The 448,468-nt window shown below is 73.0% G+C and carries 426 protein-coding genes, 8 tRNA genes, 1 other RNA gene, 2 pseudogenes and 2 riboswitches (2 of these 439 cut by a window edge); of the genes and pseudogenes, 266 read left to right on the plus strand and 171 right to left on the minus strand.

Annotated features, from left to right (window positions below):
• On the minus strand, nt 1-1,494 hold the start of the coding sequence (locus ABIB37_RS07750; RefSeq protein WP_354258844.1) for a cell wall-binding repeat-containing protein. It extends 2,451 nt beyond the left edge of the window; the window shows 1,494 of its 3,945 coding nt (coding positions 1-1,494); its start codon is at nt 1,492-1,494; the stop codon falls past the left edge of the window.
• A gap of 146 nt (nt 1,495-1,640) precedes the next feature.
• On the opposite strand from ABIB37_RS07750, the gene pta reads away from it, so the two are divergent.
• Both pta and ABIB37_RS07760 read left to right on the plus strand, forming a co-directional pair.
• Nucleotides 1,641-3,749, plus strand: a complete 2,109-nt coding sequence (gene pta, locus ABIB37_RS07755) for a phosphate acetyltransferase (RefSeq protein ID WP_354258847.1) — start codon at nt 1,641-1,643, stop codon at nt 3,747-3,749.
• Nucleotides 3,746-4,933 (plus strand): acetate/propionate family kinase, encoded by a 1,188-nt coding sequence (locus tag ABIB37_RS07760; protein WP_354258850.1) that lies wholly within the window; start codon nt 3,746-3,748, stop codon nt 4,931-4,933. The genes pta and ABIB37_RS07760 overlap by 4 nt, the downstream gene beginning before the upstream one ends.
• A gap of 9 nt (nt 4,934-4,942) precedes the next feature.
• On the opposite strand, the gene ABIB37_RS07765 is transcribed toward ABIB37_RS07760, so the two are convergent.
• Nucleotides 4,943-5,722: a cytochrome b5-like heme/steroid binding domain-containing protein gene (locus tag ABIB37_RS07765; protein WP_354258853.1), complete on the minus strand. Its 780-nt coding sequence runs from the start codon at nt 5,720-5,722 to the stop codon at nt 4,943-4,945.
• 56 nt (nt 5,723-5,778) lie between these two features.
• Here ABIB37_RS07765 and ffs point away from each other — a divergent pair.
• The 5 genes from ffs to ABIB37_RS07790 all read left to right on the plus strand — a co-directional run bounded on the left by ffs (nt 5,779) and on the right by ABIB37_RS07790 (nt 11,382).
• Nucleotides 5,779-5,875: signal recognition particle sRNA small type (ffs, locus tag ABIB37_RS07770), an RNA gene on the plus strand.
• 84 nt (nt 5,876-5,959) lie between these two features.
• Nucleotides 5,960-8,341, plus strand: coding sequence for a DNA polymerase III subunit gamma and tau (locus tag ABIB37_RS07775; protein WP_354258855.1), 2,382 nt, complete (start codon nt 5,960-5,962; stop codon nt 8,339-8,341).
• Between the two features lie 4 nt (nt 8,342-8,345).
• The gene (recR, locus tag ABIB37_RS07780; RefSeq protein WP_354258858.1) at nt 8,346-8,945 is read left to right on the plus strand and encodes a recombination mediator RecR; all 600 of its coding nucleotides are present in this window, start codon (nt 8,346-8,348) and stop codon (nt 8,943-8,945) included.
• A gap of 89 nt (nt 8,946-9,034) precedes the next feature.
• Nucleotides 9,035-10,309: an aspartate kinase gene (locus ABIB37_RS07785; RefSeq protein ID WP_354258861.1), complete on the plus strand. Its 1,275-nt coding sequence runs from the start codon at nt 9,035-9,037 to the stop codon at nt 10,307-10,309.
• Nucleotides 10,306-11,382 carry an aspartate-semialdehyde dehydrogenase gene (locus tag ABIB37_RS07790; RefSeq protein ID WP_123696156.1) on the plus strand — a complete coding sequence of 359 codons (1,077 nt, stop codon included), beginning with the start codon at nt 10,306-10,308 and terminating at the stop codon, nt 11,380-11,382. Before ABIB37_RS07785 ends, ABIB37_RS07790 begins: the two co-directional genes overlap by 4 nt.
• Nucleotides 11,383-11,439: 57 nt before the next feature.
• Here ABIB37_RS07790 and ABIB37_RS07795 read toward each other — a convergent pair whose 3' ends face one another.
• Entirely contained in the window at nt 11,440-11,805 is a 366-nt protein-coding gene (locus ABIB37_RS07795) for a hypothetical protein (protein WP_354258863.1), read from the minus strand.
• Between the two features lie 104 nt (nt 11,806-11,909).
• Between ABIB37_RS07795 and ABIB37_RS07800 the strand changes: the two genes are divergently transcribed.
• Genes ABIB37_RS07800 through ABIB37_RS07810 form a run of 3 tightly spaced genes read left to right on the plus strand, consistent with a single transcriptional unit; the run spans nt 11,910 to nt 14,672 of the window.
• Nucleotides 11,910-13,430, plus strand: coding sequence for a malate:quinone oxidoreductase (locus ABIB37_RS07800; RefSeq protein WP_354258866.1), 1,521 nt, complete (start codon nt 11,910-11,912; stop codon nt 13,428-13,430).
• Nucleotides 13,431-13,443: 13 nt separating this feature from the next.
• The gene (locus tag ABIB37_RS07805) at nt 13,444-14,076 is read left to right on the plus strand and encodes a helix-turn-helix transcriptional regulator (RefSeq protein ID WP_354258869.1); all 633 of its coding nucleotides are present in this window, start codon (nt 13,444-13,446) and stop codon (nt 14,074-14,076) included.
• Nucleotides 14,077-14,078: 2 nt separating this feature from the next.
• Entirely contained in the window at nt 14,079-14,672 is a 594-nt protein-coding gene (locus ABIB37_RS07810) for a thymidine kinase (RefSeq protein WP_354258871.1), read from the plus strand.
• A gap of 50 nt (nt 14,673-14,722) precedes the next feature.
• Here the strand turns inward: ABIB37_RS07810 and ABIB37_RS07815 are convergent.
• The 3 genes from ABIB37_RS07815 to ABIB37_RS07825 form a co-directional block, all read right to left on the minus strand.
• Nucleotides 14,723-14,799 (minus strand) — tRNA-Pro (locus tag ABIB37_RS07815).
• Between the two features lie 46 nt (nt 14,800-14,845).
• Complete coding sequence (locus tag ABIB37_RS07820; protein ID WP_354258874.1) at nt 14,846-15,748, minus strand: metallophosphoesterase; 903 nt, start codon at nt 15,746-15,748, stop codon at nt 14,846-14,848.
• Between the two features lie 31 nt (nt 15,749-15,779).
• Nucleotides 15,780-18,338, minus strand: coding sequence for a transglycosylase domain-containing protein (locus tag ABIB37_RS07825; protein ID WP_354258877.1), 2,559 nt, complete (start codon nt 18,336-18,338; stop codon nt 15,780-15,782).
• Nucleotides 18,339-18,387: 49 nt separating this feature from the next.
• On the opposite strand from ABIB37_RS07825, the gene sp36 reads away from it, so the two are divergent.
• Together sp36 and ABIB37_RS07835 are read left to right on the plus strand one after the other, a co-directional pair.
• Entirely contained in the window at nt 18,388-18,555 is a 168-nt protein-coding gene (sp36, locus tag ABIB37_RS07830; protein ID WP_343920604.1) for a Sp36 family protein, read from the plus strand.
• Nucleotides 18,552-19,010: a RidA family protein gene (locus ABIB37_RS07835; protein ID WP_354258879.1), complete on the plus strand. Its 459-nt coding sequence runs from the start codon at nt 18,552-18,554 to the stop codon at nt 19,008-19,010. The genes sp36 and ABIB37_RS07835 overlap by 4 nt, the downstream gene beginning before the upstream one ends.
• Before the next feature lie 76 nt (nt 19,011-19,086).
• On the opposite strand, the gene ABIB37_RS07840 is transcribed toward ABIB37_RS07835, so the two are convergent.
• On the minus strand, nt 19,087-19,740 hold the full coding sequence (locus ABIB37_RS07840; RefSeq protein ID WP_354258881.1) for a hypothetical protein: 654 nt from the start codon (nt 19,738-19,740) through the stop codon (nt 19,087-19,089).
• Nucleotides 19,741-19,856: 116 nt separating this feature from the next.
• On the minus strand, nt 19,857-21,800 hold the full coding sequence (gene acs / locus ABIB37_RS07845) for an acetate--CoA ligase (RefSeq protein WP_354258883.1): 1,944 nt from the start codon (nt 21,798-21,800) through the stop codon (nt 19,857-19,859).
• Nucleotides 21,801-22,115: 315 nt separating this feature from the next.
• Between acs and ABIB37_RS07850 the strand changes: the two genes are divergently transcribed.
• The 12 genes from ABIB37_RS07850 (at nt 22,116) to ABIB37_RS07905 (ending at nt 32,748) form a co-directional block, all read left to right on the plus strand.
• Complete coding sequence (locus tag ABIB37_RS07850; RefSeq protein WP_354258885.1) at nt 22,116-23,120, plus strand: TadA family conjugal transfer-associated ATPase; 1,005 nt, start codon at nt 22,116-22,118, stop codon at nt 23,118-23,120.
• A complete protein-coding gene (locus tag ABIB37_RS07855) occupies nt 23,117-23,977 on the plus strand; it encodes a type II secretion system F family protein (RefSeq protein ID WP_354258887.1) in 861 nt (286 codons plus the stop codon). The genes ABIB37_RS07850 and ABIB37_RS07855 overlap by 4 nt, the downstream gene beginning before the upstream one ends.
• 199 nt (nt 23,978-24,176) lie before the next feature.
• Nucleotides 24,177-24,344 (plus strand): hypothetical protein, encoded by a 168-nt coding sequence (locus ABIB37_RS07860; RefSeq protein WP_354258889.1) that lies wholly within the window; start codon nt 24,177-24,179, stop codon nt 24,342-24,344.
• A 111-nt stretch (nt 24,345-24,455) separates the two neighbouring features.
• A complete protein-coding gene (locus tag ABIB37_RS07865; protein ID WP_123696144.1) occupies nt 24,456-24,629 on the plus strand; it encodes a DUF4244 domain-containing protein in 174 nt (57 codons plus the stop codon).
• A 28-nt stretch (nt 24,630-24,657) separates the two neighbouring features.
• Nucleotides 24,658-24,939 carry a hypothetical protein gene (locus ABIB37_RS07870; RefSeq protein WP_354258892.1) on the plus strand — a complete coding sequence of 94 codons (282 nt, stop codon included), beginning with the start codon at nt 24,658-24,660 and terminating at the stop codon, nt 24,937-24,939.
• A complete protein-coding gene (locus ABIB37_RS07875; protein WP_354258894.1) occupies nt 24,936-25,376 on the plus strand; it encodes an Rv3654c family TadE-like protein in 441 nt (146 codons plus the stop codon). Before ABIB37_RS07870 ends, ABIB37_RS07875 begins: the two co-directional genes overlap by 4 nt.
• Nucleotides 25,377-25,449: 73 nt before the next feature.
• Complete coding sequence (gene topA, locus ABIB37_RS07880; protein ID WP_502914067.1) at nt 25,450-28,224, plus strand: type I DNA topoisomerase; 2,775 nt, start codon at nt 25,450-25,452, stop codon at nt 28,222-28,224.
• Nucleotides 28,221-28,853 (plus strand): dTMP kinase, encoded by a 633-nt coding sequence (tmk, locus tag ABIB37_RS07885; RefSeq protein WP_123696141.1) that lies wholly within the window; start codon nt 28,221-28,223, stop codon nt 28,851-28,853. The genes topA and tmk overlap by 4 nt, the downstream gene beginning before the upstream one ends.
• Nucleotides 28,854-28,891: 38 nt before the next feature.
• On the plus strand, nt 28,892-30,055 hold the full coding sequence (locus ABIB37_RS07890) for a DNA polymerase III subunit delta' (protein ID WP_354258897.1): 1,164 nt from the start codon (nt 28,892-28,894) through the stop codon (nt 30,053-30,055).
• Between the two features lie 88 nt (nt 30,056-30,143).
• A complete protein-coding gene (locus tag ABIB37_RS07895) occupies nt 30,144-31,694 on the plus strand; it encodes an alpha/beta hydrolase (protein WP_354258900.1) in 1,551 nt (516 codons plus the stop codon).
• A gap of 72 nt (nt 31,695-31,766) precedes the next feature.
• On the plus strand, nt 31,767-32,606 hold the full coding sequence (locus ABIB37_RS07900) for an SDR family oxidoreductase (protein WP_354258903.1): 840 nt from the start codon (nt 31,767-31,769) through the stop codon (nt 32,604-32,606).
• 66 nt (nt 32,607-32,672) lie between these two features.
• A tRNA-Thr gene (locus ABIB37_RS07905) sits at nt 32,673-32,748 on the plus strand.
• A gap of 66 nt (nt 32,749-32,814) precedes the next feature.
• Here ABIB37_RS07905 and ABIB37_RS07910 read toward each other — a convergent pair.
• A complete protein-coding gene (locus ABIB37_RS07910; RefSeq protein WP_354258906.1) occupies nt 32,815-33,168 on the minus strand; it encodes a hypothetical protein in 354 nt (117 codons plus the stop codon).
• A gap of 248 nt (nt 33,169-33,416) precedes the next feature.
• Between ABIB37_RS07910 and ABIB37_RS07915 the strand changes: the two genes are divergently transcribed.
• Nucleotides 33,417-34,403, plus strand: a complete 987-nt coding sequence (locus tag ABIB37_RS07915) for a CHAP domain-containing protein (RefSeq protein ID WP_354258909.1) — start codon at nt 33,417-33,419, stop codon at nt 34,401-34,403.
• Here the strand turns inward: ABIB37_RS07915 and ABIB37_RS07920 are convergent.
• Entirely contained in the window at nt 34,309-34,512 is a 204-nt protein-coding gene (locus ABIB37_RS07920; RefSeq protein ID WP_354258911.1) for a hypothetical protein, read from the minus strand. The genes ABIB37_RS07915 and ABIB37_RS07920 overlap by 95 nt on opposite strands.
• Nucleotides 34,513-34,588: 76 nt before the next feature.
• Here ABIB37_RS07920 and ABIB37_RS07925 point away from each other — a divergent pair, with 76 nt between their 5' ends.
• The 3 genes from ABIB37_RS07925 to ABIB37_RS07935 all read left to right on the plus strand — a co-directional run bounded on the left by ABIB37_RS07925 (nt 34,589) and on the right by ABIB37_RS07935 (nt 38,988).
• Nucleotides 34,589-35,161, plus strand: a complete 573-nt coding sequence (locus ABIB37_RS07925) for an isochorismatase family protein (protein ID WP_354258914.1) — start codon at nt 34,589-34,591, stop codon at nt 35,159-35,161.
• A 79-nt stretch (nt 35,162-35,240) separates the two neighbouring features.
• A complete protein-coding gene (locus ABIB37_RS07930) occupies nt 35,241-37,439 on the plus strand; it encodes an MMPL family transporter (RefSeq protein ID WP_354258917.1) in 2,199 nt (732 codons plus the stop codon).
• A gap of 79 nt (nt 37,440-37,518) precedes the next feature.
• Nucleotides 37,519-38,988: an NAD-dependent succinate-semialdehyde dehydrogenase gene (locus ABIB37_RS07935; RefSeq protein ID WP_354258920.1), complete on the plus strand. Its 1,470-nt coding sequence runs from the start codon at nt 37,519-37,521 to the stop codon at nt 38,986-38,988.
• 320 nt (nt 38,989-39,308) lie between these two features.
• Here the strand turns inward: ABIB37_RS07935 and ABIB37_RS07940 are convergent, their stop codons facing one another.
• Genes ABIB37_RS07940 through ABIB37_RS07950 form a run of 3 tightly spaced genes read right to left on the minus strand, consistent with a single transcriptional unit; the run spans nt 39,309 to nt 42,299 of the window.
• Nucleotides 39,309-40,244, minus strand: a complete 936-nt coding sequence (locus tag ABIB37_RS07940) for an NADP-dependent oxidoreductase (RefSeq protein ID WP_354258923.1) — start codon at nt 40,242-40,244, stop codon at nt 39,309-39,311.
• A 46-nt stretch (nt 40,245-40,290) separates the two neighbouring features.
• Nucleotides 40,291-42,078 (minus strand): ABC transporter ATP-binding protein, encoded by a 1,788-nt coding sequence (locus tag ABIB37_RS07945; RefSeq protein ID WP_354258925.1) that lies wholly within the window; start codon nt 42,076-42,078, stop codon nt 40,291-40,293.
• 17 nt (nt 42,079-42,095) lie between these two features.
• A complete protein-coding gene (locus ABIB37_RS07950) occupies nt 42,096-42,299 on the minus strand; it encodes an AsnC family protein (protein WP_354258928.1) in 204 nt (67 codons plus the stop codon).
• Between the two features lie 95 nt (nt 42,300-42,394).
• On the opposite strand from ABIB37_RS07950, the gene ABIB37_RS07955 reads away from it, so the two are divergent.
• From ABIB37_RS07955 to surE, 5 genes are read left to right on the plus strand one after another with little or no spacing between them, the layout of a single operon-like run.
• Nucleotides 42,395-43,321: an ABC transporter ATP-binding protein gene (locus ABIB37_RS07955; protein ID WP_354258931.1), complete on the plus strand. Its 927-nt coding sequence runs from the start codon at nt 42,395-42,397 to the stop codon at nt 43,319-43,321.
• Nucleotides 43,318-44,175 carry an ABC transporter permease gene (locus tag ABIB37_RS07960; RefSeq protein ID WP_123696120.1) on the plus strand — a complete coding sequence of 286 codons (858 nt, stop codon included), beginning with the start codon at nt 43,318-43,320 and terminating at the stop codon, nt 44,173-44,175. The genes ABIB37_RS07955 and ABIB37_RS07960 overlap by 4 nt, the downstream gene beginning before the upstream one ends.
• A complete protein-coding gene (locus ABIB37_RS07965) occupies nt 44,172-44,996 on the plus strand; it encodes an ABC transporter permease (protein ID WP_354258934.1) in 825 nt (274 codons plus the stop codon). The genes ABIB37_RS07960 and ABIB37_RS07965 overlap by 4 nt, the downstream gene beginning before the upstream one ends.
• Before the next feature lie 48 nt (nt 44,997-45,044).
• Nucleotides 45,045-45,974 carry a 1-phosphofructokinase family hexose kinase gene (locus ABIB37_RS07970; protein ID WP_354258937.1) on the plus strand — a complete coding sequence of 310 codons (930 nt, stop codon included), beginning with the start codon at nt 45,045-45,047 and terminating at the stop codon, nt 45,972-45,974.
• Complete coding sequence (gene surE, locus ABIB37_RS07975; RefSeq protein WP_354258940.1) at nt 45,974-46,747, plus strand: 5'/3'-nucleotidase SurE; 774 nt, start codon at nt 45,974-45,976, stop codon at nt 46,745-46,747. The genes ABIB37_RS07970 and surE overlap by 1 nt, the downstream gene beginning before the upstream one ends.
• Before the next feature lie 89 nt (nt 46,748-46,836).
• Here the strand turns inward: surE and ABIB37_RS07980 are convergent, their stop codons facing one another.
• The 5 genes from ABIB37_RS07980 to ribD form a co-directional block, all read right to left on the minus strand.
• Complete coding sequence (locus ABIB37_RS07980; RefSeq protein ID WP_354258943.1) at nt 46,837-48,204, minus strand: MFS transporter; 1,368 nt, start codon at nt 48,202-48,204, stop codon at nt 46,837-46,839.
• A gap of 174 nt (nt 48,205-48,378) precedes the next feature.
• Nucleotides 48,379-48,861: a 6,7-dimethyl-8-ribityllumazine synthase gene (gene ribH, locus ABIB37_RS07985; RefSeq protein ID WP_354258946.1), complete on the minus strand. Its 483-nt coding sequence runs from the start codon at nt 48,859-48,861 to the stop codon at nt 48,379-48,381.
• A 1-nt stretch (nt 48,862) separates the two neighbouring features.
• The gene (ribB, locus tag ABIB37_RS07990) at nt 48,863-50,131 is read right to left on the minus strand and encodes a 3,4-dihydroxy-2-butanone-4-phosphate synthase (RefSeq protein WP_354258949.1); all 1,269 of its coding nucleotides are present in this window, start codon (nt 50,129-50,131) and stop codon (nt 48,863-48,865) included.
• Complete coding sequence (locus tag ABIB37_RS07995; RefSeq protein ID WP_354258952.1) at nt 50,128-50,739, minus strand: riboflavin synthase; 612 nt, start codon at nt 50,737-50,739, stop codon at nt 50,128-50,130. The genes ribB and ABIB37_RS07995 overlap by 4 nt, the downstream gene beginning before the upstream one ends.
• Complete coding sequence (gene ribD, locus ABIB37_RS08000; RefSeq protein WP_354258954.1) at nt 50,739-51,755, minus strand: bifunctional diaminohydroxyphosphoribosylaminopyrimidine deaminase/5-amino-6-(5-phosphoribosylamino)uracil reductase RibD; 1,017 nt, start codon at nt 51,753-51,755, stop codon at nt 50,739-50,741. The genes ABIB37_RS07995 and ribD overlap by 1 nt, the downstream gene beginning before the upstream one ends.
• Before the next feature lie 49 nt (nt 51,756-51,804).
• A riboswitch (FMN riboswitch) is annotated at nt 51,805-51,948 on the minus strand.
• Nucleotides 51,949-52,369: 421 nt separating this feature from the next.
• Here ribD and ABIB37_RS08005 point away from each other — a divergent pair.
• The gene (locus ABIB37_RS08005) at nt 52,370-53,230 is read left to right on the plus strand and encodes a DUF559 domain-containing protein (protein WP_354258957.1); all 861 of its coding nucleotides are present in this window, start codon (nt 52,370-52,372) and stop codon (nt 53,228-53,230) included.
• Nucleotides 53,231-53,405: 175 nt separating this feature from the next.
• Here ABIB37_RS08005 and ABIB37_RS08010 read toward each other — a convergent pair whose 3' ends face one another.
• From ABIB37_RS08010 to ABIB37_RS08025, 4 genes are all read right to left on the minus strand, one after another.
• Nucleotides 53,406-53,996 carry a GNAT family N-acetyltransferase gene (locus ABIB37_RS08010; RefSeq protein WP_354258960.1) on the minus strand — a complete coding sequence of 197 codons (591 nt, stop codon included), beginning with the start codon at nt 53,994-53,996 and terminating at the stop codon, nt 53,406-53,408.
• Entirely contained in the window at nt 53,993-54,988 is a 996-nt protein-coding gene (trpS, locus tag ABIB37_RS08015; RefSeq protein ID WP_354258963.1) for a tryptophan--tRNA ligase, read from the minus strand. The genes ABIB37_RS08010 and trpS overlap by 4 nt, the downstream gene beginning before the upstream one ends.
• Before the next feature lie 20 nt (nt 54,989-55,008).
• Complete coding sequence (locus ABIB37_RS08020) at nt 55,009-55,839, minus strand: exodeoxyribonuclease III (RefSeq protein ID WP_123696111.1); 831 nt, start codon at nt 55,837-55,839, stop codon at nt 55,009-55,011.
• 66 nt (nt 55,840-55,905) lie between these two features.
• Nucleotides 55,906-56,868: a YihY/virulence factor BrkB family protein gene (locus ABIB37_RS08025; RefSeq protein ID WP_354258966.1), complete on the minus strand. Its 963-nt coding sequence runs from the start codon at nt 56,866-56,868 to the stop codon at nt 55,906-55,908.
• Nucleotides 56,869-56,933: 65 nt separating this feature from the next.
• Here ABIB37_RS08025 and ptsP point away from each other — a divergent pair, with 65 nt between their 5' ends.
• Nucleotides 56,934-58,592, plus strand: coding sequence for a phosphoenolpyruvate--protein phosphotransferase (ptsP, locus tag ABIB37_RS08030; protein WP_123696109.1), 1,659 nt, complete (start codon nt 56,934-56,936; stop codon nt 58,590-58,592).
• A gap of 199 nt (nt 58,593-58,791) precedes the next feature.
• Here the strand turns inward: ptsP and ABIB37_RS08035 are convergent, their stop codons facing one another.
• The 8 genes from ABIB37_RS08035 to ABIB37_RS08070 form a co-directional block, all read right to left on the minus strand.
• Nucleotides 58,792-60,435, minus strand: a complete 1,644-nt coding sequence (locus tag ABIB37_RS08035) for a GTPase (RefSeq protein ID WP_354258969.1) — start codon at nt 60,433-60,435, stop codon at nt 58,792-58,794.
• Nucleotides 60,432-62,411, minus strand: coding sequence for a dynamin family protein (locus tag ABIB37_RS08040; RefSeq protein WP_354258972.1), 1,980 nt, complete (start codon nt 62,409-62,411; stop codon nt 60,432-60,434). Before ABIB37_RS08040 ends, ABIB37_RS08035 begins: the two co-directional genes overlap by 4 nt.
• Nucleotides 62,412-62,432: 21 nt before the next feature.
• Nucleotides 62,433-63,257, minus strand: coding sequence for a TspO-related membrane protein (locus ABIB37_RS08045; RefSeq protein ID WP_354258974.1), 825 nt, complete (start codon nt 63,255-63,257; stop codon nt 62,433-62,435).
• A 123-nt stretch (nt 63,258-63,380) separates the two neighbouring features.
• Nucleotides 63,381-64,103 carry a succinate dehydrogenase iron-sulfur subunit gene (locus ABIB37_RS08050; RefSeq protein ID WP_245989981.1) on the minus strand — a complete coding sequence of 241 codons (723 nt, stop codon included), beginning with the start codon at nt 64,101-64,103 and terminating at the stop codon, nt 63,381-63,383.
• A gap of 239 nt (nt 64,104-64,342) precedes the next feature.
• The gene (gene sdhA / locus ABIB37_RS08055; RefSeq protein WP_354258977.1) at nt 64,343-66,130 is read right to left on the minus strand and encodes a succinate dehydrogenase flavoprotein subunit; all 1,788 of its coding nucleotides are present in this window, start codon (nt 66,128-66,130) and stop codon (nt 64,343-64,345) included.
• 25 nt (nt 66,131-66,155) lie between these two features.
• Entirely contained in the window at nt 66,156-66,614 is a 459-nt protein-coding gene (locus ABIB37_RS08060; protein ID WP_354258980.1) for a succinate dehydrogenase hydrophobic membrane anchor subunit, read from the minus strand.
• Entirely contained in the window at nt 66,614-66,961 is a 348-nt protein-coding gene (gene sdhC / locus ABIB37_RS08065; protein WP_245989978.1) for a succinate dehydrogenase, cytochrome b556 subunit, read from the minus strand. Before sdhC ends, ABIB37_RS08060 begins: the two co-directional genes overlap by 1 nt.
• A gap of 213 nt (nt 66,962-67,174) precedes the next feature.
• Complete coding sequence (locus ABIB37_RS08070; RefSeq protein WP_502914040.1) at nt 67,175-68,326, minus strand: glycosyltransferase family 4 protein; 1,152 nt, start codon at nt 68,324-68,326, stop codon at nt 67,175-67,177.
• Nucleotides 68,327-68,437: 111 nt separating this feature from the next.
• Between ABIB37_RS08070 and ABIB37_RS08075 the strand changes: the two genes are divergently transcribed.
• Complete coding sequence (locus ABIB37_RS08075) at nt 68,438-69,550, plus strand: mannose-1-phosphate guanylyltransferase (protein WP_354258983.1); 1,113 nt, start codon at nt 68,438-68,440, stop codon at nt 69,548-69,550.
• 77 nt (nt 69,551-69,627) lie between these two features.
• On the opposite strand, the gene ABIB37_RS08080 is transcribed toward ABIB37_RS08075, so the two are convergent.
• Nucleotides 69,628-70,482: a DUF559 domain-containing protein gene (locus tag ABIB37_RS08080; RefSeq protein ID WP_354258986.1), complete on the minus strand. Its 855-nt coding sequence runs from the start codon at nt 70,480-70,482 to the stop codon at nt 69,628-69,630.
• A gap of 461 nt (nt 70,483-70,943) precedes the next feature.
• Between ABIB37_RS08080 and ABIB37_RS08085 the strand changes: the two genes are divergently transcribed.
• From ABIB37_RS08085 to ABIB37_RS08125, 9 genes are all read left to right on the plus strand, one after another.
• Nucleotides 70,944-72,014, plus strand: a complete 1,071-nt coding sequence (locus tag ABIB37_RS08085) for a BMP family lipoprotein (protein ID WP_354258988.1) — start codon at nt 70,944-70,946, stop codon at nt 72,012-72,014.
• Between the two features lie 129 nt (nt 72,015-72,143).
• Entirely contained in the window at nt 72,144-73,247 is a 1,104-nt protein-coding gene (locus tag ABIB37_RS08090; RefSeq protein WP_354258991.1) for a BMP family lipoprotein, read from the plus strand.
• Between the two features lie 132 nt (nt 73,248-73,379).
• Entirely contained in the window at nt 73,380-74,906 is a 1,527-nt protein-coding gene (locus ABIB37_RS08095; protein WP_354258994.1) for an ABC transporter ATP-binding protein, read from the plus strand.
• Nucleotides 74,903-76,309, plus strand: a complete 1,407-nt coding sequence (locus tag ABIB37_RS08100; RefSeq protein ID WP_354258997.1) for an ABC transporter permease — start codon at nt 74,903-74,905, stop codon at nt 76,307-76,309. The genes ABIB37_RS08095 and ABIB37_RS08100 overlap by 4 nt, the downstream gene beginning before the upstream one ends.
• Complete coding sequence (locus ABIB37_RS08105) at nt 76,306-77,601, plus strand: ABC transporter permease (protein WP_354258999.1); 1,296 nt, start codon at nt 76,306-76,308, stop codon at nt 77,599-77,601. The genes ABIB37_RS08100 and ABIB37_RS08105 overlap by 4 nt, the downstream gene beginning before the upstream one ends.
• Before the next feature lie 9 nt (nt 77,602-77,610).
• Nucleotides 77,611-78,024 carry a cytidine deaminase gene (locus tag ABIB37_RS08110; RefSeq protein ID WP_354259002.1) on the plus strand — a complete coding sequence of 138 codons (414 nt, stop codon included), beginning with the start codon at nt 77,611-77,613 and terminating at the stop codon, nt 78,022-78,024.
• Between the two features lie 108 nt (nt 78,025-78,132).
• The gene (locus ABIB37_RS08115; protein WP_354259005.1) at nt 78,133-79,425 is read left to right on the plus strand and encodes a thymidine phosphorylase; all 1,293 of its coding nucleotides are present in this window, start codon (nt 78,133-78,135) and stop codon (nt 79,423-79,425) included.
• A gap of 61 nt (nt 79,426-79,486) precedes the next feature.
• The gene (locus ABIB37_RS08120; RefSeq protein ID WP_123696097.1) at nt 79,487-80,593 is read left to right on the plus strand and encodes an adenosine deaminase; all 1,107 of its coding nucleotides are present in this window, start codon (nt 79,487-79,489) and stop codon (nt 80,591-80,593) included.
• Entirely contained in the window at nt 80,590-81,027 is a 438-nt protein-coding gene (locus ABIB37_RS08125) for a PTS sugar transporter subunit IIA (protein WP_354259008.1), read from the plus strand. The genes ABIB37_RS08120 and ABIB37_RS08125 overlap by 4 nt, the downstream gene beginning before the upstream one ends.
• Nucleotides 81,028-81,094: 67 nt before the next feature.
• Here ABIB37_RS08125 and ABIB37_RS08130 read toward each other — a convergent pair whose 3' ends face one another.
• Complete coding sequence (locus ABIB37_RS08130; protein WP_354259011.1) at nt 81,095-82,765, minus strand: phospho-sugar mutase; 1,671 nt, start codon at nt 82,763-82,765, stop codon at nt 81,095-81,097.
• On the minus strand, nt 82,762-83,607 hold the full coding sequence (locus ABIB37_RS08135; RefSeq protein WP_354259013.1) for a purine-nucleoside phosphorylase: 846 nt from the start codon (nt 83,605-83,607) through the stop codon (nt 82,762-82,764). The genes ABIB37_RS08130 and ABIB37_RS08135 overlap by 4 nt, the downstream gene beginning before the upstream one ends.
• Nucleotides 83,608-83,721: 114 nt before the next feature.
• On the opposite strand from ABIB37_RS08135, the gene ABIB37_RS08140 reads away from it, so the two are divergent.
• The 4 genes from ABIB37_RS08140 (at nt 83,722) to ABIB37_RS08155 (ending at nt 87,468) form a co-directional block, all read left to right on the plus strand.
• Nucleotides 83,722-84,261, plus strand: a complete 540-nt coding sequence (locus ABIB37_RS08140; RefSeq protein WP_354259016.1) for a YaeQ family protein — start codon at nt 83,722-83,724, stop codon at nt 84,259-84,261.
• 41 nt (nt 84,262-84,302) lie between these two features.
• A complete protein-coding gene (locus tag ABIB37_RS08145) occupies nt 84,303-85,742 on the plus strand; it encodes an NAD(P)H-quinone dehydrogenase (RefSeq protein ID WP_354261573.1) in 1,440 nt (479 codons plus the stop codon).
• 102 nt (nt 85,743-85,844) lie between these two features.
• Entirely contained in the window at nt 85,845-86,219 is a 375-nt protein-coding gene (locus ABIB37_RS08150; protein ID WP_354259019.1) for a YciI family protein, read from the plus strand.
• Nucleotides 86,220-86,265: 46 nt separating this feature from the next.
• Complete coding sequence (locus ABIB37_RS08155; protein WP_354259020.1) at nt 86,266-87,468, plus strand: DUF6596 domain-containing protein; 1,203 nt, start codon at nt 86,266-86,268, stop codon at nt 87,466-87,468.
• Here ABIB37_RS08155 and ABIB37_RS08160 read toward each other — a convergent pair.
• The gene (locus ABIB37_RS08160) at nt 87,465-89,231 is read right to left on the minus strand and encodes an acetyl/propionyl/methylcrotonyl-CoA carboxylase subunit alpha (protein ID WP_354259022.1); all 1,767 of its coding nucleotides are present in this window, start codon (nt 89,229-89,231) and stop codon (nt 87,465-87,467) included. The genes ABIB37_RS08155 and ABIB37_RS08160 overlap by 4 nt on opposite strands.
• 144 nt (nt 89,232-89,375) lie before the next feature.
• Between ABIB37_RS08160 and ABIB37_RS08165 the strand changes: the two genes are divergently transcribed.
• The 4 genes from ABIB37_RS08165 (at nt 89,376) to ABIB37_RS08180 (ending at nt 94,706) form a co-directional block, all read left to right on the plus strand.
• Nucleotides 89,376-90,194 carry a hypothetical protein gene (locus tag ABIB37_RS08165; RefSeq protein ID WP_354259025.1) on the plus strand — a complete coding sequence of 273 codons (819 nt, stop codon included), beginning with the start codon at nt 89,376-89,378 and terminating at the stop codon, nt 90,192-90,194.
• 63 nt (nt 90,195-90,257) lie between these two features.
• The gene (locus ABIB37_RS08170; RefSeq protein ID WP_354259027.1) at nt 90,258-90,890 is read left to right on the plus strand and encodes a TetR/AcrR family transcriptional regulator; all 633 of its coding nucleotides are present in this window, start codon (nt 90,258-90,260) and stop codon (nt 90,888-90,890) included.
• A gap of 2 nt (nt 90,891-90,892) precedes the next feature.
• Entirely contained in the window at nt 90,893-92,617 is a 1,725-nt protein-coding gene (locus ABIB37_RS08175) for an ABC transporter ATP-binding protein (protein ID WP_354259030.1), read from the plus strand.
• Nucleotide 92,618: 1 nt separating this feature from the next.
• The gene (locus ABIB37_RS08180; RefSeq protein ID WP_354259032.1) at nt 92,619-94,706 is read left to right on the plus strand and encodes an ABC transporter ATP-binding protein; all 2,088 of its coding nucleotides are present in this window, start codon (nt 92,619-92,621) and stop codon (nt 94,704-94,706) included.
• 47 nt (nt 94,707-94,753) lie between these two features.
• Here the strand turns inward: ABIB37_RS08180 and ABIB37_RS08185 are convergent, their stop codons facing one another.
• Nucleotides 94,754-95,488, minus strand: coding sequence for a hypothetical protein (locus ABIB37_RS08185; protein ID WP_354259035.1), 735 nt, complete (start codon nt 95,486-95,488; stop codon nt 94,754-94,756).
• Between the two features lie 2 nt (nt 95,489-95,490).
• A complete protein-coding gene (locus tag ABIB37_RS08190) occupies nt 95,491-96,132 on the minus strand; it encodes a Maf family protein (RefSeq protein WP_354259038.1) in 642 nt (213 codons plus the stop codon).
• A 137-nt stretch (nt 96,133-96,269) separates the two neighbouring features.
• Between ABIB37_RS08190 and ABIB37_RS08195 the strand changes: the two genes are divergently transcribed.
• From ABIB37_RS08195 to ABIB37_RS08205, 3 genes are read left to right on the plus strand one after another with little or no spacing between them, the layout of a single operon-like run.
• Nucleotides 96,270-97,124 (plus strand): GDSL-type esterase/lipase family protein, encoded by an 855-nt coding sequence (locus ABIB37_RS08195; RefSeq protein ID WP_354259041.1) that lies wholly within the window; start codon nt 96,270-96,272, stop codon nt 97,122-97,124.
• A 47-nt stretch (nt 97,125-97,171) separates the two neighbouring features.
• The gene (locus tag ABIB37_RS08200; protein WP_354259044.1) at nt 97,172-98,137 is read left to right on the plus strand and encodes an L-lactate dehydrogenase; all 966 of its coding nucleotides are present in this window, start codon (nt 97,172-97,174) and stop codon (nt 98,135-98,137) included.
• 51 nt (nt 98,138-98,188) lie between these two features.
• Nucleotides 98,189-99,454 (plus strand): class I SAM-dependent RNA methyltransferase, encoded by a 1,266-nt coding sequence (locus ABIB37_RS08205; protein ID WP_354259047.1) that lies wholly within the window; start codon nt 98,189-98,191, stop codon nt 99,452-99,454.
• A 161-nt stretch (nt 99,455-99,615) separates the two neighbouring features.
• On the opposite strand, the gene ABIB37_RS08210 is transcribed toward ABIB37_RS08205, so the two are convergent.
• Entirely contained in the window at nt 99,616-100,755 is a 1,140-nt protein-coding gene (locus ABIB37_RS08210; RefSeq protein ID WP_354259050.1) for an FAD-dependent monooxygenase, read from the minus strand.
• A gap of 124 nt (nt 100,756-100,879) precedes the next feature.
• On the opposite strand from ABIB37_RS08210, the gene ABIB37_RS08215 reads away from it, so the two are divergent.
• Nucleotides 100,880-102,952: an acyltransferase family protein gene (locus ABIB37_RS08215; protein ID WP_354259051.1), complete on the plus strand. Its 2,073-nt coding sequence runs from the start codon at nt 100,880-100,882 to the stop codon at nt 102,950-102,952.
• Here ABIB37_RS08215 and ABIB37_RS08220 read toward each other — a convergent pair.
• The 3 genes from ABIB37_RS08220 to ABIB37_RS08230 form a co-directional block, all read right to left on the minus strand.
• Nucleotides 102,949-103,911 (minus strand): DNA topoisomerase IB, encoded by a 963-nt coding sequence (locus tag ABIB37_RS08220; RefSeq protein ID WP_354259053.1) that lies wholly within the window; start codon nt 103,909-103,911, stop codon nt 102,949-102,951. The genes ABIB37_RS08215 and ABIB37_RS08220 overlap by 4 nt on opposite strands.
• 76 nt (nt 103,912-103,987) lie before the next feature.
• The gene (locus tag ABIB37_RS08225) at nt 103,988-104,188 is read right to left on the minus strand and encodes an acyl-CoA carboxylase subunit epsilon (RefSeq protein ID WP_354259056.1); all 201 of its coding nucleotides are present in this window, start codon (nt 104,186-104,188) and stop codon (nt 103,988-103,990) included.
• Nucleotides 104,185-105,756, minus strand: coding sequence for an acyl-CoA carboxylase subunit beta (locus ABIB37_RS08230; RefSeq protein WP_354261575.1), 1,572 nt, complete (start codon nt 105,754-105,756; stop codon nt 104,185-104,187). The genes ABIB37_RS08225 and ABIB37_RS08230 overlap by 4 nt, the downstream gene beginning before the upstream one ends.
• 156 nt (nt 105,757-105,912) lie before the next feature.
• Here ABIB37_RS08230 and ABIB37_RS08235 point away from each other — a divergent pair, with 156 nt between their 5' ends.
• The 3 genes from ABIB37_RS08235 to ABIB37_RS08245 all read left to right on the plus strand — a co-directional run bounded on the left by ABIB37_RS08235 (nt 105,913) and on the right by ABIB37_RS08245 (nt 108,369).
• Entirely contained in the window at nt 105,913-106,638 is a 726-nt protein-coding gene (locus tag ABIB37_RS08235) for a biotin--[acetyl-CoA-carboxylase] ligase (protein WP_354259058.1), read from the plus strand.
• Between the two features lie 17 nt (nt 106,639-106,655).
• Entirely contained in the window at nt 106,656-107,156 is a 501-nt protein-coding gene (locus tag ABIB37_RS08240; protein ID WP_170165487.1) for a PH domain-containing protein, read from the plus strand.
• Between the two features lie 91 nt (nt 107,157-107,247).
• The gene (locus tag ABIB37_RS08245; RefSeq protein WP_354259061.1) at nt 107,248-108,369 is read left to right on the plus strand and encodes a 5-(carboxyamino)imidazole ribonucleotide synthase; all 1,122 of its coding nucleotides are present in this window, start codon (nt 107,248-107,250) and stop codon (nt 108,367-108,369) included.
• Nucleotides 108,370-108,542: 173 nt separating this feature from the next.
• Here ABIB37_RS08245 and ABIB37_RS08250 read toward each other — a convergent pair whose 3' ends face one another.
• Entirely contained in the window at nt 108,543-109,484 is a 942-nt protein-coding gene (locus tag ABIB37_RS08250; protein ID WP_354259063.1) for a putative endonuclease domain-containing protein, read from the minus strand.
• 262 nt (nt 109,485-109,746) lie between these two features.
• Here ABIB37_RS08250 and purE point away from each other — a divergent pair, with 262 nt between their 5' ends.
• Nucleotides 109,747-110,250: a 5-(carboxyamino)imidazole ribonucleotide mutase gene (purE, locus tag ABIB37_RS08255; RefSeq protein WP_354259066.1), complete on the plus strand. Its 504-nt coding sequence runs from the start codon at nt 109,747-109,749 to the stop codon at nt 110,248-110,250.
• Nucleotides 110,247-111,614: an LCP family protein gene (locus tag ABIB37_RS08260; protein ID WP_354259068.1), complete on the plus strand. Its 1,368-nt coding sequence runs from the start codon at nt 110,247-110,249 to the stop codon at nt 111,612-111,614. The genes purE and ABIB37_RS08260 overlap by 4 nt, the downstream gene beginning before the upstream one ends.
• A gap of 15 nt (nt 111,615-111,629) precedes the next feature.
• On the opposite strand, the gene ABIB37_RS08265 is transcribed toward ABIB37_RS08260, so the two are convergent.
• The 4 genes from ABIB37_RS08265 to ABIB37_RS08280 all read right to left on the minus strand — a co-directional run bounded on the left by ABIB37_RS08265 (nt 111,630) and on the right by ABIB37_RS08280 (nt 116,111).
• Complete coding sequence (locus ABIB37_RS08265; RefSeq protein ID WP_354259071.1) at nt 111,630-112,595, minus strand: glycosyltransferase family 2 protein; 966 nt, start codon at nt 112,593-112,595, stop codon at nt 111,630-111,632.
• Nucleotides 112,592-113,698 carry a glycosyltransferase family protein gene (locus tag ABIB37_RS08270; RefSeq protein ID WP_354259074.1) on the minus strand — a complete coding sequence of 369 codons (1,107 nt, stop codon included), beginning with the start codon at nt 113,696-113,698 and terminating at the stop codon, nt 112,592-112,594. Before ABIB37_RS08270 ends, ABIB37_RS08265 begins: the two co-directional genes overlap by 4 nt.
• Nucleotides 113,695-114,678, minus strand: a complete 984-nt coding sequence (gene rfbB / locus ABIB37_RS08275; protein WP_123696066.1) for a dTDP-glucose 4,6-dehydratase — start codon at nt 114,676-114,678, stop codon at nt 113,695-113,697. Before rfbB (ABIB37_RS08275) ends, ABIB37_RS08270 begins: the two co-directional genes overlap by 4 nt.
• 62 nt (nt 114,679-114,740) lie before the next feature.
• Nucleotides 114,741-116,111 carry a cell wall-binding repeat-containing protein gene (locus ABIB37_RS08280; protein ID WP_354259077.1) on the minus strand — a complete coding sequence of 457 codons (1,371 nt, stop codon included), beginning with the start codon at nt 116,109-116,111 and terminating at the stop codon, nt 114,741-114,743.
• 104 nt (nt 116,112-116,215) lie between these two features.
• On the opposite strand from ABIB37_RS08280, the gene ABIB37_RS08285 reads away from it, so the two are divergent.
• The gene (locus ABIB37_RS08285) at nt 116,216-117,178 is read left to right on the plus strand and encodes a hypothetical protein (RefSeq protein ID WP_354259080.1); all 963 of its coding nucleotides are present in this window, start codon (nt 116,216-116,218) and stop codon (nt 117,176-117,178) included.
• A gap of 95 nt (nt 117,179-117,273) precedes the next feature.
• A complete protein-coding gene (gene rfbA, locus ABIB37_RS08290) occupies nt 117,274-118,158 on the plus strand; it encodes a glucose-1-phosphate thymidylyltransferase RfbA (protein WP_123696063.1) in 885 nt (294 codons plus the stop codon).
• 19 nt (nt 118,159-118,177) lie between these two features.
• Here the strand turns inward: rfbA and ABIB37_RS08295 are convergent, their stop codons facing one another.
• The gene (locus ABIB37_RS08295) at nt 118,178-119,089 is read right to left on the minus strand and encodes a glycosyltransferase (protein WP_354259083.1); all 912 of its coding nucleotides are present in this window, start codon (nt 119,087-119,089) and stop codon (nt 118,178-118,180) included.
• A gap of 120 nt (nt 119,090-119,209) precedes the next feature.
• On the opposite strand from ABIB37_RS08295, the gene ABIB37_RS08300 reads away from it, so the two are divergent.
• The 7 genes from ABIB37_RS08300 to ABIB37_RS08330 all read left to right on the plus strand — a co-directional run bounded on the left by ABIB37_RS08300 (nt 119,210) and on the right by ABIB37_RS08330 (nt 130,100).
• Nucleotides 119,210-121,057 (plus strand): rhamnan synthesis F family protein, encoded by a 1,848-nt coding sequence (locus ABIB37_RS08300; RefSeq protein ID WP_354259085.1) that lies wholly within the window; start codon nt 119,210-119,212, stop codon nt 121,055-121,057.
• Nucleotides 121,054-122,271: an acyltransferase family protein gene (locus ABIB37_RS08305; RefSeq protein ID WP_354259088.1), complete on the plus strand. Its 1,218-nt coding sequence runs from the start codon at nt 121,054-121,056 to the stop codon at nt 122,269-122,271. Before ABIB37_RS08300 ends, ABIB37_RS08305 begins: the two co-directional genes overlap by 4 nt.
• The gene (locus tag ABIB37_RS08310) at nt 122,268-123,458 is read left to right on the plus strand and encodes an alginate O-acetyltransferase AlgX-related protein (RefSeq protein ID WP_354259091.1); all 1,191 of its coding nucleotides are present in this window, start codon (nt 122,268-122,270) and stop codon (nt 123,456-123,458) included. The genes ABIB37_RS08305 and ABIB37_RS08310 overlap by 4 nt, the downstream gene beginning before the upstream one ends.
• 88 nt (nt 123,459-123,546) lie before the next feature.
• A complete protein-coding gene (locus ABIB37_RS08315; RefSeq protein ID WP_354259094.1) occupies nt 123,547-124,404 on the plus strand; it encodes an ABC transporter permease in 858 nt (285 codons plus the stop codon).
• Entirely contained in the window at nt 124,404-125,606 is a 1,203-nt protein-coding gene (locus tag ABIB37_RS08320; RefSeq protein ID WP_354259097.1) for an ABC transporter ATP-binding protein, read from the plus strand. Before ABIB37_RS08315 ends, ABIB37_RS08320 begins: the two co-directional genes overlap by 1 nt.
• Nucleotides 125,607-125,689: 83 nt before the next feature.
• Nucleotides 125,690-128,485 (plus strand): hypothetical protein, encoded by a 2,796-nt coding sequence (locus ABIB37_RS08325; RefSeq protein ID WP_354259100.1) that lies wholly within the window; start codon nt 125,690-125,692, stop codon nt 128,483-128,485.
• A 109-nt stretch (nt 128,486-128,594) separates the two neighbouring features.
• Entirely contained in the window at nt 128,595-130,100 is a 1,506-nt protein-coding gene (locus ABIB37_RS08330) for an HNH endonuclease signature motif containing protein (RefSeq protein ID WP_354259103.1), read from the plus strand.
• Between the two features lie 69 nt (nt 130,101-130,169).
• Here ABIB37_RS08330 and ABIB37_RS08335 read toward each other — a convergent pair whose 3' ends face one another.
• The 3 genes from ABIB37_RS08335 to ABIB37_RS08345 are packed head-to-tail and all read right to left on the minus strand — an operon-like array spanning nt 130,170 to nt 134,442.
• Nucleotides 130,170-132,284, minus strand: a complete 2,115-nt coding sequence (locus tag ABIB37_RS08335) for a glycoside hydrolase family 99-like domain-containing protein (protein ID WP_354259105.1) — start codon at nt 132,282-132,284, stop codon at nt 130,170-130,172.
• Nucleotides 132,281-133,138 (minus strand): NAD-dependent epimerase/dehydratase family protein, encoded by an 858-nt coding sequence (locus tag ABIB37_RS08340; RefSeq protein WP_354259108.1) that lies wholly within the window; start codon nt 133,136-133,138, stop codon nt 132,281-132,283. Before ABIB37_RS08340 ends, ABIB37_RS08335 begins: the two co-directional genes overlap by 4 nt.
• A gap of 11 nt (nt 133,139-133,149) precedes the next feature.
• Nucleotides 133,150-134,442 carry an O-antigen ligase family protein gene (locus ABIB37_RS08345; RefSeq protein WP_354259111.1) on the minus strand — a complete coding sequence of 431 codons (1,293 nt, stop codon included), beginning with the start codon at nt 134,440-134,442 and terminating at the stop codon, nt 133,150-133,152.
• A gap of 88 nt (nt 134,443-134,530) precedes the next feature.
• On the opposite strand from ABIB37_RS08345, the gene ABIB37_RS08350 reads away from it, so the two are divergent.
• Nucleotides 134,531-135,868: a hypothetical protein gene (locus ABIB37_RS08350; RefSeq protein WP_354259114.1), complete on the plus strand. Its 1,338-nt coding sequence runs from the start codon at nt 134,531-134,533 to the stop codon at nt 135,866-135,868.
• An 11-nt stretch (nt 135,869-135,879) separates the two neighbouring features.
• Nucleotides 135,880-136,617 carry a polyprenol monophosphomannose synthase gene (locus tag ABIB37_RS08355; protein ID WP_354259115.1) on the plus strand — a complete coding sequence of 246 codons (738 nt, stop codon included), beginning with the start codon at nt 135,880-135,882 and terminating at the stop codon, nt 136,615-136,617.
• Here the strand turns inward: ABIB37_RS08355 and ABIB37_RS08360 are convergent.
• From ABIB37_RS08360 to ABIB37_RS08370, 3 genes are read right to left on the minus strand one after another with little or no spacing between them, the layout of a single operon-like run.
• Nucleotides 136,614-138,296 (minus strand): rhamnan synthesis F family protein, encoded by a 1,683-nt coding sequence (locus ABIB37_RS08360; RefSeq protein WP_354259118.1) that lies wholly within the window; start codon nt 138,294-138,296, stop codon nt 136,614-136,616. The genes ABIB37_RS08355 and ABIB37_RS08360 overlap by 4 nt on opposite strands.
• Nucleotides 138,296-138,541 (minus strand): hypothetical protein, encoded by a 246-nt coding sequence (locus tag ABIB37_RS08365; RefSeq protein WP_354259121.1) that lies wholly within the window; start codon nt 138,539-138,541, stop codon nt 138,296-138,298. The genes ABIB37_RS08360 and ABIB37_RS08365 overlap by 1 nt, the downstream gene beginning before the upstream one ends.
• A gap of 32 nt (nt 138,542-138,573) precedes the next feature.
• Nucleotides 138,574-139,752 carry an acyl-CoA dehydrogenase family protein gene (locus ABIB37_RS08370; protein ID WP_354259124.1) on the minus strand — a complete coding sequence of 393 codons (1,179 nt, stop codon included), beginning with the start codon at nt 139,750-139,752 and terminating at the stop codon, nt 138,574-138,576.
• A 119-nt stretch (nt 139,753-139,871) separates the two neighbouring features.
• Here ABIB37_RS08370 and manA point away from each other — a divergent pair, with 119 nt between their 5' ends.
• The 5 genes from manA to ABIB37_RS08395 all read left to right on the plus strand — a co-directional run bounded on the left by manA (nt 139,872) and on the right by ABIB37_RS08395 (nt 147,278).
• Nucleotides 139,872-140,981 (plus strand): mannose-6-phosphate isomerase, class I, encoded by a 1,110-nt coding sequence (manA, locus tag ABIB37_RS08375; RefSeq protein ID WP_354259126.1) that lies wholly within the window; start codon nt 139,872-139,874, stop codon nt 140,979-140,981.
• Between the two features lie 225 nt (nt 140,982-141,206).
• Nucleotides 141,207-141,464 (plus strand): WhiB family transcriptional regulator, encoded by a 258-nt coding sequence (locus ABIB37_RS08380; RefSeq protein WP_170165653.1) that lies wholly within the window; start codon nt 141,207-141,209, stop codon nt 141,462-141,464.
• Between the two features lie 72 nt (nt 141,465-141,536).
• Nucleotides 141,537-142,823: a glycosyltransferase family 2 protein gene (locus tag ABIB37_RS08385; protein WP_354259129.1), complete on the plus strand. Its 1,287-nt coding sequence runs from the start codon at nt 141,537-141,539 to the stop codon at nt 142,821-142,823.
• Nucleotides 142,824-142,917: 94 nt separating this feature from the next.
• Nucleotides 142,918-145,692 (plus strand): glycosyltransferase, encoded by a 2,775-nt coding sequence (locus tag ABIB37_RS08390; RefSeq protein WP_354259132.1) that lies wholly within the window; start codon nt 142,918-142,920, stop codon nt 145,690-145,692.
• Nucleotides 145,689-147,278 (plus strand): DUF5719 family protein, encoded by a 1,590-nt coding sequence (locus ABIB37_RS08395; protein WP_354259135.1) that lies wholly within the window; start codon nt 145,689-145,691, stop codon nt 147,276-147,278. The genes ABIB37_RS08390 and ABIB37_RS08395 overlap by 4 nt, the downstream gene beginning before the upstream one ends.
• Before the next feature lie 14 nt (nt 147,279-147,292).
• Here ABIB37_RS08395 and ABIB37_RS08400 read toward each other — a convergent pair whose 3' ends face one another.
• Nucleotides 147,293-147,715 (minus strand): hypothetical protein, encoded by a 423-nt coding sequence (locus ABIB37_RS08400; protein ID WP_354259137.1) that lies wholly within the window; start codon nt 147,713-147,715, stop codon nt 147,293-147,295.
• A gap of 56 nt (nt 147,716-147,771) precedes the next feature.
• Here ABIB37_RS08400 and ABIB37_RS08405 point away from each other — a divergent pair, with 56 nt between their 5' ends.
• The 5 genes from ABIB37_RS08405 to ahcY are packed head-to-tail and all read left to right on the plus strand — an operon-like array spanning nt 147,772 to nt 153,363.
• A complete protein-coding gene (locus ABIB37_RS08405) occupies nt 147,772-147,996 on the plus strand; it encodes a DUF3499 family protein (protein ID WP_354259140.1) in 225 nt (74 codons plus the stop codon).
• Between the two features lie 35 nt (nt 147,997-148,031).
• The gene (locus ABIB37_RS08410) at nt 148,032-149,420 is read left to right on the plus strand and encodes a phosphomannomutase/phosphoglucomutase (protein WP_354259143.1); all 1,389 of its coding nucleotides are present in this window, start codon (nt 148,032-148,034) and stop codon (nt 149,418-149,420) included.
• A gap of 41 nt (nt 149,421-149,461) precedes the next feature.
• A complete protein-coding gene (rfbB, locus tag ABIB37_RS08415) occupies nt 149,462-150,460 on the plus strand; it encodes a dTDP-glucose 4,6-dehydratase (RefSeq protein WP_354259145.1) in 999 nt (332 codons plus the stop codon).
• Between the two features lie 25 nt (nt 150,461-150,485).
• Nucleotides 150,486-151,904 carry a sugar nucleotide-binding protein gene (locus ABIB37_RS08420; RefSeq protein WP_354261577.1) on the plus strand — a complete coding sequence of 473 codons (1,419 nt, stop codon included), beginning with the start codon at nt 150,486-150,488 and terminating at the stop codon, nt 151,902-151,904.
• A 19-nt stretch (nt 151,905-151,923) separates the two neighbouring features.
• Nucleotides 151,924-153,363, plus strand: coding sequence for an adenosylhomocysteinase (ahcY, locus tag ABIB37_RS08425; RefSeq protein ID WP_354259148.1), 1,440 nt, complete (start codon nt 151,924-151,926; stop codon nt 153,361-153,363).
• Nucleotides 153,364-153,537: 174 nt separating this feature from the next.
• Here ahcY and ABIB37_RS08430 read toward each other — a convergent pair whose 3' ends face one another.
• The 4 genes from ABIB37_RS08430 to ABIB37_RS08445 form a co-directional block, all read right to left on the minus strand.
• Nucleotides 153,538-155,307, minus strand: coding sequence for a glycosyltransferase family 4 protein (locus tag ABIB37_RS08430; protein ID WP_354259151.1), 1,770 nt, complete (start codon nt 155,305-155,307; stop codon nt 153,538-153,540).
• A 372-nt stretch (nt 155,308-155,679) separates the two neighbouring features.
• The gene (locus tag ABIB37_RS08435) at nt 155,680-157,758 is read right to left on the minus strand and encodes a KAP family P-loop NTPase fold protein (protein ID WP_354259153.1); all 2,079 of its coding nucleotides are present in this window, start codon (nt 157,756-157,758) and stop codon (nt 155,680-155,682) included.
• Between the two features lie 274 nt (nt 157,759-158,032).
• Nucleotides 158,033-158,512: a MarR family winged helix-turn-helix transcriptional regulator gene (locus ABIB37_RS08440; RefSeq protein WP_123696036.1), complete on the minus strand. Its 480-nt coding sequence runs from the start codon at nt 158,510-158,512 to the stop codon at nt 158,033-158,035.
• A gap of 24 nt (nt 158,513-158,536) precedes the next feature.
• The gene (locus tag ABIB37_RS08445) at nt 158,537-159,136 is read right to left on the minus strand and encodes a hypothetical protein (RefSeq protein ID WP_354259156.1); all 600 of its coding nucleotides are present in this window, start codon (nt 159,134-159,136) and stop codon (nt 158,537-158,539) included.
• 152 nt (nt 159,137-159,288) lie between these two features.
• On the opposite strand from ABIB37_RS08445, the gene ABIB37_RS08450 reads away from it, so the two are divergent.
• Nucleotides 159,289-159,807: a hypothetical protein gene (locus ABIB37_RS08450; RefSeq protein ID WP_354259159.1), complete on the plus strand. Its 519-nt coding sequence runs from the start codon at nt 159,289-159,291 to the stop codon at nt 159,805-159,807.
• 298 nt (nt 159,808-160,105) lie between these two features.
• Here ABIB37_RS08450 and ABIB37_RS08455 read toward each other — a convergent pair.
• Nucleotides 160,106-160,176 (minus strand) — tRNA-Gln (locus ABIB37_RS08455).
• An 88-nt stretch (nt 160,177-160,264) separates the two neighbouring features.
• On the opposite strand from ABIB37_RS08455, the gene glmU reads away from it, so the two are divergent.
• From glmU to ABIB37_RS08480, 5 genes are all read left to right on the plus strand, one after another.
• Nucleotides 160,265-161,707 carry a bifunctional UDP-N-acetylglucosamine diphosphorylase/glucosamine-1-phosphate N-acetyltransferase GlmU gene (gene glmU / locus ABIB37_RS08460; RefSeq protein ID WP_354259162.1) on the plus strand — a complete coding sequence of 481 codons (1,443 nt, stop codon included), beginning with the start codon at nt 160,265-160,267 and terminating at the stop codon, nt 161,705-161,707.
• An 11-nt stretch (nt 161,708-161,718) separates the two neighbouring features.
• Nucleotides 161,719-162,696, plus strand: coding sequence for a ribose-phosphate diphosphokinase (locus ABIB37_RS08465; RefSeq protein ID WP_354259165.1), 978 nt, complete (start codon nt 161,719-161,721; stop codon nt 162,694-162,696).
• Nucleotides 162,697-162,718: 22 nt separating this feature from the next.
• Entirely contained in the window at nt 162,719-163,159 is a 441-nt protein-coding gene (locus tag ABIB37_RS08470; RefSeq protein WP_354259167.1) for a hypothetical protein, read from the plus strand.
• Nucleotides 163,160-163,163: 4 nt separating this feature from the next.
• Nucleotides 163,164-164,285: a methyltransferase domain-containing protein gene (locus tag ABIB37_RS08475; RefSeq protein ID WP_354259170.1), complete on the plus strand. Its 1,122-nt coding sequence runs from the start codon at nt 163,164-163,166 to the stop codon at nt 164,283-164,285.
• Between the two features lie 69 nt (nt 164,286-164,354).
• Nucleotides 164,355-165,629: an APC family permease gene (locus ABIB37_RS08480; protein WP_354259173.1), complete on the plus strand. Its 1,275-nt coding sequence runs from the start codon at nt 164,355-164,357 to the stop codon at nt 165,627-165,629.
• Between the two features lie 49 nt (nt 165,630-165,678).
• Here ABIB37_RS08480 and ABIB37_RS08485 read toward each other — a convergent pair whose 3' ends face one another.
• Nucleotides 165,679-167,079 carry a cation:dicarboxylate symporter family transporter gene (locus tag ABIB37_RS08485; protein WP_354259176.1) on the minus strand — a complete coding sequence of 467 codons (1,401 nt, stop codon included), beginning with the start codon at nt 167,077-167,079 and terminating at the stop codon, nt 165,679-165,681.
• 122 nt (nt 167,080-167,201) lie between these two features.
• On the opposite strand from ABIB37_RS08485, the gene ABIB37_RS08490 reads away from it, so the two are divergent.
• Both ABIB37_RS08490 and ABIB37_RS08495 read left to right on the plus strand, forming a co-directional pair.
• Nucleotides 167,202-168,860 carry a sensor histidine kinase gene (locus ABIB37_RS08490; RefSeq protein ID WP_354259179.1) on the plus strand — a complete coding sequence of 553 codons (1,659 nt, stop codon included), beginning with the start codon at nt 167,202-167,204 and terminating at the stop codon, nt 168,858-168,860.
• Complete coding sequence (locus tag ABIB37_RS08495; protein WP_354259182.1) at nt 168,857-169,540, plus strand: response regulator; 684 nt, start codon at nt 168,857-168,859, stop codon at nt 169,538-169,540. Before ABIB37_RS08490 ends, ABIB37_RS08495 begins: the two co-directional genes overlap by 4 nt.
• Nucleotides 169,541-169,550: 10 nt before the next feature.
• Here the strand turns inward: ABIB37_RS08495 and gnd are convergent, their stop codons facing one another.
• Nucleotides 169,551-171,029, minus strand: a complete 1,479-nt coding sequence (gnd, locus tag ABIB37_RS08500; RefSeq protein WP_502914041.1) for an NADP-dependent phosphogluconate dehydrogenase — start codon at nt 171,027-171,029, stop codon at nt 169,551-169,553.
• Between the two features lie 134 nt (nt 171,030-171,163).
• On the opposite strand from gnd, the gene ABIB37_RS08505 reads away from it, so the two are divergent.
• The 3 genes from ABIB37_RS08505 to ABIB37_RS08515 are packed head-to-tail and all read left to right on the plus strand — an operon-like array spanning nt 171,164 to nt 173,661.
• Entirely contained in the window at nt 171,164-171,730 is a 567-nt protein-coding gene (locus ABIB37_RS08505) for a dihydrofolate reductase family protein (RefSeq protein WP_354259187.1), read from the plus strand.
• A gap of 43 nt (nt 171,731-171,773) precedes the next feature.
• On the plus strand, nt 171,774-172,652 hold the full coding sequence (locus ABIB37_RS08510) for an SMP-30/gluconolactonase/LRE family protein (RefSeq protein WP_354259190.1): 879 nt from the start codon (nt 171,774-171,776) through the stop codon (nt 172,650-172,652).
• Between the two features lie 49 nt (nt 172,653-172,701).
• Nucleotides 172,702-173,661 carry a TIGR03557 family F420-dependent LLM class oxidoreductase gene (locus tag ABIB37_RS08515; RefSeq protein WP_354259193.1) on the plus strand — a complete coding sequence of 320 codons (960 nt, stop codon included), beginning with the start codon at nt 172,702-172,704 and terminating at the stop codon, nt 173,659-173,661.
• On the opposite strand, the gene ABIB37_RS08520 is transcribed toward ABIB37_RS08515, so the two are convergent.
• Complete coding sequence (locus ABIB37_RS08520) at nt 173,658-174,581, minus strand: NAD(P)-dependent oxidoreductase (RefSeq protein WP_354259196.1); 924 nt, start codon at nt 174,579-174,581, stop codon at nt 173,658-173,660. The genes ABIB37_RS08515 and ABIB37_RS08520 overlap by 4 nt on opposite strands.
• Nucleotides 174,582-174,693: 112 nt before the next feature.
• On the opposite strand from ABIB37_RS08520, the gene ABIB37_RS08525 reads away from it, so the two are divergent.
• The 16 genes from ABIB37_RS08525 (at nt 174,694) to ABIB37_RS08600 (ending at nt 191,906) form a co-directional block, all read left to right on the plus strand.
• The gene (locus ABIB37_RS08525; protein WP_354259199.1) at nt 174,694-175,512 is read left to right on the plus strand and encodes an IclR family transcriptional regulator; all 819 of its coding nucleotides are present in this window, start codon (nt 174,694-174,696) and stop codon (nt 175,510-175,512) included.
• 101 nt (nt 175,513-175,613) lie between these two features.
• The gene (locus ABIB37_RS08530) at nt 175,614-177,041 is read left to right on the plus strand and encodes an MFS transporter (protein WP_354259202.1); all 1,428 of its coding nucleotides are present in this window, start codon (nt 175,614-175,616) and stop codon (nt 177,039-177,041) included.
• Entirely contained in the window at nt 177,041-177,805 is a 765-nt protein-coding gene (locus ABIB37_RS08535) for a fumarylacetoacetate hydrolase family protein (protein ID WP_354259205.1), read from the plus strand. Before ABIB37_RS08530 ends, ABIB37_RS08535 begins: the two co-directional genes overlap by 1 nt.
• Nucleotides 177,806-177,861: 56 nt before the next feature.
• The gene (locus ABIB37_RS08540; RefSeq protein WP_354259208.1) at nt 177,862-178,917 is read left to right on the plus strand and encodes a D-2-hydroxyacid dehydrogenase; all 1,056 of its coding nucleotides are present in this window, start codon (nt 177,862-177,864) and stop codon (nt 178,915-178,917) included.
• Nucleotides 178,917-179,693, plus strand: a complete 777-nt coding sequence (locus tag ABIB37_RS08545; protein WP_354259210.1) for an SDR family oxidoreductase — start codon at nt 178,917-178,919, stop codon at nt 179,691-179,693. The genes ABIB37_RS08540 and ABIB37_RS08545 overlap by 1 nt, the downstream gene beginning before the upstream one ends.
• Before the next feature lie 20 nt (nt 179,694-179,713).
• Complete coding sequence (locus ABIB37_RS08550; RefSeq protein WP_354259212.1) at nt 179,714-180,772, plus strand: zinc-binding dehydrogenase; 1,059 nt, start codon at nt 179,714-179,716, stop codon at nt 180,770-180,772.
• On the plus strand, nt 180,769-181,353 hold the full coding sequence (locus ABIB37_RS08555; protein ID WP_354259215.1) for a gluconokinase: 585 nt from the start codon (nt 180,769-180,771) through the stop codon (nt 181,351-181,353). The genes ABIB37_RS08550 and ABIB37_RS08555 overlap by 4 nt, the downstream gene beginning before the upstream one ends.
• An 81-nt stretch (nt 181,354-181,434) precedes the next feature.
• Entirely contained in the window at nt 181,435-182,844 is a 1,410-nt protein-coding gene (locus tag ABIB37_RS08560; RefSeq protein WP_354259218.1) for a GntP family permease, read from the plus strand.
• A gap of 198 nt (nt 182,845-183,042) precedes the next feature.
• Entirely contained in the window at nt 183,043-183,684 is a 642-nt protein-coding gene (locus ABIB37_RS08565; RefSeq protein WP_354259221.1) for a 50S ribosomal protein L25/general stress protein Ctc, read from the plus strand.
• Between the two features lie 18 nt (nt 183,685-183,702).
• Entirely contained in the window at nt 183,703-184,281 is a 579-nt protein-coding gene (gene pth, locus ABIB37_RS08570; protein ID WP_123696012.1) for an aminoacyl-tRNA hydrolase, read from the plus strand.
• Nucleotides 184,282-184,331: 50 nt separating this feature from the next.
• Nucleotides 184,332-184,811, plus strand: a complete 480-nt coding sequence (locus tag ABIB37_RS08575) for a hypothetical protein (RefSeq protein ID WP_354259224.1) — start codon at nt 184,332-184,334, stop codon at nt 184,809-184,811.
• Nucleotides 184,812-184,839: 28 nt separating this feature from the next.
• Complete coding sequence (mfd, locus tag ABIB37_RS08580; protein ID WP_354259228.1) at nt 184,840-188,394, plus strand: transcription-repair coupling factor; 3,555 nt, start codon at nt 184,840-184,842, stop codon at nt 188,392-188,394.
• Nucleotides 188,391-189,044 (plus strand): nucleoside triphosphate pyrophosphohydrolase, encoded by a 654-nt coding sequence (gene mazG, locus ABIB37_RS08585; RefSeq protein ID WP_354259230.1) that lies wholly within the window; start codon nt 188,391-188,393, stop codon nt 189,042-189,044. Before mfd ends, mazG begins: the two co-directional genes overlap by 4 nt.
• On the plus strand, nt 189,041-189,682 hold the full coding sequence (locus tag ABIB37_RS08590; RefSeq protein WP_354259233.1) for a hypothetical protein: 642 nt from the start codon (nt 189,041-189,043) through the stop codon (nt 189,680-189,682). Before mazG ends, ABIB37_RS08590 begins: the two co-directional genes overlap by 4 nt.
• 101 nt (nt 189,683-189,783) lie before the next feature.
• Entirely contained in the window at nt 189,784-190,515 is a 732-nt protein-coding gene (locus ABIB37_RS08595) for a DUF1775 domain-containing protein (RefSeq protein ID WP_354259236.1), read from the plus strand.
• Nucleotides 190,512-191,906 (plus strand): PepSY-associated TM helix domain-containing protein, encoded by a 1,395-nt coding sequence (locus ABIB37_RS08600; protein ID WP_354259238.1) that lies wholly within the window; start codon nt 190,512-190,514, stop codon nt 191,904-191,906. Before ABIB37_RS08595 ends, ABIB37_RS08600 begins: the two co-directional genes overlap by 4 nt.
• A 30-nt stretch (nt 191,907-191,936) precedes the next feature.
• On the opposite strand, the gene ABIB37_RS08605 is transcribed toward ABIB37_RS08600, so the two are convergent.
• Nucleotides 191,937-192,884 (minus strand): NAD(P)-dependent alcohol dehydrogenase, encoded by a 948-nt coding sequence (locus ABIB37_RS08605; RefSeq protein ID WP_354259241.1) that lies wholly within the window; start codon nt 192,882-192,884, stop codon nt 191,937-191,939.
• A 77-nt stretch (nt 192,885-192,961) separates the two neighbouring features.
• On the opposite strand from ABIB37_RS08605, the gene ABIB37_RS08610 reads away from it, so the two are divergent.
• On the plus strand, nt 192,962-193,651 hold the full coding sequence (locus ABIB37_RS08610) for a TetR/AcrR family transcriptional regulator C-terminal domain-containing protein (protein WP_354259244.1): 690 nt from the start codon (nt 192,962-192,964) through the stop codon (nt 193,649-193,651).
• Here the strand turns inward: ABIB37_RS08610 and ABIB37_RS08615 are convergent.
• Nucleotides 193,558-194,277: a Pr6Pr family membrane protein gene (locus tag ABIB37_RS08615; protein ID WP_354259247.1), complete on the minus strand. Its 720-nt coding sequence runs from the start codon at nt 194,275-194,277 to the stop codon at nt 193,558-193,560. The two genes, ABIB37_RS08610 and ABIB37_RS08615, sit on opposite strands and share 94 nt — an antisense overlap.
• A gap of 81 nt (nt 194,278-194,358) precedes the next feature.
• Here ABIB37_RS08615 and ABIB37_RS08620 point away from each other — a divergent pair, with 81 nt between their 5' ends.
• The 9 genes from ABIB37_RS08620 (at nt 194,359) to ABIB37_RS08660 (ending at nt 203,233) form a co-directional block, all read left to right on the plus strand.
• Nucleotides 194,359-195,579 (plus strand): histidine--tRNA ligase, encoded by a 1,221-nt coding sequence (locus ABIB37_RS08620; RefSeq protein ID WP_354259250.1) that lies wholly within the window; start codon nt 194,359-194,361, stop codon nt 195,577-195,579.
• An 81-nt stretch (nt 195,580-195,660) separates the two neighbouring features.
• The gene (gene eno, locus ABIB37_RS08625) at nt 195,661-196,941 is read left to right on the plus strand and encodes a phosphopyruvate hydratase (protein WP_354259253.1); all 1,281 of its coding nucleotides are present in this window, start codon (nt 195,661-195,663) and stop codon (nt 196,939-196,941) included.
• Nucleotides 196,942-197,024: 83 nt separating this feature from the next.
• Nucleotides 197,025-197,477 (plus strand): septum formation initiator family protein, encoded by a 453-nt coding sequence (locus tag ABIB37_RS08630; protein WP_170165479.1) that lies wholly within the window; start codon nt 197,025-197,027, stop codon nt 197,475-197,477.
• Nucleotides 197,478-197,517: 40 nt separating this feature from the next.
• The gene (locus ABIB37_RS08635; protein ID WP_354261579.1) at nt 197,518-198,051 is read left to right on the plus strand and encodes a DUF501 domain-containing protein; all 534 of its coding nucleotides are present in this window, start codon (nt 197,518-197,520) and stop codon (nt 198,049-198,051) included.
• 43 nt (nt 198,052-198,094) lie between these two features.
• The gene (locus ABIB37_RS08640) at nt 198,095-199,429 is read left to right on the plus strand and encodes an NAD(P)/FAD-dependent oxidoreductase (RefSeq protein ID WP_354259256.1); all 1,335 of its coding nucleotides are present in this window, start codon (nt 198,095-198,097) and stop codon (nt 199,427-199,429) included.
• A 104-nt stretch (nt 199,430-199,533) separates the two neighbouring features.
• On the plus strand, nt 199,534-200,130 hold the full coding sequence (locus ABIB37_RS08645; RefSeq protein ID WP_354259259.1) for a TetR/AcrR family transcriptional regulator: 597 nt from the start codon (nt 199,534-199,536) through the stop codon (nt 200,128-200,130).
• Nucleotides 200,131-200,149: 19 nt separating this feature from the next.
• The gene (locus ABIB37_RS08650) at nt 200,150-201,340 is read left to right on the plus strand and encodes an alanine racemase (protein WP_502914068.1); all 1,191 of its coding nucleotides are present in this window, start codon (nt 200,150-200,152) and stop codon (nt 201,338-201,340) included.
• A 16-nt stretch (nt 201,341-201,356) separates the two neighbouring features.
• Entirely contained in the window at nt 201,357-202,649 is a 1,293-nt protein-coding gene (locus tag ABIB37_RS08655) for a D-arabinono-1,4-lactone oxidase (RefSeq protein WP_354259264.1), read from the plus strand.
• Between the two features lie 35 nt (nt 202,650-202,684).
• Nucleotides 202,685-203,233, plus strand: a complete 549-nt coding sequence (locus ABIB37_RS08660; RefSeq protein ID WP_354259266.1) for a LemA family protein — start codon at nt 202,685-202,687, stop codon at nt 203,231-203,233.
• A gap of 132 nt (nt 203,234-203,365) precedes the next feature.
• Here ABIB37_RS08660 and ABIB37_RS08665 read toward each other — a convergent pair whose 3' ends face one another.
• Nucleotides 203,366-204,598 (minus strand): winged helix-turn-helix domain-containing protein, encoded by a 1,233-nt coding sequence (locus ABIB37_RS08665; RefSeq protein WP_354259269.1) that lies wholly within the window; start codon nt 204,596-204,598, stop codon nt 203,366-203,368.
• A 68-nt stretch (nt 204,599-204,666) separates the two neighbouring features.
• On the opposite strand from ABIB37_RS08665, the gene ABIB37_RS08670 reads away from it, so the two are divergent.
• Nucleotides 204,667-205,866 carry an AI-2E family transporter gene (locus ABIB37_RS08670; protein ID WP_354259271.1) on the plus strand — a complete coding sequence of 400 codons (1,200 nt, stop codon included), beginning with the start codon at nt 204,667-204,669 and terminating at the stop codon, nt 205,864-205,866.
• The gene (ilvA, locus tag ABIB37_RS08675) at nt 205,863-207,176 is read left to right on the plus strand and encodes a threonine ammonia-lyase (RefSeq protein WP_354259274.1); all 1,314 of its coding nucleotides are present in this window, start codon (nt 205,863-205,865) and stop codon (nt 207,174-207,176) included. Before ABIB37_RS08670 ends, ilvA begins: the two co-directional genes overlap by 4 nt.
• A 63-nt stretch (nt 207,177-207,239) precedes the next feature.
• On the opposite strand, the gene greA is transcribed toward ilvA, so the two are convergent.
• Nucleotides 207,240-207,728 (minus strand): transcription elongation factor GreA, encoded by a 489-nt coding sequence (gene greA, locus ABIB37_RS08680; RefSeq protein ID WP_123695997.1) that lies wholly within the window; start codon nt 207,726-207,728, stop codon nt 207,240-207,242.
• A gap of 42 nt (nt 207,729-207,770) precedes the next feature.
• Complete coding sequence (locus tag ABIB37_RS08685; protein WP_354259277.1) at nt 207,771-208,175, minus strand: DUF4307 domain-containing protein; 405 nt, start codon at nt 208,173-208,175, stop codon at nt 207,771-207,773.
• 87 nt (nt 208,176-208,262) lie between these two features.
• Here ABIB37_RS08685 and mca point away from each other — a divergent pair, with 87 nt between their 5' ends.
• A complete protein-coding gene (gene mca, locus ABIB37_RS08690; protein ID WP_354259280.1) occupies nt 208,263-209,117 on the plus strand; it encodes a mycothiol conjugate amidase Mca in 855 nt (284 codons plus the stop codon).
• Nucleotides 209,117-209,434: a hypothetical protein gene (locus ABIB37_RS08695; protein ID WP_354259283.1), complete on the plus strand. Its 318-nt coding sequence runs from the start codon at nt 209,117-209,119 to the stop codon at nt 209,432-209,434. Before mca ends, ABIB37_RS08695 begins: the two co-directional genes overlap by 1 nt.
• A gap of 215 nt (nt 209,435-209,649) precedes the next feature.
• On the opposite strand, the gene ABIB37_RS08700 is transcribed toward ABIB37_RS08695, so the two are convergent.
• The gene (locus ABIB37_RS08700) at nt 209,650-210,042 is read right to left on the minus strand and encodes an Rv3235 family protein (protein WP_354259286.1); all 393 of its coding nucleotides are present in this window, start codon (nt 210,040-210,042) and stop codon (nt 209,650-209,652) included.
• Nucleotides 210,043-210,160: 118 nt separating this feature from the next.
• On the opposite strand from ABIB37_RS08700, the gene ABIB37_RS08705 reads away from it, so the two are divergent.
• Complete coding sequence (locus ABIB37_RS08705) at nt 210,161-210,787, plus strand: hypothetical protein (RefSeq protein ID WP_354259289.1); 627 nt, start codon at nt 210,161-210,163, stop codon at nt 210,785-210,787.
• A gap of 25 nt (nt 210,788-210,812) precedes the next feature.
• Here ABIB37_RS08705 and ABIB37_RS08710 read toward each other — a convergent pair whose 3' ends face one another.
• Complete coding sequence (locus ABIB37_RS08710; RefSeq protein ID WP_354259292.1) at nt 210,813-211,061, minus strand: helix-turn-helix domain-containing protein; 249 nt, start codon at nt 211,059-211,061, stop codon at nt 210,813-210,815.
• A gap of 105 nt (nt 211,062-211,166) precedes the next feature.
• On the opposite strand from ABIB37_RS08710, the gene ABIB37_RS08715 reads away from it, so the two are divergent.
• From ABIB37_RS08715 to ABIB37_RS08725, 3 genes are read left to right on the plus strand one after another with little or no spacing between them, the layout of a single operon-like run.
• Nucleotides 211,167-211,775, plus strand: coding sequence for a hypothetical protein (locus ABIB37_RS08715; RefSeq protein WP_354259295.1), 609 nt, complete (start codon nt 211,167-211,169; stop codon nt 211,773-211,775).
• Entirely contained in the window at nt 211,772-213,022 is a 1,251-nt protein-coding gene (locus tag ABIB37_RS08720; protein WP_354259298.1) for a CpaE/TadZ family protein, read from the plus strand. Before ABIB37_RS08715 ends, ABIB37_RS08720 begins: the two co-directional genes overlap by 4 nt.
• A gap of 36 nt (nt 213,023-213,058) precedes the next feature.
• Complete coding sequence (locus ABIB37_RS08725) at nt 213,059-214,567, plus strand: sensor histidine kinase (protein ID WP_354259300.1); 1,509 nt, start codon at nt 213,059-213,061, stop codon at nt 214,565-214,567.
• A 76-nt stretch (nt 214,568-214,643) separates the two neighbouring features.
• Here the strand turns inward: ABIB37_RS08725 and ABIB37_RS08730 are convergent, their stop codons facing one another.
• Nucleotides 214,644-214,892: a WhiB family transcriptional regulator gene (locus tag ABIB37_RS08730; RefSeq protein ID WP_021010012.1), complete on the minus strand. Its 249-nt coding sequence runs from the start codon at nt 214,890-214,892 to the stop codon at nt 214,644-214,646.
• Nucleotides 214,893-215,031: 139 nt separating this feature from the next.
• Here ABIB37_RS08730 and ABIB37_RS08735 point away from each other — a divergent pair, with 139 nt between their 5' ends.
• Nucleotides 215,032-215,430, plus strand: a complete 399-nt coding sequence (locus tag ABIB37_RS08735; protein WP_354259305.1) for a hypothetical protein — start codon at nt 215,032-215,034, stop codon at nt 215,428-215,430.
• Nucleotides 215,431-215,436: 6 nt separating this feature from the next.
• On the opposite strand, the gene bcp is transcribed toward ABIB37_RS08735, so the two are convergent.
• The gene (gene bcp, locus ABIB37_RS08740; RefSeq protein WP_354259308.1) at nt 215,437-215,907 is read right to left on the minus strand and encodes a thioredoxin-dependent thiol peroxidase; all 471 of its coding nucleotides are present in this window, start codon (nt 215,905-215,907) and stop codon (nt 215,437-215,439) included.
• Nucleotides 215,908-216,013: 106 nt separating this feature from the next.
• Here bcp and ABIB37_RS08745 point away from each other — a divergent pair.
• Together ABIB37_RS08745 and ABIB37_RS08750 are read left to right on the plus strand one after the other, a co-directional pair.
• Nucleotides 216,014-216,086, plus strand: a tRNA-Lys gene (locus ABIB37_RS08745).
• Nucleotides 216,087-216,198: 112 nt separating this feature from the next.
• The gene (locus ABIB37_RS08750) at nt 216,199-217,224 is read left to right on the plus strand and encodes an NADPH:quinone reductase (RefSeq protein WP_354259311.1); all 1,026 of its coding nucleotides are present in this window, start codon (nt 216,199-216,201) and stop codon (nt 217,222-217,224) included.
• A 24-nt stretch (nt 217,225-217,248) separates the two neighbouring features.
• On the opposite strand, the gene ABIB37_RS08755 is transcribed toward ABIB37_RS08750, so the two are convergent.
• From ABIB37_RS08755 to ABIB37_RS08775, 5 genes are all read right to left on the minus strand, one after another.
• The gene (locus ABIB37_RS08755; RefSeq protein WP_354259314.1) at nt 217,249-217,701 is read right to left on the minus strand and encodes a hypothetical protein; all 453 of its coding nucleotides are present in this window, start codon (nt 217,699-217,701) and stop codon (nt 217,249-217,251) included.
• A 58-nt stretch (nt 217,702-217,759) separates the two neighbouring features.
• A complete protein-coding gene (locus ABIB37_RS08760) occupies nt 217,760-218,005 on the minus strand; it encodes a hypothetical protein (RefSeq protein WP_354259316.1) in 246 nt (81 codons plus the stop codon).
• Nucleotides 218,006-218,080: 75 nt separating this feature from the next.
• Complete coding sequence (locus ABIB37_RS08765) at nt 218,081-219,304, minus strand: pyridoxal phosphate-dependent aminotransferase (RefSeq protein ID WP_123695975.1); 1,224 nt, start codon at nt 219,302-219,304, stop codon at nt 218,081-218,083.
• A 68-nt stretch (nt 219,305-219,372) separates the two neighbouring features.
• A complete protein-coding gene (locus ABIB37_RS08770) occupies nt 219,373-220,236 on the minus strand; it encodes a PfkB family carbohydrate kinase (RefSeq protein ID WP_354259319.1) in 864 nt (287 codons plus the stop codon).
• Nucleotides 220,233-220,457 carry a hypothetical protein gene (locus ABIB37_RS08775; RefSeq protein WP_170165468.1) on the minus strand — a complete coding sequence of 75 codons (225 nt, stop codon included), beginning with the start codon at nt 220,455-220,457 and terminating at the stop codon, nt 220,233-220,235. Before ABIB37_RS08775 ends, ABIB37_RS08770 begins: the two co-directional genes overlap by 4 nt.
• Nucleotides 220,458-220,578: 121 nt before the next feature.
• Between ABIB37_RS08775 and ABIB37_RS08780 the strand changes: the two genes are divergently transcribed.
• The 5 genes from ABIB37_RS08780 (at nt 220,579) to ABIB37_RS08800 (ending at nt 228,387) form a co-directional block, all read left to right on the plus strand.
• On the plus strand, nt 220,579-221,166 hold the full coding sequence (locus ABIB37_RS08780; protein ID WP_354259322.1) for a TetR/AcrR family transcriptional regulator: 588 nt from the start codon (nt 220,579-220,581) through the stop codon (nt 221,164-221,166).
• Entirely contained in the window at nt 221,166-224,099 is a 2,934-nt protein-coding gene (locus ABIB37_RS08785; protein WP_354259325.1) for an MMPL family transporter, read from the plus strand. The genes ABIB37_RS08780 and ABIB37_RS08785 overlap by 1 nt, the downstream gene beginning before the upstream one ends.
• Nucleotides 224,096-226,150, plus strand: coding sequence for a hypothetical protein (locus ABIB37_RS08790; RefSeq protein WP_354259328.1), 2,055 nt, complete (start codon nt 224,096-224,098; stop codon nt 226,148-226,150). The genes ABIB37_RS08785 and ABIB37_RS08790 overlap by 4 nt, the downstream gene beginning before the upstream one ends.
• Nucleotides 226,151-226,349: 199 nt before the next feature.
• Nucleotides 226,350-226,805, plus strand: coding sequence for a hypothetical protein (locus ABIB37_RS08795; protein WP_354259331.1), 456 nt, complete (start codon nt 226,350-226,352; stop codon nt 226,803-226,805).
• The gene (locus ABIB37_RS08800) at nt 226,795-228,387 is read left to right on the plus strand and encodes a multicopper oxidase family protein (RefSeq protein ID WP_354259334.1); all 1,593 of its coding nucleotides are present in this window, start codon (nt 226,795-226,797) and stop codon (nt 228,385-228,387) included. Before ABIB37_RS08795 ends, ABIB37_RS08800 begins: the two co-directional genes overlap by 11 nt.
• Nucleotides 228,388-228,453: 66 nt before the next feature.
• Here ABIB37_RS08800 and ABIB37_RS08805 read toward each other — a convergent pair whose 3' ends face one another.
• Nucleotides 228,454-229,284 (minus strand): sugar phosphate isomerase/epimerase family protein, encoded by an 831-nt coding sequence (locus tag ABIB37_RS08805; protein WP_354259337.1) that lies wholly within the window; start codon nt 229,282-229,284, stop codon nt 228,454-228,456.
• Between the two features lie 103 nt (nt 229,285-229,387).
• Between ABIB37_RS08805 and ilvD the strand changes: the two genes are divergently transcribed.
• The 8 genes from ilvD (at nt 229,388) to ABIB37_RS08845 (ending at nt 237,991) form a co-directional block, all read left to right on the plus strand.
• Complete coding sequence (ilvD, locus tag ABIB37_RS08810) at nt 229,388-231,085, plus strand: dihydroxy-acid dehydratase (protein WP_354259340.1); 1,698 nt, start codon at nt 229,388-229,390, stop codon at nt 231,083-231,085.
• A 32-nt stretch (nt 231,086-231,117) separates the two neighbouring features.
• Nucleotides 231,118-232,905 (plus strand): acetolactate synthase large subunit, encoded by a 1,788-nt coding sequence (locus tag ABIB37_RS08815; protein WP_354259343.1) that lies wholly within the window; start codon nt 231,118-231,120, stop codon nt 232,903-232,905.
• A complete protein-coding gene (gene ilvN / locus ABIB37_RS08820; RefSeq protein ID WP_354259345.1) occupies nt 232,905-233,423 on the plus strand; it encodes an acetolactate synthase small subunit in 519 nt (172 codons plus the stop codon). The genes ABIB37_RS08815 and ilvN overlap by 1 nt, the downstream gene beginning before the upstream one ends.
• Before the next feature lie 33 nt (nt 233,424-233,456).
• Entirely contained in the window at nt 233,457-234,482 is a 1,026-nt protein-coding gene (ilvC, locus tag ABIB37_RS08825; protein WP_123695965.1) for a ketol-acid reductoisomerase, read from the plus strand.
• Nucleotides 234,483-234,618: 136 nt separating this feature from the next.
• On the plus strand, nt 234,619-236,094 hold the full coding sequence (locus ABIB37_RS08830; protein ID WP_354259348.1) for an FAD-dependent oxidoreductase: 1,476 nt from the start codon (nt 234,619-234,621) through the stop codon (nt 236,092-236,094).
• An 86-nt stretch (nt 236,095-236,180) separates the two neighbouring features.
• Nucleotides 236,181-237,170: a DUF2332 domain-containing protein gene (locus tag ABIB37_RS08835; protein WP_354259351.1), complete on the plus strand. Its 990-nt coding sequence runs from the start codon at nt 236,181-236,183 to the stop codon at nt 237,168-237,170.
• Between the two features lie 63 nt (nt 237,171-237,233).
• Entirely contained in the window at nt 237,234-237,626 is a 393-nt protein-coding gene (locus ABIB37_RS08840; RefSeq protein ID WP_354259354.1) for a hypothetical protein, read from the plus strand.
• Nucleotides 237,623-237,991, plus strand: coding sequence for a hypothetical protein (locus ABIB37_RS08845; protein ID WP_354259357.1), 369 nt, complete (start codon nt 237,623-237,625; stop codon nt 237,989-237,991). The genes ABIB37_RS08840 and ABIB37_RS08845 overlap by 4 nt, the downstream gene beginning before the upstream one ends.
• A gap of 41 nt (nt 237,992-238,032) precedes the next feature.
• On the opposite strand, the gene ABIB37_RS08850 is transcribed toward ABIB37_RS08845, so the two are convergent.
• Nucleotides 238,033-238,428, minus strand: a complete 396-nt coding sequence (locus ABIB37_RS08850; protein ID WP_354259360.1) for a DoxX-related protein — start codon at nt 238,426-238,428, stop codon at nt 238,033-238,035.
• 47 nt (nt 238,429-238,475) lie between these two features.
• Entirely contained in the window at nt 238,476-238,940 is a 465-nt protein-coding gene (locus ABIB37_RS08855; RefSeq protein WP_354259363.1) for a YbjQ family protein, read from the minus strand.
• Nucleotides 238,941-239,061: 121 nt separating this feature from the next.
• Here ABIB37_RS08855 and serA point away from each other — a divergent pair, with 121 nt between their 5' ends.
• On the plus strand, nt 239,062-240,654 hold the full coding sequence (serA, locus tag ABIB37_RS08860; protein ID WP_354259366.1) for a phosphoglycerate dehydrogenase: 1,593 nt from the start codon (nt 239,062-239,064) through the stop codon (nt 240,652-240,654).
• Nucleotides 240,655-240,659: 5 nt separating this feature from the next.
• Here the strand turns inward: serA and ABIB37_RS08865 are convergent, their stop codons facing one another.
• The 4 genes from ABIB37_RS08865 to ABIB37_RS08880 are packed head-to-tail and all read right to left on the minus strand — an operon-like array spanning nt 240,660 to nt 243,669.
• Nucleotides 240,660-241,475, minus strand: a complete 816-nt coding sequence (locus ABIB37_RS08865; RefSeq protein ID WP_354259369.1) for a hypothetical protein — start codon at nt 241,473-241,475, stop codon at nt 240,660-240,662.
• Nucleotides 241,476-241,483: 8 nt separating this feature from the next.
• Entirely contained in the window at nt 241,484-242,188 is a 705-nt protein-coding gene (locus ABIB37_RS08870; protein WP_354259371.1) for a hypothetical protein, read from the minus strand.
• Nucleotides 242,185-242,904, minus strand: a complete 720-nt coding sequence (locus ABIB37_RS08875) for a hypothetical protein (protein WP_354259374.1) — start codon at nt 242,902-242,904, stop codon at nt 242,185-242,187. Before ABIB37_RS08875 ends, ABIB37_RS08870 begins: the two co-directional genes overlap by 4 nt.
• 3 nt (nt 242,905-242,907) lie before the next feature.
• Entirely contained in the window at nt 242,908-243,669 is a 762-nt protein-coding gene (locus tag ABIB37_RS08880; RefSeq protein WP_354259377.1) for a hypothetical protein, read from the minus strand.
• A gap of 96 nt (nt 243,670-243,765) precedes the next feature.
• Between ABIB37_RS08880 and ABIB37_RS08885 the strand changes: the two genes are divergently transcribed.
• Nucleotides 243,766-244,491, plus strand: a complete 726-nt coding sequence (locus ABIB37_RS08885) for an alpha/beta fold hydrolase (RefSeq protein WP_354259380.1) — start codon at nt 243,766-243,768, stop codon at nt 244,489-244,491.
• Nucleotides 244,492-244,512: 21 nt separating this feature from the next.
• On the opposite strand, the gene ABIB37_RS08890 is transcribed toward ABIB37_RS08885, so the two are convergent.
• Together ABIB37_RS08890 and ABIB37_RS08895 are read right to left on the minus strand one after the other, a co-directional pair.
• A complete protein-coding gene (locus ABIB37_RS08890) occupies nt 244,513-245,682 on the minus strand; it encodes a sensor histidine kinase (protein ID WP_354259383.1) in 1,170 nt (389 codons plus the stop codon).
• Between the two features lie 73 nt (nt 245,683-245,755).
• Complete coding sequence (locus tag ABIB37_RS08895; protein ID WP_354259386.1) at nt 245,756-246,295, minus strand: TetR/AcrR family transcriptional regulator; 540 nt, start codon at nt 246,293-246,295, stop codon at nt 245,756-245,758.
• Between the two features lie 94 nt (nt 246,296-246,389).
• Here ABIB37_RS08895 and ABIB37_RS08900 point away from each other — a divergent pair, with 94 nt between their 5' ends.
• The gene (locus ABIB37_RS08900) at nt 246,390-247,913 is read left to right on the plus strand and encodes an MFS transporter (protein WP_354259389.1); all 1,524 of its coding nucleotides are present in this window, start codon (nt 246,390-246,392) and stop codon (nt 247,911-247,913) included.
• Between the two features lie 73 nt (nt 247,914-247,986).
• Here the strand turns inward: ABIB37_RS08900 and ABIB37_RS08905 are convergent, their stop codons facing one another.
• On the minus strand, nt 247,987-248,244 hold the full coding sequence (locus ABIB37_RS08905; protein WP_123695954.1) for a DUF6458 family protein: 258 nt from the start codon (nt 248,242-248,244) through the stop codon (nt 247,987-247,989).
• 172 nt (nt 248,245-248,416) lie between these two features.
• On the opposite strand from ABIB37_RS08905, the gene ABIB37_RS08910 reads away from it, so the two are divergent.
• The 5 genes from ABIB37_RS08910 (at nt 248,417) to ABIB37_RS08930 (ending at nt 252,677) form a co-directional block, all read left to right on the plus strand.
• Nucleotides 248,417-249,475, plus strand: a complete 1,059-nt coding sequence (locus ABIB37_RS08910; RefSeq protein WP_354259392.1) for a 3-isopropylmalate dehydrogenase — start codon at nt 248,417-248,419, stop codon at nt 249,473-249,475.
• The gene (locus ABIB37_RS08915) at nt 249,472-250,560 is read left to right on the plus strand and encodes a branched-chain amino acid aminotransferase (protein WP_354259395.1); all 1,089 of its coding nucleotides are present in this window, start codon (nt 249,472-249,474) and stop codon (nt 250,558-250,560) included. Before ABIB37_RS08910 ends, ABIB37_RS08915 begins: the two co-directional genes overlap by 4 nt.
• Complete coding sequence (locus ABIB37_RS08920; protein WP_354259398.1) at nt 250,560-251,342, plus strand: fumarylacetoacetate hydrolase family protein; 783 nt, start codon at nt 250,560-250,562, stop codon at nt 251,340-251,342. Before ABIB37_RS08915 ends, ABIB37_RS08920 begins: the two co-directional genes overlap by 1 nt.
• Before the next feature lie 166 nt (nt 251,343-251,508).
• Nucleotides 251,509-252,228: a DUF937 domain-containing protein gene (locus tag ABIB37_RS08925; protein ID WP_354259401.1), complete on the plus strand. Its 720-nt coding sequence runs from the start codon at nt 251,509-251,511 to the stop codon at nt 252,226-252,228.
• Nucleotides 252,229-252,350: 122 nt separating this feature from the next.
• On the plus strand, nt 252,351-252,677 hold the full coding sequence (locus ABIB37_RS08930; protein ID WP_354259404.1) for a helix-turn-helix transcriptional regulator: 327 nt from the start codon (nt 252,351-252,353) through the stop codon (nt 252,675-252,677).
• Here the strand turns inward: ABIB37_RS08930 and ABIB37_RS08935 are convergent.
• Entirely contained in the window at nt 252,646-253,341 is a 696-nt protein-coding gene (locus tag ABIB37_RS08935; RefSeq protein WP_354259407.1) for a permease prefix domain 1-containing protein, read from the minus strand. The genes ABIB37_RS08930 and ABIB37_RS08935 overlap by 32 nt on opposite strands.
• Nucleotides 253,342-253,365: 24 nt before the next feature.
• On the opposite strand from ABIB37_RS08935, the gene gltX reads away from it, so the two are divergent.
• The 3 genes from gltX to ABIB37_RS08950 are packed head-to-tail and all read left to right on the plus strand — an operon-like array spanning nt 253,366 to nt 256,564.
• Nucleotides 253,366-254,868, plus strand: a complete 1,503-nt coding sequence (gltX, locus tag ABIB37_RS08940; protein WP_502914042.1) for a glutamate--tRNA ligase — start codon at nt 253,366-253,368, stop codon at nt 254,866-254,868.
• Complete coding sequence (locus tag ABIB37_RS08945; RefSeq protein WP_354259412.1) at nt 254,868-255,779, plus strand: NAD(P)/FAD-dependent oxidoreductase; 912 nt, start codon at nt 254,868-254,870, stop codon at nt 255,777-255,779. The genes gltX and ABIB37_RS08945 overlap by 1 nt, the downstream gene beginning before the upstream one ends.
• Nucleotides 255,780-255,793: 14 nt before the next feature.
• The gene (locus tag ABIB37_RS08950; protein ID WP_354259414.1) at nt 255,794-256,564 is read left to right on the plus strand and encodes an ABC transporter permease; all 771 of its coding nucleotides are present in this window, start codon (nt 255,794-255,796) and stop codon (nt 256,562-256,564) included.
• 91 nt (nt 256,565-256,655) lie between these two features.
• On the opposite strand, the gene ABIB37_RS08955 is transcribed toward ABIB37_RS08950, so the two are convergent.
• The gene (locus ABIB37_RS08955) at nt 256,656-257,210 is read right to left on the minus strand and encodes a DUF4287 domain-containing protein (RefSeq protein ID WP_354259417.1); all 555 of its coding nucleotides are present in this window, start codon (nt 257,208-257,210) and stop codon (nt 256,656-256,658) included.
• A gap of 214 nt (nt 257,211-257,424) precedes the next feature.
• On the opposite strand from ABIB37_RS08955, the gene ABIB37_RS08960 reads away from it, so the two are divergent.
• From ABIB37_RS08960 to ABIB37_RS08980, 5 genes are all read left to right on the plus strand, one after another.
• Nucleotides 257,425-257,496, plus strand: a tRNA-Gln gene (locus ABIB37_RS08960).
• A 144-nt stretch (nt 257,497-257,640) separates the two neighbouring features.
• On the plus strand, nt 257,641-258,054 hold the full coding sequence (locus ABIB37_RS08965; RefSeq protein WP_354259420.1) for a hypothetical protein: 414 nt from the start codon (nt 257,641-257,643) through the stop codon (nt 258,052-258,054).
• A 65-nt stretch (nt 258,055-258,119) separates the two neighbouring features.
• The gene (locus ABIB37_RS08970) at nt 258,120-258,362 is read left to right on the plus strand and encodes a hypothetical protein (protein WP_354259423.1); all 243 of its coding nucleotides are present in this window, start codon (nt 258,120-258,122) and stop codon (nt 258,360-258,362) included.
• Between the two features lie 34 nt (nt 258,363-258,396).
• Nucleotides 258,397-258,795: a DUF1304 domain-containing protein gene (locus tag ABIB37_RS08975; RefSeq protein WP_354259424.1), complete on the plus strand. Its 399-nt coding sequence runs from the start codon at nt 258,397-258,399 to the stop codon at nt 258,793-258,795.
• A complete protein-coding gene (locus ABIB37_RS08980; RefSeq protein ID WP_354259427.1) occupies nt 258,795-259,193 on the plus strand; it encodes a DoxX family protein in 399 nt (132 codons plus the stop codon). The genes ABIB37_RS08975 and ABIB37_RS08980 overlap by 1 nt, the downstream gene beginning before the upstream one ends.
• 64 nt (nt 259,194-259,257) lie before the next feature.
• Here ABIB37_RS08980 and ABIB37_RS08985 read toward each other — a convergent pair whose 3' ends face one another.
• The 9 genes from ABIB37_RS08985 to ABIB37_RS09025 form a co-directional block, all read right to left on the minus strand.
• Entirely contained in the window at nt 259,258-260,526 is a 1,269-nt protein-coding gene (locus ABIB37_RS08985) for a YihY/virulence factor BrkB family protein (RefSeq protein WP_354259429.1), read from the minus strand.
• Nucleotides 260,527-260,604: 78 nt separating this feature from the next.
• On the minus strand, nt 260,605-261,144 hold the full coding sequence (locus ABIB37_RS08990) for a TetR/AcrR family transcriptional regulator (RefSeq protein ID WP_354259432.1): 540 nt from the start codon (nt 261,142-261,144) through the stop codon (nt 260,605-260,607).
• Nucleotides 261,137-261,964 carry an alpha/beta fold hydrolase gene (locus ABIB37_RS08995; protein ID WP_354259434.1) on the minus strand — a complete coding sequence of 276 codons (828 nt, stop codon included), beginning with the start codon at nt 261,962-261,964 and terminating at the stop codon, nt 261,137-261,139. Before ABIB37_RS08995 ends, ABIB37_RS08990 begins: the two co-directional genes overlap by 8 nt.
• 120 nt (nt 261,965-262,084) lie before the next feature.
• Nucleotides 262,085-262,882: an HpcH/HpaI aldolase family protein gene (locus ABIB37_RS09000; RefSeq protein ID WP_354259437.1), complete on the minus strand. Its 798-nt coding sequence runs from the start codon at nt 262,880-262,882 to the stop codon at nt 262,085-262,087.
• Complete coding sequence (locus ABIB37_RS09005) at nt 262,879-263,706, minus strand: 2-keto-4-pentenoate hydratase (protein ID WP_354259439.1); 828 nt, start codon at nt 263,704-263,706, stop codon at nt 262,879-262,881. Before ABIB37_RS09005 ends, ABIB37_RS09000 begins: the two co-directional genes overlap by 4 nt.
• On the minus strand, nt 263,703-264,812 hold the full coding sequence (gene hpaD, locus ABIB37_RS09010; protein WP_123695937.1) for a 3,4-dihydroxyphenylacetate 2,3-dioxygenase: 1,110 nt from the start codon (nt 264,810-264,812) through the stop codon (nt 263,703-263,705). Before hpaD ends, ABIB37_RS09005 begins: the two co-directional genes overlap by 4 nt.
• 24 nt (nt 264,813-264,836) lie before the next feature.
• Nucleotides 264,837-266,330, minus strand: coding sequence for a 5-carboxymethyl-2-hydroxymuconate semialdehyde dehydrogenase (gene hpaE, locus ABIB37_RS09015; protein WP_354259442.1), 1,494 nt, complete (start codon nt 266,328-266,330; stop codon nt 264,837-264,839).
• A gap of 57 nt (nt 266,331-266,387) precedes the next feature.
• The gene (locus ABIB37_RS09020; RefSeq protein WP_354259445.1) at nt 266,388-267,092 is read right to left on the minus strand and encodes a GntR family transcriptional regulator; all 705 of its coding nucleotides are present in this window, start codon (nt 267,090-267,092) and stop codon (nt 266,388-266,390) included.
• Nucleotides 267,089-268,603 carry a fumarylacetoacetate hydrolase family protein gene (locus tag ABIB37_RS09025; RefSeq protein WP_354259448.1) on the minus strand — a complete coding sequence of 505 codons (1,515 nt, stop codon included), beginning with the start codon at nt 268,601-268,603 and terminating at the stop codon, nt 267,089-267,091. Before ABIB37_RS09025 ends, ABIB37_RS09020 begins: the two co-directional genes overlap by 4 nt.
• Before the next feature lie 183 nt (nt 268,604-268,786).
• Between ABIB37_RS09025 and ABIB37_RS09030 the strand changes: the two genes are divergently transcribed.
• Nucleotides 268,787-270,202, plus strand: a complete 1,416-nt coding sequence (locus ABIB37_RS09030) for an MFS transporter (RefSeq protein ID WP_354259450.1) — start codon at nt 268,787-268,789, stop codon at nt 270,200-270,202.
• An 82-nt stretch (nt 270,203-270,284) separates the two neighbouring features.
• Here ABIB37_RS09030 and ABIB37_RS09035 read toward each other — a convergent pair whose 3' ends face one another.
• Together ABIB37_RS09035 and ABIB37_RS09040 are read right to left on the minus strand one after the other, a co-directional pair.
• Nucleotides 270,285-270,701, minus strand: a complete 417-nt coding sequence (locus tag ABIB37_RS09035; RefSeq protein WP_354259453.1) for an HtaA domain-containing protein — start codon at nt 270,699-270,701, stop codon at nt 270,285-270,287.
• A complete protein-coding gene (locus ABIB37_RS09040; RefSeq protein WP_354259455.1) occupies nt 270,683-271,606 on the minus strand; it encodes a LysR substrate-binding domain-containing protein in 924 nt (307 codons plus the stop codon). Before ABIB37_RS09040 ends, ABIB37_RS09035 begins: the two co-directional genes overlap by 19 nt.
• 111 nt (nt 271,607-271,717) lie before the next feature.
• On the opposite strand from ABIB37_RS09040, the gene ABIB37_RS09045 reads away from it, so the two are divergent.
• Both ABIB37_RS09045 and ABIB37_RS09050 read left to right on the plus strand, forming a co-directional pair.
• Nucleotides 271,718-274,696, plus strand: a complete 2,979-nt coding sequence (locus tag ABIB37_RS09045) for a cytochrome P450 (protein WP_354259458.1) — start codon at nt 271,718-271,720, stop codon at nt 274,694-274,696.
• A 149-nt stretch (nt 274,697-274,845) separates the two neighbouring features.
• On the plus strand, nt 274,846-276,249 hold the full coding sequence (locus tag ABIB37_RS09050; protein WP_354259461.1) for an aldehyde dehydrogenase family protein: 1,404 nt from the start codon (nt 274,846-274,848) through the stop codon (nt 276,247-276,249).
• 51 nt (nt 276,250-276,300) lie between these two features.
• Here the strand turns inward: ABIB37_RS09050 and ABIB37_RS09055 are convergent, their stop codons facing one another.
• Complete coding sequence (locus tag ABIB37_RS09055) at nt 276,301-278,364, minus strand: primary-amine oxidase (RefSeq protein ID WP_354259464.1); 2,064 nt, start codon at nt 278,362-278,364, stop codon at nt 276,301-276,303.
• Nucleotides 278,365-278,426: 62 nt separating this feature from the next.
• Nucleotides 278,427-279,446: an AraC-like ligand-binding domain-containing protein gene (locus ABIB37_RS09060; protein ID WP_354259467.1), complete on the minus strand. Its 1,020-nt coding sequence runs from the start codon at nt 279,444-279,446 to the stop codon at nt 278,427-278,429.
• A gap of 145 nt (nt 279,447-279,591) precedes the next feature.
• On the opposite strand from ABIB37_RS09060, the gene ABIB37_RS09065 reads away from it, so the two are divergent.
• Nucleotides 279,592-281,097, plus strand: a complete 1,506-nt coding sequence (locus ABIB37_RS09065) for an APC family permease (protein ID WP_354259470.1) — start codon at nt 279,592-279,594, stop codon at nt 281,095-281,097.
• A gap of 54 nt (nt 281,098-281,151) precedes the next feature.
• Here ABIB37_RS09065 and ABIB37_RS09070 read toward each other — a convergent pair whose 3' ends face one another.
• The 3 genes from ABIB37_RS09070 to ABIB37_RS09080 all read right to left on the minus strand — a co-directional run bounded on the left by ABIB37_RS09070 (nt 281,152) and on the right by ABIB37_RS09080 (nt 283,163).
• Nucleotides 281,152-281,904, minus strand: coding sequence for a TSUP family transporter (locus tag ABIB37_RS09070; RefSeq protein WP_354259473.1), 753 nt, complete (start codon nt 281,902-281,904; stop codon nt 281,152-281,154).
• A 2-nt stretch (nt 281,905-281,906) separates the two neighbouring features.
• Nucleotides 281,907-282,638, minus strand: a complete 732-nt coding sequence (locus ABIB37_RS09075; RefSeq protein ID WP_123695925.1) for an IclR family transcriptional regulator — start codon at nt 282,636-282,638, stop codon at nt 281,907-281,909.
• Between the two features lie 75 nt (nt 282,639-282,713).
• Nucleotides 282,714-283,163 carry a helix-turn-helix domain-containing protein gene (locus tag ABIB37_RS09080; protein ID WP_354259476.1) on the minus strand — a complete coding sequence of 150 codons (450 nt, stop codon included), beginning with the start codon at nt 283,161-283,163 and terminating at the stop codon, nt 282,714-282,716.
• 28 nt (nt 283,164-283,191) lie between these two features.
• Here ABIB37_RS09080 and ABIB37_RS09085 point away from each other — a divergent pair, with 28 nt between their 5' ends.
• The gene (locus ABIB37_RS09085) at nt 283,192-284,121 is read left to right on the plus strand and encodes an NAD(P)/FAD-dependent oxidoreductase (protein ID WP_354259479.1); all 930 of its coding nucleotides are present in this window, start codon (nt 283,192-283,194) and stop codon (nt 284,119-284,121) included.
• 53 nt (nt 284,122-284,174) lie between these two features.
• Here the strand turns inward: ABIB37_RS09085 and ABIB37_RS09090 are convergent, their stop codons facing one another.
• Entirely contained in the window at nt 284,175-284,936 is a 762-nt protein-coding gene (locus ABIB37_RS09090; protein WP_354259482.1) for a sulfite exporter TauE/SafE family protein, read from the minus strand.
• Between the two features lie 31 nt (nt 284,937-284,967).
• A complete protein-coding gene (locus ABIB37_RS09095) occupies nt 284,968-285,600 on the minus strand; it encodes an MBL fold metallo-hydrolase (RefSeq protein ID WP_354259485.1) in 633 nt (210 codons plus the stop codon).
• A 73-nt stretch (nt 285,601-285,673) separates the two neighbouring features.
• Between ABIB37_RS09095 and ABIB37_RS09100 the strand changes: the two genes are divergently transcribed.
• From ABIB37_RS09100 to ABIB37_RS09110, 3 genes are all read left to right on the plus strand, one after another.
• Entirely contained in the window at nt 285,674-286,564 is an 891-nt protein-coding gene (locus tag ABIB37_RS09100; RefSeq protein ID WP_354259487.1) for a diacylglycerol/lipid kinase family protein, read from the plus strand.
• 460 nt (nt 286,565-287,024) lie between these two features.
• A tRNA-Glu gene (locus ABIB37_RS09105) sits at nt 287,025-287,097 on the plus strand.
• A gap of 201 nt (nt 287,098-287,298) precedes the next feature.
• Nucleotides 287,299-290,307 (plus strand): hypothetical protein, encoded by a 3,009-nt coding sequence (locus ABIB37_RS09110; protein WP_354259489.1) that lies wholly within the window; start codon nt 287,299-287,301, stop codon nt 290,305-290,307.
• A gap of 68 nt (nt 290,308-290,375) precedes the next feature.
• Here ABIB37_RS09110 and ABIB37_RS09115 read toward each other — a convergent pair whose 3' ends face one another.
• Nucleotides 290,376-292,268, minus strand: a complete 1,893-nt coding sequence (locus ABIB37_RS09115; RefSeq protein WP_354259492.1) for an FAD-binding monooxygenase — start codon at nt 292,266-292,268, stop codon at nt 290,376-290,378.
• Nucleotides 292,269-292,471: 203 nt separating this feature from the next.
• Between ABIB37_RS09115 and ABIB37_RS09120 the strand changes: the two genes are divergently transcribed.
• Nucleotides 292,472-292,927, plus strand: coding sequence for a TFIIB-type zinc ribbon-containing protein (locus ABIB37_RS09120; RefSeq protein ID WP_354259495.1), 456 nt, complete (start codon nt 292,472-292,474; stop codon nt 292,925-292,927).
• 13 nt (nt 292,928-292,940) lie between these two features.
• Here ABIB37_RS09120 and ABIB37_RS09125 read toward each other — a convergent pair whose 3' ends face one another.
• Together ABIB37_RS09125 and ABIB37_RS09130 are read right to left on the minus strand one after the other, a co-directional pair.
• Nucleotides 292,941-293,927 (minus strand): malate dehydrogenase, encoded by a 987-nt coding sequence (locus tag ABIB37_RS09125; RefSeq protein WP_354259498.1) that lies wholly within the window; start codon nt 293,925-293,927, stop codon nt 292,941-292,943.
• A 62-nt stretch (nt 293,928-293,989) separates the two neighbouring features.
• The gene (locus ABIB37_RS09130; RefSeq protein WP_354259500.1) at nt 293,990-295,006 is read right to left on the minus strand and encodes a magnesium and cobalt transport protein CorA; all 1,017 of its coding nucleotides are present in this window, start codon (nt 295,004-295,006) and stop codon (nt 293,990-293,992) included.
• A 137-nt stretch (nt 295,007-295,143) separates the two neighbouring features.
• On the opposite strand from ABIB37_RS09130, the gene leuC reads away from it, so the two are divergent.
• The 7 genes and pseudogenes from leuC (at nt 295,144) to ABIB37_RS09165 (ending at nt 302,003) form a co-directional block, all read left to right on the plus strand.
• The gene (gene leuC / locus ABIB37_RS09135; protein ID WP_354259503.1) at nt 295,144-296,601 is read left to right on the plus strand and encodes a 3-isopropylmalate dehydratase large subunit; all 1,458 of its coding nucleotides are present in this window, start codon (nt 295,144-295,146) and stop codon (nt 296,599-296,601) included.
• A 1-nt stretch (nt 296,602) separates the two neighbouring features.
• Nucleotides 296,603-297,211, plus strand: coding sequence for a 3-isopropylmalate dehydratase small subunit (leuD, locus tag ABIB37_RS09140; RefSeq protein ID WP_123695913.1), 609 nt, complete (start codon nt 296,603-296,605; stop codon nt 297,209-297,211).
• A 41-nt stretch (nt 297,212-297,252) separates the two neighbouring features.
• Nucleotides 297,253-298,569 carry a UDP-N-acetylglucosamine 1-carboxyvinyltransferase gene (murA, locus tag ABIB37_RS09145; protein ID WP_123698353.1) on the plus strand — a complete coding sequence of 439 codons (1,317 nt, stop codon included), beginning with the start codon at nt 297,253-297,255 and terminating at the stop codon, nt 298,567-298,569.
• Entirely contained in the window at nt 298,569-299,345 is a 777-nt protein-coding gene (locus ABIB37_RS09150; RefSeq protein WP_123695912.1) for a lysophospholipid acyltransferase family protein, read from the plus strand. The genes murA and ABIB37_RS09150 overlap by 1 nt, the downstream gene beginning before the upstream one ends.
• A gap of 7 nt (nt 299,346-299,352) precedes the next feature.
• Nucleotides 299,353-300,333, plus strand: a pseudogene (locus tag ABIB37_RS09155) (NAD(P)H-dependent glycerol-3-phosphate dehydrogenase); the annotation flags it as partial.
• A 7-nt stretch (nt 300,334-300,340) separates the two neighbouring features.
• On the plus strand, nt 300,341-301,447 hold the full coding sequence (locus ABIB37_RS09160) for a D-alanine--D-alanine ligase family protein (protein ID WP_354259507.1): 1,107 nt from the start codon (nt 300,341-300,343) through the stop codon (nt 301,445-301,447).
• A gap of 4 nt (nt 301,448-301,451) precedes the next feature.
• Nucleotides 301,452-302,003, plus strand: a complete 552-nt coding sequence (locus ABIB37_RS09165; RefSeq protein WP_354259509.1) for a DUF488 domain-containing protein — start codon at nt 301,452-301,454, stop codon at nt 302,001-302,003.
• On the opposite strand, the gene ABIB37_RS09170 is transcribed toward ABIB37_RS09165, so the two are convergent.
• Nucleotides 301,978-302,925 carry a DMT family transporter gene (locus ABIB37_RS09170; RefSeq protein WP_354259512.1) on the minus strand — a complete coding sequence of 316 codons (948 nt, stop codon included), beginning with the start codon at nt 302,923-302,925 and terminating at the stop codon, nt 301,978-301,980. The two genes, ABIB37_RS09165 and ABIB37_RS09170, sit on opposite strands and share 26 nt — an antisense overlap.
• A 119-nt stretch (nt 302,926-303,044) precedes the next feature.
• Here ABIB37_RS09170 and ABIB37_RS09175 point away from each other — a divergent pair, with 119 nt between their 5' ends.
• A complete protein-coding gene (locus tag ABIB37_RS09175; protein ID WP_354259515.1) occupies nt 303,045-303,626 on the plus strand; it encodes a DinB family protein in 582 nt (193 codons plus the stop codon).
• Nucleotides 303,627-303,647: 21 nt separating this feature from the next.
• Here the strand turns inward: ABIB37_RS09175 and ABIB37_RS09180 are convergent, their stop codons facing one another.
• From ABIB37_RS09180 to ABIB37_RS09195, 4 genes are all read right to left on the minus strand, one after another.
• Nucleotides 303,648-303,833, minus strand: coding sequence for a hypothetical protein (locus tag ABIB37_RS09180; RefSeq protein WP_123695905.1), 186 nt, complete (start codon nt 303,831-303,833; stop codon nt 303,648-303,650).
• A gap of 118 nt (nt 303,834-303,951) precedes the next feature.
• Entirely contained in the window at nt 303,952-305,016 is a 1,065-nt protein-coding gene (locus tag ABIB37_RS09185) for a Glu/Leu/Phe/Val dehydrogenase dimerization domain-containing protein (protein ID WP_354259518.1), read from the minus strand.
• Between the two features lie 205 nt (nt 305,017-305,221).
• Nucleotides 305,222-305,467 carry an acylphosphatase gene (locus ABIB37_RS09190; RefSeq protein ID WP_354259520.1) on the minus strand — a complete coding sequence of 82 codons (246 nt, stop codon included), beginning with the start codon at nt 305,465-305,467 and terminating at the stop codon, nt 305,222-305,224.
• Nucleotides 305,468-305,496: 29 nt separating this feature from the next.
• Complete coding sequence (locus ABIB37_RS09195; RefSeq protein WP_354259523.1) at nt 305,497-305,922, minus strand: hypothetical protein; 426 nt, start codon at nt 305,920-305,922, stop codon at nt 305,497-305,499.
• 138 nt (nt 305,923-306,060) lie between these two features.
• Between ABIB37_RS09195 and ABIB37_RS09200 the strand changes: the two genes are divergently transcribed.
• The 4 genes from ABIB37_RS09200 to ABIB37_RS09215 all read left to right on the plus strand — a co-directional run bounded on the left by ABIB37_RS09200 (nt 306,061) and on the right by ABIB37_RS09215 (nt 308,991).
• Nucleotides 306,061-306,462 (plus strand): VOC family protein, encoded by a 402-nt coding sequence (locus tag ABIB37_RS09200; RefSeq protein WP_354259526.1) that lies wholly within the window; start codon nt 306,061-306,063, stop codon nt 306,460-306,462.
• Nucleotides 306,463-306,504: 42 nt separating this feature from the next.
• Complete coding sequence (gene ychF, locus ABIB37_RS09205) at nt 306,505-307,578, plus strand: redox-regulated ATPase YchF (RefSeq protein WP_354259528.1); 1,074 nt, start codon at nt 306,505-306,507, stop codon at nt 307,576-307,578.
• Nucleotides 307,579-307,617: 39 nt separating this feature from the next.
• The gene (locus ABIB37_RS09210; RefSeq protein WP_354259531.1) at nt 307,618-308,106 is read left to right on the plus strand and encodes an SOUL family heme-binding protein; all 489 of its coding nucleotides are present in this window, start codon (nt 307,618-307,620) and stop codon (nt 308,104-308,106) included.
• Between the two features lie 150 nt (nt 308,107-308,256).
• Nucleotides 308,257-308,991 carry a hypothetical protein gene (locus ABIB37_RS09215; protein ID WP_354259534.1) on the plus strand — a complete coding sequence of 245 codons (735 nt, stop codon included), beginning with the start codon at nt 308,257-308,259 and terminating at the stop codon, nt 308,989-308,991.
• A gap of 98 nt (nt 308,992-309,089) precedes the next feature.
• Here ABIB37_RS09215 and ABIB37_RS09220 read toward each other — a convergent pair whose 3' ends face one another.
• Nucleotides 309,090-309,284 (minus strand): hypothetical protein, encoded by a 195-nt coding sequence (locus ABIB37_RS09220; protein ID WP_354259537.1) that lies wholly within the window; start codon nt 309,282-309,284, stop codon nt 309,090-309,092.
• Between the two features lie 118 nt (nt 309,285-309,402).
• On the opposite strand from ABIB37_RS09220, the gene ABIB37_RS09225 reads away from it, so the two are divergent.
• Nucleotides 309,403-309,933, plus strand: coding sequence for a hypothetical protein (locus tag ABIB37_RS09225; RefSeq protein ID WP_354259540.1), 531 nt, complete (start codon nt 309,403-309,405; stop codon nt 309,931-309,933).
• A 54-nt stretch (nt 309,934-309,987) separates the two neighbouring features.
• Here ABIB37_RS09225 and ABIB37_RS09230 read toward each other — a convergent pair whose 3' ends face one another.
• Nucleotides 309,988-310,722 carry an SDR family NAD(P)-dependent oxidoreductase gene (locus tag ABIB37_RS09230; protein ID WP_354259543.1) on the minus strand — a complete coding sequence of 245 codons (735 nt, stop codon included), beginning with the start codon at nt 310,720-310,722 and terminating at the stop codon, nt 309,988-309,990.
• Nucleotides 310,723-310,732: 10 nt separating this feature from the next.
• Entirely contained in the window at nt 310,733-311,008 is a 276-nt protein-coding gene (locus ABIB37_RS09235; RefSeq protein WP_354259545.1) for a hypothetical protein, read from the minus strand.
• Between the two features lie 78 nt (nt 311,009-311,086).
• On the opposite strand from ABIB37_RS09235, the gene ABIB37_RS09240 reads away from it, so the two are divergent.
• Complete coding sequence (locus ABIB37_RS09240; protein ID WP_354259548.1) at nt 311,087-311,740, plus strand: TetR/AcrR family transcriptional regulator; 654 nt, start codon at nt 311,087-311,089, stop codon at nt 311,738-311,740.
• Here ABIB37_RS09240 and ABIB37_RS09245 read toward each other — a convergent pair.
• A complete protein-coding gene (locus ABIB37_RS09245; RefSeq protein WP_354259550.1) occupies nt 311,692-312,288 on the minus strand; it encodes a hypothetical protein in 597 nt (198 codons plus the stop codon). The genes ABIB37_RS09240 and ABIB37_RS09245 overlap by 49 nt on opposite strands.
• Before the next feature lie 156 nt (nt 312,289-312,444).
• On the opposite strand from ABIB37_RS09245, the gene ABIB37_RS09250 reads away from it, so the two are divergent.
• The 5 genes and pseudogenes from ABIB37_RS09250 to ABIB37_RS09270 form a co-directional block, all read left to right on the plus strand.
• Nucleotides 312,445-312,840, plus strand: a complete 396-nt coding sequence (locus ABIB37_RS09250; protein WP_354259553.1) for a hypothetical protein — start codon at nt 312,445-312,447, stop codon at nt 312,838-312,840.
• A 61-nt stretch (nt 312,841-312,901) separates the two neighbouring features.
• Nucleotides 312,902-313,414: a hypothetical protein gene (locus tag ABIB37_RS09255; RefSeq protein WP_354259556.1), complete on the plus strand. Its 513-nt coding sequence runs from the start codon at nt 312,902-312,904 to the stop codon at nt 313,412-313,414.
• A gap of 79 nt (nt 313,415-313,493) precedes the next feature.
• Nucleotides 313,494-314,219, plus strand: a complete 726-nt coding sequence (locus ABIB37_RS09260; protein WP_354259559.1) for a competence/damage-inducible protein A — start codon at nt 313,494-313,496, stop codon at nt 314,217-314,219.
• Nucleotides 314,220-314,264: 45 nt separating this feature from the next.
• A complete protein-coding gene (locus ABIB37_RS09265; RefSeq protein WP_354259562.1) occupies nt 314,265-316,844 on the plus strand; it encodes an excinuclease ABC subunit UvrA in 2,580 nt (859 codons plus the stop codon).
• 120 nt (nt 316,845-316,964) lie between these two features.
• Nucleotides 316,965-317,111, plus strand: a pseudogene (locus ABIB37_RS09270) (FAD-dependent oxidoreductase); the annotation flags it as partial.
• A 191-nt stretch (nt 317,112-317,302) separates the two neighbouring features.
• Here the strand turns inward: ABIB37_RS09270 and ABIB37_RS09275 are convergent.
• On the minus strand, nt 317,303-319,237 hold the full coding sequence (locus ABIB37_RS09275; protein WP_354259565.1) for a fascin domain-containing protein: 1,935 nt from the start codon (nt 319,235-319,237) through the stop codon (nt 317,303-317,305).
• A 12-nt stretch (nt 319,238-319,249) separates the two neighbouring features.
• On the opposite strand from ABIB37_RS09275, the gene ABIB37_RS09280 reads away from it, so the two are divergent.
• From ABIB37_RS09280 to ABIB37_RS09295, 4 genes are all read left to right on the plus strand, one after another.
• A complete protein-coding gene (locus ABIB37_RS09280; protein ID WP_354259568.1) occupies nt 319,250-319,855 on the plus strand; it encodes a hypothetical protein in 606 nt (201 codons plus the stop codon).
• 183 nt (nt 319,856-320,038) lie between these two features.
• Nucleotides 320,039-320,770: a helix-turn-helix transcriptional regulator gene (locus ABIB37_RS09285; RefSeq protein WP_354259571.1), complete on the plus strand. Its 732-nt coding sequence runs from the start codon at nt 320,039-320,041 to the stop codon at nt 320,768-320,770.
• A gap of 54 nt (nt 320,771-320,824) precedes the next feature.
• Nucleotides 320,825-321,271: a GNAT family N-acetyltransferase gene (locus tag ABIB37_RS09290; RefSeq protein ID WP_354259574.1), complete on the plus strand. Its 447-nt coding sequence runs from the start codon at nt 320,825-320,827 to the stop codon at nt 321,269-321,271.
• A 73-nt stretch (nt 321,272-321,344) separates the two neighbouring features.
• Nucleotides 321,345-322,601 (plus strand): flavin monoamine oxidase family protein, encoded by a 1,257-nt coding sequence (locus ABIB37_RS09295; protein ID WP_354259577.1) that lies wholly within the window; start codon nt 321,345-321,347, stop codon nt 322,599-322,601.
• 37 nt (nt 322,602-322,638) lie between these two features.
• Here the strand turns inward: ABIB37_RS09295 and ABIB37_RS09300 are convergent, their stop codons facing one another.
• The gene (locus ABIB37_RS09300; protein WP_354259580.1) at nt 322,639-322,872 is read right to left on the minus strand and encodes a TraR/DksA family transcriptional regulator; all 234 of its coding nucleotides are present in this window, start codon (nt 322,870-322,872) and stop codon (nt 322,639-322,641) included.
• Nucleotides 322,873-323,106: 234 nt separating this feature from the next.
• On the opposite strand from ABIB37_RS09300, the gene ABIB37_RS09305 reads away from it, so the two are divergent.
• Nucleotides 323,107-323,343, plus strand: coding sequence for a hypothetical protein (locus tag ABIB37_RS09305; protein ID WP_123695887.1), 237 nt, complete (start codon nt 323,107-323,109; stop codon nt 323,341-323,343).
• 22 nt (nt 323,344-323,365) lie between these two features.
• Here ABIB37_RS09305 and ABIB37_RS09310 read toward each other — a convergent pair whose 3' ends face one another.
• The gene (locus ABIB37_RS09310; RefSeq protein ID WP_354259583.1) at nt 323,366-323,608 is read right to left on the minus strand and encodes a hypothetical protein; all 243 of its coding nucleotides are present in this window, start codon (nt 323,606-323,608) and stop codon (nt 323,366-323,368) included.
• Nucleotides 323,609-323,763: 155 nt separating this feature from the next.
• On the opposite strand from ABIB37_RS09310, the gene ABIB37_RS09315 reads away from it, so the two are divergent.
• Nucleotides 323,764-325,428 (plus strand): ABC-F family ATP-binding cassette domain-containing protein, encoded by a 1,665-nt coding sequence (locus ABIB37_RS09315; RefSeq protein WP_354259586.1) that lies wholly within the window; start codon nt 323,764-323,766, stop codon nt 325,426-325,428.
• A gap of 9 nt (nt 325,429-325,437) precedes the next feature.
• Here the strand turns inward: ABIB37_RS09315 and ABIB37_RS09320 are convergent, their stop codons facing one another.
• A complete protein-coding gene (locus ABIB37_RS09320) occupies nt 325,438-325,665 on the minus strand; it encodes a hypothetical protein (protein WP_354259589.1) in 228 nt (75 codons plus the stop codon).
• A 53-nt stretch (nt 325,666-325,718) separates the two neighbouring features.
• Between ABIB37_RS09320 and ABIB37_RS09325 the strand changes: the two genes are divergently transcribed.
• Nucleotides 325,719-326,033 carry a hypothetical protein gene (locus ABIB37_RS09325; protein WP_354259592.1) on the plus strand — a complete coding sequence of 105 codons (315 nt, stop codon included), beginning with the start codon at nt 325,719-325,721 and terminating at the stop codon, nt 326,031-326,033.
• Nucleotides 326,034-326,096: 63 nt separating this feature from the next.
• Here ABIB37_RS09325 and ABIB37_RS09330 read toward each other — a convergent pair whose 3' ends face one another.
• From ABIB37_RS09330 to ABIB37_RS09345, 4 genes are all read right to left on the minus strand, one after another.
• Nucleotides 326,097-326,546, minus strand: coding sequence for an Lrp/AsnC family transcriptional regulator (locus tag ABIB37_RS09330; RefSeq protein WP_354259594.1), 450 nt, complete (start codon nt 326,544-326,546; stop codon nt 326,097-326,099).
• The gene (locus ABIB37_RS09335) at nt 326,543-327,883 is read right to left on the minus strand and encodes an aspartate aminotransferase family protein (RefSeq protein ID WP_354259597.1); all 1,341 of its coding nucleotides are present in this window, start codon (nt 327,881-327,883) and stop codon (nt 326,543-326,545) included. Before ABIB37_RS09335 ends, ABIB37_RS09330 begins: the two co-directional genes overlap by 4 nt.
• 68 nt (nt 327,884-327,951) lie before the next feature.
• Complete coding sequence (locus ABIB37_RS09340) at nt 327,952-328,368, minus strand: universal stress protein (protein WP_354259600.1); 417 nt, start codon at nt 328,366-328,368, stop codon at nt 327,952-327,954.
• The gene (locus ABIB37_RS09345) at nt 328,365-329,936 is read right to left on the minus strand and encodes an APC family permease (protein ID WP_354259603.1); all 1,572 of its coding nucleotides are present in this window, start codon (nt 329,934-329,936) and stop codon (nt 328,365-328,367) included. The genes ABIB37_RS09340 and ABIB37_RS09345 overlap by 4 nt, the downstream gene beginning before the upstream one ends.
• A 182-nt stretch (nt 329,937-330,118) precedes the next feature.
• Here ABIB37_RS09345 and ABIB37_RS09350 point away from each other — a divergent pair, with 182 nt between their 5' ends.
• Entirely contained in the window at nt 330,119-331,357 is a 1,239-nt protein-coding gene (locus tag ABIB37_RS09350) for a saccharopine dehydrogenase family protein (protein ID WP_354259606.1), read from the plus strand.
• Between the two features lie 22 nt (nt 331,358-331,379).
• Here ABIB37_RS09350 and ABIB37_RS09355 read toward each other — a convergent pair whose 3' ends face one another.
• A complete protein-coding gene (locus ABIB37_RS09355; protein ID WP_354259609.1) occupies nt 331,380-331,739 on the minus strand; it encodes a nuclear transport factor 2 family protein in 360 nt (119 codons plus the stop codon).
• 108 nt (nt 331,740-331,847) lie between these two features.
• On the opposite strand from ABIB37_RS09355, the gene ABIB37_RS09360 reads away from it, so the two are divergent.
• The gene (locus ABIB37_RS09360; protein WP_354259611.1) at nt 331,848-332,114 is read left to right on the plus strand and encodes a DUF3072 domain-containing protein; all 267 of its coding nucleotides are present in this window, start codon (nt 331,848-331,850) and stop codon (nt 332,112-332,114) included.
• Between the two features lie 93 nt (nt 332,115-332,207).
• Here ABIB37_RS09360 and ABIB37_RS09365 read toward each other — a convergent pair whose 3' ends face one another.
• Both ABIB37_RS09365 and ABIB37_RS09370 read right to left on the minus strand, forming a co-directional pair.
• Nucleotides 332,208-332,813 carry a dihydrofolate reductase family protein gene (locus ABIB37_RS09365; RefSeq protein ID WP_354259613.1) on the minus strand — a complete coding sequence of 202 codons (606 nt, stop codon included), beginning with the start codon at nt 332,811-332,813 and terminating at the stop codon, nt 332,208-332,210.
• Nucleotides 332,814-332,879: 66 nt separating this feature from the next.
• Complete coding sequence (locus ABIB37_RS09370) at nt 332,880-333,659, minus strand: alpha/beta fold hydrolase (protein WP_354259616.1); 780 nt, start codon at nt 333,657-333,659, stop codon at nt 332,880-332,882.
• A gap of 46 nt (nt 333,660-333,705) precedes the next feature.
• Between ABIB37_RS09370 and ABIB37_RS09375 the strand changes: the two genes are divergently transcribed.
• Nucleotides 333,706-335,472, plus strand: a complete 1,767-nt coding sequence (locus tag ABIB37_RS09375; RefSeq protein WP_354259619.1) for a GNAT family N-acetyltransferase — start codon at nt 333,706-333,708, stop codon at nt 335,470-335,472.
• Nucleotides 335,473-335,514: 42 nt separating this feature from the next.
• Nucleotides 335,515-336,705, plus strand: coding sequence for an aminotransferase-like domain-containing protein (locus ABIB37_RS09380; protein ID WP_354259622.1), 1,191 nt, complete (start codon nt 335,515-335,517; stop codon nt 336,703-336,705).
• 6 nt (nt 336,706-336,711) lie between these two features.
• On the opposite strand, the gene thpR is transcribed toward ABIB37_RS09380, so the two are convergent.
• On the minus strand, nt 336,712-337,260 hold the full coding sequence (gene thpR, locus ABIB37_RS09385) for an RNA 2',3'-cyclic phosphodiesterase (protein WP_354259625.1): 549 nt from the start codon (nt 337,258-337,260) through the stop codon (nt 336,712-336,714).
• Between the two features lie 94 nt (nt 337,261-337,354).
• Here thpR and ABIB37_RS09390 point away from each other — a divergent pair, with 94 nt between their 5' ends.
• Together ABIB37_RS09390 and ABIB37_RS09395 are read left to right on the plus strand one after the other, a co-directional pair.
• The gene (locus ABIB37_RS09390) at nt 337,355-337,561 is read left to right on the plus strand and encodes a hypervirulence associated TUDOR domain-containing protein (protein ID WP_354259627.1); all 207 of its coding nucleotides are present in this window, start codon (nt 337,355-337,357) and stop codon (nt 337,559-337,561) included.
• Nucleotide 337,562: 1 nt separating this feature from the next.
• Complete coding sequence (locus ABIB37_RS09395) at nt 337,563-338,018, plus strand: YdeI/OmpD-associated family protein (RefSeq protein WP_354259630.1); 456 nt, start codon at nt 337,563-337,565, stop codon at nt 338,016-338,018.
• A 29-nt stretch (nt 338,019-338,047) separates the two neighbouring features.
• Here the strand turns inward: ABIB37_RS09395 and ABIB37_RS09400 are convergent, their stop codons facing one another.
• The gene (locus tag ABIB37_RS09400; protein WP_354259633.1) at nt 338,048-338,635 is read right to left on the minus strand and encodes a GNAT family N-acetyltransferase; all 588 of its coding nucleotides are present in this window, start codon (nt 338,633-338,635) and stop codon (nt 338,048-338,050) included.
• A gap of 106 nt (nt 338,636-338,741) precedes the next feature.
• Here ABIB37_RS09400 and ABIB37_RS09405 point away from each other — a divergent pair, with 106 nt between their 5' ends.
• A complete protein-coding gene (locus ABIB37_RS09405; protein WP_354259635.1) occupies nt 338,742-339,458 on the plus strand; it encodes a ZIP family metal transporter in 717 nt (238 codons plus the stop codon).
• 25 nt (nt 339,459-339,483) lie between these two features.
• On the opposite strand, the gene ABIB37_RS09410 is transcribed toward ABIB37_RS09405, so the two are convergent.
• The 3 genes from ABIB37_RS09410 to ABIB37_RS09420 all read right to left on the minus strand — a co-directional run bounded on the left by ABIB37_RS09410 (nt 339,484) and on the right by ABIB37_RS09420 (nt 340,799).
• Nucleotides 339,484-339,795, minus strand: coding sequence for a biopolymer transporter Tol (locus tag ABIB37_RS09410; RefSeq protein ID WP_354259638.1), 312 nt, complete (start codon nt 339,793-339,795; stop codon nt 339,484-339,486).
• A gap of 6 nt (nt 339,796-339,801) precedes the next feature.
• Nucleotides 339,802-340,224 (minus strand): Hsp20/alpha crystallin family protein, encoded by a 423-nt coding sequence (locus ABIB37_RS09415; protein ID WP_354259641.1) that lies wholly within the window; start codon nt 340,222-340,224, stop codon nt 339,802-339,804.
• Between the two features lie 77 nt (nt 340,225-340,301).
• Nucleotides 340,302-340,799, minus strand: coding sequence for a hypothetical protein (locus ABIB37_RS09420; protein ID WP_354259644.1), 498 nt, complete (start codon nt 340,797-340,799; stop codon nt 340,302-340,304).
• Between the two features lie 98 nt (nt 340,800-340,897).
• Between ABIB37_RS09420 and ABIB37_RS09425 the strand changes: the two genes are divergently transcribed.
• From ABIB37_RS09425 to ABIB37_RS09440, 4 genes are all read left to right on the plus strand, one after another.
• On the plus strand, nt 340,898-341,350 hold the full coding sequence (locus ABIB37_RS09425; protein WP_354259646.1) for an SRPBCC family protein: 453 nt from the start codon (nt 340,898-340,900) through the stop codon (nt 341,348-341,350).
• Between the two features lie 127 nt (nt 341,351-341,477).
• The gene (locus ABIB37_RS09430; RefSeq protein ID WP_354259648.1) at nt 341,478-342,917 is read left to right on the plus strand and encodes an HNH endonuclease signature motif containing protein; all 1,440 of its coding nucleotides are present in this window, start codon (nt 341,478-341,480) and stop codon (nt 342,915-342,917) included.
• A gap of 237 nt (nt 342,918-343,154) precedes the next feature.
• Nucleotides 343,155-345,239: a DEAD/DEAH box helicase gene (locus ABIB37_RS09435; protein WP_456514014.1), complete on the plus strand. Its 2,085-nt coding sequence runs from the start codon at nt 343,155-343,157 to the stop codon at nt 345,237-345,239.
• A gap of 14 nt (nt 345,240-345,253) precedes the next feature.
• On the plus strand, nt 345,254-346,009 hold the full coding sequence (locus ABIB37_RS09440) for a class I SAM-dependent methyltransferase (protein ID WP_354259651.1): 756 nt from the start codon (nt 345,254-345,256) through the stop codon (nt 346,007-346,009).
• 18 nt (nt 346,010-346,027) lie between these two features.
• Here ABIB37_RS09440 and ABIB37_RS09445 read toward each other — a convergent pair whose 3' ends face one another.
• From ABIB37_RS09445 to ABIB37_RS09460, 4 genes are all read right to left on the minus strand, one after another.
• On the minus strand, nt 346,028-346,687 hold the full coding sequence (locus ABIB37_RS09445; RefSeq protein ID WP_354259654.1) for a DsbA family oxidoreductase: 660 nt from the start codon (nt 346,685-346,687) through the stop codon (nt 346,028-346,030).
• Nucleotides 346,688-346,751: 64 nt separating this feature from the next.
• Complete coding sequence (locus ABIB37_RS09450) at nt 346,752-347,195, minus strand: hypothetical protein (protein ID WP_354259657.1); 444 nt, start codon at nt 347,193-347,195, stop codon at nt 346,752-346,754.
• Nucleotides 347,192-347,821, minus strand: a complete 630-nt coding sequence (locus tag ABIB37_RS09455; RefSeq protein WP_123695859.1) for a CDP-alcohol phosphatidyltransferase family protein — start codon at nt 347,819-347,821, stop codon at nt 347,192-347,194. The genes ABIB37_RS09450 and ABIB37_RS09455 overlap by 4 nt, the downstream gene beginning before the upstream one ends.
• Nucleotides 347,822-347,844: 23 nt before the next feature.
• Complete coding sequence (locus ABIB37_RS09460; RefSeq protein ID WP_354259660.1) at nt 347,845-348,885, minus strand: FUSC family protein; 1,041 nt, start codon at nt 348,883-348,885, stop codon at nt 347,845-347,847.
• 148 nt (nt 348,886-349,033) lie between these two features.
• Here ABIB37_RS09460 and ABIB37_RS09465 point away from each other — a divergent pair, with 148 nt between their 5' ends.
• From ABIB37_RS09465 to ABIB37_RS09475, 3 genes are all read left to right on the plus strand, one after another.
• Nucleotides 349,034-349,441 carry a VOC family protein gene (locus ABIB37_RS09465; RefSeq protein ID WP_354259663.1) on the plus strand — a complete coding sequence of 136 codons (408 nt, stop codon included), beginning with the start codon at nt 349,034-349,036 and terminating at the stop codon, nt 349,439-349,441.
• A 92-nt stretch (nt 349,442-349,533) separates the two neighbouring features.
• Entirely contained in the window at nt 349,534-351,042 is a 1,509-nt protein-coding gene (locus ABIB37_RS09470; protein WP_354259666.1) for an MDR family MFS transporter, read from the plus strand.
• Nucleotides 351,043-351,060: 18 nt separating this feature from the next.
• Entirely contained in the window at nt 351,061-351,753 is a 693-nt protein-coding gene (locus ABIB37_RS09475; protein WP_354259669.1) for a hypothetical protein, read from the plus strand.
• On the opposite strand, the gene ABIB37_RS09480 is transcribed toward ABIB37_RS09475, so the two are convergent.
• Genes ABIB37_RS09480 through ABIB37_RS09490 form a run of 3 tightly spaced genes read right to left on the minus strand, consistent with a single transcriptional unit; the run spans nt 351,742 to nt 357,027 of the window.
• Nucleotides 351,742-352,875, minus strand: a complete 1,134-nt coding sequence (locus ABIB37_RS09480) for an LOG family protein (protein ID WP_354259672.1) — start codon at nt 352,873-352,875, stop codon at nt 351,742-351,744. The two genes, ABIB37_RS09475 and ABIB37_RS09480, sit on opposite strands and share 12 nt — an antisense overlap.
• A gap of 10 nt (nt 352,876-352,885) precedes the next feature.
• Nucleotides 352,886-355,876 (minus strand): AAA family ATPase, encoded by a 2,991-nt coding sequence (locus tag ABIB37_RS09485; protein WP_354259675.1) that lies wholly within the window; start codon nt 355,874-355,876, stop codon nt 352,886-352,888.
• Nucleotides 355,873-357,027 (minus strand): exonuclease SbcCD subunit D, encoded by a 1,155-nt coding sequence (locus ABIB37_RS09490; RefSeq protein ID WP_354259677.1) that lies wholly within the window; start codon nt 357,025-357,027, stop codon nt 355,873-355,875. The genes ABIB37_RS09485 and ABIB37_RS09490 overlap by 4 nt, the downstream gene beginning before the upstream one ends.
• A 100-nt stretch (nt 357,028-357,127) precedes the next feature.
• Here ABIB37_RS09490 and ABIB37_RS09495 point away from each other — a divergent pair, with 100 nt between their 5' ends.
• The 10 genes from ABIB37_RS09495 (at nt 357,128) to ABIB37_RS09540 (ending at nt 369,555) form a co-directional block, all read left to right on the plus strand.
• On the plus strand, nt 357,128-359,971 hold the full coding sequence (locus ABIB37_RS09495; RefSeq protein ID WP_354259680.1) for a Na+/H+ antiporter subunit A: 2,844 nt from the start codon (nt 357,128-357,130) through the stop codon (nt 359,969-359,971).
• Complete coding sequence (locus ABIB37_RS09500; protein WP_354259683.1) at nt 359,968-360,456, plus strand: Na(+)/H(+) antiporter subunit C; 489 nt, start codon at nt 359,968-359,970, stop codon at nt 360,454-360,456. The genes ABIB37_RS09495 and ABIB37_RS09500 overlap by 4 nt, the downstream gene beginning before the upstream one ends.
• Nucleotides 360,456-361,964: a Na+/H+ antiporter subunit D gene (locus ABIB37_RS09505; protein WP_354259686.1), complete on the plus strand. Its 1,509-nt coding sequence runs from the start codon at nt 360,456-360,458 to the stop codon at nt 361,962-361,964. Before ABIB37_RS09500 ends, ABIB37_RS09505 begins: the two co-directional genes overlap by 1 nt.
• Nucleotides 361,961-362,533 carry a Na+/H+ antiporter subunit E gene (locus tag ABIB37_RS09510; protein ID WP_354259688.1) on the plus strand — a complete coding sequence of 191 codons (573 nt, stop codon included), beginning with the start codon at nt 361,961-361,963 and terminating at the stop codon, nt 362,531-362,533. Before ABIB37_RS09505 ends, ABIB37_RS09510 begins: the two co-directional genes overlap by 4 nt.
• Entirely contained in the window at nt 362,533-362,832 is a 300-nt protein-coding gene (locus ABIB37_RS09515) for an MrpF/PhaF family protein (RefSeq protein WP_354259691.1), read from the plus strand. The genes ABIB37_RS09510 and ABIB37_RS09515 overlap by 1 nt, the downstream gene beginning before the upstream one ends.
• Complete coding sequence (gene mnhG, locus ABIB37_RS09520; RefSeq protein WP_354259694.1) at nt 362,829-363,209, plus strand: monovalent cation/H(+) antiporter subunit G; 381 nt, start codon at nt 362,829-362,831, stop codon at nt 363,207-363,209. Before ABIB37_RS09515 ends, mnhG begins: the two co-directional genes overlap by 4 nt.
• A 32-nt stretch (nt 363,210-363,241) precedes the next feature.
• Nucleotides 363,242-363,328: riboswitch (glycine riboswitch) on the plus strand.
• A gap of 65 nt (nt 363,329-363,393) precedes the next feature.
• Nucleotides 363,394-364,539 (plus strand): glycine cleavage system aminomethyltransferase GcvT, encoded by a 1,146-nt coding sequence (gcvT, locus tag ABIB37_RS09525; RefSeq protein ID WP_354259697.1) that lies wholly within the window; start codon nt 363,394-363,396, stop codon nt 364,537-364,539.
• A complete protein-coding gene (gene gcvH, locus ABIB37_RS09530; RefSeq protein ID WP_123695845.1) occupies nt 364,536-364,895 on the plus strand; it encodes a glycine cleavage system protein GcvH in 360 nt (119 codons plus the stop codon). Before gcvT ends, gcvH begins: the two co-directional genes overlap by 4 nt.
• Complete coding sequence (gene gcvP, locus ABIB37_RS09535; protein ID WP_354259700.1) at nt 364,895-367,753, plus strand: aminomethyl-transferring glycine dehydrogenase; 2,859 nt, start codon at nt 364,895-364,897, stop codon at nt 367,751-367,753. The genes gcvH and gcvP overlap by 1 nt, the downstream gene beginning before the upstream one ends.
• Entirely contained in the window at nt 367,753-369,555 is a 1,803-nt protein-coding gene (locus ABIB37_RS09540) for an ABC transporter substrate-binding protein (protein WP_354259703.1), read from the plus strand. Before gcvP ends, ABIB37_RS09540 begins: the two co-directional genes overlap by 1 nt.
• Before the next feature lie 3 nt (nt 369,556-369,558).
• Here ABIB37_RS09540 and ABIB37_RS09545 read toward each other — a convergent pair whose 3' ends face one another.
• Nucleotides 369,559-370,368, minus strand: a complete 810-nt coding sequence (locus ABIB37_RS09545) for a CPBP family intramembrane glutamic endopeptidase (RefSeq protein WP_354259706.1) — start codon at nt 370,366-370,368, stop codon at nt 369,559-369,561.
• Between the two features lie 162 nt (nt 370,369-370,530).
• Here ABIB37_RS09545 and ABIB37_RS09550 point away from each other — a divergent pair, with 162 nt between their 5' ends.
• From ABIB37_RS09550 to ABIB37_RS09560, 3 genes are all read left to right on the plus strand, one after another.
• Entirely contained in the window at nt 370,531-372,345 is a 1,815-nt protein-coding gene (locus ABIB37_RS09550; RefSeq protein ID WP_354259709.1) for an ABC transporter family substrate-binding protein, read from the plus strand.
• A gap of 147 nt (nt 372,346-372,492) precedes the next feature.
• On the plus strand, nt 372,493-374,034 hold the full coding sequence (locus ABIB37_RS09555; RefSeq protein ID WP_354259712.1) for an ABC transporter permease: 1,542 nt from the start codon (nt 372,493-372,495) through the stop codon (nt 374,032-374,034).
• The gene (locus ABIB37_RS09560) at nt 374,031-375,026 is read left to right on the plus strand and encodes an ABC transporter permease (protein WP_354259715.1); all 996 of its coding nucleotides are present in this window, start codon (nt 374,031-374,033) and stop codon (nt 375,024-375,026) included. Before ABIB37_RS09555 ends, ABIB37_RS09560 begins: the two co-directional genes overlap by 4 nt.
• A 14-nt stretch (nt 375,027-375,040) precedes the next feature.
• On the opposite strand, the gene ABIB37_RS09565 is transcribed toward ABIB37_RS09560, so the two are convergent.
• Nucleotides 375,041-375,658 carry a PH domain-containing protein gene (locus ABIB37_RS09565; RefSeq protein ID WP_354259718.1) on the minus strand — a complete coding sequence of 206 codons (618 nt, stop codon included), beginning with the start codon at nt 375,656-375,658 and terminating at the stop codon, nt 375,041-375,043.
• Nucleotides 375,659-375,720: 62 nt separating this feature from the next.
• On the opposite strand from ABIB37_RS09565, the gene ABIB37_RS09570 reads away from it, so the two are divergent.
• The 7 genes from ABIB37_RS09570 (at nt 375,721) to ABIB37_RS09600 (ending at nt 385,096) form a co-directional block, all read left to right on the plus strand.
• A complete protein-coding gene (locus ABIB37_RS09570) occupies nt 375,721-377,619 on the plus strand; it encodes an ABC transporter ATP-binding protein (protein WP_354259720.1) in 1,899 nt (632 codons plus the stop codon).
• A gap of 83 nt (nt 377,620-377,702) precedes the next feature.
• A complete protein-coding gene (gene typA, locus ABIB37_RS09575) occupies nt 377,703-379,607 on the plus strand; it encodes a translational GTPase TypA (protein WP_354259723.1) in 1,905 nt (634 codons plus the stop codon).
• A gap of 95 nt (nt 379,608-379,702) precedes the next feature.
• Complete coding sequence (locus ABIB37_RS09580) at nt 379,703-380,794, plus strand: PIG-L family deacetylase (protein ID WP_354259725.1); 1,092 nt, start codon at nt 379,703-379,705, stop codon at nt 380,792-380,794.
• Nucleotides 380,791-381,120: a ferredoxin gene (gene fdxA, locus ABIB37_RS09585; protein WP_354259728.1), complete on the plus strand. Its 330-nt coding sequence runs from the start codon at nt 380,791-380,793 to the stop codon at nt 381,118-381,120. Before ABIB37_RS09580 ends, fdxA begins: the two co-directional genes overlap by 4 nt.
• Nucleotides 381,121-381,130: 10 nt before the next feature.
• Nucleotides 381,131-382,207, plus strand: a complete 1,077-nt coding sequence (gene dapC, locus ABIB37_RS09590; protein ID WP_354259731.1) for a succinyldiaminopimelate transaminase — start codon at nt 381,131-381,133, stop codon at nt 382,205-382,207.
• Between the two features lie 61 nt (nt 382,208-382,268).
• Nucleotides 382,269-383,585 carry a citrate synthase gene (locus tag ABIB37_RS09595; RefSeq protein ID WP_354259734.1) on the plus strand — a complete coding sequence of 439 codons (1,317 nt, stop codon included), beginning with the start codon at nt 382,269-382,271 and terminating at the stop codon, nt 383,583-383,585.
• Nucleotides 383,586-383,644: 59 nt separating this feature from the next.
• Entirely contained in the window at nt 383,645-385,096 is a 1,452-nt protein-coding gene (locus ABIB37_RS09600; RefSeq protein WP_354259737.1) for an NCS2 family permease, read from the plus strand.
• A gap of 25 nt (nt 385,097-385,121) precedes the next feature.
• Here the strand turns inward: ABIB37_RS09600 and ABIB37_RS09605 are convergent, their stop codons facing one another.
• The 3 genes from ABIB37_RS09605 to ABIB37_RS09615 all read right to left on the minus strand — a co-directional run bounded on the left by ABIB37_RS09605 (nt 385,122) and on the right by ABIB37_RS09615 (nt 388,498).
• Nucleotides 385,122-386,699 carry a hypothetical protein gene (locus tag ABIB37_RS09605; protein WP_354259739.1) on the minus strand — a complete coding sequence of 526 codons (1,578 nt, stop codon included), beginning with the start codon at nt 386,697-386,699 and terminating at the stop codon, nt 385,122-385,124.
• Nucleotides 386,675-387,487, minus strand: coding sequence for an ABC transporter ATP-binding protein (locus ABIB37_RS09610; protein WP_354259742.1), 813 nt, complete (start codon nt 387,485-387,487; stop codon nt 386,675-386,677). The genes ABIB37_RS09605 and ABIB37_RS09610 overlap by 25 nt, the downstream gene beginning before the upstream one ends.
• A gap of 90 nt (nt 387,488-387,577) precedes the next feature.
• A complete protein-coding gene (locus tag ABIB37_RS09615) occupies nt 387,578-388,498 on the minus strand; it encodes a DapH/DapD/GlmU-related protein (RefSeq protein WP_354259745.1) in 921 nt (306 codons plus the stop codon).
• 23 nt (nt 388,499-388,521) lie between these two features.
• On the opposite strand from ABIB37_RS09615, the gene dapE reads away from it, so the two are divergent.
• From dapE to ABIB37_RS09630, 3 genes are all read left to right on the plus strand, one after another.
• The gene (gene dapE, locus ABIB37_RS09620) at nt 388,522-389,604 is read left to right on the plus strand and encodes a succinyl-diaminopimelate desuccinylase (protein ID WP_354259748.1); all 1,083 of its coding nucleotides are present in this window, start codon (nt 388,522-388,524) and stop codon (nt 389,602-389,604) included.
• Entirely contained in the window at nt 389,586-390,791 is a 1,206-nt protein-coding gene (locus tag ABIB37_RS09625; RefSeq protein WP_354259751.1) for a putative hexosyltransferase, read from the plus strand. Before dapE ends, ABIB37_RS09625 begins: the two co-directional genes overlap by 19 nt.
• Before the next feature lie 98 nt (nt 390,792-390,889).
• Entirely contained in the window at nt 390,890-391,063 is a 174-nt protein-coding gene (locus ABIB37_RS09630) for a DUF3117 domain-containing protein (protein ID WP_123698332.1), read from the plus strand.
• Nucleotides 391,064-391,149: 86 nt separating this feature from the next.
• Here the strand turns inward: ABIB37_RS09630 and ABIB37_RS09635 are convergent, their stop codons facing one another.
• Nucleotides 391,150-391,800: an O-methyltransferase gene (locus tag ABIB37_RS09635; protein WP_354259754.1), complete on the minus strand. Its 651-nt coding sequence runs from the start codon at nt 391,798-391,800 to the stop codon at nt 391,150-391,152.
• 93 nt (nt 391,801-391,893) lie between these two features.
• Here ABIB37_RS09635 and ABIB37_RS09640 point away from each other — a divergent pair, with 93 nt between their 5' ends.
• Nucleotides 391,894-392,265, plus strand: coding sequence for a twin-arginine translocase TatA/TatE family subunit (locus ABIB37_RS09640; RefSeq protein WP_211333872.1), 372 nt, complete (start codon nt 391,894-391,896; stop codon nt 392,263-392,265).
• A gap of 524 nt (nt 392,266-392,789) precedes the next feature.
• Here the strand turns inward: ABIB37_RS09640 and ABIB37_RS09645 are convergent.
• The 3 genes from ABIB37_RS09645 to ABIB37_RS09655 are packed head-to-tail and all read right to left on the minus strand — an operon-like array spanning nt 392,790 to nt 395,622.
• A complete protein-coding gene (locus ABIB37_RS09645) occupies nt 392,790-393,872 on the minus strand; it encodes an Mrp/NBP35 family ATP-binding protein (RefSeq protein ID WP_354259757.1) in 1,083 nt (360 codons plus the stop codon).
• Nucleotides 393,873-393,902: 30 nt separating this feature from the next.
• Nucleotides 393,903-394,346 carry a DUF1003 domain-containing protein gene (locus ABIB37_RS09650; RefSeq protein ID WP_123698636.1) on the minus strand — a complete coding sequence of 148 codons (444 nt, stop codon included), beginning with the start codon at nt 394,344-394,346 and terminating at the stop codon, nt 393,903-393,905.
• A 46-nt stretch (nt 394,347-394,392) separates the two neighbouring features.
• Nucleotides 394,393-395,622 carry a magnesium transporter MgtE N-terminal domain-containing protein gene (locus ABIB37_RS09655; protein ID WP_123698330.1) on the minus strand — a complete coding sequence of 410 codons (1,230 nt, stop codon included), beginning with the start codon at nt 395,620-395,622 and terminating at the stop codon, nt 394,393-394,395.
• A gap of 100 nt (nt 395,623-395,722) precedes the next feature.
• Between ABIB37_RS09655 and ABIB37_RS09660 the strand changes: the two genes are divergently transcribed.
• A complete protein-coding gene (locus ABIB37_RS09660; RefSeq protein WP_354261583.1) occupies nt 395,723-396,256 on the plus strand; it encodes a YflT domain-containing protein in 534 nt (177 codons plus the stop codon).
• A gap of 4 nt (nt 396,257-396,260) precedes the next feature.
• On the opposite strand, the gene ABIB37_RS09665 is transcribed toward ABIB37_RS09660, so the two are convergent.
• A complete protein-coding gene (locus ABIB37_RS09665; RefSeq protein WP_354259760.1) occupies nt 396,261-397,142 on the minus strand; it encodes a LysR family transcriptional regulator ArgP in 882 nt (293 codons plus the stop codon).
• Between the two features lie 85 nt (nt 397,143-397,227).
• Between ABIB37_RS09665 and ABIB37_RS09670 the strand changes: the two genes are divergently transcribed.
• On the plus strand, nt 397,228-397,881 hold the full coding sequence (locus ABIB37_RS09670; protein ID WP_354259763.1) for a LysE/ArgO family amino acid transporter: 654 nt from the start codon (nt 397,228-397,230) through the stop codon (nt 397,879-397,881).
• A gap of 18 nt (nt 397,882-397,899) precedes the next feature.
• Here the strand turns inward: ABIB37_RS09670 and ABIB37_RS09675 are convergent, their stop codons facing one another.
• Nucleotides 397,900-399,354, minus strand: coding sequence for an aminopeptidase P family protein (locus tag ABIB37_RS09675; RefSeq protein WP_354259765.1), 1,455 nt, complete (start codon nt 399,352-399,354; stop codon nt 397,900-397,902).
• Nucleotides 399,355-399,399: 45 nt separating this feature from the next.
• Nucleotides 399,400-399,936: an ArsR family transcriptional regulator gene (locus ABIB37_RS09680; protein ID WP_354259767.1), complete on the minus strand. Its 537-nt coding sequence runs from the start codon at nt 399,934-399,936 to the stop codon at nt 399,400-399,402.
• A 57-nt stretch (nt 399,937-399,993) separates the two neighbouring features.
• Between ABIB37_RS09680 and ABIB37_RS09685 the strand changes: the two genes are divergently transcribed.
• Genes ABIB37_RS09685 through ABIB37_RS09695 form a run of 3 tightly spaced genes read left to right on the plus strand, consistent with a single transcriptional unit; the run spans nt 399,994 to nt 402,924 of the window.
• Nucleotides 399,994-401,262, plus strand: a complete 1,269-nt coding sequence (locus ABIB37_RS09685) for an MFS transporter (protein ID WP_354259770.1) — start codon at nt 399,994-399,996, stop codon at nt 401,260-401,262.
• A gap of 52 nt (nt 401,263-401,314) precedes the next feature.
• Nucleotides 401,315-402,109 (plus strand): alpha/beta fold hydrolase, encoded by a 795-nt coding sequence (locus ABIB37_RS09690; RefSeq protein ID WP_354259773.1) that lies wholly within the window; start codon nt 401,315-401,317, stop codon nt 402,107-402,109.
• Complete coding sequence (locus ABIB37_RS09695; protein ID WP_354259775.1) at nt 402,106-402,924, plus strand: esterase/lipase family protein; 819 nt, start codon at nt 402,106-402,108, stop codon at nt 402,922-402,924. The genes ABIB37_RS09690 and ABIB37_RS09695 overlap by 4 nt, the downstream gene beginning before the upstream one ends.
• Here ABIB37_RS09695 and ABIB37_RS09700 read toward each other — a convergent pair.
• Nucleotides 402,921-403,928: an endonuclease/exonuclease/phosphatase family protein gene (locus ABIB37_RS09700; protein WP_354259777.1), complete on the minus strand. Its 1,008-nt coding sequence runs from the start codon at nt 403,926-403,928 to the stop codon at nt 402,921-402,923. The genes ABIB37_RS09695 and ABIB37_RS09700 overlap by 4 nt on opposite strands.
• A 75-nt stretch (nt 403,929-404,003) precedes the next feature.
• On the opposite strand from ABIB37_RS09700, the gene ABIB37_RS09705 reads away from it, so the two are divergent.
• From ABIB37_RS09705 to ABIB37_RS09715, 3 genes are read left to right on the plus strand one after another with little or no spacing between them, the layout of a single operon-like run.
• Nucleotides 404,004-404,897, plus strand: a complete 894-nt coding sequence (locus ABIB37_RS09705) for a PHP domain-containing protein (RefSeq protein WP_354259780.1) — start codon at nt 404,004-404,006, stop codon at nt 404,895-404,897.
• 32 nt (nt 404,898-404,929) lie between these two features.
• The gene (locus ABIB37_RS09710; RefSeq protein WP_354259782.1) at nt 404,930-405,334 is read left to right on the plus strand and encodes a VOC family protein; all 405 of its coding nucleotides are present in this window, start codon (nt 404,930-404,932) and stop codon (nt 405,332-405,334) included.
• Nucleotides 405,331-405,612, plus strand: a complete 282-nt coding sequence (locus ABIB37_RS09715; RefSeq protein WP_354259785.1) for a winged helix-turn-helix transcriptional regulator — start codon at nt 405,331-405,333, stop codon at nt 405,610-405,612. Before ABIB37_RS09710 ends, ABIB37_RS09715 begins: the two co-directional genes overlap by 4 nt.
• Before the next feature lie 23 nt (nt 405,613-405,635).
• On the opposite strand, the gene ABIB37_RS09720 is transcribed toward ABIB37_RS09715, so the two are convergent.
• A complete protein-coding gene (locus ABIB37_RS09720) occupies nt 405,636-407,141 on the minus strand; it encodes a DEAD/DEAH box helicase (RefSeq protein ID WP_354259788.1) in 1,506 nt (501 codons plus the stop codon).
• A gap of 87 nt (nt 407,142-407,228) precedes the next feature.
• Between ABIB37_RS09720 and ABIB37_RS09725 the strand changes: the two genes are divergently transcribed.
• Nucleotides 407,229-407,954, plus strand: a complete 726-nt coding sequence (locus ABIB37_RS09725) for a ferritin-like fold-containing protein (RefSeq protein WP_354259791.1) — start codon at nt 407,229-407,231, stop codon at nt 407,952-407,954.
• 26 nt (nt 407,955-407,980) lie between these two features.
• On the opposite strand, the gene ABIB37_RS09730 is transcribed toward ABIB37_RS09725, so the two are convergent.
• Both ABIB37_RS09730 and ABIB37_RS09735 read right to left on the minus strand, forming a co-directional pair.
• Entirely contained in the window at nt 407,981-408,280 is a 300-nt protein-coding gene (locus ABIB37_RS09730; RefSeq protein WP_354259794.1) for a hypothetical protein, read from the minus strand.
• Nucleotides 408,280-408,498 carry a DUF3107 domain-containing protein gene (locus ABIB37_RS09735; RefSeq protein WP_123698315.1) on the minus strand — a complete coding sequence of 73 codons (219 nt, stop codon included), beginning with the start codon at nt 408,496-408,498 and terminating at the stop codon, nt 408,280-408,282. The genes ABIB37_RS09730 and ABIB37_RS09735 overlap by 1 nt, the downstream gene beginning before the upstream one ends.
• Before the next feature lie 112 nt (nt 408,499-408,610).
• Here ABIB37_RS09735 and ABIB37_RS09740 point away from each other — a divergent pair, with 112 nt between their 5' ends.
• Both ABIB37_RS09740 and ABIB37_RS09745 read left to right on the plus strand, forming a co-directional pair.
• A complete protein-coding gene (locus ABIB37_RS09740) occupies nt 408,611-411,751 on the plus strand; it encodes a PD-(D/E)XK nuclease family protein (RefSeq protein WP_354259797.1) in 3,141 nt (1,046 codons plus the stop codon).
• Nucleotides 411,748-414,894, plus strand: coding sequence for an ATP-dependent helicase (locus ABIB37_RS09745; RefSeq protein WP_354259800.1), 3,147 nt, complete (start codon nt 411,748-411,750; stop codon nt 414,892-414,894). The genes ABIB37_RS09740 and ABIB37_RS09745 overlap by 4 nt, the downstream gene beginning before the upstream one ends.
• Here the strand turns inward: ABIB37_RS09745 and ABIB37_RS09750 are convergent.
• Nucleotides 414,880-415,920, minus strand: coding sequence for a phosphotransferase (locus tag ABIB37_RS09750; protein ID WP_354259803.1), 1,041 nt, complete (start codon nt 415,918-415,920; stop codon nt 414,880-414,882). The two genes, ABIB37_RS09745 and ABIB37_RS09750, sit on opposite strands and share 15 nt — an antisense overlap.
• A 58-nt stretch (nt 415,921-415,978) precedes the next feature.
• On the opposite strand from ABIB37_RS09750, the gene nudC reads away from it, so the two are divergent.
• Nucleotides 415,979-416,878, plus strand: coding sequence for an NAD(+) diphosphatase (gene nudC, locus ABIB37_RS09755; protein WP_354259806.1), 900 nt, complete (start codon nt 415,979-415,981; stop codon nt 416,876-416,878).
• Nucleotides 416,875-418,581, plus strand: coding sequence for an ATP-dependent helicase (locus tag ABIB37_RS09760; protein ID WP_354259809.1), 1,707 nt, complete (start codon nt 416,875-416,877; stop codon nt 418,579-418,581). The genes nudC and ABIB37_RS09760 overlap by 4 nt, the downstream gene beginning before the upstream one ends.
• On the opposite strand, the gene ABIB37_RS09765 is transcribed toward ABIB37_RS09760, so the two are convergent.
• On the minus strand, nt 418,511-419,233 hold the full coding sequence (locus tag ABIB37_RS09765) for a hypothetical protein (RefSeq protein WP_354259812.1): 723 nt from the start codon (nt 419,231-419,233) through the stop codon (nt 418,511-418,513). The genes ABIB37_RS09760 and ABIB37_RS09765 overlap by 71 nt on opposite strands.
• Before the next feature lie 85 nt (nt 419,234-419,318).
• The gene (locus ABIB37_RS09770) at nt 419,319-420,734 is read right to left on the minus strand and encodes a zinc-dependent metalloprotease (protein WP_354259815.1); all 1,416 of its coding nucleotides are present in this window, start codon (nt 420,732-420,734) and stop codon (nt 419,319-419,321) included.
• Nucleotides 420,735-420,754: 20 nt separating this feature from the next.
• Between ABIB37_RS09770 and ABIB37_RS09775 the strand changes: the two genes are divergently transcribed.
• The 4 genes from ABIB37_RS09775 to ABIB37_RS09790 all read left to right on the plus strand — a co-directional run bounded on the left by ABIB37_RS09775 (nt 420,755) and on the right by ABIB37_RS09790 (nt 425,913).
• Nucleotides 420,755-421,891 carry a YlbL family protein gene (locus tag ABIB37_RS09775; protein ID WP_354259818.1) on the plus strand — a complete coding sequence of 379 codons (1,137 nt, stop codon included), beginning with the start codon at nt 420,755-420,757 and terminating at the stop codon, nt 421,889-421,891.
• A 71-nt stretch (nt 421,892-421,962) separates the two neighbouring features.
• Nucleotides 421,963-424,929: a UPF0182 family membrane protein gene (locus ABIB37_RS09780; protein WP_354259820.1), complete on the plus strand. Its 2,967-nt coding sequence runs from the start codon at nt 421,963-421,965 to the stop codon at nt 424,927-424,929.
• A 59-nt stretch (nt 424,930-424,988) separates the two neighbouring features.
• A tRNA-Met gene (locus tag ABIB37_RS09785) sits at nt 424,989-425,062 on the plus strand.
• Between the two features lie 86 nt (nt 425,063-425,148).
• The gene (locus ABIB37_RS09790) at nt 425,149-425,913 is read left to right on the plus strand and encodes a class I SAM-dependent methyltransferase (protein WP_354259823.1); all 765 of its coding nucleotides are present in this window, start codon (nt 425,149-425,151) and stop codon (nt 425,911-425,913) included.
• Nucleotides 425,914-425,935: 22 nt separating this feature from the next.
• On the opposite strand, the gene ABIB37_RS09795 is transcribed toward ABIB37_RS09790, so the two are convergent.
• Both ABIB37_RS09795 and ABIB37_RS09800 read right to left on the minus strand, forming a co-directional pair.
• Nucleotides 425,936-426,652, minus strand: coding sequence for an AIM24 family protein (locus ABIB37_RS09795; RefSeq protein ID WP_354259826.1), 717 nt, complete (start codon nt 426,650-426,652; stop codon nt 425,936-425,938).
• Nucleotides 426,649-426,954: a thiamine-binding protein gene (locus ABIB37_RS09800; RefSeq protein WP_123698305.1), complete on the minus strand. Its 306-nt coding sequence runs from the start codon at nt 426,952-426,954 to the stop codon at nt 426,649-426,651. The genes ABIB37_RS09795 and ABIB37_RS09800 overlap by 4 nt, the downstream gene beginning before the upstream one ends.
• 106 nt (nt 426,955-427,060) lie before the next feature.
• On the opposite strand from ABIB37_RS09800, the gene ABIB37_RS09805 reads away from it, so the two are divergent.
• A complete protein-coding gene (locus ABIB37_RS09805; protein WP_354259829.1) occupies nt 427,061-427,861 on the plus strand; it encodes a nitrilase-related carbon-nitrogen hydrolase in 801 nt (266 codons plus the stop codon).
• A 56-nt stretch (nt 427,862-427,917) separates the two neighbouring features.
• Here the strand turns inward: ABIB37_RS09805 and ABIB37_RS09810 are convergent, their stop codons facing one another.
• The gene (locus ABIB37_RS09810) at nt 427,918-429,126 is read right to left on the minus strand and encodes an aminotransferase class I/II-fold pyridoxal phosphate-dependent enzyme (RefSeq protein WP_354259832.1); all 1,209 of its coding nucleotides are present in this window, start codon (nt 429,124-429,126) and stop codon (nt 427,918-427,920) included.
• A gap of 92 nt (nt 429,127-429,218) precedes the next feature.
• Between ABIB37_RS09810 and ABIB37_RS09815 the strand changes: the two genes are divergently transcribed.
• A complete protein-coding gene (locus ABIB37_RS09815; protein ID WP_354259835.1) occupies nt 429,219-430,640 on the plus strand; it encodes a S1C family serine protease in 1,422 nt (473 codons plus the stop codon).
• Here the strand turns inward: ABIB37_RS09815 and ABIB37_RS09820 are convergent.
• Entirely contained in the window at nt 430,637-431,542 is a 906-nt protein-coding gene (locus tag ABIB37_RS09820; protein WP_354259838.1) for a hypothetical protein, read from the minus strand. The two genes, ABIB37_RS09815 and ABIB37_RS09820, sit on opposite strands and share 4 nt — an antisense overlap.
• Nucleotides 431,543-431,667: 125 nt before the next feature.
• Here ABIB37_RS09820 and ABIB37_RS09825 point away from each other — a divergent pair, with 125 nt between their 5' ends.
• Nucleotides 431,668-431,961 (plus strand): DUF3039 domain-containing protein, encoded by a 294-nt coding sequence (locus ABIB37_RS09825; protein ID WP_354259841.1) that lies wholly within the window; start codon nt 431,668-431,670, stop codon nt 431,959-431,961.
• Nucleotides 431,962-431,968: 7 nt separating this feature from the next.
• On the opposite strand, the gene ABIB37_RS09830 is transcribed toward ABIB37_RS09825, so the two are convergent.
• On the minus strand, nt 431,969-433,258 hold the full coding sequence (locus ABIB37_RS09830) for a nicotinate phosphoribosyltransferase (RefSeq protein ID WP_502914069.1): 1,290 nt from the start codon (nt 433,256-433,258) through the stop codon (nt 431,969-431,971).
• Between the two features lie 66 nt (nt 433,259-433,324).
• Here ABIB37_RS09830 and ABIB37_RS09835 point away from each other — a divergent pair, with 66 nt between their 5' ends.
• A complete protein-coding gene (locus tag ABIB37_RS09835) occupies nt 433,325-433,864 on the plus strand; it encodes a GNAT family N-acetyltransferase (protein ID WP_354259847.1) in 540 nt (179 codons plus the stop codon).
• 16 nt (nt 433,865-433,880) lie between these two features.
• Here ABIB37_RS09835 and ABIB37_RS09840 read toward each other — a convergent pair whose 3' ends face one another.
• The 4 genes from ABIB37_RS09840 to ABIB37_RS09855 are packed head-to-tail and all read right to left on the minus strand — an operon-like array spanning nt 433,881 to nt 436,990.
• Nucleotides 433,881-434,816 carry an ABC transporter substrate-binding protein gene (locus ABIB37_RS09840; protein WP_354259850.1) on the minus strand — a complete coding sequence of 312 codons (936 nt, stop codon included), beginning with the start codon at nt 434,814-434,816 and terminating at the stop codon, nt 433,881-433,883.
• On the minus strand, nt 434,813-435,547 hold the full coding sequence (locus ABIB37_RS09845) for an ABC transporter permease (protein ID WP_354259853.1): 735 nt from the start codon (nt 435,545-435,547) through the stop codon (nt 434,813-434,815). The genes ABIB37_RS09840 and ABIB37_RS09845 overlap by 4 nt, the downstream gene beginning before the upstream one ends.
• On the minus strand, nt 435,523-436,164 hold the full coding sequence (locus tag ABIB37_RS09850) for an ABC transporter permease (protein WP_354259855.1): 642 nt from the start codon (nt 436,162-436,164) through the stop codon (nt 435,523-435,525). Before ABIB37_RS09850 ends, ABIB37_RS09845 begins: the two co-directional genes overlap by 25 nt.
• A gap of 13 nt (nt 436,165-436,177) precedes the next feature.
• Nucleotides 436,178-436,990 carry an ABC transporter ATP-binding protein gene (locus ABIB37_RS09855; protein WP_354259858.1) on the minus strand — a complete coding sequence of 271 codons (813 nt, stop codon included), beginning with the start codon at nt 436,988-436,990 and terminating at the stop codon, nt 436,178-436,180.
• A gap of 102 nt (nt 436,991-437,092) precedes the next feature.
• Here ABIB37_RS09855 and murI point away from each other — a divergent pair, with 102 nt between their 5' ends.
• The 7 genes from murI to ABIB37_RS09890 all read left to right on the plus strand — a co-directional run bounded on the left by murI (nt 437,093) and on the right by ABIB37_RS09890 (nt 442,639).
• Nucleotides 437,093-437,929 (plus strand): glutamate racemase, encoded by an 837-nt coding sequence (gene murI, locus ABIB37_RS09860; protein ID WP_354259861.1) that lies wholly within the window; start codon nt 437,093-437,095, stop codon nt 437,927-437,929.
• 11 nt (nt 437,930-437,940) lie between these two features.
• Nucleotides 437,941-438,675 (plus strand): ribonuclease PH, encoded by a 735-nt coding sequence (rph, locus tag ABIB37_RS09865; RefSeq protein WP_354259864.1) that lies wholly within the window; start codon nt 437,941-437,943, stop codon nt 438,673-438,675.
• On the plus strand, nt 438,672-439,301 hold the full coding sequence (gene rdgB, locus ABIB37_RS09870; RefSeq protein ID WP_354259867.1) for an RdgB/HAM1 family non-canonical purine NTP pyrophosphatase: 630 nt from the start codon (nt 438,672-438,674) through the stop codon (nt 439,299-439,301). The genes rph and rdgB overlap by 4 nt, the downstream gene beginning before the upstream one ends.
• Before the next feature lie 136 nt (nt 439,302-439,437).
• Nucleotides 439,438-440,370, plus strand: coding sequence for a metal ABC transporter solute-binding protein, Zn/Mn family (locus ABIB37_RS09875; protein WP_354259870.1), 933 nt, complete (start codon nt 439,438-439,440; stop codon nt 440,368-440,370).
• Complete coding sequence (locus ABIB37_RS09880) at nt 440,367-441,116, plus strand: metal ABC transporter ATP-binding protein (RefSeq protein ID WP_354259872.1); 750 nt, start codon at nt 440,367-440,369, stop codon at nt 441,114-441,116. Before ABIB37_RS09875 ends, ABIB37_RS09880 begins: the two co-directional genes overlap by 4 nt.
• Nucleotides 441,117-441,168: 52 nt before the next feature.
• Nucleotides 441,169-442,005 carry a metal ABC transporter permease gene (locus ABIB37_RS09885; protein ID WP_354261585.1) on the plus strand — a complete coding sequence of 279 codons (837 nt, stop codon included), beginning with the start codon at nt 441,169-441,171 and terminating at the stop codon, nt 442,003-442,005.
• Nucleotides 441,986-442,639, plus strand: a complete 654-nt coding sequence (locus ABIB37_RS09890) for a metal-dependent transcriptional regulator (protein ID WP_354259875.1) — start codon at nt 441,986-441,988, stop codon at nt 442,637-442,639. The genes ABIB37_RS09885 and ABIB37_RS09890 overlap by 20 nt, the downstream gene beginning before the upstream one ends.
• Before the next feature lie 21 nt (nt 442,640-442,660).
• Here the strand turns inward: ABIB37_RS09890 and ABIB37_RS09895 are convergent, their stop codons facing one another.
• Both ABIB37_RS09895 and ABIB37_RS09900 read right to left on the minus strand, forming a co-directional pair.
• Entirely contained in the window at nt 442,661-443,383 is a 723-nt protein-coding gene (locus ABIB37_RS09895) for a DedA family protein (RefSeq protein ID WP_354259878.1), read from the minus strand.
• Nucleotides 443,384-443,414: 31 nt separating this feature from the next.
• Nucleotides 443,415-443,497 (minus strand) — tRNA-Leu (locus tag ABIB37_RS09900).
• Nucleotides 443,498-443,561: 64 nt separating this feature from the next.
• Here ABIB37_RS09900 and ABIB37_RS09905 point away from each other — a divergent pair.
• The 5 genes from ABIB37_RS09905 (at nt 443,562) to ABIB37_RS09925 (ending at nt 447,869) form a co-directional block, all read left to right on the plus strand.
• Nucleotides 443,562-444,329: an SDR family NAD(P)-dependent oxidoreductase gene (locus tag ABIB37_RS09905; protein WP_354259881.1), complete on the plus strand. Its 768-nt coding sequence runs from the start codon at nt 443,562-443,564 to the stop codon at nt 444,327-444,329.
• The gene (locus ABIB37_RS09910) at nt 444,329-445,189 is read left to right on the plus strand and encodes a 3-hydroxyacyl-CoA dehydrogenase family protein (RefSeq protein ID WP_354259883.1); all 861 of its coding nucleotides are present in this window, start codon (nt 444,329-444,331) and stop codon (nt 445,187-445,189) included. The genes ABIB37_RS09905 and ABIB37_RS09910 overlap by 1 nt, the downstream gene beginning before the upstream one ends.
• A gap of 58 nt (nt 445,190-445,247) precedes the next feature.
• On the plus strand, nt 445,248-445,952 hold the full coding sequence (locus ABIB37_RS09915) for a flavodoxin family protein (protein ID WP_354259886.1): 705 nt from the start codon (nt 445,248-445,250) through the stop codon (nt 445,950-445,952).
• Nucleotides 445,953-446,005: 53 nt separating this feature from the next.
• On the plus strand, nt 446,006-446,812 hold the full coding sequence (locus ABIB37_RS09920) for an alpha/beta fold hydrolase (RefSeq protein ID WP_354259889.1): 807 nt from the start codon (nt 446,006-446,008) through the stop codon (nt 446,810-446,812).
• Between the two features lie 133 nt (nt 446,813-446,945).
• Nucleotides 446,946-447,869 (plus strand): hypothetical protein, encoded by a 924-nt coding sequence (locus tag ABIB37_RS09925; RefSeq protein WP_354259891.1) that lies wholly within the window; start codon nt 446,946-446,948, stop codon nt 447,867-447,869.
• 6 nt (nt 447,870-447,875) lie between these two features.
• Here the strand turns inward: ABIB37_RS09925 and ABIB37_RS09930 are convergent, their stop codons facing one another.
• A protein-coding gene (locus ABIB37_RS09930; RefSeq protein WP_354259894.1) for a cell wall-binding repeat-containing protein crosses the window boundary here: on the minus strand, nt 447,876-448,468 show its end. It continues 640 nt past the right edge of the window; only the last 593 of its 1,233 coding nucleotides appear in the window; the start codon falls outside the window, past its right edge; its stop codon occupies nt 447,876-447,878.

Genomic DNA, 448,468 nt, shown 5'->3' on the forward strand with positions numbered 1-448,468 from the left:
CGACTTCTCGGCGCGTGCGTTGACCCCGCGGTCGCAGAGCACGATCTTGCCCGCTGCCGCCGCCTCGTCGAGGGTGTCGATCTGGCAGAGCGCCGCGTCCTCCGCGTCCACGCCCGCTGCCGGGATGTCGCCCGCGTAGATGAACTCGCCGCTGACGGTCTCAGCGTCGTCGCCCATCGGCACCGTCACCGAGCCGCCGGGGATGCGCACGTCGCCCGGGAGGACGACGGTCGCCTCGTAGTTCGGCACGCTGGCCGCGGCCACCGTGGTGTACCAGGGGGCGCCGTGGTCGAGCGTCGAGGCACCGGGGCCGTCGTTGCCCGCCGAGACGGAGACGAAGACACCGGCCGCGGCAGCGCCGAGGAAGGCGATGTCGTCAGCCGTGACGACCGAGGTCGCCGCGCCGCCACCGATGGAGAAGTTGATGACGTCGACGCCATCCTCCGTCGCCTGCTCGATCGCGAGGACGGAGTCGCTCGTCGCGCAGCCGTCGTCCTCGGTCGATGCGGGGTCGGGTCCGGACCAGCACACCTTGTACGCGGCGATGCGCGCCTCGGGCGCGACGCCCGACATGGTGCCGAGGTCGGCGCCGCCGGGCGACGTCACCGGCACGTCGGCGTTGCCGGCCGCCGTGGAGGCGGTGTGCGAGCCGTGGGCGTCGCCGTCGCGCGGCGAGAGGTACTCGCCCGGGACCTGCGTCTCGGTGCCGAGGTTCTCGGCGCCGAAGCCGTCGACGTAGTAGCGGGCCGACACGATCTTCGTCGAGCAGTCGGACGCGTCGAACTGCGCGCCGGTCTGGCAGACGCCGGTGAAGGTGTTGCCGTCGCCCTTCTCGTAGACGATCTGGCCCTGCGCGTTGAGGTAGGGCTCCGCACCGGGCGTCGTGCCCAGCGGGTCGCCCGCGAAGAGCGGGTTCTCGGGGGCGATGCCCGTGTCGAGCACGCCGACGACGACGCCCTCTCCAGCGGCGTCCACGCCGCCGACCTGCTCCCACAGGCCCTCGAGGTCGAGGTACTCGTTGGCGGGGCTCGCCTGGATCTGCTGGATCTCGTCCGGGAAGATCTGCGAGACGCGCGAGTCACGCGAGAGCTCGAGCGCCTGCTCCTGTGACAGGTCGGCGATGAACCCGTTCATCGTGACGGTGAGGTTCGCCGCGATCTGCGCGCCGATCTCCGAGGCCACCGCGGCCTGCTCCGTCTCGAGGTGCGCGGTGTACGCGTCGGCCGCGGCCGTGTCGAGGTCGATGTCGTCCGTGCCGACCGGTGCGGTGCGAGCCAGGTTCGGCAGGCCGCCGCGGTAGATGGCGAGCGGGTCCTGGTCGAGGACCACGATGTACCGACCGGCGTCGAAGCCGCTCGTGTCGATCGGCGGTTGCGTGGGAGCGGCGCTCGCCGCGGACGCACCAAGCACCGACGCCCCCGCGCTGAGCGCGAGGGCGGTGGTGAGTGCGATGCCGCTGCGAAGGCGCACACGCTTGGAATTCAGTGTGCTCACAAGGTGATCCTTCGTTCAGGACGAAGCCCCCGTCGTCGGGGGCGGATGCGCTCGAACCTATGCCTGGACTGTGGTCCGTGAACATGGGGCTGAGGAAGCGTTACCGTTTCGTGACCTCGCAGAAACAGGGCACTAGCCTGGGGGACGTGCCGACCCGCATCGTGATCGCGTCCCCGGAGGGACATGCCGGCAAGTCGATCGTCGCGCTGGGGCTCGTCGAGGCCCTCAGCCGCCGCGTCGGCCGGGTCGGCGTGTTCCGCCCCATCGCCCGCTCCTCGCAGGAACGGGACCGCGTGCTCGAGCTGCTGCTCGCCCACGACGCGGTCGACCTCGAGTACGACGAGGCGATCGGCACGACCTACGCCGCCGTCCACGACGACGCGGAGGCGGCCCTCTCGACGATCGTCGACCGGTACCACCGCATCGACGAGCGCTTCGATGCCATCGTGATCGTGGGATCCGACTACACCGACGTAGGCAGCCCTACCGAGCTCGGCTTCAACGCGCGCGTCGCCGCCAACCTCGGCGCGTCGGTGCTGCTCGTGCTCGGCGGCCACGACCCCGAGACCGACGCCCCTCGCACCCCCGACGAGCTGCGGCAGCTGGCCGAGGTGACGACGGCGGAGCTCACCGCGGCGCACGCGTCCATCGCGGGCGTGATCGTGAACCGCGCCGACCCGGATGCGATCGACGGCATCCCCGCCGCGATCGCGGATGCCGTGCCCGCCGAGGTGCCGGTGTGGTCGATCCCGGAGGACGCCCTGCTGAGCGCCCCGAGCGTCGGCACGCTCTTCCGCGCGACCGACGCGGAGCTCATCCGCGGCGACCCCGAGCTGCTGCAGCGGGAGTCGCTCGGCACCGTGGTCGCGGGCATGTCGATGGAGCACGTGCTCGAGCGCCTCATCGAGGGCGGCATCCTCGTGATGCCGGGCGACCGCTCCGACGTCGTCGTCGGCACGCTGCTCGCGCAGCAGTCCGACACCTTCCCGTCGATCGCGGGCATCGTGCTGAACGGCGGCTTCGAGCTGCACCCGGCGGTGCAGCGGCTGCTCGACGGCCTGGACCTCGACCTGCCGATCGGCCGCAGCCCGCACGGCACCTACGAGACCGCGCGGCGCATCGCCACCACCCGCGGCTCCCTCATCGACGGCACGCAGCGCAAGCGCGACGCCGCGCTCGCGCTCTTCGACGAGCACGTCGACGCCGACGCGCTCCTCGAGCGGCTCGAGGTCGCGACGAGCGACGTCGTCACGCCGCTCATCTTCGAGCACAGCCTCATCGAGCGGGCGCGGGCCGACGTGCGCCACATCGTGCTGCCCGAGGGCGAGGACGACCGCATCCTGCAGGCCGCGTCGACGGTGCTCGCGCGCGGCATCGCGCGGCTGACGATCCTCGGCGACGAGGCCGCGATCCGGCAGCGCGCCGCGGCGCTCGGGCTCGACCTGGCCGACGCCCGCATCGTCGCGACCGACGACGCCGAGCTGCGGCCGCGCTACGCGGCCGAGTACCAGCGGCTGCGCGCCCACAAGGGCGTCACGATCGAGCAGGCCATGGAGCGGCTGCTCGACGTCTCCTACTTCGGCACGCTCATGGTGCACACCGGCGACGCCGACGGCATGGTGTCCGGTGCGGCGCACACGACCGCGCACACGATCAAGCCGTCGTTCGAGACGATCAAGACGAAGCCGGGGGTCTCCGTCGTCTCGAGCGTCTTCCTCATGGCGCTCTCGGACCGCGTGCTCGTCTACGGCGACTGCGCGGTCATCCCGGAGCCGACCGTCGAGGAGCTCGCCGACATCGCCGTCTCGTCGGCGCAGACCGCGCGCGACTTCGGCATCGAGCCGCGCGTCGCGATGCTCTCGTACTCGACCGGCGAGTCGGGCACCGGTGCGGAGGTCGACCGCGTGCGGGCGGCGACCGCCCTCGTGCGCGAGCGCGCCCCCGAGCTGCTCGTCGAGGGTCCGCTGCAGTACGACGCGGCGGCGGATGCGGCGGTGGCGCAGAAGAAGATGCCCGACTCCGAGGTGGCGGGGCGGGCGACCGTCTTCGTCTTCCCCGATCTCAACACCGGCAACAACACCTACAAGGCCGTGCAGCGGTCCGCGGGCGCGCTCGCGATCGGGCCGGTGCTCCAGGGCCTCAACAAGCCGGTGAACGACCTCTCGCGCGGTGCGCTCGTGAGCGACATCGTGAACACGATCGCGATCACCGCCATCCAGGCGCAGGCAGAGGCCAGCGCGGGCGGCGCACCATGACGCGCTCGGTCTTCGTCATCAACGCGGGCTCGTCGAGCCTGAAGTACCAGCTCGTCGACGTCGACTCGGGCGCAGCGCTCGCGGGCGGCCTCATCGAGCGGATCGGCGAGACGACCGGCGAGGCCAAGCACGAGGCGCCGGGCATCGAGAAGGTCGTCGAGCGACGCGTCATCCCCGACCACGAGCACGCGTTCGGCTGGGTGCTGCGGCAGTTCGACCAGCACGGGCCGTCGCTCGACAGCGCCCAGCTGCTGGGCGTCGGGCACCGCGTCGTGCAGGGCGGCGCGCGCTTCGACCGCGCGGTGCGCATCGACGAGGACGTCCAGCAGCAGATCGAGGACCTCGCCCCGCTCGCGCCGCTGCACAACCCGGCCAACCTGCAGGGCATCCGCTCGGCGAGGGCGACCTTCCCGGGCTACCCGCACGTCGCCGTCTTCGACACCGCCTTCCACCTCACGATCCCACCGGCGGCGCATCGCTACGCGATCGAGGCGCAGGTCGCCGCCGAGCACCGCATCCGCAAGTACGGCTTCCACGGCACGAGCCACCAGTTCGTCTCGCGCCGCATGGCCGAGCTGCTCGGCCGGCCGCTCGACGACGTGAACACGATCGTGCTGCACCTCGGCAATGGCGCCTCCGCCACCGCTGTGCGCGGCGGGCGGAGCGTCGAGACGTCGATGGGCATGACGCCGCTCGCCGGGCTCGTGATGGGCACGCGCTCCGGCGACATCGATCCCGGCGTCATCTTCCACCTCCACCGGGTCGCCGGCCTCTCGATCGACGAGATCGACACGCTGCTCAACAAGCGCTCCGGGCTGCTCGGCATGACGGGCACCGGCGACATGCGCGACGTGCTGCAGGCCGCGGACGCGGGCATCGAGCGGGCCGTCGAGGCGCTCGAGGTGGTCGGGCACCGCCTCCGCGGCACCGTCGGCGCCTACCTCGCGCACCTCGGGCGCACCGACGCGATCGCCTTCACCGCCGGCATCGGCGAGAACGCGGCGCGGGTGCGGGAGATCGCCCTCGAAGGCCTCGAGGCGCTCGGCATCGTGCTCGATCCCGAGCGCAACGCTGGGCGCGGGGAGCGCCGCATCTCGGCCGACGGCTCCGCGATCGAGGTGTGGGTCGTGCCGACGAACGAGGAGCTCGAGATCGCCCGCCAGGTCGCCGACCTCGTCGGCTGACCCGCGCGATCAGCGATCGGCGAGCTCGCCGATCGCGAACTGGCTGAGCTGCTCGGCCGGTGCCGCCTGGCCGGTGTGCTGCGTGCCGAACTCGTCGGTCGCATCGGTGCCGCAGACGCCGAGGATGCGGTCGGGCCCGCCCGGGTGCTGCGCGATCCAGCCGGTGAGGTCGTAGACGGTGCCCTCGATCGCGACCCAGCAGCTCGCGGAGTCGTCGTGCTGCGCGACCTCGCCGATCGAGATGCCCCCGGTGCCCTCGCTGCCGCCTGCGCTCGCGCTCGCCGACGGCGCAGCGGCCGGTGCGGCGTCCGCAGCCAGGCCGCCCCAGACCGACGTCGCGCCGGTGTGGCCCGTGAGCACGGTGACGATGAGGGATGCTGCTGCGAGCGTCCCCAGCACGATCCCGACGATGACGCCCGTGACGCCGGTCGCGCGGCGCTGCCGGCGGCGCTTGCGCTGCCACAGCCACCACGCGAGCGTCGCGGCGAAGAGGATCCACGCCATCGCGACGAGCCAGTTGCCGAGCTCCTGGTGCTGGCCCGGCGCGCCGACCCGCGCTGCGAGCGCCTCACCGGAGAGCTTCGCCGCGAGCGAGCCGACCGCGGCGATGCCGAGCACCGCGACGACCGGCCACGCGAGCTGCGCGCGCCAGCGGGGCACGACGAGCATGAGCAGCACCGACAGCGCGCCGAGCGGGAGCAGCACGACGGGCACGTGCACCGCGAGCGGGTGCAGGGGCAAGCCGAACGCGAGGTCGAAGGGGCCGCTCGAGGCCGCGGGCGGAAGCATGCGCCAACCGTACTGGGCGCCGGCTTCGCGCTCGGCCGCTCGCCCGGTACGATGGTCCCGGCTCCCCGCGTGGCGCCATCCAGGCCAAATCCCCCAGGTCGGAGACGAAGCAAGGGCAACCGGGCTCTGGCGGGTGCGCGGGGAGTCCCTCATTTTGCGGCCCGTCGGTGGTCCCCTCATCGGAGCCGGTGTGCGGAAGCGGCCACCGGCGTGGGCGGCGGGAAGTAGCCTGAACGCATGGTCGCTGCCCTCTATCGTCGCTATCGACCGGAGTCGTTCTCCGAGCTGATCGGGCAGTCCCACGTCACCGACCCGCTCAGCACCGCGCTGCGTGCCGACCGCGTCAACCACGCCTACCTCTTCTCCGGCCCGCGCGGCTGCGGCAAGACGACGAGCGCGCGCATCCTCGCCCGCTGCCTCAACTGCGCCGAGGGTCCGACGCCCGATCCCTGCGGCGTCTGCGACTCGTGCGTCGAGCTCGGGCGCGACGGCGGCGGCTCCCTCGACGTCGTCGAGATCGATGCGGCGAGCCACGGCGGCGTCGACGACGCACGCGACCTGCGCGAGCGCGCCACCTTCGCGCCGAGCCGCGACCGCTACAAGGTCTTCATCATCGATGAGGCGCACATGGTGACCTCCGGCGGCTTCAACGCGCTGCTGAAGATCGTCGAGGAGCCGCCGGAGCACATCAAGTTCATCTTCGCGACGACCGAGCCCGAGAAGGTCATCGGCACGATCCGCTCGCGCACGCACCACTACCCGTTCCGGCTCATCGCGCCCGCGCCGATGCTCGAGTACGTGCAGCAGCTGTGCGCGAAGGAGGGCGTCGAGGTCGAGCCCGGCGTGCTGCCGCTCGTCGTCCGCGCCGGCGGCGGCTCGGGTCGCGACACGCTCAGCCTGCTCGACCAGCTCATCGCCGGGTCGGAGGGTCGCGTCGCCTACGGGCACGCCGTCGCGCTGCTCGGCTTCACCCACGGCGAGCTGCTCGACGAGATCGTCGAGGCGCTCTCGGCGGCGGATGCGCCGCGGCTGTTCGCGTCGATCGACCGGGTCGTGCAGTCCGGCCAGGACCCGCGCCGCTTCGTCGAGGACCTGCTCGAGCGGCTGCGCGACCTGATCGTCGCGCACGCGGCGAGCGATCCCGCGGCGATCCTGCACGGCGTGCCAGAGGACGAGCTCGCGACGCTCGTCGAGCAGGCCGGCGGCTTCGGCAGCGCCGAGCTCTCACGCGCCGCCGACATCGTGGCGAAGGCGCTCACCGACATGGCCGGCGCCACGAGCCCGCGCCTGCACCTCGAGCTCATGGCCGCGCGACTGCTCGTGCCGGAGTCGGGCGACCCCGAGGTGGGCACGCTCGCGCGCGTCGAGCGGCTCGAGCAGCGCCTCGACGGCGGGGTGCCGGCTGCGGCTCCCGCCGCGTCGCCGTCGGTGCAGCCCGCTGCCCCCGCGCGGGCCGCGTCCGCGCCCGCAGCGCCGCCGACGCGGCCCGCCGCGCCCGCGGCGACGCCCGCACCCGTCTCCGCGCCTGCGCCGACGCCGCAGCGCGCGGCCGCCTCCGCGCCCGCTCCGGCCCGCGAGGAGCCGGCTCCGGCTCGTGCACCCGAGCGCTCGGGTGCGGCGGCCGGGACGGGGTCGACGAGCGGTGCAGGGGAGCCGCGAGCGGCGCAGCCGGCGCAGGCGGCGCCGGAGGTCGCGCCCGCCGAACCCGTCGCCTTCGCGCAGCTGCGCGACGCGTGGGACGAGGTGCTCCAGCAGCTCGCCGACCAGAACCGCTCGGCGTGGATGGTGGCGGCGACGATCACCCCGAAGGAGCTCCGGCCGGGTGACGTGCTCGTGCTGAGCTTCCGGTCGGAGGCCGACGTGCAGCGCTTCCGCGAGTCGCAGGCCGGCAAGCCGAGCATCGCCGACCTGCTGCGCACCGCTATCAGGTCGCTGCTGGGCATCGAGGTGAAGTACGTCGCCCGTGCCGAGCCGTCGTCGCGCGGCTCGCGCGAGCCGTCCGCCGACGCCGACGCCGACGCCGACCGAGGGGCGGGGACAGCGCCGACCGCTCGTGCTGCCGCGCCCGCGCAGTCGACCGCGCCTGCGCCGTCGACCACCGGCACGTCGCGCACCGCAGCCCCGCGCACCGCAGCGCCGTCCACCGCAGCGCCGTCCACCGCGCCGGCGCCTGCGGCGGCCGAGCCCGCGCCCGCATCGACGCAGCAGGCGGCTGCGCGCGCCCCGAAGGCGACCGCATCCGCACCCGCGGCGCGGCAGGGCACGACAGAGCCGGCCGCCGCGACGGCCGTGACCGGCTGGGCCGTCGCGGTGATCCCGACCGACGCCGAGGCGCCGCCCGAGGACCTGCCCGAGCAGGCGCTGCCCGACCAGCCGGAGCCCGACCCGTTCTCCTTCGTCTCGGCGCCCGATGCGCCGGAGGGCACGCCGCTCGCGCCCGAGGTCGAGGCAGCACCCGCTGCGCCCTCGCCCATGCGCGCCGCGCGCGCGAGCGAGCCGGTCGCGCCGGAGCCGGTGCTGTCGGCGTCGCAGGCCGCGCGCTATGGCGAGTCCGTCGTGCGTGAGGAGCTCGGAGCCGAGCTGATCGAGGAGCGCCCGCGGGTGCGAGGGGAGCGCTGAGCGCGTGTACGACGGCATCGTCCAGGACCTGATCGACGAGCTGGGCAGACTGCCCGGCGTCGGTCCGAAGTCGGCGCAGCGCATCGCCTTCCACATCATCCAGACCGAGACCTTCGACGTCGACCGGCTCGCGACGATCCTGCAGACCGTCCGCGAGCGGGTCCGGTTCTGCATCATCTGCGGCAACATCGGCGAGGAGGAGCGCTGCGCCATCTGCCGCGATCCGCGTCGCGTGCCGACCGCCATCTGCGTGGTCGAGGAGGCGAAGGACGTCGTCGCGATCGAGCGCACGCGCGAGTACCGCGGGCTCTACCACGTGCTCGGCGGCGCCCTGAACCCGATGCAGGGCATCGGCCCCGACCAGCTCCGCGTCGCGCAGCTCATGACGCGGCTCCAGGACCCGACGGTCGAGGAGGTCATCATCGCCACCGACCCCAACGTCGAGGGCGAGGCGACCGCGACCTACCTCATCCGCTCGCTGCTGCCGCTCGGCGTGCGCGTCTCCCGGCTCGCGAGCGGCCTGCCGGTCGGCGGCGACCTCGAGTTCGCCGACGAGATGACGCTCGGCCGCGCGTTCGAGGGGCGTCGCACCGTCGAGCGATGACCGCGGCACGCTCGTCGTCGCCGCCGTCTGGCCGGGATCAGCACGCACCGCCGCCTAGACTTGAGCAGTCCAGGACTCCAAGGAGCGGTGTGAGCCTCATCGTGCAGAAGTTCGGCGGGTCCAGCGTGGCCGATGCCGAGAGCATCAAGCGCGTCGCCAAGCGCATCGTCGAGACGCGCAAGCGCGGTGACGACGTCGTCGCGGTCGTCTCCGCCATGGGCGACACGACCGACGAGCTGCTCGACCTCGCCCACGCGGTCGTCCTCGGCCTGCCGGCCGTCGGCCGAGAGCTCGACATGCTGCTCACCGCCGGCGAGCGCATCTCGATGGCGCTGCTCGCGATGGCGATCAAGTCGCAGGGCGCCGACGCCGTCTCGTTCACGGGCAGCCAGGCCGGCATGCTCACCGACGACCGCCACGGCGCCGCCCGCATCGTCTCGGTCACGCCCGACCGCGTGCGGCACGCGCTCGACAAGGGCCAGATCGCGATCGTCCAGGGCTTCGCCGGCTTCAACAAGGTGACCGGCGACATCACGACGCTTGGCCGCGGCGGCTCCGACACCTCCGCCGTCGCGCTCGCCGCAGCGCTCGACGCCGACGTGTGCGAGATCTACACCGACGTCGACGGCGTCTTCACCGCCGATCCCCGCGTCGTCCCCAGGGCTCGGCGCATCGCCCGCGTCACGAGCGAGGAGATGCTCGAGCTCGCCGCCGCCGGCGCGAAGGTGCTGCACATCCGCAGCGTCGAGTACGCCCGCCGCCACGGCGTCACCCTGCACGTCCGCTCGTCGTTCACGAACGACGAGGGCACCATCGTCTACGACCCAGAGAGAGCAGGCTCCACCATGGAAGAGCCGATGATCGTCGGCGTCGCGCACGACCTGTCGGAGGCCAAGGTCACCGTCGTCGGCGTCCCCGACGTGCCTGGCACCGCTGCCCGCATCTTCACGATCGTCGCCGAGACCGGCGCGAACGTCGACATGATCGTGCAGAACGTGTCGGAGGCGGCCACCGGCCGCACCGACATCTCCTTCACGCTGCCGAAGGAGGAGGCCGGCGGCGTGCTGCAGGCGCTCGAGTCGCACCGCTCCGACGTGGGCTTCGCATCGCTCCAGCACGACGACCAGATCGGCAAGCTCGCGCTCGTCGGCGCCGGCATGCGCACGAACGCGGGCGTCTCCGCGCGCCTCTTCAAGGCGCTGTCCGACGCCGGCATCAACATCGAGATGATCTCGACCTCCGAGATCCGCATCTCGGTCGTGACGCGCGCCGACCAGCTGGTCGACGCCGTGCGGGTCGTGCACACGGCGTTCGAGCTCGACGGCGACGACGAGGCCGTCGTGCACGCGGGGACCGGCCGATGATCCGCCGGCTGAGCGAGGAGCCGGGCGAGGCCCGCGCGCTGCGCCTCGGCGTCGTCGGCGCGACCGGGCAGGTGGGCGGCGTCGTGCTGCGCCTGCTCGCCGACCGCGGCCTGCCGATCGAGGAGCTGCGGCTCTTCGCCTCCGCCCGCTCGGCGGGCTCGACGATCGACTTCCAGGGTCGCCAGATCGTCGTGGAGGACGCGGACGCCGCCGACCCGACGGGGCTCGACGTCGCGATCTTCTCCGCCGGCGGCGCGACCTCGCGCAGGCTCGCGCCGAGGTTCGCCGAGGCGGGCGTCGTCGTCATCGACAACTCGTCGGCCTGGCGCATGGACCCGGACGTGCCGCTCGTGGTCTCCGAGGTGAACCCGCACGCGATCGCCGGCGCGGTCAAGGGCATCATCGCGAACCCGAACTGCACGACGATGGCCGCGATGCCCGTGCTGAAGCCGCTCGACCTCGAGGCCGGCCTCGTGCGGCTCGTCGTCGCCACCTACCAGGCGGTCTCCGGCTCCGGCATCGCCGGCGTCGAGGAGCTGCGCGGCCAGCTCGCGGCCGCCGCCGACCAGCACCCCGAGCGCCTCGCGCTCGACGGCTCAGCCGTCGACCTGGGGGAGCCGCGCGTCTACACGGCGCCGATCGCGCACAACGTGCTGCCGCTCGCCGGCAGCATCGTCGACGACGGCTCCGAGGAGACCGACGAGGAGCAGAAGCTCCGCAACGAGTCGCGCAAGATCCTCGAGCGCCCCGAGCTGCGCGTGGCCGGCACGTGCGTGCGCGTGCCGGTCTTCTCTGGCCACTCGCTCGCGATCCACGCGGAGTTCGAGCGCGACCTGTCGCCCGAGCAGGCGCGCGCGCTGCTCGAGCACGCGCCGGGCGTCGAGCTCGTCGACGTGCCGACCCCGCTGCAGGCCGCCGGCGCCGACGCCTCGCTCGTGGGCCGCATCCGCGCCGACCAGTCGGCGGAGCCCGGTCGCGGCCTGGTGCTGTTCGTCTCGAACGACAACCTGCGGAAGGGCGCGGCCCTCAACGCGGTGCAGCTCGCGGAGCTCGTCGCGCACCGGCTCGGCTGACGCGGCGCGCGGTGTGAGCGGAGGGCGGGGCCGGTCGGTCCCGCCCTCCGCTGCATCTCAGGCCTGGCGGTCCTGCTCGTCGTCCTCGCCGGCCGCGGCGTGGGCAGCGGCGTCGGTCGCGCTCGCGTCGCCCTCCCCGTCGCTGTCGACCGTGCTCCCGTCGCCGGTCACCTCGACCCACTCCTCGGCGGGCGAGGGAGCGGGCTCGGGCTCGGGTGCGGCCTCGAACGTGCCGCCGCCGGCCACGCGAGCCTCGGGGTCGTCCGTGCCGACCTTCGAGCCCACCCAGTGGCGGGCGTCCGCTGCCTTCTCGCCGAGCGTCTGCCCCGCGCCCTGCGCCTGCTCGCCGATCTGTCCGGCCTTGTCCTTGACCCACTCCGCGGCGTCGCCGAGCTTGTCCTTCGCGTCGTCCAGGATTCCCATGTGCGGCTCCTTCTGTCGTGTGTCGGCGCGCCCATGCTAGGCCTGCGCGATCCATAGCGGATGGACGCGAACGGGGTACGGATGGAAGTCGTAGACTCGACGGCGTGACGAAGACCATCGATGTCGCCCTGATCGGCGGCGGAATCATGAGCGCGACGCTCGGCGCGCTCCTGCACCGCCTCGAGCCCTCGTGGACCATCGAGGTCTTCGAACGGCTGCCGAAGGTCGGCGAGGAGTCGTCGAACCCCTGGAACAACGCCGGCACGGGGCACGCCGCGCTCTGCGAGCTCAACTACACGCCCGAGGCGCCCGACGGCTCGATGTCGAGCGCGAAGGCGATCGACATCAACGAGCAGTTCCAGCTCTCCCGCCAGCTGTGGGCGTCGTTCGTCGAGGACGGCACGCTGCCCGACCCGCGCGGCTTCATCTCGGCGACCCCGCACATGACCTTCGTGTGGGGCGAGCAGAACGTCGACTACCTGCGCCGGCGCTGGGAGCTGCTCAAGGACGAGCCGCTCTTCGCCGGGCTCGAGTACTCCGAGGACGCCGAGGTCATCCGCTCCTGGGCGCCCACCCTCATCCCCGGCCGGAAGAAGTCGCAGCCGATCGCCGCGACCCGCTCGACCGACGGCACCGACGTCGACTTCGGTGCGCTGACGCGGATGCTGTTCGGCAGGCTGCAGGACGACGGCGTGATCGTGCACACCGACACGACCGTCTCTGGCCTCAAGCGACTCTCCGACGGCACCTGGCGGCTCAAGGCCCGCCGCGAGGTCGGCATGACCCCCGCCGAGGTGCAGGCGCGCTTCGTCTTCGTCGGCGCCGGCGGCGGCGCGCTCAAGCTGCTGCAGCAGTCCCGCATCCCGGAGGCCAAGGGGTTCGCGGGCTTCCCGATCACCGGCGCCTTCCTGCGCACCGACAACCCCGAGGTCGTCGCGCGCCACAACGCGAAGGTCTACGGCAAGGCGAGCGTCGGCGCTCCGCCGATGTCGGTCCCGCACCTCGACACCCGCGTCGTCGACGGCGAGGCGAGCCTGCTCTTCGGCCCCTACGCCGGCTTCAGCCCCAAGTACCTCAAGACCGGCTCGTACACCGACATGTTCGAGACGATCAAGGGCCACAACCTCATGCCCATGATCCGAGCCGGCCTGGCGAACCTGCCCCTCGTCGGCTACCTGGGCGGGCAGGTCTTCGCCTCGCGCGCCCAGCGCCTCGACGCCCTCCGCGAGTTCATGCCCGACGCGCGCGACGAGGACTGGCGGCTCATCACCGCCGGCCAGCGCGTGCAGGTGATGAAGAAGGATCCCGAGAAGGGCGGCGTGCTGCAGTTCGGCACCGAGGTCGTGACCGGGGCGGACGGCACGATCGCCGGCCTGCTCGGCGCCTCGCCCGGCGCATCCACCGCCGTCCACATCATGCTCACCATCTTCGAGCGGTGCTTCCCCGAGCACATGCCGAAGTGGCGCGACACCATCCGCGAGCTGATCCCCAGCTACGGCTCGAAGCTCAACGCGGATCCGGCTGCTGCGCGGGAGAGCATCGCGCGCACCGCCCGGGTGCTGCGACTCGTCGACGAGCCCGAGCGCCAGCTCGAGGCGGCTGCGTCCGCAGCTGCGACTCCCTGACCCAGGAACCACCATGGACACCCAAGCGGCACCCCCGGCGGGCGCGCCCCGCAGCGTGAGCATCGTCGCGGATGTCGCGCGCAGCGGGCCGCTGCGCGCCGCGATCGCCGCTGAGCCGTCGCTGCACCTCGCTGCCGAGGCGCCGCGCTTCGCGCAGCTCGTCGTCGCCGCCGGGTTCCCCGGCGACGTGGTGCTGCTGGCCGAGGAGCCGGGTCATCCGCTGCTCGCGCACGCGCGCACGGCCGTCGCCGCGGGCGCGGCCGTCGTCGTGCAGGCCGACGTCCAGGGCGAGCTGCTCCAGCAGCTCGAGGCCGTGGGTGCGGTCGTGCTGTCCCACGACGTGAGTGCCGACGACGTCGCCGCCGAGGTCGTCGCGGTGCGCCGCGCGCGCCGAGGCCGCGGCGCTGGCCGGCCGCGCATCGACGCGCTCGACCGCAGGCCCCGGCTGTCGGCGGGTGAGCGCCGCGCGCTCGGGCACTACGCCCAGGGCCTGACGACCGTCCAGGTCGCCGCCGAGATGGGCGTCGGCTACGAGACGGCGAAGACGTTCCTGCGGCGCGTCCGCGCGAAGTACGCGGCCATCGATCGCCCCGCCGGCAAGCGCGCCGAGCTCATCGTGCGCGCTGAAGAGGACGGCATCCTCTAGCGGTGGCGAAGCTGTACTTCCGCTACGGGGCGATGAACTCCGGCAAGTCCACCGGGCTGCTCCAGGCGGCCTTCAACTACGAGGAGCGCGGGCAGCGCGTGCTGCTCGCCAAGCCCGCGACCGACACGAAGGGTGAGCGCGACGTCGTCTCGCGCCTCGGCATGACGCGGCAGGTCGACTTCGTCGTCGGCCCCGAGGAGTCGGTGCTCGCCGGGTTCGAGGCCGCCGCGGGGGCGCGCGAGGAGCCCGTCGCATGCCTGCTCGTCGACGAGGCGCAGTTCCTGCAGCCCCACCAGGTCGACGAGCTGCTGCGCGTCGCGGTCGAGCGCGGCGTGCCCGTGCTGGCCTACGGCATCCGCACCGACTTCCTCACGCACGCGTTCCCCGGCTCCGCGCGGCTGCTCGAGCTCGCGCACACGCTCGAGGAGCTGAAGACCATCTGCCGCTGCGGCCGCAAGGCGCTGTTCAACGGCCGGAAGGTGGGGGAACGGTTCATCTTCGACGGCGACCAGGTCGCCATCGACGGCGAGGCGGTCACCTACGAGTCGCTCTGCGCGTCCTGCTACCTCGAGGAGTCGGGCGGGCGCCTGGGCTAGCGCACCGCTCCATGCGGAAGGGCCCCGCCTCTCGGCGGGGCCCTTCCTGTTGGTCGGGGTGACAGGATTTGAACCTGCGACCTCGTCGTCCCGAACGACGCGCGCTACCAAGCTGCGCCACACCCCGAAGTGCGAGACCGGAACCGAGGCTCCGACTTTGCAACCTCGCCAGTCTACCCGATCGAGCGGGGCAGGAGCGACACGACGACCGCTTCCGGGGGTGTCCCCAGTCGGAACGGCGCGAAGATCGACGAGCCGATGCCCTGCGAGACGTTGAGCGGCGCCGAGCGACCGTCGTGCGACCACGTGCTGAGGCCGGATGCCTGCTCCCGCGGGATGTCGCAGTTCGTGACGAGCGCGTGCCCGCCCGGCACGCGCACCTGGCCGCCGTGCGTGTGGCCGGCGAGGATCGCATCCGCGCCGAGGTCGACGAACGCGTCGAGGATCCGCCGGTAGGGCGCGTGGGTGACGCCGAGCGTGACGCGCGGCGCGTCGCCGAGCGCCTTGCGCATCCGCGAGATGGCGGCCTCGGTCTCGTCGAGCCGATCCCAGTGGCGGTGCGCGTCGGCCACGCCGAAGGCGGCGATCGTGGTGCCGCGCACCTCGATCGCGCGCGCGGTGTTGTTCAGATCGAGCCAGCCGAAGCCCTCGTAGGCGCGCTCGAGGCCCGCCGTGTCGAGCCGCTCCACGTCGCCCGCGGACGCGAGCTTGGAGGGGCCGCCGAAGTACCGCAGCGGGTTCTTCAGCACGGGCCCGTAGACGTCGTTCGAGCCGTGCACGAAGTAGCCGGGCACGCCGTCGAAGACGCGCAGCGCCTCCGTGAGTGCGGGGAGCGCCTCGCGGTGCCCGAGGCTGTCGCCGGTGTTGACGATGAGGTCGGGCTCCAGGCTGCGCAGGCCCTCGAGCCAGTCGAGCTTCGTCTCCTGCCACGGGGCGAGGTGGATGTCGGCGAGGTGCAGCACCGAGATCGGCCGAGCGCCGACGGGCAGGACCCGCAGCTCCTCGGTGCGGATGCGGAAGGCGCGCGGCTCGATGGCGGTCGCGTAGGCGGCCACAGCGGCGCCGGCGGCGAGCACGCCGCCGGCGACAGCGCTGAGCGCCCGCGCGCTAGCAGCCAGGGTCGCCCCCGGAGGCGTTCGTGCCGACCACGACCGAGATCGGGTCGCCGGGTGCGCCGGCGGTCTCGGGCTCGGGGTTCTGCGCCAGCACCTGGCAGAGGAACTCCTCGCCGTAGTCCTGCCACGAGACCTGCAGGTTCGCGGGATCGAACCCGGCGCCGGAGAGCGTCGCCCGCGCATCCGTGAGGGACTGCGCGACGAGGTTCGGCCAGGTCTGCGCGTTCGGGTCGGCAGGCGCCTCGGTCTCACCGGCACCGGCCGCGAGCGCGCCGTTCGACGGGTAGATGATGATCGGCGTCGCCGTGGTCACGAGCGAGCCGGCGCCCGGCGCGGTGTACTCCACGAGCCCCTCGGCCTGCAGCCCGTCGATCGGGTTCGCGACCTGCACGGTGAAGCCGAGCGCCTCGAGCGACGCCTGCGCGTCGGCCGCGGACTGGCCGGCGACGTTCGGCAGCTCGCTCGCGCTGCCGCGCACCGTCTCGGCGTCGGGCGTCAGGAACTCACCGCCGGGGTAGCGGGCCATCGCCTCCTCCATCGCGCCGCGGAAGAGCGTCGAGCGGATGTTCCAGCGCGGCTGCAGCGAGTAGTTGCCGACGATGTTGCCGACCCACACCGACGTGGCGATGGTCGGGCTCGCACCGTTGACCCACGTCTGCACGACGCCGTTCGACGTGCCGGTCTTCGAGATGACCGGCGTCGCGCCGGCCGGGTTGTTCAGCGGGTTGCGCTGGGTGACGGTCTCGAGCGTGAGCTGCAGCACCGATGCCACCTCGGGCGTGATCGCCTGCTGGCACTGCTGCGCGGGCGGCTGCACCTCAGAGCCGTCGCGCGCGACGATGCGGTCGATCGCGGTCGGCTCGCAGTGGATGCCGCCGTTCGCGATGGTCGCGAAGGCCTCTGCCATGCCCATGGGCGTCACGTTCGAGCCGGAGCCGATCACGGCAGGCGCGAAGATCTCCCAGTCGCCGCCGTTCGCGGGCGTCGTGCCCATGCGCTCGGCGGTGTCGTGGATGTCGCAGAGGTCCATCTCGCTCGCCATGCGCGCGATGCCGGTGTTGACCGAGTTCACCATGATCTCGGTCGGCGTCATGCGCGTGTACTCCTGCCCCTCGTTGTTCTGCGGGTCCCACTCCTCGGAGACGAGCCCGGTGCACGACGCGGTGAAGGAGCCCTGCGGCCACTTCTCGCGCGTGGCGTCGAGCTGCTCGTTCACCGAGTGGCCGTCGATCACCCACTGCGCGAGGGTGAAGATCTTGAACCCGGAGCCGGGCTGGAAGCCACCCGACCTGCCGTGCGCGTAGTCGGCGTTGAAGTTGACGCTCGTCGCGGTGGGCGGCGCATCCTCGGTGGGGGAGTAGTCCTTGTTCTGCACCATCGTGAGGATGCGTCCGGTGCCGACCTCGAGCTGCGTCACCGCCGCGCCCGACTGCCAGCGGGTCTCGTCGTTCGGCACGTTCGCATCCACCATCGCCTGCACGGCGTCGTTGAGGTTCAGGTCGATCGACGTGTAGATCTGGTAGCCGCCCTGGAAGAGCGCGGCCGCGTTGTCCTCGGGCGTCGCGCCGAGGATGTGGTGGCCGTCGACCTGGTCGGTCTGCAGCACGCGCTGCACGTAGTCGCAGAAGAAGCGCGCCGAGTCGTAGCCGGCGATGCAGCCGTTGTTCGGCGGCTGGATGTTGACGAAGGCCTCGTCGACCGGGATCGCGAGCGCCTCGTCGCGCTGCTCCGCGGTGATGTAGCCCTCGGCCGCCATCGAGCTGATGATGAAGTCGCGCCGCTCCTGGTTGCGCGCGAAGTTGTCGGCGCTGAAGAGGTTGCGGGTCGACGGGTTCTGCACTGTCGCGATGAGGGCGGCCGACTCGCCGATCGACAGCTCGGACGCCGGCTTGCCGAAGATGCGCTGCGCGCCGGCCTCGATGCCGTAGACGTTGCCGCCGAAGTTGGCGATGTTGAGGTACGCGAGCACGATCTCGTTCTTCGTGTACCGCTGCTCGAGCCCGATCGCGAGGCGCATCTCGGCGAGCTTGCGCTGGTAGCTCGCCTCGTACTGCTGCTCGTAGGTCTCCTGGTCGCCGCGGATGAACGCATCCATCGCGATCTGCTGGCGCACGAGCTGCATCGTGAGCGTCGAGGCGCCGGAGTCGCCGCCGAAGCCGAGCTGCGAGAGGCCGGCTCGCACGACCGACGGGGCGTCGACGCCGCCGTGCGTGTAGAAGCGGCGGTCCTCGCCCGCGATGAGCGCCTCGACCGCGGTGCGGGGCACCTGCTGCCACTGCAGCACCTGGCGGTCCTGCGCGTAGAACGAGGCGATCTCGACGGGCTGGCCGTCGCGCATGCCGTAGATGCGGTTGCGCTCGGCCTGCTCGGTGATCTGGGCGTAGGAGGGCAGGCTCTCGAAGACGTCGAGGCCGCTGTTGGCCGTGGTGGAGGCGACGGCGAGGGCAGGCGTCAGCGTCGCGGAGACCAGGATCCCGGCGATCGCGCTGAACCCGATGAGCCCGAGGAGCGAGCCCAGCAGGCTTCCTGGCTTGTGTCTTGTGGCGGCCATAGCATACGAGGGTACGGGACCAACCTATGAGGGCAGAGGAAGCACACCGATGGCGAAGACGACCTGGGAGTACGCGACCACGCCGCTCCTCATCCACCGCGAGACGGCGATCCTCAACACCTGGGGCGGCGACGGGTGGGAGCTCGTGCACGTGGCGAACGGCCCGGAGGGCGGCCTGGTCGCGTTCCTGAAGCGCCCGGTGGAGGCCTCCGCATGAGCATCGCGCAGCGCATGCAGGAGCTCGGGTTCGAGCTGCCCGCGGTCGTGCCGCCGGTCGCGTCGTACGTGCCCGCGGTCTCGAGCGGCCGGCTGGTGTTCACCTCCGGCCAGCTGCCCATGGTCGACGGCGCGATGCCGCGCACCGGCAAGGTCGGCGCCGAGGTCTCGGCCGACGAGGCGACCGCTGACGCCCGGCAGTGCGTGCTCAACGCGCTCGCGGCGATCGACGCCGAGATCGGCTCGCTCGACCGCATCACCCGCATCGTCAAGGTGGTCGGGTTCGTCGCGTCGGCCGAGGGCTTCCACGGCCAGCCGGGCGTCATCAACGGTGCGAGCAACCTGCTCGGCGAGATCTTCGGCGACGCGGGCAAGCATGCGCGCAGCGCCGTGGGCGTCGCGGAGCTGCCGCTCGGCGCCCCCGTCGAGGTCGAGGTCATCGCCGAGTTCGCCTAGCAGCGCGGAGCACGGCCCCTTCCGCGAGGCGGAAGGGGCCGTTCCTGCACCTGCCGGTTGACGGCTGACGGCTGCGTCAGCCGATCCAGACGGAGCCTGCGTAGCTCGTGCAGAGCGCCACGTTGCACTGCTGGTCGGCCGCCTGGTTCGGCGTGAAGTCCACGCGCCCGGTCAAGGTGTTCGTGACCGTGCCGAGGGCCGCTCCCGTCAGCGGATCGCGGTCGCCGCGGTAGACCAGCGTGTGGGTCGTCCATCGCACCGAGACAAGGCTGCGGTAGTAGTGGCCGCGCGTCCAGAGCCCGAACGACTCGCCGAGCAGGTTCGTGGACTGGCCGCCGTAGATGGTGGCGCGAGCGGACCTGGCCGCGTAGGTGGTCCACGAGCGAGTCGTCGCGTTCCATCGTTGCAGCGTGAAGTCGGCGACCACCGTCTGCCACTGCTGGGCGCCGGCGGCGAGGGTGCTGCGCACCGCGACCGCAGGGGCGCCGATCTGACGGTACGCCGGGTTGAGGCTCCCGCCGCTGCTGACGTACATCGGCCAGACGCTGGCCACGTGATAGGCGCCCGAGCCCTGATACGAGTATGCCGAGGCCGGCGCAGCGGCTGCGACCAGCGACGTCGCCGAGACGGTGACGCCGACGATGAGCGCGCCGAGCGCAGCTCGGATGCGTCGTCGTCGGCCCCTCGGCTTCTCTGACGAGTGGGCGTCGAAGTGAGCGATGGTGGTCATCGGAACCTCCTGGTCGGGATGGGTTGCGATGAGCCTGGAACCCGGCTCTTACTCCCCGCTTATTCGCGGGCAGTGCCGAGCATCGGTGTCGCACCTGCCGTCCGCGGCGAGGGCGGCTAGCGCAGCTGCGAGCGGATGGCGTCGACGACCGTCTGGTCGGCGAGCGTCGTCGTGTCGCCGAGGTCGCGGCCCTCGGCGAGGTCGCGCAGCAGGCGGCGCATGATCTTGCCGGAGCGGGTCTTCGGCAGGTCCGGCACGATGAAGACCTGGCGCGGCCGGGCGATCGCGCCGATGTCGGTCGCGACGTGCTGGCGCAGCAGCTGCTCCGCCTCCTCGACGGTGTTCTCGCGCGACGCGGACTGCTTGAGGATCACGAACGCGACGACCGCCTGGCCGGTGGTGGCATCCGCCGCGCCGACGACCGCCGCCTCGGCGACGCCGTCGTGCGCGACGAGCGACGACTCGATCTCGGCCGTCGAGAGCCGGTGCCCCGACACGTTCATGACGTCGTCGACGCGGCCGAGCAGCCAGATCTCGCCGTCGTCGTCCTTGCGGGCGCCGTCGCCGGCGAAGTAGCGGTCGCCGAACTTCTGCCAGTACGTCTCGCGGTAGCGGTCGTCGTCGCCCCAGATGGTGCGGAGCATCGACGGCCACGGGCTCGTCACCACGAGCAGGCCGCCATCGCCGTCGCCGACCGGCACTCCCGCCTCGTCGACGACGTCGATCTCGATGCCGGGGATCGGCACCTGAGCGCTGCCCGGCTTGAGCGTCGTCACCGACGCGAGACCCGAGATCATGATCGCGCCCGTCTCGGTCTGCCACCACGTGTCCATGACGGGTGTCGTGCCGCCGCCGACGACGTCGCGGTACCACATCCACGCCTCCGGGTTGATGGGTTCGCCCACCGTGCCGAGCACCCGCAGGCTCGACAGGTCGCTCGACTGCGTGTGCTGCCGGCCGAGCTTCATGAACGTGCGGATGGCCGTGGGCGCCGTGTAGAACACGGTCACGCCGTAGCGCTCGATGATCTGCCACGGCCGCTCGGGCGTCGGGGTGTCGAAGGTGCCCTCGTGCATCACCTGCGTCGTGCCGTTGGCCATCGGGCCGTAGACGATGTAGCTGTGGCCCGTGACCCAGCCGATGTCGGCGGTGCACCAGTAGACGTCCGACTCGGGCTTGAGGTCGAAGACGTGCCGGTGCGTGAACGCCGTCTGCGTGAGGTAGCCGGCGCTCGTGTGGAGGATGCCCTTCGGCTTCCCGGTGGTGCCCGACGTGTAGAGGATGAAGAGCGGGTGCTCGGCGGGGAACGCCTCGGCGACGTGCTCGGCCTCGGCGTCGGCCATCGCCTCGTGGTACCAGACGTCGCGGCCGTCGACCCAGTCGATCTCGTTCTCGCCGCGGCGCACGACGAGCACGTTCGTCACGCCGTGGCCGGGCTCGCGGAGCGCCTCGTCGACGGTCGGCTTGAGCGGGAAGACCTTGCCCTTGCGCCAGGCGCCGTCGGTGGTGATGACGAGCGTCGCGCCGGCGTCGTCGATGCGGCCGCGCAGGTTCGAGGGGCTGAAGCCGCCGAAGACGGCGGTGTGCACCGCGCCGATCCGCGCGCACGCGAGCATCGCCGCGACCGCCTCGGGCAGCATCGGCAGGTAGATCGCGACGCGGTCGCCAGCCGTGACGCCCAGCGAGGTCAGCACGTTCGCGAGGCGCTTCACCTCGGCCGTCATGTCGGCGTAGGTGAGCGTGCGGCGGTCGCCGGGCTCGCCCTCCCAGTGGAACGCGACGCGGTCGCCGTTGCCGGCCTCGACGTGGCGGTCGAGGCAGTTGACGGCCACGTTGAGCGCGCCGTCGTGGAACCACCGCGCGTGCGGCGGCTGCCAGTCGAGCACCTCGGTGAAGGGCGTCTCCCACTGCAGCTCGCGGGCCTGCTCCGCCCAGAAGCCGAGCCGGTCCGCGCCCGCCTGCGCGTAGAGCTCGGCGGAGGTCGCCGACGCACCGGCCAGCTCCTCCGGCGGTGCGAAGCGGCGGGTCTCGGTGAGCAGGTGGTCGATGCGGTCAGACACGGGCATTCCTCCAGACGTCGTCGTCGAGCCCGAGCCTAGCGAGGGCGCTCGCCGCGCGCGGGTCGTCACGCCCGGGCGTGTGCATCCTCGGGCGGCAGCACGGCGAGCCGGATCGTGTTGCAGCGGTGCTGGGCGCGGACGTGCGCCTAGCATGGGCCCCGTCGGCCTGGCCGACCAAGCAGGTGACCGGCGGATCCCCCATCCGCCTCCCTGTGGCGGCGCCCCCTCCCCCCAGGCGGGCGCCGCCTCCCTGCCCGTCCACAGGTCGACCGGTCGATCGCGCGCCGTCCGCGCGCCTCGTCCTACCGTGCGCCCATGCCAGCACCGCCGACCACCGGCATCCCGTTCGTGGCGGGCGCCACGCGCGCGCCAGCGGACGGGCCCGTGCGGACGGCGGCCGACGGCGCGGCGCTGCGCGAGTTCGGCGAGCTCGCCCCGCTCGTCGCCGAGGCCGCGGTGACGGACGTGTTCGTCACCGGTGGCGAGGTGTGGGTGGATCGCGGTGGGGGCGCGGCTCGCGCCGGCGTGCGGCTCGAGCCGGAGCGCGCGCGGGCGCTCGCGGTGGCGCTCGTCGCGGCGGGCGGCAGGCACGTCGACGAGGCGACGCCGTGCGTCGACGTGCGGCTGCACGACGGCATCCGCGTGCACGCGGTGCTGCCGCCGATCGCCGTCTCGGGCACGCAGCTGTCGATCCGGCTGCCGCGCGTGCGGGTGCTCTCGCTCGATGAGCTCGAGCGCACGGGGATGTTCGCCGTCGTGCCGCTGCCCCTCGTACGGGCGCTCGTCGCGCGGCGGGCGAACGTGCTCGTGACGGGCGCCGCCGGATCGGGCAAGACGACGCTGCTCGGGGCGATGCTCTCGGCGGCGGCCGCGACCGAGCGGATCGTGACGATCGAGGACGTGGCCGAGCTGCGCATCCGTCACCCCCACGTCGTCGCGCTCGAGGCGCGGCAGGCCAATGCGGAGGGTGCAGGCGCGGTCGGGCTCGAGCAGCTCGTGCGCGAGGCGCTGCGGATGCGGCCCGACCGGCTCGTGCTGGGGGAGTGCCGCGGCGCCGAGGTGCGCGAGCTGCTGGCGGCGCTCAACACCGGTCACGACGGCGGCGCCGGCACGCTGCACGCGAACTCGCTCGACGACGTGCCCGCGCGCCTCGAGGCGCTCGGCGCGCTCGCGGGGCTGACGCCCGCGGCGCTCGCGAGGCAGGCGGTGAGCGCGCTCGACGCGGTGCTGCACGTCGAGCGCGACGCCGACGGGCGGCGCGTCGCCGCGGTCGGCGAGCTCGCGCTCGACGACGACCGGCTGGTGGTGCGACGGCGATGAGCGCGGCGGCTTCGGCGGCGACGGCGACGGAGGACGCGGCGGCGACCGTGCACCGCCTCGCGGCGCTCGTGGCGGGCGGCCTGCCGCTCGACCGCGCGTGGCGGATGCTCGGCACGGATGCCGCCGAGGTCGACGCCCGCATCGGTGCGGTGCGCGAGGGCGGTGGCCTCGTGACCGCTGTGCTCGACGTCGCCCGCCAGACAGGCGCGCCGACCGCGCCGACGCTCGAGCGGCTCGCCGGAATGCTGCGCGAGCGCGCGGCGCAGGCGCGGGCGCTCGATGCGGCGCTCGCGGGAACCCGGGCGACGGCGCGGCTCGTGATGGTGCTGCCGGTCGTCGGCCTGGGCTTCGGCGCGGCGCTCGGCCTCGACGTGGTGGGCGCGCTCGCGGGCGGCGGCCTGGCGACCTGGTCGGTGCTGGCGGGAGCCGTGCTGCTCGTCGCCGCGTGGAGCTGGTCGCGCGCGATCGTGCGGCACGCCGCACGGGGCGATGAAGCGCCGGGGATCGCGCTCGACCTCGTCGCGGTGGCGCTCGCCGGCGGCGGCGCGGTCGATCGGGCGCGCACCGCGGCCGCGGCGGCGCTCATCGACGCGGGCGTCGCGTCGAGCGGCTGGGACGACGTCGACGCGGCGCTCGACCTCGCCCGCCGAGCAGGCGTGCCGGTGCGCGGGCTGCTGCTCGCAGAGGCGTCGGCCGCCCGCGTGCGCGCCCGGCTCGAGGGGGAGGCGCGAGCCGAGCGCGCCGCCGTGCAGCTCGCGCTGCCGCTCGGCGTCTGCGTGCTGCCGGCGTTCTCGCTGCTCGTGGTCGTGCCGCTCGTCGTCTCGATGCTCGAGGGGGCGCTCGCGCCCCTCGGCTGAAGGCTCAGCCGCGCTCCGTGTCGAGTTGCTGCGCCAGTGTCGCGACACTCGCGCACGAACCGGGCACCCGCGGGAGCGAGGCGGCGAGCGCGGCGTGCGAGCCCGATGGGGCAGAGCGGCCCTCCGCCGTCGCATGCCGGTTCGCCGGCGGCTCAGCGCCATCGAGCGCACATCCAGCCGCCGCTCGTAGCGTCGAGGGATGCGGAACCCCTTCAGCGCCATCGTCAACTGGGTCGCCGCGCTGTTCGCGGCTGGCAGCGGCGCGCCGCACCCGATCGTCGCGACGGACCGCGCGCGCAAGCCGCGCGCGTCGCAGTCGTCGCGCAAGCCCAAGCCCTCGCGCAAGCCCAAGCGCCGACGTCGCTGAGCCGGCGTCGTCCAGCCGGCCAGCGCACCGCCCTCCACAGGCCGCGCTGGCTCCCGCACGCGGCAGCGCCGACGTGCCGCACGCTGGGCCTCCTGAGGGAAGGAGGCGAGCATGCGGATGCTCGAGAGGCTGGTGCACGAGGAGGACGGCGCGGCGACGGCCGAGTACGTCATCGCGACGATGGCGGCGGTCGGGTTCGCGGGGCTGCTGGTGGTGATCCTGCGCTCCGACGAGGTGCGCGGGATGCTCACCGACATGGTGGAGCGTGCGCTCTCCGTGCAGTAGCGGGAGCGGCCGTGGCGAGCTCGGCGCGGTGACGGCCGAGCTCGCCGCGGCGCTGCCGGCCGCGGTGCTCGCGATCGGGCTCGCGGTCGGCGGCGTGGCCGCCGCTGCGGAGCAGGTCGCGCTGGAGCAGTCCGCGGGCGCCGCTGCGAGAGCCGCGGGGCGCGGTGACGACCCGGCCGCGTACGCGGATCACGCGCGGCTCCAGATCGAGCGGCAGGGCGAGCTCGTCTGCGCCGAGCTGTCGCGGGATGCGCTCGCGGGCGCGCTGACGCTCGTGGCCCGCAGCTGCGCGCACGGCGGCGGGCGGTGACCCGCGCTCGACGCGGTGCAGCGCGCGCGCTCGACCACCGGGTGGATGGCGTGGCGGGCGCGCTCGACGGCACCGCGCAGCGCCGCCCGGACCTCCGAGGGGACGGCGGCGCCGGTGCGGCGCTCGCGCTCGCGATGGCCACCGCGGCGGTGCTGCTCGCGCTGCTCGTCGTCGGCGCGGGCACTGCCTCGATCGCCCAGGCGCGCGCCGCGGCGGCGGCCGATGCGGCGGCGCTCGCGGCCGCCGACGCGCTGTCCGGCTACGCCGATGGCAGCCCGTGCGGGCTGGCCCAGGCGGTCGCCGCGGCGAGCGGCGCGCGGCTCGGCGCGTGCGTCGTCGATGGCCTCGAGGCGCGCGTGACGACCACCGTCCCGATCGGGCCGCTCACGGCATCCGGGGCCGCGATCGCCGGTCCGCCCGCGGTGGGCGCACCATGACACCGTGTGTATTGTGGCGAGGCATGGCCCGGTCGGGCCGGAACCCCTATACGAAGAAGCAGTGAGCGTGAGCATGGGCAAGAAGCTCGTCATCGTCGAGTCCCCCGCGAAGGGAAAGACGATCGAGCGGTACCTCGGCGAGGGATACCAGGTGCTGGCATCCGTCGGCCACATCCGCGACCTCGTCAGCCCGCGCGACCTGCCGGCCGACCTCAAGAAGGGGTCGTACGGCAAGTTCGCCGTCGACGTCGACAACGGGTTCGCCCCGTACTACGTCGTCAGCGACGAGAAGAAGAAGACCGTCGCCGAGCTCAAGAAGGCGCTCAAGGACGCCGACGAGCTCATCCTCGCGACGGATGAGGACCGCGAGGGCGAGGCCATCGCGTGGCACCTGCTCGAGGTGCTGAAGCCGAAGGTGCCGGTGCGCCGGATGGTGTTCCACGAGATCACCGAGGACGCGATCCAGCAGGCCAAGGACTCGATGCGCGAGCTCAACATGCCGCTCGTCGACGCCCAGGAGACGCGCCGCATCCTCGACCGCCTCTACGGCTACGAGGTCAGCCCGGTGCTGTGGCGCAAGGTGCGGCAGGGCCTCTCGGCCGGCCGCGTGCAGTCGCCCACCGCACGCCTCATCGTCGACCGCGAGCGCGAGCGCATGGCCTTCGTCTCCGCCGGCTACTGGAGCCTCGCCGCGCAGTTCGAGGCCGACGGCACCCGCTTCGGCGCCCGCCTCGTGCGGCTCGACGGCGCCCGCGTCGCGACCGGCTCCGACTTCGACGACCGTGGCCAGATCAAGGGCGTGCGCACGGTGCTCGACGAGGAGGCCGCCGAGACGCTCGCGACCGAGCTCGAGCGCTCCGCGTTCGCCGTCGCCGGGGTCGAGTCGAAGCCCTACCGCCGTCGCCCGTCCGCGCCGTTCACGACCTCGACGCTGCAGCAGGAGGCGGGCCGCAAGCTCAAGCTCTCGGCGAAGCAGACGATGTCGGTCGCTCAGTCGCTCTACGAGCAGGGCTACATCACCTATATGCGCACCGACTCGCCCTCGCTGTCGTCGCAGGCCATCTCCGCCGCTCGCGCGCAGGCGACGAGCCTCTACGGCGCCGGCTCGATCCCGGCCGCCGCGCGCCACTACGCCGGCAAGTCGAAGTCGGCGCAGGAGGCGCACGAGGCCATCCGCCCGTCGGGCGAGCGCTTCCGCACGCCGAGCGACGTCAAGGGCTCGCTCACGCCGAACGAGCAGCGCCTCTACGAGCTGATCTGGAAGCGCACCGTCGCGAGCCAGATGATCGACGCCACCGGGCAGACCGCGACCATCACGATCGCGTCCGACAAGACGTCCCGCGGCATTGCCGAGTTCACCGCATCCGGCACCGTCATCACCGAGCCCGGCTTCCTGCAGGCGTACGAGGAGTCGACGGATGCGTCGCGCTACGCCGACGAGGCGTCGAGCGACGCCTCTGCCGGCGACGCACGGCTGCCGGAGGTCAAGCAGGGCGACCCGCTCGGCCTCGCGGAGCTCGAGCGCAAGGACCACGCCACCACGCCGCCGCCCCGCTACACCGAGGCGAGCCTCGTGAAGGCGCTCGAGGAGCTCGAGATCGGCCGCCCGTCGACCTACGCGTCGATCATCGACACGATCGTGCGGCGCGGCTTCGTCACGCAGCGCGGCGGCGCGCTCGTGCCGAACTGGATCGCGTTCTCGACGATCAAGCTGCTCGAGGACAACCTCGGCGACTACGTCGACTACGACTTCACCGCCGAGATGCTCGCCGACCTCGACCGCATCGCCGACGGCGAGCTCGACCGCCAGGAGTGGCTGCAGCGCTTCTACTTCGGCAGCGAGGCGCGGCCGGGCCTGCAGAGCACCGTCGCCAACCTCGGCGACATCGACGCGCGCGCCGTGAACTCGATCCCGGTCGCCGAGGGCGTCACGCTCCGCGTGGGCCAGTACGGGCCGTACCTCGAGGGCACCGACGCCGACGGCGAGACGAAGCGCGCGAACATCCCCGAGGACCTGAACCCGGACCAGCTGACGCCCGAGAAGGCTCAGGAGCTGTTCGCCGCGGAGCCCGTGCAGGACCGCGTGCTCGGCCTGCACCCCGAGACGGGTCTCGACGTGGTCGTGAAGAACGGCCGCTTCGGGCCCTACATCGAGGAGGCGCTGCCCGTCGAGTTCGACGACGAGGGCAAGCCGGTGCCTCCGAAGAAGGGCAAGGCCGCGCCCAAGCCGCGCCGCGCGTCCCTCTTCAAGGCGATGGAGCCCGAGTCGGTCGACCTCGAGACCGCGCTCAAGCTGCTCGGCCTGCCGCGCGTCGTCGGCGTCGACCCGGAGTCCGGCGTCGAGATCACCGCGCGTCCTGGCCGCTACGGGCCGTTCCTGTCGAAGGGCGAGGACACGCGCTCGCTCGACGAGGAGGACCAGATCTTCTCGATCACGCTCGAGCAGGCGGTCGAGAAGTTCGCGCAGCCGAAGTACGGCGCCAGGAAGGCGGCGACCGCGCTCAAGGAGTTCGACGCCGACCCCGTCTCGGGCAAGCCGGTCAAGGTGCGCGACGGCCGGTTCGGGCCGTACGTCACCGACGGCGAGACGAACGCGACGATCCCGCGCGGCGAGGACGTCGAGGGCATCACCTTCGAGCGCGCGATCGAGCTGCTGCAGCTCAAGCGCGAGAAGGGCCCCGCGAAGAAGCCGGTGCGCAAGGCCGCGGCCAAGAAGCCGGCGGCGAAGAAGCCGGCTGCGAAGACGACGGCCGCTGCCAAGAAGCCGGCGGCGAAGACGGCGGCCGCCAAGAAGCCCGCAGCGAAGAAGCCGGCGGCGAAGCCGGCGCCCACCACCGACGCGTCGTGACCGGGGCGTTCATCACCCTGGAGGGCGGCGACGGCTCGGGCAAGTCGACGCAGGCGGGGATGCTGCAGGCGTGGCTCGAGGGCGAGGGCCGCACCGTCGTCCGCACCCGCGAGCCGGGCGGCACCGAGCTGGGCGTCGAGATCCGCCGGCTCGTGCAGCACACCGAGGGCCACGTCGCGCCGCGCGCCGAGGCGCTGCTCTACGCCGCCGACCGCGCGCACCACGTCGCGACCCTCGTGCGCCCGGCGCTCGAGCGCGGCGAGGTCGTGCTGCAGGACCGCTACCTCGACTCGTCCGTCGCCTACCAGGGCGCCGGCCGCGAGCTCGACGGCGGGCAGATCCGCGACCTCTCGCTGTGGGCGGCCGACGGGCTGCTGCCCGACCTCACGATCCTGCTCGACCTCGACCCGGCCGCCGGGCGTGAGCGGATGGCCGCGCGCGAGGACGCGCCGTACGACCGCCTCGAGGAGGCGGGGGAGGCCTTCGCGCTGCGCGTGCGGCAGGCCTACCTCGAGCTCGCGGCGGCCGAGCCCGACCGCTTCGCCGTGGTCGACGCATCCGGCAGCCCCGCCGACGTGCACGCGCGCGTGGTGTCGCACGTGCGTGCGATGCTCGACGCGGACCGCTGATCGACCGGGCGATGGCGGCCGCGGACGAGAGGGTGCGCATGGCGAGCGGCTGGGACGCGATCGTCGGCCAGGCCGATGCCGTCGCACAGCTGCAGCGGGCCGCCGCCGTCGACCCTGCTGTCGACGGCTCGGGGGCCATGACGCACGCCTGGTTGCTCACCGGCCCGCCCGGCTCCGGCCGCTCGAACCTGGCCTACGCGTTCGCCGCCGCGCTGCTGTCACCCCCGACGGGCATCGACGAGGGGGTCGCCACGCTCGTCGACGCGCGCACGCACCCGGACCTCGTGACGCTCTCGACCGAGGGGGTGCTCATCACGATCGCGCAGGCGCGTGCCGTCGTGCAGCGCGCGTCGCTCGCGCCGTCGACCGCCCGGTACCGGGTGATCGTCGTCGAGGACGCCGACCGGATGGCCGAGCGCACGTCGAACGCGCTGCTCAAGGCGCTCGAGGAGCCGCCGCCCGAGACGGTGTGGATCCTGTGCGCGCCGAGCGAGGCCGACCTGCTGCCGACGATCCGCTCGCGCGTCCGCACGCTCACGCTGCAGGTGCCCGACCCGGCAGCGGTCGCGCAGCTGCTCATCGATCGCGACGGCGTCGCCCCAGAGGTCGCCGCGCGCGCCGCGCGCGAGGCCCAGAGCCACATCGGCATGGCGCGCAGGCTGGCGACGAGCGAGGAGGCGCGCGCTCGTCGCGCCGAGACGCTCCAGATCGCGATGCGCGTCTCCACCGCGGCGTCGGCGGTGCTCGCGGCCGCCCGGTACGTCGAGATCGCCACGGCCGACGCCGACGCGCTCTCGGCCGAGCGCGACGAGGCGGAGCGCGCGCAGGCGCTCCACCAGCTCGGCATCGAGCCGGGCGGCACCGTGCCCCCGGCGCTCCGGCGCCAGCTCAAGGAGCTCGAGGACGCGCAGAAGCAGCGCGCGAAGCGCGGCATGCGCGACGGCGTCGACCGCATCCTCGTCGACCTCCTCTCGCTCTACCGCGACATCCTCATGACGCAGCTCGGCGTGGGCAGCGATCTCGTCAACGAGGCGATGCGGCCGACGGTGCTCGCCGCGGCCGCCTACCTGCAGCGCGCCGCCGTGATCGACGTGCTCGACAGCATCCGGATCGCGCGGGAGCGCATCGAGGCGAACGTGCCGCCGGCGCTCGCGCTCGAGGCGATGCTCGTGCGCGCCGCACGCGCGGCGCAGCGCCGCTGACTCGACCGCCGCTGCGAGGAGCGCCGTTGAGCGGATCATGTGCCGCGGCGGTGGGGTCGCACACCCGACGCCGCGTACCGTTGGAGGCATGCTCCGCACCCGCCGCCGCCTCGCAGCCCTCACCGCCGTCGTCGCTGCGACCTCGGTCGCCCTGACCGGGTGCATCATCCTGGCGCCGCCGGTGCCGACGCTCGCCGACGGACCCGGCTGGACGCCGACGGGCGAGGACGTCGCCCCCGAGCTCGAGGGCTACTTCGCGCAGGACGTCGACTGGCAGCAGTGCGACGAGAACTGGTGCGGCACCGTGCGCGCGCCGCTCGACTGGTTCGCGGTCGGTGAGGAGTCGATCGATGTCGCGGTCACCGTCGCGCCGGCGACCGGCGAGCGGCTCGGTGCGATCCTCTACAACCCCGGCGGCCCGGGCGCATCCGGCGTCGAGTACGTGCAACAGTACGCCGACTACCTGCTGCGGCCCGAGGTGCGCGAGCACTACGACCTCGTCGGCTTCGACCCCCGCGGCGTCGGCGCCTCGACGCCCATCTCGTGCTACGACGACCCGCAGGAGCTCTACGACTGGCTGTGGGAGATCCCGGACGGGCCGCGGCCCGAGCCGCTCAGCGACGAGGACCTCGAGCAGCAGCTGGCCGACGCGCAGTGGTTCGGCGACTCGTGCCTCGAGCACAGCGGCGAGCTGCTCGGCAAGATCGGCACCGAGCAGGTCGCGAGCGACCTCGACCTCGTGCGGTCGCTGCTCGGCGAGGAGCGGCTCAACTACCTCGGCGTCTCCTACGGCACGCTCATCGGCTCGACCTACGCCGACCTGTTCCCCGAGAACGTCGGACGGATGGTGCTCGACGCCGCCGTCGCGCCCGACTCGACCGACTTCGAGGGCACGCTCTACCAGGCGGCCGGCTTCGAGCTCGCGTACGGCAACTTCGTGACCGACTGCCTGCAGCAGGACGACTGCCCGTTCGTCGGCTCGAAGGAGGACGCGCTGCAGCAGACGCGCGACCTGCTCGACCGCCTCGACGCCCAGCCGATCCCGGTCGCCGACGGCCGTGAGCTCGGCTCGAGCGCGCTGTTCACCGCGATGGCCGCGAACCTCTACGCGGATGCGCAGTGGTCGACGCTGCGCAGCGTGCTGACCGACGTGCTCTCGGGCAGCGGGGAGTCGGCGTTCGCGGAGGCGGACGCGTACTACGGCGTGAACCCGGATGGCACGTTCGCCGACAACTCGCTCGAGACGCTCATCGCGGTCAACTGCCTCGACTACCCGGCCGTGACGGACTTCGACGAGGTGCGCGCGAATGCCGAGCAGATCCTGGCGGCCGCGCCGACGCTCGGTCCTGACTTCGTGGGCCTCGGCAGCTGCGCCGCCTGGCCGGTCGAGGCGACCCGCGAGCCGCACGAGATCACCGCGCCGGGCGCGGAGCCGATCATCGTCATCGGCGGCGTCAACGATCCGGCGACGCCCTACCAGCAGGCTGTGGACCTCGCGGCGATGCTCGAGTCGGGCGTGCTGATCTCGGTGGAGGCGGAGGGGCACGGGCAGTACTTCACGGGCAACGAGTGCGTCGACCAGCCCGTGAACCGCTACTTCCTGGAGGGCATCGCGCCGACCGCGCAGATCGACTGCTGAGCGCCCGGCGTCTCAGCGAACGCGGCGGGGGAGCGGAGCGCGCTCGCAGATGCCGCGCGTACCGTCGCCGGCATGAGCGACACGAGCGAGACCCGCACCGCGACCGACGCCGACGCGAGCTTCCAGCCGCGTCGCGCGATCGTCACCGCCTCCGACTCGGGCATCGGCCGCGCGACCGCCGTCGCGCTCGCAGAGGCCGGCATGGACGTCGGCATCACCTGGCACACGGACGAGCAGGGCGCCCTCGACACCGCCGAGGAGGTGCGCGCCCACGGCGTGCGGGCGGCGGTCGCGCGGCTCGACGCGACGGACATCCCCGGATGCGGCGACGTCGTCGACAGCCTGGCCGACGAGCTCGGCGGGCTCGACGTCTTCGTGAACAACGCGGGCACGGGTGGTGCGACGCTGCTGCTCGACCTCGAGTACGAGGAGTGGGACGAGATCGTGAAGACCGATCTCAGCGGCGCCTTCGTCTGCATCCAGCGCGCAGCTCGACGGATGGTCGCCGGAGGTGCGGGCGGCCGCATCATCGCGGTCTCGAGCGTGCACGAGCACCAGCCGCGCGTCGGCTCGAGCGCCTACGACGCCGCGAAGCACGGGCTCGGCGGCCTCGCGAAGACGGCGGCGCTCGAGCTCGGGCAGCACGGTATCACCGTGAACACGGTCGCGCCCGGCGAGATCGCGACGCCGATGACCGGCCAGACCGACGAGGACCCCCACGGCAAGGACCGTCCGGGCATCCCGCTCGGCCGGCCGGGCGACGCGCGGGAGATCGCATCCGTCATCGCGTTCCTCGCATCGCCCGCCGCTTCGTACGTCACGGGCGCCTCGATCGTCGTCGACGGCGGGATGCTGCAGATGGGTCCGCAGGCCGGCTCGCACCTGCAGAGCGACGACTGGCGCTCGGTGTAGCGACGGCCGCCACGGTTCGTGGTGCGCTCGAGACATGCGCTATGATCGTTGATCGTGCCTCGGCACGCCGCCTTAGCTCAGTCGGCAGAGCGATTCACTCGTAATGAATAGGTCCGGAGTTCGATTCTCCGAGGCGGCACCACCACAGAACGGCCCCGACCAGGACTCCTCGAGGAGTCCGGGTCGGGGCCGTTCCGCCGTCTGGTTGCTATCCCCGGCTCGCCGCTCGACGCGTCTCTCGCACGCGGGTGCCCGACGCGCTCCTGCGCCGCGCGCGGTGCAGCGCCAGGTCGTCGACACGGGGTGCGAGCGGCCGCGGCGTCGCGCGCTCCCACGAGTGCTCCACGTGCACGAGGATGACGGGCCCACCGTGCTCCGCTTCGCCGGCGAGCCGCACGTACGTGGCGTCGGGCCCGACGATGACCCGGTCGGGCTTGACGGACGACCGGGCGGCCCATCGGTCGAGGTCCTGGAGGCCCCCGTCGCCCTCGTTGAGGTCGTCGAGGATCGCACCGACCAGGGCATCGGTGATGAGGGTGGCTGTGACGGCGAGCTTCTGCACATTCGAACGCTAGGGACGCCGTCTGGACGGCGGCCGGGGTGACGCAGAGCCCGAGCCGAGGGTCCACCGTCGATCGGCTCAGGGTGCGCCACGGACGCGCGAGTCACCGCTGTCCGGCCGCGGTCCGCCTCCGTAGATCGCACCTGGACGAGCGCCAGCGAGGCGAGTAAGAACAGGAGCGCACCGGTCATGGGTGCCGCGGTCACGCGTGCGATCGCGAGACGCTGCTGCCCGAGAGCGGAGGATCCGTGATCACCTTCGCCGAGTGGCTGGAGGACGTCGAGGGCAAGGAGATCGACAACTCGGCTGGGCAGCCGCATCCGCAGTGCACGGATCTCGTCCGCGACTACTACATGCGGGTGCTCGGTGCGCCGTGGGGCATCGGCCACGTCGCCGACTACGCGTGGCAGTGGTGGACGGCATTCGAGACCGACGTGGATCGCCCGAGCAGATGGCTCCAGCGGGTCGCGCGCGACGCCCGAGCGCAGTGGGGCGACGTCGCGATCTGGTCGGCTGCGATGACTTGGCCGGCGTCGGAGTCGGGGCATGTCGCGGTCGTGGAGCGCGACCGTGGCTCGAGCCTGGACGTCATGAACCAGAACTTCAGGGGGCATCGGTACTCGGAGCGCAGCACGATCAGGAAGCGGCACCTGCTCGGCTACCTCCGGCCGATCCAGCCGCTCGCCGGTGCGCCGGGCGTCGCGAGCGCGCACGACAGCAAGGCAGAAGGGGAGCTCACCATGTCCGAAGCAGCCGAGATCCGCGCGGAGATCGCTGGACTGCGCCACCACCTCGACAACCTCCTGAGCCCTGGCGGTCGTGGCAGGTACTCGTGGGGCGACGTGACGGTCGACGAGCTGCGCGCGATGGTTCAGAAGGTGGACGACGCGAGCAAGCGTCTCGACGAGACCCTCGCATATGTGAAGGCCATCAGAGAGGGCCAGATCGCCCCGGGGCAGTACAGCTACGACCAGGCCATCCTCGCGCTGGTGCAGGGACTGACCGGGTCGGTCGGCCGTCTCAAGGCACGCCCTGCCCTGGACGTCGACGCGCTCGCTGCACGGCTCAAGGACGGGCTCGGGGCCGATGCGGCGACGGACCTCGCGAAGCGGGCTGAGCGACGGCTGAGCGCCGCGCCGGTCAGCGGTCGCGCAGCCGGCCGACGATCTGCTCGAGCTCGGTGCCCTCGGCGACGCGCCAGTCGTCCTCGACCCCCTCGCGCGGGTGGTGGGTGATCGCGTGGCCCTCGACCTCCGACCAGTCGACGCTGCCGTCGGGATCGAGCTCGACGAGAGCGGTGCGGAGGTGCTCGGCGGCCGCGTCGCGGCTGGGGTGCTGGCTCATGGGTCGATCGTGGCAGAGCCCGTCTGCGATGCGCCATGGAGCGACCCGGTGGACCGCTGCTCGCTACCCTGCATGCATGACCCGTGGCATCCTCATCGTCGACGTCCAGAACGACTTCACCGAGGGCGGCGCCCTCGCGACCGACGGCGGTGCCGCGGTCGCCGCGGCCATCACCGAGCACCTCCGCGGCCACGCCTACGACCTCGTCGCCGCGAGCCGCGACTGGCACGACGCGACCGGTGACAACGGCGGCCACTTCGCGCCCGGAGCGCCCGACTTCGTCGACACGTGGCCCGTGCACTGCGTCGCGGGCTCGCCCGGCGCCGAGTACCACCCGGCGCTCGACGCGCTCGCGATCGACGTGCACGTGAAGAAGGGGCAGGGCAAGCCCGCCTACTCCGCCTTCGAGGGCATCACCGACGACGGCGAGACGCTCGACGAGGTGCTCGCGGAGCAGGGGATCGACGAGCTCGACGTCGTGGGGATCGCCACGGACTACTGCGTCAAGGCGTCAGCGCTCGACGCGGCGCTCGCGGGCATCACGGTGCGCGTCATCGATGGCCTGACGTCGGCGGTCAGCGCCGAGACGCGGGCGACGGCGCTCGACGAGCTGCGAGACGCGGGGGTGGAGGTCGTGGCCAGGCCGTGACCACGGAGTCCGTCGAGGTGGATCGATGCTCGCATCGTTAGCCGACGACAAGTAGGCCGAGTACATATAGTCTGTCTGCATGACTTCGCCGCGCGCCACCGACCGCTCCGACCGCCGCGGCGTGCCCCGCTGGCTGCGGGTGCTCATCCCCGCGGTCCTCATCCTCGGCTGGCTCGCGGCCGCCGGGATCGGCGGACCGACCTTCGGCAAGCTCTCGACGGTCGTCTCGAACGACCAGACCAGCTTCCTGCCCGCGACCGCCGAGTCGACCGAGGTGCAGGCGCTGCTGCCCGAGTTCCTCGGTGCCGACGAGGTGCCGGCGATCGTGGTGGTCGCGGGCGACGCGGAGCTCGACGCCTCCTCGCTCGAGGGCGTCGACGCGCTGCAGCAGACCATCGCCGAGCTCGACGGCGTCGTCGAGACCTCACCCGTCGTGCCGAGCGACGACGGCCAGGCGGCGCAGATCGTCGCCCTGCTCGACGCGAGCGGACCGTCGAGCGAGCTCACCGGGGTCGTCGAGGAGCTGCGCGCCGAGGTGGCGGATGCCGACCTGGGCGAGGGCGTGCAGGCGGCGGTCACCGGGCCGGCCGGCTTCACGGCCGACATCGCCGCGGCCTTCGAGGGGATCGACGGCATCCTGCTGCTCGTCGCCCTCGGCGCGGTCTTCATCATCCTGGTGCTCGTCTACCGCTCGCCGCTGCTGCCGCTGCTCGTGCTCTTCACGTCGGTGGCGGCGCTCTGCCTCGCGATCCTCATCGTGTTCACGCTCGCGCAGGCCGACATCCTCACGCTCAGCGGTCAGACGCAGGGCATCCTCTTCATCCTCGTGGTCGGCGCCGCCACGGACTACGCGCTGCTGTACACCGCGCGGTTCCGCGAGGCGCTCGGGCAGACGCAGTCGCGCTGGCAGGCGACGCTCGCCGCGCTGCGCGGCTCCACTGAGCCGATCGTGGCCTCCGGCGGCACCGTCATCGCCGGCCTCCTCTGCCTGCTGCTGAGCGACCTCGTCTCCAACCAGCAGCTCGGGCCGGTGGCGGCGATCGGCATCGCGACCTCGATCCTCGCCGGGCTCACGCTCCTGCCCGCGCTCCTGCTCGCCTTCGGTCGCGTCGCCTTCTGGCCCGTCGCCCCGACGCCCGCGCGTCCGCGCACGAAGCCCGAGGACAAGGGCCTGTGGGGCGCCGTCGCCCGCCTGGTCGACCGCCGCTCGCGGGCCGTCTGGATCGTCACCGCGCTCGTGCTCGGCGCCGGTGCGCTCGGCGTCACGCAGCTGCAGGCCAACGGTGTGCCCTCGAGCGACTTCGTCGTCGGCGAGTCCGAGGCGCGCGACGGGCAGGCGCTGCTGTCGGCGCACTACCCGGGCGGCTCGGGCAGCCCCACGCAGGTCGTCGTGCCGGAGGCCGACCAGGACGCGGTGGCGGAGGCGCTGGCAGACGCCGAGGGCGTCGAGGGCGTCGCGGTGGCGAGCGAGGACTCGCCGTCCGGCTCGATCCCGCTCCCGGTCGACCCTGCGTCGCCGTTCGCGGCGGCCGCTCCGACCGTCGTCGACGGACAGGTGCTGCTGCAGGCGACGCTCGTCGCCGCACCCGACTCCGACGAGGCCCAGCAGGTGGTGCGCGAGCTGCGCGAGGTCGTCCACGGCGCGTCCGCCGACGGCATCGTCGGCGGGCCGACGGCCACCGCGATCGACACGAACGACGCGTCCCAGCGGGACCGGGCGCTCATCATCCCGATCGTGCTGGTCGTCATCTCGCTCATCCTGATGCTGCTGCTGCGCTCGATCGCCGCGGCGCTGCTGCTGCTCGCCACGACCGTGCTGTCGTACGGCACCGCGCTCGGCGCCGGTGCGCTCATCCTCACCGCGCTCGGCGTCCCGGCGATGGATCCGTCCGTGCCGCTCTTCGCGTTCGTCTTCCTCGTCGCGCTCGGCGTCGACTACAACATCTTCCTCATGACGCGGGTGCGCGAGGAGGTCGGCCGGATCGGGCACCGACGCGGCGTGCTGCGCGGGCTGCGCGTGACCGGCGGCGTCATCACCTCTGCCGGCGTCGTGCTCGCCGCGACCTTCGCCGCGCTCGGCGTCATCCCGGTGCTCTTCCTGCTGCAGCTCGCGATCATCGTCGCCCTGGGCGTGCTCATCGACACGACCCTCGTGCGGTCGCTGCTCGTGCCCGCGCTCGCGCTCGAGATCGGGCCGAAGACATGGTGGCCGTCGAAGCTCGCTCGCGACCGGCCAGGGGAGCCTGCGGTCGCACCGGCGGCATCGCCGCAGTCGTAGGCTGGAGGGAGCCGCGCTGCGTCGCATGGCGGATGCGTCGCGGCACCGTCCGATCGACGTCCCCACGCAAGGAGTCCTCATGAGCGCGATCAGCGAGTCCCAGGTCCTCGACGCCGTCCGCGGCCAGCTGTTCATCGGCGGCGAGTGGATCGATGGGGAGCAGGGCACGATCGACGTGCGCGACCCGGCGACGGGGGAGGTGCTGAAGCAGATCGCGAACGGCTCGGTCGACGACGGCGTGCGCGCCCTCGACGCGGCGGTGGATGCGCAGGAGTCGTGGGGTCGCACGCCCGCGCGGGTGCGGGGGGAGATCCTGCGGAAGGCGTTCGATCTGCTGCAGGAGCGGAAGGAGGAGTTCGCGCTCCTCATGACCCTCGAGATGGGCAAGCCCCTCGCGGAGGCCCGGGGCGAGGTCGCCTACGGCGGCGAGTTCCTGCGCTGGTTCTCGGAGGAGGCGGTGCGGATCGATGGCCGCTACACGATGACCCCCGAGGGCACGGGCCAGATGATCGTCACTCACCGCCCGGTGGGGCCGTGCTTCCTCATCACCCCGTGGAACTTCCCGCTCGCCATGGCCACCCGGAAGCTGGGGCCGGCACTCGCGGCCGGCTGCACCGCGGTCGTGAAGCCCGCGACGCTCACGCCGCTGACGACGCTCGCGCTCGTGGGCCTGCTGGAGGAGGCGGGGCTGCCGAAGGGGGTCGTGAACGTCATCACCACCAAGTCGACCGGGGCCCTGTCGGAGCGGCTGCTCGCGGATCCGCGGCTCCGGAAGGTGTCGTTCACCGGTTCCACGCCGGTCGGGGTGCAGCTGCTGAAACTGGCGGCGGACAACGTGCTGAAGGCGTCGATGGAGCTGGGCGGGAACGCCCCGTTCGTCGTGTTCGACGACGCGGACCTCGACAAGGCAGTGGAGGGGGCGCTGCTGGCGAAGTTCCGCAACATCGGGCAGGCCTGCACGGCCGCGAACCGGTTCATCGTCCACGAGTCGGTCGCGGACGAGTTCTCCCGCCGGATCGGTGAGGCGGTCGAGGGCATGAAGATCGGCCGCGGCACCGAGGAGGGCGTGCAGATCGGCCCGCTGGTGGAGGACAAGGCGGTCGACAACGCGGTCCGGCTGGTCGACGGGGCGGTCGCCGACGGGGCGACGCTCGTGACCGGCGGGAAGGCGATCGACGGGCCGGGCTCGTTCTTCCAGCCGACGGTGCTGGACGACGTCACGGCGGAGATGGCGGTGTCGATCGAGGAGATCTTCGGGCCGGTGGTGGCGATCCAGCGGTTCGCGACCGAGGATGACGCGGTGCGGCTCGCGAACGCGACCGAGTACGGGCTGGTCGGCTACGTGTTCACCGAGGACACCAAGCGCGGGCAGCGGATGATCGACCGCATCGACACGGGCATGATGGGCCTCAACGTCGGCGTCGTCTCCAACGCCGCAGGACCCTTCGGCGGCGTGAAGCAGTCCGGGCTCGGACGCGAGGGCGGCGCGGAGGGGATCCACGAGTACCTCGAGACGAAGTACACCCTCATGCCCAACCCCTTCGCCTGACCCGAGCCGTCTCGATACGCGCGCCCTCCGGGCGTGCTACTCGACGAGCGTGGCCCCCACCTGCTGATCGAGTAGCGGCGCGGGCGCAGCCCGCACGCGTATCGAGATCACCACCCTCGGGGGTCGTCTCGATACGCGCGCCCTCCGGGCGTGCTACTCGACGAGCGTGGTGGGGGCGAGCCGCTCGACGAGCAGGTGGGTGCGTGCTCCTCGACGAGCGGCGCCCCCACCTGCTGATCGAGTAGCGGCGCGGGCGCAGCCCGCACGCGTATCGAGATCACCCGCCTCAGTCGTCTCGATACGCGCGCCCTCCGGGCGCGCTACTCGACGAGCAGGTCGGGTGACCGCGGCACGAGGTCCAGGATCAGCTTGCCCGGCACGTGGCCCGTCATGAGGCGGCGGTAGGCCGTGGCGAACTCCTCCAGCGGGTAGCGCCCGTCGATCGCCACCTCGAGCTCGCCCGACGCGGCGAGGGCCGCGAGCTCGTCGAGCGCGCCCGTGCTCGCGAGATCCGTCGAGACACCGCGCGCGCCGTGCGCGCCCTTCGCCGCGATCGCGATGCACCGCTCGATCACCACGCCCGCCTCGAGCGCCGCCGCCACACCGGCGCCGTCCGCGCAGTCGAAGCACGCGTCGAGTGGGAGCATCCCGAGCAGCCGGTCCGCGAGCCCCTCGCCGTACGCGATCGGCTCCGCCCCGAGCCGGCGCAGCAGCGCGTGGTTGCGCTCGCTCGCCGAGCCGATCACCCGAGCACCCCGGCGCTCGGCGAGCTGCACCGCGAGCTGGCCGACGCCCCCGGCCGCCCCGTGCACGAAGATCGTGTCGCCCGCGCGCTCCACGAGCTGCTCCACGGCGTCCCATGCCGTCCGCCCCGCGACGACGAGGCTCGCGGCGACGCCCGGGTCGAGGCCGTCGGGGATGCGCGCGAGGCGCTCGGCCCGCGAGTCGACCACCGTGCGGTCCTGCAGGGCCCGCGTGCGCGCGGAGCCGAAGACGCGATCGCCCACCGCCCATCCGTCGACGCCGTCGCCCACCTCGTCGACGGTCCCCGCGATGTCGTTGCCGACGCCGAGCGGCGGCTCGAGCCCCCGCGACGCCGCGGCCGGGCCGCCCGTGAAGATCTTCCAATCGACGGGGTTGAGCGCGACCGCCTCGACGCGGATGCGCACCTCGCCCGGTCCCGCGTGGGGCTCGTCCACGTCGCGCAGCTCGAGCACCTCGGGCCCGCCGAACCGCTCGTGCATCACCATGCGCATGCGCGCCACGCTACTCGTGCGCGTGCGGGGCGGATCCGTCCGTGCGTCAGGCCGCGGGTGCCAGCAGCTGGTGGGCCGCGAGCTCGCGGTAGAGCGGCGACGCGTCGAGCAGCTCGTGGTGCGTGCCGCGCGCGAGCACACGACCGCCGTCGAGCACGACGATCTGGTCGGCGTCGACGACCGTCGCGAGGCGATGCGCGATCACGAGCGTCGTGCGGCCCTCGCTCGCGACGTCGAGCGCCGCCTTGAGCGACGCCTCGTTGCGCGCGTCGAGGTTGGCCGTCGACTCGTCGAGCAGCAGGATGGGCGTGGCCGCGAGCAGCGCGCGGGCGATCGCGAGCCGCTGCCGCTCGCCGCCGGAGAGCAGCACGCCGCCCTCGCCGACCTCGGCGTCGAGCCCGGCGCTCGCGCGCCGCACGAGGTCGTCGAGGTTGACCGCCTCGAGCGCGTAGAGCAGCTGCGCGTCGGTCGCGTCGGGGGCGCCGAGCCGCAGGTTGTCGCGCAGCGATCCGGCGAGCACGGGGGCGTCCTGCTCCACGTAGCCGATGCGCGCGCGCAGCGAGTCGCGGTCGACGTCGCGCACGTCGGCGCCACCGATCCGCACGCTGCCGGCCGTCGCGTCGTAGAAGCGCTCGATGAGCGCGAAGGTCGTCGACTTGCCGGCGCCGGATGGGCCGACGAGCGCGGTGCGCGTGCCGGCGGGCACCGAGAACGAGACGCCCTCGAGCACGACGCGCGGCTCGTCGGCGGCGGGGTAGGCGAAGGTGACGTCCTCGAAGGCGACCATCGGCGCATCCGCGCGCGGCTCGAGCGGCGCCGAGGCGTCGGCATCCGTCTCGCTCGGCAGCCGGACGATCTCCTGGATGCGGCCGAGCGCGCCGAGCGCGACGCTCACGGCCGAGATCGCCCCGGCCAGCTGGCCGAGCGGCATGATCATGAGGAAGAGGAAGAGCAGGAAGCCGACGAGCTGGGCGATGCCGATCTCGCCCGTGGCGACGCGCAGGCCGCCCACGCCGAGCACCACGAGGAAGGCGAGCTGCGTCGCGACGCCGAAGATCGGCACGACGAGCGCCGAGATGCGCGCGACCCGCACGCCGGCGTCGAACGCGCCGCTCGCGCGCTCGCCGATCGCGGCGGCCTCACGGTCGGTGGCGCCGGCGGCGCGCACGGTGCGCACGGCGCTGATCGCGCGCTCGAGCGCGCTCGTGAGGTGCCCCACCTGCTCCTGCGCCCTGCCCGACGCGCGCGTCAGCAGCGGCATGACGGCGAGCATCGCCGCGATCGCGACAGCCAGCACCAGCACGGTGAGGCCGAGCAGCAGCGGGTCGATGATGAGCATCGCGATGACGGCGCCGACGAGGGTGAGCAGCCCGCCGATCGACTCGACGAGGCCCTGCGTGAGCACGGCGCGCAGCAGCGTCGTGTCGCTGCCGACGCGGCTGACGAGGTCGCCGATGCGCCGCGCGTCGAACTCCGCGATCGGCAGTCGCAGCATCCGCTCGACGAGCGTGCGCCGCGTGCGCAGCACCACGTGCTCGCCGAGCACCTGCAGCAGGAAGTGCTGGAAGCCGTCGAGCAGCGCGCCGACGACGACGATGACGAGCAGCAGCGCGGGCAGCCACTCGAGCGGGCGCGACTGCTCGACGCGCGCGATGAGCTCCTGGGCGAGCGCCGGCTGCGCGAGCGCGAACCCGGCGCCGACGACCGAGAGCACGATCGCGCCGACGAGCAGCCCCTTCTTGGGGAAGAGGTAGGGCAGCAGCTCGCGCACCGACGCGCGCGGTCCGTCGTCGTCGCGCCGCCGCCGGCCGAACATCCCTCGTCGCTCGCTCATGTGCCGCGCTGTCCCGTCTACCGCTTGCCGTGCTTCTTGTGCACCGCCTGGCGCGTGACGCCGAGCGCGTCGGCGATGGCCTGCCAGGGGAACCCCTCCATTCTTGCGCGTCGGACGAGCGCCGACTCCTCGCGCTCGATCTCGCGCCGCGCGGCGGCGGACTCGGAGAGCAGCTCGAGCACGCCCAGGGGCTGCTCCGACGATGCGGTGATGCGGTCCATGCGTCAATGATGGTTGACACGGGCTGCGGATGTCAACTCGGGTTGACGGGACGGAGGATGCCGTGCGTGGGTGGCACGGTCTAGCGTTGGGTCTCGTGCCAGCACCAGTGATCGAGGCCAAGGGCCTGCGCAAGGAGTACGGCGACTTCACCGCGGTCGACGGCATCGACTTCGCCATCGAGGCGGGCGAGGCCTTCGGGTTCCTCGGCCCTAACGGCGCCGGCAAGTCGACGACGATGCGGATGATCGCGGCCACCTCGACCAGGACGTCCGGCGACCTGCAGGTGCTCGGCTTCGACCCCGAGAGCCACGGCCCCGAGATCCGCGCGCAGCTCGGCATCGTGCCGCAGGCCGACCAGCTCGACGAGGAGCTGCGGGTGGTCGACAACCTCATCGTCTACGGCCGCTACTTCGGGCTGCCGCTGCCGTACGTGAAGCGCCGGGCCGAGGAGCTGCTCGAGTTCGCGCAGCTCACCGAGAAGCGCAAGGCGCGCGTCGACGGCCTCTCCGGCGGCATGAAGCGCCGCCTGACGATCGCGCGCGGCCTCATCAACAGCCCCAAGGCCATGCTGCTCGACGAGCCGACGACGGGGCTCGACCCGCAGGCCAGGCACGTGCTGTGGGACCGCCTCTTCCGCCTCAAGGAGGAGGGCACGACGCTCGTGCTCACGACGCACTACATGGACGAGGCCGAGCAGCTGTGCGACCGGCTCGTCGTCGTCGACAAGGGCGCGATCGTCGCGGAGGGCAGCCCGTCGTCGCTCATCCGGCAGTACTCCACGCGCGAGGTGCTCGAGGTGCGCTTCGGCTCGAGCCGCAACGCCGAGGCAGCGGAGCGCATCCAGGGCATCGGCTCGCGCATCGAGGTGCTGCCCGACCGCGTGCTCGTCTACGACGACGACGGCGAGGCCGCCATGGCGGCCGTGCACGCCCGCGGCCTGCAGCCGATCACGAGCCTCGTGCGCCGCTCGAGCCTCGAGGACGTGTTCCTGCGCCTGACCGGACGGTCGCTGGTCGAATGAGCGGCACCGTCGTCGACGGCGGCCTGGCTGCGGCCGGGCGGGTCGACCACGCCGCCGTCGCGCGGTCGTCCCGGGCGTGGGGCTGGTGGTTCGTCGCGGAGCACCGCATCCGCGCGATGCGCTCGTACGTCGCCTCCGCGGTCATCATCGGCCTCGGCTCGCCGTTCCTCTTCCTCATCGGCCTGGGCGTGGGGCTCGGCCTGCTCGTCGACGCGAACCAGGGGTCGCAGGGCGTCGACGGCGTGCCCTACCTCGTGTTCCTCGCCCCCGCGCTCGCGATGGCGGGCGCGATGCAGACGTCGTCGCAGGAGAACACCTACGGCGTCTTCGGCGGCTTCAAGTGGTTCCCGATGTTCTTCGCCATGAACGGCACGCCCATCGGTCCCGCCCACATCGTGCTGGGCTTCCAGGTCGCCGTGCTCGTGCGGGTGCTCGTCTCGCTCGTCGCCTTCGTGCTCGTGATGATGCTCTTCGGCATCGGCGACCCGCTCGGCGCGCTGCTGCTCCTCCCGATCGGGCTGCTGATGGCGACGGCCGTCGGCTTCGCCGTGATGTCGTGGGTCTCGACGCAGACGGAGGATCGCGGACAGCTCTCGTTCATCGAGCGGTTCGTCGTCGTGCCGCTCACGCTCTTCTCGGGCACCTACTTCCCGCTCGAGACCCTGCCGGCCTTCCTGCAGTGGATCGGCTGGATCTCGCCGCTCTGGCACGCTGCCGAGCTCGGCCGCGCCGCGCTCTACGGCGCGCCGCTGCCCGCCGTGATGCTGCTCGTGCACGTCGGCTACCTCGTGCTGCTCGCGGCCGTCACGTGCGCGCTCTCCATCCGCACCTTCCGAAAGAGGCTCGACAAGTGACCGAGCAGCTGCTCGAGGCGCCCGCGCCCGCCATCCGCGGCCCGCTGCGCGGCCTCTACGCCGGCAACACCCGCTCCGTCGTGGCCCGCGGGCTGCAGGTGATCGCGCGCAACAACTGGCTCATCGTCGTCACCGGCTTCTTCGAGCCCGTCTTCTACCTGCTGTCGATGGGCATCGGCCTGGGCGCGCTCATCGGCACCGTCGACTTCTACGGCGTCGACGTGCCCTACGCGGCCTACATCGCGCCCGCGCTCATGGCTGTGAGCGCCATGAACGGCGCGGTCTACGACTCCACGATGAACGTCTTCTTCAAGATGAACTTCGCGAAGCTCTACCAGCAGATGCTCTCGACGTCGCTCGGCCCGCTCGACGTCGCGCTCGGCGAGATCCTGCTCGCGCTGTTCCGCGGGCTGCTGTACGCGTGCGGGTTCATGCTCGTGACGACGCTCATGGGGCTCAACCTGTCGTGGACGGCCGTGCTCGCGATCCCCGCAGCGCTCATCATCGCGTTCGGCTTCGCGTCGTTCGGCATGGCGGTGACGAGCTACATGAAGACGTTCCAGCACCTCGACTACGTGTACTTCGTGATGATGCCGATGTTCCTGCTCTCGGCCACGTTCTTCCCCATCGAGGTCTACCCGCAGGGGGTGCAGTGGGTCATCCAGGCGATGCCGCTCTGGCACGGCGTCGACATGGTGCGGCAGCTCACGACGGGCCTCATCCAGCCCTCGATCCTGCTGCACCTGCTCTACTTCGCGGTCATGATCGTCTTCGGGCTCTGGTTCACGACCGCACGGCTGAAGGCGCTCTTCCTCCGCTGAGCCTCCCCGCTCCGGACGCGTCCAGGCTCGCTCCCTAGGGTTGCGGGCATGGCTCGCGTGCTGATCTTCGCCCCCGCTCCGACGCTCACCGTCACGATCGAGGACCTCCGCGGGGAGGCGGACGTCCACGTGCACGTCGGCGGCCAGGGCGTCTGGCAGGCGCGGATGCTGACGGCGCTCGGACTCGACGTGGTGCTGACGTGCTCGGTGACGGGCGAGGTCGGGGGCGTCGTCCGTCACCTGCTCGACGACGAGGGCTTCGAGGTCGTCGCGATCGAGCGCGAGGGCATCAGCCCGGCGTACGTCCACGACCGCCGCGGCGGCGAGCGGATCGCGGTCGTCGAGGAGGACGGCGAGGTCCTGGAGCGGCACGCGCTCGACGACCTCTACTCAGCAACGCTGCGCGAGGCGTCACGGGCCGACCTCGTCATCCTCTCCGGCCCCGACGGCGACGACGTGCTCGAGCACGACGTCTACCGCCGACTCGCGAGCGACGTGCGCGCGCTCGGGAAGCCCGTGCTCGTCGACCTCGCCGGTCCCCGGCTCGAGGCGGCGCTCGAGGGCGGCGTCGACGTGCTCAAGGTCAGCCACGAGGAGCTCGTCGCCGACGGCCGCGTCGAGGACGGCGACGACGAGGCGCAGCTCGTCGCGGCGGCGCGCGAGCTGCACGACGGGGGCATCGGCCTGGTCGCGGTGACGCGCGCGGACGCCGGCTCCGTCGTGGTCGGCGACGGCGGCGCGTGGCGCGTGTCGGCGCCGCAGCTCGAGCCGGTCGAGACGCGCGGCGCGGGGGATTCCTACGCCGCGGGCGTCGCGTCGGTGCTCGCCGACGGGGGCGCGCACGATGCGGCGATCCGGATGGGCGCGGCGGCGGGGGCGGTGAACGCGACTCGTCGCGGGCTCGGCACGGGCGACGCCGAGGCGATCCGCGCGATCGCGGAGCAGGTGCAGCTGGACGACATCGAGGAGGACGACTGATGCGGGCACTCATCACGAACGACGACGGCATCGACTCGCCGGGCCTCGCCGCGCTCGCGCGCGCCGCGGCCGCGGCAGGGCTCGAGGTGGTGATCGCGGCGCCGGCCCACGAGCACTCGGGCGCGAGCGCATCCATCATCGCCACGCAGGGCACGGCCGTCACGGCCGCGGGCGGCAAGGGGACGGTGCGCTCGGAGCGGCGCACGATCGCCGGGCACGAGGGCGAGGCCTACGCGGTGCACGCGGCGCCCGCGCTCATCGTGCTGCTCGCGCTGCACGGCTCGTTCGGGCCGGTGCCCGACGTCGTGCTGAGCGGCATCAACCGGGGCGCGAACGTCGGCACGGCCATCCTGCACTCCGGCACCGTCGGCGCGGCCCTCACCGCGGGGCAGGGCGGCGTCCGCGCGCTCGCGGTGTCGCTCGACGTGGGGCTCCGCGAGGGCGGCGCCGAGCACTGGGAGACGGCGGCGGCGCTCGCCGCGCGTGCGCTGCCGGGGCTCCTCGACGCGCCCGTGGGTGCGGTGCACAACCTCAACGTGCCGGACGCCGCCGATCCCGAGGCGGTCGAGCTCACGACCGCGCCGCTCGCGCCGTTCGGCATCGTGCAGACCACGATGACCGAGATCGACGGCGACGAGGTGCGCCTCTCGATCCGGCAGCACGCCGCGGCCTCCGCGCCCGGCACCGACATGGAGCGGCTCGCCGCCGGCGTCGCGACCGTGACGGCCGTGCGGGCGCTTGCGGCCTCGGGGGCTGAGACGACACCGCGCTGAGACGACACCGCGCTGAGACGACACCGCGCTGAGACGACAGCGGGGCCGCGCCCAGTGGCGCGGCCCCGACGTCGGTCAGCGAGCGTCGATCACGGCTCCTCGGCCGCGATCACGACCGAGCTGTTCTCGACGTACTCCTGGTCGCGCGTCTCCTTCGTCAGCAGCAGCGCGATGAACGTGATCGCGCCGGCCGCCGCGAGGTAGAGGCCCACGAGCAGCGTCGAGCCGCCGGCCGCGCGCCAGAGCGCGACGGCGATGAACGGCGCGAGCGCCGCTCCGAGGATCGACGAGAAGTTGTACGCGATCGCCGAGCCGGTGTAGCGCACGTTGCTCGGGAAGAGCTCCGGCAGGAACGCCGCCATCGGGCCGAAGGTCAGGCCCATGAGGGAGAAGCCGAGCACCAGCATGGCCATCGTGCCGACGAAGCCGGACGAGAACAGCGGCACCCACAGCAGGCCGAAGACGACGATGCCGATCGTGACCGCGCCGAGCATCTTGCGGCGGCCGAAGCGCTCCGCGAGCGGGCCGGCGACGAGCGTGAAGACGCCGAAGAAGACGACACCGGCGATGAGCATCCACAGGAAGTCGATGCGCGCGTAGCCGAGTCCCGGCACGGGCGCGTCGCTGGGAGAGGTGCCGTAGGTGAGCGTGAACGCGGTCATCAGGTAGAAGAGCACGTAGGTCGCCAGCATGATGAACGTGCCCTGGAGCAGCTGCACGCCGTTGCGGCGGAACACGCGGGCGAGGGGCAGCTTCACGACTTCGTTGCGCTCGACGACGCGCGTGAACGCGGGGGTCTCGAGCAGCGAGAGGCGCACCCACAGGCCGACGAAGAGCAGCACCGCGGAGGCGAGGAACGGCACGCGCCAGCCCCACTCCTGGAAGGCCTCCGGGCTCATCGTGTAGCTGATGATGATGAAGGTGACGTTGGCGAGGATGAAGCCGATCGGCGCACCGAGCTGCGGGAAGGTGCCCCAGATGGCGCGCTTGCCGGCCGGCGCGTTCTCGGTCGCGAGCAGCGCGGCGCCCGACCACTCGCCGCCGAGGCCGAGGCCCTGGCAGAAGCGCAGCAGCGCGAGGAGCGCCGGCGCGGCGATCTCCCAGCCGGGCGTGAGCGCGGTCGGCAGGAGGCCGATGAGGACGGTCGCGACGCCCATGGTGAGCAGCGACGCCACCAGGGTCGCCTTGCGGCCGATCCGGTCGCCGAAGTGGCCGAACAGGATCGAGCCGATCGGACGGGCGATGAAGGCGACGCCGAACACGGCGAACGACGACAGCAGCTGCGCGGTGGGGTCGTCGGCGGGGAAGAAGAGCGCGGGGAAGACGAGCACGGCGGCGGTCGCGTAGGCGTAGAAGTCGTAGAACTCGATCGACGTGCCGATGAGGCTCGCGAGGATGACGCGGCGCGGGGTGTTGGCCTTGCCCGTCGGCTTTGCTGCGGTGGTGGGGGTGGACATGGTGCTCCGAGGATAGGAAGGTCTGCGCGCACCCGTCGCCGGTGTGGGGCCCGGGCGCTCGGTGCGCTCGTGGCGCACCGGCCGTCGAGGGAGCGACATCGGTCCCGGTTGGCGGCGATCCAGCCTAGCGACCGGCCGCATGCCCTCGACGCCGTGCGCGCGGGCGCGTCCCCGCTAGCCGTCGACCGAGCGCAGCGACCGCAGGGCGAGCGCCGCCTCGACGACCGCCTCCGCAGCCTCCCGGCCCTTGTCCTCCTTCGAGCCGGGCAGGCCGGCCCGGTCGATGCCCTGCTGCTCGTCGTCGAGGGTGAGCACGCCGAAGCCGACCGGCTTGCCCGTGCGCACGGCGACCTCGGTCAGGCCCATGGTCGCGGCCTGCGAGACGTACTCGAAGTGCGGCGTGCCGCCGCGGATGATGACGCCGAGCGCCACCGCGCCGTCGGCGCCCGCCTCGAGCGCGGCCTGCGCGACGACCGGCAGCTCGAAGGAGCCCGGCACGGGCAGCTCGAGCACGTCGGCGCCCATCTCGGCGAGCGCGCGGCGCGCGCCCTCGAGCAGCCCCGCCGCGATCTGGTCGTGCCACCGGCCGTGCACGACCACGATCCGCAGTCCGCTCGCGTCCAGTCCGCCCGTCGTGGGCGCTCCAGCTCCAGCCATGTCAGTCGTCTCCCTGCTCGTCGAATGCCTCGATCACGGCCGGGAGCTGGTGCCCCATGCGGTCGCGCTTCGCCTCGAGGTACTGCTCGTTGTACTCGCCGACGCCGACCAGCAGCGGGACGAGCTCGGTCACGGCGATGCCGTGCTGCTCGAGCTGCTGCTGCTTGAGCGGGTTGTTCGACAGCAGCCGGATCGACTGCACGCCCTGCTGCCGGATGATGCCGGCCGCGGCGCCGTACTCGCGCGCGTCGGCAGGCAGGCCGAGCGCGAGGTTGGCGTCGAGCGTGTCGAGCCCGTCCTCCTGCAGCCGGTAGGCGCGGAGCTTGTTGATGAGGCCGATGCCGCGGCCCTCGTGCCCGCGCAGGTACACGACCATGCCGCTGCCCGCCTCCTGGATCTGCTGCAGGGCCGCGTCGAGCTGCGGTCCGCACTCGCACTTGAGCGAGTGGATGGCCTCGCCCGTGAGGCACTCCGAGTGCACGCGCACGAGCGCGCCGTCGGCGAGTTCGTCGCCGGCGATGATCGCGACGTGGTCCGCGCCGGTCTGGCGGTCGCGGTACGCGGCGACGCGGAACGTGCCGAACTGCGTCGGCACCTTCGTCTCGACCTCGAAGGAGACGCGCGCCGACTCGTCGTTCGCGCCCTTGCACGCGGTCGGCAGGCCGCCGGCCTCGAGGTGGTCGACGAGGTCCTCGATCGTGATGACGGGCAGGTCGTGCTCCTCGCCGAAGGCGATGAGGGACGGCAGTCGGCGCATCTCACCGCTGTCCTCGACGAGCTCGCCGATCACCGCGACGGGCTCGAGGCCCGCGAGCGTCATGAGCTCGACGGCCGCCTCGGTGTGGCCCTTGCGCTCCCGCACGCCGCCCTCGACCGCGCGCAGCGGCACGATGTGGCCGGGCCGTCGGAGGCTCCTGGGCGTCGACGCGGGGTCGGCGAGCACCCGCAGGGTGTGCGCGCGGTCGTCGGCGGAGATGCCGGTCGAGTCGCGGTCGGCGGCGTCGACGGTGATCGTGTACGCCGTCTGCCGAGCATCCTCGTTCTCGAGCACCATGAGGGGCAGCTCGAGCAGGTCGGCGCGCTCGGCCGTGAGCGGCGCGCACAGGTAGCCGGAGGTGTGGCGCACCATGAACGCCACCTGCTCCGCCGTCGCGAGCTGCGCCGACATGATGAGGTCGCCCTCGTTCTCGCGCCCTTCGTCGTCGACGACGATGACGGGCTTCCGCTCGCGCAGCGCGCGCAGCGCGACGTCGATGGTGGTGATGCTCATGAGGCCTCCCGCTGGAGCATGCGCTCGACGTGCCGAGCGACGATGTCGGTCTCGAGGTTGACCCGGTCGCCGACGGCCCGGAAGCCGAGCGTCGTCGACGCGAGCGTCTCGGGGATGAGCGAGACCTCGAACCACTGCTGCGCCTCGGACGGGTCGCTCACGGCCGAGGTGGTGAGGCTGATGCCGTCGACGGCGATCGACCCCTTCCGCACGACGAGGTGCGCGTGCGCGGGGTCGAGCGAGATCCGGACGGTGCGCTGCCCGTCGCCCTCGACGATCGACAGCACCTCGGCGGTGCCGTCGATGTGGCCCTGCACGATGTGGCCGCCGAGGCGGTCCCCGACGGCGGCCGCGCGCTCGAGGTTGACGCGATCGCCCGGCGTGCGGTCGCCCAGCGTCGACATGTCGACCGAGATCTGCATGACGTCGGCCGTGAACGCATCCGCCGTCTGGTCGACGACGGTCAGGCAGAGGCCGTCGACGGCGATGGAGTCGCCGTGGGATGCGTCGCTGACCGCGAGCGGCCCCCGCACGGTGAGGCGCCATGCGTCTCCGCTGCGCTCGAACGAGACGACCTCGCCGAGCTCTTCGATGATGCCGGTGAACATCAGTGCTCTTTCCCTGTCGTGGCCTCGACCAGGAGGTCGCGGCCGAGCTGCTCGAGCCGCGTCACCGTGAGGCGCCGCTGCTCGTCGATCGTGCCGACGCCGATGTCGTCGAGCACGGTGCGCGGACCTCCGAGGAGCGTCGGCGCGAGGTAGATGGTGAGTCGGTCGGTGAGGCCGGCACGCAGGAAGGCGCTCGCGAGCGTCGGGCCGCCCTCGACGTAGAGCGTCTGGAGGCCGGCGGCGGCGAGGCCGAAGAGCTCGCGCTCGAGCTCGTGGCCTGCGGTGCGGTGCCCGCGCGGGTGCTGCCGGATGGCGGCGTCGGCCGGGATCTCGCGGGTCCCGAACACCACGGGGATGGGTTGCGGGGCGTCGGGGTCGCCGTCGACGCGGGCGGTGAGCAGCGGGTCGTCGGCGAGCACCGTGCCGGTGCCGACCGCGATCGCGTCGTGCGCGCTGCGCTCGCGGTGCACGTGGGCGCGCGCCTCCGGTCCGGTGATCCAGCGGCTCGTGCCGTCGGCGGCGGCGGCGCGGCCGTCGAGCGACTGCGCCCACTTGACCGTCACGCGCGGCCGGCCGGTGCGCTGCACGAAGAGCCAGTCGGCGATGAGGGCCTCGCCCTCGGCCTCGTCGAGGCGGTCGACGTCGACGCCGCCCGACGCGAGCCGGGCTGCGCCGCCGCTCGACGCCTCGCCAGGGTCGGCGCTCGCGTAGACGACGCGCGCGACGCCGGCGGCGAGCAGCGCCTCGGCGCAGGGCCCGGTGCGGCCGGTGTGGTTGCACGGCTCGAGGGTGACGACGGCGGTCGCGCCGCGCGCCTCCTCGGGACGGAGGCGCGAGAGCGCGTCGACCTCGGCGTGCGGCGTGCCGGCACCGCGGTGCCAGCCCTCGCCGAGGACGCGGCCGTCGGGGGAGAGGAGCACGGCGCCGACCTGCGGGTTCACGCCGCGCGGGCCGCGGACCGCGAGCTCGCGGGCGCGGGCCATCGCGTCGCGCTCTGCGACCGGGTTCCCAGCCATGACGTTCCTCTCCGAAGCGCGCGCGGGGAACGAGGGGTCGCGTGCGACCCCACGTGCGCCTCCCCTCCGGACTCTCACCGTCGGTGCTGGAGTTCCACCAGCTCAGCCGATCGCGCTGCTCGGGTTCGAGCAGCACTCACGGGTCGCGGACTATCACCGCCGGTTCAGACTTGCACTGACCCCGGGCACGTTGCACTGCCACCCTACAACTCGCCCCTCCGCCGCCCCATTCCCGCCCATCCAGCAGCCGCCCCGCCGCCCAGGCGCACAACGCAAGCCGCGCGCGCCCGATCCGCCGCCGATGGGAGGCGAGCCGCCGACCCGCCGCTGCTCCGCGCGCCGGGGCTTGCGTTGTGCGAGCCCGCGGGGACCGGTCTGCCCGCATCCGCGTCTGCCCCCGGCCGCCTCGCCAACGACGCCCGGTGCGACCGGTTGCACAACGCAAGTCGTGAGTTGATGATTCGCCGCAGATGGGAGATGAGCCGGCGATCCGCGGCTGATCGGCGGCCCGAGGCTTGCGTTGTGCGAGGTGTCCGAGCGCGCGGTGGGCGGTCTGTCCACACCCGCTTCACGCCGGCCAACTCTCCGGGAACGATCGGGCGCATCCTCCCGCCATGTCGACACTGCGGCCGCTGCGCCAAGGATCCGTGCTCGTCGAGGAGTACCGGGAGCTGCGTGCGCAGGGCAACTCGCGTGCGGCGATCGAGGAGGGGCTCAGGCTCGGTCTCATCGAGCGCGCACGTCGCGACGTCTACGTCTGGCAACCCGCCCCCGCGCCGCTGATGCAGGCCCTGAGGATCGGTGGGCGGCTCGCCTGCTCGTCAGCCGCAGAGGCCCTCGGTCTGTGGGTGCCCCGCGACGGCAGGCTGCACGTGCACGTCTGGGACGGGTCGACGCGACTGCGGGATCGACACGACCGGCGCGCCCGTCTCGAGCACCGGGACGGGCTCGTGCTGCACTGGGAGGACCTCGACACGGAGGACGGCACCCGCTGCGCGACCTCGGTCGCATCCGTGGTGCGATGCGTCGCGCGGTGCTTCGGCGTGCAGGAAGCGATCCGCGTGGCGGACTCCGCGCTGCAGCGGGGGCTCGCCCGCAGGTCGGAGATCGCTCGGGCGATGGACGGCCTGCGCTGGCTCGAGGAGCCGGCCATCGCGATGGTCGACGAGCGGAGCGGATCCGGCTACGAGACCGACGCCAAGCTGCTGCTCCGGGCCGCGGGGCTGTCGTTCGTGCAACAGGTCCGGATTCCGCGAGTCGGCACCGTCGACTTCGTCGTCTGCGGATGCGTGGTCGTCGAGGTCGACGGCCGGGAGACGCACGAGACGACCTTCGAGCAGGATCGCGCACGCGATGCGGAGGCGCTGCTGCAGGGCTACATCCCCGTTCGGGTGTCCGCAGCCTGGCTCGACCGCAATCCCGACCGCTTCATCGAGCTGGTGCTGGCCGCGCTCCGCCTGCACCCGCAGGGCTGAGGCTGCTCTCACCGGTGCCGGCCGAGGCACGGCGCTCGCGCACAACGCAAGCCGCGGCGTGCGAACTCGCGGCGATCGGCCGGGATCGGTCGGGACAGCGGCGGGAAGCGGTGATCGGGCTTGCGTTGTGCGCCGAGCCCCGCGGAGCGGGGGAGGGGAGGGGGAGGGGGAGGGGTCAGTCGAGGGGCGGCCAGGGGCGGGCACCGGCGGGCATGCCGCCGGCGACGCGCACCGCGTGGTGCTCGAGCCGGCGGGCGCCCGCCCCGCCCCGGCCGACGGTGGGCTCGGTCTCGTGCGCGCCGAGGTAGGAGAAGCCGGCCGCCTTGGCGACGCGCATCGACGCGACGTTGCCGTCGAAGCAGCGCCAGTGCACCTCCGGCCAGGTGAGGCAGCCCTCGGCGTGCCCGACCAGGGTGCGGAGCGCATCCGCCATGAGGCCTCGCCCCTGCGCGTCGGGATGCAGCCAGTAGCCGACCTCCGCGCGCTCGCCGCGCAGGCCCACGACGCCCGCGATCGGCCCGCGCAGCGACTCGCGGATCGCCCACGTGCGCTCGTCGTGCTCGCCGCGCCAGCCGGCCGGCGCGAACTCGCGCACGAACGACTCGGCGTCGGCGCGGCGGTACGGCCAGGGCGTGTCGAGGAAGCGCTCGGCGTCGTCGGTCGAGCAGGCCTCGACGATCCGGTCGACGTCGTCCTCGCGGAGCGCCGTGAGCAGCACCTTGCCGCCCAGCACGGGCAGCGAGGGGCCGGCCAGGGGCGCGCTCATCGCAGGCCCATCGCCTCCAGCGCCCGCCGGAGCGTCGCATCCGCGACCGCGGCCGCGCGCTCGGCGTTCGCCGCCAGCAGGCGATCGAGCTCGGCCGGGTCGTCGAGCAGCTCGAGGGTGCGCTCGCGCACCGGGGCGAGCTCCGCCACCACGGCGTCGGCGACGGCCGTCTTGAAGACGCCGTAGCCCTGGCCCTCGAACTCCGCCTCGAGCGTCGCCACCGGCGAGCCGGTCATCGCGCTGAGGATGTCGAGCAGGTTCGTGACGCCGGGCTTCTGCGCGCGGTCGGCCCGGATCGACCCCTCGGTGTCGGTCACCGCCGAGCGGATCTTCTTCGCGGTCTTCGCCGGCTCGTCGAGCAGCCAGACCACGCCCTTGTCGTTGTCGGCCGACTTCGACATCTTCGACTCGGGCGACTGCAGGTCGTAGATGCGCGCGCCGCCCGCGAGGATGACCGGCTTCGGCACCGTGAACGTCGCGCCGAAGCGCTTGTTGAAGCGCTCGGCGAGGTCGCGGGTGAGCTCGACGTGCTGCTTCTGGTCGTCGCCGACCGGTACGACGTCGGCGTCGAACAGCAGGATGTCGGCGGCCATGAGGATGGGGTAGGTGAAGAGGCCGACGGACGCCGCGTCCTGCCCGCCCTTGGCGGCCTTGTCCTTGAACTGCGTCATCCGGCTCGCCTCGCCGAAGCCGGTGATGGTGCCGAGCAGCCAGGCGAGCTGCGCGTGCGCGGCGACGTGCGACTGCACGTAGAGGCACGACCGGTCCGGGTCGATGCCGCCCGCGATGTACTGCGCCGCGAGCGTGCGCACCTGCTCGCGCAGCACCTGCGGCGACTGCGGCACGGTGATCGCGTGGAGGTCGACGATCGAGAAGAACGCGTCGACCTCGTCCTGCATGCGCCGCCACTGCTGCAGCGCGCCGATGTAGTTGCCGAGGTGGAGCGAGCCCGACGAGGGCTGCATCCCGGAGTAGAGCCGGGGCTTGGTCATGGGGGTTCCAGTCTGAGTGATCACAGGTCGTAGTCGACGATGACGGGCGCGTGGTCGGACCATCGCGTGTCCCACGCGCTCGCGCGGTCGACGCGGTAGCCGCTCGCGGTCGCCGCGAGCGCGGGGGTGGCCATGTGGTAGTCGATGCGCCAGCCGGTGTCGGTGTCGAACGCCTTGCCGCGCTGCGACCACCACGTGTAGGGGCCGTCGACGCCCGGATGCGCGGCGCGGCCGACGTCGACCCATCCGTGGCCGCGGCCGCGCTTGCCGTCGACGCCGGTCACCATGCCGGTGCCGAGGAAGCGGTCGAGGTAGCTGCGCTCCTCGGGCAGGAAGCCGGCGGTCTTCTGGTTGCCGCGCCAGTTCTTGATGTCGAGCGGCGTGTGGCCGACGTTGAAGTCGCCCATCACGACGGCGTGCTCGGTGTGCGCGCGCAGCTGCGGCAGGCGCTTCGCCATCGAGTCGAGGAAGCGGTACTTGTCGGTCTGCTTCTGGCTGCCGACCTCGCCGCCGGAGTGCACGTAGGCCGACACGACGGTGAGCAGCGTCTCGCCGATGAGGAAGTCGGCCTCGAGCCAGCGCCCCTTCGTGTCGAACGTCTTCAGGCCGATGTCGGTGCGGTGCTCGATCGACGGCTCGCGGGAGAGGACGGCGACGCCGGCCCGGCCCTTCGCGGTGGCGGGGTCGTGCAGCACGTGCCAGCCGGGCACGAGCGGCAGCAGGTCCTCGTCGAGGGCCCGCACCTCCTGCAGCGCGACGATGTCGAAGTCGCCAGCCTCGAGCCAGCCGCCCATGTCCTTGCGGAAGGCGGCGCGCACGCCGTTGACGTTGACGGAGGCGATGCGGACCATGCCGACGAGCCTACCGACGCCCGCCCACGCGGGCGGACGCGGCGAACGGCGGCTGATCGACTCGCGTCAGCGGCGCCGCGCGAGCCGCTTGTGGAGCCGCACGGCGTCGCCGCCCTCCGCGCGGTTGGCCTGCACCTCCTCGAGCAGCGCCTTCGCCTCGTCCTTCGAGAGGGTCGCGTCGATGCCGCCCGCCTGCACGAGCCGCGTGTAGGCGCGACCCGTCGGGCCGACGGCCAGGAAGGCGAGCGCGAGCAGCAGGATCTGCATGATGAAGCCGAGCCAGATGAGCATGATCACCGGCGCCGCGATGCCGGCGAGCAGCGGGTTGTTCTCGACCCCGCGGAAGAGCGCGGAGGCGATGAGCTTGAGGCCGGAGAACACCACCGCGCAGACGAGCGCCGCAGGCACGATCTGCTTCGCGGGGAGCCGCAGTCGTCCGCCGAAGCGGTAGAGCAGCAGCACGACAGCCGTGTCGAGCAGCAGCTGCACGCCGAAGGCGACGACCGGCGCCGCCCAGCCCAGGCCGAGCGCATCCGCCAGCGCCTGCGCGACGAGCAGCAGGCCGGACGAGACGACGACGAGCAGCCCGATCCCGACGCCGACGCCGAGGTCGCCGATCTTGAGCAGGATGAAGTTCGCCGGGGGTGCCTCGAGCTCGAACATCGCGCGGAAGCCCTCACGGCTCACGGCCACCCAGGCGATCGCGGTCAGCAGGATCGACACCGCGGCGACGGCACCCGCCCAGCCGAGGATCGTCGAGCCGGTGAGGGTGTCGACGTCGACGGCGCCGCCGTCGCCGATCAGCCCCGGCACGGCCGACGAGATCGAGTCGATCACCGCGTCCCGCAGGGTCGCGTTGTCGCCGAGCACCGCCATGAAGACCGCGAAGCCGACGAAGAGCGCCGCGAAGAGCGACAGGAACGCCTGCACGGTCATGCCCTGCGCCAGCACCGGCCCGCGCTCGCCGGTGTAGCGCTGCCACGCCCGCAGGGGTCGCGACCGCATGAGCCTGTCGATCAGAGCCTTCATCGACGCCCTTCCTGCGGCAGCGGCGGCGCGTGGCGGCCACCGGCTGCCCAGCGTAGTGTGGCGGCATGAGTGCGCTCGCAGGAGTCGGAGTCGGACGCGGCATCGCTGTCGCGAAGGTGCTGAGGATGCCGGAGCCCCTCGCGCCGCCGAGCGACGAGCCGCTCGCGGCCGACGTCGACGGCGAGCACGAGCGCGTCAGCGTCGCGCTGCAGGCCGTGGCCGACGAGCTGAACGCGCGCGCCGCGGCGGCCGGCGGCGACGCCCAGCAGGTGCTCGAGGCGTCCGCGCTCATGGCGCAGGACCCGGCGATCCTCGACGACGTGCGCGCGAGGCTCCAGGGCGGCGCGAACGCGGAGCGCGCGACGTGGGATGCCTACGCGGGCTTCCGCGACCTGCTCACGTCGATGGGCGGCTACATGGCCGAGCGCGCGACCGACCTCGACGACGTCGCCCAGCGCGTCGTCGCGCGGCTGCGCGGCGTCGCGGCTCCCGGCGTGCCGGTCTCGGCCGAGCCCTTCATCCTCATCGCGCGCGACCTCGCGCCGGCCGACACCGCCACGCTCGACCTCGAGAAGACGCTCGCGCTCGTGACGCAGGACGGCGGACCCACGAGCCACACCGCGATCCTCGCGCGCTCGAAGTCGCTGCCGGCCGTGGTCGGCGTCGTCGGGCTGCTCGACGCGGTGGCCGACGGGCAGCGCGTCATCGTCGACGCCCGCACCGGCACGGTCGAGCTCGACCCCGACGACGCGGCGGTCGCCGCCGCCGAGGAGGAGCGGACCGCGCGCCTCGGTGCCGCATCCGCGCCCATCACCGAGGGCGCGCTCGCCGACGGCACGAAGATGCCCCTGCTCGCGAACGTCGGCTCGCCGAAGGACGCCGCGAAGGCGATCGAGCTCGGCGCCGAGGGCGTCGGGCTGTTCCGCACCGAGTTCCTGTTCCTCGACTCGGCGACCGCGCCGACCGTCGAGGAGCAGACCGCCGCCTACACCGAGCTGCTGCAGGCGTTCTCGGGCAAGAAGGTCGTCGTCCGCGTGCTCGACGCCGGCGCCGACAAGCCGCTGTCGTTCCTCAACGACGCGCACGAGGAGAACCCGGCGCTCGGCCTCCGCGGCATCCGCGCGCTGCGCGCGAGCGAGCACATCCTGCGCGACCAGCTGACGGCGCTGGCGAACGCGCAGGCGGCGTCGGATGCGCGGCTGTACGTCATGGCGCCGATGATCGCCGACGTCGAGGAGACCGAGTACTTCGTCGGGCTCGGGCGCGAGCTGGGACTCGAGGTCGTGGGCGCGATGGCAGAGGTGCCGTCGATCGCCGTGCTCGCCGACCAGGTGCTCGAGGTCGCGGACTTCGTCTCGATCGGCACGAACGACCTGACGCAGTACACGCTCGCCGCCGACCGGCAGCTCGGCTCGGTCGCCGCGCTGCAGGACCCGTGGCACCCGGCCGTGCTGCGCCTCATCAAGATGCTCGGCGATGCGGGCGCTCGCGCCGACAAGGGCGTCGGCGTGTGCGGCGAGGCCGCGGCGGATCCCGCGCTCGCGGTCGTGCTCGTCGGCCTCGGTGTGACGTCGCTCTCGATGAGCGCGTCGGCGCTCGCGGACGTCCGCGCCGAGCTGCTCACCGTGACGCTCGACGAGGCGAAGGCGCGCGCCGAGCGCGTGCTCGGCGCGCGCTCGGCGGCGGAGGCGCGGCAGCTGGCCGCAGCCTCGCTCGTCGACTGACGCCGCCCTCCCGCCGCGCGTGTCCTGCGCGGTCGTCGAGCAGCGCGGCGACGGAGCCGTCGCACGGGTCGGGCTCGTGCGTCCGATCGGGCTGAGCCGGGTGCGAGCGTCCATGCGGGCTCGGAGGCCGGCTCGGGCCGATCGGCGTCGCGCGGCTGCCGCGCGGTGATCGGCCACCTGGTGCTCGTCGACGAGCGGGTCAGCGCTTCCGGCCCGCCGCGCGACGCACGGCGACCGCGAACTCCCGCGCTCGCGCTCGCTCGCCCTCGATCGGCAGCACGACGACCTCCTGCGCGACCCGGTGCACCTGCTTGCGCAGCCGCCGCCGGGCGCGGGCGCGGCGAGCAGCACCGACCGCCCCGCTCACGAGCGCGCCGACGAGCCCGAGCACGACGCCGAGCAGCAGGCCGCCGATGAGCCCGACGAGCGGCACGGGCCAGCCGTCGAGCCAGCTGCCGGTGCCCTCGAGCTGGGGCAGCACCGGCGCGACCATGCCCCAGAGCGGCAGCAGGATCGGCAGCAGCAGCCACACCCCGCCGAGCACCGCGACGATGAGCGCGAGCCACTGGAGCGCGGCGAGCACCGGCCACCACCACGACCCCCGGGCGCCGAGATCGGTCCTGGCGATCGCGCGGTCGAGCTCCGACGGCAGCGACTCGAGGGCGTCGCCTGCATGCTCGTGGATCGCCGCCGACCATCCCTCACCGAGCCCGCTCGCGGCCGCGTCCGCGTAGGCGCGCACGGCCATGCCGGCCTGCGCGCGCTGCGCGGCGCTCATCGGCGGCAGCCCGGTGCGGTGCACGTCGGCGTCGCGGCCGCGGTCTCGGCCGGCCGCGAGGTGCAGTCGCCGGAGCGGGTCGGGCGCGAGCCGCAGCACCCAGGCCGTGAGCGGCCAGCCCGTGACCTGGCCGGCGCGCTTGCGGTACGAGCCGGCCACGGCGTCGGCGACCGCGTCGACGCCCGCCGCGGCGGCGAGGCCGCGCTCGAGCGCCTGCACGTCGGCCGACCGCAGCGAGCCGGGCACGCCCGCGTGCTCGAGGCGGGCCGCGATGCCGCGCACGTCGGCGGCGAGCCGCTCGGATGCGGCCTTCCGCTCGGCGGCGAAGCGCGCGATGCGCGTCCGCAGCTCGTCGATCCCGGCCCCGGTCGTCGCCGACACCGGCAGCACCTGCACGCCGTCGAGGCCGTCGCCGCGCAGGAGCCCGCGGAGCGACTCCACGACGTGCCCGACCTCGTCCGGCGGCAGCCGGTCGACCTGGTTGAGCACCGCGGTGGTGACGGAGGCGTGCGTCGCGAGCGGCGCGATGAAGTCGCGGTGGATCACCGCGTCGGCGTACTTCTGCGGATCGACGACCCACACGAGCACGTCGACCTGCCCCGCGAGGCGCTCCGCGATCGCGCGGTGCTCGAGCGCGACGGAGTCGAAGTCGGGCAGGTCGAGCACGATGAGCGAGAGCTCCTGCCCGGGCGCGAACGGCCGGTCCATGATGCGGCGGTCGGAGACCTGCAGCCAGTCGAGCAGGGCGGATGCGCCGCGCGGGTTCCAGACGGCGGCGAGCGGCGCAGAGGTGGTGGGCCGGCGCACGTGCGTGCGCGCGATCGCCTCGCCGGCGAGCGCGTTCATGAGCGATGACTTGCCGGAGCCGGTGGCGCCGAAGAAGCCGACGACGGTGTGCTCCGAGGAGAGCGCGCGGCGCTCGCCCGCGCTCGCGGTGATGCGCCGCACCGCCTCGAGCTCTGCCTGTGGCACGCGCCCGGCGCCGAGCTCCGCCGCCTCGGAGAGCGCGCCGAGCAGCGCGTCGACGCCGCGCTCGCTTCGGCCGTGCTCGTCGCGGTCGCTCACCGGTCCTGCCCCGCGTCGCGCTCCCGCGGCATCCCGCGCTCGAGCTCCCGCACGTCGTCGGCCTCGCCGTCGAGCGGGGCCTCCGCGTCGGGCGCGGCGTCGTCGAGCGCCTCGCCCTCGACGAGCTCGCTCGGCAGCAGCGCGCGCGAGCGCGCGGCGGGCGACGCTGCGTCGGACCCGGCCGCATCGGACCCGGCGGCGTCGGATCGGGCAGCGTCCGGCCCGGCGGCGTCGGGCGCCGTCGCGACGGCGCGCATCGCGGCCTCGAGCTCGGCGGCGGCGTCGCGCAGCACGTCGCCCGACGCGCCCTGCTCGACCGGCGTGAGCAGCGCATCCCACCGGGCCGCCTCGGCGCCCATGAGCGCGCGCACGCGGGTGTCGAGGTCGTCGCGCGCCTGCGCGGCGAGGCGGCGCACGGCGTCCTCGCCGAAGATCGTCTCGAGCAGCTTCTGGCCGACGACGGCCGAGCCGCCCGCGATCGCGAGCTCGCCGCCCGTGAGCCCGCCGGTCGACGCGAAGACGACGACCATGAGCGCCACGGTGATGACGTTGAGCCCGAGCGACATCACCCGAGCCTTCGTGCGCTTGCCCGCGGCCTGCTCGGTGATGAGCTCCATGAGCGCGAGCTGCCAGTCCCGCACGAGCAGGCTCGCGCGCTCCGACAGCGCAGGCGACGGATGCGCGAGGCCGGCCCCGGCCGTCAGCTCGCGGCCGACGGCCGACTGGCGCACGCGCTGCCACGCATCCGACGCCGCGCGGCCGGCCTCGTCGACCATCACCGAGTGCAGGCCGCTCTCGATCTCGTGCTCGACCTCGACCGGCGGCGTCGGCCGGCCCTGGAACCACGCGACCACCCGGTCGCGCGTGCGGGAGTACCACGACTCGATGGTGCGGAAGACGTCGGAGGTGCCGACGAAGTCCTGCCAGCGCGCGAGCACCTCGCCGCGCAGCAGCACGCCGTCGCGGGTGGCGTCGCCGACGCGATCGGCGGCGTCGTCGTAGGCGGTGTCGACCGTGCCGCGCAGATCGGCAGCCGTCACGACCTGCTCGTCGCGCGCGTCGGCGATCGCTCGCGCCGTGACGCCGAGCCGGCCGACGGCGCCGGCGAGGGTGCGGCCGGCGATGCGGGCGCGCTCGGCGCGATCGCCGGCGATCCCCGCGAGCCAGCCGCGGATCTCGGCGACGGCGGCGGCCGGCAGCATGCCGCGGTCGTCGAGCGGTGACTCGGTGACGACGAAGACCGGCGCGGTGCCGAGGCCCCGGAGCTCGAGCATCTGCCGCAGGTCGGCCTCCACCTCGCCCTCGGCGCCGGCGGGCACGCGGTTCAGCACGACGCCGACGGTGATGTCGCGCGCCGCGGCGTCGTCGAGCAGGCGCCACGGCACGGCGTCGGCGTAGCGGTTCGCGGTGGTCGAGAACAGCCAGAGGTCGGCCGCGGCGAGCAGCTGCGCGGCGAGCAGCCGGTTCTCGTCGGCGATCGAGTCGACGTCAGGCGCGTCGAGGATCGCGAGGTCGCGCGGCACGCGGTCGTCGGCGACGAGCACGACGGAGCCGATCTGGGCGGCGTCCGGCTCCTCGCCTGCGCGGCTCGCGGGCGCCTCCCGCACGACGCCGGTCACCCGCGCGAGCCCGGGCAGGATGCGGGTGGAGCCGAACCAGGCGGCGTCAGCGGGGGAGTGCAGCAGGATCGGCTGCCGCGTCGTCGGGCGGATGACACCGGTGCGGGTGACGGGCACGCCGATGAGCGCGTTCACGAGCGTCGACTTGCCGGCGCCGGTCGAGCCGCCGACGACCGCGAGCAGCGGGGCGTCGAGGTGCCGCAGGCGGGGCTCGACGTAGTCGTCGATCTGCCGCACCGCGGCGCCGCGGGCGTCGCGCGCCGCGTCGGCCCCGGCGATCGACAGCGGCAGCGCGACTCCGTCGAGCGCGGAGCGGAGCGCGTCGAGGCGGTCGAGCGCCGCGATGGTCGAGGTCACGCGGCTAGTCTGCACCCTCGCTCACGGCGCGACCTGGCGCCGTCCCGCCGGCGCGACGCGCGCTGGCGCGGGTGCGCGGAGCCGTGCCGCGACGGTCACGAACCCGATGAGCACGCAGACCACCGCAGCGGCGATCGCGACCGTCGCCGAGGCGGGCTCGCCGATCGCCCGCCCGACGCCGATCCATGCCACGCCCCAGAGCATCGCGAGCGCCGGCGCGATGCGGCCCGCGCCGCGCACGGCGAGGAGCGCGGCGACCACCGCGACCAGCAGCAGCACGAGGATCGTCGGCAGCTCCCACTCGGCGGGTCGCAGGCCGGCATCCGCGAGGAACGCCGCGACGTTCGCGACCGTCGCGACCGCGACCCAGCCGAGGTACAGGCCGAAGGTGCCGTCGACGACCACGGTCTCGACCAGCGACGCCGGGCGCGAGCGCCGCAGCACCTCGAAGATCGCGAGCAGCACCGCGAGCAGCAGCAGGATCACGACGACCGTGACGGGCAGCAGCCCCGCCTGCGCGCAGAGGATCCACGCGGCGTTGAGCACGAGCGAGGCGACGGCGAGCCAGCCGAGCAGGCGCTGCCGCGGATCGTGGCGCTGCCGCGGCAGCACCTGCCACACCGCGTAGGCGGCGAGGCCGAGGTAGATGAGCGACCAGATCGAGAACGCCGGGCCGTAGGGCGCGAGCGGCGTCGCTGAGTCGGAGAGGGCGCCGCTCGACGACGCCTCGACCTCGGTGCCGCCGAAGAGCCCGGAGCCGAGCGCCGCGGCGGCGAGCGTCACGGGCAGCGCGATGAGCACGACCCAAGGGCGGATGCGGTCAGCGGTCGTCGTCGAAGCGTCCATGGCCGGGACGATACATCGGCTGCCTACACATCAGCCGAGAGCGGACCGACGGTCGTGGGCGCCGACCGACGCAGCGAGGGCCGGCATCCGCGTGGATGCCGGCCCTCGGGTCGAGCGGTGCGGCTAGAGCCGGACGCCCGTCATCATGGCCTGCTTGACCTCGGCGATCGCCTTGGTCACCTGGATGCCGCGGGGGCAGGCATCCGTGCAGTTGAAGGTCGTGCGGCAGCGCCACACGCCCTCCTTGTCGTTGAGGATGTCGAGCCGCACCTGGCTGCCCTCGTCGCGCGAGTCGAAGATGAAGCGGTGCGCGTTGACGATCGCGGCGGGGCCGAAGTACTGGCCGTCGGTCCAGAACACCGGGCACGAGGTCGTGCACGCGGCGCAGAGGATGCACTTCGTCGTGTCGTCGAAGCGCTCGCGCTGCGCGATCGTCTGGTGGCGCTCCTTCTCGGGCTTGCCGGTCGCCTGCAGGAAGGGCTGGATCTCGCGGAAGGAGTCGAAGAACGGCTCCATGTTGACGATCAGGTCCTTCTCGAGCGGCAGACCCTTGATCGCCTCGACGTAGATCGGCTTCGAGATGTCGAAGTCCTTCACGAGCGCCTTGCAGGCGAGGCGGTTCTTGCCGTTGATGCGCATCGCGTCGGAGCCGCAGACGCCGTGCGCGCACGAGCGGCGGAAGGCGAGCGACGGGTCGATGTCCCACTTGATGCGGTGCAGGGCGTCGAGGATGCGCTCGGTCGGGTACATCTGCACGTCGTAGTCGACCCAGCGCGGCTCCTCGTCCACCTCGGGGTCGTAGCGGCGCACGATGACCGTGACGTTGAAGCTCTGCGGCACGTCGATCGGCTCCGACGGCTCGACCTCGCGGTCGGCGCCGTCGTACTCGTTCTCGACCGGCTTCGGGCTGGTCGACGACTCGGCCGCGGCCTCGGCGACCTGGTGCGCGCTCGCCTGGTCGTCGGTGGAGCCCGTGTCGGGCTGGTCGGCCATCGGCGTGGGCGCGCCCGTGGGGCCGCTCTGCGCCGGGTGCACGCCAGACTCCTGGCCCTTCGGGTCGCCCTGGGGCAGCTGGTTGTCGCTCATCAGTACTTCCGCTCCGTCGGCTCGTAGTGCGTGAAGCGCACCGGCTTCCAGTCCAGACGGATGCCCTGGCTGTCACCCGTCTCGGCGGCCGTCCGGTACGCCATGGTGTGCTGCATGAAGTTCACGTCGTCGCGCGTGGGGTAGTCATCGCGCATGTGGGCGCCCCGCGACTCCTTGCGGTTGATCGCGGAGATCACGACCACCTCGGCGAGGTCGAGCAGGAAGCCCAGCTCGACGGCCTCGAGGAGGTCGGTGTTGAAGCGGCGACCGCGGTCGTGCACGCGCACGTTGGGGTAGCGGCCGCGGAGCACGGCGATGTCGGCGAGCGCGGTCTGCAGCGTCTCCTCGGTGCGGAACACCTGGGCGTTGCGGTCCATCGTCTCCTGCAGCGCCTTGCGGATCGCGGCGACCGACTCGGTGCCGTCGCCCTCGCGCAGCTGCGCGAGCAGCTTCACGACGCCGTCGGCGGCATCCGCCGGCACGTCGACGAAGTCGGCCGTCTGCGCGTAGGTGACCGCGTTGTTGCCGGCGCGCTTGCCGAACACGTTGATGTCGAGCAGCGAGTTCGTGCCCAGGCGGTTGGCGCCGTGCACCGAGACGCACGCGCACTCGCCGGCGGCGTAGAGGCCGGGGATGACGGTGTCGTTGTCGCGGAGGACCTCGGCGTCGTTGTTCGTCGGGATGCCGCCCATCGCGTAGTGCGCCGTCGGGTAGACGGGCACGCGCTCCGTCACCGGGTCGACGCCCAGGTAGGTGCGAGCGAACTCGGTGATGTCGGGCAGCTTCGTCTCGAGCACCTCGGCGCCCAGGTGGGTGCAGTCGAGGTAGACGTAGTCCTTGTTGGGGCCGGCGCCGCGGCCGTCGAGGACCTCCTGCACCATCGAGCGGGCGACGATGTCGCGCGGCGCGAGGTCCTTGATCGTCGGCGCGTAGCGCTCCATGAAGCGCTCGCCCGACGCGTTGCGGAGGATCGCCCCCTCGCCGCGGGCGCCCTCGGTGAGGAGGATGCCGAGGCCGGCGAGGCCCGTCGGGTGGAACTGGTAGAACTCCATGTCCTCGAGCGGCAGGCCCTTGCGCCAGATGATCCCGACGCCGTCGCCCGTGAGCGTGTGCGCGTTCGAGGTGGTCTTGTAGATCTTGCCGAAGCCGCCGGTCGCGAAGACGACCGACTTGCCCTGGAAGACGTGGATCTCGCCGGTCGCGAGCTCGTAGGCGACGACGCCGGCGGGCCGCGGCACGCCGTCGACCTCGCCCATGATGAGGTCGAGCGCGTAGAACTCGTTGAAGAAGTCGACGCCGTGCTTGACGCAGTTCTGGTACAGCGTCTGCAGGATCATGTGGCCCGTGCGGTCGGCGGCGTAGCACGCGCGGCGCACCGGCGCCTTGCCGTGGTCGCGCGTGTGCCCGCCGAAGCGGCGCTGGTCGATCTTGCCGTCCGGCGTGCGGTTGAAGGGCAGGCCCATGTTCTCGAGGTCGTAGACCGCGTCGATCGCCTCACGCGTGAGGATCTCCGCCGCGTCCTGGTCCACCAGGTAGTCGCCGCCCTTGACCGTGTCGTAGGTGTGCCACTCGTTGCTGTCCTCCTCGACGTTCGCGAGGGCGGCAGCCATGCCGCCCTGCGCCGCGCCCGTGTGGGAGCGGGTCGGGTACAGCTTCGTGATCACCGCGGTCGACGCCTTCGGCGCCGACTCGATGGCGGCGCGCATGCCTGCGCCGCCCGCTCCGACGATGACGACGTCATGCTGGTGGTAGTGGATGCCGTCGACGACGGAATGCTGATCAGCCATGGATGTGGGGGACTCCGAATCTCGCCTAGAGGGAGGCGCAGAACGACGGGAGCAGCGCGGGGTCCGCGGCTTCCGGGCAGGGGTTGAACGTGAAGGTGATGAGCGTGCCCAGCAGGATGAGCAGCACGGCGGCGGTGCCGATCGCGCCGAGCGCGAGCGTGCGGACCCTCGGCTTGTGCACGTAGTCGTTGACGATCGTGCGCATGCCGTTCGAGCCGTGCAGGATGGCGAGCCACAGCATCAGCACGTCCCACCACTGCCAGAAGGGCTGGGCCAGCTTGCCGCCCACGAAGCCGAAGTCGATCGCGTGGATGCCGCCGGGCGTCCAGATCAGGTTGTAGGCCAGGTGGCCGAAGATCAGCACGATCAGCACGACGCCGGAGGCGCGCATGAAGATCCAGCCGGCCTTCTCGAGGTTCGGGCCTCGACGGCTGCCCGAGCGGGCGGGGTAGGCGTAGTTCGGGCTCTCGACGGTGACGCTCATCAGTGGGCCTCTTCCATCGGCGAGAACACGTTGATGAGGTGGTTCGGCGTGAAGTAGAGCATGAGCGCCACGACGAGGCCCATGACGATCCAGAACAGCACGCGCTGGTTCTTGGTCGCCCACGGCCAGACGTCGACGAGGATGATGCGCAGGCCGTTGAGGGCGTGGAGCACCACGGCGCCGACGAGACCGACCTCGCCGAGACCCATGATCGGGTTCTTGTAGGTCGCCATGACGGCGTCGTACGCCTCCGGGCTCACCCGGATGAGTGCCGTGTCGAGCACGTGCACCAGCAGGAAGAAGTAGATCGCCACACCGGTGATCCGGTGCAGCACCCACGACCACATGCCCTCGTTGCCGCGATACAGCGTGCCGCTGAACGTGGTCTTGCGAGGGGAGGGATCGGGGAGGACGAGGCTGCTCTGCGTCTTCGACACGCGCAATCCCTCCGTTGTTCGACCGGGCAGATGCATCCATCCTATGCCCGTGGCGAACGGCGTCCGGGCTCGGCGGGTCTTCGCGGTGCGCTCCGGGCGAACGCCAGGAGCGGCGCCCGGGGCCTACGCCCCGACGAGGCCGTCGATGCCGCGGAGCGCGCGGTGCGATGCCCGCTCGTAGTGCGCGAGCAGCTGGTCGACGACGGCCGACCACGAGCGGGGCAGCACGCGCCGACGGCCGGCCTCGCCCATCCGCGCCCGCATCGACGCGTCGGTGGCGAGCCGCGCGACGGCGGCGCGCAGGTCGGATGCGTCGTCGGGGTCGAAGAGGAACCCGGTCGTGCCGTCGTCGACGAGGTCGATCGGTCCGCCGGCGCGCGGTGCGACGACCGGCAGGCCGCTCGCCGCCGCCTCCTGCAGGGTCTGCCCGAAGGTCTCCTCCGTGCCGGTGTGCACGAAAACGTCCATCGCGGCGTAGGCGGCGCGGAGCGCGGCGCCGTGCAGCTGGCCGAGGAACACGGGGCCGACGTCGGCGAGCTGCCTGCGCGTCTCGTCCATCGCCGGGCCGTCGCCCACGATCACGACGCGGATGCCCGGCACGCCCGCGAGCGCGCGCAGCCGGTCGAGCCCCTTCTCGGGCGCGACGCGGCCGACGTAGCCCACGACGACCTCCCCGCCCGGCGCGAGCCGGCGGCGCAGGTTCGCGGCGGCCGGGCCCTGGCGGTTGTCGGGGTGGAAGCCCTCGAGGTCGACGCCGCGCACCCAGCGGTGGACGCGCTTGACGCCGGCGTCCTCGAGGTCTGCGATCGCCGACGTCGACGGCGCGAGCGTGCGGTCGGCGGCGTTGTGGATGAGCCGGATGATCTGCCACGCGAAGGGCGAGCCGGCCGCGAGCCGGTTGCGGCGCGCGAAGCCGGCGACGTCGGTCTGGTAGATCGCGACGCTCGGCAGGCCGATGCGGGCGGCCTCGGCGATCGCCTGCCCGCCGAGCATGAACGGGCTCGCGGCGTGGAGCACGTCGGGCTGGAAGCGCGCGAGCAGCGCAGCGACCTGCGGGCTCGGCAGCCCGACCGGGAAGCGCCGGTAGGCGAACGACGGCACCTCGTGCACGGGCACGCCGCGGTAGTGGACGGGGGCGCCGCAGCGGGGCGTGATGACGATGGCCTCGCGGCCGGTCTCGACGAGGCGGTCGAGCACGCGGCAGACCGAGGTGGTCACGCCGTTGACGGTGGGGAGGAAGCTCTCGGTCACGATGGCGACTCGCTCGATGCGCACGATGCCACGGTACGTCGGAGCGCCCGACGGGCGGGCGAGCGCACGGTGAACGGTGCATGAACTGGGCTGCGCGCGGGGGCGCCCGGGAGGCCCTTGGCTAGGCTCGGGGCCGTGACGGCGATCGACGACTTCTTCAGCATCATCCCCGCAGGCGGCGTGGGCTCGAGGCTCTGGCCGCTCTCGCGCGCCGACGCGCCCAAGTTCCTGCACGACCTGACCGGCAGCGGCAAGACGCTGCTGCGCGCCACCTTCGACCGGCTCGGGCCGCTCGCCGGGCCCGGGCGCACCATGGTCGTGACCGGCCGGTCGCACCGCGCGGCGGTCGAGGCGCAGATCCCCGAGCTCGACGACGCGAGCATCGTGCTCGAGGCCGACCCGCGCGACTCCACGGTCGCGATCGCGCTCGCCGCCGCGATCCTGCGCCGCCGCGAGCCCGACGTGATCGTCGGCTCCTTCGCCGCCGACCACGTGATCGACGACGAGCGCTCGTTCCGGCGAGCGGTCGGCGAGGCCGTCGCCGCAGCCCGCGCCGGCTACATCGCGACCATCGGCATCACCCCGACGGAGCCGGCGATCGGCTTCGGCTACATCCGCGCGGGCGAGTCCGCGGGCGTCGACGGCGCCCCGAGCGCCGCGCTCGTGCGCGAGTTCGTCGAGAAGCCCTCGGCGAAGGTCGCGCGCAAGTACGTCGACGGCGGCGACTACCTCTGGAACGCGGGCATGTTCATCGCGCGCGCCGACGTGCTGCTCGAGGAGCTGGCGCGCGAGGAGCCGGAGCTCGCCGCGCAGATCGAGGAGCTCGCAGAGGTGTGGGACGAGCCGGCGCAGCGCGGACCTGCCGTCGACCGGCTGTGGCCGCAGCTCAAGAAGATCGCGATCGACTACGCCGTCGCGGAGCCCGCCGCGGCCCGCGGCCGGATGGTCGTCGTGCCGGGCGACTTCGACTGGGACGACGTGGGCGACTTCTCCGCGGTGGCGAAGCTGCACAACGGCGCGCACCGCGGCCGCCTCGCGATCCTCGGCACGGAGGGCACGGTGATCGCCGACTCCGCCTCGGGCATCGTCGTCTCGCAGTCGAACCGCATCGTGTCGGTCGTGGGCATCCAGAACGTGGTCGTCGTCGACACCCCGGATGCGCTGCTGGTCACGACGACCGACAACGCGCAGCGGGTGAAGCAGGTCGTCGACGCGGTGCGCCGCTCGGGCAACACCGACGCCCTCTAGCCCCCCGCGAGTTCGATCGGCCTGAGCCGCCCGCAAGTCGCCCAGCGGGGCTGGCCACGCGGTCAGCCCGACCGAGCTCACGCTCGCCCGGGACGAAGGCGGCCGGGCCAGCGGTGATCGCCGCGGCGCACGATCGCAAAGATGTCGTGCTCGATCGCCGGCCACTCGTCGTGGATCTGCTCCCATGTCAGCCTGATCACCAGGTAGCCCTGCGCGACATGGACGCGGTCGGTGCGCCGATCGCGCTGGAAGGCCTCGGGATCCGCGTGGTAGGTCGTCGAGTCGCACTCGATGATGAGCCGATCGCCGATCAGCAGGTCGACGCGACGGCGCCCGATCCGGACCTGGACGCGGAGGTGGACCCCGCGCGCGGAGAGGCGCACCCGCACCATCGACTCGGTGCCGGCCTCCGACAGCGGCTCGACGCGGTCCAGTAGGGCGCGGATCTCCTTCGGCGCGTCGGTGGCCCACTCGCGCAGGTCGTCCAGCGTCGCGAGCTCGCGGTGCACAATCGAGTCGGCCACGGCGATCAGCTGCTCCGCATCGGCGCACCGGAGCGCGCACCGGAACGCGGTCTCGAGGTCGTCCACCGAGGCGCGCACCGGCGGGTTCGGTCCGTAGGGACGACAGCCCTTCTCGTCTGATCCCCTTCGATCGCGCTGCCCATCCGCGCGGCGGATGTGACCGCGCGAATGCCGGGGCTGCCACGCCCCGAGTGACTCCATCGCGCTGAGGCAGCTGACGCAGCCATCCTCGCGCACGGCTGAGAGCGCCATCGGGTCGGGCTGCCACGCGATCCAGCCACGTCGCACGCGCTCGACCCGGCCCGCGCCGATGGAGGCATCGATCTCGCGCCTCGTGACACCGGCGTCGAGCAGCTGCGCGGTCGTGAGGACGCCGAGCGCCCTGCGGAAGAGCTCGCTCGCATCCATGCCGGGAGTGTGCGGCTCGTCCCGGCTGCGCCGGGGCGCTCCGGCCGGTGGCTGTGGATGGCGCCCGCCGGGGCCACCGGGGGCGCGGGAGCCCGATCGGGCTGAACCGCCCGCCGCCCGCCCATCCCGCCCCGCATCGCGCTGTGACCGATCGAACGCACGGGCCGCGCGCGCCGCCGATCTCCGCCGGGGTGCGCGCGAGCTCGATCGGGCTGAGCCGCCCGCCGGGCATCCATCCCGCTCCGCGCCGCGCTCTGACCGATCGAGCGCACGGGGTGACGCGCGCCGCCGACCTCCGCCGGCGTGAGACAGATCGGGCTGAGCCGCCCGCCGTGCATCCATCCCGCTCCGTGCCGCGCTCTGACCGATCGAGCGCACGGGGGAGCCGCGTGGCCGCGGCGGGTGCGCGCGGGCGCACGGGCGCCGGGCTACGATTCGGTCACCCGCTCGAAGGAGTCCCCGTGTCCCGCACGCTCGCCCTGCCCGCGCTCGCCGCGCTCGTCCTCCTCGCGGGCTGCGCCACGCCGCCGCCCGCCGCCACCGAGACCGCAGGCTCCGAAGCGCCCGAGCAGGCGCTCGAGTGCGCCCAGATGGTGACGAACTCCGGCGGCCTCAACGACCGCTCGTTCAACGAGACGAGCTGGGCCGGCATGGAGCGCGCGCAGGAGGAGCTCGGCATCGAGGCGAACGTGCTCGTCTCCACCTCCGAGAGCGACCTCGCGCCCAACGTGCAGGCGGCGGTCGACACCGGCTGCGGCTTCGTGCTGACCGTCGGCTTCGAGCTCGCCGCCGCGACCGAGGAGCAGGCGGCGGACAACCCCGACGTGCAGTTCGCGATCGTCGACGAGATCGTCGAGGGCCCCAACGTGCGCTCGATCGTCTTCGACACCGCGCAGGCGGCGTACCTCGCGGGCTACGCGGCCGCATCCGTGAGCGAGACCGGCATCGTCGCCACCTTCGGCGGCGGCAACCAGCCGCCGGTCACCCTCTTCATGGACGGCTTCGCCGCCGGCATCGAGGCCCACAACGAGGCCAAGGGCACCGAGGTGCGGCTGCTCGGCTGGGACCCGGAGACGCAGGACGGCACCTTCACCGGCGACTTCGAGAACGTGCAGCTCGGCCAGACGCAGACGCAGGCGTTCATCGCGCAGGGCGCCGACGTGATCCTGCCCGTCGCCGGCCAGGTCGGGGAGGGCGCCTTCCGCGCCTCGCTCGACGCCGGCGGCACCGCGCTCGTGCTCTGGGTCGACAACGACGGCTACGACACGCTCCCCGAGGAGTTCCGCCCGCTGCTGCTGACGAGCGTGCTGAAGAACACCGAGGATGCCGTGGTGGGCGCCGTGAGCGACGCGCTCGACGGCACGCTCTCGGACGAGCCGATCATCGGCACGCTCGAGAACGGCGGCGTCGACATCGCCCCGTTCCACGACCTCGACGCCCGCGTGAGCGACGAGACGAAGGCCGAGCTCGAGGCGCTGCGGGAGCAGATCATCGCCGGCGAGATCACGGTGGAGTCGCCCTCGAGCCCGTGACGTGACGGGTTTGCAACGATTGCGTTTCGGTGGCGCGATCGGTGCGCTGACGCTGTTCGGGCGGCCCTATGCTCAACCATCATGCGCTCAGCCGCGTCGCGGCGAGCATCCTTTGCACTGGAGGATCCCTTGAGGAAGTTCAACCGTTCCGCCGCGCGCGGCGGCGTCATCGCCATCGGCGCGGCGCTCCTGCTCGCAGGCTGCGCCGCAGCGCCGGAGGCCCCCACCGGCTCCGAGCCGGCCGGCTCCGAGTCCGCGGCCCCGACCACCGACATCCAGCCCTGCATCGTCTCCGACGAGGGCGGCTTCGACGACCGCTCGTTCAACCAGCTCGGCGCCGAGGGCCTCCGTGCCGCGGCCGAGGGCCTGGGCGTCGAGCCGATCGAGGTCGAGTCCGCCTCGCCCGCCGACTACGCGCCGAACCTCGACAGCGTCATCGCCGAGGGCTGCAACATGGTCGTCTCGGTCGGCTTCCAGCTCGCCGAGGCCACGGGTGCCGCAGCGACCGCGAACCCGGACATCAACTTCGCGATCATCGACGACCAGTCGGTGACGGCGGACAACGTGCAGCCGATCGTCTACGACACGGCGCAGGCCGCGTTCCTGGCCGGCTACGCCGCCGCCTCGTACACCGAGTCGGGCACCATCGCCACCTGGGGCGGCCTCCAGATCCCGCCGGTGACGATCTTCATGGACGGCTTCGTCGAGGGCGCCGAGTACTACAACGAGCAGAACGGCACCGACGTGCAGGTGCTCGGCTGGGACGCCGAGGCGCAGTCCGGCTCGTTCACCGGTGGCTTCGCCGCCGGCGTCGAGGCGAAGGCCATGGCGGAGACCTTCATCGGCCAGGGCGCGGACGTGCTCATGCCGGTCGGCGGCCCCATCTTCCTGTCGGCAGCTGAGGCCATCCGCGACCAGGGCGACGACTCGGGCATCGTGATGATCGGCGTGGACGCCGACCTCTACGAGACCTCGCCCGACAACGCCGACCTCTTCCTCACCTCGGTGCTCAAGGGCATGTCGACGGGCGTCCAGACGGTCGTCGAGCAGGCTGCGGCCGGCGAGTTCTCCAGCGAGCCGTACGTCGGCACGCTCGAGAACGACGGTGTCGGCCTCGCGCCGTTCCACGACTTCGAGGGTTCGGTCGACCCCGAGCTGCAGTCGCAGCTCGACGACATCCGCGAGGCGATCATCGCCGGCGAGATCACGGTCGAGTCGCCCGCCAGCCCGTAGTCACAGGCCAGCGCATGCGCGTGGGGGTCGGCTCCGGCCGGCCCCCACACGCGTGAGCGGCACAGGAGCGCGCGCCGGATGCGCCGTTCCGGCTAGATTCATGAGTCGTCAGCGCCGTCGAAGGAAGGCACCATGACCGCCCCGCACTCGACCCTCCAGCTTCGTGGCATCACGAAGCGCTTCGGCGCGCTCACCGCCAACGATCACATCGACCTCGAGGTCAAGGCCGGCGAGATCCACTGCCTGCTCGGTGAGAACGGCGCAGGCAAGTCGACCCTCATGAACGTGCTCTACGGCCTCTACCAGGCCGACGAGGGCGAGATCCTGCTCGACGGCGCACCGCAGCGCTTCGCAGGACCCGGCGATGCCATGCACGCCGGCATCGGCATGGTGCACCAGCACTTCATGCTCATCCCCGTGTTCACCGTCGCCGAGAACGTGCTGCTCGGCCACGAGAAGGCGCTCGGCGGCCTCGCCGGCGCGAAGCAGAAGGTGCGCGAGATCTCGCAGCGCTTCGGCTTCCACGTCGACCCCGACGCGAAGATCGAGGACCTGCCCGTCGGCGTCCAGCAGCGCGTCGAGATCATCAAGGCGCTGTCGCAGGACGCGAAGGTGCTGGTCTTCGACGAGCCCACCGCCGTGCTGACGCCGCAGGAGACCGACGAGCTCATGGCGATCATGCAGCAGCTCCGCGACGAGGGCACCGCGATCGTCTTCATCACGCACAAGCTGCGCGAGGTGCGCGCGATCGCCGACCGCATCACCGTCATCCGCCTGGGCAAGGTGGTCGGCGAGGCGAGCCCCACGTCGACGAGCACCGAGCTCGCGTCGATGATGGTCGGCCGCCCGGTCGAGCTGACCGTGCAGAAGAGCCCGCCGGTGCTCACCGACAACCTGCTCACCGTCTCCGGCCTGACCGTGCTCGACGCGATCGGCCAGAAGGTCGTCAACGACGTCTCGTTCACGGTGCACGGCGGCGAGGTGCTCTGCATCGCCGGCGTCCAGGGCAACGGGCAGACCGAGCTCACAGAGGCCATCCTCGGCCTCCAGTCGCGGGCCAAGGGCTCGATCGACCTCAACGGCAACGAGCTGCTGGGCGACTCGGTGCGCGAGGTGCTCGACGCCGGTGTCGGCTTCGTGCCCGAGGACCGCAAGGTCGACGGGCTCGTCGGCGACTTCTCGATCGCCGAGAACCTCATGCTCGACCGCTACCGCGGCGCCCCGTTCATCAAGGCCGGCACGGTCGACCGGGGGTCGCGCGACGCGTTCGCCGACGAGAAGCTCGGTGCCTTCGACATCCGCGCGCAGGGGATCGACACGCACGTCGGCACCCTCTCGGGCGGCAACCAGCAGAAGGTCGTGCTCGCGCGCGAGCTCGGCCGGCCGCTCGCGCTCTTCGTCGCCTCGCAGCCCACTCGCGGCCTCGACGTCGGCTCGATCGAGTTCGTGCACAGCCAGATCATCGCGACGCGCGACGCCGGCATCCCGGTGATCGTCGTCTCGACCGAGCTCGACGAGGTCGTCGGGCTCGCCGACCGCATCGCGGTCATGTACCGGGGCGGCATCGTGGGCATCGTGCCCGCGGACACCAGCCGCGACACGCTCGGCCTCATGATGGCCGGCGAGCGCCCCGCCCACCTCGAAGGAGCCGCAGCGTGAACGAACGACCGCTCGACGGCGACGACCCGATCCAGCCCGACCCGCCGCAGCGCCCGGGCGGCTCGCCCGACTCCGGATCCGCGCCGGCCGTCGTCCACGCGCCCGAGGTCGCGGAGGTCGCGGCACCCGCGGCGGTCGTGCCGACCGACGACCGCACGGTCGAGGACGACGACCCCTGGGGCGGCGCCTTCCGCCGCATCATGGGGGGCAACCTCGTCATGGCGGTGCTCGCGATCCTCACCTCGCTCGTCGTCGGCGGCATCCTCATCGCCGCGACCGACGAGCGCGTGCAGGAGACGAGCGGCTACTTCTTCGCCCGCCCCGGCGACATGCTCGGCGCCGCCTGGGATGCCGTCTTCGGCGCGTACTCGGCGCTCTTCCAGGGCTCGATCCTCAACCTGTCGCGCGCCGACGCCGGCTTCGCGCAGCTCATCAAGCCGCTCACCGACACGCTGAACTTCGCCACCCCGCTCATCGCCGCGGGCCTCGGCGTCGCGCTCGCCTTCCGCGTCGGGCTGTTCAACATCGGCGGCCGCGGCCAGATGCTGTGGGCCGCCGCGGCGGCGGGCTGGGTCGGCTTCTCGTTCGAGCTGCCGCCCGTGCTCCACGTGCTCGTCGCGATCGCCGTCGGCATCGCCGCCGGCGCGATCTGGGGTGGCATCGCCGGTGCGCTCAAGGCGTTCACCGGCGCGCACGAGGTGATCGTCACGATCATGCTCAACTTCGTCGCGCTCTGGTTCATCACCTGGATGCTGCGCACCCCGGGCCTGCTGCAGAACCCGGGCAGCAACAACCCGATCTCCCCGCCCATGCCGCCGTCGGCGACGCTGCCATCGATGTTCGGCCCGCCGTTCACGCTGCACTGGGGCTTCGTGCTCTCGGTCGCCGCGGTGATCTTCTGCTCGTGGCTCATCAACCGCTCGAGCCTCGGCTTCCAGTTCCGCGCGGTCGGCTTCAACGCCAACGCCGCCCTCAACGCCGGCATGGACGTGCGGCGCATCACGGTGCTCGCGATGCTGTTCTCGGGCGGCTTCATGGGCCTCGCGGGCGCCCAGCAGGTGACGGGCGCGGTCACGACCGGCTTCACCTCCGGCATCGACGCGGGCATCGGCTTCGACGCGATCACGGTCGCGCTGCTCGGCGGCTCCACCCCGTGGGGCACGTTCTTCGCCGGTCTGCTCTTCGGCGCGTTCAAGGCGGGCGGCTTCCGCATGCAGGCCGCCGAGGGCGTGCCGATCGACATCATCCTCGTCGTGCAGTCGTTCATCGTGCTCTTCATCGCGGCCCCGCCGCTCGTGCGCGCGATGTTCGGCCTGCCGCAGCCCGGCAGGAAGTCGCGCCGCCAGCGCCGCGACGAGGCCGCGCTCGCCGCCGCGACCCAGACGAAGGGGGAGCAGGCGTGAGCACGCAGCAGCCCATCGACGCGCAGTCGCCTGCGCCCGTCCAGACGGTCGAGCTCGAGCGCGCCGTCGTCCGGCACTGGAAGGCGCCCGTCGCCTACGCCGTGCTCACCGTCGTCGCCGCGATCCTCATGATCGGGCTCGGCCGCGACGGCAGCGCGACGCTCCGGCTCGCCGACTCCGGCGACTTCATCGCGCTCCCGGATGCGGTGCTCCCGTCGCGCCCGACCGGCATCGTCATCGCGCTCGTGCTCGCGGCGCTCACCGCGTTCGCGTTCTGGGCCGCGGCCTCCGCGCGCCGCGTCGGCGCCTGGCTGCCGGTCGTCTTCGGCCTGCTGTTCGTCGTCGGCTTCCTCAGCTGGGCCGGCGCAGGGTCGATGATCCCGATCGCCGGCCTGCTGTTCGCGACCGTCGGCCTCTCGGTGCCGCTCATCTTCGGCGCCATGGGCGGTGTCATCTCCGAGCGCGCGGGCGTCGTGAACATCGCGATCGAGGCGCAGCTGCTCGGTGGCGCCTTCACCGGCGCGGTGGTCGCCTCCGCGACCGGCAGCACCATCGTCGGCGTGCTCGCCGCGATGCTCGCGAGCGTGCTCATCTCGATGGTGCTCGCGGTCTTCGCGATCCGGTACTTCGTCGAGCAGGTCATCGTCGGCGTCGTGCTCAACGTGCTCGTCGCCGGGCTCACGAACTTCTTCTACTCGTCGGTGCTCACCGACAACGAGGCGCTCAACTCGCCCGACCGCCTGCCGAAGCTCCCGATCCCGCTGCTCGAGGGCATCCCGCTGCTGGGACCCGCCCTCTTCAACCAGTCGATCATCGTCTACGCGATGTACATCGCCGTGCCGCTCATCGCGTGGGGCCTCTTCAAGACCACCTGGGGCCTCCGCCTGCGCGCGATCGGCGAGCACCCGATGGCTGCCGACACCGTCGGCATCAAGGTCAACCGGCTGCGCTTCTGGAACGTCTCGCTCGCCGGTGCGGTCGCGGGCCTCGGCGGCGCGTACTTCACGCTCGACTCGAACGGCTCGTTCACGCGCGAGATGACGGCGGGCCTCGGCTACATCGCGCTCGCCGCGGTGATCTTCGGCCAGTGGCACCCGATCAAGGCGACCGCGGCGGCGCTGCTGTTCGGCTTCGCATCGGCGCTGCAGCAGACGCTCGGCGCGATCGGCTCCCCGGTGCCGAGCGAGTTCATGCTCATGCTCCCGTACGTCGTCACGCTCCTCGCGGTCGCGGGCTTCATCGGCCAGTCGCGGGCGCCGGCGGCGAGCGGCAAGCCGTACATCAAGCAATAGGACGTGAGCATGCGCGACATCGACTGGCCGGCGCTGCACGGCGCCGCCGTTGGCGCGGCCGCGAAGGCCTACGCGCCCTACTCGGGCTTCCCGGTGGGCGCGGCGGCGCTCGTCGACGACGGCCGCCTCATCACCGGCGCGAACATCGAGAACGCCGCCTACGGCGTGACGCTGTGCGCGGAGTGCTCGCTCGTGAGCGAGCTCGTGATGGGCGGCGGCGGCCGGCTGGTGGCGTTCGCGTGCGTGAACGGCGCGGGCGAGCGGCTCATGCCGTGCGGCCGCTGCCGCCAGCTGCTGTCGGAGCACGCGGCGCCCGGCATGCTCCTCGACACCGTCAGCGGCATCCGCTCGATCGACCAGGTGCTCCCGGATGCGTTCGGCCCGCGGGAGCTCGACGACTACGCGGCGACCCGCGACGCCTGACCATCCGGCCCGGGCAGCACGGGCCTCCCGGCGCGGATGTGCTTGGGTCGAGGATGCAGGGACCACCACGAGAGCCCGACCGCGCGGTCGGGCGAGGCGAGGAGCAGCATGGCTGAGGCGTTCGACGTCGTCGACATCATCCGCACGAAGCGCGACCGGGGCAGCCTCGGCACGGCGCAGATCGACTGGCTCGTCGACGCCTACACGCGCGGCTACGTCGAGGACCCGCAGATGGCGGCGCTCGCGATGGCGATCCTGCTGAACGGCATGGACCGCCGCGAGATCCACGACCTGACGATGGCCATGATCGCCTCGGGCGAGCGGATGGACTTCTCGTCGCTCGACGCCCCCACCGTCGACAAGCACTCGACCGGCGGCGTCGGCGACAAGATCACGCTGCCGCTCATGCCGCTCGTCGCGGCCTTCGGCGCCGCCGTGCCGCAGCTGTCGGGGCGCGGCCTCGGCCACACCGGCGGCACGCTCGACAAGCTCGAGTCCATCCCCGGGTGGCGCGCCGACCTCTCGAACCAGCAGATGCTCGAGCAGCTGCGCACCGTCGGCGGCGTCATCTGCGCGGCCGGCGCCGGACTCGCGCCCGCCGACAAGCGGCTCTACGCGCTCCGCGACATCACCGGCACCGTCGAGGCCATCCCGCTCATCGCATCCTCGATCATGTCGAAGAAGATCGCGGAGGGCACCGGCGCGCTCGTGCTCGACGTGAAGTTCGGCTCCGGCGCGTTCATGCAGGAGTTCGAGCGCGCGCGCGAGCTCGCGCTCACGATGGTCGAGCTGGGCCGCGACGCGGGCGTCGAGACGCGTGCGCTGCTCACCGCGATGGACACGCCGCTCGGCCTCGCGATCGGCAACGCCAACGAGGTGCGGGAGTCGGTCGAGGTGCTCGCCGGCGGCGGCCCCGCCGACATCGTCGAGCTCACCGTCGCGCTCGCGCGCGAGATGCTCGACGCGGTGGGGCAGCCCGACGCCGACGTCGAGGCGGCGCTCGCCGACGGCCGCGCGATGGACGTCTGGCGGCGCTTCGTCGTCGCACAGGGCGGCGACCCGGATGCAGCGCTGCCGACCGCGAACGAGACGCACACGGTCGTCGCCGAGGCCGACGGCGTGCTCGCCCGCCAGGAGGCGCTGCCGTTCGGCATCGCCGCGTGGCGGCTCGGCGCCGGCCGCGCCCGCGCGAGCGACCCCGTCGTGCACGCTGCGGGCATCGACCTGCACGTGAAGCCGGGCGACGCGGTGCGGAAGGGCGACCCGCTCTGGACGATCTCGGCCGACGACGCCACCCGCATCCCGCGCGCGCTCGAGGCGCTCGAGGGCGCGTGGGAGCTCGCCGCGCCGGGCACCGAGGTGCCGGTCCCGCCGATCGTGCGCGAGCGGATCGGCGCCTGATCCCGTCGACATCCGCGGCAGGTACGATCGAGGTCCTGCAGGAACCGACGACGGGGACGAGATGAGCCGCTACGAGGTCGACGGCGTCGACATCCAGACGCTGCCAAAGGTCAGCCTCCACGACCACCTCGACGGCGGACTGCGACCGCAGACCATCCTCGAGCTGGCCGACGAGATCGGGCTCGAGCTGCCCGCGAGCGACGCCGCGTCGCTCGGCGCGTGGTTCGCCCAGCAGTCGAACTCCGGCTCGCTGCCCGAGTACCTGAAGACGTTCGACATCACGACCGCGGTGATGCAGACCGAGCACGGCCTGCACCGCGTCGCGAAGGAGTTCGTGCTCGACCTCGCCGAGGACGGCGTGATCTACGGCGAGATCCGCTGGGCGCCCGAGCAGCACCTGCAGCGCGGCCTGACGCTCGACGCGGCGGTCGAGGCGGTGCAGGCCGGCATCGAGGAGGCCATCGCGCTCGTGGCGACGCACGGCGGTCGCATCCGCGTCGGGCAGCTGGTCAGCGCGATGCGCCACCTCGACCGCGGCGACGAGATCGCTGAGCTCGCCCTGCGGCACCGCGATCGCGGCGCGGTCGGCTTCGACATCGCCGGCCCCGAGGCGGGCTTCCCCGCGTCGCGCATGCAGTCGGCCTTCGACATCCTCGCGCGCGCACACTTCCCGGCCACCGTCCACGCGGGCGAGGGCGATGGCATCGCGAGCATCGCCGACGCGCTGTTCTCGGGCCGCGCGCTGCGGCTGGGGCACGGCACCCGCATCGCGGAGGACATCCACGTCGAGGAGGAGACCGACGACGCGGTCGTCGTGCGCCTCGGCGAGGTCGCCGAGTGGGTGAAGGACCGGCAGATCGCCCTCGAGGTGAGCCCGTCCTCCAACCTGCAGACCGGCACGATCGCGCAGTGGGGCACCGCGCTCGAGGACCACCCGATCGACCTCCTGCACCAGCTGGGCTTCTGCGTCACCGTCAACGTCGACAACCGCCTGCAGTCGGGCACGACGCTCACGCGCGAGCTCGGGCTGCTGGTCGACGCCTTCGAGTGGGACCTCGACGACCTCGAGCAGGTGACGCAGAACGCCGCGGCGAGCGCGTTCTGCTCGTTCGAGGAGCGCGAGGAGCTGGCGGACGAGATCGCCGACGGGTTCGACGACCTGCGATGAGCCTGCCGCTCGACGAGGCCACCTTCTCGCCAGGGGTGCACGCCGACGACTGGCGCGCGGCCGTGCGCGCGGCGGGCGTCGACCTCGTGACGGCGAGCGCCGTGGGGCGGGCCTACGTCGAGGAGCTCGTGCAGCAGATCGAGTCGGCGGGGCCGTACTGCGTCGTCGCCCCGGGCGTCGCGGTGCCGCACGCCAAGGCGAGCGGCGTCGTGCGGCGCGATGCGCTCGCGATCGTGGTGCTCGACGAGCCGGTGGCGTTCGGCCACCCGCACAACGACCCGGTGCGCGTCGTCATCGGCCTCGCGGCGACGAGCGCGCGGCAGCACCTCCGGATGCTCGCCGAGCTCGCGAACGCGCTCGACGGATCCGGCGTCACCGACGCGCTCGCGGCCGCCACCACGCGCGACGAGGCGATCGCCGCCCTCCGCAGCTAGTCCTCGACGTCGCCGGTGGTCGTCCGACGCGCATGCGCGGCTCAGCGACCACAGGCGACGTCGAGCGTCAGGCCCCGAGGAGGGGGCGCACCGCCTCGGCGATCGCCGCGACGCGGGCGCGCGCCGCGCGCACGCGCTGGGCCGGTGCGCCCTCGGCCGACATCGCGTCGATGTAGACCTTGACCTTGGGCTCGGTGCCGCTCGGCCGCACCATCACGCGCGAGCCGTCGTCGAGGGTGAAGCGCAGGATGTCGCCGATCTCGCCGTGCTCGGGCAGCGACAGGTCGTCGGCGGCGAGCACCGCGGAGCCCGCGAGCTCGGCCGGCGGCGTCGCCCGCAGCGCGGCCATGGTCGCCGGGATGCGTGCGAGATCCGTCACGCGCACGCTCACCTGGCCCGACTCGAACGCGCCGAACTCACCGGCGAGCGCGAGCAGCTCCTCGGTGAGCGACGAGCCGCGCTCGTGCAGCTCTGCGGCGAGCGTGAGCACCCGCACGAGCGCCGAGACGCCGTCCTTGTCGCGCACGGTGCCCGGGTTCACGAGGTAGCCGAGCGCCTCCTCGAAGCCGAAGGTGAGGTCGGGCACGCGCGAGACCCACTTGAAGCCCGTGAGCGTCTGCACGAAGCGCAGCCCGTGCGCCTCGGCGATCGTGCCGAGGCCGGGGGAGGAGACGATGGATGCGGCGAGCACGCCGCGCCCGCGGGCCGCGCGAGCCGCGTCCCAGCCGAGCAGCAGGCCCACCTCGTTGCCCGTCAGCATCCGCCAGCCCGAGGGCGCAGCGGCGTCGGGCACGGCGACCGCGAGCCGGTCGGCGTCGGGGTCGTTCGCGAGGATGAGGTCGGCACCGCGCTCGGTCGCGAGCGCCATGGCGAGGTCGAGCGCGCCCGGCTCCTCGGGGTTCGGGAACGCGACGGTCGGGAATGCGCCGTCGGGCTCCGCCTGCTCGGGCACGACGATGACGGGCGGGAAGCCGGCCTCGGCGAGCACCGCCTCGACCGTCTCCAGGCCGACGCCGTGCAGCGGCGTGTAGACCACCGTGAGCGCGGATCCGGCGTCCTGGTCGGTCGGCAGGCCGATCGCGGCCGTCGCGGCGACGTACGCCTCCCACACGCCCTCGCCCGCGACCTCCGGCTCGCCGCGCGGGTAGTCGGCGACCGGCACGGCCGCCGCCTCGACGATCCGCTCGGCGATCTCGCCGTCGACGGGCGGCACGATCTGGCTGCCCTCGTCGGCGCCGCCGAGGTAGACCTTGTAGCCGTTGTCGGCGGGCGGGTTGTGGCTCGCGGTCACCATGACGCCCGCGCTCGCGCCCAGGTGGCGCACCGCGAACGCGGTCACCGGGGTCGGCAGCAGGCGCGGCAGCAGGATCGCCCGCACGCCCGCGCCGGCGAACACCTCGGCCGCGTCGCGGGCGAACTCCTCGGAGCCGCGGCGCCCGTCCCAGCCGATCACGATCGACGGGTGCGGCTCGCGGCCGACCAGGAAGGCGGCGAGCCCGGCCGACGCCTGCTGGACCACCACCCGGTTCATGCGGTTCGGGCCCGCGCCGATCGCGCCGCGCAGCCCGGCGGTGCCGAACTGCAGGCGGCCACGGAACGCATCCGTCACCGCGGCGACCGCGAGCTCGTCGCCGGCCTCGGCGGCCGCGATGGCGGCCTCGAGCTCGGCGCGCGTCTCGGGGTCGGGATCGTCGGCGGCCCAGGCGCGCGCGGCGTCGAGCACGTCGGGCGCGGTCATGCCTGCTGGCCGATCGCGGCGACGACGTCGGCGAGCAGGCGTCCGAGGCGGCCCTCCGCCTCCCTGCCCGCCTCGATGACCTCGGCGTGCGAGAGCGGTGTCGTCTGGATGCCCGCGGCGAGGTTGGTGATGAGGCTGAGCCCGAGCACCTCCATGCCGGCCTCCCGCGCCGCGATGGCCTCGAGCGCGGTCGACATGCCGCAGATGTGGCCGCCGATCGCCTTCGCCATCTGCACCTCGGCGGGGGTCTCGTAGTGCGGCCCGCGGAACTGCACGTAGACGCCCTCGTCGAGCGAGCCGTCGACCGATCGCGCGATGTCGCGCAGGCGCGGCGCGTACAGGTCGGTGAGGTCGACGAAGGTGGCGCCCTCGAGCGGGGAGTCGGCGGTGAGGTTGATGTGGTCGCTGATGAGCACGGGCTGGCCGGGCGTCCAGTGCGGCTTGATGCCGCCGGCGCCGTTCGTGAGCACCATGACGGATGCGCCGGCCGCGGCCGCGGTGCGCACCGAGTGCACGACCCGGCGCACGCCGTGGCCCTCGTAGTAGTGGGTGCGCGCGCCGATGACGAGGGCGCGGCGGCCGTCGTCGAGCAGGATCGAGCGCAGCGTGCCCACGTGCCCCTCGAGCGCGGGCTTCGAGAAGCCGGTGACGTCGGTCGCGGGGATGGTGTGCGTCGTCTCGCCGATGAGGTCGGCCGCCTTCGCCCAGCCCGAGCCGAGCGTGAGGGCGATGTCGTGCGACTCGACGCCGGTGATGCGGCGGATGTCGTCGGCGGCCTGCCGGGCGACGGCGCGCGGGTCGGCGCCGCCGTCGAGCGGGTGGATGTCGTGCTCGTGCGTCATGGCGCCCACTCTAGGCGCGCCGCCGCCACCGAGCGGTGAGCGGCACAGCGCGTGCCCGCGCCATGCATCCGGGCGCGCGAGGCGCGCCCCGGCGCTCGCGTAGGCTCGGCGACCATGGCCATCGGCGCGACCATCCACACCTTCGAGATCCAGCTCTCCGACGTCGACCGCGGCGTGTACGAGCAGCTGTCGCTCAAGGTCGCGCAGCACCCGTCCGAGACGCTCCCGTTCATGGTCACGCGCGTGCTCGCGCTCTGCCTCGAGCACGAGGAGGGCATCGCCTTCGGCGACGGGATCTCGGGCGGCGACGAGCCCGCGGTGGTCGCGCGCGACCTGACCGGCTCGCTCACCGCCTGGATCGAGGTCGGCGCTCCGGAGGCGGAGCGCATCCACCGCGGCAGCATGGCGGCCGATCGCGCCGTCGTGTACACGCACCGCGACCCGGAGCGCGTCGCGGGGCGGTGGTCGGGCAAGCGCATCCACCGCGCGGAGGACGTGCGGCTCGTCTCGTTCGACCCCGGCTTCATCGATGCGGTCGCCGACGCGGTGGCCCGGCGGACGACGATGTCGGTGTCCGTGACGGAGGGCACCCTCTACGTCGAGGTGAACGGCACGACGCTCTCCACCGCCGTCCACGAGCGCCGCGCGGGCTGAGCGCGGGCGCCCGATCGGACGGCGGCTCCGGATGCGGGATGATGGAGCGCGTGAGTGCATTCGAGCGCAAGCAGCGCGTGGTGATCATCGGCGGCGGACCCGGCGGCTATGAGGCGGCGCTCGCGGGCGCCCTGCTCGGCGCCGAGGTGACGCTCATCGAGCGGACGGGCGTGGGCGGCAGCGCGATCCTGACCGACGTCGTGCCCTCGAAGTCGCTCATCGCGACCGCGGAGTCGGCGGCGGCGATCCGCGACGCGAGCCAGCTCGGCGTGCAGTTCTCGGTGCGCGGCGCCTCCGGGCGGCCGCAGAAGCCCGAGGTCTCGGTCAACCTGCGCGCGGTGAACCGGCGGCTGCTGTCGCTCGCCGCGAAGCAGTCGCTCGACATGAAGGCCGACCTCGAGAAGGCCGGCGTCACGATCGTGCAGGGCGAGGGCCGCCTCGACGGCCCCGGCCGGGTCGTCGTGTCGACCGGCAAGCAGGGCGCCGACTTCGACGAGTTCGAGGCCGACACCATCGTCGTCTCGGTCGGCGCGCGCCCGCGCCAGCTGCCGAGCGCGATGCCCGACGGCGAGCGCATCTTCACCTGGACGCAGCTCTACAGCCTCGAGGAGGTGCCCGAGCACCTCATCGTCGTCGGCTCCGGCGTCACCGGCGCCGAGTTCGCGAGCGCCTACAGCCTCATCGGCGCAGAGGTCACGCTCGTCTCGAGCCGCGACCAGGTGCTGCCCGGCGAGGACGCCGACGCGGCGGGCGTCATCGAGGAGGTCTTCACGCGGCAGGGCATGCACGTGCTCTCGAAGTCGCGCGCCGAGAAGGTCGAGCGCACCGAGACGGGCGTCGTCGTGACGCTCACCGACGGCCGCACGGTCGAGGGCTCGCACTGCCTCATGGCGGTCGGCTCGATCCCGAACACCGCGGGCATCGGCCTCGAGGAGGCGGGCATCGAGCTCTCCGACTCCGGCACGATCCTCGTGAACCGCGTCGCGCGCACGAACCTGCCCAACGTCTACGCGGTCGGCGACTGCGCCGACGCGCTGCCGCTCGCATCCGTCGCCTCGATGCAGGGGCGCACGGCGATGTTCCACGCGCTCGGCGACGCCGTGGACCCGATCTCGATGCGCACGGTCGCGTCGAACATCTTCACCCAGCCCGAGATCGCCACGGTCGGCTGGTCGCAGCGCGAGATCGAGGAGGGCATCGCGCAGGGCGAGGTGTACCGCATCGACCTCGCGACGAACGCGCGGGCCAAGATGATGGGCGTCGAGGACGGCTTCGTGAAGCTCTTCGCCCGCACCGGCTCCGGCACGGTCATCGGCGGGGTCATCGTGGCGCCGAAGGCCTCGGAGCTCATCTTCCCCGTCACGATGGCGCTCGAGCACCGGCTCACGGTCGACCAGCTCGCGCGCGTCTTCCCGGTCTTCCCGTCGCTCACCGGCTCGATCTCCGATGCCGCGAGGGCGATGCACCGCGTCGAGCCCTGACCCGCGGACGCGTTCCGGTCGGGATGTCGAATCCCGGCGGCCGCGTGCGTCTCCCATGCGAGACTGCCGACACGCGCAGTCCGTGACGGAGAGGACGCGGCCATGGCCGACCAGTACATGTTCATGATCGTCGAGCCCGACTGGGACTCGGATGCCTACGGCGACCAGCCGGGGCAGATCGCGGTCGAGTTCCCCGAGTTCGAGGTGTTCGAGCGCCGGGTCGAGGAGCTGGGCGCGCGGATCGTCGGCGGCAACGCGCTGCAGCACCGCAAGCACGGCGGCACGGTGCGCCCCGGCGCCGAGGGCCGCGAGCTCGAGGACGCGGTGTGGACCGACGGCGCGAGCATCGAGAGCGACGAGGTCATCACGGGCTTCTACCTGATCGAGGCCGACGACGTCGAGATCGCGAAGCAGCTCGCCGTGATGGTGCCGACCGGCGGCCACATCGAGTGGCGGCGGGTCTTCGACTTCGGCTGAGCCAAGCCCGACGGAAGCCGGTGTCGCAGCGTGCCACGATGGGCCCGTGCGCCCGGCCGACGATGCCTTCACGGCCGCATGGCCGAGCGTCGTGCGGCAGCTCGCCGCGCACGCCAGATCGATCGACGAGGGCGAGGAGCTCGCGGCGGAGGCGTTCGCCCGCGCCGTCGCGCACCCCGACGAGATCGACGACCTCGTCGCCTGGTGCACGACGGTCGGGCGGCGCCTGCACCTCGACCGGGTGCGCCGGGGCGCCGTGCGCGACCGCGCCCTGCCCGACCTCGCGCGGCGGGCCGAGGCGCGGGTGCCCGGCGGGACGGGCGTCGACGATCGGCTCGCGCTGCTGCACGTCGCGTGCGATCCGGCGCTCGGCTTCGGCAGCCGGCTCGTGCTGGCGCTGCGCCTCGTCTGCGGGCTCGACACGGCCCGGATCGCGTGGCACCTCGGCATCGACCCTCGCGCGGCATCCGCTCGGCTCACGCGCGCGAAGCGCGGCCTCGCGGAGGCGGCGGGTGCGTTCCGCGTGCCCGATCGCCTGGAGCGGCGGGCCCGGCTGCCGGCGGTGCTCGAGTGCGTCGCCGCCGTCCATGCCGTCGGCCAGCGGGACGCGCTGCAGCCCGACACCGCGGCGGACGACCTGGGCCGCGGCGCGCTGACGCTCGCGACCGCCGCGTCGCTCGACCAGCCCGACGACGCGGAGGCGCGGGCGCTCGTCGCGGTCGTGCTGCTGGCGCTCGCGCGTCGGCCCGGCCGCTTCGACGACGAGGGCGTCGCGCTGCCGCTCGACGAGGTCGACCGCACGCGCTGGGACCGGCGGCTCGCGCTCGCCGGCCTCGAGCGCGCGGCCGCGACGGCGGGGACCGGCGGGCGCTTCGCGCTCGAGGCGTCGATCGCCGCGCTGCACGTCGCGGCGCCGACGGCGGCCGCGACCGACTGGACGGCGATCGCCGGGCTCCACGAGCGGCTCGTCGCGCTGCGGCCCAGCCCCGCGGCGCGGGTCGCGGCAGCGGTCGCGCGCGGCAGGCTCGCGCTCCGCGACGGCGGCGACCTCGACGAGGTCGCCGCGGCGCTCGCCCGGCTCGAGCACGAGGGCGCCGAGGCGTCGCGCCGCGACGCGTCGCTCGCGCTCGCCGACCTCGCGTGGCAGCGGGGCGAGCGCGCCGAGGCCGCCGCGCGCTACGCGACGCTCGCGGACGCCCTGCCGGCGCCGCTCGCGGCCTTCGCGCGCCGTCGTGCGGCGCTGGCCTAGCCCGCGTCGGGCGTGATCGCGACGAGCAGGTGGCCGGACGGCACCGTCTTGCCGACCGGCGCGTCGATCGCGCTGATGACGCCGTCGATGGGGGAGGAGAGCGGCTGCTCCATCTTCATCGCCTCGAGCACGACGAGCAGGTCGCCGGCCACGACGCGGTCGCCCGCGGCGACCGCGGCCTTCACGACGGTCGCCTGCATCGGCGAGACGATCGAGCCCGACCCGGCACCGCCGGCGAGCGCGGCTCGCGTGCGGCGCGGCGCGGGGCCCTTCGCGTCCTTCGTGTCGGAGAACAGCTGCTTCGGCATCGAGACCGCGATGCGCTTGCCGTCGGCCTCGACGACCACCGTCCGCCGCGGCTCGGGCCCGCCGAGCTCGCCCGGCTCGCCGCCCCACGCCGGGATGTCGTTCTCGAACTCGGTCTCGATCCACGAGGTGTAGATCGAGAAGGCTGCGCCGTCGGCGGGCGCGAACGCGGGGTGGTCGACGATGCGTCGGTGGAAGGGCAGCACGGTCGGCAGCCCCTCGACCTCGAACTCGGCGAGCGCGCGGCGCGAGCGCTCGAGCGCCTCGGCGCGGTCCCGGCCGGTGACGATGAGCTTCGCGAGCATCGAGTCGAAGTTGCCGCCGATGACATCGCCCGCGACGACGCCCGAGTCGATGCGGATGCCGGGGCCGGTCGGGGCGCGGAAGATGCGCACCGGGCCGGGCTGGGGCATGAAGCCGCTGCCGGCATCCTCGCCGTTGATGCGGAACTCGATCGAGTGCCCGCGCACCTCCGGGTCGTCGTAGCCGAGCGCCTCGCCCTCGGCGATGCGGAACTGCTCGCGCACGAGGTCGATGCCCGTGACCTCCTCGGAGACCGGGTGCTCGACCTGCAGGCGGGTGTTCACCTCGAGGAACGAGATCGTGCCGTCGGCGCCGATGAGGAACTCGCAGGTGCCGGCGCCCACGTACGACGCGGCGCGCAGGATCTCCTTCGACGCGCGCCGCAGCTCCGCATCCTGCGCGGCCGAGATGAACGGCGCGGGCGCCTCCTCGACGAGCTTCTGGTGGCGGCGCTGCAGCGAGCAGTCGCGGGTCGACACGACGACGACGGTGCCGTGCGCGTCGGCGAGGCACTGCGTCTCGACGTGCCGCGGCTTGTCGAGGTACTTCTCGACGAAGCACTCGCCGCGGCCGAACGCGGCCACGGCCTCGCGGGTCGCGGAGTCGAACTGCTGCGCGACCTCCTCGCGCGTGCGGGCGACCTTCAGGCCGCGACCGCCGCCGCCGAAGGCCGCCTTGATCGCGACCGGGAGGCCGTGCTGGTCGACGAACTCGAGCACCTCGTCGGCGCCCGAGACCGGGTTGATCGTGCCCGGTGCGAGCGGGGCGCCGACCGACTCCGCGATGCGGCGCGCCGAGACCTTGTCGCCCAGCTGCTCGATCGCGGTCGGGCTCGGGCCGATCCAGATGAGACCGGCGTCGATGCACGCGCGGGCGAAGTCGGCGTTCTCCGCCAGGAAGCCGTAGCCGGGGTGCACGGCGTCCGCGCCGGAGCGGCGCGCGACCGAGAGGATCTTGTCGATCACCAGGTAGCTCTCGGCGCTCGTCGAGCCCGTCAGCGAGTAGGCCTCGTCGGCGAGGTGCACGTGCTGCGCATCGCGGTCGGGCTCGGCGTAGACCGCGACCGAGCCGATGCCCGCGTCGCGCGCGGCGCGGATGATGCGGACGGCGATCTCGCCGCGGTTGGCGATGAGGACCTTGGTGATGCGGGGCATGGTCACTCAGCCTAGGCGGCGATGCATGACGGATGCGTGCACACCGCACACAGGAATGCCCGGTTCGCTTGCGGTTTCCCACAGCCGCGGACCGATCGAGGTCGCTCCCTGTGCGCGGCGGGACGCCGCACCTAGCATGGACCCGTGGACCCCGTGGTGCTCGCGCTCGTCGCCGAGTGGTGGTGGATCGCACCGGCAGGCGCAGGTGCGGGCGCGCTCGGCGTGGTCGGTGTGCGGCGCGGCAGGCCCGCCGGCCGCCGGCTCGAGCTGCTCGCGGCCGTGCGCGACGCGCGGCAGGCGCACGATGCGGTCACCCGCTCGCGCGCGGACCTCAAGGTCGCGCGCGCCGAGCTGCTGCGCACGCAGGCCGAGCAGGCCGCCGCGCGCGTCGGGCTCACTGCGGTGCTCGAGGCCAAGCGACGCGTGCAGGCGGCCGAGCGCGGGGTGAAGGTCGCGGTCGCGGAGCTCAAGGCTCGGCGGGCGTCGGTGCAGGCGGCGCGCGCGACCCTGCCCGCGAGCCGCGCACCGCTCGAGGCCATGCCGCTCGCGCGGCTGCGCGCCGAGCACGACCGCCTCACCGCGCGCTGGATCGCCTACGAGACCGACCCCGCGAAGGCGATCGACTACCCGGCGATGAGCGACGCGAGGTCCCCGGCGCTGCAGGAGTTCCTGCGCGAGCAGCGGCTCGCGCTCGAGCTGCGGCCCGCGAGCGTCGACGCCCGCATGGCGCCCGGCGACTTCGCGACCTACCGCGACGCGGTGCGGCGCGCGACGCACGCGTTCGAGGCGGCCGAGCACGCCGCGCGGCGCGGTGCCGGCGACTGGCAGCCGAGCATCGGGGACCGCACCGATTGGGCGACGCTCGCGCAGGAGCTGCTGGGCAGGGCGCAGCACGAGATCGCCCGCTCGGCCGAGGCGTGGCAGCGGGGCGACCGGGGCCGCAGGCGGCCCCCGGAGGGGTGACCCGGCGACACGCCGCGTCGTGTACCCCTGGTGAGTGAGCACTCACTCAACTAGCATCGTCGCGTGACCCCGATCCCACGCCTCAGCGGCGACGACCGCCGCGCGCAGATCATCGAGGCGGTGACGCCCGCCGTGCTCGAGCACGGGCTCGCGATCACCACGCGCCAGCTCGCCGACGCGGCCGGCGTCGCCGAGGGCACCCTCTTCAAGGCGTTCGGCGACAAGGAGTCGCTGCTGCTCGCGCTCGCCGAGCACCACCTCTCGATCGACGAGTCCGGAGAGGCCGGCGTGCTCGGCCTCGACTCGCTCGAGGAGGTCGTGGCATGGACCCTGCGCGTCCTCGTCGACCGGATGGGCTTCATCTTCCGGCTCATCATGGTGCTCGGGCCGATCGGGCAGCGCGCGGCCGGCGCGGCGCGGGCCGACTTCGAGTCGTCGAAGCACCGGCTGGCGGAGCGCTTCGTGCCCTTCCGCGACGACCTGCGCGTGCCGCCGGTGGTGGCGGCGGAGGTGGTGCGCACGCTCGCGTGGGCGGCCGCCTCGAACTGGGGCGAGCAGGACGCCGTGTCATCGGTCGATGACATCCTGCAGGTGCTCCTGCACGGCATCGCCCGCACCGATGCCGGACCGGCCGATCCCGCCGGTCATCCCTCCGCCGCAGTCGCGGCATCCGCTCCCGAGGCCCAGAAGGTCTGACCATGCTCTGGAAGCTCATCGTCCGCTACGTCAAGCCCTCGTGGCCTGCGCTCCTCCTCGTCGTGCTGTTCCAGTTCGCGCAGTCGGTGCTGTCGCTCATGCTGCCCACCATCAACGCCGACATCATCGACGAGGGCGTGCTGCGGGGCGACACCGACACCATCTGGCGGCTCGGCTTCCTCATGCTCGGGCTGAGCCTCGGCCAGGTGGCCGCCAACATCCTGGCGATCCTCTTCGGCGCGCGCCTCGCGATGCGCGCCGGCCGCGACCTGCGCGCCGACATCTTCGGCAAGGTCGGCGACTTCAGCGAGCAGGACGTGCAGCGCTTCGGCGCCGCGAGCCTCATCACCCGCAACACGAACGACGTGCAGCAGGTGCAGATGCTCATCCTCATGTCGTGCACGATGCTGCTGTCGGCGCCGATGCTCGCGATCGGCGGCGTCATCATGGCGGTGCGCGCCGACGCGACGCTGTCGTGGCTCATCGCCGTCGCCGTGCCGCTCATGCTGCTCGTGCTCGGCTTCCTGGTGTCGCGGCTCGTGCCGATCTTCCGTCAGCTGCAGGAGCGCATCGACCGCATCAACAAGGTGCTGCGCGAGCAGCTCACCGGCATCCGCGTCATCCGCGCCTTCGTGCAGGAGCGGCGCGAGCGGGCGCGGTTCGCGGTCGCGAACGACGGCGTCACCGACGCGATGCTGCGCACCGGCAACCTGTTCGTGCTGATGTTCCCGATCATCATGCTCATCGTCGAGGTCTCGAGCGTGTCGGTGCTGTGGTTCGGCGCCGGCCTCGTCGACTCGGGCGAGCTCGAGATCGGCACGATGATGGCCTTCCTGCAGTACCTCATGCAGATCCTCATGGGCGTGCTCATGGCGACCTTCATGACGATCATGATCCCGAGGGCCGCGGTCTCCGCGAAGCGCATCGGCGAGGTGCTCGACACCGAGCCGTCGATCGCGCGCGTCGCGGTGGGCGACCGGATGCCGACGCCCGGCACGGTCGAGCTGCGCGACGTGCACTTCCACTACCCGGGCGCCGACACCCCGGTGCTCGACGGCGTCTCGCTGGCCGCGGCGCCGGGCGAGACGGTCGCGATCATCGGCTCGACCGGCTCGGGCAAGACGACGCTCGTGAACCTCATCCCGCGGCTCTTCGACGCGACCGGCGGGCAGGTGCTCGTCGGCGGCGCCGACGTGAAGGACGTCGACGCCGAGACGCTCTGGCGCGGCATCGCGATCGTGCCGCAGCGGCCCTACCTCTTCGCCGGCACGGTCGCGTCGAACCTCCGCTACGGCAACGAGGACGCGACCGACGAGCAGCTCTGGCGCGCGCTCGAGATCGCGCAGGCCGCGGGCTTCGTGCAGCAGATGGACCGGCAGCTCGAGTCGCGCATCTCGCAGGGCGGCACGAACGTCTCTGGCGGGCAGCGGCAGCGCCTCTCGATCGCGCGAGCGCTCGTCGCCGAGCCCGACGTGCTCGTCTTCGACGACTCGTTCTCGGCGCTCGACCTCACGACGGATGCGCGGCTGCGGGCGGCGCTGCGCGAGGCCGTCGGCTCGACCACGCAGATCGTGGTCGCCCAGCGCGTGTCGACGATCGTCGACGCCGACCGCATCGTGGTGCTCGAGGCCGGCCGGGTGGTCGGCACGGGCACGCACGAGGAGCTGCTCGAGCGCAGCGACACCTACCGCGAGATCGTCGAATCGCAGATGGCAGTGGAGGCCTGAGATGGCACGCGAGAAGCTGACCAGGGAGCAGCGCCTCGAGGCGCGCAGGGCGCGCTCGGCGAAGCCCGAGCCCGAGCTCACCGAGGAGGAGCGGATCGAGGCCGAGCAGGCCGAGGCCGCTCGCCTGGGCGCCGGGGACTGGGAGCCGCCACCCGGCAAGGCCAAGTCGTTCGGCGCATCCGCCAAGCGGCTGCTCGGCCTCATGCACCCCTACCGCTGGCTGCTGGCGCTCGTCTTCGCGCTCGGCGCGATCGGCGTCGTGCTCGTCGTGCTCGGGCCGAAGATCCTCGGCCAGGCGACGAACATCATCGTGCAGGGGCTGGTGCAGCGGAACCTGCCGGCCGGCGCGACGCAGGAGCAGGTCGTCGCGGGCCTCCGCCAGAGCGGCCAGGACGAGTTCGCCAACATGATCGAGCGCATGGAGGGGCTGAACCCCGGCCAGGGCATCGACTTCGACGCCCTCGGCGGCATCCTGCTCGTCGTGCTCGCGATCTACCTCGTGGGCGCCGTCTTCCAGTGGCTGCAGGGCTACGTCGTCAACCGCGTCGTGCAGCGCACGGTGCAGGGCCTGCGCCGCGACGTCGAGGAGAAGATCCACCGGCTGCCGCTGTCGTACTACGACCGCACGCAGCGCGGCGAGCTGCTCTCGCGCGTCACGAACGACCTCGACAACGTCGGCCAGACGCTCTCGCAGACGATGTCGCAGATCGTCACCGGCCTGCTGACCGTCGTCGGCGTGCTCGTCATGATGCTGACGATCAACGTCTGGCTCGCGCTCGTCGCGCTCATCGCGGTGCCGCTCACGGGCGTCATCCTGGGCGCCGTCATGGGCCCGGCGCAGGGACTCTTCAAGGAGCAGTGGCGCCGCACCGGCCGCGTCAACGCGATCGTCGAGGAGGCCTTCACCGGCCACGCCCTCGTCAAGGTCTTCGGACGCGAGGAGGCCGTGCGCGCGCGCTTCGCGACCGAGAACGACGGCGTCTACCAGGCGTCGTTCAAGGCGCAGTTCCTCTCCGGCCTCGTCTTCCCGCTCATGACCTTCGTCGGCAACATCGGCTACGTCCTCGTCGCCGTCGCCGGCGGCCTCTTCGTGGCTGCGGGGCAGATCCTGGTCGGCGACGTGCAGGCGTTCATCCAGTACTCGCAGCAGTTCTCGCAGAACCTGGGCCAGATCGGCCAGACCGTGACGATGGTGCAGTCGGGCGTCGCGAGCGCCGAGCGAGTCTTCGAGCTGCTCGACGCCGACGAGGAGGAGTCCGACGCGGATGGCACGACCGCCGCGGCGAGCTCCGGCCGCGTCACCTTCGAGCACGTGCGCTTCGCGTACTCGCCCGAGAAGCCGCTCATCGACGACCTCTCGCTCGAGGTGGAGCCCGGGCAGACCGTCGCGATCGTCGGGCCGACCGGCGCGGGCAAGACGACGCTCGTGAACCTGCTCATGCGCTTCTACGAGATCGACGGCGGCCGCATCACGCTCGACGGCGTCGACACCGCGACGATGACGCGGGATGCGCTGCGGTCGCAGACCGGCATGGTGCTGCAGGACACCTGGCTCTTCGGCGGCACGATCCGCGAGAACATCGCCTACGGCCGGCCGGACGCGACCGAGGCGGAGATCCTCGAGGCGGCGCAGGCGACGTACGTCGACCGCTTCGTGCACGCCCTGCCCGACGGCTACGACACCGTGATCGACGAGGACGCGTCGAACCTGTCCGCGGGCGAGAAGCAGCTCGTCACGATCGCGCGGGCGTTCCTCGCCCAGCCGAGCGTGCTCATCCTCGACGAGGCGACGTCGTCGGTCGACACCCGCACCGAGCTGCTGCTGCAGCACGCGATGGCGGCGCTCCGCACCGACCGCACGTCGTTCGTGATCGCCCACCGGCTGTCGACCATCCGCGACGCCGACCTCATCCTCGTGATGGAGCAGGGCCGCATCGTCGAGCAGGGCTCGCACGAGCAGCTCGTCGCCGAGCGCGGCGCCTACTGGCGGCTGCTCAACGCGCAGTTCGAGCAGGCGGCGGTCGACATGGAGCTCGACGCGTCGCTCGCCGACCGCACCGGCAGCATCGCCACGCAGCAGTCCACGTAGCGGTCGAAGGTCTGCGTCCGAGTCGTCCTGCACTCGGACGCAGATGCTCAGGCGGGCAGGGCGCTCCAGTACTCGTAGTCGTGCACCGCGACGCCCGCGAAGCGCGGGTCGCCGGCGAGCTGCGCGGCGACCGCTGCGAGCTCCCGCTCGAGCACGGTCCGGCCGTCGTCGGCGAACGTCTCGCGCGGCTCGGGCACGGGGAACGTGTCGACGCCGATCCGATAGGGCTTCCTGGCCTCGGCGATGAGCCGTCGCGCGCTCGCGCTGCCGGCCAGGATGTCGGTCGCGCGGTCGCGGTACGCCATGAGGCCGACCGCGTCCGCGCGGCGCACGATGGCGGCGAAGGCGGCCGGATGCACGTCGGCGAGCCAGGGGGAGAGGTCGACCTCGACCGGGAGCGCCGTGCGCGCAGCGACGTCCTTGACCGTGCGCTCGAGCCCCGCGAGCAGCTCCTGCTCGCGGCCCGGCCAGTCGCGCCGCGTCCACGGCTCGATGTCGAGGTGCACGCCGTCGAACAGCCAGGCGGCGGTCGCGCGCTGCATCCACGTGATGGCATCCGTGCCGGTGGTCCAGGAGGGGTCACCGCCGAGCGCCGACACCCGCACGCCCTTGCCGCGCAGCGCTGCGACGCACTCGTGCGTCGCGGCCGTCGGCCCGCCCCACGGCACGCTGACGAACGCCTCGGTGACGCGCTGCTGCGCGGCGAAGGCCGCGACGGCCGCGGGGTCGGGCGGCGCGGCCTCGTGCACCCAGACCCACATCGCTCGTGCGCTGCTCGCCATCGTCATCCCTCCGTCGTGGTCAGTGCCGGCCACGCGACGCCGAGCTCGCGCGCGAGCCGGCGGACGGCCGGGATGCTCATGCCGATCACGGTCGACGGGTCGCCGTCGATGCGGTCGATGAAGGCGGCGCCGCGCCCGTCGATCGTGAAGGCGCCCGCCACCTCGAGCGGCTCACCGGTGGCGACGTACGCGTCGATCTCGGCGTCGTCGATGTCGGGCGAGAAGTCGAGGTGCGTCGCGGTCGCGACGCCCGCCGAGTCGTCGATCCTGCCGTGCCGCACCCGCAGCATCCAGTGCCCGGAGTGCAGCGTCGCCGACCTGCCGCGCTGCGCGAGCCAGCGCTCGCGCGCGCGCTCGGGGGTGTGGGGCTTGCCGAGCATCGCGCCGTCGAGCTCGAGCGACGAGTCGCCGCCCAGCACGAGGCCGTCGAACGCCGTGAGCGGGTCCTGGTCGAGCAGCGCCTCGGCCTTCGCGCGAGCGAGCAGCAGCACGTACTCGTGCGGCGTCAGCGGGCCGTGCTCGGCCTCGTGCGCCTCGACGAGCAGCTCCTCGTCGAGGTCGGTCGGTGCGACGACGGGCTCGATGCCCGCCTGGCGCAGCAGCGCGAGCCGGGCGGGCGATGCGGAGGCGAGGATGAGCTGCACGCGACGATCCTCGCATCGCGCGCTGCTGTTCCCTCGCAGGCGTCAGGGCTCGTCGACGACCGCGCAGGACGTGCGTTGTCGCCGCCCGCTCTCGGGTGTACGGTTCGCGCACACCGCGCCATCGGAAGGAGCCCGCCATGGGCATCCGTCGCAGCACCCGTCACCTGCTCGCCGCCGTCGCCGCGGCAGCGCTCATCCTCTCGGGCTCGGTCGTCTCGACGACCGCCGCCCAGGCCGCGGCTCCTCCGCCATCGCAGGTCACGCGCATGGCTGCCCTGGGCGACTCGATCACGCTCGGGGTGTCGTCGTGCAGCAGCTGGTCCGGCTGCGCCCAGAACAGCTGGGCGACCGGCTCCAGCACGGCCGTCGGCTCGCACCTGCTGCGGCTGCGGGCCGCCGGTGCCACGAACCTGGTCGCGTCCAACGACGCGGTCTCGGGCTCGCGCTCCGCCGCGCTCGCCACGCAGGCGCAGCAGGCGGTGCGGCAGGGCGCGCAGTACGTCACCATCGAGATCGGCGCGAACGACGCCTGCACCCGCACGGTCGCCGAGATGACGCCCACGGCGACCTTCAAGGCCAACGTGGCGGCCGCGCTCGCCACGCTCGCCACGGGCGGCGGTGCGCCGCAGATCTTCGTCGCGAGCATCCCGAGCCTGCAGCGCCTCTACGAGGTGAACCGCGCGAGCAGCAGCGCCCGGTTCACGTGGAGCCTGCTCCGCATCTGCCAGTCGATGCTCGCCAATCCGAGCAGCACCCAGCCGGCGGACGTCCAGCGACGTGCTGCCGTGCAGCAGCGCGTCGACGAGTACAACATCGCGCTGCGCGACGCGTGCGCGGCGGTCGCGAGCTGCCGCTTCGACGGCGGTGCCGTCGCGGCCTACGCCTTCGCGAGGACCGACATCTCGACGCGCGACTACTTCCACCCCTCGGTCGCAGGGCAGGCGAGGCTGTCGAGCATCACGTGGCCGACCACGCAGTGGGTGTCGCCCTGACGCGGTCTCCCTGGCGCGTGCAGCCCGTCCGCGCCTAGCGTCGGGGCATGCGTACGATCTCCGGCCCTGCCCGACCCTCGAAGCTGTCGGTGATCGGAGCGGGCGGCGTCGGCGTGGCGATCGCGTACGCGGCGCTCATCCGCGGCTCGGCAGACGTCGTGGCGCTGCACGACCTGAACGCCGCCAAGGTCGAGGCCGAGGTGCTCGACCTGGCGCACGGCACGCAGTTCCTGGCGTCGAAGCGCGTCGAGGGAGGCGCCGACCCCCGCGTGATGGCGGGCAGCGACGTCGTCATCATCACCGCCGGCGCGAAGCAGCAGCCCGGCGAGCCGCGGCTGGCGCTCGCGGCGCGCAACGCGGACATTCTCAAGTCGGTGCTGCCGGGCATCCGGGAGCACGCTCCCGACGCGATCGTCGTGCTGGTGACGAACCCGTGCGACGTGCTGACGGTCGTCGCCCAGCGGGAGGGCGGGTTGGACCCCGCCCGCGTGCTCTCCTCCGGGACCGTGCTGGACTCCTCGCGGCTGCGCTGGAGGCTGTCGGAGCTCGTGCAGGTGGATGCCCGCAGCGTGCACGCGCTCATGATCGGCGAGCACGGCGACAGCGAGTTCCCGCTGTGGTCTCGCGCGAAGATCGGGCCGATGCTCGTGCGGGAGTGGATGGAGGACGACCGAGTGCGGTTCACGAGCGCCGACCTCGACCGGATCGCGGACGAGGTCGTGCACGCCGCCTACCGGATCATCGAGGGCAAGGGGGCCACCTCGAGCGCCATCGGGGTCTCGAGCGCCCGCATCGTCGAGGCGATCCTGCGCGACGAGCGCGCCGTGCTGCCCGTCTCGAGCATCCTCACCGGCCAGCACGGGCTCTCGGGCCTCGCGCTGTCACTGCCCACGATCGTCGGGCGCGGCGGCATCGAGCAGGTGCTCGAGGTGCCGATGGAGGAGCACGAGCTCGCACGACTGCACGCCTCCGCCGAGACGATCGCGGCCTCCCTGCGCTCCGTCATCGGCTAGCGGCCCGCCGGCGTCGGCGTGGATGCCGGAGGTCGATGGGAGGATGGACGCATGTCCGCACCCCACGCGCCCCGAGGCCAGGTCGAGCCCGGCCAGATCGTCGAGCTCACGATCGACAACGTCGCCCACGGCGGCCGATTCGTCGGCCGGCATGAGGGGCGCGTCGTGTTCGTGCCCGACACGATCCCCGGCGAGACCGTGCGCGCGCAGGTCGTCGAGGTGAAGAAGTCGTTCGCGACCGCGGTCGCGCTCGACGTCGTCGAGGCGAGCCCCGACCGGGTGCCGCACGTGTGGGCCGAGGCATCCATCGACCGGGCGCCGCTCGAGCGCGCCGGTGGTGCCGAGTTCGGGCACATCGCGCTGCCGCGGCAGCGGCAGCTGAAGCAGCGCGTCATGGAGGACGCGCTCGAGCGCACCGGCGGCATGCAGCGCGAGGTGCCGGTGGCAGCGGCGCCCGGCGACGACGCGCGGGGCGGCCTCGCGTGGCGCACGCGCGTGCGCCTGCACGTCGACGACCGCGGTCGCCAGGGGCCGTTCGCGCCGCGCAGCCACGAGGTCGTGCCGGTGACGAGCCTGCCGCTCGCGACCGAGGGCATCCAGCGCTCCGCGCAGCTCGACCAGCGGCTGCCGCGCGTCACGGCTGTCGACTACGTCGAGTGGAGCGAGGGCGAGGTCGACGTGATCGCGATGGAGGGCGAGCCGGAGCGCGGCCGCACCGACACGATCGTCGAGACGGTCGGCGGGCGCGAGTTCCAGCTCGACCGCTCGGGGTTCTGGCAGGTGCACCGCGAGGCGCCCGCCGTGCTGACCGACGCCGTGCGACGCGCGATCGACACCGACCGCGTCGACGCGGGCGGGTGGAGCCTCGACCTCTACGGCGGCGTCGGCCTCTTCGCGGCCACCGTCGCGGAGGCGCTGGGGGAGCGCACGCGGGTCACGAGCGTCGAGGCCGACGAGGTCGCGACCGATCACGCGAGCGAGAACCTCGCGGAGTGGCTCGGCGCGAGCGCCGAGACCGGCAAGGTCGACCGCTGGCTGCGCGAGCTCGGCCAGCGCGCGAGCCGCGCCGAGCGCGAGCGCCTGTCGCGCGGGCTCGTCGTGCTCGACCCGCCGCGCGCAGGCGCCGGCCGCGAGGTCATCGAGCAGGTCGTCGGCCTCGAGCCCGGCCAGATCGTCTACGTGGCGTGCGACCCGGTCGCGCTCGCGCGCGACGCGAAGCTGCTCGGGGAGGCCGGCTGGCAGGTCGAGTCGCTCGAGGCGTTCGACCTGTTCCCGCACACGCACCACGTCGAGGCGGTGGCGTCCTTCCGCCGCTAGGGGCTCCCGCCGCCCGGCTCCAGGCGCACGACGCAAGCCCTCGAGCGCATGCTCGCGACGGAGCCGGGACTGCTGCCCCGCGTGGCGCTGATCGAGCCGGCGGGGCTTGCGTTGTGCGCTGGGGCCTCAGCTGAGCGGCGGAGGGGGAGCGGCGCTCCGCCTCAGCTCGCCTTCGTGACGCCGCCGGCCGCGCGCGCCACGAGGTGCGCGACGCCGGGGATGGCGGCTGCCCGCCACATCGCGCGGTTGCCCTCGAGCTCGATGCGCGTGTGCGGGGCGAACGTCGCCTGCACGCGTCGTCCCCGCGCCTGCTCGCGCTCGACGATCGGCCGCCAGTCGCGCTCGTAGGCCGCGAGCCCGGCGGTCACGTCGCTCGGATGCCGCGCCCACGCGAGCTCCTCCGCGAGCCGCTCCGCACCGGCGATGGCGAGCGAGGCGCCCTGGCCGGCGACGAGCGAGACGGCCGCGCACGCGTCGCCGAGCAGCACGACGCGCCCTCGCACCCACGGCTCGACGACCGTCTGCGCGACGTGGTCGACGTAGGGCTCGCGGATGCCGCGCACCGCGCGCCGGCCGAGCGCACCCATCCCGGCGATCGACGCACGCGCCTGCGCGGGCGTCACGCCCCGCAGCACCGCGAAGCCGGTGACGCCCGACGCCCCGAGCGGCGCCATCACGAGCTGCCGGTCGAGCTCGACCTGCATCGCGACCCGGCCGCCGAGGTCGGCGGAGAGCTCGGCGTCCTCGCCGATCCATGCGACCGCGAGCAGGTCGCCGAGCGGCCGCACGAACTGCTCGTGCGGCCCCCAGAGCAGCCGCCGCACCCGCGAGCCGACCCCGTCGGCGCCGACGAGCACGTCGGCCTCGAGCCGCTCGCCGTCCGAGAGCAGCACCTGCACGCGGGTGCCGTCGTCGTGCGCGGTCTCGATCTGCGCGCCCCAGCGCATCCGCACGCCCTCGGGCAGCGACGACTGCAGCGCCTCGACGATCTGCGGGCGCAGGATGGTCAGGTAACGCCCCGCGACCGCCTGCTCGACCACCGACATCGGCAGCCTGCCGCGCACGCGGCCGGCGGCGTCGACCGACCGCAGCTCGCCGTACCACTCGGCGCGAGCGCGGAGCGCGGGCAGCAGCCCGAGCCGCTCCGCCGCCGCGAAGCCCTGCCCGAAGAAGTCGATCAGGTAGCCGGATGCGCGCGGCGCGCGGGCGCGCTCGACGACGTCGACGGTCCACCCGTCGAGCGCCAGCCTGCCCGCCAGCGCGAGCCCGGCGACACCGGCGCCGGAGACGATCGCGTGCATGTGCGCACGCTAGCGCTCGCGGCTCTCACCGGGCAGGGAATCGGCCGCGCGTACCGCCCCCGGTAGGATGGCTCCTCGGCGCGCGCTCGCGCCGACGCATCCCATCACCGGACACCAAGGGGCCATGGCAGCGCAGTCGAAGGATCGCAGGCTCGACATCCAGGGTCTCCGCGCCATCGCCTCCCTGCTCGTCGCGAGCTACCACATCTGGTTCGGCAACGTCTCCGGCGGCGTCGACGTCTTCTTCGCGATCGGCGGCTACCTGCTCGCCATGAGCCTCATGCGCGAGCTCGAGCGCACCGGCGGCGTGCACGTGCCGAAGACGCTCTGGCGCACCGCGCAGCGCCTGTTCCCGATGGCGGTGATCGTGCTCGTCGTCGTCGGCACGATCGCGCTCGTCTTCTCCGGCCCGCTCGGCATCGACCGCGTGATGACCGACATCCTCGCCTCCGCCACCTACTGGGAGAACTGGCGGCTCGCGGCCGACGCGACCGACTACGTCGCCGCCGGTCACGACAAGTCGGCGTTCCAGCACTTCTGGGCGATGGGCGCGCAAGGGCAGTTCACGGCGATGTGCATCATCGCGGCCGGCCTGTTCGCGCTCGTGGCGAAGGCGACGCGGATGCGCGACGCGGGCCTGTGGTTCGGCGTCGTCCTCGGCGCGGCCGCGATCGCGTCGTTCGTCTTCGCCCTCGTGCAGCTGTCGATCGACCCGGTCCCGACCTACTACGACACGTTCGCGCGCACGTGGGAGCTCGCGCTCGGCGGCTTCGCCGCGCTCGTCGTCACGCGCATCCCGCTGCACCGCGTGGCCCGCATCCTCATGGGCGTCGTCGGCCTCGCGCTCGTGCTCACCGCCGGACTGCTGCCGCCCGAGTGGCAGCAGCCCGGCTGGGTCACGCTCTGGCCGGTCGCGGGCGCGCTGCTCATCCTGCTCGCCGGCGAGGGCGACCAGGGCGCGCCGGTGACCCGGCTGCTGCGCCTCAAGCCGCTCGTCTGGCTCGGGGGCATCTCCTACGGGCTCTACCTCTGGCACTGGCCGGTGCTCAAGGGCTTCATCGCCTTCTTCCCGACCGCCGGGCTCGAGATCGACGCGCTCGAGGGCGCCGCGATCCTCGCGCTCTCGATCGGGCTCTCGTACGGCTCCTACCGCCTCATCGCGCTGCTGCACCGCCCCAGCAGGCGCCGCGTCGAGGCGGCGGCACCGACGGGGCGGCCGGCGCGCGGCCGACCGCTGCTCGCGTACGCGCTGCCGGTCGTCGCCGCGATCAGCGCCGTGGGCATCGTCGTCGCACCGGTCCTGCAGCGCGCGGCGGTCGCCGAGGCGGCGGCGACGAACCCGGTCGCCGCCGACGACGACGAGCTCGCCCGCTGGATCGCGGAGGCCGTGGCGACGCCGTCGGCGCCCTCGCCCGGCGCCGTCGTCGGCGAGGACGGCCGCTCGGCCGAGTGGCTCGTCGACGACTGCCTCACCGTCGGCCCCGATCAGCAGGCGCAGTGCCGCTTCGACGACTCCGAGAGCGACCGCGAGGTGTGGATCGTCGGCGACTCGCAGGCCGTCACCTGGTCGCCCGCGGTGCGCGGCGCGCTCGGCGGCTCCGCCGACGTGCAGCTGCTCGGACGCGAGATGTGCCCGTTCTCGAGCGGACCGGCCGTCGAGCAGCAGATCGGCGACTTCATGCGCGTGTGCGATGCGCACGCCCGCACCGTGCTCGAGCTGGCCGCGCAGCGGCTCCCCGAGCTCGTCATCATCAGCTACGGCGCCTGGTGGGTGGGCGAGGGCTACGAGGATCGCGCCGCCGACACCGGCGACCAGCTCGCCGCTGGCACGCTCGCGTACGCGGAGCAGCTGCACGCGCTCGGCATCCGCACGCTCTGGCTCGACAGCCCGCCGCCCGGGCCGGAGCCGGATGCCTGCATCGAGGCGCACGCGGCCGGCACGTCGCTCGACGCCTGCGCGATCGCGCTGCAGGATGCGCAGATCGCACGCCACGAGACGCTCGACGCCGGGCTCGAGGCGGGCGGCGTCGCCGTCGTCGACACCCTCGGCTGGTTCTGCGACCCCGAATCCGGCACGTGCCCGAGCATCCTGCAGGGCGTGCCGACGTGGGTCGACCGCACCCACATGGGTGCGGCGGCGTCGACGATGCGCCAGCAGGTCGTCGCCGACGCGATCGCGCCGCTGCTGCAGGACTAGCGCAGCAGGTCGAGCAGCGCGCGCTCGCGCGAGCCGGTGAGCCCGATCGTGGCGCCCGCCTCGAAGCGCGCGAAGACCTCCGGGTCGATGTAGCTCGCCCGCGCGACCGACGGGGTGTTGCCGAGCGCCTGCGACACCTCGACGACCGCGGCGCGCACCGCGCGCGCCCTGGCCGTCTTCGTGCCGATGTCGCGGGCGCGCGCGAGCGCGACGGCGGCGACGATCGTGCCGTGCAGGGTGCGGAAGTCCTTCGCGGTGAACTCGCCGCCGGTCGCCTCCCGCACGGCGTCGTTGAGGTCGACGTCGCGGAGCGGATGCATGCCGTCGGCGTCGCGGAAGGCGAGCAGGCGGGACGTGCGGGAGCGCCCCGCCATGAGCTCCTCGACGCAGCGCGCGAGCGCCGGGTCCTCGATCGTGACGTCGAAGCGCTGCCCCGACTTCGCCGGGAAGCGCAGCCGCACCGAGTCGCCCGTGACGGTCGCGTGCCGGCACAGCAGCGTCATGAGCCCCCGCGACCCGCGCTCCTCGGCGTAGGTGTCGCCGCCCGCGCGGATCGCCACGGTGTCGAGCATGCGCAGCGCGGCCGCGAGCACGCGCTCGCGCGGGAGTCCTTCGCGCTCGAGATCGAGCGTGACCCGCCGTCGCATCGCCGGGAGCGACTCGGCGAGGCTGAGGGCGCGCTCGTGCTTCGCGCGGTCGCGGCGCTCGCGCCAGTGCGGGTGGTAGCGGTACTGCGTGCGGCCGGCATCGTCGACGCCGATCGCCTGGATGTGCGCGAGCGGGTCGGCTGCGATCCAGACGTCCTTCCAGGCGGGCGGCACCGCGAGCGACTCGGCGCGCTCGCGCTCCTCGCGCGTGACCGGCCGCCCGTCGTCGTGCCGGTACGACCAGCCGCGCCCCGACCTGCGCCGCCGGATGCCGGCATCCGATCGCGGACGTGCCTTTCGCAGCCTCACCATGGGGGCGATGCTAGCCGCGGGGTGCCGGGAGGCCGCCTGGGGCCGGGCTACGCCCGACGGGGTTCGCGCCCGGCGTTCAGCGGCGCGCGCCGCGCCCGGTGTCGGTGCGAGCCCGCGACTGCCACTCGCTCTCGGTGTCGAGCACGCGACGGTGCTTGGTCTCGGCCCACTCCTCGGCCATGCCGAGCAGCACGGCCTCGACCGCCGCGCGCTCCTCGTCGGTGGGCGAGCCGCCCACCACGGTCATGATGGGCTCGGATGCGTCGGCGTCGCTCACAGCGGGATGTTCCCGTGCTTCTTCTCGGGCCGCTGCACGCGCTTCGTGCGCAGCGCGCGGAAGGCCCGCGTGATCATGACGCGGGTTTCGGCAGGCTCGATGATGCCGTCGAGCTCCCCGCGCTCGGCGGCGAGGAACGGCGAGGCGACGTTGTAGGTGTACTCGCTCGCGAGGCGCTTCCGCACCTCCGCCACGTCGTGGCCCGCGGCCTCGGCGTCGCGGATCTCGTTGCGGTAGAGGATGTTCACCGCGCCCTGGCCGCCCATGACCGCGATCTCGGCCGACGGCCACGCGACGTTGATGTCGGCGCCGAGCTGCTTCGAGCCCATGACGATGTAGGCGCCGCCGTAGGCCTTCCGCGTGATGACGGTCACCATCGGCACGGTCGCCTCGGCGTAGGCGTAGAGCAGCTTCGCGCCGCGGCGGATGACGCCCGACCACTCCTGGTCGGTGCCGGGCAGGTAGCCGGGCACGTCGACGACGGTGAGGATCGGGATCGAGAACGAGTCGCAGAAGCGCACGAAGCGCGCGGCCTTCTCGCCCGCCTCGATGTTGAGCGTGCCCGCCATCTGCTTCGGCTGGTTCGCGATCACGCCGATCGTCCGACCCTCGAGGCGACCGAAGCCGATCACGATGTTCGGCGCGTAGAGCGGCTGCACCTCGAGGAACTCGCGGTCGTCCATGAGCGTCTCGATGATGCCCAGCACGTCGTAGGGCTGGTTCGGCGAGTCCGGGATGATCGTGTTGAGGCGGCGGTCGCTGTCGTTGACGACGCGCTCCGCCGCGTGGTCGTAGGCGGGCACCTCCGACTGGTTGTTGTCGGGCAGGTAGGCGAGCAGCGCGCGCACGTAGTCGAGGGCGTCGTCCTCGTCGGCGGCGAGGTAGTGGCTCACGCCCGACACCGTGTTGTGGGTGCGGCCACCGCCGAGCTCCTCGAAGCCGACCTCCTCGCCCGTGACGGTCTTGATGACGTCGGGGCCGGTGACGAACATGTGGCTCGACTTGTCGACCATGATCACGAAGTCGGTGAGCGCGGGAGAGTAGACGGCGCCGCCGGCCGCCGGGCCCATCACGATCGAGATCTGCGGGATCACGCCCGAGGCGGCGGTGTTGCGCTTGAAGATCTCGCCGTACTTGCCGAGCGCGACCACGCCCTCCTGGATGCGCGCGCCGCCGGAGTCGAGCATGCCGACGATGGGCACGCCCACCTTCATCGCGTAGTCCTGGATCTTGATGATCTTCTCGCCGGCGACCTCGCCGAGCGAGCCGCCGAAGGTGGTGAAGTCCTGGGCGTAGACGGCCACGCGCCGACCGTGGACGGTGCCGATGCCGGTCACCACCGCGTCGCCGTAGGGGCGGTTGCCCTCCATGCCGAACGCCGTGGTGCGGTGCCGCACGTAAGCGTCGAACTCGACGAACGAGCCCTTGTCGACGAACTGCTCGATGCGCTCGCGGGCCGTCTTCTTGCCCTTCGCGCCCTGCCGCTGCTTGGCCTTCGACTCCTTGTCGGTCACCGCCTCGCGGTGCCGCAGGCGGAGGTCGTCGATCCGCTCGGCCGTCGTCGACATGGGCGCAGCAGCAGTGGTCTCGTCGGTCACGGATGCCACTCTAGACGGCGCCCCATGCCCGGCCTTTGTGGACTCCCACAGCGTCTTGCCGCGCTCCGGTGGTGATCCTCTCCATCTGCGGCCGCCACGGGTCGCCCCTCGTCCTAGGCTGGAGCCATGCTCTTCCCAGGCGCGTCGAGTGCCGGCACGGTCATCGAGCTCGGCACGGTCGGCTCGACCTTCGACGCCGTCGACGAGCGCGCGGAGCACCTCACGACCTGGGCGACGCTCGACCAGCGGGCCGGCCGCGGCCGCCTCGGCCGCGAGTGGGTCTCGCCCGCCGGCAAGTGCCTCGCGGCGACCGTGCTCGTGCGCACGAAGCGGCTGAGCGAGGAGGCGATCGGCTGGCTGCCGCTTGCCGCCGGCCTCGCGCTCGCCGACGCGCTCGACCCGCTCGTCGCCGACCGCGCGTCTCTGAAGTGGCCGAACGACGTGCTCGTCGAGGGCAAGAAGGTCGCCGGCATCCTGTGCGAGCGCCGCAGGACCGGCGTCGCGGTCGGCTTCGGCGTCAACCTCACGCTCACCGCCGCCGAGCTGCCGACGGCGCAGGCGACCTCGCTCACGCTCGAGGGCGCCGAGGGCTCCGCGCCCGTGCTCGCCGACGCGATCCTGTGCGGCGTGCTGCGCTCGCTCGGCGCGCTGCTGCCCGCGCTCGGCACCGAGGCGCTGCGGGCGGCGGTCGCCGCCGACCTCAGCACGATCGGCCGCGACGTGCGCGTCGCGCTGCCCGCCGGCGAGCTCGTCGGCCGCGCCGTCGGCCTCGGACCGCACGGCGAGCTGCAGGTCGACACCGACGACAGGATCGTCGACGTGCGGGCGGGCGACGTCGTGCACGTGCGCTGATGCGAGATGATCGTCCCGTGTCGACCGGCGAGGAGCGCGTGATCGCGCGCATGCGACCGCACGCGCGCGTGCTCATCGTGCCGGTGCTCGTGCTGTGGGGCTGCGCCGGCCTCGTCGCGCTCCTGCTCGACCGGGTCGACTGGCCGCTCTGGAACGTCGCCGTGCTGACCGTCGCCGGGCTCGTGACGGGGCTGCTCACGCTCGTCCCCACCCTCGCGTGGCTCTCGCGCGCCTTCGTCTTCACCACCGAGCGCGTCATCATCCGCGGCAGCTTCGGCGGCACGCGGCGCGAGACGATGCTCTCCCGCGTGCACGACGTGACGGTGCGCCGCCGCGGCCTGCAGGCGCTGTTCGGCGCCGGCGACGTGCTGCTGTCGACGGGCGGCGACCGCGCCGTCATCCTCGCCGACGTGCCGAGCGCATCCCTCGTGCAGCGCATGCTGTCCGAGCAGCTCGGCGCCCGCGGCATCGTCGTCCCCGACGCCGGCGACGGCGCCACCACCATCGCGCGCGGCTGACGCGCCGGCTACGAAGGAGCTCCATGAGGATCGCCGTGATCGGATGCGGCCGCGCCGCGATGCACGTCGCAGCGGATGCGGGGCGGGCGGCATGATCGTCGGCGTGGTGGGCGGCGGGCAGCTGGCCCGCATGATGATCCCAGCGGCCGTCGAGCTCGGCATCGAGCTGCGCGTGCTCGCGGAGGCCGAGGGGATGTCGGCGGCGCTCGCGGCGACGGCCGTCGGGGACTACCGCGACGTCGACGCGGTGCTCGCGTTCGCCGCCGAGGTCGACGTCGTGACCTTCGACCACGAGCACGTGCCGCAGGAGGTGCTGCGCGCGCTCGTCGACGCCGGGCACGCGGTGCATCCGGGCCCGGACGCGCTGCGCTTCGCGCAGGACAAGCGGGCGATGCGGCAGCGCATGGCCGAGCTCGGTGCACCGCAGCCCGACTGGGCGCCCGTCGACGGCGTGGAGGACCTCGAGCGCTTCCTCGCGGACCACGGCGGCGTCGGGGTCGTGAAGACGGCCACCGGCGGCTACGACGGCAAGGGCGTGCGCGTCGTGCGCGACGCGGCGGAGGCGGCCGACTGGCTCGCCGGTGCCGCCTCGGGCGGTCCGCAGCTGCTCGTCGAGGAGCTCGTGCCCTTCCGGCGCGAGCTCGCGCAGCTCGTCGCGCGCCGCCCGTCGGGCGATGCGGTCGTGTGGCCGCTCGTGCAGACGGTGCAGCGCGACTCGATCTGCGCCGAGGTGCTCGCGCCGGCGCCGCACGCGTCGCGCATCCAGCCGCTCGTCGACGACATCGCGCGCTCGATCGCAGAGGGGCTGCAGGTCACCGGCGTGCTCGCGGTCGAGATGTTCGAGACCGACGACGGCCGCGTGCTGGTGAATGAGCTCGCGATGCGCCCGCACAACTCCGGCCACTGGACGATCGACGGCTCGGTGACGAGCCAGTTCGAGCAGCACCTGCGCGCGGTGCTCGACCTGCCGCTCGGCTCGACGGCGATCCTCGCGCCGGCGAGCGTGATGATCAACGTGATCGGCGGTCCTGCCTCCGGTGCGATGGCCGACCGCTACGCGTCGGCGCTCGCCTCCCACCCGGACGTGAAGGTGCACTCCTACGCGAAGGCGACGCGCCCCGGCCGCAAGGTGGGCCACGTGACCGCGATCGGCGATGACATGGACGAGGTCGCCTACCGCGCCCGAGCGGCGGCAGCCCACTTCGACGCCTGACCCGCGCGGCGCGGCGCCCCGCAACGCTATGGCGCAGGGTGGTCACGACACGCCGCGCGTCGTCTGCGGGGTGGTCGCGACACGCCGCCGCGGCCGTCCCAACTCGGCGTGTCGTGACCACCCGCTCGGGAGCCGGAGGGCGGAGGGGCGCGGATGCGGATGCACGGGCCCGCTCAGCGGCGGAGCGTGCGCGGGTCGAGGCACGTCGACCAGTAGCCCTCGAGCTCGATGGGGCGCAGCTGGGCGAGGCGCGCCCGCTCGCGGACCTCGTCGGCGAACGCGACGATCGCCTCGCGCCTGCCGCGCAGGTGCTGCTTGGCGAACCGACGCGTGCGCCACCCGAGCGCCGCGGGTGCCTCCAGCCGGTCGAGGTCACGTGCGGCCTGCCGCGGGTCGGTGAAGTGCTGCTCCCCGTCGTACTCCCAGGCGCACCGCAGCTCAGGCCAGCCCCCGTCCGGTCGCATCAGGAAGCGCTTGCCCTCATCGAAGATCGAGAAGTTGAGCTCGGTCGTCGGCATGCCGAGCTCGCCGAGCACGAGCCGGAACTCCGTCTCCATGGGCGACTCAGCGCCCACCCGGCAGTCGAGCACCGCGCGTCGCGCCGCCGCGCTGCCGCGCGTGGCGGAGCGCCGCCGGCAGTGCTCGAGGAGGTCCTGGGGCGTGATGCGGGCGTCGCCGCGCTGGTGTGAGACGAGCCAATCCGCGACCGCCACGAGCGACGCGTGATCGAGCAGCGCCGCGAGGTGGATGAACACGTCCGCCGGCGCCTCGACGCGCAGCCCGTCGACGATCACGGTGTCGGCCCGCAACCGATGCGCGATCATCCCGGGTCGCCGCATGCGACTGCCGGCGGTCGGGGCCGCGACGTGGATGCCGTCGCCCACCAGCACCAGGGGCAGCGGCATGCCGTGGATGCGCGCGGCAGTGGTATGCGAGAAGAAGTGGTCGTCGCGCGCGACGAGGGCGAGCGCAGCGAGGAGCGTCTTCGCGTCGACCAGCTCGCGCAGCGCACGCACGCCGCGGGTGGGGATCACGAAGTTGCGGGCGCGCAACTGCCGGTCCCGCATGCCCTTGGCGCGGGCCTCTGCGACTCGGAACAGATGAGGGCCGTCCACGGGCGCATGGTGCCCCGCCCGAAGGGGTCGCCGTCACGCATCCGATCGCCCCGGTGGAGAACCACGCGCCCCGTCGCATCCGCTCCTGCCGGCGGGTGGTCACGACGCGCCGCGCCGGCCCAACGCCTACGGCGCGTCGTGACCACACGGGCGGACGAGCGCGGCGTGTCGTGACCACCCCACGCGCGAGCGCGGATGGGGGAGGCGGGGCGCGGCGGCGAGGCGTCGGAGGGAGGGTGCTGGCGCGCGTACCCTTGACGCCATGCCTGCGCAGGTCAGCATCATCATGGGATCGGACTCCGACTGGCGGGTCATGGAGGCGGCGAAGGTCGCGCTCGATGAGCTCGGCGTCGCCTCCGAGGTCGACGTCGTGTCCGCGCACCGGACCCCGCAGAAGATGGTCGACTTCGCCCGCGGCGCTGCCGACCGCGGCGTGCGCGTGATCATCGCCGGCGCCGGCGGGGCCGCGCACCTGCCGGGGATGGTCGCGTCGATGACGCGCCTGCCCGTCATCGGCGTGCCGGTGCCGCTCGACCGCCTCGACGGCCTCGACAGCCTGCTCTCGATCGTGCAGATGCCCGCGGGCATCCCGGTCGCCACCGTCTCGATCGGCGGCGGCCGCAACGCCGGCATCCTCGCCGCGCGCATCCTCGGCTCGAGCGACCCCGCCGTCGCCGAGCGCCTCGACGCCTTCGCGGCCGACCTCGAGCAGCAGGTCGACGCCAAGGCGCAGGCGCTCCGCGACCGCGTGGACGCGGGCGCATGACGCTGCTGGAGACCGGCACACCGATCCGCCACCCGGCGGTCGACCGCCCGGAGGTCATGCAGCGGCGCGGCTGGTGGCTCGTGGGGGTCGGCTTCCTGCTGCCCGGCAGCGCCCAGGTGCTCGCCGGCAATCGCCGCCTCGGCCGCTTCGGCATCGGCGCGACCATCGTGCTGCTCGTGCTGCTGCTCGTCGCCGCGGTCGGATGGTTCGCCTGGCGCAGCGCGCTGCTCACCGTGGTCGCGAACTCGATCGGCCTGCTCGTCGTCGAGGCGCTGCTCATCGGCTACGCGATCCTGTGGCTCGTGCTCGGCTTCGACACCCTGCGGCTCGCGCGGCTGCCGAAGGTCGCGGGCGGCGCCCGCGCGGGCATCGCCGCGCTGTCGATCATCGCGACGATCGCGCCGGCGGCGCTCGCGGGCTACGGCGCGACGATCGTCGACGCATCCCGGGGCCTCGTCTCGGACCTGTTCGACTTCGCCCGGCCCGCGGTCGAGCCGGTCGACGGCCGCTTCACGTTCCTGCTGCTCGGCGGCGACGCCGGCGAGGACCGCCAGGGCCTCCGTGCCGACTCTATGACCGTCGTGACCGTCAACGCCGAGACCGGCGCAGCGACGATGATCGGCGTGCCGCGCAACCTGCGCAACGCGCCCTTCTCGGAGGGCTCGCCGATGTGGGGGCCGTACCCGAACGGCTTCGACTGCGAGTCGAGCGACTGCTACCTCAACGGCACCTACACCTACGGCGAGGGGCACCCCGAGCTCTACCCCGACGCCGTCGCGAACGGGTCTAGCCCGGGCATCGAGGCGACGCGCGACGCGGTCGAGGGCGTCACCGGCCTCGAGCTGCAGTTCTTCGTGCTCGTCGACATGCACGGCTTCTCCGACCTCGTGGATGCGCTCGGTGGCGTCGAGCTGACCGTCACGGACCGGGTGCCGATCGCGATCGAGGGCGGCCCGGTGGAGGAGTGGATCGAGCCGGGCGTGCAGCGCATGGACGGCTACCACGCGCTCTGGTACGCCCGCAGCCGCGCCGGCTCCTCGGACTACGCGCGCATGGAGCGCCAGCGGCAGGTGCAGGAGGCGGTGATCTCGCAGTTCACCCCCGAGACGCTGCTGACGAAGTACTCGCAGCTCTCCGCCGCAGGCCAGGACATGGTGCAGACCGACGTGCCGCAGTCGATGATCGGCTCGCTGTCGGAGCTCGCCCTGCAGACGCGGCAGCTGCCCATCACGAACCTCGAGCTCGTGCCGGACTCCGGCGTCAACACCGGCGATCCCGACTTCGACCAGATCCACGCGATGGTGCAGGCGTCGCTCGCGGAGGCCGACGCGATCGTGCCGCCGACCGGGACGCCCCAGCCCTAGGAGCGCGCGCGGCCGTCAGTCGCCGTGCTGCTCGAGCAGGTCGCGGGCGATGTCGATCGCGCCGCGCGAGAAGCGCGCGTAGCGCCCGGCCGCGACGCCGCGCAGCACCCCGGACACCCGCAGCAGCCGGGGGCGGGGGAGCGCCGCGCGGTCGCGCTCGTGGCGCGCCTTCTCGACGAGCGCCTCGAGGTCGGCGCCGCTCGCGAGCCCGCGACGGGTCGCCTCGGTCGCGAGCGACGTCGCCCGCTGGGCCTTCAGCGCGTGCTTGCCGGAGTCGGCCTCGAGCACCCGCCGCAGCTTGTCGGCGGCCCCGAGCCGGCGCACGCCGATCTGGTTGCCGCCGTGCTGGCGGTAGTCGATCGTCTGCTCGGGCACGAACCGCACGCCGTCGCCCAGCGCGGCGCACATCGCGAGCCACTCGTCGTGGATCCAGCCTGCTGGGATGGGGAGCGCCGCCATCGCGGCGCCGCGCCGCACGATCGCGGTGGCGCCGGTGACGAGGTTGCGCCGCAGGAGCGCCTGGACGGCGCGCCCGTCGGCCATCGCCGCGCACTCCCACGCGCTCATCTCGAGCGAGTCGGCGAGCGTCGCGCCCAGCGGGGCGCCGTCGGCGTCGACGAGCCGCGCGTCCGAGTGCACGAGCGCGACGCCCTCGAGGTGCGGCAGCAGGCGCTCGAGCCGGTCGGCGTGCCACACGTCGTCCTGGTCCGAGAGCGCCACGACGTCGCCGGTGGTCGCGGCGATCGCATCCGCGAAGTTGCCCGCGACGCCGAGCGCGACCGCGTGGTGCCGGATGCGGATCGGCACGTCGGTCTCGGCGGCGACCGCCCGCACGATGTCGAGCGTGCGGTCGCTGGACGCGTCGTCGCCGACGACGATCTCGGCGACCGGCACCGTCTGCGCGAGGATGCTGCGCAGCTGCTCCTGGATCCAGCGCTCGCCCTGGTGGGTGCAGAGCGCGACCGAGACCCGCACGGTCACAGCTCCGCGTGCAGCCGCCACACCTGCTGGGCGGCGGCCTCCCACGTGAACGCCCGAGCGCGGTCCATCGCGTGCATCGCGAGCCGCTCGCGCTCCGCGTCGTCCGCGAGCAGCCGCCCGAGCGCCGCGGCGAGCTCGTGCGGGCCGCCCTCGACGGGCACGCTCGCGTCGCCGGCGATCTCCTGCAGCGAGCGGTTGGCGGGATGCACGGTGGCCGTGCCGAGCGCGGCGGCGTCGAGCAGGCTGAGGCCGAGCGCGTCGAGCTCGGAGACGTGCAGGTGGGCGAGCGCGCGGTGGTGCGCGATCGCGAGCTGCGTCGCGTCGAGGTCGCCGAGCATCACGAGCCGCCCGGGCGGGAGCCCGGCCTCGACCGCCATCGCCGCGAGCGTCGACTCGCCCCACTGCACGGGCCCCGCCACGACGACCCGCACATCCGGCATCGACGAGCTCGCGACGGTCTCGATGAGCGCCTCCGCCTGCCCGCGCGCTCCGGGCGCCGTCATCGCGAGCACGTACTCGTCGGGCAGCGGCAGGGTGCTCGAGGCGCCCCGGTCGGCGGGCAGCGACTGCGCGACGATGGGCGCCGGGTGCACGACGCGCACCCGGTCACCGAGGTCGTGCAGCAGCTGCAGGTCCTCGGCGACGGCGGTCGACGGCATGACGATCCCGTCGGCGCGGCGGAGCGCCCGCCGCAGCGCGCGGTCGAACCAGCGCTGCTTGCGCTCGGAGCGGTCGGAGAGCGGGTGCAGGCCGTGCACCGTGACGGTGACCTGGTCGCCCGGCTCCGGCTCGCGCACCATCGGCGCCAGCAGGCTCGTCGAGTGCACGAGGCCGCGCACCGGCAGCGTCGTGAGCGAGTGGAGCCACGCCTGCCGCAGCTCGCGCGCGGGCATGGCCGTCTGCCGCAGCTCGCCGATGCCGGGGAGCAGCTCGCGGATGCGCTGCTCGCGGCCGTCGCTCACCTTGGCCGACATCGCGGCGACGTCGAAGCCCGACGGCGCGGTCGTGGCGAGCGCGTGCGTGAGCGCGGCGGCGTAGCGGCCGACGGTCGTGGGGCTGCGCTCGCCGACCTCGTCGAGCACCACCGTGAGGCGGCCGTTCACAGCGCTGCCCGCTCCTTGAGCGGCTCCCACCAGCTGCGGTGGTCGCGGTACCACTGCACGACGTCGGCGATGCCCTGCTCGAACGGCACCTGCGGCGCGTAGCCCAGCTCGTCGGCGATCTTCGTCGCGTCGACCGCGTAGCGGCGATCGTGGCCCTTGCGGTCGACCGCCGGCTCGACGGCCGACCAGTCGCGCCCGGTCGCCTCGAGCAGCAGCTCGGTGAGGCGGCGGTTCGTCAGCTCGGTGCCGCCGCCGATGTTGTAGACTTCGCCGGGGCGGCCGCCGGTGAGCACGAGCGCGATGCCGCGGCAGTGGTCGTCGACGTGGAGCCAGTCGCGCACGTGCTCGCCGTCGCCGTAGAGCGGCACGCCCAGGCCGTCGATGAGGTTCGTGACGAAGAGCGGCACGAGCTTCTCGGGGAAGTGGAAGGGCCCGTAGTTGTTCGAGCAGCGCGTGATGCGCACGTCGAGGCCGTGGGTGCGGTGGTACGAGCGGGCCAGCAGGTCGCTGCCGGCCTTCGACGCCGAGTAGGGGCTATTCGGCTCGAGCGGGCTCTGCTCGGTCCACTCGCCCTCGTCGATCGAGCCGTACACCTCGTCGGTCGAGACGTGGATGAAGCGACGCACGTCGTGGCGGAGGGCCGCGTCGAGCAGCCGCTGGGTGCCGACGACGTTCGTCTCGACGAAGATCGACGCGTCGCGCACCGACCGGTCGACGTGGCTCTCGGCCGCGAGGTGGACGACGGCGTCGACGCCCGGCATGATGCGGTCGAGCAGGCCGATGTCGCGGATGTCGCCGTGCACGAACGCGTAGCGCGGATGCCCGGCGACCGACGCGAGGTTCGCCGGGTTGCCGGAGTAGGTCAGGGCGTCGAGCACGGTGATCGCCGCGCCCTCGAGCCCGGGCAGGCGGTGCTCGAGCGCCATCCGCACGAAGTTCGAGCCGATGAAGCCGGCGCCGCCGGTCAGGAGGATCTTCACGAGGAGGCTGGCCTAACGGTCGAGGTCACGTCCGGCCGAGTCTAGCCGTCGCGCACCCGGCGTCAGCGCGTGCCGAAGTCCAGCACGTAGTACCAGGAGCCGTTCGAGCCGCGGTCGATGCCGATGCCGATGTGCGTGAAGCTCGCCCGCTCGATGTTCAGCTTGTGCGCCGGGGACGCCATCCAGGCGCTCATGATGCGCGCGGCGTCGGGGCTCGAGCCCATCGTGCGGCCGACGTTCTCGCCCCAGCCGCGCAGCGAGCACGCGCGCGCCTCGGCGGTGAGCGACGGGTTGTGCGCGGAGCCGGTGAGGTTCCCGGCGGCCATCGCGCTCGCCCAGCCGCCCGCCATCCGCGAGAGGCAGCCGTCGAGCGCGAGCGGTGCCCGTCCGGCGGCGGCGCGCGCCGCGTTGATGCGGTCGAGCAGGTCGGAGGCGGAGGCGTTGAGCGCGGCGCACGGCACGAGCTCGGCGGCGACGGGGGAGACGGTGTTCACGCCGCCCAGCACCGTCGTGCCGGTGCTCGCGATGCGGCGCTGCTCGGCGGCCACGGAGCCGCTCGTCGCGCAGCTCGGGTCGGTGAGGTAGAGCGACTCGCCGCGGATGCCCGCGTAGACCGCGCCGACGAGGCCATCGGGGAAGTCGGCGCCGCTCGTCAGCACGAGCTGGCCGCCACTGCCTGTGCGGGTGAAGGCCTGGTTGATCTGCACCGCGGTCTCGTAGCGGTCCGCGCCGGGGAAGCGGTCGACCGCGCGCCCCGTGCTCGCGAGCATCGACTGCACGTCGGCGCTGACGCTTCCCGTGCTGCCCGGGATGTGGAAGCGCTGCACGCCGCCGATCCGAGCGGTGACCTGCTGCCGGAACCCGGCGTCGGCGCCGAGGGTGAGCACGAGGGCGTGGCCCTCGCGCGCCGCAACGGCGCCGGCGGCGAGCGCGTCCGGGAAGCTGTAGCCGCTCGCGACCCAGATGTCGGTGACGGCCGCGCCCTCGTCGCGCATCCGGTCGAGCAGCAGCATCGAGGTCGCGACGCGGTCGGCGCCGCCGATGCGGGTGACGGTGCGCGCACCGGTCGCGGCGGCCTGCGCCGCGACGTCGGCGGAGAGGGACGCCTCCGAGCCGATGAGCACGATCTCGCTGGGCGCGAGCCTGCGCAGCTCGTCCTGCACGATCTGCGGGATGCCCTCCGGGCGCACGAGCAGGAGGTGCGCGTCCTCGGCCGCGGCGACCGGCGCGGCAGCGAGCGCGTCGGGGAACGCGGTGCCGGATGCGAGGAAGACAGTGTCGGTCGCGGGGAGGCGCTGGGAGGCGAGCACGCTCGTCTCGAAGCGGTCGTCGCCGTCGAGGCGGGCGGTGGCGGCCTGCGCTGCGGGCGCGGAGCCCAGCAGGGTCGACGCGACCAGGCCGATCGTGGCGATGGCGGCAAGTGCATAGCGCACGATGGGCTCTCCTCGTTCGTGACACGCGGGGGACAACTGCAACAGCCTCTCGGCTGTTTCCCAGCCGTGTCAAGTACTGCGCATGAGATCGCTATCGTGTCGGCATGCCCCCATCGCTGCTCGCGCGCTCGCGATCGACCGCGCGGCGGGCCGTCGCGAGGGTGATCGGCGTGCCGCTGCACGAGCACCCGACCGCAGCCCAGGACGACCGGCCCTCGCCCGCGCTGCTGCGCGAGATCGCCGCGCTCCGGCGGTCGAACCTGCTCTCCCGCGCGCGCGTCGTGGACCCGGCGGGCGAGGCGGTCGTCACCATGACGACGCACGGCGATCGCATCCGCCTCGCCTGGGTCGCGCTCGAGTCGATCGCCCGGGGCGATCGGCTGCCGCGTCGGCTCGTGCTGTTCCTGGACGAGCCGGAGCTCGCCCGTCCGCTGCCCGCGCCGCTGCGGCGGCTGCAGCGCCGCGGCCTCGAGATCCTGCCCGCGGCGCCGGGCCTGCGCGTGCACGCGAAGTACTGGCCCCACGTCGTGAGCACGGCGCGGCACGAGCTGCCGCTCGTCGTCGGCGACGACGACATGATCTACCCGCGCCGCTGGCTGCGCGTGCTGACGGATGCGCACCGCGCGCGGCCCGAGCTCGTCCACGGCTTCCGCGTGCACGAGATGCAGTGCGCCGACGGCGCGCTGCGCCCGTACCACCTGTGGATGCCGGCGAGCGGGACGGCGCCGAGCTTCGCGCACTTCGGCACCGGCGTCTCGGGGCAGATCCTCCCCACGGCGCTGCTCGACCGCCTGCACGAGCGCGGCGAGGCGTTCCTCGAGCGGTCGCCGCGCGCCGACGACGTCTGGATCAACGCGACGGCGGTGGGCCTCGGCATCCGCACCGCGCAGGTCGAGGAGCTGGCCAGGAACTTCCCGTTCGTGCCGGCGACGCAGGCCACCGGTCTCTATCAGCTGAACGTCGCGGGGCGTGAGAACGACCGGCAGCTGGCTCGATCGCTCGAGCCCGCCGACGTCGCGCGCATCTGCGCCGACTTCGCGACGATCCAGGCGGCGCGCGAGGGCTGAGGCAGCGCTCCGCCTGGGCGGAGCCCGACGCTCCGCCTGGCCCGCGGGTTAGACTCGCTCGGACGCGGCCGGGTGGCCGCAGAGGGGCAGGGCACGTGCGCGGCATCATCCTGGCTGGCGGCTCGGGCACGAGGCTGTGGCCGATCACGAAGGGCATCTCGAAGCAGCTGATGCCCATCTACGACAAGCCGATGGTCTACTACCCGCTGTCGACGCTCATGATGGCCGGCATCCGCGAGGTGCTCGTGATCACGACCCCCGAGTACAACGAGCAGTTCCGCGCGCTGCTGGGCGACGGCTCCGGCCTCGGCATGGACATCCAGTACGCGGTGCAGCCCTCGCCCGATGGCCTTGCCCAGGCGTTCATCATCGGCGAGGAGTTCATCGGCGACGAGTCGGTCGCGCTCGTGCTCGGCGACAACATCTTCCACGGCACGGGCCTCGGCTCGAGCCTGCGCGCACACGCGGAGGTCGATGGCGGCGTCATCTTCGCCTACCAGGTGGCCGACCCCACCGCCTACGGCGTCGTCGAGTTCGACGACGACTTCAAGGCCATCTCCATCGAGGAGAAGCCGGCCGAGCCCAAGAGCGACTACGCCGTGCCGGGCCTCTACTTCTACGACAACGACGTGATCGAGATCGCGAAGACGATCGAGCCCTCCGCCCGCGGCGAGCTCGAGATCTCCACCGTCAACGAGCGCTACCTCGACGCCGGCAGCCTGCAGGTGCAGGTGCTCGACCGCGGCGTCGCCTGGCTCGACACCGGCACCTTCGAGTCGATGATGCAGGCGAGCGAGTACGTGCGCGTGATCGAGGACCGCCAGGGCTTCAAGATCGGCTGCATCGAGGAGATCGCCTGGCGCGCCGGGTGGATCGACGACGAGCAGCTCGAGCGCCTCGCGCAGCCGCTCGTGAAGAGCGGGTACGGCCGCTACCTCGTGCGGCTGCTCGAGCGGGAGCGCTCGCGCGCCCGCAGCTGAGCCGAGCCGCGGGCTCGGCTCACCAGACGCCGAGCAGCAGCATCCCGGCGAGCGCGATCCGCTCGGAGCCGCGCCGCCGGAGGCTGCCGATGCCGCGGAGCAGCGCGAGCCGTGCGCGGGCGTCGCCGCGCTCGAGCAGGGCGGCGAGCGCCGTGAGGCGCGCGCGGTGCTCGCCCTCGGCGACGCGCGACGCGATGCGCGCCACGACCGCGGCCTCGCGCCGGAAGCCGCCGGAGCGCATCCGTCGCAGCCGCGTGCGGGCCTGCGACCAGCCGAGGTTCGCGCCGGTGTCGTTCGCGGCGTGCTGCCGGTAGTCGATGACGGGCGCCGGGTCGATGTGCCAGCGCATGCCGGCGGCGCGCACGATCGCGTAGACGAGCCAGTCGTGGATCGGCGCCGCGTCGGCCTCCGGGTCGGTGCGCACGACGTGCCGCACGAGGTCGAACGCGGCGGGGGAGAGCACGAAGGTGCAGCCCGGTCCCGCGCTCTCGAGCACGAAGTCGAGCGAGCGCTGCGGCTGGGCCTTGTCGAGCAGCACCCGGCGGTCGTCGTCGTAGACGGCGATGACGTTCGCGCTCACCGCGTCGGCGGTGCGCAGCTGCTCGAGCTGGGCAGCGAGCCTGCCCGGGTTCCAGACGTCGTCCTGGTCGGAGAACGCGATCGCCGCGGCGCCGTCGACGGGCGCGTCGCGGATGAGCCGCAGGAAGTTGGCGTGGGCCGAGCCGTACGCGCCGGGCGGCAGCTGCAGGATGCGCGGGTCGGCGGCCAGCTCGTCGAGCAGCGCGGGGGTCGCGTCGGTCGACCCGTCGTCCGAGACGACGATGCGCACGTCGACGCCCTGCTGGGCGAGGATCGAGTCGACCTGCTCGCGGAGGAAGTCGGCGCCGTCGTGGGTCGCCAGCAGCACGACGACGAGCGGTCGATCCGGCACGGCACCTCCCAGGCAGCGCCCGCGCGCGTGCCGCGGGCCCGCCCAGCCTAGCCGCTGGCGCGCGGTCGGTACCCTGGAGGGCGGCGCGAGCGATTCGCGTCGGTGAGCGAGGTCCCTTTCATGCGCAGAGCGGTGTTCTTCCTGGTCTACGACCCCGACGGACTCGTCGGCGAGCACGTGACCCACCACCTGCGGGCGCTGCGGCCGCACGCCGACGAGATCGCCATCGTCTCGAACTCGGCGCTCACGACCGAGAGCCGCGTCGCGCTCGAGGCCGTCGCCGACAGCGTCTGGGAGCGCGAGAACACCGGCTTCGACGTCGGCGCCTACCGCGACATCCTCGAGCGCCACGGCGATCGCATCGCCGACTTCGACGAGATCGTGCTCATGAACTACACGTTCTACGGCCCGATCGGCTCGTACGAGGAGCTCTTCGAGCGCATGGACGCGTCGGATGCCGACTTCTGGGGCGTGACCGACCACGCCGAGGTGCGACCGCATCCCTACACCGGCACGGGCGTCATGCCCCGGCACATCCAGTCGCACTGGATCGCGGTGCGGCGCCGCATGGCGACGAGCGACGCGTGGCGCGAGTACTGGTCGACGATGCCGGTGATCGACTCCTACGAGGCCTCGATCATCCAGCACGAGTCGCGGTTCACGAGCTGGTTCGAGGAGCGCGGCTTCCGCTCCGAGACGGCCTTCCCTGCCTCCGACTACGGCGCGCAGCACCCGGTCTTCGACGTGCCGACGCAGATGATCGACGCGGGCCTGCCGATCGTGAAGCGCCGGCTGTTCTTCCACGACCCGCTGTACCACGACAGCCTCGCGGTCATGCCGCGCGACGTCGAGGACCGGATGCGCGCTGCTGGCTACCCGATGGAGCTCGTCTACCGCGACATGGCGCGCACGTCGAAGCCCCGCGACCTAGCGACGAACCTCGCGACGCTCGAGATCATGCCCGACGTCGACACGGGAGACGCCGACGTCTCGGGGCTCCGCATCGGCGTGCTCGCGCACCTCTACTACGACGACATGCTCGACGAGATCCTGGCGCAGGCGGCCAACCTGCCCGCGGGCTGGACCCTCATCGCGACGACCGACACCGACGAGAAGCGCGCCCGGCTCGAGGCGGCGCTCGAGGCGGCCGGACGCACGGGCGACGAGGTGCGGGTGGTCGGGTCCAACCGGGGTCGGGACGTGTCCGCGTTCCTGCTCGGCTGCCGCGACGTGCTGCTGTCGGACCGCTTCGACCTCGTCGTGAAGCTGCACTCCAAGCGCAGCCCGCAGAACGGCGCGGGTCCCGCAGCGCACTTCAAGGCGCACCTGTTCGAGAACCTGCTCGGCTCGCCGGGCTATGTGCGCAACCTGCTGCGCCTGTTCGAGGCGCGGCCGGGGCTCGGCATGGTGTTCCCGCCGATGATCCACTCGGGCTTCCCGACCATGGGGCGCGGCTGGTTCGCCAACCGCGAGCCGGCGGCGCAGCTGGCCGCGCGCCTCGGCATCCGCGTGCCCATCGACGACCGCAGCCCGCTCGCGGCGTACGGCTCGATGTTCATCGCCCGGCCCGCGGCGCTCCGGCTGCTGCTCGACGCAGACTTCGCGTGGGAGGACTTCCCGACCGAGCAGGGCTACGAGGACGGCGGGCTGCCGCACACGCTCGAGCGCCTGTTCGGCTACGCCGCGCTCGGCGCCGGCTTCGAGGTGCGGAACGTGATGACCACGCGCAACGCCGCGGTCAGCTACATGCGGCTCGAGTACAAGCTCGACGCGATGTCGCACGGCGTGCCCGGTTGGCCGCTCGAGCAGATCGCCTGGGTGCAGGCGCACGTGCGCGGCTCGCACGGCATCGCCGGCATCAAGCGCGCGATCGCCGACGCGAGCCCGGGCACCGCCCGCGCGCTGCTCGTGCCGCTGCGCGCCGCGCGCGTCGCCCGCCGGGGTGCCCGACGGGTGCTCGGCCGGTGACCGCCGTCACCCTCAAGGAGTCGTTCGACCCACGCGCGAACAGCATCGGCTTCATCCGCTGGCTGCTCGCGTTCGCGGTCATCTTCAGCCACGCGGGTCCGCTCGGCGGGTTCTACGGCGGCCACGACCTCGGCTCGCAGATCTCCGACGAGCAGTCGCTCGGCGGCGTGGCCGTCGCCGGCTTCTTCTTCTTCTCCGGCTTCCTCATCACGCTCTCGCGCATGGGCCGGTCGACGATCTTCCGCTACATGTGGCGGCGCGCGATGCGCATCTTCCCCGCGTTCTGGGCAGCGCTGCTCGTGACCGCGTTCCTGTTCGCGCCGATCGCGTGGACGCTCGAGACCGGCTCGATCGACGGCTACTGGGATGCGCCGACGCAGTCGCCGTTCACCTACTTCCTCTCGAACGTCTGGCTCATGCTCGGCCAGCGCAACATCGCCGAAGCCGGCTCGACCCTGCCCTACGCGCAGCTGCACGGCGGCTACGACTGGAACGGCTCCGCCTGGACGCTGCAGTACGAGTTCTTCGCGTACATCATCGTGGGGCTGCTCGGCCTCGTCGGCGTGCTCGCGTACCGGTGGCTGACGACGCTGTTCGCCACCGCGATCCTGCTGCTCAACGCGCTGCAGTGGTCGGGCGCGGGCGACGTCGCCGCGTGGTTCCCGATCTTCGCCGACCCGTTCATGCTGATGTTCCTGGCGCCGTTCGCCTTCGGCATGCTGTTCGCGATGTGGCAGCACGTCATCCCCATCGACGACCGGCTCGCGCTCGGGGCGCTCGCGCTCGCGATCGCCTCCTACGCCTTCGGCGGCTGGAACATCTGGGGGATGCACGCCTTCTCGTACTTCCTCATGTGGTTCGCCGTGCGCGCGACGAAGCTGCAGCACTGGGAGAAGCACGGCGACCTGAGCTACGGCGTCTACATCTTCGCCTGGCCGCTCATGCAGCTCGGCGCCGCCGCGGGCCTCCACACCCTCGGCTGGTTCGTCTACCACCTCGTGATCATCGTGGTGGTGCACGTGCTCGCCTTCGGCTCGTGGCACCTCATCGAGAAGCCGGCGATGAGCCTCAAGAATTGGACGCCGCGCTGGCTGCGGCGCGTGCTCGACCGCTGGGTCGACCCGGCGTGGAACCGGCTCGCCGACGGGCTCGTCGACCCGCGGTTCTCCTCGACGCCGCGCGCCGCGCGCCGGCGGGCGGAGGTCTCGGCGTGAGCGCGCTGCGGGAGCTGCCCCCGGACCAGGAGGTCAAGCCGTCGCACTGGTCGCGGCTCCGGCTCGTGCCGCTCATCGTGCTGTTCCTGCTCGCGGCGGTGGCGCTCGCGGGCGGCTACATCTGGAAGGCGACGAACCCGTACGGGGTGGCGCTGCCCGAACCCACTGCCGCGCCGGGCGAGCCGCTGCCCGAGGCCTGCACGCCGGCGTTCGAGCGCGAGGGCGCGAGCGACGCCTGGACGGCCGACCCGGCGGCGGCCGAGGCCGCGTTCGAGGCGCACGACGCCGACCTGCAGGGCTACTACGTCGAGGGGGAGGGCGGCCACCTCCTGCTCGGCGAGCCGCACTCCGAGAACATCTCGCAGGCGCTCGGCCGCTTCCAGCTGACCGCCGACCGGGTCGAGGCGTGGAACGGCTACCTCTCGAACATGCGCGCGACGCTCGAGGCCGATGGCCGCGAGCTGCTCGTGCTCGTCGCCCCCGCGAAGTGGGAGACGGTGCCGGAGGCGCTGCCGGCGTGGACAGAGGGGCTGCTCGGGCCGACCGTGCTCGACCAGCTGCTCGCCGCGCACCCGGAGCTGCCGATCGTCGACGTGCGCGCGGCCATGGAGGCCGCCGACGACGAGACCCCGCTGTACAGCCCGCTCAACAGCCACTGGACGGACTTCGGCGCGTGGGTCGCGTTCGACGCGCTCGCCGGCTGCCTGCGGCAGGCGTCGCCGGCGCTCGCCGACGTCGAGGCGCCCGCCGTGACCGGTGTCGAGCGCACGACCGACCACAGCGAGTACGGCGCCGCCGGCTGGACGGGGGAGCCCGGCGAGGACTGGACCGTGCCGGTCTACGCCGAGCCGGCCTCCGCGATGGAGGTCACGTACGCCGACGGGTCGACCGAGACGCTCGAGTCGACCGCGCAGCTCGACATGCTGCAGCTGCCCGCGACCACCCGCACGGCCGACGCGTCGACCGACCACACCGCGCTCGTGCTGCGCGACTCGACCGGCAACGGCTTCGGCCCGCCGCTGCAGGCCGCCTTCGCCGAGACGATGCAGGTCGTCCACGCGCTCGACCGGCCGGCCGACATGCCGGATGCGCCGGCGCTCGCCGCCGAGATCGACGCGGATGTCGTGCTGCTCGTCATGACCGAGCGGTACCTCGCGCTCGTCCCCGGCGTCGGGCCCGTGCCGTGAGCCAGGGCCCCGACGGCGGCCGGTGGCTGACGCCCCGGTGCTACCCTGATCCATCGTGCGCGCGCTCCAGGGCGCCCTACGGAGGACGATGACCAAGACCCAGCCCAGCCCGCGCGCAGCCGAGCGGGAGATCACGTTCAACCTGCTCAAGAACCTCACGCTGCGCGAGATCCGGGCGGAGTACAAGCGCACCGCGCTCGGCCGCGTCTGGTCGCTCATCAACCCGCTCGCGCAGATCGCCGTCTACTCCATCGTGTTCGGCCTCATCCTGCAGGTGGCGGTCGCGCCCGGCGAGAACTCCGGCATCCAGTCCTTCCCCGCCTGGATCGGCGTGGGCGTGATCGCGTGGGGCTTCATCTCCGGCTCGATCTCGGCGGGCATGGGCTCGCTCATGAGCAACGCGGGGCTCCTGACGAAGGTCTACTTCCCGCGCTGGGTGCTCGTGGTGTCGACGGTGCTCGCGAAGGCGTCCACATTCGCGACCGAGCTGCTCGTGCTGCTCGTCATCATGCTCGTCATCGGCGGCCCGGCCGTGCTGCTCTACGCCGTGCTGCTCGTCCCGCTGCTGCTGCTCACCTGCGTCTTCGTGCTCGGCATCGCGCTGCTGCTCTCGGTCGCGAGCATCTACTTCCGCGACCTGCAGCACCTCTGGACGATCCTCGCGCAGGTGTGGATGTACGGCTCCGGCGTCATGTTCTCGGTCGACATCGTCCGCAACGCCGAGCAGACGCTCGAGGCGCAGTCCGGCACGTCGCTGCCGCTCGTCACCCTCTTCCAGCTCAACCCGGCCGAGCGGTTCCTCACGGCCTACCGCGACGTGCTGTACGACTTCACGGTGCCGGGCCTGGACATCTGGCTGCAGCTCATCGCCTGGTCGGCGATCTCCCTCATCATCGGCTCGCTCGTCTTCCGCAAGCTCGCCCGCAACATCGTCGAGGAGATCTGATGAGCGAGCCCGCCGTCAGCGTCGACCACGTGTCGAAGCACTTCCGCGTCTACTCCGACCGCAACCAGTCGCTCAAGGCGACGGTGCTCTCGGGCCGCCGCGCCAAGTACCAGTCGTTCGAGGCGCTCAAGGACGTCACCTTCGACGTGCCGCAGGGCACGACGTTCGGCCTGCTGGGCCGCAACGGCTCGGGCAAGTCGACGCTGCTGAAGTGCATGGCGCGCATCCTCAACCCGAACTCGGGCTCGATCACGACGCGCGGCCGCGTGGCGGCGATGCTCGAGGTGGGCTCCGGCTTCCACCCCGAGCTCTCGGGCCGCGAGAACGTCTACCTCAACGGCTCGATCCTCGGCATGTCGCGCCAGGAGATCGACCGCAAGTTCGACCAGATCGTCGACTTCTCCGGCGTCGAGGCGTTCATCGATCAGCCGGTGAAGAACTACTCGTCCGGCATGTACGTGCGCCTCGGCTTCGCGGTCTCGATCCACGTCGAGCCCGACGTGCTGCTCGTCGACGAGGTGCTCGCCGTCGGCGACATGGAGTTCCAGGACAAGTGCCTCGACAAGTTCGCGCAGTTCCGCGACGAGGGCCGCACGGTCGTCGTCGTGAGCCACGGCGTCGAGCAGATGCGCAGCTTCTGCGACCAGGCGGCCTGGCTCGACCACGGCACGCTGCAGGCGATCGGTGACGCGTCCGACATCGTCGACCGCTACTCCGACGTCGGCCACGGCGCCGAGGAGGCGGCCGGCGGCGGCAAGCGCTACGGCACCGGCGAGATCCGCATCGACGACATCCACCTCCTGGACGCCGAGGGACAGCCGATCGAGTCGGCCCCGACCGGCTCCGCGGTCGCGCTGCGGCTGCGCTACACCGCGCGCCAGCGCGTCGAGCGCCCGGTCTTCGGCGTGAGCCTCGCGACCGCGGGCGGCAAGCACCTCTGGAGCTACGACGGCATCGCCGCCGGCGCGGTGCCCGACAGCATCGACGCGGGCTCCGGCTCGCTCGACATCCGGATCGACCGCCTCGCACTCATGCCCGACCTGTTCGACGTGAACGCCGACGTCAAGGACCACCACAAGACGCGCACGTTCGACGCCCTCGAGCGCTCGCTCCGGTTCCAGGTGACGAGCGGCTCGCCGCGCGCCGCCGGCGGCTCGATGGTGCTCGACGCGTCGATGACGATGCCCATGACCGAGAGCTGATCCGGCAAAGTTCTTCTAGAGGCAACCTCCTCCATGTACCCTGTGAGGAGCCCTAACCCTCTATGAATGGTTGAAGGATGCGCTTGCGCCCCCGACTCATCGTCGCCACGGTCGTCGCGTCGCTCGTCGGCGCCCTGCTGACGGTCGTGTCCCCGGTCGGCGTCGCCGACGAGGCGACGGCCGCCACGGCGTCGGACTTCGACCCCGGCTTCATCATCTCCGACGAGCAGTTCTTCGCCGGCGGTGCGATGACGGCGGGGCAGGTGCAGGCGTTCATCGACGCGAAGCACCCGGGCTGCAGCGCCGGCTACACGTGCCTCGACACGTACACGCAGCGAACGCCGTCGATGCCCGCCGACGCCTACTGCTCGGCGTTCACGGGGCGCGCGAGCGAGTCGGCCGCGAGCATCATCGCCCGGGTGGGCGCGGCGTGCGACATCTCGCAGCGCTTCCTCATCGTGCTGCTCGAGAAGGAGCAGTCGCTCGTCACGCACCGATCGCCGAGCGCCTCCCGCTACGAGAAGGCCACCGGCTTCGGCTGCCCCGACACCGCCCCGTGCGACGCGAGCGTCGGCGGCTTCTTCTACCAGATCTACTACGGCGCGCGGCAGTTCCAGCGCTACGCGGCGCACCCCGGCAACTACAACCACCGCGCGGGTGTCGTCAACAACGTGCTCTACAACCCGAACGCGGCGTGCGGCTCGAGCCCGGTGCTCATCCGCAACGTCGCCACCGCGGGCCTCTACAACTACACGCCGTACCAGCCCAACGCCGCGGCCCTCCGCAACCTCTACGGCACCGGCGACAGCTGCTCGGCCTACGGCAACCGCAACACCTGGCGGCTCTGGACCGACTGGTTCGGCAGCCCGACCGCGATCGCGAGCGGCGCCTTCGTGCGCGACGCCTCGAACGGCCGCATCTACCTCGCGAGCGGCGGTCGCAAGTACTACGTGCCCAGCAGCGCGATCCTCGCGGAGTACCGCCAGCTCGGCAGCTCGCAGGACCGCAGCGCCGCGGAGATCGCGGCCATCCCCTCCGGTCCCGACCTCGGCCGCACGGTGCGCGCCGCGAACGGCGCCGTGTACCTGGTGGAGAACAGCCAGCTGCTGCACTTCCAGTCGTGCGCGCAGCTCACGGCCTGGAAGCAGACGTGCGGCGACATGCCGACCCTCGAGCCGGGCCACGAGGCGCGCATGCTCAACATGGGGGCGCTCAACGACCTCGTCACCACCGAGGACGGCGCCTACTGGCTCGTGCAGTCCGGCACGCGCAGGCAGCTCACCGACCCGGCGCGCGTCACGCCCTTCGGGTATCGCGCGGAGCCGAGCGCCGTCGACGCCGAGACGATCGCCGCCATCACCATCGGGCACCCCGTCGTGGCCCCGGGCGACGTCGTGCGCAGCAGCGACCGGCTGCAGAACCGCGTGATCTCGTCGAACGGCCGCGTCTACTCGTCGCAGTCGTCGCACATCGGCCTCGAGTTCCTCTGGTTCGCCCCGGCGTTCGAGAACCGCTCGATCGCGCTCCTGCCCGCCACGGCGGGCGCGCTGCCCGACCGCTTCCGCGACAGCTCCGGCTCGTGGGTGCTGACGACTGACGGCGCGATGCGCGTCGACCCGCAGCACTACGGCGGCTCGGCGTACTTCACGCAGGTGTCGGATGCGCTCAGCGCGACGGTGTCGACGAGCGGTGCGCCCGCGGGTCCGCACTTCGCCCGCCCCTTCGGCGGCACCACCACCTACCTGATGTCGCACGGCTACGCCGAGGCGGTCTCCGCCTCGACGATGGAGTGGTACTCGCGCACCTACGCGATCCCGACGAAGGTCTGGGAGGTGTCGCGCAACGCGGTCGACGCGGTGCCCGTGCGCTCGTCCTACGCCGACGGCACGCTCGTCCGCGGCCCGTCCGGCGCCGTCTACCTCATGGACGGCGGCAACGCCATCCACGTCGCGAGCATGGACTTCGTCTCGGCGCTCGGTTTGCCGACGCGCATCACCGACGTCTCGTCCGGCATCATCAACGGCCTCGCGAGCCGCGAGGGCGTGCTCAGCACGTACGGCGTGCGCATCGGCCAGACGTCGTACGTCGCCGTGAACGGCACCCTGCACCCGTTCGCCTCGGCGGCGGTCAAGACGGCGTGGGGCATGCGCGAGATCACGTTCACGAGCCTCGGCTCGTCGCTCACCATCTCGACGCAGGCGGCGACGCAGCTCGTCTACGATGCGGCGGGGCGCACCTACCTGCTCGACGCGGGCAAGCGCCGGTACATCGACTCCGGCGCGACCTTCGCCTCGGTCGGCGGCAACACCACGCCGAGGCTGCTCCTGCCCGCGACGCAGATGCAGCGCATCCCCGAGGGCTCGTGGGTGCGCCCGGTCTACCCGTCCGGCTCGCTCATCACGACCGAGGGCCGCGGCGAGGTCTGGATGGCGAACGGCGACGGGCTGCTGCACCTCGGCGACTTCGCCACCGCGCAGTCGATGGGGCTCCCCACGACGAGCACCCGCGTGCCCAACCAGGCGATCGCGACCTTCTCGACCCCGCCGAAGCTGCGCGCGTCGCTCGTGCTGTGCGGCACGACCGCCTACGCGGCCGTGGGCGGCTCGCTGCGGCCGATGACCGCGGATGTGCGCGCCCAGTACCCGGCCGCCGCGTTCACGCAGCTGAAGGTGGCGCTGTGCGAGCGGCTGCGGCTCTCGACGACGCCGATGACCCAGTTCATCCGCGGCACCGACGGACGCGTGTACTACGTCGAGGCGGGCGTCCGGCACTGGCTCGGCGGTCCGGCGCTCGCGCGCCTGGGCGGTGCGAACCGCATCGTCGACGTCGACCGCACCATCATGAGCGCGATCCCGGTGGGCGCGACCTGGACGAGCTGACGCACCGCTGACGAGGGCCGACGGCGACGCCGTCGGCCCTTCGTCGTGCTCCGCCCAGGGTTGTCCACAGCCCCGATCCCATGTCAGTGGCCCGTGGTGTACTGCGCTCATGGACGACTGGGGGATCGACGGCGAGGCCTACATCGCCGCCATCCGCGCGGGCGCGATCGATCCGTTCGGCCGCACTGCCGACGAGCTGCAGGCGGAGCTCGACGCACAGGATGCGGAGTGGGCGGAGCGGCTGATCGCGATGACGCCGGCGGAGCTCGACGCGGTCGTCGAGGGTCGCATGGAGGTGCCGCAGCTGCCGCGCCCGGCGGAGTCGGAGCCGATGCGGCGGCTGCGGCTGGAGGAGCAGTTCGCGGGCCGGGTGAAGGCGCTCGAGGCGCAGCGGGCGAGGCTGGAGGCGGAGGAGCGGGAGATGCTCGCCGCCCGCCTCGACCGGGTACGGGCCGACGGCGGCGAGGTCTCGACGGGGCTGCGGGAGGCGGCGTCGATCCTCGCGGTCGAGCTGCGCCAGTCGGATCGCGGCATCGAGCAGCGCATGTCGGCCGCCTGGACGATCGTGCACGAGCTGCCCCTCGCCCATGCCGCGCACAAGGCGGGCCGGATCTCCGGCGGCCACCTGCGGGTGATCGAGCAGGAGACCCGCCCGGTGCGGGTTGACGACGGCGTCGATCGGGAGCAGGCGGCGCGGGTGGAGGCGGAGCTGGTCGCGATCGCCGAGGACACGACCCCGTCGCGGCTGCGGTCGCGGGCGAAGCTCGTCGTCAACCGGGTGCTCACCGCGCCGCTGCAGCAGCGCCACGACGATGCTCGGGAGCAGCGCGAGGTGCACCTGGTCGACGCGTCGAACGGCATGGTCTTCCTCGGCGGCTACGTCCCCGCGCTCCCGGGCGCTGCCGCGTTCAACAGGCTCACCGAGGCGGCGAGGCGGAAGCCGAAGGACGACCCCCGCACCTTCGACCAGTTCCGCGCCGATGCGTTCCTCGAGCTGCTCCTCTCCGGCGTCTCCCCCGAGGACCTCCACGAGGTCAGCGCCATCACGGCCACCGTCACGGTGACGGTCCCCGCGACCGAACTGCTCGGCGACCCGGCCGGTCCCGACGTGCCGCAGCTGCGGTTCCCGGCGCTCCTCGACGGGAGGATCCTCGTCGACTCCGCCACCATCCGGTCGCTCGCGGCCGAGACGGTCACGTGGGAGCGACTCTTCCTCCACCCCGTCACCGGCATGCCCGTCACCGTCGACACGTACACGCCGAACCGGGCGCAGCGGCGGGCGCTTCGCGCCCGCGACGGGCACTGCCGCTGGCCCGGCTGCTCGAACCCCGTCCACCGCGCCGACCTCGACCACACCCAGGACTGGGCCAACGGCGGCAAGACCACGATCGGCAACCTCGCCCACCTCTGCCGCCGCCACCACGTCATGAAGCACGCGACCAGGTGGACGGTGAGGCAGCTGCCCGGCGGCGTGCTCGAGTGGACCTCACCTCTCGGCCGCATCATCCGCGACGAACCCGAACCCCAAGGACCGGTCTTCGTCGAGCGCGACCCCATCTGGGGACTCCCCGTCACCGCCGGCACAGCACCGCCCGGCGACCCGCCACCCTTCTGAGCCGACGCCGGCCAGGCGATCTCGCCGGTCAGGCGGGACGGGGCGGCCGTGCGGCTCGGCCGGCATGCTCTACCGAGGCGGCGACACCTGGCGGCAGGCGAGCAGGTAGGTCTGGCCGAACTGGTCGGTCGGCTCGAGCACGGCCGACTCCGCCCACTCGTTCCACGCGTTGACGAACACGATCCGGCGCTCGGCGGGTCGGTCGGCCTGCGCGTCGAGCGCGGCGGCGAGCCAGCGGCGGAAGGTCCACGGGTTCGCGCCCGTGAACGCCATCGGCGTCCACTGCTTGCGCGCGGTGTTGTCGAACGTCACCATCACGCCGGGGTAGTGGTGCTCGTCGAGGGAGCCGAGCTGCGCGATCGCCGCGTCGGCGGTGCCGCGGTAGCCCATGAGGTTGCCCGCGAAGCGCTCGTCGGCCTCTCCGGCGCGGTCCGACGGGATCCAGGGCAGGTTGTGCGGCGCGAACGTGAGCGTGCCGTCCGCGAGCCCGACGAGCTCCTCGCGCGGCAGGCCGCCCATCTGCTCGCCGATGTCGACGGCGAGCACGTGCAGCTCGCCGGCGCCCTCCTGCCGCGCCCGCTCGCGCCAGTGCGCGATCGTCGCCGCGGCATCCGGGACCGTGCCGATCTTGTAGACCGCGACGATCGCGGCGCCGTCGACGCGCATCCACCGCGGGTCGCGCAGCATCGGCAGGATGTCCTCGATGAACTCGGTCGCCGGCACGCGGTCGTAGTCCTGGCCGATGAGCACGTTCGCGTCGAGGCCGTCCCAGCGACGGGTCCAGTTCTCGTTCGCCCACATGACGCAGAAGGGCTGGTCGACGTCGCCGTCGGCGAGCCGCTGGAGCGGCAGCCCCAGCACGCGGCGGCCGGCGAACCAGTAGTGGTAGTACATGAGGCCGGCGACGCCGTGCGCCTCGGCCATGTCGCGCTGCCGCTGCCGCACCTCGTCGAGCGCGAGGTCGTAGAAGCCGAGCTCGCCCGGCATGAGGGGCACCTGGTGGCCGGGGTAGAGGGGCCTCGCCTTCGCGACGTTCGCCCACTCCGTGAACCCGGCGCCCCACCAGCGGTCGTTCTCGGCCGTGCGGTGGAACTGCGGCAGGTAGAAGGCGACCACCCGGCCGTCGACCGACGCGCGGTCGCCGCGGCCGTCGAGCTCGCGCAGCTCGAGCACGTCGAGCCCGGCCTCGACGGCGCCGATGCCGATGATGCGCTCGATCGCGTGCGCCGCGGTGCCGTCGATGTCGCCGGCCTCGTCCTCGAAGTCGTCGCGATCGATGCGGAGGGCGCGCAGCGCCTGCAGCAGGAAGCCGCGGATCCAGTACATCGAGCCGGCCGCGAACCGCAGCTCGTCGGGCTCGAGCGGCATCGAGAGCCGCTCCAGGATGCCGCGCACGAGGTCGAGGTTCGAGCCCCAGTGCTCGGGCCCGGCGACGCTGCCGTCGGCGGTGACGATGCCGATCGAGCGGTCGCGGCGGAACGCGTCGACGACCCCGGGGGAGTGCGGCCCGAGCAGCGAGCCGACGAGCGCCGCGCGCCAATCGGCGCCGGAGCCCTCGAGCTCGCCATGGCCCTCGCGCCACTCGCTGCGCTTCGTGTGCACCTTGAGCACGACGTCGTAGGGGTCGAGGATGCCGGCGTTCACCACCTGCACGAGCGGCCAGATGTCGCGCCCGTGGTTCTCGACCGTCAGCACCTCGGCGTGCGCGGCACCCGCTGCCGCGAGGCGAGCCGCGGAGATCGCCTGGCCGGAGGAGTTCGTGACGTACAGGTCGAACGGCTCGCCGATCGCGGGCAGCGCCGCGAGCAGCTCGTCGAGCAGCTCGGCGTAATGGCAGTGCAGCACGACCGCGACCGGCGCGGGCGTGACGGGGCCGGTGCGCTCGCGCCAGTGGGTGGGGAAGCCGACGAACCGCGCGCCCTCGAGCCGCCGCTGCCACGCCGGGAAGGAGGATGGCCGCGTGCGGTCGGTGGCGCGCTTCGCCCTCGGCCCGCTCGCGGCGGCCTTCGCCCGCCGCACGGCACGCACGCCCATCGAGCCGATGCGGCTCGCCCGCGACGCCCAGACCTTCGGGTCCCACGCGTCGGGCCGCTCGGCGCGCGCCTCGGCCTGCTCGAGCTGCGCCCGCAGGCTGTCGATCTGCTGCTGCAGCTCGATCCGGTCCGGGTCGCCGGATCCGGTCATGCCTGCTTCGCCATCAGCGCCCGGATCTCGGTCGCGTCGCCGTAGACGACCTTCGAGTCGTAGGGGCGGTCCGGGAAGGCGCCGTACTCGAGCTGGATGTCGAGGCCGTGGTCGGCGATGAAGCGCTCCACCTGGGTGCCGAGCGCGACCGGCTCGCCGGAGCACACGTTGATGACCCCGGCGACCTCGTCCTGGAGCGCGACGGCGGCGATCTGCCTGCCCAGCTCGTCGACGTGGATGAAGTCGAACTGGTTCTTGCCGGAGGTGAAGGGGAAGGTGCGCTTGCCCTGCTCCGCTGCCTCGAGCAGCTTCGTGAAGATCGACTGGTTGTTGCGGTCGTCGCCGTAGATGTAGAAGGCGCGCAGCCACTGGATGGTGGTGTCGCCGAGGTCGGCCAGCACCGCGCGGCGCAGGGCGTCCTTCGCGATGCCGTAGAGCGACGCCGGCGCCGTCGGCGTCTCGGCGGTGATCGCGCCCTCGAAGCGACCGATCTCGTGCATCGTGCCGAGGATCGCGAGCCGCGTGATGCCGGCCTTCGCGAAGTGCGTCAGCACCCGGAAGTGGTCGGAGAGCCGCAGCATGTGCACGGGGGAGTTGTGGGCGAAGCCCGCCTCCCACGCGAGGTGCACGACCGCATCCGGCTTGTCGGCGATGAGCGCGTCGAGGTCGGTGTGCGGGTCGAGCAGGTCGGCCTCGACCACGGTCGCGCGCTCGTCGATGCGGTAGGCGCGGAAGTGGCGCACGACGGCGGTGACGCGCGCGCCCCGGTCGAGCAGCGCCGCGACGACGTGCCGTCCGATGTAGCCGCCCGCGCCGGTGACGAGGATGTGCTGCGCAGTCTGGGTGTTCTCCATCGCCATCGATGCTACCCGCCGCGCTGCAGGGGCAGCGGGAGGGCCATCGTCTGCAGCCGGCCGAGCTCGACGCGGGCGCGCTGCTGGCGCACGGCGAAGATGACGAGCAGCACCATGCCGAGCTCGATGAGCGGTCGCGACTCGGCGATGCCCTGCACCGCCTCGGCGACGAGGATCATGAGCGGCACCGCCGCGATCGGGCCGGCGCCGGTCGGCGCCTCGGCGAGGTCGCGACCCGCGCCGCGGAGCGTCGAGCCGAGCAGCCACGCCCACGCGAGCACGCCGAGGATGCCCGCCTGCATGAGCACGTCGATCCATACGCTGTGCGCCTGCAGGTAGACGATGCCGTCCTGCAGGCCGAGCCGGTCGTAGGGCTCGACCCAGGGCATCCAGTAGCCCATCCAGCCCCTGCCGAGCAGCGGGGAGCCGCGCCACCAGTCGAGCGCGGCCGCCCAGATCTGGAAGCGGTCCTCCATCGACGCCTCGCGGCCGAGCGCCTCGACGACGCGGTCCCAGTTGCTGATCGCCCACGCGGCGACCACCGCCAGCACGCCGGCGGCCGCGACGACCGCCGGGCGGAAGGCGCCGCGCGGGCGGCGGCGCCAGGTGTAGACGAGCCAGAACGAGACGAGCACGACGAGCGCCGCGACGAGCACCGTCATCGAGCGCGTGAGCGCGAGCACGACGACCGGCAGCGCCGTCCACACCCACCACAGCCGACGGTCGAGGCCCGCGCGGTGGCGGCCGATGGCCACGATGAGCGCGAGCAGCGCGAGCATCGCCGTGAGGTTCGGGTTGCCGGTGATGCCCTGGATGCGGTGGCCCCAGAAGATGCCGCCGGTCGACCACGGGATCATCGGCAGCCCGCTGTCGTTGTCGAGCCAGACGGGATACACCGGGCCCTGCACGAACAGGGCGATGCCCACCTCGAAGGCGAGGGAGGCGATGAGCATGCCCTGCAGGCAGCGGTGGAGCACCTCGAGCAGCGTGTGCAGGGGCAGCGTCGCGAGCAGCACGGCGAGCATCACGTGCACGAGCAGCAGCGCGACGCCGAGCAGGGTCGCGAGCGGGTGCGGCGTGACGATGATCGTCGCGGCGGCGACGCCGATGAAGGCGAGCAGCGGCGCGGGCAGCCACTGCCAGCTCGCGCCCGAGCGGCGCAGCGCGACGAGCGCCCAGAGCAGCGTCACGCCGCTGAGCGCGCCCCACAGCGGCCAGCCCAGCAGGTTGCGCACGAGGTCGCCGCACGCGAGCTGCAGCACGATGAAGGTCGCGAGCAGCCGGTGAGGGGCGCGCACGAGCATGGTGGCGATTGTCGCACGCGGGGGACGGGTGACCGCCGTGTCGTAGTCTCGCCGAGGGGCGGACGCGCTCCGGGATGGAGCTGGACGCATGGAGCAGGCGGCGGATCGAGCGCCCTCGAGCGGGCGTCGCTGGCCCGCGTGGGCGGCCGCGGCGGCCGTCTTCGTGGTCGCGCTCGCCTTCCAGGTGGCGCGCATCCCGGCCCTCGAGCACGACGTCGTCTGGGCCGAGGACGGCGCGATCTTCCTGCTCGGCGCGCTGCAGGATCCCGCCGGCTCGATCCTCGCGCCCTACGCCGGCTACCAGCACCTGCTGCCGCGGCTGCTCGCGGGCGCGGTCGTCGCGCTCGCGCCGCTCGCGAGCTACGCCGCCGTCGTCTTCTGGGCGAGCGCGATCGTCGCCGCCCTCGTCTGCGCGGCGACGATCCCGCTCGCGCGCTGGGCCGTGCCGTGGCTCCCCGCGCGCATGGCGCTCGGCGTCGTGCCGGTGGTCGTGCCCCTCATCGCGCCCGAGATCATCGGCAACCTCGCCGACCTCCACACCTTCATGCTCTGGCTCGGCGTCTGGATCGCCCTCTCGATGCCGACCTCGCGGCTCGAGTCGTGGCTCGTCGCCGTCGCCGCGTTCGTCGCGGCCATGACCGAGGTGCAGCTGCTGCTCATGCTGCCGGTGCTGCTGCTGCGCATCCACCTGCGCCGGCGCCTGCTGTGGCCCGTGATCGGCGGCTTCCTGCTCGGGCTCGGCGGCCAGGCGCTGTCGTGGCTGCTCGCTCCGCGCGGCGGCTACGACGGCGTGCCGATCGGCATCCCGGATGTCGTCGTCGGCTGGCTGTCGAACGTCGTGATGCCGACGCTCCAGCCGACCGAGCAGGGCATCCGCGAGGCGTTCGCGGCGCAGGGGCCCATCGCGGCCGCGCCGATCCTCGCGGTCTTCACCATCGCGGCGCTCGTCGTCATCGTCTGGGGCTCCTGGCGGGCCCGCATCGCCGGCGCGGTCGTGCTGCTGGCCTCCGCGTCGTCCTTCGGCGGCTCGCTGCTCGCCTCGCCGATCGAGCAGTTCCAGTACGCCTCGTTCCGCGGCGACGACTGGCTGACCGCGATCGTCGACCTGCGCTACGGCGGCGCCGCCGGCATGCTGCTCGCCGCCATCGTGCCGATCGCGGCGTCGGTCTCGGTCGAGCGGCTCCGAGGTCGATGGCTCGCCGTGGCGAAGCCGGTGCTCGCCCTCGGGCTCGCCGCGTTCGTCGGCGCGATGGCCTGGCAATCGCCCGACACCGGCTCCCACCGGATCGGGGTCGAGCCGTGGAGCGTGCAGGTCGACCGGCAGGCGGCCGCCTGCGAGGGCGGCGATGCGCCGGAGGATCTGCTCATCGCCCCGTACAATCGTGCGCTGGTGCTCGACTGCCCTTCGATCGTGGGCGAGCCGTGAAGGGACCATCCATGATCAAGGCGCTCGCGCTCATCCCGACGTACGACGAGGTCGAGTCGCTCCCGGTGCTCGTCGACCGGCTGCTCGCCGCCGTGCCCGAGCTCGACGTGCTCATCCTCGACGACGCGAGCCCCGACGGCACGGGCGAGCTCGCCGACCGGATGGCCGCGGCGGACCCGCGCATCACGGTGCGCCACCGCCCCGGCAAGCTGGGTCTCGGCGCCGCCTACCTCGACGGCTTCGCGCTCGGCATCGAGCGCGGCTACACCCACGTGATCGAGATCGACGCCGACGGCTCGCACCCGCCGGAGCGGCTGCGGGCGATGCTCGAGCGCGCTGCGGCCGGTGACGAGCTCGTCATCGGCTCCCGCTGGATGCCGGGCGGCAGCGTCGTCGACTGGCCGATGCGCCGCGAGGTGCTCAGCCGCGGCGCGAACCTCTACGCCCGTCTCATGCTCGGGGTGCCCGCGCACGACATGACCGCCGGCTACCGCGTCTACAGCACCGAGCTGCTCCAGCGGCTCGACCTCGAGTCGCTCGAGAGCCGCGGCTACTGCTTCCAGATCGACATGACAGTGCGCTCGCACGACGCGGGCGCGTCGATCAGTGAGGTGCCCATCCAGTTCCGCGACCGCGAGGCCGGGGAGTCGAAGATGTCGGGCTCGATCATCGGCGAGGCCCTCACGAAGGTGACCGGCTGGGGCATCGGCCGCCGCGCCGCGCAGCTGCGCGCGCTGCTGCCGCGCTAGCGGATCCTGCCGAGCAGCTGCGTGTAGGACTCGCCCACGCCGCGCCCGACCGCGCCGGTGAGGCCGCGCAGCTGGTGCTGCATGACCGAGAGCCGCTGCTCCGCGAGCCGCGCCGAGATCGACACCTGCGGCCGCAGCCCGGCGTCCTGCACGGCGAGCGCGAGCAGCCGCCCCCACTCGTCCACCGACAGCTGCGGCAGCTCGGCGGCCGCGTCGCGGATCCGTGCGCCGAGCGATGCCGCGACGGTGCCACGCACGATGGCGGCCCCCGCCTGCGGCACGACGGGGGCGTTCGAGCGCGCGCGGATCGCGAGCCGGCTCGCCGCGAGCTCGAGCCGCGCCGTGGCGCCGTCGGCCTCGTGGCCGAGCTCGCCGAACCAGCCGCGCTGCAGGGCGGGCGCCGACACGAGCGCACCGACGGCGGTGTCGTCGAACGCGGCGGCCGCATCCGCGAGCCGGTCCGGCAGCCCGAGCGACTCGAGCGCGTCGGCGCGGCGGTCGTCGCGGTCGAGGCCGGGCAGCTCCGCAGGGATGCCGTCGGCGAGCGCGAGCACCGCGAGCGACTCCTCGGCATCGGCGAGCGCCTCGAGGGGATGCGCGCGCACGCCCACGAGCTCGACGCCGTCGAGGTCGACCTCCGCGCTCGCGTCGATCGCTGCGAGGGTGCCGGGCGCCCCGGCGAGCACGATCCGGTCGGCGCCGCGCACGGCGTCGACGCGCTGCTCCCAGCCCTCCGAGGCCTCGACGAGCGCGACGGTCGACGGCCGCGACGCCGCGGACGGCGCGAGGATGCGCCACTCGTGCATGGTCTCGAAGACGCCGCGCTGGTCGGCGGAGCGAGCGAGGTGGCGGTCGAGCACGCCCATGTCGTAGCGGCCCGACGCGGCGAGGAAGCGGTAGAGCTCGCGGGCGTTGCCGGTCGCGTGCTCGTCGATCACCGAGTCGATGCCGGCGAAGAGCGTCTTGCGCTTGAAGATCGGGCAGCCCCGGTCGCGGATGAGCTCGACCGGCATCGAGTTGAGCGGGTAGAAGGTGGTCTGCCGCAGGTCGGCCGTGTCGACGAAGGGCTCCCAGCGGAAGCCGAACGACGCGAAGTGGTGGGTGAAGCGGGCCTCGTGCTTCGCGACCGCGTGCGCGTAGTCGGGGATCGGGGGCAGCTCGTCCCAGTAGCGGCGGAAGGGCGCGGACTGCAGCATCGACGCGCGCACCGCGATCCAGTGCGACTGCAGGTGCTCGGGCAGCGTCGGCGTCTCGAGCAGGCCCCACGGGTCGAAGGGCGCGCCGTGGTGCACGGTGAGGCCCCAGAAGTCGAGGTCGCGCGCATCCATGTCGGCGAACATCGCGTCGACGCTCGCGACCGGCCCGAGGATCGTGAAGTTGTAGAGCACGAGCTCGTCGATCTCAGCGATCCCGTCCCAGCCGATGTGCTCGATCGCGGTCTTGTAGGCCCAGGAGTCGAAGCCCTGGTTCTCGCGCTGCAGCAGCTCGGTGCCGGGCCGCGCCTCGAAGGCTGCCCGGCTCGCCTCGTCGAGCGCGCCGTTGACGACGACGATCGTGCGCTCGAAGTGCGGCTGCACGCCGTCGAGCAGCGTCGTGACGGTCTCGTCGGCGACGCCGTCGCCGTCGTAGAAGAAGAAGATGCCGACGCGGCGCACCGCGTCGAGGTTGGCCAGCCGCACTAGCGGTTCCGCAGCCTGCGCAGCAGCGAGCCGACGCCGCGGCGCGCGACCCGCTTCGCGCGCACGGCCATCGCCCGCGGGTGGGGCAGCCGATCGCGGCTCGCGGCGAGCTGCGCCTCGAGCTCCATGATGCGGTGGCGCGCGGAGCGCAGCTCGGCGACCTCCGTCGCGCGCTCGCGCTCGAGCCGCGAGAGCTCGCTCCGCAGTCGTTCGAGCTCGGGCTGGTCCGGCGCGTTCGCATCCATGCCGGTCAGCCTATTCGCCCGATCGGCCCCGCTCAGGCGAAGGCCGACTGCCCGGTGATCGCCCGGCCGACGATGAGCGAGTTCATCTGCGCGGTGCCCTCGTAGGTGTAGAGCGCCTCCGCGTCGGCGAAGAAGCGCGCGACCTCGTAGTCGGTGACGATGCCGTTGCCGCCGCACACCTCGCGGCACCACGAGACGACCTCGCGCATGCGGCTCGTCGCGTAGGCCTTCGCGAGCGCCGAGTGGGCGTCCTCCTGGCGGTCCTCGTCGAGCATCCGCGAGACCTGCACGCACAGCGCGATCGACGCGGTGATGTGGCCGAGCGACTTCGCCAGCAGGTCCTGCACGAGCTGGTGCCCGGCGATCGGCGAGCCGAACTGGACGCGCTCGGTCGTGTAGCGGACCGCTGCCTCGTAGGCGCCCATCATCACGCCGACCGCGCTCCAGGCGACCTCCGCGCGCGTGAGCCGCAGCACGCGGGCGGTGTCGCGGAAGCTGTTCGCGCCCTGCAGCCGCAGGGACTCCGGCACGCGTACGCCGTCGAGCACGATGTCGGCGTTCTGCACCATGCGGAGCGAGATCTTGCGCTCGATGCGGGTCGCCGAGAAGCCGGGCGTCGTGGTGGGCACGATGAAGCCGAGCACGCGCCCGGTCTCGGCGTCCTTCGCCCAGATCATCACGATGTCGGCCTGGGTGGCGTTGCCGATCCAGCGCTTGGCGCCGTCGATGACCCACTCGTCGCCCTCGCGCCGGGCGGTGGTGCGCAGGCCCTGCGCCGAGTCGGAGCCCGAGAGCGGCTCGGTGAGGCCGAACGCCCCGACCACCGAGCAGTCGGCGAGGCGCGGCAGCCACTCGGCGCGCTGCTCCGGGCTGCCGGTGACGCCGAGCGTGCCGGCCACCAGGCCGTTCTGCACGCCGATGAAGGTCGAGACGGAGGCGTCGACGCGGCTCATCTCGAGCGCGACCCAGCCGCGGTAGACGGCGGAGTTCTCGAACCTGGCGGTCTCGGGCCACGCGCCGCCGACGACGCCGAGCGCGCCGAGCTCGGGGATGAGGTCGGTCGGGAACGCGTCGCGGTGCCAGTGGTCGAGGATGACCGGGCGCACCCGCTCCTCCATGAAGGCCCGGATCTCGGCGAGCGACGCGCGCTCTGCGTCGGTCAGGTCGGCGGCGAACCCGTAGAAGTCGCTCGTGAGCGGCGTGAACGTCATTGCTCCTCAGTCTCCCGGCCGTCCTGGCCGTCGCGGTCAGGCTACGGCCGCCCGCGGGCCAGGCGGCGGGCCGTTGGTACGCTCGACCAAACCGGCGGAAGGAGACCGCGGCTGTGTTTGTGCCGATCGCCAATGAGCCGAGGGACTACGCCTGGGGGAGCACCACGCTCCTGTCCGAGTACCTGGGCCGCACCGCGTCCGGCGGACCGGAGGCCGAGCTGTGGCTCGGCGCCCACGCGGGGTGCCCCGCCGTCGTGACGGCGGGCCAGCACGCGGGGACCGCGCTCGGGCCCGCGCTCGAGGCCCTCGGCGCGCGGCAGCCCGCGATGCTGCTCAAGGTGCTCGCTGCCGCGGAGCCCCTCTCGCTGCAGGCGCACCCGGATGCGGCACGCGCCCGCGAGGGGTTCGAGCGGGAGGACGCTGCGGGCATCCCGCGCGACGCCCCGCACCGCAACTACCGCGACCCGCACCCGAAGCCCGAGATCATCGTCGCGGTGACGCCGTTCGAGGCGCTCAGCGGGTTCCGTCCGCAGGCGCAGGCTCGGGCGGTGGCCGAGGCGCTCGCGGCCGCCGACGAGCGCGTCGCGCCGCTGCTCGGGCACCTCGCCGCCGGTGACGCCCTCGCGTGGCTGCTGTCCGGCGACGCCGAGGTCGCGCCGGTCGTCGCCGGCGCGGTCGCCGCGGCGGATGCGCTCGCCGAGACGCACCCGGTGGAGGCCGACACGATCGCGCGGCTCTCGGCCACGCATCCGGGCGACCCGGGGATCCTCGTCGCGATGCTGCTGAACCGCGTCTCGCTCGCGCCCGGGGAGGCGCTCTTCCTGCCCGCCGGCAACCTGCACGCCTACCTCTCCGGCCTCGGCATCGAGCTCATGGGCCCGAGCGACAACGTGCTGCGCGGCGGGCTGACGCCGAAGCACGTCGACGTCGCCGAGCTGCTCGCGGTCGTGGACCCGACGCCGCTCGACGACCCCCGGCTGCCCGCGGAGCCGCTCGAGGGCGCGACCGCCTACCGCCCTGCCGCGCCGTTCGAGCTGCGCCGCATCACCGGCGCCCACGTCGTCGAGGGCGGCAGGGGACTGCTGCTCGCCGTCTCCGGCGGCACCGCGACGGTCGACGGCGAGACGCGTGCGCTCGCGCCGGCGGCGGCCGCGTGGATCGACGCCGCGGCGCCCTTCGAGATCGACGCCGCGGAGGCGTGGCTCGCGCTCGAGATCGACACGCCGTAGGTGCGTCGCTCCCGGGCGAGAGGGCGCGACACTCCTAGAATCTCCGACTTGACGCGAGGCGAACTACACCGGTGTAATTGGTGCAACGCAGGCCCGGCCGGGGTCCTGCAGAACCGGGGGAACGCCATGCGAGAGGGAGTGCAGCGCAGCACGACAGCAGCGCAGGCCATCGACGATCGCGGGCTGCGCCGAGGGGTGCCCGGTGACTGGTTCGTCGACCCGGTCATGCTCGGCGTCCCGGGTGTGCGCAGCGAGATCGACGACCAGCCGCTCGGCTGGCAGGCCGACGCGCTGTGCGCCGAGACCGATCCCGAGGCGTTCTTCCCCGAGAAGGGCGGCTCGACGCGCGACGCGAAGCGCATCTGCGAGTCGTGCGACGTGCGGCAGCAGTGCCTCGAGTACGCGCTCGAGAACGACGAGCGCTTCGGCATCTGGGGCGGCCTCTCGGAGCGCGAGCGCCGCAAGCTGCGCAAGCTCGCCTGATCGGACAGGTGTGACCCGCAGGCTCGGCCGAGCAGTCGCTGAGCAGGGCTCATGCACCGATATGCTCGCCGCATGACCGTCGTGATGACCATGATGGTGCGCGACGAGGCGGACATCATCGCCGCGACGATCGAGCACCACCTCGCCCAGGGGATCGATCGCATCCTCGTGACCGACAACGCATCGGTCGACGGCACGCGCGAGATCCTCGCCGAGTACGCGGCCGTCGCGCCGGTCACCGTCTTCGACGATCCCGAGCACCGCAAGCAGCAGGCGAAGGTCGTCACGCGGATGGCCCGCCTCGCGTTCGAGGAGCACGGCGCCGGCTGGGTGATCAACGGCGACGCCGACGAGTTCGTGCGCGCGGTCGACCCGGCGCTCACCGTGGCGGAGGCGCTCGCGCGCACGCCGCGCGAGATCGGCGCGTTCACGGTGCCGGTCGTCAACCTGGTCGGGCCGATCGCGCGACAGGGCTCGGGCCTCCGCCGGCTCGTGCGCCGCGACGAGCGCACCCTCGAGGCGCTGCGGGCCGCAGGCGTGCACGCGCACCCGACCCCGAACGCGATCCACATCGGCAGCGCCGACGTCGAGGTCGCGCACGGCAACCACTTCGTCTCGATCGAGCAGCAGGGCGAACCGCCGGCCGATGCGGCGCTCGAGGTGCTGCACCTGCCGTGGCGCTCGTCGTCGCAGGTCGAGCGCAAGACCGAGAACATGGGGCGCGCCTACGAGCAGAACCCCGACCTGCGCCCGAGCGCGAACCACCACGGCATGCGCGACTGGCGCCGCATGCGCGCGAACCAGCTGCTGCCCTTCCTCGCCCGCCGGATGCCGACGGCCGACGAGCTGCGCGCGCCGGGGCTGCGCGAGGACACCTCGCTCCTCGAGCAGCTCGAGCGGCTCGAGCCGCTGCTGCCCGCGCGCTTCACCGCGGTGCTCGACGACGCCGATGATGCGCCGTTCTCGACCGGCGAGATCCAGGAGCTGCGCGCGCTCGCCGAGCTGCTCGCACCGCTCGACCAGGTGGCGCAGGACGACATCGTCGCGCTCCGCGACGAGCTCGACGCGCGCAACACCGAGCTCTACCGGCTGCGGCTCGAGCGCGAGACGCTCGACGGCATCCCCGGCCTCGCGGCGCGCATCGCCGCGGAGCGCGAGGAGGCGTGGCTCGCGGGCCTCGAGGCCGGCGCGCCCGCGCGGCGCGCGCTCGAGGGCCAGCTCGCCGACGCGCGCGAGCAGGCGACGAGGGCCGCCGCAGCGCGCGACGCTGCGGAGTCACGGCTGCGGCTCGTGCGCGAGCACCCCGCCTTCCGGGCCGCGAGCGCCGTGAAGCGCGTCGTCCGGCCCGGCCGCGCCTGACCCGCACCCTCGAGCGCCGCCGGCTCGGGCGCCGATCGCACGGCACACCGGCGACAACCCGGGGCGCGGCGCCGATCCCGCCTAGCCTTGCCGGGTGCATCCGAGGGTCTTCGCCGTGCTCGCGGCCAGCAATGGCGCCGCGTACCTGCCGGCGACCCTCGCGGCGATCGGCGCGCAGACGACGCCGCCAGAGCGGCTCGTCGCCGTCGACGGCGCCTCGCGCGACGGCTCGCGCGCGCTGCTCGAGGCGTCGCAGGCGTCGAGCGTCGTCATCACGCAACGGCTGCCGTACGGCGCGCTGATCGGCAAGGGCGTCGCGACGCTGCCGGAGGCCGAGGACGACGACTGGCTGTGGCTGCTCGCGCATGACGCCGCGCCGCACCCGCGCTCGCTCGAGGCGCTGCTCGCGCACGCCGAGGCGCACCCCAGCGTCGCCGTCGTCGGGTCGAAGGTCATGCGCGCCGACGAGCCCGACCGCTTCGCCGAGTTCGGCCAGTCGATGACGCCGTTCGGCCGCAGCCTGCTGCTGCACGAGGGCGAGCTCGACCAGGGGCAGCACGACGACGACTCGGATCGCCTCGGCGTCGCCGAGACGGGCGTGCTCGTGCGCCGCGACGCCTTCGCCGCGCTCGGCGGCTTCGACCCGGCCCTCCGCTCCATCGATGCCGGGCTCGACCTGGGTGTGCGCGCCCGCCTCGCCGGCCATCGCGTCGCCGTCGAGCCGCGAGCGCGCGTGCGTCGCGCGGGCGGGCCGGAGCACTTCGCCGCGCGCGCGGTGAGCGACGCCGGGCGGGTCGCGATCGCGCGGCGCGCGCAGCTGCACCGCCGGCTCGCCTACGCGAACCCGCTCGCCCTCGTCGTGCACTGGCTCCTGCTGCTGCCGCTCGCCGTCGTGCGCTCGATCGCGCACCTGCTCGCGAAGCGGCCGGCCGCCGTGCTCGCCGAGTGGCAGGCCACGCTCGCGACGCTCGTCGCCGTGCCCTCGACCGCTCGCGCCCGCCGCCGCATCGCCCGCGCCCGCGCGGCGGGCTGGGCGTCGCTGCGACCGCTGCGCGCGTCGTGGCGCACCGTGCGGTCGCACCGTCGCGCGGTGGGCGACCCCGAGCACGCGCAGCGCTCCGTGGACGAGCGCGTCGGCTTCGTCGAGGGGGCGGGGCTGTGGGCCGCGGTCGCGGCACTCGTCGTGGGCGTCGTGCTGTCCCCGCAGCTGCTCGGTGCCGCGGCGGCGACGGGCGGTGCGCTGCTGCCCCTCTCCGACTCGCTCGGCGACCTGTGGGCGAACGCGCTCGCGGGGCCGAGGGATGCGCTCGGCGAGGTCCAGGGACCGGCCGACCCGTTCGTGATCCTGCTCGCGCTGCTCGGCTCCATCACGTTCTGGCAGCCGTCGACGGCGATCGTGCTGCTGCTCTTCCTGGCCCCGGCGATCGCGGCCGTCACGGCGTTCTTCGCAGTGCGGCGGATGACCGACTCCCGCTGGGCGCCCGCGGTGTCGGCGGCCGTCTGGTCGCTCTCGCCGACGCTGCTCGCGGCGATCGTCGACGGCCGGGTGGGCGCGGTGCTCGCGCACCTCGCCCTGCCGCTCGCCGCCGCGGGGATGCTGCTCGCGCACCGGTCGTGGCGCGCGGCGGGCTTCGCCGCCATCCCGCTGGCGATCGTCGTCGCGGCCGCGCCGGTGCTGCTGCCGGCGATGCTGCTGCTCGCGCTCATCGGCATCGGCGTGGGCTGGCGCTCGCCGCTGCGGCCCCTCGCGGCGGTGCTCCCGGCGCTCGCGCTCATCGGCCCCGTCGTCGTGGCGCGCTGGACGGCCGGCACGCCGCTCGCCGCGCTCGCCGATCCCGGTATGCCGCGCGCATCCGCCCCGCCGAACGCCACCGAGGCGGCGCTGCTGTCGCCCGACGGCACGCTCACGACGCTCGAGGGCGTGGTCGCGGCGATGGCGCCGGGGCTCGACGCCCGTTGGGTCGCGCTCGCGCTGCTCGTGCCGCTCGCGCTCGCGGCGCTCGCGGGCGTCGTGCTGCGGCCGACGCGCGCATGGCCGTGGGTGCTGCTGCTGCTCGCGGGCTACGCGACCGCGGTCGGCGCATCGCGGCTCGCGCTCACGAGCGTCGACGGCGAGGCGATCACCGTCTGGGCGGGCTCCGGCGCCTCCCTCGCGCTCGCCGCGCTCATCGCGCTCGCCGTCACGGCGGCCGACGTCGAGGACCGGCGTGCCGCCCTGCCCGGCGGTCTCGTCGCGGTCGTCGCGGTGGTCGCGGCCGTGCCCGTCGTCGCGTCGACGTTCCTCGCGCCCGCGATCGTCACGCCCGCGCCGGACCGCCGCATGCCCGCGTTCGTGGAGGCGGCGACCGCCGACGACGCGCGCGTCGGCACCCTCGTGCTGCATCCGCTCGCCGAGGGCGACCTCGGCGTCGACCTCGAGCGCGGTCGAGGGACGACCCTCGACGACCTCGCCACCGGCGAGCTCGTGCGCGAGGCGCCGGGCGACCTGGACGCGCAGGTCGCGCAGGCCGCGGTCGACCTCGCCTCGGGCGGCGACGTCGACGTCGACGCGCTCCTCGACGCGCAGGGCGTGCGCTTCGTGCTGCTCGAGCAGGAGCGCGAGGGCGCCGCCGGGCTCCACGATCGCGCGCAGCGGTCGCTCGACGCGCGCGGCGACCTGCAGACCATCGGCCAGACGGAGGCCGGACTGCTGTGGCAGCGGCTCGAGGCCGCGCCGACGCCGCCGATCGAGCGTCCCGCGTGGGCCGCCTGGCTGCTGCTCGGCCAGCTCGTCGCGCTCGCGGCCGCCGTCGTCGCGGCGCTGCCGTCGCTGCGGCGCGGGGCGCGGGTGCGCACCAAGCGGCTCGAGGGAGCGGGGGAGTGGCGATGAGCGACCGGGACCTGGAGCCGCTCGACGACTCCCAGGAGTTCGACGACCCCTCGCCCATCGGCGAGCCGGAGCCGCCGATCGAGCACGAGCCGACGGCCGAGGAGCTCGCGCTCGAGGCGGCCGCGCGCGACGAGCCGGTCGACGGCGACATCGCGCGCGACGTCGCGCTCACCGACCGCGAGGCCGCCGCCAACGACGCGGCCGAGGCGGTGCGGCGCGTCGACCGCCGCGGCGTCGCCCGCTGGAGCGGTCGCGCCGCCGCCGGGCTCGTCGCCGCGGCGCTGGGCGTGGGCGCCGTGCTGGGGGCGAACGCGCTGCCGGACGACGCGCGCGTCACCGCGTCGGCACCCTCGACGCTCGTCCAGCCCGCCTCCCCGCTGCAGTCGCGCGTCTGCGCGGGCCCGGCGCTGCGCGTTGGCACCTCCGACGGCGAGGACGCCCTGGCGATCACGGGCGTCGCCGATGCCCGTGTCCAGGTCGGCAGCCTGGGCGGCGAGGTCGAGCAGTCGCAGCTCGGCGTGCCCACCGCGGGCGACCTGAGCGGCGGCGACGCCGTCGTGCAGCGCGGCGAGGAGTCGACGCTCTCGGCCGCCCAGTCGCTCGACGTCGACGTCGACGCGGTCGGCGGGTTCGCCGCGAGCGAGTGCGCCGAGACGCGGCTCGAGCAGTGGCTCGTCGGCGGCTCGACGCGCACCGGCAGGCAGACCGTGCTCACGATCGCGAACGCGTCAGAGGTCGGCGCGAGCGTCGACGTGACGGTCTACGGCCCGGAGGGGCCCATCGAGTCGGTCGGCTCGACGGGTCTCGCGGTCGCCCCCGGCACCGAGGCCGTGCTCGACCTCGCGGCCGTCGCGCCCGGCGTCGCCGACGCGGTCGTGCGCGTCGCCTCCACCGGTGCGCCCGTCGCGGCGCACCTGCAGCAGACGACGACGCGCGGGCTCGAGCGCGGCGGCTTCGACGTCGTCGACCCCGTCGTCGCCGGCACCGCCGCGGTGCTGCCCGCGGTGCGCGTCGACGAGCCGTCCGGCCTCGAGACGCAGGCCGACTTCGACGACACCGTGCCCGTGCTGCGCGTGCTCTCACCCACGGGCGGCGCGCTGCAGCTGGCCTTCCGTGCGAGCGACGGCTCGGTCATCGAGTCGGAGGGCAGGCTCGAGGCGGGCGTGGTCACCGACTTCCCGCTCGGCGACCTGCCGGTCGGCACCTACGCGATCCGGGTGTCGTCGGATGCGCCGGTCGTCGCGGGCGCGCGGGCCGTCGCGACGTCGGCGGACGGGCTCGACTTCGACTGGATCGCGAGCGGCGAGCCGCGCTCGGGCGCATCCGCGATCGCGGTGCCGGAGGGCCCGGAGGCGACCCTCCACATCGCGAGCACCGCCGACGCGGAGCAGCGCGTGACGATCGACGGCGAGGAGGTCGTGCTCGCCGCGGGCGGCACGATCGAGCGTGCGGTCGAGGCGGGCTCCGTGGACGTGGTCGGCGAGGGCCTCGTGATCGGCGTCGGCTATCGCAGCGACAGCGAGGTGGGCGGCTTCACGGCGAGCCCGCAGGGGCCGGCCGCGGAGGGCGTGCGCGTCCTGCACTAGCCCTCGCTGGTCGACTAGTGGTGCCGCCAGCGGTCCGGCGCGACCTCCCACGGGTCGCGCCCGATGAGCTCGGCCGCCGCGCGGAAGACCGCGCCCTCGATCGCGACCTGACGGTGCCAGGGGTCGTCGATGTGCACGCGAGGCAGGCGCTGCAGCGGCAGCCGGTAGATGGTGATCGTGCGCTGCGCGGCGTCCACCGCCCACTCCGGCACCTCGTCGATGCGGTCGGCGATCGCCCGCGGCGGCATGTCGGCCCACTGGAAGAGCACGTCGCCGAGCTCCGCGGGCCACAGCCCCATGACGTAGTCGGCCGCATCCGCCGCGATGTCCTCGAAGCGCGTCTCGCGCGACGAGAGGAACGGCAGCACCGGGCCGGCGACCGACGATCGCATCTCACGCCCGTGGCGCGAGCCGCGGGAGTGCTGGCGCGCGTGCATGGCCACATCCTACGTGTCGCCCGGCGGACGGGCCCGGCGCCGCTACCCTTGGCGGGATGGATGTCGCGATGTGCTCTCGGCCCGGGTGCCGCCGGTACGCCGACCGGACCGTCACCGTCGACTACGCGGCGCAGCTGCTCGTCGTCGGCCCGCTGCAGGCGGCCAGCAGGCAGGGCGCGATCGAGGGCAGCTACGACCTGTGCGACCCGCACGCCGACCGCGCGAGCGGGCCCACCGGCTGGCAGGTCGTGCGCCACGAGCCCGACCGGGCGTCGCGCTAGGCGACGGCCCACCCACCCAGACACGAAGAGGAACCATGGCGCTGACGGACATCGTGAAGGCGTACGACGTGCGAGGCCTCGTCGACGGGCAGCTCACCGAGGAGGTCGTGCGCGCGCTCGGTGCCGCGTTCGCCGACGAGGTGGGCACGGCCGCGCCGATCGTGATCGGCCACGACATGCGCCCGTCGTCGCCGGCGCTCGCCGCCGCCGCGGCCGAGGGGGCGCGGGCGCGCGGCGCCGACGTGATCGCGATCGGCCTGTGCTCGACCGACGGCACCTACTTCGCCTCCGGCTCGCTCGACGCGCCGGCCATGATGTTCACCGCATCCCACAACCCGGCGGCCTGGAACGGCATCAAGTTCTCGCGCGCCGGCGCCCGCGGCGTCAGCCTCGACACCGGCCTCGCCGCCATCCGCGATCGCGCGCAGCGCTACCTCGACGACGGGCTGCCCGAGGCGGCCGAGCCCGGCTCGCTGCGCGAGCTCGACGTGCTCGCCGACTACGCGAAGCACCTGCGCTCGCTCGTCGACCTCTCGTCGATCCGGCCGCTCAAGGTCGTGGTGGATGCGGCCAACGGCATGGGCGGCATGACCGTGCCCGCCGTGCTCGGCGATGCCGCGGGCCTCGGTGCGCTCCCGCTCGAGATCGTGCCGATGTACTTCGAGCTCGACGGCACCTTCCCCAACCACGAGGCCAACCCGCTCGACCCCAAGAACCTCGTCGACCTGCAGGCCGCGGTCGTCGAGCACGGCGCCGACCTCGGGCTCGCGTTCGACGGCGACGCCGACCGCTGCTTCGTCATCGACGAGCGCGGCGGGGCCGTCTCGCCGTCGGCGGTCGCCGCGATCGTCGCCGAGCGCGAGATCCGCCGCGTGCAGGCCGAGGGCGAGCAGGACGTCGTCGTCATCCACAACCTCATCACCAGCCGGTCGGTGCCCGAGGCCATCGTGGCCGCCGGCGCGACCGCCGTGCGCACGCGCGTCGGCCACTCGCTCATCAAGGACCGGATGGCCGAGACCGGCGCCGTCTTCGGCGGCGAGCACTCGGCGCACTACTACTTCCGCGACTTCTGGGGCGCCGACAACGGCATGCTCGCGGCGATGCACGTGCTCGCGACGCTCGGCGTCGACGAGGAGCCGCTGTCGCAGCTCGCGGCGCGCTACACGCCCTACGTCGCGTCCGGCGAGATCAACTCGACCGTCGCCGACGTGCCGGCCGCCTACACGCGCGTGGTCGAGGCGTTCGCCGGCCGCGGCGAGTTCGACGAGATGGACGGCCTCACCGTCACGGCGCCCGACGGCGCCTGGTGGTTCTCGGTGCGCCCGTCGAACACCGAGCCGCTGCTGCGGCTCAACGTCGAGGCCGAGCAGGAGCCGACGATGGTCGCGATCCGCGACGAGGTGCTGGCGCTCATCCGCGCCTGAGCGGGCCGGGCCGCCGCGCGCCGCCCAGTACGCTGGAGCACATGAGCAAGCTCCTCGTCACCGGCGGCGCCGGCTTCATCGGCTCGAACTTCGTCCACTACGTCGTCGCCAACACCGACCACGACGTGGTGGTGCTCGACAAGCTCACCTACGCGGGCGACCGCGAGACGCTCGCGGGCCTGCCGGAGGACCGCGTGCAGCTCGTCGTCGGCGACATCGCCGACCCGGAGGTGGTCGACGCGCTCGTCGCCGACGCCGACGCGGTCGTGCACTACGCGGCCGAGTCGCACAACGACAACTCGCTCCACGACCCGGCGCCGTTCGTGCACACGAACCTCATCGGCACGTTCACGCTCCTCGAGGCCGCGCGCCGCAGCGGCACCCGCTTCCACCACATCTCGACCGACGAGGTCTACGGCGACCTCGAGCTCGACGACCCGGCGAAGTTCACGCCAGAGACGCCCTACAACCCCTCGAGCCCCTACTCGTCGACGAAGGCGGGCTCCGACCTGCTCGTGCGCGCCTGGGTGCGCTCGTTCGGCCTCGAGGCGACGATCTCCAACTGCTCGAACAACTACGGCCCGCGCCAGCACGTCGAGAAGTTCATCCCGCGCCAGATCACGAACGTGATCGACGGCGTGCGGCCCCGCCTCTATGGCGCGGGCGAGAACGTGCGCGACTGGATCCACGCCGACGACCACTCGAGCGCGGTGCTGCGCATCCTCGAGCGCGGCCGCACGGGCGAGACGTACCTCATCGGCGCCGACGGCGAGAAGAACAACCTCGAGGTCGTGCAGGCGATCCTGCGCCTCATGGGCCAGGAGCCGGACGCGTTCGACCACGTGAAGGACCGCGCCGGCCACGACCTGCGCTACGCGATCGACGCGAGCAAGCTGCGCGACGAGCTCGAGTGGGAGCCCGCCTTCACCGACTTCGAGTCGGGCCTCGCCGACACGATCGACTGGTACCGCGCGAACGAGCCCTGGTGGCGCAAGCAGAAGGCCGAGGCCGAGGCGAAGTACGCCCAGGCCGGGCACTGAGGCCGCGCACGTGACGACGGAGCCCATGCAGACGGGCAAGCAGCTCGCGGTCCGCGAGACCCCGATCCCGGGATTCCTGGTCTTCGACCTGCCGGTGCACGGCGACAACCGCGGCTGGTTCAAGGAGAACTGGCAGCGCGAGAAGCAGCTCGCGCTCGGCCTGCCCGACTTCGGCCCGGTGCAGAACAACATCTCCTTCAACGCCGCGCCCGGCGTCACCCGCGGCATCCACGCCGAGCCGTGGGACAAGTACATCTCGGTCGCCTCCGGGCGCGTCTTCGGGGCGTGGGTCGACCTGCGCGAGGGGCCGTCGTTCGGCGCGACCTTCAGCATCGAGATCGATCCGTCGATCGCGGTCTTCGTGCCGCGCGGCGTCGGCAACGCCTTCCAGGCGCTCGAGGTCGACACCGCGTACTCCTACCTCGTCAACGACCACTGGTCGGCCGAGGCGCAGGGCGAGTACACGTTCCTCAACCTCGCCGACCCGACCGCCGCGATCGCCTGGCCGATCCCGCTCGACGAGGCGGAGCTGAGCGACAAGGACCGCGCGCACCCGATGCTCGCCGACGTCACGCCGATGCCGCCCCGGCGCACGCTCGTGCTCGGCGCGAACGGCCAGCTCGGCGTGGCGCTCCGCGCGCACTGGGCCGACCGGCACGACGTCGACTACGCCGGCCGCGACCGCATCGACCTGGCGCGCCCGGAGTCGCTCGACGGCATCCGCTGGTCGGCCTACGACACGATCGTGAACGCCGCCGGCTACACCGCCGTCGACGCCGCCGAGACCGAGGACGGCCGGCGCGACGCCTGGGCCGTCAACGCCTCCGGCCCGGCCAGGCTCGCGTCGATCGCAGCCGAGCACGGGCTCACGCTCGTGCACGTCTCGAGCGACTACGTCTTCGACGACCGGGAGGGGGAGCGCGACGAGCAGGATGCGCTCGGCCCGCTCGGCGTCTACGCGCAGACGAAGGCGGCGGGCGACCTCGCGGTCGCCGCAGCGCCCCGGCACTACATCGTCCGCACCTCCTGGGTCGTCGGCGAGGGCACGAACTTCGTCTCCACCATGGCGTCGCTCGCGCGCCGCGGCGTCGCGCCGCAGGTCGTCGACGACCAGGTCGGCAGGCTCACGTTCGCGAGCGAGCTCGCCCGCGCGATCGACCACCTCCTGCGGGTGGCGGCGCCGCACGGCCTCTACAACGTGAGCAACGGCGGCGAGCCGGTGAGCTGGGCCGAGATCGCCCGCCGCGTGTTCGAGCTCACCGGGAACGACGGCGCGAGCGTGTCGCCGGTGTCGACCGAGGCGTACTTCGCCTCGAAGACCGGCATCGCGCCGCGGCCCCGGCACAGCGCGATGCGACTCGCGAAGCTCGAGTCGACCGGCTTCGAGCCGCGCGACCAGTTCGCGATGCTCGAGGAGTACGTGCGAGCGCTGCCGACCGGCTGACGGTGGGAGGATGGTCGGCATGACCGACACCGCTGCGCCCACGACCTTCGAGCACCGCGTCCGCGACCTGGGCCTCGCCGAGGCCGGCCGCCACCAGATCCGGCTCGCCGAGCACGAGATGCCCGGGCTCATGGAGCTGCGCCGGCGCTACGCCGAAGAGCAGCCCCTCGCGGGCCAGCGCATCGCCGGCAGCCTGCACATGACGGTGCAGACCGCCGTGCTCATCGAGACGCTCGTCGCCCTCGGCGCCGACGTGCGCTGGGCGAGCTGCAACATCTTCTCCACGCAGGACGAGGCCGCCGCGGCGATCGTCGTCGGCACCGGCACCCCGGAGGCGCCCGCGGGCGTGCCCGTCTTCGCCTGGAAGGGCGAGACGCTCGAGGAGTACTGGGCGTGCACCACGCGCATCTTCGACTTCCCCGAGGGCCCGACGCTCATCCTCGACGACGGCGGCGACGCGACGATGCTCGTGCACCGCGGCCGCGACGCCGAGCTCGCCGGCAGCGCGCCGGTGACGCCCGACGGCGCCCCCGACGAGCTGCGCGTCATCGACGCGCTCATCGCGACGACGCTCGCGGACGACCCGCAGCGGTGGACGCGCATCGCCGAGCAGCTGCGCGGCGTGACCGAGGAGACCACCACCGGCGTGCACCGCCTCGAGCAGCTCTTCGCCGACGGCCGCCTGCTCTTCCCGGCGATCAACGTGAACGACTCGGTGACGAAGTCGAAGTTCGACAACCGCTACGGCATCCGGCACTCGCTGCCCGACGGCCTCAACCGCGCGACCGACGTGCTCATCGGCGGCAAGACGGCGTTCGTCGTCGGCTACGGCGACGTCGGCAAGGGCGCGGCGGAGGCGCTCAAGGGCCAGGGCGCCCGCGTCATCGTGAGCGAGGTCGACCCGATCTGCGCGCTGCAGGCGGCGATGGATGGCTTCCGCGTCGCGCGCGTCGAGGATGCGCTCGACAAGGCCGACATCTGGGTCACGACGACCGGCAACGAGCACGTCATCACGCTCGAGCACCTGCAGGGCATGAAGCACCTCGCGATCGTGGCGAACGTCGGCCACTTCGACAACGAGATCGACATCGCGGCGCTCGAGCGCTCCGGCGCGGAGCGCATCGAGATCAAGCCGCAGGTGCACGAGTGGCGGATGCCGTCGGGCCGCTCGATCCTCGTGCTCTCCGAGGGCCGTCTCATGAACCTCGGCAACGCGACCGGCCACCCGTCGTTCGTGATGTCGAACTCGTTCTCGAACCAGGTGCTCGCGCAGATCGAGCTCGCGACGAAGGACTACGAGCTGGGCGTCTTCCGGCTGCCGAAGGTGCTCGACGAGGAGGTCGCGCGCCTCCACCTCGCAGCGCTCGGCGCCCGCCTCACGACGCTGCGCCCCGAGCAGGCCGCCTACATCGGCGTGCCGGTGGAGGGCCCCTTCAAGCCCGAGCACTACCGCTACTGACGCCCCGGGCTCTGCGCCAAGCCGCGCTGCCCACGAATGATCGGGCTACTACCAAACCTGGGGGCGGGTGGAAGAGCACTCAGACGCAGAGTTCACGGTCCACGTGCTTCCGGTTCCGCTGCGATCAGCCCGCCAGGCGTCGCCGATGCGTTGCGTTGAGCTGCCCACGAAACCTCAGCGGAGACGGTTGCAAAGATCTGTTGCAATCTGAGCCCACGAGTACTCAGCGTTAAGGATGTCGCGAAGTTGAGCGGCCCTTCGGAACGCCGCTTCGGGGTCATTCGCGACCTGAAGGATCGCTTCGGCCCACGAGTCGATGTCTCGCCCGGGCTGTGGAGAGACTTCAAGCACCTCAGGTGCGCTCGGGTCCTGCCGCAAGATTAGCCTGCCGACTCCGCTCTCAGCACTGACCAGGACGGGGACACCTGCTCCGATCGCTTCCAATGCCGAGAGTCCGAAACCCTCGTGCCTGGACGGCAGCAGGGCGACGGTCGCAGCGAAAATATCGGTGCGCAACTCACCGGGGACTATGGAATAAGGCCGTACGAACAGCGATGGAGTTGGGGCCAACTCCTGAAGTCGTCGTCGAACATCGCTTTCATCTCGTCCGCTAACACCTCGCACTGCGAGCAGCGCGCGGCGCCTGGGCGTTTGCTTCGCCAGGGCGTGCGCAACGAGCTCCATTGCGCGCGCCGCAATGTCAATCCCTTTGAGTTCGAAGTCCTCCGCTCTAGCGAGAATCAGCACCTCGAAGTCGCTGTCTACCGCTGTCGCCGTTGCAACCGCGCCCCAATCGCGCGGAGGAGGAACCACCTCGAACGTGGTCGGCGCCGGTATGTACCCGCGCAGATTGCGTTGGATCGACGCCGTGAGCACCGGGCCCACACCGGATACTAATTCAGCCGAACTCGCCAACTCGTTCTCTAGCAGCCGTCGTTGATCCGCCTTATGCATGTGCGCAGCGTCGTCGGCCCAGGAGCGTACTGCCTCAATAGACTCTGAGTCCGTGTGTACAATATGCCAACGTCGCGCGTTGGGGAACTGACCCTTCTGAACAGCGAAAGCGTACGGCCCCAGAACGCGCCCGTGACCCACAATCACGTCCGGGGCAAAACTCGCGGGATAAACTGCTGGCGAAAGCAGCGCGCTGGCACCGGTCACACCAGGTACGCGACTAGGGCTGTGGACTACTACGCCTGATCTTGAGGCCTCAGCAACGTCTTCAGGGCTGGCCTCCGGAAGCAGCATGTGAACCGCAAAGCCGTTGGCCTGGAGCCCAGACGCCAACTCCCGATTGAAGGTCGAGACGCCGCCAAGGGCGGAGCCCCATTCATCTGCGACGAGTAAGGCAACGACCGGTCCCTCCTCGAGTTGAGGCGCTTCGACTTGGGAGTGCAGTTCGATTGCATACTCCGCGAGCACTTCGTCGTACGAGAGCTGGACCGGCCGATCCGCGACTCTGAACCATCGGGGCTCCGGTTCAACGAGCCCGACGTAGATGGCGTCGAAACCGGCCCCGTCAGCGTGTCGCTGGAGCTGTGCCGCCGTGCGGAAAAGATCAGCCGTCGGCAGGCTGTCTTCGGCGGTACTCGGCAGGACCACTGCAAACAGCACCAGTACGATCTCCGTCGGCACGGCGCGCCGTGCCCTGACCGCGTCGGATAGCGCTGCCGAGACGTGGTTCGCGAGACTCTTACGGCTTCTCGACCAGCGCTTCATCTCTACGCCTACCGGGCGCCCGTTCTCACCGACTCGCGCCAAGAGGTCGGGTGCCCCGGCCCGTCTACTCAGATCGGCTCGCTCGGCTAAGGACGCTTGAATTAGGGATCTCGTCAAGTGCCCGAGGTGCCGGCTGCTGAGACGCGCGCCGAAGCCCGGGTCGTCGGAAGGACTGAGGGCGAAGCGCTCAAAATCGAGCCACAAACCTGCGAGAGGGTCGTCCATCCCGAAAGTGTAGTGTCGCCAGTGCCTCGACGCTCGTCCGAAGGACAGGACAGCAATGCCAGCCGGCAGAGCTGTGCAAGCCGCACATGGTCGAGGGCGGCAACGCCGGGCAAAGGGCGCCGCTCCGTGCCGCCTTCGTTTCGAGACCGACGATCCTCATGCAGTCCGTCGGGCTATCTATGCTGCTTGACGAGCCGTGAGGGTGCACCTTTGTGACTACAGTGACGTGCCGCTCGTCGCCCTCAGCATCGCCACGGGGCTGTTCTCATTGAACTGCCGATTTTGCTGGCATCACCACGCTGCGATAGGGAACTGTCGCTGAACGGGGGAACGCCTTCGAATCGCTAGAGTGTTCGTGCCCTGTCAGCGGCTCTACAATGAGCCTGTATTGAGGTGACTTCGCAACGTTTGCACCACTAGTTCGCGACGCGTCGCTGCCGTCGGTGTTGCCCCCTTCACGCTGGTGGGAACAGTGGACATAATGCGCTCTCGTCCGATTTCCTCAACCAATTGATCGAGGCCAACTAACCTGTCCACCGTCTTAAGGTCCAAGCCGGAAAGTCGCCATACGGGACTATCGACGCCGACAGACGCTTGCGAGGTCGCCAGTCGTGCCGCGACATCCCAGCGCGACCACCGCTCGCGAGCGACCTGAGACGCAACCCAGTTGCGCGCATCGTCCGCGCTGAGTGCAAGCCAGGGGCGGAGTAATGACCAGACATCGGGCGGAGTGTCGAATACGGAGGCCTGCCGCGCTTGTTCGAACGCGCCCGCTACGATTCGCAGGTATAGCGACCGCGCGTCCCTTGCAAGATCTGAAAGCGTCGGTTCCTCAATTCTCAGGTCGGGGGGCGGGTTCTTCGTGCCCCCGACAAGTCTAGTTAAGAGGGGCAGACCGGACGGCAGTTCAGAGATCTCGGAGAACAGAGGTTCGAGCTCAGTCACGGATGGGCTGAGCCTCAGGAGTAGCCAAACGCACAGATCCTCGACTTGGTCGCGCGTTGAGAAGAGGGAGTGATCGTCTGGAACGCGTCCGTACTGCCTCGCGAGCCACAGTATGAGTAGGTGTAAGCCCTGAGTATCCCGACGATCTCTTGCAAACGAAGCCACCTTGGTGATCGCTAGCTCTGGCTGGGTCCGGAAGAGAGCGATCAGCGCTTCCACGCTCTTGTTCTCGCGGCCCACCGCGACGCTCTCTACTGCTTCTGCGATTGTTCTGTCGGAGAAGTCGTCTCGTGGAACATCGAATGCGAAGAACCGGTCAAAGTAGTGACGGTGTGCGACTCTGCCTCGACTTTCCTCGCCGCCGTCGTATTTGTCTGCCGCATTCCAGATGCTCTTGAATCTCGGGAAGAGCGAGCCGACAACGCGCGCAACGCCCTCCCGGTGTTGCGGGGCGACCTGCGAAGCCGTGAAGATTTCCTTCCAGGCTGCGGTTCGAGCAGCGGGTGCCTGACTTCCGTCGCGAAGCGCGGACATCAGGTCTGCTGCACCCGTCAAGTCGACCTTTTCGGACGCGATCCGGGAATACAGTAAGGGCTCGGCTGTCCGCAGCCAAGATAGAACGAGGAAGTCCGCTACATCGACCTCACCATGGAGGCCCCAATACATCGCTTCGACCTGACGAATGTATCGGTAGATCGCTCGGGGTGTGTCGAGTCTCCGCAGCAGGTGGTCCCCGAAGGCTTCTGCAAAGCGAGCTCGGCCGAGTGCGTCCATCTCGAGTGCGAGGGAGCGGGACATTGAGTCGAGCTCCGCATTCAGTAGCGAAGAGACCTGTTGCGATCGAAGCGGCGGTACGTCCAGTCGTAACTGAATCATCTTCTCGAGGTAATCGGTTGCGCGCCGGGGATCGTCCGTTCCAATGAGGCCAGTGCGCGATAAAGCGTCGAGAAGGGACTTCTCATCGTACGCGAGCAGATAGTGAACGTGTGGCAGTCGTCCGACCAGCCGGACAAGTTTAAACACCAACAGTAATTCGTCTGGCGCCAGGCGATCCAAGTCGTCCAGCACCATCATCACCGGCTTCTTCGCTTCTCGCAACAAGCGCTCGAGCTCTCGCTGATCTCGGCTTGGGTTCTCCTGCCCGGCGATTAGGTCTGAGATCGCTGCCAAGGGTTTTGCGAAGTCATATCCAAACAGCGAACCGACAGATCCGAGCGGAGCCATTCGTTTGCCCAACTCTCCGACCGCTGTTCGAATCTTACGGCCCCTACGGCCCCTTCCAACCGCGCCTTGAAGCGCACCCAAGAAGGCGATCTGGAGAGAGGTCAGGTCTTGATACAGCCATGGGTTGAAGTGTACGAACGTCCAGCTCGGCTCGACGTGCTCCGCGTCGCACTCGCGGATTGCAAGCTGAATGAGGCTTGTCTTTCCAGAGCCCCAGGGTCCAACTAGTGCGGTCACGGAAGAGCCGGACTGCGTCCGCAGCGCACCGAAGGCCCTTGCCATGGACTGCGCGAACGCACGCCGGTCAAGGGCGTCCGGTGATGCATCCGATCCGTCGATAGGATCATCGGCTATTGAGTTCGGCATGCGCTGAATCGCTCGTCTCTCGCGGTCTTCTTGTGGACGTTACCGACACTCGCAGTATTGCAGACCGTCGCCACTCGAGTTCCGCATACTGCTTCTCAGCGGCCTGCAGGTCTGGTCGTTCGGCCTGCCGTAATGAGAGATCGCCGTGTGTTATGAGTCGAACAGCGGCCGCTTCGGCTTAAGCGCTAGATCAGAGCATCGCGTCGGCGAGCACCCGCAGCAGCTCCGCGAGGCGCGCCTGGTCGTCGGCGGGGATCGAGCGCAGCAGCCGGCGCTCGGCCTCGAGCAGCGCGTCGAGGGCCACGTCGACGCGGTCGATGCCCTCGTCGGTGAGGCCGACGAGCCGCACGCGGCGGTCGGCGGAGCCGTCGACGCGCTCGACGAGCCCGGATGCGACGAGGTTGTCGATGCGGTTCGTCATCGTGCCGCTCGTCACCATCGTCTGTGCGATGAGGTCCTTCGGGCTGAGCGGACCGTTCTCGCGGCGGAGCGCGGCGAGCACGTCCCACTGCCACGGCTCGAGCCCCGCGAGCTGGAAGGCCTCCGCGCGCACGCGGCCGAGCTGGCGGGAGATGCGCGTCATGCGGCTCAGCACCGCGAGCGGTGAGACGTCGGCGTCGGGCCGCACGCGCATCCACTGGGCCATGATGCGGTCGACGTCGTCGGTCATGCCCTCATCCTCGCATCGGTCGGCTCACGCCCAGTAGGGCGGCACGAGGACGACGAGGAGCATGACGGCGGCGGTCGCGGGGATCGCGACGGCGATCGCGCCCGCCGGATGCGCCTGGTACCAGGGCATGCCGTGCGGCACCGCGCCGGCCCGCCGGGCGAGCGCGAGCGGCACGAAGGGCACGCCGAGGGCGCTCCGGAACCGCGCCACGTCGGCCGGGTCCAGGCCCTCGGTGTTCGCCTGCCCGAGCGCCCGCCCGGCGTCGTCGACGAGCCACCACCGCTCGTGATCGCGCGTCACCGGGATGCCGCGCGAGGAGCTGCCCGGCGCGTCGACGATCACGATGCCCGCGACGTCGGCGAGCCGGACGCTGCGCGACGCGCGCGGGCCGAACCGGAAGCAGGCGTCGGCGCCCGGCTGGTCGAGCTCCCAGCGCCGCAGCCGCGTGCGCACGTGCACGGCGATGCTGAGCACCACTGTCACGAGGAATAGCGCCGTCCAGCCGGCGCTGAGCAGCGCGAAGGCGGCGAGGATGAGGAGGCCGACGGTGCTCAGGAAGACGGCGAAACGCGAGACCCAGCGGTGGCGCGGGTCGCCCTGGGCGGTAAGCATCGGGAGGGTCATCGTGAGATCAGGGTGTCATGCGCGCGTAGGGTCGGTCCCCGCCGAACCGTCCGCTCTGGCCCCGCCCATCTGCAGTCGCTTCGCCCCGACTTCACCTAGCCGGGTCGATGGCCTCCCAACCGCATGTCGGCGGTTCCTGGAAGGATGTCGTCGTGATTGATCCGAGCACCATTGCGACGACGCTTCTCGGCTCCGCCGTCTCCAGTTCGATGCAGTCACGGGATGCTGGAGCGCTCGCCGATCGCGACGTGCGACAAGACGCGTCTGCCCGGCTGCTTGAACAGCTTGAGCGCGTGCGAACCATGCTCTTCCATGCGCGGTGGCAGCGAGAGCCGCTCCTCTGGATGCAGACCATGTACGAGGTGATCGGCGAGCTCGACCGGGTTTGCCCTCAATTGCCGCGAGGCATGCAGCACCTCGGCCGCAGTGTTTGCCACGCGGTCGGTGAAGCCATCGGTGCTCCTGCCATGGCCAGGACTGACCGCGAAATGTGGACCGAGCCGCTCGCTCCGTACGATCCGCTGTGGAACGGGCACGCCGTCGCCTACATTGACGGCGTGATGGATGCGATCGCTCAGTGGAGGAGCACCAGCGGACGGCGCTCCAGAAACTTCAAGTTGCGCGACTTCGACGATTGGCTTCGAGCGACCGGACGCTACGCGCCGGTGTGATCGTGTGCCGGAACGGCCGAACCTCGATCGCGTCTAGTGATGCCCGGACTAACGGCTGAGCTCGAACGCGCAGGCAGAGGGCCGGGAAGCGCCAGTGAAGACCTTGCGCTTCGGCTGGGTGTTCTCAGTCGGCACAGCGCGATGCCAGCGACCGGCGAGCGCGGTGGGCGTTGAGATCGTCGCTGCTTGGCGCGACGCATAGAGCGCATGGAGCGCATCCCAATCGCCGCTCAGTACGTGATGCAATGTCAGTCCGGCGTCGAACTCGGTTGCGAGTCGAGGCCCACCGGGTCTCCTGCTCCGCCACCAGGATTCGAACCTGGACAAACGGCTCCAAAGGCCGCTGTGCTGCCGTTACACCATGGCGGAGGGCGCGATCCAGGGTAGTCGTGCCGCCGGGGCGTCCGCGTCGCGGTGCGCTGCCCGGATAGCCTGAGTGCAGTCCACCGCACCCCCGATGGGAGAGCTCGTGCCCCAGGTCGCCGTCATCGTCCTCGCCGCAGGCGCGGGGACGCGCATGAAGAGCCGCACGCCCAAGCCGCTCCACCCGCTCGCGGGCAAGCCGCTCATCGCGCACGTGCTGCACACGGCCGGCGAGCTGCACCCCGAGGCGATCGTCGCCGTCGTGCGGCACGAGCGCGACCGGATGGCCGAGGCCGTGCTCGAGTTCGCCCCGCACGTGCGGATCGCCGACCAGGACGACGTGCCCGGCACCGGTCGCGCCGTCGAGCAGGGGCTCGACGCGATCGCCGACTTCGAGGGCCACGTCGTCGTGCTCTCCGGCGACGTGCCGCTCATCGACGCCGACACCCTCCGCGCGCTCGTCGACCGCCATGAGCGCGAGGGCAACCAGATGACGCTGCTGTCTGCGCACCTCGGCGACCCGACCGGCCTGGGCCGCATCGTGCGCGACGAGGCCGGCAGCTTCGTGCGCATCGTCGAGCAGAAGGACGCGAGCGACGCCGAGCGGGCCATCGACGAGGTCAACGGCGGCATCTACGTCTTCGACGCGGCAGCGCTCCGTGCAGCGCTCCGCACGATCGGCCGCGACAACGCCCAGGGCGAGATGTACCTCACCGACGCCGCGCTCGCGATGCAGTCCACCGGCGGCCGCATCCAGGCCGTCCCGGCGAGCGACAGCTGGGCGATCTGGGGCATCAACGACCGGGTCCAGCTCGCCGCCGCTGCCCACGAGCTCAACGACCGCATCATCCGCCGCTGGCAGATGGCCGGCGTCACGATCACCGACCCCGCGTCGACCTGGATCGACATCGACGTCACGCTCGGCGAGGACGTCACGATCCTGCCGGGCACGCAGCTCCACGGGGCCACCGCGATCGCCGCGGGCGCGACGGTCGGCCCCGACAGCACGCTCGTCGACACCGAGGTCGGCGAGGACGCGGTCGTCAAGCGCACCGACGCGACCCTCTCGGTGATCGGCGCCCGCGCGTCCGTGGGCCCGTTCGCCTACCTGCGGCCCAACTCCGTCGTCGGCGACGACGGCAAGGTCGGCACGTTCGTCGAGACGAAGAACACCCAGATCGGCGCGGGCAGCAAGGTGCCGCACCTGTCGTACATCGGCGACACGGTGGTCGGCGAGGGCTCGAACATCGGTGCCGGCACCATCACGGCGAACTACGACGGCCAGGCGAAGCACCGCACCACGGTCGGCTCGCACGTGCGCACCGGCAGCCACAACGTCTTCGTCGCCCCCGTGACCATCGGCGACGGCGCCTACACTGGAGCAGGCACGGTCGTCCGCAAGGACGTCGAGCCGGGCGCGCTGGCGATCTCGGTCGCACCGCAGCGCAGCATGGCGGGCTGGGTCGCGACGAATCGCCCCGGGACGAAGGCAGCCGACGCGGCAGCGGCGGCGGACACGCAGGCACCTGAGGCCTAGGAGGCACCCGAGTGGGATCGATCGTCGCGAAGAACCGCAAGCACCTGGTGCTCGCCACCGGTAGGTCGCACCCGGAGCTCGCGAGGTCGGTGGCGGCCGAGATGGGTGCCGACCTGATGGATGTCGACAGCCGCACGTTCTCGAACGGCGAGATCTACGCCCGCTACGAGGGCTCCGTGCGCGGCTCCGACGCGTTCATCATGCAGTCCTACGGCGCCCCCGTGAACGAGTGGCTCATGGAGCAGCTCATCATGGTGGATGCGCTGAAGCGCGCGTCCGCGAAGCGCATCACCGTCGTGATGCCGTACTACCCGTACTCGCGGCAGGACAAGAAGGGCCGCGGCCGCGAGCCGATCTCGGCCCGCCTCATCGCCGACCTGTTCAAGACCGCCGGCGCCGACCGCATCATGTCGATCGACATCCACGCCTCGCAGATCCAGGGCTTCTTCGACGGTCCCTTCGACCACCTGTTCGCGATGCCGGTGCTGCTCGAGCACTTCCGCGCGACGCTCGACCCCGACACCGTCACGGTCGTCTCGCCCGACATGGGCCGCGTGCGCGTCGCCGACGTGTGGAGCGACAAGCTCGGCGCTCCGCTCGCGATCATCCACAAGCGCCGCGACCCGCTGGTGCCGAACCAGGTGTCGGTGCACGAGATCGTCGGCCAGGTCGACGGCCGCGTCTGCCTGCTCGTCGACGACATGATCGACACCGGCCGCACGATCGTGAAGGCCGCGGAGGCGCTCAAGAAGAACGGCGCGACGAGCGTCGTCGTCGCCGCCACCCACGCGATCTTCTCCGGCCCCGCACCGGAGCTCCTGAACTCCGACTTCATCGACACGGTGGTCGTCACCGACACCCTGCCGCTCCGCGACGACCAGCGCTTCGAGAAGCTGCAGGTGCTCTCGATCGCCCCGCTGCTCGCGCGCGCGATCACCGAGGTCTTCGAGGACGGCTCCGTCACGAGCCTCTTCGACGGCGCTGCCTGAGCCGGATCGACCGGAGGCCGACATGGCGTTCCCCATCATCCCCGTGCTGAAGTTCCTCGGCCAGAACGGCCTGCGCTACGGCCCCGTCGTGCTCGCGTGGCTGAGCACGAACCCCGACATCGCCGAGCGGCTGCAGCGCGAGGTGCAGCGCCTGCGCGGCGCGTCGGGCGAGGACCCGGCCGCGATGCGCGCGACGCTCCGGGCGATGCGCGAGCAGGTCGAGTACCTGCGCGACAGCGCCGACGACGAGCCGGAGCGGCTGCGCGCCCGGGCGTGGGCGCTCTCGCTCACGAAGCTCGAGCACGCGGTCGCGCTGCTCGGCGCGGGCAGCGCGAAGGCCGACCGGAAGCGGCTGCGCACGCGCGTCGACGCGCTGCGCGCCGAGATCCTCGACGCCTTCCTCACCGAGCAGATCGAGGACGCCGGCGGCCCGACCCCGGGATCCGCCTCCGTCGAGCCGTAGGCCCGTGACGACGAGCGTCGCGCTCGCGTGCGCGTACTTCGACGCGTGGCGCTGCCGCTCGTGCTCGCTGCTCGACGTCGCGTACGACCTGCAGCTCGCCGACCAGCAGGCGGGCGTCGAGGCGGCGCTGCCGCCGATGGCGTGGGATGCGCCGCACGCGAGCCCCGTTGGCGGCTTCCGGAACAAGGCCAAGATGGCCGTCGCGGGCTCGGTCGACGCGCCGACGCTCGGCATCCTCGCCGCGGACGGCTCCGGCATCGACCTGCGGGCGTGCCCGCTGCACGAGCAGCCGATCGTCGACGCGATGCCGGCGCTCGAGGCGCTCGTGCGGGCGGCGCGGCTCACGCCCTACGACGTGCCGGGCCGGCGCGGTGAGCTCAAGCACCTCATCCTCACCTCGTCGCCCGACGGCGAGCTCGCGCTGCGCCTCGTGCTGCGCTCGAGCGAGTCGCTGCCGCGCATCCGCAAGCACCTGGCCGTGCTCGACGGGCTGCCGCTGACGAGCGTCTCGGCCAACCTCCAGCCCGAGCACAAGGCCGTGCTCGAGGGCGCCGAGGAGGTGCTGCTCGCGGGCTCCGGCGTGCTGCGGATGCGCGTGAACGGCATCGGCCTGCGGCTGCGGCCCCGCAGCTTCTTCCAGACGAACACGTCGGTCGCCGCGGCGCTCTACCGGCAGGCGACCGCCTGGATCGACGACGCGGATCCCGTGAGCGTGCTCGACCTCTACTGCGGCGTCGGCGGCTTCGCACTGCACGCCGCGCGGCCCGGCCGCCGCGTCGCGGGCGTCGAGGTGACGGCGGAGGCGATCGACGCCGCGCGCGAGACCGCGGCCGAGCTCGGCGCCGACGCGGTCTTCGCGGTGGGCGACGCGACCGGCGTCGACCTCGAGGGCGCCGATGCGCCCGAGCTCGTGGTGGTGAACCCGCCGCGGCGCGGCATCGGTGATCTCGCCGACCGGCTCGAGCGGAGCGCGGTGCGGCGGGTGCTCTACTCGAGCTGCAACCCGGCGAGCCTCGCGCGCGACCTCGCGGCGATGCCGAGCCTCCGGGCCGTCCGCGGCCGTGTCTTCGACATGTTCCCGCACACCGCGCACGCCGAGGTGCTCGTCGAGCTCGAGCGCGCCTGACCGCGCGGCCGGCATCGCACCGGCCGGCTCCGCTCCGGCCGTTCACCGGGCGCCGGTAGCGTCGGCGGCATGACCCAGCTCGCGAGGCGCCTCGGCGTGCCGGGCGCGATCGCCATCGGCCTCGGCGCGATGATCGGCGCCGGGCTCTTCTCGGTGTGGGCGCCCGCCGCGGCGCTCGCGGGGCCCCTGCTGCCTGCGGCGCTCGGGCTCGCGGGCGCGATCGCGGTGCTGAACGCGCTCTCGACCGCGCAGCTCGCGATGGAGCATCCGGTCTCGGGCGGCGCCTATGCCTACGGTCGCGCCGAGGTGGGCGAGCGGGTCGGCTTCGCCGCGGGCTGGATGTTCCTCACCGGCAAGACGGCGTCGGCCGCGGCGATCGCGGTGATCGCCGGGCAGCACCTGTGGCCCGAGCACGCCGCCGTCGTCGCGGCCGTCGCGGTCGCGGCGCTCGCGGCGCTCAACATGCTCGGCGTGCGCGTGACCGCATGGACGTCGGCCGCGATCGTCGCGATCGTGCTGGTGGTCGTGCTCGCTGCGCTCGGCTGGGCGGCCGCAGGCGGTGCGACGACGCTCACGACGCCGAGCGGCCGGACCGGGGACGTCGGCTTCGTCGGCAGTGACGCCGGGGTGCCGTTCGGGATCTCGGCACCCGCCGGCCCGCTCGCGGTGCTGCAGGCCGCGGGGCTGCTGTTCTTCGCCTTCGCCGGCTACGCCCGGATGGCGACGCTGGGGGAGGAGGCGCGCGACCCGCGCCGCACGCTGCCGATCGCGATCGTCGTCGGGCTCGGCGTCGTGCTCGTGCTCTACGCGCTCGTCGCGTGGGCGACCACCGCGAGGCTCGGCGCGCTGCTGCCGGTGTCGGTGACGCCGGTCGCCGACCTGGTGGCGCAGCCCGCGCTGCACGCGGCGGTGCTCGGCGCCGGCGCGCTCGCGTGCCTCGGCTCGCTCATGGGCATCCTCGCCGGGCTGAGCCGCACGGGGCTCGCGATGGCGCGGGAGGGCGACCTGCCGGGCGGGCTCTCGTGGATCGCGCCGCGCACCCGCACGCCGGTCGTCGCCGAGGCATCCGTCGCCGCGGCGGCGATCGCCGGTGCGCTGCTGCTGCCGGCGGGCAGCCTCGTCGCCGTCTCGTCGACGTGCGTGCTGACGTACTACGCGATCGCGCACGTCGCCGCGATCCGGATGCGGCGGCGCGGGGCGCGCCAGTGGCTGCCGGCCGCGCTGCCGTGGGCCGGCGTCGCGGCGTGCGGGCTCGTCGTCGTCACGCTGCCGTGGCCGGGCGTCGTCGCCGCTGCCGCCTGGCTCGCCGTCGGGCTCGGCGCCCGAGCGCTCCTGCGGCGCTGACGCCGACGGCCCGCGCCTGGGCGCGGGCCGTCGGTCGGTCTCGGGCAGGTCAGCGGCGCTCGACCGGCTCGAGCTCGCGCGGGTCCTCGTCGGGTGCACCGGGCTCATTCGCGCCGGGCTCGTTGGCGCCGTGCTCGTCGGCGAGCATCGTGCGCTCGTCGAACGGCCGCTGGCCCGCCAGCACGGCGCGCACCTGCTCCATGTCGATCTGCTTCGTCCAGGTGCCGATGAGCAGCGTCGCGACCGCGTTGCCGGTGAAGTTCGTCAGCGCGCGGGCCTCCGACATGAACCGGTCGATGCCGACGATCACGCCGACGCCGTCGACGAGGTCGGGGCGGTAGGTCTGCAGGCCGCCCGCGAGGGTCGCGAGCCCCGCACCGGTGACGCCGGCCGCGCCCTTCGAGGCGATGATCATGAAGACGAGCAGGCCGATCTGCTCCGGGATCGACATCGGCATGCCCATCGCGGTGGAGATGAAGAGCGACGCCATCGTCAGGTAGATCGCGGTGCCGTCGAGGTTGAAGGAGTAGCCCGTGGGCACCGTGATGCCGACGACGGGCTTCGAGACCCCGGCGTGCTCCATCTTGGCGATGAGGCGCGGCAGCGCCGACTCCGACGACGAGGTGCCGACGATGAGCAGGTACTCGCGGCCCAGGTACTGCATGAGCCGGAAGATGTTCACGCCGGTGACCACTCGCAGCAGTGTGCCGAGCACGATCACGATGAACAGGATGCAGGTGGCATAGAAGCCGAGCATGAGCGTCGCGAGCGCCACGACGGCGCCCCAGCCGGTCGAGCCCACGACGCCGGCGATGGCGCCGAAGGCACCGATCGGCGCGACCCACAGGATCATCGTCAGCACGCGGAAGACGAGCGCCTGGAAGTGCTTCACGACCGAGAGGATCGGCTTGCCGCGCTCGCCCATCGCCTGCACGGCGAAGCCGACGAGCAGCGCCACGAACAGCGTCTGCAGCACCGACTCGCCCGTGAGGGGCGACAGCAGCGTCGTCGGGATGATGCCGAGCAGGAAGTCGGTCGTGGTCTCCGCCTCGCCCTCGGTCTCGTACGTCGCGCCCGCGATGTTGAGGCCCTCGCCCGGGTGCACGAAGTTGCCGACGACGAGGCCGATGGCGAGCGCGAACGTCGACATGATGAGGAAGTAGACGAGCGCGAGCCCGCCGACCTTGCCGACGGTGGCGGCCTTCGCGATCGAGCCGATCCCGACCACGATCGTGCAGAAGATGACCGGCGCGATCATCATCTTGATGAGGGCCACGAAGCCCTTGCCGATCGGCGCGAGCGCCTCGCCGGTCTCGGGCGAGGCGAGGCCGACGATGACGCCGAGGACCACGGCGACGATCACCGAGATGTAGAGCCAGTGGGTCTTGTCGAGCCTGCGGAGCCGTGCTCCGAACGTGCGGTCGTCCGCGGTGCTGGGCGTCGTTGCCATGCTGTGCTCCTCGCATCGGGCGCCGCCCCTGCGCGACGCTTCCGAGCAGTCAGCCTGCGCCTGGCGGCGCTCGGCACCCGTGTTTCGTGCATAGTGTTCACAGCGCGAGCGGGAGGGGTGCGATGCGGGGATGGTGGCGCTCGGCGAGCATCGCGACCCGCGTCTTCGCGCAGACCGCCGCGATCCTCGTGCTCGCCGCCGCCGTGGCGTTCGCGCTGCTCGCCGTCGACGCGCGGCAGGAGCGCGAGCGGGAGGCGGCGCTCGCGAGCCAGGAGCTCGCGCTCGCGATGGCGGCCACCCCGACCGTGCGGCAAGCCGTCGCCGACGCCTTCGAGCGCTACCCGGACGACCGCGGCGCGGCGATCGCCGGCGCGACGGATGCGATGCAGCACTACGTCGAGGACGTGCGGATGGCGACGCGGCTCGACTTCGTCACCGTGATGCATCCGGACGGCACGCGCTACACGCATCCCGACCTCGAAGAGATCGGCCGCGAGTTCCTCGGCACGACCGCTCCGGCGCTCGCCGGCTCGACGTTCACCGAGGTCTTCGAGGGCACGCTCGGCCCGTCGGTGCGGGCCGTGACGCCCGTGCTCGACGACGGCCGCGTGGTCGGCCTCGTCGCGGCCGGCGTCACGATCGAGCGCGTGGGCTCGCTCGTCGTCACGAGGCTGCTCGCCGTCGGCGGTCTGCTCGTCGCGACGCTCTCCGTCGCGGCGCTCGCGGCCTGGCTGCTCGCCCGCAGGCTCGACCGCGCGACCGGCGGGCACGGCCCGGAGCAGCTCGCGCGCCTCTTCGCGGCGCACGAGGCGGCGCTGCACGCGGTCGACGACGGGCTCGTGCTCGTCGAGTCGGGCGCCGTGGTGCTCGCGAACGACCGCGCTCGCGCGATGCTCGGCCTCGGCGAGCTCGCGACGCCGATCCCGCCGGACGCGCCGCTGCCCCCGGGGGTGCGCGCCGTCCTCGACGGCGACGGCGGCCAGGTGCTCGTCGGCGGTCGCTGGCTCGTCGTCGCGCGGCACGAGACGGCGCGCGCGGGCACGACGACGCTCACGATCCGCGACCGCACCGAGCTGCAGCGCATGACGGGCGAGCTCGACGCCGTCCGCACGCTCGCGAGCGCCCTGCGCGCCCAGACGCACGAGTTCGGCAACCGGATGCACACGGTGGCGACGCTCATCGAGCTCGACGAGCCGCGCCGCGCGCTCGAGGTGGCGACGGCGGGCCGCGACCTGGGGCAGCGCCTCGCCGACCGCGTGGTCGGCGATGACGAGGAGCCGGTGATCGCGGCGCTGCTGCTCGGCAAGGCCGCGCAGGCCCACGAGCGGGGCGTCGAGATGCACGTCGAGACGCACCTCGCGCCCGGCACGCACGGCATCGACCCCGTCGACTTCGTCACGGTGCTCGGCAACCTCGTCGACAACGCCATCGACGCGGCCGCCGAGCGCGCCGCGCGCGCGCCGGCGGGCGACCGCGACGCGTGGGTCGAGGTCTACCTCGACGAGGACACCGGCTCGATCGTGCTGCAGGTGAGCGACAGCGGTGCAGGGCTCGCGCCCGAGCAGCGCGAGCAGGCGTTCGCGCCGGGCTGGTCGACGAAGCCGGCCGGCGCCCACGGGCGCGGCTTCGGCCTCAGCATCGTGCGCGAGACGGTCGAGCGGCTCGGCGGCTCGGTGGAGATCGCGGCCGGTGAGGTCGCCGCAGGGGAGACCCGCGCAGGCGACGCCGCGGCGGGCGCCGTCGTCACGGTGCTGCTGCCGCGACCGGGGGCGGCGCCGTGATCCGCGTGCTCATCGTCGAGGACGAGCGCGGCACCGCGGCGGCGCACGTCGCCTACGTGCAGCGCTGCGAGGGTTTCGAGGTCGCGGGCGTCGCGCACTCGGCGGCGGCCGCGCTGCAGGCCATGCGCGAGGCGGCCGCCGCGGGCGTGCCGATGCAGCTCGTGCTGCTCGACATGCAGCTGCCCGACGGGCACGGCCTCGACGTCTGCCGGCGGATGCGCGCCGAGGGCCACCTCGTCGACGTCATCGCCGTCACCGCCGAGCGCGGGCTCGAGACGGTGCGCGACGCCATCGCGGTCGGCGTCGTGCAGTACCTCATCAAGCCGTTCGCGTTCGCGGCGCTCGCGGAGCGCCTGCAGCGGTACCGCGACTACCGCGAGCGCGTGGGCGGCACCGGCCGCATCACGCAGCAGGAGGTCGACCGCGCCATCGCGGCGCTGCGCACGACGAACGCGCCCGGACTCGCGAAGGGGCTCTCGGGCGACACCCTCGACGCGGTCGCGGCGCTGCTCGCCGACGGCGCCGCGCGCTCCGCGACCGAGGTGGCCGCGGCGCTCGGGCTGTCGCGCGTCACCGCGCGCCGCTACCTCGAGCACCTCGCCGCGAGCGGCGACGTCGAGCGGAGCCCGCGCTACGGCGCCAAGGGCCGGCCGGAGCTCGAGTACTCGCGGCCGGCCTGAGGCAGACGCCTCAGTGGGTGTCGACGGCCTCGACCTCGGTGCGGTCGCCGGACCACTGGGTGTGGAAGGTGCCCTGCTTGTCGACGCGACGGTAGGTGTGGGCACCGAAGAAGTCGCGCTGGCCCTGCACGAGCGCGGCGGGCAGGCGGTCGGCGCGCAGGCCGTCGTAGTAGGCGAGGCTCGACGAGAACGCCGGCGAGGGGATGCCCGCCTGCGCCGCGGCGATGACGACGCGGCGCCACGCCTCGTGGGTCTGGCCCATGATCTCGCGGAAGTACGGGGCGAGGATGAGCGCGGGCAGCTCGGGGGTGGTCGCGTAGGCCTCGGTGATGTCGTTGAGGAAGCGCGCGCGGATGATGCAGCCCGCGCGCCAGATGCGCGCGACCTCGCCCTTCTGGATGTCCCAGTCGTGCTCCTCGGCGGCGGCGACGATCTCGTCGAAGCCCTGCGAGTAGGCGACGATCTTCGACGCGAAGAGCGCCTTGCGCACGTCCTCGACGAAGGCGTCCGCGTCGTCGACGAGCCACGCGTCCGACGGGCCGGGGAGGTCGGAGGCGGCGGCGCGCTGGTCGAGCTTCGACGACAGCGAGCGGGCGAAGACGGCCTCGGCGATGCCCGACACGGGCACGCCCAGGTCGAGCGCGGTCTGCACGGTCCACGCGCCGGTGCCCTTGGCGCCGGCGGCGTCGAGGATGACGTCGACGAGCGGCTGGCCGGTCTCGGCGTCGACCTGTCGCAGCACCTCGGCGGTGATCTCGATGAGGTACGACTCGAGCTCGCCGCGGTTCCACTCCTCGAAGACCTCCGCGATCTCGGCGGGCGACTTGCCGGTGCCGCGGCGGATGAGGTCGTAGGCCTCGGCGATGAGCTGCATGTCGGCGTACTCGATGCCGTTGTGGACCATCTTCACGAAGTGGCCGGCGCCGTCGGTGCCCACGTGCGTCACGCACGGCTCGCCCTCGGCGACCGCGGCGATGCCGGTGAGGATCGGGCCGAGCGTCTCGTACGACTCCGCGGTGCCGCCGGGCATGAGCGACGGGCCGTTGAGCGCGCCCTCCTCGCCGCCGGAGATGCCGCAGCCGACGAAGTGGATGCCCGTCTCGCGCACGGCCGCCTCGCGACGGATGGTGTCGGTGAAGAGCGCGTTGCCGCCGTCGACGATGATGTCGCCCGGCTCGAACACCGACACGAGCTCGTCGATGACGGCGTCGGTCGGACGTCCGGCCTTCACCATGATGATCGCGGTGCGCGGCTTCTGCAGCGAGTCGGCGAGCTCCTGCATCGTCGCGGCCTTCACGAAGCCCGCCTCCGGGTGCGCGGCGATGAGGTCGTCGGTCTTCGCCGTCGTGCGGTTGTAGACCGCGACGGTGTTGCCCTCGCGGGACGCGAGGTTGCGGGCGAGGTTCGAACCCATCACGGCGAGGCCGACGACGGCGATGTTGGCAGTGGTCACGGAGGTCCTCCTGGACGGCTCGGGGGTCTGAGGCAAGGCTACCCAGCAGCGGATGCGCCGCCGCGGGCGGATGGAGCCCGCGGCCTTGACACGCTCCGGCATCCGCCGCACGATCGAGCCGAGCCCGTCGATGGCCCGTCGATGGGCCCGCCGAGGCGAGGAGCACCGCGATGACCGCGACCTACACGTTCGACGTCTTCACGAGCGTCGACGGCTACGGCTCCCACCACGGCGACTGGGGCGGCTACTGGGGCAAGCAGGGTCCCGAGCTGCTCGAGCGCCGCGAGGCGCTCTTCGGCACGCCGCAGCGGATGGTCTTCGGCGCGAACACCTACCGCGACTTCGTCGCGATGGTGCCGGACGGCACGTGGGAGGAGGACGCCTGGGTGACGCGCATGCGCAGGATGCCGCTCACGGTCGTGTCCTCGACGCTCGAGGAGCCGCTCGACTGGCAGGACGCGACGATCGCGAGCGGCGACGTGCTCGAGGAGGTGGCGCGGCTCAAGGAGGCGTCCGACGTGCCGCTGCGCTCGCACGGCAGCCTGCGGCTGAACCGGGCGCTCATGGCCGCCGGGCTCGTCGACATCGTGCAGCTGACGGTCTTCCCGGTCATCACGGGGCGGACCGGCGACGGCCGCATCTTCGAGGGCGCCGACGACTTCGACCTCGAGCTCATCGGATCGCGCACCTTCGACGGGCGCGCGCTCGAGCTCAGCTACCGGCCGATCCGCCACTGAACCGCCCAGGCGCCGCGCAGGCGCGGGTGCTTGCATCGGCGGCATGCACGCAGACGGCTCCGGCCACGACCTGCTCGCGCCCGGCGCGACCCTCGAGCGGATGGCGACGGGCGCCTCGTGGAGCGAGGGCCCGCTCTGGCTGCCGGACGAGCGCGTGCTGCGCTGGAGCGACATCCACGGCGACCGCATCCTCGAGGTCGACGAGGCCGGCACCATGCGGGAGCACCGCGTGGGCGTCGAGTTCACGAACGGCCGCGGGCACTGGCTCGGCGGCGTGGCGCAGTGCTCGCACGGCCGGCGGGCGATCGAGCTCGAGGTCGACGGCGAGGTCACGGTGCTCGTCGACCGCTTCGAGGGGCGGCGGCTGAACTCGCCCAACGACCTCGCCGTGCACCCCGACGGCTCCATCTGGTTCACCGACCCGCCCTACGGCATCGAGAAGCCCGAGGAGGGCCACCCGGGGGAGCGCGAGTACGGCGGATCGTTCGTGTTCCGCTGGAGCGCCGACGCCGGGCTCCGCGCCGTGGTCACCGACATGGCGCGGCCGAACGGCATCGCCTTCAGCCCCGACCTCGCGACCCTCTACGTCACGGAGTCGGGCGGTGAGGACGAGACGGCGGAGGCCAGCACGATCCGCGCCTACCGGCTCGAGGGCGATGGCGCCGAGGTGCGCGCGGTCGACGGGCGCCGGCTGTTCGCGATGGACGCGGGCACGCCCGACGGCATCGCGATCGACGCGGAGGGGCGCATCTGGTCGTCGAGCAGCGACGGCGTGCACGTCATCACGCCGACGGGGGAGCGCATCGGCCACGTGCCGGTGCCCGAGACGGTCGCGAACCTGTGCTTCGGCGACGACGGCTGGCTGTGGATCGCGGCGACGACGAGCGTCTACCGGATCCGGACGGCGACCCTCGCGGCCTGAGCGTCGCGTCCCCCACCGGGCGTCCAGGTGGGGCTCCTACCGTCGACGCATGCAGATCGGATACAAGCTCTTCGCCGAGGACGTCGCACCCAAGGAGCTCATCCGGCGAGCGGTCGAGGCCGAGCGCGCCGGCTTCGACTTCGTCGAGATCAGCGACCACTTCCACCCCTGGTTGCCCGAGCACCAGCACTCGTCGTTCGCGTGGGCGATCCTGTCGGCGATCGCGGCGAAGACCGAGACGCTGCGGCTCGCGACCGGCGTCACCTGCCCGTCGATCCGCTACCACCCGGCGATCATCGCCCAGGCGGCGGCGACGCTCCAGATCATCTCCGACGGCCGCTTCACGCTCGGCGTCGGCGCGGGGGAGCGGCTCAGCGAGCGCATCGTCGGGCAGGGCTGGCCGGAGGTCGGCGATCGGCACCGGCGGTTCCGGGAGGCGCTCGAGATCATCCGGCTGCTCTGGTCGGGCGGCACGCACTCCTATCGCGGCGACTTCCTGACGCTGCAGGACGCGCGCGTCTACGACCTGCCGGAGACGCTGCCCGAGATCGTGGTCGCGGCGGGCGGCCCGCAGGCTGCGGCGCTCGCGGCCGAGCTCGGCGACGGCCTGTTCTCGACCGACCCGGATGCGTCGCTCATCGAGGCGTGGACGGCCGCGGGCGGCGAGGGGCCGCGCTACTGCGAGGTGCCGACCGCGTTCGCGCCCGACGCGCGCGCCGGCGCGGAGGCCGCGCACGAGCGGTTCCGCTTCGGCCCGCTCGGCTGGAAGGTGCTCGCCGAGCTGCCCGACCCGACGGCCTTCGACCAGGCGACCCAGTCGATCCGCGTCGAGGACATGGAGGAGGCGTTCGCGTGCGGCCCCGACGTCGAGCGGCACGTCGAGGTGTTCTCCCAGTTCCGCGACGCGGGCTTCGACCACCTCGTGCTCATGGACGCGAGCACCGACCCCGACGCCTTCATGGGCTTCTTCCAGGACGAGCTGGGGCCGCGCCTGCGGCAGTCGGCCTAGCGCTCGGCGACCACGCGGCGGCTGACGGCGATGTCGCGGTCGCCGTAGCCGCGCGCGACGATCTCGTCGAAGAAGTCCCGCAGCGCGGGGAGCAGCGCCGGGCTCGTGCCGGTCGCCTCGGCGATGTCGGCCGCGAAGCCGAGGTCCTTGATCATGTAGCGGGCGATCCCCGACGGCGAGTCGTCGCCGCGCACGAGCTTGTCGCGTCGGCTCTCGAGCAGGTTCGAGCCCGCGTAGCCGCCGCCGAGCAGCGTCCAGAGCGCGTCGAGGTCGAGCCCCGATCGGTCCGCGAGCACGGTCGCCTCGCCGAGGGCGGTGATCGTCGCGGCGACGACGAGCTGGTTGCACGCCTTCGCCACCTCGCCGGCGCCGAGCGGGCCCAGGTGCACCGGGCGTCCGCACGGCGCGAGCAGGGTCGCGGCGCGCGCGGCGTCCTCGGCGCTGCCGCCGAGCATGATCGAGAGCGACCCGGCCTCCGCGCCGTCGACGCCGCCCGACACGGGGCAGTCGACCACCCGCACGCGCCCCTGCGTCTCGGTCGCGAGCCGCTCGGCGAGCGACCGCACCGCGGGGGCCGAGGAGGTCGAGCCGATGAGCAGCAGCAGCTCGCCGTCGCCGAGCCCGGCGAGCAGCCCATCGGGGCCGTCGAGCGCCTGCTCGAGCTCGGGCAGGTCGGGCAGCATCGAGAGCACGGCACCGGCTCCGGCGGCGAGCTCGCGCGGCGTCGCCGCCCATGAGGCTCCGGCCTCGACGAGCGCGGGTCGGGGGGAGCGGCCGGTGATCAGCACGCGGCTGGCGCCACCGAGCAGGCGATGCACCATGGGCTCGCCCATCGCGCCGAGCCCGATGACGCCGATCGCGCCGGTCCTGTGGTCGGAGGGAGCTGCGTCGGCTGCTGCGCCGGAGACTGCGGTGTCCATGCGCTCAGGCTACGGCCGCGAGCGCATCGTGGCCAGCATGTCGGACGCTGTCCACCGACGTGGATGCGCCCTAGGGTGGACGGCGACGACCTCGACCGCGAAGGAGCGGACCATGGCCCAGCACGCAGCGACGCAGCCGCCCGACGGCGTGACCGAGCGCACCGACCGCGATCCGGCGCCCGCGGTCTCGCGCGCCCTCCGCATCCTCACCTCGCTCGCCGAGGCGGAGGGCGTCCCAATGACGCTCAGCGACATCGCGAGGGCGCTCGGCATCGCGAAGTCGTCGACCGCGAACCTGTGCGCGGCACTCGAGGAGGGCGGCATGGTCGAGCGCGAGGCCGGCGGCTACCGCCTCGGTCGCCGCACGGCGGAGCTCGGCGGCGCCTTCGCGCAGCAGTTCAACCAGGTGCGCGAGTTCTACCGCGTCGTCGCGGCGTCGCCCGAGCTGCACCGCGAGGTGGTGCAGATCGCGATGCTCGACGGCGTCGACGCGCTCTACCTCGCGCGCCACGAGGGGCGCTCGCCCTACCGGCTCGGAACGCCGCTCGGCTCTCGGCTGCCGGCCCCCCTCAGCGCGACCGGCGTGGCGCTGCTCGCCCGCCTCGACGACGACGAGGTGCGCGCGCTCCTCGCACCAGCCGAGCCCTTCCCGCCGCTGACGGCCACGAGCATCACGACGGTGGACGAGCTGCTGCCGATGCTGCGCGAGGCGCGCGAGCGGGGCTTCGCGGTCGACCGCGGCGGCTCCTTCGGCGGCATCACCGGCGTCGCGGTCGCGCTCGACCCGTGGGCGCCTGCGGATCCGCCGCTCGCGATGGGCGCGGCGCTGCCCGCCGAGCATGCCGACGATGCGCGGGTGGCGGAGGTCGGGGCAGCGCTGCGCGCCGCGGTCGCCGCGCTGTCGAACCCGCTCCGAGGTCCCGCCTCCTAGCGCACCGCGCTCGCGCTGTTCAGAGGGTTGTACGGCGTTCAGCCCAGTGGTACGCTCGCCCGTGCAACGACGCATTGCACGACTGTCGAAGGAGATGGACCGTGACCGAGACCACCGCGCAGCAGGACCCCACGCCCCAGCGCCCCGCCCACACCGACGATCCGGAGTACGCAGCCAACCTGCGCCGGGCGACGCTCGCCTCGAGCGTCGGCAGCGCCCTCGAGTACTTCGACTTCGCCCTCTACGGCCTGTCGTCCGCGCTCATCTTCAACACGCTGTTCTTCAGCGACCTCGACCCGGCGATGGGCGTGGTCGCGGCGTTCGCCTCGTTCGGCGTCGGCTTCGCCGCCCGGCCGCTCGGCGGCCTCTTCTTCGGCACGATCGGCGACCGCATCGGTCGCAAGTGGGTGCTCGTCGTCACGATCCTGCTCATGGGCGGCGCGACGACCCTCATCGGGCTGCTGCCGACCTACGAGCAGATCGGCATCTGGGCGCCCGTGCTGCTGACGGTGCTGCGCCTCGCGCAGGGCTTCGGCGCCGGCGCCGAGCAGGCCGGCGCGACCGTGCTGATGGCGGAGTACTCCCCGGTGCGGCGCCGCGGCTTCTTCTCGTCGCTGCCCTTCATCGGCATCCAGCTCGGCACGCTGCTCGCCGCCGTCGTCTTCACGTTCCTCTCGTCGCTGCCGGAGGACGTCTTCCTCGGCTGGGCCTGGCGCGTGCCGTTCCTGCTGTCGTTCGTGCTCATCCTCGTCGCGCTCTTCATCCGGATGCGCCTGCGCGAGACGCCGACGTTCGTCGAGCTCGAGAAGCACGAGCAGGTGGCCGAGCGCCCGATCCGCGACATCTTCACGAAGGGCTTCCCGGGCGTCGTGGTCGGCATCGGGCTGCGGATGGCCGAGAACGGCGGCTCCTACATGTTCCAGAACCTCGCGCTCGCCTTCGTCGCCGGCACGTTCATCGCCAACCCGGTCGACCGCGGCGTCGCCACCTGGGGCGTCACGATCGGCTCGCTCATCGGCATGGGCACGATCCCGCTCACCGGCCACCTCTCGGACCGCTTCGGCCGCCGCGCGGTGTACCGCTTCGGCGCCGTCTTCATGCTGCTCTACGCGTTCCCCGCGTGGTGGCTGCTGTCGCAGGGCGACCCGGCGACGGTCGTGGTCGTCATCGCGCTCGGCATCGGCATCGCCGTGAACACCATGCTCGGCCCGCAGTGCGCGATGCTGCCCGAGATGTTCGGCAACCGGCACCGCTACCTGGGCGTCGCGATGGCGCGCGAGATCTCGGCCGTGCTGGGCGGCGGGCTCGCGGGCGTGCTGGGCGCCTACCTGCTCGCCACGTCCGGCGGCAACTGGCTGCTGCCGGCGATCTACATGGCCACGCTCGCGCTCATCTCGACCGCATCGACGTTCCTCGTGCCCGAGACGCGCGGTCGCGACCTGCTGCGCCTCGAGGACGCCGTGAACGTCTCGACCGACGAGGGGCAGGACCGCGACGCGGACCTGCCCGTCGTGACGGCGGCCCGCTGATGCGCATCGCCCGCATCGCCGTCGACGGCAGAGCGCTGCACGTCCGCGCGGACGGCGACGGCTGGGTGCCGATCGACGACCCGTACGCCGCGCTCGCCGCGGGCACGCCGGTCGCCGACGCGGGGGAGCGCGTCGACGGTCGCGACGCGACGCTCCTGGCGCCGGCCGTGCCGACCGTGCTCGTCGGCATCGCGCAGAACCGCGGCGCCGACCCGGAGCCGCCGCTGCCGGTGCAGGCGTGGCTGAAGAGCCCGCGCGGCGTCGTGCCGCACGGCGCACCCGTGCGCGTGCGCCGCGACGCCGGCCGCGTCGTCGCGGAGGCCGAGGTCGCGGTCGTCATCGGCCGCGACACGGGCGACCCCACCGAGACGCTCGTCACGGCGGCGAACGCGCACGAGTTCGTGCTCGGCGTCACCGCGGTGAACGACCTCTCCTACCCGGACCGCGCCGTGCTCGACGTGCGCAACTTCGAGTCGAAGGGCGGCGACGGCTCGACGCCGCTCGGCCCCTGGATCGACACGGAGGCCCCGATCGACGACCTCGTCCTGCGGCTCGAGGTCGACGGCGAGGTGGTGCGCGACACGAGCGCGCAGGCCATGCCCGTGCCCGTGCGCGAGTCGATCGCGTACGTCGCCGGCTGGCTGCGACTCGGTCCGGGCGACGTGATCATGGCCGGCGCGCCGCACTCGAACCACGAGGTGGCCGCGGGCTCGACGGTCTCGGTCGTCGTCGGCGGGCTCCGGCTCGAGACGCCCCTGCGCTGAGCGCACCGGAGCGCTCGTGCGCTCGCATCGATAGCCTTGCAACGAAGGAGACAGCCATGCCCGGTCCCACCCTGAAGGTCGCCGTCGCGGTGAGCATCGACGACGCGAGCGCCGACCGCATCCGCGAGCTCGAGCCGCGCGTCGAGCTGCTGCGCGACCCCTCGCTCACGCGCCCCTGGCGCTGGACGGGCGACTGGGAGGGCGACCCCTCGTGGGAGCGCACCCCCGAGCAGCAGGAGGCGTTCGAGGCGATGCTCGACTCGGCGGACGCCCTCTTCGGGCTCCCGGACGTGTCGCCGCAGGCGCTCGCCCGCACGGTCCGCGCGAACCCGCGGCTCCGGTGGCTGCACACGACCGCGGCCGGCGGCGGCGGCCAGGTGCGGAACGCGCAGCTGACCGACGACGAGCTCGAGCGCGTCGTCGTGACGACGAGCGCGGGCATGCACGCCACGACCCTCGCCGAGTGGGCCGTCTTCGGCGTGCTCGCGGGGGCGAAGGGCCTCCGCCGGCTCGAGGCCGACCAGGCGTCGCGCACGTGGGGCGACGGCCGGCGGCTCATGCGGCACGTCAGCGAGATGACGGTGCTCGTCGTCGGGCTCGGCGGCATCGGCGCCGTCGTCGCCGAGCGCTTCTCGGCGCTCGGCGCGACCGTGTGGGGCACGACGCGCTCCGGCGAGCCCGTCGAGCACGTCGATCGCCTCGTGCCGATCGACGAGCTCGTCGAGGCCGCGGGTCAGGTCGACGCGATCGTCGCGACCCTGCCCGGCACGGCGCACACGACCGGCCTCATCGGCGCCGACGTGCTCGGCGCCGTGCGCGACGACACGATCCTCGTCAACGTCGGCCGCGGCACCGTCGTCGACGAGGACGCGCTGCTCGACGCCCTCGACGCCGGCCGCATCGGCTTCGCCGCGCTCGACGTGACCGCGGTCGAGCCGCTCCCGACCGAGTCGCGCCTGTGGGAGCACCCGAGCGTGCTGCTCAGCCCGCACACCGCTGCCCTCTCGGTGCAGGAGCCGCGCCGCATCGCCGAGCTCTTCGCGGCCAACGCGACCCGCCTCCTCGACGGCGAGCCCATGCAGAACGTGATGTCGACCAAGGAGTTCTACTGATGCCCGCAGGCCCCGCGCTGTTCGACCTCACCGGGCGCACCGCGCTCGTCACCGGCTCGAGCCAGGGCATCGGCCGCGCGCTCGTCGAGGGCCTCGCGCAGGCCGGCGCCACCGTCGTCGTGCACGGCCGCGACCGCGCGAAGGCGGAGCGCGCGGCGGCCGAGATCGCCGCGGCGACGGGCCGCGAGGCGCACGCCGCGATCTTCGACGTCACCGATGCCGAGGCGGTCGACGCCGGGATCGCCGACGTCGAGGCGCGGCTCGGCACCCCAGACATCCTCGTGAACAACGCGGGCATCCAGCGCCGCAACCCGATCGCCGACTTCACCGACGCCGACTGGCACGACCTCCTGGCCACGAACCTCACGAGCGCCTTCCTGCTGTCGAGGCGCGTCGCACGCGGCATGATCGCCCGCGGCTCCGGCCGGATCGTCTCGATCGGCAGCGTGCAGTCGCAGCTCGCGAGGCCCTCCATCGCGCCGTACAGCGCGACGAAGGGCGCGATCGTCATGCTCACGAAGGGCCTCTGCGCCGACCTCGCGCCGCACGGCATCAGCGTCAACGCGCTCGCGCCCGGCTACTTCGCCACCGAGCTCACGCAGCAGCTCGTCGACGACGCCGAGTTCTCGGCGTGGGTCGCGCAGCGCACGCCCGCCGGCCGCTGGGGGAGGGTCGAGGACCTCGTGGGCACGCTCGTGTTCCTCTCGAGCGACGCGAGCGCCTTCGTGAACGGCCAGACCATCTACGTCGACGGCGGCATGACCGCGGTCGTCTAGGCACTCGAGAGCGGGACATGATGACCGACAACCTGGGCCTCGTCGCCCACGCGAAGGACGACGTGCGCGTCGAGGCGCTGCCGGAGCCCGCGCCGGGTGCGGACGAGGCGGTCGTCGAGATCGCCTACGGCGGCATCTGCGGCTCCGACCTGCACTACTGGCTGCACGGCGCGGCCGGCCAGTCGATCCTGCGGGAGCCGATGCTGCTCGGCCACGAGATCGTCGGCACCGTGCTGATCGCGGCCGCCGACGGCACCGGGCCCGCGGCGGGCACGCGCGTCGCGGTGCACCCCGCGACCCCGATCGACGACGGCTCGAGCCCCTTCCCGGCCGATCGCCCGAACCTCAGCCCCGCGGGCACCTACCTCGGCTCCGCGGCGCGGATGCCGCACACGGCCGGCGCCTTCGCGCGCCGGGTCGCGCTGCCCGCGCGCATGCTCCGCCCGATCCCCGAGGGCCTCGACCTGCGGCTCGCCGCGCTCGCCGAGCCCGCCGCCGTCGCGTGGCACGGCGTCGGCCAGGCGGGCGACGTCGCCGGCCGCCGCGTGCTCGTGATCGGCACCGGCCCCATCGGCGCGCTCGCGATCGCGGTCGCGCGGCACCACGGCGCCGCCGAGGTGGTCGCGACCGACCTGCACGAGCACCCGCGCGCGCTCGCCGAGCGGCTCGGCGCCCGCGCCCTCGACGCGACGGATGCCGATGCGATCGCCGGCGTGCACGCCGACGTCGTCATCGAGTCGTCCGGCACCGTCCCCGGCCTCGCCGCCGCGATCAGCGGCGCGCGGCGGGGCGGCACCGTCGTGATGCTCGGGCTGCAGCGCGCGGGCGACATCGCCGTGCCGATGGCGAGCGCCATCACGCGCGAGCTGACGCTCGTGGGCTCCTTCCGGTTCAACGACGAGATCGACGACGTGCTGGGCGCCCTCGCCGACGGCTCGCTCGACGCGGCCGCGGTGATCAGCCACGAGCTGCCGATCGAGGACGGCCTCGAGGCGCTCGCCGTCGCGCGCGACGCATCCGTATCCTCGAAGGTGCTGCTGACGTTCGCAGCCACGACGGACACAGGAGCGGTGCGATGAGCGAGACGCGATACCCGCCCATGATCATCATGGGCGTGCAGGGGTCGGGGAAGTCGACGATCGGGAAGGCGCTCGCCGAGCGGCTGAACATCGACTTCATCGACGGGGACGACCTCCACCCCAAGGCGAACAAGGACAAGATGGCCGGCGGCTCGCCCCTCACCGACGAGGACCGCGTGCCGTGGCTCAAGACGATCGGGCAGACGATCGCCGACGGCCGCGTCGACGGCCGCATCACGATCGTCGCGTGCTCGGCGCTCAAGCGCTGGTACCGCGAGCTGCTGCGCGCGAGCGACCAGGACCTCGTCTTCGTGCACCTGCGCGGCGAGCGCGACCTCGTCGCCGAGCGGCTCGCGCACCGCGACCACGAGTACATGCCGACGACGCTGCTCGAGAGCCAGCTCGAGACGCTCGAGCCGCTCGCCGAGTGGGAGCGCGGCATCGTCATCTCCATCGAGCAGCGGCCCGAGGCGATCGTCGACGAGGTCACCCGCATCCTCACCGGCCGGGCAGCGGGCCGCGCCGTCGAGCCCCGTCCCGGCGCGACGGTCACCGGCGCGATCGACACGCAGCCCTCCTGATCGCCCCGTGATCACGCCCTGATCCCCTCGACCGCCGCCGGCGGTCACGCATCACCCGCACACGCACACTGGAGACACCCGATGGAAGATCTCGTCCTCAACTGGGACCTCGGCACCGGAGGGCTCCTGCTGCTGGCAGCCGCGTCCATCGCGCTGCTGCTCGTCCTCATCATGGCGTTCAAGATCCACGCCTTCCTGGCGCTGATGATCACGAGCCTGCTGACGGCCGTCGCCGCCGGCATCCCGTTCGACCGGCTCATCGCAGCGCTCCAGTTCGGCTTCAACCCGACCCTCGGCAGCGTCATGCTGCTCGTCGCGCTCGGCGCGATGCTCGGCCGCATGATCGAGACGTCGGGCGGCGCGCGCGTGCTGACCGACAAGCTCATCGGTCGCTTCGGCGAGCAGCGCGCGGGCATGGCCGTCGGCGTCGCGAGCCTGCTCATGGGCTTCCCGATCTTCTTCGACGCGGGCCTCGTCGTCATGATGCCGATCATCTACGCCGTCTCGCGCCGCCTCGGCGGCTCGCTGCTGACGGTCGCCTTCCCCGCGGCCCTCGCCTTCAGCTCGATGCACATCTTCGTGCCGCCGCACCCCGGCCCCGTGAGCGCCTCCGCGATCCTGGGCGCCGACGTCGGCCTCGTGCTCATCCTCGGCCTCGTCGTCGCGCTGCCCGTCTGGTACATCGTCGGCGTGCTCTTCGGCGGCTACGTCGGCCGCAAGTACGACGTGGGCGTGCCCTCGATCCTCGACGGCACCTCCGAGCAGCACGACGAGATGGAGTCGAACCCGCGCTTCGGCAAGATCATCGCCCTGCTCGTGCTGCCGCTCGTGCTCATCCTGCTCAACACCGGCCTCAACATGTACGCCGCGACCACCGCCGACCCCGACGCGTTCAAGGCAGAGCCCGTCGTCGCGCTGCTGCGCACCCTCGGTGAGACGCCCGTCGCGCTCCTCATCACCGTGATCGTCTCGTTCTGGCTGCTCGGCTGGGGCATGGGCAAGAAGGGCTCGCTGCTCGAGAAGGTCGCCGACAGCGCGCTCGGTCCGATCGCGTCGGTCGTGCTCGTCACCGGCGCGGGCGGCATGTTCGGCGGCGTGCTCCGCGTCACCGGCATCGGCGATGCCATCGCCGAGTCGCTCAACTCGGTGGGCATGCCCGTCATCGTGGCGGCGTTCCTCATCTCGCTCATCGTGCGCATCGCGCAGGGCTCGGCGACCGTGGCGCTCACGACCGCCGCGTCGCTCATGGCCGGCGTGGTCGTCGAGGGCGGCTTCAACCCGGTCGAGACCGCGGCGATCGTGCTCGCCACGGCCGCCGGGTCGGTGGGCTTCAGCCACGTCAACGACTCGGGCTTCTGGCTCGTGAGCAAGTTCTTCGGCCTCGACGTCAAGACGACGCTGAAGACCTGGACGGTCGCGCAGGGCCTCATGTCGATCGTCGGCTTCATCATCGCCTACGCGATCTACCTGCTGGGCGGCGTGTTCGGCTGATCCGGCGCGCGAGAGCGGAGGTCCGGGAGGACCTCCGCTTTCGCCGTTCCCGGGCCGTGCTGTAGAGTCGGAGGCTGAACTTCGGCGAGGGGTGCGGACGCATCCGTGATCGACGCAGTGGCAGCAGCGGACCCAGTCCTCACGCTTCGCGCGTTCGAGTCGACCATCGACGGGCCGCGGCCCACAAGGAGCACTTCCATGACTGACGGCAGCAAGCTGGTCACCGAGACCCGCACGGCATTCGGCAAGGGCGCGGCGCGCAAGCTGCGCGCCATCGGCAAGGTCCCCGCCGTGCTCTACGGCCACGGCTCGGAGCCCCAGCACCTCACGCTCGACGCGCACGACGTCTTCATGCTCGTGCGTCGCTCGAACGCCATCTTCGACCTCGAGATCGAGGGCGGCTCGCAGCTCGCGCTCGTGAAGGACATCCAGCGCAACCCGGTGCTGCAGGGCGCGCAGGCGATCGAGCACCTCGACCTCATCATCGTCCAGCGCGGCGAGAAGGTCGTCGTCGACGTGCCCGTGCACGTCGAGGGCGAGTCGGCCCCCGGCACGATCACGAACCTCGAGCTGACGAGCGTCTCGATCGAGGTCGAGGCGCTGCACATCCCGAACAACCTCGTGGTCTCGATCGAGGGCCTCGAGGAGGGCGCGCACATCCTGGCCGGCGGCATCGAGCTGCCCACGGGCTCGACGCTCCTCACCGACCCCGAGGCGCTCGTCGTCGGCATCATGGTGCCCGCGGCGCCGCAGCTCGAGGACGAGGACGCCGCACCGGCCGAGGGCGACGTCGTCGAGAGCGGCGAGGCCTCGCAGCAGACGGACGAGTCCGCGGAGTAGTCGGACCCCTCGCGTCCGATGGCGCAGACGTGGCTCGTGGTCGGGCTCGGGAATCCCGGGCCCGACTACGCGCGCACGCGCCACAACATCGGCCAGCTCGCGCTGGCCGAGGTCGAGCGCCGCGCCGGCGCGACGCCGAAGCGGCACGGCCGCGCTGACGCCCTCGTCGCCGAGTCCCGCATCATCGGCGGACCCAAGGTCGTCACGGCCTTCCCGACGAGCTGGATGAACCGGTCGGGCGGCCCGGTCGCGAAGCTGATGGACTGGTACGGCGTCGACCCCGAGCACGTCATCGTGCTGCACGACGAGCTCGACCTCCCGCTCGGCACCGTGCGCCTCAAGCAGGGCGGCGGGCACGGCGGCCACAACGGGATGCGCGACATCATCGCCGCGCGCGGCGGCGACGTGCTGCGCGTGCGGCTGGGCGTCGGGCGCCCGCCCGGCAGGCAGGATCCCGCCGACTTCGTGCTGAAGCCCTTCGCGAAGGCCGAGCAGGACGAGGCCGATCTGCTCGTGCAGCTGGGCGCCGACGCCGTCGAGCGCATCATCGCCGACGGCTTCGCCGAGGCGCAGCAGCGCATCCACGCCCCGAGCTGAGCGGCGCGGCTCGCCGCTAGCATGGAGAGTCGATCCGGAGGAGAGTGACTGTGCGCAGAGACGCCCCGCGAGTCGCCGCTGTCGTGCTGGCGGTCGGGCTCGCGCTCGCCGGCTGCGCGAGCGGCACGCCCGAGCAGGACGCCGCGCCCGAGGGCCCGAACGGCTACACGCTCTCCGCGAGCTTCGACGACGGGTCGATGCTGTGGTGGGACGGCGGCGACGAGTCCGGCCTGACCGACCTGATCCTCGAGGACGAGGGCGGTCGCATGTTCGCGTCGTGCCTCGGCCGCGGTCCGCTGCTGTGCGTCGGCGGCACCGACGAGGCCCGCGGTGCCCTCGTGATCGGCCCGGCCGGCGCGGAGCGCGCGGTCATGCACTGGTACGGCACCGACGTCGAGCTCGTGCGCGGCGAGCAGACCCCTGACGACGCCCCGCCGGTCTTCGCGGGCGTGATGCCGCCCGTCGGCGCGGAGGGCTCGTACAGCGTCGAGGTGTTCGACGCCGCGGGCGCCGTGGTCATGACGCAGTGACACGGGCTCAGTCAGCGAGACAGGCGCAGTGAGCCTCCGGCCCCTCCTCGAGCTCCTCGAGCGCAGCGCGCTCGCCCCGGTCGTCGAAGCGAGCCGCGGTGGCGCGCTCACGGGCATCGAGTCGATGCGCGCACCCGTCGTCGCGTCGATCGCGAGCGCCCACGACCGACCGCTGCTCGTCATCACCGCCACCCGGCGCGAGGCGGACGCGGTGCGCGACGACCTCTCCGCCTGGCTCCCCGAGGCGCAGGTGCTCGACCTGCCCGCGTGGGAGACGCTCCCGCACGAGCGGCTGAGCCCCTCCGCCGAGACGGTCGGCCGCCGCGGCGCGACGCTGCGCGCGGTCGCCGAGCGGCAGCCGGGCACGCCGATGGTCATCGTCGCCTCCGTGCGCGCGGCCCTGCAGCCCGTCGCCGACAACCTGCTCTCCGTCGACCCCGTCGAGCTCGTCGCCGGGGCGCGGGGCATCGACCTCGCCGCCCTGTCGCGCCGGCTCGTCGACCTCGCCTACTCGCGCGTCGACATGGTGACCCGGCGCGGCGAGTTCGCCGTGCGCGGCGGCATCGTCGATGTCTTCGCGCCCGCCGAGGACTACCCCGTGCGCATCGAGCTGTTCGGCGAGGAGGTCGACCAGATGCGCTGGTTCCACGTCGCCGACCAGCGCTCGGACGCCGAGCCGGTCGACCGCGTCGTGCTGCCGCCCAGCCGCGAGATGCTGCTGACGGAGGCGGTGCGCAGCCGCGCGCGCCAGCTCGCCCCCGAGTTCCCCGGCATCCAGCAGATGCTCGAGCGCATCGGCGAGGGCATCCCGGTCGAGGGCATGGAGTCGCTCGCGCCCGCGCTGCTGCCGAGGCTCGTGCCCATCACGCACTACCTGCCGGACGCGGGCGTCGTCGTGCTCGGCCCCGAGCGCATCCGCGACCGCGTCGCGAGTCTCAACGAGACGAACCACGAGTTCCTCGAGGCGGCGTGGAGCGCCGCGACCGCGGGCGGCGAGGCGCCGGTCGACCTCGCGGGCGGCTTCCTCAGCCTGGACGAGCTGCGCGACGCGGTGCGCGCGCCCTGGTGGACGTTCTCGACGCTGCAGGCCGACGACTCGGTGACCGCGGTCGAGGGGCAGCCGGTGCCGAGCTTCGCCGGCCGCGCCGACGGCGCGGTCGACCACCTCCGCGAGCGCGCCCAGGCGGGGTGGCGCGTCGTCGTCACCGCCGCCGGGCACGGCCTCGTCACGCGCGCGGCGCAGGTGCTCGGCGAGCACGAGGTCGCCGCGCGCGAGGTCGAGGCGCTGCCCCCGCAGCTCGAGCCGGGCATCGTGCACGTGACGCAGGCGTCGATCGAGCAGGGCTTCTCGCTGCCGGACGAGCGCATCGAGCTCGTGAGCGAGGCGGAGTTCTTCGGCCGCGCGGTGGGGGTCGACTCGCGCCAGTCGCGCCGGCTCGCGACCCGGCGCCGGAGCGTCGTCGACCCGCTGCAGCTCAAGCCCGGCGACCACGTCGTGCACGAGACGCACGGCGTCGGCCGCTTCGTGGAGCTCACCCAGCGCACCGTGTCGACCGGCGGCCGGAACCCCGTGAAGACGACCCGCGAGTACCTCGTGATCGAGTACGCGCCGTCGAAGCGCGGGCACCCGGGCGACCGGCTGTCGGTGCCGACGGACCAGCTCGACCAGCTCAACCGCTACGTCGGCGGCGAGGCGCCGCAGCTGTCGAAGATGGGCGGCAGCGACTGGCAGCAGTCGAAGGCGAAGGCGCGCAAGGCCGTGCGCGAGATCGCGGTCGAGCTCGTGCAGCTCTACTCGGCGCGGATGGCGTCGAAGGGCCGCGCGTTCGGTCCCGACACGCCCTGGCAGCGCGAGCTCGAGGACGCGTTCCCCTACGCCGAGACGCCCGACCAGCTCACCACCATCGACGAGGTCAAGCGCGACATGGAGCGCGAGGTGCCAATGGACCGGCTGCTCTCGGGCGACGTCGGCTACGGCAAGACCGAGGTCGCCGTGCGCGCGGCGTTCAAGGCCGTGCAGGACGGCGCGCAGGTCGCGGTGCTCGTGCCCACCACGCTGCTCGTGCGGCAGCACTTCGAGACCTTCGCGGCCCGCTTCGCGGGCTTCCCCGTGCACGTGCGCGCGCTCAGCCGGTTCCAGACCGACAAGGAGCACCGCGAGACCATGGCGGGGCTCGCCGACGGCACGGTCGACGTCGTGATCGGCACCCACCGCCTGCTCTCCGAGTCCGTCCGCTTCAAGGAGCTCGGCCTCGTCATCATCGACGAGGAGCAGCGCTTCGGCGTCGAGCACAAGGAGAAGCTCAAGGCGCTGAAGACGAACGTCGACGTGCTGGCGATGTCGGCGACGCCCATCCCGCGCACGCTCGAGATGGCGGTCACCGGCATCCGCGAGATGTCGACGCTCGCGACCCCGCCGGAGGCGCGGCACCCCGTGCTCACGTTCGTCGGCGCCTACAACGACCAGCAGGTGGCCGCCGCCATCCGGCGCGAGCTGCTGCGCGAGGGGCAGGTGTTCTTCGTGCACAACCGCGTCTCGTCGATCAACCGCGTCGCGGCGCACCTCGCGGAGCTCGTGCCGGAGGCGCGCATCGGCGTCGCGCACGGCAAGATGCCCGAGACCGCCCTCGAGCGCGTGATCGTCGACTTCTGGGAGAAGCAGTACGACGTGCTCGTCTCGACGACGATCGTCGAGACCGGGCTCGACATCCCCAACGCGAACACGCTCATCCTCGACCACGCCGAGCGCTACGGGCTCAGCCAGCTGCACCAGCTGCGCGGCCGCGTCGGCCGCGGCCGCGAGCGCGCGTACGCGTACTTCCTCTACGACCCGGATGCGCCGCTCTCCGAGCTCGCGCACGACCGGCTCGAGACGATCGCGGTGCACAACGAGCTCGGCGCCGGCATGCAGGTGGCGCTCAAGGACCTCGAGATCCGCGGCGCCGGCAACCTGCTCGGCGGCGAGCAGTCCGGGCACATCGCCGGCGTCGGCTTCGACCTCTACCTGCGGATGGTGGGGGAGGCCGTGGCGCTCTTCCGCGGCGAGGAGGACGAGGGGCCGCGCGAGCTGCGGCTCGAGCTGCCCGTCGACGCGGTGATCCCCGAGGACTACGTCGACGCCGAGCGGCTGCGCCTCGAGGCGTACCAGAAGCTCTCGGCGGCCGCGTCGTCCCGCGACGACGAGGCGATCGACCACGTGCTCGACGAGCTGCGGGACCGCTACGGCGAGCCGCCCGCGCAGGTGAGCGCGCTCATCGCCATGGCGCGGCTGCGGCGCAAGGCGCAGCGCGCGCAGCTCTCCGAGGTCATCACCGTCGGCCCGAACCTGCGCATCGGGCCCGCCGACCTCGCCGAGTCGGTGCAGCTGCGCCTGCGCCGCATGTACCCGGACGCGAAGCTCAACGCCCAGGCGAAGACGATCGTCGTGCCGATCCCCACCGCGGGCGGCGGGCGGCTCGCGGGCACGCAGGCGCAGCCGCTGCCCGATGCCGAGCTCATCGCCTGGGTCGACGCGCTGCTGACGGCCATCTTCCCGCCGCCGAAGGAGCCGGCGGGCGACGCCGCCGCCGAGGGTGCGGCGTGAGCGCGCTCGACGAGCTCGTCGAGGTGATGGCGCGGCTGCGCGGTCCGGGCGGCTGCCCGTGGGACGCGGAGCAGACGCACGCGTCGCTCGTGCCGTACGCGATCGAGGAGGCGCACGAGCTCGCCGAGGCGGTGGAGGCCAGGGAGGCGGGCGACGGCGACGACGCGCACCTCCGGGAGGAGCTCGGCGACGTGCTGCTGCAGGTCGTCTTCCACGCCGACATCGCGCGCGCCGAGGGCCGCTTCGACGTCGACGACGTCGCGCGGACGCTCATCGAGAAGCTGCGCCGCCGGCATCCGCACGTGTTCGCCGACCTCGCGGTCGACGGCGTCGCCGACGTGGTGGCGAACTGGGATGCGATCAAGCGCGAGGAGAAGCCGGAGCGGGGGAGCGCGCTCGACGGCATCCCCGTGAGCCTGCCGGCGCTCGCCCGTGCCGAGAAGACGATGAGCCGGGCGAAGCGCGCGGGCCTGCCGCTGCCCGACACGGCGGCCGTCGACGTCGGCGACGACGAGGCGGCGCTCGGCGAGGCCCTGCTCGCGCTCGTCCGCTCCGCGAGCGATCGCGGGCTCGACGCCGAGCGCGCCCTGCGCACCGCGACGCGGGCGCTCGAGCAGCGGCTGCGCGCCGAGGAGGCCGACGCGACGTGACGGCCGAGGGGGAGACGACCGCGCCGGAGGACCGCCTCGCCCTGCGTCGCCTCGCCCTGCGTCGCCGCGCGTTCGCGTCGTCGCTCGTGGTCGCGGCCGCGACCACGGTCATCACCGGCTGCGCCCACGCCGTCGGCGGCGGCGTCGCGCCCGACGCGCTGCTGCTGGTCGCGGCGTTCGTGGCGACCCTGCTCGTGCTCGCGCCGGTGCTCGGCGCACGCGGCTCGGCGCCCCGTCGTGTCGTCGCCGTCACGATCGCCCAGCTGCTGCAGCACGGCGTGTACTCGCTGCCGCGGCCGTCGGCCGGCCATGCCGGCCACGCGTCGGGGCACCGCGACACGGCGCTTCACGACGCAGTGCTCGGCCCGATCCTCGTCGAGCATGCGCACGCCGCGATGCCGCTCGCGCACGTGGCAGCAGGCGTCATCACCCTCTGGCTGCTGCGCGCGGTGCCGCGCGCCGTCGCCGCCGTGCTCGAGGCGATGTCGCTGCGGCTCGCCGCGGCCGCGCTCGCCTGGACGCCGCCGCGCGTGCGGCGTGCTGCTCCCGTCTCCGCCGTCAGCCCCGCGCGCCGCGCGGCCCTCGACGTGCTCCACAGCGCCCTCGTCCGGCGCGGACCGCCGGCGCTCGCCGTCTGAACCCATCCGCGCGCCCACGGGCCGCGAACCCCTTCGGCGACCGCGCGTGCGGCGCCGCTCAGACGACCGCGCGCCAGCGCCCTTCAGCACCAGGAGCACCCATGACCACCACCGTCCGTCCCAGCACCCCCCGCCGCACCATCGGTCGCTCGCGCACCGTCGCAGGCCTCGGCGCCGGCATCGCCGCCACCGCGCTCGTCGTGCTCGGCGCCGCCGCCGCCGCGAGCGCCCACGTGCACGTCACGCCCTCGAGCACCGAGGCGGGCGCCACGAGCGAGCTCGCCTTCACCTTCAGCCACGGCTGCGACGGCTCGCCCACCACGGGCGTCGCCGTCACGATCCCCGACGAGGTCCCGGCGGTGACCCTCATCGCCAACCCCGGGTGGGATGTCGCCATCGACGTCGCCGACGGCCGCGTCGTGCGGTTCACAGCCGACGAGCCGATGCCCGACGGCGTCCGCGAGACCCTCGAGCTCGAGGTGACGCTCCCCGAGGATGCCGCCGACGGCACGGTGCTCGCCTTCCCGGCGCTGCAGTCGTGCGAGGTCGGCGAGAGCGACTGGAGCAGCGACGACCAGGCGTCGGAGACGCCGGCGCCGATCCTCACCATCGGCGAGGCCGCCGAGGCGCACGGCCACGGCGCGGCAGCCGGCGCCGCCGGCGACGCGGCCGGTGCCGAGCACGCCGAGCACGAGGCCGAGGCCGCCGCGGCACCCGCGGCGGATGGCGGCTCCGGCGCCACGCTGCCCGTCGCGATCGCGGCCCTCGTCGCCGCTGCCGTCGCGGCCGTCCTCAGCGCGATCGCGCTGCGGCGCCAGCGGGCGACCCGATGACCGCGACGCTCGAGCGGGCGGCGGAGGCCCCCGCAGGACGGCAGCCGTGGCTCTCGCCGCTGCTGCGCCGCCTGCACTGGCTGGCCGGCGTGCTCGTCGGCCCCTTCATCCTGGTGGCGGCGCTCTCGGGCGCGGCGTACGCGCTCGCGCCATCGGTCGAGCAGGTGCTCTACCGCGACGCGCTCACGGCCCCGACCGAGGGCGAGCCGCTGCCGCTCGCCGAGCAGGTGCGCGTGGCGCAGGCGGCGGCCGGCGACGGCGCATCGCTGTCGGCGCTCCGGCCGGCGCCCGAGCCTGGCGCGACGACCCGCGTGCTCTTCGCCGACCCGTCGCTCGTCGAGAGCGAGAGCCGCGCGATCTTCGTCGATCCGGTGAGCGGCGAGGTGCGCGGTGACCTCACGGTCTACGGCACGAGCGGCTCGCTGCCGCTGCGCACCGCGATCGACCACTTCCACCGCGGCCTCGGCCTCGGCGACGTCGGCAGGCTCTACTCCGAGCTCGCCGCGAGCTGGCTCGGCATCGTCGTGCTCGCGGGCGTGGGGCTGTGGATCGGGCAGTGGGTGGCGCTCCGCCGCCGCGGGCGCTCCGCGCGCGAGCTGGTGCGCCCGGAGCGCGGCGCGACCGGCGCTCGGCGCCTGCGCTCGTGGCACGCGTCGCTCGGCATCTGGCTCGCGCTCGGCGCGCTCTTCCTCTCTGCCACCGGCATCACCTGGTCGCAGCTCGCAGGGGCGAACGTGACCGGGCTGCGCGCCGCGCTCGGCTGGTCGACGCCGTCGGTCTCGACCGCCCTCGGCGACGAGGCGTCCGGCGCTGCCGCGCACGGCGACCACGGCGCGGCTGCCGCTGCGGCCGAGGTCGACCCCGCGCTGTTCGACGACGTGCTCGCCGTCGCCCGCACCGAGAACGTCGACGTCGGGCTCATCGAGCTGCGGCCGCCGGCCGATGACCGGAGCGCCTGGGTCGTGCAGGAGATCCAGCGCTCCTTCCCGACGCAGGTCGACGCGGTCGCCGTCGACGGCGCGACGCTCGAGGTCGTCGACCGCGTCGACTTCGCTGACTTCGGGCTCATCCCCAAGCTCGCGCGATGGGGCATCGACCTCCACATGGGGTCGATGTTCGGGCTGGCGAACCAGCTCGTGCTGGCAGCGCTCGCGCTCGGGATCGCGGCGATCGTCGCGCTCGGCATGCGGATGTGGTGGCGGCGCGGGCCGTACCGCCGGCCGGGGCCGGCGCCGGAGGCCGGTGCGCTTGCTCGGGCCCCCTGGTGGGGCGTGGCGGCGGTGATCGTCGTCGGCTCCGCGATCGGCCTGCTGCTGCCGCTCGTCGGCTGGACGCTCGTCGCGTTCGTCGTCGTCGACGCGGTGCTCGTGGCGGTGCGCTCGCGCGCGTGATGCCGTGGCCGGGGTCGAACGGGATCGCGGCTACGGGCGGATGACGACGTTGCCGACCTTGCGGCCCGAGTCCGCGATCTCGTAGGCGCGGGCGATCTCGACCATCGGCAGCGACGCCTGGACGACCGGGTCGAGCTCGCCGCTCGCGACGAGCCCGAGCAGGCGCGACGCGTGCTCGGGCTTGGCGGTGGCGACCCCTGCCGTGACCTGCCCGCGGGCGGTGATCGTCTGCCCGAGCGTGGCGAGCACGAGCAGGAGGGAGCCGCCGTCGGCGAGCAGCGCGCGGCCCGCCGCGGTGGAGAGCGCACCGACGGTGTCGACCACGACGTCGAAGCGCTCAGCGATCCGGTCGACGGGGGTCGTCGTGTAGTCGATGACGGCCTCCGCGCCGAGTCGCCGCACGAGCTCGGCGTTGCGCCCGCTCGTGACGCCCGTCACGCGTGCGCCGGTGAGCCGCGCGACCTGCACCGCGCTCGAGCCGACCGCGCCGGACGCGCCGACGACGAGCACCGACTGGCCGGCGCGCAGGTGGGCGACGTCGAGCAGGAAGTGCATGGCCGTGCAGCCTCCGAAGAGCACGGCCGCGGCCGCATCGTGCGAGACGCCTGCGGGCTTCGGCACCAGCCGGTCGGCGCGCGCCGCGACGAGCTCGCCGTGCGCGCCCGGACGGCCGCTGACCAGGCCGGCGACCTCGTCGCCCACGGCGAGGGCCGTGACCCCCTCGCCGACCGCCTCGACGGTGCCCGAGAGAGCCATGCCGAGCACGCGCCGCCGAGGTCCGCGCAGCCCGATGGCGAGCCGCGCGGGGAGTGCGAAGCCGCGCGGGAAGCGCCCGGAGCGCATCCGCGCGTCACCCGACGTGACGGCGGCCGACGCGACGCGCACGACCACCTCACCGGGACGCGCCACCGGGTCGGCGACCTCTGCCACCCGGGCGACGGCCGGCGGACCGTACCGCTCGACGACGACTGCGCGCATGCTGTGCTCCTTACGACTGTAAGCCTGTTCGCGAGCGTACCCTTACCAGTGTAAGTCGGCAAGCGATCGGAGGCACCATGGCGACATCGCCGGATCCGCGTGCTGCGCCACGTCCCGGCCTCACCCGCGAGCGCGTCGTCGAGGCGGCTGCGGCGGTCGCCGACCGCGAAGGGCTGCACGGCGTGAGCATGCGCCGCGTGGGCGGAGAGCTCGGGGTGGAGGCGATGTCGCTGTATCACCACGTCGCGGGCAAGGACGCGCTGCTCGACGCGCTCGCGGACTGGCTCATGGTCCGGGTGGAGCGGCCGTCGCCCGACGGGCCGTGGCGCGAGGCCATCGCCGCGCGGTGCCGCTCGCTCCGCGCCGTGATGCGCGACCACCCGTGGGGGCCGGCGCTCGTCGAGTCGCGCCGCGCGCCCGGGATGACGCTCCTCGGGCACCTCGAGGCGGTGCTCGAGTGCCTGCACCGCGGCGGCTTCCCCGTGCAGCTGGCGGCGCACGCGTTCTCGGTGCTCGATGCGTACGTCTACGGGTTCGTCTCGACCGAGCGGAGCCTGCCGTTCGAGCCGGGCGGCGGCGTCGACGACCTCGCGGCCGAGCTGGCGCTGCCCGCCGACGTGTTCCCCCGGATGGTCGAGCTCATCGAGCAGGCGATCGTCGGCCGGTCGTACGACTACGCGGACGAGTTCGAGTACGGCCTCGAGCTCGTGCTGGACGGCCTCGAGGCGAGGCTCGCCGACGGTTCGGCCGACTCCGTCGCCCGGTAGCGCAGCCGGCCGATGACGGCCACGAGCATGATGCCGACGAGGAAGGCGAGCAGCACCTGGCCGGTGGGGCCGACGAGCCCCGCCCAGCCGCCGTGCTCGCCCGGGTCGAGGAACGGGTACGGGAACCAGCCGTCCACGAGCCCGCCGCGCAGCCACGCCGCCACGAGGTACGCGACCGGGTACGCCATCCACCAGGCCGCGCGCGAGACGCGGATGCGGCGCGCGGTGGGCACGAGCAGCCAGTCGAGCCCCACCATCCACGGCACGAAGCGGTGCTGCGCGGCGTTCGTGAAGTCGACCGTCCACGACCACACCTCGTCGGGCTGCGCGAGCAGCACGGCGTAGACGATGCCCGCGAGCACGATGTAGGCGGTGATCGCGCCGCGCACGTGGTCGAACCAGCGCGGCCGGTGCTCCTCGCGCGTGCCGAGCATCCACAGCATCAGGACGATCACGAGGATGTTGGCCTGCACTGTGAAGTAGGCGAAGTGCTCGGTCGGCGGCTCGCCCGACCGCACCATGTTGACGATGTTCCAGCCCTCGGCGAGCAGCGCGCCGAGCAGGATCACCACCCGCCAGGCGACCACCGGGACCGCGCGGTCGTGCAGGGGCCAACGGGGTCGCATGCCGCCATGATGGCATGCACCGGGCGGCCGGCGGATGCCGCGCGGCGGCAGCCGTGCAGCGCGTGCGGGAGAATGGTCGCCATGGCAACCCAGGTGCACCCGGCGCGCGGCATGCGCGACTTCCTGCCCGTCGAGAAGCGGCGCCGCGAGCGCGTGCTCCGCGTCATCCGGGACGCCTACGAGGACCACGGCTTCGAGGAGATCGAGACGCCGGTGGTCGAGGACGCCGCCCGGCTGCACGCCGGGCTCGGCGGCGACAACGAGAAGCTCGCCTTCGCCGTCATGCGCCGCGGCCTCTCCGTCGACGACCTGCGCGCCGCCGAGGCGCCGCTCGAGCTCGCCGACCTCGGGCTGCGGTTCGACCTCACCGTGCCGCTCGCCCGCTTCATCGCGACGAACCGCGCGGCCCTCCCGCCCGTCTTCCGCGCGATCCAGATCGCCCCGGTGTGGCGCGCCGAGCGCCCGCAGCGCGGCCGCTTCCGCCAGTTCGTGCAGTGCGACATCGACATCGCGGGGGAGCCGGGCATCGCGGCGGAGCTCGAGCTGCTCGCGGCGACGGGGGATGCGCTCACGCGCCTCGGGATCCCCGACGCGTTCATCCGCATCAACGACCGCCGCATCCTCGCGGCGGCGCTCGAGCACGCGGGCGTCGCCGAGGAGCAGCGCGAGGGCGCGCTCATCACGGTCGACAAGCTCGACAAGATCGGCCGCGAGGGCGTCGCGGAGGAGCTGGGCGGCCGCGGCATCGACGGCGCGCGGCTGCTCGCGACGCTCGACGCGATCCGGGCGGGCGAGGACCTCGACGGCTTCGACGCGAGCGTGCTCGACGGCGTGCGCGAGCTGCTCGACGCGAACGTCGGCATCCGGCTCGACTTCGATCCGACGCTCGTGCGCGGCATGGGCTACTACACCGGCCCGATCTTCGAGATCGCGCACCCCGACGTGCCCTACTCGATCGGCGGCGGCGGTCGCTACGACGGCATGGTGGGCCGCTTCCTCGGCCAGGAGCTGCCGGCAGTCGGCATCTCGCTCGGCTTCGAGCGGCTCGTCGAGCTCGTCGCGCTGCCCGACGACGGCGCCCGCGAGGCGGTGGCGCTGCTCGTCGACAAGGCCGTCGAGCCGGCCGCGGCGCTCGCGATCAAGCGCGACCTGGTCGCGGCGGGACAGACCGTGCGGATGCAGCGGCGCACGAAGAACGTGACGGGCCTGCTCGAGCAGCTCGCCGCATCCGGCGCCACCCACTTCGCGTTCGTGCGTCCCGGCGACGCCGCGGCGACCATCGAGGTCAAGCCCATCTCCTGAGCCCTCGGCTCCACGGTGCCGACTAGGCTCGACAGCGGCCATCCACTGCGACCGCCGTCCACTGCGAAACAAGGAGCACTTGTGGCACTCATCGACACCCTGCAGGCTCGCGAGATCCTCGACTCGCGCGGCAACCCGACCGTCGAGGTCGAGGTCCTGCTCTCCGACGGCTCGGTCGGCCGGGCCGCCGTGCCCAGCGGCGCCTCGACCGGCGCCTTCGAGGCCTTCGAGCTGCGCGACGGCGACAGCGCCCGCTACCTCGGCAAGGGCGTCGAGCAGGCCGTCGACGCCGTCAACGAGGAGATCGCGGAGGCCATCGAGGGCCTCTCCGCCGACGACCAGCGCATCGTCGACTCCACGCTCGTCGAGCTCGACGGCAGCGACAACAAGAAGAACCTCGGCGCGAACGCCATCCTCGGCGTCTCGCTCGCCGTCGCGAAGGCGGCCGCCGACTCGGCCAAGCTGCCGCTCTTCCGCTACCTGGGCGGCCCGAACGCCTTCCTGCTGCCCGTGCCGATGATGAACGTCATCAACGGCGGCGCGCACGCCGACACCGGCGTCGACATCCAGGAGTTCATGGTGCTGCCGATCGGCGCCGAGACGTTCCGCGAGGGCCTGCGCTGGGGCGCCGAGACGTACCACGCGCTCAAGAGCATCCTCAAGGAGCAGGGCCTCTCGACCGGCCTCGGCGACGAGGGCGGCTTCGCACCCGACCTGGCGAGCAACCGCCTCGCGCTCGACCTGCTCGTGCAGGCGATCGAGAAGGCGGGCTTCACGCCCGGCAGCGACATCGCGCTCGGCCTCGACGTCGCGGCATCCGAGTTCTACGAGAACGGCGTGTACCGCTTCGAGGGCCAGGACCGCTCGAGCGCCGACATGACGGACTACTTCACCGACCTCGTCGACTCGTACCCGCTCGTGTCGATCGAGGACCCGATGAACGAGGAGGACTGGGAGGGCTGGGCCGCCCTCACCGAGCGCCTCGACGAGCGCGTGCAGATCGTCGGCGACGACCTGTTCGTGACCAACCCCGAGCGCCTCATCGAGGGCATCGAGCGCGGCGCGGCGAACGCGCTGCTCGTGAAGGTCAACCAGATCGGCACGCTCTCGGAGACCTTCGACGCCATCCGGATCGCGACGCAGGCCGGCTACTCGTCGGTGCTCTCGCACCGCTCGGGCGAGACCGAGGACACCACGATCGCCGACATCGCGGTCGCCGTGAACGCGGGCCAGATCAAGACCGGTGCGCCCGCCCGCAGCGAGCGCGTCGCGAAGTACAACCAGCTGCTCCGCATCGAGGAGGACCTGGGCGAGGCCGCCGAGTACGCCGGCGCCGCCGCGTTCCCGCGCTTCGAGGGCTGACGCCGCCGCACAGGATCGCCGCAGCGTCGCCGCCCCAGGCGGTTCGGGCGCTGCAGGAGGGCACTCGCCGATATCCTCGGTGGGTGCCCTCCTCCCGTGATGCCTCCGGCCAGCTGCGCGTGTCGTGGCTGCTGCTCGTGGTCGTCGGCCTCGTGGTGGCGGGCTTCGTCGTGCTCGCGCCCACGATCGGTCTGCTGCTCGAGCAGCGCCGCGACATCGCGGCCCTCGAGGCGCAGGTCGCTGCGCAGCAGGCCAACGTCGAGGCGCTGCAGAGCGACCAGGCGCGCTGGGACGACCCCGCCTACATCGAGGCGCAGGCGCGCGACCGGCTCTTCTTCGTCTACCCGGGCGAGACGAGCTTCGTCGTGCTCGACGACCGCGCGGCGCTCGACGCCGCATCCGTCGAGGTGCCCTCGGCCACGCTCGAGGAGCCAGCGGGCGACTGGGCGTCGGCGGCCGCGAGCTCGTTCCTCATCGCCGGCCTGACGGACGAGGGGCCGTCGTCGTTCGTCGGCGTCGCGCCAGATCCCCAATGACCGATCTGCAGTGACCGATCCGACCATCCCGGAGACCCCCATGCTCGACCCCGCGACCGACCGCGACCTCGAGATCATGGCGGCCCAGCTCGGCAGGACGATGCGCGGCGTGCTCGGCATCGGCGCGCGCTGCGCGTGCGGCGCGCCGACGGTCGTCGTGACGAGCCCGCGGCTGCCCGACGGCACGCCCTTCCCGACCTTCTACTACCTCACGCATCCGGCCGCCGCGGCCGCCGCGTCGAGGCTCGAGGCAGACGGCACGATGGCGGCCCTGCAGGAGCGGCTCGACGACCCGGCGGTGGCGGATGCGTACGCCGCTGCCCACGTCGCCTACCTCGCCGATCGCGAGCCGCACGGCCACGTCGAGGAGATCGCCGGCATCAGCGCCGGCGGCATGCCGACGCGCGTGAAGTGCCTGCACGCCGTGATCGCGCACGCGCTCGCCGCGGGCCCGGGCGTCAACCCGATCGGCGACGAGGCGCTCGCGCTCGCGGACTGGTCGCCCGAGGTCTGCGCGTGCCAGCCCGACGCCCGTGGATCGGCCGACCGCGAAGCGCACGCCGAGCCGCGATAGACTCGACGCACATCCACATCTGATATCGGGGAAGAAGCGCGCTTTGACCAAGATCCTCATCGTCGGCGGCGGCTACGCCGGCCTGTACACCGCTCGCGGTCTCGAGCGACAGCTCGGCGCCGCGGAGGCCGAGATCACCATCGTCGATCCGCTGCCCTACATGACGTACCTCCCGTTCCTGCCGGAGGTGGCCGCCGGCTCGATCGAGCCGCGCCACGCCGTCGTCTCGCTGCGCCGCCACCTGTCGCGCACGCGCGTCATCCAGGCGAGCGTCACGTTCGTCGACCACGCCACCAAGGTCGCGACGATCCAGCCCGAGCTGGGCGAGGCGTCGACGCTCGAGTACGACGTGATCGTCATGACCGCCGGCTCCGTCTCGCGCACGTTCCCCATCGCGGGCGTCGCCGACGAGGCGATCGGCATGAAGACGATCGAGGAGGCCGCCGCCGTGCGCGACCGCCTGATCGGCAACTTCGCCCGCGCCGCCGCGCTGCCCCTCGGTCCCGAGCGCGACCGCCTGCTGACGACCGTCGTCGTGGGCGGCGGCTTCGCCGGCATCGAGACGATCGCCGAGCTCCGCGACTTCGCGACGCACCTGCTGTCGCGCTTCCCCGAGATCACGTTCGACGAGGTGCGCTTCCACCTCGTCGAGGCGATGGGTCGGATCATGCCAGAGGTCAGCGCGACGACGGCCGACTGGGTCGTCGAGGACCTGCGCAAGCGCGGCGTCGATGTGCACCTCGAGACGCAGCTGCAGAGCGCCCAGGACGGCGTCTGCGAGCTGTCGACGGGCGACCGCTTCGGCTCCGACCTCATCATCTGGACCGCCGGCGTCATGGCGAACCCGGTCGTGCGCAAGACCGACCTGCCGCTCGACGACCGCGGTCGCATCACGGCCCTCGCGACCCTGCAGGTCGCGAAGGACGGCGTGGTCGTGCCGGACGCGTGGACCGCCGGCGACGTCTCGGCCGTGCCCGACAAGTCGAAGACCCCCGGCCCCGGTGGCTTCTGCGTGCCGAACGCGCAGCACGCCGTCCGCCAGGCGAAGCTGCTCTCGAAGAACATCGTCGCGGTGCTCCGCGACGAGGCGCCCCGCGAGTACATCCACGACAACCTCGGCGCCGTCGCGGGCCTCGGCATCGGCAACGGCGTCTTCCAGAGCGGCAAGATCGCGATCAAGGGACCGCTCGCATGGCTCGCGCACCGCGGCTACCACGTCATGGCGATGCCGATGTGGGAGCGCAAGCTGCGCGTCTTCGGCGGCTGGTGGAACAACTTCTGGCTCGGCCGCGACATCGTCGAGCTCTCGGCGCGCGAGCAGCCCCGCGTCGCGTTCGAGACGTTCGCCTCGCGCCCCAAGCCGAAGGTCGACGCCTAGCCCCTCCCCGACGCAGTACGACAGCGCCGCGTCCCCTCGGGGGCGCGGCGCTGTCGTACTGTGTACTCGGACGATCGTCCAAGTAGCGGGGCGACGGAGGCGATGTGGCACGGAAGTCGGCGGTCGAGCGCCGCGGGGAGCTCATCGAGGCGGGCCTGCAGGTCATCGCGCGCGAGGGGATGCACGGGGCGACCGTGCGCGCCGTGGTCGCGGAGGCCGGCGTGCCGCTCGCGACCTTCCACTACATCTTCTCGTCGCGCGACGAGATGATCGGCGAGGCGTACGCCTACGTCGCGCTGCGGCCGGGGGAGGACCCGACCGCCATCGTGCCCGACGGCGCGCCGCTCGACGAGGCCGTCCAGGCTGTGCTCACGCTCTGGTTCGACCGGTTCATCGAGCACCCCGAGTACGAGCTCGCGATCATGGAGATCATGGCGTACTGCAGCCGCACGCCGGCGCTCGCGCACCTGCCGGGGGAGGTGCAGGAGCGGTACCTCGAGGTGCTCGTCGCCGCCATCGACGCGCTGCGGTCGCGCTACCGGCTCGCCGGCGGCATGGGCGCGCGCGAGCTCGCCGAGCTCGTGCTGCACATGACCGACGGCATCACCTACGCCTGGCTGCGCACGCGCGACACCGACGCATCCCGACGCGTCATCCAGGCCGCGGTGCCGGTGCTCGTCACCGCGCTCGGGACGGCCTGACGTGCGCCTCGACGACGCGATGCCGTGGAGCCCCGCGGGGCACTGGCAGCGCATGGACGCGGCGACCGCCGATCTCGACGGCCCGTTCGCCGCGCTCTCGCTCGAGGCGCTCGCGCACAACGCGCGATCGATGGTGGCCCGCGCGGCGGGCACGCGGCTGCGGGTGGCGACGAAGTCGGTGCGGAGCCGCCCGGTGCTCGAGGCCGTGCTGCGCCTGCCCGGCTTCCACGGCGTCCTCGCCGCGACGTTGCCCGAGGGGCTGTGGCTGTCGGCGACGATCGACGACGTCCTCGTCGGCTACCCGACGGTCGACCGGGCGGCGCTGCGTGCCCTCGCCGCCGACGACCGTGCGCTCGCCAGGGTGGCGCTCATGATCGACAGCGTCGAGCACCTCGACCGCATCGACGCGGCGGCTCCAGGCCATCCGCCGATCCGCATCGCGCTCGAGCTCGACGCGTCGTTCGAGCTCGGCCCGGTGCGAGCGGGCGTGCGGCGCTCGCCCGTGCGCACGCCCGAGCGGCTCGCCGCGCTCGCCCGCGCGGTCGTCGAGCGACCCGGCTTCGAGCTCGTCGGGCTGATGGCCTACGAGGCGCAGGTCGCGGGCGTGCAGGACGCGCGGCGGCGGGGGCTCGCGCCGCCCGCGCTGCTCCGCTCGATGCAGCGGAGGTCGGTCGCCGAGCTGCGCGAGCGCCGGGCTGCCGCCGTCGCCGCGGTGCGCTCGCTCGCCCCGCTCGCATTCGTGAACGGCGGTGGCACCGGCTCCATCGAGCTGACGGCCGCCGACCCGTCCGTGACCGAGATCGGCGCCGGCAGCGGCCTGTTCGGTCCGCACCTCTTCGACGGCTACCGCCGGTTCTCGCCCGCCCCGGCGCTCGCCTTCGCGCTGCCCGTCGTGCGACGGCCCGGCGCCGGCTGCGTGACGCTGCTCGGCGGGGGCTGGATCGCGTCCGGCCCGCACGGCCCCGACCGCCAGCCGGTGATCGCCTGGCCGGAGGGGCTGCGCATCGACCCGCAGGAGGGCGCCGGCGAGGTGCAGACGCCCGTGCTCGGCGCCGCCGCCGACCGGCTCGCGCTCGGCGACCGCGTTTGGCTCCGGCACGCGAAGGCGGGGGAGCCGTGCGAGCGCACCGAGTCGCTGCACCTCGTTGCCGGTGATCGGGTGGTCGACAGCATCCCCACGTATCGTGGGGAGGGCAGGAAGCTGCTGTGACCTGAAGGAGCGATGCGTGACGTGGAAGAACTGGGCGCGCACCCAGTCGGCCGAGCCGCGCGAGGTGCACGCTCCCGTCACGGTCGAGGATGTCCGCCGCGCCGTCGAGCGCGTGCGCGACCGCGGCGGCACGATCCGCCCCGTCGGCAGCGGTCACTCCTTCTCAGGCGCCGCGCGTCCCGATGACGCGCAGCTCACGATCGACGGGCTCGCCGGGCTGCTGCGCGTCGACGAGGAGCGGGGCCGCGCGACGTTCCTGGCCGGCACGAGGATCCACGAGGTGCCCGCCCTGCTGGCCCCGAGCGGGCTCGCGATGGACTGCCTCGGCGACATCGACACCCAGACGCTCGCGGGCGCGATCTCGACCGGCACGCACGGCACGGGGCTGCGGCACGCGTCGATCGGCGCGACGGTGGTCGCCGCGACGCTCGTCACGGGCCGCGGCGAGCTGGTGCGGGTCAGCGAGACCGAGCGGCCCGAGCTGCTGCCGGCCGTGCGGCTGGGCCTCGGCGCGCTCGGGGTGCTCGTCGACGTCACGCTGCAGTGCGTGCCGGCCTTCGCGCTCGAGGCGGTCGAGACCACGGCGCCGCTCGACGCCGTGCTCGACGACTGGATGGGCCTGAACGAGCGCACCGACCACTTCGAGCTGTACTGGTTCGCTGCGACCCGCGTGGCGGCGACGAAGTCGAACACGCGCGTCACCGGTCCGCTGCGGCCCCGGTCGCCGGTGGCCAGGTACCTCGACGAGCGCGTCCTCACGGTGGGCGGCCATCGCGCGCTGCTCGGCGCCGCGGCGCTCGTGCCGGCGCTCGCACCGGCGGTGAACGAGCTCTCGGCGCGCGCGATGCCGCGCGGCACCTTCACCGAGCCCAGCCACGACGTGTTCACGGCGCCGCGCGCCGTGCGCTTCCGCGAGCTCGAGTACGGGATGCCGGTCGAGGCCGTGCCCGAGGCGCTGCGCGAGATCGACCGCGCGCTGCGGCGGGCCGACCTCGTGCTCACGTTCCCGTTCGAGGCGCGTGCGAGCGCCCCGGACGACGCCCACCTGTCGACCGCGCACGGCCGCGACACCGGCTACATCGCGGCGCACCGCTGGTGGCGCGAGGATCCCCGGCCGCTCTTCTCGCTCATCGAGCCGATCCTGCTGGCGCACGACGGCCGACCGCACTGGGGCAAGCTGCACTCGCTGCGCGCCGCGGAGCTGGCGGAGCGGTTCCCGGGCTTCGCCGACTTCGCCGCGGCGCGCGACGAGCTCGACCCGGATCGCACCTTCTCGAGCAGCTGGACCCGGCGGGTGCTGGGCGACTGATCGGTCGCCGAGCAGGCTCGCCTACGATGGGAGCCATGGAGCTGCTCGACGTCATCCTGATCGCCGCCGGTGCCCTCGTCGTCCTGGGCCTCGCCGCAGGCATCTGGTTCGTCACCGCGATGACCGGGATGCGCCGGCTGAGCGCGACGGTCGACGAGCGGTGGGACGCGCTCGCCGCGACGCTCGAGCGGCGTCGCGCCGTCGCCGCCCCGCTGCTCGCGACGGCACCCGAGGCGCAGCAGCAGCAGGCCGCGCAGGCCTTCTCGTCGCTCGACGCCGCCTCCCAGCCGCAGTCGAAGGCCGAGGCGGAGGCGGAGGTGCAGCGGGTGCTGCGCCCGCTCGTGCAGGCCGCCGGGTCGCAGCCGCTCGGCTCGGATGCCGCAGAGGCCCGCACCGCGCTCGCCGCCCTCGACGACGAGGCGCAGGCCCGCCGCCGCGACTACAACACCGGCGCCCGCGAGCTCAACGCGAAGGGCCGCCGCTACCCCAGCTCGATGTGGGCGAACACCTTCGGCGTGCCGCGCGAGTTCTTCGAGGTCGACCAGGCCGGCGCGGTCGCAGAGCCGCCCCGCATCCAGTTTTGAGTCCGCAGCGCTCAATGCCGCGGAGCGGCGTTGAGCGCGGAGGACTCAAGGTCGAGTAGCACGCCGCTTGCGGCGCGCGTACCGAGACCCCCGACGGCACTCACGCCCCCGACGGCTCACGCCCCCGACGGCTCACGCCCCCGTTGCCTCCAGCGCCCCCGCCACCTCCGCCGCCCACGTCCCCGGCCCCGTGACCTCGACCCGCTCGAGCCCCTGCCACGCCGCCGCCTCGCGCAGCACCGGGTCGAGCCGCGCCGCGAGCTCGTCGGCCCGGTGCTCGAGCCCCGGCTCGATCGTCGCGTGCTGCACGCGCAGCACGCGGGCCTTCCGGTCGCTCTTGAGGTCGATGCGGCCGACGAGCTCGCCGTCGACGAGCACCGGCAGCACGTAGTAGCCGTGCGCGCGCTGCGCCGCGGGCGTGTAGATGCTGATCCGGTAGGAGAAGCCGAACATGCGCTCCGCGCGCGGCCGGTGCCAGACGAGCGGATCGAACGGCGAGAGCAGCGCCGTCGCGCGCACCCGTCGCGGCCGTCGCGCGCCCGCCCAGACCCACGCGGGCCTGCCCCAGCCCTCGACGTCGACCGGCTCGAGGCTGCCCTCGTCGACGAGGTCGGCGACCGCGGCCTGCGCATCCTTCACCGGCAGCCGGTAGTAGTCCGCCAGGTCGTCGAGCGCGGCGACGCCGAACGCCTGCGCCGCGCGCGCGACGAGCGTGCGCTGCGCGTCGACCCGGTCGACCTCCGCGCGGGCGGCCTCCGGCAGCACGCGGTCGGCGACCGCGTACTGGCGCTCGAACCTCGAGCGGCCGACCGTCACGAGCTCGCCGCGCTGGAAGAGCACCGCGGTGGCCCAGTAGGCGTCGGACTTGTTCCACCAGCCGCCCGGCAGCCGCTCGTGGGCGGGATGCTCCATGTCGCTCGGGCGCATCGGGCCGCGCTCGGCGAACTCGGCCAGCACGCCGTCGACGATCGCCGCGTGCTGCGCCGCCCACTGCTCGCCGCTGGCGCGCATCGGCTGGCGTCGCTTCCAGCCCCACAGCGGCCAGTCGTCCACGGCGATGACGGCGGCCTCGTGCGCCACGTACTCGGTGTAGCAGCCCAGGCGCTGCCTCGGGCGATCGTGGTGCAGCAGCCGGTCCAGGGTCGCGCGGTCGTAGGGCCCGACGCGCGACAGCAGCGGCAGGTAGTGGCTGCGCTCGAAGACGTTGACGGAGTCGAGCTGCAGCAGCCCGAGCCGCTCGATCGTGCGCTCGAGCGTGCGCACCCCGGTGCGCCCCCGCTCGCCGGGCACGGCACCGTCGAGGCCGCTGGCCGCGATCGCGATCCTGCGCGCCTGCGCCGCGGTCATCCTCGCTGGTGCTGCCATGCCCGGAGCCTAGCCGCGGCCTCCGACGCATGCGCACGGGGCCCAGCGCCGCACCGTACGATCGGCAGATGCTGTTCGGTCGAACCCCGGATCAGGCCCGGCCCCCCGGCCGACCCGACCCCGCCACGCCCCGCGGCGTCGCCACGCCTCGCGTCGACGCGAGCGAGCTCGGCGACGCGCTGCCGCGAGGCATGCGCATCGCGGGCGCCTGGTCGTGGCGGATCGTGGTCATCGCGGCGGCCGCGGCGATCGGCATCTGGCTCGTCATGCAGTTCTCGCTCATCGTCATCCCGGTGCTCGTCGCAGCGCTGCTCACCGCCCTGCTGCAGCCGCTCGTCGACGTGCTCGTGCGCCACCGCTGGCCCCGCGCCCTCGCGGTCGCGCTCGCCATCGTCGGCCTCATCGTGCTGGTCTCCGGGCTCGGCTGGCTCGTCGTCTCGCAGATGCGCAGCGAGTACCCCGAGCTGCACGCTCGCGCCGTCGCCTTCTGGGGCGATGCGCAGGGGTGGCTGCTCTCGCTGCCGTTCGGCATCACGCAGGAGGACGTGAACGAGTTCGGCACGAACATCCTCGGCACGCTCCGCGACGACATCTCGTCGGTGCTGTCGAGCGCGCTCACGGTCGGCTCGTCGGTCGGCCACTTCCTCGCCGGCATGCTGCTCGCGATCTTCGCGCTCATCTTCATCCTCGCCGACGGCCGGGGCATCTGGCGCTGGGTCGTCGGCCTGCTGCCGCGCCCGGCGCGCCGCCCGACGGACGGCGCCGGCCGCGCCGGCTGGGTGACGCTCGGCAACTTCGTGCGCGTGCAGGTCGTCGTCGCCGCGATCGACGCCATCGGCATCGGCCTCGGCGCCTTCATCCTCGGGCTGTTCCACGAGGGCGGCATGCCGCTCGTGCTCCCGATCGCGATCCTCGTGTTCCTCGGCTCCTTCATCCCGATCATCGGTGCCGTCGCCACCGGCGCGATCGCGGTGCTCGTCGCCCTCATCGCGCTCGGGCCGATCCCTGCGGTCATCATGGTCGGCATCGTGCTGCTCGTGCAGCAGGTCGAGAGCCACATCCTGCAGCCGATCATCATGGGCACCGCCGTCAAGGTGCACCCGCTCGCGGTCGTCGTGGCGGTCGCCGCGGGATCGACCATCGGCGGCATCGCGGGCGCCCTCTTCGCCGTGCCGACGGTCGCGTTCCTCAATGTGTTCGTCAAGACGATCGCCTCGGGCTCGTGGCGCACGAACCCCGACCCGTCGGTGGAAGAGGTGGTCCGATGATCGACCGAGCGCTGCCCGACCCCGTGCTCGCCGAGCCCGTGGTGCCCGAGCCGACCGAGCCGACCGAGCCGGCCGTCCCACAGCAGCCCCTGCCCGGACCGACGCTCGCCGACTTCGAGGCGGCGCGCGAGCGGCTGCAGGGCATCGTGCAGGAGACGCCCATGGAGCGCTCGCGCTACCTGAGCGGCATGCTCGGCGCGGAGGTGCTGCTGAAGTGCGAGAACCTGCAGCGCACCGGTGCCTACAAGATCCGCGGCGCCTACAACATGCTCGCCCTGCTCGACGACGACCAGCGCGCTCGCGGCGTGGTCGCCGCCTCCGCCGGCAATCACGCGCAGGGGGTGGCGTTCTCGGCCACCGAGCTCGGCATCCGCTCGACGATCTTCATGCCCGTCGGCGTCGCGCTGCCCAAGCTGCAGGCGACGCGCGACTACGGCGCGGCGGTCGAGCTGCGGGGCGCGGACTTCCAGACGGCGCTCGCCGCGGCGATCGAGCATGTCGAGCGCACCGGCGCCACGTTCGTGCCGCCCTACGACCACGCCGACATCATCGCCGGGCAGGGCACCGTCGGGCTCGAGATCCTCGAGCAGGTGCCGGACGTCGCCACGATCGTCGTGCCGCTCGGCGGCGGCGGGCTCGCGGCCGGCGTCGCCTCGGCGGTGCGCCAGCGCACCGCTCTCGACGGCCGCCGGGTGCGGATCGTCGGCGTGCAGGCCGAGCGGGCCGCGTCGTTCGTCGACTCGCTCGCCGCGGGGGAGCCCACCACGATCGTGACGCGGCCGACGATCGCCGACGGCATCGCCGTCGCGCGGCCCGGCACGCTGCCGTTCGAGATCGTCCGCGAGGCGGTCGACGAGATCGTCACGGTCTCCGACGACGACATCGCCCGCGCGATGATCGTGCTGCTCGAGCGCGCCAAGCTCGTCGTCGAGCCCTCGGGCGCGGTGACGACGGCCGCGATCATGACCGGCCTCGTCACGTCCGACGGGCCGACGGTCGCGGTGCTCTCGGGCGGCAACATCGACCCGCTCTTCATGGAGCGCGTCATCGCCCGCGGCCTCGCGGCCTCGGAGCGGTACCTGAAGGTGCGGATGGCGCTGCCCGACCGACCGGGCCAGCTCGCCATCATCGCCCAGATCGTCTCGGACGAGCAGGCCAACGTCGTCGAGGTGCTGCACACGCAGCACGACGCCTGGACGTCGATCACCGACGTCTCGATCGACATCTCGGTCACCACGCGCGGACCGGAGCACGCGCAGCGCGTGCTCGAGGCGCTCCGCCGAGCCGGCTACGAGCCGCAGGTGCTCTAGCGTCGCGCCACACGCACGGACGACGAAGGGCCCCGCGATCTCGCGGGGCCCTTCGTCTGCGGTCTAGCCGCGGTAGGTCTGGACGTCCTTGATCTCGACGTCGATCGTCACACCCGTGGGGGTCTGGTACGTCGTGGTCGCACCGATCTTCAGGCCCATGATGGCCGCGCCGAGCGGGCTCGCCTCGCTGTAGACGTCGAGGTCGTCGCCGGCCTCCTGGATCTCGCGGTTGCCGACCAGGAAGGTCGTCTCGTCGCCGGCGATCGTCGCCGTGACGACGGTGCCGGCCTCGACCACGCCGGACGCCTGCGGTGCGTCGCCGACCTTGGCGGTGCGCAGCAGCTGCACGAGCTGGCTGATCCGGGCCTCGATCTGGGCCTGGTCGTCCTTCGCGGCGTGGTAGCCGCCGTTCTCCTTGAGATCACCCTCGTCGCGGGCCTCCTCGATGCGCTTCGCGATCTCGGCGCGCACCGGCCCCTGCAGGTGCTCCAGCTCGCCCTGCAGGCGGTCGTGCGCCTCCTGGGTCAGCCAGGTCTCCGTGGTGCCGTTCATGTCTCTCCCGATATGCAGAGAACCGGCCCCGCGTGGGCCGGCTCACTCAGCATCGTATGTCACCCAGCACTCCGAGACCAATCCGTTGCTCGCGCGCTCGCTCGTGCGGAGCTCGACCCGGTGGCTCGTGGTGTGGATGTCGGCCGGCGGCAGGTCGACCTCGACCCATCCGACGATGCCGAAGGCGGTGTTGAGCGCCTCGACCGCGCACCGCACGGGCGTGCCGGCGTCGACCGAGACCTCGAAGGTCACCACGGTGGTCGCGTCGTCCTCGACGACGTAGCCGATGTCGCGCGACTGCAGCTGCGCCGACGCGGGATCGGTGCCCACCCACCAGACCCACGCGACCGAGACGAGCAGGATGCTGACGCCGACGATCCAGCCGAGCGTCCGCTCCCGCTGCGTGCGGGCGCGCGTGCGTCCGTAGCGAGCGTCGAGGTCGGTCATGGGAGCCTGTCGTGGGAGGATGGGGGCCTGTCCAGTCTAGTCGTCGCGCCGTCCGGCGCGGCTCGTGCGGGCAGGGAAGGAGAGGCCGTGCGACGCCTGCTCGCCGTGCATGCGCACCCCGATGACGAGTCGAGCAAGGGCGCCGGGACGCTCGCGCGCTACGCGGCCGAGGGCGCCGAGGTCACCGTCGTCTCCTGCACCGGCGGCGAGAGCGGCAGCGTGCTGAACGAGGCCTTCGAGCCGAAGCACCGCGCCGAGCGCGACATGACCGGCCTCCGCCGCGTCGAGATGGAGCAGGCACGCGCCGCGCTCGGCGTCGACCACGTGTGGCTCGGCTACGTCGATTCCGGCCTGCCGGACGAGGGGGAGCCGCTGCGCGAGCTGTCGTTCGCGACGCTGCCGCTCGAGATCACCGGGCGCCCGCTCGTGCGGCTCATCCGTCGGCTGCGGCCGCAGGTCGTCGTCACCTACGACGAGACCGGCGGCTATCCGCATCCCGATCACATCCGCTGCCACGAGGTGACGATGTGGGCCGTCGAGCACGCGGCAGCAGGGCTGCCCGAGCTCGGCGACCCGTGGGAGGTGCAGAAGGTGTACTTCGACCGCAGCATGAGCGGTGCGCGGCTGCGCGCCCTGCTCTCGGCAGTCGAGGCGGTGACGCCCGACGACGACCGGCTCCCGTTCATGCGCGAATGGGCCGAGCGGCTCGGCGAGCGCGGCGAGACGATGACGACGCGCGTCGACGTGGGGCCGCATTTGTCCGCGCGCGACAGTGCGCTCCGCGCCCACGCGAGCCAGGTCGAGCCGGACTCGCGCTTCTTCTTCTGGCCGCACGAGCTGCTGCTCGGCACGTGGCCGACCGACGACTACGAGCTGGCGCGGTCGCGCGCGACGCACGCCGTGCCGGAGGACGACCTGTTCGCGGGCGTCGAGGAGGACTGATGGACATCTTGGCTGCGCAGCCGCTGCCGTTCGACCCGAACCAGGTCACGCCGGGCGTCGTCGGGTTCGCCGCGACCGTGCTCGTCGCGGTCGCGGTGATGCTGCTCATGTGGGACTTCAACCGCCGGGTGCGCCGCATCAACGACCGCGCGCACATCAAGGAGCGGATCGAGGCCGAGCTCGCGGAGCGCGAGGCGGAGGAGGCGGCGGCGGGCGGCGCGGCAGCGGGCGATCCTTCGCCGGATGACCCCGCGACGCAGGATGCGCCGTCCTCGCCGGCCACGGCACCCGACGAGTCACCGCAGCGCGGCGCGTAGCCGCGTCTGGCCGGCGACTCCAGCGGCGGGTTTGCGGCACCGAGTGGCCGCGTCCGGATGCTCTCCCGCGGCAACTCCGTGCCCCAAACGGAAGCGTGTCGGCGCCTGCGGCGGGTTTGCGGCACCGAGTGGCCGGGTCCCGGCGCTCTTCGGCGGCAACTCCGTGCCCGAGAGCGCAGGGCGGTCGTGAGCGCCGGGAGCAGCCCACGGACCGTCTACAGCACCGCGACCGCGGTCGCCCGCCAGTGGTGGTCGAGCCCCTCGAGCCGGATCGCGACCGCCCGCGACCGGCCCGCGGCCCGCACGACGACCGCGCCCTCGACCACCCCGTCGGCGGCGTGGCACGCGCGCACGGTGCGGATCGCGAACTCCGGCACCGACCGGTCGCGCAGGCCCGCGCGCGTGCGACGCGCGGTGAGCGCCCGCCGCGCGAGCTGGTCGTAGGTCGGCTCGGTCACCCAGCGCGCGATCTGCTGCACGTCGCGCACGCCCAGCAGGATCTCGATCACGCTCGTCGCCAGGTTCTCGAGCAGCGAGACCGGGTCGGGCAGCCCTTCCGAGGAGCACGGCTGGAAGTCGAAGAACTCCTCCGCGTCCACCGACGTCATCCGCTGTCGCGTCACTGCGCCGCCCCCTCGCATCCGGTGCCTGCCCGGACGGCGCTCCGCGTTGGCGACGCCCTGTGCGGGAGAACCTAGACCCATCCGCGAAGGTGAGGGGATGGGCATGTCGCGCCTGTGGAGAACCCCGCGCGGCGGCGTCCGAGCCCTCGGTACATTCGCCGATGTGCGCTTCGACGACCTGTTCGACGACCTCGAGAGCCAGCTCGAGGCGGAGCTCGGGGCGGAGCGCCGCGACCTCGAGGCCGAGGAGGAGCGCTTCCGCATCGGGAGGCTCGAGCTGCGCGACCGCATCGCCGCGGCGCCCCGGCAGCTCGACCTGACGCTGCGCGGCGGCGACCGCCTCCGGCTGCGGCGCATGGCCCTCGGCCGCGACTGGCTCAACGGCATCGTGCTCGAGGGCGCGCCGGCCGAGACCGGCGCGCTCGTGCCGCTGCACGCGATCGAGAGCATCGGGGTCGACGCCGACGCTGCGGCCGCGTCGCTGCGGGCGGCGCCGGCCGGCGACCTGCAGGCGCGGCTGAGCTTCGCGTTCGCGCTGCGCGACCTCGCCCGCCGGCGAGTGTCGGTGATCCTCGAGGGGGCGATGCCGGCCGCCGGCACGATCGACCGCGTCGGTCGCGATCACCTCGACCTCGCCGAGCACGAGCCGGGCACACCGCCGCGGCTCGGCACCGTGCGGTCCTGGCGGATCGTGCCCTTCTCGTCGTTCGACTGGGTGCGCGTGGCCTGACCGGCGCGTCCGCGCGACGGGGGCGTCAGCGGTCGCCGAAGAGGTCGGCGATGCTCGCCGCCTGCGCCTGCCGCCAGAGGCCCCGTCGGCGTTCGAGCTCGAGGGCGCGCTCGACCCACGACTGCACCTCGTCGTCGGCGACGCGCCACGCGCCGCGCACGCGGAGCCCGCGCAGCTCACCCGATTCGAGCAGCTCCACCACCTCGGCAGGTGTGATGCCGAGCACGTCGGCGACGTCGGCGACGGCGAGGAATCGTCGTGCTTCGTACTCCATGGCCCCATTCTGAGCCAGTCCGGGTCGGCGCGAGCGGAGCCTGTGGAGAACTGCTGCGACCCACCGCGGCGACCTGCGAGCGTGGTGCGTGACGAGGAGGTCCGCATGGCAGCGCGCCGCACCTGGATGGATCCGAGGCTCGCGATCGGCGTCGTGCTGGTGCTCGCGTCGCTCGCAGGCGTCTGGCTCGTCGTGCAGCAGTCGTCGCGCACCGAGGCGGGCTGGTCTGCCACCCGTACGCTGCTGCCGGGCGAGACGATCGCCGCCGGCGACGTGCAGCAGGTCGCGGTGCGGATGCCGCAGTCGCAGGAGCGCTACCTCGACGGCTCGGTCGACCCGCTCGGGCTGGTCGTCGCGGCGACGGTCGGCGAGGGCGAGGTCCTGCCGCTGCGGGCCGTCGGGCAGGCGGCGAGCGCGGACCGCGCGGCCGTCGTCATCGACGTCGACGGCGCGCTGCCGCGCGCCATCCGCGCGGGCGCGCTCGTCGACGTCTGGACGGCACCGCCCACCGACGAGGGATTCGCGGCGCCGAGCGTGCTCGTCGACGACGCGATCGTCGTCGGCGTGCTCGAGGACGAGGGGCTGCTCGCGTCGGCGGGCCGGCAGCTCGAGCTGCTCGTGCCGCTCGACCAGACCGCGCCGCTGCTCGAGGCGGTGTCCAACGAGCACGCGCTGAGCGTCGTGCCGCTCGCGCAGCCGGTGGGCTCGCCGTGATCGGCATCGCCGTCTCCGCACCGCTCGAGCGCGAGGACGCGATCGTGCGCGAGGCCGCGCGGCACGGCCACCGCGTCGTGGTGCGCGCGGCGACCGCCGACGACCTCGTCGAGCGGCTCGCCGTCCGGGGCGCCGACGCGGAGCCGCGCATCGACCTCGTGCTCGTCGTCGCCGACGCCCGGCACGCGAGCAGGCGGCTCGTCGACTCGTGCGACGAGCGCGGCCTGCGGCTCGTCGCGCTCGCCGACGACGCGGGGGAGCGCGCCCGGGCGCAGACGCTCGGCCTCGACGCCGTCGCGTGGGCCGACGGCTTCGAGGCGGTCGAGGCGGCGGTGGCCCCGACCGCGGGCGCGGAGCCGCCGGACGAGCGGTCCCGCGGCCGGGTGGTCGTCGTCTGGGGGCCCGCGGGCGCGCCGGGGCGCACGACCGCGGCGATCGCGCTCGCCGCAGAGCTCGCCGCGCTCGGCCGCCGCGTCGCGCTCGTCGACGCCGACACCACGAGCGCCGCGGTGGCCCCGGCGCTCGGGCTGCTCGACGAGTCGCCCGGGTTCGCGGCGGCGGCGCGGCTCGCGCGTGCGGGCAGCCTCACCGTCGACGAGCTCGACCGCATCGCGCAGCTCGTGCAGACGACGGGCGGCGTCGTGCGCGTGCTGACCGGCATCGGGCGGGCGAGCCGCTGGTCCGAGCTCGGCGGCGATCGCGTCACCGAGGTGCTCGCACGATGCCGGGACTGGGCCGAGACGACCGTGGTCGACGTGGCTGCGAGCCTCGAGCGCGACGAGGAGATCTCGAGCGACCTCTTCGCGCCGCGGCGCCACGCCGCGACGATCGCGGCCCTCGAGGCGGCCGACGACGTGGTCGCGGTCGCGGGCGGCGACCCCGTCGCAGTGGCGCGCCTCGTGCGCGCGCTGCCCGAGCTCCGCGAGCTCGCCCCGCAGGCGCGCGTGCGCATCGTGGTGAACAAGGTGCGGCCGGGTGCGACGGGCGTGGCGCCCGAGCGGGCGGTGCACGAGACGCTGCGGCGGCTGGCGCAGGTCACGCCGGAGGCGTGCTGGCCGTTCGACGGGCGGGCGGCCGACGCCGCGCTGCTCGAGGGCCGGCCGCTGCTCGACGTCGCGGGCCGGTCGCGGCTGCGGCGGCGCGTGCAGGAGCTCGCCGTCGCGCTGCTGCCGCAGCCGGCGCCGAGCAGGGCGTCACTGCGCGCGGCGGAGCGGCCGCGCCGCATCTGGCGGGCAGCGCTCCGCTGAGCATCTGCCGCCAAGGGCCCGCGGTAGGCTGACCCGGTGACGAGCCTGACGTCGATCGCCGAGCGCTACGGTCTCCTGCGATCGCAGGACGTCCTGTGGCTGCACCGCCTCGTGGCCGACTTCCAGCTGCTGGCCGACCTCGCGATCGGCGACATCGTGCTCTGGCTGCCGACGGGCGACGACGACGGCTACATCGCGGTCCAGCACGCGCGGCCCGCGGGTGCCGCGACCCTCTTCTACCGCGACATCGTGGGCCAGCCGGTGCGCAACTCGTGGCGAGAGCAGGTCGGCCGCGCCTACGAGGAGGGCGTCTCGCTCGACGCCGACTCGCCCGAGTGGGGCGTCGAGACCGACGCGAAGGTCAAGGCGTTCCCGGTGCGTCGCCGCGAGGCCGAGCCGTCCACCGCGCTCGTGGAGCGCCCGATCGCCGTCATCACCCGGCACGCGAACCACGCCGACACCCGCAGCGCGGGCAGGCAGGAACGCACCTTCCGGGAGTGCGCGGGGGAGCTGTTCCGGATGATCGCCGACGGCGACTTCCCGGACCAGGCGGCCCCGAGCGGTCCGCGCCGCGGCGCGGCCCGCGCATCCGACGGCCTCATCCGCCTCGACCAGGCAGGCATGGTCACCTTCGCGAGCCCCAACGCGCTGTCGGCGTTCACCCGGCTCGGGTTCCGAGGCGAGCTCGAGGGGGAGTCGCTGGCCGAGATCACGACCGACCTCATCGACGAGTCGCACGAGGTCGACGAGGCGCTGCCGCTCGTCGTCACGGGGCGGGCGCCGTGGCGGACCGACATCGAGACGCGCTCCGTGACCCTGTCGCTGCGCGCGGTGCCGCTGCGGAGCCGCGCGACGCGGCTCGGCGCGATCGTGCTCGTGCGCGACGTCACCGACATGCGCATGCAGGAGCAGACGCTCATCACCAAGGACGCGACGATCCGCGAGATCCACCACCGCGTCAAGAACAACCTCCAGACCGTCGCCGCGCTGCTGCGCATCCAGTCGCGCCGCACGAAGAGCGTCGAGGCGCGCACCGCCCTGCAGGATGCCGAGCGGCGCGTCTCGTCGATCGCCGTCGTGCACGACACGCTCTCGGAAGGGCTGAGCCAGTCGGTCGACTTCGACGCCGTCTTCGACCGGTCGATGAAGCTCACCTCGGAGCTCGCGTCGATCCATGGCGCGCAGGTCCGGACCGAGCGCGTGGGCTCGTTCGGCGTGCTGCCGAGCGGCTACGCGACGCCGCTCGCGCTCGCGCTCACCGAGCTTGTCACGAACGCCGTCGAGCACGGGCTCGTCGGCAGGCAGGACGGGCTCGTGCGCATCACCGCCGACCGCGCCGATGGCTGGCTCACGGTGCAGGTGTGCGACAACGGCGCGGGCCTGCCGCCCGGGCGCGTGGGCTCGGGCCTGGGCACGCAGATCGTCAAGACGCTCGTGACGGGCGAGCTCTCGGGCACGATCGACTGGGGCGCGCGTGCGGTCGAGGGTACCGAGGTGACCGTGAAGGTGCCGATCTCGTACATCCGCGAGGACGACGAGGTCTAGCCGAGTCGGCCCATCCGGCCGGACACGCAGAAGCGGGGCCGCCTTCCGGCGACCCCGCTCGAATCCGTGGTGCTGCTCAGCCTGCGCGGCGGGCGCGTGCGGCGCGACGCTTGAGCGCGCGGCGCTCGTCCTCAGAGAGGCCGCCCCACACGCCGGAGTCCTGGCTGGTCTCGAGTGCGTACTGCAGGCACATCTCGGTCACCGGGCACGTCGCGCAGACGGCCTTCGCCTTCTCGATCTGCTCGAGCGCTGGTCCGGTGTTGCCCACCGGGAAGAACAGCTCGGGGTCCACCGTGAGGCAGGCAGCGTCATCACGCCAATCCATACATGTGCTCCTTGTACATTGGAGGGGGGAGGTCGCGCTTCGCGAGGCAGTCGCGGCGCGGAAGTCTTCGGGCGCTGCAGCACTGCTTGCCCAAGGTCCTATGGTTTCACAGCGCCCCCAGAGAGGCAAGGGTTTCTTCGTGAGCGAACTCTCCGAGGGGCGTCCGAGGACGGCCACGTGGGTCGGCGCGATCCTGCTCGTCGAGGCGCTCGGCATGCTCGCCGTCGCCGTCTGGCTCGCGATCGCAGCGCTCGGCGATCCGCTCGAGCACATCGCCGGCGGGCTCTTCCTCGCCGTGCTCGCCGCGGGCTCGGCTGCCTTCCTCATGGCCGCCGGTCGCGCCATGCTCGACGGCCGCGCGTGGTCGCGGAGCGCCACCATCGTCTGGCAGGTGCTGCAGCTGGGCGTCGCCCTCGGCACCTACGACGGCGGTGAGGGGCCGGTGCCGCTCGCGCTCGTGCTCGCCGCGCTCTCGATCGCGGGACTCGCGCTCGTGCTGCGCGCCAGCGTCACCGGTTGGCTGCGCCGCGAGCCGTGATCCGCCTCAGGCGCTGAAGGCGAGCCGCTTGTCGAGCATCTCGAGGTGGCCCTTGGCGCGCGTGTTGTAGAACGCGTGGGTGATGACGCCGTCCTCGTCGAGCACGAAGGTCGAGCGGCGCACGCCCTCGACGATGCGGCCGTAGCTGTTCTTCTCACCGAACGTGCCCCACGCGCGATGCACGGTCAGGTCGGCGTCGCTCAGCAGCGGGAACGGCAGCGCGTCGAGGTCGCTCGCGCGCGCGAGCTTCTCGACGCTGTCGCGCGAGATGCCCAGCACCGCGTAGCCGTGGCGGCCGAGGTCGGGCAGCGCGTCGCGGAAGTCGCAGGCCTGCTGCTTGCAGGCCGACGTGAGCGCCTCCGGGTAGAAGTAGACGATCACCCGCCGGCCGCGCAGCGAGGCGAGCGACACGGGCTCTCCGTGCTGGTCGTGGAGGGTGAAGTCGGGTGCGGGCATGCCGGGCTCGAGGTGCGTCATCGCCTCCATCCAACCAGCGTCTGCGGGCTCCAGCCGACCGATCTCGGTCCCGGCTCGCGTCAAGCGCCCGGAGCGTGCTACGCTTGATCCTCGGTGGAGACACCTTGCACCTCTAGCTCAATTGGCAGAGCAGTTGACTCTTAATCAATCGGTTCCCGGTTCGAGTCCGGGGGGGTGTACCGAAGCGAAGGGCCCCGGGCCGGTGGAGATCACCGGCACGGGGCCCTTCCGCTTGCGCCGGGACGCGAGCGCGAGCGGAATATCCGCCGCGGTGACCCGCTTGCACCCATCATGCGCGCCATCAGCTACTCCCGGTCCGGTCCCTCGTCGGTGCTCCAGCTCTCCGACCGCGAGCCAGGCGTGCCCGGCCCGGACGAGGTGCGGGTCCGCATCGCCGTCTCGGGCGTCAACCCGACGGACTGGAAGGCCCGCGCGGGCAATCGGCCCCTCGAGCTCGACGAGATCGTCCCGAACCAGGATGGCGCCGGCATCGTCGACGCCGTCGGCTCGGAGGTCGAGGAGCTGCAGGTCGGCGACCGCGTCTGGCTCTTCCTCGCCGCGCATCAGCGCCCGACCGGGACGGCGCAGGAGCTGACGGTCGTGCCGGCGAGTCGCGTCGTCCGCCTGCCCGACGGCATCGGCTTCGACGTCGCCGCGAGCCTCGGCGTCCCGGCGATGACCGCGCACCGCGCGCTCACCGTGCACGAGCTCGGCCCGGCGCGACTCGCGCCCGGCACCCTCGACGGCCGCGTGGTGCTGGTGCAGGGCGGAGCGGGCGCCGTCGGTCACGCCGCGATCCAGCTGGCGGTCTGGGCGGGCGCGACGGTGATCGCCACGGTCAGCAGCGACGAGAAGGCCGGGCTCGCCCGTGCAGCGGGCGCCCACCACGTGCTGCAGTACCCGGCCGACGACCTCGCCGGCGAGGTGCTCGCCATCGCTCCCGGCGGCGTCGACCACGTCGTCGAGGTCGCGCCTGCGCAGAACGCCGCGCTCGACGTCGCGGTGCTCGCCAACCACGGCAGCATCGCCTACTACGCCAACAACAACGGCGAGGAGTTCACCGCTCCGATCATGGCGAGCTTCGCGAAGAACGCCCGCTGGCAGGGGCTGCTGCTCTACACCGTCGGGCCCGAGGCGCTCGCCGTGGCTGCGGAGGACATCACGTCCGCGCTCGAGGCCGGCGCGCTGCCGGTGGGCGCAGACGCCGGGCTGCCGCTGACGTGGTTCCCGCTCGAGGACACCGCAGCCGCGCACGATGCCGTCGAGCAGGGCGTCACCGGCAAGGTGCTCATCCGCGTCGCGGACGACCTGCGCTGAGGCGCCCGGCGGGCGACGAGGCGATCAGCGCGGGCAGTCGCAGCCCGCTTGACCGAGCAGCTGGCGCTGCTCGGTGTAGCTCTGCAGCACCGCCGCCCGCACGGGCGCCGGCGTCCGGTAGAGCCAGCGCACGCGCAGCGCGACGCCGAGCCGCAGCAGGCTGCTGCCCCAGAAGAGGTCGACGACGATCGCGAGCAGGCCGAGGAGGCCGACGATCGAGGTGAGCGAGGGCACGAAGGTGCCGTTCATCACCCGCGTCACGAAGAGGCTGACCGCCAGCGCGGCGCCCGCGCCGAGCAGGATGCCGACCCACCGCGGCCGCGCCCGGCGGGCGGCGTCGGCGAGCTCGAGCGCGGCGAGCCGCTCGGTCCTGTCGGCGACCTCGTGCGCGAGCTCGTGCTCCAGGCGCTCCTCGGCGGCGAGCCGGCCGATGCGCGCGGCCTTCTGCACCTGCGACTCGTAGAGCGCTTCACTCACTGCGGACTCCGATCTGGATGCGGCCCGGACCACCGTAGCCGTCGCAGGTGTCCGGCTGTCAGAGGATGCGCTCCCACGTGCCGTCGAGCAGCATCAGCACGATCGGCTCGCCGTGCTCGTCGCGGACCGCCAGCCGCACGTAGGTGAGCGCCTCCATCGCGACGACGCGGTCGAGCTGCACGCCCGGGTCCTCTGCCCACGAGCGCAGGCTCGTGTGGTCGGTCGCGACGGCGGCGAGCTCGAGCAGGATGCGAGCGATGTCCTCTTCCGCGAAGACGGAGCGCTCGGCCGAGTCGTAGTCCACGTTCGAAGAATAGTGGGGTACAAACGTTCGGTCACAATCGGCGCGGTCGGCGCGTCATCGCCACCCGCCGCCGCGCTACTGGCGGTACGAGGCCAGGAAGCTGCCGATGCGCTGCACGGCGTCGTCGAGATCCCGCTTCCACGGCAGCGTCACGATCCGGAAGTGGTCGTTCGTCGGCCAGTTGAAGCCCGTGCCGTGGGTGACGAGGATCTTCTCCTGCCGCAGCAGGTCGAGCGCGAACTGCGCGTCGTCGTGGATCTCGTGCACCTCCGGGTCGAGGCGCGGGAACGCGTAGAGCGCACCCTTCGGCGTCACGACGCTCACGCCAGGGATGCGGTTCAGCCCCTGCACCGCGGCGTCGCGCTGCTCGAGCAGGCGGCCGCCGGGCAGGATGAGGTCCTCGATCGACTGGTGGCCGCCGAGCGCGACCTGGATGCCGTACTGCGCCGGCACGTTCGGGCACAGGCGGGTCGAGGCCAGCAGCGTGAGGCCCTCGAGGAAGCCCTTCGCGTGCTCCTTCGGTCCCGTGATCGCGAGCCACGCGGCGCGGAAGCCGGCCGCGCGGTACGTCTTCGAGAGGCCGTTGTAGGTCAGCACGAGGAGGTCCGGCGCGAGGGTCGCGATCGAGGTGTGCTCCGCGCCGTCGTAGAGGATCCGGTCGTAGATCTCGTCGGCGAGCAGCAGCAGCGAGTGCTTGCGCGCGAGGTCGACGATGCCCTGCAGCACCTCGCGCGAGTAGACCGCGCCGGTCGGGTTGTTGGGGTTGATGACGACGAGCGCCTTCGTGCGCGGCGTGATCTTCGCCTCGATGTCGGCGAGGTCGGGCGCCCAGTCGGTGTCCTCGTCGCACAGGTAGTGGATGGGCGTGCCGCCGCCGAGCGACGTCATGGCCGTCCAGAGCGGATAGTCGGGCGCGGGGATGAGCACCTCGTCGCCCGCGTCGAGGAGCGCCTGCATCGTCATGGTGATGAGCTCGGAGACGCCGTTGCCGAGGTAGACGTCGTCGACGGTGAGCCGCGGGAAGTCGTCGACGTCCTCGTAGCGGGTCACGACCGCGCGTCGGGCGGAGAGGATGCCCTTCGAGTCGGAGTAGCCCTCGGCGAGCGGCAGGTTCGCGATCATGTCCTGCACGATCGTGTCGGGCGTCTCGAAGCCGAACGGCGCCGGGTTGCCGATGTTGAGCTTGAGGATGCGGTGCCCCTCGGCCTCGAGCCGCGCGGCCTCGGCGGCCACCGGGCCGCGGATCTCGTAGAGGACGTGCTTGAGCTTCGAGGACTGATCGAGGGACTTGAGCGCCATTGCACCATGCTAGGCGGGCGCCCGCGGGCCACTCGGCCGGGCGTGGCCCGCTCCGGGCGGATCGCCGCTCAGGCGGGCAGCTGCAGCAGCCCGCCGGCGGAGCGCGTCGTCGCCGCGGCGACGGCCATCGCCCGCTCGAGCGGCCCGGCCCATCCGCGCGCGCGACCGCCCTCGAGCACCGAGGCCGCGAGCGAGGCGAGCACGCTGTCGCCGGCGCCGATGGTGTCGACGATCGGCGCGTCGAGCTGCGGCACGGATGCGTCGACCCGGCCGCCGTCGGTGAAGACCGTCGCGCCCGCCGCGCCGCGCGTGACCGCGACCGCGCCGGCGCCCGCGGCGACGAGCCGGGCGGCGGTCGCGTCGGCATCGGCGCCGTAGACGAGCTCGGCGTCCTCGTCGCTCAGCTTCACGAGCAGCGCGCGCGAGGCGAGCAGGTCGATGCCCGCGGCGAAGCGCCGGGTCGCGCCGGGCTCTCGGAGGTAGGCGGGGCGGGCGTTCGGGTCGAGCATGAGCCGCTCGCGGGAGCGGGGGAGCGCGGCGAGCGGGGCGACCTGCGCCTCGAGCTCCAGCGCGAGGCACGAGACGAGCACGAGCGGCGCGGCCTCGAGGGTGTCCTCGTGGCCGTCCAGCTCGACGAAGCGGCTCGTGCCGGCCTCGTTGAACTCGTAGCGCATCGTGCCGCCGTCCCGCACGGCGGTCGCGACGGCGGTGCCGCGGGGCGCCGCGGTCGCGACGAGCTCGACGCCGTGCGCGGCGCAGTGCGCGCGCACCTGGGCGCCGGGCGCGTCGTCGCCGACCATCGCGATGAGGCGGGCGGGCACGCCGAGCCGGGCGAGCCCGACGGCGACGTTGAGCGCGGCCCCGCCGACGATCGAGGCGCCATCCACCTCGTCGACGAGCGCGTCGCCGATGACGACGACGCGGTCGCTCACTTGCCCTTCGCCGCCTTCTTCAGCTTGCGCTCGAGCTCGTCCTGGCGGATGCCGTCCTCGCGCTGCGCGACCGCTCCGACCGCGAGCGCCACGCCGATGATCCAGCTGGCCCAGAGCAGGCCGAGCCGCCAGTCGCGCGGCCCCTGCCGCGTCGCCTTCACCACCGGCAGCGCGCTCGTGAGCGAGCCGATGACACCCATGTTGAACAGGTACTTGCGCATTGTGCCTCCTCGTCGCGATCAACCTACCGGCGGCGACTGGACGGCGCCTCTCGCAGGGAGTGGCCGGTCATCCTGACCGATCGGTCGACTTCTGACCGATCGGTCAGTATGCTGATCACTCGTGACCACTCGCGACACCCTCGTCCAGGCCGCGCTCGAGCGCTTCGCCCGGTACGGCTACCTCGGCAGCTCGATCCAGCAGGTCGCGGCGGACGTCGGCACCTCGAAGTCGTCGGTGCTCTACCACTTCGACTCGAAGGAGGCGCTGCTCGAGGCCGCGATGGCACCGGCGCTCGACGCGCTGACGCAGATCATCGACGCGCTGCCGGGCCTGCGCGACGACAAGGTCGCAGCTGCCCCGGCGCTCGTGACCGGCTTCGTCGACACGCTCCTGCAGCACAGCGCCGCGGTCTCGATCTTCATCAGCCAGCGCGGCGCGCTGCAGGAGGTGCCCGTCATCCAGCGCGGCAACGAGCTCGTCGACGCCATCGCCGGCACGCTGATCGCCGAGGCGCCCTCGACGCGCGCGCTCACGCGGCTCTCGATCGGCCTCGCCGGCGTCGCGTTCATCCTCGGTGAGGCGCTGCAGGAGACGCGCGACCACCCGGACCCCGCCGAGATGCGCGAGGTGCTCATCGAGACGCTGCTCGAGCTCTGCCTGCCCGCGGCCGCGTGCACCCCGGCGACGCTGCAGGAGGTGGACGCCTGATGGCCACCTGGCTCTCCCGCGTCGGCGCCGCCTCCATGCGCCGCGCCTGGCTCGTCATCGTCGCCTGGGCAGCGATCCTCGGCGGCGTGCTGGGCGGCGCCCTCGCGCTCGGTCCGAACATGCAGGAGTCCTTCGCGATCCCGGGCACCGAGTCGCAGGAGGCGCTCGACCACCTCGGCAGCGTGTTCCCGCAGGTCGCGGGCTCGAGCGTGCAGGTGGTCTACCGCGCACCCGACGGCGAGTCCGTCGAGCAGCACCGGGACGCCATCGAGCAGCAGGCGACCGACATCGACGCCATCGACGACGTCGCGAGCGTCGTGCAGCCCTGGAGCGAGTTCGCGGCCGAGCAGATCTCCGACGACGGCCGCTTCGCCTACACGCAGGTGCAGTTCGAGCCGCAGGGCTCCGGCAGCACGCCCGCCGGGCTCGACGCGCTCGTCGCCACCGCGGATGCCGCCCGCGCCGACGGCCTGACGGTCGAGTTCGGCGGCCAGGCGTTCCAGGCCACGAGCGTGCCGATCTCATGGGTCGAGGGGCTCGGCGTCATCTTCGCCGGCGTCGTGCTGTTCGTGACCTTCTGGTCGTTCCTCGCCGCGGGCCTGCCGCTGCTGACCGCGCTCATCGGCGTCGGCATCACGATGGGCGGCGTGCTCGGCGCCTCGGCGCTCGTCACGGTCTCGAACTCGGCGCCGCTCATGGCGCTCATGATCGGGCTCGCGGTTGGCATCGACTACGCGCTCTTCATCCTGTCGAAGCACCGCACGCAGCTCGCGCGCGGCATGGGCGTCATCGAGTCGGGCTCGCTCGCGGTCGGCACCGCCGGCACCGCCGTCGTCTTCGCCGGGCTCACGGTCGTGATCGCGCTCGTCGGGCTCCTCATCGTCGGCATCCCGTTCCTGTCGGTCATGGGCATCGGCGCCGCGGCCTCGGTCGCGATCGCCGTCGCAGCCGCTGCCACGCTGCTGCCGGCGATCATGGCGCTGCTGGGCGAGCGGCTGCGGCCGAAGGCCGGCAGCCGCGCTGCCCGGCTCGCGGAGCGCGACGTCGACACGGCGCCGACGCTCGGGATGCGCTGGGTCACCGGCATCACGAAGCGCCCCGTGCTCGCCATCGTCGGCGTGCTCGCGATCATCGGCGTCGCCGCCGTGCCGGCCGCGAGCCTCGAGCTCGCGCTGCCCGACAACGGCCGCGAGGCGCGCGGCAGCACGCAGCGCATGGCCTACGACATGCTGCAGGAGGGCTTCGGCGAGGGCACGACCGGCCCGCTCGTCGTGATGGCCGACATCACGCAGGTGACCGACATCCTCGGCGTCCTCGATGAGATCTCCGCCGACCTCGAGCAGATCCCGGGCGTCGACCGCATCGGCAGCGCCTTCCCCGACGAGACGGCCGACACCGCGATCATCCAGGTGATCGCCGAGACCGGCCCCACCGACCACGCGACGGCCGAGCTCGTGCGCGCCATCCGCGCCGCCGCCCCCGAGATCGAGGCGGAGCACGACACCCCGATCGCCGTCACCGGTGCGACCGCCGTGCAGATCGACGTGTCGCAGCGCCTGCAGGACGCGCTGCTGCCGTTCGGCATCGTCGTCGTCACACTCGCGGTCGTGCTGCTGCTGCTCGTCTTCCGCTCGATCCTCGTGCCGATCACCGCCGCGATCGGCTTCGTGCTCTCGGTGCTCGCCGCCTTCGGCACCGTCGTCGCGGTGATGCAGTGGGGCTGGGGCGCCGAGCTGCTGCACGTCGAGCCGGGGCCGATCCTCTCGTTCATGCCGGTGCTGCTCATGGCGGTGCTGTTCGGCCTCGCGATGGACTACCAGGTGTTCCTCGTCTCGGGCATGCGCGAGGCGCACGCCCACGGGCACAGCGCCGTGAGCGCCGTGCGGCACGGCTTCGCGGCCAACGCGCGCGTCGTGACGGCCGCGGCGCTCATCATGTTCCTCGTCTTCTTCGCCTTCGTGCCGGAGGGCATGGCGATGATCAAGGCCATCGCGCTCGGCCTCGCGGTCGGCGTGGCCGTCGACGCCTTCCTCGTGCGCATGACCCTCATCCCGGCGGTCATGACGCTGCTGGGCGAGCGCGCCTGGTGGCTGCCGCGCCGGCTCGACCGCGCGATGCCCGACATGGACGTCGAGGGCGAGAGCCTCGGGCGGCACCGCGCGGCGCTCGCCTGGGCGGCAGATGCCGGCGGCCACCTCGCGCTCGACCGGCTGCGGCCGGCGATCGACCACGAGCCCGGCGCCGCGTCCTGGACCGTCACCGCGCCGCGCGGCGCGGTCGTGCGCCTCGGCGCCCCGTTCGCAGACCGGCAGCGGCTCGTGCACGCGCTGCTCGGCGACATCCCGGCTCGCGGGAGCGCGCACCTCGGTGGTGCTGCCCTCCCCGGCGACGTCGGCGCGCTCCGCGCCCGGATCGGGCTCGTCGACCTCGACCTCGTCGGCGTCGGCGAGCGCGGGGAGACCGCGCTCGAGGCGGCGCGCGGTGCGCTCGCGCTCCGCTCGCCGTTCGCGGCGGCGCCCGTGCTCGACCGCCGCGCCGCGGCGCTCGTCGCGCGCGCGGCCACGGCGGCCGGCACCCCGATCGACCCGGCCGCGCCGCTCTCGCGGCTCGCACCGATCGAGCGCGCCGCGGTGCTGCTCGCGATCGCGCTGGAGCGCGGCCCGAGCCTGCTGTGGATCGACGCCGCGAGCGGTGCCCCCGCGGGTGCCGCCCGCGTCGCCGCGCGGCTCGCGGGGGCCGACGTGACGATCGTCACGAGCGAGCCGTCGCCCGAGGCGCACGCCCGGGCCGCGATCGACCTCGCACCCGCGGACGCCGCCGAGGAGGACGCGCACGACGCGGCCGCGGCCGACGCACACGACACGGATCCCGCCGCCGATGCGCCCACCGAGGCGCTCGCGACGGCCGGAGCAGACACGGGAGCAGACCGATGACCACCGCGCTCAGGAAGGCCGTCGCACTGACGGCCGCCGCCGCCACCCCCTTCGCCATCGCGGCCTTCGCCGCCTGGTCGATGGGCCCGGCCGCAGACGGCGACCGGGACGTGCCAGCCGCGGTCGTGAACCTCGACGAGCTGCTCACCACCACCGCGGCCGACGGCACCGAGACCACGATGTTCGCCGGCCGCCAGGTCGTCACCGACCTCGTGGCCGACGACACCGACGGCTTCGACTTCCGCATCCTGAACGAGGAGGATGCGGCGGCGGCGCTCGCGGACGGCACCGTGCACGCGGTGGTCACGATCCCCGCCGACTTCTCGCGACGCGTCACGAGCCTGCAGGGCGACGACCCGCAGCAGGCCGGCGTGCGCATCGTCACGGATGCGTCGGCCGACGGCCTCGCCACGAGCCTCGCGAGCGAGACCGGCGAGTCGATCGTCGCCTCCTTCGGCGACCGCGTGACGACCGGCTTCATCTCCGGCATCTACGGCGGCATGGGCACGCTCGCCGAGCAGCTCGGCACGGCCGCCGACGGCGCGGATGCGCTGGGCGCGGGCGGCACGGAGCTCGCGACCGGGCTCGACGAGCTCGCGGGCGGCATCGACCAGCTCGCCGACGGCGCGGGCGGCGCGCAGGACGGCGCGGCGCAGCTCGCGACCGGCGCCGACCAGCTCGCCGACGGCCTCGGCACCGCCGCTGGCGGCATCTCGGGGCTCGCGGACGGCAGCGCGGCGCTCAGCAGCGGCGTGGCCGACTACACCGCGGGCGTCGACCGCTTCGCCGGCGGCGTGCAGCAGGCGGCCGCGCAGCTCGACGCGGGGCTCGCCGGCGCCGCGGAGGCGGGCGGCATCGGCCGGCTCGAGTCGTCGCTCGACGCCTCGTCGGGCGCAGCGGCGCAGCTCGTGCAGCTGCTCGAGGCCGACCCCACCGACCCCGCCGCGCTCGAGGTCGCGCGGCAGCTCTCGGGCGGTCTCGGCCAGCTCAGCCAGCAGGACATCAGCGGCCAGCTCACGGAGGGGCTGCGCCAGGCGACCGCACCGCTGGCGCAGCTCTCGAGCGGCGCGACGGCGATCGTCGCCGCAGGCCCGCAGGTGCGCGACGGCGCCGCCCAGCTCGCGGACGGCGCGGCGCAGCTCGACGCCGGCTTCGGCGCATCCGTCACGGGCGCCCGGCAGCTCGCCGACGGCACGGGCGAGCTCGGCGACGGCCTCGGCGAGCTCGAGTCCGGCGCGGTGCAGCTCGCAGCGGGCGCCCGCTCGGCCGAGTCCGGTGCGACGCAGCTCGGCGACGGCGCGACCGAGCTGGGCGACGGGCTCCGCGAGGGCGTCGCGGCGCTGCCGCAGCTGAGCGACGACGAGCTCGACGACCTGTCGGCGGTCGCCACGAACCCGGTCGGGTTCGACCTCGACGAGCAGCGCGCGCTCCCGAGCGGCGAGGCGCGCGTCGCGTCGCTCGCGGTGCCGATCGGGCTCTGGCTCGGCGCGCTCGTCCTCGTGCTCGTGCTCGCCCGGTCGGCTCGCCGCATCGCGGCGTCCGCCGAGTCCGACGGCCGGGTGCTCGCGACCATGCTCATCCGCTCGTCGTGGGTGGTCGCGCTGCAGGCACTGCTCGCGACGGTCGTGGTGCACGGGATCGGCGGCGTGGCGTGGTCGTCGGCACCGCTGACGCTCGCCGTGGCGCTGCTGTTCGGCGCCGTGGCGACGGTGCTGCACCTCGCGCTCGTCGCGTGGCTCGGTGCCGGGGGCGGCATCGTGTCGGTGGTGCTGCTCGGCCTGCAGGCGGTCGCCGCTGGCGGCATCGTGCCGCGCGACGTGCTCGGGCAGGGGTTCGAGGCGGTCGCGCCGGTGCTGCCGATGACGCCGGCGGTGGATGCGCTCGTCGCCATCGCGGCCGGCACCGGCGGCGCAGGCGGCGCGGTGGCGATGCTCGTGCTGTGGCTCGGCGTCGGCCTGCTCGCCGCGTACCTCGCGCTCCGCGGCGCGCGGCGACGGGCGACGGGGGAGCGCATCCGCGCCCTCGAGACCCTCGCCCCGACGCCGGCGTAGCGCGGCGGCGCCGTCGGGTGCGCCGGCCGCGAGGGGCCGGCGCACAGGCACTTGACAGGAAACGGACTGCGGAGTTCGATAACGGTGTCCGCGAAACCGCGCGCGCCCGCCGGCAGCCTGTGCCGGCATCGCCCTCCCGCCTCGGCGCATCCGCCGGGCGATCGGCACCGCATCCCACCGATTCCGACGAAGGAGTCCCGTGCGCACCACCTACCGCGTCCTCGCCTACCTCATCTGCGCGCTCGTCGCGCTGCAGGCCGCCTCGCATGCCTGGGCATCCGCCGGCATCGCGCTCTTCCTCGCGGAGGGCGGCACCGTCGACTTCGCCGCCGAGGGACCGCCGCCGTTCCCGGAGGCGCTCGGCCTCATGATCCACGGGATGAACGGCATGTACGCGATCCCGATCGTGGCGCTCGCGCTGCTCGTCGTGGCCTTCCTCGCGAAGATCCCCGGCGGGGTGATGCGCGCCGCGATCGTGCTCGTGCTCGTCGTGCTGCAGGTGACGCTGGGACTGCTCGGCCACGAGCTCACCGCGCTCGCCTTCCTGCACGGCGTGAACGCGATCGCCCTGTTCGGCGTCGCGTTCTGGGCGGGCATGCGCGCCGGGGGACGCCACACCGGCGTCCAGGCGCGATCCACCGTCGGTGTCGCCTGACCCCGAGCCCTCGCAGCGCCGCGCGCGGCACCGCCCCGGTGCCGGCTCGGATCGGCCGGCTCATCCTGACCGGCCAGGCCACCCGGACCGGCCTGGCCACCCGGGTCGGCCGGCGCGGCGCCTCGCCCGGCTCGTCGGCATCCTCGCCGCGGCGGCGCTCGTGGTCGCGGTCGGCGCCGCCTGGTGGTCGAGCCTGCGGCCCGACACCTACTCGGCGATGGCGATGGGCGTCGCCGACCCCGGCGGCGGTCCGGTCGTGGCGGGGGAGGGCGGCCACGGCCACGAACCGGGCGCGGCAGCAGCGGTCGACCTGACGACGCTCGTCGCCGACCCCGCGCGCGCCGCCGACGTGCGCGTCGAGCTCGTCGCGCGCGCAGAGCGCATCACGCTGCCCGGCGGCGAGCAGGTCGACGCCTTCACGCTCAACGGGTCGACGCCCGGCCCGGAGATCCGCGCGCGGCAGGGGCAGCTCGTCGAGGTGGTGCTCCGCAACGAGTCGGTCGCCGCCGGCACGACGCTGCACTGGCACGGCGTCGACGTGCCCGCCGCCATGGATGGCGTCGCGGGCGTGACGCAGGACGCGGTGCCGCCCGGCGGCAGCTTCACGTACCGCTTCGTCGCCGAGGACGCGGGCAGCTACTGGTACCACGCGCACCAGGTGTCGCACGCGCAGGTGCTCGGCGGGCTCTTCGGCGCGCTCGTCGTCGACCCGGCGGAGCCGGCCGCCCACGACGTCGACGTGGTCGCGCTGCTGCACACCTACCCCGGCACCTCCCGCACGATCGACGGCGTCTCCGGTGACATCGCGCGCGATGCCGAGCCGGGCGCGGTGGTGCGCGTGCGCGTCGTCAACACCGACAACGCGCCGACGGTCGTGTGGGTCACGGGCGCCGGGTTCCGGCTGCTCGCGATCGACGGCACCGACGTGCACGAGCCGACCGACGTCGAGGGCCGCAAGGTCGCGGTCACCGCCGGCGGCCGCGTCGACCTCGAGGTGCGGGTGCCGAGCGGCGGCGCGCGCGTGCAGGCGCCGGGCGTCTCCCTCGCGCTCGGGACGGCCGCGCCCCCCGCGGCCCCTGCGCCCGCCGAGGCGCTCGATCCGCTCGCCTACGGCTCACCCGCCCCGCTCGGCTTCGACCCGGCCGCGGCCGACCGCGACTTCGCCTACGACATCGGCCGCTTCCCGGGGTTCCTGAACGGGGTCCCCGGCATCTGGTGGACGATCAACGGGCGGATGGGCGGCGACGTCCCGGCGTACCGCGTGGCGGAGGGCGACGTGGTGACGATGCGCATCACGAACGGCAGCGGCGAGGTGCACCCGATGCACCTGCACGGGCACCACGTCGTCGTGCTCTCGCGCGACGGCGTGCCCGCATCCGGCAGCCCCTGGTGGGTCGACTCGCTCGACGTCGGGCACGGCGAGACGTACGAGGTCGCCTTCGTCGCCGACAACCCGGGCATCTGGATGGACCACTGCCGCACGCTGCCGCACGCCGTCGAGGGGCTCATGACGCACGTGATGTACGAGGGTGTCTCGACCCCGTTCCTGCTCGGCGGCGGCTCGGGCAACGCCCCCGAGTAGCCCCTGCGCTGGTCGAGCCGCTCCGCGCGCGCCGCGCGCTGAGCGAGTCGAGACCGACCGCTCCCGCTAGGGCCGCGCCTCCGCGTCGGCGCCCTCATCGGCGGGCGCGTTCTGGCCCAGGTGCTCGCGCGCGAACTCGAGCGTCTCGACGAGGAGCCGCAGCCGGTCGCGCTCCGAGCGCGCGTGCCGCGTCTTGATCTCGGCGATGACCTGCCCGGTCCACTGCTGCGCGGCGAGCATCTGCAGCACCTCGGCGACCGGCTCGTTGCCGTGGCCGGGGATGAGGTGCTCGTCGAAGACCTTGTCCTCGTCGGCCGCGACGCCGTCCGTCAGGTGCAGGTGCCGCAGCCGGTCGCCGAGGTCGAGCGCGAGCTCCATCGAGTCGCGGCGGGCGAGCGCGCAGTGCGAGAAGTCGAGGGTCGCGTGGTCGACGTCCATCTCGCTCGGGTCGATGCCGGGCAGGTACGCCTGACGGTCCGCTCCGCCCATCGACCACGGGAACATGTTCTCGACCGCGACCTCGATGCCGTGCTTCTGCTCGGTCTGCCGCACCGCATCCGTGAAGGTGCTCGCGTACTTGCCCTGCCACCGGAAGGGCGGATGCACCACCACGGTGGGCGCGCCGACCGACACCGCGAGCGCGGCCGAGCGGTCGAGCTTCACGAACGGGTCGCGGCCCCAGACGAAGGTCGTGAGCAGCACGACCGGCGCGTGGATCGCCATGATCGGCTGCTGGTAGCGCTCCGAGAGCTCGAGCAGCTTCTCGGGGCTGCGGGTCTTGGCGTCGGTGGTCACCATCACCTCGACGCCGTCGTACCCGGCTTCGTGCGCGAGCCGGAACCCGTCCTCGACCCCCTTGGGGAAGACGGAGATCGTGCTGAGGCCGACCTGGATCATGCCGACGACGCTAGACCCTCCAGCCTGGACGACGCGCATCCGCGCGCCGGTCCGCCGGACGGCGCGCCCGATCTGACATGTCCGTGCGGCGTAGGATCGGCCTATGCCAGAGATCGACATCAAACCGCGTTCGCGCGCCGTGACGGACGGCGTCGAGGCCACCACGAGCCGCGGGATGCTGCGCGCGGTCGGGATGGGCGACGGCGACTGGGAGAAGCCCCAGATCGGCATCGCGAGCTCGTGGAACGAGATCACCCCCTGCAACCTCTCGCTCGACCGCCTCGCGCGCTCGTCGAAGGAGGGCGTGCACGCCGGCGGCGGCTACCCGCTGCAGTTCGGCACGATCTCGGTCTCGGACGGCATCTCGATGGGCCACGAGGGCATGCACTTCTCGCTCGTCAGCCGCGAGGTCATCGCCGACAGCGTCGAGACCGTCGTCATGGCGGAGCGCCTCGACGGCACCGTGCTGCTCGCGGGCTGCGACAAGTCGCTGCCCGGCATGCTCATGGCCGCGGCGCGCCTCGACCTCGCGAGCGTCTTCGTCTACGCGGGCTCGATCGCGCCCGGCTTCGCGAAGCTCGAGGACGGCACGATCCCGCAGTCGATGACGATCATCGACTCGTTCGAGGCCGTCGGCGCCTTCAAGGCCGGCAAGATCTCGGCCGAGGACCTGCACCGCATCGAGTGCGGCTTCGCGCCCGGCGAGGGCGCGTGCGGCGGCATGTACACCGCCAACACGATGGCGTGCGTGGCCGAGGCGCTGGGGATGAGCCTGCCCGGCTCGTCGACGCCGCTGTCGGCCGACCGTCGTCGCGACTTCTACGCGCGCCGCTCGGGCGAGGCCGTCGTCGAGCTGCTGCGCCGCGGCATCACCGCCCGCGACATCCTCACGAAGGAGGCGTTCGAGAACGCCATCACCGTGGCGATGGTGCTCGGCGGCTCGACGAACGCGGTGCTCCACCTGCTCGCGATCGCCCACGAGGCCGAGGTCGAGCTCACGCTCGAGGACTTCCGCCGCATCGGGCAGCGCTCGCCGCACCTCGCCGACGTCAAGCCCTTCGGCGCCTACGTCGCGCAGGACTTCGACCGCGTGGGCGGCATGCCGGTGGTCATGAAGGCGCTGCTCGACGCCGGCCTGCTGCACGGCGACGCGCTCACGGTCACCGGCAAGACGGTCGCCGAGAACCTCGCCGAGCTCGACCCGGCCCCGATCGACGGCACCGTGGTGCGCGCGCTCGACGACCCCATCCACGCCACCGGCGGCCTCACGATCCTCGACGGCACGCTCGCGCCCGAGGGCGCGGTCGTGAAGACGGCGGGCTTCGACGCCGAGGTCTTCGAGGGCCCGGCGCGCGTGTTCGACCGCGAGCGCGCCGCGATGGACGCCCTCACGAACGGCGAGGTGCAGGCCGGCGACGTGGTGGTCATCCGCTACGAGGGGCCCAAGGGCGGACCCGGGATGCGCGAGATGCTGGCCATCACCGCGGCCATCAAGGGAGCGGGCCTCGGCAAGGATGTACTCTTGCTCACAGACGGCAGATTCTCAGGCGGCACAACCGGCCTGTGCATCGGCCACATCGCCCCTGAGGCGGTCGACTCCGGTCCGATCGCCTTCGTGCGCGACGGAGACCGCATCAGGGTCGACATCGCCGCTCGCTCGCTTGACCTGATCGTCGACGAGGCAGAGCTCGCCTCCCGGCGTGAGGGTTGGGAGCCGCTGCCCCCGCGCTACACGCGCGGAGTCCTCGCCAAGTACGCACGCCTCGTGCGGTCGGCCGCCACCGGCGCCGTCACAGGCTGACGCACGTCTTCGAGAGACGAGCCAGGAGAGCCATGTCCATCGCACCAAGGCCTGCCGCCCCGCGCAGCGCCGAGCCGCCGATCCTCACCGGATCCGGCGCCGTCCTCCGATCGCTCGAGCTGCTCGGCGTCGAGGACGTCTTTGGCATCCCGGGCGGCGCCATCATCCCGTTCTACGACGAGCTCATGCAGCAGTCGGCGATCCGCCACATCCTCGTGCGCCACGAGCAGGGCGGCGGCCACGCCGCCGAGGGCTACGCGGCCGCGACCGGCCGGGTCGGCGTCTGCATCGCGACGAGCGGTCCCGGCGCCACCAACCTCGTCACCGCGATCGCCGACGCCTACATGGACTCGGTGCCGATGGTCGCGATCACCGGCCAGGTGTTCAGCCACCTGATCGGCACGGACGCCTTCCAGGAGGCCGACATCACCGGCATCGTGATGCCGATCACGAAGCACTCCTTCCAGGTCTCCCGCGCCGAGGACGTGCCCGCCGTCATGCGCGCCGCCTTCCACATCGCCTCCACCGGCCGCCCCGGCCCGGTGCTCGTCGACGTGACGAAGGATGCGCAGCAGCAGTCGGCCCCGTTCGTCTGGCCCGACACGGTCGACCTGCCCGGCTACCGCCCGGTGACGAAGGCGCACGGCAAGCAGGTCGCCGCGGCGGCCGCGATGCTCGCCGACGCCGAGCGCCCGCTGCTCTACGTGGGCGGCGGCGTCATCCGCGCGCACGCGTCGGCCGAGCTGCTCGAGTTCGCCGAGGCGACCGGCGCGCCGGTCGTGACGACCCTCATGGCGCGCGGCGCGTTCCCCGACTCGCACCCGCAGCACCTCGGCATGCCCGGCATGCACGGCTCGGTGCCCGCGGTGCTGGCGTTCCAGGAGTGCGACCTCATCCTGGCGCTCGGCGCCCGGTTCGACGACCGCGTGACCGGCAAGGTCAACGAGTTCGCGCCGAACGCGAAGGTCATCCACGTCGACGTCGACCCGGCAGAGATCTCGAAGATCCGCACCGCCGACATCCCGATCGTGGGCGACGTGCGCGACGTGCTGAGCGACCTGTCGATCGCCTTCCAGGAGCTCGCGTCGAGCCGCCGCACCGACCTCACCGACTGGTGGGAGCGGCTGCAGGGCCTGCAGGAGCGCTTCCCGCTCGGCTTCACCGAGCCGAGCGACGGCAAGCTCTCGCCGCAGTTCGTGATCAAGCGCATCGGCGAGCTGACCGGTCCGGAGGGCATCTACGCCTCCGGCGTCGGCCAGCACCAGATGTGGGCGGCGCAGTTCATCAAGTACGAGCGCCCGAACTCGTGGCTCAACTCCGGCGGCGCCGGCACGATGGGCTACGGCGTGCCTGCGGCGATGGGCGCGAAGGTCGCCGAGCCCGACCGCGTGGTGTGGGCGATCGACGGCGACGGCTGCTTCCAGATGACCAATCAGGAGCTCGCCACCTGCACGCTCAACGACATCCCGATCAAGGTCGCGGTGATCAACAACTCGTCGCTCGGCATGGTGCGGCAGTGGCAGAGCCTGTTCTACGAGGGCCGCCACTCGTTCACCGACCTCGAGACCGGCGACGACGCGAAGATGATCCCCGACTTCGTGAAGCTCGGCGAGGCCTACGGCTGCCTCGCGATCCGCGTCACGAAGCCCGAGGAGATCGACCCGGCGATCAAGCTCGCGCTCGAGACGAACGACCGCCCGGTCGTCATCGACTTCATCGTGTCGAAGGACGCGATGGTCTGGCCGATGGTGCCGCAGGGCGTCTCGAACTCCTTCGTGCAGTACGCCAAGGAGCACAGCCCGGTGTGGGAGGAGGAGTGATGAGCACGCACGTCCTGTCGCTCCTGGTCGAGGACAAGCCCGGCCTGCTGACCCGCGTCGCCGCGCTCTTCGCGCGCCGGGGCTTCAACATCGAGTCGCTCGCGGTCGGCAAGACCGAGGTGCCCGGCCTCAGCCGCATCACCGTCGTCGTCGACGTCGAGGACCTGCCGCTCGAGCAGGTCACGAAGCAGCTGAACAAGCTCATCAACGTCGTGAAGATCGTCGAGCTCGAACCGAGCCAGTCCGTGCAGCGCGAGCACCTGCTCGTCAAGGTGCGGGTCGACAACTCGACGCGCTCGCAGATCCTCGAGGCCGCGACGCTCTTCCGCGCCCGGGTCGTCGACGTCACGACCGACGCGCTCGTCGTCGAGGTGACCGGCGACTCCGCGAAGTGCCAGGCGCTGCTGAAGCTGCTCGAGCCCTACGGCATCAAGGAGATCGCGCAGTCGGGCCTGCTGGCCATCGGCCGCGGCGGCAAGTCCATCAGCGAGCGCGTCCTCAAGTCCGACGCGCGCTGACCACCCGTTCTGAACCACAAGCAAGGAGACACCATGACTGAGGTCATCTACGACGACGGTGCCGACCTCGGCATCATCCAGGGCAAGAAGGTCGCCGTCATCGGCTACGGCTCGCAGGGGCACGCGCACGCGCAGAACCTGCGCGACTCGGGCGTCGAGGTCCGCGTCGGCCTGCAGCCGGAGTCGAAGAGCCGCGCGAAGGCGGCAGAGGCCGGCTTCGAGGTGGGCACGCCCGCAGAGGTCGCCGAGTGGGCGGACGTCGTCGTCCTGCTCGCACCCGACCAGCACCAGCGCCACATCTACAACGACGAGATCGCGTCGTCGATGGGCGAGGGCAAGACGCTGCTCTTCAGCCACGGCTTCAACATCCGCTTCGGCTACATCGAGGCGCCCGAGGGCGTCGATGTCGTGCTCGTCGCGCCGAAGGGCCCGGGCCACACGGTGCGCCGCGAGTTCCAGGCGGGCCGCGGCGTGCCCGTGATCGTCGCCGTCGAGAAGGATGCGTCCGGCTCGGCATGGCAGACGGCCTGGTCGTACTCGAAGGCGATCGGCGGCCTCCGCGCCGGCGGCATCACCACGACCTTCACCGAGGAGACCGAGACCGACCTCTTCGGCGAGCAGGCCGTGCTCTGCGGCGGCGTCTCGCAGCTCGTCCAGTACGGCTTCGAGACCCTCACCGAGGCCGGCTACCAGCCCGAGATCGCCTACTTCGAGGTGCTCCACGAGCTCAAGCTCATCGTCGACCTCATGTGGGAGGGCGGCATCGCCAAGCAGCGCTGGTCGGTCTCCGACACGGCGGAGTACGGCGACTACGTCTCGGGCCCGCGCGTCATCGACCCGCGCGTCAAGGAGAACATGCAGGCGGTGCTCAAGGACATCCAGACGGGTGCCTTCGCCGAGCGCTTCATCGGCGACCAGGACGCGGGCGGCCCCGAGTTCAAGGAGCTGCGGGCCAAGGCCGAGGGCCACCCGATCGAGGCGACCGGCAAGAAGCTGCGCAGCCTGTTCGCGTGGGAGCAGCCCGACGCCGACTACGTCGACGGCAGCGCCCAGCGCTAACCCCCGCAGCGCTGATCGATGCAGCGCTGACCCACCTCTGCGCCAGTTGAGGGTTTGCGTCCGAGTTGCTGGCAACTCGGACGCAAACCCTCGACTCGTCTTGTGCGGGAGCCGTCCGCCGCGTTGAGTGGGGGACATGACCTCGCTCTGGCACGCCACCGGCCCCTCCATCCAGCTCGATGCCCCCGGCCGTCGCGACAGCTTCGACGTCGTCGTGGTCGGTGCGGGCATCACGGGCCTCACCACGGCGGTGCTGCTCGCCCGCGGCGGGGCGCACGTCGTCGTGCTCGAGGCGCGCGAGGTGGGCGCGGCAGCGACCGGCAGCACCACCGCGAAGCTGAGCGTGCTGCAGGGCGACCGCCTGCACCGCATCCTCGAGCTCGCCCGGCGCGACGCGGCCAGGGCCTTCGTGGAGGGGTCGATCGAGGGCATGCGGCAGCTGCGCGCGCTGCTCGCCGACACCGACGCGGTCCAGTCCAGGCCCGCCGTCTCCTACGCGAACGGCGCGGAGGGCGCCGAGTCGCTCGAGCGCGAGCTGCTCGCGGCGGCCGAGCTCGGCCTCCCGGTCGAGCGCGGCGGCGCCGAGTCGCTGCCGTTCGAGACCGCCGGCGCGATCCAGCTCGCCGATCAGGCGCAGCTCGAGCCGATGGCGATGCTCGCGGCCCTCGCGGCCGAGCTGCGCGCGCACGGCGGCACGATCGTGCGCGCATCCGTGCGCACCGTGCGCGTCGTCGGCCGCGGCGTCGAGCTCGACACGGATGCCGGGTCATGGTCGGGCGGCGTCGCGGTGCTCGCGACCGGCTCGCCGGTGCCCGCTCGCGGCACCGCCGCGATGCTGACGGCCCACCGCTCCTACGCGGCCGCGTACCGCACCGCCGGCCCGCTCCCGGCCGTCATGGCGCTGAGCGTCGACGCCCCGAGCCGGTCGCTCCGCACCGCGACGGTCGGCGGCGAGGAGCTGCTCGTCGCGGGCGGCGTCGGCCACGCCGTCGGCCGCCACTCCGATCCGCGGCGGCTCGTCGCCGAGCTCGACGACTGGGTGCGCGCGCACTGGCCCGACGCGCAGCGCACGCACGTGTGGAGCGCGCAGGACTACCGCACGCCGGACCGGCTGCCCTGGATCTCGGCGCGGCCCGGCTCCCGCGGCCGCGTGCTGCTCGCGACCGGCTTCGACAAGTGGGGCATGAGCTCCGGCGCGATGGCGGCGATCGCGCTCAGCGCGCGGATCGGCGGCGAGGAGCCGGGCTGGGCGCGCACGCTGCGGCGACGCCGCACGACGCCGCGCGCGGCCGGCCGGCTCGCGGGCGGCGTGGCCGCGACGGCGCGCGCCGATGCGGTCGCCTTCGCCCGCACGCTGCGCCCCGCGAAGGCACCCGCCGAGGGCGAGGGTGTGCTCGGCCGCGTCGGGCTGCGCGCGGTCGGCACCTCGACCGTCGACGGCCAGACCCGGCAGGTGTCGGCGCGCTGCCCGCACGTCGGCGCGCTCGTGCAGTGGAACGCGCAGGAGCGCAGCTGGGACTGCACCGCCCACGGGTCGCGCTTCGCCGCCGACGGGTCGCGGCTCGAGGGGCCGACCGCCTGCCCGCTGCAGGAGCTGCGGCGCGCGGGCTGACCGCGCTCCGGCGCGGTCGCCGTGCCGCGGCGCCGTCGCTGCACCGCGACCGCGCGCGGATCGGCGCCGACTGGCAAGGTGGAGCCGTGCACGACGTCACCGAGGATCGCTCCGTCGCCCGCTCCTTCGAGCGCTGGGCGGCCGTCGAGGCGGACGGCCGGTCGCCGCGGTATGCGGAGTGGGCGCGCGGGGTCGCCACTGATGCCTGGCTCTGCGCCGCGCTCGCCGACCTCGAGCACGTGAAGCGGCAGCCCAACCTGCTGTTCGCGGCCGCGCGCTTCGAGGGCGTCCCGGTCGCGCCGTGGGCCGACGTGCGCGACATGATCGCGGGCGCGTGGACGCGCATCCGCTCGACGATGCTCGCCCGCATGACGCAGACGAACGAGGCGCGGCGGATGGCGACGCTGCTGCCCGCCATCGCGCACCTCCGCGGCCCGATCGCGCTCGTCGAGGTGGGCGCATCGGCGGGGCTGTGCCTGTATCCGGACCGCTGGCGCTACCGCTTCGGCGCCGGCAAGTACGTCGGCGACGCGAGCCTGCCGCTGCTCGAGACGCAGGCGTCGCCGTCGACCCCGCTGCCGGAGGGGCTGCCGTCCATCGCCTGGCGCGGCGGGCTCGACCTGCAGCCGCTCGACCCGGCGGAGCCCGACACGCGGGCGTGGCTCGAGGCGCTCGTCTGGCCGGATGCGACCGGGGGCGTCGACGGCGCCCGCGTCGACCGGCTGCGCACGGCGATCGCGATCGCGCGTCGCGAGGGCGCGGACCTGCGCCGCGGCGACCTCACGACCGACACCCGCGCGCTCGTCGAGGAGGCGGCGCGGCACGCCCCGACCGTCGTCGTCTGGCACTCGGCGGTGCTCGCCTACGTGCCCGCGTTCGAGCGCGCCGGCTTCGCCGACCTCATGGGCGAGCTGCCGGTGACGTGGGTCGCGAACGAGGGCGCGACGCTCGAGATCGGGCCGCCAGCGCCGTGGGCGGGGCCGGGCGACTTCGTGCTCCGCCGCGACGCCGAGCCGATCGCGATCACTGACCCGCACGGGGCGTCCGTCACCTGGATCGACGACATCGCGACCTAGGAGCCCGCGTGCGGCCGGCGCCGCGGCGCGGCCCGGGGGAGCCGGGCGGCTAGGCTCGATCGGGTGAGCCGCGACGAGGATGCCCTCCACTGGGAGGGCGACGAGGAGCTCGATCACCCGACCGCCGACGCGACCGAGCAGCCTGCGGCGACCACGGCATCCGTCGCCGCCGACGAGCCCGCCGCCCGCTCGCGCGGTGCGCTGCGCTGGCTGATGCTGGCCCTCGCGCTCGCCGCCACGGCCGGCTGGATCGTCATCATCGTCGCGAACCCGGTCGAGCAGCCGAGCCTGCTCGGGCTCGCGATGTACCAGCTCGGCGAGCTGCTCGCGGCGATCGCGCCGCTGCTGTGGTGGTTCCTGGTCGACCGGCTCGCGACCGCGCGACGTGCGCCGCTGTGGCTCGCGGGCCTCGTCGTGACGGCACCCTGGCCGCTCGTCGCGGGGGTGCTCGCATGAGCGCCGACCTCGAGGCCGGCGCCGAGCGCGAACCGCGCGAGGAGCGCCCCGCCGACGCCTGGATCATCGCGACGCTGTTCGCGCTCGCGTTCGGCTACGACACGGTCGAGGCGGTCACCAACCTGCAGCAGCTGCCGCTGCTCTACCTCGGCGCCGGCATCCAGGCAGCCACCCCGTGGTGGCTGCTGGTCGCGCTCGTCGCGCTGCCCGCGGTGCTGTTCGTCGCGGCGCTGTGGATCGGTCGGCGGATGCGGCTGGTCGCGAGGGCGGGCGTCCTGCTGGCCGCGCTCGCGGTGAGCGCGCAGCTCAGCCTGCTGGCCGAGCAGCTCGCGAGGCAGATCGCGCTCGCGGCGCTCGTCGGCTGACCGCCGCTCGCCGCACGGCGGGTGGTCACCCCGCGCATCCGTCAGATGACGCTGACGAGCAGCAGCAGCCCGAGCACCGCCTGGCCGATCGCTCGCGGCACGAGCGGCACCGCGACCGCGCCGAAGCGCTCCGGCTGCCGTGCGGCTTGCGCGTTCGCGGGGAAGACCGCGATCAGCAGCGCGATGAGCCCGAGGGCTGCGGCGAAGCGCACCGGCCACCAAGGCGCGAGCAGGCCGAGGCCGCCGAGGATCTCGGCGATGCCCGAGATGACGACGAGCGTCGGCGCCCAGCGCCGCTCGGGGCCCGCGAGCGGTGCGGGCACCATCGCGGCCATCGTGCGCTTGACGCGCGGCACGAAGTGGGCCGCGCCCATCCCGAGGAAGACGGCGGCGAGGATGATGCGCAGCACGAGCTGCGCGATTGCGAAGGCGTCCATCGCCTCCATCCTCCCGCACGCGAGGGCCCGCGCCGACGCGCTCGGCGTCAGCCCTGCGGCGGCGTCCCGAACGGCATCGGCGCGTCCGGCCGGACGGGCGGCACGTCGGAGGGCGGCGCGAACTGCCCGTCATGCCGCGGATGCCGGTGCGCGAGCTCGGCGGACTGGGGCGTCGACCCCTCCTGGCCGCTCGGGATCGCCTCGACGACGACCGCGGTGCCGTAGGCGCAGATCTCGGTCCACTGCGTGGCGATCTCGCTCGCGTCGAACCGCATGGCGACGATGGCGTTCGCGCCGCGGCGCTGCGCCTCGTCGACCATCCGGCCCATGACCTGCATGCGCGCCTCGTAGAGCATCTGCGTGAACTCGGGGATCTCGCCGCCGCCGATCGCGCGGAAGCCCGCGACCCAGCTGGAGGCCGCGTCGCGGCTCCGCACCGTCAGGCCCATCACCTCGCCCTGCACGGCGAGGATGCGGAACCCTGGGATCTCGTTCGTCGTCACGATCAGCACGCGGGCATCCTGTCGTGTTGCCCTGCGTGACGCCTGGGCCGAGGTCGGCACGCGACGCTCGGTACGCTGGGGGCGGCACGACGAGGTGCTGCCACCCCACCGCACCGCGCAAGGAGTCCCCATGTCCAAGCCCGTCGTCCTGATCGCCGAGGAGCTCTCGGCCGCGACCGTCGACGCCCTCGGGCCCGACTTCGACATCCGCCAGGTCGACGGCACCGACCGTGAGGCGCTCTTCGCCGCCCTCGCCGACGCATCCGCCGTGCTCGTCCGCAGCGCGACGCAGCTCGACGCCGAGGCGATCGCGCACGCGCCGCAGCTCAAGGTGATCGCCCGCGCCGGCGTCGGCCTCGACAACGTCGAGATCCCCGCCGCCACCGCCGCGGGCGTCATGGTCGTCAACGCGCCGACCTCGAACATCGTCTCGGCCGCCGAGCTCGCCATCGCGCACCTGCTCGGCCTCGCCCGGCACATCCCCGCCGCAGACGCCTCCCTCAAGCGCGGCGAGTGGAAGCGCAGCGCCTACACGGGCGTCGAGCTCTACGAGAAGACCGTCGGCATCGTCGGCCTCGGCCGCATCGGCGTGCTCGTCGCCGAGCGGCTCGCCGCCTTCGGCACGAAGCTCATCGCGTTCGACCCGTTCGTCAGCCCGGCCCGCGCCGCGCAGCTCGGCGTCGAGCTGCGCTCGCTCGACGAGCTGATGGCCGAGAGCGACTTCATCACCATCCACATCCCGCGCACGCCCGAGACGGTCGGCCTCATCGGCGAGGCCCAGTTCGCGCTCGCGAAGCCCTCGCTCCGCATCGTGAACGCCTCGCGCGGCGGCATCATCGACGAGGCCGCGCTCGCGACCGCCCTGCGCGAGGGCCGCATCGCCGGCGCCGGCATCGACGTCTTCGTCTCCGAGCCGCCGAAGGACGACGCGCTCACGAGCGCCCCGAACATCCAGGTCACGCCGCACCTCGGCGCCTCGACCGACGAGGCGCAGGAGAAGGCCGGCGTGGCCGTCGCCCGCTCCGTGCGGCTCGCGCTCTCCGGCGACCTCGTGCCGGATGCCGTGAACGTCGCCGGCGGCATCATCGACGAGTACGTGCGTCCCGGCATCCCGCTCGCCGAGCGGCTCGGCCAGTTCGTCGCCGGTCTCGCGGCGGGCCCCGTCGAGGCGGTCGACGTCGCGGTCCACGGCGAGCTCGCCGGCTACGACGTCAAGGTGCTGCGCCTCGCGGCGCTCAAGGGGTTCTTCTCGTCGATCGTGAGCGAGCAGGTGACCTTCGTGAACGCGCCGGTCATCGCGGAGTCGCGCGGCGTGACGAGCGCGCTGACCGCCGACGAGCGCAGCGAGGAGTACCGCAACGTCGTCGAGGTCGTCGCCGCGACGAGCGACGGCCGCCGCGTGAGCGTCGAGGGCACCCTCACGGGCCCGAAGCAGGTCGAGAAGATCGTCGGCGTCAACGGCCAGTCCGTCGAGGTGCCGATGGCCGACCACTTCGTCGTCATGGAGTACGTCGACCGGCCCGGCATCGTTGCCGCCTACGGCGCCGCGTTCGGCGAGGCGCAGATCAACATCGCCGGCATGCAGATCGCCCGCACCTCCGCGGGCGGCGACGCGCTCTCGATCATCACGATCGACCAGGCGGCGCCCGACGAGCTCGTCGAGCAGGTCGGCAGCGCCATCGAGGCGACGACGATCCGTCAGATCGGCATCCGCGCGCTCTGAGCGCACTACGTCCGGCGTCGGACGTCCATGGTCGACAGGAGTCCCTCGAGCAGCTGCAGGGAGCTGCCGACGCCAGCCACTTCGACGTCCGGTGCCCGCATCACGGCGAGGACCGTGATGCTCCGCCCGTGCACGCCTCCAGTGAACAGGGCCAGGGGCTCCCGCGGCATCAGCAGCCCGGGGTAGCAAGCACCCCCTCGCCGGTTGCACAGCGGCACGCCTGAGGGATCGCCTGGTTCGAAGCAGGCTTCCGGTGAGGCGCTGCAGAACGCGAGGAACCAGCGGTGCACGCCGCCGAGCGTCTCCTCACCCGCGTATCGCGTGGTCCAGGCTGTCACCGCCACGTCGCGCTCCGGATTCCAGAACACCTCCTGCGCCCTGCTCTCCCAATCCCCGGCGTCCGGCTCCATGGCCCAGTCGCGAGCGGGCGGGTCGACGGTCCAACCAGGCGGGAGGCCGATGGCGAATCCGTAGCGCTCGGAGACGTAGGTGGTCCAACCGGTCGTGTCAGCCGGCGCGTCGGTGGGCGGGTCGGCTGGTGTGGTCGCGGTCGCGGAGGGCGTGGCGGCAACGGACGGCGCAGGGCCGTCCGACGGCGCAGTGTCGTCCGACAGCGCAGGGTCGTCCGTCGGCGCGGGGTCGTCCGACGGCGCGGGGTCGTCGGACGGAGCGCTCGAGACGACCGGTCGTGCGGCGTCGGGCGCGGGCTCGGTCGGGGTCGGCGGAGGTGCGGTGCATCCGGCCAGCAGCAGGACGGCGAGCAGCGCGAGAGACCTTGGCCAGCTCATGGATGACTCCTCTGGGTCGGGCGCGACCTGCATCGGCGGCGCTACGCCAGCGGCCGCACGTCCATCGTCGAGAGGAACGCGGCGAGCAGGTCGCGCGCGCTGCCGTTCCGGTCGGACGACCAGTCGGCGGGCCGCCAGACGGCGACGACGGTCATCCGGTCGGCGTGCGGACCGCCGACGAAGAACGCGTGGACGTCGGTGTCGAAGGGCACCAGCAGGCCCGGATGGCAGACGCGGCGGTCGCTGCAGAGCCGCACCGCACGCTGGCCGATCGTCGCGCAGTCGCTGTTGCCGCTCTCGTGGCACAGCTGCTGGGCCCATCGCTCGACCGTGAGCATCGACGCCTCACCGCGGAACGGCACGGCCCACGCGCTGACCCGCACGTCGCCGTCCGGCGACCAGAAGGACTCGTGCGCGATGCTGTCCCAGTCCGCCGCGTCGACCTCCATGGTCCAGGCCCGCTGCGACGGCTCGAGGCGCCAGCCCGGCGGGTGGCCGATCCGGAAGCCGTAGCGCGTCGAGACGTAGGTGGGCCAGCTGCTCGGGCCGGCGGACGCGGACGGCGAGGGGTCCACCCGGGGCGTCGGGCCCACGGGCGGCGTCGCATCCCGGGACGGCAGCGGGTTCGCGGAGGCGGCCTCGGTCGGCGGAGGATCCGACGGCGTGGGCGAGGGCGGAGGAGCCGTGCACCCGGTCAGCACCGAGAGCAGGACGGCCAGCACGGCGACGGATCCCGATCGGCTCACGGCGACCCCGTCTGGATCGCGTGCACGTCCATCGTCGCGAGGAACGCGTCGAGCGTCTCGCGAGCGCTGCCGAGCCCGGCGATGTGGAAGCTGTGCGCCCGCCAGATCATGACGGCGGTCATCCGGGGTGCCGGCCCGCGGCCGAGGTAGAACGCCTGCACGTCGTAGGCCAGGGACACCAGCAACCCGGGCGCGCAGTGCGCCGTGCCGCTGCACAGCGGTTCGGCGCGCTCGCCTATCCCGGCGCACTCGGTGCTCATCGACGCCGCGCAGTGCTGCTCCACCCAGCGCTGCACGCCCGCGTGCGTCGCCTCGCCCTCGTAGGGCGCCACGAACGCCGTGACCCACGCATGCCCTCCCGGCGAGAGGAACCCGTCCTGCGCCGGGCTGTCGATGACGCCCGCGTCGGCGTCCATCGTCCAGCCGCGCGCGGCCGGCACCACGCTCCAGTCCTGGGGGTGCCCGATGCTGAAGCCGTAGCGCTCCGAGACGTAGGTGGGCCAGGTGCTCGAGTCGAGGGGGTCGGCGGCGGTCGCGCCCTCGGAGGGCGATGGGTCGGGCTCGACGGAGGGCGCCGGCGCGCGGGTGGGCTGAGCGGATGCCGTCGGCGACGCCGTCGGAAGCGGCGTCGGGGGCGACGCAGTGCAGCCCGACAGCAGCGCGACCGCGACCCCGATCGCGACCACCGCGACCGACCCCTGGCGAACGCGTCGCATGAGTCACTCCCGCTCGGTCACCATCGGGTCGCCCGTCGCGACTCCCGCCCTGGGGATGTCGCGACCGCAGCCGCGCGGATCGCCATGCCCCATCGGGCAGACGTCCATCGTGGCGAGGAACGCCCTGAGCAGCTCTGCCGGCGTGCCGTAGCCCGGGATGGCGCCGTCGGCCTCCTCGCGCCACAGCGCGACGACGACCGTCTGTCGGCCCATGACGCCGCCGGTCATGAACGCCTGGACGTCCTGCGCGAACACCACGAGCATGGCCGGGTGGCAGTCCCAGCGCTCCACGCACAGCGGCTGCGCCTCGTCGACAGCGTCGCACGGTCGATTCGCGGACTCCTCGCAGTACTGCTCGACCCACGCCTGCAGGGCGTCGCGGGACTCCTCCGACGGCGCGGGCGCTGCCCACGCGCTCACGCGGATGTCACCCTGGGGCGACATGAACGCCTCCTGCCCGGTGCTGTCCACGCGCTGCGCGTCGGACGCCGTCGTCCAGTCGTGCTCCGACGGCTCGACGGTCCAATCCGGAGGATGGCCGATGCTGAACCGGTAGCGCTCCGACGCAAAGGTGATCCAGTCGCTCGTGTCGATGGAGGCGGCTCTGGGGCCGCCGGAGGTCTCGACCGGGTCCGAGGATGCGGGTGCCGTCGACGCGGCCGGCTCGGGGGATGCGGTGGCCGAGCCAGTCGGAGCTGGCGGCGACGCGGTGCACCCCGTCGCCAGCAGCACGGCGAGCACGACCACGGATCTCGACCAGGCCATGACGACCCCCTCAGACGCCCGCAGGATACGCCTGCGGTGCTCGACGGGACAGCCCCCACTGGCGCGGTGTCAGCGCGCCCGGCTAGCGTCGCGGGCATGGACTCCACCACACCCGTCCGCATCGTGCTCGTCCCCGGCTTCTGGCTCGGCGCCTGGGCCTGGGACGAGGTCGCCGAGCTGCTGCGCGGGCAGGGCGACGAGGTCGTCGCGCTCACGCTCCCCGGGCTCGAGCCCGACCACGCCGCCCGCGGCGACGTCTCGCTCGACGACCACGTCGCCGCCATCGATGCAGCGATCGAGGGCGACCGCCCCGTGCTGCTCGTCGCGCACAGCGGCGCCGCGATCCCCGCGACCGTCGCCGTCGACCGCCACGTCGACCGCATCGCCGGGACGGTCTGGGTCGACACGGCGCCGGTCGTCGACGGCGCGGCGATGGATGCGTCGTTCGAGGGCGAGGCGATGCCGCTCGACGCCGCGTGGGACGACGAGATGGAGCAGGGCTCGATGCGCGACCTCACGCCCGCGCAGCTGGACGAGTTCCGCAGCAGGGCGGTGCCGGAGCCCGGTGGCGTCGTGCGCGAGGCGGTCTCGCTCACCGACGACCGGCGGCTCGACGTGCCCGCCACGATCGTCTGCACCGCGTTCTCGGCGGCCGACTACCGCGCCTACGCCGAGCAGGGCGTGCCGTTCCTCGCGGGCGTCCTCGAGCACCGGGCGCTCACCCTCGTCGACCTGCCGACCGGCCACTGGCCCATGTGGTCGAAGCCGGTGGAGCTCGCCGCGATCATCGACGTCGCAGCCCGCGCTGCCGCGCAGCGCTGATCCCGGTCGAGACCCACTTCCTCACTGCTGCGGCAGCACCACCCACACGCTCGCGCCGCCGAGCTCGGCATCGTCGATGCCGATGCGGCCGCCGTGCGCCTCGACGATCCGGCGGCACGTCGAGAGGCCGATCCCGAGCCCTTCGACGTCGGCGCCCTCGCCGCGCTCGAGGAGGCCGAAGACCCGCTCGCGCTGCTCGACGGGCACGCCCGGGCCGTCGTCGTCGACGGTGATCCGCCAGCCCGCGGTGAGCTCGTGCGCGCGCACCTGGATGGTGGGCTGCGCACCACCGGCGGCGCTGAACTTGAGCGCGTTCGCGAGCAGGTTCTGCATGAGCGCGCGCAGCTGCGTCGCGTCGCCGCTGATGCGGGGCAGCTCCCCGACGTCGATCGTCGCCCGGGATGCGCGGATCGGGGCGTCGAGGTCGTCGACCACGTCGTGCAGGAGCGAGCCGAGGTCGATGGCGCTGCGGCGCGGCCTGCCGCCGACGCGCGCGAAGTCCAGCAGGTCGGCGACGAGGTCGCCCATCCGGCCGGCCGCGCCGTCCGCGCGCTCGAGCGCCTCGGCCACGAGCCCCGCGTCGGCGGACTCGAGGCCGTCGGAGGCGAGCTCGAGGAAGCCGACGAGCGCCGTGAGCGGGTTGCGCAGGTCGTGGCTCACCTGGCCGGCGAAGTGCGCGAGCTGCTCGTTCGAGCGGCCGAGCTCGCGCGTGATGCGCCGCAGCTCGAGCACGTCGATCACCTGCCGGGCGAGCAGCGCGAGCGCGCGGCTGTCCTGCTCGCTGAGCTCGCGCACCTCCTCGTCGAAGACGCAGAGCGTGCCGATCGGCACGCCGGCCGGGGTGATGAGCGGGCTCGAGGCGTAGAAGCGCACGTCGGCGATCTCACCGGTGACGAAGGGGTTGTCGCGGAAGCGATCGTCGACCCGTGCATCCGGCACGACGACGTGCCCGGGGTGGCGGAACACCACCGCGCACATCGAGTCCTCGCGCGCGCAGACGTTGGGCTCGAAGCCGACCGCCGCGATCTGGTGCTGGCTGCGGTCGTCGATGATGTTGATGACCGCGGTCGAGACGCCGCAGATCGATGCCGCGAGCTGCACGAGGCCCTCGAGGTCGGGCTCGGGCGGCTGACCCACCACCCGATACTCGGCGATCGCCTCACGGCGGGTGATGTCGTCGGCAGTGCGCACGCACGATCCTCTCCTGCAGCGCGATGGCCGCCCCTGGTGTGCCCAGGGTACCGAGCGATGGGGGAGTCGCCGCTCAGGCGCCGAGTCGTCGGGCGACGCGCACGAGCAGCTCGATCTCCTCGCCGGCGCGCGTCGGCTCGACCGCGCCGAGCGCTGAGCGGAAGTAGACGCCATCGGCGAGCAGCACGACGGTCAGCGCGAGCTCCTCGTCGCCGAGCCGCTCGGCGATCGCAGCGACGTACTCGTCGTCGAGCCGCTGCAGGGCCGCGCGCGCGGCCGCGCCGGCGGGGGACTGGGCGATGCGCACGAGCGCGACGGTCGCGCGGTCGAGGCTGCTGTCGGCGGCGACCGAGGTGCGCAGGAAGGTCGCGACGATGTCGTCGGCGCCGCGCAGCGCGTCGACGTCCGCAGCGCCGAGCTCGCGGAAGCGCTCGATGAGCCCCGCCTCGAGCGCGGACTTCGATCCGAAGTGGTAGAGCAGCCCGCCCTTCGAGACCCCGCCGCGCTGCGCGACGGCCTGCACGGTCGCCGCCCGCTCGCCCTCGTCGATGAGGATCGCGACGTAGGCGTCGAGCAGCTGCTCTCGGACGGTGCCGGATGCGTCGCGGGCCATGCGGCGAGCATACCCTTGCCCACAAACCGTCCAGACGGTACAGTAAAGCGGTCGGCGCCCATCCGCGCGCCGGCGAACCGGACGGAGAGCGATCATGGACATCCAGCAGCGGGCGACCGACCGGGCGAGCGAGCAGCGAGCCGGTCGTCGCGAGTGGGCGGCGCTCGTCGTGCTCATGCTCCCGGTGCTGCTGATCGCGATCGACAACACCGTGCTGGGCTTCGCCCTGCCGCAGATCGCGCTCGACCTCGAGCCCACCGCCGCGCAGCAGCTGTGGATCGTCGACGCCTACTCGCTCGTGCTCGCCGGCCTGCTCGTCGCGATGGGCGGCATCGGCGACCGCTTCGGCCGCCGCCGGATGCTGCTCATCGGCGCGACCGGCTTCGCGCTCGTCTCGGTGCTCGCGGCCTTCGCGCCCACGGCCCCCGCGCTCATCGCGGCCCGCGCGGCGCTCGGCTTCTTCGGCGCCATGCTCATGCCGTCGACGCTCTCGCTCATCCGCTCGACGTTCCCGCACCGCGGCGACCGGCGGCTCGCGATCGCCGTCTGGGCGACCGCCTTCTCGGTCGGCAGCGCGCTCGGCCCGACGGTCGGCGGCCTGCTGCTCGAGCACTTCGCGTGGGGCTCGGTGTTCCTCATGGCGGTGCCGGTGCTGCTGCCGCTGCTCGTGCTCGCGCCGCTCCTCGTGCGCGAGAGCCGCGACCCGAACCCGGGCAGGCTCGACCCCATCGGCATCGTGCTGTCGGTCGTCGCCCTCGGGGCCCTGGCCGCCGGCATCAAGCACGTCGCGGTCGACGGGCTCGACCTCATCGCCGTCGGCATGGCGGTGGTGGCGGTCGTGGCCGGCTGGCTGTTCGTGCGGCGGATGCGGTCGTCGGCCGCACCGATGCTCGACATCGACCTGCTGCGCATCCCCGCCTTCTCGGGCGCCATCGCCATCAACCTGCTGAGCGTCATGGCGCTCGTCGGCGCGCTCTTCTTCCTCACGCAGCACCTCCAGCTCGTCGAGGGGCTCTCGACGCTCGACGCCGCGCTGCTGCTCGTGCCCGGCACGATCGCGATGGTCGGCACGGGCCTCGGCGTCGTCGTGCTCGTGCGGCACATGCCCGCGCACCGGGTGGTCGCGCTCGGGCTCGCCAGCTCGACGGCGGGCTATCTCGTGGTGGCCCTGAGCGGCGACGGCCTGTCGCCGCTGCTCGTGGCGGTCGCCTACGGCCTGCTGGGCGCGGGCGTCGGCGCGGCGGAGACCCTGTCGAACGAGATCGTCGTGAGCACGGCGCCGCCGGAGCGCGCGGGCGCGGCGAGCGCGGTCTCCGAGACCGCGTACGAGCTCGGCGCGGTGCTCGGCACGGCCGTGCTCGGCGGCGTCGTGAGCGCCGTCTACCGCTCGTCGCTCGTGATCCCGGAGGGGGTCGGAGCGGCCGACGGCGCCGCAGCCCGCGAGACCCTCGCCGGCGCGCTCGACGTGGCCGACCGCCTCCCCGTGCCCCTCGGCGACGCGCTCGCGCAGGCTGCGATGACGGCCTTCGACGACGGCGCGCTCGCGACGGCCCTCACCGGCGCCGCGCTCATGGCGATCGCGATCGTGGTCGCGCTGCGCACGCTGCGGAAGGCCTGACCGGGAGCGCCAGATGAGAGAGGAGGGGTGCCGCCTCACGGCAGCACCCCTCCTCTCGTGCGTCAGATGATGGTCAGATGACGTCGTCGCGGCGCTCGGTGCGCTCGACGCGCGTGCCGGAGGCGGGGTCGACGCTCGAGCGCGAGACCTGCGACGTCCGCCCCGAGCGGGCGGCCATGATGATGCCGATGAGGGTGACGAGCGCGCCGGCGCCCAGCAGGATGTAGCCGATCAGGGCCCAGTTGGCGCCTTCGACCTGCCACAGGGCGGGGACCGCCCAGGCGATGATCGCGCCGACGGCCATGAGGAAGATGCCGAAGCCGATGCTCAAGGTGCTCTCCGTTCGTTGCGGACGCCAGGGACCAGGCGGCCTGTGGGGCGAATGTACTGCGCCCAGGCTGGGACGCGGGTGCGAACATCGGCGCGGCTAGGCTGGAGCGCGCGGCCCGCGCGGATGCGGCGCTGCCGGTCGACGCGCACACGGTGCGCCCCAGGGAGGAAGAGTGCAGCAGCTGCGCCTCGCGGTCATCGCAGGAGACGGCATCGGCCCCGAGGTCACCCTCGAGGCCAGGCGGGCCATGCGCGCCGCCCTCGACGGGGTCGAGCTGGTCGAGACCGAGTACGAGCTCGGCGCCGCCCATTACCTCGAGACCGGCGAGATCCTCGACGACGCGACGCTCGAGCGGCTCCGGCACCACGACGCGATCCTGCTGGGCGCGGTCGGCGGCGACCCCGCGGATGCTCGCCTCGCCGGCGGCATCATCGAGCGCGGCCTGCTGCTGCGGCTGCGCTTCGCCTTCGACCACCACGTCAACCTGCGCCCCACCCGCCTGCACCCGAAGGTCGCGAGCCCGCTCCGCGACCCGGGCGACATCGACTTCGTGGTCGTGCGCGAGGGCACCGAGGGCCCCTACGTCGGCAACGGCGGATCGCTGCGCACCGGCACGCCGCACGAGATCGCGAACGAGACGAGCGTGAACACCGCGTTCGGCGTGGAGCGCGTGGTGCGCTTCGCGTTCGAGCTCGCCGAGCAGCGCGACCGCCGGCTCACACTCGTGCACAAGAAGAACGTGCTCGTGCACGCCGGCGGGCTGTGGCAGCGCATCGTCGACGCCGTCGCGGCCGAGCACCCGGATGTCGCGGTCGACTACCTGCACGTCGACGCGGCGACGATCTTCCTCGTCGACCGGCCGAGCCGCTTCGACGTGATCGTCACCGACAACCTGTTCGGCGACATCCTCACCGACCTCGCCGGCGCCGTCGGCGGCGGCATCGGCATGGCCGCATCCGGCAACCTCAACCCCTCGGGCGAGTTCCCGAGCATGTTCGAGCCCGTGCACGGCTCCGCGCCCGACATCGCCGGTCGCGCGATCGCCGACCCGACGGCCGCGATCCTCTCGGCGGCGCTGCTGCTCGAGCACTCCGGCCACCCCGACGCCGGCCGGCGCATCCGCGACGCGGTCGACGCCGACGTCGACGCCCGCGGCGGCGCGAGCCGCGCAACCCATGAGGTCGGCGACGCCATCGTCGACCGCATCCGCACCTCGAAGGAGCAGGCATGACACTCGAGTTCACCCTCACGCGGAACGCGGAGCCGGTCGCCGATGACGTCCGCGCCGGCGTGCTCGCCGAGCCGGGCTTCGGCAAGCACTTCACCGACCACATGGTGTCGATCGACTGGACCGCCGACGGCGGCTGGCACGACGCCCGCATCGAGCCCTACGGGCCGCTGCTCATGGACCCCGCCTCGGCTGTGCTGCACTACGGCCAGGAGATCTTCGAGGGCATGAAGGCCTACCGTCGCGACGACGGCTCGGTCTGGACGTTCCGCCCGGACCAGAACGCGCAGCGCCTGCAGCGCTCGGCCGCGCGGCTCGCGCTGCCGCAGCTGCCCGAGGAGCTCTTCCTCGAGGCCATCCGCCGGCTCGTCGAGGTCGACGAGGCGTGGGTGCCCGACGGCGGCGAGGACTCGCTCTACCTCCGGCCGTTCATGATCGCCAACGAGGTCTTCCTCGGCGTGCGGGCGGCGCAGACGGTGCGGTTCATGGTCATCGCGAGCCCCGCGGGCCCCTACTTCGCCGGCGGCGTGAAGCCCGTCTCCATCTGGCTCTCGCGCGAGTACAACCGCGCCGGCAAGGGCGGCACGGGCGCTGCCAAGTGCGGCGGCAACTACGCCGCGAGCCTCCTGCCGACGCAGCTCGCGGTCGCGAACGGGTGCGCGCAGGTGCTCTTCCTCAACGAGGAGGGCACCGACCTCGAGGAGCTCGGCGGCATGAACGTCGTGCTCGTGCAGGCCGACGGCACGCTCATCACGCCCGACTCCGACACGATCCTCGACGGCGTCACGCGCAACTCGCTGCTGCAGCTCGCGGCGGATGCCGGCCACGCGGTCGAGCGCCGTCCCGTCACGCTCGCCGAGTGGCGCGACGGCGTCGCCGACGGCACGATCACCGAGGCGTTCGCGTGCGGCACGGCCGCGGTGCTCACGCCGATCGCGGCGCTCCGCAGCCCCGACGAGACGATCGGCGACCCGGACGCGCCCGCGGGCCCGGTCGCCCTCGCGCTCCGCAAGGCGCTCACCGACATCCAGTACGGCCGCGCGGAGGACCCGCACGGCTGGATGGTCCAGCTGACGGGCGCCCGCTGATGCGGGTCGCGCGCTTCGCTCACGGCGAGCGGATCGGCTACGGCGTCGTCGACGAGGACGCCCTGGTCGTGCTCACCGGCGACCCGATCGTCGCCGGCTTCGACACGACGGGGGAGCGTATCCCGCTCGGCGAGGCACGGCTGCTCGCCCCCGTCATCCCGCGCTCGAAGGTCGTCGCGGTGGGCCGCAACTACGCGAAGCACGCCGCGGAGCTCGGCAACGAGGTGCCCACCGAGCCGCTCGTCTTCCTGAAGCCGAACACGTCGGTGATCGGCCCGGGCGACGCGATCGTCATGCCGCCGGAGTCGCAGGACGTGCACTTCGAGGGCGAGATCGCGATCGTCATCGGCCGCGTCGCGCGCCGCCTGACGAAGGCGAACGCCCTGCACGCGGTCTTCGGCGTCACGGTCGCCAACGACGTCACGGCGCGCGACCTGCAGCGGCGCGAGCAGCAGTGGGCGCGTGCGAAGGGCTTCGACACGTTCTGCCCGCTCGGCCCGGCGATCGAGACGGAGCCCGACTGGAACGACCTGCGGCTCATCACCCGGGTCGACGGCGAGGTGCGGCAGGACGGCGTCTCGAGCGACTGGATCTTCGACGCGCCGACGGTGCTCGAGTGGATCACCGCGGCCATGACCCTGCTGCCCGGTGACGTCGTGCTCATGGGCACGCCCGAGGGCGTCGGGCCGCTCGCGGCCGGCCAGACGGTCGAGGTCGAGGTGCCGGGCGTCGGCACGCTGCGCAACCCGGTCGTCGCGCAGACGGTCGCGACCGCCGCCTAGCCCTCCCCACCGCCGAACTTCCCGAAACTCCGAGTTTCCGCCGCGGAAACGCGCGGTTCGGGGAAGTTCGGCGTTCGGGGGTCGGGGTCGGGGTCGGGTCCCAGGCTGGGTGCCTAGCATCGGTCGCGCGGGCGGCGTCGGCCGCCCCGGGACTCGAGGAGGAGCCATGTCGGAGATCCAGCAGCTGCTCGGCCGCATGCCGATCCAGCAGATCGCGCAGCAGGCCGGCGTCGGCGAGGACGAGGCGCGGCAGGCGATCGAGGCCATCGTGCCCGCGCTCGTCGGCGGGATGCAGGCGAACGCCCACGACCCCGCGGGCGCGCGGTCGCTCGCCGGTGCGCTCGGCGCGCACGCCGGGCACCTCGATGAGCGGCTCGCCGGCAGCGTCGACACCGCCGACGGCGAGAAGATCGTGCGGAACGTCTTCGGCGACAACGCCGACCAGATCGCCAGGGCCGCAGGCGGCGGGTCTGCGCTAGGGGGCATCATCCAGAAGGTGCTGCCGATCGTCGCACCGATGGTGCTCGCCTGGATCGCGAACCGCTTCTTCGGCCGAGACGGTCAGTCGCAGCGCGGGCAAGCGCAGCAGCAGTCCGCGCCGGCCGAGCAGCAGGGCGGCGCCTTCGACTCGCCGTTCGGCAAGGGATCCGCGGGCGCGGAGCAGCCCGTGCGGGTGCCGCAGGGCCAGCCGCAGGGTCAGCCCTCCGGTCAGCCGCAGGGCCAGGCGCAGCAGCAGGACGGCTTCGGCCTCGACGACCTGCTGGGCGGGATCCTCGGCGGCGGATCGTCGACGCAGCAGGGCGGCCAGCAGGGCAGCGGCCCGCTCGGCCCGCTCGGCCCGCTCGGCGACATCCTCGGCGGGCTCCTCGGCGGCGGCCGGCGCTGACGCCTGCTGCCGAGCTTCCCCGAACCGCGGCTTTCCGGTCGCGAACCCCGCAGTTCTGGGAAGCTCGGCGCACGGGGTGGAGCCTGCCTGCATATGCAGGCTGGCTCCCGTAGAGTGACCGCATGGCTTCTCCCGATGCGCTCCGCGGCCACGTCGACGCGATGCTGCTCAGCGTGCTCGCCGAAGGACCGGTGCACGGCTACGGCGCGATCGAGCGCATCCGGCACCGCTCGGACGGCGCGCTCGACTTCCCGAGCGGCACCGTCTACCCGGCGCTCAAGCGGCTCGAGCGCCGGGGCCTCATCGAGGGGGAGTGGGCGTCCGAGGGTCGCTCGAAGCGCGTCTACCGGCTGACGACCGCGGGCACCGCCGCGCTCGCGACGGAGCGCGACGACTGGGCGGCGACCTCGACGATCATCACGCGCGTGCTCGGGCAGGCGCAGGCGTAGCTGCCCCGAGCCGCACCGCGGCGAAGCGCACGAGCAGCACGCCTGCGCCCGCACCGACGGCAGTGCCGAGCACGACCGTGAGCGCGACGAGCGCAGCGGCGATCGCGGCACCCGCGGGCGGCACCGGCAGGGCGACGGCGAGCGCGATCGCGCCGCCGACGAGCACGACCGCCAGCACGAGCTGCAGGCCGGCGACCGCGACGAGCGCGGGCATCGAGCCGGCGCGGCGGATCGCGACCGCGCCCACGGTCGCGGCGATCGCGACGAGCGGCGCCACGACGTCGAGCGCGCGCGAGACGGGCAGCATCCACGCCACGTCGAGCGGCACGCGGAAGCCGGGCAGCGCGGCGATCGCCGTCATGCCCACGACCCACGCGACGACGAGCACGGCGACGATGCCCGCGGAGGCGGGGGAGTAGCGGCGGCCCACGTCGGCGAGCAGCTCGCGCGAGAGCTCGGCGGCGATCGGCGCCGGATCGCCGAACTCCGCGACGACGGCGGATGCGGCGGACCCCTCCGGCACGCCGGCCGCGGTGCGCGCAGCGACGGCCTCCCGCAGATCGCCCTCGATCTCGCGCACGACGTCGCGACGACGGCGGCCGGAGGCGACGACGGCGCGCTCGAGCGATCCGACCAGGTCGGCGATGGGATCGGCGGCGGGCATCGCGTCGATCCTCCCACGCCTAGGATGGGGACCATCATGAGCGTCCCCTTCTCGACCGCCACGGGCGGCGACGTCGTCGTCCGCTTCTGCCCCTCGCCCACGGGCACGCCGCACGTCGGCCTGATCCGCACGGCGCTGTTCAACTGGGCGTACGCGCGGCACCACGGCGGCAAGCTCGTCTTCCGCATCGAGGACACCGACACGGCGCGCGACAGCCAGGAGTCGTACGACCAGCTGCTCGAGGCGATGCGCTGGCTCGGCATCGACTGGGACGAGGGCGTCGAGACCGGCGGCCCGCACGAGCCGTACCGCCAGTCGCAGCGCGGCGAGATCTACGCCGAGCTCATCGAGCGGCTGCGCGAGGCCGGCCACCTCTACGAGTCGTTCGCGACCGCCGAGGAGATCGAGGCGCGCAACCGCGAGCAGGGCCGCGACCCCCGCCAGGGCTACGACAACTTCGAGCGCGACCTGACCGAGGCGCAGCGCGAGGCGCTCCGCGCGGAGGGCCGCCAGCCGAGCCTGCGCCTGCGGGTGCCCGACGAGGACCTCTCGTTCGACGACCTCGTGCGCGGCGAGATCACGTTCCCGGCAGGCTCGTTCTCCGACTTCGTGGTCGTGCGCCCGAACGGCGCGCCGCTCTACACGTTCGTGAACCCGGTCGACGACGCGCTCATGGGCGTCACGCACGTGCTGCGCGGCGAGGACCTGCTCTCGTCGACGCCGCGTCAGATCGCGCTCTACCGCGCGCTCGCCGACATCGGCGTCGCGACGGCGATCCCGCGCTTCGGCCACCTGCCCTACGTGATGGGAGACGGCAACCGCAAGCTCTCGAAGCGCGACCCGCAGTCGAACCTGTTCCTGCTGCGCGAGGCCGGCTTCATCCCCGAGGGCCTCCTCAACTACCTGTCGCTGCTCGGCTGGTCGATCGCGCCCGACCGCGACGTCTTCTCGCGCGACGAGCTGATCGCCGCCTTCGACGTGGCGAACGTCAACCCGAACCCGTCGCGCTTCGACCCCAAGAAGGCGGAGTCGATCAACGGCGACCACGTGCGCCGGCTGCCGGCCGACGAGTTCGCCGCGCGCCTCGAGCCCTACCTGGGCCGGGTCTTCGGCGGCCCGCCGAGCGACGAGGAGCGGGCGCTCCTCGTCAAGGCGGCCCCGCTCGTGCAGGAGCGCATGCAGCTGCTCGGCCAGGCCGAGGACATGCTGGGCTTCCTCTTCCTCGACACCGAGGACATCCACCACGACGCGGATGCGGTGGCGGGCCTCAGCGACGACGCGCATGCCGCGCTCGAGGCGTCGCGCCGCGCGCTGGACGAGCTCGAGACGTTCGACACCGCGAGCATCGAGCAGGTGCTGCGCGAGGTGCTCGTCGAGGGGCTCGGCATCAAGCCGCGCTTCGCGTTCACGCCGCTGCGCGTGGCCGTGACGGGCCGCCGGATCTCGCCGCCGCTGTTCGAGTCGATGGAGCTGCTCGGCCGCGAGGCTGTGCTCGCGCGCATCGAGCGGCTGGCCGCGAGCGTCTGATGGACGTCGACGTCGTCGTCATCGGCGCCGGACCCGCTGGCCTCGCCGCATCGCTCAACCTCGCGCGCCAGCAGCGCACGGTCGCGCTCGTCGACTCGAACCGCCCGCGGCACGCGGCGACGCTGCAGTCGCACGGCTTCATCACGCGCGACGGCATCTCGCCGCTCGAGATGCGCTCGCTCGGCCGCGAGGAGGTGCTGCGCTACCCGACGGTGACGCACGAGCGCACCCTCGTGCGGCAGATCGTCGCCGTCGACGACGGCTTCGCCGTGCAGGCCGAGCAGCCCGGCTCCCGCGCCGAGAGCGAGACGCGCGCCCCGGCGGTGCTCATCGCGACTGGGCTCTCCGAGACGCTGCCCGCCTCGAAGCACGTGCGCCCCTGGTACGGCACGAGCCTGCACTCCTGCATGGACTGCGACGGCTACGACAAGCGCGGCCAGGCGCTCGCGCTCATCGGCGAGACGCCCGACCTCGTCGAGCGCGCCATGGTCATCCGCCGCCACACCGACGACCTCGCCGTCTTCACGAACGGGTCGGATGCGGTCGACGACGCCGGCGCGACCCGGCTCGCCGAGCACGGGGTGACGCTCGTGCGCACGCCGATCGCCGCGATCGAGGGCGACCGGACCGGCATGCAGGCGATCGTCCTGGACGGCGGGGAGCGCAGCATCCGCACCGGCGGCTTCGTGCGCCCGTGGTGGCACCCGCAGCTCGAGTTCGCCGAGTCGCTCGGCCTCGAGCGCGACGACGACGGGCTCGTGGTCGTCGATCGGTCGCAGCGCGCCTCCGTCGAGGGCATCTACGCCGCCGGCGACATCACGCCCGGCTACCGGCAGCTCGCGGTCGCCGCGGGCGCGGGCACGATCGCCGCCTCGGTCATCAACCGCGACCTCATCGCCCGCGAGCGCTGACGCGGGCGGCGGCGGTGGACCTCGGCGCGCTCGACCTCGCATCCTGGCTGCGCACGGGGGTCGCCCTGGTGCTCCTCGCTGCCATCGCCTATGTCGGGCAGCGCGTGTTCCGCGTCGAGGCGCCGCGCGAGGCCGTCGTCGCGATCCTGCGCGCCATCGTGCAGCTCGCCCTGCTCAGCATCGTCCTGACCGGGATCATCCAAGACGTGCGCTGGGTCGCGCTCGGGCTCGTGGGGATGCTCGTCGCGGCGATCGTCACAGCAGCGCGCCGCAGCGGCGGGAGGGCTGCCGAGGTCATGCTGCTCGCCACGGCGATCACCGCTGGCCCGCTCGTCGTGATGCTCGTGGTCTTCGGCACGGCCGCGATCGAGCTCACGCCGCAGTACCTGCTCGCGGTCGGCGGCATCGTCATCGGCAATGCGATGACGATGGGCATCCTCGTGCAGCGGGTGCTGCATGCCTCGATCCGCGATCACTGGTCCGAGGTGGAGGGCTGGCTCGCGCTCGGCGCGACACCGCGGCGCTCGATCGCGCCGCTCGCGCGTGAGGCGGTGCGCACCGCGCTGCTGCCCATCATCGACACGACGCGGACGACGGGCATCGTCGTGCTGCCCGGAGCGTTCGTCGGTGCGGTGTTCGCCGGACTCTCGCCCATCGAGGCCGGCAGGTTCCAGCTCATCGTGCTGGCCGGCATCGTCGCGGCAGGCGTCGTCACCGGCTCGATCCTCGCCTTCACGGCGCACCGCACGGCCGCAGTGGCCCGGCCCCACGCCCTCGTCGAGTAGCACGGCGGCGCCAGCCGCCGCGCCCCCACATGCTCGTCGAGGAGCACGGCGGCGCCAGCCGCCGCGCGTATCGAGACGAACCAGCCCCGCCTCACGCCAGCGCGTACGCCGCCCCCAGCCATCCCAGCAGCTCGTCGTCGACCTCGTCGACCGACCCGAGGTCCACCCGGTGCGTGCACATGCCGCCCGCGATCTGCAGCCGCCCGCTCGCGGGCGCATCCGCCAGGTTCAGCCCGACCCGCACGCGCTTCGCGCTCGCCGCCTCCACGACCGCGAACTGCTTGTGCCGCCGCAGGGAGACGCTCGTCTTCTTCGGCGCGACCTCGACGTCGTCACCGAGCGCCGTCGCCGCCGCGACGAGCCGATCCAGGATGGGCCGCAGCGCCGCCTTGCCACCCGCGTACTGCGCGTCGACCAGGTCATCGGCCGTCATCGGCCCGGCCTCCCGCGCGCGGTGGCGCAGCGCGACGAGGTTCGCGAAGCCGTGGCTCATGCCGTGCTCGCCCTTCAGCAGCGCCATGATCTCGCCGTGCTTCGTGGGGGAGGGGCTCGCGCTGTCGAGCACCGCGAACCACTCGTCCAGGCTCCTGCCGGTCTTCGCGGGCATGTTGTCGATCATCGTCTGCGTCGCGGCATCCACGTCCATGTGCGTGACGCTACCGCCGCGCCGCGGCGCGTGGTCGCACGAGATCGACGGGGTGCGACGGCGGTCTCCGGTACCGATCTGCGGGTCGCGCGGGCGCGCATCCGCAGATCGGTACCGGAGCCGCCGACACCCCTCGACGGCGGCCACGATTGGCGCGCTGGCGCGGGAGCCGCTATGCTCGACTCTTGGCTCGCTCGCTCCGGTGCGCGACCATTGGGGTATGGTGTAATTGGCAACACGGAGGTTTCTGGTACCTTTGTTCTTGGTTCGAGTCCAGGTACCCCAGCACTGAACTACCGAAGAAGTCCCCGCGACGCGGGGGCTTTCGTCGTCTCACGGGTCTTTCGTCGTTGGGGTTCGACACGCCTCTCGACATGTCGCGCGCGTCGCGGCATCGTGGTCTGTCCCCCAAGAGGTCGAGGAGGACACCATGGCGGACGAGCAGGACACCACGAGCGGCGCGGGCCCGGACGGCGGGCACATCCGCACCGGGCCAGAAGCTTCGGACTCGCTGCAGTACTCGCAGGAGGTCACGTCGCCCGACGACGAGCCGGAGCGCGACGGCCGCAGCCTCGCGACCACGAGCCACGACGTGATCCGCGCGTGGGCGGAGGCTCGCGACGCGACGCCGGCGACGGTCGACGGCACCGAGCACGACGGGCACCTCGGCGTGCTGCGGTTCGACTTCGGCGGCGACTCCGACCGGCTGCGCCACGTGGAGTGGGAGGAGTGGTTCGAGACGTTCGACGAGCGGCGACTCAACTTCATCTACCAGGAGACCCGCTCCGACGGCTCGGAGTCGAACTTCTTCCGGCTCGACAACCCGGAGCGCGAGGACGGCTGACCCGCTCGCCGGTCCCTCGGCGCAGAGACCGCGCCGTGGCATGATGCCCAGAGCGAGACGGGAGCATGACCATGGGCACGTTCTTCGACAGCACCTGGTGGCTGGTGCCGCTCGGCCTCATGGTGCTCTGGGCGGCGACCTGCATCTGGGCGGTCGGGAAGCTCCTCCGCATGGACGTCGCGCTCGTCACGAAGGTCGTCTGGGCGATCGCGATCCTCGCGTTCCCGATCGCCGGCCTCATCGCGTTCCTGCTGCTCGCGGACCGCACGCCGCAGATGGAGCGCGAGCTGGGCATCCGTCGCTACTGATCTCGCGGCGCTCGCGCGCCCTAGACTGCGGCGCATGGACCTCGCCGTCATCGCCTGCATCGCCGCCGCGCTCGCCGCGGCCGTCCACGGCTACATCTTCGTGCTCGAGACGCTGCGGTGGGAGGAGCCGGGCACGCGACGCGTCTTCGGCACGAGCGAGCAGCAGGCTGCGCAGTCGAAGCAGCTCGCCGCCAACCAGGGCGTCTACAACCTGCTGCTCGGCGTGGCCGCGCTCGCGGGCGTCGTCATCATCGTCGCCGGAGCGCGCGGCGCCGGACTCGCGGTGCTGCTCACTGCGACCGGCATCATGCTCGCCGCCGCGCTCTACCTCGTGATGTCCGACCGCACGAAGGCCCGCGCCGCGGTGGTGCAGGGGTTCTTCCCGGCGATCGCCGTGATCACGGGGCTCGTCGCGCTCGGGCAGGCCGCCTGATGGCGCTGCGCGGTGCCGCCCGGCTCGTGCTCGGCGGCGCGCTCGTCTTCGCCGGCGTCAGCCACCTCACCTTCGCCCGCCGCGACTTCCGGGCACAGGTGCCCGAGACGGTCGTGGAGCTCGCGCCGCTCGACGAGGACGGCATCGTGCTCGCCTCGGGCGTCGTGGAGATCGCGCTCGGCACCGCGATCGCGCTCGCGCCCGCCGGCATCCGCCCGCACGTGGGGAAGGTGGCCGCTGCGTTCTTCGGCGCCGTCTTCCCCGGCAACATCGCGCAGTGGCTGCACCATCGCGACGCGTTCGGCCTCGACACCGACGAGCGCCGCTTCGGCCGACTCTTCTTCCAGCCCGTGCTGATCGCGTGGGCGCTGTGGTCGACGCGGTCGCCGAGCCGCTGACCTCCGCACACGACGAGAGAAGGACCCGACCGCGGATGGAATCGGGTCCGTGCGGCGGCGAGCCTCAGTCGCGGTCGCGCCGCGGGAAGATGCCGAGGAATCGGCGGGACGACGACCGGCGGCGCTCCGGCTCCCGAGCCGCAGCCCTCGTGCGCGGGCGCTCGTCCGACCGCTGCCCCTGGCGTGAGCCGCGGTCGTCGCGAGAGTCGTCGCCGGAGTCGTTGCCGAGCTCGCCCGTGCCGTCCTCGTGCTGCTCGCGGATCTCGCGGCCCTCGGCCTCGAGCTTGTCGCGCGCCTCCGCCTGCTTCTCGACCTTCTTCGTGCCGCGCGGCGGCAGCTGGATCGCCGACTCGGCCTCGATGCCCGCCTGCAGCTCTCGAGCGCGCTCGACCTCGGCGTCGACCTCGGCGCCGAGCAGCAGCACGATGTTGAAGATCCAGAGCGCGAATAGCAGCGCCATCACGGTGCCGATCGCGCCGTACGAGCTGTAGCCCGAGCCGAACGTGAAGTAGAGCCCCAGGGCCACGGATGCGATCGCGATGCCGATGATGGCGACGATCGAGCCGATGCTGACCCACGTGAACTTCGGCTGCTGCAGGTTCGGCGCCAGGTAGTAGAGCAGCGCGATCATCGCGATGACGAGGGCGAGGATCACGGGCCACTTCACCCACGCCCAGATCGGCAGGAAGGTCTGCGTCATGAAGGCGAGGAAGCCGCTGAGGCCGAGCGGTTCGGCGATCGGCCCGAGCACACCGGTCACGAGCGCGTCGTTGATGGCGAGCGACACGAGGATGACGACGACGCCCACGAGCAGCGCGACCGTGATGAGCAGCATCGTCGCGGTCTGCTTGATGAAGCCGCGGCCCTCCTCGATGCCGTAGATGATGTTCATGCAGCGCGAGAACGACTTGACGTAGGCGGATGCCGACCACACAGCCGTCGCGATGCCGATGATGAGGGCGATGACGCCGCCGGCCGCCGAGTCCGTCATCGTCTCGACGAGGTTGACGACGAGATCCTGGAAGTCCTCGGGCACCTGCCGCACGGCCTCGTCGAGGATGCCGGTCACGGTCGACGCGTTGTTGGCCAGCACGAGCGAGATGATCGAGAAGACCGCGAGCAGGCCCGGCGCGAGCGAGAGCACCATGTAGTACGTCAGCATCGCGGCGAGGTCCGTGCCGCCGTCGCTGCCGAACTCCTTCAGCGCGCGCTTGAGCGCGTACTTCCAGCTCGAGCCCTCGAGCTTCTGCGGGGCGTCGGGCTTCTCGTCGTGGTCGGGGGCCGGCGCGTCCGCTGCGTCGAGCGTGGCGTCGATGGGGTCTCTGCTCGACACGGTGTGTCCTCTCGCCGGGTTCCTGTGATGGCGCAGAACTGTACCCCAGTCACCTGCGCGGTGTACCCCGGGAACGGATCAGTCGCCGACGACCCGGTCGACGAGCCGGTCGAAGGATGCGTCGACCTCGGCGGGCAGGCCGAAGCCGCCCGCGGCCTCGAGGGTGGCGAAGCCGTGCGCGACCGCGCGGAGGCCCCGCAGCGCGTGCACCGCATCATCGCCGTCGAGGTGGTCGACCGCCCGCTCGGCGATCGCCATGACGCGCGCGCCGGCCGCTTCGAGCGCCGGATGCCCGACGGGCCGGGCGGGGAGCGCGCGGTAGCGGGCCGGGTGCCGCACCGCGAACGAGCGGTACGCGTGCAGGAACGCCCGTGCGGCATCCGCCCCGGTCGACTCACCGACGGCCTCGCCGATCGCGGCGCCCAGGTCGTCGGTGATGCGCGCGCCGACGAGCGCCTCGAGCTCGGGCAGCCCCGCGACGTGCTTGTAGAGCGACGGCGGCTTCACGCCCGCGCGCGCGGCGACCGCGCCGAGCGAGAGCGGCGCGCCGCCGGTGTCGTCGAGCTCCGCGAGCGCGAGGTCGACGAGGAGGGCGGGGCTGAGCCCCGCCCTAGGCACGGGCCACCGGCCACCCGACGCGGCGCGCGAGCGCGAGCACGGCCGCCGCCGTCTCCGCGGGGCGCTCGGCGTGCGGGTAGTGCCCCGCGCCCTCGATCATCGTGACCTCGCCGCGCGTGGCGTCGGCGTACACCTGCGCCTCGGCTGCGGGATCCGGGAAGTCGGGATCGGCGCTGCCCATCACGACCGCGACCGGTGCGGTCTGGCTGCCGCGCGCGTCGATCGCGTCCTTCGTGGCGCCGGTGCCCATGGCGACGAGCGCGTCGGTGCCGTGCGGGCGGCGGAGCGCGGCCACGATGCGGCGGCGGTGCGCGCCGAGGTCGGCGGGCGGCGCCTTGTGCAGCGAGCGGTAGAACAGCGACCAGAGCAGGGGGGAGTGGGTCACGAGCGACGTCACCGCGCGCATGAGCGCCGACACCCGGGGGGTCGTCGCCCACGGCGCGATCGCCACCGCCCCGACGGTCGACCCCGGTGCCAGCTGCGTCGCGAGCAGCGCGCTGTCCGGCGTGAAGGAGTGCCCGACGACGATCGCGGGGCCGCCGAGCCGCTCGACGAGGGCGGCGGCGGCGCGAGCGATCTGCGCCTGCCCGACGGGCGTCGGCGAGATGCCCGAGTCGCCGTGGCCGGGCAGGTCGAGCGTCGCGACGCGGAAGCCCTCCGCGACGAGCAGGGGCACGAGGTGCCGGTAGGCGCTGCGCAGGTCGCCCATGCCGGGCAGGAGGACGATGAGCGGGGCGTCGACGGTGCCCGCGGGCACGGCGAGGTCGTAGGCGAGCGCGACGCCGTCGAGGTCGAGCGAGGCGGATGCGGTGGTGCTCATGCGCTCAGGCTAATGCCATTAGCCAGCGCGCGCAAGGGCGCGGCAAACGCCGAACTTCCCCGAACTTCGGGTTCTCGGCCTGAGAACCCGGAGTTCGGGGAAGTTCGCGCTCGCTGGGGGTCAGTACGCGTCGGTCGCGGCGTCGGTGCGCTTGAGCCGCGCCACCGCTGCCTCGGAGCCGCGCGCCATGAGCGTCACGTCGGCCGCGACGAAGACGAACGCCGCGCCGCGTGCGAGGCAGCGGTCGGCGTCGGCCTCGGCGAACGTGTTCACGCCCACCGGCGTGCCGGTCGAGCGCACCGCCTCGATCGTCGCGTCGACGGCGGCGACGACCGCCGGCTCGGACGGCCGGCCCGGGAAGCCCATCGAGCCCGCGAGGTCGGCGGGGCCGATGAAGACGGCGTCGACGCCGTCGACCGCCGCGATCTCGGCCGCGTTCGCGACCCCCTCGGCCGTCTCGATCTGCACGGTCACCGACACGTGCGCATCCGCGTCCTGCACGTAGCCGGCGATCCGGCCCCAGCGCGACGAGCGGGCGAGCGCCGAGCCGATGCCGCGCGCGCCCTCGCGCGCGCCGTCGCCGCCGGGGTAGCGGGCGGCGCGGACGGCGGCCGCCGCATCCGCCGCGGTCGACACCATCGGCACGAGCACGTTGACGGCGCCGAGGTCGAGCACCTGCTTGATCGTCACGGGGTCGTTCCACGGCACCCGCACGATCGTCGTGACGGGATACGCGGCCGCGGCCTGCAGGATCGGCAGCATCTCGCTGATCGAGATCGGCCCGTGCTCGCCGTCGACGAGCAGCAGGTCGGCGCCGGAGCCCGCCATGATCTCGGCGGCGACGGCGCTGCCGGATGCGTTCCACAGGCCCACGAGCGGCGCGTCGGCCGCGGCGAGCACATCGCGGAAGGTGCTCATCGGAACGTCACCTCGATCGAGCCCATGTCCTGGAAGTGCGTCGTGACGACGTCGCCGGGCTGCACCCACACCGGTCGCGTGAACGACCCGGCGAGGATGAGCTCGCCCGCCTCGAGGCGGTCGCCGTGCTGCGCGAGCTTGCCCGCCAGCCACGCGACCCCGTGCGCGGGATTGCCGAGCACGCCGCCCGAGACGCCGGTCTCGATGATCTCGCCGTTCACGAGGCAGTGCGCCCCGATCCAGGCGAGGTTGCGGTCGCGCGGGCCGATCTCGACGTCGCCGACGACGATCGCGCCGAGCGCCGCGTTGTCGCTGATGGTGTCGACGATCGTGCGGCCCTCGAGCTCGATGTGCGAGTCGAGGATCTCGAGCGCGGGCACGACGACCTCGGTCGCGTCGAGCACCTGCTCGACTGTCAGTCCCTGGCCCTCGAGCGGCGAGCGGAGCACGAACGCGAGCTCGACCTCGACGCGCACGTTCGACCACTGCGCGTGCTCGACCGTGGCGCCAGAGGGGTACGCCTGGTCGGCGAAGATGACGCCGTAGTCGGGCTCGGTGATGCCGGTCGCGAACTGCATCGCCTTGCTCGTGAGCCCGATCTTGCGGCCCACGAGGCGCGCGCCGGCCTCCTCGCGACGCGCGCGCCAGATGCGCTGCACGGCGTAGGAGTCCTCGATCGTCGCCTCGGGGAACCGCGCCGAGATCCTCTCGATCGTGCCGCGCGAGCGGGTGGCCTCGGCGAGCTCGTCGGCGATCCGCGCGACCGTCGCGTCGTCGAGGCCCCGGCCGGGACCGCCTGGAGTCGAGGCGGGTCCCGCCGTCACAGCTGGGTGCCGATCTTGAAGCCCTTCGAGGCCTCGCCCCGGTAGGTGCCGTCGTCGTCGCCGACGCGCGTGTACGAGAAGCCGTCGGCGCCGATCGTCACCTCCATCTCGCTGGAGTCAGTGCGCTCGACGACCTCGACGACGTTGCCGTCGAGGTCGAGCACGGGCGACGCCTCGGTGTACCAGGAGGGCACGACCGGGTTGCCCCACCAGTCGCGGCGCTGGTTGTCGTGCACGTCCCACGTGATGACGGGGTTGTCCGGGTCACCGGTCCAGTAGTCCTGCGTGTAGATCTCGATGCGGTGCCCGTCGGGATCGGTGATGTAGAGGTAGAACGCGTTCGAGACGCCGTGGCGGCCCGGTCCGCGCTCGATGTGGTCGGACATCCGGAGCGCGCCGAGCTTGTCGCAGATCTGGATGATGTTGTGCTTCTCGTGCGTCGAGAACGCGATGTGGTGCATGCGCGGGCCGTTGCCGCCGGTGAGCGCCGTGTCGTGCACGGTGCCCTTGCGCTGCATCCACGCCGCGTAGGTGACGCCCTGGTCGTCCTGAATGTCCTCGGTGACGCGGAAGCCGAGGTCCTCGAGGTACTTCCGGCCACGCGGCACGTCGGGGGTGACCTGGTTGAAGTGGTCGAGGCGCACGAGCTCGCCCGCCGAGATCAGGTCGTACCGCTGGTGCAGGCGCTCGGCGTGCTCGGTCGCGTAGAAGAACTCGTAGGGGAAGCCCAGCGGATCCTCGACGCGCACGCTGTCGCCGAAGCCCTTCTGGAAGCCGCCGGCGCGACGCTCGGTGCGGCAGCCGAGCTCCCGGTAGTAGGCCTCGGCGCGGTCGACGTCCTCGGGGGTGCGCACGCGGTAGGCGAAGGCGGCGACGGCCGCGACCGGGCCCTTCCGCAGCACGAGGTTGTGGTGGATGAACTCCTCGAACGACCGCAGGTAGATCGCCTCGTCGTCCTCCTCGGTCACGTGCAGGCCCAGCACGTCGACGTAGAAGGCGCGGCTCGCGGCGAGGTCGGTGACGACGAGGTCCATCGCCGCGCAGCGGATGATGTCGGGCGCCGGGACGCTGGGCTTCGTGATCTCGGGCGTGGGGGTCGCGTTCATGGTGCTGCTCCTTCGCAGTTCGGGTCAGGCGGATGCGCCGAAGCGGCTGGTGTGGACGTCGCCGAGCGTGATGTGCACGGCCTGCTGGTCGCTGTAGAAGTCGAGCGAGCGGTAGCCGCCCTCGTGGCCGAGGCCGGAGGCCTTCACGCCGCCGAACGGGCTGCGGAGGTCGCGCACGTTGTGGCTGTTCAGCCACACCATGCCGGCCTCGACGTTCTGCGAGAACAGGTGCGCGCGCTTGAGGTTGTTCGTCCAGATGTAGGCGGCGAGCCCGTACTTCGTGTTGTTCGCGAGCTCGAGCGCCTCCTCGTCCGAGTCGAACGGCGTGATCGCGACGACCGGGCCGAAGATCTCCTCCTGGAAGATCCGTGCATCCGGCGCGACGTCGGCGAACACCGTGGGGGCGACGTAGTTGCCCTCGGGGAAGCCATCGGGCCGGCCGCCGCCGGCGAGCAGGCGGCCCTCGCCCTTGCCGATCTCGACGTACGACATCACCTTGTCGAAGTGCTCGGGGTGCACGAGCGCGCCCACCTCGGTCTTCGGGTCGCCGGGGTCGCCGACCACGATGTTCCTGGCGCGCTCGGCGTAGCGCTCGAGGAACTCCTCGTAGACGGAGCGCTCGACGAGGATGCGGCTGCCGGCGGTGCAGCGCTCGCCGTTGAGCGAGAAGACGCCGAAGAGCGTCGAGTCGATCGCTGCGTCGAGGTCCGCGTCGGCGAAGACGACGGCGGGGCTCTTGCCGCCGAGCTCCATCGACAGCGCCTTGAGGTGCGGCGCCGAGTTGCCGAAGATGAGCTTGCCGGTGCTGCTCTCGCCGGTGAACGAGATGAGCGGCACGTCGGGGTGCTTCACGAGCGCGTCGCCGGCAGTCTCGCCGAAGCCGTTGACGAGGTTGAAGACGCCGCGCGGCAGCTCGGCCTCCTCGAAGATGCCGGCCCAGAGCGAGGCCGACAGCGGCGTGAACTCGGCGGGCTTGAGCACGACCGTGCAGCCGGAGGCGAGCGCGGGGCCCAGCTTCCACGACTCGAGCATGAACGGCGTGTTCCAGGGCGTGATGAGGCCGGCGACGCCCTTGGGCTTGCGGTTGACGTAGTTCACCTGCGTGCCGGGCACCTTGTAGGTGTCGTCGCGGCCGGCCACGATGAGGTCGGCGAAGAAGCGGAAGTTCTCGGCCGCGCGCTGCGCCTGGCCGCGCGCCTGGGTGATCGGGAGGCCGGAGTCCCACGACTCGAGCTGCGCGAGCTCCTGGTCGCGCGACTCGACGATGTCGGCGATGCGGCTGAGGATGCGGGCGCGCTCGCGGTTCTTCATGCGCGGCCACGGGCCCTCGTGGAACGCGCGGGTCGCGGCGGCGACGGCCAGGTCGATGTCGGCCTGCTTGCCCGACGCGGCGACGGTGTAGTCCTGGTTCGTGACGGGGTTGAGCACGCCGAACGTGTCGCCGTCGACCGAGCCGACGCGCTCGCCGTCGATGTAGTGGGGGATCAGGTCGGGGATGCCTGCGGGCTGGGTGGCCATGATGGCTCCGTTTCTGTCGGTTCGGGGCGCGCCGATGGGCGGCGAAGGATGGGGAGGTCAGGGGGCGGCGGGGCGCTTGCGGTGCAGGAAGGCGTCGGGTGTCGCGAGCCGGTGCGCGCGCACGGCGAGCTCGATGGAGCGCGGGTCGGCGCCCTCCTCGATGAGGGCGAGGATCGCGTCGTGCTCGTCGACGGACGAGATCGCGCGGCTCGGCACGAACGAGAACGTCGACTGGCGCAGCCGCGCGAGCCGCTTCCAGCCGTTGTCGATGACGTCGCCGAGCACCTCGTTGTGGCACACATCCGTCAGACGCCGGTGGAACGCCTCGTTGAGCGCCGTGAACTGCACGGGGTCGAAGGCGGCGAGGCTCTCGCGCATCTGCGCGTTGATCGCCCGCGCCTCGTCGACGTCCGACTTCGAGTACAGGCCCGCGGCGAGCATCACGGCCGCGCCCTCGACGAGCGAGAGCGTCTCCATGGTGTCGTGGTACTCGAGCTCGTCGATCTCGGCGACGCGCGCGCCGATGTTGCGCTCGAACGTGATCATGCCCTCGGCCTCGAGCCGGCGGATCGCCTCGCGCACGGGCACGACGCTCATGTCGAGCTCGCGGCCGATCGCGTCGAGCACGAGCCGGTAGCCGGGGGAGTAGGTGCCGTCGACGATGCGATCGTGGAGCAGGTCATAGGCGCGCTGCGACTTCGAGGGCGCGATGGCGCCGCCGTCCCCGGCGATCGCCGCGGTCTTCGCGCGCCGGCCGCTCACGCGTCCCCCGCGTCGGCGATCGACGCCTCGTACCTGGCGCGCCACTCGGCGTTCATCGGGAAGAGGCCGTCGACCGGGTGGCCGGCGTCGACCTGGGCCGCGATGAACTCCTCCTCGCGCTCCTGCTGGATCGCCTCGTCGACGAGCTCGCGCGCGATGCCCGGCGGGATCACGAGCACGCCGTCGCCGTCGCCGACGATGATGTCGCCGGGCTGCACGGTGGCGCCGCCGCAGGCGATCGTCTCGTCGAAGGACCACGGCACGTGCAGGCGGCCGAGCACGGCGGGGTGGCCGCCCGCGTGGTAGGTCGGCACGCCGATCTCGGTCACGACGTCGAGGTCGCGCACACCGCCGTCGGTGATGAGGCCCGCTGCGCCGAGGTGCCGGGCGCGGAGGGCCAGGATGTCGCCGAGGGTGCCGGAGCGGTTGTCGCCGCGCGCCTCGATCACGACGACCTCGCCGGGCTGCAGCGAGTCGAAGAGCCGCTTCTGCGCGTTGTACCCGCCGCCGTGGGTCTTGAAGAGGTCCTCGCGGTTCGGCACGTAGCGCAGCGTGCGGGCGGTGCCGACGAGGCGCTTGCCCGGCTGCGTCGTGCGCAGCCCGTCGATCGAGACGTTGTTGAGGCCGCGCTTCCGCAGCCCCGACGAGAGGGTCGCGAGGGCGACCCGCGAGAGCCGCGCGCGCAGCTCGTCGTCGAGCACGGGTGCGGCGGGCGCCTGGAACTCGGCGATCGGGCGCCCGGATGCGTCGGCCCACTGCTCGGGGGTCGGCTTCGGCTGCGCGGAGTACGGCGGCAGCTGCTGCTCGCCGACCCGCAGGGTGGTCACGAGCCTGCCGGTCGCGAGCTGCTCGCCGTCGAGCGCGGTCGCGGTGACCTCGACCTCGACGCGCTGGCCGGGGAAGAAGGTCGAGGCGTCGGCGGGCGTGCCGGTGAGGATGACGTCGCCCGGCTCGAGGGTGATGAGCTGGGAGAGGTCGCTGACGATCTGCGGCAGCGAGAAGATGAGCGTCGAAGTGGAGTCGGCCTGGACGAGCTCGCCGTCGAGCCAGGTGCGCACCTCGATGGCAGCCGGGTCGAGCCGCTCGGCGGGCAGCAGCACGGGGCCGATCGGCGTCATGCCGTCGCCGCCCTTCGAGCGCAGGTTCGCGCCCTTGTCGACCCAGCGGAGGTCGAAGACGCCGAGGTCGTTGGCCGCGGTGACGGCGGCGACGTGCGACCAGGCATCCGCCTCGTCGACGCGGCGCGCGTGCCGGCCGATGACGATGGCGATCTCGCCCTCGAAGCCGAAGATCGCGGTGCCGGCCGGCACCTCGGCCTCGCCGCCGGTGGAGAGCGACGTCGCGGGCTTCAGGAAGAAGCCCGGCGCCTCGGGCGTGCGGCCCTTCTGCGCGGCGCGGGCGGCGTAGCCGATGTGCATCGCGAAGACCTTGCCGGGCCTCGCGCCGAGCAGCGCCCAGGCGGCCTCGGCGGCAGGGGGAGCGCCCGCTGGGCGGTGCGACGATGCATCCATGCGGGCATCGTATACGATTCCGTATCGGCCGTGCAAGGCTCCGTTCAGGAGGGGATCGTGGCCTCTCTGAGGGCTGCGATCGGCCGCTGCACGCGGGCCTTGCTGTCGTGCACGAAATCGTATATGTTCGCCACAGATCCCGGCTGGACCCCTCCTGGCCACCTCACTGACAAAGGAGTCAGCGTGTCTCACAGCACGACTCACGGCATCACCTCCACCAAGGAGCGCAACAAGGTCCTCGCGGCCGTCGTCGTCGGCACCACCATCGAGTGGTACGACTTCTTCATCTACGCCTTCATGGCGAACCTCGTCTTCGCGCAGCTGTTCTTCCAGCCCGCCGGCGAGGGCATGATGCAGATCCTGTCGCTCATCACCATCGGCATCTCGTTCCTGTTCCGCCCGCTCGGCGCGTTCCTCGCCGGCCACTTCGGCGACAAGATCGGCCGCCGCCCGATGCTCGTGCTCACGCTGCTCCTCATGGGCATCGCGACCACGCTCGTCGGCGCGCTGCCGACGTTCGAGCAGGCCGGCTTCCTCGCACCGGTGCTGCTCATCCTGCTCCGCATCCTGCAGGGCATCTCCGCCGGTGGTGAGTGGGGCGGCGCCGTGCTCATGGCCATCGAGCACGCGCCCCAGGGCCGTCGCGGCCTCTACGGCTCGTTCGTCCAGGCGGGCGTGCCGCTCGGCATGCTGCTCGCGACGAGCATCCTCGCGGGCATCCGCGCCGCCTTCCCGGGCGACGCGTTCCTCGAGGTCGGCTGGCGGATCCCGTTCTTCGTCTCGATCCTGCTCGTCGTGGTCGGCTACGTCGTGCGCCGCTCGGTCGACGAGTCGCCGGTCTTCCAGGAGATCAAGCAGACGGCCCAGCAGGAGTCGGCGCCGATCGTGCAGGTCTTCCGCAAGTACGGCCTCATCGTGCTCTTCGCCGCGATGGTCTTCATGGCCAACAACGCGACCGGCTACATGACGACCGGTGGGTACGTGCAGGGCCTCGCCTCCCGCCCCGTCGACGGCACCCCGCCCGGGCTCGGCTTCGACCCGGTGGGCGTGCAGCTCGCGACCTTCGCCGGCTCGCTGTCGTGGCTCGTGTTCACGTTCGTCGCGGGCGCGCTCTCCGACCGCATCGGCCGCAAGCGCCTCTACATCATGGGCTGGATCGTGCTGGCCGTGACGATCGTGCCGCTGTTCGTCCTCGTGGAGCAGGGCGTGTGGGGCGTCGCGCTCGGCACCATCCTGCTCGGCGCCGGCCTCGGCCTCACCTACGGCGCGCAGGCCGCCTGGTACGCCGAGTCCTTCCCGGCAGGCGTGCGCTACTCGGGCGTCTCGATCGCCTACGCGATCGGCGCGATCATCGGTGGCGCGTTCGCGCCGACGATCGCCCAGGCCCTCCTGCAGGCGACCGGCTCGACGTGGTCGATCGTCGGCTACCTGCTCGTGACCGTGGTCATCTCGCTCATCGGCACGCTGCTGATGAAGGACCGCACCGGCATCCCGCTCTCGATCGAGTTCGAGCGCTCGGGCCGCTGGGAGTCGTGGCAGAAGGGCGACGAGTACGTCGAGCTCTCCGACGTCGACCGCGCGGCGCACTCCGCCAAGTAGGTCGAATCATCGGACGGGGGTCCCGCTGCGGCGGGGCCCCCGTTCGCGTGCCCGGGCGGTTCGCGGGTCGCGGCGCTGCCGGTCAGTCCGCGAGCACCGGGTCGTCGATCGCCGTCCCGAGCGCGTACGGCCCGAAGAACAGGTCCGCGCCGTCCTGCGTCAGCGCGGTGCCGCTCGCGCGCCGGCCGTCGAACGCGGCGATCGTGGCGAAGGCGAGCCGGCTCGACGGGTCGTCGGGATCGGCGATCTCGAGCAGCCACCCATCGTCAGCCTCGACGATGGCGGGGTCGGCGATCGTCACACGCAGCATCCCGCCGTGCCCGGTGAGCGAGACCGCACCGCGGAACGCGAGCCCGCCCACGCCCTCGAATCGGATGCCCGCGTCCGTCGTCGTGGCGCCGTCCGTGGCCTCGACCGAGCCGTCGGCCATCCTGCGCACGTACGCGAGCAGCGAGGCCTTGATGCCCCAGTCCAGCGTCGTCATCGCGGCTGCGGCCATGGCAGCGAGCGGGCGAAGCGGATGAGCTCCTGGACGCGCTCGGTCGGCGCCGGTGCGGTCGGCCAGATGACGTCGATCCCGACGGGCGGCACCGCCGGGGTGATCTCGAGCATGGCGACAGGGTAGCCCTCGTAGCTCGCGCGGTTCGCGGGCCGCTGCACGAGGATGCCGTAGCCGAGCCCGCGGCCCACGAGCGCTCGCACCGCCTCGTAGCTCTGCACGCGGTGGCGCACGCGTGGCACGAGCCCCTGGGCGGCGAAGAGCGACATGGTGTGCTCGCTCGAGGGCGGGGCGTCGAGCAGGATGAGGTCGCGCTCGACGAGCTGCTCGAGCCGCACGGTCTCGTCGGCGGCGAGCGGATCGTCGGCGGCGAGCACGGCGTGAGCGGGCAGCTCGAAGAGCCGCGCCCGGCTGGGCTGCCCGGGCACGAGCGTGTCGTAGACGAACGCCACGTCGACCTGCCCCGACTCGAGCCTGCCCTGCAGCCGGTCGTGCGTCGCCTCGACGATCTCGAGCTCGACGCGCGGATGCGCGCTGCCGAAGCCCTGCAGGATCGGCGGCAGCACCGTCGGCGCGAGGGTCGGGTAGCAGCCGATGGTGATGGGCCCGACGAGCTCGCCCGCCGCGCCGTGCAGCGAGCTCTCGAGCTCGCGCGCCGACGTGAGCAGCTCGCGCGCCCGGGCCACGACCTCCACGCCGGTGCTCGTCAGCGTGAGCCCGCGCGCGCGGCGCCGCACCATGAGGCGCGCGCCGAGCGAGCGCTCGAGCTCGGTGAGCGCCTCCGAGACCGCGGACGGCGAGGCGTGCACCCGTGCGGCGGCGGCGGCGACGGTGCCCTCGTCGGCCGCGGCGACGAGGAACGACAGCTGCCGCAGCGTGAAGGGCGGCGAGTCGAAGGCGTGCATGTTCGGTCCATCCGACGTTGAACGGACGATCAATCCGCTTTTCCAACAGTAGACGCGCGGGCAGACTCGAGACGAGCACCGATCGGGCTGCTCTGACCACGAGGACGTGCCATGCCGAGCAAGGAAGCTCCCGTCGCCGATTGGGTGACCATCCCGGACCTGTACCGCGATCCGTTCCCCATCTACGAGCGCCTGCGCGCCGAGGGCGGTGTGCACTGGGTGCCGGCCGTCGGTCGCTACCTGATCACCTCGTACGCGGCGGTGCACGAGACAGAGCTCGACCAGACCGTCTTCTCGGCGAACGAGCGGGGCTCGTTGCAGATCCGCGCCATGGGGCACTCGATGCTGCGGCGCGACGACCCCGAGCACTACCTCGAGCGCAAGGCATGGCAGCCGACCCTGCGCCCCGGCGTCGTGAAGCGCCACTGGCAGCAGGTGTTCGAGCGCACTGCCGAGCAGTACCTCGACGAGATGGTCGCGAAGGCGCAGCGGGGTGGCGATGCCGACCTCATCTGGGACTTCGCCGCGCCGTTCGCCGCCGAGAGCCTGCGCCAGATCATCGGCCTCCACAGCGTGAGCCAGCAGGATCTGCAGCGCTGGTCGCAGACGCTGATCGACGCGACCGGCAACTACGCCGACGACCCCGAGGTGTGGGCGAAGGGCAAGCGCTCGTTCGACGAGGTCGACGCGGTGCTCGACGAGATGCTGCCCTGGCACGCGGCCAACCCCAACGAGTCGCTGCTGTCGCAGCTGCTGCGCATCCCGGACTACGAGATGCCCATGGAGCGCATCCGGGCCAACGTGAAGATGACGATCGGCGGGGGGCTCAACGAGCCTCGCGACGTGCTGGGCGTCGCGGCGTGGGGGCTGCTCGCGCATCCCGAGCAGCGTCGCGCGGTCGAGGCGGACGCGAGCCTCTGGCACGCGGCGTTCGACGAGACACTGCGCTGGATCGCGCCCATCGGCCTCTACTCCCGGCAGACGACGCGCGACGTGGAGCTGACCGGTGTGCGCCTGCCGGCGGGCGCCCGACTGGGCATCTGCATCCTGTCCGCGAACCGCGACGAGCGCGTCTGGGACGACGCAGCCGCGTTCGACATCCGTCGGGAGGTCAAGCCGCACCTCGCGTTCAGCAAGGGCGTGCACGTCTGCCTCGGCGCGTGGGTCGCGCGCTCCGAGGTCGCCGACGTCGCGCTGCCGATGCTGTTCGAGCGGCTGCGGGGGCTGGAGCTCGTGCCCGAGCAGCCGGCCGAGATCGGCGGATGGGTCTTCCGCGGCATGCTGCGGCTGCCGGTGCGCTGGGCGTCGGTCGCACCCCGCACGGCGGCAGACCCCGGCGCGTCGGCAGCGCCGGGCACAGGGCAGGCCGTCGCACCGCGCATCGCCGTCGTCGGCTCCGGGCCCGCCGGCTGCTTCACAGCGCATGCGCTGCGGCGCCGGTTCCCGAGCGCCGAGCTCGACGTGCTCGACGCGCTCCCCGTGCCGTACGGGCTCGTCCGCTCGGGCGTCGCCGCCGACCACGCCGGCACGAAGTCGGTGACGGCGCAGTTCGACCGCCTCTTCCTGCGCGAGGGCGTGCGGTTCCGCGGCAACCTGCGGCTCGGCACCGACGTCTCGCTCGACGCGCTGCGCGGCGCGTACGACGCCGTCGTGCTCGCGACCGGCATGCACGCCGATCGTGGGCTCGGCATCCCGGGCGCCGCGCTCGACGGCGTGCACGGCGCGGGCCGCATCACCCGGCTGCTCAACGCGCATCCCGACGAGGGGGATGCGCCGTCGCTCGGCGAGCGGGTCGTGGTCGTGGGGCACGGCAACGTCGCGATGGACCTCGTGCGGCTGCTCGCGCGCGACGCCGACGGGCTCGAGGGCACCGACGTCGACGACGAGGCGCACGCGCGGCTCGCGGCGGGCGTGCGGACGATCCACGTCGTCGGGCGCAGCGGCCCGACCGCCGCGAAGTTCGACCCGGTCATGGTGCGCGAGCTCGCGGGCCTGCCCGGCGTCGCGCACCACGTGCACGGCGCGGCGCTCGAGGCGCTCGCGGAGGGCAAGGATGCCCGTGCGGATGCGGTGCGCGCCCTCTCGACAGCGTCGGCGGCGTCCGCGCGCGTCGAGGTGCACTGGTGGTTCGGCCTGGCGCCTGCCCGGATCGAGGGCGACGGCGGCGTCGAGCGAGTGGTCTTCGCGGGTGCCGACGGCGAGGTCGCGCTCGCGGCGGACGCGGTGGTGACAGCCGTCGGGTTCGAGGCGGACGCCGACTCGCCGACCGTGCCGGGGGCGCATCCGGACGGGCGCGTCGAGCCGGGCCTCTACACGGCGGGATGGCTGCGGCGCGGACCGCGCGGCACGATCCCCGACCAGCGGACGGATGCGCGCGACCTCGCGCGCGCGATCGCCGACGACATCGACTCGGGCGCCGTCGCGCTCGGTGCGCCGGGGCTCCAGGCGACGACGGGCGAGGTCGGCTTCGACGGCTGGCGCCGCATCGATGTGCTCGAGCGGCTCGGCGCGGCCCCAGGGCGGGAGCGCGTCAAGCTCAAGGCCGTCGAGCGGATGCTCGCCGCCGCCGCTGACGCGGGCATCCCGTTGCCCGAGGTCGCCGAGGACGCCGTGGGATCCGGCGGCGGGCTGCCCGTCACCGTGCTCTTCGGCACGGAGTCGGGCGGTGCGGAGCTCGTCGCTGACGAGCTGCGCCGGGCGCTCGCGGATCGCGCGTCGGTCGAGGTGCACGACCTCGCCGAGACCGACCCGGCCGGGCTCGATCCGTCGCGCCTGCACCTCGTGGTGTGCTCGACGTACGGCGACGGCGAGGTGCCGACCGCGGCGCGCGCGTTCCTGCGTGCGCTCCAGGAGCAGCGGCCCGATCTCGCGGGCCTGCGCTACGGCGTCTTCGGCATGGGCGATCGCAGCTACACGAAGACCTACTCGCGCGGCAGCGAGCTCGTCGACGAGGCGCTCGCGGCGCGGGGTGCGCAGCGCGTCGGCGAGTACGGCCGGCACGACGCGGGCGGGCCGGTGCCGGCCGCGGAGGCGGCGCGCGACTGGGCCGACGGCGTGCTGTCGGTGGCCGGCGCGGCGGTCGGGGTCTAGCCACTGCGATGGCCGTGCACGCATCGGCAACCCGAGCACCGTGACGCGATAACCGGCGGCCGCGCGGCTCTGTGAGCATGGCGGCAGCCGTGCGACGGAGCGCGGCGGAGGGGAGCCCCATGCCGGACGTCATGGAAGGACGAGGGACCGTGGAGACGTACGAGAGCCTGCTGGCAGCGGTCAGCGTGGAGCACGGCACGCCGGTGATCGACCCGGCGACGGGGCAGGCGTTCGCGCACGCCCCGCGCGCGACGCTCGACGACCTCGAGCAGGCCATCCTGGCCGCGCGCGCAGCGCAGCCCGAGTGGGCCGCCCGCACCGACGAGGAGCGCCGTGCCGCGCTCTCCGCCGCGGCGGACGAGGTCGAGGCGAGCGCCGAGGCGCTCGCGCAGCTCATCGCGCGCGAGCAGGGCAAGCCGCTGAGCGGCCCCGGCGCGCGCTTCGAGGTGGGCGCGGTCGTCGGCTGGCTGCGCGCCACGATCGCCACGCCGCTCGAGCCGGAGGTCGTCGTCGACGACGGGCAGGCCAAAGCGACCGTCTACTACCGCCCGATCGGCCTGGTCGGCGCGATCGGCCCGTGGAACTGGCCCGCGATGATCGCGACCTGGCAGTTCGCGCCGGCGCTGCGGATGGGCAACGGCGTCGTCATGAAGCCGAGCGAGTACACGCCGCTCAGCGTGCTCGCCACCGCGCACCTCGTGAACCGCCACCTGCCCGAGGGCCTCTTCACCGTGCTCGCGGGCGACCGCGAGCTGGGCGAGGCGATCGGCAGCCACCCCGCGTTCGGCAAGGTGACGTTCACCGGCTCGGCGCGGACGGGGCAGGCGATCATGCGCGCATCCGCCGACAACCTGACGCGGCTCACGCTCGAGCTGGGCGGCAACGACCCCGGCATCGTGCTGCCCGACGTCGACCCGAAGGCGATCGCCGAGGGGCTCTTCTGGGGCGCCTTCATCAACACCGGCCAGACGTGCGCGGCGCTCAAGCGCCTCTACGTGCACGAGGACGTCTACGACGACGTCGTGCAGGAGCTCGCGGCCATCGCCGGCGCGATGCCCATGGGTCCGGGCACCGACGAGCAGAACGTGCTCGGTCCGCTCACGACCGAGCAGCAGTTCGGTGTCGTCGACCGGCTCGTCGAGGACGCGAAGGCGCGCGGCGGCCGGGTCGTGCTCGGCGGCGATCCCGACCGGGATGCTGCCGGCTGGTTCTACCCCGCGACGCTCATCGACGGCCTCGACGACGACGCCGACCTGGTGCGCGAGGAGCAGTTCGGGCCGGCGCTGCCGATCCTCAAGTACGCCGACGTCGACGACGCGATCGAGCGCGCGAACCGCGGCGACGCCGGGCTGGGCGCGAGCGTGTGGTCGTCCGATCCCGAGCGCGCCCGCGAGGTCGCGGCGCGCATCCAGGCGGGCTCCGTCTGGATCAACTCGCACGGCACCATCCACCCCATGGCGCCGTTCGGCGGCGTGAAGGGCTCCGGCTACGGCCTCGAGTTCGGCGTCGAGGGCCTCAAGGCGATGGGCGTGCCGCAGGTCATCCACGGCTGACGGGCAGCACGGCGAAGGGCCCCCGCGGCGCGGGGGCCCTTTTCCGTGGGGTCAGCGGATGGCGACGTGCTCCTCGCCGTCGTGGCCGTGGTGCCCCTCGTGGCCGCCGCGCTCGTCGCCGCCGCTGTCGTGGCTGGCCCCGTGGCCGTGCTCATGGCCGCCGTGCTCGTGCGCGCACTCGTCCATCGCATCCGGCACGTCGAGCGCCGGGTTGCGGTCGAGGAAGCCGTAGGGCTTCACCCAGAAGCCCGTGAGGTCGACCGGCATGATCGGCCAGTCCTCGGGCCGGGGGATGTGCGTGAGCCCGAACGCGTGCCAGACGACGAGGTCGGCGCCGTCGACGTCGCCGCCGGCCGTGACCGACGCCGGGAGTCCCGCGCCGCCCGCGTGCTGGTTCGGGTAGCGACCGGCCGGGTAGAGGTCGTCGTCCTGCTGCGACGTCACCCAGAGGTGCTTCGTCGCGAAGGTCGCGCGGGCGGCGACCGTCGAGCCCGGGTCCGCCATGAGCGTCGCGCGCGCCTCGGGGATGAGCTGGTACTCGGTGGGCCGGCCGACGGCGTTCGTGCGGCTCGACGACCCGATGTGCCAGGTGCGACCGAGCGACCCGTTGCCGGAGACGCCCGACGCCTCGCGGACGCGATCGCGCCGGTGCCCGAAGGCGTTGCCCCACGGGTTCGCGTCGCCCATCGGGATCCGCACGAGGTCGACCTGGTCGACGTAGTTGTCGGTGCCGTCGACGTCGAAGTCGAGCCGCGCGCAGAAGATGTGCTGGTGGATCGGCGCGTACAGCGCCGGCGCGATCTCGGTCGCGTGCGGCAGGTCGAGCCCGGGCAGGTCTGCGCCGCAGAAGACGATGCCGGTCGCCTTCGCCTCGAACTGGATCGACCCGTCGAGGTAGAGGTACCAGAAGAAGCCGTAGTCGTAGTTGCCGACGGTCGCGAAGTACGAGATGACGAGCCGGCGCGATCGGCGCCCGTGCACGGTCTCGCCGTCGAGCTCGCGGTGCTTCCAGAGGATGCCGGCGTCCTCCTCGTGCATGCACACCGCGCGGGGGATGGTGATCGCCTCACCGGTGTCGGCGGCGAGGTGCGCGTCGAAGTAGTGGATGGCGCCGAGGCAGTCGCAGCCGAGCGAGAGCGCGTTCGCGTTCTTGCCGAGGTTGTACTCGCCGGCGTCGAAGTAGCTGATCCAGCGCCGCGTCTCGGTCGTGTCGCCGTAGGGCACGACCATCTCCGGCACGCTCGCGCGGTGCAGCACCGGGCGCAGCTCGTCGCCGTCCTGCCAGCCCAGCTGGTGGAGCACGAGGCCCTCGCGCATCGAGAAGCCGACCCGGAACCGCCACTGCTCCCAGATCACCTCCGACCCGTCGACCGAGAAGCTCGGGCCCTCCGGCATCGTGATCTCCAGCGGCTTGAGCGATGTGCGCCGCTCGCCGACCGACGCGTCGTCGTAGTTCGCGTCGAGCACCGGCAGCGGCACCTGGCGCTCGTCGACGAGCTTCACGACCCGCTGACCCGTCACGTCGACCATGAGCACGAGGCCCTCGACCGGGAACGACCACGGGTTGTCGCCCTCGTTCGGCGGCATGAAGGTGAGCGAGCGCATCATGCGCTTGCCGACCTCGTCGACCTCGCCGAACTGGCCGGGCGCGAGCGGCACGACGAGCGCGCGATCCAGGTCGTGCAGGCCGCGCGCCTCCATCGCCCGCCGCCAGCCGGCATCCGCCTTGACGACCGCGTCGACGAGCTCGTACTCCTCGAACAGGTAGGGCGGCTGGCCGTAGGGGTGCTCGGCGGTCGGCAGCACCTCGACCGACTCGACGCGGTCGTCGTCGAGCGCGACCACCGCCTCCCGCACGCGGCCGGATGCGGTGTCGAGCAGCGTCGAGAGCACGCGACGGCCGAGCGGCACGCCGGGGCGCCAGGCGGCGACCGCCGCCTTCGCCGGGTCGAGCAGCACCTGCAGCGGGAACCGCGTGTCGGGCAGCAGCTCGCCCGCGGCCTCGAGCGCGGCGCGCACGCGGTCGATCTCGCTCGGCGTCAGGCCGTCGAGCGGATGCGTCGCCTCGAGCACGTGCGAGTCGCGGGCGCCGTGGGTGTGGGTGGCGTCGGGCATGGGACCTCCTCGTCCAGCGTGCTCCTCACGCTAGGCGCGGCCGAGGTCCGGGCGGTTGCCCCTCAGCGCAGGCTGCTTGCGAGGCGATGCTCGTCGGCGGGTGCGGGCGCGGGTGCGGGCGCCGACGCGGGCTCGAGCGAGGTCGACGCGCGGTACTCGCTCGGGCTCTGCCCGAAGGTGGTGCGGAAGAGGCGCGAGAAGTGGGCGGGGTTGACGAGCCCCCAGCGCGCGGCGATGCGGGCGATCGGCTGGTCGGCGATCGAGGCGTCGGCGAGGTCGCGCCGGATGTGCTCGAGCCTGCGCTCGCGGATCCAGCCGGCGACGGTGATGCCGTGCTCGGCGAAGACGGCGTGCAGGTGCCGGGTGGAGATGTAGTGGGCCGCGGCGATCGCTGCGGGGGAGAGCGACGGGTCGTCGAGCATGCGGTCGATCGTGGCGAGCAGCTCGTGCAGCAGCTGCCGGCGCGGGTCGCGCTGCACGCCCTGCTGCAGCTGCGTCGAGACGAGCGTCATGAGCAGGTCGAGGCCCGTGCGCGCGAGGCGCTGGCCGTTCGCGCCCGGCAGCTCCGAGAGGCTGTGGGCGAGCCCGACGAGGAACGGGTTGACGACGCGGCCGAGCGGCGACTCGAGTGCGAAGGCCGTCGCGGTGACGGCCGCGAGCTCGTCGCGGGGGATGTCGAGGTAGCCGTGCGGGAACGTGAAGACGAGCAGGCTCGTGGGCCCGTCGAACCGCAGCGCGTAGGGGCGCGAGGTGTCGTAGATGGCGAGGTCGCCGGCGTGCAGGAGCGCGACGCGGCCGTCCTGCTCGATGAGCTCCTCGCCCTCGAGCTGGAGGCTCACCTTGATGAGGTCGGACGGGCTCCGGCGCACGAGCTTCGGCGTGCGCGCCACGACGCTCGGCGCGTGCTCGATGCGGAACACCGACACCTCGCCGACGTCGATCCGGCTGCTGCGCGCCCAGAACGGCGCGTCGCCGAGCGGATGCACGTCGAGGGGCACGAAGCTCGTCGCCACCTCGCGGCGCCACGCCGCGATGCCGTGGGTCGGACCCTCGAGCGGGGGGAAGTCGAAGTTGCCTGCCACCGTGCCTCCTGCCGCCGCGCCGGTGCGGTCGTCGCCAGGATAGCCGCCGCGGCGATCGTGCGCGGTGCGTCAAGCCGGGGGCCCTCGATCGCTACGGGCGAGGACGAGCATCGGATGCAACATCGGTGACAGCAAGGGAGCTGCCATGGCCATCGCATCTCAGGAGACCGGCGCTACGGAGCGCTCGCGCACCGCCCTCGGCGGCGGCGTCGGGCGTCTCGGCGTGCCCGCGATCGTCTTCATGATCATCGCGGCGTCCGCGCCGCTCACCGTCGTCGCGGGCGGCGTGACGACGAACTACGCCGTCTCGGGCATCACGGGTGTGCCGCTCGGCATGCTGCTGCTCGCCGCGGGGCTGCTGATCTACGCGGCCGGCTACGTCGCCATGAGCCGGCACGTGCGCAATGCAGGCGCCTTCTACGCCTACATCGCTCGCGGCCTCGGGCCGGAGGCGGGGGTCGGCAGCGCGTGGACGGCGCTCGTGGCGTACAACGCCATGCAGATCGGCATCTACGGCATGCTCGGCTTCGCGACCTCGAGCTTCGTCGCGGCCAAGACCGGCGTCGAGGTCCCGTGGTGGGTCTTCGTGCTCGTCGCCATCGCGCTCATCGCGGTGCTCGGTGTGAACCGGGTAGACGTCTCGGTGAAGGTGGTCGGCGTGCTCGTCGCCCTCGAGTTCCTCGTCGTGATCGTCTACGACCTGCTCGCCCTCGGCACGGCTCCCGAGGGCATCTCGGCCGCCGGCTTCCTGCCGGGCGACCTCTTCGCGACGGGCATCGGCGTCGTGCTCGTCATGGGCATCGCCGCCTTCATGGGCTTCGAGTCGGGAGCCATCTACACGGAGGAGGCGCGCGACCCCGCGCGCACGGTGCCGCGCGCGACCTACGCGGCGGTCATCGTCATCGGCCTCTTCTACGCCTTCAGCGCGTGGGCGATGCAGATGAGCAGCGGCCCGAGCGCCGTCGTCGCGAACGCGCAGGCGAACGGTCCCGACCTGCTCTTCGTCGAGCTGGGCGACCGCGCCGGCACGCTCGTGGCCGACATCGGCCAGGTGCTCTTCATCTCGAGCCTGCTCGCCGCGCTCATCTCGTTCCACCACGCCGTCGCCCGCTACGCCTTCGCGCTCGGGCGCGAGCACATGCTGCCCCGCGCCTTCGGTCGCGCGAACGGCCGCGGCGCGCCCGCGCTCGGCTCGATGGCGCAGTCGGTGCTCGCGGCCGTCATCGTGATCGCCTTCGCGATCGCGGGCACCGGCAGCGAGCTCGGCCCGCTCTACCCGGTGCTCACCCTCTTCACCTGGCTGACGAACCTCGGCGCGCTCGGGCTCATCGTGCTCATGGCGGTCGTCTCGGCGGCGGTCATCGGCTTCTTCGCTCGCGACCGCCGCGACACGACGACCTGGTCGCGGCTCATCGCGCCGGCGATCGCGGCGGTCTTCTTCGCGACGGTGACGGTGCTGACGCTCTCGAACTGGAACCTGCTGCTGGGCCAGGAGTCGTCGACGCCGCTCACGTTCGTGCTCCCGGGGCTGCTCGTCGTCGCCGCGGTGGTCGGGGTGGCGATCGCGCTCCACGCGCGGCACCGGCGGCCGGAGGCGTTCGAGTCCATCGGCACGGGCGTCATGCCCGCGGTGCGCACGGACGCCCGCTGACGCGGGCTCTGGCTGGCGCGGGCGCCGGCTGGCGCTCGCGCCGGACGAGCCGCGTCAGCCGGCGAGGCCCATCGCGCCCGTCACGATGAGGGCGCCGCCGCCGAGCACCGACAGGCCGATGATGGCGGCGCGCACGACGGTGCGGTTCACGAGGTGGGCGAGGCGGTTGCCGAGCAGCACGCCGGCCACGACCGGCACCGCGAGCACGAGCCATGCCCAGAGCGGCCAGTCCGGCGAGCCGTCGGGCGCGACGAAGGGCCGCACGACGACGATCGCGCCGCTCACGAGCACCCAGAACGGCTGCATCGTGGCGACGAACGTGCGGTCCTGCCAGCCGGAGACGAGCGAGTAGACGCCGACGGCAGGCGCGCCCATGCCGACGCTCGCGTTGAGCACGCCGATCGCGGTGCCGGTGGCGACGCGCAGCACCGGCCCGTCGTGGGTGCGGGCCGCGCTCGTGAACGCGACGCTGATGACGACGCCGGCGATCGCGATGACACCGACGACGACGCGCAGCAGGTCGGTGTCGAGCCCCTTCGCGAGCAGCAGCCCCGGCACCATGAGCGCGACCGCGGGGATCGCGATCCACAGCAGCCGCCGCCAGTCGACGTCGCGCCAGACCTGGGGGAGGATCACGAGGCACGCGATGGCGCCGTAGAGGTTCACGACGAGCACGGCCGCGAGCGGGCCCGCGACGAGGGCGATCGCGGGCGTGACGACGAGCCCCCAGCCCATCCCGATCATCCGCTGGCCGACGGCGCCGATGAGCACCGCGACGAGCGCGACGACGAACGAGACGAGGTCCACGCTCAGCGCAGGTCGGCGGCGATCGCGGCGGCCGTCGCCACCACGGCGCGCCCGAGCGCGTCGGTGTCCGGCTGGCCGACGGTCACGACGGCGACGGAGGCATCCGTCGACCGGCGGTCGCGGATGGGGGCGCCCACCGAGGTGATGCCCTGGATCACCTCGTTGGCGCTCACCGCCCAGCCGCGCGAGCGCACCGAGGCGACCTCGGGGTGCATCGGCTCGTCGTGCCCGAGCTCGCGCCAGACGGCGTCGTCGAGCATCGCCTGGATCGCGATGCCGGGCGCGCCGAGCGCGATGGGGTGGCGGTGGCCGGGGTGCTGGGCGACGGATGCGTTCACCCCGCGCGGCACGGCCGTCACGAGCGTGACGGCGTCGTCGCCGTCGCGCACCGTCAGGAACGCGGTCATGCCCAGCTCGTCGGCGAGCTGCTGCAGGTGGGGGAGGGACGCCGACTGCAGGTCGTGCTCGACGTCGCGCGCGAGCACGACGAGCTGCGGTCCGAGCGAGAGCAGGCCGCCGGCGCGCACGACGAGCCGATGCTCCTCGAGCGTGCGGACGAGCCGGTAGGCCACCGAGCGGTGCACGCCCAGCAGATCGGCGAGCGACTGGATCGTCTGGCTGCCGTGATCCGCGAGCAGCGCGAGGGCGGTCAGGCCGCGGGAGAGCGTCTGGGAGCCGCTCGTGTCACCCGCGCCGCCGGCGCCCTTCGCGGGGGTTGTGCGGGGCTCGGGCATCGTCGCTCGCTTCCGTGTCGCTCCCGCTCGTCATCGCACGTGCCGAGCGCGTGTCGCAAGCATAGAACAGGGCGTTCAGATAGCGGCTCGTTCGCGTCGGGCGCGAGCGTGCACCCGCGGCGAGTGCGCGATCGGCTGCGGCTCCGCGGTGATGAGCTCACGGAAGCCGGGGCACTGCGCGAAGTCGCTGTGCTCGCACGACTGCAGGTGGCGGACGACCGCGAGCGCCGCCTCGAGCTCCGCCTGCCGCTGCTCGAGCGCGGCCACCTGATCGGCGAGCATCGCGTGCCGCTCGGCTGCGCTCGAGGTGGCGAGCACGGCGCGGATGGCGGCGAGCGACATCCCCGCGTCCTGGCCGCGCAGGATGGTGCCGATGCGCATCCGCGCCGCGTCGTCGTAGCGCCGCTTGCCGCCGACGCGCGTCGTCGGCGCCAGCACGCCCTCCGACTCCCAGTGCCGCAGCACGTGCGGCTCGAGCCCGAACTCGCTCGCGAGCTCGCCGATCGACAGCAGACTTGACCTCATGTCGACATGAAGTCACATCCTGGTGCACATGGCAACTCCTGACACCGAGCTCCTCGACTGCATCGTCCTCGGCGGCGGCCCCGCCGGGCTGCAGGCCGCCCTCACCCTCGCGCGGGTGCACCGCACCGTCGCGCTCGTCGACGAGGGGCCGGGGCGCAACGCCGCCGCGGCCCACATGCAGAACGTCGTCACGCACGACGGCACACCGCCCGCCGAGTTCCGCGCAATCGCGCGCGAGCAGCTCGGCGCCTACGGCACGGCATCAGGCGGCACGGTGCAGCTCGTGGACGGCGCTGTGGTGGACGCCCGCGCGACCGACGACGAGGTGCGCGTCGAGCTCGCGGACGGCGCTCGGCTGCGGGCCCGCCACCTGATCCTCGCGACCGGCGTCGCCGACCTGCCGCTGCCGCTGCCGGGGCTCGCTCGGCACTGGGGCGGGCAGGTTGCGCACTGCCCCTTCTGCCACGGCCACGAGCTGGGCGAGCGGGTGATCGTGCTGGGCGGTGAGCCGCAGCGCGAGCACCCGCTGCGGATGATGGCGGGCGTCGCCGAGCACCTCACGTGGCTGACCGACGGTGTGCCGCTCGACCGCGAGGTCGTCGCCGGGCTCGAGCCGCTCGGCATCGCGGTCGACGCGCGCCGCGCGGTCGGCGTGGAGGAGCGGGACGGGCGGCTCGTCGGCATCCGGCTCGAGGACGGCGACGTGCTGCCGTGCGACGGCGTGCTGACCGGCGGCGCGTGGGTGCAGCGCTCGGCGCTGCCGGCGACGCTCGGATGCGCGATGCTGCCGGACGGCGCGATCGAGGTCGACGAGGTGGGCGCCACGAGCGTGCCGCGGGTCTTCGCCGCGGGCGACGCCGCGCACCGGGCGACCGCCGGCCCCGGCCACTCGGTCATCGCGAGCGCTGCCGCCGGGCAGATGGCCGCGCTCGGCGTCGTGCGGGCGCTGATCGCGTAGCCCGGGGACGGGCCGACGGCGCCGGCGCCGGGTGGGCTCGGCGCCGGCCGCCGTCAGGAGGCCGCGAGGAGCCCGGCGACGCCGCTCGCGATGACGGCGGCGCCGCCGGCGAGCGACAGCACGACGATCGTGACGCGCGCCGCGCGCTCGGGCACGAGGTGGGCGATCCGGTGCGCGAGCAGGGTGCCGAGGGCGGCGGCCGCCGACGCCCCGAGCCACGCCCACCACGGCCACTCGGGGAACCCCTGCGGCACGAGCAGCTCGCGCCCGGCGAGCGTCGAGAGGTTGAGCACGACCCAGAACGGCTGCATCGTCGCGGCCATCGTGCGCGGCGTCCAGCGGCTGACGAGCGCGTACGCGCCGACCGGCGGCGCGCCGACGCCCACCGCCGCGTTGAGCCCGCCGATGGCGAGCCCGGCGGTGATGCGCGTCGCCGGGCCGTCGAGCGTGTGCCGGGAGCGGGTGAAGGCGAGCGACAGCAGCAGGCCCGCGATCGTGACGACGCCGACGGCGATGCGCAGCGCATCCGCCGGCACCGTGCGCGCGAGCAGCAGCCCCGCGACGCTCGCGGGGATCGCCGGCAGCACGAGCCAGGCGAGGCGGCGCCAGTCGACGTCGCGCCAGACGCCCGGCAGCATGAGCGCGCAGCCGACGGTCGCGAAGATGCAGTTGAGCGGCACGGCCGCGATGGGGCCGGCGACCATCACCGAGACCGGGCCCATGATGAGGCCGAACCCGAGGCCGATGACGCGCTGGGCGACGGTCGCGGTGAGCAGCGCTGCGGCGTAGAGCAGCAGCGTGACGGGGTCGATCATGCGGGCGCCGCCCCTGGGAGCGGGTGCGGCACTAGACCTCGATCGAGTCGCCGGGCTCCAGTCGGTGGTGCTCGCCGCCGCCCTCCTGCACGGCGGCCTCGATGCGGCCGTGGGCCATGCCGAGGCCCATGGGCGAGAGCGGCGCGTCGTGCACGGCGAAGGTCGCGCGCGGGGCGACCTCGGTGACGAAGTCGATCACGTCGCCGATCTTCAGCCACGGGGCGCCCGCCGGCGTCGCGAGCACGGCGACCGGCACGTCGGGCGTCGCGTAGGAGTCGCCCGGGTAGTAGAAGCGCTCGTTCACGAGCACGCCGAGGTTGTCGACGAGCGGGATGGTGCGGTGGATCTCGGCGTGCGTGCCGCCGAAGAAGCGCAGCCGGAACGGGCCGGCCGTCACGCGCTCGCCCGCCTCGACCACGGTGATGTCGAAGCCCTCGGCCGCGGCGGCGACGCCGGCGGGCGCGAAGATGCGCGCCGACGGGTGGGCGGCGCGCAGCGCCTCGAGGTGCGGCACGTCCCAGTGGTCTGCGTGCTCGTGCGTGATCACGATCGCGACCAGGCCACGCGCGACGACCGCACCCGTTTGGTTGCCCGGGTCGATGACGAGCTGCTGCCCTTCCTCGTCGAGGATCATGCAGGCGTGCTCTCGCTTCGTCACTCGCATGCGCTCCACGATATGCGCTCGCGACCGTCGGCGCGCACTCGTATGGCTCCCGCCCGCCCCTAGGCTCTGTCGCGTGCGCATCGTCGTCGCCTCGAACCCCACCGCCCGCTTCGGCCGCAACGGCGCGCTCGGCGCGATCGTCGCGGCACGCATCGCGGATCTCGGCAACGAGGTCGAGCACATCGCCGCGGCCGACTACGCGGGCCAGCTCGAGCAGACGCGCTTCGCGATGATCCGAGCGGATGCCCTCGTCGTCGTGGGCGGCGACGGCATGGTGCACCTCGGGGTCAACATTGTCGGCGGCACGTCGAAGCGGCTGGTCGTGATCCCGGCGGGCAGCGGCAACGACTTCGCGGCGGGCCTCGGGATCGGGTCGCTGCAGGCGGCCCTCGACGGGCTGGAGGCCATGCTCGCGTCCGAGCCCGACCGCGTCGACCTCCTCCGCATCGAGCACCCCGACGGCGTGACCATCGCCGCGGGCGTCGTCTCGGTCGGGTTCGATGCCGACGTCAACGTGCGGTCGTTCCGGTTCACCCGCGTGCCGAGCCGCATCCGCTACCGGGCGTCGATCCTCGCGACGGTGCTGCGGCCGCAGCATCGCACGTTCCGGGTGCGGCTCGACGGGGGAGCGGAGCGCACCTGGCGCACGCTCGTCGCCGCGATCGCGAACAACCGCACCTTCGGCGGCGGCATCCCCATCGCGCCGGACGCGTCGATGCGCGACGGTCGACTCACCGCCGTCTTCGCCGACGAGCTGCGGTACCCGGCGTTCCTCGCGCTGCTCGCGCGGGTGCTGCGCGGCACGCACACGAGCGATCGGCGCGTCACGGTCGTCGACTGCGAGACCGCCGAGATCGCGAGCGACGAGACGGTGATCGTCTGCGCCGACGGCGAGATCGTCGGTCGGCTGCCGGTGCGCTGCAGCGTGATGCCGGGCGCCCTGCAGGTGCACCGCCTGCCCTGAGGCGGCGGGGTCTTCCGTGACCGCCCCCGCCCGTTTGCGGTACCGAAGCGTCGCCTCCGCGGCCCCGAGACGACACCTCGGTACCGCAACCCGGCCGCGTCTCTCGTTTGCGGTACCGAAGTGTCGCCTGCGCGCCCCCGAGACGACACTTTCGTACCGCAACCTGTGCCGACCCGTCGTTTGGGGCACCGAAGTGTCGCCTGTGCGGCCCTGAGGCGACACTTCCGTACCGCAACCCGGGCCGCCCGTCTTTCGCGGCACCGAAATGCCGCCTCCCGGCCTCTTGGCGGCACGTCCGCATGGCAACCCAAGGCCCGCCCATCCGTCCCGGCAACGGCGTGCGCGGACCCGCGCCGACGCGCCCGCAGAGGCACGCGGGGGAGACGCAACCCACCCGATTTGGAACTGCGGCGATCCGTGTGGCACACTATCCAGGTTGCTTTCGCAGGACAGCGACACCGGCCCCATCGTATAGCGGCCTAGTACGCCGCCCTCTCACGGCGGTAACGCGGGTTCGAATCCCGCTGGGGTCACAGTGAGACAGCGCCCCCGGTCATCGACCGGGGGCGCTTCGCTGTTCGGGGCGCGTCGCCCATGGTGTCGACTCGGGCGCTTCCCTGTGCCGTGAGGTCTGCCGCCGTGACCCCTCGGAATCCAGCGTGGGCAGAACAAGCTGGGCCGTTGCGGACGATCCAGCAGTCGCGGACGTGGCCGTGAATGGCCATAATGAGCGCGTGGGACAAGCCCGGGCACAGGCCATCGCGATGGCGTCTGTTGAGTTGTTCGGCACGCTACTGAATGCCGCAGTCAGTGCGGGCTTCGTGAACGTCGTTATGGCTAGCATCCGAACGGACTACCAGCCGAACTTGAAGCAAGTGAGGAGTCGCGTTTCCGCACTCATTAATAACAAGTTCAACGCTCTCAGCGGGCACGATCGTAGTGCACTGGTGGACGCCGCTGAGACGGCGCTGCGATCGCTGAAGATTGATGACGATTTGGTGCGAGCGACTAACAGCGCCTCTCTGTTTCTGGAGCTCGTGCTGACGCGCGTGCGGGAGGCGCTGGGTCCGGTGATGGAGGATGCGGCGACCCGAGATAGCATCGAAAGCATCGTCCGAATAGTGTGCGACTGGATCGCGGCGGAAATCAGGCGAGCGCCTAAGCACTTCGGTTTGCGCTTGGATCAAGCAGTCGACGACATTGACTTGCAACGCGGTGCGCTGGCGCGTCTCACCGCCAACCATGAGGCGGTTGAGCATGAGCTGAAGTCGCACGCCGCGCGACTGGCAGGCGCAGAAGATGCGGTAGCCATGCTCGATCCGTTCTTGATGCTGAGCTTCGTCAGCCCGACGTCACTGTTCGTCGCTGCCGTGGACCACCGCGCGTTGCCGGCCTGCTTCGTAGGCCGCAGCGACGATCTATCGGAACTCTCGCGCGCCGTTTCAGCCTGTGGCATGGCTTTGGTCGCGGGCCCGGAGTTGTCTGGTCGCTTCGAGCTGGCGCGTCAGTGGAGTATGCGCGAGCGGTCGCTCAATACGACGTACGCCGTGACGTATTCATCGTCCGATCAACTCAGCACGGCGGTTCGCGCACTGGCACAGAGTCGGGGCGTCAATCCGTACGGAGACATCGCATCTGTGGTCGGCAGATTGTTGCGGGCGCAGCCCGAGCTCACGCTCATCGTATGCGATCTCGATCGGTCCGACTTGATCGAACGACTAGCAGCAGCTTGCGAGCCCGATGCTGGTGTGCTCCTGCTAACCACCGGAAGGGCAGTAGGCGATGAATACGACGCGGCCCTGCACCTCCCGGCGTTGGAAGAGGAGTCAATCCTGGAACTCTTGGCCGCAGAGTTGCCGGACTTCGACGTGTCGGTTCTTGACCCGCTGGCGAAGATTCTCAGGGGTCTCCCGGAGACGGCTCGTGTGGCAGCCGCGCTCGTGCGCCGGGCTGGGTCGGCGGGAGATGCGTCACTGCGAGCCATCCTGGCAGACCCCGCTCTCGTGCTCGGTGTGCCGCTAGAACGATCCGTATCCAATCGTACGCAGAATGCGGTGTGGGCACGTGTTCTGGATGAATTTCGACAAAGCGCCGCATTCGACGGCAGGCTACTCCTTGCATCGCTCCATGTCATGCAGGGCCGGGTCTTGGATGTGCAGTTAATGGGTGTGGCCGGGTTGTTGACGGCTGCGACTTTTGAAGCCGTCCCGGACGCGTTCGGCGATACGTTTGCGCATGCAAAGCAGAGCCTGCAAAGCCTGGATCTCATCGACGTTGCAAGCGGGATGGTCAGCGCGTCGAGACTTCTTACCGCCTATTGCTGGCGCGAGTTGAACCCTCAAGAGCAGCGTCGCGTGGTGAGAGCATGCTTGGGAAGCGCCAAGACCGCTGCAAGCCTCGGCCGCTACTCGAGAGAGATCGTTTACTACTACTGCGCCGCCTGGTTGCAAACAAGCGAAACGGACGAATATCGTGACATCGACCGTGCGAGCTTCGACGATGCGGTAGTGCAACTGGCCAATCTTATGAATGAACTGGACCTGCGCGAGAGTGCGGTGGGCTTGCTCGGTAGACTCTTCGCTTTGCAGGGAGATGACGGTAGCGGTGCGGCATGGTCCACCGGGGTGCGTATCGGCCACATGCTTTTTGCCGTCGATACGGTCACTCGCAGTCGGGAGTACGTCAATAGCCTCGAGCGGCAATACGCTGATGTCGAGGTCGATCTTGACCCTGAAGAACAGTGCTCGTATTGGTCGCTAGTCGCGAAGAGTCGTTGGGAGGCGGGCGACCTGGTTGGCGTGCGCTCAGCCGCGGCGAGCGGGCTCGCCTTGCTTGATCAGCTTGAAGATGCCTCGACGTCGCTTCCCGCGAGCGCTCTACTGCGGGTCGGGGCTTGGGCAGAAATCTCACTGGGAGACGTTCCGGTCGGACTCGACATGCTCGAACGTGGCTTCGCCATTCTCGCGGCCCTGGGCGGAGCGCCGTCGCTGGAGGAATATGTCAGCCAAACCCAGACTTTCCTGTTTGAGCGTGAGGTAAACGACTGGTTGAACTGGAGAGATCGACCGATCGCTGTCAAGTATGAGAGACCAGCAATTTCGGATGTTATCGGAGTGAATAGCAAGTGGATATCGGTCGCCGCTGCTCGGTCGGTCGGAGACCTCCCTGCGGCAGAAAAGCTGCTTGCGGATGGCTTACCAGAGATCTTCGACTCCAACGAGGAACTCATCTACGGAATTAGTCCGTTCTACCAAGCTGTGTGGCATGCGGAGCGACTCGTTCACCGCGCCGGGATCGCGATTGAAAGCGAGTCGACGCCACCTCGGCTCGCACTCCTTTTGCTAAAGAGCGAACTCTCGGAGGGCGTTGCTCGACTTGAGCGGCTTCCGGCGCAAGAGCGAGAGATGAAGCGAGCACTCGGTTGGCGGAACGCGCTATGGATTCAGATGGCTGGCCTCTGTCGACTCGTTGGTGACCCTCGGGGCGCCGTGACGTTCGCCAGGGGTGCGCTGGAGTCTGACGCAGTGCTTTACGGCGAGGACCATGCCGAATATGCGAACGATGCGATAATGTTGGCGCTCTCTCTAATCGAGACTGCTGCCGAACGGCATGATCCTTCGGTGGGAGAGGCGAAGAAACTCATTGAGGTCGCGGCGAGAATCTTCTCGACGCCCGGTCCTCAGCAGCATGCGACTCACGCGCGTACCGCTGCCGGGATGCTGCAGAAACTCGAGCTTGACTGAGACGCCGACGCCGAGCGCTATGTCGAGGAAGGGCGATCTCGATCCGTCTCGATAAACTCGGTGAAGCCCTATCGAAGGGCGGTCAGCGCCCCGCGGAAGAACGCCGCCAGCTCGTCCGTCGCCGCGAGCGGCAGCACGTGCGCGACGTACTGGTCGGGCCGCACGACCACGACGGCGCCGTCGCGCGAGATGCCGCGCACGTCGAAGATGTCGTCGTCGGGGAGCGTCGCGTAGACGTTCTCGAGGTTCATGAGCTCGAACGGTCCGACGATCGGCTTGAACGCCTCCGGCACGTCGTTGAGGTCGATGTCGTGGTGGCCCTGCTGGTAGATCGCCCGCACGTCGAAGAGCGCGCTCGTGTCGCGGCCCGCGGGCGTGTGCACGGCGATGGGCGACTGCGGGTCGTGCGCGAGCCACTCAGCCCACGCGGCGAGCGCCGAGCCCTGACCGGGGGCAGCGCTGTCGGCGAAGGCGTAGATGCGCCAGCGGCCGTCCGCTTGGTGGAAGTGGCCGATGTGCACCGGGTTCGTGTCGCACACCTTGACGCCGCGCGCCGACTTGAAGCGCTTGCCGATCGGGAAGCCGGTCGCGAGCTCCTGGTGCTCGGGGCTGCCGACGATCATCGACGGCTCGTACTGCGTCATGAAGCCGGCCGGGAACTCCGCCGTGCGCGTGTAGAACTCGGCGACCTCCTGCGGGCTGCCGAGCTCGCTCACCGGCTTCGCCATGAGCGTCGACCACTCCTTGTCGAAGTCGATGAGCGCCTGCGCGACCACCTGCCGCTCGAGCGAGTAGGTGTCGAGCAGCGACTCGGGCGCGCGGCCGTCGAGCACGTGGCCGAGCTTCCAGCCGATGTTGAAGCCGTCCTGCATCGACACGTTCATGCCCTGGCCGGCCTTCGCGCTGTGCGTGTGGCACGCGTCGCCGGCGATGAAGACGCGCGGGGTCCGGGTGCCGCGCTCGTCGGCGAGCACGTCGTCGAAGCGGTCGGTGAGCCGGTGACCCACCTCGTAGACGCTGCTCCACGCCACGTTCCGCACGTCGAGCGTGTACGGCGCGATGATCGCGTTCGCCTTGGCGATGATCTGCTCGACCGTGGTCTTGCGCACGGCGCCGCGGTCGTCCTCTGGCACCTCGCCGAGGTCGACGTACATGCGGAAGAGGTAGCCGCCCTCCCGGGGGATGAGCAGGATGTTGCCGCCCGACGCCGACTGGATCGCGCACTTCGTGCGGATGTCGGGGAAGTCCGTCACCGCGAGCACGTCCATGACGCCCCACGCGTGGTTCGCCGACTGGCCCGCGAGCGTGCAGCCGATCGCTGAGCGCACCGCGCTGCGGGCGCCGTCCGCGCCGACGACGTACTTGGCGCGGATGATCCGCTCCTCGTCCTTCCGGTCGCCGGAGGTGTGGGAGAGGGTCACGACAACGGGGAACTCGCCCTCGTCGGTCACCTCGAGGGTCTTGAACTCGTAGCCGTAGTCGGGCTCGACGCGGCCGGGGGCGAACCGCGCCGCCTCGGCGAAGTAGTCGAGCACGCGCGCCTGGTTGACGATGAGGTGCGGGAACTCGCTGATGCCCGCGGGGTCGTCGTCGGGCGTCGCACCGCGGACGATGCGCGACGGGTCCTCGGGGTCGGGGCCCCAGAAGGCCATCTCGGTGATCCGGTACGCCTCCGCGGTGATGTGCTCGGCGAAGCCGAACGCCTGGAAGGTCTCGACGCTGCGTGCCTGGATGCCGTCGGCCTGCCCGATCGCGAGCCGCTCGGGTCGGCGCTCGATGATGCGCACGTTGACGTCGGGGAACTGCGCGACCTGCGCGGCGGTGATCATGCCGGCGGGCCCCGTCCCGACGATGAGCACGTCGACCTCGTCGGGGAGCGTCGTCGGCCGGTCGAGGCCGATGCCTGCGGCGGGCTGCATGCGCGGGTCGGTGGACACGTATCCGTGGTGGTGGAACTGCACGGCAGCTGCCTCACTTCTCTGTGGGACGTCGGACGACATCGTCTCGTAGCGTTCTATATCTGAACACCGGCTTCAACTACTGAGTACGAGCATAGGGTGCGCCTCGGATGCGGACAAGCACGGGCTTGCGGCGGCACGCGGCAGGCACTGGGCTCGGCCACAGGCGGATGCGTCAGGCTCGTCGCGTCTGGAAGGAGACGCCCATGCAGTGCCCGAACGACGCAGCGACCCTGGTGATGAGCGAGCGGAGCGGCATCGAGATCGACTACTGCCCGGAGTGCCGAGGCATCTGGCTCGACCGCGGTGAGCTCGACAAGATCATCGAGCGCGCCGAGCAGCAGCAGCCGGACTACGCCCAGCAGCCCTCCGCCGGTCAGCAGCAGCCCTACGGCCAGGGCCACGGCCAGCAGCAGGGCCACGGGCACCAGTCGTATGGACACCAGCAGCCGTATGGGCAGCAGAGTGGCGGCCAGCAGCCCTACGGCCAGCAGCCGTACGGCCAGCAGCCCGGCCAGCAGTCCGGCTCGAGCGACGCCGTCGGCAAGCTCGCCGACAAGGCCCTCCGCATGGTGCAGGAGCGCTCCAACGGGCAGCGCGGGCGCTACGACCAGCAGCAGCGCCGCAGCCGCGGCGGCTGGCTCGGCGACATCCTCGGCTGATCGCGAGAGGCGCTCAGCCCAGCAGGCCGAGCGCCCGCACCTGCGTCCGCTCGTCGTCGAGCTCGGCGACGGATGCGCGCACCTGCGCCTCGACGTCGGGGTCGAGCTCGAGGCCCTCGACGATCGTCCAGTCGCCGTCGGCGGTCGTGACCGGGAATGACGACACGAGCCCCTTGGGCACGCCGTACTCGCCGCGCGAGATGACCGACATCGAGGTCCAGTCGCCATCGGCCGTGCCGCGTGCCCAGTCGCGCACGTGGTCGATCGTGGCCGCCGCCGCGGACGCGGCCGACGAGGCGCCGCGCGCCTCGATGATCGCCGCGCCGCGGTTGGCGACGGTCGGCACGAACTCGCCCTTCACCCACTCGCGCTCGACGAGGTCCACCGCCGGCTCGCCGCCGACGGTCGCGTGCGTGATGTCAGGCACCTGCGTCGCCGAGTGATTGCCCCACACGATCATCCGCCGCACGTCGGCGACCGGCGCGCCGGTCTTCGCGGCGAGCTGCGCGATCGCGCGGTTGTGATCGAGCCGGGTGAGCGCCGAGAAGCGCTCGCGCGGGATGTCGGGGGCGGCCGCCGCGGCGATGAGCGCGTTCGTGTTGGCCGGGTTGCCCGTCACGGTGATGCGGATGCGGTCGCTCGCGCCGTCCTGGATCGCGCGGCCCTGGGCGGCGAAGATCGCCCCGTTCGCGGCGAGCAGGTCGGACCGCTCCATGCCCTTCGCGCGGGGCCGGGCGCCGACGAGCAGCGCGTGGTCGGCGCCCTCGAAGGCGACCGACGCATCCGACGTCGTGTCGACCGACGCGAGCAGCGGGAAGGCGGCGTCCTGCAGCTCCATGACGACGCCCTCGAGCGCCGCCATCGCCTGCGGCACCTCGAGGATGCGCAGCCGCACGGGCTGGCCGTGGCCGAGCATGTCGCCGGCGGCGATGCGGAACAGCAGCTGGTAGCCGATCTGGCCGGCACCGCCGGTGACGGCGATCGTGAGGGGAGCGGTCATGCGACCATCGTGCACCTCCGAGCCCAGGCGCGGCCAGTGCGTCTGCCCGCGGCCAGTGCGGCCTACAACCAGCGGCGCCGCCTGAAGACGAGGTACAGCACCCCCGCGAAGGCGAGCATGAGGACGATCGCGAACGGGTAGCCGAGCAGCCAGTGCAGCTCGGGCATGTGGGTGAAGTTCATGCCGTAGATGCCGGCGATGAGCGTCGGCGCGAAGAGGATCGCGGCCCACGACGTGACCTTCTTCGTCTGGTCGTTCTGCTCGATCTGGTGCTCGGTCATCGAGCGCAGCTCGTCGTTCTGCCGCTCGGCGACGCGCGCGGAGGCGAGCTGCAGCATGCTCGCGAGCAGGTCGCGGTCGCCGCTCAGCCGGGTCGCGGTGCGCCGGGCGTGGTCGTCGACGTCGCGGAGGTGGCGCCGCAGCTCGAGCTGGTCGTCGCCGACGCGCGCGGCGACCCGCGAGACGACGTCGCTCATCGGATCCGCGGCGCGCTGCAGCGTCAGCACCCGGCGCATCGCGCGGTAGATCTCGACGGTCGGCGGGTGCTCCTCGCCGAAGAAGATGTCCTCGACGCCCTCGATCTGCCCGTGCACGGCCATCGCCAGCCGCTCGTGGGCGTCGGCGATGTCGTCGAGGATCGCGTAGAGCACGGTGCGGGGCGCGAGCTCGAGCGGCGCGATGCCGCGCTCGAAGCGCTCGCGCACGCGGGTGGGGGCGTCGTCGCCGTGCCACGAGACCGTGACGATGCACCGCTCGCTCAGGATCGCGTGCACCTCGCGGCCGACGAACTCGTCATCGTCACCGTCGCCCCGCGCCTCGACCCGGTGCACGACGCAGTACTCGGTGTCGCCGTAGGGCTCGAGCTTCGGCCGCTGCCCGCGCGAGATGACGTCCTCGACGAGCAGGTGGTGCAGGTCGAGCTCGTCGGCCACCTGCCGCAGCTCCGCCTCCGTCGGGTCGACGAGGTCGACCCACGCGAACCCGCCTCGCTCCGCGGCGGTCTCGAACACCCGGTCGAACGGCACGGGATCGGCCACGCGGGCGCCGTCCGCCCAGACGGATGCGTCGGCGATGGGCATGGGAGCACTGTACGTCGCGCAGGCCGCCGGGAATGCGGCGCCGTGCCGAGGGTGTTCGCCGTCAGGGGAGCGGATCGCACCCACGCGTAGACTCGGGAGATGGCCGGTCGCGGTCGACAAGTGCTGGGGAGACGGAAATGGGCAGGACGCTCGCAGAGAAGGTGTGGGACGACCACGTCGTCGTCAAGGGTGCCGACGGCACACCCGACCTCATCTACATCGACCTCCACCTCGTCCACGAGGTGACGAGCCCGCAGGCCTTCGACGGCCTCCGCCAGGCGGGCCGCGGCCTCCGGCGCACCGACCTCACCGTGGCGACCGAGGACCACAACACGCCGACGCTCGAGATCGACAAGCCCATCCAGGACCCGACGAGCCGCAAGCAGATCGAGACGCTGCGCCACAACGCCGCGGAGTTCGGCGTGCGCATCCACTCGCTCGGCGACAAGGAGCAGGGCATCGTGCACCTCGTGGGCCCGCAGCTCGGGCTCACGCTCCCCGGCGTCACGGTCGTGTGCGGCGACTCGCACACGTCGACCCACGGCGCGTTCGGCGCGATGGCGTTCGGCATCGGCACGAGCGAGGTCGAGCACGTCATGGCGACGCAGACGCTCCCGCTCAAGCCCTTCAAGACGATGGCGATCAACGTCGAGGGCACCCTGCGCCCCGGCGTCACGGCGAAGGACATCATCCTCGCCGTGATCGCGAAGATCGGCACCGGCGGCGGCGCCGGCTACGTCTTCGAGTACCGCGGCAGCGCCATCCGCGCCCTCTCGATCGAGGGCCGCATGACGATCTGCAACATGTCCATCGAGGCCGGCGCCCGCGCCGGCATGGTTGCACCCGACGAGACGACCTTCGCCTACGTCAAGGACAAGCCGCACGCGCCGAAGGGCGCCGACTGGGATGCCGCGCTCGAGTACTGGCGCACGCTCCCGACCGACGACGACGCGGTCTTCGACAACGAGATCACGATCGACGCCGACCTGCTCGAGCCCTTCGTCACCTGGGGCACGAACCCCGGCCAGGGCGCGTCGCTCTCGGGCGTGGTGCCCGACCCGGCGTCGTTCGAGGACCCCAACGACCGCGCCGCCGCCGAGCGCGCGCTCGAGTACATGGACCTCGCTCCCGGCACGAAGCTCAAGGAGATCCCGGTCGACACCGTCTTCATCGGCTCGTGCACGAACTCGCGCATGGAGGACCTCACGGCGGCCGCCGACATCATCCGCGGCCAGAAGAAGGCGGATGGCGTGCGCGTCATGGTCGTGCCGGGCTCGGCCAGGGTGCGCCTCGAGGCGGAGGCCGCCGGGCTCGACAAGGTGTTCAAGGACTTCGGCGCCGAGTGGCGCTTCGCCGGCTGCTCGATGTGCCTCGGCATGAACCCCGACCAGCTCGCCCCCGGTGAGCGCTGCGCGTCGACCTCGAACCGCAACTTCGAGGGCCGCCAGGGCAAGGGCGGCCGCACGCATCTCGTGTCGCCGCTCGTCGCGGCGGCGACCGCGATCCGCGGCACGCTGTCGAGCCCCTGGGATCTGCAGGCACAGAGCCAGAACACGCAGGACACCCAGCACGGCCAGCAGACCGAGGAGGCCTGACATGGACAAGATCCGTACGCTGACCGGGCCGATCATCCCGCTCGAGCGATCGAACGTCGACACCGACCAGATCATCCCCGCGGTGTTCCTCAAGCGCGTCACGAAGACGGGCTACGACGACGCCCTCTTCCACTCGTGGCGCCAGGACCCGACGTTCGTGCTCAACCAGGAGCCCTACCGCCACGGCGGCGTGCTCGTCGTCGGCCACGACTTCGGCACCGGCTCGAGCCGCGAGCACGCCGTCTGGGCGCTGCGCGACTTCGGCATCACCGCCGTGCTCGGCCCGCGCTTCGGCGAGATCTTCCGCGGCAACGCGGGCAAGCAGGGGCTGCTGGTCGGGCAGATCTCCGAGAGCGCCATGGAGGCGCTCTGGGCGGTCGCGAAGGCGAACCCGGGCGAGCCCGTGACCGTCGACCTCGAGGCGCGCACCGCGACCGCGGGTGGCGTCACGCACGACTTCCAGATCGATGACTACACTCGCTGGCGCCTGCTCGAGGGCCTCGACGACATCGCCCTGACCCTCCGAGACGAGGACGCGATCACCGCGTTCGAAGCCAACCGACCGGCGTGGATGCCCACGACGCAGCCCGTCAGGGAAGGAACAGCGTGAACCTGACCGAGTTCTCGAAGAATGCCGGCGCAGCCGTCGGCATGAACGTCGACCGCATCACCGTGCGCGGCGGCAAGCCGCTCAACGGCCGCATCCAGATGAAGGGCGCGAAGAACCTCGTCACCAAGGCGATGGTCGCTGCGCTCCTGGGCGAGACGCCGAGCGAGCTGCGCAGCGTGCCCGAGATCAGCGACGTGCGCGTCGTGCAGGGGCTGCTCGAGCTGCACGGTGTCACCGTCGTGCGCGACGGAGACACGCTCACGCTGGACCCCGCGAACGTCCGCACGGCGCACGAGACGTCGATCAACGCGCACGCCGGCTCCAGCCGCATCCCGATCCTCTTCTGCGGGCCGCTGCTGCACCAGCTCGGCGAGGCGTTCATTCCCGACCTCGGCGGCTGCCACATCGGCGACCGCCCGATCGACTTCCACCTCGAGGTGCTGCGCAACTTCGGCGCCGTCGTCGAGAAGCTGCCGAGCGGCATCCGCATGTCGGCCCCGAACGGCCTGCACGGCGCGAAGATCGAGCTGCCCTACCCGTCGGTCGGCGCGACCGAGCAGGTGCTGCTGGGCGCCGTGCGCGCGAAGGGCCGCACCGAGCTCAAGAACGCCGCGGTCGAGCCAGAGATCATGGACCTCATCGCGATCCTGCAGAAGATGGGCGCCGAGATCCAGGTCGACACCGACCGCACGATCCGCGTCGAGGGCGTCGACCGCCTCTACGGCTACAGCCACACGGCGCTCTTCGACCGCAACGAGGCAGCCTCGTGGGCGTGCGCGGCGCTCGCGACCGGCGGCGACATCTTCCTCGAGGGCGCGCGCCAGCCCGAGATGACGACGTTCCTCAACGTCTACCGCAAGGCCGGCGGCCGCTTCGACATCCAGGATGACGGCATCCGCTTCTGGCACCCGGGCGGCGACCTCAAGCCGGTCGTGGTCGAGACGGATGTGCACCCCGGCTTCATGACCGACTGGCAGCAGCCGCTCGTGGTCGCCCTCGCGAAGGCGAACGGCATCTCGATCGTGCACGAGACGGTCTACGAGCAGCGCTTCGGCTTCACGGAGGCGCTCGTCGAGATGGGTGCGCGCATCCAGATCCACACCGACTGCCTCGGCAGCCACGCGTGCCGCTTCGGCGCGCGCAACTACCAGCACTCGGCCGTCATCGCGGGGCCGGTGCAGCTGCACGGCGCCGACGTCGTGGTGCCCGACCTGCGCGGCGGCTTCAGCCACCTCGTGGCCGCGCTCACCGCCGAGGGCACGAGCCGCATCTCGAACGTCGGGATCATCGCCCGCGGCTACGAGCGCTTCATCGAGAAGCTCGAGACGTTGGGCGCCGACTTCGACGTGGAGGGCTGATGGCGCTGCCCGGCAAGCCGCCGAGCGCGGAGCGGGTGCCGGTCTACCGCGGCCTCGCCGCGCTCGTGCTGCCTGCCGTCGCGGGCATGGCGAAGCTCGAGATCCGGGGGCATGAGCACGTGCCGGCGAAGGGCGCCTTCGTGCTCTCGCCGAACCACTACAGCGAGATCGACCCGATCATCATGGCCGTGGCGATCTACAAGTCGGGTCGCATCCCGCGCTTCATGGCCAAGGCGAGCCTGTTCAAGATCCCCGTGGTCGGACGCATCCTCGCGGCCGCCGGGCAGATCCCCGTCGAGCGCGCGGGTCGCGCAGCGCAGGGAGCGCCGATGGAGGCCGCGCGGCAGGTCGTGCGCGACGAGCTCGGCGTGATCATCTACCCCGAGGGGTCGCTCACTCGCGATCCGGGGCTGTGGCCGATGCGGGGCAAGACCGGCGCGGTGCGCATGGCGCTCGAGGCAGGCGTGCCGCTCATCCCGGCGGCGCACTGGGGCACGCAGCACCTGATGCCGCGCTACGGGAAGACGATCCATCCCTTCCCCCGCAAGCGCATCGAGATCCTCTTCGGCCCGCCGATCGACCTGAGCGACTTCGCCGGGCGCACCGACCAGGCCGCGATGAACGAGGCGACCGACCGGCTCATGGCCGCGATCGCCGCCCTGCTGGGCGAGCTGCGCGGCGAGGTGCCGCCGCCCGAGCGGTGGAACCCGTCGGCAGCCGGGCAATCGGAGATCGGGCGCTTCGAGGACGGCGACGACGGGCTGCCACGTGGCTGACGTCGCGGTGCTGGGTGCCGGCAGCTGGGGCACCACCTTCGCGAAGACCCTCGCCGACGGCGGCGCCGACACGGTGCTGTGGGCGCGTAGGCCGGAGGCGGCGCGCGAGATCGACGAGTCGCGCCGCAACACCCGCTACCTGCCCGGCATCACGCTGCCCGCGTCGCTGCACGCGACGAGCGACATCCGCGCCGCGCTCGAAGGCGCATCCCAGGTCTACCTCGCCGTGCCGAGCCAGCAGCTGCGCCAGCTGCTGCGCGAGCACGGCGACGCGATCGAGGCCGGCGCACCGGTCGTGAGCCTCATGAAGGGCGTCGAGGCGGGCACGCGGCTGCGCATGAGCGAGGTCATCGCCCAGGAGCTGCGCATCGATCCCGAGCGGATCGCGGTCGTCTCCGGCCCGAACCTCGCGCTCGAGATCGCGCAGGAGCAGCCCACGGCCGCCGTCGTCTCGTCGACGAGTCCGACGACGGCCCGCGACGTCGCGAAGCGCGCGCGCAACGACTACTTCCACTCCTTCATCAACACCGACGTCATCGGCACCGAGTTCGGCGGCGTGCTGAAGAACCTCGTCGCGCTCGCGATCGGCATCGTCGACGGCGTCGGCTACGGCGAGAACACGAAGGCGTCGATCATCACGCGCGGGCTGGCGGAGCTCACCGACTTCGCGGTGGCGCACGGCGCCGAGCGCGAGACGCTGCGCGGCCTCGCGGGCCTCGGCGACCTCATCGCGACGTGCGGGTCGCCGCTCTCGCGCAACTTCACCGCCGGCCGGCTGCTCGGCATGGGCTACTCGCGCACCGACGTGATCGCGCGCATGGAGCAGGTGGCCGAGGGGCTCGCATCCGTCGACCCGGTCGCCGAGCTGGCCGCCGCCCGCGGGGTGCGGATGCCGATCCTCGAGCAGGTGCGCCTCGTGCTCGACGGCGCCATGGACCCGCGCGACATCGCGCCGCACCTGACGACCGACGACGAGCCGATCGAGGAGTAGGACCGTGCACGACACCCAGCCTGGAGCCGCGCAGCGGATCCGCGTCGCCCTGCTGTTCGGCGGGCGCTCGAGCGAGCACTCGATCTCGTGCGCGACCGCCGGCAGCGTGCTGCGGCACCTCGACCGCGAGCGCTTCGAGCCCATCGTCGTCGGCATCACGCCCGAGGGCGCGTGGACGCTCTGGGACGGCGACCCCGCAGACCTCACGCTCGAGGCGATGGCCGTCGTGGCCGACAACGGCTCGCGCGTGCGGCTGCCGCAGGTGGCGGGGGAGCGCGAGCTCACCGTGCAGGACGAGGCCGGCGAGCGCACGCTCACCGTCGACGTGGTGTTCCCGATCCTGCACGGGCCGTTCGGCGAGGACGGCACCCTGCAGGGCGCGCTCGAGCTCGCAGGCCTGCCCTACGTCGGCAACGGCGTGCTCGCGAGCGCCGTCGGCATGGACAAGCACTACACGAAGACGGTGCTCGAGCACGCGGGCATCCGCGTCGCCCCGTGGATGACCGTGTCGCGCGGCGAGTGGCAGCGCGACCCGGACGCGGTGCGCGCCCGGCTCGGCGACTTCCCGATGCCGGTCTTCGTGAAGCCTGCGCGCGCCGGCTCGTCGGTCGGCGTGAGCCGCGTCGAATCGGTGCTCGACTTCGACCGCGCGATGGCCGTCGCGCTCGCGGAGGACTCGCGCGCCCTCGTCGAGGCGGGCGTGAGCGGCCGCGAGGTCGAGCTCGGCGTGCTCTCGGGCCGCGCGGGCGAGCTGCCGCGCGCATCGGTCCCGGGCGAGATCGAGCTCGACGAGGGCCGCTTCTACGACTTCGACCTCAAGTACCGCGGCGGTGACGGTGCCCGCATCGTCTGCCCGGCTCCCTTCGACGACGAGACGCTCGCCGCGTTGCAGGCGACCGCGGTGCGCGCGTTCGAGGCGATCGAGGGCGCGGGGCTCGCGCGCGTCGACTTCTTCGTCTCGCCCGAGCACGGCATCGTCGTGAACGAGATCAACACCATGCCGGGCTTCACGTCGATCTCGATGTTCCCGGTGCTGTGGGAGGCGACGGGCATCGGCTACGCCGACCTCATCACCGAGCTGATCGAGCTGGGGCTGCAGGAGGACCGGTAGCGCCGTGCTGCTGACGGTCGGCCACGGCAGGCTCGACGGCGACGCCCTCCGGGCGCTGCTGACGGATGCCGGGGTCGAGCTCGTCGTCGACATCCGGCGGTTCCCCGGCAGCCGGTCGAACCCCGCGGCATCGCGAGACGCGATCGAGGCGGAGCTGGGGGCCGGCGGCATCCGCTGGCGCTGGGAGGAGCGGCTCGGCGGCCGCCGCAGGCTGAGCGCCGCCGACGACGCGGTCTCGCCCGACGGCTGGTGGCGCGTCGACGCGTTCCGTGCCTACGCCGCGTGGACGCGGTCGGCCGACTTCGTCGACGGGCTCGCGTCGGTGCTCGACGACGCATCCCGCGCGCGCACGGCGGTGATGTGCTCGGAGGCGGTGTGGTGGCGGTGCCATCGCCGCGTCGTCGCGGACGTCGCGACGCTCCTGCACGGCGTGGAGGTGCAGCACCTCATGCACGACGGCATGCTGCGACCGCATCCGCTGAGCGAGGCGGCGACCGTCGTCGACGGCGCGGTGCGGTGGCCTGCGGACGCTAGCGCGGCTCCTCCGCCCGCGTGACCTCGGTCGCCGCCGCGCGGGCCGTCTCGTCCGCCGCACGCGCGGTGCTGCGGACGCGCGTGAGTGCCACGCCGCTCAGGCACACGAGCCCGCCGAGCAGCGCGAGCGGCGGCGGCACCTCGCCGAGCAGCCCCCAGGCCATGCCGGTCGCGAGCACGGGAACGAGGTAGGTCGTGATCGCGAGGCGGCCGGCGGGCATCCGCTTGAGCGCGTACGCCCACGCGAGGAACGCGATCGCCGTCGGCACGACCCCGAGGTAGACGACGCCGATCGTCGATGCGGCGGGCGCCGCCGCGAGCTGCGCGACGAGCGCACCGCCCCACGGGAGGCTGCCGACCACGCCGATCGCGACGCCGATGAGCGTGATCTGCAGGCCCGGCAGCGCGGCGAGCAGCGGCTTCTGCAGCAGCACCGCGATGGCGTAGGTGACGGCGGCGATGAGCGCGAGGACGACGCCGAGCAGGCTGAGCGAGCCGGTCGCGGTCGCCGCGCCGATGATCGCGATGCCGCCGAAGGCGACGATCGCGCCGATGATGAGCCAGCGCGGGAACCCCTCGCCGAGCAGCGTTCCGGCGACGAGCGCCACGATGAGCGGCGCCACGTTGACGAGCAGCGCCGCGGTGCCCGGGTCGAGCAGGTGCTCCGCGGCGTTGAGGGCGAGGTTGTAGACGAGGAACCAGAGCACCCCGAAGACGCCGAGCAGCAGCCACTGCCGGCCGCTCGGCCGCACCCACGACCCGTGCACCGCCTGCGCGATGCCCAGCACGATCACCGCGACGGCGAGCCGGCCGAGGGTGAGGGCACCGGGGTCGAAGTCGTCGGCGACGGCGCGGATGACGACGAAGGCCGAGGCCCACGCCGCCAGCGCGATGGCGATCGCGACGACGACGGATGCTCGGGCGCGGAGCGGTGCTGCGGTCACCTCGTGAGCCTACGGTCGGCCGGTGACGGCCACGAGCGCCGTGGCCGCCGGTGTTCGGCAAGATCCCGCCAAGCGCGGCTCGAGTCACGACGGTCGGCGGCACCTGCCAGGATGCAGGCATGAGCGAGGATGCTGAGGCGACCCTGGTCCGCTACCTGCGTGTGCAGCGCGAGGCGCTGCGCTGGAAGCTCGAGGGGGTGTCGGAGCGGGAGGCCCGCACGCCGATGACCCCGACGGGCACGAACCTGCTCGGGCTCGTCAAGCACGTCGCGACGGTCGCCGCCGACTACTTCGGCGGGTGCGTCGGCCGTCCGTTCCCCGAGCAACTCGCCTGGGCCGACGACGACGCCGAGGACAACGCCGACATGTGGGCCGGGCCCGACGAGACGCGCGCGTCGGTGCTCGCGCTCTGGGACCGGGTGTGGGCGCATGCCGACGCGTCGATCGATGAGCTGCCCCTCGACGCGCCAGCCCATGTGCCGTGGTGGGGCGCGAACGCCGACACGACGCTGCACCGGCTGATCGTGCACATGATCGCCGAGGTCGCGCGGCACGCGGGCCACGCCGACATCGTGCGCGAGACGATCGACGGCGCCGCGGGCCTCCGCGATGGCGTCTCGAACCTGCCGGACCACGATGCCGCCTGGTGGGGCGACTACGTCGCGCGGCTCCGCGCGACGGCCGAGGCGGCCGGCGACTGACGCCGCCGGCCGCTCGCACGACTACAGGCCGCGCGGGTTCTCCGGGTCGGAGCCCTCAGCGGGATCCGCCTTCGGGTGCTCCTTGGGATCCGTCTCGGACTCGGCGTCGCCCGTGAGCGCCTCCGCCTCGCCGGGGTCGCCGTAGCCGCCGGTCACGGCTTCGTCCTGGCTGGAGTGGTCGTGGCCGGGCTGCTGCTCTTGGCTCATGGTGATCCTCTCTCCTGCGGGGCGTCGGCACCCCGCACGGCGACGCTACGCCGGGCGCCTGGACGCCCGCCACGCATCCGCCGGGTGCCGTGCGCGTGCGCACAGCGAGGCGGATGCGTCAGGCGCTCACCGTCATGTGCCCGCGGGCCGCGTCGATGCGCTCGGCGGCGAGCGCCTCGGCGGCCTCGAGCGGCGTGATGCCGCGCTGCCGCGCGCTGGTGAACACGCTGCGGAGGGTGTCGCTGATGCCGGTGAGCCGCTCGGCGATCGCCGGCCACTGCATGCCGTCGGCCATGCCCTGCAGGTGGATGACGCCGCCTGCGTTGACCACGAAGTCGGGGGCGTAGACGATGCCGCGCTCCGCGAGCCGCGCGGCGCCGGAGTGCTCGGCGAGCGGGTTGTTCGCGGGGCCGACCACGGCACGCACGGGCAGCGCCTCGATCGCCTCGTCGGTGAGGATGCCGCCGAGGCCCGCGGGCACGAGCACGTCGGCCGGGGTGGTGAGGGCCTCGCCGGGCGCGATCCAGGTGGCGCCGAGGTCGTCGGCGAGCTGCTGCTTGCGGCCGTCGATGTCGGTGAGGAAGAGCGTGGCGCCGTGGCCGGCGAGCATGCGCGCGAGGCGGCCGCCGACCTGGCCGAGGCCCGAGATCACGAACGAGCGGGCGGCGATGTCGTCGGAGCCGAAGGCCTCCTCGAGCGTGGGGGCGATCGACGAGTAGACGCCGAGCGCGGTCGCGCCCGCGGGCTCGCCGGCGCCGCCGTTCTCGGCGGGCAGGCCGACGACGTGCTCGGTGCGCTCACGCACGACGAGCATGTCGTGCTCGGTCGTGCCGACGTCCTCGGCCGTGCGGTAGCGGCCGTCGAGCGCCTCGACGAGGTCGCCGAGGTCGAGGAGGGCGGCGCGGCGGCGGTCCGCGTCGATGTGCGTGCCCATCGGCAGCGCGATCACGGCCTTGCCGCCACCCGCGTCGAGGCCGGCCGCGGCGTTCTTGAGCGTCATCGCGGACGAGAGCCGCAGCGCATCCGCCTGTCCATCCGCCCACGTCGGGTACGTCCACATCCGGCAGCCGCCGAGCGCCGGCCCCAGCACGCTCGAATGGAGCGCCACGGTGATGACGACGTCGCTCCTGGCCCCGATGGAGGTCAGGACGCGTTCGTGGGTGAACTCGGGGATGGCGCTCATGGCAGCTCGTTTCCATGCATGGCGCCGCGGATCTCACGGCGCTGTGAGTGTGGGCCGCGGGTCGCGCGGCTGCTCAGATCATCGTCCGGATGCGCTGCCCGCGCAAGCCGGATCGTCGCGGTTGCGCATGGCGCGCAGGCACCGCCGCCCGGGGTCGGCTCGACTGCGCAGATCGACACGCTCGCGTGCGCGGTGGCGCCTCGGGTCAGCTGATCCGGAAGCCCGTGTCCCCGCGCGGCTCGAGCTCGTCCACGTCGACGCGGTCGACGCGCGCCGAGGAGGGGCCGTGGCCCAGCCAATCGGCCATGGCGGCCACCGCATCCGGCGCGCCCTCGACCTCCGCCTCGACGGTGCCGTCGAAGCGGTTGCGGGCGCTGCCCGCGACGCCGAGGCGCTCGGCCTCGGCGTTCGCGGCCCAGCGGAAGCCGACGCCCTGCACGCTGCCGTGCACGACGAATCGGCGTCGGATGCGGTCGGTCGTCAGTGCTGCTCCCGCGGCTGCTCCGCGTTGGGCTCGTCGCCGGCGTCCTGGACCTGCTGCGGCTGCTCGGCGTCGAAGCCCGTGGAACGGGTCTCCTCCGCGTGCTCGTGCGCCAGGCCGTCGCCGTGCACGGCCTCGCCGGTCTGCGGGTCGATGCCGGCCCCGGGCTGGCCCTCGCCCTCGTCGAACTCGTTGTGACGGGAATCGAAGGAGTCGGCGCCGCCGGACCCGGCCGGGGGTGCCTCCTGGTAGGTCTGGTCGGCCTCGCGGTTGTCGTGCTCGGGGGTCGTGTCCTGGCCGAGCGAGCCGTCGCCTCCGTTGGCGGCCTGCGAGACGTCGCGGCCGTCGTCCGGCTGGTCGGCGCCCTCGTAGACCGGGAGGCCTTCACGGCTGTCGTGCGGGGGGTTGTCGTCGTTCGTGCCCATGATCGCTCCTCAACGTGCGCCGGGGCGGCGCTGGATCCACACGCTACGGCCGCTGCCTGTGGGTGGCCAGGGCGCCGGCCCCGCGTGCGGGGGCGCGCACGAACTCGCCCCTGGTGCGCGAGCGGATGCGGCGCGAGGATGCCCGCAGGAGGTGCCGAGATGGTGCAGTACACGGATGGCTTCAGCGGCTTCGCCGCACCCGACCTCGACGCGGCACGGACGTTCTACGGCGACGTGCTCGGGCTGGAGGTGGGGGAGGAGATGGGGCAGCTCGCGCTCACCCTGCCCGGCGGCGCCCGGGTGTTCGTCTACCAGAAGGACGACCACCAGCCGGCGGTGTTCACGATCCTCAACCTCGTCGTGCCCGACATCACGTCCTCGATCGACGAGCTCGTCGGCAAGGGCGTGACGTTCGAGCGCTACGACGGCTTCGAGCAGGACGAGCGGGGCATCGCGAGCGGCTTGGGACCCGACATCGCGTGGTGCACCGACCCCGCGGGCAACATCATCGCGGTGATCGGCGACGACGGCAGCAGCTGAGCCGGGTCGGCGGCGCTCGGGTCGCCGGTAGGCTGACCTGTTGTGGCACTCACGATCGGCATCGTCGGACTCCCCAACGTGGGCAAGTCGACCCTCTTCAACGCGCTCACCAAGAACACCGTGCTCGCGGCGAACTACCCGTTCGCCACGATCGAGCCGAACATCGGGGTGGTCGAGCTGCCGGACGAGCGCCTGACGCGCCTCGCCGAGATCCACGGCTCGCAGCGCATCCTGCCTGCCGCGGTGTCGTTCGTCGACATCGCCGGCATCGTCAAGGGCGCGAGCGAGGGCGAGGGGCTCGGCAACAAGTTCCTGGCCAACATCCGCGAGGCCGATGCGATCGCGCAGGTCGTGCGCGGCTTCGGCGACAGCGACGTCGTGCACGTCGAGGGTGCCGTCGACCCGTCCTCCGACATGGAGACGATCAACACCGAGCTCATGCTCGCCGACCTCCAGACGCTCGAGAAGGCGATCCCGCGCCTCGAGAAGGAGGTCAAGGGCAAGAAGGTCGACGCCTCCGTGCTCGCGGCCGCTGTCGAGGCGAACGAGATCCTGAACAGCGGCAAGACGCTGGGGCAGGTCGACTTCGACACGACGCCCATCAAGGAGCTCGGCCTCCTCACCGCCAAGCCCGTGCTGTTCGTCTTCAACGTCGACGAGGACGTGCTGTCGAATGCCGACAAGAAGGCGGAGCTCGCGGCGCTCGTCGCGCCCGCCAAGGCCGTCTTCCTCGACGCGAAGGTCGAGTCGGAGCTCGTCGACCTCGAGAAGGACGAGGCGCTCGAGCTGCTGCAGTCGCTCGGCCAGGAGGAGTCCGGCCTCGACCAGCTCGCCCGCATCGGCTTCGAGACGCTCGGCCTGCAGACCTACCTGACGGCGGGTCCGAAGGAGTCGCGCGCCTGGACGATCCGCAAGGGCTGGACCGCCCCGCAGGCCGCCGGCGTCATCCACACCGACTTCGAGCGCGGCTTCATCAAGGCGGAGGTCGTCTCGTTCGCCGACCTGGACGCTTCGGGCTCGATGGCGGATGCGAAGGCCGCCGGCCGGGTGCGCATCGAGGGCAAGGACTACGTGATGGCCGACGGCGACGTGGTGGAGTTCCGCTTCAACGTGTGAGCACGCGCGTCCGGGATCGGGCGAGCGTACCGTGGCTGCATGACGGAGCAGCAGCGCTACACAGTGGTATCCGCGCACGTCGGCTACGAGGTGCGTGTGTATCCCGCGCATCTGCTCGCGCAGGTGGACGCCGCAGGGTCGTTCTTCGAGGCGGGCAATCGGGGCTTCGGACCGCTCATCCGCTACATCACCGCGTCGAACATTTCGATGACGGCACCCGTGATCCAGGCTCCTCGCGCAGAGAAGACGTACACCGTGAGCTTCGTGATGCCGGCCGGTGCCACGCGCGTACCCGCTCCGACCGACGCCTCTGTCCGCACCGTGGAAGTTCCCGAGAGGCGAGTCGCCGCGCGAAGGTTCAGCGGTGGATCGAATGAGACGCGATACCAGCAGAACGCTGACGCGCTCGAGGCGGCCCTTGCTCGGGATGGCAGAGCAGCAATGGGACCGGTCTACTTCGCTCGCTACGACCCGCCCTGGAAGCCCGGATTCCTGAAGCGCAACGAGGCGCTCGTCGCCCTCGCTTGACGCGTCGAGCACGATGGGTCGCTGTGTGACGGCACCGCGCGACGTTCCGCTTCAGCGCTGCACATCGGCCGACCCCTGTGCACATCGGCTCCGCGCGACGTAACCTCACGAGCAGACCGGACATGTCTGGTCGAGGCGAGGGAGGCCCGCATGGACGCGCGAGGGAATGGAGCCGGTCCGAAGGTGCGGCCGCGAGCTGTGGTCGTCCTGGTGCTGGCCGTCGCTGGCGGTCTCGTCTCATGCTCGTCGCTCGCGGTCTCGAGTGCCGTGACGCCACCCGCAGCTCCCGCGCCGTCGTCGACGCCGGACGCCGCTGAGGCTCTGCCGTCGGCGGACGTGGACACCTGCCTGCTGCGCAACGCGATCGTGCCGATCGCTCCCGCCAATCTGGGCCACGAACCTCCTGCCAGCGCTGTGCTTGAGGTCGCGGCGAGGACGCTGCAGCACGACCTCCTGAACGCGCACGCCGCTGCAATCGCCACGGTCGATCGCACCACAGACGACAGCGGAGCCGTGACGGGACTGCGCGTCTCACTCCCGCAGGCCTCGCAGTTCGACGCCGACGCGGCGGTCAGCGCGGCCCTCGCCGCCTTGCCTGCGATGTACTCGGATGCCGTGGCGTCCGCGCCGATCGAGATCGAGGAGAGCGAGTCGCGCGTGACGTTCGCCGATCTGTGCGATGGCATGCAGCGGATCATGGACGAGACGACGTCCGGCGGCGACCTGGTGTCCGTCGGCATCGACACCGCGGCTGGTCGGCTGGTGGTGGGTTCGCTGGGATCGCCCGAACCGGTCGTCGAGGAGGTGCGCTCGAGCCTGCAGGGAGCGCTCGACGTCGTGGCAGCCACCCGGGATGCGCCCGCGACGATGGAGTCGGAAGGCTGATGACGTGGGGCGCCGCCCTTGGTGCCCGCCCGCGTTTGCGGTCCTGCTTCCCCGTGATCCGCGACCCGCACGGGACCTTCGCTGCAACCGGTCGCTGCTCAGAGCGGCGGCGACACCCGCGCTTCTGACCGGATGCGCAGGATCGCCTCGATCTCCTCGCAGAGCTCGAGCTGCTGCTGCGCTCGGGGGTCGGAGCGCGGTGCGGTCACCGCGTTCTCGATCTGGTTGAGCAGCTCGCGCAGGCGCGCGGCCGCGTCTCCTGCTCCGAGCTCCCTCGTCTCTGCATTTGTCATGCGCTCGAACGTAGTCACGGGATGCGTGTGACGCGGGCGTGGCGCACCACCGACCGCGTGTGCTGAGCAATCACCATGTTTGCGTTGAGGTGGGATTGCCGCCGCTACGCTCCCGCTCATGGACAAGCTCGCCATCGTGCCCGCGGCGCTCCTCGTCCTCGCGCTCACGGCCTGCGCAGACGGACGAGCCGGGGGCCCGATGGAGCTCGGCGGCTCCGACGCTGTCGCGTGCATCCCCGCCGAGCAAGATCTGGGCGATGGCTTCTTCTTCGGCGAGTGGGTGGGCAACACCGGCACGTCGGAGATCGTCATCGATGCTGTGCAGCTGCGGGATGCCAGCAACTTCTCGCTTGTCGCGGCCTCATCGATGAGCGTCGAGGAGGCGATCGGTGCAGTGGTGGACCCGGCATCGTCGGTGGGTTGGGCCGATCGCGTCGACGCGGTCGGGTCCGGGATCCTGCCCGGCCGGCACGTGAACGTCGTCGTGCAGGTGCGGCTCGACGACCCGTCGGGTGACGGAGAAGCGGCGGGCTTCGACGTGCACTACTCGGACGGCTCGCGTGACTTCGTCGATTCCTCGACGGTCGTCTTCCAGGTGTCGCACGATTGCGACGCGGCCATGACCGACTGGCGGGAGCGCCCGCGGTAGGAACTGCCGGCGTCTCGGCCACCGAAGCGACACGACGAGGAGCTCGCGGCGAGCTCAGCGTGCTGCGGGCAGCTCGACGCCGGTCTGCTCTGCGAGCGAGGCGAGCAGCGCTTGCTGGAAGTCCACGTCGCGCACCGCCGGGTGCGTATCCTGCACCTTCCGGTGATGCCAGTAGCGGCCGGGCGCGCGCGCCTCGTCGTCGGTGGTCGTCGCCAGCCAGACCTGTGTGACGTGCGCGAGGGCGAGGTCGTCGCTGGCGCCGGGCCCGCCCATCCTCGTCGGCACCCAGCCGGGATCGACGGCGTGAGCGACGACGTCCGGCCGCAGCCGGGCGACGGCGGCCGTGAGCGCGGTGACGAACAGCTTCGAGTCGGAGTACGAGCGCGTTCCGGTCCCGCGCATCCAATCGACGCCGGCAATGTCGGGGCGTCCGCCGCGATGCATGCCGCTGCTGAGGTAGATCAGCCGCGCTGCCGGGATGCCTGCGGTCATCACGTAGGGAGCCGTGACGTTGACCGGCAGCACCGGGCCGCGCAGCACGCCGGCGTTGTGGATGACCGCGTCGAACGGCCCGAGCGCGTTCGCCTGCTCGATCAGGTCGTGCACCTCGTCGAGGCGACTCAGGTCGCCGACGATCGCCTCCGCACCTCGATCGACGAGGTTCGCGATGGCGTCCAGGCGTGACGTGGTGTGCGCATGCACGACGACCCCGTGACCGGCCTCGAGGAGCGCCTGCGCGGTGGCGCGGCCGACGCCGTCGGTGGAGCCGGTGACAAGGATGCGGTCCATGCCGTGCCTGCTATCGCTCGCTCGTCGGGCGGCGCCTGGAGCGCAGCCGCTGGTAGAGCGCGATGAGCCGCGGCACCACGACGTAGACGGCGAGCGGCACCACCACGAGCGTGAGGACGAACGAGCGCAGGATCGGATGCCAGTCCACGGAGACCGGCGCCATGAGGCTCATGCCGATCGCGACGAGGGGGAAGATCGCCAGCCAGGTGATGACAGCCCGGGCGTGGACCGAGGGCGGGGCGGGCATGGCGACGGGCGGGACGACGGACGAGCGGGCGGGTTCCATGATGCCTCCAACTGGATGGTTGGCTTGACCGTAGCACGATTTCCAACCGAGTGGTTGGGTTTGTCGTAGACTGGGGTCATGGCCTGGGATCCCGAACGGACGAAGCGACTCCTGCTCGACGCTGGCGTCGTGGAGTTCAGCGCCCACGGCCTCGCCGGCGCGCGCGTCGATCGGATCGCCACCGCTGCGGGGGTCAACAAGGAGCGGATCTACCAATACTTCGGCAAGAAGCAGGAGTTCTTCGGCGCGGTCCTCACCCACCAGCTCGGGCTGATCGTCGACGCGGTGCCGATCCGCGGCACCGGGATCGAAGCGATCGCCGACTATGCCGGCAGGCTCTTCGACTACCAGTGCGCCCACCCCGAGCTCGCGCGACTGACCTTCTGGGAGGGCCTCGAGCTGGGCAACCCCGTCGCGGAGGAGCATCGACGGGCGCGGTCGGTCGACAAGGTCGACCGTGTGCTCGCCGCGGTGCCGGAACTCACGCGCGAGGAGGCGGAGGAGCTGCTGCTGACCATCCTCACGCTGGCCGACGGGTGGCAAGCGCTGCCCAACCTGGATGTCCTGTACACGGGTGCGGCGCCCGGTGATGCGGTCCGGCTCGCTCGCCGGCGGTCGGTCATCACGACGATCGTCCGGAGCTGGTCACCGGCCGACGCCTCCAGCACGACCAGGGCTTCGGATCACATCGGCCAGGTGGGTGGCTCGGAGCCTGGAGTGAACGCGCCATAGGGCCAGTCGGGCTCGCGCAGACGATCGAGCGCCTCGCGGTGGGCCATGGCGGCACCGCGTTCGAGCTGCTCGAGCATGCCGCGCCGGCGGAGCTCCCGGCCGAGCCGGCGCAGCAGGTCCGCTGGGCACTCCTGACCGGAGATCACGATCGAGAGCGCGACGCTGAGCAGCTCGTCATCCGTCAGTCCGCCGAGCCCTCGCGCTTCCGGGTCGGTCACGACGAGCGGGTTCGGGTCCCACGGAGACGGTGTGCGCTTGGCCAGCGCTTCGAGCCAGTCGTAGTCGCCGTCGATGTCGAGCTGTCGGAGTCGCGGCAGCGCGAGGTCGAGCGGCAGATGTCGCTCGTCGGCGGGCAGCAGGCGCCGCAGCTGTGACTGCACGCTCTGCACCGAACGGCCCAGCTGACGCGCCAGGTCGACGACGTCCGAGTCGCTCCGGCACCCGCGCATGAGGTCGGTGTAGTCCTCCTCGGTCCAGGCCTTGCCGCGCCGGCTGGCGGGATCCACGAGGACGGGATGCTGCTGAGCGGTGCCATCGAAGTCGGTCATGGCCACACTCTGCGCCGAACGCCACGACGACGGGTGCGGGTCGAGCGCTCCTGTGGAGAACGTGCCTATGCTCATGACGTGTTCGCCACGACCGCTGGAGCGTCTGGCCGCGCCGATCGGCCGACCCGCGTCAGCAGAGCGAGCTCGATCGCTGCCGTGGTCCTCCTGTGCGCTTCGCTCACGGGTTGCTACACGTCGTACCTGCCGCCGAGCGCCGACGAGTTCGCGCTCGAGAGGACGCTCACCAATCCCGAGATGCCGCTGCCCGAGGGCGCCGTCTCGTCGTTGCGCCTTGCGACCGCGGAGCTCTGCTCGGCCGCGATCCCGTGCGCCGAAGCGTGGGTCTCCGACCTCGGCACGTTCATCCGGTTCGACTCGATCGACGTGGCGACTGGATTCGCGAGCGGCGTGGACGACGCGGAGCAGGACCGCTACGTCGTCATCGACCTCAGTGGGCTGGAGCTGTCGGAGGACGATCGCCGTGATGTCGTCGGGACGGTCTTCGCGCAGCTGCCGCAGGACGGCGGCCCGTTCTCACTCTTCGGCATGTGACGCCGCGAGCGGTCGCGCCTCGCCAGGAGGGGGTGGCGCGGTCGCGACCTATGCTCAGGGCATGCGCGCACGCACCGTCGCCTCGCTCATCCTGATCGCCGCCGCACTCAGCGGCTGCGCGAGCGCGGTCGAGCCGGCACCGACGCCCGCTCCGACGGCGACGCCCGTCGCCGAGATCATCTCGAACTGCTGGCTCAACCACGCCGACATCGGGGTGCCCGATGGCTCAGAGGAGATCTGGGAGGCGGCCTATGCAGCGGATGTGGGCGATGGTGCGTTCGTCGGCGAGCGGCCATGGATGGAGTGGATGCCCTCGGACGGCGTCAAGATCGAAGCGTTCGTCGGCGTCTGCCGCGAGCAGCCGATGTCGCGCGACGAGCTGATCGAGGCGGCCACGGCCATCGCCGTGTCGATCGAAGCCCATGGCGCGGGAGCGCCGCTCGAGCGGCTCAACGTTCGCGCACTGCACCTCGGCGACCGCGGTGAGCTCGTCGACGGGCCTCGTGTCGTCACCTCCTTCCAGCTCCATGCGTGGTCACCCGACGCCGCGATCGATCCGGCGCGCTGGGAGTGACGGGGCAATCGGCCGAGATCTGCGCCCGCCGCATCACCGCGCCCTGGATTCCCACAGCCCGGCACGACAGTCTGCAGGCATGACGAATCCGACCGCCGCGATGCTCGTGATCGGGGACGAGATCCTGTCCGGGCGCACCCGCGAGGCGAACGCGCACCACCTGGCCGGCCGGCTCGGGCGAGCCGGCATCGACCTGCGTGAGATCCGCGTCGTGCCCGACGACCACGCCGTGATCGTCGATGCGCTGAACGCGCTGCGTGCGCGGCACACGCACGTGTTCACGTCGGGCGGCATCGGCCCGACGCACGACGACATCACGGCGGATGCTGTCGCCGCTGCGTTCGGCGTGGGCATCGACGTGCGCGACGACGCCCGCGCGGACCTGCAGGCCGCAGTGGGTCCCGGGCGGACGCTCACGGCGGAGCACCTGCGGATGGCGCGCATCCCGCATGGCGCCGAGCTCATCGCCAATCGCATCAGCGGCGCACCCGGGTTCAGCGTCGAGAACGTGCACGTCATGGCCGGCGTGCCGTCGATCTTCGTCGCGATGCTCGACGCGCTGCTGCCGAGCCTCGAGGCGGGGCTGCCAGTCCTGTCCGGCGAGCTGCGCTTCGAGGTCGGGGAGGGCCGGATCGCCGCGCCGCTGCGCGAGCTCGCTGAGGCGATGCCCGAGCTGAGCATCGGGTCGTACCCCTTCAGCGACGGCGCCGGCTACGGCACGAACATCGTCGTCCGCGGCACCGATCAGGCGGCGATCGACCGCGCGATCGAGCGGCTCACGGCGATCCGCCGCTCGGTCGGCTGAGCGGTCTCGACTCCGGCTCAGCGGGAGCACGAGAGACTGGCGCACATGGATGCACCCGAGCGCTGGCCGCACGACGCCGGGCTCGACCGTGTCCGCGTCCGCGGCGCCCGCGAGCACAACCTGCGGAGCGTCGACCTCGACATCCCCCGCGATGCGCTCGTCGCGTTCACCGGCATCTCCGGCTCCGGCAAGAGTTCGCTCGCGTTCGGCACGATCTACGCCGAGTCGCAGCGCCGCTACTTCGAGTCGGTCGCGCCCTATGCGCGACGCCTCATGAGCCAAGTCGGGAGCCCCGACGTCGACTCGATCGAAGGACTGCCGCCGGCGGTCGCGCTCCCGCAGCAGCGGTCGGGCGGCTCGGCGCGCTCCACCGTCGGGAGCGCCACCACGATCGCGAACGTGCTCCGGATGCTCTACTCCCGCGTCGGCACGTACCCGGAGGGAGCGCCGATGCTCCTCGCCGAGGACTTCTCCATGAACACCGTGCAGGGCGCATGTCCCACGTGCCACGGGCTCGGGCGCGTGCACGACGTGCCGGAGGCGCTGATGGTGCCGGACGACTCGCTCACCATCCGGGAGGGCGCGCTCGCCGCGTGGCCGACCGCGTGGCACGGCAAGCAGCTGCGCGACAGCCTCATCTCCCTCGGCTACGACATCGACGTCCCTTGGCGGGACGTGCCTGGCGAGCAGCGTGAGTGGGTGCTCTTCACCGAGGAGTCGCCGCAGGTGCCGGTGTTCACGGATCGCGGCCCGGCGGAGGTGCGGAAGGCCGTCGCCGAGGGCGTCGAGCCGCGGTACATGAGCACGTTCCAAGGCGTCCGGAGCTTCGTGCTGGGCACCTTCGCGAACTCGAAGAGCGCCCGGATGCGGGAGCGCGCGGCATCGTTCATGGTGAGCGTCCGCTGCCCCGAGTGCGGGGGCAGGAGGCTGAAGCCCGAGGCGCTCGCGGTAACGTTCGAGGGGCGCGACATCATCGAGCTCGCCGCCATGCCGCTCGACGACGTCGCCGTGGTGCTCCGCGCGGTCCTCGAGCCCGACTGGACGCCGCGCGCCGCGTCCGGCGCCCCCGCCCCGGAGCAGCTGCTCGCAGCGAGGCGGCTCGTCACCGACGTGCTCGCACGCCTGTCGCCCATCATCGATCTCGGGCTCGGCTCGCTCTCGCTCGACCGGGCCACCTCGACGCTGTCGTCCGGCGAGCTGCAGCGGATGCGGCTCGCGACGCAGGTGCTCTCGCAGCTCTTCGGCGTCGTCTTCGTGCTCGACGAGCCGTCGGCCGGCCTGCATCCGGCCGACACGGAGTCGCTCCTCCGCATCCTGACCACCCTGCGCGACACCGGCAACACCGTCTACTTCGTCGAGCACTCGCTCGACGTGATCCGGCAGGCCGACTGGATCGTCGACATCGGGCCTGGTGCCGGCGCCGAGGGCGGCGACGTGGTCTACAGCGGCGAGCTCGACGGGTTGCGCGACGAGAGGGGCTCGGTGACGCGTCGCTACCTCTTCGAGGCGCCGCACGCCGAGCGCGACCCGCGCTCGCGGCGAACCGGCGACGACCGCGTCGAGCTCATCGACGTCTCGCGCCACAACGTGCACGACCTCACCGTCGCGTTCCCGCTCGGGGCGCTCACCGCGGTCACGGGCGTCTCCGGCTCGGGCAAGTCCACGCTCGTGGTGCAGGCGCTGCCGGAGCTGCTGCAGGCGAGCCTCGCCGCCGAGGTCGACGAGCACGCATCCGGAGCCGACGAGCGGCCCGCGGCGCCCGAGGATCCGCTGGCGCAGGGCACGGTCTCGGTCACGACCGGCCGAGCGCGGGGCCCGAAGGAGCGTCTGCGGCGCATCGTGCAGGTGAGCCAGAAGCCGATCGGGCGTACGTCCCGGTCGAACGTCGCCACCTACACGGGGCTCTTCGACCGCGTCCGAGCGCTGTTCGCAGCGACACCGGAGGCCCGCAGTCGCCGCTACAGCGCGAGCCGGTTCTCCTTCAACGTGGCCGCCGGCCGCTGCCCGACGTGCAAGGGCGAGGGGACCATGGAGGTGGAGCTGCTCTTCCTGCCGACCGTCCACGCGCCCTGCGCCACCTGCGGGGGCAGCCGCTACAACCCGGAGACGCTCGGGATCGAGCTCGACGGACGCACGATCGCCGACGTGCTCGGGATGAGCGTCAGCGATGCGCGCGCGTGGTTCACCGACGCCGAGGTGCATCGCCACCTCGACGCCCTGATCGACGTCGGGCTCGGCTACGTCGCGCTCGGGCAGCCGGCGACGCAGCTCTCTGGGGGAGAGGCGCAGCGGGTGAAGCTCGCAGCCGAGCTGCGGCGAGGCCAGCGCGGCGACACCCTCTACCTGCTCGACGAGCCAACCTCCGGCCTGCACGCTGCCGACGCCGATCGTCTGCTGGCGCACCTGCACCACCTCGTCGACGGCGGCAGCACCGTGATCATGGTCGAGCACGACATGCGGATCGTCGCCGAGGCCGACTGGGTGATCGATCTCGGACCGGGCTCTGGGGATGCGGGCGGCACCGTCGTCGCGGAGGGCACGCCCGAGCACGTCGCGGGGGTCGACGCGAGCCGGACGGCGCCGTACCTTGCAGCAGCGCTGCAGCGCGTGGCCACGCCTGCCTGACGGTTCACTCGGCGTGCTGGAGCTCGATGCCGCCATGCCCGACACCTCGTGGGTCACCGTCGAGACGGCGGCGCGGCCGCACCCGAGTGACTGAGCGTCACGCGATCGGGGGGAGGCTGCATGGATGCGGATGTCGTCGTGATCAGGGCGGGTCTCGCCGGGCTGCGGAGCGCTCGGCGGCTCGAGGCCGGCGGCCGGTCGGTGGTCGTCCTCGAGGCGGAGGACGCGGTCGGCGGCCGGATGCGCACCGACGTGATCGACGGCTTCCGGCCGCCGTCGGACTGCCCAGGCGCCCGGGCCGATCCGCCGAGGTGCGCTCTGGACGGGGAGCGCGGCGCGTGCTCGTCACGGGCCACCACCGCGAGACGGCATCGATCCAGGGAGCGCTCGTCGCTGGTGATCGCGCGGGCCGTGCCGTGGAGCGCCGCCTCAGCGCGCGCAGCTGATGCAGCCGCGGATCACAGCACGCACAGGCTGACGTGCCCCGCCGATTCGGCGTGGAAGCTCAGGTGGAAGCGCGAGGGGTCGCCGTTGCCCAGCGGCAGGACGATCTCGCCCTCGGTGAATGCAGCGCCCGGGTCGTTCCGCTTCGTCACCGCCGCGTGGTCGAACACGACGGGCCTCGCCAGCATGTTCGGAGGCACTGCCGGCGCAGCGGCAGAGACGACCGCAGGGCAGAGATGCAGGCCGATGCCCGGGTCCTCCGGATCATCCGCCCGGTCGAGCCACCGCTGCCAGTAGTCGCGGTCCTCCCGCACCCAGGAGATCACGAGCCCGGAGGATCGGACCTCGTCCAGGTCGGCACGGAACTGCCGGTTCTCGACCGTGTACCAGTCGAGCGGGTTGTGCGGGTCGAACAGCACCAGGGCGTCGCGCTGGTCCAGGAACGGGCGGATCACGAAGCAACCGCGATCGTCCGGGGTGAGGTACCGGGGGCGCACCCAGCCGAGCCTGATGCGGTCGTAGAGCGAGAGCATGACCGTGCTGTAGTTCGCATCGGCGTTGTCGAAGCTGCCGCCCTGCCCAGCGCCCGTCGACCCGCCCCAGACGTATCCGCGCTGTCGGTCGGCATCGGACCCAGTCCCGTTGCGGCCGCCCGTCTCCGCCGAGACGAACAGCCCGGCCGCGCTCTTCAGGCAGATGCTGTCGCCAGAGCGAATCGGACCGGTGCCGCCCTGCTTGATCACCTCGAAGGTCTCCCACGTGCTCATCGCCGCGCGGTTCGCGGTCACGACGTGGTCGCTGCCCAGCTCGGCGGTCATCCACGTGCCGCTGTCGCTGCGAAGGCCGATGGCAGCGCCGTGCGTGATCGTGCCGCCGCCGTTGCGCTGCACCGTGAACAGCCGCGTACGGTTGGCGGGCTCCGGCTCGACGTTGACGACGCGAGGTGGCGCATCGCTCACGGAGACGTAGCCGCCGTCGTGGGCGCGAAGCGTGACGACGTCGCCCGCAGCGACGGTGCCCGCGCCGCCCACCCGCTCGATCACGAACGGCTCCCAGTCGCCGACGAAGGCGCGGTTCGCGATCAGATCCCCCCGCAGGGGCTGGCGGCTGCCATAGCGGTCGCGCACGTCGAGCACCAAGTGCGAAGCCTCGTGGCACAGCACCGCGCTGGAGGCCTCATCCACATCCGTGGTGACGCCGACTCCCGCATCCCTGCCCTGGATGCGCAGTCCCGATGGCGTGCTCGCCGCACCGTCGTGCACCTGCCCGCCCACCCCGCCGGCCCTGATGTGCACGATCGCCGTACGGCCGCCGTCGATGACGCCGTCCACAGCGCGCGCGGCGAGCGGGATGCCGCTGGCCTCGGCAGCGCCGAGCAGCAGGTCATGCCCGAGCCGGTGCGGGTTCGCCGCCCCAGCAGGCACGGGAGGGACGAGGAACGGGCCGTGGATGCCGACATCCCGGATGCGGAAGCGGTCGGCGGACATCGTCCGCAGCCACGACGCGAGGCTCGGTGCTGGGCCGGTCAGTGCTCGGCGGATCTGCGCGCTGGTCGTCACGGGCTCGCCGGCGCGCTCGAAGAAGTGCAGCGTGAGGATGGAGCGGGGAGAGGCAACGGGCGACGGCAGTGGGTCGAACGGGCGGCCAGGAAGTGCGGTGCCGTCCGGCACCCATCCGAAGCCGATGGCCGCATGCTCCGCCAGCTCGATCGTGAACAGCGCGGAGCCGGCCGCCGTCGCACCGCGGGCGTTCAGGGTGCCGCTGCGCTCGGCGAGGAAGCCGGCGGTGTGCAGGGGCCTCAGGCTGACGCGCTGGAGATGCCGGATGGGGCGATCGCCCGGAGCCGTCAGCCGGAAGCGGGCTTCGATGCGGGCCTGATTGGCGCGGGCATCGACCTCGTCGCGGCCCGCCACCCGCACGTAGTCGCCGCTCCAGGTGCGCAGCGCCACGGTGTCGCCGGGATGGCATCGCGCACCCGTGCGCGTGAAGTTGATGAGGCTGAACGTCTCCCAGAGGCCCACGGCGTCGCGGTTGGCGGTGACCGCGCCGCCGCCGCCGCCCTCCGCGGTCACGTACCTCGCGCTCGACGAGCGGAGGCGCACGAGCTGCTGGCCCATGAGGGTGACGGTGAACGTCTCCCATGGTCCTCGTCGCGGTCGATTCGCCCCCACGGCGCCGCCCCCGTTGCCCTCGGCGACGACGAACCTGCCGTCGGCGGCGCGCAGGGCGACGGCGTCGCCAGACGCGACGACTCCTGCGCCCCCGACCCGCTCCACCGTGAACACCGACGCGGCAACGATCCCGTCCTGCGCGGCGGTGAGGCCGCCGCTGCTCGTCGCCGTCAGGAAGCCGCCGTCGTGCACCTGCAGCGCGACCGCGTCGCCGTGCCGGGGGAGCGCGTCCCGCCGCGAGCGGTTGAAGAGGCGGAACGTCTCCCACGGGCCGACGCCGCCCCGGTTCGCGAGGATCTCGCCCCCGCCGCCGCCCTCGGCGACCAGCTGGCTGCCGTCGCCCGCCGCGAATGCCACCAACAGCACCATCGCCGCCACCTCCGTGCGCAGCCGTGAGCGGCTGCTCTGCGCCCGCATCGCGCAGGTGCAAGCCCGATCCTGTTCGCGCGGACCGGCCCGCGGTAGTGTCGGACCCGCCACTTGACATCCCGCCACCTGCAGCTCGCGCGTCGCTCGGATCGCGGGGATCTCGATGCGGCGGCAGCAACGCACTCCTGGTCCGACCCGGGGAGGAACGCGATGTCCAGCACGACGGTCGCCACTGCCGTGATCGACCTCGCCCACGATCTCCGCTCGATCGACGATGCGGCGGAGTACGACCTGCATGCTCCGACGCTGCTCGCAGCACTGCTGCCGGCCGACGAGCTCATCTGGGCTCGGGTCGACTTCAACGCCGGCACCGCGACGGTGCGCGGTGCGTCGTCGGGTGACGAGGCGCGGGCGAGCGGGCTCGCGCGCTACGGCCAGACGCACCAGGGGGTGCGCAGCTTCGAGCGGTCACCCGATGACAGGAGTCCCCGACGGATGTCGGATGTCGCCACGCAGGCCGAGTGGCACGGCACCGCCCTGTACAACGAGCTCTACCGCCCGTTCGGCCACGCGTACCAGCTCGGCCTCCTCACGCACATGGGGATGCGAGGCGTCGGGAGCGGCTGGACCTTCACCCGCAGCTCTCAAGACTTCACCGACCGAGAGATGGAGATCGCGGGAAGGATCCTGCCGGTGCTGATCGCGCTGGAGGGCAGTCGCGCCGCGCTGTCCGAGCGCGCGTCGGTGACGATGAAGCCGCGCGAGCTCATCCTCCTCTCCCATCTCGCGGGCGGACTGACCGCGCGAGCGATCGGGTGGCGCATGGGGATCTCCGAGCGCACGGTTCGGAAGCACCTGGGCGCGCTGTACGTCACGCTCGAGTGCAACGACCGGCTCGTCGCCGTGCAGCGCGCGAGGGATCTCGGCTTGCTGCCTCGATAGGCGTCACCGAGGCGTCGCCGGGTCCGTGTCATCGGTCGGTCGTACCGTGTCGCCATGGCACTCCGACTCGTCGAGCTCACCGCAGAGAATCTGGGCGCCGCGGTGCGCCTGCCGCCCGCTGTCGGCGAGCCGGCGAACGTGGCACCGGTCGTCCACTCCATCGCCGAGGCGTACGTGTCTCCCGCGGCCTGGCCGAGGGTCGTCGTCGACGGCGACGAGGTCGTCGGCTTCGTCATGGCGAGCTGGGACCCGGCGAACGAGATCGCCGCGTTCCGCGCCGGGGTGTGGAGGCTGAACGTCGCGGCCGATGCACAGGGCAAGGGCGTCGGGCGCTTCGCCGTCGAGCAGGTCGCAGCGGAAGCACGACGACGAGGCATCGACCGCATCACCGTGCTGTGGGAGCCGGGGGAGGACGGGCCAGAGGGCTTCTACCGCCGGATCGGCTTCGAGCCCACCGGCGAGATCCTCTTCGGCGAGGTCGTCGGCGCGATGGCCGTCTGACCGCCTCGCCCCGTTCCGCGCGTCGGCACAGGTGCGCGGGGGAGACTGGCTGCGAGCAGTCGAGGGGAGCGCTGTGGACGCCGACGTGATCGTCATCGGGGCAGGTCTGGCCGGACTCCAGGCTGCCCGGCGGCTGCAGGCGCGAGGCATCGCCGTGACGGTGATCGAGGCATCGGATGCCGTGGGCGGACGGGTGCGCACCGACGTGGTCGACGGGTTCCGGATGGATCGCGGCTTCCAGGTGCTCAACCCCGCCTACCCGGCGGTCCAGCGGTGGGTCGACGTCCGAGCCCTCGAACTGCAGGAGTTCGGTGTCGGCGCCGTCGTGCGCACCGGCGCGACGACCCGCACGCTCGCGCATCCGCTGCGGCACCCGCAGCACGCCATCCGGACGCTCCGCAGCGGGCTCGTGCCCGCGCGCGATCTCATCGGGCTCGCTCGGTGGCTCGGTCCGACGCTCGCCCGAGCCCGGACCGCGTCGCGCGCGACGCACGACGCGACGCTGCGCGCATCCCTCGACGCCGCAGGCGTCACCGGCCGGCTGCGCCGCCACGTGCTCGACACGTTCCTCGCGGGCGTGCTCGCCGACAGCAGCGGCAGCGCATCGGCCAACTACGTGCGCCTGCTGCTGCGCTCCTTCGCGCTCGGCGTCCCCGGTCTGCCCCACGCCGGCATGCAGGCGCTGCCGGAGCAGCTCGCCGCAGCGCTCAGCCAGCCGGTGCGGCTGCGCACGCCCGCGCACGCCGTGCGCGAGACGGATGCCGGGGTGCAGGTCGACACCGACGACGGCTCCATGCGAGCCCGGACGGCGATCGTCGCGGTCGGGGCGCACGAACTCGCCGGCCTCGCTCCTGCTCCTGCGCCGCCGATGCACGGACTGACGACCTGGTGGTTCCGGGCGCCCGACAGCCCGCGCTCCGGTCGCTTCCTGCTGCTCGATGCGTCACGCCGTGAAGGAGGCCCGGCAGGGCCCATCTGGAACACGGCCGTCATCTCGGAGGTCGCACCGTCATACGCCCCCGCGGGCGCCCACCTCGTCCAGGCGACGACGCTCCTCGACCGCCCCGACGGTCTGGTCGGTGAGACGGAGGTGCGGCGGGACCTCGAGCGGCTGTACCGCACGTCGACCCACGGGTGGGAGGTGCTCGCGCACCACGTCGTGCGCCACGCGGTTCCCGCACAGCCGCCAGGGCCGATCGCGCGCGGCCCGCTTTGGACGGGACGGCGCGTGCTCGTCGCGGGCGATCACCGCGAGACAGCGTCGATCCAGGGAGCGCTCGTCTCGGGCGGTCGGTCCGCGGCATCCGTCGCACGCCGCCTCAGCGCGTGAGCGCTGGGGCCCGGCGAACGGACGCACGGGTGAGGCGTCAGGGCGCGCAGTCGATGCAGGTCGTCGCTTGCGGCCGCGCCTCGAGCCGCTCGGGCGCGATCGGCCGGCCGCAGACGCTGCAGATCCCGCCCTCGCCGCTCGCGATGCGCGCTGCCGCCTCGTCGATCGCCGTGAGCGCATCGAGCCGCGTCTGCCGCAGGCCCTCGAGCCGCGACCACTCCGACGAGAGCGAGACGCCGTCCGGGTCGTGCTCGTCGTCGTCGTGCTGCACCCCGCGCATTCCTCGGAGCTCTGCGAGCTGACGCTCCACCTCCGCGAGTCCATCGAGCGCCTCACGACGTCGAGCGGCGATGTCGTCAGCACGCGAGTCCGCCATCAGCGGTCCCTCCGATCGCATCCGGGCTGCGCGGCGCCACGCATGGGAATCATGCTGACACGGTAGCTCCCGCGCTTGCGGACGAGCGTCCAAGACGGCACGATGGAAGCCGAGACGACGAGGGGTTCGATGCGAGAGCGGTACGACCGGTTGGTCGCGGATGCCGCTCGCTATGTCGACAGTGAGCGCGACGAGGTCAACGAGCAGCACGTCGTGGCCGGGCTCTTCAGAGCCGCCCGCGACGTCGAGCGAGTCGAGGGCCATGACACCCGCCCCGTGATGCGAGTCGTGCTGGAGCGATTCGAGCTCGACTACTTCGGAGCGTCGCCCGCGCGCCCTGAGATCTACGGCACGAGCGCTCCCTAGCGATCAGCGGGATGGCGTTCGGCTAGATCGCGCGCTCCCAGACGCCGTCCAGCAGCATCAGCACGATCCTGCCGCCGTCCTCGCTGCGCCGAGCGAGCGTGATGTAGGTCAGGGTCTTGCTGGTGACGATGCGCTCCGTCTCGACCCCGGTGCGAGCGAGCCACGCGCCGAGCCCCGCGGCGTCGGGTGCGCACGCGTTCAGCTCGTCGACGATGGTGGCGGCGTGGTCCTCGGAGAATCCGACATGCGCAGGGGAGGGCTCCATGACCTGACCGTAGCCCCGAGCGCGACGAACGCCTAGGGAACGGTCGCGGACGGCCGGTATCGGCGCGCACCGCCTCCACCGCGCGCGCTTCGGGCGCCCGAGGACCGATCGCGCCGCCGTGCGCCGCGTGCGCGACGGGCTGAGAGGATGGGCGGATGACCGCAACGCTCGTCGCTCAGGGCCTCGCCGGCGGATACGGCCATCGCACGCTGTTCGACTCGCTCGACCTCACCGTCGCCCCGGGCGACGTCGTCGGCGTCGTCGGCGCGAACGGGGCCGGCAAGTCGACGCTGCTGCGACTGCTCGCGGGCATCGACGAGCCGCAGGCAGGCACGGTCGCGCTCGCGCCCGCCGATGCCTTCGTCGGCTGGCTGCCGCAGGAGCACGAGCGCGTCGTCGGCGAGACGGTCACCGACTACATCGGGCGGCGCACCGGATGCGCGCAGGCGACCGCCGACATGGACGCGGCGGCCGCTGCCCTCGGCGACCCGTCGCTCGCACCCGCGGGTGTCGACTCGGCGGACGCCTACTCCGCCGCGCTCGACCGCTGGCTCGCGAGCGGCGCCGCCGACCTCGACGAGCGGCTGCCGATCGTGCTCGCCGACCTCGGCCTCGAGCTGCACGGCGCGTCGATCGAGGAGGCGCTCATGACGTCGCTGTCGGGCGGCCAGGCCGCGCGCGTCGGCCTCGCCGCGCTGCTGCTGTCGCGCTTCGACATCGTGCTGCTCGACGAGCCGACGAACGACCTCGACCTCGACGGCCTCGAGCGGCTCGAGGAGTTCGTGCGCGGGCTCCGCGGCGGTGTGGTGCTCGTGAGCCACGACCGCGAGTTCCTCGCGCGCTGCGTGACCCGGGTGCTCGAGCTCGACCTCGCGCAGAGCTCGAACCGCATCTACGGCGGCGGCTACGACGCCTACCTGGAGGAGCGCGCGACCATCCGCCGCCATGCGCGCGAGCAGTACGACGAGTTCGCCGAGAAGAAGGCCGACCTCGTGTCGCGCGCGAGGACGCAGCGGGAGTGGTCGAGCCAGGGCGTGCGCAACGCGATGAAGAAGGCGCCCGACAACGACAAGATCCGCCGCAAGGCGTCGACGGAGTCGAGCGAGAAGCAGGCGCAGAAGGTGCGGCAGATGGAGAGCCGGATCGCGCGCCTCGAGGAGGTCGAGGAGCCGCGCAAGGAGTGGCAGCTCGAGTTCACGATCGGGGCGGCGCCGAGGTCGAGCTCGGTCGTGTCGACGCTCAGCGGCGCCGTGCTCCGGCAGGGATCGTTCACGCTCGGGCCGGTGTCGCTCCAGGTGAACGCGGGGGAGCGCATCGGCATCACCGGGCAGAACGGCGCCGGGAAGTCGACGCTGCTGCGGGCGCTCCTCGGCCAGCAGTCGCCCGACGAGGGCTCGGCGAGCCTGGGCGCGAGCGTGCGGATCGGCGAGATCGACCAGGCCCGCTCGCTGCTCGCGGGCTCGCAGCCGCTGGCGGTGGCGTTCGAGGCGCTCATCCCCGAGCTCGCCTCGGGGGAGGTGCGCACGCTGCTCGCGAAGTTCGGGCTGCGTGCGGATCACGTCGGCCGCCCGGTCGACGAGCTCTCGCCCGGTGAGCGCACGCGCGCGGGGCTCGCGCTGCTGCAGGCGCGCGGCGTCAACCTGCTCGTGCTCGACGAGCCCACGAACCACCTCGACCTGCCGGCGATCGAGCAGCTCGAGCAGGCGCTCGAGACGTACGACGGCACGCTGCTGCTCGTGACGCATGACCGGCGGATGCTCGAGACGGTACGCACGGACCGGCACTGGCGCGTCGAGGCCGGGCAGGTCACCGAGCGCTGACGCCGCTGCTCAGCCCCAGACCTGGATGATCACGGTCAGGATGACGCAGACGACGATGGGCAGGACCGTGAGGCGTCGGACGAACGCGATCTGCTCGCGCTCGCCGCGCACGTGGCTGAAGCGGTACTGCCAGCTCCAGAAGAGCCGCCAGTTCGATCGCGGGAACAGCTGCGCCCAGAGGCAGAAGGCGAGCACGAAGCCGATCGCGACCTGCGCGACGACGAGACGGGTGTCCATGGCTCGAGCGTAGGGTCCACGCGGCGGGGCGAGTCAGGAGTAGCGTCCCCGGCATGAGCGAGCAGGGATCGGTCGTGCGCATGTGGACGGGCGTCATCCGGACGAGCGATCGCGAGGCGTATGTCGACTACGTGCGCCGGACGGGCATGGAGGGCTACCGCGAGACGACGGGCAACCTCGAAGCGTGGATCCTCACGCGCGACCTCGGCGACGGGCGCACGGAGATCTCGACGGTCTCGCGCTGGACGTCGCTCGCGGCGATCGAGGCGTTCGCGGGCGACGATCCCGAGCTGGCGGTCTACTACCCGGAGGACGACGCGTATCTGCTCGAGCGCGACGAGCGCGTGCGGCACTTCCGCGTGGAGTGAGCGGCGACGCCCCTCGAGGCTGCGCTGCCGCGGCATCCGAGAGCAGCCGCGCTGGAGTGGGCGCTACCGCACGCCCCACGCGTAGCTCTGCTGCTGCAGCTTCAGGTACATCAGCGTGTCGGTCTCGCGCACGCCGTCGATCGAGCGGATGCGCTGCGACACGAGCTCGAGCAGGTGCGCGTCGCTCTCGCAGACGACCTCGGCGAGCACGTCGTAGGAGCCGGCCGTGATGACGACGTAGTCGACCTCGGCCAGCGCCGACACCGCTTCGGCGACCGGCTCGAGCTCGCCGGAGACGCGGATGCCGATCATCGCCTGGCGCGCGAAGCCGAGCTGCATCGGGTCGGTGACGGCCACGATCTGCATGACCCCGGCATCCGTCAGCCGCTTCACGCGCTTCCGCACCGCGGTCTCGCTGAGGCCGACCGTCTCGGCGATCGCCGCGTAGGGCGCGCGCCCGTCGCGCTGGAGCTCGGCGATGATCGCCTTGTCCTGCGCGTCGGGGAGGCTCACAGCCGCGACCCCGCCTCGGAGAGCACGCCCCGCAGGATCTGTCCGATCTCGTCGAAGTGCGACTGGTCGCAGATGAGCGGGGGCGACAGCTGGATGACGGGGTCGCCCCGGTCGTCGGCGCGGCAGTAGAGGCCCGCCTCGAAGAGCGCGCCGGAGAGGTAGCCGCGCAGCAGCCGCTCGCTCTCGTCGTCGTCGAACGTCTCGCGGGTGCCCTTGTCCTTCACGAGCTCGATCCCGTAGAAGTAGCCGTCGCCGCGCACGTCACCGACGATCGGCAGGTCGAGCAGCCCCTCGAGCGTGGCCCGGAAGGCGCCCTCGTTGGCCCGCACGTGCTCGAGCACGCCCTCGCGCTCGAAGATCTCGAGGTTCGGGAGCCCGACGGCGGTCGCCACCGGGTGGCCGCCGAAGGTGTAGCCGTGCGCGAACATCGCGCCGGGCTGGGCGAAGGGCTCGAACAGCCGCTCGCTCGCGATCATCGCGCCGAGCGGCGCATAGCCAGAGGTGAGGCCCTTCGCGCACGTGATGATGTCGGGCTGGTAGCCGTACCGCTCGGCGCCGAACATCGTGCCGAGCCTCCCGAACGCGCAGATGACCTCGTCCGAGACGAGCAGCACGTCGTACTCGTCGCAGATCTCGCGCACCCGCTGGAAGTACCCGGGCGGGGGAGGGAAGCATCCGCCGGCGTTCTGCACGGGCTCGAGGAAGACGGCCGCGACGGTCTCAGGCCCCTCCTGCTCGATCGCGACCGCGATCTGGTCGGCGGCCCAGCGGCCGAACGCCTCCGGGTCGTCGGCGTGGATCGGCGCGCGGTACTGGTTCGTGTTCGGCACGCGGAACGTCGAGGGCACGAGCGGCTCGAACTGCGCCTTGAGCGGTGGCAGCCCGGTGATCGACAGCGCACCGTGCGTGGTGCCGTGGTACGCGATCGCCCGGCTGATGACCTTGTGCTTCATCGGCCGGCCGGTGAGCTTGAAGTAGTTCTTCGCGAGCTTCCACGCGCTCTCGACTGCCTCGCTGCCGCCGCTCGTGAAGAACACGCGGTCGAGGTCGCCGGGGGCGAGGGACGCCAGCTTGTCGGCGAGCTCGATCGCGCTCGGATGCGCGTACGACCAGAGCGGGAAGAACGCGAGCGTCGACGCCTGCTGCGCCGCGACCGCCGCGAGGTCCTCCCGCCCGTGCCCGAGCTGGTTGACGAACAGCCCGGCGAGGCCGTCCAGGTACCGCTTGCCGCGGTCGTCCCAGATGTAGGCGCCCTCACCCCGCACGATGACCGGCGCCGCGTCGGCGTTGGCCATGCGGGTGAAGTGCATCCACAGGTGGTCGGCGGGGGCGGGCATGGGACTCCTTCGTCGGTGGTGGTCGTTCGGTGCGCTCGGATGCGGACGCGCGGATGCGTCGGCGGCCGTCAGGTCGGCAGCGGCACGCAGAGCACGGGTCGGCGGCTCAGGTGCAGCAGCTTGTGCGGGGTCGAGCCGAGGATGGCGCCGCGGATGGGGCTCTCGCCCCACGTGCCGACGACGATGAGGCGGGCATCGTGACGCTCCGCCTGCTCGAGCAGCGCATCGACGGGCCGCGCCGATACGAGCTCGGTGACGGCATCCACACCGGCGGCTGCGGCGGCGTCGAGCGCGTGGCCCACGGCCTCGCGCCCCCACTGCTGCAGCATCGCCTCGTGCGTGCGCCGCTCCTCGCCGACGCCGCCGGGCGGCTCGGTGCCGTAGACGATGACGAGCTGCTCGCCGTAGCGGCTCGCGACGTCGATCGCGATCGTCAGCGCGGCCTTGGCGCCGGGCGACTCGTCGTAGCCCAGGAGGACGCTCATGGCTTCGTCTCCCCGCTTCCCGCCGTGCCGCTCCCGACCGCGCCGCGGCCCACGGAACCGGTGCCGACCGATGTCGTGTCGATGCGCACGATCGGCTGCTCGGCGGTGCTCGGGCGCTCCTCCCAGTACCGGCGGTCGCGGAAGTACCAGATGATCATCAGCACGACGCCGGTGGCGAAGATGCCGATGCCGATCACGAGGGGCGGGCCCACGCCGAACCAGGGGGTCTCGGTGTAGGCGTTCTCGGGGTTGCCGTAGTCGATGATCGCCGAGATGAGCAGCCAGATGAGCAGCAGCGAGCCGAGCACGGGGCCCACGCCGATGAGCACGAAGCTCTTCACGCTCTTCGTCAGCCGCTTGCGGAAGTAGATGGCGCAGGCGATGCCCGTGAGCGCGTAGTAGAAGGCGATGAGCAGGCCGAGGGCGGTGAGCGTGTCCCACAGCGCGGTCTCGCTCAGCAGGCCCACCACGAGGTAGTACGCGCTCGCGATGCCGGCGACCCACCAGGTGGAGACGTCGGGCGTGCGGAAGCGCGGGTGGATGTGGCCGAACATCTTCGGCAGCGCGCCGCGTCGGGCCATGCTGAGCCCGGTGCGCGACGCGGGGATGATCGTGGTCTGCGTCGACGCGATGGCCGAGGTGGCGACCGACAGCATCACGACCCAGGCCCACGGGCCCATCGTGTCGGCGGCGAGCACCTGGAAGATCGCGTCCTCCTCGTCGGCGGTCTCGGCCAGGAAGGCGTCGCCCGCGAGGGCGACGACCGCGATGGTCACCGACAGGTAGGTGACGAGCAGCACGATGGTCGACCAGATGGCGGCCTTGCCGGGCGACTGCGACGAGTTCGTCGTCTCCTCGGTCAGGTTGACCGCCGACTCCCAGCCCCAGTAGGCGAAGACGCCGAGCAGCAGGCCCGCCGTCACCCCTTCCCAGCCGCCGCCGAACGGGTTCAGCCACTCCCACGACGGGGTGATCGAGTCGAACGCGGAGGTGTTCGAGAAGACCTGCGTGAGCGCGACGACCGCGAAGACGAGCAGCGAGACGATCTGGAACACGATGAGCACGTTCTGCAGCCGGGCCGAGATCTCGGTGCCCCAGACGCAGATCGCGGTCATCACGATGATGAGCAGCACGGTGAGCACGCGGATGGCCACCGGGTCGTACGCGAGGTCCTCCAGCCCGACCGTCAGCAGCGAGTAGCGCACGCCGACCTCGGCGAGCGAGCCGACGATGAGCACGCCGGTCATCGCGATCGCCCAGCCGCCGATCCAGCCGAACCACGGCCCCATCGCGCGCGTCACCCACGAGAAGGTGGTGCCGCAGTCCTGGTCGACCGTGTTGAGGTAGTAGAACGCCGAGGCGATCAGCAGCATCGGGATGAAGCTCGCGAGCATGATGCCAGGCGCGTGCACGCCCGTGTACAGCACCAGGCCGCCGATGATGGCGGCGATCGTGTAGGCCGGCGATGTCGAGGCGAGCCCGATGACGAGGGCGTCGAAGAAGCCGATGGCGTTCGGCTTGAGCTTGGCAGGACCCCCGGTGGCGGGGGTGGTGCGGTGATCGGTCACGACTGCTCCCTTGTGCGCAGTTCGGCGGATCCGGTGCTTCACCCCGGGTGTGGGTGCTGCATCCGTCCTCCTTGACGGCAGACACTACTGAATCCGTCGCGGTTCTACTAGAGTCTCGCTCGATCAGCGTCGTGTCGCCGTGCGGGAGCCGCACGGCAGGGCGCTGGCACGAGAGGAGCGTCATGCGGATCCTGCTGGTGGGAGCCGGAGGTGTCGGAGGAGCGTTCGCCGCGATCGCGGCCCGTCGGGACTTCTTCGAGAGCATCGTGATCGCCGACTACGACGAGGCACGCGCACGCAAGGCGGCAGCGGTAGATCCCCGGTTCTCCTCGGCGCAGGTCGACGCGTCGAGTCCGGATTCCGTCGCGGCGCTCTGCCGCGAGCACCGCATCACGCACGTCATGAACGCGGTCGACCCGCGCTTCGTGATGCCCATCTTCGACGGCGCGCTCGCGGCCGGGGCCGACTACCTCGACATGGCGATGAGCCTCTCGAAGCGGCACCCCGACGAGCCCTACGCGAAGGTCGGGCTCAAGCTCGGCGACGAGCAGTTCGGCAAGGCCGAGCAGTGGGAGTCGGCGGGCAGGCTCGCGCTCGTCGGGATGGGTGTCGAGCCCGGGCTCTCCGACGTGCTCGCCCGCTACGCCGCCGACGAGCTCTTCAGCAGCATCACCGAGCTCGGCACGCGCGACGGCGCGAACCTCGCGGTGCACGACGACGACGGCAACGAGATCTTCGCGCCGTCGTTCTCGATCTGGACCACGATCGAGGAGTGCCTCAACCCGCCCGTGATCTGGGAGCGCTCGCGAGCCGAGACGGACGGCGGCTGGTACACGACCGCGCCGTTCAGCGAGCCGGAGGTGTTCGACTTCCCCGAGGGGATCGGCCCGGTCGAGTGCGTCAACGTCGAGCACGAGGAGGTGCTCCTCATGCCGCGCTGGCTCGACTGCGAGCGGGTCACCTTCAAGTACGGGCTCGGGTCGGAGTTCATCGGCGTGCTGCAGACGCTGCACACGCTCGGCCTCGACCGCACCGAGAAGGTGCGCGTCGGCGGGGTCGAGGTCTCACCCCGTGACGTCGTGGCGGCGTGCCTGCCGGACCCGGCATCCATCGGTCCGGTGATGACGGGCAAGACCTGCGCCGGCGTGTGGGTGCGCGGCACCGGCAAGGACGGTCAGCCGCGGTCGACCTACCTCTACCACGTGGTCGACAACGCCTGGTCGATGGAGGAGTACGGCCACCAGTGCGTGGTGTGGCAGACGGCGATCAACCCGGTGATCGCGCTCGAGCTGCTCGCGACCGGCGTGTGGTCGGGCGCGGGCGTGCTGGGTCCGGAGGCGATGCCGCCGAAGCCCTTCCTCGACCTGCTGGGGGAGTACGGCAGCCCGTGGGGGCAGATGGAGGTCGCGCCGATGGCGTGAGCCGGCGCCGCCGGTCAGCCGATCAGTCGTCCCCGGCATCGGGCGGGGTCATGAACCACTCGACGAAGCGCTGCGCCCGGCCGTCGTCCGCGAGGTGGACCTCCCAGAGGTTCACGTAGGACGCGTGGTCGGGGTAGACGACGGTGCCCGTGATGATCGCGAGCCGCTCGTCCTCGATGAGCACGCGCAGGTCGTGCTGCGGGTTCGGCGACTCCGGTTCGCCCCACATCCGGACGATCGCGTCGATCCCGCGCACGGGCTCGGGATCGTCGGGGCGGAATCGGTACTCGGCGTCGTCGGTGAAGATGGCGCGCACGTCCGCCGGATCCTTCGACGCCCAGGCGCGGATGTAGCCGTCGAGCCAGCGCTGTCCGGTCGTCATGGTGCGTTCCTACCGCAGCGCGCCGCGGCGCGGAAGGGGCGTCCGCGCGCACAGGTGCCCGTCGGTGCTCGGGAGTAGCGTGAGGCCCCCGATCCGCAGGAGGCGACCATGACCGACGTGACCCCGCAGGCACAGCCCGACGAGCAGCCCGACACCCAGGGCGAGACGATCGGCGCGACCGGCGACGCGCAGGACTCGACGCTCGAGAAGGACCCGGCCGACTGGGTGAGCGGCGATGACCCGATGACCGCCGCGCAGCGCTCCTACCTCGACACGCTCGCGAAGCAGGCCGGTGAGGAGCTGCCCGCCGACCTCTCGAAGGCGGAGGCGTCGCAGCACATCGATCGCCTGCGCACCGACACCGGCCAGGGCTGACGCGAGCGCGGGGCGGCGGCGGCGTCAGCTCGCCGGCCGACCCCGTCGCTCGACCCGGCCCATCGCTCGACCCGGTCTACTGCTCGACCCGGCCTATCGTTCGATCCGATAGGTGACGTGCGTGACGAGCGAGGCGGTGCGCGAGGCGACCGGCCGCAGCTCGACCGGCCCGGAGGCGGCGAACAGCCGCTCGCCGGCGCCCAGCACGATCGGCGCGATGTGCAGCCGCAGCTCGTCGAGGAGCCCCGCGGCGAGGAACTGGTCGATCGTGCTCGCGCCGCCCGCCACCGAGACGCTGCGGTCTCCGGCCGCCTCGCGGGCTCGCGCCATCGCCGCCTCGGGGCCGTCTGTCACGAAGTGGAAGGTGGTGCCGCCCTCCATCTCGATGGGCTCGTGCGGGTGGTGGGTGAGCACGAAGACGGGTGCGCGGTAGGGCGGCTCCTCGCCCCACCAGCCGCGCCAGGGCTCGTCCCACTCGCCGCGCACCGGTCCGAACATGTTTCGGCCCATGATGTAGGCGCCGTGGCCGAGGATCGCCGCGATCTCGGCGGCGTTCTCCTCCTCGGTCTCGAACATCCACCGGTGCAGCGATTCGGCGCCGCGCCCGAGCGGCTCCTCCAGCGTCTGGCCGGGGCCGGCGACGAAGCCGTCGGCTGAGATACCCACGTCGCACGAGACCGTGCCCGCCGCATCGCCCATCCGTGCCTCCTCGCTCCCTCGCATCATGGCGGTCCGGCGGGCGCACGTCGATGGGGGATGCGCTCGCTACGGCTGGCGCGCGACGTCCTCCAGCAGCACCTGCGGCCAGCTGGCGACATCGGCAGGCGTCGACGCCACCCGCAGCGTGGCATCGGGCAGCAGCTGCACGAGCCGCTCGGCGGTCGAGAGCGGATGGGCGGGGTCGTCGGTCCACGCGAGGATCGAGGTCGGCATCCCGAGGGTCGCGAGCGACTCGGGGTCCGGGAGGTCGCTGAGCGCCGCGCCCCGCAGCACAGAGGGGAGCAGCGCCTCCGCCACCTCCGGCTCGGTCGGCGGTGCGCCGGCGTTCGCGGGCGGCGGTGCCGCGCCCTGCTCGGCGGCGACGAACCGCGCGAGCCCGTGCTGCTCGACGAAGGCGGCGGCCCGGCGGTACTCGTCCGCGCGCGGGACGCGCGTCTCCCAGGCGGTCGCCGGCACCATGAGCGTCAGCCCGCTGAACCGATCCGGTTCGCGCACCGCGGCGTGCAGCAGCGTCGCCGTGCCCATCGACGGCCCGACGCCGTGCACGCGCTCGCCGGGGAACCACGCGTCCAGGAGGCGCAGCAGGTCGTCGGCGAGCACCGACCAGCGGTAGTCGTCGGGCACGGCGCGACCGGTCGAGCGACCGTGGCCGCGCGCGTCGTAGCGCAGCAGCCGCGTGCCGCTGAGCCCGCGACCGAGGTCGAGCTGCAGCACCCGGTCGCGGCGGCGGCTCGAGGTCAGGCCATGCAGCTGCACCACCGGTCGACCGCCCTCGTCGCTCAGCTCGACGTCGAGCTCGGCGCCTGGAACGGTGAAGGTCGGCACGGCGGCTCCTGGGTCGCAGACAGCAGGGGCTCCGTAGGCTACCGGCATGCGGCTGACCAACGTGGCGCACCTGCGGCTGCCCTTCGGTCGGCTGCTCGGCTTCGACGTGGCCGCGACGCCGACCGACGTCGAGCTGCCCGTGTCGTTCGACCAGCGCCGCCACGTCGGCGCCGGCGAGCGCGCGGGCTCCTGGATGGCGCTCTCCTTCCGGATGCGCGAGCCGGTCGCGCTCGACGACCTCGCGGCCGCCTGGATGGCCGTCATCGCGCGGCACGCCACCCTGCGGACGGCGTTCACGCCGGGCGACGACGGACCCCGCCTGCACGAGGTCGACGTGCGCCCGCGCGGGTGGGTCGAGCATCCGATCGCGCCGGGGCAGGCCGTGAACGACGCGCTGCGCGAGGTGCTCGACGACGCATGCTCGCCGTATCGCGCCCCGTCGCATCGGCTCTGCGTGCTCGAGACCGCCGAGGGGCCGACGGTGGTGCTCGCGGCCGACCACGCGCACGTCGACATGTGGTCGATGCTCGTGCTGGCGCGCGACCTGCTCGCGGCCCTCGGCGAGGTTCGCGAGGGGCGCGCGCCGATGCTGCCGCCGGCGCCGGCCTTCGCCGACCACACGCGCGAGCTCCGGCAGCGCGACGCTGCCCCGGAGGCGCTGCGCCGGCGCTGGGCGGAGGTGCTGGAGGCGAGCGGCGGCGTGATGCCGCGGTTCCCGCTGCCGCTCGGCACGGCGGAGTCGCCGGAGTCGGAGCGGGTCGAGGTGCGCGACGTGCTCGACGTCGATGACAGCGCCGCGTTCTCGGCGCAGGCCCGCGATGGCGGCGTCTCGACGCTCGCGCTCGTGGTCGCGGCGATGACGGCGGTGACGCACGAGCTGGCCGGCACGCCGCTGCGCGCCGTCTTCCCCGTGCACAGCCGCTACGACGAGCGGTGGCACGACGCCGCGGGCTGGTTCATCACCAACTCGGTGCTCGAGTCGGCGGATGCGGATGCGCGCGCGAGCGCGGCGGCCGTCAAGGAGGCGGTGCAGCTCGGCTCGTGGCCGCTCGAGGACGTGCTGCGGCCGTGGGGCGGCATGCCCGAGGCCCCGGGCATGTTCGCGATCTCGTGGCTCGACCTGCGGCGGCTGCCGGTGCGCATCGACGCGGCCGGGCTGCAGGCGCAGTACGTGGGCGCATCCATCCGCACCGACGGCGTGATGCTGTGGTTCATCCTCGACGAGGCGGGTCTCCACCTGCGCTGCCGCTATCCGGACACGGCGGAGGCGCGGGCGAGCGTCGGCGCGTGGCTCGACGCGCTCGTCGCCCGGCTGCGCTCCGAGGCGCGCACCTCGGTCGGCGGGCGGCTGACGATCGGCAGCCGCCGCTTCCGGGTGCGCAGAGCCGCGCGCGACGACGTGCCGGCGCTCGTGGCGCTGCTGTCCGACGACGAGCTGGGGCGCGAGCGCGAGGTCGCGGAGCTCGCGGGCTACGAGTCGGCCTTCGATGCCGTCACCCGTGACTCGACCCACTACCTCGCCGTGGTCGTCGACGAGGCCGAACGGGTCGTCGGCACGATGCAGCTCTCGATCATCCCCGGGCTCTCGCGCGGCGGCAGCACCCGGCTGCAGATCGAGGGCGTGCGGGTCGCCGCGCACGAGCGCTCGAGCGGCCTCGGGTCGGCGATGCTCGAGTGGGCGCACGAGCACGGGCGCGCTCGCGGCGCGGCACTCGCGCAGCTCACGACCGACCGCGCGCGCGAGCGGGCGCGCGCCTTCTATGCCCGGCTCGGGTACGGCGACAGCCACGTCGGGCTCAAGCGGCCGCTGTGAGGCACCGGCATGACGATCGACGATCGATGAGGAGCACCCCGGATGGTCCGTGACCCGCGCATCGCCGTGAGCCGGCTGCTCGAGCAGCTGCCGGAGCGGCAGGGCTTCGGCGACGCCACGCTCATCCAGCACCGCCTCGGCAGCATCGACCTCGGCGGTGGCAACCCCGACGTCGGGGCGCTGCCCACGGCGCTCTACCGCGACGCGGCCCGCGAGCTGACCGAGAGCGAGGCCTTCGCCGCATCGCTCCGCTACGTGCCCGCGCCCGGCATCCCGGCGCTGCGCGCGTGGATCGCCGAGCGCGAGGGCGTCGACGTCGAGCGCGTGATCGTCACGACCGGCGGCGCGCACGGGCTGGCGCTCGCGGTGCTCGGCACGCTCGACGCCGGTGACGAGATCGTGGTCGACGACCCGGTGTACCCGCTCTTCCTGCGCACGCTCGACCTGGTCGGCGCGCATCCGGTGCCCATCCGCGTCGACGCGCGCGGCATCGACGTCGACGAGCTCGAGCGGCGGCTGCTCGCGGGCCTGCGGCCCAAGGCGCTCTTCACCGTGCCGACCTTCCAGAACCCCTCGGGCGGCACGCTGCCCGACGACCGCGCCCGTCGCCTCGCCGAGCTCGCCGACCGCTTCGGGTTCACGATCATCTTCGACGACCCCTATCGCGAGGTCGGGTTCGAGCCCGGCGCGGTCGACGTGCGGTCGAGGCAGCTCGACTCCGACCGCGTCATCGCCGTCAACACCTTCTCGAAGACGCTCGGCCCCGCGCTCCGGGTCGGCTGGATCGTGGTGCCCCAGGCGCTCGCCGAGCGGTTCGTGCGGCTGCGCAACCGCCTCGACGGCCTCACGAGCGGCACGCTGCAGGAGCTCGTGCTGCGCATCGTGCAGCGGCAGGAGTACCCGGCGGCGCTCGCGGCCGCGGGCGTCGGCTACGGGCGCAAGGCACGAGCGCTGCAGCAGGCGCTCGAGTCGCGCTTCGGCGACGCGATCGAGATCACGGAGCCGAGCGGCGGCTTCTTCCTGTGGGCGCGGCTGCGCGGCGATGCCGACTTCGCGCGCCTGCACGCGCTCGCGCAGGACGAGGGCGTCTTCTTCCAGCGCGGCGAGTGGTTCGCCGTCGACGACGACGCGCACCTGCGCGGCACCATGCGGCTGTCGTTCAGCGAGCAGCCGGCGGAGGCGCTCGTCGAGGGCGTCGAGCGCCTGCACCGCGCGTGGCGGCGGCTCGGCTGAGCGCGCTCATCCGTCGAGCGGCAGCACCGACACCTCGACGTGGCGGGGCCGGCCGCGGCCCTGCAGCTGCGACTCGATGAGCGACACCTCGTCGACGGTCCACGTGCGCGAGCCGTAGCCGTCGAGCACGCGCAGCCACCGCACGGCGCTGCGCTGCCGCGGCGGCCGGGCGAGCGTGACGTGCGGCACGAAGCGCTGCCCGTCGGGGGAGGCGCCCACCGCGTTGGCGGCGCCCCGCACGCGCAGCGCGAGGTGCTCGAGCTCGGCGTGCCCGCGGTCGACCCCGAGCCACAGGACCGCCGGTCGGTCGGGATGCGGGAAGGCGCCGGCGCCCGCCAGCCGGCACGGGAACGCGGGCAGGTCGGCGACCGCGGCGCGCAGGCGCTCGTCGAGCGGCTCGAGGATGCGCTCCGGCACGTCGGGCAGGAACGCGAGCGTCAGGTGCAGGCGGTCGGCCGGCGTCCACCGCAGCCCCTCGCGAGGCTCGAGGAACGCGGCGAGGTCCTCGCGCACGTCGTCGGGCGGTACGACCGCCACGAACATCCGCCGACCCATGGAGGGACCCTACGCCTGGGCACGGCACAGCGGCCCGGCGTACAGTGCGACGCACGCACGCACGGCGATGACGACGAGGAGCGAGGAGCGGCGCATGGGATTCCGCAAGGGCGACGAGGTCAGCTGGAACACGAGCCAGGGCGAGACGCACGGCACGGTGCAGGAGCGGAGGGTCGAGGACTTCCGGTTCGACGGCCAGCAGTTCCGCGCCTCCGGCGACGAGCCCTACTACATCGTCGAGTCGGCGAAGAGCGGCGCCAAGGCGGCGCACAAGGAGTCCGCCCTCACGAAGCGGTCCTGACGTGGGGGAGCTGCGCATCCGCACCACGATCGAGCGACGCGGCCCGGCCGCGGCGATCGTCCTCGACGACGAGCAGGTCGCGTCGCTGGGCGGCGCGAAGAACGCACCCGTGACCCTGACGATCGGCGAGGCGACCGTGCGCACGCGCATCGGCACGATGGCAGGGGAGCACCTGCTCGGCCTGTCGAAGGAGCGGCGCGAGGCGCTCGGCGTCGAGGCCGGCGACGAGGTCGATGCGGTGATCGCCCTCGACGAGGCCGAGCGCGCGATCGAGCTGCCGCCGGAGCTCGATGCCGCCCTCGCGCAGGACCCCGCGGCGAAGGCGGCGTTCGACGCTCTCGCGCCCTCGCGGCGCAAGGAGCTCGCGCGCGGCATCGGTGAGGCGAAGGCGGCAGAGACCCGCGAGCGCAGGCTCGCGAAGGCGCTCGACGAGCTGCGCCGCATCGCCGCGGGCTGAGCGCCGCGCCGACGGGCAGCTGCCCGCGGTCATCCCGTCGCGAGCTGCTTGCGCATCACCACGCGCGGGAAGCCGCCGGAGACCGCGTCGGTCGTCGCGGCGAGCGTGAAGCCGGCGCGCTCGAAGAGCCGCCGGGTGCCGACGTAGGCCATGGTGAGGTCGACGCGCTCGCCCGCGTTGTCGACCGGATACCCCTCGACCGCGGGCGCGCCCTTCGACGCGGCGTAGTCGACGGCGCCCGCGAGGAGCGCGTGCGAGACGCCCTCGCCGCGGTGCCCGGGACGCACGCGGATGCACCAGATCGACCAGACCGGCTGGTCGTCGACGTGCGGGATCCGCGTGGAGCGCTCGAACGGCAGCCCGGCGCGCGGCGCGACCGCGGCCCATCCGACCACCTCGTCGCCGTCGTACGCGAGCACGCCGGGCGCCACGCGCTCGCGCGTGAGCGCCTCCATGTGCGCGCCACGCTCGGGGCCGCGCAGCGCGAGGTTCGTCTTCGCGTCGATGCGGTGGCTGAGGCACCAGCAGACGGATGCGTCGGCCCGCTTCGGTCCGATGACGAGCGAGAGGTCGTCGAAGCGCGCGTGCGTCGCCGGGTGGATCGAGAGCTCGGCCATGGCGCCTCCTCGTCGTCGGCTCGCTGCCCACCACCATGGCACCCGGGCGGCGGCGGGCATAGCCTGCCGGGATGGTGATCCACGCGCGAACCGGGCGGCGCTGACCGTGCTCGAGGCGCTGCTCTGGGGAGCGATCGCGTCGTCGTCGCTCGTGCTCGGCGCGGGGCTCGCGATGGCGCGGCGCTGGTCGGATGCGGTCGTGGGCATCGTGCTCGCCTTCGGGGCGGGCGCGCTCATCGCCGGCGTCGCATTCGAGCTCGCCGAGGCAGGCGTCGCCGAGGGCGGCGCGCTCGCCGTCGGCATCGGCCTGGCGGCCGGCGCGCTGGCCTACTTCTTCGCGGACCGGGCGGTCGAGGCGAGGTCCGGCCGTCGCGGCTCCGGCGCCGCCGGTGCTGCCGGGATGCCGCTCGCGGTCGGGGCGCTGCTCGACGGCGTGCCGGAGCAGGCGGTGCTCGGCATCGGCCTCGCCACCGGCGACGGCGTGAGCGTCGCGCTGCTCGTCGCGGTGTTCGTCTCGAACCTGCCCGAGTCGGTCGGAGCGTCGGCCGACATGCTGGGCGCCGGCCGCTCGCGCCGCTTCGTGCTGCTGCTCTGGCTCGGCGTCGGCGCGATCTGCACGCTCGCGTCCGTCGGCGGCCGCGCGATCGCCGAGGTGGCGCCGCCGGCCCTCACGGGGGTCGTCGACGGCTTCGCCGCCGGCGCGCTGCTCGTCATGCTCGTCGACGCGATGATCCCGGAGGCGCGCGCGAAGGCCCGCGACCTCGCGGGACTCGCGACCGTCGTCGGCTTCGCCGTCGCCGCAGGGCTGTCGCTGCTGTCCTGAGCGGCCGTCCGCGGCCGGCGGGCGATCAGCGCGTCGGCGGTGCCAGCTCGTCGAGGCGCCGCAGCCGGTCGCTGGCCCTGGCGGCGCGATCGGCCTCCGAGAGGTCCCACCAGGCGTCGCCCCGCTCGCCGAGCCCCTCCTTCGCGAGCTGCACGCGGTCACGCGCGGCGTCGCGGTCGTCATCGTTCTCGGCGAGGCGCACGGCGGACCGGGCGCGGCCGAGGTGCGAGCGCAGTCGCGCTGCGGCATCGGCGGGCAGCGACGGGTCCTCGGCGCGCCAGCGCCTGCCGTCGACGACGATCCAGCGGCCGTCGTCGGTGCGGGTGGTCTCGCGCATCCGCGCCTAGCGCCGCTCGATCGGGATGTGCCGGGGCTTCGCGGGCACCGGGTCGAGCGCGACGCGCACCGTCAGCATGCCGTCCTCGTACGACGCGGCGATGTCGTCGTCGCGCGAGCCGATCGGCAGGCGGATGGCGCGGGCCAGTGCGCCGTAGCGGAACTCCGACCGCTGCGGCTCCCGGCGGTCGGGGTGGCGCTCGGCGTGGATCGTCAGCACGCCGTGCTCGACCTTGACGTCGATGTCGCGCGCGGGGTCGAGGCCCGGCAGCTCGGCATGGATGACGAAGGCGCCGTCCTCGACGACCTCCTCGACGCGGATGCCCGGGAGCGGGCCCTTGCCGTCCCAGCCGCCCAGCAGCGCGAAGGCGTCGAACCACTCGGTGAACGGCGGGAAGATCGGGTACTTGCGCGAAGCCTCAGCAGCCATGTCGAGCTCCCTCCGTGGGGTCCGTCCGTGCCCCATGTCTACTCCGCTTCGGAGGGCGACTCAATCGGCTGAGCGCATCAGCGGATGCAGTACATCGCTCCGAGTCCGGCCGCTGCCCACGCTGAGACGAGCTCGCGCAGCTCGACGAGGTGGCTCGAGGCGTAGGTGGGGCTGCCCTTCCAGCTGCTGTCAGAGGAAGGGTCCGCGACCCAGCGCTCGAGCGCATCGATGTCGATGAGGGCGAGGTCGCGCGCGACGAGCGGCAGGTAGGCGGACGGCACGACGCCGAAGTACGGGTGGTGGCCTCCCGGTCCGTCGCGGACCGAGCCTCGGAGGAGCAGCCCCGCAGGTCTGACTGGCAGCGCTTCGCCTGGGCAGCAACCGGCCAGCATGCCGGTCGGTCGCTCGGCGGGTGCGAGGAGATAGCGCTGCAGGTCATGCCACGCCTTGTCGAGTCCGGCATGCCAGCCGTCCTTGGTCTCCCGGTCAAGCGCGTTCGACGCCGTCATCGGATCTGCCAGCACGTCACCGATCGCGGCGTCCGGCATCGGCCATGCGTAGTAGCGGATTCCCATGGGCGAGAGGATGCACGGGTCGATGGCAACGAGGTGCGTTCGACCGCGCGACCTGTGGACACCCGCTCGCCGCGGCGCACGGATGCTTGGATGGCGGCATGAGCGATACCGACGAGTCCCGAGTCGTGCACGCGAGCCGCGTCATCGCGGCCCCCGCCGACGTCATCTTCGAGCACATCGCCGACCCGGCGAAGCAGCCGGCGTGGGACGGCAACGACAACCTCGCCGAGGCGGCCGAGGGGCAGCGCGTGCGCGGCACGGGCGACGTGTTCTCGATGACGCTCACCGGCGACGGCGCCGTGCGCGAGAACCACGTCGTGGAGTTCGAGGAGGGCAGGCGCATCGCGTGGATGCCCGCGGAGCAGGGCACGCCGCCCATCGGCCACCTGTGGCGCTGGGAGCTCGAGCCGGAGGGCGCCGGCACGAGGGTGACGCACACGTACGACTGGACCGAGCTGCACGACGAGCGGCGCCTCGGGCGCGCGCGCCGCACGCTGCCCGCCAACCTGCTCGCGTCGATCGATCGCCTCGCGGACCTGCTGGAAGGCTGACGGACTTCTCCACATGCTGTCGAGAGTTCGAACGCTTGTTCGACGCTCGTGGTAGCACGGACCCATCGAGCACCACCGACGGCGGTGGGCCGAGGCGGTGGTCCCGATGGTGGACGCGGAGGTTCCGGTGGAGCAGCAGGCGCGGCAGGGCAGGTCGCCAGAGGCGGCCGCGCTGCGCGAGGCGCTCGACGGGCTCCAGCGGCACGTGCTCGCCGTCACGACCGCGTTCGAGGGGCTCGGCGATGCCCAGCGCTGGGATGCGCTCGCGGCGGTCGGCGAGCTCGTGCGGTGCGCCGACAGCGCCGCGGTGCGGGTCGCCGGGCTGCTGCAGCAGGTCTCGCCCGCAGCCGATGCTCCCTCGCTCGCCCGCTCCTTCGGGTATCGCAGCACGAAGGACGCGCTGCGCCACGAGCTGGGCGTCACCGCGGGTCGCGCGACCGCGATCGTGCAGGTCGCGCTCGCGGCGACCCCTCGGCGCACGCCGACCGGCCTGCCGTTCGAGCCCCGCTTCCCGCACCTCGCCGACGCCTTCGTCGCCGGCTCGATCGGGCTCGACCAGGCACGCGTCATCGTCGAGCGGCTCGGAGAGGCGGGCAGCCGCATCAGTGACGACGACCGGCTCGCTGCCGAGGCGTCGCTCGTCGCCGACGCGGTCGGCGAGGTCCCGGCCGGCGAGCGCGGCTACGACGACCCGGTGCCCGCTCCGCCCGAGCAGCTCGCGACGACGGCGCGGGCCTGGCTGCAGGCGTTCGACCCCGACGGCGCCGAGCCGCGCGAGGAGGAGCAGATCGCGCAGCGCTCGTTCACGCTGCGGCAGTGCGCCGACGGCATCTTCCGCGGCCGTGTGGCGCTGCCGCCGGTCGAGGGCGCTGCCGTGCAGGCTGTGCTCGACGCCTACGAGTCGCCGCGCACCCGCATCGACATCGGCGGCTCGCCCTCCGCGGCCGACGACGACCGCACGCCCGACCAGCGCCGGGCGGATGTGCTCGCCGAGCTCTTCATGGCGCACGCACGCTCGGGCGATACGCCTCGCCCCGGCAAGGACGCACCGACCCTGCTCGTCGCCGTGACGCAGGCCGAGCTCGACGCCCACGCAGCTGGTCTGCCCGGCTTCTGCGAGATCGTCGAGACCGGCGAGGTCGTGCCGGTGCAGCTCGCGGCGCGCATCATCTGCGACGGCTTCGTGCAGGCGGCCCTCGTCGACGACGACGGGCACGTGCTCAAGCTCGGCCGCCGCAAGCGGCTGTTCTCCACGCCGCAGCGCAAGGCGATCATGCTCCGCGACCGCCACTGCCAGGGCGAGGGGTGCGATGCGCCGGCATCGTGGAACAGCGTCCATCACGTGCGCGCATGGGCCGACGGCGGCGCCACCGACATCGACAACGGCATCCTGCTCTGCACCCGCTGCCATACCGAGGTCCATGCGGGCCGGCAGGTGATCGAGCGCGTCGGCAGCCGCTGGCGAGTCACGCGCACGATCCTGCGGCCGGTGCGAAGGCCGTGGCGAGCCCGGCCTCGGGGGATCCTCGGGGCAGCCTCGCAGCGCACGCCGGTGCCGACCGGGTAGGATGGCTCTGACGTCAGCCCGCTGATCGCCGTCCGTGCCGCATCGCGGCCCTCACGCGCACCGCAGCAGGCGTCACCGGCACGACGAGCCGCAGCCTCGAGCTCCGGCTCCCGTCGCAGCCTGAACACCGGGGCCCGTACCCGCGGCCCCGCCTCGAATGGAGGACATGTGGCCGACGCCGCAACCATCGATGTGTCCGAGACGGACGCATCCATCACGGATGCATCGCCTGCAGACGTGACCGCCGAGGCGCCGTCGCGCGATCGCGACGCCCTCATCCCGCAGCTCGCCCGCGCCGTGCGCCAGGTCGAGGCGGGCGTCAAGCGAGGCAGCGCATCGCGCTCCACCCGCGTGAAGCTGCAGGTCGTGGCGATGCTCGCCCGCGAGGAGCGCGCACGCGTCCGCGCCGACAAGGCGCTCACCGACGCCGAGCGCGCCGAGGACCTCAAGCGCCTCGACGGCATCGCCGTCATCCTCGCCAAGGCCGCGAGCCGGGAGCCCACGCTGCTGCCGCTCCTCGGCGAGGGCGCGCCCATCACCGACGCCGTGCGCGAGCGCAAGCGCGAGATGCTCGAGGCCGCCGGCATGGAGCCGGAGCCCGAGGCCTCGTCCGCCCCCGCGCCCGAGAGCACCGAGCCGCTCGCGCCGCAGGTCGTGCCCCCGTCGGTGCACCGCGTGCAGCTCGCGAACCCGTTCCTCGAGCCCGACCTCTCGCACGTCCGCCGCAAGCCCGAGCGCGACCGCCTCGCCGGCTTCGACCTGCTCTCGCCGCTCTACCTCTCGTTCGAGGTCGCCGCCGACGGCAAGCCCGCCTGCATGCCGCTGCCCGAGCCGAAGCAGCGCCTCGCGCCCGGCGGCAAGGAGCTGATGCACCACCAGTCGCAGCTCGTGCAGGCCGCCCGCGACGGGCACCGCACCTTCCTGCTCGCCGACGAGCCCGGCCTCGGCAAGACCGCGCAGGCGCTGCTCGCTGCGCAGGCGGCGGATGCGTTCCCGCTGCTCGTCGTGGCGCCGAGCGTCGTGAAGATCAACTGGGCGCGCGAGACCGAGCGCTGGGCGCCCGGCCGCCGCGCCGCCGTGCTGCAGGGCGACGGCGACTCGCTCGACGCGTTCGCCGACGTCGTGATCGTCAACTTCGAGGTGCTCGACCGGCACATCGGCTGGCTCGAGCGCTTCGGGTTCCGCGGCATGGTCGTCGACGAGGCGCACTTCATCAAGAACATCCGCTCGAAGCGGTCGAAGCACGTGCTGCAGATCTCGGCGGCGCTGCGCGAGCGCGTCGGCAACCCGCTCCTGATGGCGCTCACCGGCACGCCGCTCATCAACGACATCGAGGACTTCGGCGCCATCTGGCGGTTCCTCGGCTGGATCGACCACAAGGAGCCGAACGCCGCGCTCACCGACCAGCTCGAGGACATCGGGCTCACGCCGATGGACCGCGGCTTCTACCCGGCGGCACGCAAGGCCGTCATCGACATGGGCATCGTCCGTCGACGCAAGATCGACGTCGCGTCCGACATCCCCGCCCGCCGCATCGCCGACATCCCGGTCGAGCTCGACGAGGCCTCGGTGCGCTCGATCAGGAGCGCCGAGCGCGTGCTCGTCGAGCGCATGCTCGCGCGCTACGACGCGGCGATGTCGCAGCGGTCCGCCGACGCGCGCGACGAGAGCCGCGTCGACGACGAGCTCGTGCGCCGCATCGCGCGCAGCGAGGTCGAGACGCAGGAGGGTGCCACCGGCGAGAACGTCTTCGCGCTCGCCCGTCGCATCGGCCGCGCGAAGGCCGCGCTCGCCGCCGACTACGCCGGGCAGCTCGCCCACTCGGTCGGCAAGGTCGTCTTCTTCGCGAAGCACATCGACGTCCTCGACGCCGCCGAGCAGTCGCTCGCGAAGGCGGGCATCAAGACGGTGTCGATCCGCGGCGACCAGACGCCCGCGCAGCGCCAGCGGGCGATCGACGCCTTCACCGAGGACGACTCGGTGCAGGTGATCGTGTGCTCGCTCATGGCAGCCGGCGTCGGCGTCAACCTGCAGGCTGCGGCCGACATGGTGCTCGCCGAGCTCTCGTGGACCGACGCCGAGCAGACGCAGGCGATCGACCGCATCCACCGCATCGGGCAGTCCATGCCCGTCACGGTGTGGCGCATCCTCGCGGCGCAGACGATCGACACGCGCATCGCCGAGCTGCTCGACGCGAAGGCCGGGCTCATCGGCCGCGCGATCGACGGTGCGGCAGGCGACGAGCCGACGAGTGGCGACCTGCGGCTCGAGGCGGTCGCGGGCATGCTGCACGACGCGGTCGCCGCGCGCCTGCGCGGCTGAGGCAGCCCGACCGGATGGCGTCGGCGCCCGACCCGATCTTCGGCGACCCGCGGCTCGCCGCGGTCTACGACGCGCTCGATCCGGATCGCTCCGACCTCGAGGTCTACGAGCGGATCGTCGTCGACGAGCTCGGTGCGCGGTCGGTGCTCGACATCGGCTGCGGCACCGGCACCTTCGCGCTCATGCTCGCCGCGCGCGGCGTCGCCGTGACGGGCGTCGACCCGGCGGCGGCATCCGTCGACGTCGCGCGGGCGAAGCCAGGCGCAGAGGCGGTCCGCTGGGTGGTCGGCGCCGCCGACGCGACCGCGGCGGATGCGTCCCCGGCGGCCGGCGTCGACGTCGTCACCATGACGGCGAACGTCGCGCAGGTCTTCCTCGACGACCTCGACTGGCACGCGGTGCTCGTCGCCGCCCGCCGCGCGCTCCGGCCCGGCGGCACGCTCGTCTTCGAGTCGCGCCGTCCGGAGCGCGAGGCGTGGCGGGAGTGGACTCGCGAGGCGACCCGCCACGTCGTCGACGTGCCGCACGAGGGCGCGGTCGAGGAGTGGGTCGAGGTGACCGACGTCGACGGCCAGTTCGTCACGCTCGCGTCGCCGACGATCTTCCACCGCGACGGCGCGCGCATCGACTCGACGTCGACGCTGCGCTTCCGACCGCGCGCGGCGATCGAGCGCTCGCTCGTCGCGGCCGGGCTCGAGCTCGTCGACGTGCGCGACGCCCCCGACCGGCCGGGCCGCGAGTGGGTCTACCTGGCGCGGCGCCTGGCCTGATCGGCCGAGGCGCCGGCGTCAGCGCTCGGCGGGCGCGTCCTCGAGGGAGAGCGCCCGCGCCTGGTCGAGCGCCTGCGTGAAGGTCGACGCGGGCTGCGCGCCCGAGAGCCCGAGCCGCATGTCGAAGACGAAGAACGGCACGCCGTTGACCCCGAGCTCCTGCGCCTGCTGGATGTCGGCGCGCACGGCGGGCAGGTAGCGCTCGTCCGCGAGCGCGTCGCGGATCTCCTGCGCGTCGAGGCCGGCGGCCGTGCCGATGGCGACGAGCGCCTCGACGTCGCCGATGTCGGTGCCCTGCTCGAAGTGACCGGAGAGCAGCGCCTCCTTCACCGCGTCGCCCGCGCCGTGCGCCTTCGCGAGGTGCAGCAGCTGGTGCGCGCGCAGGCTGTTCGCGACCACGAGCCGGTCGAAGTCGTACGCGAGCCCTTCGCCGGCGGCCTGCTGCGTCACGTGCGCGAACATCTGCCGCACCTGCTCGGGCGGCAGCCCCTTGCGGCTCGCGAGGTAGTCGATCTCGGTGCCGTCGTAGTGCTCGGGGAGGGTCGGGTCGAGCTGGAACGAGTGCCAGGTCACCTCGACCTCGTCGCGGTGCTCCCACGTGCTGAGCGCCGCCTCGAACCGGCGCTTGCCGATGAAGCACCACGGGCACGCCACGTCTGACCAGATGTCGATCTGCATGCTGGGGCCAACGCGCGGTGCGCCTCGGCATTCCCCGCTGCCGGGGTCGGCCGGCGGGGGCGCTTCAGCGCGGCAGCTCGTCGATGAGCGCGTCGGCCTCGGGGTCGTCCCAGTCGTCGAGGTCGATGTCGTCGTCATCCGCGACGACGACGGTCGTCGTGGTGTCGTCGTCGTCGTCGCTGTCGTCGTCGCCCAGCCAGGCGTCGGCAGCGGCCTCGAGGTCGTCGTCGCCCTCGTCGTCGAGGTCGTCGTCGTCGCGGTCCTCGTCCTCGGCGAGCTCGTCGCGCAGCCACTGCGCGAGCTCGCCCTCGGCCTCGGCGTCGACCATCGCCTCGACGCTCTCGTCGTCGAGCGGCAGGATCGCCATCACCTTGTCGCCGTCGCGCGCGACGATGGTGTCCTCGTCGCCGTCCTCGCCGGGCACGCGCTCCACCGACTCGTGCCAGCCAGCGAGGATGTCCTCGACGAGCGACGCCAGCCGCTCGCGCTCCTCGGTCCAGTCGGTCATCTCGGCTCCCGGTTCGTGGTCGTCGCAGTGGTCGTCCCAGTCTGCACCAGCCGCAGGCGACGCGCCTTGAGCATGTAGTCGACCGCGGCGATGATGTGCAGCCCGGTGCCGACGAGCAGGAGGGTCATGCCGATCGGGGCCGCCCACGGCACGACCGTGTGCCCGAGCAGCAGCACGACGATCGCCAGCAGCAGCAGCGCGGTGCGGATCTTCCCGAGCCAGGACACGTGGATGCTGCCGTCGCGCGCCTCGCGCCCGGCGAAGACGACCGCGAGCACGTCCATGCCGAAGATCACGGCGAGGATCCACCACTCGACGACGCCCGCGATCGCGAGCGAGAGCGTCACGCCGATGATGCCGATGCGATCCGCGATGGGGTCGAGCACCTCGCCGAGCCGCGACTCCTGGTGGAGCGCCCTGGCGAGCACGCCGTCGATCCAGTCGGTCGATGCCCAGACGGCCAGCAGGATGACGGGCACCCACGATCCGTCGGCGCCCGTGACGACGAGCCAGCACACCGGCACGAGCAGCCCGAAGCGCAGCAGCGTGACCGCGTTGGCGACCGTGAAGACCCGCTGGAAGTAGGGGTCGTTCGGATCGCGTTCGCGAGCCGGGGTGAGCGCCATGCCCACCTTGATAGCACAGGGCCTCAGCGCGGCAGGGAGCCCCAGCGACGGGTGGCGAAGCCGACCCCGATCCCGACGAGCGCGCCGATGACCGACTCGACGAGCCGGTCGACGAGCAGCTGGTCGACGGGCGTCGGCGAGGCCAGGTGCACCGAGAGCAGCGCGAGCGGCGTGACGAAGACCATCGCCAGCCCGTAGTTGCGGCCGACCAGCAGCTCGGCGCCGAAGGCGATGACCGCGACGAGCAGCACGATCACGAGCGCACTGGGATCGAGCAGCAGCACGCCCGCGGCGAGCAGCACGCCGAACGTCGTGCCGAGGATGCGCTGGGTGCCGCGGGCGAGCCCGGCGGCGAACGCGCCGGCCGAGATCGGCACGACCGCCGACACCATCGCCCAGTAGGGGTGCCCGATCCCGAGCGCGGCCGCGATCGAGCCCGCGAGCAGCACGCCGATCGCGTAGCGGGCGACGCGCCGCAGCTGCACGCGGCGGCCGGGGGAGAGGCGGTAGTCCCGTGCCGTCGGCGGCGACTCGAGCGGCGGCAGCCGTCGCGCGCGGCGCCACGCGGTGCCGGCGGAGCCGAGCAGCACGGCGAAGGCGGCGGATGCGGCGGCGACGCCGGCGGCCGTGCCGACCCCCGCGAGCGTGATCCCGGGGATCGACGCCGAGCCGCTGAACGCGAAGAGTGCGAAGAGCGGCCCGGGCGGGTGCCAGTCCTCGGCGTCGGACACGATCGAGACGAGGCCGGCGAGCGCGGCACCGCCGACGATCATCGGCCAGAGCGGGTCGGGCAGCGTCGCGACGAGCGAGCCGAGCACGACGGCGACGAGCATCACGCCCGCGGCGGTCGACTGCATCGCGAGCCGCGTGAGGTGCACCCGGTTGCGGCCGTAGAGCGCCGCGAAGGCGCCGAACGCCGCCCAGGCAGACCACTCGCTGTGGCCGATGAGGAGCAGCACGAGCAGCGGCACGGCGGTGCTGACGCTCGCGCGCAGCGCGACGCGATGGGCGCCGGCGTGCGGCCCGAAGGAGAGGAGCGCCTGCCGGAACCCAGGGCTGCTCATCGCGGGAGCTGGGCGGCCGCCCGGGTGCCGATCCGCGTCATCTCCACGGTCCTCCATGGTAGTCGCGGGCCCGGATGCGCCCGTAGACGGCCGCCCGCTCGCACGACTACGGTGGGCGCCGTCCCCACCCGGCGCGCGAGGAGCGGTCATGGCAGTCCAGATGGTGTTCCCCAACCACGCGGTGGCCGACGTCGCCCGCTCGACCGCGTTCTACGAGGCGCTGGGGTTCGAGCGGAACCCGATGTTCAGCGACGAGACGACGAGCTGCATGGTGCTGACCGAGCAGGTCGCGATCATGCTGCTCGAGCACGCGAAGTTCGACGAGTTCCTCGTCGGCGACCAGCGCCGCGCCCCCGAGGGCACGCTCGAGAACCTGCTCGCGCTGCTGCTGGGCAGCCGCGACGAGGTCGACGCGTTCGCCGCTGCCGGAGCCTCGGCAGGCGGTAGGCTCTCGAAGCCGGTCGAGGACAGCGAGTGGGGCATGTACGGCGGCCAGCTCACCGATCCCGACGGCCACATCATCGACTTCTTCTTCATGGAGGCGCCGCAGGCCTGACCTGCAGGGTCTCCACGCACCGGCGCGACCCCCGTGGGAATGCCCGCGCCGGGTCTGCGTTGGATTGACGCATCACTCGCGAGATGGAACCCATGCAGATCGACACCCAGTCCCCGCGCGCCGACGCGCGCCCCGCACCCGAACGACTGGCACCCGGCGGTGCCGTCATCATCGCCACCCTGCTGGTGTCGGCATTCGTCGTCATCCTCAACGAGACCGCGATGAACGTCGCGATCTCGACGCTCGTCGCCGACCCGGTGCTCGGCATCGACGAGCGCGCGGCGCAGTGGCTCACCACCGCGTTCCTGCTCACCATGGCCATCGTCATCCCGATCACGGGCTGGCTCATGGCGCGCTTCACGACGCGCACGCTCTTCATCGCCGCCATGAGCGCGTTCGTGCTCGGCACCGTGCTCGCCGGCATCGCCTCGTCGTTCCCGCTGCTGCTGCTCGGCCGGGTCATCCAGGCGTCCGGCACGGCGGTCGTCTTCCCGCTGCTCATGACCACGGTCATGCAGCTCGTGCCGCCCGCCCGTCGCGGCGCCTTCATGGGCACCATCTCGCTCGTGATCTCGGTGGCCCCGGCCCTCGGACCGACCGTCTCCGGCGCGATCCTGCAGGTCGCCTCGTGGCACTTCATCTTCCTGGGCGTCGCGCCGCTCGCGCTCATCATGCTGCTCGTCGGCGCGCGGAGCCTCAAGCGCGGCGAGGCGCAGGAGCCCCCGCACCTCGACGTCGTCTCGATCCCGCTCGCCGGCTTCGGCTTCGGCGGGCTCGTCTACGGCCTGTCGCTCATCGGCGCCGCCGACCTGCCGGCCTGGCAGCTGCCGACCGCGCTCGGCGTCGGCGTCGTCGCGCTGACCCTCTTCATCCTGCGCCAGCGCCGCCTGCAGCGCACCGACGACGCACTGCTCGACCTGCGCACGTTCCGGCACCCGCTCTTCACCGCGGCCGTCGTGGTGATGGGCCTCGCGATGGCCGCGATGTTCGGCACGCTCATCATGCTGCCGCTCATCCTGCAGGACTCGATGGGCCTCGAGCCGATCCAGGTCGGCCTCATCACGCTGCCCGGCGCGCTGCTCACCGGCCTCCTCGGCCCGGTGGTCGGCAACCTCTACGACCGCTGGGGTCCCCGCCCGCTCGTCATCCCCGGTGCGCTCATCGTGCTGACCGCGCTCGTGCTCTACACGCAGCTGCACATCTCGACGCCCTGGTACCTCGTGCTCGCGATGCAGGTGACGCTGAGCCTCGGCTTCGCCTTCACGTTCCCGCCGCTCTTCACGGTGTCGCTCGGCGCGCTGCCGAAGCACCTCTACGGCCACGGCTCCGCGGTGCTCAGCACCGTGCAGCAGGTCGCCGGCGCCGCCGGCACCGCCGCGTTCGTCACGATCATGGCGACGCGCCAGGCGCAGCTCGTCGCCGACGGCGTCGCCCACGGCGAGGCGCTGCTCGAGGGCGCGCGAATCGCGTTCATGGGCGCCGCGGCGCTCTGGACGATCGGCGTGATCGCGACGCTGTGGCTGCGGAAGCCCGCGGACGTCGTGCCGGACGAGCGCGAGCACGTCGAGCACGCCGGCGCGGAGGCCCCCTCGGCGCACTGACCCGGATACGGTGCCGGGGTGGGGGAGATCCTGGAGTTCGCCGGCAGCTACTGGTGGCTCGCGTTCATCGTCGGCCCGATCGTCGGCGGCTGGATCGGCGGCGTCGCGAAGTACAACGAGCGCCGGCGGCGCGATCGCATCGAGCTCGAGCGCGTCCGCCGCGCGCCGATGCACCCGGTCGCGCCGGTCCAGCCGCCGAGCGCGGCGGCGGACCTGGCCGACCGCGACCGGCAGATCGAGCGCATCCTCGGCGACCACGCCGACACCGACCGGCGCTGGCTCGACTTCGAGCTCGACGTCGCGAAGCTCATCGACTACCCGCTCGTGACCGACATGCGCGAGCCGCTCACGCAGACGTTCCACCGGGCGCGCCGGGTTGCCGAGGGGCTCCGCCCCGACGCGCCGGCCGCGCTGCGCCCGCCTGGTGCGCTCGAGCGCTACCGCGAGGCGGTGCGCGACTATGAGGTGGCCTTCGAGGCGGCGGTGCGCGAGGCCAAGCGCCGCGCGCAGTCGGGCTTCTCTGAGCCGGAGCGACGGCGCCTGCAGTCCGCGCAGCGCCTCATGGCGCTCGCCGAGAGCGAGGCGTCCACCCCCGCCGAGCGGCAGAGCGCCTACAAGCAGGCCCGCCGCGAGCTCGACGGCCTCATCGCGCTGCCCGAGGCGACGACCGACGACCTCGAGCGGCGGATCGCGGGCGAGCTAGAGGCCTGACGCCCGGGCTCCCGGCTCGAACGCCGCGATCGCCGCGACCGCATCCGCCGGGGTCTCGACGCACGCGATGCCCACCGCGCCCGGCCGGTCGCGCATGACCGCCTGCAGCAGCGGCCACGCTGGCAGCGTCTCGGTCCAGAACCGCGTGCCGAGCAGCACGAGCGGCGCCCACGCGCCGTCCTCGGCGTAGGAGTTCTCGCACGCGTCCTGGAAGATCTCCTGCACCGTGCCGCCGCCGCCCGGCAGCACGACGACGCCGCCGTTCGCGACGCGCAGCAGGATGTCCTCGCGCACGGAGTTCTGGAAGTACTTCGCGATCGAGGTGGCGAACGAGTTGGGCGGCTCGTGGCCGTAGTGCCACGTCGGGATGCCGAGCGAGACGCCGTCGCCGACCCGCGCCGCCACCCGTCGCGCCGAGTCGATCCACTCGGGGATCGAGCCGTGGAACGAAGGCACCGCGGCGAGCTCGTCGATCGCCGCGTCGAGCTCGTCGCTCGAGCAGCGCACGGCGCGCGCGCCGAGGTTGCCGGCCTCCATCGCACCGGGGCCGCCGCCGGTCGCGACCACCCGTCCGGCGCGCGCGAGGCCGTGCGCCAGGTGCGCCGCCTGCCGGTACTCCGGCGAGTCCCGACGCAGCGCGTGGCCGCCCATGATCCCGACGATGACCTTGCCCTGGACCCACTCGGTGAGCGCGTCGTCGATCGAGTGATCGTGCAGCGCGGCGGCGAGGGTGTGCGCGATGTCGTGGTGCCGCGTGCGCGACCAGGCGTAGACGCGGGCGTCGAAGCTCGACGGGTAGCCGTCGTCGATGCCGGCGACCAGGTCGTCGGGCGCGTAGAGCGTCGACCGGTATGCGTTGAACGGCACCTCCGGCACGTCGTCGAAGACGAGCGCGCCCTGCCCGACGAGGCGCTCCTTCGCGCCCGCGGGGAGGTCGGCGCCCAGCAGCAGCGCGCCGCTGCCGTCGAGCCGCTCGAGCTCGGCGGCGCGCTCGCGCAGGTCGACGTCCTGGATGCGCCAGCCGCGCATCGATCCCGCCTGCGCGGCGAATCGGTCGAAGGCCTCGAGCGAGCCGATGTCGATGCGGCGGCCGTGCTGCGGCCGCTCGTCCAAGTCATGCATGCGCGGGAGCCTACCCAGCGGCCGGCAGGGCCTCCTGGGCGACCACGATGCGGCTGCCGCCGCCGGGCACCGGCACGACGCGGATGCGCGCGGGGATGCGCTCCTGCATCTGCTGCACGTGGCTGATGACGCCGACGCTCCTCCCGCCCGCGCGGAGGTCGTCGAGCACCGCCATGGCCTGCTCGAGCGTGTCGGCGTCGAGCGAGCCGAAGCCCTCGTCGACGAAGAGCGTCTCGAGCGAGACGCCGCCCGCCTCGGCCTGCACGACGTCGGCGAGGCCGAGCGCGAGGGCGAGCGACGCGAGGAACGTCTCGCCGCCCGAGAGCGACTCGGTCGTGCGCGCCTTCCCGGTGTGGGCGTCGAGCGCGAGCAGCCCGAGCCCGCTCGCCCTGCCGCGGTAGGCGGTCGACTCGTCGTGCAGCAGCGAGAAGCGCCCGCCCGTCATGCCGGCGAGCCGCAGGTTCGCGGCGTCGACGATCGCGGCGAGGCGCGTCGCGAGCACGTAGGTCTCGATGTCCTGCCTGCGGGGGTTCTCGCCCCGCAGCGCGCCCGCGAGCGCGCGGAGCGCCATCGCGTGCGCGGCGCCCTCGCCGAGCGCCGCGAGCGCGCCGCGCGCCGCCGACGCGTCGGCGAGCGCGAGCCTGCGGCGCTGATCGGCCTCCGCGTCGGCGCGCGCCGCCGCGCGCTGCGCTGCGGTCGCCTCGGCGAGCGCCGCCTCGAGCGGCTCGAGCTCCGGCGCCTCGTCGCCGAGGTCGGCGAGCTCCGGCTGCGCGAGCACCCCGCGGGCGCTCGCCGCCTGCGCGTCGTGGTCGCGGATGCGCGCACGCATCGCCGCGCGCTCGCTCGCCTCGAGGCGCGCCTCGACGGCCGCCTCGCGGGTCGCGAACCCGTGCGCGTCGAGCGCGGCGGCACCGGCGGCCGCAGCCTCCGCGTGCTCGGCGAGCGCCGCCCTGCGGCCGGCCTCCGCGTCGAGCCAGCGCTGCAGCGCGTCGCGCCGGGCGGTCGAGCTGGCGACGAGCGTCGCGGCGTCGTCGCCGCCGAGCGCCTCGTCGAGCCGCTCCCGGGCGTCGGCCTCCCGCGCCGCGACGGCCGCGGCGCGCTCGCGCGCCTGCGCGGCATCCGACTCGAGCGCGAGGATGCGCTCGTCGAGCGCCGCCGTCGCTGCATCGTGCGCCTCGAGCTCGCGCTGCAGCCGGGCGCGCTCGACCGCCGCGCTGCGGCAGCGCTCCCGCTCGGCGCGGGCGGCTTCGAGCGCGGCGGCGAGCGCCCGCTCGTCGTCGTCGCCCGCGACCGCCGCGCGAGCGGCGCGGCGCGCGTCGACCTCGGCGAGCGCCGCGTCGGCCTCGCGCGCGGCGGCGACCGCCGCCTCGGCGCGCTCCCATGCGGCCGCGACGGCCTCGGGCGTCGTGGCGTCGGGGGAGGGCTCGGCGGGCGCCGGATGCGTCGTCGAGCCGCACACGGGGCACGGCTCGTCGTCGGCCAGCCCGGCGGCGAGCTCTCCCGCGATGCCGGCGATGCGCGCCTCCTGCAGCGCGGCCGCGTGCGCGGTCTGGGTGCGCACGAGCTCGAGCGCCGTCGTCGCGCGCGTGCGCGCCGCGCCGACCTCGACGGCGAGCGACGCCACGTCGCGGGCCGCGGCGAGCCGGTCCTGCGCTGCGGTCACCGCGGCCTCGGCAGCGTCGGCCCCGGCGGCGGCCATGCTCGCCGCCTCGCGGGCGGCGACGAGCCGGTCGCGCTCGGCCGGGTGCAGCTCGCGCTCCGTGCGCGCCGCGCTGAGCGCCGCGCTCGCGGCCTCGGCGGCGGTCGCCGCGCGAGCGGTCGCCGCCGCGAGCCCTGGCATGGCGCGCTCGAGCTCCGCGGCGGCCTGGGCGACCGCGGCGTCGTCGCCGGCGGCGTCGTGCGCGACGACGACCGCGTCGCGCACCGCCTCGACGTCGTCGGGCAGCTCGGCCGCCGCGAGCTCGAGCGCGGCGTCGGCTCCCGCGACCCCGGCGTCGGCCCTGGCCCACCGGTCGAGCGCGCCCCGGGCCTCCGCCGCGCGCTCCGCCTCGTCGAGCCGCGCGCGCGCCGCGTCCACCTCGTCGCCGATGAGCGCGAGGGCCTCGAGCGCGTCGCGGGCGGCGTCGCGCCGCCGCAGCAGCGCGAGCCGCTCGCGCGCCGCGTCGCGCGCGTGGCGCGCCTGCCGCTCCGCGTCGCCGGCCTCCGCGGCGAGCGCGGCCGCACGCTCGCTCGACTCGGCGAGCGCGGCCTCGAGCGCGTCGAGCTCCTCGACGGTCACGGCGCCGTCGTCGGGACTGTCGTCCGCGTCGTCGTCGGCTTCGTCGCCCGCTGCGAGCGCGGCGACCGCCTCGCGCACCCGGCGGCCGCGATCGGCGAGCACGGCCTCCTGCGCCTCGCGCTCGGCGGCGAGCGCCTTGCGGTCGGCCTCGAGCAGGTCGCGCAGCCCGCCGAGGTCGCCGGTGCCGAAGAGCCGCAGCAGCAGCGCCTTCCGCTCGTCGCTCGTCGCGCGCAGGAACTCGGCGAAGCCGCCCTGCGCGAGCAGGATCACCTGCAGGAACTCCTGCTTCGTGAGGCCGACGAGCCGCCCGACCTCGTGCCCGACCTCCTTCGTCGTGGTGGCGATCGCCTCCCAGCCGTCTGCCGTCCGCTCGAGGAGCGTCGCGCGCGCGGGCTCGCGGGTCATGCCCGTGCCACGCGCCTTCGGCCGTTCGTACTCCGGCGAGCGCAGCACCCGCAGCACCCGTTCGCCGAGCTGCACGTCGAGCTCGACGACGGTCGGCGACCCGGGCCCCGCGAGGTCGCTCCGCAGGTGCGCGCGCTCGTCGTAGCGCGGCGCCGACCCGTAGAGCGCGAAGCTGATGGCGTCGAGCACGGTCGACTTGCCGGCGCCCGTGGGACCCGCGATGAGGTAGACGCCGTCGCCCTGGAACGAGGCGAAGTCCACCTCGAACCGGTCGCGGAACGGCCCGAACGCCTCGAGCGCGAGCCGCAGGATCCTCACCTGGCGGCCTCGGCGGCCGCGACGCGCGCGAGCCCGTCGGCGACGAGCGCGCGCTCGGCGTCGCTCGCACCCTCGCCGCGCACGTGCTCGAGGAACCCCTCGACCACCTCCGCGTCGCTGCGCCGCTGCAGGCGCTCCCGCACGCCGGCGGCATCCGCACCGCCGGCGGCGCCCGCCCAGTCGACCTGCGCGCAGTGCGGCCAACGCCGCTGCAGCCGGCGCATCGCATCGAGCGGCATCGCGGCATCGGTGAGCACGGCGCGCACCCAGTGGTCCTCGGTGCCGTCGTGCGCGGGGTCGGCGAGCAGCGACTCGAGCTCACCGCGCACCTGCGTGAGCGGCCGCGGCACCGGCAGGCCGATCCACGAGACGCCGTCGAGGCCGTCCGCCCCGAGCTCGACGAGCCATCCGCCGCGCTCGGGGGAGCGCTCGCGGAAGGAGTAGTGCAGCGGCGCGCCCGAGTAGCGCACCGCCTCCGAGAGCACTTGGCGCGAGTGGATGTGGCCGAGCGCCGCGTAGTCGACGCCGTCGAACGTCGCGATCGGCACGACGTCGAGGCCGCCGGCGCGGATCTCGCGAGGCGCGTCGTCGTCGTCGGCCGCGACGCCGGCCGCGAAGCAGTGCGCGAGCACGACGGCGCGGGCCGGCCGCGCGGCGAGGTCGGCGCGGATCGCGTCCATCGCCCAGCGCATCGCGTCGGCCTGCGTGCGGATGCCCGACTCCGGCAGCGCGGCGCGCAGCACGACCGGCTCGAGGTACGGCACGGCGAAGACGTGCACCGGTCCGTGCTCGTCGGCGAGCTCGATGCGCCACGAGCCGGGGTCGAGCGCGGCGGTGCTGAGGTGCAGCCCGCCGGCGCGCGCGAAGCCGGCGTTCGCACCGAGCCGGGCGGGGGAGTCGTGGTTGCCGCTCGACAGCACGACCTGCGCGCCCGCGTCGCGGATCGACTGCAGCGCGCTCGTGAGCGCCTCGACGTGCCGGCCGGCGGGCATCGCCGAGTCGTAGATGTCGCCTGCGACGAGCACGACGTCGATGCGCTCTCGGCGAACGGTCGCGGCGAGCTCCTCGAGCACGGCCCGGAGCGCGTCGACGGTGTCCGCACCGTGGAACGTGCGCCCGACGTGCCAGTCGGAGGTGTGGAGCAGCCGCATGCCACCACGGTAGGGCCGGGCGCCGACGTCGTCCTGGCGCGGCGCGCGCCGGTAGACTGGCAGAAGCCCCTTGCCCGCGCTCGAGTAAGGACTGCACCACGTGCTGCTCACTGTGACGATCCTCGCCGTCCTCGGCGTCGTCTCGAGCGCCCTGAGCAGTCGCATGGGCCGGTTCGTCTTCCTGCTGCCGGCAGCGGCGAGCCTCGCGGCCGCGGTCTGGTTCGGCATCCAGGGCCCTGCGGTCTCGGCCGGCGCCGTGCTCCAGGAGCGCGTCGAGTGGATGCCGGCGCTCGGTATCGCGATCGACCTCCGGCTCGGCGCGCTGCAGTGGCTGCTCGCGATGGTCGTGCTCTCGGTCGGCGGCCTCATCTTCGTCTACTGCGCGTGGTACTTCGACTCGCGCAAGCTCGCGCCGCGCACGGTGGGGCTCCTGACCGGCTTCGCCGCGTCGATGCTGCTGCTCGTGCTCTCCGACGACCTCATCGTGCTCACGGTCGGGTGGGAGCTCACGACCGTCTTCTCCTACCTGCTCGTCGGCCTCAACCACCGCTCGTCGAGCAACCGCCGCGCGGCGCAGACGGCGCTCATCGTCACGACCGTCGGCGGGCTCGCGATGCTGACCGGCATCATGCTGCTCGAGTCGCAGACGGGCACGTTCTCGCTCGCCGCGACGCTCGCCGACCCGCCGCGCACGGCCACGGCCGCGTGGGCAGCGGCGCTCATGGTCGTCGGCGCGCTGTCGAAGTCGGCGATCGTGCCCTTCCAGTACTGGCTGCCCGGCGCGATGGCGGCGCCGACGCCCGTCTCGGCGTTCCTGCACGCCGCCGCGATGGTGAAGGCCGGCATCTTCCTCATCGCCGCGCTCGAGCCGGCGTTCGTCGAGCTGCCGTGGTGGCGCTGGGGCCTCGTGAGCCTCGGCATCGTGACGATGCTGCTCGGCGCCGTGCGCGCGATGCGGCAGCTCGACATCAAGGTGCTGCTCGCGCACGGCACGGTGAGCCAGCTCGGCCTGCTCGTCACCGTGCTCGGCATCGGCACGCACTCGGCGATGCAGGCGGGGCTCACGCTGCTCGCCGCGCACGCCGTCTTCAAGGCGGCCCTGTTCATGGTGGTCGGCGCCGTCGACCGCGCGACGGGCACGCGCGACCTGCGCGAGCTCGGCGGGCTCGCGCGCCGGATGCCGCTCGCCGCCGGCGCCGCGATCATCGCCGCCGCGTCGATGGCCGGCATCCCGCCCGCGATCGGCTTCCTCGGCAAGGAGGCGGCGCTCGACGCGGCGATCGCCGACAGCGGCGAGCTCGCCGCGCTCGGCTGGGTCGCCTTCGTCGGCATCGCGGTGGGCGCGGCGCTCACGGTCGCGTACTCGCTGCGCTTCGTGGTCGGCACGTTCTTCGGCGAGCTCGTCACCGAGCCGAAGCGGCGCTCGCCATGGCTCGTCGTCGCGCCCGTCGTGCTCGCGCTCGCCGGGATCGTGCTCGGCTTCGCCGGCGACCCGATCTCCGACCTGCTCCACCCGCACGTCGAGCTCGTCCCCGCCGGTGAGGACGCCCCGCACCTCGCGCTCTGGCACGGCGTCACGATCCCGCTCATCGCCTCGATGCTCGCCTGGCTCGCGGGCACCGCTGGGTTCCTCGCGCTCGGCCGCCGTCGCCGCCCGCCGCACGGCGCCGACCCGTTCGAGCGCGGTTACCACGCGAGCATGCGCGGGCTCGACCGCCTCGCGGTCGAGGTCACGAGCCGCATCCAGACCGGTTCGCTGCCGCTCCACGTCGCCACGATCATGCTCGCCGTCGTCGCCCTCCCGGGCTCCGCGCTCCTCCTGCAGGTCGGCCTCGGCGACGACATCCGGCTGTACGACTCCGTCGGCCAGATCGGCGCCGCGGGCATCATCATCGTCGCCGCCGTGCTCGCGACCACGACGCGCGGGCGCCTCAAGGCGTTCATGCTCGTCTCGGTCGTCGGCTACGGCGTCGCGCTGCTGTTCCTGCTGCACGGCGCCCCCGACCTCGCGCTCACGCAGGTGCTCGCCGAGACCGTCTTCCTCGTCATCCTCGTGCTCGTGCTGCGCCGCCTGCCGAAGTACTTCACGAACCGGCCGCTGCGCGCGGCGCGGTGGCTGCGCGCGCTCCTCGGCGCGATGGTCGGCACGATAGCGGCGGCGGCGTCGATCGTCGCGCTGCAGTCGCGCACGGCGCAGCCGATCTCGGAGGCGTTCTACGAGTACGCCTACACGTTCGGCTTCGGCGAGAACATCGTCAACGTCACGCTCGTCGACATCCGCGTGTGGGACACCCTCGGCGAGGTCTCCGTCGTGCTCGCCGCGGCGACCGGCGTCGCGAGCCTCATCTTCGTCCGCCGCCCGGTCGCGGGCAGCGGCGTGCTCCGCCCCACGCCAGGAGGACCGGGCCGCCGCACCTGGCTGCGCGGGGCGTTCGCCGATGCGGAGCTCGCGTCGCCCGTCCTCGAGATGATGACGCGCCTCCTCTTCCCCGTGATGATGGTCGCCTCCGTCTACTTCCTCGCGGTCGGCCACAACCTGCCCGGCGGCGGCTTCATCGGCGGGCTCGTCGCGGGCGTCGCCCTCGCCGTGCGCTACCTGGCTGGAGGACGCGACGAGCTGCTCGAGGCGGTGCCGTTCGACGCCGGCAAGCTGCTCGGCGCCGGCATGGCGCTCGCGGTCCTGAGCGTCGTCTGGCCGGTGCTCATCGGCGGCCGCATCGGGCAGTCCTACGCCCTCGAAGCCGTGCTGCCGCTCATCGGCGAGGTCAAGCTCGTCACGACCCTGTTCTTCGACGTAGGAGTCTGGCTCATCATCATCGGCGCGATGCTCGACTTCGTCCGCTCGCTCGGCGCGGGCATCGACCTCCACGGCGAGCAGGACGTCGCGCCCCGGCCCGAGTACGGGTCCGACCGGTCGCTCCCCGGCCGCGAGGTGCAGGCATGACGCCCTCGCTCGTGCTCGCGGTCGCGGGCGGCGTGCTCATCGCCGCGGGCGTCTACCTGCTGCTCGAGCGCAGCCTCATGCGCATCCTCGCCGGCGTGATGCTCGCGGGCAACGGCATCAACCTGCTGTTCCTCGTCGCGTCCGGCCCCGCTGGCCTCGCCCCGATCGTGGGGGAGCCGGAGGCGCAGATCGCCGATCCGCTGCCGCAGGCGCTCGTGCTCACCGCGATCGTGATCTCGCTCGCGACCGGCGCGCTGCTGCTCGCGATGTCGTACCGCTCGTTCCAGCTCCAGGGCCACGACGAGGTCGCCGACGACGTCGAGGACACCATCGTCCGCCGTCGCGCGCAGGCCGACCTCTCGAGCGAGGCCTACGTCGAGCCCGACTCGAGCACCGCGACCGACACGGAGTCGGGCGGCAGGCTCGTCCGCGACGACGACGACGTCGTCCCGGCCGGCAACGACGCTGCCGAGCCGGAGCGCTGATGGACCTCGCGAACCTCGTCCCCGTCCCGGTCCTGCTCCCGCTGCTCGCGGCCGGCATCACGCTCGCGCTCGCGCGCCACCCGGCCTGGCAGCGCGTCGTCTCCGCGTCGACGCTCGCCATCAACGCCGTGCTCGCGCTCGTGCTGTGCCTCGCGGCCGACGCGCTCGGCCCCATCGTGCTGTGGGTCGGCGCGTGGCCCGACGGCACCGGCATCGTGCTCGTCGCCGACCGGCTGTCCGCGCTCATGGTGCTCGTGTCGAGCGTCGTCACCGCGCTCGTCGTCATCTTCCCCTCGCGCCGCGACATCGCCGACGGCGCCGACGGCGCGCCGGTGTCGGTCTTCCACCCGACGTTCCTGGTGCTGACGGCCGGCGTCTCCAACGCCTTCCTCGCCGGCGACCTCTTCAACCTCTTCGTCGGCTTCGAGACGCTCCTGTTCGCGTCGTACGTGCTCATCATGCTCGGCGCGACGAAGGAGCGGGTGCGCGCCGGGTCGACCTACGTGGTCGTGAGCGTCGTCTCCTCGACGCTCTTCCTGCTCACCATCTCGATCGTCTACGGCGCGACCGGCACCGTGAGCTTCGCCCAGCTGCCCGAGCGGCTCGCGGCGCTCGACCCGGGGCTCCAGCTCGTCATCCAGCTGCTGCTGCTCGTGGTGTTCGGCATCAAGGCGGCGGTCTTCCCGCTCCAGGCCTGGCTGCCCGACTCCTACCCGACGGCGCCCGCGAGCGTCACGGCGGTCTTCGCCGGCCTGCTCACGAAGGTCGGCGTGTTCGCGATCATCCGCGTGCAGACGCTGCTCTTCCCCGAGAGCCCGCTCACCGACCTGCTGCTCGTCGCGGCCATCCTGACGATGCTGCTCGGCATCCTCGGCGCGCTGGCCCAGGGCGAGATCAAGCGACTGCTCTCGTTCACGCTCGTGAGCCACATCGGCTACATGCTGCTCGGCGTCGCGCTCGGCACCGCCGCGGGCCTCTCCGGCGCGATCTTCTACATCGTCCACCACATCCTCGTGCAGACGGCGCTCTTCATCGTCGTCGGGCTAATCGAGCGGGTCGGGGGCTCCACGAGCCTCGCGCGCCTGGGCGGGCTCGCGTCGGTGCCGCTGCTCGCGGTGCTCTACCTCGTGCCGGCGCTCAACCTGGGCGGCATCCCACCGTTCTCGGGCTTCCTCGGCAAGGTCGCGCTCATCGACGGCGCGCTCGAGACCGGGTCGCCGCTCGCGATGGTCGCCGTCGTCGCGGGCGTCGCGACGAGCCTGCTCACGCTCATCGCCGTCATCCGCGTGTGGCAGCGGGCGTTCTGGCAGGACCAGGCGCCCGACAACGAGCGGGTGCTCTCGGTCCGGGTGCTGCCGCGCATCTGGATCCTGGCCGCCTCCGCGCTCGTGGCCGTCACGGTCGCCCTCACGGTGCTCGCCGGACCGCTGACCGCCTACGCGGAGCGCGCGGCGGCCGACATCCGCGCCGGCGCCTACCAGGCAGCGGTCGAGGAGGCGCAGCCGTGAAGCGACCCGCCCTCCGCTACCGCGCCTCGATCGTCGCCACCGTCGGCCTCGCCATCGTCTGGATGATGCTGTGGGGCGAGCTGACGCTCGGCGCCGCCGTCTTCGGCGTGCTCGTGGCGCTCCTCATCCAGATCGTGTTCCCGCTGCCCGACGTGCCGGAGCTCGAGTCGTTCCGGCCGATCGGGTTCGCGCGGCTCGTGCTCGTCACGCTCGGCGGCCTCGTCGTCTCGAGCTTCCAGGTCGCGGCGAAGGTGCTGGCGTTCTGGCGGCCGACGCGCAACGCCATCATCCGCGTGCCGCTGCGCAGCCAGTCGCCCTTCATCACCGTGATCACGGCGGAGCTCGCCTCGCTCGTACCGGGCTCGGTCGCGGTCGACGCCGACGCGGGGTGGGTCCTCCTGCACGTGTTCGACGCCTCGACGCCAGCCGCGATCGAGCACGCCCGCGCCAAGGTGCGCTCGACCGAGGCGACCGTGCTGCGCGCGTTCGGCACCGCCGAGGACCGCGCACTGCTGCGCCTGCCCGCTCCGGGGACCGAGCCAGCCACAGACACGAAGGAGGAGCGCTGATGCAGCTCGTGCTCATCGCCGCGGGCGTCATGCTCGCGGCCGCCGCCGCGCTCACGCTCGTGCGGATCGTCCGCGGCCCGGCGCCGAGCGACCGCGTCGTCGCGACCGACGTGCTCATCGCGATCGTCGCGGGCTCGCTCGCGGTCGAGGCGGCGATCAACCACCACAGCTACACGATCCCCGTCATCCTCGTGCTCTCGCTGCTGGCCTTCGCCGCGACCGTCTCGATGGCGCGCTTCATCGCCGGCAGGCAGGGCGTCGTGGGCTCCGGCCCCGAGCGCCGGGGGCGCGGCGCATGACGGTCGAGGGCGTGCTCGACGTCGTGGGCGCCGTGCTGATCCTGCTCGGCGCGGCGCTCAGCCTCACGGCCGCGATCGGCCTGCTGCGGCTGCCGGACGTGCTCAACCGGATGCACGCGGCGTCGAAGCCGCAGACGCTCGGCTTCCTGCTGCTGTGCGTCGGGCTCGCGCTCGTGCTGCGCGACGGCGCGGCGACGGCGATGCTCGTGCTCGCCGCGGGGCTCCAGCTCGTCACCGCGCCGGTCGCGACGCAGATGATGGCGAAGGCCGCGCACCGCACCGGCCAGTACCGCGCCGACCTCGTGGTCGACGACCGCGATCGCGACGAGCCGGCCGACGCCAGCGAACCGGCTGACGGCGACGAGCAGACCCGATAGGATCGCGAGCAGACACGCACAGCCGGCCGCTGCACGCCCGCGCGGGAGAGCCCCTCAGGGGGCACCGAAGGAGCAAGCCTCCCCGCCAAACTCTCAGGTCCTCGAACCGCGCGGGAAGGCCACTCTGGAGCAGACCGTCGACGGTCAGCGACAGAGGGGGAGTCCAGACCACGCAGGAGGACTCATGACCGCGACCGGCACACCCCCATCCGAGGCGGCGGGGCGCACCCCGCTGCTCGCCGTGCACGAGGCTGCCGGGGCGCAGCTCATCGACTTCGCCGGCTGGGCGATGCCCGTGCGCTACGGGTCCGACCTCGCCGAGCACCAGGCAGTGCGCGAGCGCGCGGGGCTCTTCGACCTCAGCCACATGGCCGAGATCCGCGTGCGGGGGGCAGAGGCCGCCGCGTTCCTCGACCACGCGCTCGCCGGCCGGCTGTCGGCGATCGAGCTGTGGCAGGCGAAGTACTCGCTGCTGCTCGCCGAGCAGGGCGGCATCGTCGACGACGTGATCGTCTACCGCACGGCTGGGACAGGCACCGGCGCGAGCGAGTTCCTCGTGGTCGCGAACGCGTCGAACCGCACCGCGGTGCTCGACGCCCTCGCGGCGCGCGTCGCCGGCTTCGACGCGACGATCGCCGACGAGACCGACGACACGGCGCTCGTCGCCGTGCAGGGACCCGCGGCCGCGGCCATCGTCGGCGCGATCGGGCTCGAGTCCGAGCCGATCGAGCAGCTGCGCTACTACCGCAGCCTGCCGGCGGTCTTCGAGGGCGAGGACGTGCTGCTCGCCCGCACCGGCTACACCGGCGAGGACGGCTTCGAGCTGTACATCGCCGCGCACGCGGCCGAGGACCTCTGGCGCGCGCTCGTGCTCGCCGGGGAGGCGCACGGGCTCGCGCTGTGCGGGCTCGCCGCGCGCGACACGCTCCGGCTCGAGGCGGGCATGCCGCTCTACGGCCACGAGCTCTCGCTCGACACGCTGCCGGCGCAGGTCGGGCTCGGCCGCGTCGTCGCGCTCAAGACGAAGGGCGACTTCGTCGGCCGCAGCGCCGTCGAGGCGGGTCCCGCGGCGGACGCCCCGGTGCTCGTCGGGCTCACCGCCGAGGGCCGCCGCGCCCCGCGGGCCGGCTACCCGGTGCTCGACGGCGATCGCGTCGTCGGCACCGTGACGAGCGGCGCGCTGTCGCCCACCCTCGGCCACCCGATCGCGATGGCCCTCGTCGAGCCCGGCTCGGCGACCTCCGACTCCCTGTCCGTCGACGTGCGCGGCACCCGGCTCCCCGCCGCCGCCACTGACCTGCCGTTCTACACCCGAGAGGCCCGATCATGAGCGAGACCCAGTACACCCCGGACCACGAGTGGGTCCGCACCGACGGCGACGTCGCGACGATCGGCATCACCGAGTTCGCGCAGGCGGCGCTCGGCGACGTGGTCTTCGTCGACCTCCCGGGCGTCGGCCGCAGCTTCGCGAGCGGCGAGGCGATCGGCGAGATCGAGTCGACGAAGTCGGTCGGCGAGCTCATCGCACCCGCCGCGGGCGAGGTCGTCGAGGTCAACGACGAGGTCGCGGGCGACCCGACGCTCGTCAACTCCGCCGCCGAGGGCGACGGCTGGCTCGTCAAGGTGCGCTTCAGCGAGCAGCCCGCGCTGCTCGACGAGGCCGCCTACCGCGAGCTCACCGACTGATGCGCCCGTTCGTCGAGCGCCACATCGGCACCGATGCGGCCGACCAGCAGCGCATGCTCGAGGTGGTCGGCTTCGACTCGCTCGCCTCGCTCATGGACGCGGCCGTGCCCGCCGGCATCCGCTCCGAGGGCACCGGCATCGGCGAGGCCGCCTCAGAGACGGCGGCGCTCGCCGAGCTCCGCACGATCGCCAGCCGCAACCGCGTGCGCCGCAGCGCCATCGGGCTCGGCTACCACGGCACCATCACGCCGCCGCCGATCAAGCGCCTCATCCTCGAGAATCCGTCCTGGTACACGGCCTACACGCCGTACCAGCCGGAGATCAGCCAGGGCCGCCTCGAGGCGCTCCTCAACTTCCAGACGATGGTCGCCGACCTCGCGGGCCTCGACATCGCGAACGCGTCGATGCTCGACGAGGGCACCGCGGTCGTCGAGGCGATGCTGCTCGCGCGCCGCGCCTCGAAGTCGTCGTCGTCGGTCCTCGTCGTCGACGCCGACCTGCTGCCGCAGTCGAAGGCGCTGCTGCGCCACCGCGCGCACGCGACCGGCATCGAGCTCGTCGAGCTGCCGCTCGCCGAGACCGACCCCGCCGACCTGCCCGAGTCGTTCGGCGTCATCGCCCAGCTGCCGGGCGCCTCCGGGCACGTCTGGGACGCGAGCGGCATCTTCGCCGCCTCGACGCGGATGGGCGGCGTGCCCGTCGCCGCCGCCGACCTGCTCTCGCTCGCGCTCATCGAGGCGCCCGGCCACCAGGGCGCGCGCATCGCGGTCGGCTCGTCGCAGCGCTTCGGCGTGCCGATGGGCTTCGGCGGCCCGCACGCGGGCTTCATGGCCGTCGCCGACTCGCTCACCCGGCAGCTGCCGGGGCGCCTCGTCGGCGTCTCGGTCGACGCCGACGGCTACCCGGCCTACCGGCTCACGCTGCAGACGCGCGAGCAGCACATCCGCCGCGAGAAGGCGACGAGCAACATCTGCACCGCGCAGGTGCTGCTCGCCGTGATGGCCTCGATGTACGGCGTCTACCACGGCGCCGACGGCATCCGCGCGATCGCCGAGGGCGTCCACGGCGTCGCGACCCGCTTCGCGCAGGCGGCGCGCGGTGCGGGCGTCGAGGTCGTGCACGACGCCTTCTTCGACACCGTGCGGATCCGCGTGGCCGGCCGGGCGGCGCAGCTGCAGACGACCGCGGGCGACGCGGGCATCCTCGTGCACCGCATCGACGACGACACGCTCCACGTGAGCTTCGACGAGACCTGGATCGACGACCCGGGCGCCTTCCGGCTGCTCACCGAGGCGCTCGAGGTCTCCGAGGCGCCCGCGACCGAGGTCGGCGACGCCGCGATCGCTCGCGCGATCCCCGCGTCGCTCGTGCGCGAGACCCCGTTCATGGAGCACGAGGTGTTCCGCACCCACCGCTCCGAGACGCAGCTCATGCGCTACGCGAAGCGGCTCTCCGACCGCGACTACGCGCTCGACCGCGGCATGATCCCGCTCGGGTCGTGCACGATGAAGCTCAACGCCGCGGCCGAGATGGAGGCCATCACCTGGCCCGAGTTCTCGCAGCTGCACCCGTACGGGCCGATCGAGGACGCCGAGGGCTCGCTCGCGCTCATCGACGAGCTGGCGGACTGGCTCGCGTCGATCACCGGCTACGACACCGTCTCGCTGCAGCCGAACGCGGGCGCGCAGGGCGAGCTCGCCGGCCTGCTGGCGATCCGCGGCTACCACCGCTCGCGCGGCGACGACCACCGCGACGTCGTGCTCATCCCCGCCTCGGCGCACGGCACGAACGCGGCCTCGGCCGTGCTCGCCGGCTGCCGGGTCGTGGTGGTCGCGACGCGCGGCAACGGCGACGTCGACGTGGCCGACCTCGAGGCGAAGATCGGCACGCACGCGGGCGACCTCGCGGCGCTCATGATCACCTACCCGTCGACGCACGGCGTCTACGAGTCGGAGATCCGGCGCATCACCGACCTCGTCCACGAGGCGGGCGGCCAGGTCTACATCGACGGCGCCAACCTCAACGCCCTGCTCGGGCACGCGACGTTCGGCGACATGGGCGGCGACGTCTCGCACCTCAACCTGCACAAGACGTTCTGCATCCCGCACGGCGGCGGCGGCCCGGGCGTCGGCCCGGTCGCGGCGAAGGCGCACCTCGCGCCGTTCCTGCCGCGCGACCCGCGCGAGGCGGCGGCGCCGGTCGACGGCCTGCTCGTGGGCGAGAACCCGATCTCGGCCGCGCCGTGGGGCTCCGCGTCGATCCTGCCGATCTCGTGGGCGTACGTGCGCATGATGGGGCTCGACGGGCTCACGAAGGCGACGGCGAGCGCGGTGCTCGCGGCCAACTACGTCGCCGCGCGGCTGCGCGAGCACTTCCCGGTGCTCTACACCGGCGAGCATGGGCTGGTCGCGCACGAGGCGATCCTCGACCTGCGCCCGCTCAAGGAGGCGACCGGCGTCTCGAACGACGACGTCGCGAAGCGCCTCGTCGACTACGGCTTCCACGCGCCGACGATGTCGTTCCCGGTGGCGGGCACGCTCATGGTCGAGCCGACCGAATCGGAGGACCTCGCCGAGATCGACCGCTTCATCGACGCGATGATCGCGATCAAGGCGGAGGCCGACGCCGTCGGCCGCGGGGAGGTGCCGCTCGCCGAGAGCGCGCTGCGCCGCGCGCCCCACACCGCGGGCTCGATCGTGCACGGCGAGTGGGATCGCCCCTACTCGCGCGAGCACGCCGTGTTCCCGGTGGCCGGCGTCGAGCACGCCAAGTACTGGCCGCCGGTCGCGCGCATCGACCAGGCGTACGGCGATCGCAACATCGTCTGCAGCTGCCCGCCGGTGGAGGCCTTCGCCTGATGCCGACGCCCGCACGCGGCGCGATCCGTCGCGCCTCCGCCGCGCTCGCCGCCGCGGCGGTCGTGGCGACCGCGCTCACCGCGTGCGGGCCGCAGGTCGAGCCGCGCGTGCAGGCGGGCTCGAGCGTCGAGGTCGCCTGGTCGGGCGAGCTCACGTCGACGAACGCGGCGTCGACGCTCGGCCGCACCCCCGGCAACCTCGACGTCGCTGCCATGACGCGGGCGGCGTTCGCGACGGTCGACGCCGACGGGGAGGTCCGCGAGGACCCGTCCTTCGGCACCGCGACCGCCGTCGCCGACAGCCCGTTCACCGTGCGCTACGACCTCGCCGAGGGCATCCGCTGGTCGGACGGCGCACCGATCGACGCGGCCGACCTCATGCTCGCCTGGCTCGCCGCGTCGAACGCGCTCTCGACGCCCGACCTCGACCCCGAGGCCCTGCGGGGCGCCGACGGCGCGATCGCGCTGCCGGAGGCCGCCGTGTGGTTCGACGCCGCCGAGCCGGGCGGGCTCGTGCACGCCACCGAGGTGCCGGTGCGCGACGACTGGGCCAGGTCGATCGACGTGCGCTTCTCGCAGCCGGTGCCCGACTGGCGCACCGCGCTCGACGTCGCCGTGCCGGCGCACGTGCTGGGGGAGCGCGTGTTCGGCGTCAGCGACCCGATGGAGGCGAAGCAGCGCGTGCTCGACGCGATCGACCGCGCCGACCCGCTCGTGCTGTCGACCCTCGCGGCGGCCTGGAGCAGCGAGCTGACCGTCGACGCAGCGACGCTGCCGGACGGCGCGGCGGGCGCCGCGGGCATCTCGAGCGGCCCGTACCGCCTCGAATCGGTGCGCGACGGGCGCGTCGAGCTCATCGCGAACGGCGAGTACGTCGGCGCGCAGCTGCCGCAGGTCGAGCGCATCGCGCTCGCCGCGACGGCCGACGACGCGGCGGCGCTCGCGGGGCTCACCGCCGGCGAGCTCGACGTCGCCACGATCCGGCCGACGGACGCCGACCGCGACGCCATCCGCGACCTCGACCGCGAGGACGCGACGCTCCTGACCGCGGGCGACGGCACCCGCTGGGAGCTCCTGCTGCGCGCCGACCGCACCCCGCTCCAGCCGGCCGACGCCCGCCGCTCGTTCCTGCACGCGATCGACCGGCGGGGCGTCGCCGAGGCGGCGCTCGGGGAGGCGGCCGCCGAGGCGACGGGCGTCGATTCGGTGCTGTTCCGCCCCGGCACCCGCATCTACGACTACGCGCTCGAGGACGCCGGCTTCCCGCAGGCGTTCGGCGGCGCCGACGAGGAGCGCGCGGTCGCGGAGCGCGACGCGGTGGGCGTCCCCGCCGGCACCGAGCTGTGCGTGCGGTACGACCGGGCGGATGCGTTCGCCGCCGCCGCGCTGCCGGCGATCGCCGCGCAGGCCGCGACCGCGGGCTGGGCCGTGCGCGACTGCGGCGTCGACGACCTCGCCGCGGGCCTCGCGCAGGACGACTGGCACGCGGTGCTGCGGCTCGCGCCCGCGCCCGCGGACGCGGCAGCCGTCGTCGAGCGCTGGCGCGACGGCGGGCTCGCCGCGAGCACCGACCCGGCGCGCGAGGCGCTGCTCGACGAGGCGCTCATGACCGCAGACCAGGACGCGCTCGAGCAGACGCTGCTCGAGCTCGAGGCGTCGCTCGTCGGCGCGGCGGTCGTGCTGCCGCTCGTCGAGCCCGCGCAGCTGACGATCAGCGCCCCGGGCGTCCAGGGCATCGCCCCGCGGCCCGGCGCGGCATCCCTCACCTGGAACGCGTGGGAGTGGGGCGTCGAGCAGCCCTGAGCGCTAGCCGAAGAGCTGCGGGAAGGTCGCGAACGCCCACGGGTAGCCGACGAACACGGCGACGTCGATGAGGGTGTGCGCGACGACGAGCGGCACGAGCCTGCCGGTGCGCGCGTAGAGCCAGCCGAACAGCACGCCCATCGCGAGGTTGCCGAACAGCGCGGGCACGCCCTGGTAGAGGTGGTAGACGCCGCGCAGCGCGGCCGCGGCGAGGATGATCGGCCACATGCCCCAGCGGGCGGTGCCCCACCCGAGCCGCCGGAGGCGCTCGAAGGCGTAGCCGATCACGATGACCTCCTCGGTGAGGCCCGCGCGCAGCGCCGACAGCAGCAGCACCGGCACCGTGAACCACTCGGCGTCGAGCGGCGACGGCACGACGCTCACCGTCAGCCCCAGCTGGCGGCCGACGACGTACAGGGCGATTCCGGGCACGCCGATCACGAGCACGAGGAGCGCGCCGGAGAGCGTGTCGCGCACGGGCCGCGCGGCGTCGATGCCGAGGGCGCCGAGGTGCGGCCTGCGGCTCCGCCACAGCAGCCAGCAGACGAGCGCCACGGGCACGAGGTCGAGCGCGATGCCGGTGAGCTGGTAGCTGAGGTCGAGCCACGCGCGATCCGACCTGGCGGGGTTGAGCGCGACCTGCTGCTCGCCGATCGGCGCCGCCCTGGTGCTCAGGTCGACGAACTGCAGCACCGACCAGAGCGCGCTCGCGCCGAGCGACAGCAGCAGCACGATGACGAGCTCGACCGCCAGGCGGCGCTGCGAGAGCGGGGGAGCTGCGGCCGGGACGGGGCCGGCGAGGGGCGGATGCACGCCCCAACGCTACGTCGTACGGGCCGTGGAACGGATTGGCACCAACTTGGTAACGATCGTGTTGCCGTGCGCGCCCGCTGGAAACCGCGTGCATACACTGCTGACTATCCAACGAGCAAGGCGGCTCTTGTGGCCGCCCGCTCACCTTGCACAGGAGGAACAGTGACAGACAAGAACAGGCGTCGCGGTCGCGCGCTCGCCGGGCTGGCCATCGGCACTGCCGCGATGGTCGCGCTCGCGGGCTGCACCACGACCACGCCCGCTCCCTCGGAGTCGGGCTCCGCCGCACCGGGCACCGGTGGCACGATCAGCGTCGCGCAGACCAACGCCGCGACCGCGCTGACGTCGGCCACGCCCGACACCAACCTCAACACCAACGGCATGGTGGACTACCTGACCGGCAACGCGACGGGCCCCGGCTCGTTCCTGTACGTCGACAGCGAGTTCAACGTCGTCCCCGACGAGACGAACGGCACCATCGAGCTCGTCTCCGAGAGCCCGCTGGTCGTGCAGTACACCCTCGACCCCGAGGCTGTCTGGTCGGACGGCACGCCGATGACGACCACCGACATGCTGCTCGCATGGGCGATCGGCTCGGGCTACTACGACGACGCCACGCTCGACGAGGAGACGGGTGAGGTCACCGGCGGCAACCAGTACTTCCAGCTCGCCGGCTCGACCGCAGGCCTCGACACGACCGAGTTCCCCGAGATCGACGAGGAGGCCGGCACGCTCACGCTGACGTACGGCGAGCCCTACGTCGACTGGAACCTCGTCAACCTCATCGGCAAGCCCGCGCACGTCTTCGCTGAGAAGGCCGGCTTCGCCGACGTCGCCGAGCTCGCGACCTTCCTCGAGGAGACGCCCGCCGGTGACCCGGCTGCGCCCGCCGCCGAGAACGAGCAGCTCCGCCAGATGGCCGACCTGTGGAACACGGGCTACAACATCACGTCGATGCCCGAGGACGAGAGCCTGCTGGTCTCGGCCGGCATGTGGGTCGTCAAGGACTTCCAGGCCGACGACGGTGGCTTCATCTCCTTCGAGCGCAACCCCGAGTGGCGCGGCGAGATGGCTCCCTCCTTCGACGAGCTGATCATCCGCTTCATCGGTGACCCGAACGCGCAGATCACGGCACTCCAGAACGGCGAGGTCGACGTCATCGAGCCGCAGCCGTCCGCGGACACCGTCGCGGCGATCGAGGCCTTCGGCGGCACCCTCATCGAGGGCCCGCAGCTGTCGTACGACCACCTCGACCTGACGATGGACTCCGAGGTCTTCTCGGACCCGGCCGTGCGTGAGGCCTTCCTCATGACGATCCCGCGCCAGGCCATCCTCGAGTCGATCGTGACCCCGGTCCAGCCCGACGCCGAGGTGCTCAACTCGCAGCAGTTCGTCGCCAACCAGCCGGCCTACGAGGACGCCATCGCCGCCAACGGCTACAGCGACTTCGCAGAGCCCGACATCGAGGGCGCTCGCGAGCTGCTCGCCGGCGCCACGCCGACGGTCAGCATCCTCTACAACACGAACAACCCGAACCGCGTCGACGCGTTCCAGCTCATTCAGGCGAGCGCGTCCGAGGCCGGCTTCGTGATCGAGGACGCGGGCTCGCCCGACTGGTCGAGCCTCCTCGGCAGCGGCACCTACGACGCCTCCATCTTCGGCTGGATCTCGCCCGGTGTCGGCTACGCGAGCCTCCCGCAGATCTGGCAGACCGGTGGCGGCGGCAACTACAACGGCTACTCCAACGCCGAGGTGGACGCGCTGGCGACGGAGTCGCAGACGATCATCGGCGACGAGGAGCGCCTCACCGAGATCCAGATCGAGATCGACCGTCTCAGCCGTGAGGACTTCTACGGCCTGCCGCTCTTCCAGGTCCCCGGCCTGGTGGCGACCAACGGCACGGTCGACGGCGTCGTCTACAACGGCGGCCAGACCGGCTCCATCTGGAACACGTGGGAGTGGACGCCCGTCAGCTAGTCTGACGGTCACCAGCTCCCAGTGAGTTAGACCCCGGCCGTGATTGCTGGGACCTCGGTCCCGGCAATCACGGCCATCCCATGTCCGACCCTCGACCGCGCAGCCACAAGCCACGCGGTCTCCGGAATGATCGGAGCAGTCCGAGCCGTGCTCAGCTTCGTCGTGAGGCGCATCATCGCCTCCATCCTCACTCTTCTCGTGGCCTCGTTCCTCATGTACGTGCTCGCCGCGAACTCGGGCAATCCGCTCGAGGACCTCCAGGCGTCCAACGCCCCGAACGCGCAGCAGCTCATCGGCCAGCGCATCGAGCGGCTCTCGCTCGACGTCCCGCCGCCGCTGCGCTGGTTCGGCTGGCTCGCCGGTGCCGCCGGCTGCCTCGTGCCCTTCGGCACGTGCGACCTGGGCGTCGACCTCAACTTCACGCCCGTGACCCAGCTGCTGCCGGGCGCCGTGACCTCGACGGTGAGGCTCGTGGCGGCGTCGACGATCCTCGCGATCCTCCTCGGCGTGATCACGGGCATCGTGTCGGCCCTCCGCCAGTACTCGGCGTTCGACCTCGTGATGACGTTCGTGAGCTTCTTCCTCTACTCGCTGCCGTCGTTCCTCGTCGCGGTGCTGCTGAAGGAGTTCATCGCGATCGACTTCAACAACTGGTTCTCGAGCGGCGACTCGAGCTTCGGCATCGTGCCGACGATCATCGTCGCGCTCGTGCTCGGGTTCATCCTCCAGGCCATCGTCGCCGGCTCGATGCGCAACCGCCTCATCACCTTCGGCGTCTCGGCGGCCGCGACGGTCGCCGTGCTCGTCTACATGGACGCGGTGAACTGGTTCCAGTCCCCGGGCCTCGGCGCGGTCGGCCTGCTGCTGCTCATCGCCGGCGTCGTCTTCGGCGTGGTCGCGCTGCTGTCGGGCTTCGAGAACCGCCGCGTGCTGCTCGGCGCGGGCGTCGCGGGCGTGCTCGCCTACGCCTCGTACTTCCTGCTGCAGCCGCTGTTCGCGATCTCGACGATCTGGACGGTCATCATCATCGCGCTCGCGGTGCTCGCGATCTGCTTCGTCGTCGGCTTCCTCATCGGCGGCCCGGATCGCAGCCTCGTGGTCCGCGTGTCGATGCTCGTCGGCTTCCTCGGCTTCCTGCTCGTCGTCGCCGACCGCCTCCTGCAGGCGTGGCCCGGCTACGTCGCGCACCCGCGCATCAACGAGCGCCCGGTCGCGACGGTCGGCGAGGCGACGGTCGGCCTCCAGGGCGACATGTGGTTCATGGGCATCGACCAGATCATGCACTTCCTGCTGCCGACGATCTCGCTCACGCTCATCTCGTTCGCGGGCTACACGCGCTACGCGCGCGCCGGCCTCCTCGAGGTGCTCAACCAGGACTACATCCGCACGGCGCGGGCGAAGGGCCTGTCGGAGCGCACCGTCATCACCCGGCACGCGTTCCGCAACATGCTGATCCCGATCACGACGATCGTCGCGGCCGACATCGGCGCGCTGCTCGGCGGCGCGATCATCACCGAGCGCGTCTTCGCGATCAGCGGCATGGGCTCGCTGTTCGCCGTCTCGCTCGCCCGGGTCGACCTCAACCCGATCATGGGGTACTTCCTCGTCATCGGCATCACGGCGATCCTGTTCAACTTCATCGCAGACCTGAGCTACGCGCTCCTCGACCCGAGAGTGAGGGTGAAGTGACGACCGTGGCACCCGACAACGGCAAGACCACCGACCACACGGTCGGCGAGAGCCAGAGCAGCGTCATCCTCAAGCGCTTCGTGCGCAACAAGACGGCCATGGTCTCGCTCGTCCTGCTCCTGTTCATCTTCGTCTTCTCCGTCTCGGCGATCGGCCTCGGGCCGATCCCCGGCTGGTGGAAGTACGACTACGTGACGCCCAGCGCGCCCTTCGAGGGCGGTCGGCCGACGCTGTCGCTCATCCCCGGCCCCGGCTTCGGGCTCGGTGAGCACCCCTTCGGCCAGAACCGCATCGGCGTCGACTACTTCGCCATGACGATGCGCGGCGTGCAGAACTCGTTCCTCGTGATCATCCTGCTCGCCGGTGTCGCGACGGTCCTCGGCACGGTCGTCGGCGCGCTCGCCGGCTACTACCGCGGCTGGGTCGACGCGATCCTCATGCGCATCACCGACGTCTTCATCGTCATCCCGGCGATCGTCGTCGGCGCGGTCATCGGCCGCATGACCGGTGGCCTCGGCGTGCAGTGGCTCGCGATCACCCTCGGACTCGTCACCTGGATGGGCATCGCCCGACTGGTGCGCGCCGAGTTCCTGTCGCTGCGCGAGCGGGAGTTCGTCGAGGCGGCCCGCGTCGCGGGCGCGTCCGACATGCGCATCATCTTCAAGCACATCCTGCCGAACGCGATCGGCGTCGTGATCGTCGCGGCGTCGCTCATCGCGGCGGCGGCGATCCTGCTCGAGACCGCGCTGAGCTTCCTGGGCTACGGCATCCGCGCACCCGAGTCGTCGCTCGGCCTGCTGGTCTCGCAGAACCAGTCCGCCTTCGCCACCCGGCCCTGGCTGTTCTGGTTCCCGGCGGCGTTCATCGTGATGCCGGCGCTGATGATCAACTTCGTCGGCGACGGCCTGCGCGACGCCTTCGACCCGCGCCAGAAGCGCTTCTCCGTGCGCCGCACGAAGGAGCTGCCCGAGAGCGCGGAGCGCCGCCAGTGACGCCACTCGTGAGCTCAGACGAGCAGCGGGGCGGTCGCGGCGAGCACGGGGCCGGCGACCAGCACGGCCACGCGCGCCCAGTGCACGGTGACGGGCACGGCGATCGCCTCGGCGTCCGCGCCCCCGTCGGCGAGCGCCGCCCAGCGGCGGCGCACGAGCGCGGCGGCATCGCCCGACTCGGTGCCCGGCAGGTCGCCGACCCGGACGCCGGTGTCGAGCGGGCTGCGCGGATCCGTCCGGTCGCCGTCGCGAGCCCGACGGGCGGCGCGGCGCGCCGCGAGCGCGCCGGGCTGCGGCGCGACCCACACGGGCCAGCTGCGGCCGGGCGTGAAGAGCGTCAGGGCGTACTTCGTGTCGACGTGGATGAGCGCATCCCACAGCACCCGCACGGTGCGGAGCGGGTTGCGCAGCTCCGCGCCCCGGTCGTCGACGACGAGCGCGGGCGCCCACAGGAACACGAGGACCGCGTAGCCGAGCCACACCGCCAGGATGACCGCGGCGAGCGCGCCGCGCGGCTCCGACTGCAGGGCGACGAGCGCGCCGAGGACGGCGAGCAGCGCCCAGCACGCGACGGCGACGCCCCGGTTCACTCGAGAATGGACGGTCACGGCATGCAGATCGTCGTTCGACACAGCTTCATCGTCGCAGGCGCCTCCGCGCCGGACGACTCCGACACCCCGCTGCAGGAGGCGGCATGACTTCCCACACCAGCACCCACTCCACCGGCAGCGACACACCCGCCCTGCAGATCACCGGCCTCAGCGTCGACTTCGCGGTCGACGGCTACTGGATCCCGGCGGCCCGCGAGGTCTCCTACGAGATCGGCAAGGGCGAGGTCGTCGCCGTGGTCGGCGAGTCCGGCTCCGGCAAGAGCGTCTCCTCCATGGCGATCCTCGACCTGCTGCCGAAGAACGCGCGCGTCGCGGGCTCGATCAAGCTCGGCGGCGAGGAGCTCACCGGCATCAGCCCCTCCGAGATGCGGCAGGTGCGCGGCAACCGCGTGTCGGCGATCTTCCAGGAGCCGATGACGGCGCTCAACCCCGTCTTCACCGTCGGCTTCCAGATCATGGAGGCCCTGCGCATCCACCGCAGCATGTCGCCGAGCGACGCGAAGGCGCGTGCGCTCGAGATGCTCGAGCTCGTCGAGCTGCCCGACGCGATGAAGGCGTTCAAGTCGTACCCGCACCAGCTCTCGGGCGGGCAGCGGCAGCGCGCGATGATCGCGCAGGCGCTCGCGCTCGACCCCGAGCTGCTCATCGCCGACGAGCCGACCACCGCGCTCGACGTCACGGTGCAGGCCGAGATCCTCGAGCTCATGCGCGACCTCAAGGACCGCCTCGGCTCCGCGGTGCTGCTCATCACGCACGACATGGGCGTCGTCGCCGACCTCGCCGACTGGGTCGTCGTGATGGAGCAGGGCCGCATCGTCGAGCAGGGTCCCGTGCGCGAGATCTTCGGCTCGCCCAAGGCGGCCTACACGCAGATGCTGCTGGCCGCCGTGCCGCGGCTGGGCGAGGGCGGCGAGGGCGAGGCGATCGACCTGACGGCGGCGCTCGCGCTCGCCTCGAACGAGGACATCGACGACGCCGAGCTCGCGCAGCGCGTCGAGGTGAACGCCCGCGCGGCGGAGCAGGCCAGGCAGGCCGAGACCACCGCGACGACGACGCCGCCGGTGCTCGTGCTCGAGGACGTCGCGATCGAGTACGGCAAGAAGGGCAAGCTCGGCACGTTCCGCGCGGTCGACGGCGTCTCGCTGCAGATCCACGCGGGCGAGGTGCTCGGCCTCGTGGGCGAGTCGGGCTCCGGCAAGTCGACCATCGGCCGCGCCGCGATCGGCCTGCAGCCGATCGCCGAGGGCAGGCTCGAGGTCGCCGGCGTCGACATCTCGCACATCGACCGCAAGCTGGCGCGCAGCCTCAACCGCAAGGTCGGCATCGTCTTCCAGGACCCGTCGTCGTCGCTCAACCCGCGGCTGCCGATCGGCGAGTCCATCGGCGAGCCGATGTTCCTCGCGAAGATCCACCGCGGCAAGGCGCTCGACAAGCGCGTCGAGGAGCTGCTCGACGCGGTCCGGCTGCCGCAGTCCTACCGCAACCGCTTCCCGCACGAGCTCTCGGGCGGCCAGAAGCAGCGCGTCGGCATCGCCCGCGCGCTGTCGATGAGCCCCGAGCTGCTCGTCGCCGACGAGCCGACGAGCGCGCTCGACGTCTCGGTGCAGGCGACGGTGCTCGAGCTGCTCACCGAGCTCCAGCGCGAGCAGGGCTTCGCGTGCCTCTTCATCAGCCACGACCTCGCGGTCGTCGACCTGATGTCGGACCGCATCGCGGTCATGCACCACGGCAAGATCGTGGAGCAGGGCTCGCGCGACGCGATCCTGCGCGCGCCGGAGCAGCCGTACACGCAGCGCCTCATCGCCGCGATCCCGGTGCCCGACCCCGACAAGCAGGCCGCCCGCCGCGCGCTGCGGCAGCAGGTGCTCGCGCAGACGTCCGACGAGTCGCCGGAGTCGGATGCCCCCGTGGCCGCCGACCCGGACGCGCTCGTCGAGCAGCGCAAGGACGTGCAGGCCATCGAGGACGAGCGCAACATCTGACGCCAGATCCGACGGCCGCGGCCGCCCGCTAGACTGGGCGCCGCGGCCGTTCGTCGCGCACCCCCTCATCGGAAGGCACCTGCATGCCGATCGCCGCGCGATCAGACCTCCGCAACGTGGCGATCGTCGCCCACGTCGACCACGGAAAGACCACCCTCGTCGACGCGATGCTCCAGCAGACCGGCTCGTTCGGCACGCACGACACGCACGACGAGCGGGCGATGGACTCGAACGAGCTCGAGCGCGAGAAGGGCATCACGATCCTCGCCAAGAACACGGCGATCCGGTACGTGGGCGCGCACGCCTCGGACGGCCCCGTGATCATCAACGTCATCGACACCCCCGGCCACGCCGACTTCGGCGGCGAGGTCGAGCGCGGCCTGTCGATGGTCGACGGTGTCGTGCTGCTCGTCGACGCCTCCGAGGGCCCGCTGCCGCAGACGCGCTTCGTGCTGCGCAAGGCGCTCGAGGCGAAGCTCCCGGTCATCCTGCTCGTCAACAAGACCGACCGGCCCGACGCGCGCATCGACGACGTCGTGACCGAGAGCCAGGACCTGCTCCTCGGCCTCGCCTCGGACCTCGCCGACGACGTGCCCGACCTCGACCTCGACGCCGTGCTCGACGTGCCCGTCGTCTACGCATCCGGCAAGGCCGGCCGCGCGTCGACCGTCAAGCCGGCCGACGGCCAGCTGCCCGACAGCGAGGACCTCGAGCCGCTGTTCGAGGCGATCCTCCAGCACATCCCGGCGCCGACGTACGACGACGAGGCGCCGCTGCAGGCCCACGTCACGAACCTCGACGCGTCGCCGTTCCTCGGCCGCATCGCGCTGCTGCGCGTGAAGGCGGGCACGATCCGCAAGGGCCAGACCGTCGCGTGGGTGCGGCACGACGGCGAGGTGCAGAACGTGCGCATCACCGAGCTGCTCGAGACGAAGGCGCTCGAGCGCGTGCCGGCCGAGAGCGCAGGCCCCGGCGACATCGTCGCCGTCGCCGGCATCGCCGACATCACGATCGGCGAGACGCTCGCCGACCCGGACGACGTGCGCCCGCTGCCGACCATCACGGTCGACGAGCCGGCCATCTCGATGACGATCGGCACGAACACGTCGCCGCTCGCCGGCAAGGTCAAGGGCTCGAAGCTCACGGCCCGCATGGTGAAGGACCGCCTCGACCGCGAGCTGATCGGCAACGTGTCGCTCCGCGTCGTCGACATCGGCCGACCGGATGCGTGGGAGGTGCAGGGCCGCGGCGAGCTCGCCCTCGCGATCCTCGTCGAGCAGATGCGCCGCGAGGGCTTCGAGCTCACCGTCGGCAAGCCGCAGGTGGTCACGCGCCAGGTGGACGGCAAGCTGCACGAGCCGTTCGAGCACCTGACGATCGACGTCCCCGAGGAGCACCTCGGCGCCGTGACGCAGCTGCTCGCAGCCCGCAAGGGCATCATGGACGGGATGCAGAACCACGGCACCGGCTGGGTGCGCATGGAGTTCGTGGTGCCGAGCCGCGGCCTCATCGGCTTCCGCACCGAGTTCCTCACCATCACGCGCGGCACGGGCATCGCGAACGCGATCGCGCACGGCTGGCAGCCGTGGGCGGGCTCGATCGTGACCCGCAACAACGGTGCGCTCGTCGCCGACCGCATGGGCGTCTCGACGCCCAACGCGATCATGACGCTCCAGGAGCGCGGCGTGTTCTTCATCAAGCCGGGCGACGACGTCTACGAGGGCATGGTCGTGGGCGAGAACGCCCGCGCCGACGACATGGACGTCAACATCACCAAGGAGAAGAAGCTCAACAACATCCGGTCGTCGACCGGTGAGGAGCTCGAGCGCCTGACGCCCCCGAAGCTGCTCTCGCTCGAGGAGTGCCTCGAGTGGGCGCGCGACGACGAGTGCGTCGAGGTCACGCCGCACGCGGTGCGCATCCGCAAGGTCAACCTCGACGCCAACACCCGGGCGCGCGAGGCGAGCCGCCTCAAGAAGCAGGGCTGACCGACCCACCAGCAGCGCCCCGCGGACCGATCGCTCGGTCCCGCGGGGCGCTGCCGCGTCCCGGGCGCACCGGCGCGAGTGGTTGGATGGACGGAATGGACCCCCGCCTCGAGCGCGTGCTCTTCGTGCACGCGCACCCCGATGACGAGACGCTCTCGACCGGCGCCGCGATCGCGACCGTCGCCGCCGGCGGCGGCGACCCCGTCGTCGTCACCTTCACGCTCGGCGAGCGCGGCGAGGTGCGCGAGGAGCGGCTCGTCGACGTCGAGCACGTCGGCGTCGGCGAGGTGCGCCGCGCCGAGCTCGAGGGCGCGCTGCGGGCGCTCGGCGCGCGCGGCCGCCGCATCCACGGCTGGGACGACTCCGGCATGGCCTGGCACGCGTCGGGCGTCGCCGGCGCCGCCCCCGACGCGCCGCCCACCTCGATGAGCAAGGCCGACCCCGACGACCTCGCGGACGCGCTCGGCGTCGTCATCGAGGAGGTCGACCCGACGTCGATCGTCACCTACGACGTCGACGGCGGCTACGGGCATCCCGACCACGTCGCCGCGCACCACGCAGCCGTGATCGCCGCGCGGCGCTACGACCTGCCGCTCTACGTGCGCTCGAAGCGGGCCGGCGACGTCGCCTTCCCGCTCGCGCCGGTGCGCGACCGCGTCGTGGCCGCGCTCGGCGAGCACCGCTCGCAGCTGACGGTGGAGGGCGACGACGTGCTGCACGTCGGCGGCCAGCGCCGCGCGCTCGACGAGGTCGAGCACTACACGCTCATCGAGACGCGCCCGCGCCGCCGCATCCGCTGGGGCCTCCGCATCGGCACGCTGCTCGCCGGCGCGATCGTCGGCACCGTCGGCACGTTCTCGCACCAGCAGGTGCCGTGGGGCATCGCGCTATCGCTGCTCGCCGCGCTCGGCCTCATCGTCGGCGTGCGAGCGGCATCCGGGTCGCGCCAGCTGACGTTTGCGGCCGTGCTGGGCGTGCTCGGCGTCGTCGCGCTCGTCGCGATCGATCCGCTCGGCCGGGGCGCCTTCGGCACCGAGCGGGCGATCGTCCCGGCGAACCTGCCGGGATGGCTCTGGACCATCGTCCCGGCCGTCGCGTCCTTCGTCGCGCTGGCGTGGCCGGACGCAGAGGCGATGCGGCGGATTAGGATGGCTTCGACGACCGCGACGGAAGGGGACCGGAAGTGACGTATGTGATCGCGCTCCCGTGCGTGGACGTCAAGGACCGCGCCTGTGTCGACGAGTGCCCGGTGGACTGCATCTACGAGGGCGAGCGGATGCTCTACATCCACCCCGACGAGTGCGTCGACTGCGGTGCGTGCGAGCCCGTGTGCCCCGTCGAGGCCATCTTCTACGAGGACGACACGCCGGAGGAGTGGGCCGAGTACTACGAGGCCAACGTGCACTTCTTCGACGAGATCGGCTCGCCCGGCGGCGCGGCGAAGGTGGGCGTGCTGCCCTTCGACCACCCGATCGTCGCGGCGCTGCCCCCGCAGGCGCAGCCGGCCCCGTAGCCCGCGCCGCGTGGTCCAGCTGCCCGAGTTCCCCTGGGACACGCTCGCCGGGGCGAAGGCGCGCGCCGCCGAGCATCCCGGCGGCCTCGTCGACCTCAGCGTCGGCTCGCCCGTCGATCCGACGCCCGCACTGCTGCAGGACGCCCTGCGCGAGGCGACCGACGCGCACGGCTACCCGACGAACTGGGGCACGCCAGAGGCACGCCGCGCCATCGTCGCGTGGTTCGCGCGCGTGCGCGGCGTGCCAGGCCTCGACGACGCCAACGTGCTCGTGACGGTCGGCTCGAAGGAGCTCGTCGCCGGCCTGCCGCAGCAGCTCGGCCTCGGCGCGGGCGACGCGGTCGTGCACCCCGCGGTCGCCTACCCGACCTACGACATCGGCGCCCGGATGGCCGGCGCCACCCCCGTGCGCGCCGACGACCCCGACGACTGGCCCGCCGAGACGCGGCTCGTGTGGCTCAACTCGCCGTCGAACCCGACCGGCGACGTGCTGGGCGTCGATGCGCTCCGCCGCGTCGTGCACGCCGCCCGCGAGCGGGGGATCGTGGTCGCGAGCGACGAGTGCTACGCACTGCTGCCGTGGGAGGTCGACGCGGCGCCGTCGATCCTCGACCCGCGCGTGACCGACGGCGACATCGGCGGCCTGCTCGCCGTCTACTCGCTCAGCAAGCAGTCGAACCTCGCCGGCTACCGCGCCGCCTTCGTCGCCGGCGACGCCGCGGTCGTGCAGCGCGTGCTCGCGGTGCGCAAGCACCTCGGGCTCATGGCGCCGAGCCCGGTGCAGCACGCGCTCGCCGTCGCGCTCGGCGACGAGAGCCACGTCGACGCGCAGCGACAGCGCTACCGCGCCCGCCGCGCGCTGCTCCTGCCCGCGCTCGAAGCACGCGGCTTCTCGGTCTCCTCCGACGCCGGCCTCTACCTGTGGGCGTCGGACGGCACGGATGCGCTCGCGCAGGTCGACCGGCTGGCCGACCTCGGCATCCTGGTCGCCCCCGGCACGTTCTACGGCGACCCGACCCACGTGCGCGTCGCGATCACGGCCTCCGACGACGACATCGCGGCCGCCGCGGCGCGCCTGCTGGGCTGACGCGCCGGGCCGTGGCATGGCCGTGGCCGAGGGCCCGCCCGGCGGTCGGTAGGCTGTCCTGGTGACGACCGAGGACACCGCCATGCACCCCGCCCGATCCGAGGACGCCCCTGCGCGCACCGTGACCCTGCAGCATGACGGCCGCGCCACCGAGCTCGCCGTCTTCGAGGCGGCGGACGGCCGCTCGGCGATCGACGTGTCGAAGCTCACGCGCGACACCGGCTACACCGCGCTCGACTACGGCTTCGTCAACACGTCGGCCACCCGCAGCGCCATCACCTACATCGACGGCGACCAGGGCATCCTCCGCTACCGGGGCTACCCGATCGAGGAGCTCGCCGAGCAGAAGACCTTCCTCGACGTCGCGCACCTCCTCATCCACGGCGAGCTGCCGAACGAGGACGAGCTCGCGGACTTCGACCACAGCGTCCGCCGCCACACGCTGCTGCACGAGGACCTGCGGCGCTTCTTCGACGCGCTGCCGCGCGACGCGCACCCGATGAGCGCGCTCTCGAGCGCCGTCAGCGCCCTGTCGACGTACTACGAGGCCGACCACGACCCGCGCGACCCCGAGAAGGTCGACAAGCAGACCATCCGGCTGCTCGCGAAGATGCCCGTCATCGCCGCCTATGCGCACAAGAAGTCGATCGGCCAGGCGTTCCTCTACCCCGACAACTCGCTGTCGTTCGTCGAGAACTACCTCAAGCTGAACTTCGGCATCCAGGCCGAGGAGTACGTGCAGAACCCCGTCATGGTGCGGGCGCTTGAGCGGCTCCTCATCCTGCACGCCGACCACGAGCAGAACGCGTCGACCTCGACGGTGCGGCTCGTCGGCTCGACCGACGCCAACCTGTTCGCCTCCGTCTCCGCCGGCATCCACGCGCTCTCCGGCCCGCTGCACGGCGGCGCGAACGAGGCCGTGCTGCAGATGCTGCGCGGCATCCGCGACTCCGGCGAGGGCGTCGAGCGCTTCGTCGAGCGCGTGAAGCGCAAGGAGCAGGGCGTCAAGCTCATGGGCTTCGGCCACCGCGTGTACAAGAACTACGACCCGCGCGCGAAGCTCGTGAAGTCGTCGGCCGAGGAGGTGCTCGCCCAGCTCGGCGTGCGCGACCCGCTGCTCGACATCGCGCAGGAGCTCGAGCAGGTCGCCCTCGCCGACGACTACTTCCGCGAGCGCAAGCTCTACCCGAACGTCGACTTCTACACCGGCGTGATCTACAAGGCCATGGGCTTCCCGGAGCGCATGTTCACCGTGCTGTTCGCGATCGGCCGCCTCCCCGGCTGGATCGCGCACTGGCGCGAGATGATGCTCGACCCGCAGACGAAGATCGGCCGCCCCCAGCAGCTGTACGTCGGCCCGGTCGAGCGCCACATCTGAGCCGGCCCCGGCCAACCCCACCCCACCGCCGCCTGCGCGGTCACCGACCCGGAGCATCCATGACCAGCAGCACGCAGGCGCAGCCCACGGGCGCCGTCGACCGGTTCTTCAAGATCAGCGAGCGGGGCTCGAGCGTCTCGCAGGAGGTGCGCGGCGGCCTCGTCACGTTCTTCGCGATGGCGTACATCATCGTGCTGAACCCGCTCATCATCGGCGGCTTCTCGGCCGACCAGGCGGCGACCGACGTCGAGGGCGGATGGCTGCCCAACGGGCAGGTCGCGGCCGTCACCGCCCTCGTCGGCGGCCTCATGACGCTCGCGATGGGCCTCATCGCCAACGTGCCGTTCGGGCTCGCCGCGGGGCTCGGCATCAACTCCTTCCTGGCCTTCGGCCTCGTGGGCGAGCTCACCTGGCCCGAGGCGATGGGCCTCGTGCTCATCAACGGCGTCATCATCGTCGTGCTCGCCGCGACCGGGCTGCGCCGGATGATCTTCGACGCCGTGCCGCCGGCGCTCAAGAGCGCGATCGCGGTCGGCATCGGCCTCTTCATCGCGTTCATCGGCTTCGTCGACTCCGGCTTCGTGCGCTCGACGGGCGCAGCGTCGCCGCCGGTCGAGCTCGGCGACGGCGGCTCGATCACGTCGCTGCCGACCGCGGTCTTCGTGGTCGGCGTCATCCTCATGGGCATCCTGCTCGCGCTGCGGGTGAAGGGCGCGCTGCTCATCGGCATCGTGGCGACCACGATCATCGCCATCATCCTCGAGGCGATCTTCCGGGTGGGCCCGTCGCTCGGCGCGAACCCGGACGCCTGGAACCTCAACGCGCCGGCGCTGCCGACGAGCGTCGTCGCGCTGCCGGACCTCTCGCTCATCGGGCAGGTGTCGTTCGGCTCCTTCGACCGCATCGGCATCCTCGCGACCACGATGTTCATCTTCACGCTCGTGTTCATGAACTTCTTCGACGCGATGGGCACCATGACGGGCCTCGCCCGCCAGGCGGGCCTCGCCACCCCCGACGGCCAGTTCCCGGGCCTCAAGCGCGCGCTCGTCGTGGAGGGCTTCGGCGCGGTCGCCGGCGGTGGCGCGAGCGCCTCGTCGAACACCGTCTTCGTCGACTCCGCCGCGGGCGTGGGGGAGGGCGCCCGCACGGGCCTCGCCTCCGTCGTCACCGGGGTGCTCTTCCTCGCCGCCATGTTCCTGACGCCGCTCACGCAGATCGTGCCGCTCGAGGTCGCTGCTGCGACCCTCGTGGTGGTCGGCGCCATGATGATGGCGCAGATCGCCGACATCGACTTCACCGACTTCCGCGTCGCGCTGCCCGCGTTCCTCACGATCGTGGTGATGCCGCTCACCTACAACATCGCGAACGGCATCGGCGTGGGCTTCATCGCCTGGGTCATCGTCAACGCCGTCTCCGGCCGCGCGAAGCAGATCTCGCCGCTGCTGTGGATCGTCGCGGCGCTCTTCGTCGTCTTCTTCGTGCGCGGACCGCTGCAGGCGCTGATCGGCTGAGGCCGCGCCGACCGGCTCGCGGCCGCTAGACGGCCCGCGACACCTGCGCGAGCAGCTCCGGGCCGCGGCGGTCGACCGCGGCGCCGCCGAAGCGGATGCCGAGCCACCCTGCGAGCGCGCCGATGAGCAGGGCCGCGGCGAGGCTCGGCCAGGCGAGCCACGGGATCCACACGGCGGCGATCGCGAGGCCGACGAAGGGTCCGCCCACGATCGCGAGCGCCGGGAAGGCGATCGCCACCCCGGCGAGCGACTGCACGCCGCCGGACGAGCCGCGGCCGAGCGGGTTCGCGCCGGGCTGCGGCGCCTCGCCCGGCAGGTAGGCCGAGAGCCACAGCAGCACGCCGCTCAGCACGCCGAACGTGCCGATCCCGACGGCGATGCTCGCGGGCAGCAGGTCCCAGCGTCCGGCGGCCCAGGTGCCGAGCACCGCGGTGAGCACGATCGCCGGCACGTAGACGACGCCGATGCCGAGCAGCCGCCCGGCGCGGTCCTGCGCGCCCCGGACGCCGGCGAGCAGGTGCCACGCGAAGGCGCTCGCGTCGTACGCGGTGTCGATCTGCACGATGCTGCCGGCGACGAGGGCCATGAGCAGCGGCACGAAGGCGAGCGGCTCGCGCGGCATCTCGTCGCTCACGAGCTGCAGCCCGCCGAGCACGGCGGGCAGCATGAGCACCGCGATCACGTTCATGAGGTGGCGCACGTCGCGGCGTCGGTAGCGGATGCTCCTCGCCGCGACCGCGCCGACCGGCGTCGCGGGGAGCAGCCGGTCGAGCGCGTGCCCCTCGCGCACGCGGCCGCCGCCGCGCAGCACGATCGGGTTCGTGAGCCGCTCGCCGAGCAGCCGGCCCCAGCCCCACCAGGCGATCGCGACGGTCGCGGTCGCGATCGCGAGCTTCGCCGCCGCCTCGAGCCACGCGCCGTCCGCGACCGCGAGCGGCAGGGCGAAGGCGGCGCCGAGCGGCGTCCACGCGACGACCGCCGCGGTGGACGCGATCACGCCGCCGAGGTCGCCGACGGCGAGCACCGCCATCGCGACGCCCTGCATCGCGACGGTGAAGCCGATCACGCCGACGAGCAGCAGGATCGCCATCGCGTCGCGCGCCCGCTTGCTCGCGAGCTGCCGGGCGAGCAGGTCGGCCGAGACGCGGGCGATGAGCAGCACGGTCGCGACCGCGATCGGGAGCGCGACGATCGCGGTGATGAGCGCGGCGGGGGAGGTCGACCAGACGATGAGCAGCGTCGCGAAGGCGAGCACCGGCACGATGCCCCAGACGTCGAGCAGCTCGGCGGCCAGCAGGCCGCCGCGCAGCTGCCGGGGCCGCAGCGGCAGCAGGCTGAACCGCTCCGCCGCGAGCGGGTCGCTCGTGCCCATGAGCACCGAGAGCGCGGTGAGGCCCACGACGAGCCCCGCGCCGACGAGCACGGCCGCCGGTCCGCCGAGCTCGGGGGCGAGCGCGCGGAGGGCGATCGCGCCGACGGCCGTGAGGGCGAGCAGCGACAAGCCGCCGAGCAGGCTCACGACGAGCCCGACGATCGCCCACGGGCTCCGCCGCAGCGTGCCGAGCAGCAGCCGGTACCTCAGTGCGACGAAGTGCGCAGCCACCCGAGCGCCTCCGTCCCGCGCGCCTGCTGCCCGACCATCTGCACGAACCGCTCCTGCAGGCTCACGCCGCCGCGCACCTCGTCGAGCGTGCCGGTCGCGATGAGCCGGCCGTCGGCGACGACCGCGACGTGGTCGCAGAGCGACTCCACGAGCTCCATGACGTGGCTCGACAGCACGACCGTGCCGCCGGAGGCGACGAAGCCGCGCAGGATCGCCCGGATCGCCTGGCCCGAGACGGGGTCGACCGCCTCGAAGGGCTCGTCGAGCACGAGCAGGCGCGGCGCGTGGATGAGCGCGCACGCGAGCGCGATCTTCTTCCGCATGCCGGCGGAGTAGTCGGCGACGACGGTGCCGCCGGTGTCGGCGAGCCCGAGCGCGTCGAGCAGGTCGGTCGCGCGCGACGTCACCTCGGCCTCCGGCATCGACCGCAGCAGCCCGTTGTAGCGCAGCAGCTCAGCGCCCGTGAGCCGGTCGAACAGGTGCACGCCGTCGGGCAGCACGCCCGTGATCGCCTTCGCCCGCGCGGGGTCCCGCCAGACGTCGTGGCCCAGCACCGCTGCGGTGCCGCGGTCGGGTCGCAGGAGGCCCGTCGCCATCGACAGCGTCGTCGTCTTGCCGGCGCCGTTCGGGCCGACGAGGCCGAAGAGCGAGCCCTGCGGCACGCGGAGGCTCAGCCCGTCGACCGCCGCCTTCTGGCCGAAGCGCTTCGCGAGCTGCACGAGCTCGAGCGCGGGCGCGAGGGCGTCGGCGGGCTGCGTCGGTGCCGGTCGCGGTGCGCTGAGCGTCATGCCCTCAGCCTCCCAGCGCGGTCGGCCGGAGCGCATCCGCCGGGGGAGTGAACTGAGCCTCCCCTGAGCAGGGGAGGCCGCTCGCTCAGGTCAGTGCAGCAGCGCGTTCAGCTCGACGCCGCGGCCGTCGCGCGCGACGACCTCGACCGCGCCCGACACCGAGTTGCGGCGGAAGAGCAGCCCGGGGGTGCCCGAGAGCTCGACGGCCTTGACCGTCTCGCCCGACGGCACGAGCGTCACCTTCGTGCCGGCCGTCACGTAGAGGCCGGCCTCGACCACGGAGTCGTCGCCGATCGAGATGCCGACGCCCGCGTTCGCGCCGAGCAGCACGCGCGAGCCGAGCTGCACGCGCTCCTTGCCGCCGCCCGAGAGCGTGCCCATGATCGAGGCGCCGCCGCCGATGTCGGTGCCGTCGCCCACCACGACGCCCTGCGAGATCCGGCCCTCGACCATCGAGGTGCCGAGCGTCCCGGCGTTGAAGTTGACGAAGCCCTCGTGCATGACGACGGTGCCGGGCGCGAGGTGGGCGCCGAGGCGGATGCGCGAGGCGTCGCCGATCCGCACGCCGTCCGGCAGCACGAAGTCGGTCATCCGCGGGAAGCGGTCGACGAGCTGCACCTGGATGCCCGCGCGCTGCAGCTGCACCCGGTGCGACGCCGCCCAGTCCGGGTCGACGGCGCCGGCGTTCGTCCACGCGACGATCGGCAGCGCGGCGAAGATGCCGTCGAGGTTGATGGTGTTCGGCTGCACGAGGCGGTGGCTCAGCAGGTGGAGGCGCAGGTAGGCGTCCTCGGTCGACGCGGGGGCGGCATCCAGGTCGATCTCGACGTGCCGGTGCTCGAGCACGACACCGCGAGCGGGCACAGGGCCGGCCTGGTCGCCGAGCTCGCCGCCGCCCATCCACGCCTCGTCGCCGCTCGGCGAGCCGAGCGCGGGGGAGGGGAACCACGCGTCGAGCACCCGGCCCTCGAAGACGGTGACGAGCGCATGTCCGTGTGCGGGGCGAGCCATGCGCCAAGTCTAGGCTTGGGCCCATGACTGCCCCGACGCTCGACCTCACCGCGACGAGCGCTGCGCTCACGCGCGCGCTCTGCGACATCGACTCCGTCTCGGACCGCGAGGGGCCCCTCGCCGACGCGATCGAGGCCGCGGTGCAGGCCGTGCCGCACCTCACCGTGACGCGCGTCGGCGACACCGTCGTCGCGCGCACCGACCTCGGCCGCGATCGCCGCGTCGTGATCGCCGGGCACATCGACACCGTGCCGATCAACGACAACCTGCCGACGCGCGACATCGAGGTCGACGGCGAGGCGCACATCTGGGGCCGCGGCACCGTCGACATGAAGGCCGGCGTCGCCGTGCAGCTGAAGCTCGCCGCCGAGCTCGCCGAGCCCGTCGTCGACCTGACCTGGATCTGGTACGACCACGAGGAGGTCGGCGAGGACCAGAACGGCCTGCGGCTGCTCGCCGAGACCCATCCCGAGCTCATGCAGGGCGACTTCGCGATCCTCGGCGAGCCCTCGAACGGGCACATCGAGGGCGGCTGCAACGGCACCCTGCGCGCCGAGATCCGGACGCGGGGCGTGCGCGCGCACTCCGCCCGCGCGTGGGTCGGCCACAACGCCATCCACGACGCCGCAGAGGTGCTGCAGGTGCTGCAGTCCTATCGCCCGCGGCAGATCGAGGTGGAGGGGCTCGTCTACCGCGAGGGCCTCAACGCCGTGATGATCTCGGGCGGCGTCGCGACGAACGTCATCCCCGACGAATGCGTCGTGCAGGTCAACTACCGCTTCGCGCCGTCGCGGAGCCTCGAGGAGGCGACCGCCCACGTCGTCGAGCTCTTCGAGGGCTTCGACGTGCGCGTCATCGACGCGGCGCCCGGCGCCCGCCCGGGGCTCGACGCGCCGCTCGCGAAGGAGTTCATCGAGGCGGTCGGCGTGACGCCGCAGCCGAAGTACGGCTGGACCGACGTCGCGCGCTTCTGGGGCCTCGGCATCCCTGCCGTGAACTTCGGCCCGGGCGACCCGTCGAAGGCGCACGCGGACGACGAGTCGGTGCCGGTCGCGCAGATCGTCGCGACCGAGGAGAGCCTCCGCACGTGGCTCTCGCCCGCCTGACCGAGCGCCGCCCCGCGCTCGCGGCGATCGCCGCGGCGGGCGCGGAGCGCTGGTGGGTGTGGCCCGCGGCGCTCTGGCTCGTCTCGCGCCTCATCAGCACGGCGTTCCTCGCCGCCTTCGCGGGCCGCCAGGAGCAGAGCTCGTGGACTCCCGCGGGCCCGGACCTGCTCGACTACTCCACGATGTGGGACGCCCACTGGTACTTCATCGTGTCGGTCTCGGGCTACCCGTCCGAGCTGCCGATCACCGACGACGGCCACGTCGGCGAGAACGCCTGGGCGTTCATGCCGGTCTACCCCATGGTCGCGCGGATGCTGACGGCCGTCGGGCTGCCGTGGGAGGTCGCGTCGGTGCTGCTGTCGGTCGCCGCGTCGCTCGCGTTCGCGCTCGTCGCCTACCGGCTGTTCGCCGACATCGCGCCCGGCCGGGAGCGCTTCGCGCTCGCGATCGTGCTGCTGTCGCCGACCGCACCCGTCTTCCAGCTGGGCTACGCGGAGTCGCTCTTCCTGCTGCTGCTCGCCGGCGCGCTGCTCGCCTGGCGGCTGCGCGCGTGGTCGTGGCTCTGGGTGCTGCTGCCGGTGCTGGCGCTCACCCGGCCCGGCGGGCTCGCGTTCGCGCTCGCGCTGGGGCTGTGGTTCCTCATCCGCCTCTCGACCGACCGTGCTGCCTTCCCGGTGGCGGAGCGGCGGATGGTCGCGGGCCTCGGGGCGTGGAGCGCGCTGTGGGGCTTCGGCTGGCTCATCGCCTGCACGCTCGTCACCGGCAGCGCCACCGCCTACGTCGAGACCGAGCTCAGCTGGCGCTCCGCCTACATCGGCAGGCAGGAGCTCGTGCCGCTCACGCCCTGGCCGATCGGGCTCGAGTGGTGGTTCGGGGCGTGGTGGCCGCTGTGGCTCGTCGCGATCGTGGGCGCCGCGGTCGCGCTGCTCGCCGGACCGTGGCGGCGCGGCGTCGCGCTCGAGGCGCGGCTGTGGACGATCGCCTACCTGCTCTACCTCGCGGCGGTGTGGTTCCCGCAGTCGTCGACCTGGCGGCTCCTCATGCCGATCTTCCCCGCCGCGGCGATGCTCGCCGCGCTGCGGCCCGGGTGGGCCAGGGCGCTGGTGCTCGGCGCGTGCATCGTGCTGCAGCCGGTGTGGATCTGGTTCTGCTGGCACGTGAACGGCGCCGACTGGACCGTCCCGTAGCGGGCGCTCGGTCCGCCGCTCTCAGGCGGCACGCGAGCGATGCATGGCGAGAACATGAGACAATGTCCCCAGTAGCCGCGAATGAAAGGGGTGCCTCCATGGCCGCCATGAAACCACGCACCGGAGACGGACCGCTCGAGGCCGTCAAGGAGGGTCGGGTCATCGTCGTCCGCGTCCCTCTCGAGGGTGGCGGGCGCCTCGTGGTCTCCGTCAATGATGCAGAGGCAGCAGCGCTCCACAAGGCGCTGGGCGAGGTCGTCGTCACGGCCTGAACCGCTCCTGGCCCTTCGGGCAGAGCGCAACGGGGCCGATCCATGGCGGATCGGCCCCGTTCGCGTGCGCGGATGCCGCGCGGCGGCTAGCGCTTCGGTGCTGCCGGCTCCGGCTTGCGCACGATCTGCAGCAGCCCGTCGCCGACGGGCGAGACGGCGGCCTGCACCGCGTCGCTCGTCGCGAGCTCCTTGAGCAGCGCGCGCACGTCCGAGGCGGCGTCGTCCCGCTGCGCGGGGTCGGCGACCTTGCCGCCGAGCAGGGCGTGGGCGACGAGCACCGAGCCGCCGACGCGCACGAGCGCGAGGGCGTGCTCGACGTACTCGAGCATCCCGGCCTGGTCGGCGTCGATGAGCACGATGTCGTAGCTCGACTCGTTCATGCGCGGCAGCACGTCGCGCGCCTTGCCGGTGATGAGCCGGGCGCGGGTGACGGGGATGCCGGCCTTCGCGAACGCCGCGCGAGCGTGCTGCTGGTGGTCGAGCTCGGTGTCGATCGAGGTGAGCGTGGCGGTGGGTGCGCCGCGCAGCAGCCAGAGGCCGCTGACGCCCGCACCGGTGCCGACCTCGAGGATGGCGGTGGCCTGCGTCGCCGCGGCGACGGCGGCGAGCTGCGCGCCGACGGCGGGCGCGATGGGCGTGATGCCGAGCTCGACGGAGGCGTCGCGCGCGGCGGTGAGCACCTCGTCCTCGCTCGCGAGGTCGTCGAGGTACTTGGCGATGAGCGATGTTGTCTGCACGGTTCCTCCGCCTCGACCCTAGCCGTGCGAGGCAGCAGCACCCTCCAGGCTCGCCGCCGATCCGGCCGTCGCGGCCTCGACTACCCTGGAGGGGTGTCCCTCGCAGGCATCACCCTCGACAAGCTGCTGCTCATCGCAGTGCTCGCGGCCATCCTCATCGGCCCCGAGCGGCTGCCCGCGCTCGCCGAGAAGCTGGGCGCCCTCGTGCGGGGCCTCCGCGACCTCGCCGGCGGCGCGAAGGAGCGGATGCGCGAGGAGATGGGCCCGGAGTTCGACGAGGTCGACTGGCGGCGGCTCGACCCGCGGCAGTACGACCCGCGCCGGATCGTGATGGATGCGCTGCGCGACGACCCGAAGCCGCCGCCGGACTTCGCCACCGCCGCAGCTGGTGCCTCGGTCGCGACCGTGACGGGCCTCCCGCGCCGGGCGAGCGGCCCGATGCGCTTCGACGACGAGGCCACCTAGCCCCGCCCCTCCGCGTCCCGCACCCGAGTGGTCACTTCCGACCGTGAGTGGTCACTTCCGACCGTGAGTGGTCACGTCCGCCCGTGAGTGGTCACTTCCGCCCGTGAGTGGTCACTTCCGCGCCCGATCGGTCACCTCCGCGCCCGAGCGGTCACCTCCGCGGACGAGTGGTCATTTCCGCGCCTGAGTGGTCACTTCTGCCCCTCAGGGAAGGAAGCCGGGAGGCGACGAGTGGAACCGTCCCGCATCTACCGCGCCCATCACCCACTTCCCGGTTGCGTCGCGCAGTCACTGCATCCGTGGCCATGCAACCCAGGCGCCACTCACCAGCGGCAGTGACCGCTCACGTGCCCAAGTGACCTCAGACGGACCGGAGTGACCTCAGACGGACCGGAGTGACCTCTGACAGACCGGAGTGACCTCTCACGTGCGGGAGTGACCACTCACGTGCGGGAGTGACCACTCACGTGCGGGAGTGACCACTCACGTGCGGGAGTGACCACTCACGTGCGGGCGGGCGGCGGTCAGGCGGGGGAGAGGGGGAGGCCGCGGCCCGCGATCGGGCGCGTGCCCCGGAGCGCTTCGGCGAGCGCGATGACCGCGGCCGCCGCGGGATCGGTCGGCTCCGACGCGACGACCGGCGCGCCCGCGTCGCCGCCCTCGCGCAGCGCGACCGACAGCGGGATGCGCGCGAGCAGCGGCACGCCGAGCCGTCGCGCCGCCTCGTCGCCGCCGCCCGCGCCGAACAGCTCGAGGATCGAGCCGTCGGGCTGCGCGAGCCCCGCCATGTTCTCGACCACGCCGAGCACCTCCTGCCCCGTCTGCCGCGCCACCTCGGCCGCGCGCTCCGCGACGTCGGCCGCCGCGCGCTGCGGCGTCGTCACCACGAGCACCTGCGCGTGCGGCAGCAGCTGACCGAGCGAGATCGCCACGTCGCCGGTGCCGGGCGGCATGTCGATGAGCAGCACGTCGAGGTCGCCCCACCACACGTCGGTGAGGAACTGCTGCAGCGTGCGGTGCAGCATCGGGCCGCGCCACGACACGGAGCGGTTGCCGTCGACGAACATGCCGATCGAGACGAGCCGCACGCCGTGCGCCTCCGGCGGCATCATCATGTCGCCGACCTTCGTCGGCTTCGCCGCGCTCCCGAGCAGCGCCGGGATCGAGTAGCCGTGCACGTCCGCGTCGATGACGCCGACGGCGAGCCCTCGGGCCGCGAGGGCGACCGCGAGGTTCGCCGTGACGGTCGACTTGCCCACGCCCCCCTTGCCGCTCGCGACCGCGATGATGCGCGTGAGCGTGCCGGGCCCGAACTGCGCGGGCCGCGAGCCGCGCAGCCGCTCGACGAGCGCCTGCCGGCGGGCGGGATCCATCACCGCGACCTCGACGGCCACGGCGTCGACGCCGGGCACCGACGCGGCCGCCTGCCGGACATCCGCCTCGATCCGGTCCGCGGCCGGGCACGCAGCGACCGTCAGCTCGAGGCGGATGCTCGCGAGGCCGCCGTCGAGCGTCGCGGTCGGGATCATGTCGAGCTCGACGAGCGGACGGCGGATCTCGGGGTCGACGACGGTGCCGAGCGCGCGCTCGAGCCGGGGGTCGATCACCGGTCGGTCACCGGCCGCTCACCGGTCCGGTCACGACGTCTCGCGCTCGCGCCGCTCGTCGAGGTCCTCGACGAACGTCTTGAGCTCGGCGCGGATGAACTCGCGCGTCGCCATGTCGCGCATCGCCATGCGCAGCGCGACGACCTCGCGCGCCAGGTACTCGGTGTCGTTGAGGTTGCGCTCGGCGCGCAGGCGGTCCTGCTCGATCTGCACCCGGTCGCGGTCGTCCTGGCGGTTCTGCGCGAGCAGCAGCAGCGGCGCGGCGTACGAGGCCTGCAGGCTCAGCACGAGCGTGAGCAGCGGGAAGCCCTGGTCCTGCGGGTCGAACTGTGCGGCGGGGGCGGCGAGCGAGTTGTAGCCGAGCCAGAAGGTGACGAAGATCGTCATCCCGATGAGGAACGCGGGCGTGCCCATGCCGCGCGCGAACGACTCGGTGAAGCGGCCGAAGCGGTCCTTCGACTGCGGCTTGGGCATGGCGAAGCGGCGCCGCGCCTTCGGCCGCGAGAACTGCTCGTCGCGCTCAGCCACGCTGCGGCTCCTCCTGCGTGCGCCAGTCGGCCGGCAGCAGGTGGTCGAGCACGTCGTCGATCGTGACGACGCCGACGAGCCTGCCCGCGGTGTCGACGACGGGCACCGAGACGAGGTTGTACGCAGCCATCTGGCGCGTCACCTCCGCCGCGGTGTCGCTCGTGAGCACCGGCTCGATCTGCTCGTCGAGCAGCGTGCCGACCCGCTCGTTCGGCGGGTAGCGCAGCAGCCGCTGGAAGTGCACCATGCCGAGGTAGCGGCCGGTCGGCGCCTCGTACGGCGGCAGGGTCACGCAGATCGCGGCGGCGAGCGCCGGCGCGACCTCGTGGCGGCGCATGAGCGCGAGCGCCTCGGCGACGGTGCCGTCGGACGCGAGGATGATCGGCTCGGTCGTCATGAGGCCGCCCGCGGTGTCAGCGCCGAACGCGAGCAGCATGCGCACGTCCTCGGCCTCATCCGGGTCCATGAGCTCGAGCAGCGTCTCGGCGCGCTCGGTCGTCATGTGCGCGACGAGGTCGGCGGCGTCGTCGGGCTCCATCTGGTCGAGCACGTCGGCGGCGCGGATGTCCTCGAGGCCGTTGAGGATCTGCACCTGCCGGTCCTCGTTCATCTCCTCGAGGATGTCGGCGAGCCGGTCGTCGGAGAGGTCCTCGGCGACCTCCATCATCCGCTGCTCGGGCAGGTCGAGCATGGCGGACGCGGCGTCGGCGGCCGGCAGCTCCTCGAGCGACGCGAGCAGGTGGTCGGTGTCGTGGTCGGCGTCGGGCTCGTGGCGCACGTCGTTCCAGCGCGCGAGCGTCGTGGGTCCCTTGCCGAACGGGCCGACCTTGGGCTTCCGCAGGAAGAGCTCGTCGACCTCCCACTCGCCCGGGCCGCGCTCGGCGATGGACAGGTCCTCGAGCACCGCCGTCGAGCCGTCGCGGAGCGTCACGGTGCGGCCCAGCACGTCGGCGAGCAGCAGGCGCTCGCCGCCGCGCTGGCGGAAGCGACGGTCGCTGATCGCGGAGGCGATGAGCTGGCCGCCGCCGATCGAGAGCACCCGGCCGATCGAGAGGAAGACGCGCGCGCGGCCGCGGTCCTCGACGACGAGCCCGACCACGCGCGGGGAGGCCGCGGTGCGGGGCACGGTGACGACGTCGCGCACCTTGCCGATGCGCTCTCCCGCGGGGTCGAAGACGCCCGAGCCTGCGAGGCGCGCGACGAACACGGTGGGAGCGCTCATGCCGTCCAACGTACCGCGCAGCACCGCCCGTCGAGGTGTGACGCCCAGAGCGAAAGCCCCGTGCGCGCCGGGGAGCGCATGGGAGACTGGCCGGGTGAGCATGTTCCAGCGATCCGCGACCGGCGACCAGCATCTGCCGCGCGGTGTCGTGGTGGCCTCGTACGAGACCTACGACCAGGCGCAGGCCGCGGTCGCGAAGGTCTCGGGCGCCGAGGCGGAGGTCGTGGGCCTCGCGATCATCGGCAACGACCTCAAGCTCGTCGAGCGCATCGTCGGCAGGCTCACGTGGGGCAAGGTCGCGCTGCAGGGCGCGATGCGCGGGCTCGGCTTCGGCGCGTTCATCGGCCTCGTCTACCTGCTCTTCGTGCCGGAGGCGATCGCCTCGGTGCTGCTCTTCCCGGCGCTCGGCCTCGCGTTCGGCATCCTGCTCGGCGTCACCTCGCACGCGATGACGCGCCGCAAGCGCGACTACGCATCGGTCCAGCAGGTGCTCGCGGCCCGCTACGACGTCGTCGCCCCGCAGGAGACCGCCGGCAAGGCGATGCACATCATCGGCCAGCGCGGCGGCGCCTCTGCGGCGGCATCGCCCGCGCCGCAGCAGGCCGAGCAGCCGCCAGCACCGCCGCTCGGCTGACCGCTCAGACGAGCGCCGGCGACGTCCGCGCGGCCGACTGCACGGCATCCGTCACGAGGTCGAGCAGCGGCGACGACAGGTTCCAGCGCTGCCACCACAGCGGCACCTCGACCCCCGTCTCGGCGAGCTGCACGAGCGACCCGTCGGCGAGCCCCGCCTCGAACTGACCCGGCAGCAGCATGCCCCAGCCGAGCCCCATCCGGACCGCCTCGGCGAACTCCGCGGATGCCGAGATGACGTGCCGCGGCGCCTCGGCGCGCGCGCCGTGCCGGTGCGCGAACTTCGCCTGCAGGGTGTCGTGGCGGTCGAAGTCGACGATCGGGGCCGCCTCGAGCGCCGCACGCGACAGCCCGCGCGAGAACCACCGCTCGGCGAGCGCGCGCGAGGCGATCGGGACGTAGCGCATGCGTCCGAGCGGGGAGGCGACGCAGCCGGCGACCGGCTCGCGCTGCGAGGTGACCGCGCCCATGACGGTGCCCGCCTCGAGCAGCTGGGCGGTGCGCTCCTGGTCCTCGCGGTGGATGTCGAACGTCACGCTCCGCTCGGCGGTCACCGCGGCGAGCGCGGGCAGGAACCAGGTGATGAGGGAGTCGGCGTTCACCGCGAGCGGCACGCGCTGCGCGAGGGTGTCGTCGCCGAGCGCGATGCGCGCGTCGTGCTCGAGCAGCGCGAGCTGCCGCGCAAGCCGCACGAGCGCCTCGCCCGCCTCGGTCGCGCGCACCGGCTTCGTGCGCTGCAGCACGACCCGGCCGACGCGCTGCTCGATCGCGCGGATGCGCTGGCTCACCGCGCTCGGCGACACCGCGAGCTGCACGGCCGCCCGGTCGAGCGTGCCGGCGTCGACGACGGCGGCGAGCGTGCGGAGGTGATCGAGCGGCAGGTCCATCCCTCGATCCTAGATGAAGCGATGCTTATGATGCTGCACGATCATGCGCTGGACTGCATGTCTGACCGCTCGTAGCGTCGATGACATGGACCAGGGACTCATCGCACTGCTGTCGGGGCTCGGCCTCTGCCTCGGGCTGATCATCTCGATCGGCGCGCAGAACGCCGTGGTGCTGCGGCAGGGCCTCCGCCGCGAGCACGTCGGGATCGTCGTGCTCGTGTGCGTCGTGAGCGACGCCATCCTGCAGGTGATCGGCGTCGCCGGCGTCGCGACGCTCGTGACGAGCCACCCGTGGCTCGAGACCGTCGCCCGCTGGGCGGGTGCCGTCTTCATCGTCGGCTTCGCGATCGTGAGCGCCCGGCGCGCGTGGCGCGGCGGCGGGTCGCTCGAGGCCGCGCCCGAGGCGGCCGCGGAGGCAGGCGGCGGCGCGCCCCTTGCGACGCGCACGCGCAGCAGCAGGCTCGCGGTGCTCGGCACGATCCTCGCCGTCACCTGGCTCAACCCGCACGCGCTCGTCGAGACGACCGTCGTGATGGGCTCGGTCGCCGCGACGCACGGCGACGCGCGCTGGTGGTTCATGGTGGGCGGCATCACGGCGAGCACGCTGTGGTTCGTCGGGTTCGGCTACGGCGCCCGCTACCTCGCGCCGCTGCTGCGCACGGAGCGCGCGTGGCGCATCCTCGACGGCGCGATCGCGGCCGTCATGCTCGTGATCGCCGTCACGCTCGTCCTCGGCTGAGCGCGCCGCGGGGCGCGATCAGCGCGCGCGCACCTCGCGCATCCACGCCTCGACCTCGTCGGCCGTGCGCGGGATCGCGCCGGAGAGGTTCCTGGCGCCGTCGGCGGTGACGACGATGTCGTCCTCGATCCGGATGCCGATGCCGCGCAGCTCCTCGGGCACGGTGAGGTCGTCGGCCTGGAAGTAGAGGCCGGGCTCGATCGTGAAGACCATCCCCTCGCGCACGATGCCGTCGTGGTAGAAGTCGCGACGCGCCTGCGCGCAGTCGTGCACGTCGAGGCCGAGGTGGTGGCTCGTGCCGTGCACCATCCAGCGCCGGTGCAGCTGCTGGTCCGGCTCGAGCGACGCCTCCGCCGAGATCGGCAGCAGCCCCCACTCGGCGGTCCGGCGCGCGATCACCTCCATCGCGGCGGCGTGCACCTCCTTGAAGACGATGCCCGGCTTGACGATCGCGAAGGCGGCGTCGGCCGCCTCGACGACGGCGTCGTAGACGCGCCGCTGCACCTCGGTGAAGGCGCCCGAGATCGGCAGCGTGCGCGTGATGTCGGCCGTGTAGAGGCTGTCGACCTCGACGCCCGCGTCGAGCAGGATGAGGTCGCCCTCCCGCACCGCGCCGTCGTTGCGCGTCCAGTGCAGGTAGCAGGCGTGGTGGCCGGATGCGGCGATCGTGTCGTAGCCGACGGCGTTGCCGTCGAGCCGCGCGCGGCGGTGGAACGCGCCCTCGACGACGCGCTCGCCGCGCTCGTGGCGGGTGGCGAGCGCGAGGTCGGCGATGACGTCGTCGAAGCCGCGCGCCGTCGCGTCGACGGCGGCCTGCACCTCGGCGACCTCCCACGCGTCCTTCACGAGCCGCAGCTCGCTGAGGTCGCGCGCGAGCGTGTCACCGTCGGGGTTCGCGCCCTCGACGCGCGCCTCGACGGCGGGGTCGGCGCCGGTCACGACGAGCGCAGTGCCGCCGCCCGTCAGCGCGGCGTCGAGCTCGGCGAGGTCGGTGGTCGCGACGCCGAGGTCGGCCGCGACGTGCTCGAGCGAGGGCCGTGGGCCCACCCAGAACTCGCCGATGGCCGGGTTCGCGTAGAACTCCGTCGTGCCGCGACCTGCGGGACCGCGGAAGTACAGCGTCGCCTCGTGGCCCTCACCGTCGCCGGACGTCGGCTCGAGCACGAGCACCGAGTCGGGCTCCGCGTCCGAGCCCCAGCCGGTGAGGTAGGTGAAGTCCGCGTGCGCGCGGAACGGGTAGTCGGTGTCGTTCGAGCGCACCTTGAGCGACCCCGCGGGGATCACGAGGCGCACGCCCTGGTGCATCGCCGAGAGCCGCGCGCGGCGCGCTGCGGCGGGGTCGGCGGCGGCGCGCGGCGCGGGCGTCGTCGCCTCCCGCTCGGCCCAGCCGGACTGGATGTGCTCGGTGAACGCCGACGACGTCGGGGTCGTCGATCGGTTGGTCGTGCTCTGCGTCGTCGCCTGGTCGCTCATGCCCGCCATCATCCCACCGAGGCGAGGTCGGTGGCGGCGGATGCCTCAGCCGCGCGCCGAGGGCGGGTTGCGGTCGGCGTAGAGCGCGGCGAAGAACCCGAGGGTCGTGCCGTCGGGGTCGGGGCCGCGCTCCTTGAACTCGTCGAGCAGCGCGTGCAGCCGTCGCTCGAACTCCTCGCGGTGCGCGTCGTCGATCTTCAGCCCCATCCAGCTCGCGTCGAGCTGGTCGGGCGGGAGGCCCTCGATCTGCTGCAGGAACGTCTCGACCAGCACGGGGGAGCCCTCGGGCATCGAGGTGCGCCACGAGAGCCCGGTCGCGCGGTAGGGCACCTCGCGCGCGCCGCCGGCGCCGGCGCGCTCGGGCTCGGCCGCGAGGAAGCCGGTCTGCACGAGCGTGCGCACGTGGTGGAGCATCGTGCCGGGGTTGACGCCCAGCAGCTCGGCGAGCTCCTTGTTCGTGCGCGACTCGAACGCGCACAGCCGCAGCGCGCGGAGCCGCAGCGGCGAGCTGAGCGCCCGCGCCATCGCCTGCGCGCGGGCGTCGGGATCGTCGGCCCGCAGCTCGATCCGGTCGTCGCCCATGCCGCCACCCTACGCGAGCGATTGACAGATCTCAATCGAGCGCGCACACTGATCGACATGTCTCGATCGGAAGCCGTCGGGGAGCGCGCGGACCGCTCGCTCTGGCGCGACGGCAACTTCCTCACCCTCTGGAGCGGCCAGGCGCTCGCGCAGCTCGGATCGCAGGTCGCCGAGCTCGCGATCCCGGTGCTCGCGGTGCTGCTGCTGGGGGCGAGCGAGCTCGAGGTCGGCTTCCTGAACGCCGCGGGCGTCGCCGCGTTCCTCGTCGTCGGGCTGCCCGCGGGCGCCTGGATCGACCGCCTGCGCAAGCGCCGGGTGATGATCTGGGCGGATGCCGTGCGCGCGGTCGCGCTCGGCGTCGTGCCGCTGCTGTGGTGGGCAGGGCTGCTCGAGATGTGGCACCTCTACGCCGTCGCGCTCGTGGTCGGGGTCGCCACCGTCTTCTTCGACGTCTCGTACCAGAGCATCATCCCGTCGCTCGTGCGGCCCGGCCAGATCGCCGAGGCGAACGGCAAGCTGCAGGCGACCTACGAGCTCGCCAACATCGGCGGCCCCGCGGTCGGCGGCTGGCTCGTCGGGCTCGTCGCCGCGCCGTTCGCGATCCTCGCCACGGTCGGCACCTACGTCGCGTCCTTCGTCGCGCTGCTGCTCACGCGCGATCACGAGGAGCCGCGCGCCGCCGACGACCGCGGGCCGATCCTGCAGGAGATCGGCGAGGGCCTGCGCTGGGTGTTCGGCAACCGGCTGCTCCGCCGCATCGTGACGACGACCGCCGTCTTCAACCTCTCGAGCACGCTGTCGTTCACCCTGCTCCCCATCTTCCTGCTGCGCGAGCTCGGGCTCACCCCCGCAGCGATGGGCGTGATCTTCTCGCTCGGGGCGATCGGCGGCTTCGCCGGCGCGGTCGCGACGCCGCACATCGTGCGCCGCATCGGCGAGGCGCGCGCCATCCCGGTGAGCGCGATCGCGTTCAGCGTCGTCGCGTGCCTGCTCCCGCTCGCCGCGGCGTTCCCGTCCGTCGCGTTCCCGCTGCTCGTCGCGCAGGGGTTCGTCGCGAGCTTCACCGTGCTGCTCTACAACATCACGCAGGTCACCTTCCGCCAGCGCATCACGCCCTCGCGGCTGCTCGGGCGCATGAACGCGTCCATCCGCTTCTGCGTCTGGGGCGTCATGCCGATCGCGGCGCTCGCGGCGGGCGTGCTCGGCACCTGGCTCGGCGTCGTCCCGACCATGTGGATCGGCGCGGTCGGGCAGGTCGTCTCGGCGTTCTTCGTCGTCATCGGCCCGTTCTGGGCGCTCCGCGAGCTGCCCGACGCGGCGGCCTGAGCCGCCAGCGCGACGCAGGACAGGCTCAGGCGGTGCGCCGTACCCTCGTGGGATGCATGTGCCGACCCCCGCTGGCCTCGCCGAGTGGCGCGAGGTCGCCGACACCGCGGTCGACGCCGCCGTCGCCTCCCACGTCGACGGCGATCACGTGCTGCTGCTGCGCCGCTGGCGGCGCGAGGGCGCGCCGATCGTGCTGCTCGTGCACGGCATCGGCATGGGGCAGCAGTACTTCGGGCTGCTGCGCGAGGCGCTCTCGGCCGAGCTCGACGTCATCGCGCTCGACCTCCCCGGCTTCGGCGCATCGCCCGAGCCCGCCGAGAGCATGCCGATGCCCGAGCTCGCCGACTTCGTCGCCGACGCCCTGCGCGGCATCGTCGGCGAGCCCGTGATCGCGCTCGGCCACTCGATGGGCACCCAGGTGGTGGCCGAGCTCGCAGCGCGGCACCCCGAGGCCGTCGACCGCGTCGTGCTCATCGCGCCGACCGTCAACCCGCGCGAGCGCAGCGGCTGGCAGCAGGCGTGGCGGCTGCTGCAGGACCTCGCGAACGACCCGCCCATCGTCGCGCTCGTCGGCGCGCGCATGTACGCCCAGACCGGGCTGCGCTGGTACCTGCGGAAGCTGCGGTCGATGCTCGCGCACGACCTGCGCGACGTGCTGCCGCGCGTGCTCCAGCCGACGCTCGTCATCCGCGGCGAGGAGGACAAGGTCGTGCCGGAGGACTGGGCCGCCGAGGTGTGCGGCCTGCTGCCGCACGCCGAGCTGCGGATCGCGCGCGGCAAGGGCCACGAGGCGATGGTGACCGGCGCCGAGCCGGTCGCGCGCATGGTGATGGAGTTCTCGGCATGACCGCGCAGCGTCCGCGGCCGAGCGCGCGGCTCATGCCAGGGGAGGCGCTCGTCTGGGCGGGGGACTACCGCTTCGCGGCGATGCAGCACGTGCGCTCGTGGTTCGACCGCCGGCCGCCGTCGCTCACCGGTCCCGCGGATGCGCGCGTGCACGTCGTGCTCGTGCCCGGGGTCGTCGAGCGGTGGCACTTCATGGAGCCGCTCGCGAAGCACCTCGTGCACGCGGGGCACGCGGTGCGCTTCGTCCCGGAGCTCGACCGCAACCTCGCGCCCGTGCTCGAGTCGGCGCCGATCGTGCGCGACGTCGTCGACCGCGTCGCCGCCGAGCATCCGCACGCCAGGATCGTGCTCGTCGGCCACTCGAAGGGCGGCCTGATCGGCAAGCGCGTGCTCGTCGACCGCGCCCTCGAGCCCGACATGCCGCAGCCCGACGGCCTCGTCGCGCTCGCGACCCCCTTCGCCGGCTCCGCGCGGGCCCGCTTCATCCCCGGCACGTGGGTGCGCGAGCTCGACGCGTCGAGCGAGGTGCTGCTCGCGCTCGCCGCGGAGCGCGTCGCGGATGCGCGCATCCGCGTGGTCCTGCCGCGCATCGACCCGCACATCCCGGGCAACGAGATCCCGGAGGGGATGCAGGGCGTGCGGCTGCGCGCGAGCGGCCACTTCCGGCCGCTCGCCACTCGCGAGGCGGCCGAGGCCGTGCTCGACGCGATCCGCGCGCTCACGAGCGACGAGCGCCCGGCGCCCGGGGCGGAGCTGCGCGAGGCGGTGCGCGACGCCGCGGACGACGCCGAGCAGGGCGGCACGGCCGACCGCTAGCCGGTCCTCCGCAGCTGCACGAGCACCGGCCGGTGGTCGGTGCCGGCGCCGTCGACCCCGGTGAGCACCCGGGCGGCGACCGGCTCCCAGTCGGGGGTCGCGACGACGTGGTCGATCTGCGCGCCGAGCCACGACGGCGCCCACGTCGGCCAGCTGCCGACCGCGCCCGCGCCGACCGCGCTCGCGGCATCGCGGCACGTGCCGAGGTCGCCGCCGTCGGCGCCGAGCGAGGCCCAGTGGTCGAGCGTGGAGTTGAAGTCGCCCGCCATCACGACCGAGGAGGAGCCGTCGCAGAGGCCGGCGACGAACTCGAGGTCGGCGCGCCAGTTCCGCATCTGCTGCGGCACGGGCGCGACCGGGTGCGTCGACACGAGCACGGGGCCATCGCCGTCGTCGGGTCGCGCGACGACGGTGGGCAGCGTGCGCGTGCCGCCGACCGAGCTGTCGGTCGTGTACTCGCCGAGCGCCGCCGAGATGAGCAGCGTCGTGTTGAGCGCGCCGTAGGAGGGGGAGTACTCGGTCGTGTGCACCCAGAACGGGTTGCCCCGCTCGCGCAGCAGCTCCGCGACCCCGACGCCGAGCGGCAGCGTCGTCTCGGGCAGCATCACGACGTCCGCCCCGGTCTCGTCGATGATGCGCGCGACCTCCTCGGCGCCCGGCTCGTCGCCGAGGGTGTTCCAGGTGAGCACGACGAGGTCGCCGCCGTCGCCGTCGATCGCCTGGTCGTCGTCGAGCCCGCGCGAGGCATGGACGCCGCCGGAGACGAGTGCGAAGACGAGCAGCAGCGAGACGACGCCGAGCACGAAGGGCCGCACGCGCCGCCAGCCGACGAAGCAGAGGAACACGATCGCGAGCACGAGCGCGATGCCGACCACGCCGATCCGCATCGACACGACCTGGGCGACGACCGGCGCCTGCTCGAGCCCGAGCGCCTGCGGCCACGCGGCGACCAGCAGGCACGCCGCGATGACGATGGCGAGCAGCCAGCCGAGGATCGCGAGCACATCGGGAGCGTAGGACACCGGTCGATGCGGGGCCTGTGGAGCGCGTCCCCCGACCGGCCGGAATAGGCTGGCCGGATGGACGACGACTGGGTGCGCAGGGGCCCGATCGACCTGCACGCGCACTCGCGCGAGTCGGACGGCACGGATGCGCCCGGTGACGTCGTGCGAGCCGCCGCCGCGGCGGGGCTGGGCGTCGTCGCGCTCACCGACCACGACACGGTCTCGGGCTGGCAGGAGGCGGCCGACGCCGCGATGGAGACGGGCGTCGCGCTCATCCCGGGCGTCGAGTTCTCGTCGCAGATCGGCCCCGCGAGCGTGCACGTGCTCGGCTACCTGCTCGACCCCGTCTCGGCCGCGTTCGTGGGGGAGCGGGAGCGCATCCGGCTCGAGCGCGTCGAGCGCGCCGAGCGCATGGTGCGCGCGATCGGCCGCGACTACCCGCTCACCTGGCGGCACGTCGAGGAGCACTCGGCGCCCGGCGCCACGATCGGCCGCCCGCACATCGCCGACGCGCTCGTGACCCTCGGCATCGTCCCCGACCGGTCAGCGGCGTTCGAGGGCATCCTGCACTGGCAGGGCGGCTACTACCAGCCGCACCACGCGCCGCACCCGGTCGACGCGATCCGCATCATCGCGGATGCCGGCGGCGTCGCCGTGCTCGCGCACCCCGCGGCGCGCGGGAGGCCCGTCATGCGGATGGGCGTGCTCGGCGAGCTCGTGGACGCGGGCCTCGCCGGCGTCGAGATCTGGCACCGCGACAACGACGCGCGATCCCAGCGGGAGCTGCTCGTCGACGCCGAGCGCCTCGGGCTGCTCGTCACCGGCTCGAGCGACTACCACGGCTCGGGCAAGCCCAACGTGCTGGGCGAGCACACGACCGAGCCGGCGGTGCTCGCCGAGATCGTGCGGCGCGCGACCGGCTTCGCGCCGGTCGTTCCCGGGCCCTCGCCGCGCGCGACGGGGCCTTGACACGGCACTTGCATTTTGCAAGCATCAGCGGCATGAGCCTCTTCATCACCTGCCCGGTCCAGAGCGTCGAGCGCGCGACCGCCTTCTACACCGCCATCGGGTGGACCCTCAACGCCGAGATGTCCGACCACAACGTCTCGTGCTTCCAGATCGCGCCCGAGCAGTACGTCATGCTCGGCAGCCGCGAGATGTACGCGAGCGTCGGCGGCGTCGAGTCGGTCATCGGCGGTCCCGACACCCCGTCGAAGGTCACGGTCTCGTTCGACCTCGGCAGCCGCGAGGCGGTCGACGAGCTCGTCGAGCGCGCCGGCGCCGCGGGCGGCCGGATCGGCGACACCGACGACTACCCCTTCATGTACCAGCGCCAGTTCGACGACCCGGACGGCTACCACTACTCGCCGTTCTGGATGAAGCCGGACGCAGCCCCCGACGCGTGAGCGACCTCGCGGCCGCCCTCGAGGTCGTGGGAGCGCGCTGGGCGCTGCGGATCGTCGAGCGGCTGCTCGACGGGCCGCAGCGCTATGGCGACCTGCAGCGCGACCTCGGGGTGCCGACGAACATGCTCGCGACCCGGCTGCGCGAGCTCGAGGAGGCCGGCGTGCTGGCCCGGCTCCCGCTGACGCACAACACCAGGGCCTACGCGCTCACCGAGCGCGGGCTCGCCCTGCGGGCGGCGATCGACGCGCTCGGGCGCTGGGGCGCCGAGCTCGACTAGCTCGGCGCCTTGTCAGCGCTGGTTCAGCCCTGGGCGGGCGGCGTCGAGCCGCCGGAGCGGCTGCGCCGGCGACGGCGGCGCGTGGGCGACGCGTTGCCGTCGTGGTGCTCGTTGCCGCCGCCGTCGTGCGTGCCGCGCCCCTCGGCGACCGGCGCATCCGTCGTCGGGGCAGCGCCCTCGGCGCCGCGGCCGCGTCCGCCGCGGCTGCGGCGTCGGCCGCCCTCGCTGCGCTCGCCGTCGCTGCTGCGCTGGCTGTCGCCGCTGCGCTGGCCCTCGCCACCGCGGCCGCGCTCGGAGCGGCCGCCGGGGGCGACGCCCTCGCGCTTCGCCTCCTTGTTGGGAGGCGTCGCGTGCAGGCGGCCCTTCACGCCCTGCGGGATCTTCAGGTCGGTGTAGAGGTGCGGGCTCGACGAGTACGTCTCGACCGGCTCGGGGCGACCGAACTCCAGCGCGCGGTCGATGACCGACCACTTGTGGAGGTCCTCCCAGTCGACGAAGGTCACGGCGATGCCGGTGCGACCGGCGCGGCCGGTGCGGCCGACGCGGTGCAGGTACGCCATCTCGTCCTCGGGGATGGTGTGGTTGATGACGTGCGTCACGTCGTCGACGTCGATGCCGCGGGCGGCGACGTCGGTGGCGATGAGCACATCCTTCTTGCCGGCCTTGAACGACGCCATGGCGCGCTCGCGCGCCTCCTGGCTCATGTCGCCGTGCACGGCCGCGGCCTGGAAGCCGCGGTCGATGAGCTCCTCGGTGATGCGCGCGGCGGCGCGCTTCGTGCGGGTGAAGACCACGGTCTTGCCGCGGCCCTCGGCCTGCAGGATGCGCGCGATGACCTCGTCCTTGTCGAGCGCGTGCGCCCGGTAGACGACGTGCTCGATGTTGGCCTGCGCGATGGTGTCGTCGACGTCGGTCGCGCGGATGTGCAGCGGGCGCGCCATGAAGCGGCGGGCGAGCGCGACGACCGGTCCCGGCATGGTGGCCGAGAACAGCATCGTGTGCCGCACCGCCGGCACCTTCGAGAAGATCTTCTCGACGTCCGGCAGGAAGCCCAGGTCGAGCATCTTGTCGGCCTCGTCGAGCACGATCTCCTTGACGTTGGAGAGGTCGAGGATGCGCTGCTGCGAGAGGTCGAGGAGGCGGCCGGGCGTGCCGACGACGATCTGCGCGCCGGCCTTCAGCTGCTCGATCTGGCCCTCGTAGGCCTTGCCGCCGTAGATGGAGACGATGGTCGTCGGACGGTTGGAGGTGATGATCTCCATGTCCTCGGTCACCTGCACGGCGAGCTCGCGCGTGGGGACGACGATGAGCGCCTGGACTCCGGCGGGCGGCTCCGCACCGAGCCGCTGCGCGAGGGGGAGGCCGAACGCGAAGGTCTTGCCGGTGCCGGTCTTCGCCTGGCCGATGATGTCCTGGCCGGAGAGCGCGAGCGGGATCGTCTGCGTCTGGATGGGGAAGGGCTCGAGGATGCCGCGGTCGGCGAGCGCCTGGACCATGTCGGCATCGATGTTGAGGTCTTGGAAAGTCAAGGGAGTGTTCCGCCTGTTCGGGTTGCTCCGACCAGCCTACCCGCGGCATGCGTGGGCGGGGTGTTCCGCGCCCCTAGACTCCTCAGCGTGGTGAAGTGGTTCGACCGGACGCCGCGCGACGTCACGCGCCAGCTGCTCCGTCAGCATCGCGTGCCGGTCGTGGGCGACCGCGTGCTGCTCTCGGACGTGCGTCCCGCGCTCGTGCCCTTCGTCGGCCAGGCGCTCGGGCTCGAGCTCGAGCTCGTCGCGAAGGCCGGCCGCGTGCTCGCGGAGGCACCCTCGCTCGAGTCGCGCGTCGCGCTCGCGGAGGTCGTCCGCATCCACGCCGCACGCGCAGGAGCGTTCGCGCACATCCTCGAGGGCGAGCACGTCGACGCGGAGGAGGCGATGCGCCCCTTCGCCGAGACGACCCGCTCGTTCGCCGACGCGATCGCCGGCGCCGACTGGTACGAGCAGGTGCTCGCGCTGCACGTCGCGAGCGGGCTGCTCGTCGACTTCTTCGTCTCGATCGCGCCCGGACTGCCGGAGGACGACCAGGACGCCATGCTGCGCGCGCTGCGCAGCGAGTCCACGCATCCGCACCTCGTGCACCTGCTGCAGCGGGCGATCGTCGCGACGCCGCGGCTCTCCGACCGGCTGGCCGTGTGGGGCCGCCGGATCGTCGGGGATGCGCTGCTGCAGATGTACCTGGCGGTCAACGGCCCCGACGACTCCGGTCGGGCGGTGCCGAGCCAGCCGCGGCTCGAGCCGGCGTTCAACGACATCGTCGCGTCGCACACCCGCCGCATGGACGAGCTGGGCCTCACGGCCTGAGCGCCTGGCCGAGCGGGCCGCGCGGGTCAGGCCGCGCGGGTCAGCTGCGCGAGGTAGGCGGCGTCGGCCCGCTCGCGGCGCGGGGGGAGCACGCGCGGCAGCACGAGCGCCACGGCGAGCGCCGCCGCGAGGCTCGCGATCCAGAGCCAGCCGTTGTCGTTCGCGAGCCCTGCGAGCCGGAGGATCGTCCAGACGATGCCGGCGGCCGCGGCGGAGGCGGCGGGGTTGAGGAAGAGCCCCACCCATTGCCTGCCGGGCAGCAGGTACCGCGCGGTCAGGCCGATCGCCGCGCCGATGACCATCGGCACCAGGACGAGGATGGGCATCAGGCCACAAAGCCGATCTTGCGCGTCGTCTCGCTGCCGATCTCGACGTAGGCGATCTGCGCGCTCGGCACGAGGTACCGGCGGCCCTTCGCGTCGTCGAGGGTGAGGTGACCGGCGCCGAGCGCGGCGATGACGGCGGACTCGATCTCCTGCGCCGTCTGCGCCGAGTCGAACGCGATCTCGCGGGGCGAGTCCTTGATGCCGATGCGGATGTCCATGGCCTCAGGATAGGCGATGCCGGCCGGGCGATCGGCCGCGTCCGCCGAGGGCGAAGCGCCGCCGCCCGGAGCGGCTCCCGGCCGTGTCGGCGGCCGCCGCTACCGTGGCGTCGTGCTCGACCTGCTGCCCCTCGCCGATGCGATCGCCGACCTGCCGGAGGCACCCGCCGCCGAGCGGGTCGCCCCGGCCGGCGCGGGCCTCGACCCCTCGCAGCGCGCCGTGCTCGCGCTCGACGGGCGGGCGTCCGCGATCGTGCTCGGCGTCGCGGGCTCCGGCAAGACGACGACGCTCGTCGAGCTCGCCGCCGACCGGCTCGCGCGGGGCCTCGACCCGGCATCGCTGCTCGTCGTCGCGGGCTCCCGGCAGGCGGCGACCGCGCTCCGCGACCGGCTCGCGCAGCGCACCGCGCTCGTCACGCCCGGGCCGCTCGCGCGCTCGATGCCGTCGTTCGCGCACGCGCTGCTGAGCGCTGCGGCCCTCGCCGACGAGCGGCCCGTGCCGCAGCTGCTCTCGGGCGCCGAGCAGGACCGCATCATCGCCGCCATGCTCGCCGGCCACGCCGACGACGCCGCGGCCGGCATCGCCACCGGCCCCGAGTGGCCGCCGCACCTGCACGACGAGGTCCGCGAGCAGGCGGGCTTCCGCGCCGAGCTGCGCGAGCTGCTCGCCGCCGCGCAGGAGCGGGGGATGGACGCCGCCGACCTCGCCGCGCTCGCGGCGGCGCGCGAGGTGCCCGAGTGGGCCGCCGCCGCGCGGTTCCTCGACGAGTTCGAGCGGCTCCAGCGGCTCGAGCGACGCGGCGCCGAGGCGATGACCGCCGCGTCGCTGCTGCGCCGCGCGGCGACGGCGATCGTCCAGACGACGGTGCCGCTCCCGAGCCTCGTGCTCGTCGACGACGCGCAGGAGCTCACCGAGGGCGCCGTCGTCGTGCTCGAGGCGCTCCGGTCGCGCGGGGCGACGGTGATCGCCTTCGGCGACCCCGACACGACCACCGGCGGCTTCCGCGGCGCCGACCCCGCGCTGCTCGCCGCGCTGCCCGCGCGGCTCGGCTTCGCGCGCGAGCCAGGGCACCGGCTCGAGCTCGAGGTCGACCACCGCCACGGGGCGCGGGTGCGCGCCTTCCTCGCGGCGTCGGTCCAGGGGATCGGCACCGCGGGCGCCGGCACGCACCGGCGCGCCGCCGCGCGCGCGACGGCGGGCGACGACGAGCTCGAGCTGCACGTCGCGCAGTCGATCGACGAGCAGGCGCGCCGCATCGCGCGGCTCATCCACGAGCGCCGCGCGCACGGCGTCGCGTTCGACGACATCGCCGTCATCGCCCGCACCGGGCGGGCGGCCGCCGAGATGGGGTCGCTGCTCTCGGCGCTCGAGGTGCCCGTCGCCTCCGGCGGACCGACCCGGCTGCGCGAGACCGAGGTCGTCGAGGCGCTCGTGCGCGTGCTCGCCGTCGCCACGGGGCGCCGCGAGCTCGACGCGCAGCTCGCCGAGGAGCTGCTGCGCAGCGACCTGCTCGGGCTCGACGCGCTCGCGGTGCGGCGGCTCAAGCGCGCGCTCCGGCACCGCATCGTCGCGGCGGGCGGCGAGGTGCACGTCGCGGGCGCCGAGCTGGTGCGCGCCGCGATCGCGGCCGCCGTCGCCGGCGACCCGGCGCAGCTCGAGGGGCTCGCCGACGCGCGGCAGGGCGCCGCGGCCGCGCGGCGGCTCGCGCGCATGCTCGCCGATGCCGGGGCGCTGCTCGGCGCGACCGACCCGGCGGGCGCCGACCGCGTGCTGTGGGCGGTGTGGAGCGCCGCGGGCGTCGCCGAGGGCTGGCGGCGCGCCGCGCTCGGCGGCACCACGGTCGAGCGCGCGCTCGCGAACCGCCGGCTCGACGCCGTCGTGGCGCTCTTCGACCAGGTGGCACGGCTCATCGAGCGCCGGCCCGACGCCGACACCGGTGCGTTCGTCGACGCGTGGCTCGCGTCGAGCGTCGACGACGACTCGCTCGCGGCGCGCGCCGAGCGCTCTCGCGTGGCGATCGGCACCCCCGGCCAGCTCGTCGGGCGCGAGCTCGACACCGTGATCGTCGCGGGCCTGCAGGACGGCGTCTGGCCCAACCTGCGGCTCCGCGGCTCGCTGCTCGGCGCGAACCGCCTCGACGGCGACCCGAGCGAGGACGCCCGCGCCGGCGTGCTCCACGACGAGCTCCGCACCTTCGTCAAGACGGTCGCGAGCGCGCGCGCCGCCGTGCTGCTGACGGCGGTCGCGAGCGAGGACGAGCAGCCCTCGCCCTTCGTCGGCGGCATCGACCCCGAGCCCGCCCCGGGCAGGGACGACGGCTGGCACTCCCTGCGCTCCCTCGTGGCGAGCCTGCGACGGCGCGTGGTCGAGCGCCGGCCCGATGCCGAGCAGGCGGCGTCGGCGCTGCGGCGGCTCGCCGACGCCGGCGTGCCGGGTGCCGCGCCCGAGGAGTGGGCGGGCCTCGCGGGCGTCACGACCGCCGAGCGGCTCGACGCGAGCGAGCAGGTGCGCGTGAGCCCCTCGGCGCTGCAGGGCCTCGTCGAGTGCGAGCTCTCGTGGGTCGTGAACCGCATCGCCGGCAGCACCTCCAACCGGGCGGCGGCGCTCGGCACGATCGTGCACGACGCGGTCGAGCACGTCGACGCGACCGACGCGGCCGCGATCGAGGCGGCCGTCGACGCCCGCTTCGCCGAGCTCGCCCACCCCTCCGAGTGGGAGGCGGCCCAGCAGCGCGAGGAGGTCGTGCCGATGGCGGGCGCGCTCGCGGGCTACTTCCAGGTGCTGCGCGGCGCGGGCTGGACCATCGAGCGCGACGAGCGCGAAGCGCGCTTCTCGGTCGAGGTCGACGGCGCGGTCCTCTCCGGGGCGATCGACTGGATCGAGCACGGACCGTCGGGGGAGGTGCGCATCGTCGACCTCAAGACCGGCAAGCGCGTGCCGAAGGAGGTGCCGGGCCTGGGCAACCTCCAGCTGCTCGCCTACCAGCTCGCCGTCGCGCTCGGCGGCATCGAGGGCATCGAGGCGGGCGGCCGCACGTCCGCGCGGCTCGTGATGCCGAAGCTCGCGCGGCGCGACAAGACGGTCGACTCCGAGCCGTTCGACGAGGTGGCTGATGCGTTCCGCGCGCACATCCGCTCGGCCATCGACACCATGGGGGGCGCGACGTTCGTGGCGCGGCCCGAGCTGCACTGCAGCGGCGACTACAGCTTCGGCCAGTGCGCCATCCACGTCATCCCGGAGGTCACCGAGTGATCAGCGCCATCGAGATCACCGAGGCGATCGCCGCCGTGCGCGGGAGGGCGCCGCAGCGCCCGACCGAGGAGCAGATCGCGGTCATCCAGGCTCCGGAGGAGCCCACGCTCGTGGTCGCGGGCGCGGGCAGCGGCAAGACCCACACGATGGCGCAGCGCGTGCTGTGGCTCGTCGCCAACGGCAGTGTCGCGCCCGACGAGGTGCTCGGCCTGACCTTCACCCGCAAGGCGGCGCGCGAGCTCGGGGACCGGCTGACCGCCGAGCTGCGCGCGCTCGGCGAGGCGGGGCTCGTCGACCCCGAGGTGGCCGCGACCCGGCGGCCCGTGGTGCAGACCTACAACTCCTTCGCGAGCGCGCTGTTCCGCGAGTGGGCGCTGCTGATCGGGCGCGATCCCGAGTCGGAGGTGCTCACCGACCCCGCTGCGTTCCTGCTCGCGCTGCGGGTCGCGCGCGCCTCCGACGACCTCCGGCTCGCCGCGCTCGGCCGCGCCGAGACCGTCGCCGACCGCGTCGTGCAGCTCGCCGGCTCGCTCGGCGACCACCGCGTCTCGACCGACGAGCTGCGCCGTGGTCGCTACCCGGAGGGCTTCCAGGCGCTCCGGGCGCTGCCGACCGCCGACGAGCCGAAGGCCTTCCGCGCGGCGCACGCGAAGGCGATCGCGCAGGACGTCGAGCGGGTCTCGAGCCTCGATCCGCTCGCCGACCTCGTCGACGCGTTCGACGACGCGAAGCGCCGCCGCGGCGCCGTGCAGTTCAGCGACCAGGTGCGGCTCGCGCTCGATGCCGTGAGCGCGCACGCGGGTGCCGTCGACGAGCTGCGCGCCCGCCACCGCGCGGTGCTGCTCGACGAGTTCCAGGACACCTCGGTGCTGCAGCTGCAGCTGATCCACGCGCTGTTCGACGGGTCGCCCGTGATGGCGGTGGGGGATCCCAACCAGGCGATCTACGGCTTCCGCGGCGCGAGCGCCGGCACGCTCGCGCTCTTCGCGCAGCGCTTCCGGGTCGAGCGCACGCTCACGCTCTCGACGAGCTGGCGCAACGACGAGGACGTGCTGCGGCTCGCGCACGCCGTCGCGACCCGGCTGCCCGAGCAGCCTGGCGTGCCCGTCAGGCGGCTCGCGGCGCGCGACGGCGCAGGCCCCGGCGATGTCGTCGTGCGGCACCTGCCGACGATCGAGGACGAGTCGCGCGAGCTCGCGGGGTGGCTGCGCTCCCACGGCGCGGGCGTCGCGGGCTCCGAGACCACCGCGGCCGTGCTCGTGCGCTCGCACGCGCAGGGCATCGAGCTCACGCGGGCGCTCCGCACCGAGGGCATCCGCGTGTTCCGCTCGGGCGGCGGCGGGCTGCTCGACGAGCCGGAGGTCGTCGACCTCGTCGCCGCGCTGCGCGTGCTCGGCCGGCCGGAGGAGGGGTCGAGCCTCGTGCGGCTGCTCGCCGGCAGCCGCTGGCGCGTCGGCGTCGCCGACCTCGCGGCGCTCCAGCGGCGGGCGTCGATGCTCGCGAAGGCCGGGCTGAGCGACGAGCAGCGCAGCGCCGACCGGGGCGCGATCGCGCCGGAGGCGCACGTGTCGATCGTCGACGCGCTCGACGCGCTCGTCGACGTCCCGCGGCTCGAGGGCGCCACCGACGCGGGGCTCGCACGCATGCGGGAGGCCGGCGCGCTGCTGCGCGAGCTGCGCCGCCGCGCCGGGATGCCGCTGCCGGAGCTCGTGCGGAGCGTCGAGCAGGCGCTGCGGCTCGACATCGAGGTCGCGGCGAAGCGCCCGCACGCGCACGGCGCGCTCGACGCCTTCGCGCGCGAGGTGCAGGCGTTCACCGCTGCCGACGAGCGCGGCTCGCTCGAGGCGTTCCTCACCTACCTCGACGTGCTCGAGGCGGGGCGCGGCCCCGACGTGCCGGAGCCCGAGCCCGAGCCCGGCTGGGTGCAGGTGCTCACGATGCACGCCTCGAAGGGGCTCGAGTGGGACGTCGTGGCGCTGCCGCGGCTCGCCGCCGCGAAGCAGGACGACCAGCCGCTCGGCTGGCTCACGCACGCGACGCTGCCCTACCCGCTGCGGGGCGACGCCGACCTGCTACCGCGGCTCGAGTGGCGGGGCCACGCGACCCAGCTCGACTACGCGACGGCGCGCGAGCGGTTCCTCGAGGCGCTCTGGGACCACTTCCAGTCGGAGGAGGACCGGCTCGCGTACGTCGGCGTCACCCGCGCGCGGCGGGCGCTGTGGCTCTCCGGCGCGCAGTGGTACGGCATGGCGCGCACCCCCGCGAAGCCGAAGCGGCTCCTCGAGCTCGCCGCGGGCGCGATGGGCGCCGAGCTGCTCGAGCCGCCCGCGAAGGGCGCCGAGAACCCGCTCGGCGACCGCAGCCCCTCGCTCGCGTGGCCGGTCGACCCGTTGGGCCCGAGGCGGGCGGCGATCGAGGCGGCAGCGGCCGCGGTCCGGGCCGCGGATGCGTCGGCGCCGACGCCGTGGGACGACGCCATCGCGCTGCTGCTCGCTGACCGCTCGGCCACGCCGCTCGCCCTCCCGACGCGCATCGCCGCATCCGGCTTCAAGGACTGGGCGGCCGACCCGGTCGCGGTCGCGCAGCAGATCGCGCGGCCGATGCCGCAGGAGCCGTTCGCGGCGACCAGGCTCGGCACGCTCTTCCACGGCTGGGTGGAGCGGCGCGGCAGCGCGATCGGCCTCGGCGACGCCGTCGACGACGAGGCGCTCGACGAGGAGCTCGTGGGCATCGACGCCGACCGGCTCGAAAAGCTCAAGCGCACCTTCCTCGCCTCGCCCTACGGCGACCGCGAGCCGGCCGAGACCGAGCTCGAGATCCACCTGCCGCTCGCCGGCACGACGGTCGTGTGCAAGATCGACGCCGTCTACCGCGACGGCGAGCGGGCGACGGTCGTCGACTGGAAGACGGGCAGGCTGCCCTCCGGCGACGCCGACCTCGAGGCGCGGCAGCTGCAGCTCGCGCTCTACCGCGCCGCCTACGCGGCGCACGCGGGGCTCGACCCCGACCTGGTCGACGCGGAGCTCTACTTCGTCGAGCACGACCGCGTCGTGCGGCCGTCGCGCATCGAATCGCTCGCCGAGCTCGAGGACCGCTGGCTGCGGGCGCAGCGGGCGGTCGCGGCGGCGTCAGCGGTCGGCTGAGGGCGCGCGGTCCGCGTCGTCGTCGCTCGCGCCGTCGACAGGGCCCGTCTCACCGAGGTACTGCTGCACGCCGGTGAGGTCCATCGTCTCGGGCTGGCTCGCCGCGATCGCGGCGCCCGGGTCGCGGTCGACGCGCTGCACGAGAGACGCGAGCATGCCGGATGCGTCGTCGACGACGGACCGGTCACCGGAGTCGACGCCGTGCAGCAGCCAGCGGGCCACGTCGAGCTCGGCGTGCAGCATCGCGCGCTGGCGCAGCTGCCGGTCGCCGATGCCGCGCGCCGCGGCGTGCGCGTCGAACGCCTCGTCGACGCTGCCGAACTCGTTCGAGCCGAGCAGGAACGCGAGGTCGCGCGCGGGGTCGCCGACGGCGAGCGCGTGCCAGCCGTCGATCCCGACGACCCGCGCGCCCTCGACGCGGAACGCGGGCGCCTGCAGGTCGCCGTGCACGAGCGCGGGCTTGAACTGCCAGAGCCGGTCGTCCGAGAGGGCGCCCTCCCAGCGCTCGAGCAGCGCCGCGGGCACCGAGCCGGTGGCCGCCGCGCGGTCGAAGGTGTCGAGCAGCCGCTGCCGCAGCGCCTGCGCGGTCTCGTGCGGCAGGCCGGCGTCGGCGGCGACGGACGTCGGCAGCTCGTGGATCGCCGCGATCGCCTGGCCGACGCTCGTGGCGAGGCCGGGGCGGGCGGGGGAGATGTCCTGCAGCCGCATCGTCGCGCCGCCCAGCCGGGTGAGCACGAAGAGGGTCGAGCGGCCCGCCTCGGCCGTGCCGAGCGCCGACGGCACCTCGAACGGCAGCCGCGAGCGGGTCGCGAGCGTGAGCGCCGCGAGCGCGGCGGCGTGGGCCTGCGCGGTGCGGAGCGCCGCGACCGAGCGGGGGAGCACGACCTGCACGGTCTCGCCGTCGGCGAGGCGCGCGGCGACGACCGAGCGGTGCTCGTCCGAGCCGTCCTCGGTCGCGCCGACCACCGTCAGGCCGTCGACGGCGGTGGTGGCGAGCGCGGCTAGAGTGAAGGGGTTCGTGCTCATGGATGCCAGGCTAGGCCGCCCTCGACCGTCGGGGGCCGCGCCACGCGACGGAGGTGACGTGCAGGTTCCCCCGCTCGCCCGATCGGCGCTCGACCGCGACCACGCGTCGCGGCTCGCGCCGGATGCGGTCGACCGCGCCCTCGAGGACCCCTCGACCCGCATCATCGCGGTCGCTGGCGATCGTGCCCCGGTGCGCGACGGCGCGCTCGTGCGGTTCGCCCCGGACGCGCTGCCCGCCGACGTCGAGCTGCTCGTGCCGCTCAGCTGGCTCGGCCGTGCCGTCGGCGCCGACGGCACGGTCGGCGGCGCGATCCTGTCGATGCTCGTCGCCGAGCCCTTCGACGTGCCCGGCGCCGAGTGGCGCTCGCTGCGCGAGGTGGGTGCCGATCTCGACGACGCCGACGCCGGCGCGCTCGTGCAGGCGGTCGCGCTCGGCGTCTGGCAGCGCGAGAGCCACCACAGCCCGATCGACGGCAGCCCCGCCGACTTCGAGGAGTCGGGCTGGGTGCGCCGCGACGCGAACGGCGGCGCCCACTTCCCGCGCACCGACCCGGCCGTGATCGTGGCGATCCACGACCGGGCCGACGAGCGCATCCTGCTCGGCCACAACGCGGCGTGGCCCGAGGGCCGCTACTCGCTCATCGCGGGCTTCGTCGACCCGGGCGAGTCGCTCGAGGCCGCCGTCGTCCGCGAGGTGCGGGAGGAGACCGGGCTCGAGGTCGTCGAGCCGCACTACCTCGGCTCGCAGCCCTGGCCGTTCCCGCGCAGCCTCATGATCGGCTTCGAGTGCGTCGCCGACGACCCGGGCACCATCCGCCCCGACGGCGTCGAGATCCTCGACGTCCGCTGGTTCACGCGCGACGAGCTGCGGGCGGGCGCCGTGCAGCTGCCGGGCCGCACCTCGATCGCGTCGTGGATCCTCGACGCCTGGCTCGCGCGCGGCGCCCGACCCGCGTGACCGATCGCGTGCTGACCGACGCCGACCGCATCCTCGCCGGCCTCGACGAGCAGCAGCGCCAGGCGGCGACGACGCTCGGCGGTCCCGTCGCGATCCTCGCGGGCGCGGGCACCGGCAAGACGCGGGCGATCACGCATCGGATCGCCTACGGCGTCGCGACCGGCGAGCAGGCCGAGCACGCCTCGCTCGCGCTCACGTTCACGAGCCGGGCGGCGGGGGAGATGCGCACGCGGCTCGCGCGCCTCGGTGCCGGCGGGGTGCAGGCGCGCACCTTCCACGCGGCGGCGCTCGCCCAGCTGTCGCACTTCTGGCCGCGGCTCACCGGCTCCGCGATGCCGCGGCTGCTGCCGCAGAAGGCGTCGCTGCTCGCCGACGCCGCGGCGCAGCTGCGCCTGCGGCTGCCGACGGCGCAGCTGCGCGACGCGGCCGGCGAGATCGAGTGGCGCAAGTCGCAGGCGATGACGATGGAGGACTACGGGCTGCAGGCCCGCATCCGCCCGATGCCGACGGGCATCGCCCCCGACGCGATGATCGACCTCCACATGGCGTACGAGCGCGTGAAGGACGAGCGGCGGCAGATCGACTTCGAGGACGTGCTGCTCGCGACCACCGGCATGCTCGAGCGGGAGCCCGTGGTCGCCGACGAGGTGCGATCCCGCTACCGCCACTTCACCGTCGACGAGTACCAGGACGTCTCGCCCGTGCAGCAGCGGCTGCTCGCCGCGTGGCTCGGCGAGCGGCGCGACGTGTGCGTGGTCGGCGACCCGAGCCAGACCATCTACTCCTTCGCCGGCGCCGACCCGGCGAGCCTCAACCGCTTCGTCCACGACCACCCGGACGCCGAGGTCGTGCGGCTCGAGCGGTCGTACCGCTCGACCGCGGCTATCGTCGGCTGCGCGAACCGGCTCATGCGCGGGCGCGACGCGCTCACCCTCACGGCCGCGTCGGGCGAGCCGGGGCGGGAGCCGAGCGCGACCGTGCACGGCAACGACTCCGCCGAGGCCGCCGCGGTCGCCGCCGCGTGCCGCGCGCAGGTCGACGCGGGCGCCGACCCGGGCGACATCGCGGTGCTCACCCGCTTCCACGCGCAGGCGGGGCTGCTCGAGCAGGCGCTCGCGGGCGTCGGGCTGTCGTCCACGGTGCGCGGATCGACGCGGTTCTTCGAGATACCCGTCGTGAAGCGCGCCGTGCTCATGCTGCGGAGCGCGCCCGCGGACGGCAGGCCGGTGTTCCAGGCGGTCGCCGACATCGTCATGGGGCTCGGCTACTCCGCCTCGCCGCCCGCGACCCACGGCGAGGAGCGCGCCCAGTGGGATGCGCTGCACGCGCTCGTCACGCTCGCCGAGGAGGCGGGCGGCACCGACCTGCCCGGCTTCGCGCGCGACCTCGAGCGGCGCGCGGCGACGGAGCACGAGCCGACGCTCGCGGCCGTGACGATCGCGACGATCCACGCCGCGAAGGGCCTCGAGTGGCCGCACGTGCACGTGATCGGGCTCGCGGAGGGGCTGCTGCCGGTCTCGCACGCGACGACGCTCGCCGAGATCGACGAGGAGCGCCGACTGCTCTACGTCGCCATCACCCGCGCGCAGCGGTCGCTCTCGCTCACCTGGGCGCGCCACTCCGGGCACGCCGTCAGGCAGCCATCGCGGTTCCTGGCCGAGATCGGTGGGGGCAGCGCGCCCGGGAGCGCCGCAGCGCGCTGACCGCGGCGTCGCACTGCCGGATGCGCGCGCCCCATCCTGCGGGCAGCGCCTCGTCGGCCGCCCGGCGGAGGGCGCCGAGCACCGTGACGACCGTCTGCGCCGCCGCGATCGGGCTCGGCACGGGCGTGAGGTGGCCGGGGAGCAGGGCGTCGCCGTCCAGGCGCGTCGCGTCCTGCCGGGCGCAGTGCGCACACCCGGCGCCCGCGGGCACGAACGGCCCGACCTGCACCCAGACGTCGCCGACCACGACGGGCAGGTGCGCGAGCCTCGACGCCGCGAGCCGCTCGAGCTCGGCGTCCGGCAGCCGCCACGCCGCCACCGGCAGCACGAGCCCGTCGTCGCGCGCGGGATGGCCCGACAGCCGCGCGGCGCGGTGCAGCGCGTCGGCGAGCGGGATGCGGCCGCGCACGCGCACCCCGAGCGTTGGCGGCGCGGGCTCGAGCGCCGGGCCCACCGCGCGCAGCAGCACGGCGGCCGGCTCGTCGCCCAGCAGGTGCTCGAGCTCGCGGCGCACGACCCCGCGCGTCAGCGCCGCGATGCCGAGGAGCGTCGGGTCGTCCGCGTCGAGCTCGGCGACCGGCTGCTGCGCGCCGATCGCGATGCGATCGGGCGCGCTGCGGAAGACGGCGAGGTGCGGATCGAGGCGCAGCATGGCGGCATGGTGCGCCCATCGGCAGCGCCGCGTCGCCGGCTCTCCACAGGCCGGCGCTCCACCGGTCTACGCTTCGCGGGCCGGCTCAGCGCTGCGGCGGGGTGTCCTCGCCCGTGCCGTCGCCCGGGTCGTCGCTCGGCGCGTCGTCGGCCTCGGTCGGTTCGGCCTCGGCGGGCGCCTCGCCCTCCGCGCGCTCGGCGTCGTCGAGCAGCTCCTGCAGCGCGAGGTCCATCTCGTCGAGCTCGCCGGCACCCTGCAGCCGCGCGATGACGCGCGAGGGGTCGTCGATGTCGGCCCCGTCGGGCATGAGGTCGGGCTGGTCCCAGAGCGAGTCGCGCACCTCGGCGCCCACGGCATCCGTCACCGCGCGCCAGAACGCGGCCGCCTCGCGCAGCCGGCGCGGCCGGATCTCGAGGCCGACGAGCGTGCCGAACGCCTTCTCGGCGGGGCCGCCCGTCGCGCGCCTCCGGCGCACCATCTCGGCGATCGACTCGCGCTTCGGGAGCCTGGCGGTCGCCGTCTCGGTGACCGCGTCGACCCAGCCCTCGATGAGGGCGATCGTCGTCTCGAGGCGCGCGAGCGTCTCGACCTGCTCGGGCGTCTTCGGCGGGATGAGCGCACCGCTCTTCAGCGCCTCGCGCAGCTCGTCGGGGTTCGTCGGGTCGAACGACTCCGCGAGCTCCTCGAGCCGGTCGACGTCGATGCGGATGCCCTCGGCGTACTCGCGCACGGACGAGAGCACGTGCAGGCGCAGCCAGCGCGCGTGGTGGAAGAGCCGGGCGTGCGCGAGCTCGCGCGCCGACATCCAGATGCGCACCTGGTCCTCGGGGATCTCGAGCCCCTCTGCCACCGCGCGCAGGTTGACCGGCAGCAGCGCCGCGGTGCCCTCGAGCAGCGGGAAGCCGAAGTCGCCGCCCGCGACGGTCTCGCCGGCGAGCTGGCCCACCACGTTGCCGAGCTGCATCGCGAACATCGTGCCGCCGACGTTGCGGAGGATGCGCTCCGCGCCCGCGAGCATCTCCTGCGCCTCCTCAGGCGCGTGCTCCTGCATCGCGGCCGTGAGCGCGTCGGAGATGCTGTTCGCGACCGGCTCGCTCATCTCCTGCCACACGGGGATCGTCGCGTCGACCCACTGCTGCCGCGAGAGCAGCTGCAGCTCGGTCGCGGCCGCGCCGATGTCGGTCGTCTCGCTCAGCCACAGCGCCGCGAGCTCTGCCGCCTGCCGCACCGCGTCGCGCTCGGCGCTCGACACCGAGCCCGGGTCGCGCTGCACGACGGCCGCGGCCTGGCGGCGGGACGCCTCCCAGTCGATGCCGTCCTCGGTGCGCGCGAGCGCCGCCTGCAGCTGGGCCATCAGGGCCTGCAGCTGCGCGGGATCGGAGGGCATGCCGGCAGCGCCTGCCAGTCGGGCGGGATCGATCGGCCCATCGCCCGACAGGAACTTCTGCAGCATCTCGCGCAGCTCGTCCTCAGGGCGTCGATCGTCGGAGTCCTCAGGCATGCGACTACGCTAGCCGCAGCATGTCGCAACCCGCGGGGAATCCGCCCATCCCGTCCTCCGCCGTCCGCGAACACCCGGTGCAGCACCGGTTCCCGGACGTGCGGCCCCGCCGCGTGCGCCGGGCCGGATGGGTCGGGCTGGGCATCGCGGCGGTCGCGTCGCTCGCGCTCGCCTTCCTGCCGTCGCCCTACGTGGTCGAGACGCCCGGCCCCACCTTCGACACCCTCGGCGCCACCGACGCCGGCCCGCTCATCACGATCGACGGCGCCGAGACGTACCCGACCGAGGGGGAGCTCCGGCTGCTGACCGTGTCGCTGCTCGGCAACCCGCAGCGGCCGCTCACCTGGATCGACGTCGCCGAGGCATACCTCGACCCGTCCGACTCGATCATCCCGATGGCCGCCGCCTTCCCGCCCCAGGTGTCGGTGGAGGAGTCGAACGAGGCGGGCCGCATCGAGATGCAGAACTCGCAGTCCGCGGCCGTCGCGGCCGCTTTGCTGCACGAGGGCCTCGAGGTCGAGAGCGACGTGCGCATCGCCGGCGTCATCCCCGGCTCGCCCGCCGAGGGCCTGCTCGAGGAGGGCGACCGCATCCTGCGCGTCAACGGCGAGGCGGCGTACGACGTCTTCTCGATCCGCGCGTCCATCGCGGCCGTCGACGGCCCCACGACGCTCGAGATCCAGCGCGGCGACGAGGCGCTCACCGTCGAGGTGACGCCGGTCGTCGAGGACGGGCAGAAGATCGTCGGCATCTACCCGTCGAACGAGTTCACGTTCCCGTTCGAGGTCGACATCCAGCTGCCGAACGTCGGCGGACCGAGCGCCGGCATGATGTTCGCGCTCGGGGTCGTCGACGAGCTGACCCCCGGTGCGATGACCGCCGGCACGCGCTGGGCCGGCACCGGCACGATCGCCGCGCTCGGCGATGTGGGCCCGATCGGCGGCATCGTGCAGAAGATGCACGGCGCGGTCGACGCCGGCGCGACGCACTTCCTCGCACCGGTCGAGAACTGCGGCGAGGTCGTCGGGCACGTGCCCGAGGGGCTCACCGTCTTCGCGGTCGACACGCTCGACGACGCGATGGCGGCGATCGACGCGGTGGCCATGAACGAGGACACGTCGGCGCTCCCGACGTGCGAGGCTGCGCCCGCGCCGTAGCGCGGTCTGCTCATAGGCGGGGCGGATACCATGAGCGGCACCGCCCGCCCCGCACCTTGGAGCTGAACGACGTGTCTTCCAACGCCGAACGACCGACCCCAGCGACCGTCAGGCGGCAGCGTCCATCGCCGCTGCTCATCACGATCCTGATCGTCGCCGCCATCATCGGGGCGTTCGTGCTCTTCTCGGGGTTCTACGCCGATGTGCTGTGGTTCGACCAGCTCGGCTTCGTGCAGGTGCTGCAGACGCGCTGGCTGTCGATTGCCGTCATGTTCCTCATCGGCTTCCTCGGCATGGCGGTGCCGCTCGCGATCAGCGTGCAGATCGCCTTCCGCTCGCGCCCCGTCTACGCGCAGCTCAACTCGCAGCTCGACCGCTACCAGGAGCTCGTCGAGCCGCTGCGCCAGGTCGGCATGTGGGCCGCGCCCGTCGTGCTCGGCCTCTTCGCCGGCATCGCGTCCGCCACGCAGTGGGAGACGGCGCAGCTGTGGCTGCACCGCACGCCCTTCGGCGAGACCGACCCGCAGTTCGGGTTCGACATCAGCTTCTACGTCTTCGAGCTGCCGCTCTACCAGCAGATCGTCGGCTTCGCGCTCGCGGTGCTCTTCATCAGCGGCGTCGCGACGCTCGCGACCGCCTATCTCTACGGTGCCATCCGCGTGACGGGCCGCGAGTTCCGCATCTCGCGCTCCGCGCGCATCCAGCTCGCGATCATCGTGGCGCTCTACATGCTCGCGCTCGGCGTCTCGATCTGGCTCGGCCAGTACGCCGCGCTCGCGATGACCTCGCAGGGCTTCCTCGCCACCGGCGCCGGCTACACCGAGGTGAACGCCACCATCCCCGGCGCGCAGATCCTCGCGGGCATCGCGGGCCTCGTCGCCATCTTCTTCATCATCACCGCGGTGATCGGCCGCTGGCGCATCGCGATCGTCGGCACCGCGCTGCTCATCGCCGCCTCGCTCGTCGTGGGCGTCGCCTACCCGGCGATCGTGCAGCGGTTCCAGGTCGACCCGAGCGCGCGCACGCTCGAGGAGCCGTTCATCCAGCGCAACATCGACGCCACCCGCGCCGCGTGGGGCATCGACGGGATGGTCGAGAGCGAGTCGGATGCGCGCACGGACGCCGAGCCCGGCGCGCTCCGCGCCGACGCCGAGACGACCGCGAACATCCGCATCATCGACCCGGCGCTCGTCACCGACGCGTTCGCGAACCTGCAGGAGTACCGCCAGTACTACGGCTTCGCCGAGCAGCTCGACGTCGACCGCTACGAGGTCGACGGGCAGACGCAGGACACCGTGATCGCGGTGCGCGAGCTGGACCTCTCGGGGCTCGAGGAGGACAGCTGGTACAACCGGCACATCGTCTACACGCACGGCTACGGCGTCGTCGCGGCGTACGGCAACCAGCGCGGGCCCGAGGGCCAGCCGGTCTTCCTGCAGCAGGGCATCCCGACCGAGGGCGCGCTCGGCGAGTACCAGCCGCGCGTCTACTTCGGCGAGTCGACGCCCGACTACTCGATCGTCGGCGGCGCCGAGGGCTCCGCGCCGCTCGAGCTCGACTACCCGCGGTCGGCCGAGGAGGGCAGCGGCAACGCCAACACCACCTTCTCGGAGGACGGCGGCCCCAAGCTCGACTCGTTCATCAACCGCCTCGTCTACGCGCTGAAGTTCCAGTCGGAGCAGATCATCCTGTCCGACGCCGTCACCGCCGACTCGCAGATCCTCTACGACCGCGACCCGCGCGACCGCGTCGCCGCCGTCGCGCCGTACCTGACGCTCGACAGCGACCCCTACCCGGCGGTCGTCGACCAGCGGCTCGTCTGGATCGTCGACGGCATGACGACGACCTCGATGTACCCGTACTCGTCGCACCGCTCGATCGCGCAGACGATCGCCGACGTGACGAACGCGAACCCCGAGCTCACCGCCGGCGACATCGTGAACTACATGCGCAACTCGGTGAAGGCCGTGGTGGACGCGTACGACGGGTCGGTGACGCTCTACGCGTGGGACCCCGAGGACCCGATCCTGCAGGCGTGGATGCAGATCTACCCGGGCACGGTGCAGCCGATGAGCGCGATGTCGGGCGAGCTCATGAGCCACGTGCGCTACCCGGCCGACATGTTCAAGCTGCAGCGCAACGTGCTCGGCGACTACCACGTCACGAACCCCGCGACCTTCTTCTCGGGCGACGACCAGTGGGCGACGCCCTCCGACCCGACGTGGTCGAACGCGCAGGTCACCGCGCCGCCGCAGCCGCCGTACTACCTGACGATGTCGGTGGACGGCCAGGACCCCGCGTTCACGCTCTACTCCACCTTCATCCCGCGCGACGGCCGCGAGGTGCTCTACGGCTACCTCTCGGTGAACGCCGACGCCGGCAGCACACCAGGGCAGGTGAGCGAGGACTACGGCAGGCTGACGCTGCAGTCGCTGCCCAAGGAGGGATCGATCCCCGGCCCCGGCCAGGTGCAGAACAACTTCGACACCGACGCCGAGGTCTCGCAGGTGCTCAACATCCTGCAGCAGGGCTCCACCGAGGTGCTGAACGGCAACCTGCTGACCCTCCCGGTCGGCGGCGGCCTGCTCTACGTGCAGCCGGTCTACCTGCAGTCGACGGGTGCGACCTCGTTCCCGGTGCTGCGGAAGATCCTGGTCGCGTTCGGCGACGACATCGCGTTCGAGGACACCCTCGACGAGGCGCTCGACTCGCTCTTCGGCGGCGACTCCGGTGCCGACGCGGGTGACTCCGGCGTCGACCCCGTGCCGACCGAGCCCGGGCAGGAGGGCGAGCAGCCCGCGCCCGAGACGGATCTGCAGACGCAGCTCGACGCGGCGATCGCGCAGGCGGGCACGGCGCTCCAGGAGCGCCAGGCCGCCTACGCCGAGAACGACCTCGTCGCGGCCGCGGAGGCCGACGAGCGGCTCACCACGGCGCTCGCGGAGGCCATCCGGCTCTCGGCCCAGATCGAGGGCGAGGCAGCGCCCGAGGAGGCTCCGGCGGAGACGCCGGCGCCGGAGGAGACCACCGCGCCGTAAGCATCCGGTGGGGCCGATTTGCCCTGCTGCCCAGTCCCTGGTAACGTCTCTTCTTGTGCCGCGGGGTGGAGCAGCTCGGTAGCTCGCCGGGCTCATAACCCGGAGGTCGCAGGTTCAAATCCTGTCCCCGCAACAAGAAGTCCGCGAACTGCGGCACACGAAGAGGCCCCCGCGAGGGGGCCTCTTCTGCGTCGTGGCGCGGGCGATTAGCCTCGCCGCATGGGCTTCGCGGTCTCAGCCGAGTCGTACGACCGGTTCATGGGCAGGTTCTCGGTGCCGCTCGCCGCGGTCTTCGCCGACTTCTCGGGAGTCGCGGCCGCCGCAGCGGGCGCGGTGCTCGACGTCGGCAGCGGCCCCGGCGCGCTCACGGACGAGCTGCTCGCGCGCGGCGCGACCGCGACGGCGATCGACCCCTCGCCGAGCTTCGTCGCGGCCGCGCGCGCGAGGCACCCGTCGGTCGAGGTCGTCGAGGGCGTCGCCGAGGCGCTGCCGTTCGCCGACGCGAGGTTCGACGCCGCCCTCGCGCAGCTCGTCGTGCACTTCATGCGCGACCCCGTGCAGGGGCTGACCGAGATGGCGCGCGTCACGCGCCCGGGCGGCACGGTCGCCGCGTGCGTCTGGGACCACGCGACCGGCCCGCTCGGCGCCTTCTGGGCGGCCGTCGCCTCGCTGCACGACGGGCCGGGGGAGCCGCCCTCGGAGGCGCGGCGGCCGGGCGCGCACCGCGGCGAGCTCGCGGACCTCCTGCAGGCGGCGGGGCTGCGGGACGTGCGGGAGGAGCCGATCGCGGTGACGGTCGCCTTCCCCGACGTCGCGTCGTGGTGGCAGCCGTTCGAGCTCGGGGTCGGGCCCGCGGGCGACCACGTGGCGGGCCTCGACGCGGCCGCGCGCGAGCGACTGCGCGATCGCTGCGGCGAGCTGCTCCCCGAGCCGCCCTTCGAGGTGCGCGCGGTCGCCTGGGCGGCCAGGGGCACGCGCGCCTGACGCGGCGCGCGTGCCTCGCGGGCTACTCGAAGAGCCCGCCGATGCCGCCGCCGCTGCTGCTGCCGCCGTTCGAGCCCGAGACCTGCTGCCGGCCCTCGCTCGGCTGCACCACGACGAAGCCCGGGCCGTGGAACGCGAGCTGGAAGGCCTCGCCCGTGCCGCCGCGCAGCAGCGAGCGCATGTTCATGCTGTTCACGACGCTCGGCTGCAGGTTCGACGACCAGCAGACCGCGGCGTTCGGGTCGACGAACGTCGGCTGGCGGGAGCAGTCGAGCAGCATCGGCTGCCCCTCGCACGAGACGCCGACCGTGCCGGCGCCGCCGAGCTCCAGGTTGAACAGGCCGCCGGCCATGATGTTGCCGCTGCGCAGCATCTTGATGTCCCACTGCAGGTTCGCGTCGAAGGCGAGCAGGTTCTTGCCGCTCACCGACAGGCCCTCGTTCTCGAGCAGCACCGTGAAGACGTTCGCGGCGTCCCGCGCGAGGAAGACCTCGCCCTGCCCGCGCATCCGCATGAGCGGTGCGCCCTCACCGGTGACGAGCTTCTTCAGCATGCGCGCGGCGCCGGCACCCTCGTGCTGGAACTCGATCTGGCCCTGGTAGGCGACCATCGCGCCCTTCGCGGCCAGCACGTCGCCGCCGTTCGCGACGTTCGTGCGCAGCATGTAGCTGGACTGCTTCACCCACCGCTCGGTCGACTGGGTCTCCTGATTCGCCTCTGCGAACAGCTCGGATCTCATGCGTCCCCCTCCAGGGCCTGCTCGAGCCTGACGACCTTGCCGTCGAGCTCACCCGTCCATCCGGGCCGGATGTCCGCCTTGAGGACGAGGGATGCGCGCGGGCTGAGCGCCAGGACGGCGTCGGTCGCGCGGCGCACGACGTCGAACACCGCATCCCACTCGCCCTCGATCGTCGTGAACATCGCGTCGGTGCGGTGCGGCAGCCCGCTCTCGCGGACCACGCGCACGGCCGCGGCGACCGCGTCGTGCACGGAGCCGTCCGGGCCGGCGGTGCCGGGTGCAACGGAGAATGCCACGAGCATCCTGCTCCCTTCGTCGGTGCGATCTTGGCATCCGCATGCTGGAAGCGCACGCGGCTCGCCACGGCTCCCGACAGCCCGCGCACGGCCGCCGCCGTAGGCTCGGAGCATGGACGAGCGAGACGGAGTGCTGACGGCCGCGGCCGTGCAGTGGGCGCCGGGCGAGGACGTGGACGCGAACAGGGATGCTGCTGCCGCCTGGATCGATGCGGCCGCCGCGCGCGGCGCTCGCCTCATCGTGCTGCCCGAGTACTCGCAGCACTGCTCGAGCGACCTCGCCGCCACCGCGCCCGCGGCCGCCGAGCAGCTCGACGGACCGTTCGCCGCGATGCTGACGGAGCGCGCGGCCGCCCACGACGCGCTCGTCGTCGCCGGCCTGCTCGAGCGCCGGGGCGGCGGCGTCTCGAACACCGTCGTCGCCGTCGACGCGACCGGGGTGCGCGTCGCCTACCGCAAGGTGCACCTCTACGACGCGTTCGGGTCGAGCGAGTCCGACTGGCTGACGGCCGGTGACCCCGGACAGGTGCCGGTCGTCGAGGCGCTCGGCACCCGCATCGGCATCCAGACCTGCTACGACCTGCGCTTCCCGGAGGCGACGCGGCGGCTCGTGGACGCGGGCGCCGACGTCGTGGTCGTGCCCGCCGAGTGGGTGCGCGGACCGCAGAAGGAGCGGCACTGGACGACGCTCGTCACGGCCCGCGCGATCGAGTCGACGGTGCACGTCGTCGCCGCCGACCAGGCGCCGCCGCTCGGCGTGGGCTGCTCGCTCATCGTCGACCCCATGGGCGTGGCGCTCGCAGCGCTCGGCGACGGGGAGGGCCTGGCCGTCGCGCCGATCGACGCGGAGGTCACCGCGGCGACGCGCGTGCGCAACCCGTCGCTCGCGAACCGGCGCTACCGCATCGCCTGAGGACGACGGCGCGCGGTGCGCGGCGGGCGCTGCGCAGCGCGCTCAGCGCGGCGGGCTCAGGGCACCGGCTGCAGCACCGCGCTCTTGAGCCCCGCGAGCCGCGAGGCGGCCTCGTGGAGCGTGTCGTCGGACTTGCAGAACGCGAACCGCATCGTCGAGCGCAGGTCGCGCCGCGACGGCCGCGCGAGCGCGAGCAGCGGCACGCCGACGACCCCGACGAGCTCCGGCATGCGCCGGGCGAGCGCCGTCGCGTCGTCGATGCCGAGCGGCGCGGCGTCGGCGAGCAGGAAGTAGCCGGCCATCGCGTCGTGCACCGTGAAGCCGGCCTTCCGCAGCCCGCGCGCGAGGATGTCGCGCTTGCGGGCGAAGGTCTGCTGGATGGTGTCGAAGTGCTCGTCGGCGAGCCGCAGGCCGACGGCGACCGCGGGCTGGAACGGCGCGCCGTTCACGAACGTCAGGTACTGCTTGACGGCGCTGATCTGGGCGATGCGCTCCGGCGTCGACATGATCCAGCCGACCTTCCAGCCGGTGACGGAGAACGTCTTGCCGGCCGACGAGATCGACACGAGCCGGTCGCGCGCCGCGTCGATCGTGGCGATCGGCACGTGCCGCTCGTCGTAGACGAGGTGCTCGTAGACCTCGTCGGTGACGATGATCGCGTCGCGGCGCTCGGCGACGCGCACGATGTGCCGCATCGACGCCTCGTCGAAGACGGTGCCCGTCGGGTTGTGCGGCGAGTTCACGATGATCATGCGCGTGCGCGGCGTCGCCGCGCGCTGCAGCCGGTCGGGGTCGGGCTGGAAGTCAGGTGCGGCGAGCGGCACGGGCACGAGCACGGCGCCGGCGAGCGCGGCGACCGCGGCGTAGGCGTCGTAGTAGGGCTCGAAGACGATCACCTCGTCGCCGGGGGAGAGGTAGGCGAGCATCGTCGCGGCGAGCGCCTCGGTCGCGCCGGCGGTGACGAGCACGTCGCCGCGGCCGAGCCCGATGCCGTAGAAGCGCCGCTGGTGCTCGACGACCGCGTCGATGAGCTCCTGGCTGCCGCGGCCGGGGCCGTACTGGTTCCTGCCGTGGTCGATCGCGTGCTTCGCCGCGTCGAGCACGGCCCGCGGACCGTCCTCGTCGGGGAAGCCCTGCCCGAGGTTGAGGGCGCCGGTCTTCGACGCGAGGGCGGTCATCTCGGCGAAGATCGTCGGCGCGAGCCGGCCGTCCGTGCCGAGCAGTCCTGCGCCCGCTGCGGTCCGCTGCCAGGGTGCCTGCTCCATGCTCCGAACGCTACTCGCTCCCGCCTCCCTTCCGACGCTCGACATCGGGATCGCATGGGAACCGCATGGATTCGGGTGCCACGCTCGAGCACATGACGAACCCGTACGATCGCGTGCCGAACCCCGCTGGCCCGCAGCAGCAGCCGCAGCAGCCCGCTCAGGCCTCGGCCCCCGACGGCCAGCGCTGGCAGGGCTGGCAGCAGCCCTCCTCGCCGTCCGCCCAGGGCGGCCCGCATGCCCAGGGCGGCCCGCATGCCCAGGGTGGCCCGTACGCCCACGGCGCGCCGCCGGTCCCCGGCGCCGAGCACCCGACGCTCGCCTACGCGCCGATCGGCGAGCAGCCGGCACCCGCCGCTGCTGCGCCGCGCGCATCCCGGCGCACCGGCCTCGTCGTGACGTCGCTCGTCGCGGCGGCGCTGCTCGGCGGCGCTGCGGGCTTCGGCGGCGGCGCGCTCGCGCTCAGCCAGCAGCAGCCGCAGACGCAGTCGGCGCCGGGCGCCGGTGCGACCGGCGAGACGGTCTCCGACCCGTCGACGATCGCCGACGTCGCCGCGGCGGCCGGCCCCTCCGTCGTGACCGTGCAGGCCTCGTCGAGCTCCGGCTCGGGCGAGGGGTCGGGCGTCGCGATCGCGGCGGGCGGCTACATCGTCACGAACAACCACGTCGTCACCCTCGACGGGCAGGCCGCCGACGCGACCATCACGGTCGAGACGAGCGATGGCCGGCTGCTCGCCGCCGAGATCGTCGGCACCGACCCGATCGTCGACCTCGCGGTCATCAAGGTCGACGCGGAGCTGCCCGTCATCACGTTCGCCGCGAGCGATGACGTGCGCGTCGGCGACACGGCGATCGCCATCGGCGCGCCGCTCGGCCTCTCGAACTCGGTGACCGACGGCATCGTCTCGGCGGTGGACCGCGGCCTGCGCATCGCCTCGAGCGCCGCGCCGAGCGAGGAGGACCAGTCGCAGCAGCAGCCCTTCGGCTTCTGGCAGCCCGACGGCACCCAGGCGGCCGCGGAGGACATCTCCATCCCGGTCGTGCAGACGGATGCGTCGATCAACCCGGGCAACTCCGGCGGCGCGCTGCTGAACGCGGCGGGCCAGCTCGTCGGCGTCAACGTGGCGATCGCGAGCATGGGCTCGGAGAGCTCGTCCGGCTCGATCGGCATCGGCTTCGCCATCGAGTCGAGCCTCGTGCAGCGCGTGGTCGACGAGATCATCGCCGACGGCACCGCGAGCCACGGCCTGCTCGGCGCGTCCGTGAGCGACGTGACGGATGCCTCCGTCGGCTCGGTGGGCGCCCTCATCCGCGAGACGGTCGAGGGCGGCGCGGCCGCTGCCGCGGGCCTGCAGGCAGGCGACGTGGTGACCGCGATCGACGGGCAGCCGGTGACCGGCGCGACCGACGCGACGGCGCAGGTGCGGGCCCACGCCGGCGGCGAGACCGTGACCGTCGCCTACCTCCGCGACGGCGACGAGGCCGAGGCCGAGGTGACGCTGAGCGAGCTCGGCTAGCCGCGACCCCCGTCGGTCCCCGCGCCGTCGGTCCCCTCGGGGGCCGGCGGCGCGCTGTCCTCGAGGGGCAGGTCCTCGTCGACCGGCGGCACGTCGGCGCGCCGCTGCCGCAGCCGCCGCAGCCCGCCGCCAAGGCCCTCGCGCTCGATCGCGCGCGCCTCGCGGATGCGCTCGCCGAGGCTCGGCCGCACCTCGCGCACGACCGGGGCGAGGCTCGGGTCGAAGGCGACCGGCGGGGGACCGAAGGCCTCGCGCGCCGCCTGCACGATCTGGCGGCCGAGGATGTGGTTGCCCACGCCGCCGACGACGGCGCCGATCCCGAACGGCAGCGCGCGGCCCAGCATCGATGCGCCGGTGTTGCGCGCCATCCGCTTGAGGAAGGCGCGCCGCAGGAAGTCCACGACCTGGCCCATCATGCCGGTGGGCAGGCGGGACGTGACGAGCTCGCCCCAGAACGCGCTGCCGGCCGCGCCGCGGCCGAGCGACTGCTCGGCGACGCGCTTGACGAGCGCCTTGCCGCCGGAGCCGAGCATGAGCCCCATCACGAGCGCCTTCGCGCGCTCCGGGTCCTCGACCTGGATGCCGTGCACCTCGGTGACGGCCTGCGCGAAGAAGGCGCTCGCCTCGAGGAAGCCGACGGTCTCGGCGACGGTCAGCCCGAGCGCCGCGGCGGTGCCGATGCCGGGGGCGACCGCGGTCGCGCCGACGGCCGCGCCGCCGCTCGTGACGGCGGCGAGGTACTGCTTCTCGAGCCGCTCGATCACCTGCGCGGGCGACAGCTCCGGGTGCTTGCGGCGGAGCGAGCGCAGGTGGTTGACCACGAGCGGCCGCTGCACGCCGAGGATGCGGTCGAGCGTGGCGACGAGCCAGCCGAGGTCGTCGTCGCGTTCGATCTCCTGCATGGTTCTCCCTCATCCGGTGCCGGATGGGCATCCGGCGCAGACGAGAAGCATGCCGCCACGAGCCGGGAGCAGGCTGAGCGTGCGATGCCGGGTCGCGGGATGCCGGGTCGTGGGATGATGGAGGCATGACGCAGCTGCCCGCACCCGACACCGCAGGCCCCGGCTCGATCGGCGCCGGCGGGAGCACCGACGTGCTCGACCGCGAGCTCGAGAAGCTCCTCAACGAGGAGTCGGTGGAGGACGGCGACCACGACCGGTTCTCGCACTACGTCAAGAAGGAGAAGATCCTGCAGTCCGCGCTCTCGGGCAAGCCCGTGCGCGCGCTGTGCGGCAAGAAGTGGACCCCGGGCCGCGACCCGGAGAAGTTCCCGATCTGCCCCGCCTGCAAGGAGATCTACGAGAAGCTCCGCCAGGAGTAGGCCGTCCTCAGCGGAAGACGGTCGGGATGACCGGCTCGCCCCGCGCGAGGCGGTGCGCCTCGTTCGGGAGCTCCGCGACGGCGGCGTCGTGGCGCTCGCGAGCGGCGGCGACGCCCTGCCGGCCGAGCCAGCGGTCGTCGATCTCGCCGCCCTGCACGAGCGGCACCTGCAGCGCGCGGCCGCCGGCCGCCGCCGCGTCGAGCGTGGGCCGGTGGTCGGTGACGAGCACGGTCTCCTCGACGGCGACGCCCTGCTCGAGCGTGCGCACGGCGACCTTCTCGCCCGGCTTCGACGCCTTGTCCTCGGAGTGCTTCGCGACGCCGACCCACGCGCCGTCGTCGCCCTGGCGGGCGACGAGCTTGTAGACCATGCCCGCCGCGGGCGCCCCCGAGCCGGTGACGAGGCTCGTGCCCACGCCGTAGGCGTCCACCGGGCTCGCCTGCAGCGCCGCGATCGCGTACTCGTCGAGGTCGCTCGTGACGGTGATGCGCGTGCCGGTGGCGCCGAGCGAGTCGAGCAGCGCCCGCGCCTCGCTCGCGACCTCGTCGAGGTCGCCGGAGTCGAGGCGGATGCCGCCGAGGCCGGTGCCGGCGACCTCGATGGCCGTGCGGATGCCCTGCTCGATGTCATAGGTGTCGACGAGCAGCGTCGTGCCCACGCCGAGCGCGTCGATCTGCGCCTGGAAGGCGGCCGCCTCGGAGTCGTGCAGCAGCGTGAAGGAGTGCGCGGCGGTGCCCATCGTGGGGATGCCCCAGCGCGATCCGGCCGCGAGGTTGGAGGTGGCGCCGAAGCCGGCGATGTAGGCGGCGCGGGCGGCGGCGATCGCCGCCTCCTCGTTCGCGCGGCGCGAGCCCATCTCGGCGACCGGGCGGCCCTTCGCGGCGCGCGTCATGCGGGTGGCGGCGTTCGCGACCGCCGAGTCGTAGTTGAGCACCGAGAGCGCGAGCGTCTCGAGCACGACCGCCTCCGCGAACGAGCCCTCGACGACGAGGATGGGGGAGCCCGGGAAGTACAGCTCGCCCTCCGCGTAGCCGCGGATGTCGCCCGAGAACCGGTAGTCGGCGAGCCAGTCGAGCAGCTCGCTCGAGACGATGTGCTCGTCGCGCAGGAAGCGCAGCTCGTCGTCGCCGAAGCGGAAGTCGGCGAGCAGCTCGAGGAAGCGGCCCGTGCCGGCGACGACGCCGTAGCGGCGGGCGCCCGGGAGCCGGCGCGCGAACACCTCGAAGACGGAGGGCCGGAACGCCGTGCCGGCGCGCAGCGCGGCGTCGATCATCGTCAGCTCGTAGCGGTCGGTCATGAGCGCGGTGTCGGTCACGGCGCAAGCCTATGACGCGCCCCCGCTCGGGGCGGGTAGCGTGGCTCGGTGCCCGCATCCTCCCGACCCCTGCCCGATGGCGTCGAGCTGCGCCCGCCGACCCCGGCCGACGCGCCCGCGTGGGCGCTGTTCCTCGTCGAGGAGCAGCTGCGCACCTATGCCGGTCTGCTGCCGGACGCCTTCCACGAGGACGGCCTCGCGCAGGCCGACATCCAGGGGCTCGCGGACGCCTTCGCCGCGCCCGGCGACGCGCAGCGGCGCATCGCGTGGCTCGGCGACCGCATCGTCGGCGTCGCGGCCGCGGAGCCCGCCCCGGCGGCGTGGGAGGTCGAGCTCGGCTTCGTGCCCGCGCCGGCTGCGCGCGAGCTGGGGCGCCTCTACGTGCACGCCGACCTGCATGGCACCGGGCTCGGCGGCGTGCTCTTCGACGAGGTCGTCGACGAGCGGCCGCACTACCTCTGGCTCATCGACGGGAACGCCCGCGCCGCTCGGTTCTACGAGCGGCGCGGGTTCCGTCACCTGGACGAGCGGGTGTCGACCGGCCCGACCTGGGGCCACATCAGCATGCACCGCATGCTGAAGGACTGACCCCGACGCGGCGTGCTCAGCCGAGCAGCCCCTGCTCCTCGAGCCACGCTGCCGCGATGTCGGCGGCCGGCGACTGGTCGACGGTGCTGCGGCGGTTGAGCTCGATGAGCTCGTCCGACGTGAGCGCCGCGCTGATCTCGTTGACGACCGCCTGCGCCTCCTCGTCGACGCGGTCGCTCGCGACCGGGACGACGTTCGACGACAGGAAGAGGCCCTCGGTGTCCTCGAGCACGACGAGGTCGTTCTCGGCGATCTCCGGCTGCGCGGTGTAGAGGATCGCGAGCTGGACGTCGCCGTCCTGCAGCGCGCGCACGGTGAGCGGGCCGCCGCCGTCCTCGATCGGCGTGAAGCCGACCTCGATGCCGTAGACGTCGGCGAGGCCCTGCGGCCCGTTCGGCCGCGTCTCGGCCTCGGAGTTCGCGCCCATGGTGAGCGGCACGTCGACGTTCGCGAGGTCGGCGACCGTCGTGAGGTCGTACTGCTCGGCGAACTCGCGCGTCACCACGTAGGAGTCCTGGTCGGTGGCGGGTGCCTGGTCGAGGATCGTGATGCCCTCGGGCGCGGCCTCGGTGAGCGCCGCGTAGACCTCGTCGCTCTCGCGCTCCTCCGGGGCGTCGGCCCAGACCTGCAGCAGCGGGCCGGTGTACTCCGGGAAGAGGTCGATCGAGCCGGACTCGATCTCGGGCAGGTAGACCTCGCGCTGCCCGATGCGCAGCTGGCGGTCGATCGTGTAGCCGGCGTTCTCGAGCCCCTGGGCGTAGAGCTCGGCGATGATCTCGTTGGAGTAGTAGTCCTGCGAGCCGACGACGAGCGTCGTGCTCTCGCTGCTGCCGCTCGGCGCGGTGCTGGGGCTCTCCTCGAGCGGGTCGGCGCTCGAGCAGCCGGCCAGGACGACACCGGCGGTGCCGAGCGCGGCGAGCGCGAGGCCCGCCCTGCGGATGGGAGTGGTCATGCGGAGTTCCTCTCTGATGCGCGTGCGCGCGCGGTGGTGCGTGGGGTGCCGAGTGGTTCGGCGCGGCGGGCCGCCGCGGATTGGGCGGCTTGGAACAGCAGCTCGACGACGAGCGCGAGCAGCGCGACGAGCAGCGAGCCGGCGAGCATGACGCCGTAGTCGCGGGTCTTCAGGCCGGAGAAGATGAGCCGGCCGAGGCCGGTGTCCGAGACGTACGCCGCGAGCGTCGCCGTCGAGATGACCTGCAGCGCTGCGGAGCGGAGCCCGCCGATGAGCACGGGGCTCGCGAGCGGCAGCTCGACGCCGGTGAGGATCTGCCGCTCGGTCATGCCGATCGCCCGCGCCCCGCCGATCACGAGCCGGTCCACCGACTCGACGCCGGCGTACGCGCCCGCGAGCACGGGCGGCAGCGCGAGCACGACGAGGGCGAGGAACGGCGCCTCGAACCCGATGCCGAGCAGCAGCCCGAAGATCGTCAGCAGCCCGAGCGTGGGGATCGCGCGCGCGCCGCTCGTCAGCGCGATGACGAGCCCGCGGCCGCGGCCGGTGTGCCCGATGAGCACCCCGGCAGGGATGCCGATCGCCGCGGCGACGAGCAGCACCGCTCCGGAGAACGCGAGGTGCTCGAGGATCCGCAGGCCGATGCTGCCGTCCCCTGCCCAGTTGGCAGGGTCGAGCAGGTAGGCCATCGCCTCCGCGAACAGGTTCACGCCGCCACCGCCCGTCGCCACGGCATCGCGAGCCTGCCCGCGAGCACGACGAGCGCGTCGAGCGCGAACGCGACGACGACCGTGAGCACGATGCCGGTGACGATCGACGCCTCGATGCCGCGCTGGAAGCCGTCGGTGAAGAGCGTGCCGAGGCTCGACGCCCCGACCACGGCGCCGACCGTGACGAGGCTCACGGTCGAGACCACCACGACGCGCAGCGACGACAGCAGCACGGGGCCGGCGAGCGGCAGCTCGACGCGCCAGAAGCGCGCCCACGCGGAGTGGCCCATCGCATCCGCCGCGAGCATCGTCTCGCGGGGCACCGAGCCGAAGGCGTCGGCGGCGCCGCGCACGAGCAGCGCCACGCCGTAGAGCGTGAGCGCGACGACGATCGTGACGGGGGAGCGCACCGGCACCCCGATGATCGGCGCGACGATGATGAACAGCGGCAGCGACGGCACGGCGTAGAGGAGTCCGGTGCCGGTGAGCAGCGGCGTGCGGGCGCGGCGGTAGCGGGAGGCGAGCCAGCCGAGCGGCACCGACACGAGGATCGCGAGCACGATCGGCACGATCGACAGCACGAGGTGGTCGACGAGCAGCGCGCCGACGATGTGGAGGTTCTGGCTGAGCCAGGTCATGGCGACGCCGCCCTCACCGCGCCAGCACGCCGGTCGGGCGGTCGTCGCCGTCCACGACGATGCTGCGGCCGTCGACCTCGCGGATGCGGAGCGTGCGGCGAGCGCTGCCCGCGCCCACGAAGCTCGCGACGAACTCGTCGGCGGGGTTCGCGAGGATCTCGGCGGGCGTGCCGCGCTGGGCGATCTCGGCGCCCTTCCGCAGCACGAGCACCTCGTCGCCGAGCGCGAAGGCCTCGTCGATGTCGTGCGTGACGAAGACGATGGTCTTGCCGAGCTCGGCCTGCAGCGACCGCATCTCGGCCTGCAGCTGGTCGCGCACGATCGGGTCGACGGCGCCGAACGGCTCGTCCATGAGGAGGATGTTGGGGTCGGCGGCGAGCGCGCGGGCGACGCCGACGCGCTGCTGCTGCCCGCCGGAGAGCTGCCCGGGGTAGCGGTCGGCGAGCGCGGTGTCGAGGCCGACGCGCTCGAGCAGGCCGAGCGCATCCTGCCGAGCCTGCCTGCGGCTGCGGCCCTCGAGCACCGGCACGGTCGCGACGTTGTCGGCGATCGTGCGGTGGGGCAGCAGGCCGCCCGCCTGCAGCACGTAGCCGATCGACCGGCGCAGCTTCACGGCATCCATCGAGCGCACGTCGACGCCGTCGATGCTGACGGTGCCGCCGGAGGGCTCGACCATGCGGTTGATCATGCGCAGCAGCGTCGTCTTGCCGCAGCCGGACGAGCCGACGAGCACCGCGACGGCATGCGAGGGGATCGTGAGGCTGAAGTCCGCGACCGCGACCGTGCCGCCGGGATACTCCTTGCGCACGGATGCGAACTCGATCACGCGGACTCCTGCCGTCGGGATGCAGACGATACCGCGCCCCGCTGACACGACGCTCCAGGCGGTGCGCGGGCCGCTCGGCGCGCCGCGGCTAGGCTGGCCGACGTGCAGCGCCCGATCGGAGTCTTCGACAGCGGCGTCGGCGGTCTCACCGTGGCGCGCGCGATCATCGACCAGCTGCCCGCCGAGTCGATCACCTACATCGGCGACACCGCGAACGGCCCGTACGGCCCGCGCGCGCAGGCCGAGGTGCGCCACCTCGCGCTCGACGTGCTCGACACGCTCGTGGCCCAGGGCGTGAAGATGCTCGTCATCGCCTGCAACACCGCCTCGGCCGCGACCCTCGACATCGCGCGCGAGCGCTACGAGGAGGGCATGGGCATCCCGGTCGTCGAGGTCATCGACCCGGCCGTGCGCGCCGCCGTGCGGCAGAGCCGGTCCGGGCGGATCGGGGTGATCGGCACCGCCGGCACGATCGGCTCGGGCGCGTACCAGCGCGCGTTCGCCGAGGCGGGCGTGCCGCACGTGGCCGCGGGCGCGGCGCCGCGGTTCGTCGAGTTCGTCGAGTCCGGCGTCACGACCGGCGACGAGGTGCTCGCCGCCGCGCACGAGTACCTCGAGCCGCTGCTCGCGGAGCGCCCCGACACGCTCGTGCTCGGCTGCACCCACTACCCGCTGCTCGCCGGCGCGATCGGCTACGTCGCCGGCCCGGACGTGCGGCTCGTGTCGAGCGCCGAGGAGACGGCCGCGGACGTCTACCGCATCCTGAGCGACCGGCAGCTGCTCGCGCCGCCCGGCGCGATCCCGGCCTACGAGTTCGAGGCGACGACCGAGGCGCAGGAGCCCTTCCTGCGGCTCGCCCGCCGCTTCCTCGGGCCCGAGGTCACGCACGTCGAGTTCCACCAGACCGGGGTCATCCAGCTCCCCGGCCGCACCGACTGAAGGAGATCACCGTGGCTGATACAGGCACGCGCAAGGACGGCCGGCAGGCCGACGAGCTGCGGCAGGTCACGATCGAGCGCGGCTGGAGCGAGCAGGCGGAGGGCAGCGCCCTCATCTCGTTCGGCTCCACGCGCGTGCTCTGCACCGCATCCGTCATGCCCTCCGTGCCGCGATGGATGTCGGGCAAGGGCAAGGGCTGGGTGACGGCGGAGTACGCCATGCTGCCGCGCTCGACGAACGAGCGCATGGACCGCGAGAGCATCAAGGGCCGGGTCGGCGGGCGCACGCACGAGATCTCGCGGCTCATCGGCCGGTCGCTCCGCGCCGCGGTCGACATGCGGGCGCTCGGTGAGCTCTCGATCGCGGTCGACTGCGACGTGCTGCAGGCCGACGGCGGCACCCGCACCGCGGCGATCACGGGCGCCTACGTCGCGCTCGCCGACGCGATCGCGTGGGCGCAAGCGAACGGCCGCGTGCCGGCGAGCGCGAAGCCCATCATCGACTCCGTCGCGGCGATCTCGGTCGGCATCGTCGACGGCAGGCCGCTGCTCGACCTCGCCTACGTCGAGGACGTGCGGGCCGGCACCGACATGAACGTCGTCGCGACCGGCCGCGGCCTGCTCGTCGAGGTGCAGGGCACCGCCGAGGGGGCGCCGTTCGACCGCTCGGAGCTCGACGCGATGGTCGACCTCGCGCTCGCCGGCACGCAGCGGCTCACCGAGCTCCAGCGCGAGGCGCTCGCATGACCCCCGTCGACACGGGCTTCGGCGCCACCGGCGTCGACGTGCGCGGCGGCGGCCTGCAGGTCGTCGTCGCCACGCGCAACCCGCACAAGATCGAGGAGCTGCAGCGCATCCTCTCGCCGCTCCTGCCGGGCGTCGAGCTGCTGCCCGACGACGGGCCCGAGCCCGTCGAGGACGGCGACACGTTCGAGGCGAACGCGCTCATCAAGGCGCGCGCCGCGCACGAGCGCACCGGCCTGCCGGCGCTCGCGGACGACTCCGGCATCGCGGTCGACGCGCTGGACGGCGCACCCGGCATCCACTCGGCGCGCTATGCCGGCACGCGCGAGGACCTCGACAACCTGCAGCTGCTGCTCGCGAACCTCGAGGGCCGCACGGACCGCGCCGCGAGCTTCGTCTGCGCGGCCGCGTGGGTCGACGCCGACGGCGAGCTCGTCGAGCGGGGCGAGTGGGCCGGCACGGTCGCGGATGCGCCGCGCGGCGAGGGCGGGTTCGGGTACGACCCGGTCTTCCTTCCTCACGACGGCGACGGCCGCGCCGCCGCGGAGCTGAGCGCCGAGGAGAAGGACGCGCGGAGCCACCGCCGCATCGCCTTCGAGGCGCTCGCCGCCCGCATCGCCGGGCGCTGACCCCCGCCCGAGCGCGGGCTGCACCCGACGGCACCCTCCTGGACCCGACTCCGGGTGATGGACCCCGGATCTCGGGTCCACCATCCGGGACCGGGTCCATCTCGCTCTGGCAGCCGCCGTGTGCCATGATTTCGGCATGCCGAAAGATGTGCGTGCGGGGCGGCGAATCATCGCGCTCGCCGCTGCGTGCGCGCTCGCGGCGCTGACCGGCTGCGCCGCGCCGGGTGCCGCAGCTCCCGCGCCCGTCGACGACGGCCGGCCGCTCGTGCTCGCGACCTTCACGGTCATCGCCGACCTCGCGCGCGAGGTCGCGGGCGACGCCGCGCGGGTCGAGTCGCTCACGCGCCCCGGCGTCGAGGTGCACGACTACGAGCCGACGCCGGGCGACCTCGTGCGCACCGAGGGCGCCGACCTCGTGGTGACGAACGGGATGGGCATCGACGACTGGCTGCTCACGCTCGTCGAGCGCGCGGCCGCACCGCACGTCGTGCTGAGCGACGTCGTCGAGCCGATCCCGATCGAGACCGGCCACTACGCCGGCAACCCGAACGCGCACGCGTGGGTGTCGCCGGCCGAGGGCGCGGCCTACGTCGAGGCGCTGCGGGTCGCGATCGGCGACCTTGTTCCCGGCGAGCGCGCCGCGATCGACCGCCGGGCGGCGGCGATCACGGCCGAGCTGGAGGGCCTCGGCGACCGGCTGCGCGACGGCGTCGCCGCGCTGCCAGAGTCCCACCGCATCCTCGTCACGTGCGAGGGCGCGTTCAGCTACCTCGCGCGCGACGCCGGCCTCGCCGAGGCGAGCCTCTGGCCGGTGAACGCCGGCGGCCAGGGCACGCCGCAGTCGATCGCGGCCGTCGCCGCGGCCGTCGAGCGCACCGGCGTGCCGACCGTCTTCTGCGAGTCGACGACGCATCCGGGCACCCAGCAGCAGATCGCGCGGAACGCCGGCGTGCGCTTCGACGGCAGCCTGCACGTCGACTCGCTCTCGGTGCCGGGCGGTCCCGCGCCCACCTACCTCGCGCTCATCGAGCACGACGTCGACGCGATCCTGGAAGGGCTGGGCGGATGACGGCCTTCCAGCACCCGACGACCGACGCGATCGCCACCGAGCGGCTCGGCGTGCGCTACGGCGAGGTGCGCGCGCTCGCCGACGTGACCGTGCGCATCCACGCCGGCGAGATCACCGGGCTCGTGGGCGTCAACGGCTCGGGCAAGTCGTCGATGCTCGCGGCCGTGCTCGAGCGCGTGCCGCACGAGGGCACCGTGCGCATCCTCGGCCGCACGCCCAAGGAGGCGCGTCGCGCTGGCCTCGTGGCATCCGTGCCGCAAGCGGAGTCCGTCGACTGGGACTTCCCCATCACGGTGCGCGACGTCGTCACCACCGGCCGCTACGGGCGGATGGGCATGCTGCGCATCCCGCGCGCCGCGGACCGCGCCGCGGTCGACGAGGCGCTCGACCTGCTGCGCATCGACGACCTCGCCGACCGGCCGATCGGCGAGCTCTCGGGCGGGCAGCGGAAGCGCGCGTTCGTCGCGCGCGCGATGGCGCAGGACGCCGAGCTGCTGCTGCTCGACGAGCCGTTCGCGGGCGTCGACCGCACGAGCGAGGCGCAGATCACCGAGGTGCTGCGCGGCCTCCGCGATCGCGGCCGCACCGTCGTGATCGTGCACCACGACCTCTCGGGCGTCGCCGAGCTCGTCGACGCGGTGCTGCTGCTGCGCGGCCGGCTGCTGCACCACGGGCCGCCCGACGAGGTGCTCACGCCCCAGCGCATCGCCGAGGCCTTCGGGGCCGGCACCCGCGAGGAGGCCTGACGTGGACGGCACGCTCCTCGACGCGCTGCTCGCGCCGTTCGCCTACGACTTCATGCTGCGGGCGATGCTCGTCACGCTCGTCGCCGCCGTCGCGTGCGCACTGCTGTCGACGTGGCTCGTGCAGATGGGCTGGTCGCTGATGGGCGACGCGGTCTCGCACGCGGTGCTGCCGGGCGTCGCGCTGGCCTACCTGCTCGGCCTGCCGTTCGCGCTCGGTGCCGCCGTCTTCGGCATCGGCGCGGTCGCGCTCATCGGCGGCGTGCGCGCCGCCACGAGGATCAAAGCGGACGCGGCCATCGGCGTCGTCTTCACCACGCTGTTCGCGCTCGGCCTCGTGATCGTCTCGGTGACGCCCGCCGACACCGACCTCCAGCACATCCTGTTCGGCAACGTGCTGGGCGTCAGCGACGCCGACATCGCCCAGGTGCTCATCGTCGGCGCCGTCGTCTGCATCACGCTCGTCGTGCTGCGCCGCGACCTGACGCTCGTCGCGTTCGACGCCGGCCACGCGCACGCGATCGGCCTGCGCCCGCGCATCCTGCACGCCGTGCTGCTCGGCGCGCTCGCGCTCACCGTCGTGACGGCGCTGCAGGCGGTGGGCATCATCCTGGTGGTCGCGATGCTCGTCATCCCGGGCGCGACCGCGTCGCTCATCGTGGGGCGCTGGGACGCGCTGCTCGGCTGGTCGGTCGGCGTCACCGCGGTGGCGGCGCTCACCGGGCTCATCGCCGCGTTCTGGCTCGACATCTCCCCGGGCGGCGCCGTGGTCCTCACGCAGGGCCTCGCGTTCGGGCTAGCGTTGCTCTTCGGGCCCCGCCGGGGGCTCGTCATCCGGTGGGCCAGGAGCCGATCGACGAGAGCGAGGCGTCATGCAGTCGACAGCGGCTGAGGACTACGTCAAGGCGATCTACCACCACACCGAGTGGCAGCCAGACCCGATCACGCCGTCGCAGCTCGCCGGCCGGCTCGGGCTCGCGAACTCGACCGTCACCGAGATGGTGAAGAAGCTCGCGGCCGCCGGCCTCGTGCACCACCGCCCCTACGGCGCGATCGAGCTCACCGACGCCGGCCGCACGCTCGCCGTGCGGCAGGTGCGCCGGCACCGCGTCGTCGAGACGTGGCTCGTCGAGCGGCACGGGTACGACTGGGACGAGGTGCACGACGAGGCCGAGGTGCTCGAGCACGCGCTGAGCGACCGGCTGCTCGACTCGATCGCCCGCTCGCTCGGCGACCCGACGCGCGACCCGCACGGCGACGTCATCCCCGCCGCCGACGGCACCGTCGTGCGACCGGATGCCGTCGTGCTCGCGGATGCGCCGGTCGGCCACGCGGGCACGATCGTGCGCATCTCCGACGCCGACCCGGCCATGCTGCGCTTCCTCGCCGACTCGGGCGTCGCGCTCGACGCCGACCTCGAGGTGCTGGGGCTCAAGCCCTACTCCGGCTCGATCCAGGTGCGCACCGGCGCGGGCACGATCGACCTGGGACCGGAGGTCGCGCAGGCGATCTGGCTGAGCGCGTAGGCGCTCGGTCGCGCAGCGTCCCTAGCGCTCGAGGCCCGGCTCGCTCGTGCCGGAGAGGTCGAGCGTCTGCACCTGCCCGGTCGCGGTGCCGTCGCGCAGCTCGCGCTCGACCTCGCGGCGCGACTGGATGGCGTGCCAGATGATCGCGACGATCGCGATCGCGACGACGCCCAGCAGCACGAGGTCGATGTACTCGGTGACGATGTCGGCGACCCCGGGGATGTGCGCGACGCCCCAGCCGACGAGCGGCAGCCCCGCGCCCCAGAGCAGCCCGCCGACGATGTCGAGGCGGAGGAACAGCGGCCACGGCATCCGCCCGACCCCCGCGGCGACGGGCATGAACGTGCGCACGATGCCGATGAAGCGGGCGATGATGACGGCGGCGGCGCCGTAGCGGAGGAAGAAGCGGTTCGTGCGCTCGATCGTGCGATGCGAGAAGAGCCCGGACGACTTGCGCTGGAAGATCGGCGGCCCGGCCTTGTGGCCGATGAAGTAGCCGAGCTGGTCGCCCGCGACCGCGCAGATCGCGATGCACAGGCACACGAGCCAGATGGGCTGCGGGATGACGCCCGTGAACGAGAGCACGCCGGCGATCACGAGCAGCGTGTCGCCCGGCAGCAGGAAGCCGACGAGCAGCCCGGTCTCGACGAAGACGATCGCGCAGACGAGCAGGAGTGCCCAGACGCCCGCGCCGGCGATCAGCCCCTCGATGTCGATGAGGAACTCGGCTGGCAGCGCGTGCACAGGCAGGCTCCTTCGCGATGGGTCCGGGCAGTGCGGGAGAGGGGACTTGAACCCCTACGCCACGAGGGCACAGGAACCTAAATCCTGCGTGTCTGCCAATTCCACCACTCCCGCGTGGGTGTGCCCAGCGTAGCGGCGCGCGCCCACGCCGCGGCGCACCGTCTGCCAAGGTTGAGCCATGGACATGCGCGCGCTCGTGACCGGAGCATCCGCGGGCCTCGGCGCCGAGTTCGCTCGCCAGCTCGCGGCCGAGGGCTTCTCGCTCGTGCTCGTCGCGCGCGACGAGGCACGGCTGCGCGCGCTCGCCGACGAGCTCGCTGCCGCCCGCGGCACCGAGGTCGAGGTGCTCGCCGCCGACCTGCTCGAGCACGACGACCTCGAGCGGGTCGCGGCACGCCTCGCCGACGGCGCGCGGCCGGTCGACGTGCTCGTCAACAACGCTGGCTTCGCCGTCGCCGAGCCCTTCCACGCATCCGCGATCGAGGACGAGCGGCGCATGCACGAGCTGCTCTCGTGGGTGCCGCTGCGGCTCGCGCACGCGGCGCTGCCGGGTATGCGCGCCCGGCGCCGGGGCGGCATCCTCAACGTCGCGAGCCTCGCCGGCCGCCTGCCGAGCGGCACCTACTCGGCGGCGAAGGCGCAGCTGCTCATGCTCTCGCGGGCGCTCCGCGCGCAGTACCGCCGCGACGGCGTCGTCGTCACCGCGCTGCTCCCGGGCTTCGTCGCGACCGAGTTCCACGAGCGGATGGGCGTCGACGCGACGACCGTCCCGGAGATCGGGTGGGCGAATGCGTCGGCGGTCGTGCGCGACGGGCTGCGGGCGCTGCGGACGCGGCGGGGGATCGTCGTCGCCGACTGGCGGTACCGCCTCGCGGCGCCGATCGCCGTGCTCGTGCCCGACCGGATCATCGCCGGCGTCGGGCTCGGCAGCCGCCTCGACGACTGATGGCCGCGCGCGAGGTCGTCGCGGTGCTCGGCGCCGGCGTCATGGGCGCGGGCATCGCGCGCGTCTTCGCCAGGGCGGGGCACGAGGTGCGGGTCTTCGACGTCGACCCCGCGGCTGCAGCCCGCGCCGCCGAGTCGGCCGGCGCATCCGCGCACGACAGCGTCGAGGGGGCCGTCGTCGGCGCCACGATCGTGCTCGAGGCGGCTCCTGAGCGGCTCGAGCTCAAGCGGGCGCTGCTCGCCCAGGTCGAGGCGGCGAACGCCGAGGCGATCATCGCCTCGAACACCTCGTCGATCGCGCCGGATGCGCTCGCGGCCGGCATGCGCGACCCGTCTCGGCTGGTGATCGCCCACTTCTTCAACCCCGCCGACACCGTGCCGCTCGTCGAGGTCGTGCCCGGCCCCGCCACACCGGCAGCGACGGTCGAGCGGATGACCGCGCTGCTGACGGCCGCGGGCAAGACCGCCGTGCCGCTCGCGCAGCAGGTCGAGGGCTTCATCGCCAACCGGCTGCAGGCGGCGCTCTACCGCGAGGCGATGCACCTCGTCGAGCTCGGCATCGCGACGCCCGAGCAGGTCGACCTCGCCGTCACGGCGGGTCTCGGGCCGCGCTGGGCGCTCGCCGGGCCGTTCGAGGTCATGGACCTCGGCGGGCTCGACGTGTGGACGAGCGTCGCGGACGGCATCCTGCCGACGCTCGGCGACGCATCCGCCGCGCCCGCCATGCTGCGCGATCGCGCGGCGCGCGGCGACCTCGGTGCGAAGACGGGGGAGGGGTTCCTGCCGCGCGACGCGGATGCGCCGGCCCGCTTCGCCGCGCGGCTCGCGGCGCTGCTGGAGGCGCGCGAGCTCGACCGCTGACGGCGGACGGCCCGCGGAGGGACATGGCGCTCACAGGGTCGCGTGCGAGCGTGGCCGGATGACCGAGCCCATCCGAGCCCTGTACTTCAACTGCACGCTCACGCCGTCGCCCGACGAGAGCCACACCGACCTGCTCATCCAGGCGAGCGCGACGATCCTGCGCAAGCAGGGCGTCGAGGTCGACATCGTGCGCGCCGTCGACCACGCGATCGCCCCGGGCGTGCAGCCCGACATGACCGAGCACGGCGCGAGCGAGGATGCCTGGCCGGCGCTCTGGGAGCGCGTGCTCGCCGCCGACATCCTCGTGCTCGCCACGCCGATCTGGCTCGGCGACGGCTCGAGCGTCTTCCGCCGGGTCATCGAGCGCCTCTACTCGGAGTCGAGCGTGCTCAACGACGACGGCCAGTCGATCTCCTACGGCAAGGTCGCGGGCGTGCTCGTCGGCGGCAACGAGGACGGCATGAAGCACGTCGCGCGCGAGGCGATCTACGCGCTCCAGCACATCGGCTACACGATCCCGCCGCAGGCGGACGCCGGCTGGGTGGGGGAGGCGGGCCCCGGTCCGTCGTACGGCGACGAGCTCGACGACGGCTCGCACGCCGGCGCCGACAACGACTTCACGAAGCGCAACGTCACGATCATGGCGTGGAACCTGCTCCACCTCGCGCGGCTCCTGCAGGGCGGCATCCCCGCCGAGGGCAACGACCGCGACGCGTGGGAGCGCGGCGAGCGCTTCGGGTTCCAGAACCCGGAATACCGCTAGCCGCACGAGCGCTGCACCGACCACCCGACCCCCGACCGACTCCAGGAGGCACCATGCCCGACATCCGACTCCACATCGAGGACTCCGGCGGCGACGGCCGCCCTGTCGTGCTGATCCACGGATGGCCGCTGTCGGCCGAGTCGTGGGACGAGCAGACCGACGCGCTCGTCGCGGCCGGCTACCGCGTCGTTTCGTACGACCGGCGCGGCTTCGGCCGCAGCGAGCAGCCCGAGACCGGCTACGACTACGACACCCTGGCCGCCGACCTCGACTCCGTGCTGACCGACCTCGACCTCGACGACGTCACGCTCGTCGGGTTCTCGATGGGCGGCGGCGAGGTCGCGCGCTACGTCTCGGCCTACGGCCAGGACCGGGTGCGCTCGGTCGTCTTCGCCGCGGCGGTGCCGCCGTTCCTGCTGCAGTCCGACGACAACCCGGACGGGCCGCTCTCCGAGGAGCTCTACCAGCAGATGCGCGGCGGCCTCGAGCAGGACCGCGACGCGTTCCTCGACGACTTCACGACCGGCTTCTTCTCCACCGCGGAGGGTCTGCAGGTGACCGAGGAGCAGCGGCAGCAGGCGCTCGCGCTCGCGAAGCAGTCGTCGCAGGCGGCGGCGCTCGGCGCGATGGATGCGTGGGCGACGACCGACTTCCGCGACGACCTCGGCGCGATCTCGGTGCCGACGCTCGTCATCCACGGCGACGGCGACCAGACGGTGCCCTTCGAGGGCTCCGGCCGCCGCACGCACGCGGCGATCGACGGCAGCGAGCTGCACGTCGTCGAGGGCGCCCCGCACGGCCTCAACGTGAGCCACGCAGAGGAGTTCAACCGGGCGCTGCTCGGCTTCCTGGCCGAGTGACCCTCACCCGCTGAGGGTGTGCGTCCGAGCTGCCCGCCGCTCGGACGCACACCTTCGACGGGCGCGCGGCGCATCGCGTCATGCGTGCGCGCATCCGCTGGCGCGCGTGGGCGGCGCGGGGCAGGATGCCCGCATGGACACCATCGACTGGCTGCTGCAGGGCGATCCGGCGATCCGCTGGCAGGTGCTGCGGGACCTCCTCGACGCCGACCCCGGCGAGGTGGCGGCCGAGCGCGCCCGGGTCGCCCGCGAGGGCTGGGGCGCGCAGCTGCTGGCCGAGCGCGGCGACGACGGCCAATGGGCGGGCGGTGCGCACTTCCCGAAGGCCGAGCCGACCTTGCCGGGCCAGCCGTGGACATCCACGTCGCACGTGCTGACCGAGCTGCGGCTCCTCGGCGTCGATCCGGCAGATGCCGCGGTGCGGGCCGCGATCGCTGATGTCGCGCGTGTGACGCGCTGGGAGTACGACGACCTGCCCTTCTTCGACGGCGAGGTCGAGCCCTGCATCAACGCGGCCCTCGTGACGAACGCCGTCTACTACGGCGTCGATGTCGCTCCGGTCGTCGAGCGGCTGCTCGGCGAGCGCATGGAGGACGGCGGCTGGAACTGCGAGCAGGAGCGCGGGAGCGTGCGGTCGTCGTTCGACTCGACGATCGCGGTGCTCGAGGCGCTCGCGGCGTTCGAGCTGATTAGTGACGACCCGCGCGTGCCGGAGGCGCGCAGGAGCGGCGAGGCGTACCTGCTGGAGCGCGGCCTGCTGCGCCGGCGCTCGACCGGCGAGCTGATCAGCGAGGGCTACCGCGCATTCGCGTTCCCGCCCCGCTGGCACTACGACGCGCTGCGCGCGCTCGAGCACTTCCGCGCCGTCGGCGCGGCACCCGACGAGCGGATGGCCGAGGCGATCGAGCTCGTGCGCGCGAAGCGCCGCGACGACGGGACCTGGCCGCTCGACGCGCGGCACGGCGGCGACGCGCGCATCGACTACGGCGAGGTGGGCGAGCCGAACCGGTGGATCACGCTCCAGGCGCTGCGGGTGCTGCGCTGGGCTGACGGCTGAGACGCGTCAGGGAAGTGACTCGCAGGCTCGACCGTCGTTGTCCCGATCGAGGCGGCCGATGTCGCCGTACTGCGGGAAGTAGTAGTTGAACCACGCCTGAGCCTGCGCTTGCGTGGCGAAGTCACCGCAGTCGACGTCGTTCGACGGGGCAGGACCCGCGGGCGGCTGTGGGGTCGTGGGCGGCGGCTGCACGGGCGGCGGCGGGGGCGGCGGGCAGCCCTGCAGCTGGAGCGACCGCTCCGAGAGCGACGGCACGCCGCCGAGCCCGATGACCGTCTGGATGCCGCGCTGGTCGCGCTCGCCTCGCAGCATCGCCGCGATCGCATCGTGGCAGTTGGTGGGGGTCAAGTAGAGAGGCACATCGCGGACTGCGGCGAAGACCGAGCCACCGAGGGCGTCGGGAAAGTTCTGCCCCGTCGCGAGCACCATCGTCGAGCTGTCGACCCACGGCGTGAACGTGTCATGGATGACCCGTGCGGTCTCGTAGCGATCCGAGCCGGCGTAGCGCGACACCTCGGACGCGCCCGACCAGGCGATGATCTGCTGGTCGTAGTCCGAGACCGAAGCGCCGCTGCCGGCGATCCGCACCGGGATGCCCT

Origin of the sequence: Agrococcus sp. UYP10, from assembly GCF_040547205.1 — a bacterium.
GTDB classification, from domain to species: Bacteria; Actinomycetota; Actinomycetes; order Actinomycetales; family Microbacteriaceae; genus Agrococcus; species Agrococcus jenensis.

Excerpts from the sequence above, each read along its gene's own strand:
- ABIB37_RS07760 (WP_354258850.1), top strand. The coding sequence starts at position 3,746 with ATGACGCGCTCGGTCTTCGTCATCAACGCGGGCTCGTCGAGCCTGAAG.
- ABIB37_RS07765 (WP_354258853.1), bottom strand. The coding sequence starts at position 5,722 with ATGCTTCCGCCCGCGGCCTCGAGCGGCCCCTTCGACCTCGCGTTCGGC.
- ABIB37_RS07775 (WP_354258855.1), top strand. The coding sequence starts at position 5,960 with ATGGTCGCTGCCCTCTATCGTCGCTATCGACCGGAGTCGTTCTCCGAG.
- ABIB37_RS07790 (WP_123696156.1), top strand. The coding sequence starts at position 10,306 with ATGATCCGCCGGCTGAGCGAGGAGCCGGGCGAGGCCCGCGCGCTGCGC.
- ABIB37_RS07795 (WP_354258863.1), bottom strand. The coding sequence starts at position 11,805 with ATGGGAATCCTGGACGACGCGAAGGACAAGCTCGGCGACGCCGCGGAG.
- ABIB37_RS07805 (WP_354258869.1), top strand. The coding sequence starts at position 13,444 with ATGGACACCCAAGCGGCACCCCCGGCGGGCGCGCCCCGCAGCGTGAGC.
- ABIB37_RS07825 (WP_354258877.1), bottom strand. The coding sequence starts at position 18,338 with ATGGCCGCCACAAGACACAAGCCAGGAAGCCTGCTGGGCTCGCTCCTC.
- sp36 (WP_343920604.1), top strand. The coding sequence starts at position 18,388 with ATGGCGAAGACGACCTGGGAGTACGCGACCACGCCGCTCCTCATCCAC.
- ABIB37_RS07835 (WP_354258879.1), top strand. The coding sequence starts at position 18,552 with ATGAGCATCGCGCAGCGCATGCAGGAGCTCGGGTTCGAGCTGCCCGCG.
- ABIB37_RS07840 (WP_354258881.1), bottom strand. The coding sequence starts at position 19,740 with ATGACCACCATCGCTCACTTCGACGCCCACTCGTCAGAGAAGCCGAGG.
- ABIB37_RS07850 (WP_354258885.1), top strand. The coding sequence starts at position 22,116 with ATGCCAGCACCGCCGACCACCGGCATCCCGTTCGTGGCGGGCGCCACG.
- ABIB37_RS07855 (WP_354258887.1), top strand. The coding sequence starts at position 23,117 with ATGAGCGCGGCGGCTTCGGCGGCGACGGCGACGGAGGACGCGGCGGCG.
- ABIB37_RS07860 (WP_354258889.1), top strand. The coding sequence starts at position 24,177 with ATGCGGAACCCCTTCAGCGCCATCGTCAACTGGGTCGCCGCGCTGTTC.
- ABIB37_RS07865 (WP_123696144.1), top strand. The coding sequence starts at position 24,456 with ATGCGGATGCTCGAGAGGCTGGTGCACGAGGAGGACGGCGCGGCGACG.
- topA (WP_502914067.1), top strand. The coding sequence starts at position 25,450 with ATGGGCAAGAAGCTCGTCATCGTCGAGTCCCCCGCGAAGGGAAAGACG.
- ABIB37_RS07890 (WP_354258897.1), top strand. The coding sequence starts at position 28,892 with ATGGCGAGCGGCTGGGACGCGATCGTCGGCCAGGCCGATGCCGTCGCA.
- ABIB37_RS07895 (WP_354258900.1), top strand. The coding sequence starts at position 30,144 with ATGCTCCGCACCCGCCGCCGCCTCGCAGCCCTCACCGCCGTCGTCGCT.
- ABIB37_RS07900 (WP_354258903.1), top strand. The coding sequence starts at position 31,767 with ATGAGCGACACGAGCGAGACCCGCACCGCGACCGACGCCGACGCGAGC.
- ABIB37_RS07920 (WP_354258911.1), bottom strand. The coding sequence starts at position 34,512 with ATGAGCCAGCACCCCAGCCGCGACGCGGCCGCCGAGCACCTCCGCACC.
- ABIB37_RS07925 (WP_354258914.1), top strand. The coding sequence starts at position 34,589 with ATGACCCGTGGCATCCTCATCGTCGACGTCCAGAACGACTTCACCGAG.
- ABIB37_RS07930 (WP_354258917.1), top strand. The coding sequence starts at position 35,241 with ATGACTTCGCCGCGCGCCACCGACCGCTCCGACCGCCGCGGCGTGCCC.
- ABIB37_RS07935 (WP_354258920.1), top strand. The coding sequence starts at position 37,519 with ATGAGCGCGATCAGCGAGTCCCAGGTCCTCGACGCCGTCCGCGGCCAG.
- ABIB37_RS07940 (WP_354258923.1), bottom strand. The coding sequence starts at position 40,244 with ATGCGCATGGTGATGCACGAGCGGTTCGGCGGGCCCGAGGTGCTCGAG.
- ABIB37_RS07945 (WP_354258925.1), bottom strand. The coding sequence starts at position 42,078 with ATGAGCGAGCGACGAGGGATGTTCGGCCGGCGGCGGCGCGACGACGAC.
- ABIB37_RS07950 (WP_354258928.1), bottom strand. The coding sequence starts at position 42,299 with ATGGACCGCATCACCGCATCGTCGGAGCAGCCCCTGGGCGTGCTCGAG.
- ABIB37_RS07960 (WP_123696120.1), top strand. The coding sequence starts at position 43,318 with ATGAGCGGCACCGTCGTCGACGGCGGCCTGGCTGCGGCCGGGCGGGTC.
- ABIB37_RS07970 (WP_354258937.1), top strand. The coding sequence starts at position 45,045 with ATGGCTCGCGTGCTGATCTTCGCCCCCGCTCCGACGCTCACCGTCACG.
- surE (WP_354258940.1), top strand. The coding sequence starts at position 45,974 with ATGCGGGCACTCATCACGAACGACGACGGCATCGACTCGCCGGGCCTC.
- ABIB37_RS07980 (WP_354258943.1), bottom strand. The coding sequence starts at position 48,204 with ATGTCCACCCCCACCACCGCAGCAAAGCCGACGGGCAAGGCCAACACC.
- ribH (WP_354258946.1), bottom strand. The coding sequence starts at position 48,861 with ATGGCTGGAGCTGGAGCGCCCACGACGGGCGGACTGGACGCGAGCGGA.
- ribB (WP_354258949.1), bottom strand. The coding sequence starts at position 50,131 with ATGAGCATCACCACCATCGACGTCGCGCTGCGCGCGCTGCGCGAGCGG.
- ABIB37_RS07995 (WP_354258952.1), bottom strand. The coding sequence starts at position 50,739 with ATGTTCACCGGCATCATCGAAGAGCTCGGCGAGGTCGTCTCGTTCGAG.
- ribD (WP_354258954.1), bottom strand. The coding sequence starts at position 51,755 with ATGGCTGGGAACCCGGTCGCAGAGCGCGACGCGATGGCCCGCGCCCGC.
- ABIB37_RS08005 (WP_354258957.1), top strand. The coding sequence starts at position 52,370 with ATGTCGACACTGCGGCCGCTGCGCCAAGGATCCGTGCTCGTCGAGGAG.
- ABIB37_RS08010 (WP_354258960.1), bottom strand. The coding sequence starts at position 53,996 with ATGAGCGCGCCCCTGGCCGGCCCCTCGCTGCCCGTGCTGGGCGGCAAG.
- trpS (WP_354258963.1), bottom strand. The coding sequence starts at position 54,988 with ATGACCAAGCCCCGGCTCTACTCCGGGATGCAGCCCTCGTCGGGCTCG.
- ABIB37_RS08020 (WP_123696111.1), bottom strand. The coding sequence starts at position 55,839 with ATGGTCCGCATCGCCTCCGTCAACGTCAACGGCGTGCGCGCCGCCTTC.
- ABIB37_RS08025 (WP_354258966.1), bottom strand. The coding sequence starts at position 56,868 with ATGAAGGCTCTGATCGACAGGCTCATGCGGTCGCGACCCCTGCGGGCG.
- ptsP (WP_123696109.1), top strand. The coding sequence starts at position 56,934 with ATGAGTGCGCTCGCAGGAGTCGGAGTCGGACGCGGCATCGCTGTCGCG.
- ABIB37_RS08045 (WP_354258974.1), bottom strand. The coding sequence starts at position 63,257 with ATGGACGCTTCGACGACGACCGCTGACCGCATCCGCCCTTGGGTCGTG.
- sdhA (WP_354258977.1), bottom strand. The coding sequence starts at position 66,130 with ATGGCTGATCAGCATTCCGTCGTCGACGGCATCCACTACCACCAGCAT.
- ABIB37_RS08060 (WP_354258980.1), bottom strand. The coding sequence starts at position 66,614 with ATGAGCGTCACCGTCGAGAGCCCGAACTACGCCTACCCCGCCCGCTCG.
- sdhC (WP_245989978.1), bottom strand. The coding sequence starts at position 66,961 with ATGTGGTCGTGGGTGCTGCACCGGATCACCGGTGTGGCGATCTACTTC.
- ABIB37_RS08080 (WP_354258986.1), bottom strand. The coding sequence starts at position 70,482 with ATGGATGCGAGCGAGCTCTTCCGCAGGGCGCTCGGCGTCCTCACGACC.
- ABIB37_RS08095 (WP_354258994.1), top strand. The coding sequence starts at position 73,380 with ATGACCGCCCCGCACTCGACCCTCCAGCTTCGTGGCATCACGAAGCGC.
- ABIB37_RS08110 (WP_354259002.1), top strand. The coding sequence starts at position 77,611 with ATGCGCGACATCGACTGGCCGGCGCTGCACGGCGCCGCCGTTGGCGCG.
- ABIB37_RS08115 (WP_354259005.1), top strand. The coding sequence starts at position 78,133 with ATGGCTGAGGCGTTCGACGTCGTCGACATCATCCGCACGAAGCGCGAC.
- ABIB37_RS08120 (WP_123696097.1), top strand. The coding sequence starts at position 79,487 with ATGAGCCGCTACGAGGTCGACGGCGTCGACATCCAGACGCTGCCAAAG.
- ABIB37_RS08125 (WP_354259008.1), top strand. The coding sequence starts at position 80,590 with ATGAGCCTGCCGCTCGACGAGGCCACCTTCTCGCCAGGGGTGCACGCC.
- ABIB37_RS08130 (WP_354259011.1), bottom strand. The coding sequence starts at position 82,765 with ATGACCGCGCCCGACGTGCTCGACGCCGCGCGCGCCTGGGCCGCCGAC.
- ABIB37_RS08135 (WP_354259013.1), bottom strand. The coding sequence starts at position 83,607 with ATGACGCACGAGCACGACATCCACCCGCTCGACGGCGGCGCCGACCCG.
- ABIB37_RS08140 (WP_354259016.1), top strand. The coding sequence starts at position 83,722 with ATGGCCATCGGCGCGACCATCCACACCTTCGAGATCCAGCTCTCCGAC.
- ABIB37_RS08145 (WP_354261573.1), top strand. The coding sequence starts at position 84,303 with ATGGAGCGCGTGAGTGCATTCGAGCGCAAGCAGCGCGTGGTGATCATC.
- ABIB37_RS08150 (WP_354259019.1), top strand. The coding sequence starts at position 85,845 with ATGGCCGACCAGTACATGTTCATGATCGTCGAGCCCGACTGGGACTCG.
- ABIB37_RS08160 (WP_354259022.1), bottom strand. The coding sequence starts at position 89,231 with ATGCCCCGCATCACCAAGGTCCTCATCGCCAACCGCGGCGAGATCGCC.
- ABIB37_RS08175 (WP_354259030.1), top strand. The coding sequence starts at position 90,893 with ATGCTCTGGAAGCTCATCGTCCGCTACGTCAAGCCCTCGTGGCCTGCG.
- ABIB37_RS08180 (WP_354259032.1), top strand. The coding sequence starts at position 92,619 with ATGGCACGCGAGAAGCTGACCAGGGAGCAGCGCCTCGAGGCGCGCAGG.
- ABIB37_RS08185 (WP_354259035.1), bottom strand. The coding sequence starts at position 95,488 with ATGGCGAGCAGCGCACGAGCGATGTGGGTCTGGGTGCACGAGGCCGCG.
- ABIB37_RS08195 (WP_354259041.1), top strand. The coding sequence starts at position 96,270 with ATGGGCATCCGTCGCAGCACCCGTCACCTGCTCGCCGCCGTCGCCGCG.
- ABIB37_RS08200 (WP_354259044.1), top strand. The coding sequence starts at position 97,172 with ATGCGTACGATCTCCGGCCCTGCCCGACCCTCGAAGCTGTCGGTGATC.
- ABIB37_RS08205 (WP_354259047.1), top strand. The coding sequence starts at position 98,189 with ATGTCCGCACCCCACGCGCCCCGAGGCCAGGTCGAGCCCGGCCAGATC.
- ABIB37_RS08210 (WP_354259050.1), bottom strand. The coding sequence starts at position 100,755 with ATGCACGCGATCGTCTCCGGCGCCGGTGTCGCCGGGCTCGCGCTGGCG.
- ABIB37_RS08215 (WP_354259051.1), top strand. The coding sequence starts at position 100,880 with ATGGCAGCGCAGTCGAAGGATCGCAGGCTCGACATCCAGGGTCTCCGC.
- ABIB37_RS08220 (WP_354259053.1), bottom strand. The coding sequence starts at position 103,911 with ATGGTGAGGCTGCGAAAGGCACGTCCGCGATCGGATGCCGGCATCCGG.
- ABIB37_RS08230 (WP_354261575.1), bottom strand. The coding sequence starts at position 105,756 with ATGTCGACGACGGCCGAGCGGATCGACGACCTCCGCCTGCGGCACCGC.
- ABIB37_RS08235 (WP_354259058.1), top strand. The coding sequence starts at position 105,913 with ATGCTCTTCCCAGGCGCGTCGAGTGCCGGCACGGTCATCGAGCTCGGC.
- ABIB37_RS08245 (WP_354259061.1), top strand. The coding sequence starts at position 107,248 with ATGATCGTCGGCGTGGTGGGCGGCGGGCAGCTGGCCCGCATGATGATC.
- purE (WP_354259066.1), top strand. The coding sequence starts at position 109,747 with ATGCCTGCGCAGGTCAGCATCATCATGGGATCGGACTCCGACTGGCGG.
- ABIB37_RS08260 (WP_354259068.1), top strand. The coding sequence starts at position 110,247 with ATGACGCTGCTGGAGACCGGCACACCGATCCGCCACCCGGCGGTCGAC.
- ABIB37_RS08285 (WP_354259080.1), top strand. The coding sequence starts at position 116,216 with ATGCCCCCATCGCTGCTCGCGCGCTCGCGATCGACCGCGCGGCGGGCC.
- ABIB37_RS08300 (WP_354259085.1), top strand. The coding sequence starts at position 119,210 with ATGCGCAGAGCGGTGTTCTTCCTGGTCTACGACCCCGACGGACTCGTC.
- ABIB37_RS08315 (WP_354259094.1), top strand. The coding sequence starts at position 123,547 with ATGACCAAGACCCAGCCCAGCCCGCGCGCAGCCGAGCGGGAGATCACG.
- ABIB37_RS08320 (WP_354259097.1), top strand. The coding sequence starts at position 124,404 with ATGAGCGAGCCCGCCGTCAGCGTCGACCACGTGTCGAAGCACTTCCGC.
- ABIB37_RS08330 (WP_354259103.1), top strand. The coding sequence starts at position 128,595 with ATGGACGACTGGGGGATCGACGGCGAGGCCTACATCGCCGCCATCCGC.
- ABIB37_RS08335 (WP_354259105.1), bottom strand. The coding sequence starts at position 132,284 with ATGACCGGATCCGGCGACCCGGACCGGATCGAGCTGCAGCAGCAGATC.
- ABIB37_RS08340 (WP_354259108.1), bottom strand. The coding sequence starts at position 133,138 with ATGGAGAACACCCAGACTGCGCAGCACATCCTCGTCACCGGCGCGGGC.
- ABIB37_RS08345 (WP_354259111.1), bottom strand. The coding sequence starts at position 134,442 with ATGCTCGTGCGCGCCCCTCACCGGCTGCTCGCGACCTTCATCGTGCTG.
- ABIB37_RS08350 (WP_354259114.1), top strand. The coding sequence starts at position 134,531 with ATGGAGCAGGCGGCGGATCGAGCGCCCTCGAGCGGGCGTCGCTGGCCC.
- ABIB37_RS08355 (WP_354259115.1), top strand. The coding sequence starts at position 135,880 with ATGATCAAGGCGCTCGCGCTCATCCCGACGTACGACGAGGTCGAGTCG.
- ABIB37_RS08365 (WP_354259121.1), bottom strand. The coding sequence starts at position 138,541 with ATGGATGCGAACGCGCCGGACCAGCCCGAGCTCGAACGACTGCGGAGC.
- ABIB37_RS08370 (WP_354259124.1), bottom strand. The coding sequence starts at position 139,752 with ATGACGTTCACGCCGCTCACGAGCGACTTCTACGGGTTCGCCGCCGAC.
- ABIB37_RS08380 (WP_170165653.1), top strand. The coding sequence starts at position 141,207 with ATGCTCGGCGTCCCGGGTGTGCGCAGCGAGATCGACGACCAGCCGCTC.
- ABIB37_RS08385 (WP_354259129.1), top strand. The coding sequence starts at position 141,537 with ATGACCGTCGTGATGACCATGATGGTGCGCGACGAGGCGGACATCATC.
- ABIB37_RS08395 (WP_354259135.1), top strand. The coding sequence starts at position 145,689 with ATGAGCGACCGGGACCTGGAGCCGCTCGACGACTCCCAGGAGTTCGAC.
- ABIB37_RS08400 (WP_354259137.1), bottom strand. The coding sequence starts at position 147,715 with ATGCACGCGCGCCAGCACTCCCGCGGCTCGCGCCACGGGCGTGAGATG.
- ABIB37_RS08405 (WP_354259140.1), top strand. The coding sequence starts at position 147,772 with ATGGATGTCGCGATGTGCTCTCGGCCCGGGTGCCGCCGGTACGCCGAC.
- ABIB37_RS08410 (WP_354259143.1), top strand. The coding sequence starts at position 148,032 with ATGGCGCTGACGGACATCGTGAAGGCGTACGACGTGCGAGGCCTCGTC.
- rfbB (WP_354259145.1), top strand. The coding sequence starts at position 149,462 with ATGAGCAAGCTCCTCGTCACCGGCGGCGCCGGCTTCATCGGCTCGAAC.
- ABIB37_RS08420 (WP_354261577.1), top strand. The coding sequence starts at position 150,486 with ATGCAGACGGGCAAGCAGCTCGCGGTCCGCGAGACCCCGATCCCGGGA.
- ahcY (WP_354259148.1), top strand. The coding sequence starts at position 151,924 with ATGACCGACACCGCTGCGCCCACGACCTTCGAGCACCGCGTCCGCGAC.
- ABIB37_RS08430 (WP_354259151.1), bottom strand. The coding sequence starts at position 155,307 with ATGGACGACCCTCTCGCAGGTTTGTGGCTCGATTTTGAGCGCTTCGCC.
- ABIB37_RS08435 (WP_354259153.1), bottom strand. The coding sequence starts at position 157,758 with ATGGCAAGGGCCTTCGGTGCGCTGCGGACGCAGTCCGGCTCTTCCGTG.
- ABIB37_RS08440 (WP_123696036.1), bottom strand. The coding sequence starts at position 158,512 with ATGACCGACGACGTCGACCGCATCATGGCCCAGTGGATGCGCGTGCGG.
- ABIB37_RS08445 (WP_354259156.1), bottom strand. The coding sequence starts at position 159,136 with ATGACCCTCCCGATGCTTACCGCCCAGGGCGACCCGCGCCACCGCTGG.
- glmU (WP_354259162.1), top strand. The coding sequence starts at position 160,265 with ATGGGAGAGCTCGTGCCCCAGGTCGCCGTCATCGTCCTCGCCGCAGGC.
- ABIB37_RS08470 (WP_354259167.1), top strand. The coding sequence starts at position 162,719 with ATGGCGTTCCCCATCATCCCCGTGCTGAAGTTCCTCGGCCAGAACGGC.
- ABIB37_RS08480 (WP_354259173.1), top strand. The coding sequence starts at position 164,355 with ATGACCCAGCTCGCGAGGCGCCTCGGCGTGCCGGGCGCGATCGCCATC.
- ABIB37_RS08485 (WP_354259176.1), bottom strand. The coding sequence starts at position 167,079 with ATGGCAACGACGCCCAGCACCGCGGACGACCGCACGTTCGGAGCACGG.
- ABIB37_RS08490 (WP_354259179.1), top strand. The coding sequence starts at position 167,202 with ATGCGGGGATGGTGGCGCTCGGCGAGCATCGCGACCCGCGTCTTCGCG.
- ABIB37_RS08505 (WP_354259187.1), top strand. The coding sequence starts at position 171,164 with ATGACCGCGACCTACACGTTCGACGTCTTCACGAGCGTCGACGGCTAC.
- ABIB37_RS08510 (WP_354259190.1), top strand. The coding sequence starts at position 171,774 with ATGCACGCAGACGGCTCCGGCCACGACCTGCTCGCGCCCGGCGCGACC.
- ABIB37_RS08515 (WP_354259193.1), top strand. The coding sequence starts at position 172,702 with ATGCAGATCGGATACAAGCTCTTCGCCGAGGACGTCGCACCCAAGGAG.
- ABIB37_RS08520 (WP_354259196.1), bottom strand. The coding sequence starts at position 174,581 with ATGGACACCGCAGTCTCCGGCGCAGCAGCCGACGCAGCTCCCTCCGAC.
- ABIB37_RS08525 (WP_354259199.1), top strand. The coding sequence starts at position 174,694 with ATGGCCCAGCACGCAGCGACGCAGCCGCCCGACGGCGTGACCGAGCGC.
- ABIB37_RS08535 (WP_354259205.1), top strand. The coding sequence starts at position 177,041 with ATGCGCATCGCCCGCATCGCCGTCGACGGCAGAGCGCTGCACGTCCGC.
- ABIB37_RS08540 (WP_354259208.1), top strand. The coding sequence starts at position 177,862 with ATGCCCGGTCCCACCCTGAAGGTCGCCGTCGCGGTGAGCATCGACGAC.
- ABIB37_RS08545 (WP_354259210.1), top strand. The coding sequence starts at position 178,917 with ATGCCCGCAGGCCCCGCGCTGTTCGACCTCACCGGGCGCACCGCGCTC.
- ABIB37_RS08550 (WP_354259212.1), top strand. The coding sequence starts at position 179,714 with ATGACCGACAACCTGGGCCTCGTCGCCCACGCGAAGGACGACGTGCGC.
- ABIB37_RS08555 (WP_354259215.1), top strand. The coding sequence starts at position 180,769 with ATGAGCGAGACGCGATACCCGCCCATGATCATCATGGGCGTGCAGGGG.
- ABIB37_RS08560 (WP_354259218.1), top strand. The coding sequence starts at position 181,435 with ATGGAAGATCTCGTCCTCAACTGGGACCTCGGCACCGGAGGGCTCCTG.
- ABIB37_RS08565 (WP_354259221.1), top strand. The coding sequence starts at position 183,043 with ATGACTGACGGCAGCAAGCTGGTCACCGAGACCCGCACGGCATTCGGC.
- pth (WP_123696012.1), top strand. The coding sequence starts at position 183,703 with ATGGCGCAGACGTGGCTCGTGGTCGGGCTCGGGAATCCCGGGCCCGAC.
- ABIB37_RS08595 (WP_354259236.1), top strand. The coding sequence starts at position 189,784 with ATGACCACCACCGTCCGTCCCAGCACCCCCCGCCGCACCATCGGTCGC.
- ABIB37_RS08600 (WP_354259238.1), top strand. The coding sequence starts at position 190,512 with ATGACCGCGACGCTCGAGCGGGCGGCGGAGGCCCCCGCAGGACGGCAG.
- ABIB37_RS08605 (WP_354259241.1), bottom strand. The coding sequence starts at position 192,884 with ATGCGCGCAGTCGTCGTCGAGCGGTACGGTCCGCCGGCCGTCGCCCGG.
- ABIB37_RS08610 (WP_354259244.1), top strand. The coding sequence starts at position 192,962 with ATGGCGACATCGCCGGATCCGCGTGCTGCGCCACGTCCCGGCCTCACC.
- ABIB37_RS08615 (WP_354259247.1), bottom strand. The coding sequence starts at position 194,277 with ATGCGACCCCGTTGGCCCCTGCACGACCGCGCGGTCCCGGTGGTCGCC.
- ABIB37_RS08620 (WP_354259250.1), top strand. The coding sequence starts at position 194,359 with ATGGCAACCCAGGTGCACCCGGCGCGCGGCATGCGCGACTTCCTGCCC.
- ABIB37_RS08635 (WP_354261579.1), top strand. The coding sequence starts at position 197,518 with ATGCTCGACCCCGCGACCGACCGCGACCTCGAGATCATGGCGGCCCAG.
- ABIB37_RS08650 (WP_502914068.1), top strand. The coding sequence starts at position 200,150 with ATGCCGTGGAGCCCCGCGGGGCACTGGCAGCGCATGGACGCGGCGACC.
- ABIB37_RS08660 (WP_354259266.1), top strand. The coding sequence starts at position 202,685 with ATGGAGCTGCTCGACGTCATCCTGATCGCCGCCGGTGCCCTCGTCGTC.
- ABIB37_RS08665 (WP_354259269.1), bottom strand. The coding sequence starts at position 204,598 with ATGGCAGCACCAGCGAGGATGACCGCGGCGCAGGCGCGCAGGATCGCG.
- ABIB37_RS08670 (WP_354259271.1), top strand. The coding sequence starts at position 204,667 with ATGCTGTTCGGTCGAACCCCGGATCAGGCCCGGCCCCCCGGCCGACCC.
- ilvA (WP_354259274.1), top strand. The coding sequence starts at position 205,863 with ATGATCGACCGAGCGCTGCCCGACCCCGTGCTCGCCGAGCCCGTGGTG.
- greA (WP_123695997.1), bottom strand. The coding sequence starts at position 207,728 with ATGAACGGCACCACGGAGACCTGGCTGACCCAGGAGGCGCACGACCGC.
- ABIB37_RS08685 (WP_354259277.1), bottom strand. The coding sequence starts at position 208,175 with ATGACCGACCTCGACGCTCGCTACGGACGCACGCGCGCCCGCACGCAG.
- ABIB37_RS08695 (WP_354259283.1), top strand. The coding sequence starts at position 209,117 with ATGGACATCTTGGCTGCGCAGCCGCTGCCGTTCGACCCGAACCAGGTC.
- ABIB37_RS08700 (WP_354259286.1), bottom strand. The coding sequence starts at position 210,042 with ATGACGTCGGTGGACGCGGAGGAGTTCTTCGACTTCCAGCCGTGCTCC.
- ABIB37_RS08705 (WP_354259289.1), top strand. The coding sequence starts at position 210,161 with ATGTCGCGCCTGTGGAGAACCCCGCGCGGCGGCGTCCGAGCCCTCGGT.
- ABIB37_RS08710 (WP_354259292.1), bottom strand. The coding sequence starts at position 211,061 with ATGGAGTACGAAGCACGACGATTCCTCGCCGTCGCCGACGTCGCCGAC.
- ABIB37_RS08715 (WP_354259295.1), top strand. The coding sequence starts at position 211,167 with ATGGCAGCGCGCCGCACCTGGATGGATCCGAGGCTCGCGATCGGCGTC.
- ABIB37_RS08730 (WP_021010012.1), bottom strand. The coding sequence starts at position 214,892 with ATGGATTGGCGTGATGACGCTGCCTGCCTCACGGTGGACCCCGAGCTG.
- bcp (WP_354259308.1), bottom strand. The coding sequence starts at position 215,907 with ATGACGCACCTCGAGCCCGGCATGCCCGCACCCGACTTCACCCTCCAC.
- ABIB37_RS08750 (WP_354259311.1), top strand. The coding sequence starts at position 216,199 with ATGCGCGCCATCAGCTACTCCCGGTCCGGTCCCTCGTCGGTGCTCCAG.
- ABIB37_RS08765 (WP_123695975.1), bottom strand. The coding sequence starts at position 219,304 with ATGGCGCTCAAGTCCCTCGATCAGTCCTCGAAGCTCAAGCACGTCCTC.
- ABIB37_RS08775 (WP_170165468.1), bottom strand. The coding sequence starts at position 220,457 with ATGCGCAAGTACCTGTTCAACATGGGTGTCATCGGCTCGCTCACGAGC.
- ABIB37_RS08785 (WP_354259325.1), top strand. The coding sequence starts at position 221,166 with ATGGCCACCTGGCTCTCCCGCGTCGGCGCCGCCTCCATGCGCCGCGCC.
- ABIB37_RS08790 (WP_354259328.1), top strand. The coding sequence starts at position 224,096 with ATGACCACCGCGCTCAGGAAGGCCGTCGCACTGACGGCCGCCGCCGCC.
- ABIB37_RS08805 (WP_354259337.1), bottom strand. The coding sequence starts at position 229,284 with ATGATCCAGGTCGGCCTCAGCACGATCTCCGTCTTCCCCAAGGGGGTC.
- ilvD (WP_354259340.1), top strand. The coding sequence starts at position 229,388 with ATGCCAGAGATCGACATCAAACCGCGTTCGCGCGCCGTGACGGACGGC.
- ABIB37_RS08815 (WP_354259343.1), top strand. The coding sequence starts at position 231,118 with ATGTCCATCGCACCAAGGCCTGCCGCCCCGCGCAGCGCCGAGCCGCCG.
- ilvN (WP_354259345.1), top strand. The coding sequence starts at position 232,905 with ATGAGCACGCACGTCCTGTCGCTCCTGGTCGAGGACAAGCCCGGCCTG.
- ilvC (WP_123695965.1), top strand. The coding sequence starts at position 233,457 with ATGACTGAGGTCATCTACGACGACGGTGCCGACCTCGGCATCATCCAG.
- ABIB37_RS08830 (WP_354259348.1), top strand. The coding sequence starts at position 234,619 with ATGACCTCGCTCTGGCACGCCACCGGCCCCTCCATCCAGCTCGATGCC.
- ABIB37_RS08845 (WP_354259357.1), top strand. The coding sequence starts at position 237,623 with ATGAGCGCCGACCTCGAGGCCGGCGCCGAGCGCGAACCGCGCGAGGAG.
- ABIB37_RS08850 (WP_354259360.1), bottom strand. The coding sequence starts at position 238,428 with ATGGACGCCTTCGCAATCGCGCAGCTCGTGCTGCGCATCATCCTCGCC.
- serA (WP_354259366.1), top strand. The coding sequence starts at position 239,062 with ATGTCCAAGCCCGTCGTCCTGATCGCCGAGGAGCTCTCGGCCGCGACC.
- ABIB37_RS08865 (WP_354259369.1), bottom strand. The coding sequence starts at position 241,475 with ATGCAGGTCGCGCCCGACCCAGAGGAGTCATCCATGAGCTGGCCAAGG.
- ABIB37_RS08875 (WP_354259374.1), bottom strand. The coding sequence starts at position 242,904 with ATGCGACGCGTTCGCCAGGGGTCGGTCGCGGTGGTCGCGATCGGGGTC.
- ABIB37_RS08880 (WP_354259377.1), bottom strand. The coding sequence starts at position 243,669 with ATGGCCTGGTCGAGATCCGTGGTCGTGCTCGCCGTGCTGCTGGCGACG.
- ABIB37_RS08885 (WP_354259380.1), top strand. The coding sequence starts at position 243,766 with ATGGACTCCACCACACCCGTCCGCATCGTGCTCGTCCCCGGCTTCTGG.
- ABIB37_RS08895 (WP_354259386.1), bottom strand. The coding sequence starts at position 246,295 with ATGGCCCGCGACGCATCCGGCACCGTCCGAGAGCAGCTGCTCGACGCC.
- ABIB37_RS08900 (WP_354259389.1), top strand. The coding sequence starts at position 246,390 with ATGGACATCCAGCAGCGGGCGACCGACCGGGCGAGCGAGCAGCGAGCC.
- ABIB37_RS08915 (WP_354259395.1), top strand. The coding sequence starts at position 249,472 with ATGACACTCGAGTTCACCCTCACGCGGAACGCGGAGCCGGTCGCCGAT.
- ABIB37_RS08920 (WP_354259398.1), top strand. The coding sequence starts at position 250,560 with ATGCGGGTCGCGCGCTTCGCTCACGGCGAGCGGATCGGCTACGGCGTC.
- ABIB37_RS08925 (WP_354259401.1), top strand. The coding sequence starts at position 251,509 with ATGTCGGAGATCCAGCAGCTGCTCGGCCGCATGCCGATCCAGCAGATC.
- ABIB37_RS08930 (WP_354259404.1), top strand. The coding sequence starts at position 252,351 with ATGGCTTCTCCCGATGCGCTCCGCGGCCACGTCGACGCGATGCTGCTC.
- ABIB37_RS08935 (WP_354259407.1), bottom strand. The coding sequence starts at position 253,341 with ATGCCCGCCGCCGATCCCATCGCCGACCTGGTCGGATCGCTCGAGCGC.
- gltX (WP_502914042.1), top strand. The coding sequence starts at position 253,366 with ATGGGGACCATCATGAGCGTCCCCTTCTCGACCGCCACGGGCGGCGAC.
- ABIB37_RS08945 (WP_354259412.1), top strand. The coding sequence starts at position 254,868 with ATGGACGTCGACGTCGTCGTCATCGGCGCCGGACCCGCTGGCCTCGCC.
- ABIB37_RS08955 (WP_354259417.1), bottom strand. The coding sequence starts at position 257,210 with ATGGACGTGGATGCCGCGACGCAGACGATGATCGACAACATGCCCGCG.
- ABIB37_RS08965 (WP_354259420.1), top strand. The coding sequence starts at position 257,641 with ATGGCGGACGAGCAGGACACCACGAGCGGCGCGGGCCCGGACGGCGGG.
- ABIB37_RS08970 (WP_354259423.1), top strand. The coding sequence starts at position 258,120 with ATGACCATGGGCACGTTCTTCGACAGCACCTGGTGGCTGGTGCCGCTC.
- ABIB37_RS08975 (WP_354259424.1), top strand. The coding sequence starts at position 258,397 with ATGGACCTCGCCGTCATCGCCTGCATCGCCGCCGCGCTCGCCGCGGCC.
- ABIB37_RS08980 (WP_354259427.1), top strand. The coding sequence starts at position 258,795 with ATGGCGCTGCGCGGTGCCGCCCGGCTCGTGCTCGGCGGCGCGCTCGTC.
- ABIB37_RS08995 (WP_354259434.1), bottom strand. The coding sequence starts at position 261,964 with ATGAGCACCACCGCATCCGCCTCGCTCGACCTCGACGGCGTCGCGCTC.
- ABIB37_RS09000 (WP_354259437.1), bottom strand. The coding sequence starts at position 262,882 with ATGAGCACCTTCCGCGATGTGCTCGCCGCGGCCGACGCGCCGCTCGTG.
- hpaD (WP_123695937.1), bottom strand. The coding sequence starts at position 264,812 with ATGAACGCGACCCCCACGCCCGAGATCACGAAGCCCAGCGTCCCGGCG.
- hpaE (WP_354259442.1), bottom strand. The coding sequence starts at position 266,330 with ATGGCCACCCAGCCCGCAGGCATCCCCGACCTGATCCCCCACTACATC.
- ABIB37_RS09025 (WP_354259448.1), bottom strand. The coding sequence starts at position 268,603 with ATGGATGCATCGTCGCACCGCCCAGCGGGCGCTCCCCCTGCCGCCGAG.
- ABIB37_RS09035 (WP_354259453.1), bottom strand. The coding sequence starts at position 270,701 with ATGGCCGCAGCCGCGATGACGACGCTGGACTGGGGCATCAAGGCCTCG.
- ABIB37_RS09040 (WP_354259455.1), bottom strand. The coding sequence starts at position 271,606 with ATGCACGCCTTCGACTCGCCGCCCTTCACGCTGCGGCAGCTGTCGTTC.
- ABIB37_RS09045 (WP_354259458.1), top strand. The coding sequence starts at position 271,718 with ATGCCGAGCAAGGAAGCTCCCGTCGCCGATTGGGTGACCATCCCGGAC.
- ABIB37_RS09055 (WP_354259464.1), bottom strand. The coding sequence starts at position 278,364 with ATGCCCGACGCCACCCACACCCACGGCGCCCGCGACTCGCACGTGCTC.
- ABIB37_RS09065 (WP_354259470.1), top strand. The coding sequence starts at position 279,592 with ATGGCCATCGCATCTCAGGAGACCGGCGCTACGGAGCGCTCGCGCACC.
- ABIB37_RS09075 (WP_123695925.1), bottom strand. The coding sequence starts at position 282,638 with ATGCCCGAGCCCCGCACAACCCCCGCGAAGGGCGCCGGCGGCGCGGGT.
- ABIB37_RS09080 (WP_354259476.1), bottom strand. The coding sequence starts at position 283,163 with ATGAGGTCAAGTCTGCTGTCGATCGGCGAGCTCGCGAGCGAGTTCGGG.
- ABIB37_RS09085 (WP_354259479.1), top strand. The coding sequence starts at position 283,192 with ATGGCAACTCCTGACACCGAGCTCCTCGACTGCATCGTCCTCGGCGGC.
- ABIB37_RS09090 (WP_354259482.1), bottom strand. The coding sequence starts at position 284,936 with ATGATCGACCCCGTCACGCTGCTGCTCTACGCCGCAGCGCTGCTCACC.
- ABIB37_RS09095 (WP_354259485.1), bottom strand. The coding sequence starts at position 285,600 with ATGCGAGTGACGAAGCGAGAGCACGCCTGCATGATCCTCGACGAGGAA.
- ABIB37_RS09120 (WP_354259495.1), top strand. The coding sequence starts at position 292,472 with ATGCAGTGCCCGAACGACGCAGCGACCCTGGTGATGAGCGAGCGGAGC.
- ABIB37_RS09125 (WP_354259498.1), bottom strand. The coding sequence starts at position 293,927 with ATGACCGCTCCCCTCACGATCGCCGTCACCGGCGGTGCCGGCCAGATC.
- ABIB37_RS09130 (WP_354259500.1), bottom strand. The coding sequence starts at position 295,006 with ATGCCCATCGCCGACGCATCCGTCTGGGCGGACGGCGCCCGCGTGGCC.
- leuC (WP_354259503.1), top strand. The coding sequence starts at position 295,144 with ATGGGCAGGACGCTCGCAGAGAAGGTGTGGGACGACCACGTCGTCGTC.
- leuD (WP_123695913.1), top strand. The coding sequence starts at position 296,603 with ATGGACAAGATCCGTACGCTGACCGGGCCGATCATCCCGCTCGAGCGA.
- murA (WP_123698353.1), top strand. The coding sequence starts at position 297,253 with ATGAACGTCGACCGCATCACCGTGCGCGGCGGCAAGCCGCTCAACGGC.
- ABIB37_RS09150 (WP_123695912.1), top strand. The coding sequence starts at position 298,569 with ATGGCGCTGCCCGGCAAGCCGCCGAGCGCGGAGCGGGTGCCGGTCTAC.
- ABIB37_RS09175 (WP_354259515.1), top strand. The coding sequence starts at position 303,045 with ATGAGCGAGGATGCTGAGGCGACCCTGGTCCGCTACCTGCGTGTGCAG.
- ABIB37_RS09180 (WP_123695905.1), bottom strand. The coding sequence starts at position 303,833 with ATGAGCCAAGAGCAGCAGCCCGGCCACGACCACTCCAGCCAGGACGAA.
- ABIB37_RS09185 (WP_354259518.1), bottom strand. The coding sequence starts at position 305,016 with ATGAGCGCCATCCCCGAGTTCACCCACGAACGCGTCCTGACCTCCATC.
- ABIB37_RS09195 (WP_354259523.1), bottom strand. The coding sequence starts at position 305,922 with ATGGGCACGAACGACGACAACCCCCCGCACGACAGCCGTGAAGGCCTC.
- ABIB37_RS09200 (WP_354259526.1), top strand. The coding sequence starts at position 306,061 with ATGCCCGCAGGAGGTGCCGAGATGGTGCAGTACACGGATGGCTTCAGC.
- ABIB37_RS09210 (WP_354259531.1), top strand. The coding sequence starts at position 307,618 with ATGACGGAGCAGCAGCGCTACACAGTGGTATCCGCGCACGTCGGCTAC.
- ABIB37_RS09215 (WP_354259534.1), top strand. The coding sequence starts at position 308,257 with ATGGACGCGCGAGGGAATGGAGCCGGTCCGAAGGTGCGGCCGCGAGCT.
- ABIB37_RS09220 (WP_354259537.1), bottom strand. The coding sequence starts at position 309,284 with ATGACAAATGCAGAGACGAGGGAGCTCGGAGCAGGAGACGCGGCCGCG.
- ABIB37_RS09225 (WP_354259540.1), top strand. The coding sequence starts at position 309,403 with ATGGACAAGCTCGCCATCGTGCCCGCGGCGCTCCTCGTCCTCGCGCTC.
- ABIB37_RS09230 (WP_354259543.1), bottom strand. The coding sequence starts at position 310,722 with ATGGACCGCATCCTTGTCACCGGCTCCACCGACGGCGTCGGCCGCGCC.
- ABIB37_RS09235 (WP_354259545.1), bottom strand. The coding sequence starts at position 311,008 with ATGGAACCCGCCCGCTCGTCCGTCGTCCCGCCCGTCGCCATGCCCGCC.
- ABIB37_RS09240 (WP_354259548.1), top strand. The coding sequence starts at position 311,087 with ATGGCCTGGGATCCCGAACGGACGAAGCGACTCCTGCTCGACGCTGGC.
- ABIB37_RS09245 (WP_354259550.1), bottom strand. The coding sequence starts at position 312,288 with ATGACCGACTTCGATGGCACCGCTCAGCAGCATCCCGTCCTCGTGGAT.
- ABIB37_RS09255 (WP_354259556.1), top strand. The coding sequence starts at position 312,902 with ATGCGCGCACGCACCGTCGCCTCGCTCATCCTGATCGCCGCCGCACTC.
- ABIB37_RS09260 (WP_354259559.1), top strand. The coding sequence starts at position 313,494 with ATGACGAATCCGACCGCCGCGATGCTCGTGATCGGGGACGAGATCCTG.
- ABIB37_RS09265 (WP_354259562.1), top strand. The coding sequence starts at position 314,265 with ATGGATGCACCCGAGCGCTGGCCGCACGACGCCGGGCTCGACCGTGTC.
- ABIB37_RS09280 (WP_354259568.1), top strand. The coding sequence starts at position 319,250 with ATGGCATCGCGCACCCGTGCGCGTGAAGTTGATGAGGCTGAACGTCTC.
- ABIB37_RS09285 (WP_354259571.1), top strand. The coding sequence starts at position 320,039 with ATGTCCAGCACGACGGTCGCCACTGCCGTGATCGACCTCGCCCACGAT.
- ABIB37_RS09290 (WP_354259574.1), top strand. The coding sequence starts at position 320,825 with ATGGCACTCCGACTCGTCGAGCTCACCGCAGAGAATCTGGGCGCCGCG.
- ABIB37_RS09305 (WP_123695887.1), top strand. The coding sequence starts at position 323,107 with ATGCGAGAGCGGTACGACCGGTTGGTCGCGGATGCCGCTCGCTATGTC.
- ABIB37_RS09310 (WP_354259583.1), bottom strand. The coding sequence starts at position 323,608 with ATGGAGCCCTCCCCTGCGCATGTCGGATTCTCCGAGGACCACGCCGCC.
- ABIB37_RS09315 (WP_354259586.1), top strand. The coding sequence starts at position 323,764 with ATGACCGCAACGCTCGTCGCTCAGGGCCTCGCCGGCGGATACGGCCAT.
- ABIB37_RS09320 (WP_354259589.1), bottom strand. The coding sequence starts at position 325,665 with ATGGACACCCGTCTCGTCGTCGCGCAGGTCGCGATCGGCTTCGTGCTC.
- ABIB37_RS09325 (WP_354259592.1), top strand. The coding sequence starts at position 325,719 with ATGAGCGAGCAGGGATCGGTCGTGCGCATGTGGACGGGCGTCATCCGG.
- ABIB37_RS09335 (WP_354259597.1), bottom strand. The coding sequence starts at position 327,883 with ATGCCCGCCCCCGCCGACCACCTGTGGATGCACTTCACCCGCATGGCC.
- ABIB37_RS09340 (WP_354259600.1), bottom strand. The coding sequence starts at position 328,368 with ATGAGCGTCCTCCTGGGCTACGACGAGTCGCCCGGCGCCAAGGCCGCG.
- ABIB37_RS09350 (WP_354259606.1), top strand. The coding sequence starts at position 330,119 with ATGCGGATCCTGCTGGTGGGAGCCGGAGGTGTCGGAGGAGCGTTCGCC.
- ABIB37_RS09355 (WP_354259609.1), bottom strand. The coding sequence starts at position 331,739 with ATGACGACCGGACAGCGCTGGCTCGACGGCTACATCCGCGCCTGGGCG.
- ABIB37_RS09360 (WP_354259611.1), top strand. The coding sequence starts at position 331,848 with ATGACCGACGTGACCCCGCAGGCACAGCCCGACGAGCAGCCCGACACC.
- ABIB37_RS09365 (WP_354259613.1), bottom strand. The coding sequence starts at position 332,813 with ATGGGCGATGCGGCGGGCACGGTCTCGTGCGACGTGGGTATCTCAGCC.
- ABIB37_RS09375 (WP_354259619.1), top strand. The coding sequence starts at position 333,706 with ATGCGGCTGACCAACGTGGCGCACCTGCGGCTGCCCTTCGGTCGGCTG.
- ABIB37_RS09380 (WP_354259622.1), top strand. The coding sequence starts at position 335,515 with ATGGTCCGTGACCCGCGCATCGCCGTGAGCCGGCTGCTCGAGCAGCTG.
- thpR (WP_354259625.1), bottom strand. The coding sequence starts at position 337,260 with ATGGGTCGGCGGATGTTCGTGGCGGTCGTACCGCCCGACGACGTGCGC.
- ABIB37_RS09390 (WP_354259627.1), top strand. The coding sequence starts at position 337,355 with ATGGGATTCCGCAAGGGCGACGAGGTCAGCTGGAACACGAGCCAGGGC.
- ABIB37_RS09400 (WP_354259633.1), bottom strand. The coding sequence starts at position 338,635 with ATGGCCGAGCTCTCGATCCACCCGGCGACGCACGCGCGCTTCGACGAC.
- ABIB37_RS09410 (WP_354259638.1), bottom strand. The coding sequence starts at position 339,795 with ATGCGCGAGACCACCCGCACCGACGACGGCCGCTGGATCGTCGTCGAC.
- ABIB37_RS09415 (WP_354259641.1), bottom strand. The coding sequence starts at position 340,224 with ATGGCTGCTGAGGCTTCGCGCAAGTACCCGATCTTCCCGCCGTTCACC.
- ABIB37_RS09420 (WP_354259644.1), bottom strand. The coding sequence starts at position 340,799 with ATGGGAATCCGCTACTACGCATGGCCGATGCCGGACGCCGCGATCGGT.
- ABIB37_RS09425 (WP_354259646.1), top strand. The coding sequence starts at position 340,898 with ATGAGCGATACCGACGAGTCCCGAGTCGTGCACGCGAGCCGCGTCATC.
- ABIB37_RS09440 (WP_354259651.1), top strand. The coding sequence starts at position 345,254 with ATGGCGTCGGCGCCCGACCCGATCTTCGGCGACCCGCGGCTCGCCGCG.
- ABIB37_RS09445 (WP_354259654.1), bottom strand. The coding sequence starts at position 346,687 with ATGCAGATCGACATCTGGTCAGACGTGGCGTGCCCGTGGTGCTTCATC.
- ABIB37_RS09450 (WP_354259657.1), bottom strand. The coding sequence starts at position 347,195 with ATGACCGACTGGACCGAGGAGCGCGAGCGGCTGGCGTCGCTCGTCGAG.
- ABIB37_RS09455 (WP_123695859.1), bottom strand. The coding sequence starts at position 347,821 with ATGGCGCTCACCCCGGCTCGCGAACGCGATCCGAACGACCCCTACTTC.
- ABIB37_RS09460 (WP_354259660.1), bottom strand. The coding sequence starts at position 348,885 with ATGAGCAGCCCTGGGTTCCGGCAGGCGCTCCTCTCCTTCGGGCCGCAC.
- ABIB37_RS09465 (WP_354259663.1), top strand. The coding sequence starts at position 349,034 with ATGGCAGTCCAGATGGTGTTCCCCAACCACGCGGTGGCCGACGTCGCC.
- ABIB37_RS09470 (WP_354259666.1), top strand. The coding sequence starts at position 349,534 with ATGCAGATCGACACCCAGTCCCCGCGCGCCGACGCGCGCCCCGCACCC.
- ABIB37_RS09480 (WP_354259672.1), bottom strand. The coding sequence starts at position 352,875 with ATGCATGACTTGGACGAGCGGCCGCAGCACGGCCGCCGCATCGACATC.
- ABIB37_RS09490 (WP_354259677.1), bottom strand. The coding sequence starts at position 357,027 with ATGCGGCTGCTCCACACCTCCGACTGGCACGTCGGGCGCACGTTCCAC.
- ABIB37_RS09500 (WP_354259683.1), top strand. The coding sequence starts at position 359,968 with ATGACGCCCTCGCTCGTGCTCGCGGTCGCGGGCGGCGTGCTCATCGCC.
- ABIB37_RS09505 (WP_354259686.1), top strand. The coding sequence starts at position 360,456 with ATGGACCTCGCGAACCTCGTCCCCGTCCCGGTCCTGCTCCCGCTGCTC.
- ABIB37_RS09515 (WP_354259691.1), top strand. The coding sequence starts at position 362,533 with ATGCAGCTCGTGCTCATCGCCGCGGGCGTCATGCTCGCGGCCGCCGCC.
- mnhG (WP_354259694.1), top strand. The coding sequence starts at position 362,829 with ATGACGGTCGAGGGCGTGCTCGACGTCGTGGGCGCCGTGCTGATCCTG.
- gcvT (WP_354259697.1), top strand. The coding sequence starts at position 363,394 with ATGACCGCGACCGGCACACCCCCATCCGAGGCGGCGGGGCGCACCCCG.
- gcvH (WP_123695845.1), top strand. The coding sequence starts at position 364,536 with ATGAGCGAGACCCAGTACACCCCGGACCACGAGTGGGTCCGCACCGAC.
- gcvP (WP_354259700.1), top strand. The coding sequence starts at position 364,895 with ATGCGCCCGTTCGTCGAGCGCCACATCGGCACCGATGCGGCCGACCAG.
- ABIB37_RS09540 (WP_354259703.1), top strand. The coding sequence starts at position 367,753 with ATGCCGACGCCCGCACGCGGCGCGATCCGTCGCGCCTCCGCCGCGCTC.
- ABIB37_RS09570 (WP_354259720.1), top strand. The coding sequence starts at position 375,721 with ATGACTTCCCACACCAGCACCCACTCCACCGGCAGCGACACACCCGCC.
- typA (WP_354259723.1), top strand. The coding sequence starts at position 377,703 with ATGCCGATCGCCGCGCGATCAGACCTCCGCAACGTGGCGATCGTCGCC.
- ABIB37_RS09580 (WP_354259725.1), top strand. The coding sequence starts at position 379,703 with ATGGACCCCCGCCTCGAGCGCGTGCTCTTCGTGCACGCGCACCCCGAT.
- ABIB37_RS09600 (WP_354259737.1), top strand. The coding sequence starts at position 383,645 with ATGACCAGCAGCACGCAGGCGCAGCCCACGGGCGCCGTCGACCGGTTC.
- ABIB37_RS09610 (WP_354259742.1), bottom strand. The coding sequence starts at position 387,487 with ATGACGCTCAGCGCACCGCGACCGGCACCGACGCAGCCCGCCGACGCC.
- ABIB37_RS09615 (WP_354259745.1), bottom strand. The coding sequence starts at position 388,498 with ATGGCTCGCCCCGCACACGGACATGCGCTCGTCACCGTCTTCGAGGGC.
- dapE (WP_354259748.1), top strand. The coding sequence starts at position 388,522 with ATGACTGCCCCGACGCTCGACCTCACCGCGACGAGCGCTGCGCTCACG.
- ABIB37_RS09630 (WP_123698332.1), top strand. The coding sequence starts at position 390,890 with ATGGCCGCCATGAAACCACGCACCGGAGACGGACCGCTCGAGGCCGTC.
- ABIB37_RS09650 (WP_123698636.1), bottom strand. The coding sequence starts at position 394,346 with ATGCCCAAGCCGCAGTCGAAGGACCGCTTCGGCCGCTTCACCGAGTCG.
- ABIB37_RS09655 (WP_123698330.1), bottom strand. The coding sequence starts at position 395,622 with ATGAGCGCTCCCACCGTGTTCGTCGCGCGCCTCGCAGGCTCGGGCGTC.
- ABIB37_RS09660 (WP_354261583.1), top strand. The coding sequence starts at position 395,723 with ATGTTCCAGCGATCCGCGACCGGCGACCAGCATCTGCCGCGCGGTGTC.
- ABIB37_RS09665 (WP_354259760.1), bottom strand. The coding sequence starts at position 397,142 with ATGGACCTGCCGCTCGATCACCTCCGCACGCTCGCCGCCGTCGTCGAC.
- ABIB37_RS09670 (WP_354259763.1), top strand. The coding sequence starts at position 397,228 with ATGGACCAGGGACTCATCGCACTGCTGTCGGGGCTCGGCCTCTGCCTC.
- ABIB37_RS09675 (WP_354259765.1), bottom strand. The coding sequence starts at position 399,354 with ATGAGCGACCAGGCGACGACGCAGAGCACGACCAACCGATCGACGACC.
- ABIB37_RS09680 (WP_354259767.1), bottom strand. The coding sequence starts at position 399,936 with ATGGGCGACGACCGGATCGAGCTGCGGGCCGACGATCCCGACGCCCGC.
- ABIB37_RS09685 (WP_354259770.1), top strand. The coding sequence starts at position 399,994 with ATGTCTCGATCGGAAGCCGTCGGGGAGCGCGCGGACCGCTCGCTCTGG.
- ABIB37_RS09690 (WP_354259773.1), top strand. The coding sequence starts at position 401,315 with ATGCATGTGCCGACCCCCGCTGGCCTCGCCGAGTGGCGCGAGGTCGCC.
- ABIB37_RS09695 (WP_354259775.1), top strand. The coding sequence starts at position 402,106 with ATGACCGCGCAGCGTCCGCGGCCGAGCGCGCGGCTCATGCCAGGGGAG.
- ABIB37_RS09705 (WP_354259780.1), top strand. The coding sequence starts at position 404,004 with ATGGACGACGACTGGGTGCGCAGGGGCCCGATCGACCTGCACGCGCAC.
- ABIB37_RS09710 (WP_354259782.1), top strand. The coding sequence starts at position 404,930 with ATGAGCCTCTTCATCACCTGCCCGGTCCAGAGCGTCGAGCGCGCGACC.
- ABIB37_RS09730 (WP_354259794.1), bottom strand. The coding sequence starts at position 408,280 with ATGCCCATCCTCGTCCTGGTGCCGATGGTCATCGGCGCGGCGATCGGC.
- ABIB37_RS09735 (WP_123698315.1), bottom strand. The coding sequence starts at position 408,498 with ATGGACATCCGCATCGGCATCAAGGACTCGCCCCGCGAGATCGCGTTC.
- ABIB37_RS09750 (WP_354259803.1), bottom strand. The coding sequence starts at position 415,920 with ATGAGCACGAACCCCTTCACTCTAGCCGCGCTCGCCACCACCGCCGTC.
- ABIB37_RS09765 (WP_354259812.1), bottom strand. The coding sequence starts at position 419,233 with ATGCTGCGCCTCGATCCGCACCTCGCCGTCTTCCGCAGCGCGCCCGAT.
- ABIB37_RS09770 (WP_354259815.1), bottom strand. The coding sequence starts at position 420,734 with ATGCCTGAGGACTCCGACGATCGACGCCCTGAGGACGAGCTGCGCGAG.
- ABIB37_RS09775 (WP_354259818.1), top strand. The coding sequence starts at position 420,755 with ATGTCGCAACCCGCGGGGAATCCGCCCATCCCGTCCTCCGCCGTCCGC.
- ABIB37_RS09790 (WP_354259823.1), top strand. The coding sequence starts at position 425,149 with ATGGGCTTCGCGGTCTCAGCCGAGTCGTACGACCGGTTCATGGGCAGG.
- ABIB37_RS09795 (WP_354259826.1), bottom strand. The coding sequence starts at position 426,652 with ATGAGATCCGAGCTGTTCGCAGAGGCGAATCAGGAGACCCAGTCGACC.
- ABIB37_RS09800 (WP_123698305.1), bottom strand. The coding sequence starts at position 426,954 with ATGCTCGTGGCATTCTCCGTTGCACCCGGCACCGCCGGCCCGGACGGC.
- ABIB37_RS09805 (WP_354259829.1), top strand. The coding sequence starts at position 427,061 with ATGGACGAGCGAGACGGAGTGCTGACGGCCGCGGCCGTGCAGTGGGCG.
- ABIB37_RS09810 (WP_354259832.1), bottom strand. The coding sequence starts at position 429,126 with ATGGAGCAGGCACCCTGGCAGCGGACCGCAGCGGGCGCAGGACTGCTC.
- ABIB37_RS09815 (WP_354259835.1), top strand. The coding sequence starts at position 429,219 with ATGACGAACCCGTACGATCGCGTGCCGAACCCCGCTGGCCCGCAGCAG.
- ABIB37_RS09820 (WP_354259838.1), bottom strand. The coding sequence starts at position 431,542 with ATGCAGGAGATCGAACGCGACGACGACCTCGGCTGGCTCGTCGCCACG.
- ABIB37_RS09825 (WP_354259841.1), top strand. The coding sequence starts at position 431,668 with ATGACGCAGCTGCCCGCACCCGACACCGCAGGCCCCGGCTCGATCGGC.
- ABIB37_RS09830 (WP_502914069.1), bottom strand. The coding sequence starts at position 433,258 with ATGACCGACCGCTACGAGCTGACGATGATCGACGCCGCGCTGCGCGCC.
- ABIB37_RS09840 (WP_354259850.1), bottom strand. The coding sequence starts at position 434,816 with ATGACCACTCCCATCCGCAGGGCGGGCCTCGCGCTCGCCGCGCTCGGC.
- ABIB37_RS09850 (WP_354259855.1), bottom strand. The coding sequence starts at position 436,164 with ATGACCTGGCTCAGCCAGAACCTCCACATCGTCGGCGCGCTGCTCGTC.
- rdgB (WP_354259867.1), top strand. The coding sequence starts at position 438,672 with ATGACCCCCGTCGACACGGGCTTCGGCGCCACCGGCGTCGACGTGCGC.
- ABIB37_RS09875 (WP_354259870.1), top strand. The coding sequence starts at position 439,438 with ATGCCGAAAGATGTGCGTGCGGGGCGGCGAATCATCGCGCTCGCCGCT.
- ABIB37_RS09880 (WP_354259872.1), top strand. The coding sequence starts at position 440,367 with ATGACGGCCTTCCAGCACCCGACGACCGACGCGATCGCCACCGAGCGG.
- ABIB37_RS09885 (WP_354261585.1), top strand. The coding sequence starts at position 441,169 with ATGCTGCGGGCGATGCTCGTCACGCTCGTCGCCGCCGTCGCGTGCGCA.
- ABIB37_RS09890 (WP_354259875.1), top strand. The coding sequence starts at position 441,986 with ATGCAGTCGACAGCGGCTGAGGACTACGTCAAGGCGATCTACCACCAC.
- ABIB37_RS09905 (WP_354259881.1), top strand. The coding sequence starts at position 443,562 with ATGGACATGCGCGCGCTCGTGACCGGAGCATCCGCGGGCCTCGGCGCC.
- ABIB37_RS09910 (WP_354259883.1), top strand. The coding sequence starts at position 444,329 with ATGGCCGCGCGCGAGGTCGTCGCGGTGCTCGGCGCCGGCGTCATGGGC.
- ABIB37_RS09915 (WP_354259886.1), top strand. The coding sequence starts at position 445,248 with ATGACCGAGCCCATCCGAGCCCTGTACTTCAACTGCACGCTCACGCCG.
- ABIB37_RS09920 (WP_354259889.1), top strand. The coding sequence starts at position 446,006 with ATGCCCGACATCCGACTCCACATCGAGGACTCCGGCGGCGACGGCCGC.
- ABIB37_RS09925 (WP_354259891.1), top strand. The coding sequence starts at position 446,946 with ATGGACACCATCGACTGGCTGCTGCAGGGCGATCCGGCGATCCGCTGG.